At 44.8% G+C, this 461,373-nt stretch carries 427 protein-coding genes, 3 tRNA genes, 1 pseudogene and 1 riboswitch (2 of these 432 running past the window's edge); of the genes and pseudogenes, 170 read left to right on the top strand and 261 right to left on the bottom strand.

Going from position 1 to position 461,373, the window contains the following annotated elements:
• On the top strand, positions 1–331 hold the 3' end of the coding sequence (locus DOE51_RS06345; protein WP_142695718.1) for a TfoX/Sxy family DNA transformation protein. 509 nt of this gene lie to the left of the window's left edge; 331 of the gene's 840 nt are visible here — the last part of the coding sequence; the start codon falls outside the window, past its left edge; its stop codon occupies positions 329–331.
• Between the two features lie 17 nt (positions 332–348).
• The gene (locus DOE51_RS06340) at positions 349–1,020 is read left to right on the top strand and encodes a hypothetical protein (protein WP_142695717.1); all 672 of its coding nucleotides are present in this window, start codon (positions 349–351) and stop codon (positions 1,018–1,020) included.
• A 36-nt stretch (positions 1,021–1,056) separates the two neighbouring features.
• On the opposite strand, the gene DOE51_RS06335 is transcribed toward DOE51_RS06340, so the two are convergent.
• Entirely contained in the window at positions 1,057–1,434 is a 378-nt protein-coding gene (locus DOE51_RS06335; RefSeq protein ID WP_142695716.1) for a nuclear transport factor 2 family protein, read from the bottom strand.
• 403 nt (positions 1,435–1,837) lie between these two features.
• Here DOE51_RS06335 and DOE51_RS06330 point away from each other — a divergent pair, with 403 nt between their 5' ends.
• Positions 1,838–2,683 (top strand): GNAT family N-acetyltransferase, encoded by an 846-nt coding sequence (locus DOE51_RS06330; RefSeq protein ID WP_142695715.1) that lies wholly within the window; start codon positions 1,838–1,840, stop codon positions 2,681–2,683.
• Here the strand turns inward: DOE51_RS06330 and DOE51_RS19360 are convergent.
• Positions 2,672–2,803 carry a hypothetical protein gene (locus DOE51_RS19360; RefSeq protein ID WP_256373177.1) on the bottom strand — a complete coding sequence of 44 codons (132 nt, stop codon included), beginning with the start codon at positions 2,801–2,803 and terminating at the stop codon, positions 2,672–2,674. The two genes, DOE51_RS06330 and DOE51_RS19360, sit on opposite strands and share 12 nt — an antisense overlap.
• A 214-nt stretch (positions 2,804–3,017) precedes the next feature.
• The gene (locus tag DOE51_RS06325; protein ID WP_142695714.1) at positions 3,018–4,301 is read right to left on the bottom strand and encodes a beta-sandwich domain-containing protein; all 1,284 of its coding nucleotides are present in this window, start codon (positions 4,299–4,301) and stop codon (positions 3,018–3,020) included.
• A 242-nt stretch (positions 4,302–4,543) separates the two neighbouring features.
• Between DOE51_RS06325 and DOE51_RS06320 the strand changes: the two genes are divergently transcribed.
• From DOE51_RS06320 to DOE51_RS06300, 5 genes are all read left to right on the top strand, one after another.
• Positions 4,544–5,428: a TIGR02285 family protein gene (locus DOE51_RS06320; RefSeq protein WP_246845422.1), complete on the top strand. Its 885-nt coding sequence runs from the start codon at positions 4,544–4,546 to the stop codon at positions 5,426–5,428.
• A 100-nt stretch (positions 5,429–5,528) separates the two neighbouring features.
• Complete coding sequence (locus tag DOE51_RS06315; protein ID WP_142695713.1) at positions 5,529–6,443, top strand: hypothetical protein; 915 nt, start codon at positions 5,529–5,531, stop codon at positions 6,441–6,443.
• Between the two features lie 87 nt (positions 6,444–6,530).
• Positions 6,531–7,286, top strand: a complete 756-nt coding sequence (locus DOE51_RS06310) for a hypothetical protein (RefSeq protein ID WP_142695712.1) — start codon at positions 6,531–6,533, stop codon at positions 7,284–7,286.
• A 101-nt stretch (positions 7,287–7,387) separates the two neighbouring features.
• Entirely contained in the window at positions 7,388–8,212 is an 825-nt protein-coding gene (gene ppk2, locus DOE51_RS06305) for a polyphosphate kinase 2 (RefSeq protein ID WP_142695711.1), read from the top strand.
• 21 nt (positions 8,213–8,233) lie between these two features.
• Positions 8,234–8,788 carry a methyltransferase domain-containing protein gene (locus DOE51_RS06300; protein ID WP_142695710.1) on the top strand — a complete coding sequence of 185 codons (555 nt, stop codon included), beginning with the start codon at positions 8,234–8,236 and terminating at the stop codon, positions 8,786–8,788.
• Between the two features lies 1 nt (position 8,789).
• Here DOE51_RS06300 and DOE51_RS06295 read toward each other — a convergent pair whose 3' ends face one another.
• The 3 genes from DOE51_RS06295 to DOE51_RS06285 form a co-directional block, all read right to left on the bottom strand.
• Positions 8,790–9,317 carry a YaeQ family protein gene (locus DOE51_RS06295; RefSeq protein ID WP_142695709.1) on the bottom strand — a complete coding sequence of 176 codons (528 nt, stop codon included), beginning with the start codon at positions 9,315–9,317 and terminating at the stop codon, positions 8,790–8,792.
• Between the two features lie 30 nt (positions 9,318–9,347).
• Positions 9,348–9,860: a nuclear transport factor 2 family protein gene (locus tag DOE51_RS06290; protein ID WP_142695708.1), complete on the bottom strand. Its 513-nt coding sequence runs from the start codon at positions 9,858–9,860 to the stop codon at positions 9,348–9,350.
• 135 nt (positions 9,861–9,995) lie between these two features.
• Positions 9,996–10,787 carry a hypothetical protein gene (locus DOE51_RS06285; RefSeq protein WP_142695707.1) on the bottom strand — a complete coding sequence of 264 codons (792 nt, stop codon included), beginning with the start codon at positions 10,785–10,787 and terminating at the stop codon, positions 9,996–9,998.
• A 191-nt stretch (positions 10,788–10,978) separates the two neighbouring features.
• Here DOE51_RS06285 and DOE51_RS06280 point away from each other — a divergent pair, with 191 nt between their 5' ends.
• Both DOE51_RS06280 and DOE51_RS06275 read left to right on the top strand, forming a co-directional pair.
• Positions 10,979–15,094, top strand: a complete 4,116-nt coding sequence (locus DOE51_RS06280; protein ID WP_142695706.1) for a hypothetical protein — start codon at positions 10,979–10,981, stop codon at positions 15,092–15,094.
• 116 nt (positions 15,095–15,210) lie between these two features.
• Positions 15,211–15,849, top strand: coding sequence for a cytochrome b/b6 domain-containing protein (locus DOE51_RS06275; RefSeq protein WP_142695705.1), 639 nt, complete (start codon positions 15,211–15,213; stop codon positions 15,847–15,849).
• A gap of 7 nt (positions 15,850–15,856) precedes the next feature.
• Here the strand turns inward: DOE51_RS06275 and DOE51_RS06270 are convergent, their stop codons facing one another.
• The 3 genes from DOE51_RS06270 to DOE51_RS06260 form a co-directional block, all read right to left on the bottom strand.
• Entirely contained in the window at positions 15,857–16,336 is a 480-nt protein-coding gene (locus DOE51_RS06270; RefSeq protein WP_142695704.1) for a hypothetical protein, read from the bottom strand.
• Between the two features lie 30 nt (positions 16,337–16,366).
• Positions 16,367–16,975: a tRNA-uridine aminocarboxypropyltransferase gene (locus DOE51_RS06265; protein ID WP_142695703.1), complete on the bottom strand. Its 609-nt coding sequence runs from the start codon at positions 16,973–16,975 to the stop codon at positions 16,367–16,369.
• Between the two features lie 68 nt (positions 16,976–17,043).
• A complete protein-coding gene (locus DOE51_RS06260) occupies positions 17,044–17,310 on the bottom strand; it encodes a hypothetical protein (protein WP_142695702.1) in 267 nt (88 codons plus the stop codon).
• A 192-nt stretch (positions 17,311–17,502) separates the two neighbouring features.
• Here DOE51_RS06260 and DOE51_RS06255 point away from each other — a divergent pair, with 192 nt between their 5' ends.
• Complete coding sequence (locus DOE51_RS06255) at positions 17,503–18,021, top strand: hypothetical protein (protein ID WP_142695701.1); 519 nt, start codon at positions 17,503–17,505, stop codon at positions 18,019–18,021.
• A gap of 64 nt (positions 18,022–18,085) precedes the next feature.
• On the opposite strand, the gene DOE51_RS06250 is transcribed toward DOE51_RS06255, so the two are convergent.
• A complete protein-coding gene (locus DOE51_RS06250; RefSeq protein WP_142695700.1) occupies positions 18,086–18,502 on the bottom strand; it encodes a DUF4288 domain-containing protein in 417 nt (138 codons plus the stop codon).
• Positions 18,503–18,691: 189 nt separating this feature from the next.
• On the opposite strand from DOE51_RS06250, the gene DOE51_RS06245 reads away from it, so the two are divergent.
• Positions 18,692–19,597 (top strand): trypsin-like serine protease, encoded by a 906-nt coding sequence (locus tag DOE51_RS06245; RefSeq protein ID WP_142695699.1) that lies wholly within the window; start codon positions 18,692–18,694, stop codon positions 19,595–19,597.
• 47 nt (positions 19,598–19,644) lie between these two features.
• On the opposite strand, the gene DOE51_RS06240 is transcribed toward DOE51_RS06245, so the two are convergent.
• A complete protein-coding gene (locus tag DOE51_RS06240) occupies positions 19,645–21,612 on the bottom strand; it encodes an acyltransferase family protein (RefSeq protein WP_142695698.1) in 1,968 nt (655 codons plus the stop codon).
• Positions 21,613–21,805: 193 nt separating this feature from the next.
• Between DOE51_RS06240 and pgaB the strand changes: the two genes are divergently transcribed.
• From pgaB to DOE51_RS06225, 3 genes are all read left to right on the top strand, one after another.
• A complete protein-coding gene (pgaB, locus tag DOE51_RS06235) occupies positions 21,806–23,422 on the top strand; it encodes a poly-beta-1,6-N-acetyl-D-glucosamine N-deacetylase PgaB (protein WP_142695697.1) in 1,617 nt (538 codons plus the stop codon).
• A 121-nt stretch (positions 23,423–23,543) separates the two neighbouring features.
• Positions 23,544–26,075, top strand: a complete 2,532-nt coding sequence (locus DOE51_RS06230; RefSeq protein WP_142695696.1) for a sialidase family protein — start codon at positions 23,544–23,546, stop codon at positions 26,073–26,075.
• Positions 26,076–26,315: 240 nt separating this feature from the next.
• Positions 26,316–32,033 (top strand): Calx-beta domain-containing protein, encoded by a 5,718-nt coding sequence (locus tag DOE51_RS06225; RefSeq protein WP_142695695.1) that lies wholly within the window; start codon positions 26,316–26,318, stop codon positions 32,031–32,033.
• Here the strand turns inward: DOE51_RS06225 and DOE51_RS06220 are convergent.
• Together DOE51_RS06220 and DOE51_RS06215 are read right to left on the bottom strand one after the other, a co-directional pair.
• Complete coding sequence (locus DOE51_RS06220) at positions 32,030–32,524, bottom strand: hypothetical protein (RefSeq protein ID WP_142695694.1); 495 nt, start codon at positions 32,522–32,524, stop codon at positions 32,030–32,032. The two genes, DOE51_RS06225 and DOE51_RS06220, sit on opposite strands and share 4 nt — an antisense overlap.
• Before the next feature lies 1 nt (position 32,525).
• Complete coding sequence (locus DOE51_RS06215) at positions 32,526–33,275, bottom strand: ParA family protein (RefSeq protein ID WP_142695693.1); 750 nt, start codon at positions 33,273–33,275, stop codon at positions 32,526–32,528.
• Positions 33,276–33,459: 184 nt separating this feature from the next.
• On the opposite strand from DOE51_RS06215, the gene DOE51_RS06210 reads away from it, so the two are divergent.
• Both DOE51_RS06210 and DOE51_RS06205 read left to right on the top strand, forming a co-directional pair.
• The gene (locus DOE51_RS06210) at positions 33,460–34,020 is read left to right on the top strand and encodes a YSC84-related protein (RefSeq protein ID WP_142695692.1); all 561 of its coding nucleotides are present in this window, start codon (positions 33,460–33,462) and stop codon (positions 34,018–34,020) included.
• A gap of 59 nt (positions 34,021–34,079) precedes the next feature.
• A complete protein-coding gene (locus tag DOE51_RS06205) occupies positions 34,080–35,429 on the top strand; it encodes a sigma-54 dependent transcriptional regulator (protein WP_142695691.1) in 1,350 nt (449 codons plus the stop codon).
• 3 nt (positions 35,430–35,432) lie between these two features.
• Here DOE51_RS06205 and DOE51_RS06200 read toward each other — a convergent pair whose 3' ends face one another.
• Genes DOE51_RS06200 through DOE51_RS06190 form a run of 3 tightly spaced genes read right to left on the bottom strand, consistent with a single transcriptional unit; the run spans position 35,433 to position 39,302 of the window.
• Positions 35,433–36,440, bottom strand: a complete 1,008-nt coding sequence (locus DOE51_RS06200) for a hypothetical protein (RefSeq protein WP_142695690.1) — start codon at positions 36,438–36,440, stop codon at positions 35,433–35,435.
• A complete protein-coding gene (locus DOE51_RS06195; protein ID WP_168196398.1) occupies positions 36,415–38,139 on the bottom strand; it encodes a HAMP domain-containing sensor histidine kinase in 1,725 nt (574 codons plus the stop codon). The genes DOE51_RS06200 and DOE51_RS06195 overlap by 26 nt, the downstream gene beginning before the upstream one ends.
• On the bottom strand, positions 38,139–39,302 hold the full coding sequence (locus DOE51_RS06190; RefSeq protein ID WP_142695688.1) for a hypothetical protein: 1,164 nt from the start codon (positions 39,300–39,302) through the stop codon (positions 38,139–38,141). Before DOE51_RS06190 ends, DOE51_RS06195 begins: the two co-directional genes overlap by 1 nt.
• Before the next feature lie 17 nt (positions 39,303–39,319).
• Between DOE51_RS06190 and DOE51_RS06185 the strand changes: the two genes are divergently transcribed.
• The gene (locus DOE51_RS06185; RefSeq protein WP_142695687.1) at positions 39,320–40,552 is read left to right on the top strand and encodes a sigma-54 dependent transcriptional regulator; all 1,233 of its coding nucleotides are present in this window, start codon (positions 39,320–39,322) and stop codon (positions 40,550–40,552) included.
• Between the two features lie 43 nt (positions 40,553–40,595).
• Here DOE51_RS06185 and DOE51_RS06180 read toward each other — a convergent pair whose 3' ends face one another.
• Together DOE51_RS06180 and DOE51_RS19150 are read right to left on the bottom strand one after the other, a co-directional pair.
• Complete coding sequence (locus tag DOE51_RS06180; protein ID WP_142695686.1) at positions 40,596–41,612, bottom strand: hypothetical protein; 1,017 nt, start codon at positions 41,610–41,612, stop codon at positions 40,596–40,598.
• Positions 41,613–41,614: 2 nt separating this feature from the next.
• Positions 41,615–41,764 carry a hypothetical protein gene (locus DOE51_RS19150; protein WP_168196397.1) on the bottom strand — a complete coding sequence of 50 codons (150 nt, stop codon included), beginning with the start codon at positions 41,762–41,764 and terminating at the stop codon, positions 41,615–41,617.
• A gap of 264 nt (positions 41,765–42,028) precedes the next feature.
• Between DOE51_RS19150 and DOE51_RS06175 the strand changes: the two genes are divergently transcribed.
• Entirely contained in the window at positions 42,029–42,856 is an 828-nt protein-coding gene (locus DOE51_RS06175) for an HRDC domain-containing protein (RefSeq protein ID WP_210415571.1), read from the top strand.
• Here the strand turns inward: DOE51_RS06175 and DOE51_RS06170 are convergent.
• Positions 42,836–43,360: a gamma-glutamylcyclotransferase gene (locus DOE51_RS06170; RefSeq protein ID WP_142695685.1), complete on the bottom strand. Its 525-nt coding sequence runs from the start codon at positions 43,358–43,360 to the stop codon at positions 42,836–42,838. The genes DOE51_RS06175 and DOE51_RS06170 overlap by 21 nt on opposite strands.
• Positions 43,361–43,594: 234 nt before the next feature.
• Here DOE51_RS06170 and DOE51_RS06165 point away from each other — a divergent pair, with 234 nt between their 5' ends.
• Positions 43,595–45,667 carry a glycosyltransferase gene (locus DOE51_RS06165; protein ID WP_142695684.1) on the top strand — a complete coding sequence of 691 codons (2,073 nt, stop codon included), beginning with the start codon at positions 43,595–43,597 and terminating at the stop codon, positions 45,665–45,667.
• 68 nt (positions 45,668–45,735) lie between these two features.
• On the opposite strand, the gene DOE51_RS06160 is transcribed toward DOE51_RS06165, so the two are convergent.
• A complete protein-coding gene (locus DOE51_RS06160; RefSeq protein WP_142695683.1) occupies positions 45,736–46,086 on the bottom strand; it encodes a hypothetical protein in 351 nt (116 codons plus the stop codon).
• A 260-nt stretch (positions 46,087–46,346) separates the two neighbouring features.
• On the opposite strand from DOE51_RS06160, the gene DOE51_RS06155 reads away from it, so the two are divergent.
• Together DOE51_RS06155 and DOE51_RS06150 are read left to right on the top strand one after the other, a co-directional pair.
• Entirely contained in the window at positions 46,347–46,739 is a 393-nt protein-coding gene (locus DOE51_RS06155; protein WP_168196396.1) for a recombinase family protein, read from the top strand.
• Positions 46,740–46,890: 151 nt separating this feature from the next.
• Positions 46,891–47,907 (top strand): hypothetical protein, encoded by a 1,017-nt coding sequence (locus tag DOE51_RS06150; protein WP_142695681.1) that lies wholly within the window; start codon positions 46,891–46,893, stop codon positions 47,905–47,907.
• Positions 47,908–47,930: 23 nt separating this feature from the next.
• Here DOE51_RS06150 and DOE51_RS06145 read toward each other — a convergent pair whose 3' ends face one another.
• The 11 genes from DOE51_RS06145 to DOE51_RS06095 all read right to left on the bottom strand — a co-directional run bounded on the left by DOE51_RS06145 (position 47,931) and on the right by DOE51_RS06095 (position 55,957).
• On the bottom strand, positions 47,931–48,926 hold the full coding sequence (locus DOE51_RS06145) for a hypothetical protein (protein WP_142695680.1): 996 nt from the start codon (positions 48,924–48,926) through the stop codon (positions 47,931–47,933).
• A gap of 49 nt (positions 48,927–48,975) precedes the next feature.
• Positions 48,976–50,013, bottom strand: coding sequence for a DUF4238 domain-containing protein (locus DOE51_RS06140; RefSeq protein WP_142695679.1), 1,038 nt, complete (start codon positions 50,011–50,013; stop codon positions 48,976–48,978).
• A gap of 61 nt (positions 50,014–50,074) precedes the next feature.
• Complete coding sequence (locus tag DOE51_RS06135; RefSeq protein WP_142695678.1) at positions 50,075–50,998, bottom strand: PIN domain-containing protein; 924 nt, start codon at positions 50,996–50,998, stop codon at positions 50,075–50,077.
• Between the two features lie 7 nt (positions 50,999–51,005).
• A complete protein-coding gene (locus DOE51_RS06130; protein WP_142695677.1) occupies positions 51,006–51,212 on the bottom strand; it encodes a hypothetical protein in 207 nt (68 codons plus the stop codon).
• A gap of 155 nt (positions 51,213–51,367) precedes the next feature.
• Positions 51,368–51,760: a hypothetical protein gene (locus DOE51_RS06125; protein ID WP_142695676.1), complete on the bottom strand. Its 393-nt coding sequence runs from the start codon at positions 51,758–51,760 to the stop codon at positions 51,368–51,370.
• A 139-nt stretch (positions 51,761–51,899) separates the two neighbouring features.
• Positions 51,900–53,114 (bottom strand): CDC27 family protein, encoded by a 1,215-nt coding sequence (locus DOE51_RS06120; protein WP_142695675.1) that lies wholly within the window; start codon positions 53,112–53,114, stop codon positions 51,900–51,902.
• Between the two features lie 81 nt (positions 53,115–53,195).
• A complete protein-coding gene (locus DOE51_RS06115; protein ID WP_142695674.1) occupies positions 53,196–53,519 on the bottom strand; it encodes a helix-turn-helix domain-containing protein in 324 nt (107 codons plus the stop codon).
• Between the two features lie 177 nt (positions 53,520–53,696).
• The gene (locus DOE51_RS06110) at positions 53,697–53,921 is read right to left on the bottom strand and encodes a hypothetical protein (RefSeq protein WP_142695673.1); all 225 of its coding nucleotides are present in this window, start codon (positions 53,919–53,921) and stop codon (positions 53,697–53,699) included.
• A gap of 406 nt (positions 53,922–54,327) precedes the next feature.
• On the bottom strand, positions 54,328–55,278 hold the full coding sequence (locus DOE51_RS06105) for a tyrosine-type recombinase/integrase (RefSeq protein WP_142695672.1): 951 nt from the start codon (positions 55,276–55,278) through the stop codon (positions 54,328–54,330).
• Positions 55,279–55,359: 81 nt separating this feature from the next.
• Positions 55,360–55,737 (bottom strand): hypothetical protein, encoded by a 378-nt coding sequence (locus tag DOE51_RS06100; protein WP_142695671.1) that lies wholly within the window; start codon positions 55,735–55,737, stop codon positions 55,360–55,362.
• A 7-nt stretch (positions 55,738–55,744) separates the two neighbouring features.
• Positions 55,745–55,957: a hypothetical protein gene (locus DOE51_RS06095; protein WP_142695670.1), complete on the bottom strand. Its 213-nt coding sequence runs from the start codon at positions 55,955–55,957 to the stop codon at positions 55,745–55,747.
• A gap of 223 nt (positions 55,958–56,180) precedes the next feature.
• Here DOE51_RS06095 and DOE51_RS06090 point away from each other — a divergent pair, with 223 nt between their 5' ends.
• From DOE51_RS06090 to DOE51_RS19430, 4 genes and pseudogenes are all read left to right on the top strand, one after another.
• The gene (locus tag DOE51_RS06090) at positions 56,181–57,557 is read left to right on the top strand and encodes a phospholipase D family protein (RefSeq protein WP_142695669.1); all 1,377 of its coding nucleotides are present in this window, start codon (positions 56,181–56,183) and stop codon (positions 57,555–57,557) included.
• Positions 57,558–57,723: 166 nt separating this feature from the next.
• Positions 57,724–58,758: a hypothetical protein gene (locus DOE51_RS06085; RefSeq protein ID WP_142695668.1), complete on the top strand. Its 1,035-nt coding sequence runs from the start codon at positions 57,724–57,726 to the stop codon at positions 58,756–58,758.
• Positions 58,759–58,868: 110 nt separating this feature from the next.
• The gene (locus DOE51_RS06080; RefSeq protein ID WP_142695667.1) at positions 58,869–61,535 is read left to right on the top strand and encodes a DUF3987 domain-containing protein; all 2,667 of its coding nucleotides are present in this window, start codon (positions 58,869–58,871) and stop codon (positions 61,533–61,535) included.
• Positions 61,536–61,901: 366 nt separating this feature from the next.
• Positions 61,902–62,375 (top strand): annotated as a pseudogene (locus DOE51_RS19430) (recombinase family protein); the annotation flags it as partial.
• A 1,187-nt stretch (positions 62,376–63,562) separates the two neighbouring features.
• Here the strand turns inward: DOE51_RS19430 and DOE51_RS06070 are convergent.
• A tRNA-Asp gene (locus DOE51_RS06070) sits at positions 63,563–63,639 on the bottom strand.
• Positions 63,640–63,821: 182 nt separating this feature from the next.
• On the opposite strand from DOE51_RS06070, the gene DOE51_RS06065 reads away from it, so the two are divergent.
• The 5 genes from DOE51_RS06065 (at position 63,822) to DOE51_RS06045 (ending at position 66,575) form a co-directional block, all read left to right on the top strand.
• Complete coding sequence (locus tag DOE51_RS06065; protein WP_142695666.1) at positions 63,822–64,097, top strand: heavy-metal-associated domain-containing protein; 276 nt, start codon at positions 63,822–63,824, stop codon at positions 64,095–64,097.
• Positions 64,098–64,217: 120 nt separating this feature from the next.
• Complete coding sequence (locus DOE51_RS06060) at positions 64,218–64,631, top strand: response regulator (protein ID WP_246845420.1); 414 nt, start codon at positions 64,218–64,220, stop codon at positions 64,629–64,631.
• A gap of 78 nt (positions 64,632–64,709) precedes the next feature.
• Positions 64,710–65,237 carry an oligoribonuclease gene (gene orn / locus DOE51_RS06055; RefSeq protein ID WP_142695664.1) on the top strand — a complete coding sequence of 176 codons (528 nt, stop codon included), beginning with the start codon at positions 64,710–64,712 and terminating at the stop codon, positions 65,235–65,237.
• 116 nt (positions 65,238–65,353) lie between these two features.
• Positions 65,354–65,806, top strand: coding sequence for a nuclear transport factor 2 family protein (locus DOE51_RS06050; protein WP_142695663.1), 453 nt, complete (start codon positions 65,354–65,356; stop codon positions 65,804–65,806).
• Between the two features lie 31 nt (positions 65,807–65,837).
• Positions 65,838–66,575 carry a transporter substrate-binding domain-containing protein gene (locus tag DOE51_RS06045; RefSeq protein WP_142695662.1) on the top strand — a complete coding sequence of 246 codons (738 nt, stop codon included), beginning with the start codon at positions 65,838–65,840 and terminating at the stop codon, positions 66,573–66,575.
• 218 nt (positions 66,576–66,793) lie between these two features.
• Here DOE51_RS06045 and ahcY read toward each other — a convergent pair whose 3' ends face one another.
• From ahcY to DOE51_RS06030, 3 genes are all read right to left on the bottom strand, one after another.
• Entirely contained in the window at positions 66,794–68,212 is a 1,419-nt protein-coding gene (ahcY, locus tag DOE51_RS06040) for an adenosylhomocysteinase (protein WP_142695661.1), read from the bottom strand.
• Between the two features lie 203 nt (positions 68,213–68,415).
• A complete protein-coding gene (gene map / locus DOE51_RS06035) occupies positions 68,416–69,180 on the bottom strand; it encodes a type I methionyl aminopeptidase (RefSeq protein WP_142695660.1) in 765 nt (254 codons plus the stop codon).
• A gap of 592 nt (positions 69,181–69,772) precedes the next feature.
• Complete coding sequence (locus DOE51_RS06030) at positions 69,773–70,177, bottom strand: SWIB/MDM2 domain-containing protein (protein ID WP_142695659.1); 405 nt, start codon at positions 70,175–70,177, stop codon at positions 69,773–69,775.
• A gap of 245 nt (positions 70,178–70,422) precedes the next feature.
• Here DOE51_RS06030 and DOE51_RS06025 point away from each other — a divergent pair, with 245 nt between their 5' ends.
• Both DOE51_RS06025 and DOE51_RS06020 read left to right on the top strand, forming a co-directional pair.
• Positions 70,423–70,827 (top strand): DnaJ domain-containing protein, encoded by a 405-nt coding sequence (locus DOE51_RS06025; RefSeq protein ID WP_142695658.1) that lies wholly within the window; start codon positions 70,423–70,425, stop codon positions 70,825–70,827.
• Positions 70,828–70,942: 115 nt separating this feature from the next.
• On the top strand, positions 70,943–72,214 hold the full coding sequence (locus tag DOE51_RS06020; protein ID WP_246845418.1) for a sensor histidine kinase KdpD: 1,272 nt from the start codon (positions 70,943–70,945) through the stop codon (positions 72,212–72,214).
• 37 nt (positions 72,215–72,251) lie between these two features.
• Here DOE51_RS06020 and ettA read toward each other — a convergent pair whose 3' ends face one another.
• A complete protein-coding gene (gene ettA / locus DOE51_RS06015) occupies positions 72,252–73,922 on the bottom strand; it encodes an energy-dependent translational throttle protein EttA (protein WP_142695657.1) in 1,671 nt (556 codons plus the stop codon).
• 160 nt (positions 73,923–74,082) lie between these two features.
• Here ettA and DOE51_RS06010 point away from each other — a divergent pair, with 160 nt between their 5' ends.
• On the top strand, positions 74,083–74,328 hold the full coding sequence (locus DOE51_RS06010) for a hypothetical protein (protein ID WP_142695656.1): 246 nt from the start codon (positions 74,083–74,085) through the stop codon (positions 74,326–74,328).
• A 38-nt stretch (positions 74,329–74,366) separates the two neighbouring features.
• Here the strand turns inward: DOE51_RS06010 and DOE51_RS06005 are convergent, their stop codons facing one another.
• From DOE51_RS06005 to DOE51_RS05990, 4 genes are all read right to left on the bottom strand, one after another.
• Positions 74,367–74,684: a BolA family transcriptional regulator gene (locus DOE51_RS06005; protein WP_142695655.1), complete on the bottom strand. Its 318-nt coding sequence runs from the start codon at positions 74,682–74,684 to the stop codon at positions 74,367–74,369.
• Between the two features lie 4 nt (positions 74,685–74,688).
• On the bottom strand, positions 74,689–75,306 hold the full coding sequence (locus DOE51_RS06000) for a hypothetical protein (RefSeq protein ID WP_142695654.1): 618 nt from the start codon (positions 75,304–75,306) through the stop codon (positions 74,689–74,691).
• Positions 75,307–75,334: 28 nt separating this feature from the next.
• Positions 75,335–76,264 (bottom strand): ParA family protein, encoded by a 930-nt coding sequence (locus DOE51_RS05995; protein ID WP_142695653.1) that lies wholly within the window; start codon positions 76,262–76,264, stop codon positions 75,335–75,337.
• Positions 76,265–76,361: 97 nt separating this feature from the next.
• The gene (locus DOE51_RS05990; RefSeq protein WP_142695652.1) at positions 76,362–76,610 is read right to left on the bottom strand and encodes a hypothetical protein; all 249 of its coding nucleotides are present in this window, start codon (positions 76,608–76,610) and stop codon (positions 76,362–76,364) included.
• 82 nt (positions 76,611–76,692) lie between these two features.
• Here DOE51_RS05990 and DOE51_RS05985 point away from each other — a divergent pair, with 82 nt between their 5' ends.
• Positions 76,693–77,376, top strand: a complete 684-nt coding sequence (locus DOE51_RS05985) for an RluA family pseudouridine synthase (protein ID WP_168196395.1) — start codon at positions 76,693–76,695, stop codon at positions 77,374–77,376.
• The gene (locus DOE51_RS05980; RefSeq protein WP_142695650.1) at positions 77,373–78,242 is read left to right on the top strand and encodes a hypothetical protein; all 870 of its coding nucleotides are present in this window, start codon (positions 77,373–77,375) and stop codon (positions 78,240–78,242) included. The genes DOE51_RS05985 and DOE51_RS05980 overlap by 4 nt, the downstream gene beginning before the upstream one ends.
• On the opposite strand, the gene DOE51_RS05975 is transcribed toward DOE51_RS05980, so the two are convergent.
• Complete coding sequence (locus tag DOE51_RS05975) at positions 78,220–79,644, bottom strand: PLP-dependent aminotransferase family protein (protein ID WP_142695649.1); 1,425 nt, start codon at positions 79,642–79,644, stop codon at positions 78,220–78,222. The genes DOE51_RS05980 and DOE51_RS05975 overlap by 23 nt on opposite strands.
• Positions 79,645–79,709: 65 nt before the next feature.
• Between DOE51_RS05975 and DOE51_RS05970 the strand changes: the two genes are divergently transcribed.
• Together DOE51_RS05970 and DOE51_RS05965 are read left to right on the top strand one after the other, a co-directional pair.
• The gene (locus DOE51_RS05970; protein ID WP_142695648.1) at positions 79,710–80,345 is read left to right on the top strand and encodes a GNAT family N-acetyltransferase; all 636 of its coding nucleotides are present in this window, start codon (positions 79,710–79,712) and stop codon (positions 80,343–80,345) included.
• The gene (locus tag DOE51_RS05965; protein WP_142695647.1) at positions 80,323–80,928 is read left to right on the top strand and encodes an FMN-binding negative transcriptional regulator; all 606 of its coding nucleotides are present in this window, start codon (positions 80,323–80,325) and stop codon (positions 80,926–80,928) included. The genes DOE51_RS05970 and DOE51_RS05965 overlap by 23 nt, the downstream gene beginning before the upstream one ends.
• Here the strand turns inward: DOE51_RS05965 and DOE51_RS05960 are convergent.
• The 6 genes from DOE51_RS05960 to DOE51_RS05935 form a co-directional block, all read right to left on the bottom strand.
• Entirely contained in the window at positions 80,925–82,616 is a 1,692-nt protein-coding gene (locus DOE51_RS05960) for a hypothetical protein (protein ID WP_142695646.1), read from the bottom strand. The two genes, DOE51_RS05965 and DOE51_RS05960, sit on opposite strands and share 4 nt — an antisense overlap.
• Before the next feature lie 121 nt (positions 82,617–82,737).
• The gene (locus DOE51_RS05955; protein ID WP_142695645.1) at positions 82,738–84,750 is read right to left on the bottom strand and encodes an ATP-dependent helicase; all 2,013 of its coding nucleotides are present in this window, start codon (positions 84,748–84,750) and stop codon (positions 82,738–82,740) included.
• Between the two features lie 87 nt (positions 84,751–84,837).
• The gene (locus DOE51_RS05950; protein ID WP_142695644.1) at positions 84,838–85,278 is read right to left on the bottom strand and encodes a hypothetical protein; all 441 of its coding nucleotides are present in this window, start codon (positions 85,276–85,278) and stop codon (positions 84,838–84,840) included.
• A gap of 14 nt (positions 85,279–85,292) precedes the next feature.
• The gene (locus DOE51_RS05945) at positions 85,293–86,225 is read right to left on the bottom strand and encodes a hypothetical protein (protein WP_142695643.1); all 933 of its coding nucleotides are present in this window, start codon (positions 86,223–86,225) and stop codon (positions 85,293–85,295) included.
• Positions 86,226–87,608, bottom strand: coding sequence for a class II fumarate hydratase (fumC, locus tag DOE51_RS05940; protein WP_142695642.1), 1,383 nt, complete (start codon positions 87,606–87,608; stop codon positions 86,226–86,228).
• Entirely contained in the window at positions 87,608–88,369 is a 762-nt protein-coding gene (locus tag DOE51_RS05935; RefSeq protein WP_142695641.1) for an SDR family NAD(P)-dependent oxidoreductase, read from the bottom strand. The genes fumC and DOE51_RS05935 overlap by 1 nt, the downstream gene beginning before the upstream one ends.
• Positions 88,370–88,496: 127 nt before the next feature.
• Between DOE51_RS05935 and DOE51_RS05930 the strand changes: the two genes are divergently transcribed.
• The 3 genes from DOE51_RS05930 to DOE51_RS05920 are packed head-to-tail and all read left to right on the top strand — an operon-like array spanning position 88,497 to position 90,343.
• On the top strand, positions 88,497–88,889 hold the full coding sequence (locus tag DOE51_RS05930) for a YchJ family protein (protein ID WP_142695640.1): 393 nt from the start codon (positions 88,497–88,499) through the stop codon (positions 88,887–88,889).
• Positions 88,886–89,344 (top strand): EVE domain-containing protein, encoded by a 459-nt coding sequence (locus DOE51_RS05925; protein WP_142695639.1) that lies wholly within the window; start codon positions 88,886–88,888, stop codon positions 89,342–89,344. Before DOE51_RS05930 ends, DOE51_RS05925 begins: the two co-directional genes overlap by 4 nt.
• A gap of 3 nt (positions 89,345–89,347) precedes the next feature.
• The gene (locus tag DOE51_RS05920) at positions 89,348–90,343 is read left to right on the top strand and encodes a tRNA-dihydrouridine synthase (RefSeq protein ID WP_142695638.1); all 996 of its coding nucleotides are present in this window, start codon (positions 89,348–89,350) and stop codon (positions 90,341–90,343) included.
• A gap of 1 nt (position 90,344) precedes the next feature.
• Here the strand turns inward: DOE51_RS05920 and DOE51_RS05915 are convergent, their stop codons facing one another.
• The 4 genes from DOE51_RS05915 to DOE51_RS05900 form a co-directional block, all read right to left on the bottom strand.
• On the bottom strand, positions 90,345–92,291 hold the full coding sequence (locus tag DOE51_RS05915) for an ABC transporter permease (protein ID WP_142695637.1): 1,947 nt from the start codon (positions 92,289–92,291) through the stop codon (positions 90,345–90,347).
• Between the two features lie 7 nt (positions 92,292–92,298).
• Positions 92,299–93,288, bottom strand: coding sequence for an efflux RND transporter periplasmic adaptor subunit (locus DOE51_RS05910; RefSeq protein ID WP_246845416.1), 990 nt, complete (start codon positions 93,286–93,288; stop codon positions 92,299–92,301).
• Entirely contained in the window at positions 93,285–94,553 is a 1,269-nt protein-coding gene (locus tag DOE51_RS05905) for a TolC family protein (protein ID WP_142695636.1), read from the bottom strand. Before DOE51_RS05905 ends, DOE51_RS05910 begins: the two co-directional genes overlap by 4 nt.
• Positions 94,554–94,663: 110 nt before the next feature.
• Positions 94,664–97,030 (bottom strand): hypothetical protein, encoded by a 2,367-nt coding sequence (locus DOE51_RS05900; RefSeq protein WP_246845414.1) that lies wholly within the window; start codon positions 97,028–97,030, stop codon positions 94,664–94,666.
• A gap of 167 nt (positions 97,031–97,197) precedes the next feature.
• Here DOE51_RS05900 and DOE51_RS05895 point away from each other — a divergent pair, with 167 nt between their 5' ends.
• Positions 97,198–97,872 (top strand): PAP/fibrillin family protein, encoded by a 675-nt coding sequence (locus DOE51_RS05895; protein WP_142695635.1) that lies wholly within the window; start codon positions 97,198–97,200, stop codon positions 97,870–97,872.
• 67 nt (positions 97,873–97,939) lie between these two features.
• A complete protein-coding gene (locus DOE51_RS05890) occupies positions 97,940–100,099 on the top strand; it encodes a prolyl oligopeptidase family protein (RefSeq protein ID WP_246845413.1) in 2,160 nt (719 codons plus the stop codon).
• On the opposite strand, the gene DOE51_RS05885 is transcribed toward DOE51_RS05890, so the two are convergent.
• On the bottom strand, positions 100,092–100,760 hold the full coding sequence (locus tag DOE51_RS05885; protein WP_142695634.1) for a class I SAM-dependent methyltransferase: 669 nt from the start codon (positions 100,758–100,760) through the stop codon (positions 100,092–100,094). The two genes, DOE51_RS05890 and DOE51_RS05885, sit on opposite strands and share 8 nt — an antisense overlap.
• Before the next feature lie 88 nt (positions 100,761–100,848).
• Between DOE51_RS05885 and DOE51_RS05880 the strand changes: the two genes are divergently transcribed.
• The gene (locus DOE51_RS05880) at positions 100,849–101,106 is read left to right on the top strand and encodes a glutaredoxin domain-containing protein (protein ID WP_142695633.1); all 258 of its coding nucleotides are present in this window, start codon (positions 100,849–100,851) and stop codon (positions 101,104–101,106) included.
• Between the two features lie 87 nt (positions 101,107–101,193).
• Here DOE51_RS05880 and DOE51_RS05875 read toward each other — a convergent pair whose 3' ends face one another.
• From DOE51_RS05875 to DOE51_RS19395, 7 genes are all read right to left on the bottom strand, one after another.
• Complete coding sequence (locus DOE51_RS05875) at positions 101,194–102,258, bottom strand: tRNA-dihydrouridine synthase family protein (RefSeq protein WP_142695632.1); 1,065 nt, start codon at positions 102,256–102,258, stop codon at positions 101,194–101,196.
• A 101-nt stretch (positions 102,259–102,359) separates the two neighbouring features.
• On the bottom strand, positions 102,360–102,890 hold the full coding sequence (locus DOE51_RS05870; protein WP_142695631.1) for a DUF6580 family putative transport protein: 531 nt from the start codon (positions 102,888–102,890) through the stop codon (positions 102,360–102,362).
• 13 nt (positions 102,891–102,903) lie between these two features.
• On the bottom strand, positions 102,904–104,841 hold the full coding sequence (acs, locus tag DOE51_RS05865; RefSeq protein WP_142695630.1) for an acetate--CoA ligase: 1,938 nt from the start codon (positions 104,839–104,841) through the stop codon (positions 102,904–102,906).
• A 280-nt stretch (positions 104,842–105,121) separates the two neighbouring features.
• Positions 105,122–107,032: a molecular chaperone DnaK gene (gene dnaK, locus DOE51_RS05860; protein WP_142695629.1), complete on the bottom strand. Its 1,911-nt coding sequence runs from the start codon at positions 107,030–107,032 to the stop codon at positions 105,122–105,124.
• A gap of 350 nt (positions 107,033–107,382) precedes the next feature.
• Positions 107,383–108,489, bottom strand: a complete 1,107-nt coding sequence (gene dnaJ / locus DOE51_RS05855; RefSeq protein ID WP_142695628.1) for a molecular chaperone DnaJ — start codon at positions 108,487–108,489, stop codon at positions 107,383–107,385.
• Between the two features lie 120 nt (positions 108,490–108,609).
• Complete coding sequence (locus tag DOE51_RS05850; protein ID WP_246845411.1) at positions 108,610–109,293, bottom strand: M48 family metallopeptidase; 684 nt, start codon at positions 109,291–109,293, stop codon at positions 108,610–108,612.
• A 1-nt stretch (position 109,294) separates the two neighbouring features.
• Complete coding sequence (locus DOE51_RS19395) at positions 109,295–109,888, bottom strand: type IV pilin protein (protein ID WP_142695627.1); 594 nt, start codon at positions 109,886–109,888, stop codon at positions 109,295–109,297.
• Between the two features lie 246 nt (positions 109,889–110,134).
• Here DOE51_RS19395 and clpS point away from each other — a divergent pair, with 246 nt between their 5' ends.
• The 4 genes from clpS to DOE51_RS05825 all read left to right on the top strand — a co-directional run bounded on the left by clpS (position 110,135) and on the right by DOE51_RS05825 (position 116,004).
• Positions 110,135–110,476, top strand: a complete 342-nt coding sequence (gene clpS, locus DOE51_RS05840; protein WP_142695626.1) for an ATP-dependent Clp protease adapter ClpS — start codon at positions 110,135–110,137, stop codon at positions 110,474–110,476.
• Complete coding sequence (clpA, locus tag DOE51_RS05835; RefSeq protein WP_142695625.1) at positions 110,473–112,818, top strand: ATP-dependent Clp protease ATP-binding subunit ClpA; 2,346 nt, start codon at positions 110,473–110,475, stop codon at positions 112,816–112,818. The genes clpS and clpA overlap by 4 nt, the downstream gene beginning before the upstream one ends.
• Positions 112,819–112,892: 74 nt before the next feature.
• A complete protein-coding gene (gene htpX, locus DOE51_RS05830; protein WP_142695624.1) occupies positions 112,893–113,792 on the top strand; it encodes a protease HtpX in 900 nt (299 codons plus the stop codon).
• 43 nt (positions 113,793–113,835) lie between these two features.
• Positions 113,836–116,004, top strand: a complete 2,169-nt coding sequence (locus DOE51_RS05825) for a lytic transglycosylase domain-containing protein (protein ID WP_142695623.1) — start codon at positions 113,836–113,838, stop codon at positions 116,002–116,004.
• Between the two features lie 113 nt (positions 116,005–116,117).
• Here DOE51_RS05825 and DOE51_RS05820 read toward each other — a convergent pair whose 3' ends face one another.
• Complete coding sequence (locus DOE51_RS05820; protein WP_142695622.1) at positions 116,118–116,621, bottom strand: hypothetical protein; 504 nt, start codon at positions 116,619–116,621, stop codon at positions 116,118–116,120.
• A 180-nt stretch (positions 116,622–116,801) separates the two neighbouring features.
• Between DOE51_RS05820 and DOE51_RS05815 the strand changes: the two genes are divergently transcribed.
• On the top strand, positions 116,802–118,178 hold the full coding sequence (locus tag DOE51_RS05815; RefSeq protein WP_142695621.1) for a S8 family peptidase: 1,377 nt from the start codon (positions 116,802–116,804) through the stop codon (positions 118,176–118,178).
• A gap of 6 nt (positions 118,179–118,184) precedes the next feature.
• Here DOE51_RS05815 and DOE51_RS05810 read toward each other — a convergent pair whose 3' ends face one another.
• Positions 118,185–118,979, bottom strand: coding sequence for a hypothetical protein (locus DOE51_RS05810; protein ID WP_142695620.1), 795 nt, complete (start codon positions 118,977–118,979; stop codon positions 118,185–118,187).
• A 33-nt stretch (positions 118,980–119,012) separates the two neighbouring features.
• Here DOE51_RS05810 and lnt point away from each other — a divergent pair, with 33 nt between their 5' ends.
• The 5 genes from lnt (at position 119,013) to DOE51_RS05785 (ending at position 126,765) form a co-directional block, all read left to right on the top strand.
• Positions 119,013–120,623 (top strand): apolipoprotein N-acyltransferase, encoded by a 1,611-nt coding sequence (gene lnt / locus DOE51_RS05805; RefSeq protein WP_246845409.1) that lies wholly within the window; start codon positions 119,013–119,015, stop codon positions 120,621–120,623.
• Positions 120,601–122,931: a Smr/MutS family protein gene (locus DOE51_RS05800; protein WP_142695618.1), complete on the top strand. Its 2,331-nt coding sequence runs from the start codon at positions 120,601–120,603 to the stop codon at positions 122,929–122,931. The genes lnt and DOE51_RS05800 overlap by 23 nt, the downstream gene beginning before the upstream one ends.
• Before the next feature lie 28 nt (positions 122,932–122,959).
• Complete coding sequence (locus tag DOE51_RS05795; protein ID WP_142695617.1) at positions 122,960–124,405, top strand: lipase maturation factor family protein; 1,446 nt, start codon at positions 122,960–122,962, stop codon at positions 124,403–124,405.
• Positions 124,406–124,443: 38 nt separating this feature from the next.
• Positions 124,444–125,829, top strand: a complete 1,386-nt coding sequence (locus tag DOE51_RS05790; protein ID WP_168196394.1) for an ATP-binding protein — start codon at positions 124,444–124,446, stop codon at positions 125,827–125,829.
• A 186-nt stretch (positions 125,830–126,015) separates the two neighbouring features.
• Positions 126,016–126,765: a hypothetical protein gene (locus tag DOE51_RS05785; protein WP_142695615.1), complete on the top strand. Its 750-nt coding sequence runs from the start codon at positions 126,016–126,018 to the stop codon at positions 126,763–126,765.
• 285 nt (positions 126,766–127,050) lie between these two features.
• Here the strand turns inward: DOE51_RS05785 and DOE51_RS05780 are convergent, their stop codons facing one another.
• Complete coding sequence (locus DOE51_RS05780) at positions 127,051–128,214, bottom strand: sugar MFS transporter (protein ID WP_142695614.1); 1,164 nt, start codon at positions 128,212–128,214, stop codon at positions 127,051–127,053.
• 17 nt (positions 128,215–128,231) lie between these two features.
• Complete coding sequence (locus DOE51_RS05775; RefSeq protein WP_142695613.1) at positions 128,232–129,110, bottom strand: PBECR2 nuclease fold domain-containing protein; 879 nt, start codon at positions 129,108–129,110, stop codon at positions 128,232–128,234.
• Positions 129,111–129,357: 247 nt separating this feature from the next.
• Here DOE51_RS05775 and DOE51_RS05770 point away from each other — a divergent pair, with 247 nt between their 5' ends.
• The 3 genes from DOE51_RS05770 (at position 129,358) to DOE51_RS05760 (ending at position 131,483) form a co-directional block, all read left to right on the top strand.
• A complete protein-coding gene (locus DOE51_RS05770) occupies positions 129,358–129,642 on the top strand; it encodes a hypothetical protein (protein ID WP_142695612.1) in 285 nt (94 codons plus the stop codon).
• Between the two features lie 211 nt (positions 129,643–129,853).
• Positions 129,854–130,159 carry a hypothetical protein gene (locus tag DOE51_RS05765; RefSeq protein WP_142695611.1) on the top strand — a complete coding sequence of 102 codons (306 nt, stop codon included), beginning with the start codon at positions 129,854–129,856 and terminating at the stop codon, positions 130,157–130,159.
• Between the two features lie 31 nt (positions 130,160–130,190).
• Positions 130,191–131,483 (top strand): hypothetical protein, encoded by a 1,293-nt coding sequence (locus DOE51_RS05760; protein ID WP_142695610.1) that lies wholly within the window; start codon positions 130,191–130,193, stop codon positions 131,481–131,483.
• Between the two features lie 75 nt (positions 131,484–131,558).
• On the opposite strand, the gene DOE51_RS05755 is transcribed toward DOE51_RS05760, so the two are convergent.
• The 3 genes from DOE51_RS05755 to DOE51_RS05745 form a co-directional block, all read right to left on the bottom strand.
• Positions 131,559–131,837 carry a helix-turn-helix transcriptional regulator gene (locus DOE51_RS05755; RefSeq protein ID WP_246845406.1) on the bottom strand — a complete coding sequence of 93 codons (279 nt, stop codon included), beginning with the start codon at positions 131,835–131,837 and terminating at the stop codon, positions 131,559–131,561.
• A gap of 135 nt (positions 131,838–131,972) precedes the next feature.
• On the bottom strand, positions 131,973–132,224 hold the full coding sequence (locus tag DOE51_RS05750; protein ID WP_246845404.1) for a hypothetical protein: 252 nt from the start codon (positions 132,222–132,224) through the stop codon (positions 131,973–131,975).
• A 135-nt stretch (positions 132,225–132,359) separates the two neighbouring features.
• The gene (locus DOE51_RS05745) at positions 132,360–132,968 is read right to left on the bottom strand and encodes a matrixin family metalloprotease (protein ID WP_142695609.1); all 609 of its coding nucleotides are present in this window, start codon (positions 132,966–132,968) and stop codon (positions 132,360–132,362) included.
• Between the two features lie 455 nt (positions 132,969–133,423).
• On the opposite strand from DOE51_RS05745, the gene DOE51_RS05740 reads away from it, so the two are divergent.
• The 3 genes from DOE51_RS05740 (at position 133,424) to DOE51_RS05730 (ending at position 135,886) form a co-directional block, all read left to right on the top strand.
• The gene (locus DOE51_RS05740) at positions 133,424–134,422 is read left to right on the top strand and encodes an isocitrate/isopropylmalate dehydrogenase family protein (RefSeq protein WP_142695608.1); all 999 of its coding nucleotides are present in this window, start codon (positions 133,424–133,426) and stop codon (positions 134,420–134,422) included.
• Between the two features lie 86 nt (positions 134,423–134,508).
• Positions 134,509–134,973, top strand: a complete 465-nt coding sequence (locus DOE51_RS05735) for a hypothetical protein (RefSeq protein ID WP_142695607.1) — start codon at positions 134,509–134,511, stop codon at positions 134,971–134,973.
• 1 nt (position 134,974) lies between these two features.
• Entirely contained in the window at positions 134,975–135,886 is a 912-nt protein-coding gene (locus tag DOE51_RS05730) for a hypothetical protein (protein WP_142695606.1), read from the top strand.
• A 72-nt stretch (positions 135,887–135,958) separates the two neighbouring features.
• On the opposite strand, the gene DOE51_RS05725 is transcribed toward DOE51_RS05730, so the two are convergent.
• Together DOE51_RS05725 and DOE51_RS05720 are read right to left on the bottom strand one after the other, a co-directional pair.
• On the bottom strand, positions 135,959–137,176 hold the full coding sequence (locus DOE51_RS05725; RefSeq protein ID WP_142695605.1) for a HAMP domain-containing sensor histidine kinase: 1,218 nt from the start codon (positions 137,174–137,176) through the stop codon (positions 135,959–135,961).
• Between the two features lie 128 nt (positions 137,177–137,304).
• On the bottom strand, positions 137,305–138,216 hold the full coding sequence (locus tag DOE51_RS05720; protein ID WP_142695604.1) for an Hsp33 family molecular chaperone HslO: 912 nt from the start codon (positions 138,214–138,216) through the stop codon (positions 137,305–137,307).
• Positions 138,217–138,289: 73 nt separating this feature from the next.
• Here DOE51_RS05720 and DOE51_RS05715 point away from each other — a divergent pair, with 73 nt between their 5' ends.
• The 6 genes from DOE51_RS05715 to DOE51_RS05690 all read left to right on the top strand — a co-directional run bounded on the left by DOE51_RS05715 (position 138,290) and on the right by DOE51_RS05690 (position 144,756).
• Positions 138,290–138,781, top strand: a complete 492-nt coding sequence (locus DOE51_RS05715; protein WP_142695603.1) for a phosphoglycerate mutase family protein — start codon at positions 138,290–138,292, stop codon at positions 138,779–138,781.
• Positions 138,778–139,365, top strand: coding sequence for a fumarylacetoacetate hydrolase family protein (locus tag DOE51_RS05710; RefSeq protein ID WP_142695602.1), 588 nt, complete (start codon positions 138,778–138,780; stop codon positions 139,363–139,365). Before DOE51_RS05715 ends, DOE51_RS05710 begins: the two co-directional genes overlap by 4 nt.
• A gap of 97 nt (positions 139,366–139,462) precedes the next feature.
• Positions 139,463–142,411 (top strand): proline dehydrogenase family protein, encoded by a 2,949-nt coding sequence (locus tag DOE51_RS05705; protein WP_142695601.1) that lies wholly within the window; start codon positions 139,463–139,465, stop codon positions 142,409–142,411.
• A 439-nt stretch (positions 142,412–142,850) separates the two neighbouring features.
• Entirely contained in the window at positions 142,851–143,294 is a 444-nt protein-coding gene (locus DOE51_RS05700; protein ID WP_142695600.1) for a hypothetical protein, read from the top strand.
• 126 nt (positions 143,295–143,420) lie between these two features.
• Positions 143,421–143,852, top strand: a complete 432-nt coding sequence (locus DOE51_RS05695) for a hypothetical protein (RefSeq protein WP_142695599.1) — start codon at positions 143,421–143,423, stop codon at positions 143,850–143,852.
• Positions 143,853–144,201: 349 nt separating this feature from the next.
• Positions 144,202–144,756, top strand: a complete 555-nt coding sequence (locus DOE51_RS05690) for a transposase (RefSeq protein WP_142695598.1) — start codon at positions 144,202–144,204, stop codon at positions 144,754–144,756.
• 169 nt (positions 144,757–144,925) lie between these two features.
• Here the strand turns inward: DOE51_RS05690 and DOE51_RS05685 are convergent, their stop codons facing one another.
• The 10 genes from DOE51_RS05685 to DOE51_RS05640 all read right to left on the bottom strand — a co-directional run bounded on the left by DOE51_RS05685 (position 144,926) and on the right by DOE51_RS05640 (position 154,287).
• Positions 144,926–145,813 carry an endonuclease I family protein gene (locus DOE51_RS05685; RefSeq protein ID WP_142695597.1) on the bottom strand — a complete coding sequence of 296 codons (888 nt, stop codon included), beginning with the start codon at positions 145,811–145,813 and terminating at the stop codon, positions 144,926–144,928.
• Between the two features lie 108 nt (positions 145,814–145,921).
• On the bottom strand, positions 145,922–146,866 hold the full coding sequence (locus tag DOE51_RS05680; protein WP_142695596.1) for a rhomboid family intramembrane serine protease: 945 nt from the start codon (positions 146,864–146,866) through the stop codon (positions 145,922–145,924).
• On the bottom strand, positions 146,866–148,071 hold the full coding sequence (locus DOE51_RS05675; RefSeq protein ID WP_142695595.1) for an RDD family protein: 1,206 nt from the start codon (positions 148,069–148,071) through the stop codon (positions 146,866–146,868). Before DOE51_RS05675 ends, DOE51_RS05680 begins: the two co-directional genes overlap by 1 nt.
• Before the next feature lie 39 nt (positions 148,072–148,110).
• Entirely contained in the window at positions 148,111–148,725 is a 615-nt protein-coding gene (locus DOE51_RS05670) for a hypothetical protein (RefSeq protein ID WP_142695594.1), read from the bottom strand.
• A 173-nt stretch (positions 148,726–148,898) separates the two neighbouring features.
• The gene (locus tag DOE51_RS05665) at positions 148,899–150,104 is read right to left on the bottom strand and encodes a S41 family peptidase (protein WP_142695593.1); all 1,206 of its coding nucleotides are present in this window, start codon (positions 150,102–150,104) and stop codon (positions 148,899–148,901) included.
• Positions 150,105–150,194: 90 nt separating this feature from the next.
• A complete protein-coding gene (locus DOE51_RS05660; RefSeq protein WP_142695592.1) occupies positions 150,195–150,635 on the bottom strand; it encodes a helix-turn-helix domain-containing protein in 441 nt (146 codons plus the stop codon).
• A 640-nt stretch (positions 150,636–151,275) separates the two neighbouring features.
• Positions 151,276–151,968, bottom strand: a complete 693-nt coding sequence (locus DOE51_RS05655; protein WP_142695591.1) for an aspartate/glutamate racemase family protein — start codon at positions 151,966–151,968, stop codon at positions 151,276–151,278.
• A gap of 187 nt (positions 151,969–152,155) precedes the next feature.
• On the bottom strand, positions 152,156–152,701 hold the full coding sequence (locus DOE51_RS05650) for a hypothetical protein (protein WP_142695590.1): 546 nt from the start codon (positions 152,699–152,701) through the stop codon (positions 152,156–152,158).
• A gap of 222 nt (positions 152,702–152,923) precedes the next feature.
• A complete protein-coding gene (locus tag DOE51_RS05645) occupies positions 152,924–153,415 on the bottom strand; it encodes a hypothetical protein (protein ID WP_142695589.1) in 492 nt (163 codons plus the stop codon).
• A 98-nt stretch (positions 153,416–153,513) separates the two neighbouring features.
• Complete coding sequence (locus DOE51_RS05640; RefSeq protein ID WP_142695588.1) at positions 153,514–154,287, bottom strand: AMP nucleosidase; 774 nt, start codon at positions 154,285–154,287, stop codon at positions 153,514–153,516.
• A 107-nt stretch (positions 154,288–154,394) separates the two neighbouring features.
• Between DOE51_RS05640 and DOE51_RS05635 the strand changes: the two genes are divergently transcribed.
• The 3 genes from DOE51_RS05635 to DOE51_RS05625 all read left to right on the top strand — a co-directional run bounded on the left by DOE51_RS05635 (position 154,395) and on the right by DOE51_RS05625 (position 157,179).
• Complete coding sequence (locus DOE51_RS05635) at positions 154,395–155,276, top strand: pirin family protein (protein ID WP_142695587.1); 882 nt, start codon at positions 154,395–154,397, stop codon at positions 155,274–155,276.
• A 166-nt stretch (positions 155,277–155,442) separates the two neighbouring features.
• Positions 155,443–155,844 carry a KH domain-containing protein gene (locus tag DOE51_RS05630; RefSeq protein WP_142695586.1) on the top strand — a complete coding sequence of 134 codons (402 nt, stop codon included), beginning with the start codon at positions 155,443–155,445 and terminating at the stop codon, positions 155,842–155,844.
• Between the two features lie 45 nt (positions 155,845–155,889).
• The gene (locus tag DOE51_RS05625) at positions 155,890–157,179 is read left to right on the top strand and encodes a helix-turn-helix transcriptional regulator (protein WP_142695585.1); all 1,290 of its coding nucleotides are present in this window, start codon (positions 155,890–155,892) and stop codon (positions 157,177–157,179) included.
• Here the strand turns inward: DOE51_RS05625 and DOE51_RS05620 are convergent.
• Positions 157,159–158,568 (bottom strand): DUF1254 domain-containing protein, encoded by a 1,410-nt coding sequence (locus DOE51_RS05620; RefSeq protein WP_168196393.1) that lies wholly within the window; start codon positions 158,566–158,568, stop codon positions 157,159–157,161. The genes DOE51_RS05625 and DOE51_RS05620 overlap by 21 nt on opposite strands.
• A 103-nt stretch (positions 158,569–158,671) precedes the next feature.
• Positions 158,672–159,658, bottom strand: coding sequence for an HD-GYP domain-containing protein (locus DOE51_RS05615; protein ID WP_142695583.1), 987 nt, complete (start codon positions 159,656–159,658; stop codon positions 158,672–158,674).
• 120 nt (positions 159,659–159,778) lie between these two features.
• Between DOE51_RS05615 and DOE51_RS05610 the strand changes: the two genes are divergently transcribed.
• From DOE51_RS05610 to DOE51_RS05600, 3 genes are all read left to right on the top strand, one after another.
• Complete coding sequence (locus DOE51_RS05610; protein ID WP_142695582.1) at positions 159,779–160,507, top strand: ABC transporter substrate-binding protein; 729 nt, start codon at positions 159,779–159,781, stop codon at positions 160,505–160,507.
• A 110-nt stretch (positions 160,508–160,617) separates the two neighbouring features.
• A complete protein-coding gene (locus DOE51_RS05605; protein WP_142695581.1) occupies positions 160,618–160,860 on the top strand; it encodes a hypothetical protein in 243 nt (80 codons plus the stop codon).
• 155 nt (positions 160,861–161,015) lie between these two features.
• Positions 161,016–161,333 carry a hypothetical protein gene (locus DOE51_RS05600; protein WP_142695580.1) on the top strand — a complete coding sequence of 106 codons (318 nt, stop codon included), beginning with the start codon at positions 161,016–161,018 and terminating at the stop codon, positions 161,331–161,333.
• Positions 161,334–161,380: 47 nt separating this feature from the next.
• On the opposite strand, the gene DOE51_RS05595 is transcribed toward DOE51_RS05600, so the two are convergent.
• Both DOE51_RS05595 and DOE51_RS05590 read right to left on the bottom strand, forming a co-directional pair.
• Positions 161,381–161,456, bottom strand: a tRNA-Arg gene (locus DOE51_RS05595).
• Positions 161,457–161,525: 69 nt separating this feature from the next.
• Positions 161,526–162,701 (bottom strand): VOC family protein, encoded by a 1,176-nt coding sequence (locus tag DOE51_RS05590; RefSeq protein ID WP_246845532.1) that lies wholly within the window; start codon positions 162,699–162,701, stop codon positions 161,526–161,528.
• A gap of 50 nt (positions 162,702–162,751) precedes the next feature.
• On the opposite strand from DOE51_RS05590, the gene DOE51_RS05585 reads away from it, so the two are divergent.
• Both DOE51_RS05585 and DOE51_RS05580 read left to right on the top strand, forming a co-directional pair.
• Positions 162,752–163,633, top strand: a complete 882-nt coding sequence (locus DOE51_RS05585; RefSeq protein WP_142695578.1) for a LysR family transcriptional regulator — start codon at positions 162,752–162,754, stop codon at positions 163,631–163,633.
• A gap of 45 nt (positions 163,634–163,678) precedes the next feature.
• Positions 163,679–165,946, top strand: a complete 2,268-nt coding sequence (locus DOE51_RS05580; RefSeq protein ID WP_142695577.1) for a DUF748 domain-containing protein — start codon at positions 163,679–163,681, stop codon at positions 165,944–165,946.
• Between the two features lie 55 nt (positions 165,947–166,001).
• Here DOE51_RS05580 and DOE51_RS05575 read toward each other — a convergent pair whose 3' ends face one another.
• The 5 genes from DOE51_RS05575 to DOE51_RS05555 all read right to left on the bottom strand — a co-directional run bounded on the left by DOE51_RS05575 (position 166,002) and on the right by DOE51_RS05555 (position 169,153).
• Positions 166,002–166,460: a hypothetical protein gene (locus tag DOE51_RS05575; RefSeq protein ID WP_142695576.1), complete on the bottom strand. Its 459-nt coding sequence runs from the start codon at positions 166,458–166,460 to the stop codon at positions 166,002–166,004.
• Between the two features lie 180 nt (positions 166,461–166,640).
• Positions 166,641–167,096 carry an ester cyclase gene (locus tag DOE51_RS05570; RefSeq protein WP_142695575.1) on the bottom strand — a complete coding sequence of 152 codons (456 nt, stop codon included), beginning with the start codon at positions 167,094–167,096 and terminating at the stop codon, positions 166,641–166,643.
• Between the two features lie 24 nt (positions 167,097–167,120).
• On the bottom strand, positions 167,121–167,762 hold the full coding sequence (locus DOE51_RS05565; RefSeq protein ID WP_142695574.1) for a TPM domain-containing protein: 642 nt from the start codon (positions 167,760–167,762) through the stop codon (positions 167,121–167,123).
• A 51-nt stretch (positions 167,763–167,813) separates the two neighbouring features.
• On the bottom strand, positions 167,814–168,506 hold the full coding sequence (locus DOE51_RS05560) for a YgcG family protein (protein ID WP_246845402.1): 693 nt from the start codon (positions 168,504–168,506) through the stop codon (positions 167,814–167,816).
• A 41-nt stretch (positions 168,507–168,547) separates the two neighbouring features.
• Positions 168,548–169,153 (bottom strand): LemA family protein, encoded by a 606-nt coding sequence (locus DOE51_RS05555; protein ID WP_246845400.1) that lies wholly within the window; start codon positions 169,151–169,153, stop codon positions 168,548–168,550.
• A 72-nt stretch (positions 169,154–169,225) separates the two neighbouring features.
• Here DOE51_RS05555 and DOE51_RS05550 point away from each other — a divergent pair, with 72 nt between their 5' ends.
• Positions 169,226–170,794, top strand: a complete 1,569-nt coding sequence (locus DOE51_RS05550; RefSeq protein WP_142695572.1) for a class I SAM-dependent methyltransferase — start codon at positions 169,226–169,228, stop codon at positions 170,792–170,794.
• Here the strand turns inward: DOE51_RS05550 and DOE51_RS05545 are convergent.
• The 5 genes from DOE51_RS05545 to DOE51_RS05525 form a co-directional block, all read right to left on the bottom strand.
• Positions 170,791–172,311 (bottom strand): methyl-accepting chemotaxis protein, encoded by a 1,521-nt coding sequence (locus DOE51_RS05545; protein WP_142695571.1) that lies wholly within the window; start codon positions 172,309–172,311, stop codon positions 170,791–170,793. The two genes, DOE51_RS05550 and DOE51_RS05545, sit on opposite strands and share 4 nt — an antisense overlap.
• A gap of 132 nt (positions 172,312–172,443) precedes the next feature.
• Entirely contained in the window at positions 172,444–172,890 is a 447-nt protein-coding gene (locus DOE51_RS05540) for a hypothetical protein (RefSeq protein ID WP_142695570.1), read from the bottom strand.
• Positions 172,890–173,777 carry a tyrosine-protein phosphatase gene (locus DOE51_RS05535; RefSeq protein ID WP_142695569.1) on the bottom strand — a complete coding sequence of 296 codons (888 nt, stop codon included), beginning with the start codon at positions 173,775–173,777 and terminating at the stop codon, positions 172,890–172,892. The genes DOE51_RS05540 and DOE51_RS05535 overlap by 1 nt, the downstream gene beginning before the upstream one ends.
• A gap of 62 nt (positions 173,778–173,839) precedes the next feature.
• On the bottom strand, positions 173,840–174,553 hold the full coding sequence (locus tag DOE51_RS05530) for an RNA methyltransferase (protein ID WP_142695568.1): 714 nt from the start codon (positions 174,551–174,553) through the stop codon (positions 173,840–173,842).
• 39 nt (positions 174,554–174,592) lie between these two features.
• Entirely contained in the window at positions 174,593–175,801 is a 1,209-nt protein-coding gene (locus DOE51_RS05525) for an acyl-CoA dehydrogenase family protein (protein WP_142695567.1), read from the bottom strand.
• A 174-nt stretch (positions 175,802–175,975) separates the two neighbouring features.
• Between DOE51_RS05525 and DOE51_RS05520 the strand changes: the two genes are divergently transcribed.
• The gene (locus DOE51_RS05520; protein WP_142695566.1) at positions 175,976–177,073 is read left to right on the top strand and encodes a molybdopterin-binding protein; all 1,098 of its coding nucleotides are present in this window, start codon (positions 175,976–175,978) and stop codon (positions 177,071–177,073) included.
• A 92-nt stretch (positions 177,074–177,165) separates the two neighbouring features.
• On the opposite strand, the gene DOE51_RS05515 is transcribed toward DOE51_RS05520, so the two are convergent.
• Together DOE51_RS05515 and DOE51_RS05510 are read right to left on the bottom strand one after the other, a co-directional pair.
• Positions 177,166–178,365 carry a S1 RNA-binding domain-containing protein gene (locus DOE51_RS05515; protein ID WP_142695565.1) on the bottom strand — a complete coding sequence of 400 codons (1,200 nt, stop codon included), beginning with the start codon at positions 178,363–178,365 and terminating at the stop codon, positions 177,166–177,168.
• Between the two features lie 261 nt (positions 178,366–178,626).
• Entirely contained in the window at positions 178,627–180,945 is a 2,319-nt protein-coding gene (locus tag DOE51_RS05510) for a vitamin B12-dependent ribonucleotide reductase (RefSeq protein WP_142695564.1), read from the bottom strand.
• A 184-nt stretch (positions 180,946–181,129) separates the two neighbouring features.
• Here DOE51_RS05510 and DOE51_RS05505 point away from each other — a divergent pair, with 184 nt between their 5' ends.
• The 3 genes from DOE51_RS05505 (at position 181,130) to DOE51_RS05495 (ending at position 184,317) form a co-directional block, all read left to right on the top strand.
• On the top strand, positions 181,130–182,659 hold the full coding sequence (locus DOE51_RS05505; protein WP_142695563.1) for a hypothetical protein: 1,530 nt from the start codon (positions 181,130–181,132) through the stop codon (positions 182,657–182,659).
• Between the two features lie 41 nt (positions 182,660–182,700).
• On the top strand, positions 182,701–183,876 hold the full coding sequence (locus DOE51_RS05500; protein WP_142695562.1) for a cysteine desulfurase family protein: 1,176 nt from the start codon (positions 182,701–182,703) through the stop codon (positions 183,874–183,876).
• A 114-nt stretch (positions 183,877–183,990) separates the two neighbouring features.
• The gene (locus DOE51_RS05495; RefSeq protein ID WP_142695561.1) at positions 183,991–184,317 is read left to right on the top strand and encodes an iron-sulfur cluster assembly accessory protein; all 327 of its coding nucleotides are present in this window, start codon (positions 183,991–183,993) and stop codon (positions 184,315–184,317) included.
• Here DOE51_RS05495 and DOE51_RS05490 read toward each other — a convergent pair.
• From DOE51_RS05490 to DOE51_RS05465, 6 genes are read right to left on the bottom strand one after another with little or no spacing between them, the layout of a single operon-like run.
• Positions 184,314–185,129 (bottom strand): alpha/beta fold hydrolase, encoded by an 816-nt coding sequence (locus tag DOE51_RS05490; protein ID WP_142695560.1) that lies wholly within the window; start codon positions 185,127–185,129, stop codon positions 184,314–184,316. The genes DOE51_RS05495 and DOE51_RS05490 overlap by 4 nt on opposite strands.
• Positions 185,130–185,178: 49 nt before the next feature.
• Positions 185,179–186,048 carry a 2Fe-2S iron-sulfur cluster-binding protein gene (locus DOE51_RS05485; protein ID WP_142695559.1) on the bottom strand — a complete coding sequence of 290 codons (870 nt, stop codon included), beginning with the start codon at positions 186,046–186,048 and terminating at the stop codon, positions 185,179–185,181.
• 52 nt (positions 186,049–186,100) lie between these two features.
• Positions 186,101–187,336 (bottom strand): tyrosine--tRNA ligase, encoded by a 1,236-nt coding sequence (tyrS, locus tag DOE51_RS05480; RefSeq protein WP_142695558.1) that lies wholly within the window; start codon positions 187,334–187,336, stop codon positions 186,101–186,103.
• Between the two features lie 4 nt (positions 187,337–187,340).
• Positions 187,341–188,906 carry a ribonuclease Y gene (rny, locus tag DOE51_RS05475; protein ID WP_142695557.1) on the bottom strand — a complete coding sequence of 522 codons (1,566 nt, stop codon included), beginning with the start codon at positions 188,904–188,906 and terminating at the stop codon, positions 187,341–187,343.
• Between the two features lie 32 nt (positions 188,907–188,938).
• Positions 188,939–189,505 (bottom strand): 5-formyltetrahydrofolate cyclo-ligase, encoded by a 567-nt coding sequence (locus DOE51_RS05470; protein ID WP_246845398.1) that lies wholly within the window; start codon positions 189,503–189,505, stop codon positions 188,939–188,941.
• Between the two features lie 25 nt (positions 189,506–189,530).
• Positions 189,531–189,839 (bottom strand): cell division protein ZapA, encoded by a 309-nt coding sequence (locus DOE51_RS05465; RefSeq protein WP_142695555.1) that lies wholly within the window; start codon positions 189,837–189,839, stop codon positions 189,531–189,533.
• Positions 189,840–190,045: 206 nt separating this feature from the next.
• On the opposite strand from DOE51_RS05465, the gene DOE51_RS19145 reads away from it, so the two are divergent.
• Entirely contained in the window at positions 190,046–190,510 is a 465-nt protein-coding gene (locus DOE51_RS19145; RefSeq protein WP_168196392.1) for a hypothetical protein, read from the top strand.
• 71 nt (positions 190,511–190,581) lie between these two features.
• Here the strand turns inward: DOE51_RS19145 and DOE51_RS05455 are convergent, their stop codons facing one another.
• Both DOE51_RS05455 and DOE51_RS05450 read right to left on the bottom strand, forming a co-directional pair.
• Positions 190,582–193,020, bottom strand: coding sequence for a murein L,D-transpeptidase (locus DOE51_RS05455; protein WP_142695553.1), 2,439 nt, complete (start codon positions 193,018–193,020; stop codon positions 190,582–190,584).
• Between the two features lie 189 nt (positions 193,021–193,209).
• On the bottom strand, positions 193,210–194,892 hold the full coding sequence (locus DOE51_RS05450) for a hypothetical protein (protein ID WP_142695552.1): 1,683 nt from the start codon (positions 194,890–194,892) through the stop codon (positions 193,210–193,212).
• Positions 194,893–195,054: 162 nt separating this feature from the next.
• Between DOE51_RS05450 and DOE51_RS05445 the strand changes: the two genes are divergently transcribed.
• Together DOE51_RS05445 and DOE51_RS05440 are read left to right on the top strand one after the other, a co-directional pair.
• Positions 195,055–196,533: a L,D-transpeptidase gene (locus tag DOE51_RS05445; protein ID WP_142695551.1), complete on the top strand. Its 1,479-nt coding sequence runs from the start codon at positions 195,055–195,057 to the stop codon at positions 196,531–196,533.
• 1 nt (position 196,534) lies between these two features.
• Positions 196,535–197,209, top strand: coding sequence for an oxidoreductase (locus DOE51_RS05440; protein ID WP_142695550.1), 675 nt, complete (start codon positions 196,535–196,537; stop codon positions 197,207–197,209).
• 54 nt (positions 197,210–197,263) lie between these two features.
• Here DOE51_RS05440 and ftsY read toward each other — a convergent pair whose 3' ends face one another.
• The 7 genes from ftsY to DOE51_RS05405 all read right to left on the bottom strand — a co-directional run bounded on the left by ftsY (position 197,264) and on the right by DOE51_RS05405 (position 205,101).
• Positions 197,264–198,469, bottom strand: a complete 1,206-nt coding sequence (ftsY, locus tag DOE51_RS05435; RefSeq protein WP_142695549.1) for a signal recognition particle-docking protein FtsY — start codon at positions 198,467–198,469, stop codon at positions 197,264–197,266.
• Positions 198,470–198,563: 94 nt separating this feature from the next.
• Complete coding sequence (locus tag DOE51_RS05430) at positions 198,564–200,948, bottom strand: FHA domain-containing protein (protein ID WP_142695548.1); 2,385 nt, start codon at positions 200,946–200,948, stop codon at positions 198,564–198,566.
• An 18-nt stretch (positions 200,949–200,966) separates the two neighbouring features.
• Positions 200,967–201,836: a hypothetical protein gene (locus tag DOE51_RS05425; protein WP_142695547.1), complete on the bottom strand. Its 870-nt coding sequence runs from the start codon at positions 201,834–201,836 to the stop codon at positions 200,967–200,969.
• A 63-nt stretch (positions 201,837–201,899) separates the two neighbouring features.
• Positions 201,900–203,519: a microtubule-binding protein gene (locus tag DOE51_RS05420; protein WP_142695546.1), complete on the bottom strand. Its 1,620-nt coding sequence runs from the start codon at positions 203,517–203,519 to the stop codon at positions 201,900–201,902.
• Between the two features lie 140 nt (positions 203,520–203,659).
• Positions 203,660–203,854, bottom strand: coding sequence for a DUF5522 domain-containing protein (locus DOE51_RS19425; protein WP_142695545.1), 195 nt, complete (start codon positions 203,852–203,854; stop codon positions 203,660–203,662).
• Between the two features lie 66 nt (positions 203,855–203,920).
• The gene (locus tag DOE51_RS05410; protein WP_142695544.1) at positions 203,921–204,538 is read right to left on the bottom strand and encodes a hypothetical protein; all 618 of its coding nucleotides are present in this window, start codon (positions 204,536–204,538) and stop codon (positions 203,921–203,923) included.
• Between the two features lie 155 nt (positions 204,539–204,693).
• Positions 204,694–205,101: an Rrf2 family transcriptional regulator gene (locus DOE51_RS05405; RefSeq protein WP_142695543.1), complete on the bottom strand. Its 408-nt coding sequence runs from the start codon at positions 205,099–205,101 to the stop codon at positions 204,694–204,696.
• A gap of 179 nt (positions 205,102–205,280) precedes the next feature.
• Here DOE51_RS05405 and DOE51_RS05400 point away from each other — a divergent pair, with 179 nt between their 5' ends.
• The 3 genes from DOE51_RS05400 (at position 205,281) to DOE51_RS05390 (ending at position 207,434) form a co-directional block, all read left to right on the top strand.
• A complete protein-coding gene (locus DOE51_RS05400) occupies positions 205,281–205,922 on the top strand; it encodes an NAD(P)H-dependent oxidoreductase (RefSeq protein WP_142695542.1) in 642 nt (213 codons plus the stop codon).
• A gap of 408 nt (positions 205,923–206,330) precedes the next feature.
• Positions 206,331–206,579: a hypothetical protein gene (locus DOE51_RS05395; protein ID WP_142695541.1), complete on the top strand. Its 249-nt coding sequence runs from the start codon at positions 206,331–206,333 to the stop codon at positions 206,577–206,579.
• Positions 206,580–206,690: 111 nt separating this feature from the next.
• On the top strand, positions 206,691–207,434 hold the full coding sequence (locus tag DOE51_RS05390) for a hypothetical protein (RefSeq protein ID WP_142695540.1): 744 nt from the start codon (positions 206,691–206,693) through the stop codon (positions 207,432–207,434).
• Here the strand turns inward: DOE51_RS05390 and DOE51_RS05385 are convergent.
• Entirely contained in the window at positions 207,406–207,900 is a 495-nt protein-coding gene (locus DOE51_RS05385) for a MarR family winged helix-turn-helix transcriptional regulator (RefSeq protein ID WP_142695539.1), read from the bottom strand. The two genes, DOE51_RS05390 and DOE51_RS05385, sit on opposite strands and share 29 nt — an antisense overlap.
• Positions 207,901–208,033: 133 nt before the next feature.
• On the opposite strand from DOE51_RS05385, the gene DOE51_RS05380 reads away from it, so the two are divergent.
• Positions 208,034–208,525, top strand: a complete 492-nt coding sequence (locus DOE51_RS05380) for a VOC family protein (protein ID WP_210415569.1) — start codon at positions 208,034–208,036, stop codon at positions 208,523–208,525.
• 64 nt (positions 208,526–208,589) lie between these two features.
• Here the strand turns inward: DOE51_RS05380 and DOE51_RS05375 are convergent, their stop codons facing one another.
• Both DOE51_RS05375 and smc read right to left on the bottom strand, forming a co-directional pair.
• Positions 208,590–208,934: a hypothetical protein gene (locus DOE51_RS05375; protein ID WP_142695538.1), complete on the bottom strand. Its 345-nt coding sequence runs from the start codon at positions 208,932–208,934 to the stop codon at positions 208,590–208,592.
• Positions 208,935–209,093: 159 nt separating this feature from the next.
• Positions 209,094–212,681 carry a chromosome segregation protein SMC gene (gene smc, locus DOE51_RS05370; RefSeq protein WP_142695537.1) on the bottom strand — a complete coding sequence of 1,196 codons (3,588 nt, stop codon included), beginning with the start codon at positions 212,679–212,681 and terminating at the stop codon, positions 209,094–209,096.
• A 246-nt stretch (positions 212,682–212,927) separates the two neighbouring features.
• On the opposite strand from smc, the gene DOE51_RS19355 reads away from it, so the two are divergent.
• From DOE51_RS19355 to DOE51_RS05355, 4 genes are all read left to right on the top strand, one after another.
• Positions 212,928–213,056 carry a hypothetical protein gene (locus DOE51_RS19355; RefSeq protein ID WP_256373176.1) on the top strand — a complete coding sequence of 43 codons (129 nt, stop codon included), beginning with the start codon at positions 212,928–212,930 and terminating at the stop codon, positions 213,054–213,056.
• A 164-nt stretch (positions 213,057–213,220) separates the two neighbouring features.
• Positions 213,221–214,936 carry a hypothetical protein gene (locus DOE51_RS05365; protein WP_142695536.1) on the top strand — a complete coding sequence of 572 codons (1,716 nt, stop codon included), beginning with the start codon at positions 213,221–213,223 and terminating at the stop codon, positions 214,934–214,936.
• Positions 214,937–214,987: 51 nt separating this feature from the next.
• Positions 214,988–216,382 (top strand): hypothetical protein, encoded by a 1,395-nt coding sequence (locus DOE51_RS19235; protein ID WP_142695535.1) that lies wholly within the window; start codon positions 214,988–214,990, stop codon positions 216,380–216,382.
• A 199-nt stretch (positions 216,383–216,581) separates the two neighbouring features.
• Complete coding sequence (locus tag DOE51_RS05355) at positions 216,582–217,043, top strand: hypothetical protein (RefSeq protein WP_142695534.1); 462 nt, start codon at positions 216,582–216,584, stop codon at positions 217,041–217,043.
• A gap of 59 nt (positions 217,044–217,102) precedes the next feature.
• On the opposite strand, the gene ppdK is transcribed toward DOE51_RS05355, so the two are convergent.
• Positions 217,103–219,820 carry a pyruvate, phosphate dikinase gene (ppdK, locus tag DOE51_RS05350; protein ID WP_142695533.1) on the bottom strand — a complete coding sequence of 906 codons (2,718 nt, stop codon included), beginning with the start codon at positions 219,818–219,820 and terminating at the stop codon, positions 217,103–217,105.
• 248 nt (positions 219,821–220,068) lie between these two features.
• Between ppdK and DOE51_RS05345 the strand changes: the two genes are divergently transcribed.
• The 3 genes from DOE51_RS05345 (at position 220,069) to DOE51_RS05335 (ending at position 226,886) form a co-directional block, all read left to right on the top strand.
• Positions 220,069–220,392, top strand: a complete 324-nt coding sequence (locus DOE51_RS05345; protein ID WP_142695532.1) for a hypothetical protein — start codon at positions 220,069–220,071, stop codon at positions 220,390–220,392.
• Between the two features lie 123 nt (positions 220,393–220,515).
• Positions 220,516–222,102, top strand: coding sequence for a methyl-accepting chemotaxis protein (locus DOE51_RS19270; protein ID WP_246845394.1), 1,587 nt, complete (start codon positions 220,516–220,518; stop codon positions 222,100–222,102).
• 134 nt (positions 222,103–222,236) lie between these two features.
• Entirely contained in the window at positions 222,237–226,886 is a 4,650-nt protein-coding gene (locus DOE51_RS05335) for a hypothetical protein (protein WP_142695531.1), read from the top strand.
• 67 nt (positions 226,887–226,953) lie between these two features.
• Here DOE51_RS05335 and DOE51_RS05330 read toward each other — a convergent pair whose 3' ends face one another.
• Positions 226,954–228,303 carry a glycine--tRNA ligase gene (locus DOE51_RS05330; protein ID WP_142695530.1) on the bottom strand — a complete coding sequence of 450 codons (1,350 nt, stop codon included), beginning with the start codon at positions 228,301–228,303 and terminating at the stop codon, positions 226,954–226,956.
• Positions 228,304–228,479: 176 nt separating this feature from the next.
• Here DOE51_RS05330 and DOE51_RS05325 point away from each other — a divergent pair, with 176 nt between their 5' ends.
• A complete protein-coding gene (locus DOE51_RS05325; protein WP_142695529.1) occupies positions 228,480–228,833 on the top strand; it encodes a photosynthetic reaction center cytochrome c subunit family protein in 354 nt (117 codons plus the stop codon).
• Here DOE51_RS05325 and DOE51_RS05320 read toward each other — a convergent pair.
• Positions 228,830–229,351, bottom strand: a complete 522-nt coding sequence (locus tag DOE51_RS05320; RefSeq protein WP_142695528.1) for a YiiX/YebB-like N1pC/P60 family cysteine hydrolase — start codon at positions 229,349–229,351, stop codon at positions 228,830–228,832. The genes DOE51_RS05325 and DOE51_RS05320 overlap by 4 nt on opposite strands.
• A gap of 65 nt (positions 229,352–229,416) precedes the next feature.
• The gene (locus DOE51_RS05315; protein ID WP_142695527.1) at positions 229,417–230,835 is read right to left on the bottom strand and encodes a DUF1214 domain-containing protein; all 1,419 of its coding nucleotides are present in this window, start codon (positions 230,833–230,835) and stop codon (positions 229,417–229,419) included.
• Positions 230,836–231,177: 342 nt separating this feature from the next.
• Here DOE51_RS05315 and DOE51_RS05310 point away from each other — a divergent pair, with 342 nt between their 5' ends.
• A complete protein-coding gene (locus DOE51_RS05310) occupies positions 231,178–231,558 on the top strand; it encodes a hypothetical protein (RefSeq protein WP_142695526.1) in 381 nt (126 codons plus the stop codon).
• On the opposite strand, the gene DOE51_RS05305 is transcribed toward DOE51_RS05310, so the two are convergent.
• On the bottom strand, positions 231,536–231,856 hold the full coding sequence (locus tag DOE51_RS05305) for a hypothetical protein (RefSeq protein WP_142695525.1): 321 nt from the start codon (positions 231,854–231,856) through the stop codon (positions 231,536–231,538). The two genes, DOE51_RS05310 and DOE51_RS05305, sit on opposite strands and share 23 nt — an antisense overlap.
• A gap of 155 nt (positions 231,857–232,011) precedes the next feature.
• Between DOE51_RS05305 and DOE51_RS05300 the strand changes: the two genes are divergently transcribed.
• On the top strand, positions 232,012–232,806 hold the full coding sequence (locus tag DOE51_RS05300) for an Mrp/NBP35 family ATP-binding protein (RefSeq protein ID WP_142695524.1): 795 nt from the start codon (positions 232,012–232,014) through the stop codon (positions 232,804–232,806).
• Between the two features lie 17 nt (positions 232,807–232,823).
• Here the strand turns inward: DOE51_RS05300 and DOE51_RS05295 are convergent, their stop codons facing one another.
• The 7 genes from DOE51_RS05295 to DOE51_RS05265 all read right to left on the bottom strand — a co-directional run bounded on the left by DOE51_RS05295 (position 232,824) and on the right by DOE51_RS05265 (position 245,010).
• A complete protein-coding gene (locus tag DOE51_RS05295; protein WP_142695523.1) occupies positions 232,824–234,359 on the bottom strand; it encodes a methyl-accepting chemotaxis protein in 1,536 nt (511 codons plus the stop codon).
• A gap of 102 nt (positions 234,360–234,461) precedes the next feature.
• On the bottom strand, positions 234,462–235,970 hold the full coding sequence (locus tag DOE51_RS05290; protein WP_142695522.1) for a methyl-accepting chemotaxis protein: 1,509 nt from the start codon (positions 235,968–235,970) through the stop codon (positions 234,462–234,464).
• Positions 235,971–236,163: 193 nt separating this feature from the next.
• Positions 236,164–236,817 carry a hemolysin III family protein gene (locus DOE51_RS05285; protein WP_142695521.1) on the bottom strand — a complete coding sequence of 218 codons (654 nt, stop codon included), beginning with the start codon at positions 236,815–236,817 and terminating at the stop codon, positions 236,164–236,166.
• 399 nt (positions 236,818–237,216) lie between these two features.
• Positions 237,217–237,297, top strand: a riboswitch (cyclic di-GMP riboswitch).
• 539 nt (positions 237,298–237,836) lie between these two features.
• Positions 237,837–239,459: a hypothetical protein gene (locus DOE51_RS05280; protein ID WP_142695520.1), complete on the bottom strand. Its 1,623-nt coding sequence runs from the start codon at positions 239,457–239,459 to the stop codon at positions 237,837–237,839.
• A gap of 150 nt (positions 239,460–239,609) precedes the next feature.
• Positions 239,610–241,181 carry a LysM peptidoglycan-binding domain-containing protein gene (locus tag DOE51_RS05275; protein ID WP_142695519.1) on the bottom strand — a complete coding sequence of 524 codons (1,572 nt, stop codon included), beginning with the start codon at positions 241,179–241,181 and terminating at the stop codon, positions 239,610–239,612.
• Between the two features lie 68 nt (positions 241,182–241,249).
• Entirely contained in the window at positions 241,250–243,490 is a 2,241-nt protein-coding gene (locus tag DOE51_RS05270) for a transglycosylase SLT domain-containing protein (RefSeq protein WP_246845391.1), read from the bottom strand.
• Complete coding sequence (locus DOE51_RS05265; protein ID WP_142695518.1) at positions 243,487–245,010, bottom strand: flippase activity-associated protein Agl23; 1,524 nt, start codon at positions 245,008–245,010, stop codon at positions 243,487–243,489. Before DOE51_RS05265 ends, DOE51_RS05270 begins: the two co-directional genes overlap by 4 nt.
• Between DOE51_RS05265 and DOE51_RS05260 the strand changes: the two genes are divergently transcribed.
• The gene (locus DOE51_RS05260) at positions 245,001–245,798 is read left to right on the top strand and encodes a glycosyltransferase family 2 protein (RefSeq protein WP_142695517.1); all 798 of its coding nucleotides are present in this window, start codon (positions 245,001–245,003) and stop codon (positions 245,796–245,798) included. The two genes, DOE51_RS05265 and DOE51_RS05260, sit on opposite strands and share 10 nt — an antisense overlap.
• Here DOE51_RS05260 and DOE51_RS05255 read toward each other — a convergent pair.
• From DOE51_RS05255 to greB, 3 genes are all read right to left on the bottom strand, one after another.
• Entirely contained in the window at positions 245,780–246,760 is a 981-nt protein-coding gene (locus tag DOE51_RS05255) for a YheT family hydrolase (protein ID WP_142695516.1), read from the bottom strand. The two genes, DOE51_RS05260 and DOE51_RS05255, sit on opposite strands and share 19 nt — an antisense overlap.
• On the bottom strand, positions 246,748–247,275 hold the full coding sequence (locus DOE51_RS05250; RefSeq protein ID WP_142695515.1) for a DUF3465 domain-containing protein: 528 nt from the start codon (positions 247,273–247,275) through the stop codon (positions 246,748–246,750). Before DOE51_RS05250 ends, DOE51_RS05255 begins: the two co-directional genes overlap by 13 nt.
• Before the next feature lie 134 nt (positions 247,276–247,409).
• A complete protein-coding gene (gene greB / locus DOE51_RS05245) occupies positions 247,410–247,886 on the bottom strand; it encodes a transcription elongation factor GreB (protein WP_142695514.1) in 477 nt (158 codons plus the stop codon).
• A 138-nt stretch (positions 247,887–248,024) separates the two neighbouring features.
• Here greB and DOE51_RS05240 point away from each other — a divergent pair, with 138 nt between their 5' ends.
• The 3 genes from DOE51_RS05240 to DOE51_RS05230 are packed head-to-tail and all read left to right on the top strand — an operon-like array spanning position 248,025 to position 253,311.
• On the top strand, positions 248,025–249,878 hold the full coding sequence (locus DOE51_RS05240) for a hypothetical protein (protein WP_142695513.1): 1,854 nt from the start codon (positions 248,025–248,027) through the stop codon (positions 249,876–249,878).
• Positions 249,878–251,491 carry a hypothetical protein gene (locus DOE51_RS05235; protein ID WP_246845389.1) on the top strand — a complete coding sequence of 538 codons (1,614 nt, stop codon included), beginning with the start codon at positions 249,878–249,880 and terminating at the stop codon, positions 251,489–251,491. The genes DOE51_RS05240 and DOE51_RS05235 overlap by 1 nt, the downstream gene beginning before the upstream one ends.
• Entirely contained in the window at positions 251,491–253,311 is a 1,821-nt protein-coding gene (locus tag DOE51_RS05230; RefSeq protein ID WP_142695512.1) for an adenylate/guanylate cyclase domain-containing protein, read from the top strand. Before DOE51_RS05235 ends, DOE51_RS05230 begins: the two co-directional genes overlap by 1 nt.
• On the opposite strand, the gene DOE51_RS05225 is transcribed toward DOE51_RS05230, so the two are convergent.
• The 6 genes from DOE51_RS05225 to DOE51_RS05200 form a co-directional block, all read right to left on the bottom strand.
• Entirely contained in the window at positions 253,308–253,976 is a 669-nt protein-coding gene (locus DOE51_RS05225) for a glutathione S-transferase family protein (protein WP_142695511.1), read from the bottom strand. The genes DOE51_RS05230 and DOE51_RS05225 overlap by 4 nt on opposite strands.
• Positions 253,977–254,093: 117 nt before the next feature.
• Positions 254,094–255,083: a PstS family phosphate ABC transporter substrate-binding protein gene (locus DOE51_RS05220; RefSeq protein ID WP_142695510.1), complete on the bottom strand. Its 990-nt coding sequence runs from the start codon at positions 255,081–255,083 to the stop codon at positions 254,094–254,096.
• A 124-nt stretch (positions 255,084–255,207) separates the two neighbouring features.
• Entirely contained in the window at positions 255,208–256,473 is a 1,266-nt protein-coding gene (locus DOE51_RS05215) for an FtsX-like permease family protein (protein ID WP_142695509.1), read from the bottom strand.
• Positions 256,473–257,165: an ABC transporter ATP-binding protein gene (locus DOE51_RS05210; RefSeq protein WP_142695508.1), complete on the bottom strand. Its 693-nt coding sequence runs from the start codon at positions 257,163–257,165 to the stop codon at positions 256,473–256,475. Before DOE51_RS05210 ends, DOE51_RS05215 begins: the two co-directional genes overlap by 1 nt.
• Positions 257,152–257,640, bottom strand: coding sequence for a DUF2796 domain-containing protein (locus DOE51_RS05205; protein WP_142695507.1), 489 nt, complete (start codon positions 257,638–257,640; stop codon positions 257,152–257,154). The genes DOE51_RS05210 and DOE51_RS05205 overlap by 14 nt, the downstream gene beginning before the upstream one ends.
• A gap of 20 nt (positions 257,641–257,660) precedes the next feature.
• Positions 257,661–258,110, bottom strand: coding sequence for a DUF3299 domain-containing protein (locus DOE51_RS05200; protein ID WP_142695506.1), 450 nt, complete (start codon positions 258,108–258,110; stop codon positions 257,661–257,663).
• A gap of 111 nt (positions 258,111–258,221) precedes the next feature.
• Here DOE51_RS05200 and hisS point away from each other — a divergent pair, with 111 nt between their 5' ends.
• The gene (gene hisS / locus DOE51_RS05195; RefSeq protein ID WP_142695505.1) at positions 258,222–259,466 is read left to right on the top strand and encodes a histidine--tRNA ligase; all 1,245 of its coding nucleotides are present in this window, start codon (positions 258,222–258,224) and stop codon (positions 259,464–259,466) included.
• A 55-nt stretch (positions 259,467–259,521) separates the two neighbouring features.
• Here hisS and DOE51_RS05190 read toward each other — a convergent pair whose 3' ends face one another.
• Together DOE51_RS05190 and lgt are read right to left on the bottom strand one after the other, a co-directional pair.
• On the bottom strand, positions 259,522–260,262 hold the full coding sequence (locus DOE51_RS05190; protein ID WP_210415568.1) for an ABC transporter substrate-binding protein: 741 nt from the start codon (positions 260,260–260,262) through the stop codon (positions 259,522–259,524).
• 82 nt (positions 260,263–260,344) lie between these two features.
• A complete protein-coding gene (lgt, locus tag DOE51_RS05185) occupies positions 260,345–261,403 on the bottom strand; it encodes a prolipoprotein diacylglyceryl transferase (protein ID WP_142695503.1) in 1,059 nt (352 codons plus the stop codon).
• A gap of 83 nt (positions 261,404–261,486) precedes the next feature.
• Here lgt and DOE51_RS05180 point away from each other — a divergent pair, with 83 nt between their 5' ends.
• Positions 261,487–262,254: a hypothetical protein gene (locus DOE51_RS05180; RefSeq protein ID WP_246845387.1), complete on the top strand. Its 768-nt coding sequence runs from the start codon at positions 261,487–261,489 to the stop codon at positions 262,252–262,254.
• Between the two features lie 76 nt (positions 262,255–262,330).
• On the opposite strand, the gene DOE51_RS05175 is transcribed toward DOE51_RS05180, so the two are convergent.
• The 5 genes from DOE51_RS05175 to DOE51_RS05155 all read right to left on the bottom strand — a co-directional run bounded on the left by DOE51_RS05175 (position 262,331) and on the right by DOE51_RS05155 (position 266,280).
• A complete protein-coding gene (locus tag DOE51_RS05175) occupies positions 262,331–263,071 on the bottom strand; it encodes a hypothetical protein (RefSeq protein ID WP_142695502.1) in 741 nt (246 codons plus the stop codon).
• Between the two features lie 70 nt (positions 263,072–263,141).
• The gene (locus tag DOE51_RS05170) at positions 263,142–263,699 is read right to left on the bottom strand and encodes a hypothetical protein (RefSeq protein ID WP_142695501.1); all 558 of its coding nucleotides are present in this window, start codon (positions 263,697–263,699) and stop codon (positions 263,142–263,144) included.
• A 91-nt stretch (positions 263,700–263,790) separates the two neighbouring features.
• A complete protein-coding gene (locus DOE51_RS05165) occupies positions 263,791–264,243 on the bottom strand; it encodes a hypothetical protein (protein WP_142695500.1) in 453 nt (150 codons plus the stop codon).
• A gap of 181 nt (positions 264,244–264,424) precedes the next feature.
• Complete coding sequence (locus DOE51_RS05160; protein ID WP_142695499.1) at positions 264,425–265,621, bottom strand: RsmB/NOP family class I SAM-dependent RNA methyltransferase; 1,197 nt, start codon at positions 265,619–265,621, stop codon at positions 264,425–264,427.
• 11 nt (positions 265,622–265,632) lie between these two features.
• Positions 265,633–266,280 (bottom strand): hypothetical protein, encoded by a 648-nt coding sequence (locus tag DOE51_RS05155; protein ID WP_246845385.1) that lies wholly within the window; start codon positions 266,278–266,280, stop codon positions 265,633–265,635.
• A gap of 160 nt (positions 266,281–266,440) precedes the next feature.
• Here DOE51_RS05155 and nrdR point away from each other — a divergent pair, with 160 nt between their 5' ends.
• The 6 genes from nrdR to DOE51_RS05125 all read left to right on the top strand — a co-directional run bounded on the left by nrdR (position 266,441) and on the right by DOE51_RS05125 (position 269,683).
• Positions 266,441–267,025, top strand: coding sequence for a transcriptional regulator NrdR (nrdR, locus tag DOE51_RS05150; protein WP_142695498.1), 585 nt, complete (start codon positions 266,441–266,443; stop codon positions 267,023–267,025).
• The gene (nusB, locus tag DOE51_RS05145; protein ID WP_142695497.1) at positions 266,964–267,371 is read left to right on the top strand and encodes a transcription antitermination factor NusB; all 408 of its coding nucleotides are present in this window, start codon (positions 266,964–266,966) and stop codon (positions 267,369–267,371) included. Before nrdR ends, nusB begins: the two co-directional genes overlap by 62 nt.
• Before the next feature lie 8 nt (positions 267,372–267,379).
• Positions 267,380–267,826, top strand: coding sequence for a hypothetical protein (locus DOE51_RS05140; RefSeq protein ID WP_246845383.1), 447 nt, complete (start codon positions 267,380–267,382; stop codon positions 267,824–267,826).
• Between the two features lie 57 nt (positions 267,827–267,883).
• A complete protein-coding gene (locus tag DOE51_RS05135; protein ID WP_142695495.1) occupies positions 267,884–268,441 on the top strand; it encodes a GTP cyclohydrolase in 558 nt (185 codons plus the stop codon).
• Positions 268,441–269,289, top strand: a complete 849-nt coding sequence (locus DOE51_RS05130; protein WP_142695494.1) for a pyruvate, water dikinase regulatory protein — start codon at positions 268,441–268,443, stop codon at positions 269,287–269,289. Before DOE51_RS05135 ends, DOE51_RS05130 begins: the two co-directional genes overlap by 1 nt.
• An 85-nt stretch (positions 269,290–269,374) precedes the next feature.
• Positions 269,375–269,683, top strand: a complete 309-nt coding sequence (locus tag DOE51_RS05125) for a KH domain-containing protein (protein ID WP_168196391.1) — start codon at positions 269,375–269,377, stop codon at positions 269,681–269,683.
• Positions 269,684–269,740: 57 nt separating this feature from the next.
• On the opposite strand, the gene DOE51_RS05120 is transcribed toward DOE51_RS05125, so the two are convergent.
• The 4 genes from DOE51_RS05120 to DOE51_RS05105 form a co-directional block, all read right to left on the bottom strand.
• Positions 269,741–270,352 (bottom strand): hypothetical protein, encoded by a 612-nt coding sequence (locus tag DOE51_RS05120; RefSeq protein WP_142695492.1) that lies wholly within the window; start codon positions 270,350–270,352, stop codon positions 269,741–269,743.
• Between the two features lie 143 nt (positions 270,353–270,495).
• Entirely contained in the window at positions 270,496–270,987 is a 492-nt protein-coding gene (locus DOE51_RS05115) for a hypothetical protein (protein WP_142695491.1), read from the bottom strand.
• A 94-nt stretch (positions 270,988–271,081) separates the two neighbouring features.
• A complete protein-coding gene (locus tag DOE51_RS05110) occupies positions 271,082–272,965 on the bottom strand; it encodes a methyl-accepting chemotaxis protein (protein ID WP_142695490.1) in 1,884 nt (627 codons plus the stop codon).
• 148 nt (positions 272,966–273,113) lie between these two features.
• Positions 273,114–274,013 (bottom strand): LysR family transcriptional regulator, encoded by a 900-nt coding sequence (locus tag DOE51_RS05105; protein ID WP_142695489.1) that lies wholly within the window; start codon positions 274,011–274,013, stop codon positions 273,114–273,116.
• 75 nt (positions 274,014–274,088) lie between these two features.
• On the opposite strand from DOE51_RS05105, the gene DOE51_RS05100 reads away from it, so the two are divergent.
• On the top strand, positions 274,089–274,805 hold the full coding sequence (locus DOE51_RS05100; protein WP_142695488.1) for a hypothetical protein: 717 nt from the start codon (positions 274,089–274,091) through the stop codon (positions 274,803–274,805).
• Between the two features lie 137 nt (positions 274,806–274,942).
• Here DOE51_RS05100 and DOE51_RS05095 read toward each other — a convergent pair whose 3' ends face one another.
• The 3 genes from DOE51_RS05095 to fliL all read right to left on the bottom strand — a co-directional run bounded on the left by DOE51_RS05095 (position 274,943) and on the right by fliL (position 278,466).
• Positions 274,943–276,355, bottom strand: a complete 1,413-nt coding sequence (locus DOE51_RS05095; protein ID WP_142695487.1) for a pitrilysin family protein — start codon at positions 276,353–276,355, stop codon at positions 274,943–274,945.
• A 3-nt stretch (positions 276,356–276,358) separates the two neighbouring features.
• Entirely contained in the window at positions 276,359–277,834 is a 1,476-nt protein-coding gene (locus DOE51_RS05090) for a pitrilysin family protein (RefSeq protein WP_142695486.1), read from the bottom strand.
• A gap of 122 nt (positions 277,835–277,956) precedes the next feature.
• Entirely contained in the window at positions 277,957–278,466 is a 510-nt protein-coding gene (gene fliL / locus DOE51_RS05085; RefSeq protein ID WP_142695485.1) for a flagellar basal body-associated protein FliL, read from the bottom strand.
• 179 nt (positions 278,467–278,645) lie between these two features.
• Here fliL and DOE51_RS05080 point away from each other — a divergent pair, with 179 nt between their 5' ends.
• On the top strand, positions 278,646–279,662 hold the full coding sequence (locus DOE51_RS05080) for a murein L,D-transpeptidase family protein (protein WP_142695484.1): 1,017 nt from the start codon (positions 278,646–278,648) through the stop codon (positions 279,660–279,662).
• Between the two features lie 6 nt (positions 279,663–279,668).
• Positions 279,669–280,619: an SMP-30/gluconolactonase/LRE family protein gene (locus DOE51_RS05075; protein ID WP_142695483.1), complete on the top strand. Its 951-nt coding sequence runs from the start codon at positions 279,669–279,671 to the stop codon at positions 280,617–280,619.
• 12 nt (positions 280,620–280,631) lie between these two features.
• Here DOE51_RS05075 and DOE51_RS05070 read toward each other — a convergent pair whose 3' ends face one another.
• Together DOE51_RS05070 and DOE51_RS05065 are read right to left on the bottom strand one after the other, a co-directional pair.
• Positions 280,632–281,258 carry a carbohydrate-binding family 9-like protein gene (locus DOE51_RS05070; RefSeq protein ID WP_142695482.1) on the bottom strand — a complete coding sequence of 209 codons (627 nt, stop codon included), beginning with the start codon at positions 281,256–281,258 and terminating at the stop codon, positions 280,632–280,634.
• A 1-nt stretch (position 281,259) separates the two neighbouring features.
• Positions 281,260–282,726: an FAD-binding oxidoreductase gene (locus DOE51_RS05065; protein WP_142695481.1), complete on the bottom strand. Its 1,467-nt coding sequence runs from the start codon at positions 282,724–282,726 to the stop codon at positions 281,260–281,262.
• Positions 282,727–282,947: 221 nt separating this feature from the next.
• Here DOE51_RS05065 and DOE51_RS05060 point away from each other — a divergent pair, with 221 nt between their 5' ends.
• Positions 282,948–283,211 carry a hypothetical protein gene (locus DOE51_RS05060; RefSeq protein WP_142695480.1) on the top strand — a complete coding sequence of 88 codons (264 nt, stop codon included), beginning with the start codon at positions 282,948–282,950 and terminating at the stop codon, positions 283,209–283,211.
• Between the two features lie 92 nt (positions 283,212–283,303).
• On the opposite strand, the gene DOE51_RS05055 is transcribed toward DOE51_RS05060, so the two are convergent.
• The 6 genes from DOE51_RS05055 to DOE51_RS05030 all read right to left on the bottom strand — a co-directional run bounded on the left by DOE51_RS05055 (position 283,304) and on the right by DOE51_RS05030 (position 288,338).
• On the bottom strand, positions 283,304–283,513 hold the full coding sequence (locus DOE51_RS05055) for a hypothetical protein (RefSeq protein ID WP_246845381.1): 210 nt from the start codon (positions 283,511–283,513) through the stop codon (positions 283,304–283,306).
• Between the two features lie 87 nt (positions 283,514–283,600).
• Positions 283,601–284,350, bottom strand: a complete 750-nt coding sequence (locus tag DOE51_RS05050; RefSeq protein ID WP_142695479.1) for a rhomboid family intramembrane serine protease — start codon at positions 284,348–284,350, stop codon at positions 283,601–283,603.
• Positions 284,347–284,970: an HIT domain-containing protein gene (locus tag DOE51_RS05045; protein ID WP_142695478.1), complete on the bottom strand. Its 624-nt coding sequence runs from the start codon at positions 284,968–284,970 to the stop codon at positions 284,347–284,349. The genes DOE51_RS05050 and DOE51_RS05045 overlap by 4 nt, the downstream gene beginning before the upstream one ends.
• Positions 284,971–284,972: 2 nt before the next feature.
• Positions 284,973–285,389 (bottom strand): hypothetical protein, encoded by a 417-nt coding sequence (locus DOE51_RS05040; protein ID WP_142695477.1) that lies wholly within the window; start codon positions 285,387–285,389, stop codon positions 284,973–284,975.
• Positions 285,390–285,391: 2 nt separating this feature from the next.
• A complete protein-coding gene (gene sppA, locus DOE51_RS05035) occupies positions 285,392–286,375 on the bottom strand; it encodes a signal peptide peptidase SppA (RefSeq protein WP_142695476.1) in 984 nt (327 codons plus the stop codon).
• A 160-nt stretch (positions 286,376–286,535) separates the two neighbouring features.
• On the bottom strand, positions 286,536–288,338 hold the full coding sequence (locus DOE51_RS05030; RefSeq protein ID WP_210415567.1) for a 30S ribosomal protein S1: 1,803 nt from the start codon (positions 288,336–288,338) through the stop codon (positions 286,536–286,538).
• A gap of 237 nt (positions 288,339–288,575) precedes the next feature.
• On the opposite strand from DOE51_RS05030, the gene DOE51_RS05025 reads away from it, so the two are divergent.
• Positions 288,576–289,883: a prenyltransferase/squalene oxidase repeat-containing protein gene (locus DOE51_RS05025; RefSeq protein WP_142695475.1), complete on the top strand. Its 1,308-nt coding sequence runs from the start codon at positions 288,576–288,578 to the stop codon at positions 289,881–289,883.
• 58 nt (positions 289,884–289,941) lie between these two features.
• Here DOE51_RS05025 and DOE51_RS05020 read toward each other — a convergent pair whose 3' ends face one another.
• The 4 genes from DOE51_RS05020 to hisC form a co-directional block, all read right to left on the bottom strand.
• Entirely contained in the window at positions 289,942–291,000 is a 1,059-nt protein-coding gene (locus DOE51_RS05020; RefSeq protein WP_142695474.1) for a hypothetical protein, read from the bottom strand.
• 250 nt (positions 291,001–291,250) lie between these two features.
• Positions 291,251–291,646 carry a hypothetical protein gene (locus DOE51_RS05015; protein WP_142695473.1) on the bottom strand — a complete coding sequence of 132 codons (396 nt, stop codon included), beginning with the start codon at positions 291,644–291,646 and terminating at the stop codon, positions 291,251–291,253.
• Between the two features lie 187 nt (positions 291,647–291,833).
• Positions 291,834–292,490, bottom strand: a complete 657-nt coding sequence (cmk, locus tag DOE51_RS05010; protein ID WP_142695472.1) for a (d)CMP kinase — start codon at positions 292,488–292,490, stop codon at positions 291,834–291,836.
• Positions 292,491–292,503: 13 nt separating this feature from the next.
• On the bottom strand, positions 292,504–293,625 hold the full coding sequence (gene hisC, locus DOE51_RS05005; protein ID WP_142695471.1) for a histidinol-phosphate transaminase: 1,122 nt from the start codon (positions 293,623–293,625) through the stop codon (positions 292,504–292,506).
• A 140-nt stretch (positions 293,626–293,765) separates the two neighbouring features.
• Here hisC and DOE51_RS05000 point away from each other — a divergent pair, with 140 nt between their 5' ends.
• From DOE51_RS05000 to msrA, 3 genes are read left to right on the top strand one after another with little or no spacing between them, the layout of a single operon-like run.
• Entirely contained in the window at positions 293,766–295,112 is a 1,347-nt protein-coding gene (locus tag DOE51_RS05000; protein ID WP_142695470.1) for a hydantoinase/oxoprolinase N-terminal domain-containing protein, read from the top strand.
• A gap of 7 nt (positions 295,113–295,119) precedes the next feature.
• Positions 295,120–296,529: a hydantoinase B/oxoprolinase family protein gene (locus DOE51_RS04995; RefSeq protein WP_142695469.1), complete on the top strand. Its 1,410-nt coding sequence runs from the start codon at positions 295,120–295,122 to the stop codon at positions 296,527–296,529.
• Positions 296,530–296,572: 43 nt separating this feature from the next.
• Positions 296,573–297,154 (top strand): peptide-methionine (S)-S-oxide reductase MsrA, encoded by a 582-nt coding sequence (gene msrA / locus DOE51_RS04990; RefSeq protein WP_142695468.1) that lies wholly within the window; start codon positions 296,573–296,575, stop codon positions 297,152–297,154.
• 40 nt (positions 297,155–297,194) lie between these two features.
• On the opposite strand, the gene DOE51_RS04985 is transcribed toward msrA, so the two are convergent.
• From DOE51_RS04985 to ilvA, 3 genes are all read right to left on the bottom strand, one after another.
• Positions 297,195–297,497, bottom strand: coding sequence for a hypothetical protein (locus tag DOE51_RS04985; RefSeq protein WP_142695467.1), 303 nt, complete (start codon positions 297,495–297,497; stop codon positions 297,195–297,197).
• A 96-nt stretch (positions 297,498–297,593) separates the two neighbouring features.
• Positions 297,594–298,679, bottom strand: coding sequence for a hypothetical protein (locus tag DOE51_RS04980; protein ID WP_142695466.1), 1,086 nt, complete (start codon positions 298,677–298,679; stop codon positions 297,594–297,596).
• A gap of 234 nt (positions 298,680–298,913) precedes the next feature.
• Entirely contained in the window at positions 298,914–300,122 is a 1,209-nt protein-coding gene (ilvA, locus tag DOE51_RS04975; protein WP_142695465.1) for a threonine ammonia-lyase, read from the bottom strand.
• Positions 300,123–300,595: 473 nt separating this feature from the next.
• Between ilvA and DOE51_RS04970 the strand changes: the two genes are divergently transcribed.
• The 4 genes from DOE51_RS04970 to tpiA all read left to right on the top strand — a co-directional run bounded on the left by DOE51_RS04970 (position 300,596) and on the right by tpiA (position 303,788).
• Positions 300,596–301,795 carry a hypothetical protein gene (locus DOE51_RS04970; RefSeq protein ID WP_142695464.1) on the top strand — a complete coding sequence of 400 codons (1,200 nt, stop codon included), beginning with the start codon at positions 300,596–300,598 and terminating at the stop codon, positions 301,793–301,795.
• Positions 301,795–302,199: a hypothetical protein gene (locus tag DOE51_RS04965; RefSeq protein WP_142695463.1), complete on the top strand. Its 405-nt coding sequence runs from the start codon at positions 301,795–301,797 to the stop codon at positions 302,197–302,199. The genes DOE51_RS04970 and DOE51_RS04965 overlap by 1 nt, the downstream gene beginning before the upstream one ends.
• A gap of 80 nt (positions 302,200–302,279) precedes the next feature.
• Entirely contained in the window at positions 302,280–303,014 is a 735-nt protein-coding gene (locus DOE51_RS04960; protein WP_142695462.1) for an ABC transporter substrate-binding protein, read from the top strand.
• A 51-nt stretch (positions 303,015–303,065) separates the two neighbouring features.
• Positions 303,066–303,788, top strand: a complete 723-nt coding sequence (gene tpiA, locus DOE51_RS04955) for a triose-phosphate isomerase (RefSeq protein ID WP_142695461.1) — start codon at positions 303,066–303,068, stop codon at positions 303,786–303,788.
• Between the two features lie 85 nt (positions 303,789–303,873).
• On the opposite strand, the gene pgk is transcribed toward tpiA, so the two are convergent.
• The 6 genes from pgk to DOE51_RS04920 all read right to left on the bottom strand — a co-directional run bounded on the left by pgk (position 303,874) and on the right by DOE51_RS04920 (position 310,385).
• Positions 303,874–305,082, bottom strand: coding sequence for a phosphoglycerate kinase (gene pgk, locus DOE51_RS04950; protein ID WP_142695460.1), 1,209 nt, complete (start codon positions 305,080–305,082; stop codon positions 303,874–303,876).
• A 3-nt stretch (positions 305,083–305,085) separates the two neighbouring features.
• Positions 305,086–306,093 (bottom strand): type I glyceraldehyde-3-phosphate dehydrogenase, encoded by a 1,008-nt coding sequence (gap, locus tag DOE51_RS04945; RefSeq protein WP_142695459.1) that lies wholly within the window; start codon positions 306,091–306,093, stop codon positions 305,086–305,088.
• A gap of 205 nt (positions 306,094–306,298) precedes the next feature.
• On the bottom strand, positions 306,299–307,267 hold the full coding sequence (locus DOE51_RS04940) for a beta-sandwich domain-containing protein (RefSeq protein WP_142695458.1): 969 nt from the start codon (positions 307,265–307,267) through the stop codon (positions 306,299–306,301).
• A gap of 99 nt (positions 307,268–307,366) precedes the next feature.
• Positions 307,367–308,869 (bottom strand): beta-sandwich domain-containing protein, encoded by a 1,503-nt coding sequence (locus DOE51_RS19135; protein WP_168196390.1) that lies wholly within the window; start codon positions 308,867–308,869, stop codon positions 307,367–307,369.
• A 220-nt stretch (positions 308,870–309,089) separates the two neighbouring features.
• Positions 309,090–309,578 (bottom strand): hypothetical protein, encoded by a 489-nt coding sequence (locus DOE51_RS04925; protein ID WP_142695455.1) that lies wholly within the window; start codon positions 309,576–309,578, stop codon positions 309,090–309,092.
• A gap of 177 nt (positions 309,579–309,755) precedes the next feature.
• The gene (locus DOE51_RS04920) at positions 309,756–310,385 is read right to left on the bottom strand and encodes a hemolysin III family protein (RefSeq protein WP_142695454.1); all 630 of its coding nucleotides are present in this window, start codon (positions 310,383–310,385) and stop codon (positions 309,756–309,758) included.
• 148 nt (positions 310,386–310,533) lie between these two features.
• On the opposite strand from DOE51_RS04920, the gene DOE51_RS04915 reads away from it, so the two are divergent.
• Complete coding sequence (locus DOE51_RS04915; RefSeq protein ID WP_142695453.1) at positions 310,534–311,397, top strand: trypsin-like serine protease; 864 nt, start codon at positions 310,534–310,536, stop codon at positions 311,395–311,397.
• Positions 311,398–311,452: 55 nt separating this feature from the next.
• On the opposite strand, the gene DOE51_RS04910 is transcribed toward DOE51_RS04915, so the two are convergent.
• The 4 genes from DOE51_RS04910 to DOE51_RS04895 all read right to left on the bottom strand — a co-directional run bounded on the left by DOE51_RS04910 (position 311,453) and on the right by DOE51_RS04895 (position 314,398).
• Positions 311,453–312,226 (bottom strand): TatD family hydrolase, encoded by a 774-nt coding sequence (locus DOE51_RS04910; RefSeq protein ID WP_142695452.1) that lies wholly within the window; start codon positions 312,224–312,226, stop codon positions 311,453–311,455.
• 9 nt (positions 312,227–312,235) lie between these two features.
• The gene (locus DOE51_RS04905; RefSeq protein ID WP_142695451.1) at positions 312,236–313,186 is read right to left on the bottom strand and encodes a DNA polymerase III subunit delta'; all 951 of its coding nucleotides are present in this window, start codon (positions 313,184–313,186) and stop codon (positions 312,236–312,238) included.
• 14 nt (positions 313,187–313,200) lie between these two features.
• Positions 313,201–313,836 carry a dTMP kinase gene (gene tmk / locus DOE51_RS04900; RefSeq protein ID WP_142695450.1) on the bottom strand — a complete coding sequence of 212 codons (636 nt, stop codon included), beginning with the start codon at positions 313,834–313,836 and terminating at the stop codon, positions 313,201–313,203.
• A gap of 91 nt (positions 313,837–313,927) precedes the next feature.
• Positions 313,928–314,398, bottom strand: a complete 471-nt coding sequence (locus DOE51_RS04895) for a hypothetical protein (protein WP_142695449.1) — start codon at positions 314,396–314,398, stop codon at positions 313,928–313,930.
• 141 nt (positions 314,399–314,539) lie between these two features.
• Here DOE51_RS04895 and secG point away from each other — a divergent pair, with 141 nt between their 5' ends.
• Positions 314,540–314,932, top strand: coding sequence for a preprotein translocase subunit SecG (secG, locus tag DOE51_RS04890; protein WP_142695448.1), 393 nt, complete (start codon positions 314,540–314,542; stop codon positions 314,930–314,932).
• 35 nt (positions 314,933–314,967) lie between these two features.
• Positions 314,968–315,777 (top strand): AgmX/PglI C-terminal domain-containing protein, encoded by an 810-nt coding sequence (locus DOE51_RS04885; RefSeq protein WP_142695447.1) that lies wholly within the window; start codon positions 314,968–314,970, stop codon positions 315,775–315,777.
• 236 nt (positions 315,778–316,013) lie between these two features.
• On the opposite strand, the gene DOE51_RS04880 is transcribed toward DOE51_RS04885, so the two are convergent.
• The 4 genes from DOE51_RS04880 to DOE51_RS04865 form a co-directional block, all read right to left on the bottom strand.
• Positions 316,014–317,090: a phosphatase domain-containing protein gene (locus DOE51_RS04880; RefSeq protein ID WP_142695446.1), complete on the bottom strand. Its 1,077-nt coding sequence runs from the start codon at positions 317,088–317,090 to the stop codon at positions 316,014–316,016.
• A gap of 78 nt (positions 317,091–317,168) precedes the next feature.
• Positions 317,169–318,773: a penicillin-insensitive murein endopeptidase gene (locus DOE51_RS04875; protein WP_142695445.1), complete on the bottom strand. Its 1,605-nt coding sequence runs from the start codon at positions 318,771–318,773 to the stop codon at positions 317,169–317,171.
• Positions 318,774–318,884: 111 nt separating this feature from the next.
• Positions 318,885–321,077 (bottom strand): hypothetical protein, encoded by a 2,193-nt coding sequence (locus DOE51_RS04870; protein WP_168196389.1) that lies wholly within the window; start codon positions 321,075–321,077, stop codon positions 318,885–318,887.
• A 136-nt stretch (positions 321,078–321,213) separates the two neighbouring features.
• A complete protein-coding gene (locus tag DOE51_RS04865; RefSeq protein ID WP_142695443.1) occupies positions 321,214–322,050 on the bottom strand; it encodes an alpha/beta hydrolase in 837 nt (278 codons plus the stop codon).
• Between the two features lie 9 nt (positions 322,051–322,059).
• On the opposite strand from DOE51_RS04865, the gene DOE51_RS04860 reads away from it, so the two are divergent.
• Positions 322,060–322,992 carry a CorA family divalent cation transporter gene (locus tag DOE51_RS04860; RefSeq protein WP_142695442.1) on the top strand — a complete coding sequence of 311 codons (933 nt, stop codon included), beginning with the start codon at positions 322,060–322,062 and terminating at the stop codon, positions 322,990–322,992.
• Here the strand turns inward: DOE51_RS04860 and DOE51_RS04855 are convergent.
• The 10 genes from DOE51_RS04855 to DOE51_RS04810 form a co-directional block, all read right to left on the bottom strand.
• Complete coding sequence (locus DOE51_RS04855) at positions 322,989–323,801, bottom strand: class I SAM-dependent methyltransferase (RefSeq protein ID WP_142695441.1); 813 nt, start codon at positions 323,799–323,801, stop codon at positions 322,989–322,991. The two genes, DOE51_RS04860 and DOE51_RS04855, sit on opposite strands and share 4 nt — an antisense overlap.
• 30 nt (positions 323,802–323,831) lie before the next feature.
• Complete coding sequence (locus DOE51_RS04850) at positions 323,832–325,772, bottom strand: DUF4105 domain-containing protein (protein WP_142695440.1); 1,941 nt, start codon at positions 325,770–325,772, stop codon at positions 323,832–323,834.
• Positions 325,773–325,967: 195 nt separating this feature from the next.
• Positions 325,968–326,459: a DUF3015 family protein gene (locus DOE51_RS04845; RefSeq protein WP_246845379.1), complete on the bottom strand. Its 492-nt coding sequence runs from the start codon at positions 326,457–326,459 to the stop codon at positions 325,968–325,970.
• 128 nt (positions 326,460–326,587) lie between these two features.
• Positions 326,588–327,457 carry a DUF429 domain-containing protein gene (locus DOE51_RS04840; RefSeq protein ID WP_246845377.1) on the bottom strand — a complete coding sequence of 290 codons (870 nt, stop codon included), beginning with the start codon at positions 327,455–327,457 and terminating at the stop codon, positions 326,588–326,590.
• 35 nt (positions 327,458–327,492) lie between these two features.
• Positions 327,493–328,485 (bottom strand): galactokinase, encoded by a 993-nt coding sequence (locus tag DOE51_RS04835; protein ID WP_142695438.1) that lies wholly within the window; start codon positions 328,483–328,485, stop codon positions 327,493–327,495.
• Entirely contained in the window at positions 328,486–329,478 is a 993-nt protein-coding gene (locus DOE51_RS04830; protein ID WP_142695437.1) for a DUF4340 domain-containing protein, read from the bottom strand.
• Positions 329,478–331,001: a GldG family protein gene (locus DOE51_RS04825; RefSeq protein WP_142695436.1), complete on the bottom strand. Its 1,524-nt coding sequence runs from the start codon at positions 330,999–331,001 to the stop codon at positions 329,478–329,480. Before DOE51_RS04825 ends, DOE51_RS04830 begins: the two co-directional genes overlap by 1 nt.
• 2 nt (positions 331,002–331,003) lie before the next feature.
• Positions 331,004–331,777 (bottom strand): ABC transporter permease, encoded by a 774-nt coding sequence (locus DOE51_RS04820; RefSeq protein WP_142695435.1) that lies wholly within the window; start codon positions 331,775–331,777, stop codon positions 331,004–331,006.
• Entirely contained in the window at positions 331,774–332,712 is a 939-nt protein-coding gene (locus tag DOE51_RS04815) for an ABC transporter ATP-binding protein (protein WP_142695434.1), read from the bottom strand. Before DOE51_RS04815 ends, DOE51_RS04820 begins: the two co-directional genes overlap by 4 nt.
• An 83-nt stretch (positions 332,713–332,795) precedes the next feature.
• Positions 332,796–334,058, bottom strand: coding sequence for a DUF814 domain-containing protein (locus DOE51_RS04810; protein WP_142695433.1), 1,263 nt, complete (start codon positions 334,056–334,058; stop codon positions 332,796–332,798).
• Between the two features lie 82 nt (positions 334,059–334,140).
• On the opposite strand from DOE51_RS04810, the gene DOE51_RS04805 reads away from it, so the two are divergent.
• A complete protein-coding gene (locus DOE51_RS04805) occupies positions 334,141–334,410 on the top strand; it encodes a DNA-dependent DNA polymerase (protein WP_142695432.1) in 270 nt (89 codons plus the stop codon).
• 196 nt (positions 334,411–334,606) lie between these two features.
• Here the strand turns inward: DOE51_RS04805 and DOE51_RS04800 are convergent, their stop codons facing one another.
• A complete protein-coding gene (locus DOE51_RS04800) occupies positions 334,607–335,491 on the bottom strand; it encodes an RsmB/NOP family class I SAM-dependent RNA methyltransferase (RefSeq protein ID WP_142695431.1) in 885 nt (294 codons plus the stop codon).
• Positions 335,492–335,601: 110 nt separating this feature from the next.
• On the opposite strand from DOE51_RS04800, the gene DOE51_RS04795 reads away from it, so the two are divergent.
• Together DOE51_RS04795 and DOE51_RS04790 are read left to right on the top strand one after the other, a co-directional pair.
• Positions 335,602–336,087: a DUF3011 domain-containing protein gene (locus DOE51_RS04795; protein ID WP_142695430.1), complete on the top strand. Its 486-nt coding sequence runs from the start codon at positions 335,602–335,604 to the stop codon at positions 336,085–336,087.
• 131 nt (positions 336,088–336,218) lie between these two features.
• Positions 336,219–336,992, top strand: a complete 774-nt coding sequence (locus DOE51_RS04790; protein ID WP_246845375.1) for a murein L,D-transpeptidase catalytic domain family protein — start codon at positions 336,219–336,221, stop codon at positions 336,990–336,992.
• 4 nt (positions 336,993–336,996) lie between these two features.
• Here the strand turns inward: DOE51_RS04790 and DOE51_RS04785 are convergent, their stop codons facing one another.
• The 4 genes from DOE51_RS04785 to DOE51_RS04770 form a co-directional block, all read right to left on the bottom strand.
• On the bottom strand, positions 336,997–338,424 hold the full coding sequence (locus tag DOE51_RS04785; protein ID WP_142695428.1) for a cell wall metabolism sensor histidine kinase WalK: 1,428 nt from the start codon (positions 338,422–338,424) through the stop codon (positions 336,997–336,999).
• A complete protein-coding gene (locus DOE51_RS04780; RefSeq protein WP_246845373.1) occupies positions 338,421–339,128 on the bottom strand; it encodes a response regulator transcription factor in 708 nt (235 codons plus the stop codon). Before DOE51_RS04780 ends, DOE51_RS04785 begins: the two co-directional genes overlap by 4 nt.
• A complete protein-coding gene (gene phoU / locus DOE51_RS04775; protein WP_142695427.1) occupies positions 339,121–339,786 on the bottom strand; it encodes a phosphate signaling complex protein PhoU in 666 nt (221 codons plus the stop codon). The genes DOE51_RS04780 and phoU overlap by 8 nt, the downstream gene beginning before the upstream one ends.
• A gap of 92 nt (positions 339,787–339,878) precedes the next feature.
• Positions 339,879–340,949 carry a hypothetical protein gene (locus DOE51_RS04770; protein WP_142695426.1) on the bottom strand — a complete coding sequence of 357 codons (1,071 nt, stop codon included), beginning with the start codon at positions 340,947–340,949 and terminating at the stop codon, positions 339,879–339,881.
• A gap of 50 nt (positions 340,950–340,999) precedes the next feature.
• On the opposite strand from DOE51_RS04770, the gene DOE51_RS04765 reads away from it, so the two are divergent.
• On the top strand, positions 341,000–341,926 hold the full coding sequence (locus DOE51_RS04765; protein ID WP_142695425.1) for a hypothetical protein: 927 nt from the start codon (positions 341,000–341,002) through the stop codon (positions 341,924–341,926).
• Between the two features lie 30 nt (positions 341,927–341,956).
• Here the strand turns inward: DOE51_RS04765 and sixA are convergent, their stop codons facing one another.
• Positions 341,957–342,463, bottom strand: a complete 507-nt coding sequence (gene sixA, locus DOE51_RS04760) for a phosphohistidine phosphatase SixA (RefSeq protein ID WP_142695424.1) — start codon at positions 342,461–342,463, stop codon at positions 341,957–341,959.
• A gap of 8 nt (positions 342,464–342,471) precedes the next feature.
• Positions 342,472–344,634 (bottom strand): polyphosphate kinase 1, encoded by a 2,163-nt coding sequence (ppk1, locus tag DOE51_RS04755; RefSeq protein ID WP_142695423.1) that lies wholly within the window; start codon positions 344,632–344,634, stop codon positions 342,472–342,474.
• 74 nt (positions 344,635–344,708) lie between these two features.
• Here ppk1 and thiL point away from each other — a divergent pair, with 74 nt between their 5' ends.
• The 3 genes from thiL (at position 344,709) to DOE51_RS04740 (ending at position 347,407) form a co-directional block, all read left to right on the top strand.
• Complete coding sequence (thiL, locus tag DOE51_RS04750; RefSeq protein ID WP_142695422.1) at positions 344,709–345,665, top strand: thiamine-phosphate kinase; 957 nt, start codon at positions 344,709–344,711, stop codon at positions 345,663–345,665.
• Between the two features lie 75 nt (positions 345,666–345,740).
• Positions 345,741–346,790, top strand: a complete 1,050-nt coding sequence (locus DOE51_RS04745; RefSeq protein ID WP_168196388.1) for a CpaF family protein — start codon at positions 345,741–345,743, stop codon at positions 346,788–346,790.
• Positions 346,791–346,864: 74 nt separating this feature from the next.
• Positions 346,865–347,407, top strand: a complete 543-nt coding sequence (locus DOE51_RS04740; RefSeq protein WP_142695420.1) for a PilZ domain-containing protein — start codon at positions 346,865–346,867, stop codon at positions 347,405–347,407.
• A 3-nt stretch (positions 347,408–347,410) separates the two neighbouring features.
• Here DOE51_RS04740 and DOE51_RS04735 read toward each other — a convergent pair whose 3' ends face one another.
• Positions 347,411–348,313: a LysR family transcriptional regulator gene (locus DOE51_RS04735; protein WP_142695419.1), complete on the bottom strand. Its 903-nt coding sequence runs from the start codon at positions 348,311–348,313 to the stop codon at positions 347,411–347,413.
• 103 nt (positions 348,314–348,416) lie between these two features.
• Between DOE51_RS04735 and DOE51_RS04730 the strand changes: the two genes are divergently transcribed.
• The 5 genes from DOE51_RS04730 to DOE51_RS04710 all read left to right on the top strand — a co-directional run bounded on the left by DOE51_RS04730 (position 348,417) and on the right by DOE51_RS04710 (position 351,763).
• Positions 348,417–349,019, top strand: a complete 603-nt coding sequence (locus DOE51_RS04730) for a YceI family protein (RefSeq protein ID WP_142695418.1) — start codon at positions 348,417–348,419, stop codon at positions 349,017–349,019.
• A gap of 4 nt (positions 349,020–349,023) precedes the next feature.
• Entirely contained in the window at positions 349,024–349,794 is a 771-nt protein-coding gene (gene ygiD, locus DOE51_RS04725; protein ID WP_142695417.1) for a 4,5-DOPA dioxygenase extradiol, read from the top strand.
• Positions 349,795–349,935: 141 nt separating this feature from the next.
• A complete protein-coding gene (locus tag DOE51_RS04720) occupies positions 349,936–350,613 on the top strand; it encodes a hypothetical protein (RefSeq protein ID WP_142695416.1) in 678 nt (225 codons plus the stop codon).
• Entirely contained in the window at positions 350,603–351,307 is a 705-nt protein-coding gene (locus tag DOE51_RS04715; RefSeq protein WP_142695415.1) for a hypothetical protein, read from the top strand. The genes DOE51_RS04720 and DOE51_RS04715 overlap by 11 nt, the downstream gene beginning before the upstream one ends.
• A 171-nt stretch (positions 351,308–351,478) precedes the next feature.
• Positions 351,479–351,763, top strand: a complete 285-nt coding sequence (locus tag DOE51_RS04710; RefSeq protein WP_142695414.1) for a hypothetical protein — start codon at positions 351,479–351,481, stop codon at positions 351,761–351,763.
• 42 nt (positions 351,764–351,805) lie between these two features.
• Here the strand turns inward: DOE51_RS04710 and mnmH are convergent, their stop codons facing one another.
• The 3 genes from mnmH to DOE51_RS04695 all read right to left on the bottom strand — a co-directional run bounded on the left by mnmH (position 351,806) and on the right by DOE51_RS04695 (position 357,239).
• On the bottom strand, positions 351,806–352,903 hold the full coding sequence (gene mnmH / locus DOE51_RS04705; RefSeq protein ID WP_142695413.1) for a tRNA 2-selenouridine(34) synthase MnmH: 1,098 nt from the start codon (positions 352,901–352,903) through the stop codon (positions 351,806–351,808).
• Positions 352,890–353,939, bottom strand: a complete 1,050-nt coding sequence (gene selD, locus DOE51_RS04700; RefSeq protein ID WP_142695412.1) for a selenide, water dikinase SelD — start codon at positions 353,937–353,939, stop codon at positions 352,890–352,892. Before selD ends, mnmH begins: the two co-directional genes overlap by 14 nt.
• A gap of 135 nt (positions 353,940–354,074) precedes the next feature.
• Positions 354,075–357,239: an efflux RND transporter permease subunit gene (locus DOE51_RS04695; RefSeq protein ID WP_142695411.1), complete on the bottom strand. Its 3,165-nt coding sequence runs from the start codon at positions 357,237–357,239 to the stop codon at positions 354,075–354,077.
• 287 nt (positions 357,240–357,526) lie between these two features.
• Here DOE51_RS04695 and DOE51_RS04690 point away from each other — a divergent pair, with 287 nt between their 5' ends.
• The 3 genes from DOE51_RS04690 to DOE51_RS04680 are packed head-to-tail and all read left to right on the top strand — an operon-like array spanning position 357,527 to position 360,766.
• Positions 357,527–358,279 (top strand): hypothetical protein, encoded by a 753-nt coding sequence (locus tag DOE51_RS04690; protein WP_246845370.1) that lies wholly within the window; start codon positions 357,527–357,529, stop codon positions 358,277–358,279.
• The gene (locus DOE51_RS04685) at positions 358,273–359,790 is read left to right on the top strand and encodes a TolC family protein (protein ID WP_142695410.1); all 1,518 of its coding nucleotides are present in this window, start codon (positions 358,273–358,275) and stop codon (positions 359,788–359,790) included. The genes DOE51_RS04690 and DOE51_RS04685 overlap by 7 nt, the downstream gene beginning before the upstream one ends.
• Positions 359,791–359,806: 16 nt before the next feature.
• Positions 359,807–360,766: a hypothetical protein gene (locus DOE51_RS04680; RefSeq protein ID WP_142695409.1), complete on the top strand. Its 960-nt coding sequence runs from the start codon at positions 359,807–359,809 to the stop codon at positions 360,764–360,766.
• A gap of 56 nt (positions 360,767–360,822) precedes the next feature.
• Here DOE51_RS04680 and DOE51_RS04675 read toward each other — a convergent pair whose 3' ends face one another.
• The 8 genes from DOE51_RS04675 to DOE51_RS04640 form a co-directional block, all read right to left on the bottom strand.
• Positions 360,823–362,625 (bottom strand): ABC-F family ATP-binding cassette domain-containing protein, encoded by a 1,803-nt coding sequence (locus DOE51_RS04675; RefSeq protein WP_142695408.1) that lies wholly within the window; start codon positions 362,623–362,625, stop codon positions 360,823–360,825.
• 65 nt (positions 362,626–362,690) lie between these two features.
• Complete coding sequence (locus DOE51_RS04670; RefSeq protein ID WP_142695407.1) at positions 362,691–364,052, bottom strand: polysaccharide deacetylase family protein; 1,362 nt, start codon at positions 364,050–364,052, stop codon at positions 362,691–362,693.
• A 155-nt stretch (positions 364,053–364,207) separates the two neighbouring features.
• Complete coding sequence (locus tag DOE51_RS04665) at positions 364,208–365,188, bottom strand: hypothetical protein (RefSeq protein WP_142695406.1); 981 nt, start codon at positions 365,186–365,188, stop codon at positions 364,208–364,210.
• Positions 365,185–366,228, bottom strand: a complete 1,044-nt coding sequence (locus tag DOE51_RS04660) for a hypothetical protein (RefSeq protein WP_142695405.1) — start codon at positions 366,226–366,228, stop codon at positions 365,185–365,187. The genes DOE51_RS04665 and DOE51_RS04660 overlap by 4 nt, the downstream gene beginning before the upstream one ends.
• 136 nt (positions 366,229–366,364) lie before the next feature.
• On the bottom strand, positions 366,365–367,036 hold the full coding sequence (aat, locus tag DOE51_RS04655; RefSeq protein WP_246845368.1) for a leucyl/phenylalanyl-tRNA--protein transferase: 672 nt from the start codon (positions 367,034–367,036) through the stop codon (positions 366,365–366,367).
• Positions 367,037–367,039: 3 nt separating this feature from the next.
• The gene (locus tag DOE51_RS04650) at positions 367,040–368,095 is read right to left on the bottom strand and encodes a sorbosone dehydrogenase family protein (protein ID WP_246845366.1); all 1,056 of its coding nucleotides are present in this window, start codon (positions 368,093–368,095) and stop codon (positions 367,040–367,042) included.
• A gap of 22 nt (positions 368,096–368,117) precedes the next feature.
• A complete protein-coding gene (locus tag DOE51_RS04645) occupies positions 368,118–368,750 on the bottom strand; it encodes a general secretion pathway protein GspD (protein WP_142695404.1) in 633 nt (210 codons plus the stop codon).
• 32 nt (positions 368,751–368,782) lie between these two features.
• Entirely contained in the window at positions 368,783–370,225 is a 1,443-nt protein-coding gene (locus DOE51_RS04640) for an ATP-dependent DNA helicase RecQ (protein WP_142695403.1), read from the bottom strand.
• 216 nt (positions 370,226–370,441) lie between these two features.
• On the opposite strand from DOE51_RS04640, the gene fusA reads away from it, so the two are divergent.
• The 3 genes from fusA to DOE51_RS04625 all read left to right on the top strand — a co-directional run bounded on the left by fusA (position 370,442) and on the right by DOE51_RS04625 (position 373,701).
• Positions 370,442–372,550 (top strand): elongation factor G, encoded by a 2,109-nt coding sequence (gene fusA / locus DOE51_RS04635; protein WP_142695402.1) that lies wholly within the window; start codon positions 370,442–370,444, stop codon positions 372,548–372,550.
• A 458-nt stretch (positions 372,551–373,008) separates the two neighbouring features.
• The gene (locus DOE51_RS04630) at positions 373,009–373,239 is read left to right on the top strand and encodes a DUF883 family protein (RefSeq protein WP_142695401.1); all 231 of its coding nucleotides are present in this window, start codon (positions 373,009–373,011) and stop codon (positions 373,237–373,239) included.
• 3 nt (positions 373,240–373,242) lie between these two features.
• Positions 373,243–373,701 (top strand): hypothetical protein, encoded by a 459-nt coding sequence (locus tag DOE51_RS04625; RefSeq protein WP_246845364.1) that lies wholly within the window; start codon positions 373,243–373,245, stop codon positions 373,699–373,701.
• Between the two features lie 73 nt (positions 373,702–373,774).
• On the opposite strand, the gene DOE51_RS04620 is transcribed toward DOE51_RS04625, so the two are convergent.
• A complete protein-coding gene (locus DOE51_RS04620; RefSeq protein ID WP_142695400.1) occupies positions 373,775–374,239 on the bottom strand; it encodes a hypothetical protein in 465 nt (154 codons plus the stop codon).
• A gap of 217 nt (positions 374,240–374,456) precedes the next feature.
• Positions 374,457–375,248, bottom strand: a complete 792-nt coding sequence (locus DOE51_RS04615; protein WP_142695399.1) for a dienelactone hydrolase family protein — start codon at positions 375,246–375,248, stop codon at positions 374,457–374,459.
• A gap of 226 nt (positions 375,249–375,474) precedes the next feature.
• On the opposite strand from DOE51_RS04615, the gene DOE51_RS04610 reads away from it, so the two are divergent.
• The 4 genes from DOE51_RS04610 to DOE51_RS04595 are packed head-to-tail and all read left to right on the top strand — an operon-like array spanning position 375,475 to position 378,405.
• Complete coding sequence (locus DOE51_RS04610) at positions 375,475–376,512, top strand: CNNM domain-containing protein (protein WP_142695398.1); 1,038 nt, start codon at positions 375,475–375,477, stop codon at positions 376,510–376,512.
• 6 nt (positions 376,513–376,518) lie between these two features.
• A complete protein-coding gene (gene cutA / locus DOE51_RS04605; RefSeq protein WP_142695397.1) occupies positions 376,519–376,833 on the top strand; it encodes a divalent-cation tolerance protein CutA in 315 nt (104 codons plus the stop codon).
• 40 nt (positions 376,834–376,873) lie between these two features.
• A complete protein-coding gene (gene pyrE, locus DOE51_RS04600; protein WP_142695396.1) occupies positions 376,874–377,389 on the top strand; it encodes an orotate phosphoribosyltransferase in 516 nt (171 codons plus the stop codon).
• Between the two features lie 14 nt (positions 377,390–377,403).
• Positions 377,404–378,405, top strand: a complete 1,002-nt coding sequence (locus DOE51_RS04595) for a hypothetical protein (protein WP_142695395.1) — start codon at positions 377,404–377,406, stop codon at positions 378,403–378,405.
• A gap of 70 nt (positions 378,406–378,475) precedes the next feature.
• Here the strand turns inward: DOE51_RS04595 and DOE51_RS04590 are convergent, their stop codons facing one another.
• From DOE51_RS04590 to DOE51_RS04580, 3 genes are read right to left on the bottom strand one after another with little or no spacing between them, the layout of a single operon-like run.
• Entirely contained in the window at positions 378,476–379,315 is an 840-nt protein-coding gene (locus tag DOE51_RS04590; RefSeq protein WP_142695394.1) for a class I SAM-dependent methyltransferase, read from the bottom strand.
• The gene (locus DOE51_RS04585; protein WP_142695393.1) at positions 379,315–380,370 is read right to left on the bottom strand and encodes an alpha-ketoacid dehydrogenase subunit beta; all 1,056 of its coding nucleotides are present in this window, start codon (positions 380,368–380,370) and stop codon (positions 379,315–379,317) included. Before DOE51_RS04585 ends, DOE51_RS04590 begins: the two co-directional genes overlap by 1 nt.
• Entirely contained in the window at positions 380,370–381,479 is a 1,110-nt protein-coding gene (locus DOE51_RS04580; protein ID WP_142695392.1) for a thiamine pyrophosphate-dependent dehydrogenase E1 component subunit alpha, read from the bottom strand. The genes DOE51_RS04585 and DOE51_RS04580 overlap by 1 nt, the downstream gene beginning before the upstream one ends.
• Positions 381,480–381,741: 262 nt before the next feature.
• On the opposite strand from DOE51_RS04580, the gene DOE51_RS04575 reads away from it, so the two are divergent.
• Positions 381,742–382,014, top strand: a complete 273-nt coding sequence (locus DOE51_RS04575; RefSeq protein WP_142695391.1) for a hypothetical protein — start codon at positions 381,742–381,744, stop codon at positions 382,012–382,014.
• A 12-nt stretch (positions 382,015–382,026) separates the two neighbouring features.
• Here DOE51_RS04575 and DOE51_RS04570 read toward each other — a convergent pair whose 3' ends face one another.
• The 5 genes from DOE51_RS04570 to topA all read right to left on the bottom strand — a co-directional run bounded on the left by DOE51_RS04570 (position 382,027) and on the right by topA (position 390,140).
• Positions 382,027–382,470 (bottom strand): hypothetical protein, encoded by a 444-nt coding sequence (locus DOE51_RS04570; RefSeq protein ID WP_142695390.1) that lies wholly within the window; start codon positions 382,468–382,470, stop codon positions 382,027–382,029.
• Between the two features lie 570 nt (positions 382,471–383,040).
• Positions 383,041–385,059 (bottom strand): S41 family peptidase, encoded by a 2,019-nt coding sequence (locus DOE51_RS04565; RefSeq protein ID WP_142695389.1) that lies wholly within the window; start codon positions 385,057–385,059, stop codon positions 383,041–383,043.
• Between the two features lie 119 nt (positions 385,060–385,178).
• Positions 385,179–386,078 carry a hypothetical protein gene (locus DOE51_RS04560; RefSeq protein WP_142695388.1) on the bottom strand — a complete coding sequence of 300 codons (900 nt, stop codon included), beginning with the start codon at positions 386,076–386,078 and terminating at the stop codon, positions 385,179–385,181.
• Between the two features lie 126 nt (positions 386,079–386,204).
• A complete protein-coding gene (locus tag DOE51_RS04555) occupies positions 386,205–387,221 on the bottom strand; it encodes a hypothetical protein (RefSeq protein WP_142695387.1) in 1,017 nt (338 codons plus the stop codon).
• Between the two features lie 183 nt (positions 387,222–387,404).
• Positions 387,405–390,140 carry a type I DNA topoisomerase gene (gene topA / locus DOE51_RS04550; RefSeq protein WP_142695386.1) on the bottom strand — a complete coding sequence of 912 codons (2,736 nt, stop codon included), beginning with the start codon at positions 390,138–390,140 and terminating at the stop codon, positions 387,405–387,407.
• 244 nt (positions 390,141–390,384) lie between these two features.
• Here topA and DOE51_RS04545 point away from each other — a divergent pair, with 244 nt between their 5' ends.
• Both DOE51_RS04545 and DOE51_RS04540 read left to right on the top strand, forming a co-directional pair.
• Positions 390,385–391,161: an HAD family hydrolase gene (locus tag DOE51_RS04545; RefSeq protein ID WP_142695385.1), complete on the top strand. Its 777-nt coding sequence runs from the start codon at positions 390,385–390,387 to the stop codon at positions 391,159–391,161.
• A gap of 10 nt (positions 391,162–391,171) precedes the next feature.
• A complete protein-coding gene (locus DOE51_RS04540) occupies positions 391,172–391,690 on the top strand; it encodes a peroxiredoxin (RefSeq protein WP_142695384.1) in 519 nt (172 codons plus the stop codon).
• 116 nt (positions 391,691–391,806) lie between these two features.
• Here the strand turns inward: DOE51_RS04540 and DOE51_RS04535 are convergent, their stop codons facing one another.
• The 5 genes from DOE51_RS04535 to DOE51_RS04515 all read right to left on the bottom strand — a co-directional run bounded on the left by DOE51_RS04535 (position 391,807) and on the right by DOE51_RS04515 (position 399,048).
• Positions 391,807–393,240 (bottom strand): short-chain fatty acid transporter, encoded by a 1,434-nt coding sequence (locus DOE51_RS04535; RefSeq protein ID WP_142695383.1) that lies wholly within the window; start codon positions 393,238–393,240, stop codon positions 391,807–391,809.
• 190 nt (positions 393,241–393,430) lie between these two features.
• The gene (locus DOE51_RS04530) at positions 393,431–394,771 is read right to left on the bottom strand and encodes a TldD/PmbA family protein (RefSeq protein ID WP_142695382.1); all 1,341 of its coding nucleotides are present in this window, start codon (positions 394,769–394,771) and stop codon (positions 393,431–393,433) included.
• Positions 394,771–396,159 (bottom strand): TldD/PmbA family protein, encoded by a 1,389-nt coding sequence (locus DOE51_RS04525; RefSeq protein WP_142695381.1) that lies wholly within the window; start codon positions 396,157–396,159, stop codon positions 394,771–394,773. The genes DOE51_RS04530 and DOE51_RS04525 overlap by 1 nt, the downstream gene beginning before the upstream one ends.
• An 86-nt stretch (positions 396,160–396,245) precedes the next feature.
• Positions 396,246–398,045, bottom strand: coding sequence for a glycosyltransferase family 39 protein (locus DOE51_RS04520; RefSeq protein ID WP_142695380.1), 1,800 nt, complete (start codon positions 398,043–398,045; stop codon positions 396,246–396,248).
• 52 nt (positions 398,046–398,097) lie between these two features.
• The gene (locus DOE51_RS04515; RefSeq protein WP_210415565.1) at positions 398,098–399,048 is read right to left on the bottom strand and encodes a hypothetical protein; all 951 of its coding nucleotides are present in this window, start codon (positions 399,046–399,048) and stop codon (positions 398,098–398,100) included.
• 197 nt (positions 399,049–399,245) lie between these two features.
• Between DOE51_RS04515 and DOE51_RS04510 the strand changes: the two genes are divergently transcribed.
• On the top strand, positions 399,246–400,526 hold the full coding sequence (locus DOE51_RS04510; protein WP_142695378.1) for a PLP-dependent aspartate aminotransferase family protein: 1,281 nt from the start codon (positions 399,246–399,248) through the stop codon (positions 400,524–400,526).
• Positions 400,527–400,790: 264 nt separating this feature from the next.
• On the opposite strand, the gene DOE51_RS04505 is transcribed toward DOE51_RS04510, so the two are convergent.
• From DOE51_RS04505 to DOE51_RS04495, 3 genes are all read right to left on the bottom strand, one after another.
• A complete protein-coding gene (locus DOE51_RS04505; protein ID WP_142695377.1) occupies positions 400,791–403,157 on the bottom strand; it encodes a helix-hairpin-helix domain-containing protein in 2,367 nt (788 codons plus the stop codon).
• Between the two features lie 41 nt (positions 403,158–403,198).
• On the bottom strand, positions 403,199–403,417 hold the full coding sequence (infA, locus tag DOE51_RS04500) for a translation initiation factor IF-1 (RefSeq protein WP_088616707.1): 219 nt from the start codon (positions 403,415–403,417) through the stop codon (positions 403,199–403,201).
• 67 nt (positions 403,418–403,484) lie between these two features.
• Entirely contained in the window at positions 403,485–404,042 is a 558-nt protein-coding gene (locus DOE51_RS04495; protein ID WP_142695376.1) for a hypothetical protein, read from the bottom strand.
• 125 nt (positions 404,043–404,167) lie between these two features.
• Between DOE51_RS04495 and lpxD the strand changes: the two genes are divergently transcribed.
• Both lpxD and DOE51_RS04485 read left to right on the top strand, forming a co-directional pair.
• Entirely contained in the window at positions 404,168–405,220 is a 1,053-nt protein-coding gene (lpxD, locus tag DOE51_RS04490; protein ID WP_142695375.1) for a UDP-3-O-(3-hydroxymyristoyl)glucosamine N-acyltransferase, read from the top strand.
• Positions 405,221–405,229: 9 nt separating this feature from the next.
• Positions 405,230–405,595 carry a hypothetical protein gene (locus tag DOE51_RS04485; RefSeq protein ID WP_142695374.1) on the top strand — a complete coding sequence of 122 codons (366 nt, stop codon included), beginning with the start codon at positions 405,230–405,232 and terminating at the stop codon, positions 405,593–405,595.
• Between the two features lie 27 nt (positions 405,596–405,622).
• On the opposite strand, the gene DOE51_RS04480 is transcribed toward DOE51_RS04485, so the two are convergent.
• Positions 405,623–406,546, bottom strand: a complete 924-nt coding sequence (locus tag DOE51_RS04480; RefSeq protein ID WP_142695373.1) for a hypothetical protein — start codon at positions 406,544–406,546, stop codon at positions 405,623–405,625.
• A 199-nt stretch (positions 406,547–406,745) separates the two neighbouring features.
• On the opposite strand from DOE51_RS04480, the gene DOE51_RS04475 reads away from it, so the two are divergent.
• On the top strand, positions 406,746–407,540 hold the full coding sequence (locus tag DOE51_RS04475; protein WP_142695372.1) for a TIGR02147 family protein: 795 nt from the start codon (positions 406,746–406,748) through the stop codon (positions 407,538–407,540).
• Here DOE51_RS04475 and DOE51_RS04470 read toward each other — a convergent pair.
• From DOE51_RS04470 to rpmB, 9 genes are all read right to left on the bottom strand, one after another.
• Positions 407,518–407,985 carry a Mut7-C RNAse domain-containing protein gene (locus tag DOE51_RS04470; RefSeq protein ID WP_142695371.1) on the bottom strand — a complete coding sequence of 156 codons (468 nt, stop codon included), beginning with the start codon at positions 407,983–407,985 and terminating at the stop codon, positions 407,518–407,520. The two genes, DOE51_RS04475 and DOE51_RS04470, sit on opposite strands and share 23 nt — an antisense overlap.
• Positions 407,978–408,418, bottom strand: coding sequence for a hypothetical protein (locus DOE51_RS04465; protein WP_142695370.1), 441 nt, complete (start codon positions 408,416–408,418; stop codon positions 407,978–407,980). The genes DOE51_RS04470 and DOE51_RS04465 overlap by 8 nt, the downstream gene beginning before the upstream one ends.
• 12 nt (positions 408,419–408,430) lie before the next feature.
• Positions 408,431–409,555: a class I SAM-dependent RNA methyltransferase gene (locus tag DOE51_RS04460; RefSeq protein WP_142695369.1), complete on the bottom strand. Its 1,125-nt coding sequence runs from the start codon at positions 409,553–409,555 to the stop codon at positions 408,431–408,433.
• An 84-nt stretch (positions 409,556–409,639) separates the two neighbouring features.
• Positions 409,640–411,373 carry an electron transfer flavoprotein-ubiquinone oxidoreductase gene (locus DOE51_RS04455; RefSeq protein ID WP_142695368.1) on the bottom strand — a complete coding sequence of 578 codons (1,734 nt, stop codon included), beginning with the start codon at positions 411,371–411,373 and terminating at the stop codon, positions 409,640–409,642.
• Between the two features lie 12 nt (positions 411,374–411,385).
• The gene (locus DOE51_RS04450) at positions 411,386–411,640 is read right to left on the bottom strand and encodes a hypothetical protein (protein WP_142695367.1); all 255 of its coding nucleotides are present in this window, start codon (positions 411,638–411,640) and stop codon (positions 411,386–411,388) included.
• 81 nt (positions 411,641–411,721) lie between these two features.
• The gene (locus DOE51_RS04445) at positions 411,722–412,555 is read right to left on the bottom strand and encodes a carbon-nitrogen hydrolase family protein (RefSeq protein ID WP_142695366.1); all 834 of its coding nucleotides are present in this window, start codon (positions 412,553–412,555) and stop codon (positions 411,722–411,724) included.
• A 24-nt stretch (positions 412,556–412,579) separates the two neighbouring features.
• Positions 412,580–412,927: a hypothetical protein gene (locus DOE51_RS04440; RefSeq protein WP_142695365.1), complete on the bottom strand. Its 348-nt coding sequence runs from the start codon at positions 412,925–412,927 to the stop codon at positions 412,580–412,582.
• Positions 412,928–413,140: 213 nt separating this feature from the next.
• A complete protein-coding gene (locus DOE51_RS04435) occupies positions 413,141–413,401 on the bottom strand; it encodes a KOW motif domain-containing protein (RefSeq protein ID WP_142695364.1) in 261 nt (86 codons plus the stop codon).
• Between the two features lie 11 nt (positions 413,402–413,412).
• Positions 413,413–413,700 carry a 50S ribosomal protein L28 gene (rpmB, locus tag DOE51_RS04430; protein WP_142695363.1) on the bottom strand — a complete coding sequence of 96 codons (288 nt, stop codon included), beginning with the start codon at positions 413,698–413,700 and terminating at the stop codon, positions 413,413–413,415.
• 239 nt (positions 413,701–413,939) lie between these two features.
• On the opposite strand from rpmB, the gene rpsR reads away from it, so the two are divergent.
• Entirely contained in the window at positions 413,940–414,209 is a 270-nt protein-coding gene (gene rpsR / locus DOE51_RS04425) for a 30S ribosomal protein S18 (RefSeq protein WP_142695362.1), read from the top strand.
• A gap of 104 nt (positions 414,210–414,313) precedes the next feature.
• On the opposite strand, the gene DOE51_RS04420 is transcribed toward rpsR, so the two are convergent.
• The gene (locus tag DOE51_RS04420) at positions 414,314–414,712 is read right to left on the bottom strand and encodes a hypothetical protein (protein ID WP_246845360.1); all 399 of its coding nucleotides are present in this window, start codon (positions 414,710–414,712) and stop codon (positions 414,314–414,316) included.
• 152 nt (positions 414,713–414,864) lie between these two features.
• On the opposite strand from DOE51_RS04420, the gene DOE51_RS04415 reads away from it, so the two are divergent.
• Positions 414,865–415,071 (top strand): hypothetical protein, encoded by a 207-nt coding sequence (locus tag DOE51_RS04415; protein ID WP_142695360.1) that lies wholly within the window; start codon positions 414,865–414,867, stop codon positions 415,069–415,071.
• On the opposite strand, the gene DOE51_RS04410 is transcribed toward DOE51_RS04415, so the two are convergent.
• On the bottom strand, positions 415,068–415,730 hold the full coding sequence (locus tag DOE51_RS04410; RefSeq protein WP_142695359.1) for a hypothetical protein: 663 nt from the start codon (positions 415,728–415,730) through the stop codon (positions 415,068–415,070). The genes DOE51_RS04415 and DOE51_RS04410 overlap by 4 nt on opposite strands.
• Positions 415,731–415,815: 85 nt before the next feature.
• Here DOE51_RS04410 and DOE51_RS04405 point away from each other — a divergent pair.
• Together DOE51_RS04405 and DOE51_RS04400 are read left to right on the top strand one after the other, a co-directional pair.
• A tRNA-Pro gene (locus tag DOE51_RS04405) sits at positions 415,816–415,892 on the top strand.
• Between the two features lie 229 nt (positions 415,893–416,121).
• Complete coding sequence (locus tag DOE51_RS04400) at positions 416,122–416,310, top strand: hypothetical protein (RefSeq protein ID WP_142695358.1); 189 nt, start codon at positions 416,122–416,124, stop codon at positions 416,308–416,310.
• Between the two features lie 74 nt (positions 416,311–416,384).
• Here DOE51_RS04400 and DOE51_RS04395 read toward each other — a convergent pair whose 3' ends face one another.
• The 8 genes from DOE51_RS04395 to DOE51_RS04360 form a co-directional block, all read right to left on the bottom strand.
• A complete protein-coding gene (locus DOE51_RS04395) occupies positions 416,385–416,702 on the bottom strand; it encodes a hypothetical protein (RefSeq protein WP_142695357.1) in 318 nt (105 codons plus the stop codon).
• 130 nt (positions 416,703–416,832) lie between these two features.
• Complete coding sequence (locus tag DOE51_RS04390; protein ID WP_142695356.1) at positions 416,833–417,543, bottom strand: hypothetical protein; 711 nt, start codon at positions 417,541–417,543, stop codon at positions 416,833–416,835.
• Positions 417,543–418,010, bottom strand: coding sequence for a DUF2062 domain-containing protein (locus DOE51_RS04385; RefSeq protein ID WP_142695355.1), 468 nt, complete (start codon positions 418,008–418,010; stop codon positions 417,543–417,545). Before DOE51_RS04385 ends, DOE51_RS04390 begins: the two co-directional genes overlap by 1 nt.
• Positions 418,011–418,012: 2 nt before the next feature.
• Positions 418,013–418,807 carry a DUF1295 domain-containing protein gene (locus tag DOE51_RS04380; RefSeq protein ID WP_142695354.1) on the bottom strand — a complete coding sequence of 265 codons (795 nt, stop codon included), beginning with the start codon at positions 418,805–418,807 and terminating at the stop codon, positions 418,013–418,015.
• An 8-nt stretch (positions 418,808–418,815) separates the two neighbouring features.
• The gene (locus DOE51_RS04375; RefSeq protein WP_210415564.1) at positions 418,816–419,871 is read right to left on the bottom strand and encodes a cyclopropane-fatty-acyl-phospholipid synthase family protein; all 1,056 of its coding nucleotides are present in this window, start codon (positions 419,869–419,871) and stop codon (positions 418,816–418,818) included.
• 11 nt (positions 419,872–419,882) lie between these two features.
• Entirely contained in the window at positions 419,883–421,055 is a 1,173-nt protein-coding gene (locus DOE51_RS04370) for a cyclopropane-fatty-acyl-phospholipid synthase family protein (RefSeq protein WP_142695353.1), read from the bottom strand.
• Positions 421,052–421,798, bottom strand: coding sequence for a DUF1365 domain-containing protein (locus DOE51_RS04365; protein WP_142695352.1), 747 nt, complete (start codon positions 421,796–421,798; stop codon positions 421,052–421,054). Before DOE51_RS04365 ends, DOE51_RS04370 begins: the two co-directional genes overlap by 4 nt.
• Positions 421,795–423,051 (bottom strand): NAD(P)/FAD-dependent oxidoreductase, encoded by a 1,257-nt coding sequence (locus tag DOE51_RS04360; protein ID WP_210415563.1) that lies wholly within the window; start codon positions 423,049–423,051, stop codon positions 421,795–421,797. Before DOE51_RS04360 ends, DOE51_RS04365 begins: the two co-directional genes overlap by 4 nt.
• A 91-nt stretch (positions 423,052–423,142) precedes the next feature.
• Between DOE51_RS04360 and DOE51_RS04355 the strand changes: the two genes are divergently transcribed.
• Entirely contained in the window at positions 423,143–424,060 is a 918-nt protein-coding gene (locus DOE51_RS04355) for a MerR family transcriptional regulator (protein ID WP_142695350.1), read from the top strand.
• A gap of 1 nt (position 424,061) precedes the next feature.
• Here DOE51_RS04355 and DOE51_RS04350 read toward each other — a convergent pair whose 3' ends face one another.
• The 4 genes from DOE51_RS04350 to DOE51_RS04335 all read right to left on the bottom strand — a co-directional run bounded on the left by DOE51_RS04350 (position 424,062) and on the right by DOE51_RS04335 (position 427,206).
• Complete coding sequence (locus DOE51_RS04350; protein ID WP_210415562.1) at positions 424,062–424,589, bottom strand: lipocalin family protein; 528 nt, start codon at positions 424,587–424,589, stop codon at positions 424,062–424,064.
• A gap of 3 nt (positions 424,590–424,592) precedes the next feature.
• The gene (locus DOE51_RS04345; protein ID WP_142695349.1) at positions 424,593–425,111 is read right to left on the bottom strand and encodes a lipocalin family protein; all 519 of its coding nucleotides are present in this window, start codon (positions 425,109–425,111) and stop codon (positions 424,593–424,595) included.
• A 115-nt stretch (positions 425,112–425,226) separates the two neighbouring features.
• On the bottom strand, positions 425,227–426,366 hold the full coding sequence (gene ydiK / locus DOE51_RS04340; protein ID WP_142695348.1) for an AI-2E family transporter YdiK: 1,140 nt from the start codon (positions 426,364–426,366) through the stop codon (positions 425,227–425,229).
• A 90-nt stretch (positions 426,367–426,456) separates the two neighbouring features.
• A complete protein-coding gene (locus DOE51_RS04335) occupies positions 426,457–427,206 on the bottom strand; it encodes an SDR family NAD(P)-dependent oxidoreductase (protein WP_142695347.1) in 750 nt (249 codons plus the stop codon).
• 94 nt (positions 427,207–427,300) lie between these two features.
• Here DOE51_RS04335 and DOE51_RS04330 point away from each other — a divergent pair, with 94 nt between their 5' ends.
• The 6 genes from DOE51_RS04330 (at position 427,301) to DOE51_RS04305 (ending at position 437,150) form a co-directional block, all read left to right on the top strand.
• Positions 427,301–427,840, top strand: coding sequence for a TetR/AcrR family transcriptional regulator (locus DOE51_RS04330; RefSeq protein WP_371726646.1), 540 nt, complete (start codon positions 427,301–427,303; stop codon positions 427,838–427,840).
• Positions 427,841–428,001: 161 nt separating this feature from the next.
• Positions 428,002–429,696, top strand: coding sequence for an aspartate-alanine antiporter (gene aspT / locus DOE51_RS04325; protein ID WP_142695345.1), 1,695 nt, complete (start codon positions 428,002–428,004; stop codon positions 429,694–429,696).
• Positions 429,697–429,723: 27 nt separating this feature from the next.
• A complete protein-coding gene (locus DOE51_RS04320; RefSeq protein ID WP_142695344.1) occupies positions 429,724–431,397 on the top strand; it encodes a bifunctional aspartate transaminase/aspartate 4-decarboxylase in 1,674 nt (557 codons plus the stop codon).
• Positions 431,398–431,418: 21 nt separating this feature from the next.
• Positions 431,419–432,552 (top strand): efflux RND transporter periplasmic adaptor subunit, encoded by a 1,134-nt coding sequence (locus DOE51_RS04315; RefSeq protein ID WP_142695343.1) that lies wholly within the window; start codon positions 431,419–431,421, stop codon positions 432,550–432,552.
• A 12-nt stretch (positions 432,553–432,564) separates the two neighbouring features.
• Positions 432,565–435,726: an efflux RND transporter permease subunit gene (locus DOE51_RS04310; protein ID WP_142695342.1), complete on the top strand. Its 3,162-nt coding sequence runs from the start codon at positions 432,565–432,567 to the stop codon at positions 435,724–435,726.
• Entirely contained in the window at positions 435,723–437,150 is a 1,428-nt protein-coding gene (locus DOE51_RS04305; RefSeq protein WP_142695341.1) for an efflux transporter outer membrane subunit, read from the top strand. Before DOE51_RS04310 ends, DOE51_RS04305 begins: the two co-directional genes overlap by 4 nt.
• A gap of 22 nt (positions 437,151–437,172) precedes the next feature.
• Here the strand turns inward: DOE51_RS04305 and DOE51_RS04300 are convergent, their stop codons facing one another.
• From DOE51_RS04300 to DOE51_RS04290, 3 genes are all read right to left on the bottom strand, one after another.
• Positions 437,173–438,231, bottom strand: a complete 1,059-nt coding sequence (locus tag DOE51_RS04300; RefSeq protein WP_142695340.1) for a type II asparaginase — start codon at positions 438,229–438,231, stop codon at positions 437,173–437,175.
• Positions 438,232–438,249: 18 nt separating this feature from the next.
• Positions 438,250–439,434, bottom strand: coding sequence for a DcaP family trimeric outer membrane transporter (locus DOE51_RS04295; RefSeq protein ID WP_142695339.1), 1,185 nt, complete (start codon positions 439,432–439,434; stop codon positions 438,250–438,252).
• Positions 439,435–439,667: 233 nt separating this feature from the next.
• Positions 439,668–440,159: a GNAT family N-acetyltransferase gene (locus DOE51_RS04290; RefSeq protein ID WP_142695338.1), complete on the bottom strand. Its 492-nt coding sequence runs from the start codon at positions 440,157–440,159 to the stop codon at positions 439,668–439,670.
• A gap of 88 nt (positions 440,160–440,247) precedes the next feature.
• Between DOE51_RS04290 and DOE51_RS04285 the strand changes: the two genes are divergently transcribed.
• On the top strand, positions 440,248–440,796 hold the full coding sequence (locus DOE51_RS04285) for a hypothetical protein (RefSeq protein ID WP_142695337.1): 549 nt from the start codon (positions 440,248–440,250) through the stop codon (positions 440,794–440,796).
• A 1-nt stretch (position 440,797) separates the two neighbouring features.
• On the opposite strand, the gene DOE51_RS04280 is transcribed toward DOE51_RS04285, so the two are convergent.
• Positions 440,798–442,264: a fibrinogen-like YCDxxxxGGGW domain-containing protein gene (locus DOE51_RS04280; RefSeq protein WP_142695336.1), complete on the bottom strand. Its 1,467-nt coding sequence runs from the start codon at positions 442,262–442,264 to the stop codon at positions 440,798–440,800.
• Between the two features lies 1 nt (position 442,265).
• Entirely contained in the window at positions 442,266–446,273 is a 4,008-nt protein-coding gene (locus tag DOE51_RS04275) for a tail fiber domain-containing protein (protein ID WP_142695335.1), read from the bottom strand.
• A 398-nt stretch (positions 446,274–446,671) separates the two neighbouring features.
• On the opposite strand from DOE51_RS04275, the gene DOE51_RS04270 reads away from it, so the two are divergent.
• Entirely contained in the window at positions 446,672–446,848 is a 177-nt protein-coding gene (locus DOE51_RS04270; protein WP_210415561.1) for a hypothetical protein, read from the top strand.
• On the opposite strand, the gene DOE51_RS04265 is transcribed toward DOE51_RS04270, so the two are convergent.
• Both DOE51_RS04265 and DOE51_RS04260 read right to left on the bottom strand, forming a co-directional pair.
• On the bottom strand, positions 446,845–448,707 hold the full coding sequence (locus DOE51_RS04265; protein ID WP_142695334.1) for an amidohydrolase: 1,863 nt from the start codon (positions 448,705–448,707) through the stop codon (positions 446,845–446,847). The genes DOE51_RS04270 and DOE51_RS04265 overlap by 4 nt on opposite strands.
• A gap of 11 nt (positions 448,708–448,718) precedes the next feature.
• A complete protein-coding gene (locus DOE51_RS04260; protein ID WP_256373179.1) occupies positions 448,719–449,462 on the bottom strand; it encodes a response regulator transcription factor in 744 nt (247 codons plus the stop codon).
• Positions 449,463–449,600: 138 nt separating this feature from the next.
• Between DOE51_RS04260 and DOE51_RS04255 the strand changes: the two genes are divergently transcribed.
• Positions 449,601–451,838: an ATP-binding protein gene (locus tag DOE51_RS04255; RefSeq protein WP_142695332.1), complete on the top strand. Its 2,238-nt coding sequence runs from the start codon at positions 449,601–449,603 to the stop codon at positions 451,836–451,838.
• On the opposite strand, the gene DOE51_RS04250 is transcribed toward DOE51_RS04255, so the two are convergent.
• Genes DOE51_RS04250 through DOE51_RS04240 form a run of 3 tightly spaced genes read right to left on the bottom strand, consistent with a single transcriptional unit; the run spans position 451,839 to position 454,004 of the window.
• A complete protein-coding gene (locus tag DOE51_RS04250) occupies positions 451,839–452,093 on the bottom strand; it encodes a DUF2945 domain-containing protein (protein ID WP_142695331.1) in 255 nt (84 codons plus the stop codon).
• Positions 452,094–452,112: 19 nt separating this feature from the next.
• A complete protein-coding gene (locus tag DOE51_RS04245) occupies positions 452,113–452,589 on the bottom strand; it encodes a methylated-DNA--[protein]-cysteine S-methyltransferase (protein WP_142695330.1) in 477 nt (158 codons plus the stop codon).
• Positions 452,586–454,004, bottom strand: coding sequence for an Ada metal-binding domain-containing protein (locus DOE51_RS04240; protein WP_142695329.1), 1,419 nt, complete (start codon positions 454,002–454,004; stop codon positions 452,586–452,588). Before DOE51_RS04240 ends, DOE51_RS04245 begins: the two co-directional genes overlap by 4 nt.
• A 203-nt stretch (positions 454,005–454,207) precedes the next feature.
• On the opposite strand from DOE51_RS04240, the gene DOE51_RS04235 reads away from it, so the two are divergent.
• The 3 genes from DOE51_RS04235 to DOE51_RS04225 all read left to right on the top strand — a co-directional run bounded on the left by DOE51_RS04235 (position 454,208) and on the right by DOE51_RS04225 (position 457,079).
• Complete coding sequence (locus tag DOE51_RS04235; protein WP_142695328.1) at positions 454,208–454,660, top strand: hypothetical protein; 453 nt, start codon at positions 454,208–454,210, stop codon at positions 454,658–454,660.
• Positions 454,660–455,832 carry an MFS transporter gene (locus DOE51_RS04230; protein ID WP_142695327.1) on the top strand — a complete coding sequence of 391 codons (1,173 nt, stop codon included), beginning with the start codon at positions 454,660–454,662 and terminating at the stop codon, positions 455,830–455,832. The genes DOE51_RS04235 and DOE51_RS04230 overlap by 1 nt, the downstream gene beginning before the upstream one ends.
• A gap of 170 nt (positions 455,833–456,002) precedes the next feature.
• Entirely contained in the window at positions 456,003–457,079 is a 1,077-nt protein-coding gene (locus DOE51_RS04225) for an OmpA family protein (RefSeq protein ID WP_142695326.1), read from the top strand.
• 56 nt (positions 457,080–457,135) lie between these two features.
• On the opposite strand, the gene DOE51_RS04220 is transcribed toward DOE51_RS04225, so the two are convergent.
• The 4 genes from DOE51_RS04220 to DOE51_RS04205 all read right to left on the bottom strand — a co-directional run.
• The gene (locus DOE51_RS04220; RefSeq protein WP_142695325.1) at positions 457,136–458,848 is read right to left on the bottom strand and encodes a S9 family peptidase; all 1,713 of its coding nucleotides are present in this window, start codon (positions 458,846–458,848) and stop codon (positions 457,136–457,138) included.
• Positions 458,849–459,073: 225 nt separating this feature from the next.
• On the bottom strand, positions 459,074–459,286 hold the full coding sequence (locus DOE51_RS04215) for a hypothetical protein (protein ID WP_142695324.1): 213 nt from the start codon (positions 459,284–459,286) through the stop codon (positions 459,074–459,076).
• Positions 459,287–459,304: 18 nt separating this feature from the next.
• Positions 459,305–460,000 carry a FliG C-terminal domain-containing protein gene (locus DOE51_RS04210; protein ID WP_142695323.1) on the bottom strand — a complete coding sequence of 232 codons (696 nt, stop codon included), beginning with the start codon at positions 459,998–460,000 and terminating at the stop codon, positions 459,305–459,307.
• Positions 460,001–460,291: 291 nt separating this feature from the next.
• Positions 460,292–461,373, bottom strand: the 3' portion of a protein-coding gene (locus DOE51_RS04205) for a hypothetical protein (RefSeq protein ID WP_142695322.1). The gene runs 76 nt beyond the window's last position; 1,082 of the gene's 1,158 nt are visible here — the last part of the coding sequence; the start codon falls outside the window, past its right edge — the gene reads right to left on this strand; it ends in the stop codon at positions 460,292–460,294.

The raw sequence follows: 461,373 nt of genomic DNA, 5'->3' as shown, positions 1-461,373 counted from the left end.
TTTAAAAAACCTAGGCCCCGTCGCTGAGCTTGAATTTATTAAAGCCGGCATTAAGACGGCACCCAAATTTATCGACATGGGCTGGCAAAAAGCGATGGTAAAGCTTGTTAAAGTAAATCCAAAGAATCGTCATTCGATCTTCGCCTATGCATTAATTGGTGCATTACAAAACAAAGAATGGAATCTTATTTCAGAGGACGACAAATTAGCAGCACGTCAGTTCGTCAAATCTTTGGCCCCGGATAAAAAAGCAGGCGCCAAAAAGAAGACGCTCAAGAAAGCTGCTAAAAAGAAAGTCGTCGCACGCAAAAAAACACAGAAGAAAAAATAATCATCAAGGAGTCGATGATGTTTAAAATCTTAGTGGTTCTGTCACTATTAAGCCCGACATTCGCGGCGGAGCTGCAAACCAATTCCACTTATTCAGCCGATGTCCCGAAATGGGTGACGAAAGGCAAAATCGATCGCACCACAGAACGTATTCAATCGTTTATGGAGTGGGACATCCACCGCGTCACTGTTGTGTGGTACAAAGATCCAGCAAGTTTCGAAAATGCGCACAAGCTGGGCCCTAAAGTTTTGGCGGTTTCCCGTCGCAGTGAAAATAAAATCCTTGTCGGCCCTAGAGTGACTGAAGAAAACTTCGATCGCATCTTTGGTCATGAACTTGTCCATGTTATCTCTTACCAAAAATATAAAGACGCCATTCCGAAATGGCTTGAAGAAGGCCTTGCAAATTACGTCGCTAAAAATGGCAGCGTGAATTATAAATGGTTGGCATCAAGACCTTTTCCCGACGATGTTCGCGAATTAACCCATCCGTTCAGTGGCGATGACGATTACTTGCGCTATCATTACGAAGCCTCGCAAGCATTGGCAGAGATGATTGCGGCGAAATGCGATCTTAGAAATTTATTGCGTTTAAGTGTCGGTCGAAAAATGGATAGCTACCTGGATACTTACTGCAATCTTAAAGATCTGAATGCGGAATATCGCAAATGGATTAAATCAAAAAGTTAAAAGAAAAGGCTCAAGTGACTTGAGCCTTTTTTATTTCTACATTGTGTAGAAGAATTCTTCCTTGATAATTTTCCCGTCTTTCACGGTATAAAGACCGACCTCTTCCATCTGCCAACGCTGATTGGTTTTTTTATCAGTCGTATCGTACTTAAAGTGCACGGCAAATCGATCACCTAATGGGAATGGGCCATCGACTTGTGATGAATGAACTTCCATCGTCTCTTCCCATTGTTTGTTTTTCTTCCGGATCGCTTCCAGGCCACGAACATTGGCAGGCATTCCTGGCGTTTCCATGGCTTCTTGGCTTTCGATTTGCTCGGAATACAATTCATCAACGGCCTTTAACGGCTGGTTGCGCTTACAATAGTCGACTAATTTTTTACCGACCTCTAGAACATTGCTTTGTGGTTGCATGGGTGCATCCTCCTCTTTAGGTTTCTCCCCCACTGTACATTTCAGCGAACATTTTTGAATGGCTAAGAGAATTTCAGGTCCGGGAAATGTTAACAATCTTAGCTGTTCTATCTGCCATGCAATTCTTCTTTGAGTTTTAGCAAGAATAGTCCTTGAAGATATTCAAGAGTGAAATAAGATTTTGGCTTGTAGCAAAGGACGCATTTATGGACGATCAAAAAGCTCTTATTGAAAAACTTAAAGATTCAAAATCAGAAGCCGATCGCAAGCAGTGCATTCCTTTACTTCATGACTACTTAAACACTCATCCCGACGACGCCGTTGCGTGGTATGACCTGGCCGGCTGTTACGACTTCTGCGGGTTCGAAAAAGAAGCAGAGCCTGCTATTGGAAGACGTATCACTTGGGCTGGAACAAATTGGCCGCTCACGAGCAGCCGGGATTTTTCGTGGGCTTTGGCAGCACACTTCGCAATAATTTTAAATTTTCAGATTCAGAAAAAATCTTGCGCGAAGGTATTTCCCACTTTCCGCACTACCCGGCGCTGAAAGTCTTCTATGCTTTCACACTCCATTCGCTGGGCAAAGAGTTAAAAGCTGTCGAGATCTTATTGCAGTCAACTTTAGACATGCCCGAAAAATCTTATGACGGTTATGAGCGTGCGATTAAATGGTATACGGAAAACTTACATACTCACCCACTGACTGCGCCGGAAATTTTAATCGAAATTGACGGCGTAAAAATTCGCCGTGCCGTTGTCAGCGACGCTGCCGGAATTGCAAATGCCCATTTAAATTCTTGGCGTGAAGCTTATGCGGGACAATTGGATCAAGATTTTTTAGATGACCTGCATTTCTCTTTTAAGCGTCGCAAAGATCACTGGGAAGAATACATCCCGACTCATCCTGAAAATGTCTATGTGGCAGAAAGCAAGCACGGGATTGTCGGATTTATTTCCGTGAATGCCCCTGGGCGTGATGAAGACATGCCGGAATGGGCAGAGGTGCAAGCGATTTACCTTTTGCAGAAATTCAAAGGTAAAAAGATCGGCTTGCATTTGTTGCTGGCTGGTTTTGAAGCCATCAAACGCAAAGGCTTCAATAAAGCTTACTGTTGGATGTTGAAAGATAATCTTACGGCGAAGTTTTATGAATCAAGTGGTGCAAAACTAAGTGGTAAAGAAAAGATCGGGCCTATCAATGGCAAGGACTACGTTGATGTCATGTACGTTTGGGAATCACTTCCCTAACGTCGTCAGTGAACCAGTTGCTGTGGGCTCTTCGCGCATCGCGCAGTTTGAATAGAACAAACACACAACAAGATACAACACTGAGATTCCTAAAAAACCCTTGATTCGTGTTTTTTTCATTCCTGAACTCCCGTTTCTACTCACATATTTTCGGTCAATTTTTTCAGAAACACGATAGGAGAATCAGAATTTCTTCAAAATGACTCGTTGATAGGCTTGTATTTTTCGAGAGTTATTTTTGTTTATTTAGAAGTGTGGTTTTTATGTCGAACTTTAATACAGGACCCGTGATTAATTAGTCACGGGTCCTGAGTTTAGATGTATTGCTAACTATCTATTTCTGCTGGCTATTTAGGAAGTAGCTGTGCTCAGAAAGTACAGTCAAATATCTCATCATCACATCTTGCGGATAGTTCGCAGCATCGTTGTACTTCGCTTGGTATTCAACGATCAGCTGATAAGTTTGCTCGTTGTCCAATGCTTTTACTTCACGAGCTAGCGCCTGTTCAGCAAGTGCATACGCATTTGAACTCATTTCTTGATAAGTTGGCTTCAAGAAGCTTTCAGGCTTGCTTGTGTTGAACAACTTATAGTTTTTGTAGCCTTCATTGTCAGCTTGACGGAATGAAAGATTTTTAGTCGCCAACTCTTTACGATATTGATTTGGAATCAACTTACCGATTTTCGTGATCATCATTTCATACATTTTGCGTGCGCGGCTGTCTGGTTTATTCGCCTCTTGGCGTTTTTGGAAATCCAGAGCAATCGTGATCAAAGCATCACTTGTGACCACACGGCACGTTTGTTCCGCCTGGAAAGATGCCAAGAATACTTCAAAAGTTTCAGTCGCCATTGTTTTGTAACCAATGTCAGCTGCACTGTCCGCTCGGCTTGCATTTTGACGTTCTGTAAAGAAGTTCAAAAGTGTCAATGTGTAGTCCGTTGACGCGACGGCTGATTTATCTGCTTTCAAAGTCGTCACGAAATCAGCAACGTATTTCGAGAACTCTTTGCTTGCGTATTTTTCCTGCCAAGAACCTGGCGCACTTTGTTCTGCGCGCGCGGCCCATGTTTGAACGACATCCAATTTCTCTTTCAACAAGGCATCAAATTTTTTGCTGCACGAAAACTCTTCATGCAAAGCTAGTTGTGGAATCTCTTTACTTGAAACGGCGATGATGTCGATATTGGCACTGCCGCCCATCGCTTCAGCTTGAATTTCAATCGCAACGATATTTGATTGCACGCTGATATTTTCTGACACGACGGGATTTGCATCCGCATCAGCAAGGACCACGTTCGTTAATGCTTTTACAGGAATGCGTTCACTCTTATCAGTGACAAGGTTGACGCTTAAAATTTTCGCTTTACCTAGTTTTGCTTTAGCCTTCAGCGAAGACAGCGGCAAGGGTTTCGACAGATCTAATTGATAAAGAGCCCCGCCGGTTTTGCGTGTAACGTCTGTGATTTTCCCAATGCCTTCAAAAGCAGGTTGCGCATCGGCGGCTGCCAATGGCGTGTAACCGTATTCCTGGTAAGTGATAGGTGCTTGTGCGTGAGCCACACCCGCTACCAAAACTGCTGACGATAAAATACCTTGCATCCAATGACGTCTCATTTTCGAGTCCTTTCAATTTGGTTGTTTTGAAGTCGCATCGACTTTTGTCCAAAGTATTTGATTCGTTAATTTTGAAAATCTCGAACAAAGAATGTGGCTGTTGCCTAAAAGCAGAAATCTTGCGCAATACTGTCTACGAATTCTGAGAATCAGCAACAAATTAGAGCGTGGGCAATGCGGACTGAGTTCATTTGCGAAATAAAAATCTAGCCAATGTGATTTCGAACAATTAGGTTAGAGCGATGAAGTTCGTTGTGCATGCTTGCTGCATCTTATTTTTTTCAATGGCGTTCTATTCCGCTGAGGGGCATGCAGCTGATAACACAAAATCTCGTCCGGTCATCACTTGGATTCGCTGGGATGATCCTCCGATTTTTATTAACTCGGGCCCGTTTAAAGGTTTGGGATTGCTCGACAACGTTGAAGCCCTTGTGCAAAAAGCTTTACCGAAATATCAGCATAACAGAACCGATGGCACTGTTCCACGCGTTTTAAAAGAAGCAGAACGTAAAGCTGAAGTTTGCAATGCCGGTTGGCTTGATACCGCAGAGTGGGCGAAGGTATTTTATTTCTCGAAACCGTTCACCGTGATTCCTTCAAATGGTGTCCTGCTTAGAGAAAGCCGCTTAAAAGATATTAGAAATCTTCAACCCTACTCTTTACAAAAATTTTTAGATCAAAAACCAAATTGGAAATTAGGTGTAGGTCGCTTGTACGGCGAAGGCATTGATGACGTTCTTATTAAGAACAATTATTTGAAGAATCCAAAAATCGTGACGATCACTACAAGCTTGCGAGTGCACCAGATGATCGCGAGCGATCGTATTCAATACACCCTGGGATATCCGTTTGAAGCGGTCTATTATAACAAACTGCTCGATATTCAGGATTCAGTGATTCATATTCCTTTGACTGACAATCGCCCGTTCACGAATGTCGTCGTCGCGTGTCCGAAAAGTCCATGGGGAAAGAAAATTATCGCCGATGTGGACAAAGTTCTAAACAATAAAGAACTTCTTGAGCACATTTCAGACGGTGTCGATAAGTGGCTGACCAAAGAAGATCGCCAACGCTTAGGTGACCCTCGGCGCGCACTGATGAAAAAATATTACCCGAACCTGCTCTAAATCCCTTATCAGCGTTCCTAGAACGACCCATTCACGGTTTTTATTGAAACTGCTGTGTGTGCCTACTATATTTCAGCCTCCTTTAACCTTGGAGCGTTTTATGAAATTGGGACTTCACCAGGTTCTTATCGCAGTGATTGTCGTGCTTGCTTCGTCACTGTCATTCGCAAAAAACGATCACCTGAAATTTGTTGCGACGTACTTGCAACCGGGCACGACTCACCCCGATCAAAATTATTTGCATGAAGTTTTTGAAGGCTTAACGACTGTGCACTTGGGACCGGAATACTTTGGTTCTGTGCGCGATTCTTTACAACCGCAACAAGTGATTTTCGATTTAGCTGACGAACTTTTTAATTTCGAAGATGGCAGTTTATTGCCTAATTACGAACAGACTATTGAACTCTTAGGCACGAAGTATATCGATGGTTATGAGAAAACTATTTTGGCTTTTTATATCGCTGACGAACCAAACGGCTGGGGCATCACGCGCACGTCTTTGAATCTTGTGATCAAAGCGCTGAACAAACGTTTTCCGGGCATTCCCACTTACATCGTTTGGAATTATCTGTGCTTTGATAGCTCTGCGGAATTGGACAAACGCTGTGGCTTGCCGGGCGAGCGTGGTATTCCGGACGGTTTAACGTGGGTTGGTTTTGACTGGTACCTGCGTCGCGATCCGTCTTTTGACGATGTGGATTTCAAAACCCAAGTTGTAGATTCGGTCGAGCGTTTAAAACGCGTGACTGATAAACCGATCGTCCTTGTGCCTGATGGTACAGATGAGTTCTTGCAGCAGTTTTCGCCTGCTGATCGTGATGTGATCATGGCAAAGCGCATGCAAATGCACTTTGATTTTGCTGCCAACGATTCACGCATCATCGGCCTTGATAACTACGCCTGGGCCAACCACCGCGAAACGCTTCGTGGTGTTGATACGTACGTCATGGGTACTCGCGAATATCCGCTTACAAAGAAAGTTCTGTTCGATTTGACGGCAAAAGCGCTTCGCTAAGCCGTCTTTTTGCAAACCAAATAAAAACCAAGCGTTCTTGACTCCTGGGAACATCCAGCGCAGATTGGGTGGGTCCGGAGTCACCCTATGAATAAAGTCCTCATTTTAATTTTTGCTACTCTTTCGTTCAGTTCTGCGTTCGCGGCATTTCCGCAAGGCGTTTGGTTGAATGAACACATCGTTGCCGATGACGGTGGTTACGGAGCTTATTATAAGGGCTGGTACTTTGTTTCTGATAAGACAGTGGATGCCATTATCACTTTAGGTGCGCACTACGATAAACAGAAATTGCAAATCTTAAGCGATGACGGGAAAACCGTAAAATTTCTGGATGTAAAAGCTCGCACGGTTTTTTCTTATTCATACGCGGTTGAAAACGATGTTTTGAAGATCTGCAACGATGTCAGTGGTTGCACACCTTATTCTCGCACCAACAAAACGATGGAGCCCGACATTCCACCGGCGACACCACCCGATATCGTTTTGCATGCAAGATGGTGTGTCGATAACGACTGCGAAACGACGATTTATTCACGCGAACAAAGTCTATTCATCTGCAATATCAATTCAGAACTAGCGCCCTACTTCACCCGTTACCAAGCACCAGCGAATTTGGTCGCGCGCTATAAATTAAATATGTCGATTCAGATGTATGCATATCGCCTCGATAGTAAAAATGAATTGTCGTCGTACTCTTCCAGCATGTACCTGCAAGCAAACACGCCCTTTCCAACAACTATCGGCCAATCCGGAGTCAAGCGTCTGCAAGCAGGCCCCTTTGCTACGATGAGCGGCACAGCCCAAGGTCACACCATCAGCGTTGAATTTTCAGTTGCTAAGTAACACGTAAGGCGGATGTGTCGCAACAGAGCGCCGACGAACTTGTTTCTATTCGAAATTTTCAAATTTAAACTGGTTAGAGGTTATTCATTTCGGAGAAGTGTATGGCCCCTAAAAAAAGCTTAAGCAAAATCGAAAAAAAAGCTCATGCCAAAGAATCTTTAAGCTCTAAAGTCTACGAACAAGAGCTTAAAAAACTCCATATCGAACTTGTCAATTTGCAACTGTGGGTCGCTCATAAGGGACTTAAGGTGTGCATTATCTTTGAGGGCCGCGATGGCGCAGGCAAAGGTGGCACCATCAAAGCCATTACTGAAAGAGTCAGCCCACGTGTATTTCGGGTTGTTGCCCTGCCCGCGCCCACAGAGCGAGAAAACAGTCAGATGTACATTCAACGCTATGTCGCGCATCTTCCCGCCGCTGGTGAAGTGGTGATCTTTGATCGCAGTTGGTACAATCGTGCTGGCGTTGAGAATGTCATGGGTTGGTGTACGAAAGAACAGGTGAAATCTTTTTTGAAAGCCGTGCCGTTGTTCGAACGCGCGATGGTCGACGCTGGAATCATTTTATTAAAGTATTGGCTTGAAGTCAGTCCCGAAGAACAAGAACGCCGTTTGCATGATCGCATTCATGATGGTCGAAAAATCTGGAAGCTTTCACCCATGGATATCAAATCGTATGATCTGTGGGATGAATACACCAAAGCCCGCGATGAAATGTTTAAAGCGACAAACAGTTCGTGGGCTCCGTGGTACGTCGCGATCTCTGAGGACAAGCGCAGGGTTCGCTTAAATATTATCAATCACATTTTAGAAAAAATTGAATACAAGAAACTAAAACACAAATCCATCACACTTCCTAAAAGAAAGATCAAAGATCCTTCCGGAAACATCGGCAAGGTTCACATCGTTGCTGACCGTGCTGGATAAATTATTAAGGCAGGAGAATATATGGAACTTGTAACCAACGAAATTATTCCGCGCGAATACCGTGATGCCGTTACCACTTTCTTAACTTACCTGGAGCCCGGCGAAACTGTTCTGGTCCTCGGCGCGAGCGAAACAGAATTGCTTAAGAAATTCAGAGACAACGGTTTTCACGTGATCTGTGTCGAACAAGATCCCGAGCTTTGCAAAAAATGGCAGGCCGAAGGCATCGAAATGATTCAAGGTACTTTTAAAAAACTCGCTTCCACAAAAGTTCCCAACGAATTACAAGGCATCTGGGGTGGAGCCGCCTTTGAACATATGTCAGGCGAAGATTTCGAGCACACGCTTGAAATCATTCACATGATGCTTCCTGAACAGGGAGTTCTGTTCTTAACAGTGCCAAGAAAAAGTGAACACGGCGAAACAGAAATCATGCACGGAGCGGATAGCACTCATTTCTTCACAGAAGAAGAATTATCGAAAATTCTGAAAGATAAAGAATTCGATATAAAATTTATTGAAGAGAGCACACCCAAAGTTCTGACTGCCGTGGCGGTACAAAATCAGTTGTTTTAGTCTACGTCACTGAAAACTGACCGACGTCGCTGGTGAAGGTTTCACCCTTCACCGTGATGTCCATCTGTCCTTGTTGTACAAGCAGTGACCAGGTATTGTTCTTTTCGACTTTCTCGCCTAATAAATCTAAGAATTTTGCATCGAACGCAGAAATCTGCAGATCGCTGGCGCGATGAACATCGCCATTTTTAACTTCCGTCAAAAGAACTTCAGGATTTTTATAAGTGAAGACCATCACTTCTTTGGCACTCTTCCCTGCTTTATGCAGTTTACGAGCCGAAGGATTGCCGATTTCGATCCATAGGTCGATGGTATTTAAACCACCAAGCTTGCGTAACGCCGGTGCATCGGGATCAGCCAATCCACCGGGTGTAAATTCAAGTCCATCTTGATAAGCCAAACAATAAGCCAGGACTCTACTGAGCATATACGGATACGTTTCCGAAGGATGTTGCGCCACGCGGAAATCCAAGGATTCGTAAACACCGCGATCGATATCGGAAAGTTCAATTTGAAAGCGGTAAAGCATCGAGCCTCGTTTGGTTAAGTCTTGCCAGTTTTAAGTATAATATAAGCCTGGGTCAACTACATTGCCTTCCGGTCTTAAATTGAAAGCACCTTTACCACTTTCCATGTCGACCGGTACCGAGACTTGTTCGTGAGTAATCAGCCACTTGCCATCAATTTTCTCGAAGCAATCCGTCCAGCGCATCCACATGTCCATTTTTTGCCCGTCCTTCATTGATCCGACACAGTGACAAAGGCTGTGACAAAATCCCACGCTGTCGCTGGCTGTGATTTTTGTTTCATGTAAAGTGAACTCGGCGTCTGGGTTGGTATTTTCCACGGCCATTTGCCAGGATTTTCGATATGCATCTTTGCCGACGAATTGAAGCGGTGTCATCATATCGAACGCAACGACATCATCGGCATAACAAGCCATGATTGCTTCAAGATCTTGATCGTGAATGGCTTCTACGAAGTGATCGACGAATTGACGAAGCTCTGCTTCAGGACTGCCACCAGTGACTGGTGCAGTTCTTTTATCTGGTTGGTTTCTTTGTAAGTCCATAATTGCCCCTTCGCTTTGAATGCTCGAGGGAAACTGCCCCCGAGAACCCGGAGTTAGTTGACTTTAATTATAAAAGAGCAAGAACTGCGCCTAAAATAAAAAAGGCCGCTTTTAACAGCGGCCTTTTAGGTAGTTTTATTGCTGAGCTTTTTGATTTACGAGTTCAGTGGCAACATCATTTAACCACTTCATAAAGCCATTAATATGCTGATACATTTCTGCATCTTCGCTCAAAATCTTTTCGATGACTTCTTTCATGCCTGTTTGATCTTGATTGAAGCTTTTGTTGGCTGGATTCATCACGACTCTGAATGCACCTGCTGCACCAGCGCGATTGATTGCTAATTCAACTTGCAAAGATTTGAATTCAACATCTTCAACTTTGATTGTCGCTGGTAACTTACTGAAATCGACAACGGCCAGAACAGAAACTTTCGCTGATACAACGTTACCAGCTTGGTCTTTCGTCAAATCAACTAGTTTAGCATCAACACTTAAAGCATCGCCATAGCTTTGGCCGAATGTTGCAGCCGCGTTTTTCGCAAGCTCTTCGAATTCAGTGCCGGCATTGTTTAAGAATGTTTGGCCAAATGCTTTTAGTAAATCCAATTGCGCAGTCAATTTGCCTGTCACCGTTGGATTTGCACCATTACCGTAGTGATACTGCACGCCTTCAACGTTGAGATTCAAAGTATTTTCAGTGCCTTTTTTATTCACTGAACCTTTAACGCCGAAATCCAAAGCACGAACTGAATCAACATTCAGATCAGTGAACACGACCTGAATATTTGTCGAGTCGTCATTGTAAGCAGATGCTAAAGCCGCAACCTTCGCATTGACGGCGTCTTTAGTGATAACACCTGCAGCGACTGCGACAGAAGAAAGAACAAACACGAACGGAACAGCCTTTTTGATTAGAGCTTTCATTGGGTTCTCCTAATGGTTTTGAATCGCGGGGACCATAACAGCTTGTCTCAAAAAAAGCCAGTGTACGGTTGAAAGGCTAAATCATTCGTAATGCTAAAAGGGGCAGGAATGCCCCTAGGAACACTTCAGAAAACAAATAAAAATGCCGATTTTATTAGGGAATACCTGCTTTGAAAGGTTCTTGAACGTCCATGAAACGCCTTACGCGTCCTTCTTTGCCAAAGCTTTTTGTTGGGCTTTATACAGCCTTGTTGGCAATCTTTGCAATTTCATCGACAGCTCAAGCTTCTCCTTCGGCTTTGACGTATCAAGGTCGCATCCTCAATACCAGCGGGACACCACTTGAGTACAACAACGTCTCTTTCGTTTTTCAGATTTTAAATCCGGCTGGCAGTTGCATCATCTATCAAGAACAAATTTCTGGTTACAACATGGTGAATTCTGGTGGCGTGTTCGATATTCCTATCGGCACGGGTTCCATTCAGTTCCCATTAGGTCTAAGCAGTGTTCTTGATGCCTTTAACAACACGACTCTTTTCAATTGCGGTACTTGTACCTCGAGCGGCGCGACTTACTCTTGCGCGAATACTTCAAGCACCTATCAAGCAACGGCGGGCGATATTAGAAAACTTCGTGTGTCGTTTCATGATGGCTCAGGGTGGAAAACTATTTCTCCTGATAGCGTTGTTAGATCTGTACCATTTGCGGGTTATGCTTTAGCGGCGGAAAAACTTGGTACTAATATCGCGTCTGACTTTCTTACGAAAGCGGGAATCCCGACGTGTGCTGCGGGAACTTTTTTATCGTGGAATGGGTCTGCGTTAAGCTGCTCTGGAATTTCTGGAGCTAACGGCGGTACGGTTACCGATGTCACTTCCGCAAATTCTTATTTGACCGTGACAAATGGAACTTCAACACCCAATTTAACTTTGAATGTTGGTACGACAGCCAACACTGTTGCTGCCGGTAATGACTCGCGTATCACCAATGCCCTGCAAACAGGTGCTTCGGCTGGTGGCGATCTTTCAGGAAGTTATCCGAATCCAAAGGTTGCAGCCCTTCAAGGCGTCAGCGTTAGTACCGCTGCACCGACCTCGGGACAAGTTCTAAAATATAACGGTACGAATTGGTCAGCGAATACTTTAACAACCGCTGATGTTTCAAATCTTTCTTCAACGCTTTCGAATTACGTTTCACAATCTGCGTTTAATGGCTACGTCGCTTCGGCAAGTTGTTCAACAAGTCAGACGATGTATTGGAATTCTGTGTCTGGAAGTTTTTTGTGTCAGGCGATTAACGTCGGTCTTGCTGGTGACGTCACAGGTTCTATTGGCGCTGCCAAAGTTGTGGCGCTGCAAAACAATCCAGTCGACACGACGGCACCAACAACAAATCAAGTTTTACAGTGGAATGGTTCTAAGTGGATTCCAGCGACGCTGAATATTCCTGCTGGAACTGTGACTTCGGTCAGTGCGTCGGCTCCTTTGTCTGTAACGAATGCAACGACGACGCCTTCGATAACGATTGCCCAAGCAACAACTTCAACGAGTGGTTACTTGTCTTCTTCCGATTGGAACACTTTTAATGGCAAGCAAGCTGCGGGTAATTATGTCACTGCTTTAACAGGTGATGTGACAGCAAGTGGGCCTGGTTCCGCAGCGGCGACGGTCGCGAAACTTCAGGGATCTACTCTGACTTTGACGGCGCCTGCTAATAAGGACTATTTAAAATTCAATGGGACGGCGTTTGTGAACTCTCCGTTAGCGGCGAGTGACTTAAGTGGAACTCTTCCGGCTGCAAATCTTCCCGCATTTACCGGAGATGTGACTTCAAGTGCGGGCTCAGCAACTTTGACATTAGCGGCAACGGGAACTGCAGGTACTTACTATAAGGTGACAACGGACTCTAAAGGTCGTGTGACTTCCGGAGCTAGCTCTCTTGTTGCTGCGGATATTCCGTCACTGGATTGGGCAAAAATCACGACGGGCAAACCGAACTCTTTAAGTGGCTATGGTATTAACGATCCACTTGTGAGTAACGCGGGTGGAACTCCATCTATCCAAACAGGTCTTGATGCTGCGAAGCCTGGTTCCCCGTCAGCTGGCGCCATCTATTTTGCGACGGATACTTTTAAAATCTATCAATTTAATTCCGGTGCGTGGGCAGTTCTTGCAACCGCCAATGGTACTGGTGGCACCATCACGGCGTTAACAAGCGACGTGTCTGCAAGTGGTTCGGGTTCTGTTGCTGCGACAGTGAATGCCGTAGGCGGTTCAACGGCGGCGAACATTCATAATGCCGAACTACTTGCGAATGCCGCGACCAATGCAAATACACCTTCGACCTTGGTTAAACGCGATGGCTCTGGCAATTTTGCTGCAAGCAATATCACTCATAGCGCGAATACGGGCGATATTTTTACGGCGGGATCAGGTGCTAACACTGCAACTATCCAAGGACCTGCTGGCGCGATTGGCACAAGCTATGTTTTAAAACTTCCGACATCACAGAGTTCGGGAACACAAGCGTTGATCAATGATGGCTCTGGAAATTTATCATGGCAAACATTAACCAGCGGCACAGTGACTTCTGTCAGTGCAACGTCGCCGCTGAGTTCTACGGGTGGTGCGACCCCTACTCTTTCATTGGGTGGACTGTCTGGTCTTGGCACTGCTAATCAGATTTTAGGAATGAATTCGGGAGCAACCGGTTACGAATATAAATCCTTGAACGGCACTGCAAACCAAATCACGGTCGCAAATGCTGCGGGATCTGTGACATTATCAACACCACAAAATATTCATACAGCGGCAACGCCAACATTTGCGGGACTGACTCTTTCAAATTTTAGCACTGCGGGTATCGTTAAAAATACAGCCGCGGGAGTTTTATCAGGCGGCAATTCTGTCGCTTTGACTGCTGATGTCAGCGGTGTGCTTCCTGTTGCGAGTGGTGGTACCAATACAAATAGTTTTGCAAACTACAGTGTGATTGCATCGAACTCTGCTGGCACAGCTTTGACTTCGGTGCCGGGAACAGTCAACGGTTCGATTCTGCAATATAGTGCGACGGGACCTGTCTTTTCTACTGCAAGTTATCCTGCTACGACGACGGCGAATCAGCTTTTGTATTCTTCTGCGAATAACGTTGTCGGTGGACTTGCGACGGCGAACAATTCGGTGTTGTTAACGAATGGCTCCGGTGTGCCTTCTTTTGCCGCGATCTCTGGAGATAATTTTACTCAGTATGCTTTGCTTGCGGGGCGTGCTGGTGGACAAACTCTTTATGGTGGTACAGCCGGAAGTAATACTCTGACGTTGGCGGGAACTAGCAATGTGACACCAGGTAACGTCATTATCAATTCTGCCGGGGGCTCTGTGGGTGTAGGTACGGCGTCTCCTACGGCGGGATTGCATATCAATGGTGCGAATCAAAATGCAGGTAGCACACCACTGTTCAGAATCACTGACACCAATCTAAGCGGTTCCTATTTAGCCATCGATAATGGCTATGCGGCATCTGGCTATCGAATTATTTCCACTGGAACCACACCAAAAAATCTTGAACTTCAGTCTGCCACGAATAGCAATCAGCTTGTGTTAGCGACAACGGGTGCAGTTGGTGTTAACACAAACAACCCTGCGGGTATGTTCGGTAATACGAGTACCAATTTAGGTGATGGCGGAACAATCGGTGCGATTGCTGGTAACGGAATTGGCCCTGGTGGTATGAGCTGGCAAGCGACAGCCGCTGGATACGTTGCGAACCTCTTTAACTCGGGAACATCAGCTAATGCGCACGGCGTACAAATTTATACGGCGTCGACAGATCCAGCGACCAATGTTTTAAATGTTCGTGCTAATGGCAACACAAGATTGAATGTTCGCGGTGATGGCAACGTTCTGACTCCTGGCCAAACTTTCTTTGAAGCCAAGCTCTGCAGTTCCGTGGTTAATGCTCCGGCCATTATGATTTGGGAAACTGTGATAAGCAACATCGGCAATGGCTACAATGCCGCAACTGGAGTATTCACCGCTCCCGTTGCAGGCGTTTACACATTTGGTTTCAACACTCTGTTAAACAACGCCGCAACCGGCGAATTCAGATATGAGTTCTTTAAAAACAATGCTCTTTACGACGGTATTATTACGCAGAAACCGACAGCCAGTACGTGGCAAACGATTCAAGGAACCATTTCTACTTACATGAACGTCGGCGAAACCATGTCCATTTACTACACGATGGGCTCTGGTGCGACTTACACCGACTGCCATTACAATAGATTCTGGGGCCGCTTGGGTGGTTAAGAACCACGTTAGCCAACGGACAATTCGACTTTTTCTTTGGACATGATTTAGATCATATTTTCAGGCAACTAAAGTTGATATATTATGAGTGAAACTCAATCGTCCTTGGAGTGCTCATGAAGTACAGCTTTAAACAATATCAACCGTTAAGCTTGCGCTTATGGCATTGGCTGAACGCACTTACGATTTTCGGCTTGGTCGCAACTGTTGTACTTAGAAAAACATTTCTAAGTTGGCGGGCGAACAGCCAGATCATCCAAGAAAAATCCAACCACGTCTTAGATGCAAATGTCGCAAACACCATCGCAAAATCACTTCGCGATCAAATGTGGGATTGGCATTATTATCTGGGATTTGTATTAAGCTTTCTTCTTCTATGGCGGATTTGTGTTGCTGTTAGAAATAAAAATACCAGCTTAAAAAATCAAATCTTAACGGGAGTCAAAGAAATCCCTACTTTGACGGGACCATCAAAGTTTAAAGCAAGCCACTACACCCTTGTCAAAACGGCGTATGCCTTGTTTTACATTGTGCTCCTGTACATGGTGCTATCGGGCATCACTCTTTACTTTGAAGACGCACTGAAACTTTCAGAAACGTTAGAAGATGGTCTGCAAGAGCTTCATGAAGCGGCGGCTTGGTTCTTTTATGCATTTATCGTGGCACATATTGCTGGAGTCATCGCCGCTGAAGTTCGCGGCGATAGTGGCTTGATTTCTGATATGTTTAACGGTGGCAACAAATCCAAAGAGTAACAAACTCCTATTTCTTAGGAATAAATTTACTGCCGCTTTTGCCGACGCTTTTTGCTTTGTTCTTCTTTTTAGCGCGGAAGTTTTCTTCGACGTCGTCGTCATCGAATCCTTCGGCTTCGTCGTCGTCCTCATCATCGATATCGTCTTCAAGTTTTGCGGCGGCTTTTTTGTTTTTTAAAGCAGGCTTTGTTGAAACGACTTTCTCTGCCGGTTTCCCGGTTCTGACCGGGCGCTCTTCGCGGGGCTTGGCTTTTTCGAAAGTTTCAATCTCTGCCAAACGAATTAAGGATACTTTATTGGCCATGAAGACTTTGATGCCTTCTTCAGAAATACTTTTAATGTGACCGGTAAAGCCAAAGTGCGCCAATGCTTTACTTGTGATGCGAAACTTCACAGCAGGCTCTGCTTTTAAAAGCTTATTAATTTCTTTGATGTCAGATGTCCCAAGTTCTTTTGCAATAACGCTAACGATATCGGCGAGCTTCATGGTGGTTCCTTTATTCTGCACTAAGCTTAACTATTTTTCTAAATTTACGCCACGGCCTTCAAGCGTCGCCGTCAGTTTTTTGTGATACAACGCCAATAAACTATCACCGACAGCCTCCCCTTCAACGATTCGAAAGGCCAAAGCAATAGCCTCGAGGGTCGATAGTCCTTCACTGAAATGTTCTTTACGGAGATGATACTTTGCCGTATTGGCAGCACCAATCTTCACGCGTGGCAAATGGCCAAGCTCTGGATGGCGAGTATTGAGTTTGCTAGCTTGGCGCCAATTACCATCACTGACAATCAGCTGAACCGGCTTTTGCGGCTGAAGATCTTCCAAATTTAGGGCGTCATCCGAGGGAAACAGGACATACGTTTCATAGTTTGGATCTAATAATGAACTTAAATCCACTCGTTCCGTCGTACTGCCGCGGACAATCATTTGCGAATTCGTTAGCGCCTGCAAAGCCAAGCGCCCCGTATTCGTCGTACGCTTCATTTCTTTTGCATGAATAATTAAACTCAAACGCGTCTTTAAATCCAGCTTGGGAATTGAATCACAAATGCAACGCTGACGATGTAAGAAACACGTCGGGCAAGGATTGATGGTTTTGCGTTTTCGAGAAAAGGGCTGGTTCATTGGCCAATGCTTACCGCATTACCCATATTTGGTACAGCCCAATGTGACTATTCCACTCGCGCTCGAAATTAATACTTTATATCGCGAGCCTCTTCACGGTTTTCACCCTTTGATTGGCGCTTATCCCGGCGGCAAGCCGCATTGCTTTTATCATCAGCAGAGCGACATTCTTGCTTAGCAGTTCGCGCGTCATCCCGTCCCGTCTGTCTGGTATCGCGAGACTCCTGACGAACCTTACTTCTTTGCGTCGCATATACAGCAGGACCTAAAAACGAAGAGCCTACTAAACTTAAAATCATCGCTTTTAGCAGTGAGTTTTTAAAAACGAATTTCATGACAGACTCCCTTGTTGAGTAATCCACTACTACTGCAATTATCTTTCGCTTCAAGCGCGACAAACAAGACCAGGTGCGAATGCATTTGTGCAAACACGCGCCATCCATGGCGTGAGACAAATGTTGTCAGTCCAGCGTGGCTTAGACAATAGCCACAGCTTCCTAAAAAATTTAAGTCCATTTCGAAGAGGAATGCTTATCGCATCAGACACAGCTGCAGGCCAAAACTTTGTGAACGATCAAAACATTAACAATGGAGAATTTATGAAGAATGCTTTTTTAGTCGTTTCGTTGTCAGTCATTTGCAGCTCTGCTTTTGCAAAGGTGCCAGTAGAGATCTCTAAACTGATGGGCAAACAAGGGACCTTCGTTTCCACTTACAACGGCACAGATACACAACATGAATCGGGAACGGCTTGTTCAATTGAGCTTTCTCCTTATGGAGACTCTTCGATCCAAATCAATTCGGTCTCTTATTTCACACCTGTCGCGCATCTTGACGGCAGCACGCGCATTGAAAGTGGCGGCGCTGTGATCTATCAATTGAGCGATAGTGGCAAACGCCCAGGTGGCTCGGCCTGCGGAGACTATGATTTTATTTCCGGCTATAAAAAGACACTCGAGGTCTATAAGAACGGCATCATCATCCGCGAGAAGTTCCGTTGCTCATTGATCGAAAAAAATGAAATCGTTCAGGGCTGCAAATTCTAATTCGTTCTAGTAAACGCGGGCCGATCATTCGAAATGACTGCCCGCGATCTTTGCATTTAAAAGACTAAAGGAACGCGCCCAATTCTTTGCTCAAGAATTTCTTGCGCAATTTAATAGTGCCGTTCGTTTCCATTTTGCCCATACGACGTGCGATCAAATCGTTTTTTGAAACCTTTTTAGTCAAAACTTCTGTCGAAGCAAATAGCTCGACGCCGCTTTCAAGAGTTTCGTAAAGTTCGAAAACGTCACAAGCATTTAGGTACTCAGTTTGAACAGCTTGATCGTCGAAGTTTTTGTACGTGTACTTGCTGTACTCTTTAGCGTCTTTTTCAGCCATTTTAACTGCCGCTACCGGAGTCGCCGCTTGGAAAAGAACTACGCGCTCTTCTAACAATTCAGCGAATGCTGCCTTCGCTTTAGAACGTCCTACTGCACGAGTTACATATAAAGTTTTAACGGCGAACCATTTTTTGTTTTTCATTTATTATCCTATCAAATTGGGGAATGAACGCTGGGCTCCTTTATTCCTCAAGTAAGCCTTAATGTAAATCAAGAGTTGTGGTCACCGTTTCCAGGCCAAAAAAATGTATTAACTTTTGATAATTTTTCTTGAATTGCCGGATTTTTTCTATAAAAGGACCTTCACTTTTTAAAAATCGAGGGCACAGAGTTGAAAATTTCAGGAATCTCCATCGTACTAGCTACCGCACTTCTTATGGGTTGCGGCTCTTCAAAACAAAACATCGAAAACGATAACACTCACACCAGCGGTATTATTGGCGGAGTTCTGGTTCCAGCATCTTCTCCGGTTTCGAAAAGCATCGTTGGTATCTACGATGATAACGAAGGCTTTACGTGTACGGGTTCCTTACTTCCTAACAACCTGGTTGTGACAGCGGCCCACTGTATCGGTGAAAAAGCGGATGGCGTGTTCATCGTTTTCGCTCCTGATATGGAAACTTTGCTGAATTCAGGGAAAGACTTCCCGACTTCTCCTCAGGTAAGACGTGTCACTGCGTTAAAAGCTCATGAGAAATGGACGACAGAAGTTCAACCTTCTCAGCCAGGTAACGACATCGGCTTAATGAAATATGAAGGCACAACTCCTGCGGGTTATGTTCCGGCCACTCTGCTTCAAGATGCAAGTCTGATCAAAGTGGGTGCAACGGCGATGCTTGCTGGTTACGGCGTCAGTTCTGACAAAGTTGTTCCGGTCAGTCCAAAAACTCCGGGCCTGCAAAAGTTGATCGATCAGCATGAAGTGTTCTGTGATTCCCAAGACGCGAAAAAAGCGAAACGTTGTATCAAAGAAGAACTTGATGGTCCTGCGGTTTTGAAGGCGACTCAAGTTCAGATCACTGACATCGCAAACGATTCGGAAGTGATTTTGGATGAGGCTCACGGTCACGCGGCTTGTTCGGGTGATTCAGGTGGTCCCGCTTACCTTAAAGTGGGCGATCAATACCAACTCTTCGGCGCCACAAGCCGCAGCGGTTTGGGCTGTAACAAAGATATCGTCTATACAAATATTTTAAGTTATCTGACTTGGATCAAAGATACGGCTGCTAGTTTTTAATAATAAAAAAGCCCTGATGAACTCAGGGCTTTTTTTTATTCTAGAAACTAGTTGATAGATTCGTTGTTGCTTTTGATCTTCGAAAGCTCTTTGAAGATATGTTGGACTTTCGCTGAAGATAATTTTCCCCATAGATCCGAACCGTACTGGTTCAAGTGCCCGCCATCTTTATACACCAGAATGTGTTCGCTAGAAAACGGTGCTGTTTTCCAGAAGTCCGAATTGATCTCTAACGGATCCAAAAATTTGACATAGCTAAATTCGGAAACAATCGTTTTCACTTTGGCATTGCTACCCGTTTGCGGTTTCAAGACATTGTGCAAATCCACATGACTAACGTGACTCTTCAATTCAAATTTTTGATATAGAGGACTGTATGTTTCGCGCAAATATTGATTGTACTGCGCACTTTCCACTCCCGGAATACGGCCGATCACCAGGACTTTGTGACCTGCTAACAGCTGCAAAGTTTTTCTGAAGTCCTGTTCAAAATCTTTGAAGCTAGAAAAATAATTTCCCCAATTTGCCGCAAGCACAATGATATCTTGGTCTTCAAGATCTTCTTTGAATTGATCCAAAAGAGCCAAACAATGCGCATTGGAAACATTTTTGATATCGGTTTTTGTCGTGCTTGTCAGACTCAAAAGTGGTGGACATGTATCAACTGTTTTCGCTTCGATATGATAGGACTTGCCTAGCGCCGAAACGATGAATGGCGTGAAATGTCCCGCGTTGGAATCGCCGATCAGATAAACGCGTCTTTTCGACTTCAAATTACCAAACTCGCAGTCGTCATTTTCTAGGTTGTGGCAGTATTTATCGTCAATGAACGAAGTTTCAGTTTCAAATTGCTGAACGTTAGAAATTCTTTGCGGCATGCCTTCGTACTTTTCAATCGACGAAGTCGCCAGCCAAAAGGCACCAAACGGCAACAACAAAAGAATTGCGAAGGACTTTGCGAAGTTCCACTTAAGCGCAATAAACTTGTTTTCGAAAAAGTATCTTGTGATGTAGGACAAACCAAACATCAAAACAAGATCGATAGCTAACAAATGCACTGGAATATCATAAGCACCCGTCAAGTATCTTGTGAAAGCCAATACCGGCCAATGCCACAGATACAACGAGTACGAAAAGTCGCCCACTTTTCTTAAGTACTTATTATTTAAAAAGCGTGAACCCGCATGCCCTTCTTGAGAGCGGCTTCCCCAGATAACCAAGGCTGCACCACCACAAGGAATCAAGCACAACAAACCTGGGAACCAGAAGTTATCGTTGATAACCACAAACGACACTGCAAGCAACACAAGGCCGGCAATGCTCGCACGGCGGTGATATTGTCTGTTCCAATCTGCATCCGTCAGTTTAAACAGAATCGCTAGCCCCGCACCGATGGCGATTTCCCCAAAACGCGGAATGGAATTGAAGTAGATACCCGACGAAGAGGCATCCAGCAGACGCAAAACATCGGCAAAGATCAGACTTGCAAGAATGCCAACAATAAGACCTTTCAAAATATTCTTCAGATCAAATTTGCGCAGAGTAAAGATAAGCACCAAGGGCCAGATAAAATAAAACTGTTCTTCAATCGAAAGCGACCACGTGTGCAGCAGTGGATATTCGTTCGAGTTATTGGCGAAATAGTCCAGGCTTTGGCTAAAAAAGAAATTCGAAGTAAACGTGAGCGACGCTGCGATACTGCGACCCAAAAGCAAAAGATAGTCTGGCAAAAACAGCAAGTAACCCGCCGTCAAAGTCACCAAAACGACCAAGCAGAACAATGGCAGGATACGTTTGATTCTTTTACGATAAAACTCGGAAATTGAGATAGATCCCGTCGCCGCGAACTCGGAAAGAGAAATGCTAGTAATCAGAAATCCTGAGATCACAAAGAAGATGTCTACGCCAAGATAGCCACCGGGTAAGAAGCTTTTATTTAAGTGGAATAACAGGACCGAAAGGACAGCAATGCCTCTCAAGCCTTCTACTTCTGGGATAAAACGTAGTTTACTCATTTAAAAAAACCTTAAGGATTAATCTGACTCTGTTATAGTCCATATTCACTAAAGTAAGAATTGAATTTTGAGGTTATTAAAAACCCTATAAAAGCTCTCAGAAATTCCGAATAATAAGGGGTCTTTCTTGACCTGAATTGGACAGTCTACTATGAAGAGTCAGTTTCAATTCAATGCATGAATCGTAGGATATATGAATTTGTTTAAAGGTTTCACTCAGGCGTTTAGTTTTGCAGTAGCGTTGCTTATCGCTTCGACTCCCCTTAAGAGCCTGGGAAGCCCTAATGATTTCGATGTTTTATGCTATCATGACATCAGCAAAACTCACCCTGGCGACGCCTACGGTGTGACGCTAACTCAGTTGGAAGAACAATTCGAATACCTCCAAAAAAACTACAACATCGTTAGCATCGACGACGTTATTTTGGCTTCTAAGGGGAAGAAAACCCTTCCCCCTAAAGCAGTCCTTATCACTTTTGACGACGGCTTGGCCTCTTTTTACGAGTTAGCTTATCCTCTTTTGAAACGCTATAAGTTCCCAGCGGTTTTCGCGGTTGTTGGTAAGTGGATTGAAGACGGCAAATCTCCGGATTATGGGTATGCTGACGTCAACCCTCCGATGACGAGCTGGGCGCAGTTGAAAGAGATGTCAGACTCAGGCTTGGTTGCCGTTGTGTCTCATACTTACGACATGCACCACGGTCATGTCTTTAATCCGCAAGGCAATGAACAAGCTTCTGCAGGATTTTTAAAGTACAACCACGAGACGAAATCCTACGAGACTGAAAAGGAATTTTTCGCCAGAGTCAAAACAGACTTGGCGGAAAACGAAAGACTTATCACTAAACATATTGGCAAGAACTACCCGCTGATCGTTTGGCCTTACGGCACTTACAACGGCCTTTCTCGACAAGCTGCTACTGAATTGGGAATGCCAATGCAGTTTTCAGTCGAACATGGACTTAACAACGCCAGCAATATGACGTTGGTGAATCGCACGATGGTTCTCACTCATTTTTCGTTTTCTGACTTCACAGAAGGTTTGAAAAAATCATTCGTTTCAGGTGCGCCCGTTCGAGCGGTATCGATTGATCTGGATTCTGTTTGGGCTGGCTCAGAAGAAGAGTCAAACGCCCACCTGGGTAAGTTGAATGATAAGGCCGCAGATGTCAGACCGAATCTGGCTTTGATCCAAGCTATCAGCGCTCATGGTGAGGCTTACTTCCCAACAACGCAATTGCCTGTGAAAGCGAATTTCTTTGGCCGCGTTGCACACGTTCTACAAAATCGCGCACGCATTGACAGAGTTTACGCAACAATTCCACTTCACTATTTGAAAAACGCTGCGAATACAAAACAGTTGATTCATGATCTTGCTCTTTACAATGACATCGATGGAATCTTCTTTGATGCTCGCGGTATCGATGCAAAGAAAGATGAAAAGCTCATTGAGCTTGCGATGAAAACAGGTTCAGAACTTAGACAATTCTGGAGCTATGGATTCATCGGCAGACGCTCTTCAGTGAACACGGATGCATTTAAATATGTCATCAAAGAGTTCAATTTGAGTTCGCCAAAAACAAAACTGGCGAAAACTCTGCGCAAGTTTCAAGATGCAAAAATGATTGCATCGTTGGATGCGAAAAATGAAGCTGGGATCCCAGAAAATTATAAAAAGCTCAAAGACCTTGGCTTGAATAATTTCTTCCTGCCGTTGAGCTTTAATTCCTATTCTGACGTTCCGTTTTTGAAACTCAATTTTCATATCGCTAGCAGTCCGTATTCTTTAGGCACGGAAGAAGTAAAATAGATCGGTTCATTTCGAAACGATCTATTTTAACTTCGCGACATGGCTGTCGTACGAGCCACACTTTGGAAGAATTTTGTGGATGATCGTTTCAAACCACTGCGGTTCACTCCGATAATGAGGTATGAACCAATTTTGGCGCTTCGCACTTTCCTGTATCGCAGCCGCTCTTCTGACCGCCTGTCAGATTGATGCAAATATTCTTGAAGAGCTTAATTCCAAAGTCGACAAGACGGTACCAAGCCTCGTGCCATCCCAAACTAATATTTATTCTGGTGAATCACTATCACTAACCTCAATGTTCAATCCTTCCGAAGTTGCAGGCATCACTTTCTCAAGTCCCGATGGATACTATGACTCAAACACCAACTCTTTAATTATTCCGAAAAATCTGAACTCGCGAACGGTGCAGCTTCTTGCAACTAATGAAGACGGTGGCACCCAGAATATTCCTATTAAAATTGACGGCCTTGATGAGTCTTTCATTATGGAAACTCCTCAAACTTATGGCGATCAAAACTATCCCGAGGCTGGAACTAAGTTAGCCAACGGCACGATGTTATTTGGTAGCACGTATATTGACTCAGCAGGCGGCTGGGAATGGACCGCTATTTATCGCAGCACCAACAACGGGTCCACATGGTCGATCGTTGATAACTATCAGCCTTACGATAATGGTGAAGCGCATATTTTGGCTATGACAAGTCAGGGAAATAACGCCTACTACTGCGGCTATCAATGGGACAGCGACGGTGCAGGAACGGCTTATTGGGTGGTAAGAAGATCCACTGATGGCGGCACTACTTGGACAACAGTCGCTTTAGATTCAGATGCTGATGATAGTGTTTGCCAAACTCTTTCAGTGTCCCCTACGACGGGATATTTATATGCCGGTGGATTTGATCGTTTGGGAAGTGGTGGAAATCCTCGTGGCATCTTAAGAGAAAGCCGCGATCAAGGCCAAACATGGTCCAATATTTATGCTCAAGAAATTCCCGGCGGGTATAATGTCGGCATCATGCACGCGAAGGTGGCTCCGGACAATACTATTTGGATGATTGGAACAACCCCTGCTCCTGCAAATGCCATTCTGTTAAAAGGGACATTCTCTGGTGCGTGGAATTTCGTTGATATGAATGTGAATTTTGGAAGCGCCAACGCGACCAATTATCAAACTTTTGGAGAGCTCACGATTGTCGATAGCAATACGGCTTTCTTAAATTCCAGATTTGGCAATACCTGGAATATCAAAAAAACAACAAATGGCGGCGTCAGTTGGAGCAATGTTTTTGACTATGGTTCTCGCACCGATGCCGGTGAACTAGAAATCCTTAGCAATGGCACTATTGTGGCGATGGGAACTTACCACCCTCCCGGATTCGGACCCAGCGATGTGAAAGTTGCGCGCAGCACAGATGGAGGCACCACTTGGTCGGTCGCCACCGTTACCTCAGGAAAATTTGCAGATGGCTGCCTTCTTTTCAAAGATAATGCCGGTGACATTCATTCAATTAACTCAGCCAAGGACAACGCGACTCACTTTACATCGAATGATGGTGGTGCAACTTGGGTCGCAAAAGACTATATCATATACACAGAAAAATTTTATAACGAGATCAGTAAATTTTTAGTTCTGCCTTCTGGAAATTATTTTACCATCGGTTTTGCAAACGACTATAGTAAAACGACGACAAACCATCCTTGGTTCACCGGCATGAGTTCTGACAAGGGTAAGACGTGGATATATCCAGATCTATTCACAGATCCGAGTGATCAACTTACAACTTATGACGTCGCTTACGATCAACTGGGCAATATCTTTGTTTTTGGAATTGGTGAGACGAGCTTTACTTCTATCATTCGCAAAAGTTCCGACAATGGGCAAACCTGGTCAACGAAAGAAAACTATGTTCATCCAACCTATCCCGCCGAACCGGTCAGTTGGATGAGCAAGGGTCGCTTGGTCGTGGATAAAAACAATATCCCCTATCATGGCGCAGCCTTTTATAATGTGGGGACTAACACCTATGGTGTTGAAATTCGCAAAGGTGACGTCGGCGGTGAAAATTGGAGCACAGTAAAAACCTTCCCATTAAATGGTGCCTACAAAGGCTTCAGCTTGGTCGACTTTACGGTCAGTAGTAACAATACACTTTGGCTTTCGTCCAAAGAATCTAATACTTCCTCTCAACCGGAAAGAGCTCTTTATAAATCCACAGATGGTGGTGTGACTTGGACAGAGGTTCTTCGTGAATCCAACACGACTGACAATCCTTATGTGAAAATCGGTTTTGATTCGTCAGGAGCCGTTTATTTACAACAGCTCGCACAAATTTTAAAAAGTACGGATGGTGGAACGTCATGGTCGGCTCTGCCAAGCACTGGAAATATACAAGATATTCTTATTACAACTGACGACAAAGTCTTTGTGCTGACGACAGATAATCAGCTTAAGAAACTTCAGCCGGATTCAAGTTGGCTTTTAATTAACGATATTACCGACAAGGCTGTCCCTCAAGGCCGAGGATTTATCTACTACTCTCAGACAGTTGGTCTTGTACAATTATCACCAACGACCGTGGGACTTCAGGTTCGATTTGCCGAGGCAAAAAAAGGTACGGTTGAACTTATGAAAACCATTTCAATAAATCACTAGCCGCTCACAAAAGTGAGTCCGGTGATATGAGTAAAAACTCATTTAGCGACAAAATAAGACACAGATTCTTAATAAAAAGCTAACATGTACTGAATGATCTCCCGATAAGTAAGCGTGAATTTGGACGTACTATACTCACGCATTAAAAATATCTCGTTTCTGCTCGTGCTTTGGGCCTGCTTTGGCTGTTCCCTCGATGCACAGTTAAGCCCGTCTGCAGTTGATACTTCCGCCTTTAAAATGAAACTGACACCGTCGGAAGATGGCACTTCGCTTGTGATCGACGAAGGTAGTGCTTTGCAAATCACTCTGCTTGTTGAAAATAGCGACAAGCTTAATAACGCTGTTTCAAAACTTCAATGGCACATCGAAAATGCAAACGGCTATTTCTTATATTCGTCTGGCGTGGTGATGATCGCCCCAGGTACGAATTCAATTAGTTTCCCTATTGAAGTTAAACGTAACGGCAATGTCGAAGGTGATCAGAACTTCGTACTTACTTTCGAAAGCTCCGACTTCGTAAATCTTGAGGCGTTCAAAATCCAATTGCATGTTCGCGACACAACAACCAAAGCTCTTCTGACTGCCAGCGACTTAAACTTCGGTGCAGTTCTAAAAGATGGCAATATTGAACGAACGTTGACGGTTACAAATTCTGGCGAAGCGACGGCAGAAAGTATTGCGTGGGATTCTTTGACTGCGCCTTTCGCCTTCAAAGGCGGAAGCTTTCCTGGAAGTGGCGGAACTTGCGCAAACACATTGGCTGGTGGCGAATCGTGTACGATGGTTTTAACTTATGCGCCGACAGAACCTGCTTCGCATAATTTAAACTTCAATGCCACTTATAAAACTCCCGATGTTGATAGTTCAAAAAGCGTTCAACTGTGGGGCTTGGGTGTCGAAGTCGCGGCAACCTTGGGTGGGCTACCAACAAGCAATAGCAATATCTCGTCTTTGAATGTCACAGTCAGTGGTACTGATGTGACGGCCTATAAATACAAACTTGGACTTCAGAGCTCCACGGATTGCAGCGATTCCGCTGATTATTCTTCAGAGATCGCAGTTGCGACGCATATCACGAATGCCCTATCTTCTTATACAAATCAAAATCTTCGCCTGTGTGTTGTGGGGAAAGAAAGTCACAATCTTTGGCAGCCCTACAATCTTGCCACTCACTATGATTGGCATTTTGATGACACACCTTTGACTCTTTCACTAAATCAAGCACTGACACAACTTGATCCAGCAACTAACACGCCGGTTGAATTCACAGTCCTCTTTAATAAACCGATTGTGCCAGGTACTTTTACGACTGCAGCTATTCAACAAACGGGTTCGGCAACTGGGATTACTTGGAGTCTTGCAACTTCAGATAACGTCACGTGGTCTTTAAAAGCGACAGCGATCACTGGCGACGGCACAGTGATTCCGCAAATTAATGCAGGTGAAGTCAGCGATGTTTCGGGCAACTTCAATCAGGCTGCCAATAGTGCTGATCGCAGTGTTCTTTACGACTCTATCAAACCAACTTTGACGATCAATCAAAAGGCTGGCCAGGCAGACCCAACGAATACTTTACCTATTGAGTTCACAATCACGTTTAGTGAAGTGATTGAACCAAGTTCATTTACAGTCGCTGATATCACGCAAAGTGGTACCGCAACGTCAATCGTCTGGAATTTAACGACATCGAACAATAAAGTATGGAGCTTAAAGGCGACTGCCGCAGGCAACGGAACTTTGATTCCATCCATCGCTGCTGGTGTTGTTACGGATTTGGCTGGAAATACCAACACTGCTTCCACAAGCACGGATCACACGGTTGAATACAATACAGCGGCTCCGGATAATTCATCGAACTTGGTATGGCAGCAAAGCAATCCTGCAAATACAACAGCGTTAGTTGCGACCTGGACGAAGTCCCCGTCCGCAGCTCTTGCTTCACAAAAAATTCAATTCTATTCAGATGCGACTTGTACGAGTGCAACGGGCTCGTTGCTTGCTTTATCATCTGCGACGACATCGCAAAGTTTTACGGGTGTCCATGGTGGCACTTACACTTACAAAATCACTTCGATCGATAATGCTTCGAATACCGTTGATTCTTCGTGTTCTGACTCTATCACAATTGATACGCAGGCTCCGACAATTTTAGCTGTGACTTCAAGTACTGCTAATGGATCATATAAAGCAGGCGATCTTATCGATATTCAGATGACTTTTTCTGAGGTCGTGAATGTCACGGGATCTCCATCGCTTGCTTTAAATACAACGCCGACAAACAGATCAGCCATTTATACAACAGGATCTGCAACGAACACGTTAAATTTTGTCTATACCGTGCAGGCAACGGATACTTCCGCAGATCTTGAATACCTTTCAACTGCCGCATTGAGTTTAGGGGCAGGAACCATTGCCGATCTAGCTGGCAATGGTGCAGCGATTACTTTGCCCGCTTTGGGCGGCGCAGGTTCTTTAGGTGGTTCAAAAAATATCGTCATTGATACGACAGCACCAACGATCAGTGTGTTTACGGTGACAAACACCACGCCTACGAACTCGAATATTTATAATTTAACGACGACAGTGGGTGGATCTCCAACGTCGTGGTGTATCCTTGAAAACAGCACAACAGTTGCTTCTTGTGCGTGGACTGCGGGTGCGACACTACCTGCGACATTTACGGTCACAACAACAAATAATTCGAAAACACTTTATGCGTGGGTCAAAGATTTGGCTGGCAATGTCAGTGCGATGGCGACTTCAAATGCTGTGACCTTTGATAACACTCCTCCGACTGCGACAGTGACCGGCTTCCCGACTGGAACAAGCGCAAAATATGCGATGAACATCGACGTCGCGGGAACTGACGTCATTACGTTCAAATACAAATTGGGTTTAACAGCTTCGACAACGTGCTCAAGCGCAACGGGATATTCTGCGGAAACTAATGCCAGCGTAAATATCACAGATAATATTTCGGGGCTCAGTGATGGCAGCATCACTTTGTGTGTGGTTGGTAAAGACTCTGCTGGAAATTGGCAGACATACGCCAGTGCGACAACAAAAACTTGGACCAAAGATTCTCCGGATATCCAGTTTACGGTGACGACAAGTTCTATTTCTGAATACGACAGCCCGACTCATAAAGTTTATGTTTCGATTGCGGCTGCGGCTGATATTGCGGTTTCTGCACCATATACTTTCACCGCCGTGGGAACTTATCCTGCAACTATCGGTACAGACTTCGTGGGCACAAATGGCACCGTCACGATTCCCGCCGGTTCAACTTCTGTCGCAATATCAATTCCCATTAATGATGACATTCGTGATGAATACGATGAAACGTTCAGAATGACTTTAGGCTCCCCGACCGGGGCTTATTTGGGTGCAAACACTCAGCATACCGTCACGATCACAGATGATGACGATCCACCTCTTGTGACGATTCAAGATATTTTCGTAACCGAAGGGGCTTCTTCATCGTTCCGTGCAAGTCTATCAACGCCGACGGATAAAGGCGATGTCTCTATCAACTGGAGTATGGATACATGTGTGGGCAGCGATTGCGCTGTTCAGGGAACCGACTATACAACTTCTGCAACAAGTGGAACCGCGATAATCCCTTCTGGTGATACGTACGTTGACTTCGGTCAAATCAATACCGTTGATAATGCGACTGATGAAATTTACAGACGCGTGCCGATCAAACTAACAAGCGCTACAGGTGCGACTTTGTATTCAAGTAGTGCTACTGTTTATATTAATGATAATGATTTCACTGCGGGAACCGAGGTCGTCAGTATTGAAACTGGCTCAGCTCATACATGTGCTTTAACGACAGCAAAAAAAGTTTATTGCTGGGGTAAATCCAATTACTACCAAACGGGACTGAATGTTAAAAACTCCATTCCATCTCCGACACTTGTTACTGTTGCAACTAGCACTACCGATGTTACTAAAATTAAAATTGGTTACGAAGATACCTGCGCGATTACAGCTGGCGGAGCTTTGTACTGCTGGGGCATGGGTTCTCACGCAACTTTTGGCGATGGTATTTTAGGTAACGGTTCCGGCGCAAGTAACAGCATTCCAAAAATAGTTACGGGTATGACTTCTGGTGTGACGGATGTTGGCATTGGCTACAATTACATGTGCGCGATCAAAGATGGTGCCGTCTATTGCTGGGGTACGGATCAACTGTATACTCTTGGTAAAGATCCAAACGCCACCCTTAAAGTTGGAAATGCACTTGTGCCATTGGCTGTTCCTGCACCAATGGATTCAGGCGTTTCCAAAATTTCCGCAGGTTGGAATCATGTCTGTGCATTGAAGACAGGAATTATGTATTGCTGGGGTAAAAATACTCAAGGTGAGTTGGGTCAAGGGACTCAAACGACAGGTATAAGTACGCCAACTGCTGTTAATGGTATCGGCACTGTCGTGGACTTCTGGGCTGGCACGTATGGTACTTGTGCTAAAAATAGTTTGGGTGATGTCTATTGCTTTGGTAACAACAGCGATGGCGAAATTTTGTCGCCAGTCACGGACGCTGAAGAGCTGCCTACCCTGCTTCCAGAATTTAAAAACGCATCACAAATGAGTTATGTTTATAACCTTTGCGGTATCGTCAATGGCAATCTGAAATGCCGAGGTCGAAATGATTATGGCGGTCTTGGCAACAACGTCGCTGGCAGCAAAACAAATCCAGTTCTTCAGCAAGTCATCGGCGCCGAAGCCAATGTCACTTATGTCACGGGCAACCAAGAAGGCGATACGACATGCTTCATTCGTTCCGGCCAAGCTTATTGCACAGGGTATGGAGGCATGGGAAATTTAGGCGACGGTTACGACCCAGCTATCAGCTCGCCGATTAAAGGCACGATGTTTTCAGGTGCGAATGGTGCCAATGTACTAGCGATTGGCGGCTATGGAATGTGTGGAATCTTCAATGGCGGAATGAAGTGTTGGGGTGATAACACATACAATCGCGTCGGTAATTTATTAACGGACATGATTTATCAAGTTCCTACGGAAGTTAAAAATTCCACGTCGAATATTGTAAGCGTCATCATAAATGATCACGGGGCTTGCAGTCTGAATACGTCAGGCTCAGTGGCGTGCATCGGCAGTGGTAACAATCGCGGCGTCAATTCAACGGCGAACAGCGGAAATCCGATTACGCCAACGGGCATGTCTTCAGGGGTTACTTCGATTGCAACTTACTCGTTCAGTGAAGCAAACTGTGCCGTAAAGTCTGGCGAAGCTTATTGTTGGGGATTGAATGATTACGGCGCGCTTGGGACCGGAAATAAAACGGTGCAAAAAGTTCCGTTTAAAATCACCGCAGTCGGTACAGACGTCATTCAAATCGCACCAGGCGCCTATCATACGTGTATTCTAAAAAGTGACGGCACTGTTTGGTGTGCGGGCTTTAACGGTTCAGGACAACTTGGTCAGAATGACAACGTTGAACGTCTGACGCATACACAAGTTTCTGGAATTACCACAGCTGTAGCAATTGCTTCAACGGGAAGCGGGACTTGCGCCCTACTCGCCAATAACACTGTAACATGTTGGGGTACTTCCCACGGTTCAGGTTCTGGTGCGAAATTAGTTCCAACAGCAGTTTCAGGACTTACAAATGTCACGTCACTTAAAGGAAATAACTGGAACTATTGCGTTACAGATTCTGGGTCCTTAAAATGCTGGGGTGACAATGTCTATGGTCAAATGGGTGTTGGAAGTTTAGCGACTACAACTTATTATACACCGATCGCGCCATCGGGCTTTGCGGCCCTAGGAGCTTATTCAGATATCTCTATTGGCTCGAGCAAAATCTTTATTAAAGTTGGGACAGATTGGTACGGAGCGGGCCTTGATGATTATGGTCAATTCGGAAGAGCTGCAAAATCTTTCAGATTAGCGCCGGTATCCGTTCTGCCGATTCCAAATTAAAGTAAGTCGTCAAACAAAGACTTAATTTGATCCACCAAGTGCGGCTCATATAAGGGTTTCGCCGACTTGGCTTTAATAGTCGGAGCTGCGTTCTTATCCGCCGTCGCTGGCGATTTAGGTTTGGCTCGTTTGGCTTTCGTCGTTTTTATTAACTGCGGCTCTGTGCAAGGCTCCCACTTTTCGGAAATGATATGGCCGACGCAAACTTCGCGCGTTGCTGAAGTCTGTGTTTCAACGCCTTCAGCAACAATCAAAAAACGATACTGAATTTGATGTTGATACTTAAGCCAAACTTCTGCGGTGTACTTCGCAGACTTTTTGGTTTCAAGAAGCTTCATTGCGAATCTTTGCACGAAACCAAATTCATCCGTCAGTTCAAAGAACAACGATTCACCTGACTGTAAAGTCACATGCAAAAGCTCCACATTGGTGACAACTTTATCACCAATGGGTTTCGTTGAATCTACGAAGAGCGGATTTACGTTACTCAAATCAGATCCACATTTCCGCTGCAAGATTTGCCAAAGCCAAACCTGCTGGATTTTTTGGTGAGTATTCCAACATCGGCAAATGATTGTGATGGGCTTCTTCGACGACGATCGATTCAGGGATGTAGTTATTGAATACTGGAATTGTGTAGATCGTGCGCAAATCGTTGATCACTTTTTCAACGATACGACGATTGCGATATTTAGAAATGATAATACCACGCACCTCAATTTTATGTCCCAAGCCTGTGTGAATGTGCTTCAAAGTATCCAAAATCAAATCGATGCCTTTTAAAGAGAAATACTCTGGACAGATTGGGATCACGATATCTTTAGAAGCAATCAACGCGTTCACCGTCAAAAGACCTAATGATGGCGAACAGTCGATCACCACGATATCGTAGTTTTCTTTCACTTCGGCCAATGCTCTTTTCAAAATGCTTTCGCGACCGAATTTAGTCGCCATGTGAATTTCAATACCGCTTAACATGATTTCAGCAGGAATGACGTCGATACCAAAAGCTTCCGAAGCAACGATGGCATCTTGGGCTTCCAACTCGCCCGTCAATACATCATAGATTGTGTTTTCAAATTCAACATCACCAAAGATCGCACGCGTTGCTGATGATTGCGGATCCAAGTCGATCAAAAGGATTTTCTTACCCTCTTGCGCCCATTGTGCAGAGACATTGATTGCTGTCGTTGTTTTAGCAACGCCACCTTTTTGATTGATAAATGAAACAACACTGCCCATGGATGAATCCTCCGGATGAAATAATGCTCCCTACTTTAGGCCAGGTTTTCTTACTTGAGAACAATTGAGATAGACTTGAGGCATTATTCAAGACAAAGGTCTAGGTCGCACAACATCCTCTGTAAGACATCACGGAAGCGACAATGTTCTTTTGAGTCCTCGTTTTCTGCGGGATATTCGAAGCATGACTACATTGAAAATCACCTCAGCCTTGATTGTGACGCTCTTTATTTCCACTCTCTGCTTTGCTTCCGACAAGGCTAAGCAACAACAAGAAATTCGCAAGAACACGAAAGACATTCTTGCACAGCTTTATAAGGCTCAACCATCGGCCAAAGCTCTGATAAAATCCGCCGCTGGCTATGCCGTCTTCAGCAATTTCGGTATGAAGATCTTCTTTGCCGGAGGAGGATCTGGAAAAGGAATTGCTTACAATCAAAGCACTAAAAAAGAAACCTTTATGAAGATGGTAGAGGTTCAAGCTGGCTTGGGCTTGGGAGTGAAAAAATTCAGAGTGATCTTTGTTTTTGAAGATCAAAAGAAACTGAACGACTTCATTAACTCCGGTTGGGAAGCAGGAGCACAAGCGACGGCAGCAGCGACCGAGGGCGGCAAAGGTGCCGCCTACCAAGGGGCTATGTCAGTGTCCCCTGGAGTGTGGTTGTATCAACTGACCGACGCGGGGCTTGCCGCGGAAGCAACCATCAAAGGCACCAAATACTACAAAGACAGTGATTTGAATTAACTGCTGGACCGAGGTCCAATCCCGTTTAGAAGTTGTCAAAAAATGACGAAAAGAACGGAATGCAGATCCTTATTGTCGATGACGAAGTTCATCTTCGAAATTCATTAGCGGCGGTCCTGTCTGGGACTTATCAAGTGCAAACTTGCGAAAGCGGGCTTGTCGCTTTAGAGCTATTGAAAAAAACCAGTTTTGATCTGGTGATTACGGATCACCAAATGCCAGGTTTAACGGGCCTTGAGTTCATCAAATCAGCGAAAGAGGTTTCACCCGAAACATCGTTCATGATGATGACAGCATTCGGCGACGTCAACCAAGCCGTGCAAGCGATCCGACTTGGCGCTGAAGACTACTTTTTAAAACCCATTGAAATTCCCGAATTTGAGCATCGCGTACAACGCGTTTTAGATATGCGTAAATGGCGTGCACGATTGTCTGTGGAAAAAGACAATCAAAAAAATCACACGCGTCTTTTAGGAAATTCTCACTTCGTGCATAACGCTAAAGCGTTTATCGATAAAGTGGCTGACGCCCCTGCCCCAGTTTTACTATTAGGTCCTAGTGGTACCGGCAAAGAAGTGATGGCGAAATCAATTCACGAATTGAGCACTCGTGCAGATATGCCCTTTGTAGGTATCAACTGTGCGAGTCTGAATGAAAATCTGATTGAGTCTGAACTTTTTGGTCATGAAAAAGGTGCCTTCACTGGTGCCGTCGCTTCAAAGCCCGGAAAATTTGAATTGGCTCGCGGTGGTACTTTATTCCTTGATGAAATTGGTGAGCTGCCACTGTCATTGCAAGCGAAACTCTTGCGTGTACTTCAAGAAAAAGAATTCACGCGCTTAGGTGGTGTGAAAACAATTAAGTCGGAAGTACGCGTGGTCGCGGCAACTCATCGTGATTTAAAAGCGATGACTCAAGATGGTCGCTTCCGTGAAGACTTGTTCTTCCGTTTGAATGTTTTAAGCTTCAATCTTGCGACGTTGGCTGAACGCAAAGAAGACCTTCCAGAGATGATTGAGTTCTTCTGGCAAAAAGCTCGCATGAATTCAAATTCTAAAGCGCAATTGCCGCCAGAATTATTGGCTTCTTTGTGTGCGTATTCATTTCCTGGAAATATCCGTGAGCTGCAAAATATCCTAGAGCGCCTTGCCGTTCTAGGACCTCGTCAAGGCTTTATCCCCTCGTCTTTATTGCCACCGGAAATCACAGGTGTAATGCCTAGCAATGTTGTTGCGATTAATACCGTGAATGAAGAATCATTTGGACTTGATGAAAGCTTAGAACGCTTGGAGCGTAAACTTATTGAAGATGCCATGACAAAAGCTGACGGCAATCAAACTCAAGCGGCGGCGATTTTAAAAATCTCTCGCGGGACCCTTCAATACAAACTTAAAAAATTCGCGGCTTAATCTTTACCATTCGTAAATAGCCATTAACGTGTTCACGTCATTGGGAATTGAATCGGCGGCACGCTTGCCAAATTGAATCGTGTAACCAAACTGAATGCCTTTAATCACCAAGGGAATTGTGTGTATAAAGAAGAATGGCACCGTTGCATTCTGTGACTGAGGAGTCGGACTTCCCATCACGCCCTCTTTCCAAGTGACATACTGACCGCCAACTCCAGCTTCAAGCCACACCGGCGATTTCGGTGCATTAGACTGACGGAAGAATTGATAACCCGCACGCACTTGCAAGATGTAACCATTGTCGGGATCGTAAAAACCACTCTTCGGCCATGGAAGTGCAACTCTTCCGCCGATCAACAAATGATTTTTGAAAATGCGATCATAGAAAAAGCCAGTTCCAACTCCAAGGCCGATGGCAGATATCGGTGAATCAGAAAAATCAAAGCCGATTCTTTGCAAATCCTGCGCCGGAAGATCATAACTGACTTCTGCGACATAGACGCGCTCTACTTTGCTGACGGGATCAATAATCGTCAAGGCGTGATCATCGGAAAACCACGCGCTTTTTTCATTGCTATCGCTAGAAACAATTCGATCCGCCCCATCCGCTGGGATAACTTCATCATCGACCTTCAGGATAGCCGTTTCTGGAGCAACCGTCGCAACGAACGTGTTATCTTTGCTCTTCAATTTTTTTAAAGATGGCAAATCCATTTCAATCAAAACTTTTTTCTGCGCACTTTTGATTTCAAGGTGATCGTCAGTGGTTTTATAAAAAACAGAACGATGCGCGTCCTTATTTTCAGAAGTGACCTCCTGACCGTTAATATAGATCAGTGTTTCTTCTTGCGCCGTCGATAAAACCTTTTGCCCATTGATCGCCAAGGTCAATGGCTTCAAGGTTCCAGAAATCAATACAGATCCAGGATACAGTTTTTTTACCCCTGCAAATGTTTGCCCCGCTAGGCACGTAATAAAGAAGGCACTAAGCCAGTGGCAAACGAATTTCAAACTCGGCACCCTCACCCACTTTAGAATTTACAGAAATCTGTCCCTGATGCTGTTGAATAATTCCATGACACATGGAAAGTCCTAGGCCCGTTCCCTTGCCTGTGGCTTTCGTGGAAAAGAAAGGTTCAAATATTTTTCCCAAATTTTCAGGGGCAATTCCTGGGCCGGTATCAGCGATCTTCATCACCATTTCATCGCTCTCTTGTGCTAGGCTGACCGTGATATTTTTTTTTTCAGCAGACTGCTCTTCCATCGCTTGTGAAGAATTCATAATTAAGTTACTCATCACTTGGCGAATTTGATCGGCATCAACGGCCACCATTAAAGTGCTTGTCGGATCGTATTGACGATGTAACGTCACAGCGGCTGTCTCCAACTGCGGGGCCATCAAAGCCAAAGTACTTTCGGTCAAGGCCACGATGTTTTGCGAAGTCAACGTCGGAGCTTTCTGACGAGCAAAAGTAAGCAGATCCGTCACGATGCGATTTGCACGCAACGTTTCTTCGACAATGTATTTCGCGAACTGCCCAGGAGAATGAGGGTTGTCTTGTTCAACCCCCAATTTACGTTCGATTAATTGCGCATACGTCAAAATAGAAGTCAGAGGATTCTTAATCTCGTGCGCGACGCCGGCGCTGAACTGACCCAGGGATGCTAACTTTTCTGAACGTAAAACTTTGTTATGAGCTTTTCTAAGGTCCTCTTCACGAATCTTAAGCTCTTTACCCATTTTTCTGAAGGCTTTTCCAAGCTGTCCGACTTCGTCACGGGAACGATAACTGAATTGCACATCCCAGTTACCGCCAGAAATCAAAGACGTTGCCTTCGTTAAATCTTCCAGCGAGCGAGTTAAACGCGAAGAAAACAATAACGCCAAAAGAGAAACCAGAATCAAAATGCCTACAACAAACGGAATTGAGTTCCGAGTAATCTGCGAAGCCAGATGCGCCGATTCCGCATCGGGTACCGACACAATCACACCCACTTGTTTAAGTCCGTCCAAGGGGCTGATGGCAACAAGAACACGAGGCCCTTCTTGCAAGCTGAGCACTCGCGCCCACACCTGTTGATTTTGATGGGCCGCAAAGAATTCAGCCGCAAAAGTTTTAATTGCGGGATCAGACCAAATTTTCGTTTCTTTATTTTCAACAAGAATTTCACCATCGCCATTAATCAACGATACGTTCAGGGCACTTGCCAGATTGAATCCAGACAACAAGCTGCGATTATCAAAGGTTGCGGCATAAACATGGTTATCAATTTGGCTAATAAATAAAAACGATTTTTCATTCGGAGTTTTAAAAAGAGCTTTGCCAGTCGCTTTAAATACTTCGATGTCTTTTTCGACCCAGCTCATATCTTCGTTTTTGCCGGTGCGCCCTGCGCTGAGCAGAAGATTCTTTTTCACGTCGTAAATGCGAACTTGCTCTAGCCCTTCAATTTGTTGCAAGCGCTCGGCAAAGGCGTTGCCGCCGCGAGGTAGTAAATCGTTTAAATGCTCAAACTCGTTGCGATAGTTTTCCAGTATCTGACTTAAAAGTTTTGAGGCATGGGCTGAAGCTACCGAATTCACATCAGTGATATAGTTTCTTTTATCTTCCAGGAAATTCTTAGTCGTAAAAAAAACTGTGCCCGCAACTGCAAGCACGACAGCAAATAAGACCAGCGCGATAATTTTACTACGAAGATGAATCAACATTAGCGTGGAGTCCTTGTCAGGATCCATTTTTTAAAGATGGATTTTCCATTGGGAGTCGTCATTTGAACGATGAAAAAGTTCCAGCCAACCTGCAACGGAACGTCACAAGTAAAACGCAAGTTTTGATCCACAGGACATGATTGACCATTGAAAGTCACTGTCGATCCCGCAGGTGTCACTGTACCAGTTAACTTGACTATTTCTTCAGTCACCCGCGCCTTATAGGCCGGTGATGCGATATTAAGAGCGGGCTCACCTTCAGCCACCGGTGTTGCCGAAGCCGTTGGCGTTGGACTCGGTGTTACCGACGGCGCTGGGGTGGGAGTTTCTTTTGCTACGGTTGGAATTACTTTAGGAGTTGGTTTCGCACGAATCGCTTCCTTGATAACCTTCACCGTCTCAAGCCAATCCGTTGATTCAGATTTATATCCAAAATTTTCAGATACATTTTGTTTCAATGGAAACGAAACATTCTTATCCGTCTTAAGTTCGACAGCTTGGGCCGTATCGGCAGATTTGCTTTGTTGTCCTTTGTCAGCTTGGGCAAGAATGACTTCCCCTAATCCCGATTTCAACTCGACATCCAAGGACTTCTTTTCTTGAATTTGAATTTTGACTTTAGCTTTCTGTGTTTTCTTATCGGCGCGAACTTTGATCAAAGCGGATGATGTTAAAATCCACATCTCGCCAGAAGTTTCCCCTTCGACTTTCCCGGCACGCATAACGGCGCGATCCACTGTGGGGTTGTCAGAAGAAGCATCATCGATGATCAAATAAGTATCTTCTTTCATCGCAACTTCACTGCCCGAGACATAACGAATGAGCGCTTGAGATTTGCTCAGGGTGTGAATCGCGTCCTGACGATAAAATGGCAACTCGGCTTGGATATCATTCCATCCCAGCTCTTGGGCGCGACGATAACTGACTTGGTTTTTGTAAGTCACAAGATTAGCTAACGCAGGCGGCATCACAGTTGCGGTTGGAGATGGTGACGCAGTTGGAGTTGCCGAGGACACAGCTGTCGGCACCACCGTCGGTGCAGCAACAGGAGGTGAGGTTTTTTTCTGACACGATGTCAGCAAACTTGCCGAAAAAATTCCCGCACCTACAAAGATAAAGGAAAGTGCTTTAAGCATATAATTATGTACTCCAATGTTTTTCATTATGCTAAATTTTAACAATGAGCACAATGTCAGGAAATACTTCAGGCGAAAGTCGAGAGTTAATTTTGATCGTCGATGATGAACTTCGCATTCGCGACAGTTTAAGTTTGGCGCTTCATACTTTTGGTTACAGGACTATCGTGGCCTCAAATATTGCCCAAGCCCTGGATGCGATTCGCAGAACCAATGTTGATTTATTGCTCACGGATCTGAACTTGGCTGGCGAAAGTGGTCTTGAATTAGTTCAACAAGTAAAAAAAGAAGATCCAACTGTCTCGATAGTGATGATGACCGCCTTTGGTAGTATTGAAACAGCAGTCAATGCGATGAAAGATGGCGCTGAAGATTACCTTTTGAAGCCTATTGAACTGGGCACTTTGGAAATCCTTGTAAATAAGATTTTAGAAAAGCGCCATCTGCGCAAAGAAAATCAAAGATTGAGTGCCGAGAATCGTGCGTTGAAAGAAAACCTCGACGTTCGCTATCATTTGGCCAGCATGTTAGGGGCAAGTCCTCAGGTTCAAGAGTTACAAAAAAGTATTAAGCTCTATCTGAAGGTTCGTACACCCGTCCTCATATTAGGTGAACCCGGCAGTCAATTAAGTGAGATTGCTCAGATTCTTCACTACAACAGTCCGTGGAGTTCAAACAGCCTTATTCAATTTAATTGCTCAATGGTGCCAGGTGAATTCCACGAACCACAACTTTTTGGCAATGAAGAGCGCATGGAAGTAGGCGTGCGCATTCGCGGCACCCCAGGTCTTGTTGAAAAAGCTCACTTTGGAAGTTTGATTCTTTCTGACATCGATCATATCGAAAAACGCTGCCAAGGGATGCTCTCGCGCGTCTTTAATCAAAAGAAAACTCAGCGCTCTGGCGGTACTCATTTTTATGAAGCCGATGTGCGCATTATTGGAACAGCTCACGAAAAAGAAATTGAAATGCGCGTGAGTAAAAATAAATTCCGCTGGGATTTGTGGGAGTTCATGAGCGATAACGTGATTGTGGTACCTCCCCTACGCACTCGCAAAGAAGATTTACCGATCTTGGTATTGGCGGAAGCCAAACGCCTTGGCAATTTTTATGGCAAACAAATTCAAAGTGTTCATCCCCAAGTGATCGAAGAACTTTCGAAACGTTCTTTCCCAGGAAATTATCGTGAATTAGAAGCTTTGATTGAAACTGCTGTCTTAAGCAGTCAACAGCCGGTTCTTGCATGGAGTGACTTTAAATCAGCCACTGAAAACTAAAAGAGAGAGTCTTGCGACTCCCTCTTCTTTTACTCCAACATCCTTAGAAAGTTGGAGAGTCTGTGATTTCCGCCATCGGCCATGGGCTGCCTGCTGCGATGAAAGATACTGGTGCATCGTTCGCAGAGTACGGTGTGATACCATTGAAGTTATCAATTGCATCGGCTTGACATACAGCTGCTGACACATCTTCAGTCCCATCGGCCTTCAAGCACATTGGATCCTGAGTCGGTACAGTTACACTGTCATTCGCACCTTGCACACCTTGCAGATACACGTTACCAGTGATCGTATTCGCATGAAGGATCGCTGCATAACCAGTCGTGCGAGAGTTCGGCCCTTGGGAACAGATCGAGTCACCAATCGCTGCCACATCACACACATTCTTACCAGAGATCGCAACCTTCATCTGACCTGTCAGTGGCGAGTACACTGCATCTGCTTGAATACCCGAGTCTGCATTCGAGTTTTCAATGTGCGTGTCATACATCGTCGAGCGCAGATGATAGAAGACTCCCGTACCATCCCATTCGATTTGTGAATGACCCACTGTCGAGCACCCACTGCAAGAGATCACTGTCATGTTCGCTTTGCCAGCTGTACCCAATACAGGGGTGTAGTGACCCAGCAAAAATCTTTCAAAGCCATTACCCGAATTCGACCACACGATGATGTCGAAAGTGAAGGCGTTCGCAGCACCAAACAGTGTTGAATCACCGCTATGAGTACTGTTGCGAACTAGAACCTTTAACTCCTGACAATCCTCTGCGGCCTGAAAACATCCCTGCATTGGGGACGCTTCGGTCATGAAGAAGTGGTACTCTCCCGGTCCGGTGATCTTCAAAGCATTGAAGACGGACAAGAATTTTTCCACGATCATCAGTGCGCCTGGATCGGGTTGCCCTTGCGGGTTCAAGCGTGAATAGTCACGGTCGAATTTTGCCAACACTGCGCGAACCACACCACGATAGTTATCAACAGTTGGAGCGGCAGAAAAAGCGGCGTTACTAATTAAAGATGCGATACCAAGAACTGCTAGTTTTTTAATTAAGTCTTTCATGACTATTTCACTCCTGCTGGTGTTACGAATTTAAGACTGTCTGGAAACACTTGATCTGACGTTGTTGTGCTTCCTTCATCTTTGGCTGCTGGCGCGCATGCTGCGACCGACAGGGCAACTGCGATTGCCAATATGCTGAGTACCTTCTTCATAAATCCTCCTTGGATATTTGATGAGCGATTCAAACTCGCTTCATGCTTTAGGAGTATTGCGAGGACGGGGCCACGCCAATTCGTGCGTAAGTATGCGAAGGCAGGATGAAAAAGCGCTGAAATCTCAGCAGCCGCTGAATTTTCAGCAGATGAAAACTTAGCAGCGTCTCAAAGTGATCCCCATTCTCAAAACAAGACGAAGCCGCTTTGAAATTCATTTAATTTTGTTTGAATTTATCCTCGACGAATGTCGATCAGATGCCTATGCAATGGTTGAAGCGAAAAATACGGCAGCTCTTGTGGACCATGGCCCTTCTATTAATGACGGCTATTCCAATAGCGACCGTTCTTATTCCAAAAACAAATCCGCTTTCAAAAGCCTTCTGGATTGGGTTAGCAACCGTCTTTTCATTCGCTTACCTTTTCTCGCTCACAAGAAGAAAATCAAAAAATAGATATAAAGACGACCAGGGTTACGTCGTGATGAAAGGTCGTGACGAATACGAACACCGCCTCATTGCCATGAGGACCTTAAAGCGAAAATTATTTCCCAACGAAGTCGTGCATCACATCAACGGCGTAAGATCTGATAATAGATTAATAAATCTTTGCGTGATGGATCGACGCCAACACGAGTTGGTTCACGCGTGGTTAGAATGGAAAAGAAAAGCAAACGGTCGCTATCCAAGCTTTAAAGAACAAAAACAAGTGCTCGTTGATGAACACAAAGGCATTCTTTTAGAAAACTATTTGGGCGTTGGATTCAAACGATATACTTCACCCGTCCGTCCTCAATTTGAGGTGCAAAAGCCAAAGGTCCGTTTCACTTATAGATCGACGGGTAATTCCCAAAAACTTTTTTCCGATCTCAGACGCGAAAGAAATCGCTTGGCTAAAGAAGAAAACATTCCGGCTTATTTAGTGTTTAAGAATCACACTCTTACAGAGATGGCAGAACAAATGCCCCAAGATGCTCAAGCGATGGCGCGTATCATTGGCGTCACGCCAGAAAAATCTCGCCTCTATGGGGATCAATTCTTGGCCATTATTTGGAAACACAAATCGGAAGCTTCATTGCGCTTTCGCCGGTAATGAAGCGATGTACTCTTCCGGCAATCCCGAAGCGCGTGCGCCTCGTACCAATGCTTCCAAGTAGCGCTCACTGACTGGGCCATCAAGACTGCGACGATTTGGCGACGTGACGAAAGCTGTGGCTTCAAACTCTTGCCCGTCGACTAAAACACGCAGAGTTGTTTCCACCGACATTCCCGTGACAACGCCTTCTTTGTGCTGAATGATCGGCCATTCTTTTTCTGGAATTGCAAACAGTCTTCCAAAAACAGATGCGCCTTCTTTTTCAGTCAAACCAGCAACACGGCCTCCCCACCAGCGCGATGGAAAGTCAAAAATCAAATCAACACCTTTGGCTTCGGCCACTTGCCCTTCAGGCAATGTGAAAAACTGATAGCTGTGCTCTTCTGCCCAAATTTCGAAAGCTTGGCGATCCAATACTCCCGAATACGCAAAATACAATTTGCTGCCGTCAGTTTTAATTTGATCTCGTGCTTGCATCACTTTGCCGTAGTGGGCGTCCATAATTGAGTTCCTTTATCTCTTCGTCATATCATTTGCGGTGAAGAATTCAACTGAAGCCTTTCATGTCAATTTTCGGCAGTGAGCCGCTTAACTCTTTAACGGCTTTTTGCCCTCTGTTGTGTCTCAGTTTGGGAAACTTGACGCATACTCGGGATCCAAAAGAAATTAATCGCGTCCTTAACAAAAATGAAGCTTCGGCCTACTCCTTGAACATTAGTGCGGTAGGAGGACTCCATGAGATCCCTGCACATAGTTGCGACGTTCCTGATAAGCCTATTTATCTCGAGTTGGGCCTTTGCTCAAAAAACTCTGATCCTTTATTCATCTATTGGAATGGGGCATTTGAGTGCGTCTCGCGCAATTGAAGAGCGAATCAAAGCGCAAAATCCAAACGCCGAAGTGGAGCTTAAAAACATCCGTGATTTCATGGGACCAACCGCTCGTAAGATTGACGAGAAGATCTACTGGTTTGTTTTTAAAAATCTTCCAGAGACATTTAATAAAGCCTATTTGAAATCCATGCAAAATGGTCTGCAACTGAATGATCTTTCAGAAATCAAAACAGGTTACGACGAGAAAGCATTGTTGGAATATATTAAGTCTTCTCACGCAGACACAGTGATCGCAACTCACTATGGATCAGCGATCAACCTTGGCAACTTAAAAACATCAGGCAAACTTCCAGGTATTAAAACAGCGTGGGTTCATACAGATTATATTGAGCATTTTTTCCCACGTATTTCACAACGTCTGGATAAAACATTCCTAGGTCATGAGGAACTTGCGAACTCTTGGAAAGATGTGGGCGTGAGTGCTGATAAAGTAGCGGTCACAGGCATCCCTGTGCGCAACTTGCCACAACCAGGTGAAGCGCAAAGAAAACCCGTTCTTGAAGCTGTGGGCTTAAAAGCAGAACCGGTGACGTTCGTTATGTCAGGTGGATCTGAAGGCTTGAAGGACTACCCAACTGCCATCAAGTCCTTGGCAAATCAATTCAAAGAGCCAATTCAAATCGTAGCGATTTGCGGGAAGAATGAAAAAGCAAAAGCAGAGCTTGAAAAATTGGCGGCCACTCTTCCATCAAACGTTGAATTGAAACCGCTTGGCTTTATCCCGAACAAACAATTGATCGACCTGGTTTCTGTTGCAGACCTTTACGTAACCAAGGCCGGCGGCTTGTCACCAACTGAAGGTGCGTTGTTGATGCGTCCCCTAGTATTGATCAATGAGTACGGCGGTCACGAAGCTGAAAACGCAGTCTTCTTCAAGAAAACCGAAATGGCAGAGATCGTGAACTCTTCAAAAGATCTTGGTCAAAAAGCTGCGGAAGTTTTGGCGAATCCAGAGTTGATGGAAAAAATGATGGAGCATCAACGTGAATACCGCAACTCTGTGAATCTTGATTATATTGTGAAATGGAATGCAGAACCTAAATCTCAGGAATCGATCCGCTTTGATCTTGGACTTAAAGAAGGTGCAGCCGTTCAAGGTTCTGAATCTGCGCTTGCGAAACTGGACAAAGACTTCCCAGGTGATGTGGAAGTTCTTTTGAGCTATCCAAAATCTAGAAACGGAAAATACCTAGGTGATGGCAAAGAAAGCAATCCTTTCGGTCACATCGCGATTCGTGTTGGTAACGAGGTTTACACGATCAACCACATGGCTGAACGTGGCTCTGAACCACACGTGATTCACAAAACGACTTTGAATGAATATCTGTACTCGGTTCAAGAATACTATAAAAACGAAGAGTTCACAGGTATGCAGGGGCAAGCTTACGCCAAAGATACGATCTCGGTTCGTATCGACGGTATGACGGACGCAAGCAAACAAGCGATGATCGCCCAGCTTACAAAGATCGATGCTGATTGGTCACAAGGTCGCATGAACTACGATGCGAAAGGTTGCAACTGCGCTGACATCACTTTGCAAGCGTTGAGTGCTGCCGGTCTTGTCACAGATCAGAAAGTTCAAAACCGTAAAGTGAAGTTGCCGTTAGATGTTTTTGATGCCGCTGTAAAAGCTGCGGAAGCTCGTGGTGACTTGCAAAGTTCATTGATCCACTACGGTTATGTGAAAAGTTCTAAGAATGAATACAAAACGGCGGGTTTCCCTTTGAGCTTCTATCAAATTAAACGCGCCATCATAAACATGTTCCGCAAAGGACGTGATAAAGTCGAAACCCAAGTCGTTGCAAGATTGTCTGTTGATAAAGATTCTTCCGAGGTCCGCTACGAAAGAGTTCGCCCAGCGAAAGAGTCGGCTCAAGTTCTAACAGGCCTTCGTTGTGAAGCTGTGTTTATGTAGGACTCTCGAGATAAAAATGGATAAATAAATTCAAGCCCACAATCGAGGAGGTTGTGGGCTTTTGTTTTCTACCACTCGGCCTTATAGATTTCACACGTGTTAGAAAGTGTTGTCCCCTTGGAGAGTACAGTGATCGTATCTCCCTTTAGGGGAACAGAAGAAATGATGCACTCACGGCCGTGCAAAACATTTACAACCGCGTAAAAATCTGTGACGGAATCGTCGACGTTCACTTCGCCAGAAGCTCCATAACCAAGTTGCACTCTAGGGCCCTCATAAACTTCCTGCATAGATGGCAACGAATAAACTTTAAGCGAGCCTACAAAACCACCATGATTGATGTACACAAAACGTACTGTTTTTGCGTTCACAACACCAGCAGAGCACACCATACAAGCCATCAAAAATATCTTCTTCATGCAAACTCCCGTATTTATCAAAGCAAAAGTTATTTAGCGAATATCGACAGCATAATCAATTTGAAGTACTCAGGCCGAATTCAAAATGATCAGTTTTGGAAAATTAGTATGGGTAAGCAGAAGACATAAAAAAACCGAAGACTTTGCTTCGGTGATTTTGACCATCTTTTGGAAAAAATGGCGGGGCTTCTGCTCTATACTCCGTACCAATCATTCCTCCTTTAGAACTTATTGATTCTATTGAATTTATACATACTCCGTTGTTCAGGAATCATGAGTTCCTCCATCGTAGATATACCCTCGAAGGGTACTCTATCGCTCAAATTTCAGAAGAAATTTCTTCCTCCAAAGAGGCGGTGCGCAAGGCGTTAAAACAGTTCAAGATACCTATTCGCGAGCCATCACAGCACCACGGTCATCCTTCTCAAGCAAAATTTGGAACAAGGCTGTCTGCCGGAAAGCTTCAGAAAAACAAAAGAGAACTGGACGTCATTGCCACGATAAATCAGCTTAAAGCTCAAGGGTTAAGCCTTAGGCAGATAGCTAAAATACTGACTAACCTCAAGGTTTCTACTAAGAATGGCGCTGCTTCCTGGCATCCACAAATGATTAAAAGGATTATTGATATGAGTGCCTCTGAAGGCAGAAGTTAAGATTCGATCAATCTCATCGGTGGGCAGAGCGCTCAAAAGACCATAAGGCTTTGACGCTCTGATCCGGCCTAGCACTTAATTGACGATCTATCCCCCTCATTTATAAGGATCTAGCGCCTTAATCACGTATTAGCTAAAGGACTCGATCTTTATGTGGAATTACCTCCGTTCTCTTGTGGTGGAAAAAGACTTTCAAATTGGTATTTTACTATTAGCTGTTGGTTCTATCGGCACGGTAACCTGGGGAATAGCCAAAAAAATTTATGAAAAGGTTCACGAGTCACAAAAAAATGACGGCATCCCACTATCCTTTGAGTACTGGCGTTTGTTCGGAGGGGCGACAGTTCCCCTTATTATGAGGGTCCTGGCTGAAGAATACTCTGTTGAAGAAAAGAGATTGTCGGATGACGAATGGCCCTATGCCAATCTTCACTTCGCAAGCGGGGAAGATAAATTCGTACTGCTCAAGAAACCAATTTTTTCATTTTTTCATAATTTAAAAGTGAAGCGCTCCGCACCGTTACTCGTGGCTAGAGATCCACTTTGGGACCTATATTCGTTCAATCATGAAGAAGGTATCAGACTAGATTTTTTGGCAAAACCTCCTGACGATATCAACGTCATGAGATGGATTGATGAAAATTATATGGACGAGTCTGGAGATGTAAACTATCCCGAAGAAGTGAGATCTAAGTGGTCAAGACAACCGGAAAGTGACTTATCAAATCAAGTTGGCTTTCTATTTTTTAAAGTAAAAAACAAATCATCAGAAGCTTTATACGACACTTCAATTGAATTTGAGAGTTCAAGTGTACTAGGATTCTACAGCGATATAAAACATCCTATTTCGCATGATTGGAAAACCATAAAACAATCCTTTGAAGACAAAGGTCAACCAGAGCAGTATTTAATCAGCTCGCCATTTGATGACGGAACCAAAAAAATAGTTAAGATTCCAGAACTCCTTGGCAATCAAGAGGTTCTATTTCTTATTGCCGTCTACAGCTCAGATAAAGATGGGTTCGAGGTACAATACTTTTCTGACAAATATATTCCACTTACAGCGGAAATTCGTTCCGAACAAAGTTCTAGCAAAATCAATATTAGATCTCCATATAAGCAGGCAGCTTTAAAGAGAAAAGTGCCTTATGGGTGGTTTCAGCAGTAAAAGTGGACGGCTTACCATAGCGACTAAGATTCCGCTGGCTCAACATCATGAGCAAAAGCGATTGAAGGAATACCAGCGGGATGAACGCTATCGTTCATTGGTTCAGACAAATCAAACTCTTCGCTAAGAAAATCAACAATTTTACAGTCGTAAAGATGCTGAACTCCGGGAGACAGCCGCTTTAACTCTCTCAATTTTGTTCGAGGCATTCCATATGTCGTTCCCGCGATGACTTTGGTAGAGCACACCTTCCTGAAGTCATAACCGAGCTTAAGCATGTTCAAGGGGTGATAGCCAAATCCTAAAAAAAATATTCTTGTGGACTCTTCCAATATTTTTTTTGCCTCAACATTGAGGCTTCCAACATCATAGACTACATTAAGCGATTCGGACCAGCGCCAGACCTCTGCTAAAACTTTAGATTGAGCGCGTTTCCAGGCAAGGGGTGTCGGCCAGTCTGTTTGAGTGCCAAAATCATTTAACCTTTCCACTACTTTACCATAACCAAAAAGCAAATCACTTGAGGCATCTGTTTCAAATCCAAGCGGTGGCATTCTGCCGTGAATATGAATTACCTTAAGCTCATCATATTTGGCCTTAATTAGGTGAGAAGGCTGGCGATACATTCTCTTCACAAGGTGCTCTTGAAGAGCAAATTCTAAACTTCTGTCATAATTGAAGGTTATAATTCGATAGTCTTTAAATTTCTCTAGAGGGATTGAGTTAAATATTTTCCGATAGATATCATCTTTTGCTTCAACTGAATAAAGACTGTTTATATCCTCATACTTGGTAATTACTTCTGTAACTATACAAAGAAGATGTCTTCGCAAATCTGGATTATTATTAATAAACTCATCTATGGAGTATGGGCGAACTTTTTTAAGTCGCTCCAATGTGCCGGTCACATCATCAGTTTCTTCGAGACGCTTAATAATATCTTGAACCAGTTTTTCACCGCTAGGATAGCCATAAGGAAGACTCGCACCAGCCCCTAAAATTAACGTAGTAACTGCCATAATGCCCTCACAAAAAAACTCCTACCTTTTCCTTAAAAGCTCTGTATCACTAGGCTCTTTCTTTAACAAATTTTCGAGGCCTATTTGCCCAGTGCTGCGGCAATGAAAATGTGCGCCCGGAAATCTCAGCCCTCCTTCTATTTGGATTTCCCGCCTCAGGATCTTTTCTTAAAATATCTTCCACTTCATGAAAGTCCTCTGTATTTGAAAATAGATACTGGTTAGACCTTGTCACCTGAAGATGATTGCAATAGCGAATATTTTCATCATTCAAAGGGATAACCTGATTTTGCGTCCATCTTTTGCTCGCATTACCCCCAGGAGTGCTATCAAAAAGGCTATGACACATTAGCAACAGGGCGACCTTTGGACTCAAGGGAACTGTGATTTCCGTAAAAGGCGCTCCCCATGCTGCAATCCCTTTCTGAAGAGGGTGCGGGTTGTGTCCACGCATAGTAATTGGGTGATCGGAAGTAATAAGAGGTCGATTTCCGACGCTGTAGCCAATCATCCAATGCTTGTCTAAAGCATGCGCGAGTAGCTTCGCTAAAAAATCTCGATTTGTTAGCATTTCTATTTGGTTGTGAGCCTCGCGTTCAGGAGTAAGCTCAATGTCATATTTACCAACATTTTCAGTGTGCCCATTAGCCTCAATGACCCAATCCAAAACAGATCTTGAAATCTGATAATCCATCTGTGCAAGCTTCTCTCTAAATTCTCTCGTGCGAATTTCCTGAAAGATCATAAAAATAGCAAGATCCACTTTTTCATCTTCATTGAGAACGTAGCGCGGGAAACCATCGACGGAAATTATTTTAGAGGCTTCAATATTTCGGAGGAGAGATGATATCGCACTACCAGATTTGCCGTCGATGCCCGCGAGGTAATCTTCGATAGCAGTGAGCTGTTCTTTTGTATATAAGCCCTCTGTTGGAATCGCATAAAAATAGCGTTCCTGGGCGACATCATCAACACTCGCACCAAATCTTCGAGAGTCTTTTTTATCAAAGACGTTAATGCTTTCGTGATTGCCAAAATTAGAAAGATAGAACTTAGGGACGTAATGCTGCTTTTTCGTCAAGCTCATCGTTAAACCTCAAATAAGATATTTCCGTTATTTGAACAGCAATCGAACACATTACTAATGCTTAGCAAATATGCTCAACTTCTACCATAGCATCTATGTTTTCCGGTGGTTCCACAAAAGGGATCTTAATGGCCGCGCATTTGGTCTGCAGGTTTATATCGCTCGTTACCACAACCACCACCTGTGACGGGTTTTCTCGTTGAACCTGTAACGTCATAGCAATAATTCTATCATCTTTATTGGCTCTATCTAGAACTTGAAGAGTTTTACTAAAGTCAGGTTCTGCCGAAAGAGTTTTTAAACTAATTGTTTTATCTATCGTCACGCCTTCGACTAGGCTGCCTTGAGTTCGATACCCCTTAAGCCTCGATATAGCCTTGCGAGCCCTATTCTGAACCGCTGGGCTTTTTCCGAAGACTTTCAACTCGTCCAACTCACCTAACACTGTTGACGGAATAACCACAGCGAATTTGGTTTCCTCAACACACTGACGATATGCCTGAACGTCAGGACAAATAAGGAGCGAGTTAGTATCGATAATCAACACGACCAAAGAAGTGCCTGTTTTTCTTAAGGCCTTCAATAAACGCTTGGTGGTGTCAAACGTAATACTAAGATTTTCGCGTGCTTCTTCAGCAGTCGTTGGAATATCAAACCAATGCGTTCTTTGAATCCATGTCTCCCAAGATTTACGGAGTGCCTCAAGTTCTCTAGTTAACGAGTCACCAGCATCAGCAAACAAAAGTGCGTAAATCTCCCACCAAGACTTAAATGTTTTGAGCAAACCCATCTCAATCAATTGGTCGTCTGGATCATTTCTTTCCCAACAATATTCTGGAGCAATGACGGCGATACCGTGGGAACTAAGACTTCCACGGTATCGAATTTTACACATCGAAATATGCTTCACCAGCTTTTCGCCAAAAGCATCAATATCAATCTCAAGTCGCTCACCTATGGAGAGCAGATGATCTTTTTTTGCCATAGCTGATTTACTTAATTGAGTCGACGATGTTAAAGGCCTGCCCCAAAGCACTGTGAACCTCTAGTGCTTTTCGGGCAACATCAGTGTCATTAGCTGCCCCGGCTTGGTCTTCTAGCCCTCTTGCAATCATCTGCTTTTCACGCAATTTAATCGAAAGATCGTGAACCTCTTCCATCAGTTGCTCAAGTTTCTGCGCATGTGTTTTGTTAGACATTATATTCCCCCTGTAAAAATTGAAGATATTCCTCAAATAATTAATTTGGGCACGAAATGAAATACGTCAAGGCAGTGAAATACCGAGCGCACGGCCTGGCGCATCATACCCCTGGAGATAGACGCACCCCATATAAATGTAAGCATGAGTTTTTATTAATTAATTTCTTTGTGCCTGTCTAAAACTGCTTGAGCGAGTAAGGCGACTTTTTTCATTCTTGTTTCAGCCCGCCACAACGGAATACAGAAGAGAAGTCGTTTCAACACTCCCAGCGAGGCTTTTGTTTTTTTTAAATACTCAGGTAGATGACTATTTATATCTTCAAATGTCATGAGGGCGTAGGCATTGACATCATCGCCATCCAGTTTGTGAGTGGGATGACTTAGAAGAAATTCTTCTTTAAAACAATCGATAATACCGATGAGGTCAGCGATTGCCCCCTTTTCAGAAGTGATCTTATAAGCCAGAAAAAGCATCCGCTCTTTTATCAAATTTAAAACAACTACCTGACGTTTAATATTATGGTAAATATCTTTTTCGCTAGTCATGCTTGCCTCCTATCATTTGGGTCAAATGAATATGAGCTACGGAGCTAACGTTTACATTTTAGAGAAGCTCTTTTCGATCTTCATCTACTTCGGACGGCCTTATAAAATAAAGCCAGTTTGCAATACAACTCTTAATACTCTATTTTTTTAGCGTAAATGCTCCCGCCTCAATTCCACACTCGGATTGAACCTGGAGTGAATACTTTTTTGAGCATTGCTTAGCTGATTCAGGCTGCGCTCTAAGATACTTAATGAAGTCTCTCACCACAACAAGTTGAGTGCCAAGCTTGTGAAGTTTTTGCTTGTTCACTACGCCGACCGTAGCCCCAACTTCTTTTTCTTTGCCGACCATTTCATTCAGAGAAGCCTCATACTGCTGGCACTTGCAAATCAATTCAGATTGCTGCTCCTTACGAATTGCATCTGCAGCTGCTTGCGCCTTTTGCTCTTTTTGTTGGTTCAACTTCTTTTCGCCAGCCACTTTTTTCGCTCTTTCTTGTTGGCTCTCTTCTGTGACTTTACCGCTCTGATCGTAGTATTTCCAAATACCGGACTTTTCCAAACCCTGATACATACCTTCAGCATATTTTTTATCCAGAGAATACCACTCTATGGCTTTCGCTTTATTTTCGCCAAGATCACACTTCCACTCAGAGATCCCTTTGTCATTCGTTGAAGACTCAAAGTCATCTGGCAAACAAAACTCTTTAATCAGCTTACTTGCATCGGCACGTTTTGCGCATGCTTCTCTCTGGTCAGCTCCACAAAATTCATTAAATCCTTTAAGAGCCTCTCCAATGTTACCTTGTTCATACTGTGCATAAGCCTTACCGATACAAAATTCTTTTTGACTGTGTGTATTGCACATATTCTCCATGATTACTTCAGCTTCGCGATATTTGCCCTTATTAATGTAGGTGAATCCTAAAACTTTACATGCCAGGGGATGGCCGTAGCTTTCACACGATTCTTTTGAATAATTGATCGCCTTATCTACTTCGCCGGAGTTGAAATAAGCCGTAGCCAAAAGATCACAATCGTCTGAAGTTGTAATAGCAGAATCACAAACCGGTTTTAAGTACTTTATGGCGTCCTTTGGAGAACCCTGATTTAAAAAACGCTCTCCGGCTTCTTTACAAGCACTTGTATTATTAAAGCAGCACTTATCAATGTTATTAGTTTCCTGACATGGGAGTTTAAAGCTCCCATTTTTTTGACGATCTAGCTCTTCACACTCTTTCTTCACAGAGGGAATGTTACGAACTCCAGGCTTAGAGCACGCTGCAGGGTCAACTCGGGCCTGAGAAAATGAAGCTCCAAATAGAATGGTCGTAACCAGAATAGACTTGAACATAAATCCTCCATATAAATATTTAAAAAGAAAATTATTTAGATTCGGACATCAAAAGGGAAAATACCATCCTTGACTCTAAAGTTAGTCCTCATCTTCGTCTTGGTTTTTGTGCTGAATGATGCGTTCTAGACGAAGTCTGTACACACCACTCACAACGACCTCAGAAGGAAGTTCATCAAGGTCAATTTTTTTCTCCGGTTTTCCAAACAAAAGAAAGTTCAAACTGACCTCGAGAGCTTCTGCCACAGCAGCAACTTGCAAAATGTCTTTAGGCTTAGCGCCAGGAACTGCCCATCCTGAAATATTGGACGGCGGAACTTTAGATGCTTTAGCTAACGCACGTAAAGTCATTCCACGTTTTTTAAGCAATGCTGGAATAGTCTCGTGAAGTTTAAGTTTTTTCATGCGAGTTTATTTTCGGATTTGTTTAGATTTTTGGGTATGTCGAAACGATTAATCGCACAGTTGTCTCATTAGTCGCACAGGACTCCCTGGCAAGCGCAATAGACCTGGCTTTTATAGAGCCTTTTGAGTCCTGTCCTACCCGCTGAACAAAGCCGCCATCCTTGGCTATAAATAGCATTATCCGTTAACTGTCTTTTTTAACTCGACAACATTATCAGGCAGAGGCCGGGAAGGCTTTAAGCCCGATGTCACTTTGTTCACACAAGCGTTCGCAAGCGATCCACCGAGGGCCATGGCCGCTCCCGTGCCGATCAAAATTGCGACTTGCATTCCGGCCTCAACCCAGTCAATTTCGCGTTTTCGCAAGACTTTGTTTTGTTTCTTTTCGTTGATGGTGTCCATAGATACTCCTTCGCCATCTAGGCGATTTCATAGAAGACGACATTGTCTTCTACTCATAGGACTTATACCCGGATAAAGGGATGATTCTACTAACGAGTAATTGTCTAACAATGAGATTCTCTCTGAACGGACTATTGCGAAAATCATAACTATGATATCGTTTAGGTTCGCAAGCTGAAGGGGCTGACTGCCTGGGGCTTCAGCTGTGGAATGAAAGTGCTTTTGGTCGCTCTTGTCCTAATGTTCGTAGTGAAAATGATAGCTTTGAAATTATCAACACCAGCCGAGAAACAAGGAGACCACATGGAAACTAAAACATGCGCTTTGTCTGTATCAGAAACTGTATGGGCGATCGGAACACAAGTAATTGCCGCAGCTGCGGTGCCTTGAGCTTGCGATATAAAGACTAATCAATTTTCTCTAGAATGATTTGTTCTTCTTCTGTTGTTTCTTGAGTATATCTATGTACGAAATTTAGTGAGCAATGCCCAAGTCGGGCTGCCGCGAAAACGGCATCCTTAGCTTCACGGCTTTTGAACCCGTGACGATGGCGGAGCATATGCGGATGCAAGGTCATTTTCTCGTGGGGCTGAAGATTTGCGGAAGCAGCTTGCGCAATTTTCTTAAGTGACTTCCATACCGTAACACGATCAAGCTGCAGTCCATTTTTCGAGGTGAATAAATACTCACTCCCTTCGGTTCTGTGGCTTGAAACATAGGTCCCAATCAATTCACAAGTGCCAGACTTGATAGAAATCGAGCGTACTTTTCCGCCTTTGCATTTCACGTTATGGAACCTCTTTCCCTTTAATTGTCCTAACTTGATGGACAAAAGCTCACTGATACGCAAACCGCTGGAATTCAATGTTTCCAAAATCACCATATCCCGGAAGTGCTGAGAGAATCGAAAACCTGTATTTGTGGCCCTGACCTCTGCGGCCTTACGAAGCCTATGATACTCGCGATCACGTGGGGCTTTGGGAACACCGAGATCAACATGGACATCACGAATAGACTTACATGGGTGAATCTTCACGAACCCATTTTCAAGTAACCATGATCCAAAAGCTCTAATTGAGCCCAATTGTCGATTCCGCGAGTTCGCGGCATACCCTTTGGCTTCGAGGTCATTTAAATACAATTTCACATCTTGGGGCATTAAGCCTTTTACTTGCAGGTGTCCATTGATGGCGTGGTAGAAGAGACAAAATTTTCCTAGGTCTGTTTTTCTAGCGTAGAGGGTATGCGGAGAACGACCAACGACTTCCTCATGAAAGTACCGAACAATCAGCGCAGGAAGTTCATCCTGATCCATATGTTGCACAAAATTTTCGATTTTTATTGGCAAAAAACTCATTAGAAATAACTTCCTTTCGATCTGAAATAAGACTCGTGCAACTTATGGGTTGATATGTTGCATGCTTTTTTCACAGCTTAATTAGTATGTGTAGCGATCCGGCTCCACCAGTTCAGGAACCAATGAAATTGTACGAGGATTTATAGCCATCCATTCAGAGGCTTCTTCGCTAAATTCCTCTAAGATCAACTTTTCCTCTTCCATCATGCCCTCATGACCGTCGATCTGGTCTTGGTGGCGTAAGAAAGCTCGTTGCAAGAGGTGCGGATCAATCAAGAGGGATCCATGTTTAAATTCCTCAAGATAACGCTTGGGTTTTCTTAGAATCAGAAATCCCCATTTAAAGCCATTAACGATGACATCGTCGGATTGATCTTCTTTGTGCAGTAAAAAATCTTCGCAAATTCTGGTGAGCTGCAGAGCCCGCCTCTCAATCAATCGTCTAGTGTATAAATCCATATGCTCCTCATTCAAAAAATCCACTGCGGCTTCTCTGTTGAGATGACACAGAGTTAGAATTAATATTGTTGTTTTTCGTACTTGTAATTTCCGCAGGCAACACACCTTTTTCAGTTAGGGCAAGAATATTTGCGTATGCTGCTAGCAAACCTGCGAATGCAACAAGCGTATGCGCAGTAAAAAGTAGCTTTTGATTCATGGGCAATTCTTTGAATGTCACGATGCCTTTCTTCGGTGATCTTCACCATATTATTAGGTTTATGCGTCTTCATTTTCTTATAACCTGTATTATGGATTTTGAGATTTTGGAGAACGTCTAGGGCTTCAATTTGTCATATCGACCAAAGACGAAAGTCTTATGAAATTTCTTCTTGTTTACATTGTGATGAGGCAATCTAAAAAGCATAAGAAATACTCATGCATCTCACAAAGAGGATGGGAAAATGAAGCTAATTGCCAATGGATTGAACGGAAGCTATTTGAGAGAGATTCTAGATTCTTCACGAGGCCAAGTTGAGTGGATTAAAGCAGCTGTGGCCTACGCGAGTGGCACACCCGAGCTACTTGAATTTTGTCGCATCAATTCCATTCCGTTAGAGTTTTGGGGGCGTATGGACTGTGGTCTTTCCGTAGGGACAAGCGTTCTGGAAAAGTTCCTTAATTCCGGGCCTGGTTTCAAATGCAAATTGGTGTGGGAGTTTTACCATCCAAAGATCATATGGTTTGGAGAATATGGCGTTTACATTGGGTCCGCGAATCTCACAGAGCGTGCCTGGTATAAAAATATTGAATGTGGCGTTTTTATTTCTCAAGAACAACTTGAAACTGAAGGGCTAATTTCAGAACTAAACGATCTCTTCGAGGGAATTGATGAACGATCCGCTCCTCTAACACGCGAGTTATTTAATAAGATAAAGGATGTCGAAGATACCTTTTACAATAAATATTCTGACTTAAGCATCCAACAGAAAGACTTAGAAAAGGCATTTGAGAACAAGATTGGAAGTTTTATATCACCAAAGTTTGAGGGTCTTACGGTCGTGTCAAAGAAAAGCGCCAACGAGAAAAAGCGTCTCAAGTTTTTGGCGGAATGGAATGATACTCTTGAAATACTTAGACAAATTTCCGAACAAGTTTCATCAGATAAATACCGCCCTAAATGGATCTCTAAAGACGTCCCCAAAGGCGTGCAGGTCGATCAATTTTTGCATGCATACTTTTACAGTTTTATTAAAACAGGCAACAGTTCAAAGCATGAAGAATTTTATGAGAAAAATAGAACTCGTCCTCAGGCCGCTTTGGAAGATGCCATGTCTTGGTGGCGTGAGCTAGGAAAACCAGTTGAGGATGAAGACAAAGCTATTTATGAAAAGGCTCCCTACTTGAAGGACATTCTGACAGAACGAGGCTTACTAAACATCAATGAAGCTGAGTTCCTCAAGATCTGCCAAAGTATTTTCGCATTCTGGCACTCGTCCCGCCAAACCAAGAACCAAACATTGGGGCTCGAAAGTAACACCAGCTTTAATCAACCCAAAAGACTAGAGGTGGTCTCAAAGTGGATTTGGACACAAAAATCGGGCAATCACTCCAACGTCGTAGACGTCATTCGCTTCGTTCTTTACAAGGGTAGCCCCGACGATATTTGTGAACGTTTATGGCAAGCCACCTTTACTGACGAGTGGCATATACCTCAATTTGGATTGAGCTGCATGGGTGAGATTATTGGTTGGGCTATGCCGGATAGATATCCCCCCCGTAACGGGCGCACTAGCAAGGCTTTAAAGGCGCTAGGTCATAACGTAAAAATTTATAGTTAAATTTCTTTGGGTCACAGAAATGGGAAGATCAGTTGCGCAAATAACGTAACCCGCCGCGACAATCTCCATGTGCATACCTGTTCTCTTTCATCTCACTAGCTCCTGTACTTTCGACAGCTGACAGAACTGACAGGATAGCCTACAAACCAGCAAACGGAGTCTGGATGTGGATGCAGAGCAAGTTTTAAATAACCGTCAAATAATTGTTTTCGTAGAGCTATTCGACCGCACAGATTCTGACGGTTGGAATGACAATCCATTTCGCCTAGCATTTCGCGATTATATTACGATACAACGGGACTTTACGAAACACTCACCGAAAACCTCAGACAATAATGACTTCAATTGGATTCTTCTTTCATTAGCAATCAAATGCCACCTAAAAAAGTGGTCACAAAGCTCGCGACATGGATCTTCAAAGAAGGACTCCGAAAAAATATGGTGTCAGTTCTGTCAGTTGGCTGACTCACATCAAAATCTCAAAGACTACCCAATTATCAACACAGAGCTCAAAAACAAAGACCGCACTGAAGAGTTTTTAAAGCGCAAATATGCTTTCTGCATCCAACTTCTGAGAGAGGTGTTCTTTGCGCCTTTAGAACTAGTCCACGCCGCCATTGCAAGATCCGAGTGGCGTCAAATTGAATGGCCTCCAATTAAGGATGCCTGGGATTGGGCATTAGTCGAATTTTTTACACTTAAAATTCAAAGTCCACAGGATTTTCTAAATTTCAATTTTTCAGATGAAAGCTTAATAGATCAATTTAATTTTTTGGAGCATTACCTTGAGGGCGTGCTTGGCATCACTTATTTAAAAGAGGACATCTCAAGTTTAAAAAAGGAAATCACACTCATCAATGCTTTGATAAGGCAGAAAATCATAATATTAAATACCGAGAAAAATTGCCTTTATCCTTTAGCAGGGCATGGTGAAGTTAATCTTAAAAACCAGGAGGTTGATATCCTGCTCCAGCTAGCACGGGCACCACAGGCATCATCACAGCTTGTACAGAAGAAAATTGCCAGTACGGGTGGTGCTCTCAGAACGGCCCTTACCGGCCTCAGAAAATCTCTTTCAACAATTGAATTGGGCAATTTACTGGAAACAGTTCAGCCAGGCGAAAGAAAAAATAAGGAAGGACTTCTTCAAATCAATAATGATTTCAAAGTAATAGTCATACCTACCAAAGATCACAACTAACAGCGACCACTAAAAATACTTGGATAATCTAACAACGAACCAGCCTGCGTGCTAACTTTGTCCTAATACTTTTCTATGCAAGTCTCTCCAAAAATTCATTAGGAGAGCCCATGTCAAATTCAGCAAACTGGCAAACAGCTAATAGCCAAAGTCCTTGCCCTATCTGTGGAGCAAAAAAATGGTGCAGCACAGACTCAAATGGTTCCTTTACCAACTGTCGTTTTAAGAACGACGGCTGCATCAGAGAAAAGATCGACAGTAACGGCGATCCTTACTTTGTTCACAAAGGTCCCAATTACGTGGAAGGCAAGACTTTCTCTGCTCGTAGCTATGTTCCGCGCCGCCCACTAGGCGAAGATGAAGCCGTCGAGCACAGAGACAAAATCTATCGTCGTTTCATGGATCTGTGCCTACTTCACGACGATCATATGGAGCATCTACATCTTCAGAGGGGTTTTTTCAAAGAAACGATTCAGAAGAGCAAGTATAGTTCTGCCCGCAATTTAGATCTCACAGTTCAACGCCTTTACAGTGAATTTGGTGATGGTTTGTTCGATGTCCCAGGCTTTACAAAAAAGCAGGTGGATGGAATAACAAAAGTTCAAACTTTAAAAAGATCCGGAATTTTTATTCCATCTATGAACTTGAAAGGACAAATCTCTTCACTTCGTCTTCGCGTAGATGAAGTAGACGATAGCGGCTCCCGTTATTATTGGTTCAGCCTGCGCAATGGGGTTAAACTTGATCCAAATATTCATGTAGCGTATGGAAGTTTACATGACAATAAAACTTTAATTGTCACTGAAGGAGAATTTAAGGCCACTAGATTCACTCAGCAATTCCCCACTCACACCGCTTTAGGCCTACCAGGCATAAGCAGTTGCCGCAGATCCTTACAACTTATCTCTGAACTTAAACCCGAAAGAATAGTGCTAGCTCCGGACCGTGATATTGAAAAAAACCATGGCGTCTTCCGCCCGGTTGCGCGACTTTTTGGTGAGCTTAAAAATTTAGGTTACAATGTCCAGTTCCTTTACTGGAGCGATCACGATTACAAAGGCGTGGACGATGCTTTACAAGGGAAGTGTGAACTTGAATATCTTAGTACTCCTGAAGCTGAAGAATATTTAAGATTCATTGGTAAGAATCTTAACTTTCCAGACGACCTCATTAATAAAGGATTCTCGGGATGCGATCAGATTGAAAAGTTCGACGACGAGTGGGATCGCGAACCTGAAGAAATTGAATTTGGATCTAAGCCTCTACCACAGATCGATGATAGTGATTTACCCGCGATTTTTCGCAACTACATAAAAGACTGTGCCGAACGCATTTCCGTTTCCATTGAGTATATTTCACTATCAGTATTTGCTGTCGCAGCCAGCCTCATCGGTCGTAAATTAGCAATACGTCCAAAACTGAAAGATACCTGGACAATCGTTCCAGTTCTTTGGCCGATGCTCATCGGAAGACCATCAAAAAAGAAGTCACCCGCTTTAGGTTGCGGAATTGCTTTTCTGGAAAATCTAAGTGCTGAGATCCATGATCAAAACGAGAAAAATCATGCTGACTGGCTTGCCGAATCAAAAATTTTATCTCAAGAACGTGACAATCTTTTGAAGTCCCTCAACTCAAGAGGGAGACGAACTGAAGAGCACGAAGACTCAGACAATTCTAATAATTCACGTGACGAAATTAAAGAACAGATTGCTCGTATTGAGTATCAGTTGCGCAATGGGAGACCGGCCGAGGTGGTTTACTTCGTAAGTGATACAACTAAAGAAGCGCTTGTCGATGTTTTGAAGGATAATCCCAATGGCCTCTTAATTGTTAGAGACGAGCTTTCCGCCTGGTTAAAAGGTTTAAATATCAAAGGTCGCGAGCAAGATCGCGGACTTTATCTTGAACTTTACAACGGCAAAGTGCCTTACGTTGAGCGCAGAAGATCAAGAGAAGCGGTTTCTCTTAAAGCAACTGTTGCATCAATCGTTGGAGGGATCCAACCGGGTCCATTGGCAGAATATATTAGCGCGGCCAACAACGGCGGCTCCGGTGCCGACGGCCTCATGGCGCGTTTTGTTCTAATCTGGCCCGATGACGTTCCTTATAGATACGTTGATCGAGAACCCAATATTGATGCCTTCAACGATCTTCAAACGGTTATGAAAAATCTTTCGACCTTTTCTGCAAAGAACAAAGGTATTGAGGCCATGGATAAATCCGGTCTTCCATATATTGGTTTTTCGCAACACGCACAGTCACTATTTGTAACTTGGCTTATTTCAAACATAGAAAAAGAAGCACGTGAATCTAAATCAGAAGCACTTGAAGCCTTTCTAGGCAAGCATCCTAATACTGTCTGCACCCTCGCATTAATCTTTCACCTTTGCGAACAGCTATCCACTAACTGCGAAAAGCTTGAACCAATTTCATACAACTCCTTAGTTCTTGCAATACGCTGGGGTGAAATCATCGAAGCTCATGCTCGCAAGACATACCTTGGATGCAGCTCCCCAGAGGTAGCAAAGTCTCTTATTTTACTTGAAAAAATTGAGTCGGGATCTCTCACAAATGGCCTTACCGTCCGTGAGATCTATCGTAAAAACTGGCCTCAACTAAAGAAAAGATGTGATGTGATTTCAGGCATGGCTTTACTTGAAAAAGCAGGATGCGCGAAAGTAGTAAGTTTAAAATCAAATACAAATGGAACCGTCAGTGAAGTGGTCCTAATACATCCTTCTCTAAGACGCAACATAGTCTCTGAAACAAATATTTAGAATCATCTGAGTTTTCCATGCGCGCCCCACCTTTAAATGAAAGTTTAAAAAACCTGGCTAAGACTTGCACAACATGTGGTCAAGTTAAAAGCGGTTCTGACTTTTACTCAAAAGGTCCGGGGCGCATAGACAGTAGTTGTAAAGAATGCATTCGAGCAAAAAAGACGCGGCACCGACAGCAAACTAAAATCGCAAGAAAGACGTTACAAGTTACAAGATCTGGATCCGTGTTGAATATCGATGAGTTCCACGTAGTTGAAACTCAATTCATCTCTCACAATTATTCGTCGCGAAAGTGCATCGTCGACTATGTTGAGATGACGACCACAATTAATACGACCCTGGATTCTTACAAAGGAGACTCATTTGAAGACAACTAAGTTAGGTATCGCTTACGGGCGTGTTAGTACTACTGGGCAAATGGAAGACGAAGATGGACGTAGGAAGGACGATGCCTCACCAGAGGCCCAAAAAGAACGTTGTGAAAGGCACGTTGAATATCTTTCCCAAGGACCAAAGCAGAAGCTCAAGATTATAGAATTTCTTAGTGACGAAGGGTATTCCGGAAAAAACACAGCACGCCCGCAATATCAAAGGATGTGGGATCTTGTATCCACTAAGCAAATTACATTTATCGTTACCACAGAACTAAGTCGCCTCAGTCGCTCCGTCGTCGACTTTTTAGACTTAATCGGACACTGCGAGAAACACAAAGTCGATGTAATTATCATCGGTCTAAACCTCGACACATCTGATGTGTTTGGAAGAATGTTGCTGATCATTCTGGTAGCACTTGCTGAATTTGAGAGAAAAATGACCTCACACCGTGTTCGCGAAAACGCAGCGGCTCGTCTTTTAAAAGATGGTAAGATTAACGGTGCTGCCGAAATTCTGGGACTTGATCGCGACCCAAACAAACGAGGACATTTCCTCATGAATCCGGAGGGTTTAGAAATGGCAGAAAAAATACTTCGTTTGTTTGTTCAACTATCAAGCAAAAAGAAAGTCTTAGAGGCCGCGAAAACAATGGGCATCACAGGCCCAAGGGGCAGAACTCTTACCGCCAGAATTATTGAAGGCGTTGTTGCAAATGCGAAATGGCGTTACAGAGGCCTTTGGTATGCGAATGAAGAGAATAAAGATTTAGATCAGTCTATCCTTCCTCCTGCAAAACAATTCCAGCTGGTTCCTCTGCCTCACGGTCCACTTATTGACCTCGAGTTGCTCGATGCGGTGAATGCCAAGCTGGAAGATACAAAGCAGAAAAGTAAGCGTTCAGGATCGAACGATTACATCTACCTTCTATCGCACATATTGATTTTTGAAGATGGTAGCAATTTCAGCGGTCAATGCGCTAAAAATCGTGAGTACCGCTATTATCACAACAGAAAGCACAATTTACGTATTCGGTGTGATGAGATTCATACACTGATCGAAAAGCGCATAAAGGGATACATCACAAGTCATAAAGATTTTTTGAACTTAGTTGAGCAAGCTTTGCTACGACGCCAGAGCGAGCTTCCTAAAGTCGAAAACCTGATAGGACGCATAGAGAAATCTCTTGCTGAACTTGCTGCAGGAGAAGCCAATCTCAAAAATCAAATCGTAAATTTGGCTATCAAAAAAGAAAGCTTGTTAATATGGCTGGATGAGCAACTTGAAAAAATTAATGCTGAGCGCCTTCAGAAAAGAACTGAGTTGGACGGCTTTAGAAAAGTGCGGGACGAGATTCTGCGTAAGACGGGCTTGGATGACCTCAAGAAAGCGGTAAGAACATTTGGTGAGCGCTTAAGTACCCTTACGGGTACAGAAAAACGAAACCTCATAGAGAAACTGATAAAAGAGATTAAAGTTTACAAGGATAACAAATTGGAACTGGTACTTTACGGAGAGCCTGAAAAAAACAGGGGCCTAAAAAAACAAAAGCCATCCGTAGATGGCAATCTTTTCCTAAATCGATCTTGTGGGGTTCCATCTTCTTCCTCTTCCGTCACCTTGGAGAACCAAAGTACGGATAAAGAACAAAATGGCGGGGTGGACGGGACTCGAACCCGCGGCCTTCCGCGTGACAGGCGGACGTTATAACCAACTTAACTACCACCCCAGTGGTGTTTTGGAAGACTTGTTATAGCTACTGTAATGGTTGCTGACAACAACATTTTTTAAAATTCTTTTACGAGGTGTTTAATGCTGGTTTTTTGAGCAAAATCAGCGACTTTTGCCGTTTTGTTCGCCTTTGAACATCATCGAAAGCTATGCTTTAAAGCATCTTAACAAGGAGTCTCCATGAACAAGGCTATTCTTATAATCTCACTTCTGTTTACAAGTGCTGCATTTGCCGACACAACTACCTATGAGGTTGAGGGCATGCACTGTGGTGGTTGCGCCAAGATGATCCAATCAAAAGTGTGTGGAATGGACGGCATGGAAAAATGCGAAGTTACGATGGGCAAAATTGTTGTCGCTACGAAACCAGGCATTACGATCTCTCAAGAAAAAATCCAAGAAGCGATGGCAAAAGCAGGCGATTATAAAATCACCGGCTCAAAATCTAGCAAATAAAAAACTCTTTACGAGTTCGGATTCACATTCGTTTATCAGAGCGTTTAATCAAAATAAATTGACCAGCCTTCGCCTAGGACATGAGTGACGAAAATCATGGTGTTTGTCATAATGGTGTTTATGACAAACGCAACTTCAGAACAAAATCTACCTCAAGGCCGCCTACTGATTATTGATGATGAATCAGAATTGCGCGAAGTTTTGGTTGCTCTGCTTGAGGATACGACGACAAACATTTTGCAAGCTGCGAATGGCGCTGAAGGCATCAAGCTTTTGCAAACTGAAAAATTCGACGCCGTTTTGTCTGACGAAAAAATGCCTAAAAAATCAGGCTTAGAAGTCTTGAAATGGATGCGCGATAATAAGATCGAAACGCCCTTCATTATCCACACTGGCTACGGTCAAAAAGAGATGGTTCAAGAAGCACAACGTCTTGGCGTCTTTGCGTTCATTGATAAACCCTGGAATGAGCGTGATTTGATCCGCACGGTGCAAAAAGCACTGCAAATGGGTCAATCTTCAGGCAATCCGTAAGCTTTCCTTGTCTCCCCTATTAAGATGATTCATCATGGATTCCTACCCGGGCTCGTGCCCTAGAATAGGATTTGTTCCATGAATAAACTTTTTTGGCTCGACATGGAGATGACAGGTCTTGATGTCGAAAAAGAAGTGATCATCGAAGTCGCTGCTATCGTCACTGATTTAAACTTTGCAGAGCTTGAAACTTTCGAAACCGTCGTAAAACAACCGCAAAAATATCTCGAGGCCATGGATGCTTGGAACAAAGAGCATCACTCTAAATCTGGTTTAACTGCGAAAGTTCCAAATGGAATGCCACCAGATCAGGTAGAGGCCAAATTAGTGGATATGGTGAAAAAGTTTTTCCCCGATCCAAAAGATCGCCCAGTTTTAGCTGGTAACTCGATCATGCAAGATCGTCTGTTCATCAATAAGTACATGCCTGATCTTGCTGCTCGTCTGCACTATCGCATGGTGGACGTTTCTTCATGGAAAGTGATCATCAACAACAAGTTCAATTATGTCTATCAGAAGTCCAATAAGCATCGCGCTTTGGACGACATTCGCGAAAGCATCCAAGAGCTTCGTCATTACTGCGACAATTTAAATTTCAAAAAATAAAAAAAGCCCGCTCGATGAAGCGGGTTTTTTATTTCTGTATTTTCTCAGATTTATGGTCTGGTAATTTGGCTTTCAAAACGTCGTAAGCAAGACTCTTTGCAAATAAGGAGTCTGTTATGACTTTGATTTCTGCAAACGATCGTTTTGAAATTTTAGATCTGTGTGCCCGTTACAACCGCTGCTTAGATGGTGCCGATGAAGAAGGTGCGATGGATTGCTGGGCGAAGAGCGGGATCTCTTTCGATAATGGAAAATCAAAAATCACAAACTGGGATCAACTGCGCAGGAATCTTGCGAAGGAACTGCACGATGCTTCCATGGGCTCCAAACGACTGGTGCAATTTAACACCGTTGTCCGCGAAGGTGAAAGTGTCGACTCTGCCTATGTGGATTCAGAGTACATGATCATTGGCGCGCACGATCACTTGATTCACGAAACTGGAAGCTTCAAAAACGACAAAGTCGTACGCACTTCGATGGGATGGAAATTCCAGTCACGCGTCCAAAAAGCAGACGTTGTGAAGAATGCAGTTCCAAGCCATCGTCCAGAGGAAGTACACCCACGTTAGAAGGAAATTGTAAGAATAGAAAGTCGAGCATATGATTAAGAAAGTGAAGATTCTTTTCGGCTTTCTATTCTTGTATCTGTCTTCCGCCGCAGCTCAAACCGAGTTGCGTACGATGACAATTGGGATGCCCTACCGAATCACCCGCAATCAAGCCTTGATCGAATTTCAAAATCTCCACGCTGACTTTTTACGCGACGCCGGCTTTCACGTTGTTACCAAAACAATTCCAGCAACCAGCACTTATGAAATTTTAATCAACGGTGATGTCGACGCCATCACTTATGACGATTTGGGTTCAAAAGAAAAACGCGATCAAGTCGTGACATTATCATTCCCAACAATTCGCACCCGCGCACTTGTCTTCTATGAAAGCGCAAAAAAAATTAATCTAAAGAAGCTGAAAAAATATAAAGGTGCACTGACAGCAAACAATGTGGCTTTGGAAAACAAAGCGAAAGAAAAAGGTCTGAAATACATCACAACAGGCTCACCATTTCAAAGCCTGCAACTTCTTCTTGAAGGAAAAATAGAATACTTCATCGCCATCGAAGAAGTGGGCTTAGCCTCTGTCGCCGCTCACCCAGAAGCCAAAGGCAAAATTGCCCACAGCGAAGAACCCTTCAGCGAAGTCCCAATCTATTTCTCGATGAACAAAAAATTCAAAGCCGACATCCCAGAAATCGAAGCCGCCCTAAAAAAACGCCTCAGCGGCAACCTAGACGCCTACCCTACAATCAAAAATCATCTGAACAAAACCGCAGAAAAATAAAAACGCCGTTGCGCCAGCTACTCAAACAAATCCCACCACGGGAAAAACCCCGCCTCAAACCAACTAGTACCACTGCATGCCAGCTTTGAAGGCCCTTAGGGGTAGTCAAAATCAAGTTCCGCAAGCGAGGATACCAACAGCGCAAAAAAAAACGGACAGCCTCGAGCGAGGACTGTCCGAAGATTTTGACTACCCCTAAGGGCCTTCAAAGCGGGTTCTTAGTAACGGTAGTGTTCTGGTTTGAACGGACCGTTTTGATTCATGTGTAGGTACTTAGCTTGTTTTTGAGTAAGCTTAGTCAATTTCACACCCAATTTGCCAAGGTGAAGAGCAGCAACTTTTTCGTCCAAGTGTTTTGGAAGACGGTAAACTGCGATTTCTTGGTACTTGTCACGGTTGTTGTAAAGTTCCATTTGCGCCAAAACTTGGTTCGTGAATGAGTTCGACATAACGAAGCTTGGGTGACCAGTCGCACAGCCCAAGTTCACCAAACGACCTTTTGCAAGGATGATGATTTGAGTGCCGTTTTTCAAAGTGTGAATATCAACTTGTGGTTTTACTTCACGAACTTTTGAATTTTTGTTCAACCATGCCATATCGATTTCGATATCGAAGTGACCGATGTTGCACACGATCGCGTTGTTTTTCATAGATTGGAAGTGCTTATCAGTGATGATATCGCAGCAGCCAGTCGCAGTTACGAAGATGTCGCCCAATTTCGCAGCTTCATCCATAGTCGTTACTTCGAAACCTTCCATCGCAGCTTGAAGAGCACAGATAGGATCGATTTCAGTGATAAGAACGCGAGCACCAAGACCACGCAATGAATGCGCAGAACCTTTACCTACGTCGCCGTAACCTGCAACAACGCAGATTTTACCAGCTACCATCACGTCAGTGGCACGTTTGATACCGTCAGCCAATGATTCGCGGCAACCGTACAAGTTGTCGAATTTAGATTTAGTGACAGAGTCATTGATATTGATTGCAGGAACTTTCAATTTTCCAGCTTTCAACATCACTTCTAGATTGTGAACACCCGTTGTTGTCTCTTCAGAGATACCGATGATTTTTTTAAGTTCTTTTGCGAAGCGTGGTTCGTGCATCATGTTCGTCAAGTCACCACCGTCGTCCAAGATCATGTTGAAGCCATCTTTGCCCCAACCAGTGATAGTTTGCTCGATGCACCAGTTGAACTCTTGCTCAGTCAAACCTTTCCAAGCGAAAACTGGGATACCAGCAGCAGCAATCGCTACAGCCGCGTGATCTTGAGTCGAGAAGATGTTGCATGAAGACCAACGGATTTCCGCACCAAGCTCTACAAGTGTTTCGATCAACACTGCAGTTTGGATTGTCATGTGAAGGCAACCAGCGATTTTTGCACCTTTAAGAGGTTTTTGTTTGCCGTACTCTTTACGAAGAGCCATCAAACCAGGCATTTCAGTTTCAGCGATTTTGATTTCTTCGCGACCCCATTTAGCAAGTTTATCGAAAACTTCTGGGTTCTCCATAGCTTCTTTAACAACCATGAAATCACGGTTTGAAGTTTTAGTCGCTGGTGCTGTTTTCGCAGCTACTGCTTTCATTGGCTTTGCATTTTTCTTCATTGCTTTTCCGTTCGTAGTCGTAAATGACATTGAATCTTCCTTGTTAATTTAAAACGCTCTTAATCTTAATTCTAAATTCCTAATTCCATCAACAATTACCCAAAGCCAAGGCTGGTCAAAAAGGTCCAAGCGCAAGGCGGAGGGTTTTTCCCGAAACGCAGGCGTGGCAGCGCCACGTCGGAGAGAAGGGAAAGGCCCGACAACGCAGTCGATTGGGCCTTTTTCACCAGCCGCTATGGCAGAGTTAGGATTTCGTACCCAGTGTCAGTAACAAGCACTGTGTGCTCATACTGCGCAGACAACAAGCCGTCGGCCGTGTTGTAGTACTTAATGCTGGAACCAGGGATGTTGAACTCAACATACTCATCAGTTCCTTGGTTCACCATCGGCTCAACCGTGATGCAATGGAACGGCACCAAACGGTCACCCTTCCCTTTTTTACCGAAAGAAGGAACGAAGGGCTCTTCATGGAACTTGCGTCCGACACCGTGCCCACCGATCTCTTTAACAGCTGAATAACCCTTACGAGTCACTAGCTTGTTCGTTTCAAAACCGATATCACCTGTATAGCCATTCGGAGTAATCGCTTTGATACCAACGTCACGAGCCAGCATCGCTGTTTCAACCAGATCACGAGCATCATCAGAGACATTCCCGATCAAGTACATGCGCGAAGTATCGCCATAAAAACCATCCATCAACGCCGTCACATCGACATTGATAATGTCCCCGTCTTTAAGAATAGTTTGAGCATCAGGCAAACCATGACAAACAACTTCATTCACCGACGTACAAGTGTATCTAGGATAACCATGATACCCAAGACAAGCCGACTTCGCTCCTCGCGTTTGCATGAAATCATTCGCGAGCTCATCAATCTCAAGAGTCGAAATCCCAGCTTTAACGTATTTTTCAAGATAAGTCAGAGTATCGGCCGCAATACGACAGGCCACAGTCATTTTTTTAATCTCATCAAGAGACAGAGGCTTAATTCCCATGACAAAACCTATACCACAAACCACCTACAACTCAAAGCAGAGCGTAACCAACCCACACCCTATGACATAAGAATGAAAAAACAGACTAAAGAGAGGCAAAAACCCCTCACAAAAACCCAAAAACCAAGCGTACTAACCACCCTAATTAAATATAAACGAAGCCACACCTAAAGAAGCCAAGATCAGATTCAATTCTAACGCCCCATCGCATGCACCAGCCCCCAACAACAAGAGCACTGAAGACAAAGAGCTAAAATGCGGGGGCAACAATAGAGCGAAGCGATATTGGCCAAGCCAAAAAGAAAAGCGGAGTGCGAAGCACCAGCCAGAAAAGACAAGAAACTACGAAGATACCCTTAAACTAAGAAAGACCTACCCCCGCAAGATTAGGATGATCAAAATGGTTCGAGCGCAAGGCGGAGGGGCTTTTTCGAAACGGAGGCGTGGCAGCGCCACGTCGGAGAGAAGGAAAAGCCCCGACAACGCAGTCGATCGGGCCATTTTCATCATCCCCCATAGCAATGACGAAATAAAAAAACCCAGGGGTTTATCCCTGGGTTTCTTTTATGACTTAGTTAATCTAAGACCCTAATTACTTAAGGTGTTTAGAAACCAATTTAGTCATGTCGAACATAGAAACTGTAGTTTTGCCACCGAAAACTTCTTTAAGTTTCGCATCAGCATTGATGTTTCTTTTGTTTTTAGAATCTTGAAGATTGTTCTTCTTGATGTAAGCCCAAAGTTTTTTAACAACTTCAGTGCGTGGAAGTGGAGAAGCGCCAACAACTGCTGCCAAAGCTGCAGATGGAGTCAAAGCTTTCATGAATGCTGCGTTTGGTTTACGAGCAGATTTAGCTTTTGGAGCTTTTGCTTTTGGAGCAGCTTTTTTAGCAGCGGCTTTTTTAGGAGCAGCAGCTTTTTTAGTTGCAGCTTTTTTTGGAGCAGCTTTTTTAGCTGCAGCTTTCTTAGTAGTAGCTTTCTTAGCGGCTTTTGCCATTGTAATTCCTCCGTTAGGATTATTGTCTTGTTACTCTCGAATGAGCTTAGTGTGTATCTAAGTCCAGGCGTTTGTCCAAAAAAAAATGCAAGCCTTATGCATTTTTTTTGTTTTTCCCTCGGGAAAAGCGCTTTCCTAGAGGGAAAACGGCCATTTCCCCTCTGAAAATTGCTCTTTTGTAGCGATTTTCCCTCTTGAAACAGCTCTAGACTCGTGCAAATCACGCTTCTTCCGAAGAGAAAAGCATGAGTTTTCAGACGAGCTTCAAACAAATTCTGAAGGAAAAGATGAACGAAGGGACTGGTTCCCAAGTGAATTTCTCCTCTGAGATGAGCGCCGACCCTGCAAACCTAGCCTATCTTATGGGCCATATCGGTCGCTTCGAATTTCAAAAACCCCGTGGACAATATGCAGCGCCGAAAGTTCGTCCTCAAAGAAAACCGCACTCTTTCTCGACGGCACAACGTCAGTCTTTCGAGTTTCTAAAGACTTGGATCCATGATCTTTCAGAGGGTTATAGCGAAAGCGAATTGAAAAAAGCGTTCCGCCAGGCTGCTTTGATCCTCCACCCTGACCGTGGTGGCAATACCCAGCAGTTCATCGAGCTGAAAGCTCACTACGAAAGTTTGAAAGCGATCTTCACTAAATAATAAGAAGACCGTTTCATCTCGAGACACTCCCAACATTACATATAAGATAATCCTCTTCCGTCGAGTCCTGCTTATGCCGATATAAACCCGGAAGAGGACTAGAATCACAACTAAGATGTTCGAATTCAGAATCACAGCTGAGGAAGCTCAACAGAAACGCCTCCGTTATTTAAAGATGATCTATTTCATCTGCTTGGCTATTTCTAGCGTCTACCTCATCAAGTTCAACTTCGAATACCACGTCTCTACTTACAATCCAGGCTTGCTATCGCTGTGGTTCGCGACGGCTTTAATCCCACCACTCTGTCTGTATGGTTTTAAAAGCTATACCTATGCTGCGATGACTTGCAGCAGTCTTGCGACAGGCGTCCTTATATATTTTCTTTATTTGTCAGGCGGAGTAGAGGCACCAGGAATTTTCTGGCTTGCAGCCGTCCCGTTAGTTATGGGCGTCTTATTGAAAGTGCGTGGCGCCATCACAGGCTACGTTATCGTGCTTGCCACGATGATATGGTTCTGGCTCCTTAGACAGCAAGGTGGCGGCGTCAACGTCGTGGCGCAATACGGGAACTACAATTTCGAAAAGAGTTTTAACGTCTGTACATTCTTACTTTTTGCAGCAGTGACAACTCACCTCTATATAAGAGGTGAGCAAAAATACGTTAAACGCATGCAAGAGCAGAATATGGACGTCGAAAACCTCTTACGCGTTCTTCTGCATGACGTCGCAAATACGCTATCATCGATGACCTATAATTTAGTGAAGGCCCGTGAAGACCAGGAGCAAGCGACCCCTATGACGCTTGAACTGGACAAGATGGAACGCGCCGTGAACGACATTAATAGTCTATTGACCCAGGTTCGCCATTTGAAGTCAGTGAAGGACGGTAAAGCTGCGATGCCACTGAAACCGGTGTCGGTTGCGATTGTTCTGCATGAGGTTTTAGAAAAGACTGAAGCCGTTGCAACGCAAAAAGGTATTAAGATCGCGCTGGATCTGACCCGCGATAAAATGCTCGTGAATGGCGAAAAAACGATTCTAAGCAACGTCGTTTTAGCAAATCTCTTAAATAACGCTGTGAAATTCTCGCACCCCGGGGATCGCATTGATCTGCGCGCCTACCCGGCTGAATCCTTAGCCGTGATCGAAATCCAAGACTATGGCGTCGGCATGCCTGAACCTTTGTTAGAAAAGATCTTCAGCCTTGATGCCATCACAACTCGTGCGGGCACTCATGGGGAAAAAGGCACCGGCTATGGAATGCCGTTGGTGAAAGAATATTTGACCATGATGGGCGGAAGCATTGATATCACTTCTAAAGAGGAAGCTCGGGGGAATAATCCACGAGGCACCAAAGTCACTCTCCGTATTCCCCTTGCTCAATAATGAAAATAAAAAAGGAGTCTTGCGACTCCTTTTTCTTTTAGATCATTTTAAATCTAATACGTTTCGGACCTGCATTTTCGCCAAGGCGTTTTTTGCGGTCTTCTTCGTATTCAGAGAAGTTTCCAGGGAAGAATTCAATTTTTGATTCACCCTCGAAGGCCATGATGTGTGTGCAGACGCGGTCCAAGAACCAGCGATCATGCGAGATCACCACAGCAGATCCACCGAACTCAAGCAACGCTTCTTCAAGCGCACGCATTGTGTTGACGTCCAAATCATTCGTTGGCTCATCCAGAAGAAGAAGATTTGCACCTTGCTTCAAGATTTTCGCCATGTTCACACGGTTACGCTCACCACCCGACAATTGACCGACTTTCTTTTGTTGGTCAGAACCCGAGAAGTTAAACCATGAAACGTACTGACGAGAGTTGATTTCGCGAGTACCTAACTGGATCACATCAGCGCCACCAGAAAGCTCTTCGAAAATAGATTTATTCGGATCCAATGTCTCACGCGTTTGATCCACGTAAGCAATCTTCACAGTTTCACCAACTTTGAAAGTTCCTTTATCTGGCGACTCTTTACCAGTAATCATACGGAACAACGTTGATTTACCGACACCGTTCGGTCCGATAACACCCACGATCGCACCTTTTGGAATTGTGAAGCTCACATCATCAAGCAACACTTTGTGGTCGTAGGCTTTTGTGATGCCTTTTGCTTCCACAACGATATCACCCAAACGAGGTCCCGGTGGGATATAGATAGACATCTCTTGGATTTTCTCTGGAGATGCTTCTTTCAATAGATTTTCGTAGTTAGAGATACGGGCTTTTGATTTCGCCTGACGAGCTTTCGCGCCTTGACGAATCCAATCCAACTCTCTTTCAAGAGTTTTCGCTTTGCGAGCCTGATCTTTTTGTTCAGCCGCTGTACGTTTATCTTTTTGTTCCAACCATGAAGTATAGTTCCCTTTCCAAGGAATACCTTCACCGCGATCCAATTCCAAAATCCAACCCGCAACGTTATCTAGGAAATAACGGTCATGGGTTACGGCGATCACTGTGCCTGGGAACTTAGAAAGATATTGCTCAAGCCACGCCACTGATTCTGCGTCCAAGTGATTCGTAGGCTCGTCCAATAACAAGATATCTGGTTCAGACATAATCAAGCGCGCCAAAGCCACACGGCGTTTTTCACCACCCGATAGATTTGTGACAGCCATGTCGCCATCTGGACAACGAAGAGCATCCATCACGATTTCGATCTTTTGATCGACATCCCACGCGCCCAACGCATCTAGCTTTTCTTGAAGTGCACCTTGTTTTTCGATGAGTTTATTCATCTCATCTGGATCCAAATCTGGATCTGCGAATTTATCGTTGATCGCGTTGTATTCGGCCATCACTTTTGGAAGTTCGCCCATACCTGCGAAGATATTTTCTTTCACAGTCAGGTTGTTATCCAATTGTGGTTCTTGCTCGAAGTAACCCACCTTCATTGTTTTCGAAGGGAAAGCTTCGCCGATAAAATCTTTATCTACGCCTGCCATAATTCTAAGCAAAGTGGATTTACCAGAACCGTTCAAACCAAGAACGCCGATCTTTGCGCCGTAAAAGTAAGAAAGATAAATGTCCTTCAAAACGTAACGTTGTGGAGGATATACTTTACTTACACCTTTCATTGTGTAGATAATCTCTTGAGACATGATGTCGCTCTCCTAGGTTCAAGTATAAAATCAGCAATTTATCAGGCTGAAAGTACTTGTCAAATGGAGTTCATTTGAAGACACTATCGCCCTTCCACAAGAAGTAGAAGAGACGCACGAAGCGGCTTCGATAGTTAAAACTGGATAGTTTTTAAGCATAATGAGTGATGACATCTTAGAGAAACAACCCGAATCATTGGCCCCTAGCGCCAAAGAGAGCCCGAAAGAAGGCTCTCGCAAGTCCTTATTCGGGAACCTTAACTCTGATTTGAAACAAGCCTTAGACACTTGGGAAGTGCTGACGGAGCAAATGGCGACGAAGGTTTCCCCTGAAGAAGAGCAGCTTCATGAAGTGAAAAAACTCTTGGGCGAGCTAAAATCTAAACTTGCCGCGTTCGAAGAATAGTCAGTGCTACTTCGACGAAGTCGAAGTGTAGACCAACCCTACCTTTTGCTACCACCGCGACATTCTGGCGAAATAAAATTCAAAGCATCTTTTTGATTTTCAAATTCTTGAGGCGTTAATGCTCTTTGCGTTAAGGCGTGCAGGCCTGTTTGCATTTCGTTTTTTAATAGATCATTGACCATGCGCTGACGATCAATGCGGGATTTCCCCTCGAAGGCCGGAGCCACGACTAAGACTTTAAAATGAGTCTCGCTGCCGGGCCCAGAGTGCATGTGGCTCTCGTTTTCGATCTCAAGAAGAGTCGGATGCAGAGAGCCTTCAATAATTTCTCGAATACGTAGTTCGCGAGCTGTCATTTATCTAGTGCTTTTTTCTTTTTTCGATTTCTGACTTCGCGTACTCAAGACCCATCTTCGCCATTGCGAAAACGCCTTTTTCTTCCAATTTCTTTTCGACGTCTTTAGCTTTGCGCAAAACTTTAGCCGCTGCCATTTGCGCCAAAGGATTACCCAGTGGAAGACCTTCGAATTGACCGTCTTTCACCCACTCGTCAGCTACTGTGTCAGCGATTTCCATCACTTTAGGAGCTTTTTCGCGGATCACTTCACTGCCGTAGAAGTGCAAGTGAACTTTGTCACCTTGTCCATCAGCAGGAGCGCCTTCATTGATCATTTCTTTTTGCGCTTGGAAAGTCGACTCAGCGTTGGTGCTGCCTTGGTGATTTCCAGAAGAAGCGTGAACACCTTCATTTTGCGCTTCCGTGTTGATCGCGTCGTTTTCTTCGTTCATTGCATTATTGTTTTTGCCTGATTCTGCCATAATATCCGCTGTCTGTTCGTTGATTTCAGTGTCATCAGTGATTTCTTCACCGTGATCCGCCTCTTGATGAAGGCGACGTTTCGCATGCTTATTGTGATGCTTACCGTGGTGATTTTCTTTACTCTTCTTTTTACCTTCGTAATTTCTAATATCTGGCATATCTCACCTTCCTTTAGACATAAACGTCTTAAGTAAATCCAAGTACTTCACGAGTCACAAAGTCATAATCCGCTTTTACTGGGGATTTACCTGCAAAAAGGCTTTTTCCCGAGCGTACAGAGTTTTTAACCTCTGAGGATGTTCGAATATAACCCTTCATCAGGTCACCCTCAAAAGAATCAATGCACTTCTGTAAAAGTTCATGACTGGTGTTTTCTCGCCCATCAAACTTTGTGAACAAAATCTTCTTTGTAAAGTTCAGGTCGAAATCTAATTTAATATCTTCCAATTCCCCCAGGTTCTTTTCGAGTCCTAAGAAGGCAAATTTGTCAGGATTCACAGGCAAAATGATCTCATCAGAGGCGACCGTGACCGCCGTATTCGTGGCACTTAAAGACGGAGCCGTATCGATCAAAATCAGATCGTAGCGGTGTTTAATCTTCTCTAGAGGCGATTTTACCGCCTGCGCCCAATTGCGATTTGAGTTCATCAAAACGCGATCTAAGACTGAGTTATTCAAACTTGATGGAATCAAATCGACATGCGGCTCGATAAATTGCACGCACTCTTCGATGTTTTTCTTTTTTTCGACGATATCAACCCAAACTGGTAGGCTTTCGTCTTCAACGCCCAATGAAAAACTCAAGTTCGCCTGTTGATCGAGGTCAATGAACAACACACGCGCTCCGTACATGGCTGCGCGAAGGCCCATATTCAAAACCGAGGTCGTCTTGGCAACTCCGCCCTTCAACATTTGGATCGAGATGACTTTGTGAGGGTATTTGTAACCCGAAGCCAACATGACTTGGCGAACTTCCTCTGGCAAAAGCCATGGCGATTTTAGTTTTTTCGCTAAAATTTCTTCGGCTTTTTTCTTTGCTTCAGAGGGAGTGATTTCCAGAAAGGAAGCAAGATCACTCAGGGTGATGCAGAACTCTTGTTGCGCAAGTGATGACACAAAGACCTCCTTATGCAGAAAGCCTAGCCTTATTTCGCGCAAATGCGAAGGATGAGATTGTGTTTGGAAAGGGTGCGTCGCTAGAGGGGACTCCCCGCTAGAGTCCCGGTTCTAGACGAGGAATTTCCTCTTTAAGGTGGCTGCGCATGTCTTCAACGTCATCGTGGTACATCCACAATAGTTCTTCACGCAATTTGCGTAGACGCCACAACTGCTCGCTACTGAGGGGTCTTAAACTTTCCGAGAGCCTTAAAAGATGCAGATCGACTTCGCGTTTGAAATCGCCATAGTCGGTGTCATCTTCGTGTTCGAGAAAATTTAGGAACTCTTGGATGTTTTCGTTCATAACAAGCCCTCCACCACTCTATTTTGACGTGCTGTCGGTCTTTTCATTCACAAAAAGCCATCTTCTTGCTAAGAATCAGAACATGATGACTTTACCGATTATTGCAGAAGGACCCGGCTGGATTGTTATTGATAAGCCTGCAGGTGTCAGCGTTCATAACGACCCTCAAGACGTGACGCAGATTCTGCGCAAACAATTGAAGACGGGAACTTTTCAAGACATCCACCCGGTTCACCGATTGGATAAAGAAACCAGCGGGTTACTGCTGATTGCCCTGAATGCAACGTTATCCCGTGAATTGGCCGAGCAGTTTCAAGCTCATACCTGCGAGAAAACGTATTTTGCTATTTTGCGTGGAGCAATGCCCGTAAACGAAAATTATCAATCGTGGACTCTACCAATTTCAGATAAAGCGGAAGGGCGCAAGAATCCGCAAGGTCTTTCCAAGGACCGCGTCGAAGCCCGCACGAATTATAAAGTTACTGAAGCCACCAAATATTTTTCTTTGATTGAAGTCAAACTTCTGACGGGAAGACAGCATCAAATCCGCAAACACAGTGCTATGGCAAAACACAGTATTATCGGGGATGCTCGTTATGGGGACCCTAAGTACAATTCTCGTATGGCAAAGATCTATGACACGGATCGTATGTTTCTTCACGCAGCCAAATTGAAGATCAAAATTTCCGGCGAAGAAAAAACATTCGAATCCCCTTTGCCGGAAGATTTTAGAAAACTTCTGCAGTCAGGAAATAGCAGCGAATGATGAAAAGAGTAAAGCAGGTCCTTGGTTTATTGATACTTGCTTTATTCCTAACTGCTGCCGACTGGGGCTTACCCAATACTCCCAGTACAGCGATTGGTGATGCCGGAACTTTATATTTAGCCGATCCCAGTTTTCTTTTTGAAATTCACAATAACGATTGGATTGGTCAGACCGACAAGCTTCTGACCTTTTCTTCAAATCTTGCTTACTATCGCAATCTACAAACAAAAGCTCATCCGTCTGATCCAACACCCGAAGCTTTTGCCGTCATTCTGGGTTCACGCCTGCTGACACCCATTATTAAAACTCGTTTTGATCAAGAAGATTTACCACAGCCCGAAGGTGTGTTGGCCGAGTGGCTTGCTTTACAAATTTCTTACAGTCGCCTCATAGGGCGGATGAAGTTTGAATTATCATTTGAAGGCGATTTCTTTGGTAATTATCACGCTGACGACATCTATCGCACCATTCACGAAATGGTCGCTTCCCCTGATGATTGGGATCGTTTTGGCGAAAGAAAAGAAGGCACATACGGTGCGGGTTCTGTGGGGCTTGGTTATCTGTGGAACGATTTTCTGCTATCGACGGTGTACTACGATCGAAGTATTGTCATGGAGGACTACACTATTCAAACTTCTTTCGTTTGGCCATTCAGTGATAATTTTTCTTTTGCTGCTGAAAACCGTTTGGTTTTTCAAACCTACAGTCAGTTATACAAAGATGAACGCCCCTATCGCCAAGAATGGTCGCTGGCTTTGAAATGGGGCTTCTGGCAGGGAAACTTTAAATATGTTTCCCCTTACCTTGAAAAGGACCGCTGGGGTCAGTATTTTTTAAGTCCTCTTATTTTAAGTTGGAAGTTTTAGTTTTACGTTTCTTTAAAATCTGCCCTAGGGCCTGCATTCCTTCAGCAATTTCGTCATCGTTCACACAGGCAAAACCAATACGCAGATGAGTGCCGTCCTTTTTATTAAAATCACTCGATTTTTCATTCTGAAAGAAATAGCCCTTCTGACTGGCATCCTCGGCAACAAGGCGCGAGTTCGTATGCAGATTCACCCAATAACATAAGCCGCCGTTGGGCTGATACCACGAGATGTCGTGTTCTGCCTTTATTTGCTTCAAGTGCTCTTGCATCAGAAAGAATCTTTTTTCATAGGCGCGAGTCATTCGACGCACGTGTTTTTCAAAGCCGCCCTCTTTCATCCAGGCTGCCAATGCTAATTGCGCAATGGCATCAGTCTGTCGCGATACTAGATATTTTTGTTCAGCCAAAGGCTTCAGCAAACTTTCATGACATGCGATCACACCCAAGCGTGAACCCGGAAATAAGATTTTTGAAAAGCTTGCGATATAAATCGCGTACGAACTTTGCGTCGCAAGTGGTGCCGGAGGAGGACTAAGGTAATGACATTCATGATCGTAATCGTCTTCAAGAATGGGCATTTGATGTTTTTCTGCTAGCTGCAACAAATGCTGACGACGACGCGGGCTTAAAGTCACGGTCGTTGGGTATTGATGAAGTGGCGTCACATAGACCATTTTGATCTTCTTCGCAGAAATCGCTTTTTCTAACTCCTCGGTATTCAGTCCCTCTTCATCGACTGAAATCGGAACAATCTGCAATCCGAGATTTTCAAATAAGCCCCACACCGGAGCATAGCCTTTTGCTTCAACCGCAATCGCGTCCCCCGGATTTAGCAACGCCTGTGCAATCAAATAAATTCCTTCTTGCGAGCCATTCGTAATCAAATAACTTTTGTCTGTCAGTGAACGACTGCGACGGAAGTAATCCGCAACTTGTGCACGAAAGACCTCAAGCCCTTCAAACGAACCATAATTCAAAAGCTCAGGTTTCACCCGCTTTAAAGAGTCTGCACATATTAAACGAAACTCGTTCATTGGAAACAAACGCAGATCGGGTTGGCCGCCCCAAAACTCAATGCGATGTTTGGCTTTTTCTTCGCGCAGTGAAAAGCCCGGTTTACTCAGACGGAATTTTGGCACCTTCGCCGTCAACTTTGCCTGTTTCAGTGAATTTGTAATCGGTGTTTTTTCTGAAACAAAATAGTGTGACTTTTCCCGCGCTTCCAACCACCCTTCGGCAACCAATGACTGAAGCGCGTTCATGACGGTTAAGCGGTGACAACGATGCGTTTTAGCAAGGTCACGTGTCGAGGGAATGCGTTCGCCCGATTTTAAAACGCCCTCTTTGATTTCGTTTAAAAAACGATCATAGATTCGTTGGTACTTTGTCGCGCTGGCCATCTGGTATAGTCCTTAATTATTTTCTGGTTATTCTTACTATACCAGTAATTCGCTAAAACAAGAACATGGAAAACAATCAAGTCTTCACCGATCCTTGGTCCGCCCCAGTCACTTTAGAAGGCCTGGCGACTCGCCTTGAACCCATTGGTCTGCAACACTTAGAAAGCCTGTCACGGCATGTGTTGTTTCCCCAGCACTTTGTGGACGATTACGGCGGCTGCGTACATCCCGCTGATGTCGAAAAAGAAATTAGGCATTGTTTAAAATCCCGAGAACTGCAACTTGAAAACGGCTTTGCCATCATCGACAAACGCACAGGCGAAGCTGTCGGTTATAGCAATTATCTGCATCTAAACCGCAAGAATCGCAATTTAGATATTGGACGTACGCGTATCGGGATTGAGTTTCATAAAACGCACATCAATACCGAAAGCAAACTTCTGATGTTGCAACATGCGTTCGAACAACTGGGCTGCTTGCGAGTGAGTTTCAAAGTCGACTGTTTGAATTTTAATTCGCAACGCGCAGTAAAACGCCTGGGGGCAAAGTTCGAAGGCGAAATGCGCAATTACATGCTTTTACCTGATGGACGGAAACGCGATTATCACTGCTATTCGATCATCGATACTGAGTGGGAAAACGTCAAAAAAACTCTGCACGGTTATTTAAGGAAGTACGATGTACAGACCCTCAGCCTTTAACGTCGACGACACCGGTTTACTGAGCGAGTTTATTGCTCACTATCCTTTAGGAATGATGATCACGGTTGAAAACAACGAGCCGCAAATCAGTCACCTGCCCTTCGTGATGACGGACAATGGCGATCTTATCGGTCACATCGCCAATATGAACCCGCAGACTCAAGGCCTTCACGACAAATCGGTGTTGGTATCTTTTAAAGGCCCCGATCGTTATATCTCGCCCGAATGGTACGAATCCAAGATGGAAGTGCCGACATGGAATTATGCCGCCATCGAAGTGCGCGGTAACATCGAACTTGTAAAAGACTTTAGCGGTATCGAAGATATCTTATCTGCTTCGGTGACTGCGTTTGAAAAGCGCAATCACACTCAATGGAACTATGATCTGCCGCTTAAGTTTCGTGAACAACTGGTGAAACATATTACCGGCATTAAGATCCACATTGAAACGATCGAAGGAAAATTTAAATTAAGCCAGAACAGAAAAAAGCAAGATCAAGAAAAAGTCAGAGCTGAGCTTAAGAAGCAGATATTAAGCTCTGACTTAGAAATGCTTTTGTGGATGGATAAGACGAAGACCTAATCAGCATCAAACAAAGTCTTACGCTGACTGGTGAAATTTTCCTGCATCTTCGTAAAATTGGTTTTGCCATTCGCAGGAGTGACCTCTTTGCGCCATAATGCGAATTCTTCCGCAGCGGGATCACGTGCAGTCTTCATCGCTTTTGAACCACCGGGCAAATAAGCTCGGTATGGATTTTCGGCCTCCAGCTGTTCTTTTGTTTTTACAGGCTCTGAAGGTGCCGTGACTTGCGGGCCTTTTGTCATTTTTGGATCTGTGGCTTGCACGGCTTCAATCGTTTGCAAAGATGATGTCGGCGTTGTTGAAATACCACGTGCAGCCGCTAAATCTTCCGCAGTACCCGTCGCTTGAGTTGACGTCGCCGCACTTGTTGTCGTGGCCGCTGTCGCAGAACCTGCCGCTGAGGAACTGCCAGCCGTCGATGTCCCACTTGATTTATCCTCACACTGATTGGCTTGCTTCGCGGAGTTTACGATTTGCATGATACCAAGACCTGCCGACGCCAAAGATTTCATATAGTCAACGGCGCAAGTTTTATTATATTGGGCTGTTGAACCTTGCGACTCAATGCCCATTTCTTTCTTCAGACCCATCATCGTTTGTTTAACTAAGCCCACGTACTCTTTTTGATAAGCTTGACAGCTTAATTGCTGATCCACAGTCGTAACAAATTCACATGTGGCGGCACCACTCACGGCTTCTTGAATTCCCTGCAAGGCTTTCAAGCTTGATCCGCAGGACGATTCGCACTTCACTTTTAAAATTGTACAAGCGGTCGTGTAGGCTGTCAGACCGGTTTGTGCCACTTGCAGTGCTTTGGCCATATTACTGCAAGCATCTTTCACTGCGATGGCTGATGCACCCGCCATAATCATATTCACAGTTTGCAAAGTGCTTTGAATATTTGGATTTGTTTCTTCCATACAAAAGAACGTCGCACGTGGCTTATCCACACCGCAGCTTTCATAAGCTTTTTTATACGCGGCCTGTACGGACTTTAATTTTGCTTCACCCGGAAAATGCAAACCCACGCTGGCTGCTCTTGCCGGAAGCCCCATCAAACTTGTCGTCGCTTGCATAATCTGATTGTGAGCCGAGCCATCACGAGCCGCCGCTTCTTTTTTAACTTCGCCATCCGCTTGCTTCACATCCACATTTGTTTTGTCACTGGCAGCAGGAGCTTCCGCAGCAACTTCAGGTGTCGCGGCTTCGGTATTCTGCCCTTCCATCTGCTGAGCAGAAGGTTCGCGTTGTTGTGGCGCGGCCGAGGCATCTTGTTGTGGAGGTTGCGGATTACTTGAAGTGCGAGGGCCACCGCCGTCATCGCGCAAAACGATTTCACCCGATTCGATGTGCGTTTTGGTAACACCATCAGCGTTATTATAATATTCGGGCGCCGCTTGCTGCTGCGGAGTAGTTCCACCACCGGAATTATCAACTTGTTGATTTGAAGTATTTTGCGGCGCTGATTGCGCTCCAGAACCCTGATTGCCCGCTGGCGTTTGTTCAGCAGGAGTCGTCGGAAGCTTATCTTTATAAAGACCCGACTTATTCGCTTCCTCATTCATGCGAATGCGTTCTCGATCATCGACACCAAGCAGTTTGTCGCCGACTTTATAGGTTCCTTCTAATGCATGAGCTTGCAATGGCAAAACCATTAACAGAACAAGTACGATCCGGAAGTTCATGGCAGCATCCCCCTGCTATTTTATCGGGGTAAACACTCTACCATTTAAACATATCCAGGATCTTCTTCCCACAGAGTGAGCGCACTCTTCATGACATTGCAGAAGAGTGTCTCAAATGGATCTATTTATTAATTTTGCTATCTAATTTTGAGAGGAAACTTGAAACCAAATCCTCGCGAGCCTGGCCACTGACCGGCCGAGCGCCGAGTGGATATTCTTTATAAAGCTCTGTTGGAATTTCAAGCAAGAAACGTGACGGCACAGACGGTCTGACCACGCCATTCTTTTTACGCTGCTGACAGCGTGACATGATCAAGCGCTTTTTCGCACGAGTCACACCAACGTAGAACAAACGACGTTCTTCATCAATATCCGATCCTAAGTTTTTATGTGGCAGAAGATCTTCTTCGATGCCAGCAAGAATTACGATCGGGAATTCCAAACCTTTCGATGCATGTAACGTCATCAGTTGGACTTTGTTTTTATCTTCTTCTTCATCATTCAAATCATCACGAAGCATCATCGAATCGACGAACGATTTGATGTATTCAACTTCGTAAGCACGACGTCCTAAGTAGGCATCAAGGATACGACCTAGGATTTCGACGACCATCCATTTTTTCTCAGCCCCTGCTGGGTCCGCGGCACTTGCATAGACGTATTCTTTATAACCAAGCTGATCGAACATCTCGACAAGCTTGGCTCCAGGTGAAGAACCCACTGGGAAATCTAAAAGATGTTTTGGCAACCATTCGATAAAACCTAAAAGATCTTCGATGGCTTCGCCCGTCTTATCGGGAATTTCAGCGTCTTTCCACAAGCGACAAGCATCTAGGAAACTGACACGACGTTTTTGCGAAAACTCTGTCAGCTTTTCGATTGTCGTATCCCCGATGCCACGCGAAGGGACATTGATGATCCGACGCAGAGACACTTCATTCGGGGCAAACGACTGCTTCAAGTACGCCATGATATCTTTGATCTCTTTACGATCGAAGATCGAAGTACCGCCCGAAATATTATAGGCGATACCGGCACGACGAAGCGAACCCTCGATTAAGCCGCCTTGTGTGTTCGAACGATAAAGGACGGCAAAGTCTTTCAATTTAAAACCTTCGCGCTGCCAATGCAGAATCTCGCTGACAACAAATTCACATTCGTCTTCTTCACGTTCAAGAATGAAGACTTCCGGAAGATCACCGGTCGTTTGTGCGGCTTCCGCTTTCAAAACTTTACCGTGACGATTTTTGTTTTTCGAGATCGCAGCATTTGCCACCGCCAAGATTTCACCTGAAGAACGATAGTTGCGTTCAAGCTTAATCACTTCGCAGTTCTTATTCTCGTGGGGGAAGTTCAAAATATTTTTTACTTCCGCTCCACGCCAGCCATAAATCGACTGATCGTCATCACCAACCACAGTGATGTTTTTATGGGTGCGTACGATTTGTTGGATAAGATCCATTTGGATACGGTTGGTATCCTGGAACTCATCGACCATGACTTGAGAGAATTGATTCTGAACTTTTTCTAAGATTTCAGGATGTTCTTTAAACAACTGCAAAGGCTTAATCAAAAGACCTTCGAAGTCGACGACACCCAGGTGTTCCAAACGTTTGGCGAACTTTGGCGCAAGCACTTCCACAACTTCGTGGTATTCATCTTGGCCTTCGTGTACAGGCGCAACACCAGTGCGCTTGTCGTTGATCATCGTTAAAATTTTATCGATGTCGAATTTATCTTTAGAAGTAATTTTGATGTCTTTGATGAGTTCTTTCAAAACGGCATTACAATCCGTTTGATCGACGATCCCGAAGTACGGTGAAAGACCTGCATGTTTGTGAAAACGACGAAGAATCTGAAGACCGAAAGAGTGGAACGTTCCCGCCCACAAGCCTTCGCCCGCGCCACCCAGTTTCTGCCCGACCCGGTGTTTTAATTCGCGAGCTGCTTTATTTGTGAACGTCAAAACGCAGATCTCTGGAGCCTTGGCGACCCTTTCTGAAATCATACGTCCCGTGCGTGAAACAAGAACGGTTGTCTTGCCAGATCCGGCCCCCGCCAAGATCAACAATGGACCGAAATTATGCTTAACGGCTTTCTGCTGTTCAGGATTTAAACCTTTAAGCCAATCCACAAACCATTCCCCTCAAAAACTAAAAATCAAAAACGGTTGCGAGCCCCTCAGCCTGCAACCGTTTTACAAAGAACTATCAGACGCAAACTATACGCGGTTGTGAATCAAAGTTCTTACTTCATCTTCAAACACAACTTCGATTTTGTCTGTCATTGCGTCTTTGATGAAACCCAAACCGAATTTTGGATGTTGAAGTTTTGTGTTCTTTTCGAACTTAGACTTCATGTTGTAAGCAGCCGTCGCAGCACCTTCATTCGACATCAACATGTCGTATTCGTTGCGGTGGCTTGATTTGCGTGAGTTCAATGTTTGTTCACGTTTTTTCGCTGCAGCACCCGTCAATGGCTTGCCAGTGCGAGTTTGTGCTTTAGGAAGAGAATACGTTTTTTGTGAACCACAGATTTCACATTTGATCTTTGCTGACGTCGCTGTCGTGTGCGCTAGTACCACGTGGTATCTATCAGCATCACACTTCTTACAAAATGCAAAAAAAGATTTTGCGACGGGTGGCAGAGTATTCATCGTCATTTTTTTCTTCCTATCTAGTATTGTTGTTTCAATCTATAAATCATTAATTTTTCATCGAGCTTCTTTTGCGCAATTTCACCTGCACTTAAGAAGAAAGGTCCTTGCTCCATCTCAATTCGTCTTTGCAAGTCGACCATACTGTCTTCACTCTTTGGATCAATAAATGATCCCGTGGGACCGTAGGCTTCCAAGAAGGCAAGGTCAGGCTCTTTATTGAAGAACTTTTCCCAGCAATGAGTATTTACCTGTACACGATAAGTAATAGTTTTAGCATGAGAATGCACCGGAGCGTAAGCCCCAATCACCTCTAAATGCCCATAATGCGAGTGGAGTTTCAATGCTGGACTGCCCCATTGAGTCATCCCAGAACACTGCTCCACATTGGCATACCACAGACCAAAGGCTTTTGAGAGGAAGCCAAGCCCGTAAAACTGCTCTTCCTTCGGTAAAAGCGAGTTCACAGAGCACAGGTTGTGCGCAACCCATTCGCCCTTGTGCATTGTAGGAATGATGATAAAGAGCGACAAAGGCACCCAATCCATCTCATCCAAAGACTCAATGTGTTTAAGAATCGCAGAAGTTTTGATGGGAGAATTCGTCGCTGGGTGCTTTTTAGGATCTAAGACTTCGCGCACCATTTTAGAAAGTGCACGCGGACGAGCTGCAAAACCCGCCACAAAGCCCGGCATCACTGCACAGTCGTAAAACACCCAACGCGGCATCGCCATATTGGAAGGCCCGAAGGCACGCTCTTCGATCGAGTAAATACGATCGGCAAAAGCGATTTCTGTGATATCCAGTGGATCCTTAAAAATCGGTTGATGAGGAAACCAATTCAGACGATGTGCTGAGCCCGGTTGAGAAATTTCATTTTCATGGCGAACGAAAACATAAGGTCTAATGTCTTCGCTCTCGAGCCAAGCGGCTTTCTTCAGCAAATCAATCATCTAACGTCCTATCATTGTCTCTGGTCTGACTATCTTATCAAATTCTTCGCCAGAAAGGAGTCCAAGATTAATAGCTTCTTCGCGCAGTGTTGTGCCATTTTTGTGGGCAGTTTTGGCGATTTTTGCGGCATTATCGTAGCCAATGTGCGGATTCAAAGCCGTCACCAACATCAAAGAGTGCTCAAGATGTTTCTGAATTTGCTTTTTATTCGCCTCAATGCCACTCACGCAGTGATCCGTAAACGATTCACAGGCGTCAGCAAGCAAACGCACGGAATTTAGCACATTGAAAACAATAACTGGTTTGAAGACGTTCAGTTCAAAGTGACCTGTCGCACCACCCACTGTCACCGCAACGTGATTACCCATCACTTGCGCACAGACCATCGTCATAGCTTCGCTTTGAGTGGGATTTACTTTTCCAGGCATGATGGAACTTCCCGGTTCATTTTCTGGCAAGTGCAACTCGCCGATCCCACAACGTGGCCCTGACCCCAGAAGGCGAATGTCATTCGCGATTTTCATCAGCGACACGGCCGCTGAATTCAATGAACCACTGACCTCCACCAAGGCGTCATGAGTCGCCAAGGCTTCAAATTTATTTTCCGCCGACGTAAATGGAATTTTAGTTTCATTCGCGATCGCCTTTGCCGCTTCAACAGCAAATTTCGGATGCGTATTTAAACCCGTACCGACGGCCGTTCCGCCCAATGCCAGTTCTTGCAAATGTGGCAGAGTGTTTTTCACTCGTTGAATGCCATGTTTCATTTGCGTGGCGTAGCCCGAAAATTCTTGACCCAACGTAAGCGGCGTCGCATCCATCAAATGCGTGCGCCCGATTTTTACAATATCATTAAACTCTTTTTGTTTTTCTTCGAGTGCTTTCTGCAACTTCTGCATCATCGGAATCAGGCGATGATGAATTTGTTCTGCGACCGCGATGTGCATCGCCGTCGGGAATGTATCATTCGAAGATTGGCCTTTATTGACGTCATCGTTCGGATGAATTTCTTTGCTTGGCAGTTTAATGCCCATCATATCCATCGCGCGATTGGCGATGACTTCATTGGCATTCATGTTGGTCTGAGTACCCGACCCTGTTTGCCACACCACTAAAGGAAAATGTTCATCGAGTTTTCCCGCGATCACTTCATCGGCAGCCTTCACGATCACGTCGGTTTTTTTTGCATCTAATAAACCAAGTTGGTGATTTGTTTGCGCCGCACATTTTTTTAAAATGCCCAAAGCACGAATCATCTCGCGAGGAAAATGATCAGTCCCGATACGGAAATTTTCTTTGGAACGTTGAGTTTGTGCACCCCAGAATTTATCCGCGGGAACTTGCACCTCTCCCATTGTGTCTTTTTCGATTCGGAAACTCATTACGTCCTCCTGTTAACTATTCCAACATGGGCTTGGTCAGTTGGGTAAATCACGAGTTCTTGTATGTTAACATGCGCAGGTCGCGACACGCACCACGCGACAGTCTCTGCGATATCTTTGGCTTCCAATGGAGTCATGCCTTCATAAACTTTGTCGGCCTTGCTTTGATCGCCCAATCGGACAAGCGAAAACTCCGTATTCACCATGCCGGGCTCAATGTTTGTGACTCGCACATTCGTACCTAACAGATCCATGCGCATGCCTTCAGAAAGTGCACGCACGGCAAATTTAGTCGCACAGTAAACTCCACCACCTGGATAAGTCCAACGACCGGCGACCGAGCCGATGTTGACGACGTGGCCTGATTTCTTTTTACTCATATGCTCAAGAACGCCACGGCTTACGTGCAAAAGACCTTTGATATTTGTATCAATCATCACGTCCCAGTCGTCGACATTTGCGTCTTGCATTTTTTCAATTCCGCGAGCCAGGCCCGCGTTGTTCACCAGGACTTCGACGTGCGCCAAATCTGCATAGTGAGCTTTTAGAAATTGTTTTACTTCGTCTTTGTCAGAGATATCAAAAGTTGCGATTTTCGTTTCAATACGAGGAAACTTCGTGCGCAGATGGTTTTCTAGATTTTGCAGGCGTTCAAAGCGTCTGCCCGTGATGAAAAGTGAAAAACCGTACTCTGCCAAGGCCTCTGCCGTTGCCCAACCGATGCCTGAGCTGGCGCCTGTGATTAATGCCCATTTTGCCATATACACCTCAATGAATATGGTGAGCCTGTCAGAGGGGTTTGGGAAGCATTCTCGCACGGTGTTTTTAGATGACGTTACGCATTGCAATAACTAAGGCGTCCTACATTGGCTGTGGTATATACGAGGCATGAAATGTCCATGCGGTTCTCAAAAAGATTATAAGGAATGCTGCGCGCCTCTTCATGCGGGTGCAGCTAAAGCGGAAACAGCCGAAGCGTTGATGCGTTCTCGTTACAGTGCGTTTGCGAAAAATCAAATGCAGTACTTGAAGGACACGACTGATCCTCAAACTTTGCAAAACATCGACGAAGAAGCGAATCAAGAGTGGGCTGACCGCGCGAAGTTTTTAAAACTTGAAATTCTGAAGGCAGAAGAAAAAGGCACGAAAGGAACTGTTGAGTTCAAAGCTTTCTATTCTGTTGATGACGAAGAATACATCCATCACGAAGTAAGCACCTTCCGCAAACAAAATGGCGAATGGTTCTTTAAATCTGGAAAAGTAAAAGAGGCCAAAGCATGAAATATTGGTTGATGAAATCAGAGCCTGACGTTTTCTCTATCGATCAGTTGAAAAAAGATTCAACGACATGGTGGGAAGGCGTGCGCAACTACCAAGCGCGCAACTTCATGATGAAAGATATGGAAGTTGGCGATCATGTTTTATTCTATCACTCTAACGCCGAACCACCTGGTGTTGCCGGTCTTGCTGTCGTTTCAAAAAAGGCAGAGCCAGATAAACTTCAGTTCGATAAAAAATCTGAATATTTCGACCCGAAAGCGACGAAAGAAAAACCAATCTGGTATTGTGTTGAAGTGAAATTCGACAAAAAATTTCCTGAGTTAGTAAGTCTGCAAGAACTTCGCGACAACGAAAAGTTGCAAGACATGTTGGTGTTAGCGAAGGGCTCGCGTCTTTCGATTCAACCTGTTGATAAAAAGCACTTTGATATCGTTAAAAAAATGGGCGGCTTGTAGTTCATGTCAGCTTCGGATGTAAAACTGTTTTTAGCGCCGATGGAAGGTGTCGTGGATTGGGTAATGCGCGACACGCTGACACGTATTGGTGGAATTGACCAATGCGTGACGGAATTCTTGCGCGTTACAGATCGTTTACATCCTGAAAGTGTGTTCTATAAAAACTGTCCTGAATTAAAAACCGGATCGCGCACGCGCTGGGGGACTCCGGTGTTTGTGCAACTTCTTGGTGGTCATGCAGAGCCCCTAGCTTTGAATGCGCAACGTGCAGTCAAACTTGGCGCCTTGGGCGTTGATCTTAATTTCGGCTGCCCTGCTAAAACGGTCAACCGCCATGATGGTGGCGCAAGTCTTTTGAAATCGTGTGACCGCGTTTTTACGATCGTCGATACCGTTCGTAAAGCCGTTCCCGCACACGTTCCAGTGACCGCAAAAATTCGTTTGGGTTTTGACGATCCATCGAAATGTTTTGAAATTGCAAAAGCCGTTGAAGAAGCGAATGCCACGTGGTTAACAATCCACTGCCGCACAAAAACCGATGGTTACAAACCACCTGCGTATTGGGAATGGATTCCACAAATCAAAGAACGTTCGAAAATTAAAATTATCGCCAACGGCGAAATTTGGAACGTGCAAGATTTCAATCGCTGCCGTGAAGTCACAGCCTGCGATGAATTTATGATCGGCCGTGGGGTTCTTTCAAATCCTTTTATCTTTAATCAAATCAAACAAAGCTTGAATAACGAAACCGTTGAAACCATGAATTGGGAGCGCGCCAAACCGTTGCTACCACAGTTCTTCGACGCTTCCACTTTGTTTATCAACGACTACTTCGCAGTATCGCGCACCAAACAGTGGCTAAAAGCTTTGTCGCTTAAAAACCAAGAAGCCAAAGCCGTTTTTGATGAAATCAAAATCTTAAAAAAACCAGCCGAATTCAAAGCGGCCTTGCTCGCACGAGTCGCCCCAGCAGAAAATCCGGAATTGGTATTAGCTTAAGCTATTCGTATCTTAACGCTTCGATAGGATGCAAATCAGAGGCTTTTTTCGCTGGATAAATCCCAAACACAATTCCGATAAATGCTGAGAAGAAGAACGACAGCAAAACGGAATTAAGCGAAATCTGCATTGGCCACCCAAGGGCATTCGACAGGGCAACCGTTGCTGCCCACGCTAGGAAAATTCCAAGTAGGCCACCGATGACACTCACCACCACTGATTCAGTTAGGAACTGCATCAAGATATCGAATTTGCGTGCGCCGATAGCTTTACGTAAACCGATTTCGCGAGTTCTTTCTGTTACAGACACCAACATGATGTTCATGATACCGATACCACCGACCAACAACGAAATTGCTGCAATAGATGAAAGTAACAACGACATCGTCTTACTGCTTTCGCTTAATGCCGCTTGCAGATCCGCCATATTGAAGATCTGAAACGCATCTTCTTGTTGTGACACCGGCACGCGATGACGTTTATTCAGAACCTCTTTGATTGAATCTTGTACCGCGGTTAAATACTCAGGCTTCAAAACTTCGATATCAACAGAGTCGACATAGTCTTTCCCGAAGAGGCGATACATCCCCGTCTGCACTGGTATCACTACACGATCATCTTGGTCTTGTGGACCTTGAGCCCCTTTTTCTGGCAGAACACCGATGACCAAAAAATTGATACGATTGATTTTGATATATTCACCGACCGGATTTTTTTCGCCAAAAACTTCATGCGCTACTGTCAAACCGATGACGGCAACCAAAGCGCGTTTTTGATTTTCCGAATCTGAAAAGAAGCGCCCCGAGATCGGTTCAGAACTACGGATTTTTGCAAACGATGGTGAGACACCCATGATCGTCGTATTCCAGTTCTTATTCAAATACGTGACCTGACCACGACCTTGGACATTTGGTGCGACTTCTCTGATTTCGGGAATTTGGGTCTTTAGCGAAGCGACGTCATCCGTCGTGATGCGCACCCGCACGCCTGATTCTTGTGCGACCCCACCGACGCGAACATTCCCTGCCCGCAGAATCAATAAGTTTGAACCCAGCGAGGCCAATTGATTTTCAATCGCTTTCTGCGCACCATTGCCGAGCGCAAGCATCGCAACCACTGCCCCCACACCGATCAAGATACCCAACATTGAAAGAGCACTGCGAATTTTATTTGCTGCTAAAGTTTTGTAGCCTTGATGGAAATGTTCAATCAATTCACCAAAATGAAATTTTGAAAATAACGACTGTGTTGATTCATGCTTCGCCAAGCCTGGCAAAGGCTCTTTACGCTCGTCTGATTGTACTTCGCCATCACGCATGCGGATCAAACGTTTCGCTTGTTCGCCGATTTCTTCTTCGTGGGTGACAACGACAATCGTGATCCCTTGCGCATTCAGATCTTTTAAAATCTGCATGATTTCTTTTTCGCTTTTTGAATCCAAGTTCCCTGTGGGCTCGTCGGCGAAAATGATTTTAGGATTATTTATCAATGAGCGCGCAATAGCGACACGTTGTTGCTGACCACCTGACAATTCGTTCGGTTTATGATCCGTGCGAGTGCCCAAGCCCACTTTATCCAAAAGAACTTGTGCTTTTTCTAAATTAAAATTCTTTTGCGAATATAATAGCGGCAACGATACGTTCTGCCACGCTGGCATACGGGGTAAGAGATTAAATTGCTGGAAGATAAAACCGATTTCGTCACGACGAAGAATTGCCAACTCATCTTCAGATAATTTAGAAACTTCGCGACCATGAAGTTTGTAAGAACCTTCTGTCGGCACGTCCAATAAACCTAAGATGTGCATCAATGTCGATTTGCCCGATCCCGAAGGTCCCATGATTGCAACGAAGTCGCCATCGTCGATCGTCAGGCTGACTCCACGTAGAGCATCCACGCGAGTATCACCCATTTGATAAGATTTTCGGACGTTGCGAATTTCAATCATAATAAGCCTATCTTCTTGGAGGACGTGCTCCACCCATTGGCGAGAATGGATTTGAACCCTTCTTACCATCACGACTTAATTTAACTTCCGCGATCATGACAGTTTCGCCTTCGCTTACACCGTCCGTCACTTCAGTATTACGGCCATCTGTTGAACCTACAGAGACATCACGCTGCTGAGGTTTGCCATCAGGCCCCGCAACCATCACCAGGGTACGACCATCTTGAACCTTGATAGATTCGCTTGGAATCAACAAAACATCTTTCTTTGATTCGATAAAGAAAGTCACATTTGCCGTCATACCACTTAACATTGTCGGTGGCGCTTTTTGGGGAAGAACGTCAACGATGTAAGTCGTCACGCTATTCACGGTTTTCGCATCAAACGCAATTTGATCCACGGTCGCATCAATTTTTTGTCCCGGATAGGCATCCAAAACAATTTGTGCTTTTTCTTTCAATTTGATTTGCGAAATGTCGGTCTCATCAACCTGCGCTTTTACGGTCAGGCGATCTGACATTGTGAAAATCGCATCGGTGTTCGTGAACGTTTGACCTGGTTCAACACTTCGTAAAATCAAAGTCCCCGAAATTGGCGCCATGATCGGTGTTGCCAAATAAAGTTCAGACCAGCGTTTGTATTCCTCAGCTCCTTTTGATCGGGCCGCATCAAGCATCGCCGCGCGTTCGGACGACGACATCCATGCGATCACTTGACCTTTCACAAGCTTCTGACCTTCTTTAACTAAAACCGATTCCATGCGTCCTGCAACGGGAGCTTTGATCTCTAAGCGGTTTTCGGGTTGCACAGTTCCTGTCGCAAGAATTGTGATTTCCAGGTCACCCTTCTTCGCTTCCACACGACGGTAAGTGACTGTTTCTTTTTTTGTTGAACGATAATAGATGAAGCCACCCGCAGCGACAGCCAATACAACAACACCGATTATGATTTTAGCTTTTTTAGACATCTTGCTGTTCTGGTTCATTGATTGACTCATTGAATAGCTCCGGTTCCTTGTGCTTGTTCCCAAGCTGCTTCTGCGACAATGCGATCTCGTTTAGATTGAAGATATGTTTTGGTCTTTGTGATCAAATCGTTTTCGATGATATCCCAATCGTCGAACGTCAAAAGACCATTGTTATATTTAGAGCGCGCAATTTCAGCACGTGTTTTCGCAGCGCTCAAGAACGCTTCGTTCACTTTCAAATCAGCGACCGCCTCTTGATAAGAAGTGAAAGCTTTTTTGAGAGTCGAAAGCAGCGAACGCTCAACGCTAGTCAAATTACTCTTTGCTGCATACAAAGACGACGTCGCACTTTTTGTACTGTAATAATCGCGACCACCATTGAAGAGTGGCACCGACAATGTGGCGCCCACTGCCCAACGATCATTATCAGGGAAAAACTGTTCATCAAGTTTACCCACCGAACCGGTTAAATTTAACGTCGGAAAGAAACTTGATTTTGCAGACGTCACACTGGCTTCAGAAACATCGACCTGCGCCACCGATTGCAAACGTGTTGGCGTTGTCATCGCGATCTGTTGATAATCAGGATCTTTATCTGCGGGCTCACGCAAAGGAATATCGTCTTTCACATCGACAACTCTGTCGCCATCAAGTCCCAAGACCTTTTGCAAATCACTTTCGCTTGTTTCACGACCGTGTGCCGCTTTTAACAGATCGGATTTAGATTGTAACAAGTAGGCTTGCGAAAGCATCAAAGAACCTTTGTTCTCGCGACCACTTTCGAAACGCAGCTCTACCATGCGTAAGTTGTCTTCACGACGTTTTAAGAAGTCTTTCGTGATTTTTTCTGCATCTTTCGCATAAAGCAAATAAGCATAGGCAACTTTAAGATCGTAGCTTGCTTTTGCTTTTGTGATAGCCAGAGATGCTTCCGACACGCGGGCTTGCGCTTTTGCCGAATCCACCTTCGCAACATCAGCAAAGCCGTTAAAGATGTTTTGTGAAGCATTTAAAGTCGCGGAATAAGAGCTGCCACCCGTTGAACCATTATCAGGATCATTCGGACCTGTTTGCGAATATCCCAATGAACCCGAAAGCTGTGGATAATAAGTTCCGCGATAACTGTCGATCGTAAATTTTGACGATTGCAGATTTTGCTCGGAAGAACGAATATCCGCATTGTTTTGTTTTACCAAATCCACAGCTTGCTGGAAGGTATAAACTTCTTGCGCATTCGCAAAAGAAATTGCCAGCGAAGTGAGAGTGAATAAGAAGCTTGATTTGCGAGGGAACATGCCAACCTCTTTCTTACTTCTTAATTAAGCTCTGTGCTGGCATTTTTGTCAAATCACGGCGAGTCTGTTTTTATATTTTGGGATTATGGAAACACTATTGAATCAACGTGTTAAAACGGACGATAATTCGAATTAATTCCCTGCTTCTGCAAACTCTTGTTGAAGTCTTGCAAAGCCTCTGAAAACTTTTGCTCAATCAACTTGCGCTCTTGCGTAGAAAGCTTCACCGCGGTGTTCTCGCCCATCAGAAGCTTCACGGCGCCGGAGTTCAATGTCTGCGTTCTCATATCGAGACCAAAGGTAAGGCCTTGAAGTTTGCGTGGTTCCATCACGGAACCTAATGATGAACGCAACAATTTCTCCACACTTTCACCATGAGTACTGAGCATGTTTCGAGTTGTGGAATCGGCAATGCCATCTTCAATAAATGCAAGGCGGAACTTGCCAGAATATTGACTGTTTGCAAGACCACTTAAAATTTTTGTTTTATCCGTTTCATTCAAAGGTTTTACCGCAATCGCAACGCAGTCATCCCCTGAGCACACGGTTTTTAACTTACCCGGATCGACGGATTGACGAACCACATCTTCAAAGTATTTTTTCTGCGCCTGGAAATTTGCAGTCACGACTTTTTCAGCCTTGCGCGTTTCTTCAAGGACCTGATCTAAGTTTTTCGAACGAGCCAACGCGTCTGCCGTGCCCTTCATATTGGAAGCGCCAAGGCCAATCACGTCAGCAGACAAGCCCCCCTGAGAGGCTTCTCCTAAATGCGCGACTTCCCGTTTAGGCACAAAGATACCTGGTGAAAATTCATCCGAAGTTTTGACATAGGTCTGCAATTCTTTGACGGTCGCTGGTGAAAGCTCTGACAAAGCATAACGTTGTGACAACGCCGACTTAATCTTATCATCATTACCCATGTTCTTTCGAACGATATCAAAGACGTCAGAATCAAAAGTCTTCCCATCCACAGCGGAGGTATTACGCAATTGCGTTTGTAAAGATTGGCGACTGCTTTCAATCGAATTCAATTTCGTCGTCAGATCATTATTCAATTTAGACTGCGCATAACTTTGTAGTTCATTCGACTCGGCCATGCGTGAATAACGAGCAGCCACGTTGGCCTGCTCAGCCGACTGGCCCGTGCCAGCTCGGAACCACGTTTCAGCGGTATCGCCTTCACGAAGGATTTTTTCTGACTTCACATAATCGGTGAATTCTTTATTGGCGTCTTTAAAGATCGCTTGCAGACGCTTATCCAAATCTGCCGGAATTTTTCCTGAAAATGCAAAACGCGAAGATTTGAAATCCGAATACGAATCAATCACCAGATCCGGGAACTGTTTTTTTAGATCCTCGATCTTATCGAATAAGATCTTCTTGTGATAGTTCGTTAAACTTGTGACCAGATTTTTATCTTTCAAAGTATCGTTCAAAACTTTTAACTGACTGTTCTCGACATCAAGGAACTTCGTCTTGGAAGCGACGCCCTTTTCCGCAACTGAAATCCATTTTTCATTCTGTGCAACTGACGTCGGGGAATATTCCAAATATGTTTTAACTAAGTTTTCACGCGATAAGCCAGCGGTGCGTAGTGCAGCTCCGGCCTTTTCGGTCTCTTCTGCACGCGCGGCAATTTTTTCAGCCGTCATCGCTTTGGCGGTTGCACCGACTAAGCGCGCTCCCTTGAATACAGCACCGAACAGAAGTGTTGGATCGATGACGTTACCAATCGCATAACAAGCCATCTCGGCCTGGACGACGGGACGATAACACGCAAACTTGCGATATTCTGTTTCGATTTTTTCACGAACCATCGCTTTCATATCCGCGATTTTATCAATCTGCGCTGGCGTCAAAGGCGTCGTTGGCGCCTTTACGCCCATTCTGCCCGGCGCACGATCAAGCGACGCCTGCCACGCTTTCATGTCTTGTGCTTCAACGTACAAAAAAGCTGCGGAGTATTTGTTCAATTGTTCATCAGAAAGATTTTTATAACGGTGATCATCTTTCACTAAATCACGCTTACACGAAAGAGACTTGTTACACTGCTTGATAAACTGGTTACGATCTTTGACGCTATTCTTGAAGCTTTCCCAACTGCTGTCGATGAATTCACCCAAAGACACAGCCATATCTTTCATCGCTTTGCCAGTATCGACGATCGAATTTTTATAACCACGCAAACACGCGATCTCTTCGTTGTTCTGGTAATCCTCTTCAGCCTTGCATTGATCTTCAAAGCCACAACTGCGAATGGAATCTTTCATCTCTGGGAACTGTCTTCCTAACTCTTCACACCCCAGGGTTTGTATTTGCATCTCGCACTGAGCGACCGCAAGTTTACGCATTTCTTGAGTCTGCGATGAACAGGATTTTGTTTGCATGCACAAGACAGACAAGCCAGATGGATAAGATCCAATGGAAATACCCGGAAGACTGACTAGAATTAAGGCCAGCAAATGAACAAGAAACAAATAAGACTCCTTGATCGCTTGTCGGCAGCTCCGCATCGTAATGAAGTCTTAATCAAGCAGCTAGACCATTTTCTGATACGCATTTTTATCGCTGCACAAATACAGGATGGCATCATCTGTCCCCGAATGTAGAGTCAGTGCTAGAAACTCATCACTGGAGGCTTCCCATGAAAAGATTCGCGGCTGCCTTATCAATGGCAGTATTCCTGGTTTCTCCTCTGCTTCGTGCTGACGATACAGCAGACAGAATCAAAGAACTTAAATACGAAATTCTGCAAATTGCTTTTGATGCCCAAGGTGAATTTGATACCGATGACAACAGCGTTGAAGTTCGCCAAAAATTGGATCCCTTAGTTGATGAGCTTGCGAGTCTCGTTCCGGCACGCACAGAGCAAGAAAAACTGATCGACGTCATCGGCACTTGGTATCAAGTCTGGGCCGATGGTCCCGGAGGTCAACCCGGCATGGGCGCACGTGCGGATTCAATTTGGCAAGTTGTCTTTCCAGAGGGCTACTACTGGAACGTTGCCCGCGATCAATATGGTGAAGCAAAAAATATGGGTTATTTGCGCGGCAAATTCACTGTTGGCGATAACGCTCTTAATATCGAATTTACCAAAGCCGTTACAAACCCCGACTGGAGCTATTCAGAACCGACACGCCTTGCCATGTTAGCAGAATTTGGAGCATTCGATAAAAACCCTGCTCCACCAGAGCAAAGCCCCATTGGCAAAAAAGGAATTCTGCAAAACGTTTACGTCGATGAAGATATTCGCATCGTGCGTGGCGGCGGTGGCGACTTCGGAAATAATACGTATTTATATATTCTTGAAAGAGACTAGCAGCGTATAAAGTTGCATCAGGCGGAAAAATTACTATGATGGGGCCTCGAAAAGAGGTTCCTGTTTTATGCGTATGAAACTCCTGTTCGTTCTTGCAACTGCATCCCTAGCACTTACATCTTGCATCACCAAAAATGCTCAAGTAAAAAAAGAGCCGGTGAAAAAAGAGACTCAATCCGTTCAGCAAGATCCTTATCTTTATCTTGAAGAAGTTGAAGGCAAGAAAGCCCTCGAGTTTGCAAAAGCCGAGAGCAAACGCACTGTCGCTCATTTCAAAAAAGATCCAAACTTTAATTCTATCAAAAAAGATTTAACCAAGATTGCTTTAGCCGATGATCGTCTACCGCAAGTTTATTTGATGAACGGCGAAGTTTATAATTTCTGGCAAGACAAGAAGCACACGCGCGGCATCTGGCGCAAAACTTCTGTTGAAGAGTTTAAAAAAGAAAAACCGCAGTGGAATGTCCTTCTTGATCTTGATGCTTTAGCGAAAAAAGAAAATGAAAACTGGGTGTGGGCCGGTGCGGATTGCTTGCCGCCTAAAAACACACGTTGCCTGATTTCACTTTCTCGTGGTGGTAAGGACGCAAAGGTCACGCGCGAGTTTGATTTAACGTCTTTGAGTTTCGTAAAAGACGGCTTCTTCCTTCCTGAAGCGAAAAGTTATGCGACGTGGATCGATCAAGACACTCTTTACGTGGGCACAGACTGGGGTGCTAATTCTTTGACGGATTCAGGCTACCCGATGATTTCAAAAATTTTGAAACGCGGTCAGGCTTTGAAAGACGCGAAAGAAGTATTCCAAGGTAGCAAAAAAGACATGAGTGCTTCAACATTCACGTACTTTACGCCAAAGAAAAACTATATCTTCCACTTCCGTACAATTTCATTCTATGAAAACGAAGTTTGGTATGAAGACGAAAAAGGTGTCAGAACTTTGCTACCTGTGCCGACAAGTGCCGATTTTTCTGGCGTGTTTGATGACTACTTCTTATTCCTGTTGCGCGATGACCTTAAAACCAACACGCGCATGATTCCTGCGGGAAGCTTAGTGGCGTTACCAGCGCAACGGTTGAAACTTAAAGAAAAAGCTTTGGATTTCTTGGACATTTTGTTCACACCCAAAGCAAAACGTTTCTTAAGTCACGTTGGTATCAGCAAGACGGCAATTTATTTGAATTTGAATGATAACGTTCAAGGCAAAGTCGCACGCATCACCCGTCAAGAAACTGGCAGCTGGCAACTTGCGGATTTGAATCTTGGTAACAAAGGTGTTGCACGCGCTTATTCAAATGACGCCTTTGATGATGCCTTCTTGGTTAATTACACGGACTTCCTAAGTCCTTCGGCAATTTATCTTGGTATGCCTGCGGATAAAAATTCAGACTGGGCGTTGTTGAAGTCAGCTCCACCGCGCTTTAATTCGGCTGAAATGACAGTTGATCAAAAAGAGGCGAAAAGCAAAGACGGCACGATGATTCCGTACTTCATCATTCATAAAAAGAACATGAAGTTGAACGAAAAGAATCCAACGCTCATGTACGGCTACGGCGGTTTCGAAAGCCCGATCCTGCCCTACTATCTTGATAGCATCGGCAAAGTTTGGATTGAGCGTGGCGGCGTTTTTGTTGTAGCAAACATCCGTGGTGGTGGCGAGTTCGGTCCATCATGGCATCAAGCTGTGCTTCGTGAAAATCGCACGAAAGTTTACGATGACTTCATCGCAGTCGCAGAAGATTTGATTAAATCAAAGATCACAAATGCGGGACATTTAGGAATTCAAGGTCGATCTAATGGTGGGCTTTTAACTGGCGCCACGGTCGTCCGTCGTCCTGACTTGTTCAATGCAGCTCTTGTTGAAGTGCCATTGCTTGATATGCTTCGCTATCACAAGTTGCTAGCGGGTGCGAGCTGGATGGAAGAATACGGCAATCCCGACGACGCGAAAATGCGAGAAGCTATCTTGCAGTACTCCCCTTATCAAAACGTGAAAGCTGACAAGAAATATCCAGAAATCTTCTTTATGACGAGCACTAAGGATGACCGTGTTCATCCAGGACACGCGCGCAAAATGGTCGCACGCATGAAAGAACAAGGACACAAAGTTTACTACTACGAAAACACAGAAGGTGGTCACGCAGGCAATGCGAATATCAAACAGAAAATTCTGTGGAACACACTAGAGTATACTTACTTGTGGCAGAAGTTGGGCCCGGCTCCTAAATAGTAGGAGCTTCGGCTTTTTGGAAGATCCAATAAGGACTTCTTGATTTAAGCAATTGCAATTTGAAATGGTCCGCGATCCACTTCATCGTTTTTTCTGAAAAGAAAGTGACGTGGGTCAGATCGCGTCTGTAATACCAATCATGGAATGCGGCCTCACCCTTGTGGGATGAAGTCATGATCGCCAGGATTCCTCCTGGCTTTAACATCTTCAACATCTTGATGATTTCAATGCGTGGTTCATGCAAGTGCTCCCACACCTCTGTTGATGTGATGATGTTATAGCTTTTGCGAAGAGCATCTTGATCGGGATGATAGAAAAGGTCGTAATTTGTGACGCGGAAGTTTTTTTCCGTCAGCCAATTTCCTAAGAAGGCCGTAGGACCGCAGCCAAAATCAAGAATGCTAGTATCAACCGGATCACGTTTCACATTTTTCGTAAATTGCTCGACATCCTTCACCAAAGGCTCAAGGAAAGCGCGATAGCCTTTCATATCTTCGTTTTGATGGTGATCATAACGAGACTTCTCTTGGGAAGACGTCAGGCGCTCTGCCGGATTCATAAAGATCAGGTCGCAGAAGGCGCAGTGAAAATAGCTCTTTTCGGGCTTCTTAATCACATTAAATGGCGCTGTATGAGGAGCCTGACACAATAAACAATCCATACCTGACTTTTTCCTAATAAAGTGTTAAGGTCAAGGCTATAGACCTACTCCGGCTTTGTCGGAGTACATAAATAACCTCGAGGTAATTATGGCGCAAATCACAATTTACAAGAAGAATCCATGCCCGTATTGCGACCGTGCAGTGAATTTCCTTAACGGAAAAAATCTGACTTACGATCTTATCGATCTGACAGACAAGCCAGAAGAAATCGACCGCATCAAAGCGGAAACTGGTTGGAGAACTGTACCTATCATCTTGATCAACGGCAAACTGGTTGGTGGCTACACGGACCTGAAAGCCCTTGATGATGAAGGCAAATTAGACGCGATGTTGGCAGGGAATTAATCCCTTACATTTTGCGGAAAATAAAAAGGATCTGGCTTCGCGCTAGATCCTTTTTTTTTATTTCTAAGTTTTTGATTCACGGTAGTTCTATTGTCGCAATTCCGTTCGCGCCGACATCTCATGCGGGACCGAGAAGAATTTTTCAACACCTTCGATCATCTGATCTGTGTTCTGCGCTTTTGCGCACACGCTTGTTAAGGCATTTCCAAAAGGCAGCCACACCGATGTCGTTCTGACATAGAAACGCACTTTGCGCATGGCTTTATCTTCGCCGAAAAACTGAACGGATTTTTTAATCAAACTCACTAAAACTTTTCCGTATTCAGCGCCCTCTTCTTCTGGAGTGCTTGGAGCGCGCAAACCTTCTTTGCCTGCAGGTGCAGAAAAACCAAGACGCTCACCCAATTGCCACATCATCCACGGACGAGCCGCTAGAGCGCGACCGGCCATCGCCATATCGCAACCCGTTTCTTCAAGCATGGCGATCACATCGTCAGACGTTTGCACGTCTCCATTGCCGATCACTGGAAAGTCGACAGCTTTGTGCAGTTGTTTGATTTGTTCCCAGTCCGCAGAGCCACGGCGTTTTTGTGCCGCCGTTCGCGGATGCAAACACACCCACGCAGCACCAGAATTTCTTAAACCTTGTACGAACGTCAAAAGTTCATCGAATTCTTTGGTGCTACCAACGGCACGCAACTTCACACTGACTGGCACCGTAGAATTTTTGACGGTCATGCGCACAACTTCTGCCGCATATGATGGATCACCCATAAGTGCCACGCCGTAATTATGCTTCAACGCTTTTTGCACGGGACAGCCCATGTTGATATCAATCGCTTCGGCACCCCACTCGATCAAACGTTTGACGGTTTTTGCGATGGGTTCTTCTTCATTGCCAAGAATTTGCGGAACTAGTCCCGTTTCAGATTCCGAGCGCATTGTTTCAGGTGTGGTTTCGAGATTTTCATCGGGCACTCGACGCGAGTTCAACATCTCTGTCGGCCAGATCGTAAAGGCATCGGACGGCAAGTATTCGCGAATCACTTCGCGCAATGCCACGTGAGTCAGCCCCACCATGGGTGCCAAACACAACGGAAAATTCACTTTGCCATCTAGAATCGGACGATGCAGTCCCAATTTACGATTCATATCACCTAACTAACATCTTAAACAAAAAACGGAGACCTGTTAAAGCCTCCGTTTGCATTTACTCTTCAGCTCCTGCCGAAGATTTAAATATATTTTTCGTACTACGCTGCTTTTGGAGCAAACATGTCTGGGGCGAATTGCTTCAACAATTCAAACGCACCGAACATCACGCCTGTGAAAAACAAGTCGCCATAGATTTGATTATCGAAGAACGGAATCGCAGCTACGTAACAAGTCACAAGGCCTTGGAAAGATTTTGCATACATTGCTTCTGTCATCCACACACCGAAGTTTGAAATCAAGAAAAACACAGAGCTTGCAACCAAAGACGCCGTCGCCAAACGCATCGGGCTTCTTGTGTTACCACGAAGAGACCAGCCCATCATCACGATCAACACGAATGGTACATAAACGAAAACCATCGTTGGGTGAAATCCCAAAACCAAATCACTCAAGAAAAGTGCGGCAAGAGGAATCACCATCGAAAGACGTTTAGATGGGAAGTAAGCTCCACCAAACAAAGCTGTTGCGCCGATTGCAGTGAAGTTCCAAGGATGCGGGATCATACGAGTGAAAGCCGCGCCTAGAACCATCAAAACCAATGTCATAAGTGTAGTTGTGCGTGTAGTCATACGGCCGACGCTATCACTTATTCATACGGTTGTCTACCAACTCTTGGACCACACTTGGGTCCGAAAGAGTTGTCGTATCACCTAATTGATCAGGATGATTTTCTGCAATTTTTCGCAAAATGCGACGCATGATTTTCCCTGAGCGAGTCTTCGGTAAGCCCGGCGCCCACTGAATAAGATCTGGTGTGGCAATAGGACCGATCTCTGTACGAACCGTTTGTACCAGCTCCTTCTTTAGATCCTCAGAGGCCACTTCACCGGCCTTCAATGTCACAAACGCGTAAATGCCTTGGCCTTTGATATCGTGCGGATAACCGACCACCGCTGCTTCAGCGACACGATTGTTTGCCACCAATGCCGACTCAATTTCTGCCGTTCCAATACGGTGCCCCGACACATTGATCACGTCATCGACACGGCCTGTGATCCAATAGTAACCATCTTCATCACGACGACAACCATCACCCGAGAAATAATACCCAGGATAAGCAGAGAAATAAGTCTCTTGAAAACGATCATGATTTTTAAATACTGTGCGCGCCTGACCCGGCCAAGAATCTGCAATCACAAGGATGCCGTCACCAGCTCCTTGAACTTCTTTTCCTTCTAACGTCAAAATTTTCGGCTGCACACCAAAGAATGGCAACGTCGCCGAACCTGGTTTCGTAGCAATCGCACCCGGCAAAGGAGTGATCATATGACCACCCGTTTCTGTCTGCCACCATGTATCCACGATAGGACAACGAGAATCCCCCACCACATCGTAGTACCATGCCCACGCTTCAGGATTGATAGGTTCACCGACTGTTCCTAAGATTCGCAAAGTTTTTCGCGACGTCTTTTTCACCGGCGCATCCCCTTCACGCATCAATGAACGAAGGGCCGTTGGCGAAGAATAGAAAATAGAAACTTTGTGCTTATCAACCACTTCCCAAAAACGTGATGACGTCGGATAATTCGGCACACCTTCAAACATCAAAGAAGTCGCGCAGTTTGCAAGCGGACCGTAAACCACATAACTGTGTCCCGTCACCCAACCGACATCCGCTGTACACCAATAAATATCTTTATCGTGATAATCGAAAACATCTTGATGAGTCATTGCCGCCCACAATAAGTATCCACCCGTTGTGTGCAGCACACCTTTTGGTTTGCCCGTCGAACCCGACGTATAAAGAATGAAAAGCGGATCTTCCGCATCCATTTTTTCTGGCTCACAAGTCTCATCGACCGTTGGGGCAATTTCGTGATACCAAATATCACGACCGGCTTTCATATCGATATTGATTTCAGCGTATTTCACGACCAAAACTTTTTCGACCTTGTCCGTTTTCAAGCAGGCCTTATCGATGTTCTCTTTAAGCGCAAGGGATTTACCACCACGATAACCACCGTCAGCAGTAATCACGAATTTCGATCCACCATCTTCAATACGGTCAGCGATCGAATCAGGAGCAAAACCACCAAAGATCACAGAGTGAATAGCACCGATACGCGCGCATGCTAACATCGCGTAAGACGCTTCCAAAATCATTGGCATGTAGATCGTCACCACATCGCCTTTTTTCACGCCCATTTTTTTAAGGACATTGGCAAAGCGACTGACCTCTTGGTGCAGTTGACGATAGGTGATTTTTTTTGAAGGAGTTTCTGGGTTGTCAGCTTCCCAGATCAGCGCGACTTTATCAGGATTTTTTGCCAAGTGACGATCGATACAGTTGTAGGCAACGTTTAGTTTTCCGCCTTGGAACCATTTGATGCTCACAGGTTTTTTGAAACTTGTGTCTTTAACCTTTGTCCACTTTTCAAACCAATCAAGACGGTTCGCTTGCTCTGCCCAAAATTTTTCTGGATCTTTCACTGACGCCTCATACATTTCTTTGTATTTCTTTTCAGTGATGATCGCAGTTTTCGCGATATCGGGATTGATGGGATAAATCTCTTTATGCATAGACACCTCAATGCGCTTTAACTTTTGCTCATCGTCATATGAACAAATAATTCCTGGTTACTGACAGATTCGCCGAGCAAACATTCTACTTAAATCCTAGTCCTGTTCGCTTAAGGGTCAATTGCTAAATGGCTTGTTCTCGAATTACAAACTCGTCAACTGTCTGCACTCAGGTTGGAGTTTCGTCCGCAGGCGTTGCTCTGGTGGCGGATGCTCACGCAGAAAAAGAAAAGGCCGAAGTTTCCTTCGGCCTTTTAAGTTTAACATTTTGCAAAGCTGATTAGTTTACATCTTTGTAGTCAGCGTCGATAACGTCGTCGTTACCTTTGTTGTCTGAAGATGCTTCGCCGCCACCTTGCTCTTGTTGGCCTTCTGCACCTGGTTGAGCACCTTGTTTTTTGTACAAGTCAGAGCTCAATTTGTGAGTCAAGTTTTGCAATCTTTCGAATGCACCTTTCAACTCTTCAGTGCTTGCCGCTTTATTCTCAAGAACTTTTTTCGCTTCACCGATAGCGTCGTTTGCAGACTTCACTTCAGCTTCAGGCAATTGCGCACCAGAATCTTTGATCAACTTCTCAGTTTGGTAAACCAAGTTGTCGAGGTTGTTTCTTTGTGTCGCAGCCTCTGCTTTGTTTTTGTCTTCTTCAGCGTGGCCTTCAGCATCGCGAACTGCCTTTTTGATTTCCTCTTCAGACAAACCACTTTGTGCAGTGATTTTGATCTGCTGAGTTTTACCAGAAGACATGTCTTTCGCAGATACGTGCAAGATACCATTCGCATCGATATCGAAAGTCACTTCAACTTGAGGAACACCACGTGGTGCTGGTGGAATGCCCACTAGCTCGAAGCGGCCCAAAGTTTTGTTGTCGCCAGCCATCTTACGTTCACCTTGAAGAACGTGGATGTCTACCGCAGGTTGGTTGTCTGCTGCTGTCGAGAACACTTGTGATTTCTTAGTAGGAATCGCCGTGTTGCGCTCGATCAACGCAGTCATCACACCACCCAAAGTTTCGATACCAAGTGAAAGCGGAGTTACGTCAAGCAACAACACGTCTTTCACGTCACCAGCCAAGACACCACCTTGTACAGCGGCACCTACTGCAACCACTTCGTCAGGGTTCACAGTGCGGTTTGGCTCTTTACCGAAGAAATCTTTTACTGCTTTTTGGATTGCAGGGATACGAGTCGAACCACCCACCAAGATGATTTCGTCGATATCGCTTGCTTTCAATCCAGCGTCAGCAAGAGCTTTACGGCAAGGCTCCATAGAGCGTTTTACTAGGTCTTCAGTCATCTGATCAAATTTCGCACGCGAAAGTTTGATTTGAAGATGTTTAGGACCTGTTTGGTCAGCCGTGATGAATGGCAAGTTGATTTCTGTTTCTTGTGCAGATGAAAGTTCGATTTTCGCTTTCTCTGCCGCTTCTTTCAGACGTTGCAAAGCCATTTTATCGTTTTTCAAATCGATAGCTTGGTCTTTTTTGAATTCTGAAATCAACCATTCCAAGATCACTGTATCGAAGTTGTCACCACCCAAGTGAGTGTCACCGTTTGTAGCGCGCACTTCGACAACACCATCACCTACTTCAAGAACTGATACGTCGAACGTACCACCACCGAAGTCGTAGATAGCGATTTTTTCTTCTTTTTTCTTATCAAGACCGTAAGCAAGCGCTGCTGCTGTTGGCTCATTGATAATACGTTTTACATCAAGACCCGCGATACGGCCGGCATCTTTTGTTGCTTGTCTTTGAGCATCGTTGAAGTAAGCAGGAACAGTCACAACTGCTTCTGTTACTGGTTCGCCCAAATAGTCTTCTGCGACTTTTTTAAGTTTCGCTAGAACCGCTGCACCGATTTCTTCTGGAGAAACCGTTTTACCTTGAACCTTGAATGCACAGTCATTGCCTTTTGCAACCACAGTGTAAGGAACAAGTTTAATCTCTTCTTGAACTTCATCAAATCTGCGACCGATGAAACGTTTTGCAGAGTAGATTGTGTTTTCAGGATTTGTTACAGCCTGACGTTTTGCGATTTGACCAACAAGACGATCACCGTCTTTTGTGTACGCAACAACAGATGGAGTGGTACGCGCACCTTCTTCATTCACGAGAACTTTAGGTTCGCCACCTTCCATAATCGCGACGCATGAGTTCGTCGTTCCTAAGTCGATACCAATAATTTTACCCATTACCTTCTCCTATCTAAAAATCACTTATTAAAATCTCTAAATTTAAATCTTCAAAAGCTATCTATTTTAGGAATCTCAAAACTGAATTTTCTAAAATATATCTATATATAGCTAAAACAAATGTGGGTTCCGAATTGCCTTCGTCAAGGTCGGGACCTCACTTTTTCCATGACAGGTTTTTAATAAATAAAATCAATATGTTACACGAGTTTAACTAGTGTTGGAGAGCAGCTTGCGCCATTATGACTGCTCGCTCCTCTCTTACAAATAAAACTGATTTTATTTAAGCCCCTCTATGGCCCTGGCGCAACCCTTCATGCCCAGGGTCTTTTTTTTGCCACAAAATAAGCCTATTTTTTGCGACCGAACAGGCTGCCCTCGCCCTTCACATCGAGACCGCGAGCTTTCGCAATCTCACGCAATGCTTTCTCTTCGTCTTTATGCAATTTGTCTGGGAACTGCACATTGACGTGGAAGTAAATATCGCCCCGACGACTGCCACGCAATGAAGGCAAACCTTCGTGCGCAAGCTTGATGTTGTCACCAGGATGCGCGCCTTTTGGAATTTCCAATTTCGCTTTTCCTGTTACTGTCGGCACTTCGATTTCGGCACCCAACAACATTTGTACGTACGGTACTGAAAGCTCTGCGAACAGATCCTCACCGCGACGTTCAAAGTTATTATGCGGTTTCACGCGAATCTCGACATAAAGATCGCCCGGAGGTCCGCCCATGTAACCGCCTTCACCTTCAGTTGCGACTCTTAAGCGAGTGCCAGTGTCGACTCCTGGAGGAATGTTCAGACGGATTTTTTTGTGTTGGGCTTTACGGCCTTTGCCTTTGCACGACTTGCACGGATTTTTTACGACTTGGCCTTTTCCGTGACATGTTGGACACGTCGATGCCATCGCAAAGAAACCTTGCTGACGCACGACTTGCCCCGAGCCATTACACATCGGGCACGTGTCTGGATGAGTGCCTTTTTCAGCGCCCGTTCCTTTACACTCACCACAATTTTCATCGGTATCAAATTCGATTTCTTTTTCTAAACCAGAGATCACATCTTTCAACGTGACTTCAGTGACGTAGCGCAAATCTGATCCACGACGTGGACCATTTTGTTGACGAGCTCTTTGTTGGCCACCGCCACCAAAGAAGTCGCCAAAGATATCACCGAAGTGCGAGAAAATATCGTCGACGTCTTGGAAGCCACCGCCACCTCCACGCCCACCGCTGAATGCTTGATGACCGAAACGATCGTACTGCGCACGCTTTTGTGGATCGCTTAGAATTTCGTAAGCGCCTGCGGCCTCTTTAAATTTTTCTTCAGCTTCTTTATCGCCCGGGTTTTTATCAGGATGAAACTGCATCGCAAGCTTGCGGTAAGCTTTTTTAATAGCATCAGCTTCTGCGTCACGGGCAACGCCTAAAATTTCGTAGTAATCTCTTTGCGCCATAGCATGACAAAATATGGTGACGAATCAGCCCAGGTCAAGCTGCGGGTCAGATTCTTCGAGGAAGATGCTGTGAATTTGTGCAATTGCGTTTCGCGTTACAACGCGACTGGAATATTCAGACTATTTTTGAGTCTTTTTCATCGCTTCGATCTTGTCTTCGAGGCGTTTGATGATCGTCGGATCTTGTTCGCTGTCCTTCATTTCCTGAAGCAGCTGCTGCGCTAAATCGAGCTCGCCATTGTCAGAATAAAGACGACCCGCAAGCGCAAAAACCCACGGTGGCGCGCCGTTTTGCCCGGCTTGGATCAGCAACTCTGCCGCACGCTTTTTGTCTTTTACTTCGTAAAGGTAGTGGTAGGCTGCGCGGTAAAGAATAGGCCAATCATGTGGAAAGGCTTTAACACCTTTATCGAAAATTTTTGTGGCGCCATCAATATCAGAAATTAAAACTGTTAGAGCCAAACCACCTGCCGCATAAGGGATGCGAAAGTGCGGAGAAAGGCTCGTCGTCGCATCTAGCATGCGAAACAACCAAGAATCGTTTTTGCAAACATTGCCAGCTTCCGGCTGATCACAATAATCGAAATCTTGAATTGTGCGAATCCAAAAAACATCCGCGATAATTTCGTTATAACCAAAACTAAGATGTTCAATCATCGGTGGCGGCGAAATAAGTTGGCGCGAGCGAGACGATATTTGGTTTGTTGTAAGCTGAGTCGCGACCACAAGGCCCAAAGCAAAAATCCCAAGCACCAGGCTTGGGATTTTAAAGTAGAATCTTTGAAAGGATTCAGCTTGAACCATGTTATTGGATCGCAGGGCTTTGATTCAAAAGAACTTTACTGTCGTTGATTGACCAACCATCAGTCACGTTATTAGTCGTGATAACAGCAGCTGCAGTCGCTGTGAAAGCAGTTGCAGTCAATGAAGAAACAGAAGCACCTGTATCAGATGAAGTTGGTGGAGCTTGGTTAGATGCACCATTAAGAACTGTACAGCCAGAGCCGCCCGCAGAAGTCGTAACTACCGTACCACCAGTACCACAATAAGCTACTGTTGTTCTGCTCGCACCACGGCCTGTTGGAACTGTTTGGAAACCATTCGCAGTACCAGCATCAGTCGTTGAACCACTGAAACCAACGTTATATCTCAATTGACCCTCTGGAGAGTAACCAATCGCACCAAACATTGAGTGATAAGCAGTATATTCAGCATAGAAAGCTTTTTCTGATGTGTACAAAGAAGACAAATTCGTCTTAGCCTCAGTTTGACGAGCTTTTGCAATATACTTCTGAATATTAGGAATAGCGATAGACGCAAGTACACCGATGATTGCGACAACAACCATCAATTCTACAAGCGAGAAACCGCGTTGAGACGTTCGAGACGAGTGATTCATTAGAAGACCTCCATGGTTCTTTTTCTTTCAAAAATGTCTAACTACAATAGTGTGTCAAAATTAAATTCTAAATGCAATACGCCGTCTCATATATGAGCCTAAAAATATAGACATGTTTACATAATACTAATTTTATTATTTCTCTAGAGCGTACTCTCTACAGACCTAATTCCAGCTTTTTTTATTCCACTAGACTTGCCCTCGTGAATAACGTGCTCATATTGAACCTTGGAGTAGAATAAACACATGGGCAATAGCAACGACAATAATAGTAATTATCCATTCTCAAATACCGAGGGAGAGTCGGCGGTACAGTCCGTACCAAAACTAGACACTCCGAAGATGTATAAAGTTATTCTTCTGAATGATGACTACACCCCCATGGATTTTGTGGTCCTTGTATTGCGTCGTTTTTTCGCGAAAACAGAGGAGCAAGCGACGCAAATCATGTTAGATGTTCATAAGAAGGGTGCAGGTGTCGCCGGGATCTACTCATTGGAGATTGCCGAAATGAAGGTGATGCAAGTCAACCAATTCGCGCAACTCAATCAGAATCCGCTGAAAAGCACACTGGAGGAGGAACCATGATGAGCCGCGAACTGGAACGCAAACTTGGTGAAGCCACTGAACTTGCAAAACGCCATCGTCACGAATTCGTTACTCTTGAGCATATTCTTTTAGTGCTCAGTGAATCCCCTATCATGGTTGAGATTCTTGAAGCCTGCGCAGTGAATGTGCAAAAGCTTCGTCAGGATCTTCGTGACCATTTGAAAGTAGGAATTCCTCAGATCACCGATGATCAGTTGTCATCTTATGGTGGTTTTGAGTCGTGGAATCCTGAATTTACTCTTGCCTGCCATCGTCTGATTCAACGAGCTGCCATTCAAATGAAGAGTGCGGGTCGCAACCAAATCAGCGAAGGAAGTTTACTTGTGTCTTTGTTCTACGAACAAGATTCACACGCTACTTTCGCATTGGCTCGCCAGGGTCTTACACAATTTGACATCATTAATTACATCTCTCACGGCATTACAAAAGATGGAAAAGAACATGACATTCCACCTGCTGCTCGTGAAGGTTATCAAAGTGGTGGCGGTACTTCGGCGCAGGAATCTTATGAAGAAGGTCGAGGCTCCCCGCTTGAAAGTTTCTGCGTGAACTTGAATGAAAGAGCACGTCAGGGCAAAATCGATCCACTCATTGGTCGAGAAGATGTTCTTGCGCGTACAATTCAAGTTCTTTGCCGACGCACTAAAAACAACCCTCTACTGATTGGTGAACCTGGTGTCGGTAAAACAGCCGTCGCTGAAGGTCTAGCCGCAAAAATCGTAGCTGGTGAAGTGCCTGAAAAATTAAAAAACGCTGTGATCTATTCACTCGACTTAGGTGGCTTGCTTGCGGGTACAAAATTCCGTGGTGACTTCGAAGGTCGTTTGAAAGCTGTCGTCAAAGAAATCGGCAAACGTCCTAACACGATCTTATTCATCGATGAGATTCATACTATTGTTGGAGCAGGTGCTACAAGTGGCGGCTCTATGGACGCTTCCAATTTATTGAAACCCGCTCTTGCAAGTGGTGATATCAGTTGCATCGGTTCAACGACACATACGGAATACAGACAGTACTTTGAAAAGGATCGTGCGCTGAACCGCCGCTTTCAAAAAATTGATATTAACGAACCTTCTAATGAAGATTGCATTAAAATCCTTCACGGATTGCGCAAAGCTTATGAAGAGTTCCATAATGTGAAATTCACTGACGAAGCCATTCGCGCGGCTGTTGAATTGTCACAAAAACATATTCACGGAAAACTTTTGCCAGACAAAGCGATCGACGTTTTGGACGAAGCAGGAGCCCACTTCCGCTTGAAAAATGAATCGACATCTGACGAAGTGAAAATTGACGTTCAAGATATCGAAGAAGTCATCGCGAAAATGACAGGCTTGCCTGTTGCGACTGTTTCTTCGAGTGAAAAAACACAACTTCGTGATCTGGATAAAAAACTAAAAGCTTTGATCTTCGGTCAAGACGAAGCCATCGATCGCCTGGTTGCAAACATCAAATTTGCACGCAGCGGTTTGGGTCGTCCTGAAAAACCAATTGGTAGCTTCCTCTTCACCGGCCCGACGGGTGTTGGTAAAACGGAAGTCTGTCGTCAATTGGCTTCAATCATGGGTGTTCATTTTGAACGCTTCGACATGAGTGAATATATGGAGAAACATGCGGTCGCCCGTCTTGTTGGTGCGCCTCCGGGATACGTAGGTCACGAAGAAGGTGGCTTGTTAACGGAAGCCGTCACAAAAAATCCTTATTGTGTTCTGCTTCTTGATGAAATTGAAAAAGCTCATCCGGACGTCACAAATGTTCTGTTGCAAGTCATGGATGCGGGTCGTTTGACTGACAGTAATGGTCGCGTTGCGAATTTTAAAAACGCGGTGATCATTATGACTTCAAATGCGGGTGCACTTGAAACTTCACGTGGTTCAATTAGCTTTGTTGAAGAAAATCGTGGCACTCTATCGATGGATGCAATTAAAAAAGCATTCTCGCCAGAGTTCATCAACCGTCTTGATGCAGTCGTTTCGTTCAGAGATTTGAGTGAAGATATGGTTTTGAAAATCACTCAAAAATTTGTCGACGAATTGAAAATGACTTTGCTTACGAAAAAAGTCGAATTGAATACGTCTCAAGATGTCATCAAATGGCTTATGAAAAAAGGCTATGACAAAGTGTATGGTGCTCGTCCACTTGCGAGAGTCGTGGATGAACATTTGAAAAAAGCTTTGGTTGATGAGTTGTTATTCGGTCGTCTTGTCGATGGTGGTCGTGTCAATGTGGAACTAGAAAACAATGCGTTGAAGTTCCAATTTAGCACCACTTCGACGGGTGGCACGGGACAAAAAAATCAAAAGCAGCCAGTTACTACTTAAGCCGCGCCGCTAGTGCTATTGACAATTCTCCAGGAGGCATCACAATTAAGGTGTCTCCAAAGGAGTAATTGTCTATGGCATTTCTAAAACGTATCGGCTTGTTTGTTCTCACAAACGTTCTGGTGATGGTCACAATTGGTATCGTATGGTCTCTTGTGAGCCACTTCCTCGGCCTTGCCGGTTTAAATTCTTACATTCCATTCTTGATGGCGTTCTGTCTTGTGTGGGGTATGGGTGGCGCCTTCATCTCTTTGCTGATGTCCAAATGGATGGCAAAGATGTTTCATGGTGTGCAGATCATCGATCCTAACAGCACAAACCCAGAACTTCGCGCGCTGGTAACGACAGTTCACAATCTTGCTCGTCGTGCGCAACTTCCAAAGATGCCTGAAGTTGGTATCTATGATTCTCCAGACGTTAATGCGTTTGCGACAGGTCCTTCAAAAGGCAACGCTCTTGTTGCTGTATCGACAGGACTTTTGCAGCGTATGACAGATGAAGAAATCGAAGGCGTTCTTGGTCACGAAATTGCCCACGTTGCAAACGGCGACATGGTGACGATGACATTGATCCAAGGTATCGTGAATGCGTTTGCAATGTTCTTCTCTCGTATCCTTGCGGGTCTAGTGGCTTCCAATGTCGATGAGAAATTCCGCGAGGTCGTGCGCTTCGCTGTCACAATCCTTGGCGACATCGCTTTCACGATGTTGGGCTCGATCGTTGTGAATTACTATTCTCGTAAACGTGAATTCCGTGCGGACTTGGGTGGCGCAAAATATGCGTCTCGTGAAAAAATGATTGCGGCTTTAAGAAAATTACAAGCAGCTTATCAATTGCCAATTCCACCAGATGAAACTGCGACTGGAACTTTGAAAATTTCTAATCGCGACAAAGGTGGTCTTGCTGGTTTGTTCATGACTCACCCACGCTTGGAAGATCGCATCGAAGCTCTTCAACGCGCTCGTATTTCTTAATCCTCTACTTGTCCCCTGGCTGAAGAGAGCGTAAGCTTTCTTCATGCCACGAATTATCATCGCAGCTTCATTTCTATCGGTACTTATGGGATGTGCGACAACTTCGCGCATTGACACTCAAGTTGAGAAATCAACAAATCCTCCTCTTCCAAGTTTTTTAGCAAAATGGAAAAACGCAAGTCCCACGGATCTTGAAAAGCTTTCTGTTGGTTCGAACGAAAATAATATTTTGTGGTGGAAGACCTACACGTTAAGTCTTGCACAAAAAGATAAAAAACCTGCTGCCGCGTGCACGGGCTTTAAACAGCTTTCAGAAACAGCACAGTTTCCTTTGCATGACTTGGCTTTGCTTCGCGCTTACGAAACATGCCCACGCAATGAAAAACTTTATGCGCTTCCACAAACGGCGAATCCTTGGTATCGCGAGCTTTCTGCTGATATTCGTTTAAAAGAATCAACGGAAACTCCAGATCTACGTGATGATTTAGATGCATTAGTTGAAAAAGCAAAAATCGAAAACAACAAAAAGAATAAAGAAGAATATCTTTTGAAAGCACTTTCGATTGCGCAAAAGATGGAACTTAAAGATGAGTCTGAACAAATACAGACTTCACTTTACAAGAACTCTCCCCGCTTAAATCCAAATCCGACATTTAAGGATTTGAATAACGTAGCGACTGATTATCGTTTCCATCGCGAATTCGATAAAGCTTTGGCAACTTATAAAAAAATCATGGCAAGCAAAGAAGCGACTGCCGACGATAAGTTTCAAGCATTAAAAAATATCCGCATGACCAACAAAGTGGCGCAACGTCGTCAAGAATACATCAACGCTTCTGGCGATTTGGTGAATTGGTCAAAAAAACAATTCAAAGACAACAAAAAAGACCGCAGAGCTGTAGCACGCTTCCACGACACACAAGTTTTGTTTGCGCGCACTTTGTGGACTGAAGATCAATCAACGCAAGCGATGAAAACGTTGAACGAAACTCATCGTATGCTTCGTGGTGCCTACCCGATGGATGAAGTGTATTTCATCATGGGGCGCATGGAAGAAGAAAAAGGCAACTTCGAAAAAGCTTTAGAATATTTCGAAGCCAGTTACGAACAGCCACCAAGCCAAGCAGGTCTTCGTGACAAAATCGCGTGGCTAAAAGCTTGGAACTACTACAAGCTTGAAAAGTGGGCTGAAGCACAAAAAAGTTTCGTGCAAATGCGTGAACTTGCCAAAGAACCGTCTGATGTTGCAAAAGCACGTTTCTGGTCTGCTCGTTCATTTAAAAAAATGAATCAAAATGCAGAAGCTACTTCTGAACTTGAAACTTTGATCAAAGAAGATCCATTGGGTTATTACGGCATGCTGGCATACCGTGAACTGCAAAAAGATTTCCCTGCGATTAAGGTCAACACTGACGAGACAATGAATTTAAGTCTTTTGAGTGTGAACGAATTAGATCCAGCTCTTCGCCAAAACATTGAATGGCTGATTGCGGTGAATGAAAAACCGTTCGCGGAAAAAGCTTTGAATGAAGCTAGCGACGTTTTAAAAAACAACAAAGTCTCTTCCGAATCAACTTGGCTTGCGATGTCTTCTGGATATGCGCGCGCTGGTTTGTATTTACCGTTGTTTTCGACAATTGGCGCTCTTCCTCCAGAAGTGAAAGATCAATTGCTGCAAGATCATCCGGATTTGCTGTTCCCACAACCTTGGGGCGATGTCACGGCAGCAGCTTCTAAAAAAAGCGGCATTCCACGTGAATTCATTTACTCTATCATTCGTCAGGAATCCGCTTTCAATCCTGAAGCGCGCAGTGCTGCTGATGCGTTTGGTTTGATGCAATTACTTCCAGGCGTTGCCAAACAATTGGCGACAGCGAACAAACTTGAATACAGCGAAGCGAATGATTTGTATAAACCCGAGATCAACATTCCACTTGGCGCTTTTGAATTAAAATCTTTGATGAAGAAGTACAACAATCAGTACATCTTGGCTGTTTCAGGTTACAACGCGAACGACTCTGCGATTCGCGGCTGGATGAAAACCCGTTATCGCCCGGACTCGGTCGAATTTATCGAAGAAGTTCCCTACGAAGAGACACGCGCCTACATCAAGCTAACAATGCGCAATTACGTCTTCTACCAACGCATGCTAAATCCGGGAATCGCCATCAAATTCCCTGAAGACCTCTTAAAATTAACAAAGACAAACTAACGCACATCAGTCGTAAAAAAGAAGCAGGCACCCTAAAAAGGTGTCTGTCGTTTTTTTAGACCCATAGTGCGTTAATTACCGCAGTGTAGACCCAAAAAAGTGAACGACACCTTTTAGCGGTTGCAGAAGGTGTCGGTTGGGAGGCTTCCTGGGGTTAGGTTTTGGAAGTTTGGGTAGTTTGCTAGGTCTGTTGAGGTAAGGTCGACGGCTGTTTCTTGGTCAGAGAATTGGAGTTTCAGGGTTTCGTTTGAAACTTCTGAGACTGGGTAGTCCAATTCGTTTGTTGAAGAGCCTGCACCATTGAATTGGGCGTTTGTGACTTTTAATAAGTTGCCTGTTGATGGGCTGTCTTCGCCAGAAATTAAATCCCATGTGCCTGTGATCGAGCATTCTTTTTGAACGCCATTAATTGTTTGCACTTCATACTGTGTGAATGTGTGATCGTCTTTTAAGAACACACGCTGATAGCTGTCGAAACTTTCGTTATGATATGTTGTTGAAAGAGTCAGACTGCTGAAGTCGCCGGAACCTGTGCCATTGCCGGTTGAATAATTACTACATGAAATAAGACCCATCGCTGCTACTAAAACTGTTGCACATAGAATTGAGTTTTTCATAAGTACCTCATCGGAGCGAGGTTCCTAGACTTTAACCTGATACTGATTCTCGCTCAGCTCTCTATTGCCTCTCAAAAACCTGCCTTTATTGTCTCACTCTGAAACAATCCCCGAGTCTAAAAATGCTTCACCTCAAGCGAAATCTGCCGATAAGTCCAAGTAGAGAAAGGGGAACATTTCATGTTTTCTCGCAAATTGTGGATTGCAGCTGGCGGAGTCGCATTGGTCTTCTTTGGAGGCCTTGGCGTATACATCTATCAATCGGAGCAATCCCCTTCTCGTACGCAGAGTTCGAAAAAAGATAGCAATCGTCTTTTTGAAAATTCATTCATCACATCACAAACTGACAAAGTTGAAGATGAACCTTCAGCGTTGTTTAACGATCCCGCGATCAGCCAAGCATGGGGTTTGAAAAAATCAGATGCGGCTCGTGCGTGGTCGATCACTAAAGGTTCAAAAGAAATTCTTGTTGCGATCATCGATACGGGTATTGATGAAAAGCACGAAGACTTGCACGACAACTTGTGGAACAACCCAGGCGAGTCCGGTAAAGATGCTCAAGGTCGCGACAAAGCCAGCAATGGTGTTGACGACGACGGCAATGGTTTCATCGATGACGTTCACGGTTGGAACTTTGTTGGTAACAATCCTAAATTGGACGACAATCACGGTCACGGAACTCACATTGCGGGGATCATTGGTGCGGAAGCTGGTAACGGCAAAGGCATCATTGGTATTTCTCCACAAGTAAGCCTTATGGTTCTTAAATATTACGATCCAAAAGTTCCAGGTGCCGACAATCTTAAAAACACAGTGGCATCTATTAAGTACGCTGTGAAAATGGGTGCGAATATCATCAACTATTCAGGTGGTGGTACAGAGTTTTCTCAAGAAGAACATGATGCCATTCAAGAGGCCGAGAAAAAAGGCATCTTGTTTGTCGCAGCCGCGGGTAATGAAAGATCCAACTCGGATCAACATCACTACTACCCTGCCGACTATAAACTTCGCAATATCATCTCTGTGACGGCGATCGATCCGGCGACACAAGTGTTGTCGTCATCGAACTATGGCGTGGATACAGTCGATATCGCGGCTCCGGGTCAGAATATCTTGTCCTGCCTTCCTGGTAACTCTTACGGTTATATGACGGGCACTTCGCAAGCCACTGCGTTTGTGACAGGTGCAGCAGCGTTGGTCATGGCACACAAACAAAACTTCAACGCAGAAGAAGTAAAAAGATACATTCTTTCAACGGGTGATGCGCAAACTCAGTTGGCGTCAAAAACCAGAACATCTCGTCAGTTGAATCTTTTCAAAGCCTTGGCAATCTTGGATCAAGGTGTTTCTGCGACAGGTGTGGTTGCTGTGAATACACAAAATATGGAGCGCTTCACGGCCGATCCTAACGAAAAGAATTCGCGCGCTGAAGACGGTGTCGACCAAACGGCTTCGCAAATGAGCCAATTCGGTCGCTCGTTAATCAATGCAATGGGTTCTTCTACAAATAAGAAAACCAAACTGGGTACTCAGCAAGGAACTGGTGAAGGCTTTTAAGGCTGTCTAATCTATGAAGTCGGAAAGAGAAATCTTTCCGCGCACCATGACGATCAAACCTGAAGTCATGCACGCAAGCGCCACTCCAACTCCGATCAGATTGCGGTGGCCTAAACTCAAAACTCCCCACAACACAAGCAAAGCACTCAGACCATACGGTCCCCAGAACATATACTTCTGCCATTTCGGGCGAGCAGATTGCGTTTCTTCACGCACAACTGGATTTTGTGACAAACCCACCATCATCAAAGAATTGATTCGAGCGATCATCTGATCACACAAAGCGTCCCCGCCTTGCGCCGTTTTGATTTCTTCGTATTTCATGATCGCGAAGCGCAAAGCATCCAGTTCAAGACAGCTACGAATAAATTCGTCGTGCAAAGTTTCGTTCTCGAAGTTTTCAAGAAGGTTCTTCCACTTACGCACTAAACTTGGTTGCGCACGCAGACTTGGATCTTCCGGCAAGCCCTCAAGGCGCTCGAAAATCACGTGGCAAGAGTAACACTCGAAAGCCCTGCGACCGTTCATCGCGCCACATTTCGGGCACGATTTCATCTCGGCAGAAGCCATTTGTTCAGCAATATGCTCTTGTTGCTGAGCAGCAAAAGCCTTCTCTGCAGCGGTTTGCACCAAGAATGCCGAAATAATTTGCTGATTTTCAAGGTTCAACTCAGAAGAGTATTCGAAACCGAAGCGACTATCGCAACCGATGCATTGGAATACAGGAACGTCGCTGAGAATTTCTTCACTCTCAACTTCGTACAATTTCGCGCAAGATGGACATCTAACTTTCAATTTCACGTGGACTCACTCACTCTTTGTGTTACTAATACCATGATGAAGAGATGGTTTCAATTTTTCAAGCAGAAAGCCTACGATTTTCGTTGGGCAATTCTCTCGGGCGTTTTAGTCGGTACAAGCTACATTCCTTTTCCTCCGTGGGCACTGATTTTTTGTTACGCGCCTTTGTGGGTTTCTGTCACTGATGAAAAGACTTCGGTGAAGGATGCTTTCTTCGCAGGATGGGTCACACAATTCATTCTGACTCTGATCGGATTTCACTGGATCGCTTACACTGCGCACGAGTTCGGGCAAATCCCTTGGGTACTTTCCATTGTAGCTCTGCTACTTTTTTGTGCGTTCATGCATCTCTACATTCCTGCAGCGACAGCAATCGCCGTGTGGATGAAAAGAAAATTTAAGATTTCAGCAGGAATCACTTTAGTGATGATCGCTTTGCTGCACTCGCTCTTAGAACGCGTGTGGCCTGCAATCTTCGACTGGAATTTGGGTTACACCCTGATTTGGGCGAAAATTCCGGCGTATCACTTAGCTGATGTCGTTGGTTTCTTGGGCTTGTCGACAATCATTTTACTTTTGAACGCGTGGATCGCCTACATCTGGTTGCAACAGTCGGTCTTGAAAAAAGCCTTCACACATTTGGGTGCTTTAGTCGTTGTTGTCGCGGCGCTTGTGATTAGCGGCAATATTCATGGCCAAGGCTGGAATAAGTTTGATGGCGAAGTTCACGCGACAGTGATTCAAGCCAACATCGGCAATCTTGAAAAAGTCTATGCCGAACAAGGCCGCGGCTATCAAGAGTCCATCACTCGCCGTTTCACCACGTTATCGCAAGAGGCGTTCGTGAAATTCCCGAACACAGATATTTTCATTTGGCCAGAAACAGCGTTCCCCGACTATTTAGATCAACATCTCTTGGGTCGCAAACACACGAATATTTTGGCAGAGGCGATGGGAGCCATCGGCCGCCCAATCATCACAGGCGCTTATTCGAAAGATGAAAAGACGGACGTGAAAGTTGATCAGTCGACATACAACGCTTTGTTCTTGGTTGATGCGCAAGGCAACAATTTGGATAAACCTTATCGCAAAACAGAACTTCTAGCTTTTGGTGAATACCTGCCATTAAGCGAACGCTTCCCGATTTTGTTGAAGTGGTTGCCGTTTGTTTCCAATTTCGGTCGTGGTCATGGCCCCGATGTTATGAAATGGAAATTCAACGACGACGTGATCGCATGGGGTGGTCAGGTTTGTTACGAGGGACTTGATGCTGCTTTCACTCGCGGTCTTGAAGAAAAAGGGGCCGATATTTTGGTGAACGTAACGAATGACTCGTGGTTCGGCTACCCGTTTGAACCACGCCAGCATCTGTACATGACACTTGCGCGCGCGATTGAAGTCCGCAGACCTTTGATTCGCTCAACTAACACAGGTATCAGCACGGCGATTCTTGCAAACGGTGACGTTCTACAAAAATCGCCTCTGCATGAAGAATGGTCTGGCGAATTTGTGTTAAAGTATTTGAAAAATGCCCCTTCAACTTTCTATGTAAAAATGGGCCATTGGGACTGGGCAGTTTATATTGCCGTCCTAGTATTGCTAGCTTTAGTAGGAGCCGTAAATGCAAGATCTCGTCGCTCTTGATTGGATCGAAATTTTAGAAAAGATTAAATCGCACGCAACCAGCGAAGCTGGTCGCGATGCTGTCATGGCAACCAAAGCTCTACGTTCAGAGCAAGATGCTTACGCAAGCTTCCAAGAAATTGCCAGCGCGACGGAAGTCATCAATCAAGGTGTTCGCCCGTTTATGACAAGTTTGGATTTGTATTCAACTTGGATCCTGCGCTTAAAAAAGAATGCCGTTCTTAAAACTTTAGAAATCAAAGACGTTCGCAGCTTCTGTTTTGAAGTTCTAGCTTTGAAAGAAGCTTTGAACCAAGTGGACAACGAGTGGGCACGCAATATCGGTAGTGCTTTGATGCACGCCGAAGAACCTGTTTCAGCGATTGACCAGATCCTGACTCCGGGTGGTGATATCCGTTCTGACGCCAGCGAAACTTTGTATCGCTTGTTCAAAGAAAAAGAACGTCTTGCGCGTGAAGTGCAAACGACGATGGACCGCTTGGTGAAAGCTCATCAAATGGAAAACGTTGTCCAAGATAAGTACGTCACAACTCGTGAAGGTCGTTGGGTGGTTCCAGTAAAATCAGGAATGCAACATCACATTCCTGGTGTCATTCACGGCTCTTCACAAACAAAACAGACTGTGTTCATCGAGCCTGAAACTGTCATCCCCACAAACAATCGTCTGCGCCAAATCGAAGTTGAAATTGAAGACGAGATCGAAAGACTTTTAACCGAGCTTTCGCGCTATCTGTCTTCAAAATCTTCTGAAATCGAAAGTGCTCGTCAACTTCTTGAAGAGTGCGACGTGCGTTTCTCGCAAGCGCAATTCGCAAGCAAAGTAAACGCGCACCCGATTGAGTTTTCGACTGACAGCATGGAGCTGATCGAAGCGCGCCATCCCCTGCTGCAACTTTCTGGTAAAACAGTTGTTGCAAATACCGTTTTGCTTGAAGGCCATAAAGGTATTTTACTTTTAAGTGGCCCCAATGCCGGCGGTAAAACTGTGCTACTTAAATCCATCGGCCTGGCTGCGCAGATGGCACGTTGTGGTTTACCAATTTGCGCAAGTGAAACTTCAAAGATTCCATTCTTTAAAGATGTCCTTGTCGGTATCGGTGATGCGCAAAGTGTTGATGAAGAACTCAGTACTTTTGCGGCCCACTTAAAAGTTCTAGGTAAAGCGGCATCACTGAAAGGTCGTCAAAATCTAGTATTGATCGACGAAATCTGCGGCTCAACAGATCCTGAAGAAGGTTCTGCGCTTGCACGCAGCTTTATTGAAACGTTTTCTGCAAACGACATCTTTGGTGTCGTGACTTCACATTTAGGTCCATTGAAATCCGGTTGGGACGAACAAAGTCGCGTTTTGAACGGAAGTATGGAGTACGACCCTAAAACAGGTCGTCCGACTTATCAGTTCTTGGCTGGTATTCCAGGCGATTCTCTTGCGATCCAAACGGCGAAACGTGTTGGCGTTGCCCAAGCCATCGTACAACGTGCGATGGACGTGCTAGCTCCGGCGACTCGCGCCCGCCTTGAAGGCCTTGAACAAATCGAAAGATTGAAAGCCGATATTTCAATTCTTCAAGATCACTTGCACAAAGAAACGAAAAAAGCGGTTGAGATGAAAAAGAAGTACGAAGGTCTTCTTGAACAGTTCAACAAAGATAAAGACGAATGGTTACAACGCACACTTAAAAAAGCAGAGCGCAAAGTGGAAGAGGCTATCGCTGCGGCGAAAGTCACTGAAACATTCAAACGTCACACCGCTTTACAAGAGATCAAATACAAACTTCCTGAAATCGTAAAAGCAAAACCGATCACTCAAGCCGGAGCCCCGGAAACGGCAGAAGCATTTGCGAAGAAGTTCCCACCAGGAACGAAAGTGTTTGTTCCAAGTTTGAATAACGACGGCATCATTCAAAGCGCACCAAATAACAAAGGCGAAGTGCTGATTTTATCCGGCTCGATTCGTTTGCAATTGCACTGGCAGGATTTGCGTCCTCCGGGCAAGCCACAAAATCCAACTTCGGAACTGGTACGTAAAAGCTCAGGCTTTAGCGTTTCACTTGCTGATGAAGACCGCACGTTAGACTTGCGTGGAAAGACAGTCGAAGACGCTCTTTCTGATTTAGAAGTGGCACTCGACAAAGCGGCCAATGCTCAAGAAGATCGCATGAAGATCATCCACGGCCATGGTACAGAAGCTCTGAAAAAAGCAGTACGTACTTACTTGTCTCGTTCTATCTATGTGAAAAAATGGAAGGCAGGTTCACCCGAAAGTGGTGGCGACGGAATTACATGGGTTGAAATCGGCGAAATGTAATTTCAGAAAGCGAGAGGCGTAAGCGATTATGCAAGCGACTCACTACGAGGTGGCCAGTTGGTTTTTAAGTAAATCGCTGGCCTTTTCTTACTTCATTGCCTTTCTTTCTTTGCTTCCACAAGTTGGTGGCTTGTTTGGACGTCAGGGCATTCTTTCTATCGATCACCTGCTTAACGTTTTAGACAAAGAAGTTGGGGCCGAACGTTTTCTGCAAATGCCTTCGTTGTTCTGGTTTTTCTCTGGCGACTTCACCCTGCGTGCTTCATGTTTTTTAGGAATGCTTGCTTCGTCATTGGCGTTCATCGGCTTTAGTCAAAGCTGGATGTTTTTGTTGTGCTGGGTGCTTTATCTTTCTTTCGTCAACTGTGGTCAGGTATTTTTGTCTTTTCAATGGGACAGTTTACTATTGGAATTTGGATTTCTGGGACTGTTCATGGCGCCCTGGGAATTTGAATGGCTGCCCTTCGGTGCGCACGTCTTTAATCCCATCATTTTAATTTTATGCTGGTTGGTTTTATTTAAACTGATGTTTTGTTCTGGCGTGGTGAAACTTGTGAACAAAGACATCACGTGGAAAAACCTGACGGCATTGAACTTTCATTTCTGGACCCAGCCTCTACCAAATCCGGTTGCTTACTTCATTCACAAGGCACCGCAATGGTTTCATAGACTTTCAACGTTATTGATGTTCACGATTGAACTTGTTGTTCCATTTTTTATTTTCATACCCGGGGTCGTACAAACAGCAGCCGCTACTGCGTTGATTTTATTGCAGGTCCTAATCATTTTGACTGGCAACTTTGCTTTCTTTAACGTCGTGACGATTGGTCTTTGCCTTGGTCTTGTTCCAGATATGTTTTGGAAAATCGAACTTACGCACTACGTAGAACCGACAACATTTTCCTATCCACTTTCATTTGCAGTCTTTGGAGCACTCGTTCCAGCAACGTATTTTTGGATCTATAGAACTTTGTTTGATAAAAGCAAAACACTAGATTTTTTGCTGCCTTATATGCGCCTTCTTTATCCGTTTCGCATTTCCAATCCTTACGGATTATTTGCAGTGATGACGAAGCATCGCCCTGAATTAATTCTTGAAGGCAGCGATGATGGAATTCACTGGAAAGAATATCAATTCCGTTACAAGCCATGTGATCCCAAAAAATTTCCACCAATTGTGGCGCCTCATCAGCCACGTCTGGATTGGCAATTGTGGTTTGCCTCTTTGGAGGGTTTTGGTGAGAATCTATGGTTACAGAACCTGATTGCGCGATTGTTTGCGGAATCCGTGGAAGTGCAAAGTCTTATCGCGGTTGATCCGTTCGGTGGAAAATCTCCGAACTTTTTACGACTGCAAAAATACGAATACACTTTTTCGAGTTTCGAAGAATTACGTAAAAAAGGCATCTGGTGGAAACGACTGTACATCGATCAATACAGTCCCACATTTGCAAAGGAAGATTTCATTCCATGATAACCGAGAGCAAGCCCTTGTTCGAACCAGGAAGAGTGATGACCGGAGAATTTTCCGCACAATGGATCGCTCTTTCTTTGCAAGGACAATGGAGCGAGACTCTTGGTTACAGCGAAGAAGAATTTCGCACTCTTCCCTTCTACAAAATAATTCATCCTGATGATCTAGAACGCACCATTGCTAACAGTGGGATTGCATCCGTTGGCCATGTCAACTGTCTTGAAAACCGTATCCGCACTAAAAACGGTGCCTACAGAAATATCCTTTGGCATTTTTATCAAGACGCATCGACAGGAAAATATTTTGTGACTGCTACCGACGTCACCAAACTTCGTGTTGAACAATTTCTTGCGGAAAAATCTCAAGGGGTTGCAAAAATTGGAAGTTGGGCTTTCGACTGCAATGATGAAAAAATATATTGGACATCCGGCATGTTCACAATTTTCGGCGTCAATCCAAATACCTTTTCCTTAACGTTAGAAAATATTTTTTCTTTTTACAGTCCCAATGATAAGGATCGCATTCGAACTTATTTCCGTTCACTCCCCGATCTTTCTGAAATGGTCGATGAACAAGCACAGATCATTCGTCCTGACGGCACACCTATCGATGTGCGTATTAAGTGCCGCGCTGTCTATCTCAATGGTAAAGCCACTCATCTTTACGGAACTGTACAAGACATCACCGAAGAAAAGCGACAGACATCAGCACTGAATCGCGCTAAAGATGAAGCGGAAGTTTCAAATCGCATCAAGTCCGATTTCTTAGCAAACATCAGTCATGAAATTCGCACTCCGATGAATTCAATCATTGGCATGACCGAACTTCTTTCCGAAACTTCGCTGGATGAAGAACAACGTCAATACGCGTCCGTTCTGGCGCGGGCTTCAGGGAATTTGTTGCAGATATTGAATGACGTTTTAGATCTAGCAAAACTTGAAGCGAACCAACTCAAGTTTGAAAAAATCGGCTTCAACATGTTTGAAATTCTGCAACGAAGTGCTGATCTTTTCAGACATGGTATCGAAGACAAAGGGATCAAATTAATCGTGTCTTTCGATCCCAACATGTCGCCAGTCATGATGGGTGACCCCGCTCGCATTCAACAGGTTTTAAACAATTTGCTCGCGAACGCTTTGAAGTTTACAGATCATGGCACGATCACTTTACGTGCATATAAATTTTCGCAGGATCGTTTCACTGTTGAGGTCACTGATACGGGCATTGGAATTGCGAATGAAAACATCCCTCACCTCTTCCGCCGTTTTTATCAGGCAGATCCTTCTATCTCTCGTCGCTATGGCGGCACAGGTTTGGGTTTAAGTATTTGCAAAGAGCTGATCGAACGCATGGGCGGAGAAATCTCTGTCGAAAGTGTCCCAGGACAAGGCACAACCTTCCGCTTCACTCTGCCAATGACGTAACCCTGAGCGCACAAAGTGACACTCCTAGAATGTCTTCTGCGCAAGGCATGTACGCCTCACAGTGAGAACGTTTCATTCAGAGAATGACAGCCGTTATAAGTTATTGAATTCAAATGTCTTTTCCAAGTGAATCAGAGTGAAATATGGCACCACCGTTGCTTTAGTATCAAGGCAACAGGGGGCTTTATGAAAAACTCAAACTTACTAAAAACTCTTCTCGTACTAAGTATCGCGGCAATGATGACTGCTTGCGGTTCTAACCAAACAACAGGTACAAGCGATCTTTCAAGTCGTTCAACAACGACAGTGACTGATGCTGCTAACAAAGCAACAGCGCTTTGTAACCAAGGTTCAAAAGATGGTATGACGATGAAGTTAAAAGCATTCACAAACTCAAGTGGCTCAGTAGATCTTAGCTACGTTTGGGTTCGTATGACTGCTTTGCCAACGGGTTTTGCAGCGGGCTCCAGCTCTATCTCTTTTTACAAATGGATGGGCAACTCTTCTGGTTCAACTTATCTTGATCCAGCAAAATTGAACTTTGTATTGTGGGATTCTCAAACGGGTTCTTACATCACAACGACGTGGACAACTTCTTTGAAGTGGTCAGATGTATCAACAACAGCTCAAGGCTTGGGTATCTACGATGCACAAACATTCTTTAACCGCGTAAACATTCTTGTGTACTTGAACGATGCTGCTGGCCAATACGATGTCTTGAAAGTTGCAAGCTACGTATCGACTTCAACAGCTGCTCAATCACAAATGGATGTGTTGTTGCCACCTTACTCTGCAAACCCTGCTGCTTACGCAACGGAATCAGACGGCACAACTCGCAACAGCGCACTACAAGCTTTGCACCCATTCAAAACATTGATCAGCTCTGGTTACACAACAACTCAGTTCCAATCAATGGCGCAATCATACTGCTTCTAAGAATTAGATAAAAATTAGAAATAAAAAAAGACGCCTTCCCTGGACGTCTTTTTTATTTTTTGCCGCTTGAAATAATTCATCGTAGTGCGCGGATTTGCGGAAGAAAGCTTAAGCCTTAGCTTCTTCAGCACACCATCCAGGTTCAATCGTCGCCGCAGCTTCGCTGCGGTTCGCGCCGTCGTGGCGCCGACGAAGGCTTCATACGCAAAGACTTAAGCTTTCTTCCGCAAATTTTACTTCGATCAAATAAGCGACAAAAAAGAAAAAGAGACTTAATGGCTGAGATTAAACACTAGCGGTTTCTTCGGGTTTCTTTTCAAAGATGGCTTCGAAGGTGTTCACTAAGATAAACGACAGCAATAAGAATAGCGGGCCCAGATAAAGAGCGTTGCCAATCCCCGCTTCGTCCGTCACCTTACCTACTAATAAGTGCATGACCACCAACATCACCGAATCGGTCGTCATCATGTACGACACCGCTGTATCCAGATCGTGTGGGAATTTTGACGAAATCCATGTGATCGACATCGGATAAAAGGGTGCGACTGTAAAACCCACAGCTGCTAAAAATAACGGATGAACGTGAATGCCTAAGAAAATAAAGATCGCAGATAACACTGTCGACACTGACAATTGATTGCGGATCGATGTCGGGAATTTGACGATCGCAAACATCGAACGCCCGATCAACATGCACACGAAGAAATACGTCACATACAAACTTGACGCTTCCATGTCATAACCTTGAGCACGACGCATGTACAACGCCAGACGCGATGAAATCATGATTTCCGCAGCCACGCAGAAGCTGACCATCAACGCCAAAAACAATTGCGGCTTCAAATTCTTTTTACGATTCAGTTTATGAGTTTCCGCCGTGTGCTCAGAACGCTTGTGAATGCCACGGTGACTGCTGTGAAGTGAATAAAAAATCAAAGATAGCGGCGCGATTGTCGCAACCACAAATGTCCAACGCCAGCTCCCCGTCAAATATTCGATTCCGGCCGCAAGCAGCGGTGACATCAAACTTGCCACACCGTACATTGCATGAAGGCCCGCCACTAACTGCTGCTTCCGTTCAGAGCTAGATCCCAATGGTACCAAGACATTGGGAACAAGGCCCACGATCCCCAAACTTAAACCAAAGATGAAACTGCAAATCAGAAAGAACCAGAAGTATGGCGCACATGCCAAACCAATCATCGCCAAAATTAAAGCAATCGCTCCGCCTTGCAAAACCGCACGGCGATTATAACGACGTAAAAGATAACGGCACAGATAACTCGAGATAAACCCCGAAATAGAGCTTAAGGCATACATCCACGAGCCCATCGAGTCGTTGACGGCGAAATCTTTCATGATCTCTGGAAAAAGCGGCCCGCGCACATTATCGCACAGGCCGAAAACAAAAAGACTCAAATAGGAAATAAAAATGTAGGGCCAAATCATGGCGAAGAGTTACCTGACTAGTGAGAGGATTCTTGGCTAACTTCGTCGGCTTGCAAGTTGTCACCTTGGCGGTAACGATCTACAAGAGCGCTATCCGTTGTTGGGAACGAGAACAACAACGAATGAACATTTGAGTCCTCATCTTCCTGAGTCACAACGATGTAAGTAAGATCTTTTGTCGTTTCGTGATCAGGGAATTCCTTAACAAAGCTGACCAGAACGTTGCCGTCCAAATCATTTTTGCGCCAGATCTCATCAGCTGACTCGATCGTTTCTTCACGAAGGCTCGCGAAATCTTGAAACTTTTCTTGTGGAATGTCTTTGTCGCTACGAACTTTAATCATGGCTTGGTAAAGACCAATCGCCAAAGGGTCGCCTTCAAGCAACGCGTCGCCTTCAACGCCACCCACTGAAGCTTCTTCATAATTTCTGTCGTAAACCATTTCACCACGTTGGTAGTTCTGCCAAACGCGGCTGTCTTTTGTCGCAAAGTGAATGAAAACAAAGCTTGGAACTTCTTCTTCCGAAGACACGTACGCAAGCGCGACATATTTGAAGGCGATATCGCCCTCAGCGATTTCCTTGATGTAGATGAAGACAGGATAATCATCGTAAACTTTGTCATCCATCCAGACTTCGTCAGGATCATCCAAACATGCGTCAAGAAAGTGTTCGCGTGCTATTTGTTCTTCGTCAGTAAAATCATCAACGGAGCGCAAAGAAGCATACTCTTCCGCCAATTTTTGAATCGTCGGCTCGAAATAACCGTACATGTCTGACTCGTTATCAAAAATAAGACCGCCGTGCTCATCGACTAAGATAAGCTCTTTGTCTTTGTCTGTGGCGCTTGTCTTCTTTTTTGCACGAGGTTTAGCCTTCGAAACTGTTTTTGCCATATTTTTGCGCGTTCCTTGATTCCATAAACTTCTCAAAAATTAAGAAGTCTTCCAATGATTATCGAGACAATTCTGACTCACAACAACTAGAAAAAATTCTGACACGACAAGCCCTGTCAAAGCCGATTTTTTAGTCTTGCAAGAGTGCCATTTCCCCCACACCATCTAAGAGAGGATGCGGTTCTAATTGCAGCGCAAGGAGGCGGGCTTGGTAAACGCTAGCGTAGAAGAAACGAGTCTAGAAAGAATGGAAGCACTTTTGTCCCACTCAGCAATGGGCGTTCACGTGCTTTTCGATAACAAATCCATCGCAGAAGTTTTGAAAGACGTCAAAGACGACAAAGACTTCTATAGCTTCGACAAAATGAAGAAGGTGCAAGACGTGATGACTGAGCTTATCGCGAAAAAAACCTACTTCGAAAAAATGGCCTACCTTCAGGCGCTGGATAACGAATCTTACCAAATCCTGGTCAGAGCGTATTTCCATATCGTCGAAAATACCGTTCGCGCAAATCACGAACACAGCCACTAGCGGCTTGTGTTCGTTGTCTAATCCCTTGTCAGTTTCCAAAACATTGCTTTCACGCGATGTCTCTTTCCTGTGAAGTTCAAAAATCTGTCTAATCCATAGAGTCTTAAATTGACCTCTTCCGTGATTTTTAAGGAATTAAAAATCCGCGGTGATATTCTGCATATGGCATTGGAAAGTTTAGTTTCCCACCGCAAAGCCGATAGGAGATGTTGTGAAATATCGATTTCTCTTATCGGCTTTCTTTATTTTCTTAGGCCCGGTTTCTGCCTTCGCAGAATACCGCGTGTTCCTATTGAAGATCTCAAAGAAGTCGGCGACTCCGGGCGCACCACCCGACTCTCGTCTAGTTGAAAGCACTTTGGATCACGTTCAGTATCGCTATTTTTATCCTGTGGCACTTGATGAAGATGTCACCTATATCGCGACTTGGCGCTGCCGTGGCCGCACGGATAACTTCAAACCTCTGTGCCCCAACCCCAAAGGCCAGAATCCCGCAGAGGCAAGCCCACAGTCTTAATGTCGGTGTTTCTTTTTGATACACTGACTCTATGTCATCTATCGACTCTTCGACCCGAAAAGCACAACAGTCCGAGCTTAGCGAGATGCAAGCTGATTACAACCGTAAGAAAAAAGAACTTACGAAAAGTAATGAAGACCAGCTTGAAGATCTGAAGGACTACTACGCCGATAAAAAAAATAATCTTCGTGAAGAAAACGAAGCGGCGATCAGTCACATTCGCAAACGTCAATCTGAGCAAGTCGATAACGCCGTCGTTGAACGTCAACGTCTCAACGATACGTACAATGCACGTACAGCGACGATGCAAAAATCTTTCGACAAACAATTCAACGACACTCGCGAAAAACGCCAACAACAATTGGCTGACACTCAAGAATCTTCTCGTCAAAAAATCGAACAGGCTCGTGACCACGCACAGGAAGAAGTTCAAGAAATCCGCGATAAGAGCGCAAAAGACGTAACTGGCGCGAAACAACGCTACAACAAAGAGATGGCTGACGTCAATCAGTTCAGCGACAAACGTTTGTCTCACCAACGTGAACAAAACGAAGCAGCCCTAGCCACTGAAGTTGAACGCGGCACACTGGCGCAAGAAAAAGTGCGCGCGCGCAACGAAAAAGAACTGACAGAGACAAAACAAAAAGGCGATCAACACGTCAAAACGGAACAAGAGCTTCAAGAGAAAAAAGTGGCTCGCGTAAATAAAGACGGTGCCGATCGTTACGATAAAGCGCAGAAACAGTGGGCTTCGAAAGAAGAAAATCTGAATAAGAGTTATACCACTCGCCTAACAGACAACAAACAAGCTTACGAAAAACAATTGGATACTCAGACCGATCACTTCCAATCGACGTATCAGCACAACGAAGAAGCGAATCGCGAATCGTTGAATGTGCAAAATGAACGCTACACTCGTGAAGTTGCTGAAACAAAACGCAACTTCATGAAAGCGACAGAGAAATATGCAAATAAAGAAGCTGATCCGTTTTACAAAGTTCAAAATCGCGGAACGACGCTGGAAGATAACGGCGACGTTTACGTACTAAGAACTTTTGTACCAGAGCACGAAAAAGATTCTGTCAAAGTGAGCATCCAAAAGGATAAGGCCACTGTATCGGGAACGCGCTCTTTTAAAGACAAATTAGAAGATGGTAACAAGACTGTTTCAACAAGCAGTTACCAAACTTTCCGCGAAGATCTGCCATTTGATAAACCTATCATTTCAGAGGGTATGACTCGTCAACGTGAAGGCGATTGGATCGTTTACAAGATTCCAATTGGCGGCCCGGGCGGCACTCCTCGTCTATCACGCAAAGCTTAAAGAACTAAAAATTTAGAAAATAAAAAAGCAGCTTATTAAAAGCTGCTTTTTTATTTTCTCATTCAGTTTTCAATTCTAAGTGCCCGCGATCTTTTGCTGAGTATTAAAGTATTCACACGGCGACAGCAGCTCTTCTAAAAATAATGCTGCAAATTGATGACGCCCATCAACTGAAGCTTTTTTGTAAAGAACTAGCGCTTGTTGACGAACTGTGGTTTCAGAAGTTCCGCGAATGTTTGATATCTCGCGAAGACTCAATCCTTTTAAAAGAAGAAGTCCGATTTCACCCTCTGTTTTCGTCAGGCCCCACTCAATGAACTGATCTTGAATGTATGGCTGTAGCCCACGACTCAAAATGCAGGTGCTCGCACATCCTCGTTTCATTTACTCCCCGTTCCAGAACATCCAACATGTTTTAGTCAATGAAATGCGAAAATTACTTGTGTGTCATCTAACATTTGTCTTGGGTCTAGCAAAATAAAATTCGAATTATGCTTTCAATTGATAACGAACTTCACGCATCACAAATGCGAGACGTCCTTGAAGATCTTGAAGAAGAGAAAGATTTGTATGAAGTTGCGCAAGAGCATCCGCTTCAACAACTGGAACATCTGCCATCTCATGATAGCTCTTGTGAGTCATTGGCTCCAATGTTTCAGATGAAAGAGCACCCAAATAAGCGTCAACTGAAGTTGCAGTTTCTTCTGTCGTCGCTGTCTTGTTCATATTGATCACTCTCATCTGTATCTCCTTCGCCGCTGGTGGCGCAGACTTAAAAGTCTATTGAGAAATCTTTTGTTCCCACAACTTAAATAAACTTACATAGAGTTTTTACATGCTGCCCTACTCCGACGAAGTCGGAGTGCAAGCAAGCAGCTAGTACTCGCACTTCAGATCGCTTACATCCGTCGAAGCCAACGCCACGCGATCCGCGCCAGAAGGCAAATACGTAGCCATGACCGATCCGCCAGAGTCTCTATGTTTGAGACCCAAAACATGTCCAAGCTCGTGCAAGATCAAAGCTTCGATATTCACTTTTAAAGAGGAACGATTGCTGTTCCAGTAGAAATCAAAATCCTTAGCATTCACACGAATGTCGCCTTCAGAGATTTGATCGCCGACCCAGTAAAGGTTCGTGCGCGCTTGCTCTGTAGAACGATTGGCTTCCCACGTACTCATGAAATAGATGATGTTACGACCATCTTTATGTGGAGCTAAATCTCCACCCACCTTCGTGGTTACGATATTAAAGAGTTTGCGACCGGCATTGCGCTCCCACGTTTCCGCAGCAGACACGATTGCGGGGATGTATTCGTTTGGAACAGATTCATGAATGTACATTGTAACCGGAGATTGGTCTTTCCAAGACACACGCTCTCCATAGGAGTTCTGTACGAAGCCGCAGTCTTCTTGCGCTTTAGGCGCACAGGCTTGAACAAATAAAGCTGTTGTTAGGAGCAAAGCTGCTCCAAGCCACTTCCACATGAGAGTGTCCTCCTATGGGAATGACATTACAAAAGAAGGACCACCTGATGGCATCCACGGTCGTCTCATAAGCTGCCGGAATTATTTAAAAATTCTGGAAGCCCTGCAGATGCCTTTAAAATGCGCTTTTGCCCTGAAAAGCTGTTCAGTTCGCAGACAGGCCCCAAGTTTCCCTCTAACTGCCTGTTTTCACTTACCTTTGTGCTGTCTAAGATTCGAACACCCCTTCGCCGCAAAGTGTGGTGCAAAAGGGCTCTGTTTTAGTTGGTCCGGCGATTGCTTTGTATAGGTAGCATGTCTCACTTTGAGACCACCGGGCCCAAACTACATTCGTAGTGCTCAGGAGGCCCAACTACCCCGCCCCACATCCCGTCTTAGCAGGTGGAGAGCAGAAAAAGCTCTAACCACCTCGCCTGCGCATGTGATAATGGATTCTTACAACACAGAGGTACAAAATGATGAAATTGACTGTCATTCCTGGAGATGGAATCGGTCCTGAGATTATGTCTCAAGTAGTCCGCATTCTTAAACACGTCCATGCTCCATTTGATTACGAAGAATTCCAAGCTGGTGAAGTTGCACTAGCAAAAGTGGGCTCTCTTCTTCCTGATAACACGGTTGAATCTATTCAACGCACACGTCTTGCGATCAAAGGTCCCACGACGACTCCAATCGGTGGTGGTCACAAATCCATCAACGTTACTATGAGACAAAAATTCGATCTTTACGCCAACGTGCGCCCAGTGCGTTCACTTCCTGGTGTCGAGTGTGTATGCAAAGACGTTAACTTGACGATCGTGCGCGAAAATACAGAAGACTTGTACGCAGGTATCGAACGCATGGTTGATGATAACACTGCCGAGAGTATCAAACGCATTACTCGCAAAGGTTCAGAGCGCATCGCTCGTTATGCTTTCGACCTCGCTCAAAAAACAGGTCGTAAGCAAGTGGCCATCGTTCACAAAGCAAACATCATGAAAATGTCTGATGGTTTGTTCTTAAAAGTTTCTCAAGAAGTTGGCGCAAAATATCCAGGCATCATCACTCGTGATGTGATCGTGGACAACGCGTGCATGCAGCTTGTAACTAAACCTCAACAATTCGACGTTATCGTGACTGAAAATTTGTACGGCGATATTTTAAGTGACCTTTGCGCAGGTCTTGTTGGCGGCTTGGGCGTGGTACCAGGTGCAAACATCGGCGAAAACGCTGCGATCTTTGAAGCAGTTCACGGTTCAGCACCAGATATCGCAGGTCAAAATAAAGCAAATCCAACAGCGTTGTTACAATCAGCTGTGATGTTGCTTCAACACGTGGGCGAAAATCAAAAAGCTGATCAAATCATGACGGCTTTGATCAAGGCCTTGTCAGACATCAACTGCCGCACAGGAGACCTTGGCGGTAAAGGAACGACTCAATCCTTCGCGGATGCGATCATCCAACATCTAGGTTAATTCCTTACGAAAAGGGTCCGGGTAACTGGACCCTTTTTTCTTTCTGTTTCTTGCTTCATCTTTTAATTAAACCTAACATTGTCTATATGAAAATCTCAGCTTTGTTAGTGCTTTCAATTTTTCTAGCTTCCTGTGCAACCAATCAAAAAAGTCGTCTTGCCGCAACCGCAATTGGTGTCGGTGTTGGTGGCGTTATCGGTGCAGCCACGGCTCCATCCGATGAGCGTCCTGAACTGCATGCAATGTATTGGGGCGGTATCATCGGTGTGGTCACCGCCGTCGCTGCGAATTATTATTGGAATGATGAAAAAGACATTGATGTGATGAAGCTTGAAAATGAAAAGATGAAAGCACAGTTGGATTATTTTCAGAATGGGCCTGCTCCGATATTATTAAAATCTAAAACCGGCCCCGCAGACCGTCGTTATTTTCAATCCGGAAAAGCGAATATCAAAATGTACCAGATTGACAGATGGGTCGAAGATGGACCAACAAGACGATATCACCAAGATATGTTGATCGAAACCCTACCAATTGAAAAAGGGCGTTAACATGAAAATTAAGGTGCTAACGACTGCATTGATCTTTGCAATTGCCTGGGCAATCGGTGCTACCTTCATGTACTTGCAGTTGAAAAACAATCCTCGTGTGGTCGCTGTCACCACCGCCGCACCGTCAGCCTTGAATCAAGAAAATCTACAGTTAAGCGAGCTGGAAAAAATCACTTTCCTTCGTCAATATCTTGAGCGCTTTTTTAACTTTGATTCAAATAACTTCTGGCAAACACAAACTTCATTAAGCTTCTTGATGGCGCCGGATCTGCGCAATCAACGCATTGAAGAAGTTCGGCGCCTGCGTGAAAAGATTCAACAAAAGAATATCGTGCAAAAAGGAGAGCTCTTAACTTTAAGCTCTAACGGCAAAGACAAATTCACGGCACAAATTCATACTGAAACGATGGAAGAGAATGGCGTCAAGAATCAGTTGAATTCATTTCTATCTCTTGAACTAGCGTCTACTGAAAGGACTCTTGAAAATCCTTGGGGACTCCTTGTTAAACAAATGAAATTTGAAAAAACATCGAGTGACCCACAGTCTTTTTCGAGTTCATTATCTATTAAAGAAAAAATACCTCTGACAATTACCTTACCCTGCGCGATCGAAAACATCGAAAATCCTAATGAAAGAGCTTTAAAAACTAAGATCACAACAATGAACATTTCTGAGATTCAGTTAACAACTCCAACACCACTACTTGCACCAGTAACAATGAAAGCACTTTGTAAAGAGACAGAATTTGTATTTGAAGTAAAGCAAGGGAAGCAAGACAGCGATCTCTTTGTCGCTTTCCCGGCTTCTGTCGCTGTTGTTCGTAAGAAAGAAATTCCCACTGCGCCAAAACGCAAAAAAGATATTTACGACAAGACGATCGAAAGTGTCCTAGGGATTAAACTTGACGACTAATTATCAACTCTTCGACCGTGTTTAAACTACTGAATTATCTCTACGAAGGGAATAACGGTATTTTGGATTTATTTAAGAGCTGCGTTTTACGGATTGCGCGTTCTTAGGAAAAATCAAAAGAACTTGCGTTCCTACTGCCACTCTCGAGCGCAATTGCAAATCGCCACCGATAGCTTGCAGCGCTTTTCTAGCATCAAACAAACCTAAGCCATTGCCATTTTCTTTTCCAAAGCTCATACCTTCCGACATTAATTTTGGTAAAACGTCTTCCGGAATTCCGCAGCCGTTATCCATAATTTGCAGCAACCAACAGTCATCACGTTCTAACAATGATAAACTGATTTGCGCCTCTTTTTCTGGGGCTGCTTCGATCGAATTATTCAAAATATTCGCTAAGATTCTTTGCACTTTCACTTCTGGCAAAGACACCATGACTTGGGACGCCTTCACATGTTGGTGCCACACGAATTCGATATTCGCGTGAGAAAAACGATATTCTTTAAGAATTTTTTCACTGATTGAAATAAGGTCAGATTGAGCCGCCAAAGAAGCAGTCACCGCGAATTCAGTACTCGCCTCTGCTACATCTGAATTACGATCCTTCAAACGCTCTTTACCCTTAGAAAGAAGATCTTCAGCAATCCCGTTGATACGCGATACCGCCAGACCTAAAAGTTCTTTCTTATCTTCGCTCATCTCGTGGGACAATTTGCTTAAAGTCGTTAACGCCATCAATGGTCCACGAATGTCGTGCGCGACCTGACGAGACATTGTCGAAATTTCTTTATTCAGAGATAACTCTGCTTGCAGTTCTTGCGCTTTTAATTTGTTTAAAAGCTCGCGACGTGAACCGAAGAAGAGGAACAATAATCCTAAGAATAAACCCAACATAAAAATCGGCGACGTGAAAGACTTCCACGCCAAATCCGCCGAGCTGTAACAAACATTCACGCGACCCGCAGGTAGCGAAAATAACGTAATTGGTACTTCGTTATTAAAGACACAAAGATTTTTTGTCGCTTCCGTCGGGTTCACTTGCACAGTGGCAACTGCACTGTCGACATCACGAAGTTGACCTAAGATTTTTTGCAGTAAGGAATTGTCTTTTTTAACAAGCAAAGATTGCGCAATGTCCTCTTCCCAGATCGAAAAGTACTGAGTCACGGAATTGCGTGCGCGGTAAACCTCATAACTAAAACTCAAACCCGCAATAGCCACCAAGACAGCCGTAAAGACTGCCAACCAAGGCCAACTGCTGCGTTTTAATAGGTTTACGAAAAGTGGTTTCATCTACCACTTTACAGAGCAAGTTCCACTCCAGGGCTGGGCAAGAACCTAGTTGTTTAGAGCGTAAAGCGTTTAGACAAATGCCATGAAGGGCTCGACGTCTCAGAATGAGACGTCGGTAAAAAACAGAACTAGTGCATTGATTCTTTGTGAAGGTGCTTCTTGATTGCTTCGACTTCAGGAATCGTCACGTTGTACGGCTTACCACAAACTTGGCAAGTCACGTGCACTTCTTCTTTTTTATCGATCATATCTTGCAGTTCCGCTTCACCCAAAGTTTCGAGCGCGCGCACAACACGATCTTTCGTGCATGGGCAGAAGTATTCAAGCGATTGATCATGCTCAAGCTCTTCGAACTCAATACCTTCCATGAAGGGTTTCACAAGATCTACAGGTTGCGCGCCATCCATCAACATTTTTGAAATATTCGGACGATTCTTTTCATAGTTTTGCTGAATGCGATCTACAACCGCTTCATCAACACCAGGCATAACTTCGATGATCACGCCACCCGCTTTCGCCACTTTACCATTGGTATCAAGATAAACACCCAATGAAACCACCGAGCGAATTTGGTGCGATTGGTTCAAGTAGTGAGCGATATCGTCACCCACTTCACCACTCACCATTTCAACCGTTCCGTGGAAAGGTTGTTTTTGGAAAGGTTGATGACGAGCTACTGTCAAAAGACCGATACCCATCGCATCTTTCAAGCTCAAGCCTTTGTCATAGTTCGCAGGTTGATAAGTAGGATTTGGCGTGTAACCACGCACTTGACCATTGTAACCTGCTTCCGCATATACGCTTTGCAAAGGACCACTGCCTTTAAACAAAAGGCCCACTTGCTGACCGTCTTTAAGATTTGACGCCATCAACAACGCGCCCACCATACTGCGGCCGACGGCAACTGTTGGAATAGGAGCTGTCTTCTGAAGATCCTGCATGTGAGCAACTACAGACGTTGCATCAACCGCTGCAATTCGCAGCGTAAGATCTTTTGAAACGAAGCGATGAACTCTTTCTTTCGTTTGTTCTTTAGCCATGACAAACTCCCCATTCTCGTGGAAAATAAAAGCCGAAAGTAACAAAGCCACTTCAACTTGTCACGAGTGAAACATGAAGATCTACATCTTTCGTCATGCTCAAAAAGCCGTCGATTTCTCTGGGGATCCAGATCTGACCCCAGAAGGCCATAACCAGGCGCAAAAGCTGCTGGACAAAGTTCTAAAAAATGAACTTCCCACACCTACGCAGCTCTGGGTTTCTCCTCGTAAACGCACGCACAGCACCTTCCGTCCTCTGGCGCAGGAATTAAAAATTCCACTCCAAGAACAAGAGGCGTTGCTAGAACAAACTCACGACGAAACGCTTGTTGATTTCCGTCGCCGCGTAAAAAACTGTTTGGAGGCCGCAGCTTCCTCACAAAATGGCGTGATCTTTATGTGTTCACATTACGATTGGGTTGTTGAAGCCCTGGCCGTTATTCCAAGTGATACCGATTATTCTGCTTACGAATATTCGCAGTGGTCTCCATGTCAGCATATGGGTTTTGAAGTCACTGCTGACGGAATTTTTAATTTCATCGAGCTAAAAAGGATTCCAACATGATTCAAAATATCTGGGCTGTCGGTCGTAATTACGCTGATCACGCCAAAGAACTTGGCAATGAAGTTCCAACCTCTCCATTGGTATTTTTAAAAGCAGGAAGTTGTGCAACCCTTGCTGCAAAAGAAATTCATTTGCCGGAATGGGGCAAAGACATTCATCACGAGATGGAACTTGCTCTGCAATTTGATGAAAATCTGCAAATTGATGAAGCCTGTATCGCCCTAGATTTGACGGAAAGAACGAAGCAAGCCGAACTAAAAGCTAAGGGTTCACCTTGGACTTTAGCCAAAAGTTTCAAAGAAGCCTGCCCGCTTTCCTCATTTTTTCCTGTAGCGGATCTTGAGGATTTAAAGAACTTAGAGCTCATTTTTAAGGTCAACGGCCAAGTGAAGCAGCAAGGCAACACCAACCAGATGATTTTTACTCTGGAAAAGCTTATAGACTTCGTGCGTCAGCACTTCCCCGTGATGCCAGGAGACCTGCTTCTGACGGGCACTCCAGCCGGCGTGGGCCCCCTCAAAAGCGGCGATACGGTCGAGGCAGAAATTGTGGGCAAAATCACTCACAAATGGAGCGTAAAATAACCGCCAAAACGCTTGAAATTCTGTTCCACTAGAGTGAATATTCACCCCGAAATCACATTTCAAAATGAATTCGGGCTGAAGGGCCTAGAGGGACAGCATGAGCGATATTCAAACGCAAATCGTTGCACGTGGTGAAGAGATTCTAAAACGCATGGAAAGCCAATCGAAGGCTTCCATCTTCTCAAAAGATTTCTGGTACGGCTCCATCATGGAATGGAGCATGAAAAACGAAAAATTCAAAACAAACATGTTCCGCTTCGTTGACGTGCTTCCGTCAATCAACTCTGGTGATGAAGTGGCTCGTCACTTGAAAGAATATTTCTCTGAAGATGGCGGCAAACTTCCTCCTGTATTCAACGTCGGTCTTGGTTTGGGTTCTTTGGCTCCAGGCTTGATGGCTGGTGCGATTAAGAAAAACGTCATCGGTATGGCGCAAATGTTCATCACTGGTGAAACTCCAGACGACGCCCTTCCGGTTTTGAAAAAAGCGCGCAAAAACAAAATGACTTTCACAGTCGATATTTTGGGTGAAGCGACTTTGTCTGAAAAAGAAGGACAAGAGTACGGCAACAAATGTATCGAACTTATCAACTGGCTCGCAAAAGATGCAGAGAAATGGGATGAAGTTCCACAGATCGATCGCGATCACGAAGGTGCTCTTCCAAAAGTAAATATCTCTGTAAAAATGACGGCTCTTTATTCACAAATCAAAGATGCTGCATGGGAAGATACTAAAAAAGTTTTGAAAGACCGTATGCGCCCGATCTTCCGTTTGGGTATGCAAAAAGGCGTGTTCGTAAACTTGGATATGGAGCAATACTCAGTCAAACATTTGACTGTTGAAGCTTACACAGAATTGATCAACGAACCAGAATTCAAAAACTACAAATTCTTCGGTATCGTTATCCAAGCTTATCTTCGTGACTCTTTGGATGACATCAAGTCTTTGACGAAGTTCGCGCAAGAGCGTGGCACTCCATTCTGGGTACGTCTGGTTAAAGGCGCTTACTGGGATTACGAAACTATCGAAGCTGAACAACGTGGCTGGCCAGTTCCAGTTTACACAAACAAAGCAGAGTCTGACGCGAACTACGAAGTGTGCGCGAAGTACTTGCTTGAAAACATCAAATACATCCGCCCTGCTTTTGCGTCTCACAACGTAAGAACAATTGCGGCGTGTATGTTGTATGCAGAAAAATTGAACATCCCGAAAGAGGCTTTGGAATTCCAAATGCTTTACGGAATGGCTGAACCAATTAAGAAAACAATCGTGGATATGGGCTACCGTATGCGCGAATACGCTCCAGTGGGTGAATTGATCCCGGGTATGGCGTACCTTGTGCGTCGTTTGCTTGAAAACTCTTCGAATGAATCTTGGTTGCGCGGTAAATTCGCTGACAACAAAACAACGGCCGAGTTGTTGAAAGATCCTGCACAAGGATTGACTCCAACATCACCGATCATCGCGAAAAAACCAGGTCGCTTCTACAATGAACCGCTTTTGGATTTCGCGATCAAAGCGGACCGCGAAAAAATGCAAAAAGCGATCGCTGAATTCAAAGCAACATTGCCAGTCACAGTACCAGTGATGATCAACGGCAAAGAGCAAACTTCTGGAAAAGTTTTTGAGCGTGTGAATCCATCACAAGCTGATCAAGTTGTTGGTAAAATCCAAATGGCGACGATCGAACAAGCTGAACAAGCTATGCAAGCGGCACAAACTGCTTTCAAAACTTGGAAAACAGTTCCAGCCGCAAAACGCGCAGAACTTGTTGATAAATTAGCTGACATCATGGCTCGCGATAAATTCAAACTTATCGCAACTCAAGTTATTGAAGTTGGTAAACCGTGGGCTGAAGCTGATGGTGACATCGGTGAAGCGATCGACTTCTGTCGTTACTACGCTCGCCACATGCGCGAATTAGCAAACCCACTTCGCCAAGGCGCTTTACCTGGTGAGTTGTCTCAATACATCTACAAATCACGTGGTGTGACGGCGGTTATTGCTCCATGGAACTTCCCATTGGCGATCCTGGCCGGCATGGTGACAGCTGCGGCTGTGACTGGAAACACTGTGGTGATGAAACCTGCAGAACAATCTTCGGTTGTTGGCTGGGGCTTGATGAAAATGATCAAAGAAGCTGGCTTCCCAGATGGCGTGATCAATTTCTTACCAGGTTTCGGTGAAGAAGTTGGTGAATACATCGTGAACCACAAATTCACGACGACAATCGCATTCACTGGTTCAAAAGCTGTGGGCCTTCACATCTTGAACAAAGCATCTTTGGTTCAACCAGGTCAGACACATGTTAAGCGTTGTATCATCGAGATGGGCGGTAAAAACGCTGTGATCATCGATAACGATGCGGACTTGGACGAAGCAGTTGATGGCGTTCTTTACTCGGCATTCGGTTTCAGCGGTCAAAAATGTTCTGCTGCTAGCCGCGTGATCGTGCTTGATGAAGTTTACGATCGTTTCGTTGATCGTATGGTTGAATCTGCAAAATCTATCGAGATCTTGTCTGCTGAAAATCCAAAAGCTTACATGGGTCCGGTTGTAGATAAAGAATCTTACGAGCGCATCTTGGGCACAATTGCAGAGGCCGAGAAAAATCATAAGTTGTTGTTCAAAGCAAATGCACCAACAACAGGTTACTTCGCTCCAGCAGCAATCTTCGGTGATGTTCCGGGCGATTCTAAATTGGCTCAACAAGAAATCTTCGGACCAGTTGTTGCTGTGATCCGCGCTAAAGATTTGGATCAAGCTTTGGAAATCGCAAATAGCACAGAGTACGCTTTGACTGGCGGCTTGTTCTCTCGTTCACCTGCGAATATCGCACGTGTGAAAGAAGAGTTCGAAGTTGGTAACTTGTACGTCAACCGCGGCATCACAGGTGCGATGGTTGATCGTCACCCATTCGGTGGTTTCAAAATGTCAGGCGTTGGTTCAAAAACTGGCGGTGTGGATTACTTGAAACAATACATGGAACCAATCTGCGTGACAGAGAACACTCTTCGTCGCGGTTTTGCTCCTCTTGAAGAGTAGTTTTTAAGTTAGCTCGCGGTAGAGCGAGGATTGTGGCTCAAGGGAGGAGAAAGCCTCTTCTACGAGACACGCCATCCAGGCTCTACCGTCGCCGCCTTCGGCGGTTCGCGCCATCCAGGCGCCGACGGAGGTCTCTCCGCAGAGGCTTTCTCCTCCCTTGAGCCCCAATTCTTGCCTTCGTGATTTTCTTTAAAATTTATTCTTCAAGATCTGCAACTGCGTGATGAGTTTTCTTCTAGGATGGGCTTATTTCATAAACCAAAATTATGGATTTATTTGAATTTCTAAGAACAAGATCTTGGTGATTTTTCCAAATTCGCTGTTTAGGAATTTGACAGTATCTGCCTGTACTTTCAATAGCTTGAACTGGTGGTTGGCGTGGGAATTGTATTAGCTCTGTCGTTACATCTTTTTATTTTTTCTTTGAATGGACGACCATATGAAAAGTCTTTTGGTTTTTGCGTTTATGATGATGGCGGGATTGTCTGCTGGTGCGGCTCAGTCGGTTGAGGAATTTACTCAAGGATTTGTGGCTGCCACAAATGCCCATATTGCTGAGTTGAACGAGCAACGTGCTGCTGAGGGAAAGAAGCTTTATTGTTCTGCGCTGAATGACAAGCAAGTTGCTTTGATCGCTAAAGTGGCTTCGACTCCTGAAATCACTGTGAAGGATTTTGTCGAAACGGTATCTGATTCTCTTGAGTGTTACGAGCCGTTCTGGAGTCAGTGGGGTCACAAGGATAGTATTCGCGGCATCTTATTCAACACAAAGGCTTATGTGCTTGATAATACCTTGATCAACGAATCAATGGTTCTATTTGCAGGTCGCGATCCCAATATCTACGAAAAAGTTTTGGAAGTCGCTGCTCCTAGTGAGTTCTAGCATTTGAGCGCTGGGCACTTTCACTTTTGAGAGTGCCACAACCGTAAGCCAGATGAAATTTTCTAGAGAATTTGTTGTGCTGGCTTAGTTCCTTTTGTATGGTGCCCCTCTTGCTGGAGCACCCTTATGAAACTTCTATTTTCGCTTCTTATTGCCCTTACAACTCTTCCCGCTGTAGCCGCTAACGATGCTCTGGGTGTGTTCTATACTCCGCAAAAAACTGTAGTGATGATCACTCAAGGTGGGGTGCAAAGTCGTTTGCAACAATGGCTTAAGTACTTAGGCGCTAAACAAGATGTGCAGCTTGTTTCTAAAGACAAAAGCTTCAACATGAGCTGCGTTCGCGATGTCAGCACAGCTCGTTGCCAGTTCCGTTTACTTCCATCAGATCTTGTTCGTTATAACGATAAGAAAATTGAAGCCCATATCCCACTTCAAGAGCTGGGGCTAAACGATAAAGGTTCGGTGGAAATTCCATTTGCAAGTGCCAATGGTGATCGCTTGGATATGATCGTCAGCGACGGGATCTTGCACTTCTACGCAAGCAAGGCGCGCTAAGCGTTTTTTAAAACTCACTGCTTTGAAAAAGAAAAAGGCCAGCTTATCGCTGGCCTTTTTAATTTAAATCAAAAAATAGAGGTGAGAACATCATGCTCCCGAACACCATCCTTGGTATCACCCCTCCCGTAAAAACAATCTCAACATGCAGTTAGGCATATTGCAAGAGAGTAATTTCATTTTTTTTCATTATTTTAAAATTCCTGCATTTGGATTTTACGCCGCTCACGTCCATCACGTCCTCGCACTCTTACGACAACACTTAAAGTAAGCCTCGAAAAATCACTCAACGCGAAACATTTCGCTAACTTACTTGCATTCCTTAAACACCTTTACTATACCATCGTTCATGAAAAGCTACGCGGAAAGCCGCAAGGACATTGCGATTGACGATCCCCGCTTAAAGGCTTCACAAGCTTTTGGTGGAATTTTATTGCGCAAAGCGCGCTACCGAACGCGTCGTCCGCTTAGTACCAAAAGATCGGTCCATGTGGTTTTGCGATCGTCGCAAGCCAAGGGATCACTCGCTTTTCAGCATCCCAAGAATCGCAAGCGCATTGAAAAATTATGTTCTGAATATGCTCAACGATTCGGCATTAAGCTGCGCCACTATGCTAACGGTAGCGATCATCTACATCTGATTATCAAGATTAAGCGCAAGGCCGCCTACGCCAACTTCATCCGCGCGCTGACAGGGGCCATCGCCTTAAAATTGACAGGGGCCAACCGCACCCGCGGAAACCAAACCCGTTTCTGGGACTTCCGCCCCTTCACAAGCTTAGTCGACCGCGAGCCCACTTACCGCCTCGCGAAAGATTATGTTACTTTGAATTTCCTAGAATCATTAAAGATCATTCCGACAAACGGACTTCTTTTAACCAAATCCTTCGCAGACAGCAGCTAAAAGACGGCAGGCACCAAATAAAAAAGCCGCATCTTCTGCGGCTTTTTGGAATTCATATTGTCTTGAAGAACAGTGATAGCGGCGTCAAATGCGAGGCGCGAGGAGAAAGCTGTACTATAAGTACAGCGCCGGCGAAGCAACGAAGCAGTTGGCGCTGATAGCACTGTTCCTAGAAGTCTGAGATTTTTTCTGCAAGTTCTGGATAATCTACGAACGGATTTCTGTTGCCTTGAGCTTTGAAGATTTCGTTGTTTCTTCTAGCTTCGTCCTCGTCAACAGGGTGTTCGCGGTTCCACTTTTTCAAGATGGCTTCTTCTTCTTGATCGATGTGCAGATCATAACGAAGAGCGAAGTAGAACAACGCACGAGCTACGTGACCTTTGTGAGCCATTGGTGGCTCAAAGATATCATCCGTGCCTGCTGAACCGATACCGTAGCGAGAACCTGAATCTGGGCATTTTTCGAAGAACACAGTGTCTTTTTCGACTTCACCAAACCAGTTGTTACCACGCACACCGTTCAATTTTGCATCTGCTGGGAACAAATGGTGCAAATCAGATTTTTGCAAATCATCTGGGAATTTACGGTTGAAACGGCTTTGTGGCCATGTGTGCTCTACGTTCACAACTGTATTTTTTGGAATCGAACCTGGGCCTGGGAAGCCACCACGGAATTCGTTACGACCGCGGTATTCATTGCAGTAAACGTCCCATACGGCGTAACCGTTGTTACCATCTTGTTTCAAGTAGTAACCACCCATCAACCATACGCGAGCCGCGTTGTAACCGATGGCATGGTGAGCGTAACAACCACGCTGACCGTCTTCACACGAAGTAACGATTTTATCCAAGGCGTTTGCTTGCACCAGATGATAACTGCGAAGAACTGTTTTGATTCTTAAGATAAGAGCGTCGTTAGAGGCACCCGATTTTAAATCGCGATAAAATTCTTCACCGTAGTAAGGAATTGTTTGCGATACCTGCTGCGCGTGCGCAACACCGATGAATAACAAAGTTGTCGTTACAATCACTGACTTAATGAGCTTAGATAGCATCATTCTGGTCCGCCATTTCTGAGTTTTGGGGGTGACGTTCAGCCTCTTTTTCCGAGACGTAATGTCGGCGAAGGACCATTTTCTGTCAATGGGTATATAGAAAATTCACTTTTAGTATTTAGTTAAGACAGTGTGAGATTTTGCGCCCATTCGGTAGGCATAACCGCCCAATAAACCAAATAAAGTGCCACCCAAGTGCGCGGCATAGGCGACACCACTTCCAAGCCCCTCTGGTGTTGACCAAAGATTAGCCAGGTCTACTAATAGAAAAAGAGGAAAAATCATGAAAGTCGGCAGATAAATCGAGCCATGATGGCCCGGCATAGGAGACACAAAATAGAAAAAGCGCACACGACTACGCAGCTCTGCCACACAGTAAAATGCTAAAAGCGCACTGATCGAAGCACTCGCCCCCACCATAGGAACCGTGCCTGAACTTTGCGAAAGTAAAAAGCCTAAGCCCCCCGCAAGTCCACCAATCACATACACTAACAACAAAACAAAACTGCCTGCCAATGATTCAACGGCAGCACCAATCACAACTAAGAACATCAAGTTCGAAGCCAGATGCAACCACGTAGAATGCGAAAACTGATATGTTAACCACGACAGCGGCCCTTTTTCCAAAGAGCTTAAACCAAAGCGGAACAACAACTGCTCTGAATATTGTTTTCTAAAATCATGCATGTCGGTTTTCCAAGAAGCGATTTGCACTTGGTCACCGCGATAGGAAAGTTTTTCTGCGACATTCAAAAAATCAGCATCACGTAAAGCATACGAACCCAACACCGTCATCTGATCCGAATTATCAGAGCGCATTGCATGCACCCACTCCGGCTTTCGAAACAAATCTTTCGAAGATAATTTTTGCAGATACTGATAATAAATGCGACCTGATAACGCCAAGCCATCTTCTTGCAAAAGATTATTGTTAGAGATCGCCGATTGATTCCCGCTGAAAATCAAAATGAAGATAAACACATTTAACAACACCAACGTAATCGTCAGTGGGAAACGCGTATAATCTTTGATATTCGCAGGATTAGGTAAAATCATTATTGCAACCCGTACTTGTCTTTGAATTCTTCAATCCAAGTTGCAGAGTCCGCACTGGCTGGCACACGACCCGATTTACGAGTTAGAGATTCTTTCATCGCCCAGATCGAGCGCACATATTTTTTATCCATCGCCGAACGCATCGCCGTCACTTTTTGCAATTTCTCAATGGCTTCAAGACTTGCCACGTACTGATGGGCATTGAATTTTTCTTCCATCATCAAAACCTGTGTCACCAAAAGTTTTTGATCGGCATTGCCAAGCACACCCTCATCGCCGCCTTCACTCATATAAGAAGCAATCACACAGGCACTTGATGAGATGTCTTTACAAATCAATTTAAAATACTCTTCTTGTTCCGCTTTATCAGAAACCAAGTACTTCGCCAGATAAGCCATATCTTGCGAATTCACAGGATCACCCCACAACGAAGCTTCGGCTTCTTTGCGCAAGCATTCCTCAGAAACTTCATTCAACATGAATAAAGCTAAAGCCGCATCCAAACGTGCCGTGCCATGTAGCTCTGCATCGGCAATCTCTTTACATTGTCCACCGACGACAGCCGCTGACTTGTAAGAGCCGTCATGCATCGAATAATACATTTTCGCAAGTGCCACGGCCCCCACCATCGCAAAGATGATGAAGCTCATGCGCAACCATGACGAGATAAATCTTTCTTCTAATTCGAAAGGACCGTCGTCGGCTTCTTTCTTCAAAGTAATCACCAATGTGTCGGAAGCTCTTTCGTGAAAAGCACGACGCAGCGGATGACTTAGAACTTCCAAGAATGGAATTCCCAAAGCCACGAAATTTAAACTGAAACAAAACGAACGCAAAAGGCATTGCGAAAAACTCAGGCGTGCACGCGCGTGCGGATACGATACCACACGCATTTGCATAAAGAACTGCCCCGGTGTCGCCTGCCAGAAGTACATGAAGACCGACTGCAATAACATGATCAGAACAGCACCAACGATAAACACAATCACGCCTGAAACAAAACCTTCAGGAGATTGGCCATCTAATAGGAAATATGTTTTGGTTTTTTTAATTAAGCCCGCAAGGAAGAGGCTTACAATCGGTGACATGATTAAAAAATCTAGCACCAAAGCCAAAAAGCGATCGGCTACGAAAGCGATCGCTGGTTTCGACGTATCGATTTTTTTGCTACAAATTTCTGGAGCCGATAAATCTGGAAATAACATACAGATTGTATCGGCTTGAAACAGAAAAGACTAAAGCGACTATTGTGTAAAGCGAAGGGACTGAACTCGACCTTGATCGTCCAAGCTGAAGTGCGCTTGCCCTACGATAGTCTTGGAAGAGTCGATCAGATTGAAAACGTGTTCAAGATTGCTGCTCTCTGTAGCGGATACTTCAGAGTATTGTACGCCGAAAGCATCTGCATATTTTTTCAAGAACTGAGCTTCATCTTTAATAGCCATTGGTTGTTCACCGGCTTGGGCATCGATGAATTCAAGGCTTTGAATGCGGCCTTTCGCCAACTTCATGCCGTATTTACCTTCAAGGTAACCAAATACCAATTCATCGCGAACAGTTGGGCGCTCTGCCAAGTTTGCAGCAAAAGCTGTTTCACCATTTAAGCGTTTTGCTAGTTCATGTTCCCATTTTACATCGCGTGCAAATACCGCAGGTTCAAAGCTCGCTACGTTACGAGTACCGCCTGCTGCCAATGAATGATGATCGTTGTCGACCAACCATTGATTTACGAAAACAGTCATTAGAAGAATTGATGCGATGGAAAGAATCAAAGCAGCTTTTTGCTCTTGCGCTTTGTCTTGCAATCTTTTTCTCAAAGATTTTTCTTTCGGAAATTCAATCACCTTAGCGTTCCCCATTTGATCTCCCTCGCAATGTTATCGTCATAAATTGTCATTGCCAGGAGTATGCCGGCATTATTTCTAATATATTATTTCTCGTCGTAAAAGGCATTTACAGTCGTACAAAAGACGATAGACGTTTCAATCTGAGTATCTCATGTTGAAACACAAAAAGTCAGCTGGACTTGCCTCTAGTTCCGCAGCAATTGATCAACCCAAGAGTCAATCCCCGCCTGCATTTGCGGCAAATGATAATACAAGATCTTATCAACCTGTACACCCTGGCCTTCGATGCGATGTCCTGCAGCGCTTTCGTAGTAAGCTTCGGGCACAGAGATCTGGACACCCGGTGCAATTTCATCCAATGGGTACCACACACCTACTAACAACTGACCTCGCGAAGGAGCCCCCTGCAAAGAGCTGTGTTTAATTTCTTTGAATGCTTGCGCTACCATCTCAGCCACGGAAGAACTTTTTCCGTCGACCAAAACTTTCACGCGTCCTTTAAAGCAGTCACTGTTTTTAAATGTTTTAAGAGCAACGACTTTATTGTGTTCAAGCACCTGCAACTGATCTTCGTCTTTCAAAAGATTTGGCAGATCTGCTTTTGTTGACATCGGCGCGCGTGTTTTCACAAGCTTGCCCACGGTCGTGGGTTCACAAATAAACAGCGACAACAAACGCAGGCCCGCAACGAAATTGCCGCCAGCATTGCCACGCAGATCCAAAATCACATCACGTGATCCTTTTAATTTCTGTGCATACTTTTGCATCGCTTCCGTTTCAAAAAAATCACCGCGGAAGGAAGGGATTCGCATAAGTGTTACTTCTTTGATTTGCTCTATCGACGGACTGTCGTCACGATGAAAACTACCCGGCTGTACATCAACGAGCAGTTCTTCTGTTCCACGCAAGATTTTGTAGTGGCCTGACTCACCAGCCACCGTCCAGGAGCTGGGTTGCCCGCCATTCAGACTTTTAACGACGTCGCCTTTTTTTAATCCCGCTTTAGCAGCCGGTGACTGAGGATGGATTTTAAAAATAACGAACTCACTATCAACGAAGTCACCTTCAATGCCGGTGTCTGTTGATTCTCCTTGCCAGATGTTTTGCACTTCTTTGGCATCATAGATTTCCAAATGCGAAACCTGCAAAACATCGAACATATTATTCAGATCTTTGATGATCAGATTTTTTGCCGAAAAGGGCGTGACCAAACGAGCGCGATGCAAACACGTTTGCTTCCAGTCTTTGATCTTATCGTCAGTCAGATAGATTTTTTCTGCGACAAAGCGGCAGACAATAGGATACGGATTCACGAATGACTTTTGAATCGCGAAATAAAATGCGCCCGCGGCACATACCAAAGTAAAGAGGATGGCGGATAGCTTTTGCATCTTGGTCTTTACATTCTACTACAGAATCTAAAAACAAAAATGGACTTCTTGCGAAGTCCATTTTTTCTTAAACCTAATTGTGAAATCAGATTAAGCAGCAACCGGAGTTGATTTCTTCTTGCGAGCTGCAGAAGGATCAATGTGGTATTGCTTCACTTTACGATACAAAGTTGCGCGACCGATACCCAAAGCTTTTGCAGCTTCAGTCAAGTTGCCTTTGTATTGAACGATTGCATTTTCAATTGCTTGTGCTTCCAACTCTTCCATTTTTTGTACGTTAGAAGAAGTTGATGTCGCTGATGGGAACTGAAGAACGTTACCACCGCCGTCTGTAGTTACAGGGCTATTGCCTGAAACCAAAGCTGGAACACCTGCAGCTAGTTGTTGTCTGAAAAATGCATTGTCCAAACCTTCGCGCCATTGCGCTGAAGAATAAGCATGAACAGTGACATCATGGTTCTCCCAGTACTTCTTTGCGCTATCTACGGTTTCCTGGTTATCGCTCACCACGATCATTACTGTGCGTGACATTCTAGTCCTCCCCTTTTGAAACATTATCGAATGATATTTGACTCACTTTGTACCTATCGGCGTTCCATCGTGAGACTAAAGAGCCAGATGCAATTTTTTTTTGAGACACTTTAAACTCTTTGAAACACTGGCCTTTTAACCAGTCCTGCAATCTCTATTGCTTTTTCGTTCTTTCTTGAGAACCTTCGGGTCGCTTATATAAGACTTGGGGTTTGGTCATCGCTTCGAGCGGGGTTTGTCTCTCTTATTAAGGAGGTGCCTCGCTTCAGCGGCACGCCGTCCGGGCTCAATCGTCGCCAATGGCCTTTGGCCATTGGTTCGCGCCATCGTGGCGCCGACGAAGGCCGCTTTCGGAGGCTCCTCCTTAATAAGAGAGCCAAATTGCTTTTGATGACCATCATTTGTCTTATATATGTACTGAGAAGGTTTTCATGATGAACGAAAGCAATTTAGGTTGCTGATCTGTTTAGAGATTGTGCTTCAACGGTTTAGTGCTCAAACGAAAAAAGTTGTTGGTGTGATTGGTTTCTTTTGTTGAGTGCGATTGGTGGAATTTAATTTTTGTGGTTTTGAAAATAAAAAGGCTCTGAGTTTTTCTTGCTCAGAGCCTTTTTGATTTTTTTAAATTAAATTTCTTTTTTTAGCTCAGCATGAATTCGGCTGCATAGTTGGCGTGGATTATTGCTGTGTCGAAGATTGGGACGTTTGTGTGTTGGTGTGTGATTAGCATGCCGATTTCTGTGCAGCCTAGGATTACGCCTTCGGCGCCTTGGTCTACTAGGTCTTGGATCACTGCTTGGAAGAATTTTCTTGAGTCTTCTTTGATTGTGCCTAGGCACAGTTCTTCGAAGATGACTTTGTTGATTTTTTGGCGGGCTTCTTCGTTTGGAATGACGGTTTCGATTTTGAAATTATCGGCAAGTCTTCCGCGGTAGAAGTTTTGTTCCATTGTGTAGCATGTGCCAAGCAGGCCGACTTTTTTGATGCCTTTGTTGTTGATTTCTTTGGCTGTTGCATCGGCGATGTGCAGGATTGGTAAGCCGCTGTGGTGTTCGATTTGTTCTGCTACTTTGTGCATGGTGTTTGTGCACACGACGATGGCTTCAGCGCCTCCGTGCTTCATGGTTGCGGCAGCAGTGCCTAGCACTTTACCTGCGCCTTCCCAGTCCCCTGCTTTTTGGAGGTTTGCGATTTTTTGGAAGTCCATGCTGTACAACATCAGCTCTGCAGAATGAAGGCCGCCCATTTTGGTTTTGATGTGTTCATTGATGATCTTGTAGTACGGAACCGTTGATTCCCAACTCATACCACCAAGCAAACCGATCTTTTTCATAGGCCCCTCTTCCTCTGACAACCGCGCAATTTTTTTTGATGCTTCACTTTCATTTCGGACTCCATATGAGTCAATGCGAAACTCTGCGTGTGCTGCGCTGGGTGAGCGAAAGCCACGAATTCAGGGTAAAAAAAAAGGCCGTCTTACGACAGCCTTTTTTAAATTTCCGAATTCGAATTGAAGCGAATTAGCGGCGACCAGATTTGATCTTAACTTGTAGTTTAGAGATCAAATGTACGGCCATTTTTTCTTGGACTCTGCACATTTTAAGTTCGTCGCGACGGTATGAGCGTTGTGACGGAGTCAAAGTGCCAGTTTCAAGTTCCATTTCGTAGTCCAACTTAGAAGAACGGATACCTTCCAATTCTTTCGTTTGTTGTTTGAAAAGTTTTGTTACGCCAGACAATGGAGCAACTTCGATCCACTCTTCTTTACCACGATACCAGCTCACCATTCTTAAGAAGCGAGCTTTATTTTTTGCCAAAGTGAATTTTGGATAACCTGTATCCGGCAACTCAAGGATGTTCTCGATCTCATCAAGATTCGTGTCGTCCTCTTCACCTTCCATAAGAAGGCTGCCTGCCATTTGCGCTAACGCGGCTTCACTTTCAAGGTCCTCGTCCATATCTGCTTCAAAAGCAGAGGTTTTCTTCATCTCCTTCTCGTTCTCCATCTCGGAGTCGAAGTCGTTATCCATTTCGTCGGCTTGAACATTAGAGCCTGGATTGATCAAAGCGAGCCTCCCCAAAAGTGCAATTCATATTAAAACTGATTGAAGTGGGAAGGTTATATCGCAACTTTCAAAATGACACAATATGTTAATTGCATGAAAAAAGGTGAAAATCGCAAAAGCATCCCCGGAAAGACGAATTTATATTCAGTTTTTTGAAACCTTTTCGTGCGTACAAATTGAGCATACTGGTGAATCAGTATGCTCACCCTATTTTACAGAAACCTATTTATAAGCCGCTACGTCCACACGGAAGTTACCTGGTTTTTTCCAAAAATACTTCGCATGTGCTTTCACTGTGATCTTGTAAATAGGACGTCCATCTAAACCCGTTGTGCGCGTATGACCCGAATCCAGATCACCAGGCAGCACATAATCCAAGCGTTCATCAAAATAGTCTGCATATTGAATGCGCACTTCTTTGATTTCGATGTTATTACGCCCACACGTCAGGCTTAAACGCGCCAAACGATTCAACCCTGCCTGCGGATAGAAGGTAAATTCGCGCTCTTTAAAACGCGTCAGATCGGCACTTCCCAGACTGTAGCGAACTTGCTCACCCGTTGGTGGCGGCTGAGGAGGTTGATTCGGTTGTTGAGGTGGAGGCTGCGGAAGCTGTGTGCCTGGCTCTTCCGGCAATGGCTGCGGAAGATCATTCCATGCAAAACTTGTATTTAACGACAATACTGTGACTAGAAAAACGAACCACTTCGTCATAAGCCCCTCCTGATAATGATTTGCGAGTAAAACATTACTCACCAAAATAGGCGGGGCCTTTAGACTTTTGAACTGCGGAAAGAAAAACTTGTTTTAAATCAATCCCAACGCATGTGTTTCACAGATTCGCCGGAATCACGAAGCTCACGAAGCGCATCAATACCGATTGAAATGTGCTTATCAACAAAGTTTGTTGTGACCTTCTTATCGCTTTCTTCTGTCTTCACACCTTCTGGAACCATCGGGTTGTCAGAGACAAGCAACAAAGCACCACGCGGAATTTCATTCACGAAACCTGTTACGAAGATCGTCGCTGTTTCCATATCGACAGCCATCGCACGAGTTTTCGCCAAGTATTCTTTGAAATGATCATCATGTTCCCAAACGCGACGGTTTGTCGTGTACACAGTGCCCGTCCAATAATCGCAACCGTTTTTCGCGATCATCGATGAAACCGCTTTTTGCAAACGGAATGAAGGCAATGCTGGAATTTCTGCTGGTAAGTATTCATTCGAAGTTCCTTCACCACGAATCGCAGCGATTGGCAGAATGAAGTCACCTAATTGATTTTTCTTTTTGATACCGCCGCACTTACCAAGGAACAAAACCGCTTTAGGGTTGATCGCTGTTAGTAAGTCCATGCACGTCGCGGCCAAGGCAGAGCCCATACCGAAGTTAATGATCGTGATGTTTTCCGCCGTTGCAGATTGCATCGGTTTATCCAGACCGCGAACAGGAACATTAAAACGCTCTGCAAAAGACTTCACGTATCCACCAAAGTTTGTCAGCAAAATATAATGACCAAACTCATCAAGAGGAACACCTGTGTAACGTGGGAGCCAATTTTCTACGATCTCTTTTTTCGTCTTCATAATTCGTCCTAAATCCTTTTTGCTTTTTTCTAAGCAAACACTTTTTTATTCGCTTGATTAATTGAGCAAGTATAGCATCCTTTTGTACGACAGCAAAGGGCTACATTATGACTTCTACGCAAAATGATATTCTTATGGAGATTGCTCCACGTTTGGTTTCACTAGGTGGCCCCAAAGTTCATCGTTTAATGCCTTATCGCGAAAAACGAATGGTTGGACCTTTCATCTTTTTTGACTACTTCCCTGCGACGGAGTTCGGGCCGAATGAGGGTATGGAAGTGCGTCCTCACCCCCACATTGGTCTTTCCACTTTGAGCTATCTGCTTGAAGGTAAAGTTCTGCACAATGATAGCTCGGGCAACAAACAAGTTTTGACTCCGGGTGATGTGAACTGGATGACCGCAGGCAAAGGCATTTCCCACTCTGAAAGAACGCCTGAAGATCTTCGCGGCATCCCCCACCGTTTGCACTTGCTGCAATTCTGGGTCGCGTTGCCACTTTCTGCTGAAGATATTGATCCAGAATTTACTCACCATCCAAAAGAGAGCATTCCATCTTTCAAAGTCGGCAATGCGGATGTGACTTTGATCGCTGGAAAAGCTTTCGATCAAGAATCGCCGGTTGGTATTTACTCGCCGTTATTTTTTATGGAAGTAAATTTGAAAAAAGGCGATCGTTTCGAGTATGCACCGGAAGACGGCCATGAACTTGCGTTCTTCATCATCAAGGGGTCCTTGAAAGCAGGCGAAAAAACAATTCCGCCTGATGACTTCGTGATCTTACATACCGATTCAAAACTTAACGTCACAGCCGACGAGGACACGTGCTTCATGGTTCTGGGTGGCGAACCGTTCCCTGAACCTCGCTACATTTTCTGGAATTACGTCTCGTCATCGAAAGAAAAAATCGAAAAAGCTAAACAAGCGTGGCGTGATCGCAGCTTTCCCCAAGTCGCGGGTGAAGACGATATCATCCCCTTACCTGAGTAAATTCGTGAGTATCCTCACTTCTGCTCGTTATTGAAACGCGCGAATGTGAGGAATACCATGGACACTCCGGACATGGGGTGAAACACATGTCCAGCCTGTAACATTTAATTCCATGTCCTCCGAAGAGTAACCATAGAATGACTCGTATCGAGGAGAGTAAAGTCGCATGGAAGAAGTAAGCAAGCCCCTAGTGATCCGCAAAAGAGTGGCTAGTGTAGAAAAAACCACAGCCGCAACTGTCACACCCGTCGCGTGTAACAAAGACGAAGTGATTGAGACAGTTCGCAAACAACTCGAAAGTTTTTTACATTTACTCGTGGATCACCCGACAGAGGTCAAGATCTCGGTCGAACAAGGTGAACGGACGACGATTTTCAAAATCGACTGCACACAAAGAAATCTTGGAAAAGTATTGGGCTGCAAAGGCAAGATGATCACAAGCCTTCGCAACATGGCTCTTGCTGTGACAGCTCGCCACGGCTTTCGCTCCATCATCGAAGTTCCTTATTATGCAAACGCGAACGCTGTCGCGGAAAGTGAATGTAAGGAATTGAAGACTGCTTTTTAACAAGCTAGACTCACTCTCACTTTTTCTATCGGCTACATTTGCTTCATGACTACCAACGAGCTGATTGAACTTGATCCACAAATACTTCGAGAGCTTTTAAAAGAAAAAGAAATCTCACGCCAAGAATTCGCGCAGCAGTTAGGCATCTCAACGAAAACAATTCAACGTTGGGTGAATGGCACTGTGCGAAGAGTTCGCCCCGACACACTCGGGCGCGTTGCCCAAGTCTTGGGTGTGCCACCCGATCGGATTCGCAAATCATCGATCCCGTTAGAACTTCGCCCGATCAATCGCGTGTTAGAAGAAATTTGCAGTGATGCATTTATGGCGCGCATTCGAGCGATGGATGATTTTCCGACATATTTAAAACTTCTGAAAACATTTAATGCGCAGGAATTGTGTTCTGCTCAACGTTTGACACTGTATTTACAATTGGGCTCGACCACTTTCTTTTTGGGACGCATCCGCGCCAGTCGTCTTTATTTAGATGAAGCTTTGAAAATCGCCTACTCGCTGAATGATACAGTCAAAATTATTGCGATTTTAAGCTGGTCGGCTTTGCGTGAAGATTTCGCCGGCAATAGTCCCGAAGCAATGCGCATGATTGAACAGGCCGAACAGCATTTGCAGTATGCAAAAGACAGCGTGACCGCGCGAGCGGATATTTTATTTCGCAAGGGGCACGTTCTTTATCACAATGAAAGAATTGAAGAGGCGATTCCCTATATTCGTGACTCTATCCTACTTGAATACAAACATCCGACCTTAAACTTATTCCGCTTGGGAATGAAATATTATCACTTAAGTGAATGCTACATTCGCCAACGCAATTTTTCAAAAGCTCGTGCCACATTAAAAAAGACTTTTCATATTGCTGAAAAATCCGGTTGGGTGCGTGGCCAATCTTACAGTCACTTCGGCTTAGGCATCATTACGATTTTTGAAAATGGTGACTGTGAAACAGTTCGCGGTAATTTTGCGAAAGCTCGCGTCTTACGTAACCACACAACCCCAGAACGCATTAACACCAAAGCAGAACAGCGCGAGTTCATTTACTTAGCTATTAAGGGCCAATTGCGTGAAGCACGAGACCTCGTGGCAAATCATGTCCGCTTGAATCGCCGCTACATTCACTTTTTTGCTTATTCCGTGTTAGATGCGTTGTTCTTCGCAAAGTTTTCGCCGGAGACTTTTTCTTTACGCGGAAGTCTGATTGAGCGCGCCACTCAGTATTTCGAAAAAAATAAGCTGGAAAATGCGCTCAATGCCGTGAAAGTTTTAAAAAGCAAAGAGCGCATCACGAAAAATGAACTTTTAGAACTCTACGTTTTTTGATAAACGCGATTCCATCGCTTTCTCAACGTAAGGTAGTTTCCAACCACTGAGTTGTTCTTGTTTCGCACCGTAAAGACGCATCACCAGATGGAAATTTCCTGCTGGTGCAGGCAACCAGTTTGCAACGCGGTCGCGGCCTGGATTTGTTTCTTGAATATACAGATCCAATGAGCCATCGCCGTTGTATTTCAATTTCTCTTTACTGCTGATATTAAAGCGTTTACCGGCATTCGGCACTAAGGCATTGGCGGCATCATACATGGAAAGGGACCAGAAACCTTTTGCAGGTGGCAGTTGCTCTTTGGAAATATGCAGGACGTAAGGACGCTCTCCTGAAAGGCGTTCGCCATTCACATCTTTTCCCGTGCGTAGCCAAATGGAATCGCCATCATTGTTAATGGCTTGACCGCTAAAGGCGACGACTGCGCGATTGAAATAATCGTTATTAGCATTCACACGAATTTGCCAAGTCGCTTCGTCAGTCAAAGTCGCTGCTTGCTTTAAGCGTTGCAGACCTAATTGATAGCCTTCGTTGATGGCCGCCTGCATTTCTTGTGACAAATTGTTGAGATGATAAGCCTGTCCTGGGTTGAGTCCTAAGCGACGCAGCTCTTCGACTTTTTTTGTATCTGCGGTTAATGGTTTGTTATTTTTTAATTCTTCTGCAAAATCGCCAAAGAAAGTACTAGCGTCTAGCTGCTGCATTTGCGCGACCGGTTCGGTTTTACTATTAACAAGCGGATTCACACTGACATTGGATGGTGGAAGATAGATTTTTCCGTAATAACTTAATGGCGTCAGATCCAGGTCATTTTGAAAATGATGGATATCGGGAAAGTCCTTGTTACTGCTGCCTTGAATGCGTGTCACAAGCCAGGCATTGTTTGTTTCAATTCTGACAACACGAACACCTTCGGGAGCTTGGCCCTTCCAATTGGGTCCCGCTAATAACACCTGCAGCTCTCTATTTTTTGTTTCTGTGGAACCCAGATTGGCGACGATATCACTCCACGCATTCATGAACACCAACGAATAAAAACGATTCGATTTGGGAACTGTTAACACCATCGGTTCATCCGCAAGATCCAACCACGCTGTCGAATAAAGCACGTCGGTGGTAAGCCCTGTGTCTTTCACATTTTCATCTGGAAAATTACGAGTGTGAACGAATTGATTGATCGGCGCTTTAATTTTAGTCGTATAAGGTGTCGCCGTTTGTACATCACGAGTTTTCGCTAACATCACTAACGGATACGCATAAATAGTCGCATCCGATGCCAGCTGTTTTGCTTCTTGTGGCGAAGCCATTTTCACCTGCGATTTGGTAGACGTCGCACAGGAACTTAGAAGAACACACCAAGAAAGTCCAAGCATGAATAATCCGCGCATGAAGCCCTCCCTATTTGGCATCCCTGACAGGATAGGAAGAAGGTAGAGGCGCACGAACTTACAAATTCTTAAGCACAGGCAAAGGTCTAAGGCGAGTGTGTGATTACACTGTGACTTGCAACGCCTGCTTCAACGCCGTGAAGGCAGGTTTGTGGAATGGCTGACCTAATGTTGTTTCGATAAACACAACTGCTGCCGCGGCATTTTTTGGATTGGGATTGTTCACGGATTTCATAACGACTTCCGCAAAGCAATCGGCCAACGCCACAACGCGTGCGAATGGATTCATTTTAAAATCGCGAATACGGCGTGGATAGCCCTGCCCTGGCGAGTTTTCGTGATGCTCTAAAACAATCGCGATGATGTCATCTGAAATGCTTGGCATCGTGCGCAGGATTTCAACTCCGCGGTAAACGTGCGATTCATAAATTGCTGCTTGTTCGCGATTCATCGCGTGACGAGGCATCTCAAGAATCTCATCGGGCAACTCTTTCATGCCGACGTCATGTAGAAGCGCACCCAGTGCGAGTTTTTCCAAGTTAGCTGACATGGTCCACTTCATGGAACGCGCGATGATCACGGAAATCGCTGACACCATCATTGCATGACGGATCAGATCTTCATTTAAGTTCGCCATCAAGTTAATAACGAAACTGATATCCGGCTTGTCATCAACAAGAGCTTGAATGGATTTACTAATCACCTTGGAATGCTCAAGAGCCAAATGATCGAAACCAAGATGTTCGATCTCTTTAAAAATCGAATCCGCAGCGCGCGACAAGACGACCGTCTTTGTTTCAATGCTGATTTTCTGGCTATCTAAGACGATACCCGCCACTGTCAAAGCTTTACCAACACATTTGTGATAATCCGCTTTTCTGACGTACAGCCACTCTGCTTTTTCTGGAAAGTGCATTTGATCGAAATTGACCTTTGCACCTTCTTTAAGGATCATGACGTAGTTCTTTTCAGAGAGTTTTAAGAAAATATCGACAGGGACTTGCGTACCGGGGATAAATTCATCCCTGGACACAGCCATGAAATCTTCCGGATCGACTGGAGCTGACTTAATGTCTCGCACATTGCTCATACTCTGCTTATCGGGTTTTTCGAACAAAAGCTGTAGCAAGAATGCTCAAAATGAGACTTTGAAATTCCGCACTTTTTAAGGCAGGCTAATGGCGTGATAAAACGGTTTCTTTTCACGATTATGACTTTCTTAAGCATTGTGGCTTCTGCGGCGAAACCCGCTGGCAATGCGGCTCCGACGTTGCATGCAGCTATTCCCGAAGGTTTGGCAGCGCCGCTCTTGATGGAAAATAATCCTAATAAACTCGAAGGTCTTTTGCCCGATTACATGAAGGCGATTGGAGATGCTTTAGGTAGAAAAACATCATTAACGTTGTTAACTCGCTATCGCATCACCAACTTTTTGCTGTCTGGAAAGTCTGATGTGCTTTGCTACTCGAGTCGCGCGTGGGCCGAGGATAAAGGTCAATTAAATTGGTCCAAAACTTTGTTCATGAAACGCGAAGTGATATTGGGGCCCTCTCCAATGCCCGCAAAGCTCAGTGACCTTGGTGGCAAAACAATTGGGACGATTTTGTATTATGTGTATCCTCGCCTGGACCCTTTGTTTAATTCTCATCGCATTACCCGCGAAGATGCTTCGAGTGAGGAAGCGAATTTGAACAAAATTGTTAAAGGTCGCATTCAATATGTTGTGACCGATGAGATTTTTTTGGATTACTTCAAATTGAAAAATCCAAAGATTGAAGAAGGTCGCTCGCGTTTGTTTTTACAAGAATATCCAATTCAGTGTTCCGTCAGCAGACTTGGAACTGTGAATGTGAAAGATCTTGATAAAGCGATAGAAAAAGTGAAATCAAGCGGCCAATTAGAGGCTTTATTTAAAAAATATGGTGCGACAGTCCACTAAAATTTCGCTTCTGCCATGTGAAGCCCAGTCTTGCTCTTCGCAATAAGAAAATTTGATGCCCCCTTAGGCTCCGCACAGAGTTAAAATAGAATGAAAGTAAGGAGGCTGATATGAACACACCTCTCCATACTCACAATACTTTTAAAGATAAAGCGGCCGTGCTTCTGCGTTACTCACGCCTGAATGCCCATCACAAATACTCTCTCGCTAAAAATAGAGTTCATCACCTTCCGGGCGTTGAAACTTGCGAAACAGTTTTAAGTCTATTACATACTCATCAAGATGATATGGTTTGGGACGTCGAAGAACGTGACGTGGAAGAATGTCTTTTCGAGAACGAACACAAGCACTAATTATATTTTTGATAATTCAATCTTACCGACAGCTCTTTGTAAATCCAAGACTGTCGGTTGTTTTGTATCACGTGCTTATAAAATGCATAGATAATCGTGGTGAGGATTCTTAATCTCCTTCGTGCACTCAAACACAAAGGAGATTTTTTATGCAAATGAAGAAGTTGATTTTGGTTTCTTTAGCGTCAATGCTTGTGGGTTCGTTCGCAAAAGCTTACGAAACAGCACCGATGTCATCAGCATCTGGCGAAGAGCAAGTTATGCAGAATGTGGTAGAACCAATGTGGTGGCACCATGACTCTGACAGCGATGAAGCTCGTCCGACATGTCCAAAGCATTATTTGGTCGCAAGAAAACACTGCTGGGATAAAGCGCACTGGCGTTTCTATCACTGCGGTTACGTTTGTATTGAACAAGTGAAAACTCGTCCAGGCGAAGGCGGCAAAGACCACGGTTCTCACCGCGGCCGCTAGAAACTCAGCCCAAGTCAGAGGCTGAGTTTCTGACTTGGGATTTGGAATGGTGCAGTCGGCAGGACTCGAACCTGCAACCCCTTGGTTCGAAGCCAAGTGCTCTATCCATTGAACTACGACTGCCCTTGGATAACGCCTTTAGACTACCAAGGACACTCTGTGCAATGCAAGAAAAGACACGCCCCGGCTACTCTACGGTTGCGCAATAGCCGCAGAATTAATGACCCAATCTTTAAAACTTGCTAGGTCGTAAAAAAAGAGCTCCGCCCCGGCCTCAATCAGGGATTTCTTTTTCGCGTGGCCATCCCACATGGCAGCTCCTCGAATGGCGGAGATATTTTTTGCGCCGATGATATCTGTTGAGCTATCGCCGATAACGATGGCCCGATCCTTACTCACCTGGTTCCAAGCAAAAATAAGGCTGTTGGCGTGAGGTTTCGAATCAATTTCTGTGGCGAAACTTAATGTCGCAAAGAATTCTTCCAGCCCGTGATCTTTTAAAATCTTACGCGCTGAAAACTCATCACGTGCCGTCCACAAATGTAAACGTAAGCCCCGATCCTTAAACGCTTCAAGAGTTTCCACAACTCCGTCGAACAATTCATAAGAAAACTGGCTAGAGACCACTCCCCAACTTGCGATGGCCTCGCTACGCTTTTGGGGACAAGAAACTTCAAAAGCTTCAAACAATTTCGAAAATTCCGGATGGAAATTATCGATAGATTCCTGCAACGACACCTGGCGCCCTAAAATATTTGAAAACACCACGCGATTCACTTCATAAATTTTTTCCCGCGATTTGATCAGCGTTCCATCGAAATCGAAAACGACGTCGGTGATCGTTGCTTCTTCAAGCTCAATGATACGCTCTAGGGAATGATGATGAAACTTTACCTGCACTCCACCATCCAACTTCAGACACAATTCCGGATTTAAATTTTTATTGCCACCTTCAATGAATTCCAGATGTGGAAAGCGCGCTCGCAGCGATGAAAAGCACTCGCTGGTGACGAATTCAGCATGTTCAAATCCGGTTGTGTAAACCGCTCCACTTTTCGGAGAAGGAAGTTCGACCAAGCGAATTTGATGTGATTCGGTTTGAAAAGGTAACGTCAGCAAAAAAGTCGAAATCGCGCGGCCGTTCACCATTGCCTCTGTAAGCAACTTCCCATGTGCTGAAAGTGCTGCTTTGTAATAGTCATACTCTGCGGCAGTGCCCACGCGGAAACAGATGTGGTCGCTGTCATAGTCCTGCGCCGGAATGCCGACGTTGGCCATCTTTGCAGTCAGTGATCTGATAAAATCTTCGCCGGCTTGCTTAAAACTGTCGAAATCGAATCTGTTTGTTTCCATGAGGCTTGATTTCACATATTTCAATGTGATTGTAAATTACATAAAACTCACTTAATATGTGACTAATGATTACTTACCCAAATCTTTATCATCTCAAATACTTTGTCGATGCCGTTGAACTGGGAAGCATCAGCGGGGCCGCCCAAAAGAACTTGGTGACACATCCTGCGATCAGTCGTGCTATTTCCGCGCTAGAAAAGCATTTGGGGGTAGCTCTGTTAGAGCATCAAAAGAAAAGTTTCAAAGTTACGAACGCTGGCCACAAGGTGGCCGAACAAGCCCGTCTTTTGCTGGCTGCAGCTTCAGGGTTTGACTCTTTAAGTCTTCATAGCGATATCGATCAGGCCATCGAAATAAAAATTGGCCTTTCGCGAACTCTTTCAGAGGCATACCTTACGCCACTTCTACACGGGCTTAAGGAAACCTTTCCCCACGCGACTGCGAAAGTTCGCTTTGGGACGACCCACGAAATTACCGAGGCTGTTGCCAACCGCTCTATCGATGTGGGGTTAACAATTGGAACACTGAATCTGCCGACACTGCGCCAGACAGCCATTAAAAAAGGCAACTTTGTTCTGATCGAAAGCGGCCCTAAGAAAAACTGGCGGAACGATCTTGAAACACAGCCCTTCCTAGTCACGGAACCACGCCTTGAAACTGAAAAACTTAAAACCGCTTACAAACAGCGTTTTAACCGCCAGCTCCCCGTTCTTTTTGAAATTAGCAGCTGGGAGGTCATTGGCCAGCTTACACAAAAAGGCATTGGAATCGGGCTTTTACCTGACATTGCGCTTGAGAATTGGAAGAAGGACTCTTATAGAATCGTAAAATCTTTCGGCTTTGAAAGTTCTTACGAAGTCTTTGTGCACACGCTGAAGTCGTCTGCCAATAATCGAGTTCTTGATTATGTTATTCGCGAGGCTCATGCCCTGCCACATCATCCCTAAGTTTTCGTTTGAGTCGGCGCCCAATCCCGCACAATATGGTGGGCAATGGGCCTTATTCGTTTTTCAGCAAATACTATTCGCAATTTAAGTTTAACTTTCGTAGGACTTGTCGTCCTTTACACGATCGCAGGATTTTTCGTTGTTCCAATGATCGCGAAGAATGAAATTCAAAAACACGTTGCAGAACGTCTAGGTGCCAAACCTGAAATCAAAAAAATAAAATTTCATCCATTCACGTTCGAAGCCGCCATTGAAGGATTTTCTTTGCCAGAACCTGGTGGCAAAGGAACAAGGCCCCGTCTGCAATTTGACGTGTTCTATGTCAATCTTTCGATCTGGCATTTGCTAAAAAAAGAAATCTATCTTTCAGAAGTTCGCATCAAGCATGCGGACGGTCAGTTCACAATTTTAAAAAATGGTGAGACAAACTGGGAAATCAAAGAACTACCATCTGACAAAAAGGCTGAAGGCAAGAAAGACGACAAAGGATCTGATTGGCTGCTGTTCATCGAACACATTAAGATTTCGAACAGCAAATTGAATTTCCAAGATGAGACACACAACACCCCACTGTCATTGCCGTTAGGACCTGTCAGCCTGAGTGCATCTGATATCAGCACTCATCTTGATTCAGAAACTTCGATCAACAGCTTGGCGATTGATGTTGGCGAAAAAGGTCACGTGAAAGTCAGCGGTTCGATGACGCCAAAGCCATTCTCTGCCGATTTAAATCTGGATATGGCAGAAATTCCTTTGGAGTTTTTGACAGCTTACTTGTCTGATAAAACTTATTTGGTGCTGCAACAAGGCTCGACAGACATTAAAGGCAAACTGCGATACCAAAAGGGAAATATCATCTTTAATGGTGATTCAAATATTCATGATCTGGTATTGAATCAAGCAGAAGTCGAACAACCGGTTGTGACATGGAAGCGCTTGGATCTAAAAAAGATCGAAGTGCAAACATCACCGATGTCTGTGAAAGTCGATGAAGCCATCCTGAAAGAGCTCGATACAGAAATCATTCTGCGTAAAGATGGAACATTGAACTATCGCACGGTTTTACGAAACCCTCCGCCACTGCCAAAGGCTAAAAGCAACACAGCTCCTGCAAATAAAAAAGCTGTGGTTGCCAAAGAAACTGCAGAAAAGAAACCGGCATTCGATTTTAATGTCGGAAAATTGACATTGATCGACAGTCAACTTGACTACGCCGATGAACAAATTCGTCCCAACTTCCGCGCGCACGTGCATGGTATTAATGGCACGATTGAACCGATCTCTCCAGATCCGCAACAAAAGATCAATGTCGCGATCGCTGGTGCGGTTGAAGATTACGGTAAATTCCAAGGCAAAGGTTACTATATCCCTGGCGTGAAATATCCAAGTCTGAATCTTGATATGAGCTTCCACAATATCGAGATGACGACATTCACTCCCTACGCAGGCGTGTTTGCAGGATACGAAATTAAAAAAGGAAAGCTCTTCCTGGATTTTAATTACGTCCTGGTGAATCACCGTATTAAAGGCAAAAACCAAGTCCTATTGGATCAGTTCGAATTAGGTAACAAGATCGAAAGCGACAAAGCACCGCACTGGCCATTAAAACTGGCGTTAGCGTTGATGAAAGATCGTAAAGGACAAATCAAATTCAAACTTCCGGTAGAAGGCGACGTGAACTCCCCGTCTTTTTCGTGGGGCAATCTGGTTTGGACTGCGATCAAAAATATGTTCGTTAATATTTTGGCGGCACCGTTTGATTTCTTATCAAGTGCTTTCGGGGGCGGCGAAGATTTACAGACGGTTTTCTTTGAACCTGGAGCAGCCTCTTTAACAACAAATGAATCCGCGAAGATTCTGAATCTTGCGAAAGCTTTGAACGAGCGTCCGAATTTGTCTTTGGAAATCAAAGGGCAGTATCAAAATTCTGACATCGCAACTTTACAAGAAGAAGAATACGATGCTCGCTTGCAAGCGGAACTAAAAAAAGCCAACGGCAATCGCGATCATGCCGTCGTAAATTTGGCAAAGCAGACAATGAAAAGCGAAGAGCTTAATAAATATATCGCCGACTACAAAACCGCACATGCTGGAAGCGACAAAGACATCGCCGTTGAACTTGAAAAGAAAGTGCAACCCTTAATTCAGGTCAGCGACGACAAGCTTAAAGATCTAGCCATGGAGCGTGGCCGCGCGGTGATGACAGCACTTATTGCACAGAAGATTCCAGCAGAAAGATTATTCCTTCTTGCCGGCAGTAAAAGTGATGATGAAAAAGAACCACACACGTTGTTAACTTTAAAAGAACAATAAAAAAAGGAGCTATATCAGCTCCTTTTTTTTATTGAGCACTCAGGTACTCAGCTTACTATTTAGATACACAGTGCATACGCAGATAGCCGTGGCCACCCATCACAACACCCGGGAAGCGACTTGGGGAAATATCCAACACTCCATTTTGGCGAGATGTATTACCATTGCCTGCTTTGATTTCAGTGTTTGCCAAAACATCTGAGTTCAAGTTTGTTGGAAGGATCAAACGAATACCGTCAGCCACTTCAAACTCTTGAAGACCTTTATATGGACTTGTCTTCGCTGTGATTTCTGAACCTTGCGCAGACTTATTCAAATCTGTTGTTACGAATGACCAGTATTGTTGGTTGGGTTGGATCGTGAAACTTTTCAATTCATCATCACGAACGATATCTGCTGTGAATGTCGGTTTATCACCGCGCTTGGCATAAAGATCCCAGCACGCTAATTTAGCAGCAAAACTTTGTGAAGCGACGACAGTCAAAAGAGTCATAAGAGCGATTTTTGTTTTCATTTTTTCCTCGGGTCAGTACGGGTTTAGTGGAAGCCTCCATGGGGGATAGACTTCTTCCGAGGAAGGGTTCTAACAAATTTTAAGCTCATGAATTGTTAGGATTGGGATAAGTCGAAAATTTTATAGGCTGTTCTAATAAGAACAGCCCCTGAATATGAAAACACTTAGTCCCAGGAACAGCTACTTTTCGTTTTGCCCATCGAACATTGTGTTTCCGTTCGCTGTTTTCTCTGGAACGGGCTGAACAACATCCCAGTGCTCAACGATTTTGCCGTTTTCAACACGAAAAATATCGACAATAGCGCGGCCTGGGTCTTTATCGTTCAGCTTTGAATTTAAGTGCAAAGCGACTAAGTCCCCGTCAGCTAACGTGCGATAGATGATGGCTTTGGATTGCGGATTCTTTTTAAAGTGACCTTCGAAGTAGTTGTAAAAAGCCGCCGCACCATTCGGAACATTGGGATTGTGTTGGATGTACTTGGGTCCAAAATATTTTTTGGCGGCCTCTGTCGGCTTGTGATCGTTAAAGGCCATGTTATAAAAATCCGTCACAAGTTTTTTATTGGCATCTTGTACGGGACCCGCAAAGGCCGGAAGCATGAATGAGGAAACTAAAAACACAGCGACGCTTTTCATAGTCATCCTTTCGTCATCAAAAAATTATTTAATGATGAGTTGGTTCTTCAATTGATCCGTTTTATCTGCTTGCGCAGGAAAATGATGTTTCAAATGGTGCCCACAAGCTTCGATCGCTTCGATGAAGCCAAAGCCCCAATTGCCACCACGAAGTTGGCCACCTAATTTTTGCAGAATCTCGTTCCATGTCTCTTGCGGAAGTTTGCTTGAGATTCCTTCGTCAGCCAAAATCACGGCTTTCTTTTCCATCACAGAAATGAAAATCAGAATACCTGTATGGTTGCGAGTCTTATTGATTTTATTTAAATAAAATTCCAAATGCGCACGTTGATGGACTTGATCGACTTCATCACGCTCAGGAACAAAAACTTTTTGAATCCACGATAAACGCGCCAAAGCAAATGACAGATAGTAAATCACGACAATCAAAAACGGCCATGCGTAAACCCAAGGCTTCACCCACAGCAAATCACTGTAAGGAAGTTCCACGATCACAAGCATCAACAGAATCAACATCGTCAATGTCAGTGGCACATGTCCCACCGTTGATGAGCGTTGCACAATAACCGGAACGATTTCGCCTTCGGTTTTCTCTTCCGCTTTTTGCACGGCATGAGAGATTTTTTGAATGTCTTCGTCAGAAATGTATCTGTGAATCCAAGCCATAAGTTACTCCAGTTGCGTGCCTCTGGCACTCCACTCTGTGGCCTGCCGGCCCTACCAATTGCCCGAAGCGCCGCCGCCGCTGAAGCCGCCGCCACCACCGGACCATCCTCCGCCGCCAGAGCTTCCGCCCCAGCCACCACCGCCGAGTGATCCGCCACCTCCCCAACCGCCGCCACCGTAATAACGACCGCGACCGCCGCCAAAGCGACCCAGGATAGAGATGATAATCAGAACAATAATAATCAACCATAAGGGAATGCCACCGCCATCGTGTTCGTCACGTGCAGGGGCTTTTTCATCAGCAAACTCTTTGTCAGCCAAAACCATGATTTCGCTGACGCCGGTGTAAACGCCGTCTTCGAATCGTTTTTGTCTGAAGAGCGGAATGACTTTATCGCTGATGATTCGTTTTGCATAAATATCGGGAATAGCACCTTCAAGTCCTTGTCCTACTTCGATGCGCATGGCGCGCTCTTGCATAGAGATCAAAAACAAAATGCCATTATCTTTTTTCTTATCGCCAAGTTGCCACTTGTCGGTAATTTTGATCGACGCCGATTCAATCGGTTCGCCATCAAGAGAATTCAAAATTAAAACTTGGATTTGCGCTTTACCGCGCTGATTGAATTCATAAAGAAGTGCTGACAGATCTTGGCGGAAAGATCTTGTTAGAATTCCCGCCTCGTCCATCACAGGTCCCGACAAAGTAGGAACCTTAAATTCTGCTTGAGCGTTTAAACCCAAGCAGAACAAAAAAGAAAAAAGGGACAGAAAAAATATTCGCATTAGAATTTAACTTCTGGCGCTTTCTCTGCAGCCGCTTTTTCTTCAGGAGCTAAATCCCATTGCGGCATTTTTTCGTAGTGATACATCACAGAGTTTGTCCAGCTTGTCGGTGGAACCGCGACCAAGTTGTTAAACTCTTTGATCGATTCAATGTAACGTTGACGAGCGACCGTAATGCGATTTTCAGTGCCTTCTAATTGCGCTTGAAGATCACGGAAGTTTTGATCGGCTTTCAAATCAGGGTATTTTTCTGTGACAACCATCAAACGACCCAAAGCTTGTGACAAACCGCCTTGTGCTTTTTGATACTCTGCCAATTGTTGCGGAGTCACTTTTGATGGATCGATGTTCATCGCTGTGGCTTTTGCACGAGCTTCAGTAACTTGAGTCAAAGTCTCTTCCTCATGTTTTGCGTAGCCTTTAACTACGTTCACAAGGTTCGGGATCAAGTCAGCTCGACGTTTGTATTGGTTTGATACTTCAGCTAGTGCTGCTTCAGTAGAGTTTTTAGCTTGTGGGATAGCTTGGAAACCACAACCTGCTAAGAACGGAAGAACCAGCGCAACTAATAAAGCTTTGGGCATAGCTTTCGAAACGAGTTTCATAAGAAAACCTCCAGACATCTTTCTATCGAATCTCTAAGTGACGCTCAACGAAAACCGGTCTATATTAGTCGAATGACACGGACAATTAAGCTTCGATACACCGAGACAGCCGGCTGCATCTTTGTTGACAAGATTGCAGGCCTAAACACGCATACACCAGAGTTTGGTCAAAGAGGATGCGTTGAGGTGTATGAAGATGAAATTGGGCGCAAGCTCTACACCGTGCATCGCTTGGATAAAGCGACTTCGGGTGCTTTGGTATTCGCGACGTCATCGGAAATTGCTGCGGAACTGACACGTTTGTTCGAACAACATCTCGTACAAAAGCGCTACTTGTTCCTGACTGACAAAAAGATTTCACAACAAAACTTCACTTACGAATCGCATATTGAACGCGAACACAAAGTGTTCGTCAGCCGCAAGGACAAAGAGGCCAATTCAAAGACGACCTTCACATGGCTGAAGTCCCTTGGGCCTTACCAGTTGTGGGAAGCGATTCCACATTCGGGAAAGCCTCACCAAATTCGTCTGCATGCGGAAGCCAATGGCATCGCGGTTTTAGGTGATACGGAACACAATGGCGCCCATTTCCACCGCCTGTGCTTGCACTCCTTGTCTTTGGGTTTCACTTTGAATGGCCAGGATGTGAAATTTGAAACCGAAACTCCGGCGTGGGCTCGTGAGGCGGAGTTGAACGAGCACGAAGAAGATCTGATCTTAGCCGAAGCCTTCCAACGTCGTGAGCGCATGTACAAGTTTACAGAACTCAAAGACGAGTCTTTGCGTTTAAGTCATCGTGAGCTCGATACTTACCGTATTGATCAGTACGGCGATTACTTGTGGGTTTATTGGTACAAAGAATCCGATCCCACTGTGCAAGATCTTCTGCGCTTCGAAAAGATCTCGAAACGTCTGCATAAGAAAATTCTGGTGCGTAAGATGTTGAATCGCGGTGAAGATCCTAATGCCGAAATCATGTGGAATATCGGTGCGACCGCTCCCCGTTGGACTGCCAAAGAAAACGGTGTGAACTATGAACTTCGTAGTGATACGGGTTTGTCGCCAGGTTTATTCTTGGATCAACGCGAAAACCGTCTGTGGGTGCAAGAACACGCTCAAGATCGTCGCGTCTTAAATCTATTCTCGTACACAAGTGGCTTTAGCGTGGTGTCGGCTCTGGCTGGTGCGACTGAAGTTTGTACTGTCGACGTTTCGCAGAACTTTATCGAGTGGAGCAAACGCAATTTTGAATTAAACGGCTTAAATCCTGAAGACGATAAGTACGAATTCTGGGTCAATGACTGTTTGTTGTTCTTAAAAGGTACCATTCGTCGCAAACGCAAGTTTGGTTTGATTGTCTGCGATCCACCATCATTTGGTCGCTCGAAAAACAGTGTTTTTTCGATCAGCAAAAACTTCGATGAGCTTTTAGTGAATTGTATGTACTGCTTGGAAAAGAATGGCCTGTTGTTGTTCTGTACGAACTACGAAAAATGGACAAGCGGCGATTTGCATTTGAAGTTAGAAAAACTAAAGCGCGAATTTTCGTTTAAAATTCTTCCAGCCCCTGCCCAGGGACTGGATTTTGAATTGCCGGATCAAGAACCACTGATGAAATCAATTATCCTGCGTAAGAACTAGCTTGCTTGGCTAGTTCTTGTCAGCGCAACCACGTTCCAGTTTTTTTTGTCCTCTGAGGTTGTCACTTTCACGTCCTGACTTTTTCCGTCTAAGACCACTTGTAAATCACCAACAACACCTTGCAGATCCAAAGCAAGTTTGGTTAATTCTTTCGCCGACGCTGACACCTCTTCAGATGAAGCGGAATTCATTTGCGTCGAGGCATCCAGTTGATTCATGGCCTGGCTGATTTGCTGCACACCCATCGCCTGTTCCTGACTGGCAGAAGCAACCTGTTCACTCATTTCTGAAACTTTCATGACGATTGTATGAATCTCTCTGAATACTTCACCGGATGCTTCAGCAATCTGAACGCCATCAGCGATTTTCGCAGCGCTTTGTTGGATCAGATGCGAGATATTTTTAGCAGACACTGCACTTTTTTGCGCGAGATCTTGCACAGCCGTTGCTACTGCAGAGAACCCCTTGCCATGCTCACCCGCACGAGCAGCTTCGATCGTCGCATTGAGTGACAACAGATTCGTTTGGAAAGCGATATCGTCCATGACTTGAATGATTTCTTGAATCTGTTGTGAAGACCTAGAAATCTCGTGGATAGATTCAAGCAAGCTGACGATTTCTTTTTCACCTGTTTCAGTAATGCCAACAGCCTGTTTAGATAGAACCACTGTTTTCTGACTTGTATCGGAATTTAATTTCACCATTGAGGTCACTTCTTCAAGTGCTGCCACGGTTTCTTCGATACTAGCAGCAGCTTCAGTCGAACCTTCGGCGGTTTGTTCACTGCTTGCGTAAAGCTGTTCACTTGCAAGCGACATATTTTCGGAAGATTTCGCAAGCAAACCAATTGAAGCCTGCAAAGCTTTTGTCAGACTGCGAATAACCCATGTTGATAGCAGCAGAACCAGAATAAACCCGACCAGTGCTCCAATCGCCAAAGAATCGTCGACACGCTCCGAAGTTTTTTGATCTTCAACCATACTTTCTTTCATCAACTTCAAACGAAGCGTTGAAAGATCTTCCAGTGATTCAGACAGTTTATTAAATGAATCACGGAATCCACCCGTAATGATCGCCGATGCGGCTTGATCAGATCCCAGTGCTAACAACGAAGATGCATCACTACCCAACTTGTAAGTTTCCTGCCACTGATCTGTAATCACTTTAAAGCGATCGGCAGTCGCCTGACTGTGCGGGATTTTATCGTATTCATCAACTGCGGTATTGAATGCAGCGATGTCTGCTTGAACTTTATTAAGCTCTAGAGCACGACTGTCTTTGGTTGAGCTATTCAAAGCCAGCAGTAAATGACGTTGAAGATTCGACGCCTGAAGTGCCATCTGCCCCGTATAATGAATTGAGGGACCACGCACCGAATTCGCAGTCAGACTGCTTTGCTTTAGAACTTCAACGCCTTGATCGGCTTGATAATAAAGAGCTGCCAAATTCAACATTGGAATTGCAGCTAATAAAAGTAGCTGACCACGAACACCTTTAACCCAAACGGATGCTTTCATACGAAACCTCCACGCACTCAGAATGCGCGCGAATTATGGAGGCCAAGTGGAAATGGAATCCTATCCTAAAAAAGCACAAATGCCGTCTTTGGAAGAGACGGCTTTTGCAAATGCACTGAGATTAAGTATGAACTATGGATAGAAGTCGTATTTTACTCGCACTCTCGTCTCACCTTGAAGACCCATTTTCGATCCGCTTAAGAATGGCGGCACCTTGCGTTTGATCTTTTTACGGCCTTTAGGAAAGCGCTTTTCATTTACAAAACAATCAAAGCGTTCGTCTTTACATAGATTAGTAAACTCATCTTTTTGATTCTTAAATACGTAAGCATCGACAGCTTTCGACATGCGATTGCTGGTCTCGATATCGGAATTATCAACGACGATGCCTGCTTCCTTACCGGTTGCAGTTTTTTCGCCCCCAGAAGAAGCCGCGCTTGCTTTAGAAGAATGCTCTGCCGTCGATGACGAAGACTTCCCTTCCTTCGCAGGCTGCGCACAATCGCAAATCGCATGTTTAATCGTTGCACACGAAGACAAAGTCACAAGTGCGAATGCTGCTAAAACTAGTTTCATCATTATTTCGTCCAATCTGTCCAAAGAACATCGCTGCCATTCGGGTGAGCTTTCGCATAATTATAGAAGTCGCGGATAAACTGCGCACGTTCTTTTTGGTATTGATATTTCCAATTATCTTGCGCTGGTACATCAAGCACGTCGTATTCATCACTCAATTTTGCATTACGATTCACGATGTCTTCCAAGGAATCTGTTTTAGCGTTGCGAAGCATATCGTACATGACCATAAACGTCGTAGTGCGACCTTTGCCAGCACGACAATGGAAGTGCACCCAGTTCTTTTCAGGCAATGCACGAACAGCTTCAATGAAACGATCCACTTCACCGTCATCGGGACGAAGATGGTCTGTCACTGTCAGACGCACGTATTCATAACCACGACTGCGCACGACACTTTCTTCGGTTTCAATACTTTGTACAGTTTGCCCGGCGAACTTCGTACCGATACCTGTATCAAGCAGCAGGCGGCGTTCACGTTGCAAAACTTCAGTGTGAGTCAGATCGGCGTTAGCCCAATCATTAGGAGCCTGCCAGGTCACAGGTTTATCATTGATGAAACCGTGCGATTCTTGGCGCAAATCGAAAATGTAAAGTGGAGCCTTCATTTTCTTTGCGGGCTTAGCTAGCTCTTTGACGTTTTTAGGATTGAACATGGAACTACCCGACATGTGAAGGGCGTCGTTCTTACGATAATTAACAAGTTTTGAACCTTCGTATTTTTCGTCAAAGACCGGCTCAACGGGCTCTGTGGGTTGAGGCTTGCTCATGAAAGAAGTTTTCGCCACAGTATTTTTAAGAGAAGTCGCATTGTCCGCTGAAGAAGTTTGAACTTTCTTTTCAGCACAAGCGAGCAACAATAACGGCAGAATCAGGGCTGTTTTCTTCATAGGTTGAATCCTCTACAAAAAGCGTAAAAGATTCAGCCTTGAAAATCTAGAATAAAGCGCGATTAAGACAAAGCTCCGCGATCGAACAGCTCTTCCAAGACCTTGTACGAAGAATCTTGTGTGCGCATGTAATAATGAGCGCGAAGGATCGCTTGTTCCGTTTCATTGAGCGAAGCATTGCTGCCCAAATGTTTTAAACGGTCTTGCGAAATATGATAAAGCGCCAAGGCCCCTGCGACAGAGATATTGAAGCTCTGTACGAAGCCTGACATTGGAATGATGATTGTTTGATCGGCAGCCGCAACCATTTCAGGGCTGACACCGTCTTTCTCATTACCCAATACAAGAGCGCACTTCCCAGTGAAGTCCACTTCATGCAAAGGTTTAGAGCGCGCATCCAAGTGAGTCACATAGATTTTATAACCTTGTGACTTCAAGTTTTTCACGCACTCGGCAGTCGATTTCCACTTTTTAGTTTCAACCCACTTGTCAGCACCTTGAGTAACACGTGCCGACTCTTTGAATTTTTCTTGAGTTTCAATGACATGAAAATTGCCGAAGCCAAGACCTTCCGCAGAACGCATCACCGCAGAAATATTTCCGCGGTCATAGATGCTTTCAAGAACGACAGCCGTGTCGAAATTTCTTTGCGCGACAACGCGCTCGATTTTTTGCACACGATCTGCCGTCAACAAAGGACCGATCTTTTCAAGCACCACTTGGTAGTTCACCTTCAGGTGCGTATTCACTTCAATATCGGTCCCGTATGGAAACATTCTTGCCTGCTTTTACTATAAAGCCCGAAAGGCTTTTAATTATTTATACAGAGATTCTGGATTTTTAGCCAAATCGCGAGTGATATTTTTTTGGTGCGCTTCAAGAGTACCGCCGCCAATTTCTAGCAACTTCGCATCTCTCCATAGTCTTTCAACAACGTACTCACCCACATAACCGTAACCACCCAAAACTTGGATCGCGCGGTCAGCAACGTTTTTCGCCATTGTCGTTGCAACAAGTTTCACACCGTCTGAATCCAAACGATTGCCTTCTTTGTTCAAATCCATGCGACGAGCTGTTTCGTAAACGTAAGCGCGTGCAGCTTTGTATTCAGCATAGCTGTCAGCGATGTAGCGTTGCATTTGACCGAAGTGGTTCAAAGATTTACCAAATGCTTCACGTTCTGTTGCGTAGCGATTCATGATTTCGATGGAACGACGTGCGATACCCAAGCTCATTGCTGCCAAAGTCAGACGTTCGATTTCAAGGTTACGCATCATGTGCAACATTGAATCACCTTCATGACCGACCAATGCCGATTCAGGAACATGGCAGTCTTGGAACACAAGCTCTGCTGTGTTTGAACCACGCATACCCAATTTGTCTTTGATCTTTTGACCAACTTGGAAACCTTTGTGTTCTTTCTCTACCAAGAATGTAGAGATCAATGCACGACCTTGTTTTTCGCCTGTCTTTGCGTAAACCAAAACCAAGTCACAAGGAGTATTGTTTTCATCAACAGTTCCATTTGTGATCCACATCTTACGACCGTTGATCACCCACTCGTTGCCCTTCTTAACAGCTTTTGTTTGCATGCCAAGAACGTCAGTACCTACTGCAGGCTCCGACATCGCCATCGAACCAACCCACTCACCAGAGCAAAGTTTTGGCAAAATGCGAAGACGTTGTTCATCACTGCCGTTCACTGCGATGTTGTTCACACAAAGCATCGAGTGCGCAAGATAAGCCAAGCAGAAACCTGGATCAGAAGCAGACAACTCTTCATGAACGATTGTTGCAGCTGTCGCGTCCATACCCGCGCCGCCGAATTGTTCTGGAACTGTGATACCTAGCAAACCTAGTTCACCGATTTTTTTGAACAATGGAAGATTGAATTTTTCAGAACGATCGTATTCGTGAGCTTGAGGTTCAACCTCGGCCTCTGTGAATTGCTTTACAGTTTCACGCAACATTGCGTGTTCAGGTGTTGGATTATAGAGGTCGAATTCTTTCCAGTTGAAAGACATGGGTTCAGCTCCTTTTATTAGAGTTGCGAATCTAGTGAAATTCATAGCTGTTGGGCAAGGTTTGACGTCAAATAACGCTATGCGTTTTAGGGCTAATTCGTCAACCTTACGCAAAGTGCCTGGACGCTCGTGTTTGAGAGGTCTATTTTTAGATGGTCCCCGTAGGAGATCTTCATGAAAGCAGCTGTTCTTGGTATCGGTACCGAACTGGTCGATGGTCAAATAGTTAACAAAAATGCCGCGTGGATTTCAGAGCGCCTGAAACAATTAGGTCTGACAACGGCTCTGCATCTGGTTGTTCCCGACGATAAAAAACTCATGCTTGAGGCGATGGATTTTTGCGCAAGTTATGGCGATCTTCTGTTCCTGACGGGCGGCTTAGGTCCCACAACCGATGACTTCACTCGTGATATTGTTTCCGAATGGAGTGATAAGCCTTTGATTTTTGACGAAGGCTCGTGGCAACACATTAAAGATCGTCTTGAACCGCGCGGCTACGTCGTGAAAGACGTGCAACGCCAGCAGTGCTTTTATCCGCAAGGCGCGACGGTTTTGAAAAACATGGAAGGCACGGCCAACGGTTTTTCGCTAGAGGCAAAAGACAAAAAGCTTTTCGTTTTACCGGGACCTCCACGTGAAGTTGAAGCCGTGTGGAATTCTTCCATTCATCAATGGCTTGTCGACAATACGACTCACATTGATCCCTACGTGACTCGTCACTGGGATACAATGGGTGTTGGCGAATCAGACGTAGCGTTAATCGTCGAAGACGTTTTAAAAGGTGTCGAAGTCGAAAAAGGCTATCGTGTGCATTTGCCTTACGTCGAAGTGAAAATGTCCTTCTTTAAGTCACAAGAAAAACAGTTCGAACCGTACATTGAGAAAATCACACAAGCCCTGGGCCATTGCCTGATCACACGCGATCAAGAAGACGTGCCGTTGATGTTGGCAAAAGCTTTGGCACCGTTTAATTCGTTAAGCGTGCAAGATTCTGTGACAGGACAATTTTTGATGAACCGTTTGATACCTGTGTTGCGCGATCATATGACGAACAAACAGTGGAGCTTTTCCAATAATGTTATCGACGATCACGCGCAAGTGCGTTTGATGTTGCAACCTAAAGATGAGCATTCCTGTGTCGTGAGTATCGAAAAAGGCAATCAGCGTTTCGCCGATATTCTTGATAGTCCGTACAAACAAATGCCAATGCGCGAACGTCGCGCGCAGTATTTCGCTGAAGTCGCGATGATTTTTTGGCTTAGACATTTGTAAAATTCAAAGTGCAGAAAAGAAAAGCCCTCTGATGAAGAGGGCTTTTTTTTGTTACTTCGGCGAAGCCGAAGTGCAGACCAGGCCAGACCAACCTACTTAATTTTCAAACCTTTAAGTGCGTCGCCCAACGAAGCGAAACCGCCCGAAGAAGCTGATTGGTGTGCTCTCCAGCCACCGTCTTCAGATTCGCCAGGAACACCCAACGAGATCTTTTTATCTTCGAAAAGGATTTGATCAACTTGCACAGTGATCTCGTCACCTTTTTTCTTATTCTCGAAAGTGTTCGCATCCACTGAATCGCGCCATTTAGAACGAGGCAATAGACCTGTGATACCTGGAGCCAGTGTGACGAACAAACCGTATTGTTCTTTCTTTTCAACAGTTCCTTTAACAACAGTGCCTACTGGGAAACGTTGATTCACAGTCGTCCACGGATTGCCTTCGCCGTCCGCTTGCTTGATTGACAATGAAATCTTCAATTTGCCACCGTCAACTTCTTCCATTTTCAAAAGTTTAACCGTGACTGGTTGGCCCACAGTAACAACTTCTTTTGGATCGTGAATACGTGACCACGAAAGTTCAGAAACGTGAACCAAACCTTCAACGCCACCTTCAAGTTCAACAAAGGCACCGAACTTTTCAAGACGAACGATTTTACCGTCCATGATTGTGCCCGGTTGATGTTTTTGCATGAACGCGCCTTCGAATTCCGCTTTTTGCAGATCCAAAAGTTTACGACGAGAAACCACAATGTTGCGGCCTTTCGCATCGAATTGCGTGATGAGGAATTCAAACTTGCGACCTACATATTCAGCCGTGTCAGTGACAAATTTAGAATCAATTTGCGAGATTGGACAGAACGCCGTTTTACCAGCGATAGCAACACGGAAACCACCGTTAACTGCTTCAGTCACTTTACCTTCAATAGGAAGTTCCATGTCGAAAGCATCTTCCAATGAATCTGTAGAAACACCAGACATCGCGCCTTTTTTAGCAACACGAATCTCGCCGCCTTTGATCGCAACAACAACACAGTCAATAACATCACCTACGTGATATTTAACTTGTTTGTTTTCGTCCAAAAGATCTTTAGTCATGATCAAACCGTCGTTCGTTGTTCCTGTAGAAACAAACGATTCTTCTTTACCGATTGAAAGAATCTCACCTTGGAACTGATCACCCACAGACATGCGAGTCTTCAAACTTTTTTCAGAATTAGAGAACATCGCCTCAAAATCTTCAAAAGATTTACCTTCATTAACATCATCACCAAAAATATCTTTTTTAGACATAAAATCTTCCTCAACTAAAAACACAATCATATCCCGCGTCTTCGCGAAGCGAACAGCCAAAGCGACGTTTGCAAAGCAAACCAGCCAAAAGCGGAGTTCGCGGAGCGAACAAGCCCTCCCCGATCGAAGACGGGGTAGCTGGCGTTCAAAAAGGTCGGATGCAAGGCGGAGGGATGCCCTCGCAGCGCAGGCGTGCTTGCAAGCACGTCGAAGCGAGAAGGCGTCCCGACAACGCAGTCAGCCGGCCTTTTTCAACGCCAGCTACGAGCAACCTACCGTAGTGCCGCAATTGGGGCAACGATAACAGCCACTTGTGAGCACTGTGTCGCTGCCACACTCAGGGCATTTCATGGTAAATTCGGGGACAATATCCACTTTAATTTCTTTGGTTTTTCCCTCAAGGGTTTCACCTTTGATTTTAAGATTAAGCGGCTGACTTTGTTTGCTGCCATCACGATACACCGCGACGGCCTTTACGCCCAAACGCCAAGCCAAGAAATAAATATCGCTAATATCTTTTTCTGTGGCGGCATTCGGTAAATTCACCGTTTTAGAGATCGCGCCACTGATAAAAGGTTGCACCACTGCCATCATTTTCACATGGCTTTCAGGTGACAGCACACGGCCGCCGGGGGCTGCATTCGCGCAATCGAAAACTGGCAAATGCTCTTTCTTCACATCAGGACAATGCTCGAGTGAGTTATGCTCTTCGACCCATTTTAAAATACGTGAGATCTGATCGTCCGAATAATTAAGAGCACGAAGTGCCGGCTCTACAGCTTGATTGACGATTTGAATTTCACCACCGCCCACAAGTTTTTTAAATTTGATCAACGAGAAATCAGGTTCAATCCCCGTCGTATCACAATCCATCAACAAACCAATCGTCCCCGTCGGTGCGATCACTGTCGCTTGCGCATTTCTAAAACCGTGCTTGTTGCCGTTATAAAGCACAGCCTTCCACAAATTTTTTACGGCCTTATCAAGGCCCGGTGGCAACATCGCCCACTCGACACCGTTGACGGCCTTCGCGTGCATTTTCATAACCTTCATCATCGGGGCACGATTTTTCTTAAAGCCCGCAAAGGCTCCTTTAGCACGTGCCATTTCCGCTGACGTCAGATAAGCCACACCATGAATCAACGATGTCAGCGCACCCGCCCAGGCACGCCCCTCGTGACTATCGTAAGGCAAACCTTTACGCATCAACAGCGAACCGAGATTCGCAAAACCCAATCCCAGCGGACGATAATCGTGAGAATTCTGCGCAATCTTTTCCGTCGGATAACTTGAATAATCGACCAGGATTTCTTGGGCGACAAACAAAGTGCGTGCGGTGTGAATCAACGATTCAAAATCAAAACTGCCATCTGGATTTAAGAACTTCACTAAGTTGATAGAAGCCAGATTGCAGGCTGAATCGTCCAAGAACATATATTCCGAACATGGATTGCTGGAACGAATAATGTCGGTATTAGGACATGTGTGCCACTTGTTGATAGTATCGTGGAATTGAATCCCCGGATCCGCGCACACCCAAGCCGAGTGCGCGATTTTCTCCCACACTTCACCCGACGGCAGTTCGCGATGAACCTTGCCAGTGACACGGGCTTTTAGTTTCCAAGGTTTTTCTTCTAAGATCGCTTTCATAAACGCATCAGTCACACGCACAGAGTTGTTGGCGTTTTGACCCGATACCGTGCGATACGCTTCCCCTTCGAAATCAGAACTAAGACCCGCTGCGATCAGCATGTGGGCTTTCTTTTCTTCTTTCATTTTCCATTCGATGAAATCTAAAACTTCCGGATGATCAATGTCGACCACAACCATCTTCGCAGCACGACGAGTGGTGCCGCCTGATTTAATCGCGCCCGCTCCCCGATCTAAAACTTCAAGGAATGAAATTAAACCGGAACTGTGCCCGCCTGAACTAGTGGGTTCGTACTTACTGCGAATTGCAGAAAAGTTACTGCCTGTGCCCGATCCGTATTTGAAAAGTTTTGCTTCGGTTTTAGCGAGTTCAAAAATATCTTCAATCGAATCCTGAACACTTTGAATGAAACATGCTGAACACTGTGGACGTTCGTAAGCATTTTCAGTCGCTTGAATGGATTTTTTTCTTTCGTCCCACGCGAAGTGTTCACTAGGCGAAGAGATTTTATATGACTCCCACAAACCCGCATTGAACCACACCGGGCTGTTGAAGGCTCCCCGCTGTGATAACAGAATGTATTTCAATTCCTTTGCGAAAGTGTCGGCATCTTTTTTTGAAGCAAAATAATTTTTCTGCTTAATTCCTGAAGCGACGATGGCTTTCACCACTCGGTCCACGAGCTGGCGCACAGATTTTTCTGATTTTGTTTTTGGCACTCCGACTTTGCGGAAGTACTTGCTTGCTGCAATTTCAACTGCAAGTTGTGACCAACCTTCAGGCGCTTCGACGTTATTCATCTCAAAAAAGATGTCGCCTTTGCGATTCTTGATTTGGCAATCCACCTTCTTCCACTGAAAAAGGCTTTCTGGATTTTTACCAGCCGGAACAAAATAAGATGGAGAATGCAGTGTCGTTGTTTTTGCCATGGACTTCATTGTAAAGACTCGAACACTCATGCTCAACCTCTAGCATGTGTAGGATCTAGTCCGTAGGGGCATTAAAGCTTCGCAATATGGAGCACTAATGTTCGATCGAAGCTTGTTTGTTTATCTCCACCCGCCGTTAAGAAAATATGTGGCCCGTTTCTGAACATTTTTGACGAAGGTAAGCGTGGAACAAGAATCTACACAAAAGCGAAGTCTTCTGATCATCAAGTCGCACGCCCAAGGTCTAGCTCCTGCAGAGAGCTTTTTGAAGAACCGTGATTGGGTCATCAAATCGACCGCGAACCTTAAAGAGGCCCTGATCTATCTTGTGCAAAATCAGCCGCAATTTGTGATGGTCAGCATCGATCATCCAAATCGCAAAGTACGTAATCTTCCCAAAGTTCTGACTCAAGCCTTCCCCGTCGTCGTTATTGCTTTTTCTGAAACCGCGTCGGCTGCAAACTTAAAAATCTTGTCAGAGACTTCCGCAGAATACGCAATCTTCCCGCCGATCACAGGTCCTTCCATCGAAAGAACTGTGAATAAATATTATAAGGATCTGCAAACAAAAGGCTTAAGTGCTTCCTCACGTGATTCTTCATGGGGACAAGCTGAAGGCGGCCAAGCCGGAATGATTTCCATCAAAGGTGCTAACGGGAGCAACGAAGCATCGGCAAATTTTCTAGCGCAATTTTTAGCAGGCGATAACGATGATCAAGCTTTGATGGGCTCACTTTCATCTAAGCTGGATGCTTCACAACAAGGTTCTCAAGGCGATGCGATGCACGCTCGGTCGTCGAGTTCTCAAGCTGACGCGAATCCTTCGAATGCAAATGGCATTTCTGCTTTAGAAAAAAACAATCCCTTTGCGAATGCGATGCAAGCAGATGAACCAAAACAAGCGGACTATCATCCGTCACAAAAAAAGAACAATGGCCCCGGTTGGGCGCCAACAGAAATGCCAGCGCCATCGAAAGAACGCCCTGGTGCCGAGTCATTGGATTATGATCGCAAGCGTTTAGCGGGCCAAGACTCGTTGATGTCGCAAGGTGCGCGTGATGCTTTAGAAAAATCCTGCATCAATTTTACCGAACCAGTTGTCGAATTAGAAAAAGCCACAAACATGGCGTGCATCCTTGTCGAGTCTTCGCGCTTTTCAGGATATTTGATTGCAGCAATGGCTAAAGATAAAAAAATGGACACGCTGTTCATTGATAAAGTTCGTTCGCGCTTATTTAAATTTTTGCGCGACAACGGTGAACAACTTCCCGATAGCGAAACAATGCCAATCAAAGTTAAAGAAGTTCCGTTTGAAGACTGGGCTCTTGAACACGCCGATTTCTTGCGTAAATCAGCACACAATGGTGAAGAGATCGCCATGGCTTTCTTCCCGCGCCGGGACCTAAAAGTAAAACTTCTTGATTGTAGCGATGAAGAAATGGCTGCCATTCACATTGATGAATTAAGCTCCGACATTCCGGTTGAGTTCAACGTGTACATCTATCTGCCGCGTAATAATAAGTATCTGCTTTATACGCCCTGCGGTGGCACGTTCATGCACAACCAGAAAGAGCGTTTAGTTAATTCAGGTGTGTCTCATCTTCACATTTTACGCCTTGAGCTAGCGGGTCTAGACAAATACAGAGCCCAAAATTTCCTTAACGACAAAATTAACGAATTCCAAGCGAAAGAGCGCGACAAAGTCCTCGTATAAATATCTTTCATCCGCCCCTTCTGCTATGCTAGACAGTACGTATGGAAAGTCCTGTTAGCAAAGATTCTGGCGTCTATCTCGATTACAATGCGACCACTCCCATTGACCCGCAAGTTTTTGCCGTCATGGAACCTTATCTTAAAGAATTCTACGGCAATCCATCAAGTGCTGCTCACCATTGGGGTTGGGCCGCAGACAACGCCGTTCAAAAAGCGCGCGCACAAATTGCTTCATTGATTGGAAGCAAACCTTCTGAAATCACATTTACGGCGGGAGCAACTGAAGGAAACAATTGGTTGATCTTCGGCTTGATTTCTAAAATACGCGAAGAAAACCCCAATGAACCGATTCACATGATCACAACTTCGGTTGAACATCATTCAATCATTCACGCGATGAGTGCAGCGAAAGCTCAGCATGTTGAAATCGACATTCTGCCTGTTGATAAGTTCGGCCAAGTCGAAATTGAAACTGTTCGTAAGGCGATCAAACCACATACAAAATTGATCAGCATCATCTGGGTGAATAACGAAATCGGCACGATCAATCCCATTGTAGAAATCGCAAAGATCGCGAAAGAAAATAAAATATATTTCCACACTGATGCGACTCAAGCCGCAGGAAAAATTCCAATCAACGTGACAGAGATGGGAATTGATCTGATGTCATTCTCTGCCCATAAACTCTATGGTCCGAAAGGCATTGGGGCGTTGTATATTCGTTCGAAAGATCCCAAAGTTCAGATCAATCCGTTGTTCTTTGGTGGTGGTCAGGAAAAAGGTTTGCGAGCTGGAACTTTAAATGTACCAGCGATCGTAGGTTTCGGTGCTGCTGCGGAAATTTGCGAACACGTTATGAAAGAAGAAGCTGCTCGTTTAACGAAACTGCGTGATCTTTTATGGAAGACGTTGCAAGAAAAAATTCCTGACGTAAAACTCAACGGTCATCCGACAATGCGCGCTCCAAATAATTTGAACATCACTCTGCCTGTTACGACGGACAGTATCTTGGGTCGCATTCAAAAGTTGGGTGTCAGCATGGGCTCGGCCTGCACCTCGGGAACCATGACGATGAGTCACGTTCTGGGTAGCATCGGCCTTACGCTGGAAGAAGCTCAGGGATCGCTGCGCATGACCTTAGGACGCTGGAGTACCGAAGAGGAAGTTCTACGTGCTGCCGACATCCTTCAGAGCGCCATAGCAAAGCAAAATAAGTAATATTTTCAGTATTTTAGAGACTCTTTTAAGGGCCTCAGCCCCCCTTGGACTGGCTCCTTCCCCCCAGGCCCGCTTCTGTGCTACAATCATTGTTACGTTTTGAAGGAGTTTTCTATGATCACTATTTCCCCGGAAGCAGCTACAAAGCTTGCGACATTGAAAAAAGAAGAAGGCAAAGCTGACGATGCATTTCTTCGCGTGGAAGTAAAAAAAGGCGGCTGCTCTGGCTTGTCTTACAAAATGGACTTCGACACGAGCTCTCGTGATGGTGACAAAGCGTTTGAATCAAACGGTCAAAAAGTTGTCGTTGATCCACAAAGCATGCTTTACATCTTGGGTATGACTTTGGAGTATTCTGGTGGTTTGAACGGTAAAGGTTTCGTGTTCAACAACCCGAATGCATCTAAGAACTGCGGTTGCGGTTCGTCGTTCAACGTTTAAGCTGCTACAACTTTTCCCGCAAAAAATTCAAGTAAGTGTTCTGCGATCATTTGGGGTTGGGATTTAATAGCTAAGTGTCCCGCCCCTTCTAAACGAATCACATCTTCGCATCCAATTAATTGCGCAAACTTATAATAAGAATCCTCTGTGAAAAGAAGATCTTCTTTATCGAAGATCAAACGACACTCACCTCGATAAGTTAATAATTCTTTACTCCACGACTGCCAGTTTTCATTGCGCAAAACCCACGCGAAGTGATGAATCATATAGGCGACGAATTGCAGCTTACGACCTTGCAGTCTTTCAACGGCAGTGACACCTTCAGAACGCTCATCACGGAAGATCTGCGCCGAACGACGCAAGAACGCCTTCCCCATCGGAGTCGTTAACATCACATAGATGCTTTTTAAATTCAGCGGAATCGTAAAAAAGAATCTTAATTCCAGCGGCGTGAAAGAGCGCACGGGATCAGTGACCATCGGATTAATCAACGCCGTTCGTTTCACCAAATGCGGATAACGAGTGGCTAAGCCCCACGCCAGCGCCCCACCAAAACTCAAACCTGCCACATTCACTTTTTCATTTGGAAAATGCACTGTAATAAACTCAGCAAGATTTTCGATTTGTTGAGTGAACGTCAGTTTGTCCGTGCTGAGATAAAGATGGCCTAAGTTTGGAACGATGACTCGGTATTTGCTTTCAAGAAGATCCGCAACAGGTTGCCAATGATGAATACTTCCACCGTAACCATGAAGTAGAAGTAAAATAGGGCCCTGCCCGCGCTCGCGGTAAGTGATCTTATGATGAGACATCTATAAGACTTGTCGGATCTTTAACTGCGGTAATGAACAGGACTTTTGACTAAGCCTTGTCGCCAGAATCAGAATTTCCCGTTGGGCCTTGTTGCGGCTTCGGTTTTTGCTGCTGTTGATTCTGATTATGTTGCTTAGGTTGCTGTTGGTTTGGGTTCCCACCTTTTTGTTGGTGTTGTCCCTTACCTTGTTGCTGCCCACCTTGTTTGTTCTGATTTTGGTGTTGCGGCTTATTCTGTTGTTGCTGACCGCCGCCCTTAGCTTGCTGCTGATTGTGTTGCTGCTTGCCTTGGTTCTGTTGGCGATTTTGATTTTGGTTCTGATTGTTCTGCTTTTGGCCTTGTTGTTGTTGGCCTTTGCCCTGCTGCTGACCACCACCTTTTTGATTTTGGTGTTGGGGTCTGTTCTGCTGCGGCTTGTGTTGTTGCTGTTGAGGTTTGTGCTCTCTTGGAGCTTGTTCTTTTGCTTGTTGAGGTTCAGACGAGCCTTCATCAGCAGAACTTTGTGTTGCAGAAGAAGCCGCAGCTGCCGCTTCTTTTTCGTCCAACAACATCATGTCGTTCACTGCTTTAGATTCCATTTGTTTATTGGTTCTAAAGCCGCGGATTTTTTTCGTTTGATTTTCTTGGCGCTCAACTTGTTCAGTCAAATCGACAGTTACGTCACCAAAGCAATGCACTTGGCAACTCAGACGACGACCGTCGATGAAATAGCTTGTGCCGATAAGGCTTAATTCCGCTTTATTGGGCGGAAGAATATTGTTTTCTCCTTCGCGAATACGCACACGGCATTCAGCGCAAGAAGGAACACCCTTACAGATAGAGCGGATCTCAATATGATTTTCCGTAGCAATCTGCAAAAGGCTCTTATCAGGAGACACTTCGACTTCTACATTCTGCGGAATAAACTTAACTTTCATACATCGATCCTTACTCTAACTACCAAAAAACAATTTACGAACGCGGCGAAGATTATTTTACGATGATCTTCGCGAACTTCGTTTTCGAACCCTTCACGACTTTGTCGTGCAGATCCGCCGCCTTCAATTTCAATTTCGCATCAGAAACTTTCTGACCTGCGATTTGAACTGCGCCGCCTTGAACCATACGATTTGCTTCACTGTTAGAAGATGCAAAACCAAGTTTCACAAGGACTTGCGCGATACCAATTCCGTCAGCGCCGATATCAGCTGCTGCGAATTCCACTGAAGGAATATCGTCAGGCAAACCTTTATCAACGAAGATACGATTGAATTCATCTTCAGCATTTTGTGCCGCTGCTTCCGAGTGGAAACGTTTGATCAAGAATTTTGCCAAATTCACTTTCACATCACGCGGATGTTTCTTGCGATCAGCAACGTCTTGTTTCAATTGCGCAAGGCCGGAAGCGCCAACGTCTGTCAAAAGTTCGTACCAACGGTACATCAACTCGTCAGAGATTCTCATCGTTTTACCGAACATATCTTTCGGAGTATCAACAACGGAAATGTAGTTATCCAAAGACTTCGACATTTTGTTTACGCCGTCGATACCTTCAAGAATTGGCATCGTCAAAACGCACTGAGCTTCCTGACCGTAAGCCGCTTGCATATCGCGACCGACAAGCAAGTTGAACTTCTGATCCGTACCACCCAACTCCACATCTGCTTTCAAAGCCACAGAGTCGTAACCTTGAGTCAATGGATACAAGAATTCATGAATCGCAATCGGAGTTCCCGATTTATAACGTTTCGTGAAATCATCACGCTCAAGCATGCGTGCGACAGTGTATTGCGCAGACATACGAATGAAATCAGCCGGAGTCATCTTGTTGATCCAAGAAGAGTTGTAAACAATCTCTGTCTTTTCCGGATCTAAGATTTTGAAAATCTGTTTTGCGTAAGTGGCACCATTCGCTTCGATTTCTTCACGAGAAAGAACCGGACGTGTTGTGCTCTTACCTGACGGGTCACCGATCTGCGCAGTAAAGTCACCGATCAAGAAATAAACTTTGTGACCCAATTCTTGGAACGTACGAAGCTTATTGATCACAACGGTGTGACCAATATGAATATCCGGACGAGTTGGGTCCGCGCCCAATTTAATGTTCAGCGGAGTATTCGTCTCTTTCGAACGTTTTAGTTTTTTCAGCATCTCTTCATCATTGATGAATTCTGCAACACCAAACTTAATACGTTCTAACTGCTCTTTCGGATCTAAAAAACTCATACGACTACCTAGCGTGTTCTACTGAACGAGTTTCACGAACGACTGTTACTTTCACGGCGCCTGCTTGTGGTACTTCGCGCTCGATCTTACGAGCGATATCGCGAGACAACATCACGGCTTGGTCATCAGTCACTTTGCTTGATTCAACTAGAACACGAACGTCTTTACCGGCTTGAAGAGCCAAAGTTTTAAGAACGCCGTCAAAGCTGTTACCGATGCTTTCAAGATCTTCCAAACGGTGGATGAAGGCATCCATTTGTGGACGACGCGCACCTGGGCGAGACGTCGACAACGTGTAAGCCGCGTGAACAATCCACGCAAGAAGTGAATGCGGCTTTTCTTCTTCATCGTGAGCACGGATCGCGTGGCATACGTCTTCAGATTCACCATATTTTTTAGCGGCTTCAGCACCCACAGTGGCATAGCTGCCTTCTGCTGTGTGATCGATCGCTTTACCGATATTGTGTAGCAAACCGGCACGACGTGCTTGTTTTACGCTAACACCCAATTCACCCGCTAGAAGACCGGCGATTTGCGCAACTTCAAGCGACTGGTTCAAAGCATTTTGACCTTGGTACGAACGGTATTTCAAACCACCGATGATTTTCACAAGCTCTGGATGGATGTTCGCAACACCCAATTCCATTACGTGGCGTTCGCCTTCTTCTTTGATGGACTTCATCAATTCGTTACGTTGTTTCTCTACAACTTCTTCGATACGTGCTGGATGCACACGACCGTCTTCCATCAATTTTTCAATTGTTCTGCGCGCCAATTCACGACGAACAGGATCGAAGCCAGAGATCACTACAGCTTCTGGAGTATCGTCGACGATCAAATCCACACCACAGTGCGCTTCCAAAGTTCTGATGTTACGACCCTCACGACCGATGATTTTACCTTTCATCTCGTCGTTCGGAAGTGCCAATACGGAAACTGTTCTTTCAGACGTGTACTCAGACGCGAAACGTGACAAGGCTACGGCCAAGATACGTTTTGATTTTGCTTCTGATTCTTTTTGGGCTGTTTCTTCGATTTGTGTCAGACGTTTTGAAACTTCTTGTTTTGCTTCGTCTTCAAGAGCCGTCAGCAACTGGCGTTTCGCTTCTTCTTGAGTCATCGCTGCCACAGATTCTAATTTCTGTTTTAGCTCAACGATGTGCGCTTCACCTTTTTTCTCTAGATCTTTGATACGATTTTCAGAGATCGCGATTTTTTCTTCGCGGTCTTTCAACGTGTTCAAATAACGGTCGTTTTCTTCCATCTTTGCTTTGAACTGTTGATCGATTTCTGTCAGGCGACGTTCCAATTGCGACTCTTTATTTTTCAAAGTCGATTTTTGTTTGTGAATGTCGGCTTCAACATTCTTACGCGCGCGCGCTTCGAAGTCTTTTGCTTTTGTTTCAGCATCTTTTTTCAATTTCGCAGCTTCAGAGTTCGCTCTGTTGACGATACGTTCTGCTTCGATACGTGCTGATTTCTTTTTATTGTTGTCTTGCAAACGCTTGATCACAAACACAACAACCGCACCCAAAATGAGTCCCACAATTGCGGCAATGACGATTTCCATATTAACTCCTACCAATGTCCTTACTGGACCAACTAAAACTGACGACAGTCGATGAGCCCCGAATCGGTTATGAGAACATCCATCCTCACATCATGCTCTTCGAACGGCAGAGTCTGTTGTGAAATTTGAAAATCAAAACAGATACCCACCTTCAAACCAGAGAAGTTTTCCAAGGCTCTATCATAAAAGCCTTTTCCCTTACCCAGCCGACGGCCGTCTTTATTAAACGCTAAACCTGGAATCAACAGTCCCTGAACATGGTGATGATCCACCACTTGGGATTTCTGATCGGGCTCAAGGATTCCGAAGAAACCCTGAATGAATTGATGAACCCGACAAAACTCAAGCTCCCTGTGTTGATCGACTTCGATGGCTCTTGGGAAAATCCACTCGATGTGAGTGATCCCGAAGATCGCTTCGACCTGGGCCTCTTGAGGTAAGGCACGATATGCGCCCCACACCCCGCTCTGTCGTGACATAAAGTCACTCAGATGCTTGGAAAGCTGTTGTTGATTTTGAACAAGACCTTGCGCGAACTCTTGAGCGCAAAGAGATTTAAAATAGGAACGACATTCCTTTTTAGAGCTCCAAACAGACATGGACACTCCAAGAGTACAAACAAAGTTAGTTGTTCAAAACCTTGTTGCCTTTGGAATTTTCTAGTTCTTGAGAAAGAGCCAAAGCCTTCTCTTCGAGTTTTTCCAACTCGCGAGCTGCTTTTCTTTTCAAGAGGATAAGTTCTTCAGCAATGTTCATCGCAGTTAGTACCGCGGCATTTTGGAAGGAACCGTTTTTTGTAACGGCCATAGCTTGATTCATTTTGTTATTTACGAAGTCGACCATTTCCTGAACAGTCGCATCGTCATGAGAAGTTTTAAGTTTGTATGGAACACCAGCAATGAGGAAATTATAGTTCTTTTTCTCTGATGTCACCGTTGCACTCCAAACCAAGCTGTTGATACCGTTTAAATCCTTTAAAACTCTAGAAAAATCCTAGAACAACACTACGAAAAGTATATAGGTGTAATGAGTCTATATTCAACAGTTTATTTTTTAGTACACGTGCATATAATACCGAGATCGTTCTGTTTTTCGCAGGAAATCGATCGATGATTCGGCTTATCACTTAGATTGTACTCTTGGACGTCTTTGAAATTCCGGCGGTAAGTCGCGACAACATCATTGAGCTTCGTGTCAATATAGGAGTACTCGTCCGATTTTGTCGTCGTATTCAGCAAAAAGTTATTAATAACCTCTTGTTTGGGATTGATGCGCTGATTCTCAGTCAGTTTGACGTCCGTAACGACACCTTTGCTGTCGACTTGTTGCAGGACCAACTCGGACTCGACCTTCTTCTCACCTCTAAAGGTATTGCGCAGAATCAAATTGTTAGTCTGTTTGTCCGCGTCTTCGTACTGGATCTTTCTTTGACGCAGTTGCGATTGCGAGGTCACGAACTTTTCGTCAGCGACCTCTTTCAAACGATTCAGGTCCACTTTGAAAGACAGGCTGTCGTCCTGAAGTTCAGGAAAACAGCGCATGAGGTTTTCATAGGATACAGAGATAGGTTTTATTTTAGTCGCCCAACTCGCCGCTGGAGCTAACACAAATAAAGATGCAAGAAGGGTCCTACTAAACATTATATTCCTTTGTGTGCCTTTACGTTCTGACCCGCCTACTTTGATGTTTGCAAAGTTTTATAAGCACCTTCAAAAGCTTGAACAGTGCCCGCACCTTTAATTGGTGCCGAAATGAGATGGCGAGGATGCTCAAAGGATAGCACATCTCCTGGAGCGGTCACCCACATTTCTTTCAAATTGCCCGTTTTCGCATCAAAAAATAATGGGTAAAGATCGTTAGGCGATCTGGCATTATTCCACGTCGAGCAAATCTCTTTTGCTTGAGAAGAAGGCTCAGCAAAAGTGTTCAATTTGGAACATGCATCGAAGTTGAAACGTTGTACGAAGTCTTGGCTCCAAGCATCCGCAAGATAAAGTGCGCCATAGTTGTCTTTCTCAAGACGATTCATGTGGCGTTTCATATAGAACATTTCCCACAATAATTTCTGCTGCTCGATTTGCGAAGTGAAGTCGCGGTAAACAATATATGTTGAAGACGCGTACTTACCGTTTGAGGCTTTCACTGGTTGAATCGTCGCGACGGTTTGTAGCTGCACAACGACAGGAGCATTCGCACGCACTTGCACGAAACCTGGGTACATTGAGTTTTCAAAGCTCAATAAGTAGTTACCCTCTGGCAATTGTGTTTGGACGTTAAGGTCAAACGAAACCGCGGCATCACAAGATCCGCGTGTCGTTGTATCGCAACGAACGGCTTTTACTTTTTTGAAGACTTGGTATTCGCCAGCTTTACCCAACACTTGAATCACACCCATGCGTTCGTTCGCTTTTGGAGTTAGACCTTGTTCTTCAACCGAGTTCTGTAAAGTGCGCGCCATACGACTGTCTTGACCGTAGCCATCGTTAATGAAACGCATTTGGCCGTTATCACCACGCTCTGCCGTCAGATACATGAAATAAACTTCCCATGGAGTGAAACCACGTTTCGTTTCTTTTGTTCTTCTAACGTCATCAACACGACTTGGAACCATGCTGACTAGATCCTCATAGCTAATGCCGATGTCTTGCAAAATATAAGACGCAACTTCCAATGGTTTTTCCAAACGCACACAACCAGAACTTAAGTGGCGTTCTGACTCTGTAAATAGATTGCGTTCGTTCGTGTCATGCATGTAGATCGCGTCGCCATTTGAAAGCTGGAATTTCACCACGCCCAACGCATTGTCGTAACCAGGATTTTGTACGATCCAATAACGATTCATTTCCGCTTCATCAACAGAGCGCCAGTTGATCGATGAAGCATCAATAACTTGGCTTAATGATTTATTCATCAACACCATGTTGTGCTTATCCAAATAACGCGAATCCGCGCGAAGTTTTGGAAGTTTATCTTTATAAGCGATGCTTTCAGGCACCGTCCAATTCGGATTGATTACAATAGATGACAACGAGTCCTTCATCGTTGGCGTACGACGGAAACTTTGACCGTTGATAGTTTTAAAATAGAACTTCAACTGCCCTTGATCGGTCATGCGGAATTCAGAAGTCGCAAGATTCACGAAAATATTGCGATTATAATTTAGATTTTCAGGAAGCCAACGCAGCTTTTCCATATTTAAAGCAACGTCTTGAATACGTTGATCAATCGAAACGTTCAGTGCACGCAGCACTTCTGATTTTACACCGATCACACCATCAGCTGTCAGACCGTTCATCGCTTGGAACTGTCTTAAGGCAGCATCAAATTCTTGATCGAACAACTGTCCACCGGCATCTGAAACGTAGTAACCCATTTGGTTTAATCGCTTGCGCAGTTTCACAATCACTGGATTTTTCACACCGAGCTTCAATTGCACACCAGGAGATGTGATTGTTTCCCAGCCACCTGCGGCCTTTTGATCATAAAGCTGTGCCGTCATGTACATCAGATCACGGTAACGTGGATGAGTTGGCGCCATTTGCTCAATAGAGTTAATGAAATTTCCTGCGCCCGATTGAATCGCAGATAAAAGTCTATCGATGTTTAATTTTTTACGTTTAAACATGATATCATCATCAATCAAATTTGGATCGAAACGACCCGTAGTTAAATGAGTTGCGTAGCGAATCAATGCTTCACTCGCAAGCATTTCAAATGTCACCCACGAAGCGCGGTTGTTACTGTTGTAACCGTTTTCCATCGTGGCATCCCAATACATTCCTGGATTCAGACCGTGGCGAGCGGCACCCAACAACAGCGTACGAAGACTTGCCGCGAGTTCATTAGGACGACCATCGCTTGTGACCCAGAATGGTTGATATTGAACCTTCACATAAAGAGGACGTAGGTGCTCAGGTACGATTTGGAAATTGCCCCATGAAGGTTTAATCGGCGCACGAGCCGTATCGAAGTCAGCATTATAAAGGTAGCGAGATAATTGAATCGCTTGCTCAGTTCCAGCAACGCTATCAGCTGCATGAGAAAAGCTTGGAGCCAAAAGCGCCATGCTCATACCATAGATGAATGTTTTTTTGAGAACTGATCTTAATTGCATAGAAACCTCGCCGAGGTTCACGCTTCAATTAAGATGCCTATTGAAAGCTATTTAGATTCATTACAGCGGGCCAAGATTTAGACAAGCGCCCCATATTGGCACAGCGGTCTGTGATTTTAACGAATGTTGAGAATCCGAAGTGTCTCAAAATGAAACAAGGCCGACTTTGCAGTCGGCCTTTCCTAAACGCTACATTTTGACTGTGCTGAGGTATTTTACGATATCGATGTTTGGTGGGTATTCGATACCAACGCCCTCTTTAGGACCTGTGAGCTCTTCAAGAGAGTAATCCATACGCACGTCATAACGACGCTCTGATTGATAGCGCAACCAACGCTCTTGTGCGTACCATGCGCGCTTGTTGGCGTTATCAGGGCATGATGCTAACTCTTGCGGATCGCTTGCACCCCAACGAAGTTCAGCGCAGTGATATGGATCGAAACTCAAATTCCATAGACGCAAACGAAGCTGATCCAGATCTAAAGTCACAGGACGGCCCGACGAATTTGTGTAAGAGAACTGACACGCGCGCGATTCGTTTTGATAAATCGCAAGCATATCGCCCGGCAAATTTCTTCCACTATACACAACTGTGGGGTCACCGACTTTATAACGGTTAATCAAGTTTTGTGATTCCGTCAGAATCTCGATGTAGGCAACTTTCAAACGCGCATCACGCGAAGGGCTTGCGTAGTTTTCCCACTCGCCATCTGTGCCGAAAATATTTTTTGGTAAACGCAATGGATGTTCTTTGTTTTGCACACCCGATTTTAAAGCTGTATTAACGGCCACAACGCGGTCCTTCAAGTTGGTGCAGATATCAGCAAGGTTTGCGCGCATCTCTTGCAACGGATCGATACGCAAAGTCCCACTCGCCATTTTCACACGAACGTAGTCGTAATATGGGATCGGCTTACCATTGATCAGGAACTGACCCGCTTTCCAATCGCCCGCAGGATCGGGTTGCGTGCCATAGTATTGCTCAAGACTGTAGTTCGCTAATTGATTATTTTTCGCACCGACAATTTTTCCGCCGACATAGGCGCCATTGGAATCAACTTTCGCTCCAACCAAAGCTAATGGACGGAAATTTTTAAAACCCGCACCTTGGAACGGATTACTACGCATGAACTTTGAATTGTACATGCCGGAAGTCAGCGTGTTGTCTGGATGAGAATCGATGTAATAAATATGTCCATCATCCGTCACCTTATAGACAACAGCGACGTGACCATTCGGATCGTAAATAACTGTTCCAGGACGAATGCCATTCCGATCGAGGCGCACCGGATAAAAATCTGTGAACAATGTGCCATCAACGTCACCCATCATACGGAAGGACGCCGTATATGTAAGATCCGTAATCGTGCTATTTAAAAGACTGACTGCGTTTGGATATTTTGTTTTGAAGACATCGCCCCAACCAAAAAATTCTTCCCACGCGCTACGTCCCGCAGAACTGCGTGACAGAATATCGTAACGACCCGTCACGTAGTTTCCAAATGGCGTGTAACGAACGTCGCCGGTATTGCCTTCGACCTTACGTGCACTGATAGAACTTTCCACCGACATCGGCAGACCATTTTTCCACGCGAAGTAAGAACGCAAATAATACGGAAGATCCGCACAGTCCGCATACAATCTTAAACTCGCAGGATCAGTGCCCGCATATGGATTTGCGCCACTGCGCAAACAACCATCAACCATTTCACACTCGCGGCGCTCGACCGCAGCCCCGATACGTGCGATGAAATCTCCAAAGTTTCTTTCATCTTGTTCTGTCCATTGTGGGCGAGTAATACGCCATTCTGAACTTTGCGCAAATGCTTGCGCTGTCGAAGTTAAAAGAACAAGACCTAAAAGCCATTTCATGTAGCCTCCTGTGCTTCACTAACTTGTGTTGAATAACAAATTGACGATGGTCAAAATCTTCCTTCATTCTTCGTAGAACTTTCGTTCCATCCAGTCACGCATCTAGCAGTGAAGGTTCGCATCAATTTCTGACTCTTAATCTGAAAACTGGCAGAGGAGCCTATGAGACGATTTATTTTCTTAGTGAGTCTGTTAACCGTCATGCTATCTTCGAATCTAGCATTTGCGCTTGATAAATCAGAACTGAAAGTAGGAAAAGTTTATTACGTTTCTTATTACTATCTGAATGTGCGCTCGGCACCGACAACGGCAGATAAAAACATTGTCGGCAGTTTAAATACCAATGACCGAGTCGAATTGACAAACATCATGCCGGGCTATTCTTCCTTTGTACAAGTGCGCGTGATTTCTTCAACAGGTACGAACTTTTCTGCTGATGATACTTTCTATGTGACGAAAGATTATCTGAACGAAAATCCGCAACCGATCACAAATGCCAGTCGCTATTTTATTATTCAAAATATCGCGACAGAAAAAACGCGCGTGTACGAGCGTTGCACGGAAGCACCCAACTGCCCTCACCGTTTGGTGATGGAAACGGAAATGGTTGTGGGTCGTAACGAAGAAGGCACTGACAAAGATCGTTACGCTTATATGACTTGGTTGGGACATTCGAAGGTCGATCAGTGGGTTAAATTTTATAGCGATAGCAAACAAAGTTATCCAAGCTGGTATTCACAAAACCAAGATGTAAAATCGATTCCCACGCCCATTTCTGATAGCATGACGAAACTTTTGGGTTCACGTAAATGGGTCGTCAAAGGAGCTGATGGTAAAGACACCGTTTATGGGGCTTTCGGTTGGTATGCGGCGAAGCTTGTGCCGGCTGATGAAACTTCGGGTGTGAACTATCAGTGGATGCATGGAACAATCGGCTGGGGCAAAGATGGCGCTGATACAATCGACGTTACTCGCGGAGTTTTGATTAATATCTTTTCCAATCCAGGTTCACATGGTTGTACCCGTTTAGAAAATCGTGCGATTGCTTTTTTGCGAGCCTTCATTGCGCCGGGTACGGATGTATACCGAGTGTATGCGCGTGAATCGACGCGTGAAAAAGAAGTTGTCTCTGGTGTCTTTAAAAAGAAAATAACTCCTTATCCCCGTTATGCACAAAATTATAATAATCCTGCGCACTGGAATTACATGTTATTGACGGATGGAGCACAACAAGCCAATGGTTTGACGGCAGATGCACGTGTGATCACTGCTCGTAACATCACGGTCACTCCAGGCGTCAATCTTTTGGAAGAAGGCGTTTACGATGTCGATCAATATCCAAATCCTAATGGCTTAGATTATCGCTATGCTTCGCAGTCGGGTCGTTCGGGAGATCGTTATCGCATCGATTCGGGGAAAGAAGAAGATGCTCCGAATACGCACTTTCAGGGTTATTTCCTCGTTGATGAGGGACGCTTCATCAATTACTCTCATCCTGACGCAACAGCAGTGAAAGGGAAAGTTCACGTGAGCGGACTCCCGGATTTTATCGACTCGATTCCAAGATATTTGGAAACCGATGGCGAGCATAATCCACCGGAACCTCAGTATCCGAAGGAGAACGACCGTAACTCAGGTTAAAATGGAATATCCAACGGAAGTCTGTCTTGTCGGCGGTTCGGGCCTTGTGGGTCATGAACTGCTGATGATTTATTCTTATCTTGATCTTGTAAGCAGCGTGAAAGCGATTTCGCGCAGTCCCTTGGGTCGCATTGCCCCAAAGATCGACAATATCATTTTAGATTTCGACAAAATGGAAAACCAAACAGAAAACTTAAAAGCGAAAGTTTTCGTTTGCTGCTTGGGTTCGACAATTAAAAAAGCCGGCAGCCAAGAAGCGTTTAAAAAAGTCGACTATGATTACGTGATGAAGTTCGCGAAGATCGCAGAAAAAGTGGGCGCGCAGAAGTTTTTAGTGGTGAGCGCCATGGGGGCCAACGCAAATTCCGGTGTTTTCTATAATCGCGTCAAAGGCGAGATGGAAAGGGATTTGCGCAAGTTCAACATTCCCCAAATCGAAATCTTCAGACCGTCTTTAATTTTAGGAGAGCGCAAAGAAAAACGCACCTTCGAAGGTTTCGCGCAAAAAATCAGTCCATTCATGAACAAACTTCTGCCAGCGAAATACAAAGCAATTCAGGCCAAAGACATCGCTAAAGCCATGGCCATTGCCACTGTGAACTTTTATCCGGGATTATTCATTTACGATTCCGGCGAAATTCAAAAAATCGCGGATGGAAAATATCATCAGCACTAATAAAAAAGGCTCAGTTTGAACTGAGCCTTTTTTATTTTGAAATGTACTACAAAACTATTGGAACAAAGAATCAACGAACTCTTGAGCAGAGAACGTACGAAGATCTTGAATACGCTCACCCACACCGATCAATTTGATTGGGATCTGCAATTCTTGCGCAAGACCTACCGCCACGCCGCCTTTTGCTGTGCCGTCCATTTTCGTTAGAACTGCACCCGTTAAGCCTAAAGCATTGTGGAACTCCTTGGCTTGCATCAAAGCGTTTTGGCCTGAGTTCGCATCAAGGACGATCAATGTTTCATGTGGTGCTTCAGGGATCACCTTCGTCATCACACGTTTCATTTTTTTGATTTCTTCCATCAAGTTTGCTTGTGTGTGCAAACGGCCCGCCGTATCGACGATCACCACGTCATAACCTTGCGACTTGCCTTTTGCGACAGCATCAAATGCCACAGCACTTGGATCTGTCACACCTTCTGGTGAGAAGATTTCCACTGCGGCACGGTCCGTCCAAACTTTTAATTGGCCACCCGCTGCTGCACGGAATGTGTCCCCTGCTGCTACCAAAACTTTTTTACCTTGGCCCGCAAGTTGCGCCGCGATTTTACCAATCGACGTTGTTTTACCCGCCCCGTTCACGCCTACGATCATCAACACTGTAGGGCCCGAATCTGCGAAACGGATTTTTTCAAGGATACCGTGATTTGAAGAAGCCGAATGTGAACCTGCGAAGATGTTTTTAATTTCTTCTTTCAAAGTTTCACGCACAAGATCGTAGTCGGCGCGCTCTTTCTTTGAAAGTTTATCTTCAAGTGCCGCCATCAAACGTTGCACTGTGATCGGACCTAAATCGCTCGTGTATAAAATCTCTTCGATTTCATCCAAGTGTTTGTTGTTCGATTCCGATTTAAACAAATTGCGAATACGACCGAAAAGATTTTCTTCTGTCTTTTTCAAAGCATCGCGCAAATCCACCGCTTGAATATCAGAAACGATATTTCCCGTTGAATCCGTGTGCGCCAGAGTTTCATGTGAAGCCTCTGCTTCCGCTTCCGCAGCGGTTGCAGGTTCAAGAACTTTCTCTTTGGCCTTTTCTTCTGGCGGCAAAAGATCGCGTTTAGCTTGATGTTCTAACTCTTTTTGTTTTTCACGACGAAGTGTCTTGATGAAGCTCAAGAAGATCGCGACAAAAATGATCGTCAAAAGAATGGCAGCGATACCGAAAAGAATTTCGATTTGGCTTTCGTGACTGGGTGACATGGCCCCTCCAAATAAGCTCCTCTTGTAACTTATTTGCTCGGGGCTGTGAACGAGGTCGTTGGTTGATATTATGCGTTATTGGCGAGAAAGCAGCCTAATGTTGCGCCATTCTTCGACGTTGGACTTCTTCTTTATAGAAATTGCGTTCAAAGCGACGGTACGACTCTAAGCGGACCTCAGAACCTAACAGGTCCTTCATGCGCGCCAAAGTTTGATTTTCAAAGATATGCATCTTATCCAAGCCCTCTTTGATAAAGTCCGGATGGATTTTAGATTTGCGATCCAACAACTCTTTCACCAAGGCATTTGAAGCCGACAACACTTGCAAAGAGCGGTCTTCATCAATACGCCATGTTTTTAGCAAATAGTTCGCTGTCGCTTTATAAAGTTTTTGTTGGAATTCGTTATCCAAATAAATCTCGGGATAGTTGCGCGTATAAATCACCGAGTCCGTATAAGAGTCTTTCAACTCTTCCGCCTGCGGAGGATTGAATTTGCGTTTTTCTAAGTCATCCTGACGTTTCTTAGCTTCAGCCGCGGCAATCGTGCGCAGTGGAGCTTTGTCAGAGCTGACTCTTTCAACGGCCACTTGGCTGACAAAATAAACCAAGGCTCCCATGGCAAGACCGGCTGTTGCCCAACGCATTTTTTCGGCTTTGCGTTTTTTCATCAAATCGACAGGTTTCGCGGTATTGTTCACGCTTGATTGCGACAATGTTGCGACACGACCATCGATGGCCTCTTGAATTTTATGTTCAACTTGCTCTGAAATCGTCGACCATTGTTTGGTATCCATCACCTGCACGATTTCACGCTCAACCAACGAGTGGATTTCTTTAACCATCGTCGCTTTTTTACAAATCAAATCGTCGAGAAGATCTTGTTCCATCTTATGCAGACGTTTTGACATCTCGATGCGCATTTCTTCAAGGCGCACTTCTTCGGATTTCATGATTTGTGATTTTTCTTTTTCTAGCTTTTCATTCAAGAAGATCTTTTGGCCATCGTATTCTTTAAATAGATGGGCCTTCTTCGCTTCAAGATCATGGATATCCATCGCTAAATGAGCTTGCTGTTGCTGCTGCTTTTCTAAAGCAGCTTTATGCTCCGCTTTCAAAGCTTCCATCGTTTTGGCGTGCTCTGCCTGGATGCGATCTTGATTTGCTTGATGTTCTGAAGAATTCTTTTCTTGCAAAGCGGAATGCTCGGTTTGCATTAGCGCCACGGCAGCTTCATGTTCTGCTTTAATGCGCGCTTGATTTTCTTCGTGTTCAGCAAGTACACGTGATTGAAGTTCATCGTGCTCGCGCTGAATGCGTTCTTGCGTTTCAGCGTGGTCTTGTTGAATGCGTGCATGCTCGACTTCTAATTGTGCATGCACCGTTTTTAATTCTTCATAGCGCGCAGTCAAGTCCGTCAAAGCTTCACTTTGTTCCGTCAAAGTTTTGCTGGTCTCTTCTTGTGAAGCTTTGACAGTCGCAAATGCTTCACGTGCACTTTCCAATTCTTGATTGGTTTCACGCAAAGACTGTTCAAGAGTTTGCAGAAGCTCTTTGTCGGATTTAACTTTATCTTGGATTTCGTTCACTTGAAGTTTTGCGAACTCAACAGAACGATCGGCGTTTTCTTGAGCTTTTTTAACTAAAGCTTCTGCTTCAACCTGGCCACTTGCACGAGCGGCTTCAAAAGCTTCAACTTTCAATTTTTCAGCCTGCAAAGTGGCTTCCGCCGTCAAGTTTTCGACATCGGCTTTGGCTTTTTGTTTTAGATTTTGAACATAGACGTCAACTTCTTCACGCAGCTCTTGCGCCATCGTGCGCGCTTCAGCAAGCAACGCGCGACCTTGTTGTTGGAAGTCCGTCAAAATAGCGTCAGCCTCTTTATGGGCTTCGGCCATACGAGTTTGATAATAGATATCGGACTGCGCTTGCGCATCACGGGCTTTTTGATAAATAACCTGCACACGTTTTTCGGCCTGAGTTTCACCTTCAAGAATAATTTGTGCCGCTTTACGTTTTGCTTCGTGCAGAATTTTTTCAGCTTGAAACGGTGCCATCGCTGGAGGTGGCATCGCAACAGTTTCTTCAAAGCCTGAAGGGGTTGCAGAAGCCTCCACTGGCGGTTCACGCTCTGGTGGAAGTTCTGGCAATTCTGGTTCGGGTTGAACTTCTTCCGTCTGCAAATCAATGAAGAGAATATATTCTGATTTACCAAGTTGAATTCTGTCGGAATTTATCACGTTCACAGGTGTGCCTTGAACGATCTTCGTTCCATTCAGAAAAGTCCCATTTGATGAGTTCTTATCTTCAATCCAAATCTGATTCCAACGGCGACTCACCACAAGATGCACACGACTGATTAAAGACTCATTCAAAGAGATATCACAATCCAAAGATCGGCCCACCGTGAACGAATCCTTGTTCACGACTTTCGTGAGAATCTGATCTTTGCGATGAATTGTGATCGTAAACGTATTCACTTTACAAAACTCCGCTTATTAAGACACACGAGCTACCGACGTTGCCGCCGTGGCTGTGGCCTTACCTATTTCCTTGTTTAAAGCATCTTCCGCTAATGCCTCTACCGCATCACGGTGTTCATCAAATGGTCTTTCGTGTTCTGGATAATTATTGTTGTCACTTCTGTACCACAAAAGATCCAAAGCACTTTCAAAACGATCAATCATAGAAACGTAAGATCTTTCTGGGCTTAACAACACATTCGTGATGTGTGACGCCAAAGAAAAGATAATACCCGCGATAGAAGTTCCCATCGCATACGAGATCTCATGAAGGAAACGATCCATGATGTTTTTTGTGTTCTCTAAATCTTGTAGATTCATCGAACCCAATTCTGACAAACCGCCAGCGATACCGATGAAGGTACCCAAGATACCTGCCACAACGAACAAACCCGGCAAGATCGAAATCAAGTCGTTCAAACCTTCCATTGGCAAGACGCCAAAGACGCGGTTAAAACATGGGTTGTGTTGGAACGTCGCTTTGGTGATGTTCAAAAGTTTTGGAGTTTCCTCTGTCCACTTTAAGAACTTCACTTGTTTCAAGATATCTTTTACAAGCCATGCACAACCTTGGCGAACTAGAAAAACCCTATCACTCACAGCCATAATGGCGTCAGGACGGCGTCGTTTCATACGATCGCGAATCTCAAAGACTTCATAATAGGTGCGCTCAAGGGTCTTCTTCGCCAAAACATAAAAAGACACATCTTTAACTTTGCCTGGCACTTCGGAATCGATAAAGCGATTCACACGCTTTTCAAATTCTTTCGAAAACCATTCGTGGCGACGAACAGTGTAGTAAATCATTGCACGGAAAAATAAACCGGCAAGGAATACTGCTGCCATGACGTACGGGAGAATGAGGATAAAATACTCTGCTGCTATCTTCTTATTCACAACCCACCACCTTTATTTCTTTGCATCCATGCCGAAGCGGATGATTACCCGCTGAGCTTTCTTACAATCGTTTTGTTTACAAAATTCTGCTGCCGTCGCGACGTTACGATTCTGAACTTTCATAACCTCAAGAAACGAACGACCAGACACTTTCATACGTGCGAGCAAATCGTGTTGATGCTCGAACTTCAAATTCTGTTCATCCAACATGTAACTGAAGATCGCGTTCGCACGGCGGTAACTTAAATCCATGTTGTATTTCAAAGCTTGCTTGTCTTCAGGTTTATTGCTGTGTGGATCAACGTAACGACCTTGATAAGTCGGTGACGCGAAACCAATGATCTCTACCGCAGAAATTTTTTCGGAAACTTTTGGATTACCGAATAACGAGCGTGAATAGATCGGCATGGCTTTTTCAAGCACACCTTTCATCTCTGTTTTCAAACGATCCGAGTCGCTTTCAAAGTACGCTTGACCGAAATCAAGAATCACATCACCCGTCTGCATATCGATATCGGCCTTGATACCTGCTTTTGCGAAACCTTTTTGGATTTCACCGGCTACAGATTTACGTGCTTCGATTTCTGCTTTCGCTTTTGCAAGTTGTCCTTGAGTGGCGTTCAAAGCGCCCTCTGTCGATGCTAACTTTCCTTGTGTTGCTGCCAAAGCACCGCGAGTCGAATTCAATTGTCCTTCCATATTAGACAACTGACCTTTTGCCTGCGCGAGCTGGCCTTGAGCTTGACCAAGTTGTCCTTTCACTTGACCTAGCTGACCTTGGGCCTCGCCCAATTTTCCTTGCAGACCCAATGCTTCGCCTTCTTTCTGCGCGAGCAATCCTTGAGTCTTTTGCAACTCTCCTTGAGTTTTACCTAATTGAGCATTGGCCTGATTTAACTGCGCTTGATATTGGGCATTAGTGTTCGATAACGACACCACTTTTTGGTGCGCTTCATTGCGAACTTGCGCCATTTTTTGCTCGAACAAGCCTTTAGCAATTTTGTTTTGTTTGTAAGCCGCACGAAGTTCATTCAAACGCTTTTGCAAAGCTTGGCGAGTTTCTTGGATTTGTTGTTCACCCATAGCAATCGCTTCTTTTTTGGCCTGAATATCCTTTTGTAAGCCTGTGATTTCCTGTGCTTGACCTTCGATTTCGACGTCTTGGTCTTTAATCAAATCATCACGATTGATGATTTTTGATTTCGCCATTTTATTGGCGTTAAGCACGTTGCGCACCATTTGTTGGTACTTATTAAGTGCCTTCACTTTCTTTTCGTTTTCTAGTGCTTCCTGCACTAAACGATCTTTTTCGTTCTTCGTGTCTTCTTGAAGTAGCGTAAGCTTATCCATAAGCTCTTGATACTCCTGCACTTCGTCCTTGGGAGCCTGGTTAGCCATATAATCATTCTTCACCGACTCATACATTTTGAGTTGGTGCTCAAGCTCTTCGACTTGCATCGTAAGCTTTTGATTCTCTACCTGACTGCGCAAGGCGTCCGTTCCCGTTCTGAGACTCGAAACTACATACAGCAAAAGGAAGATTGTACTCAGACCTAAGAACAAGTCTGAATACGAAGTCCAGAAGCTGTCTTGAGAATGACTTGCCTTGTGTTTTTCATAGTTAAACGCCATAACAAACACACCCCACCTGCAACCAAGAATAACAGGGATGCCAAAAAAGCGTCTGACTCAAAAACAGAATCTTGTAGATTTCTTTTGGTGGAAATGTCGAAATTTTTTACGAGTCTGTGAAGGATCGAAAAAGATACGTTTTATTTTTTTGGAGATCGTAAATCTTTTTTCCAAGGACAATGCCTGCAGCCACTTTGGCAGCAGTGCCCCCGTTTTTCATGGAAGAGCTCTGTGAAAACCAAGTACCCCGTTGCGGGATCTATATAAGAGTCTTCACCGCGTTCAACCGCACGATCATGAAGCTCTTTGATTTTCTTGTCCTGAGAATTTTCCAATTAACAGTCCTACCTTATACAACATGAATAGACGTCATACTCCGACAGAGCCGGAGTGAAGACAGATTACTGTGTAACTGTCGAACTTTCAACCTTGCCTTGTTGCCCTGGAGCTGGCGCCATTCGACATTGCACACCCAGCGCCGAATACGTCTGACCAATAAAAGTCTGTGCATCGATCGTCGCTGTGAAGCGCGCATTCGCGGCCGTCGGCGAAGCATCGCTGCCGACAGCGATATTAAAGTCGAAAGCAGAATCTTCAGCGATAGTCAGACTCGACACTAAGGATGCGATCGAAGGTGCCGAGGAGGAACCCGCTACCGCCGAAGAAGAAGTGGAATTTATTGTAGAAGATAACGATGCCAGCACTGAACTTATTAAGTCGGCGTGACCGATTTGTTTAAGGGGTTGCAGTTGCTCATTGAGGGAATATAAATCAACGGCCACACCGCCTGAAACATTCCTTTGCAGAGTAAATTTAAAACCCATCGCTACTGTTGGTAACGACGAAGTTTGTTGATCTGCGGCGGGCTGATAGATGCACTTCATAATCGCATCTTCTTTAGGTCGGTCTTGAGGGGCATTGTTAGAAGATGCTGAAGTCGCCGCGTTTACAAACGGCATTAACAGAAAACTTAAAGCAAAAGACAACAACATCACCCGAGCTATGAACCGTGCCGACATAAGATTCTCTCCAGTTAACGTTTCTGCGCCATTGCAGAACTAGGTTCATCTTCGCGAATGAACATGGAGAAAACATGGAAATCAACTTGATCCATAAGGATGTATCAATAATGGAAGCCGTAATTTGTTATTTCGAGGAATTATTTCTAAGCAGCTTAGACTTTAGAAGTGATATCGGAAAGTTTCACTTTAGAGAGGTAACTCATGGAGCTTGCTTCCATGCCGTCAGCGACTTCGCTGAAAAGTTTCGAGATCGAACAGCTCACTTTACAGAGCTTCTGCGGTTCACTCTCGCGACAGTTTACAAGGGCTTTATCTGACACCGCTTTATAGATGTCTTTTAAAGAAACCTCTTTCGCTGTTTTTGCGATACGCACGCCACCAGCTTTGCCTTTGAAAGATTCCACTAAACCGGCATCAACCAGTTTCGCCAAAAGACGACGAACAACTGTTGGGTTTGTACGAATGCTTTCAGCCAGCTTTTCCGACGTCATCAACTCCCCTGCATGATATGCAAGGAGGGTCATAATATGGACTGAGGCTGCGAACCGTTGATCTAACATGCTTAAGAGTATAGCCCATGAACCAATAAGAAACAACATCCTGACAATAGGCCGCCATAAAACCGTTTTGGACCCTTTAAAATTGTGAAAATCACTTAAATGTATCTTTTATTGTTGCATTTAACCTTGCCAAGTTCGATATTGTATCCATATTAGTCACATTAAAGGAGACGATTCCAATGACACATGCAAAGATCCAAGAAGCTCTAGAATGGCGCTATGCCACAAAAAAGTATGACGCCAATAAGAAGATTTCAGCTCAAGACTGGAAGACTCTAACGGAGTCCTTAGTTCAAGCCCCTTCCTCTTATGGTATTCAGCCTTGGAAATTCTTGGTGGTCGAAAACCCTAAAATCCGCGAGCAATTGAAACCCGTGTCATGGAATCAAACGCAAGTGACGGATGCGAGCCACTATGTGGTCTTCGCTTATAAGGCGGAAATCGATGAAGCTTTCGTTCAGAAATACATCGATCGCATCGTTGAAGTTCGCGGCGTCCCTGCGGAAGCACTGAATGATTATAAAAATATGATGATTAATAACCTAGCTAAGGGCCCGGAGGAAAAGATTAACGTTTGGTCTCAACGCCAAGCTTATATCGCGATGGGATTCCTGCTAGAGACGGCAGCATTATTGAAAATCGACGCCACTCCAATGGAAGGCTTCGACCCTGCCGCCTACGATAAAATATTAGGTCTCGAAGGCACAGGCTGGAAATCTGTTGCCACTGTTGCTTTGGGGTACAGACACTCCGAAGATTCTTTCCAAGCTCTTAAAAAAGTCCGCTTCGCTGAAGAGCAATTAATTCAGTACGTAAAGTAGACTCCTCCACACAAAGCCCGGTGCAATTCCTCCTGCACCGGGCTTTTTCTTTTTCTCATTCTTCAAAATTAAATGGTTCATCGTTGTGCGAGGGATTCGCAAAAGGCAGAGCTGCACCTTAGCTGCTTCGGCACGCCATCCGGGCTCAATCGTCGCCAATGGCCTTTGGCCATTGGTTCGCGCCATCGTGGCGCCGACGAAGGCCTCATACGCTAAGGCACATCTCTGCCTTCTGCGAATCTTTGCCTTCGATGAATTTGTTTTTGAAAAAGAGAAAAATTAAAATCTGGGTATGAGAGATGGCGGGTGTGGAGTTCTATTGGTGTGTGGATGGATGCTTTGCATAAGTGTGGACAATGTCTTGAATTAAAAAGTCGTAAGAATTAGGCTTTTTTGCGAATGGTTCAGGTGTTGGCTTTTATTCTTCAAGTGCAGTGTGGGTTTCAGACGATTGGGTCTGCGACCGTGAGTTATGGTGATGTTGTCTTTGTCACTGCTGAAGATCGTTCGACTCCGCAAGTTGCGTTTTTTCAGACTTCTTTGAATCCTTCACAACCGCATCCGTTTTGTGCGCCTTTGAAGAATGGGCTTGCTTCTGGAAATCCAGTGATGCTCGACATTGATCTTCACAGCAAACAAGTCGTTAAAATCGAATAACCTGCTGTTCTATCTGGATGTGCTTTTAAGAGCGTAATCTGACATCTCGCTCTGGTCCTCGCTTTACAGTCTTATTTAAGCAAAATAGGCTCGAAGGCTAAGGAGACTCCTATGAAAATTCATCTTGCGGCTTTTGCTTTCACTTGCTCTTTGTTTCAGACATCTTACGTATTTGCTGCACAAGCCCCTTTGCCGAAGCTGACTCCGGCGCAGAAACAACTCGCGCTTCTTACTTGGCAGTCGCAAAATCTTTCAATTGCTATCGCCGATGCGCTTGCGCAGGAAATGAAGATGCCTCCTGCGAACCTTGATAATGAATTAGGTCAACGTTACGGAGCTATGACAAAAATTCTGAGTGCCGCAATTGAAGCTCAGCACTGCGAAATTAAAAATGTCTCTACGGGTGATGAGGATGGTTGGCCTTATGACGTTCATCAGATTTCAGGGGCTCAATGTCCTGTTTCTTATTCGATGTCGGCAAATAAAAAAGACGGCCTTGTGACTTCTTTGAAAGTAAATCTTCCTGAATACCAAGAGCTGAACGATGCTGTTGGCTCCGAGTTGTCTTTGGTTGATCAAAAAGGACAGGGATTTTTTATTTCGAAGAGCTTGGGAAAGATTCCTTACTCGGTAATCAACGTCACAGGTAATAACCAGGTGACATCGATTCAAACTGTCGAGTTCCCAGGATTCACGGCACAAGTCAGTGCTACGACCAACATCGGTTCCAACGCTGAAATATCCGATGGTGAATACACTTTGAATGGAGAACGTCTAAGCCAGGACGAGGTCGACACGTTCTTTCATCTCTACCCGGCTTTTGATCTTAGATCTCAAAGTTCTCCATCACTTTAAAAAGAAGTTCTTTGAGCTTCTTTTTGTCGGCAGAGCTGATACCACTTAACATCTTTTCTTCGTTTTCAAGATGCAAAGGCATGATCTTCTCAAGAAGTTTCGTGCCTTCTTTCGTTAAGCGGATGTACTGTGCGCGGCGGTCTTCAGAAGAGTATTCTCTGACCACCAAGCCACGTTCTTCAAGACGATCAATGCGATTCGTAACTGATCCCGCCGACACCAAAACGTGCTTCACTAATTCAGACGGAGTCATCCCCGCTTTGGGACTTGAGCGATATAAGGTTACGAGCACCCCAAAAGTTGCTGAATTTAGATCGAACTTTGCATAAAGCTCTTCCGTTCGTTTTTCTAATTCAAAAGCACAACGTAAAGCTGCCAAGATGAGCATAGCATCTTGCATGTCCCAATCCGGGCGTTTGTTTTTCCAGTCTTCCGATATTCTGTTAAAAAACTCGTGATAGTTCATAAAGATACTTTAATAGTAAATATTTTAACGTCAAATCAATTTAAACGCCTCCCTATCAGACTTATGGTCGTATTCCTATAATGTACTTTGACGTCAAACTATTCTATGTCAAACTATCTTCAAGGAGGACATTATGTCTCTAAAAAAGTATCTTCACCTCTTTATCGCTCCCCTTGTAACGATGACTTTGACTGTTCCCGCTTTGGCGAAACAATCTTGGCCGCCTGAAGCGAACGACATGCCGACTTTACGGGTCGCCCGCCCTACAAATGACATGGACAAAGTTTTGAAATTTTACCGGGACGGTTTAGGGTTTGAAGTGATTTATAAATTCAACGCGCACTTAGGATTTAACGGAGTCATGCTTGGTAAGAAAGGCGCCCCCTACCATTTTGAGTTCACTCAAAAAGTGGGACACCAGGTGCCAGCGGCGCCATCGCAAGATAATCTGATTGTTTTTTATCTTCCCGATACGACAGCCTATCAGGCAGCTTTAAATCGCATGAAGAAAAATGGTTTCAAACCAGTGACTTCGTTTAATCCGTATTGGGATCGTGGTGGCGTGACTTTTGAGGACTTCGAAGGATATCGAGTTGTATTCTATAACAACTCTTGGCCGATGTAGTTTTAGCTTTGTGAATCAAATCTTGTCGGGGCCTGCGTGGGCCCCGATCGGAACTCGTTAGAAATTAGAAGCAATGATATGTATCTTTGCCGTTTAAAAGAACTTCGCCGTTGTGGCCTGGGTTGAAAACGGACCATTCAATAGCGATTGTGTTGCCATCTTCAAGAACGATTTCCATGCCTTTTACCGGATTTGGTACGCCAGCAGCGGCAACTTTCTTAAATGTCGCTTCAGGAGTTTGGCTCCAATCAACGTTGTATAATGAAGCACCAACAACAGTTCCTGAATCAACAATGATGTCCATCATCAAATCTGAATTTGAATTGTTAGCACATGTGATTGAGGTTTTAGTTCCTGCAAATGATGACAATGAAGCGAATGTGATCGCTGTAATAACTAGGGATTTCATGGGGGATTTCCTTCCGTTTATTGTTCGCGCGGGAAATTATCAGAACTGAACTAGAAACGGAATATTAGAGCGCCAATCCTAACAAGACCCTGAAAAAAAGCAAAACCCTGATGGCCGGAAGCCACCAGGGTCGTTTTAAGCGTCAATATTTTGAACGGCTTACTTGATGTCTTGTAGAGACACGGAAACCATCGTCGATACACCACGCTCTTGCATAGTCACGCCGTAAAGTTTCTTCGCTACTTCCATCGTGTGTTTGTTATGCGTAACAACGATGATTTGCGAACGTTTTGCCATCTCACGAACCAAGTCGTTGAAACGGAATACGTTGGCGTCATCAAGTGGCGCATCAACCTCATCCAGTAAGCAATATGGAGAAGGTTTCACAAGGAAGATCGAGAATACTAACGCTACCGCAGTCAACGCTTTCTCACCACCCGACATCAAAGACACGTTTTGAGTCTTTTTGCCTGGAGGGCGTGCGATGATTTCGATACCCGCTTCAGTTTTTTCTGTCTCTTCAACAAGTTCCAACCACGCTTCACCACCACCGAATAGTACTGGGAATACGCGAGTGAAACGTTCGTTAACCAAGTCGAATGTTTCTTTGAAACGTTTTGAACAGATTCTGTTGATACGATCGATAACTTTACGAAGTTGTTCTTTCGCTTCCGTCAAATCTGCGTGTTGTTTCGTCAAGAACTCATAACGAGTTGCTGTTTCTTCGTACTCTTCAATCGCTGACAAATTAACTTCACCGATTTTCGCCAATTTCTCGCGAAGATCTTTTAGTTGAGCATCAGCTTGCAAGAAGTCGCCTTCTTTATTGATGTACTTCTCGATAACGTCCGGAAGGTTCAACATGTAACGTTCGCGGATAGAATCGATCAAGTACTGCTCTTTCATCTTAGCTTGTTCAAGCTTCAATTGAGAGTCGTTCATTTTGTGCTGACGTTCATTGCGTGCACGTTGAGAAGCCGAAGCTTCGTCTTCGATAGCGCGAATTGATTCAGACATCACTTCGTATTCGTCTTTTGTGCGAGCTGCTTGCAATTTCAATTGCTCAACTTCATCCAAAAGGCGTTCGAATTCGATTTTCTTTTCTTCCAAAGTCACTTGGCTCTCAGTCATTTGAGAGTTGTAGCCTTCAGCTTCTTCGCTCATACGAGCTAGTTGCGCTTCAAGGTCTGCCAATGACTTCGTCACCATTTCAAGCTGTCTTAGAACACCCGTGTATTCTTGAGTTTTAGAAGCTGATCTTACTTGAAGATCTGTCACTTCAGCTTGAAGACCATCAAAGCCCAAACGAACAGAGTTCAATTCAGAGTTCAAAGTTTCGACTTCACCTTCAAGAAGAACTTTCTTCTCGCGAGCTTCGATCAAAGCTTGGTTCAACTCTTCCATTTTCTGTTCTTGAACTTCAAGTTGCTCAGTTAGTTTTTTAACTTCGCGTTCTTGGCGTTCAACCGCAGCTTGTGCGTTTTGAACTTCGTTTTCCGCGCGCTCAAGGTCTTTTCTCAATTCCGCAACTTTGATCTCTTGATCCATTTTGCGTTTTTGAGCACCTTCGAAATCGTTCAGAACGTTCGCCAATTGCTCTTCAACTTTTTTCAAAGTCATTTGAGCCAATTTCAATTTACCAGCGTATTCGTCTTTTTTCTCTGACAACTCTTTGATCTCACGGCGACGTTTTAGCATACCTGAATCAGCAGATTCAGATGAACCACCCGTCAAAACACCGTCAGCAGTCAAAGTGTCACCGTCAAGAGTCACGAATGTCCAACCAGTGTACGTCGCGCGAAGATTCAAAGCCGTGCGGATTGAATCGACGATCGCAACACCGTCCAACATATAAGTGACTGCGTTTTGGAATTTATCAGCCGCTTTAACAACATCTTTCAAAATAGCTTGCACACCATTTTGACCGATTGGAGCTTCAGAACGGTTGTAAGCCAAAACTTGATCGTTCGCAGACATGAAGCTTGAACGACCTGATTTTTGTTCTTTCAAATGAGAAACAGCGTCTACAGCAATGTTTGCATCAGAAGACAAAAGCATTTGCAGGCGTGAGCCCAATGCCGCTTCCATAGCCACTTCGTACTCAGCTGGAACTTCAACCACTTCAGAAACTGGTTGGAAGTGAGTGACAACTGAACCGTCAGCCATCAACTCTTGAGTGCGAGTTTTTTGCCACAACATCACTTGCTTCACACCTTCTTGGAAACCTTCGAAGTTGTTTTGCAAATTTTCAAGACCGTACAAACGTGAAGCCACTTCATTCAAAGAATCTTTGAATGATTCAACTTCAGCTTTTTTCTCGTTCAATGAATCAGTAAGGATTTTTTTATTCGCTTCGAATGAATCAACGTCAGAAGCCAAGTCCAATTGCATTTGGCGTTCTTTATCAAGTTCGTTCGTCACTTTTTTACGGCGCGCTTCGAACTCAACTTGTTTTTCACGAAGTTCGTTCAACACTTGTTGTTCGTTGTCTTGACGATCTGTCAAATCAGCGATTTGTGCTGACAATGAATTTACACGAGCATCCAAAGAAGACTCTGATTGACCCACAGCGAACAATTCGCGGCGTTTTGTTGTCAAATCTTCATCAACAGTTCCAATACGAGAGTTGAAGTTTTGGAAGATGTCGTTTTTCTCTGTGAAAGTTGCTGTCAAAGTTTCAGCTTCTTCTTTCAACTCAGTCACTTGTTCTTCAAGAGCAGCTTTGTCGCGAGCAAGCAATTCTTGGCGCGCTTGCTGTTCTTGCAAGATCGTACCAGTCATTTGTTCGTTACGACGAGCTTGTTCAATTTCGAAACGAAGTTCTTGAATCTCCATCTCTTTCTTTTGAACAGTGCTTTGTTTTTCGAAGTGAAGAGTTTGGTGTTCTTCAACCATTTTCTCTTTTTCAAGGATTTGAAGTTTCAAAACTTCCAATTGGCCTTGAAGAGTAGAAAGGTTCGACTCACCTTCGATTTCCATGCTTTGTGCTTCGTTGAAGATCGCTTGCGCTTCATCAGCCGCACGCTTCAATTCAACGTACTGAGCCGTCGACACCCACAAATCCAAATCTTCGATTTGGTTTTTGATGTTACGGTAGCGTTCTGCACGTTGTGCTTGTCTTTGCAATGAATCGATTTGGCGTTTTAATTCACCGATGATGTCTTGCAAACGCACCAAGTTTTGATCTGTTGAAATCAACTTACGTTGTGATTCTTTTTTACGAGCTTTGAACTTCGTAATACCCGCAGCTTCTTCGATAAGCATACGACGGTCTTCAGGTTTCGCAGTGATGATCTTACCGATCATACCTTGAGCGATGATAGAGAAACCTTTAGAGCCCGCCCCCGTATCCATGAAGATCTCTTGCAAGTCCTTCAAGCGAGCTGGTTCTTTATTGATGAAGTATTCACCTTCACCGTTTCTGTGAAGACGACGAGTCACCATGATCTCTGCGTGTTTGATGTATTTAGCTGGGAACGCGCCACCATCATTTTCAAGGGTCAAAGAGACTTCACACATACCAAGTGGAGCGTAACCTTCAGCACCACCGAAGATAACGTCTGTCATTTGCGACGCACGAAGATCTTTCGCTGATTGGTCCCCCATGACCCACATCAACGCATCGACGATGTTCGATTTACCGCAACCATTTGGTCCGACGATACCAGTGATACCAGCATCAAACTGGATAACTGTACGATCCTTAAATGACTTAAAACCTACGAGTTCAATTTTCTTAATTCTCAAGGTATATTCCCCTCATAACGATCAAGCCAAAGGTCTAGCTAGACCAAAGGCCATTTCAATCTCGCCACGTTCGTTATTTATGTCAACCATAGCGTTTTAAAAGAAGGCGATTCGCTGAAAACTTAAGCAGATCTGTCTATACTGGCGCAGTCGCGTCAAATACTTACTTTTTCTTTATGCGTCATGAATGAGTCTTGAGGCGGCCTTGATCCCACGAAGAGTAACTTTCTAAATCAGGAGGTTGCCATGCAATATAAGAAAATAGAGATCGAGCCTGTCGCGCAACGCCGAGTTGTTACAGGTGCCGAAATCGCTTTCAAAATCATGCTGACATCAATGGTCTTCACGATTCTTGTTACCTACTTTGTGAAATAGTCGTCTTGCGTTTTGCGCTCAGTTCGGAGCGTTTTGCTCCGAACTTGGCATTTCTTCTGCTCCACTCCTTACAAAGGCTCACGCACGAAGCTTCGCTGAAAATATAGCGAGGTTTAGTAGTCAATAGTTAGACACTGGTGTGCCCTAAAAAGGAGTTTCTCAAAATGAAACACAGCCGCTTTGCATTTATCACGGGCTTGCTAACGACAACCGTTCTTACTTTGAGCGCGTGTAAAAACGAAGGCGAGCGCACAGCTCCGCCTACAGATAAGGCCAAGGCTGCTGCGGCTACGAAAACTGCAATCACTGATGCGGATGCCCGCCCGGTATCAAACGCGCGCAACAGCGGTTCTCTTGCCGATCAATGCTTCAATGATCTCTGCAAAGACACAACGATTCCCGAGCTGGTGTCTTTACTTGAAAGCAAACAAACGCCGGGCCCGGGCATGAAAGATTACTTCGATAAAAATCTCCGTCCGCTTTTAAATCAAAAAGTCGCGGTCACTCAAGAGATGGCAAAAATACTTTTAAGTCGTATCGAGGTTGAAGAACCTGGGTTCGCGGCAATTCGCTTGAATCCAGCTCAAGAAAAAGCAGTGAAAGCCATCATGCTTTTAACTGGCAGTGATAGTCTGCCGCATGAGGTGGGTTTGCAAGGCATCACTGCGCTTTCTCAGACTGACGTTTATAAAGCCAGCGGCAAATTTGGAATTAAAAAAGGTGCGACTTATGTGCAAACCCTTTATCCAAATGTTTCAGTTGTTGAAGCGACATATGAGGTTGCAAATAAAGCGCTTGAAACCCAAAAAATTCTGAATGAACAACTCGGTTCACCACTTCTGACAATGTCAGAAGAAATTGCGACAAAAGCTTTAAAAAAAGAAGCCCTTGATAATGAAGAGATCGAGGCCCTTTCAAGCTCCGCTTATGGCATTGCCTTATTTGATTTCTTCATTCGCGGAAAAGGCGCTGCTGTTTTAGAACAGGCAAAACTTCAGACCTCTGATCTTTTAAAGCTTTATAATGGGTCAAAAGTTAAAAACACATTCAAACAACGTATGGCGGCCCAAGACTCTTTGATTGATAAGTGTGAAAAGCGCTACTACCAAACTTTGAATTTGTATCCTCAAGAACAAACTTTGACAGCTTTCAAAGAAAAAGCAGAACTCGTTCGTCAAAGAGCTATGAGTCTTCTGCCCGATTCAGATCCAGCAAAAGCAAAGTTAAAAGACAGCACATTTACTTGGCCGAAAACGCCGACTGAAATGACACGTGCGTGGGGCAACACACTGAAGCTCGGTGTAAAATCAGAAACAGAAGAAGTTAAAAAAGCTGCGGCTTACGATGCCTCGACTATTTTTACGATGGCTGTGTTGTATTCCGCGATTCCACAAGATTCAAATTTCTTATGTGGCGAAATGATCGACTTGAATGTGTCCGACGCTACTCTGGCCTCAGACACTTCAATTAAAGTCAGTTGGTTGAGTGTACGTTATCCACAAATCGGCATGGCCATTCTAGCGCACGAGTTAGGTCACGTCGTTGATAACTTCAGCAACAGCATGAGCAACCAACAGCTGTGCGTACGTGACAAACAAACTTCAGGCAAATATGGCGCAGAGGACTTCGCTGACCTGTTTTCGAATCAAGTGATGGTGGCTTTAGCAAAGACCGATCACGTGACGACTCAAAACTTCGGCTGCTTCTTTGCTGCTTCCAACGAAACACTCAGTCTTAAGAATGAATCATCGACAGATCCTCACTCTTCGGATCTGTTCCGGGCGATTCAAATTCACTTGGGGCTTGGAAAAGACATTCCACAAAGCTGTTCGTCACTGGCGGCTCAGGAAAACCCGAAGGCTTTAAACACTTGTCATTAATTTAGAAGAAAAAACTTTTAACTATTTAACAGGAATAACCGGAGAAAAAATATGAAAGTAAATTACGCAAAACACATCGCGACTGCTGTTTTATTAAGCCTTTCTATGAACGCAGCTTGGGCTGGCGACGAAACGCTTGTCGACTTACCAGGCTTCGATACTCCAACGCAAACGTCGACCGGCAACACGACGCCATCAACGGCAACTGCAAAACAAGAAGATAAAAAGTCGGATGATAAAAAATCAGACGACAAAAAAGCTGAAGAGAAAAAACCAACAACACCGACAAAGCCGGCGCCCCCGAAACCAGCTCCGCCGAAGCCTGCTCCACCGAAACCCGCGCCACCACGCCCGGCTCCGCCTGAAGCAAATGATCTCAATCGTCCTCTTCATGTTGGCGATTCGGCTGTCTATTCTGGTTATGACGTTCAGATCATGGAGATCTATGAAAACGGCATGGCGCGAATTCTCTTTGCAAGTGGCAGCTCATCCATCGTAGAACTGAAAGACCTAGCTGCCGCCCGAAAATCTTTAAAAGGCTTCAGCGTTGATGAACGCGTTTTATATGCGGGCTATGAAGTTACGATCAAAAAGCTTTATACTAATGAAAGCGCCCTCATTGAATTCCAAAGCGGCACTAAATCCGTTGTTGGCCTTACGCAATTCGTGAAGTTGTTGAATTCATCTCAAGGTTGGAACATCGGCCAACAAGCCATGTATAGCAATTACCTGGGAACAATTTCGCAAATTTATTCGAATGGCACAGTCAAATTCAGATTCGAAAGCGGCACAGAGTCAGTCATTTCTATTACTTCATTAGTGCGTCTAGAGCGCTCGATGAACGGATGGGTTGTCGGTGATCGCGCCATGTACAGCAATTACGAAGGTAAAATTCGCACGATCTATTCGAACAGAACCGTTGAGTTTGTTTTTGAATCGGGATCAGTGTCGGTTATTAGCATCGATTCACTTGCACGCATCCTAAATTCGATGAGTGGATGGACTGTTGGTGAAGAAGTTTCTTACAGCGACTACAAGGGTGTTATTAAATCAATTTATTCTAATGGCACAGCCGTGTTCCGATTTGAAAGCGGAACACAGACAATAGTTAGCTTGAGCGCTCTTGTAAAAATCGTACGTAGTCTTGAGGGTTTTTATGTCGGCGAAACTGTTATGTACTCTGGTTATGAAGGAAAAATTACTTGGATGCTTGCGAACAAAACAGTCCTTGTCAGTTATGATTCCGGTAGAACCGCCTACACGAAAACTGACTATCTTGTAAAAATCATTTCAAGTCTTAACGGCGTAAAGGTCGGCACTCGTGGCTTGATCAATAATTACCCTGGCACTGTTTCAAGAGTTTATGCGAATGGAACGATTCGCTTCCGCTTCGACAATGGCGCTGAAACTTTAAACAGCATCACTTCACTGATTAAAGCTCTTTAAAAACAAAAAGGGAGTCTGCAAAGACTCCCTTTTTTTATGACTTTTTAACTTCCACTCCCCGACGCAAATTTTCACCGTAAATTCACAAGATAGTTAACTGTACGAACTTAGAAAACATTTATATGTTTACTCAGTTTGAGACGCTTTATTTTTGCCTTCACACTCCGATGTGAGTCCTGCAACAACAGGAGGACCTGAAGTGAATGCTCTTTTAAAAGCGGCTTGTATCTGTTCAATGATGTTTCTTGGTGCATGTGCAACTATCGTAAAATCAGATAAGATCCCGGTTCATTTCGTCGGCGGTAACGACAAAGGCTCGACGAAGATTTCGCTTCCTGATGGCGAATACACAACCGACACCGGAGAGCGCACTGTCATGGTTTATCGCTCAAAAGAGGACATTCCTATTACCGTTACCTGCAACGACAAAACTCAAAGCGGCGTTATTCAAACGAAATATGACGTAGTCGCTGGTGTGTTGGGAAATATTGTGTTCGGTGGAATCATCGGAATGGCGATCGATATGAATGGTGATAAAACTTACGATCCGCCGCAAATTTATAATGTAAAACCACTTTGCTCGATACCGAATGATCCGGCTTTACCAGTGGCGGAATCATCTCCGAAGCAGCGCAATCCTTCTGCCCTGCCCACTTTCTAAAAAATAAAAAAGGGAGTCTTCAGCAGACTCCCTTTTTCTTTTCTTCTTTAATTTAAAAATTAAGAATGAAGTTTCTTCGTAAGAAGAGCGGCTCTTGCAGCTGCCAGTCTTGCGATAGGCACGCGGAATGGCGAGCACGATACGTAATCAAGTCCTGCCTTATGGAAGAACTCGATAGAATCTGGATCACCACCGTGTTCACCGCACACACCCACTTTCAAAGTAGGTTTCGTGCGACGACCCAAGTCCACACCCATTTTCACCAAGTTACCGACACCCACTTGATCGATCGACATGAATGGATCTTTCGGCAAGATACCTTGAGAAACGTATGAACCCAAGAAGCGGCCCGAGTCGTCACGAGACAGCCCCAAAGTCGTTTGTGTCAAATCGTTCGTACCGAAGCTAAAGAAGTCAGCGTGTTCAGCGATCGCATCCGCAGTCAAAGCGGCGCGCGGAAGTTCGATCATTGTACCGATGTGGTATTCGAACTTGATGTTTTTCTCTGTCTGAACTTTTTTAACTTCTTGTTCTGCTTGGCCGCGCAAGATCTCAAGCTCTTTATCAGTCGCGATCAATGGAATCATGATCTCTGGAGCAGAAAGTTTTTTACCTTCAGCCAACATCTGACAAGCAGCTTCGGCAATCGCACGAACTTGCATGATATAGATTTCAGGATAAGTGATCGCAAGACGGCAACCACGGTGACCCAACATTGGGTTGAACTCGTGAAGCGCTTTTACTTTCATGCGCAGACGATCGTAATCCGTGTGAATACGTTTCGCCAATTCCTTCGTTTCTTCGTCAGTGTGAGGAACGAACTCATGAAGAGGTGGATCCAACAAACGAATTGTCACTGGAAGACCGTCCATGATTTTGAACAATTGATAGAAGTCATCACGTTGCATTGGCAACAATTTCGACAATGCTTTTTCGCGATCAATTTTATTATCAGCGATGATCATTTCACGAACAGCGTCGATACGATCTGCGCCGAAGAACATATGTTCTGTACGGCAAAGACCGATGCCCTCTGCACCGAAATTTTTCGCAGTTTGTGCATCTTTCGGAGTATCGGCATTCGTGCGAACTTTCAATTTACGAACGCGGTCAGCGATTTCCATGATGCGCTCGAAAGTACCTTCAAGTTTTGGCTCGATCGTTTTCACTTCGCCCAAGTAAACTTCGCCTGTTGAACCGTCCAAAGTGATCACATCGCCCTTCTTAAGAACGTAGCCTTTCACTTTCATCGTTTCAGTTTTGTAGTCCACTTCTACTTCCGCACAACCAGCAACACAGCATTTACCCATACCACGCGCAACAACCGCTGCATGCGATGTCATACCGCCACGTGAAGTGAAGATACCTTGCGCAGCCACCATACCGGCGATGTCTTCCGGAGAAGTCTCTACGCGAACCAAGATAACTTTCTTACCTTGTTCTTTCCACTCAACCGCTTCTTCAGATGTGAATACGATTTGACCGTTCACGCCACCTGGAGATGCTGGCAAGCCTTTCGCCAACAAAGTTTTTTGTGCTTTAGGATCTAGAGTTGGATGCAGTAATTGATCCAATGATGAAGGATCTAGACGAAGAATTGCTTCCTCTTCTGAAATCATCTTTTCATCGATCATGTCGCAAGCGATTTTCAACGCTGCCGCAGCAGTACGTTTGCCGTTACGAGTTTGTAGCATCCACAATTTTGAACGCTCGATTGTGAATTCGATATCTTGCATATCGCGGTAGTGAGTCTCTAGCTTTTTGTAGATCTCAACAAGCTGTTTGTAAGCTTCTGGAAGAGCTTCTTCCAAAGACTTCACACCAGCCAAGTCTGCTGCAATTTTAGTGATCGGCTGTGGAGTACGGATACCCGCAACAACGTCCTCACCTTGCGCATTGATCAAGAATTCACCGAAGAATGCTTTTTCACCAGTCGATGGATTACGAGTGAACGCAACACCTGTTGCAGAATCATCACCCATGTTACCGAAGACCATTGATTGAATATTTACGGCTGTACCCCAAGCTGCTGGGATGCTGTGAAGATCACGGTAAGTGATCGCACGCGGAGTGTTCCAAGAGTGGAATACCGCAGAGATCGCGCCCCACAATTGTTCCCAAGGATCTGTTGGGAAAGAACGACCTGTCATTTGCAAAACAAGTTCTTTGAATTTCTTCACAAGAAGTTTCAAATCATCAACAGTCAATTCTGTATCCAATTTGTAGTGCTTGTCTTCTTTCATGTCTTCCAAAGTCACTTCAAGAAGAGATGAGTTCATACCCATCACAACATCAGAATACATTTGGATGAAACGACGATAAGAGTCCCAAGCAAAACGTGGATTGTTAGAAGACTTCGCAAGACCTTCAACAGTTTGATCATTCAAACCCAAATTCAAAATTGTATCCATCATACCTGGCATTGAGGCGCGCGCGCCCGAACGAACAGATACTAGCAATGGATCATTGGCATCGCCGAATTTCTTACCGATCTTCGCTTCAACTTTCGCCATAGCTTCAGTCACTTTAGGACGAACCCACTCAGGAAGTTTGCCGCCCTCTTCATAGAAGTGCGTGCAGATCTCTGTCGAAATCGTGAAGCCCGGAGGAACTGGAATTCCCAAAGAAGTCATTTCGGCAAGGTTCGCACCTTTACCGCCAAGGATATTCTTCATTCCCGCATTGCCTTCAGATTCACCTGCAGCAAAAAAATACACAAATTTTTGCGGAACAGGAGTTTTTGATGTTGGCTTATCAGCCGTTTGCGTCTGGTGCATAAGTCTCCCTTTATAGGCCAGATTTTGTAATGCGCTTTAGGGTATAAAACATCTCTAAGCCCTTAATATCAATGAAAAATAACGTAAGCTTTTGCGTTGAGTTATAGAGCTTTGATTCAAGACATATCTGCGCAAGTGGGACTTCGTAGAACAGGTGAAAAATTCACTACTTACGATCCTAACAAGATCCTCACGGACGACTGAATTTCCCTGTGGTAGAAGGGCCCATCACAAAATAGGAGATGCCCATGAAGACTTTGTTGGCTGGTTTGCTACTTTTTTCCGCTGCTATTGCACACGCAGAGTGCAATCAACTTGAAGCACAAGTGATTGCTGCGACGGGTGCCGTTATCGCTGAAGACGCGACAACTTGCACGGTGAAACTGGATTTTTCAATCCCTCATGCCCAATTAAACTCAAGCTTCACATGCCCTTTGGATGTTGATGATGTCAGCAACGGTGTGACGTTCCCAAAAGTTCTGGGCGTTTGCACGAAAGCTCCAGGCACTGTGATCTCTGGTATTTTGTATCGTGCGACTTCTGGCAACGATACACGTATTTACCTTTACTAGCCTTTAAGGAATCTAACCCGGTGGTGATTTCCAATCCACCGCCGGGTGGTTTTTAAATTCTCCACCTCTTGAAATGCGAATTATCTCCGAAATAATTCTAAATTTTTTCACGAGGTACGTTGCATGAACTTTCACTCTCGCATTCTCTGGATGATTGGCATTCTGTGCTTAGCTTCCACCGCTGCCACAACTTTCATTTCCGTGCGCCAAGTAAAAAAAGAACGCGTGCTTGCTCTTGAAGCAAAATCGCGTGCGGTGTTATCCAGGCTTTCTTCCGTCCGTTCATTCATTGCTGATCAAGGCGGCCTAAAAGGCTCTATCGAACGAGCCATCGAAAAACATCCCGATGGCAAATTACCTGAAGCAGAACGTCTGGAGGTTTTAAAACAAGTTCCGATTTTTGCCGCTATGAAAGTCGGCTCCGAAAATGCCGCCAAAGAAAACTATCGTTTCCGCATCTTTTCAGAAAATCCACGCAACAAAGATCATACTCCTACGGTTGAGGAGTCCGAGATTTTAAAGAAGTTTGAACTCGACCCGTCATTATCTGAACTGACGGTAGAGAATTCCGAACACGTCATCGTTTATCAACCCGTTCGCCTAAGTCAAAAACAAGGTTGCCTGACTTGCCATGGAGATCCCGCCACAAGTCCGTTTAAAAATGGCAAAGACATTCTTGGTTTTCAAATGGAAAACTGGCAAGACGGTCAATTGCATGGCGCCTTCGCAGTTATTTCCGATTTGAATTTAGCCTCCGTAAAACAAGCAACCACAGACGCGATTATCGAAGTGATGATTTGGTCGGTCGGCATTTCGATTTTCGCGTTTGTGTTTTCTTGGTGGATGGTCCGCTCGCCGCTTGCAAAATTGAACAACATTGGCCAGCAACTGAAATCTTCGGGTGAAGCTGTTGAAGGTTCAAGTTCAACGATCGCCACATTAAGTCGCGAACTGCAAGATTCCGTTACGCAAGCCGCCTCGGCCCTAGAAGAAACCAGCGCCGTCACCACGGAGATTTCTTCGATCGTTCATCGCAATTTAGAAAACGCAAAAAGTGCGAATAAGTTGACAGAGATTGCCTGCAATCAAGCGCGCGACGGACAACAACAAATGAGTCACCTCTTAAATGCGATCGACGAGATTTCTCGCGGTTCAAAAAAAATTGAAGAGATCATCACGGTCATTGACGACATTGCTTTTCAAACCAATTTATTAGCCTTAAACGCCGCCGTCGAAGCGGCTCGCGCCGGTGAACAAGGAAAAGGCTTTGCCGTCGTCGCCGAAGCCGTTCGCGGACTCGCACAAAGAAGTGCTTCTTCAGCGCGCGAAATTTCTGATTTGATTGGCGATAGTGTCGAGAAAATTGAAAGTGGCAAACGCTTGGCCGATGAAAGCGGCATTGTTTTAGAAAAAATCGTAAAGTCGGTAGAAAAAGTCGTGGTGCTGAATAAAGAAATCGCAGTCGCCAGTGAAGAACAAGCTGAAGGTGTTGAGCAGATTTCCAAAGCGATTTGTGAAATTGATCAGGTCACCCAAAGCAATGCCGCACAAGCAGAACAGTCATCGGCTGCTGCAGATGTATTACAGCAAGAAGCCGTCGTAATGAAAGACGCTGTCACAGATTTAACCACTGTGATTCATGGAGCAAAATCAACGCCATTGAAAAGGAGCCAATATTTCGTGGAGATTTCGACACGAAAATCTGCGTAAACAATTGTTAGTAAATCCTGCATTGAGCCGCCCAAAAGGTCCTATATTCATAGGCGTAAAATTTGCGCTCACTTAAAACAGAAAATGGAGATTCTTAATTTTAGTGCACCTAAAAAGTGTCCGAACTAATAAATATGAATCATCCTGTTCGGCACTTTCTAGTTCTGTTGATTCTATTTGGGACGTTGGCTGCGCACGCATCGCCAAGTGCTTTGACGTATCAAGGTCGCATCATAAAAAATGACGGCACTCCCCTTGAGTATGCAAACGTCTCATTTCTTTTTCAAATTCTCGATCCTGCTGGTTTGTGTTTGATTTATCAAGAGCAAGTGACGGGCGTGAACATGGCCAATTCTAAAGGCGTGTTCGACGTTCCGATCGGTAGCGGTTCGATTCAATTTCCCACGTCTCCGGGCACAAGCGTTTTAGATATTTTCAACAACTCTTCGACATTCAGCTGTGGAACGTGTTCTTCTTCAGGCAACACTTATTCTTGCAGTGCTGCTTCAGGAACTTACGCCGCATCCAGCGGTCAATCCCGCAAATTAAGAATTTCTTTTTATGATGGTCATGGTTGGAATTTGATTTCACCCGACTCTTCAATTCGCTCGGTGCCTTACGCTGCTTATTCCATGGCGGCGCAGTCTGCATTAAAGCTTGGAACAAATTCCGCGAGTGATTTTGTTTTGAAAAACGACGTGAACAAAATTGCTGGCGTCAGCACAAATTGTGATAGCGGCAATTTCCTAACGTGGAATGCTTCGACACAAACTTTTGGTTGCTCGGGTGTTTCTGGCGCAATCGGCGGTACAGTAACCAACATCGCAACTGGTACTGGTCTTACTGGCGGACCGATCACGGGAACTGGCACAATCAGTTTAAGTAATACAACTGTGTCTGCGAATTCTTATGGTTCCGCGACGCAAGTTCCAACATTCACAGTCGATGCACAAGGTCGCCTCACTGCTGCAGCGAATGTCACAATCACAGGCGTCACTCCAGGCGGTAGCGCCGGTGGAGATTTGACCGGCAATTATCCGAATCCTTCTGTTTCAAAAATCGCGGGCGCCAGTGTTGCATTTTCATCGTTAACCTCAGGTCAGTTTTTAAAATACACAGGTACATGGGTGAATGCTTCTTTGTCGTCGGCCGATTTAAGTGATGCCAGTTCGCTCATCAAAGCAAGTCAAATGCCTGCGAACTGTTCTGCGGGTCAGACGTTGATCTTCTCTTCACCGACGGGTTCATGGACTTGTTCTAATATTTCAATTTCGGAAACGAATATTTCTGGCACGATTTCAGGCACAAAAATCAGCGGCAACATTTCTGGCTCAGCGGCACTGAATGTTTTAAAAACTGGCGACACCATGTCGGGAGATTTGAGTTTCGCTTCCGGCAAAGGCGTGGTGCTAACAGACTCTGGTTCTAAAACTGTCACGATCACAGCTCCGGCAACCGTGACAGCGAATTATTCTTTGAAACTCCCCGATTCTGTCGCTGCTTCAGCGGGACAAGTTTTATCGTCAGATACGTCGGGAAATTTATCATGGGTCACTCCTGTCACCAGTGCCACTTCACTGATGGGTGTTTTACCCGTTGCGAATGGTGGTACAAATAGCGCGACGGCACTGAACAATAATCGCATCATGGTTTCTAATGCAGGGGCCATCGTTGAAGCTCCCGCTTTAACGAATGGACAAATATTAGTTGGCTCAACTGGGGCTGCACCCACAGCTGCGACATTAACAGCCGGATCAGGGATCACAATCACAAATGGTGCGGGTACGATCACCGTTGCAACAACCAGCAGTGCTCCGTCGGGCGCTGCCGGTGGAGATCTTTCAGGAACTTATCCAAACCCAACAGTTGCAAAACTTCAAGGCATTGCGGTTTCTTCAACTTCGCCAACTACGAATGGACAAGTATTACGTTACAACACGACAACCGGTTGGATGCCAAATTTCATTTCGATGTTTGATTTGCGTTCGGGCATCACGGGCACACAAGCCTTTGGTGGCGTTGGTTGTACCGCAGGGCAAACTCTGACTTGGACTGCAGCTTCAGATAATTTGTCGTGTACAAATATTGCCATTACTTCTTCACAAATATCTTTTAATGCGGCTGATTTACCAAGTATTGATGCTTCGACAAAGTTAACTGGTATTGTGCCGGTTGCAAATGGTGGAACTGGCACTGCGAACGGTTCGATCACTGGAACAAGTGCGTTGACGTTTGCTGCTGGTGGAACGAATCAAAATATCACTCTGACTCCGAGTGGTACGGGCTCTACAATTTTGAATGGCAACGTCGGCATTGGAACCACTCCGAATGCGAATGCGTTGTTAGATTTATCTTCGACTTCGAAAGCATTTTTGCCACCGCGAATGACTCGCGCGCAACGAAATGCAATTCCTTCTCCGGCGTCGGGTATGATGATATTCAATACCGATGATGGCACTGTCGATTACTATGCTGGAAGTGCGTGGTTATCACTTAACGGTTCTCCGAAATATATTAAATTGACGATGAGTGGTTATCAGACTGTTGATAATGGTTCGACAGTTGCGTTTGACACCGTCTCTGCATCAAGCGGACTTACAAAAAGTGGTAACGGTGTTGCACTGAAAGCAGGCGTCACTTATAGAATTGAATCTTCAATAAACACCATCGGAACAAACGATTATAAATATATAGGGTATATTCTGAACAATGGTACGTCGAACATTGGTCAAACGGCGTACACCGATTCAGGTCAAACCAACGGCTATGGATTGAAGGCCTCCATTTTAGAAATTTACAAACCGACTGTTGATGAAGTCATCTCTGTAAAAATTTGGGATGACCATATTGGTACTGGTATGATTTCCAATGCCTACAACACTCATCTCATCGTCACAGAGTTAGTTCCGTCAGGTCCCGCTTCTGGCGGCGGTGGTGCTGATAACTTAGGTAATCATACGGCGACACAAAATATTAATTTAGGATCTTTCTATCTATCAAACGATGGCAGCTCAAATGGTTTGATGGTTGCCTCTGGTGGTAAAGTCGGAATTGGTACGAACTCTCCGGTAGAAAAATTAGAAGTTGCGGGCAATATTAAAATTAGCGGAACAGGAAACGGATTGATCTTCCCTGACGGAACGAAGATGACGACCGCAACGGCTTCTGGAGTCGCATGTCCTTCAGGATTTACGGCTCTCGCAAGCAATGGCAATACTATGGGTTGTATTCAAAACACAACGAACGCGGCGGCCGCTCATCTTGCTGCCAATCAAAACTGCTTCGCGAATTATGGAGGACGTTTACCACAGTTGAGCGAATTGAAACTGAGCTTAGATAATCTTTCCATTAGCAATAAATACGCAACAACCGAGTGGACTGCATCATCTGACTGGTGGGGAAGCTCTTCTCCCGGCGCGAGTACCTTAACAACAAGTGGTGCTGCTGACAGCTCGAACCCTTCCGCCTCCATTGCATATCGTTGCTTCATACCTATAACTTCAACAGCCGCTGTAACTGGCGGTGGCGGCGGTAGCGGAACGGTGACACAAATTTCTGCAGGGACTGGCTTAAACACAACCGCAGGTGCAACTTCTTCAGGTGGCATTATCACAAACAGCGGTTCATTGAACTTAACGAACACAGGAGTAACAGCCGGTTCTTATGGATCGGCTACGACAGTACCAACGATCACTGTAGATGCCCAAGGTCGTATCACCGCAGCGGCTTCAACAACTATTGCACTTCCGATTTCAGCAGTGACGAATCTTTCCACTCAATTAGGAAATAAGTTGGATGCTTCGATGATGCCTGTAACCTGCGCTGTTAACCAGACACTCAGTTTCTCTTCACCAAGTGCAGCTTGGACATGTGCTGATATCGGCAATCTTGATGCTACGAAAATCACTTCGGGAACAATCGCAAATGCTCGCCTACCAGCTTCGATTTCAATCGGTGGAATTATCGAGTCGACATCTGGTGGTATTAAATTTCCAGACGGCACCGTGCAAACTTCAGCGGCGACATCTACAGGTCTTAATAATTCAATGGTCAATGGATGGCCGGATGCGATTCTGTGCACTTGGAATGGCGCAAGTTCCCCGAATGATCATCTTATGATGTACCATTCGCAATCCGCTTCAGGTAGTACCGGAGTTCAGACCTATGCTTATTCCATAGACGGGGTTAACTACTATATCCAATATGCCTCAAACGGCACTTACTATGCGGCGGCGAGCAACATGGCCGTGTCATCCGGATCTTATGGTTGTGCAACGTCGATTAGCAACGTCATTGCGGCAGGCCACGCCTTTAATTTTGCGAAAGGGCCGGCCGCTCAGTGGCTGCAGTCAGGCACTAAGGCATATTACAACGCAGGAAACGTCGGCATCGGTACAAATGCTCCCACAGCGAAACTACAAGTGGTCGGTGGTACTACGAAACTAGAGCAAGAGCCTTGGAACTATCCATCTTCGTTAGGTGGAGGATGGATCAACTATGGCAATTCCAATTATGGCAACTTCGGTTATCGCATCGACAGCATGGGAAATTTACGTATGCGTGGATTAATTAAAAACGGAGGCGTTGGCTCTGCTAATGCGATTGTTACACTCCCCGCTGCTTATAGACCTCTTTATTCTCAAGAGTTCACTATTGGAGCTGGCAATGGTTCTTCGCCGGGTGTTGCAAACGTCATTGTGACAAACACCGGCTTAGTTTTTGTTGAAAGTATGTCCAGCAATGCGTGGATCTCGTTCGACAATGTCTCTTTACCGCTGGATTAAGTCTAAAATAAAAAAGGCCCTGTTCATCACAGAGCCTTCTTCGTTTTTTTAATCTTTAACTGACGAACTATTTAGAAACGAATTTGAATTCGCGGATTTGTTTCGCGATGTAGTTGTTCAAATCTTTCATTGGGATACGTTCTTGAACCATTGTATCGCGGTGACGAACAGTTACCGCTTGGTCGTTGATTGTATCGAAGTCGATTGTTACGCAGAACGGAGTTCCGATTTCGTCTTGACGACGGTAACGTTTACCGATGGAAGCCGCTTCGTCGTATGTCACGTCGAATTCTTCAGCCACTTGATCGCGAAGTTTATCAGCGATTGAAGTCAGCTCTTCTTTTTTCGACAATGGCAAGATCGCAACTTTGAACGGCGCGATTTCTGGGTGGAAGCCCAATACGACGCGCACGTCTTCTTTACCCGCTTCGTCTGTTGTGACTTCTTCACGGTAAGCATCGCACATGAACGCCAAGAACAAACGATCACAACCCACAGCCGTTTCAATAACATATGGGATGTATTTTTCTTTGTTCGCTTCATCGAAGTATTCCAAGCTTTTACCTGAGAATTTTTGATGTTGAGTCAAGTCGAAGTCAGAACGGTTATGGATACCTTCTAGTTCCGAGAAGCCCATTGGGAATTTGTATTCAACGTCAACAGCTGCACGCGCATAGTGCGCAAGCTTTTCGTGAACGTGGATTTTCAAATTCTCTTCTTTGATTCCGTATTTCAAATAGAATTTCCAGCGACGCTCTTTCCACTCTTCGAAGTATTTGTCGTCAGTGCCTGGCTTAACGAAGAATTGCATCTCCATTTGTTCGAACTCACGAGTTCTGAAAATGAAATTACCTGGAGTGATTTCGTTACGGAATGATTTACCGATCGCTGCGATACCAAATGGAATTTTGTAACGAGACGATTGTTGGCAGTTTAAGAAATTCACGAAGTGACCTTGAGCTGTTTCAGGGCGCAAGTACACAACGCTCGCAGAGTCTTCCAACGGACCCATGTGAGTTTTGAACATCAAGTTGAAGTTACGTTCTTCAGACAAGTTTTTGCTACCGCAGTTAGGGCACTTTTTATCTTTGATATAAGATTCCGTGTTATCCGCACGGAAACGAGTTTTACAGTCTTTACAGTCAACCAATGGATCAGAAAAACCATCCACGTGACCTGAAGCTTTCCACACCATTGGGTGCATCAAGATCGCCGCATCAAGACCGACGATATCTGGTCTGCGAGTCATCGCATTCCACCATGCGCGTTTTACGTTTAATTTCATCAAAGAACCCAACGGACCGTAATCCCAGCAGCTACCTAGACCACCGTAAATTTCACTCGATTGGAAGACAAAACCGCGACGTTTACTAAGACTCACTAGTGTGTTCAAGTCGCCCAGATATCTGACGTTCATAAATACTCTGCTTTCCCTCCGATGGCTTCGGAGTCTTGCTTGCACCTCGGCACTGCCGAAGTATGTTGGTTTACACTCCTAAAAGGAGTAGGCCAAAAGTTACACTTGGGTCTAGATGCAGTCAAGAAATCCGGGTCCTTCTTGATCTCGGGCTGGGTCTCGGGAAACATAGGTTTATGCAGCGCACTTTAAAAGCATTTCTCCTCTGTGGAAGCCTTCTATTCACTGCCTCTTTAGGCGAAGCGGAATCCGTTTCCAAATTCGTTACAAAAGAAGAAAAGATCCGCGAACAAATGGTCACGATTTCGCGCGAGTTAGGCGTTACATGCACGGAATGTCATAACGTGCAAAACTTTGCGAGTGCTGAAAAAAAGAGCTTTAAGGTTGGACTCGAGCACATGAAGCTAACTCAAATGCTGAAAGATAACGGCTTTGATGGCAAAAAAGGTCCAGAGTCGACGTGCTACATGTGCCATCGCGGCAAGCTTCACCCCGACTTCAAAGAACCGGCTTCAAATAAAGCGCATTAATTCGGAACAACGACAGTCGTTCTTTCAGGAGCACGACTGCCCGCTTTGCGCGACACACGAAGTGCATGATCCATCGCAAAGAAATAAATCTGATCAGGAGACAAGCCCAGGTCATGTCTGTTGATCCAGTTCGGATAATACTTCACGTAATGAGTGCCAGAAAAATCCATTGGTGTTGGCTGAATATCAAGCGCCTTACCTACAAGTTTCGAGCAATAAGTTTTCTGATTGTCCCACACGAAATTATAATCAAACGGCAAACCCATTTGCGCTGCTAATGCTTGTTCATTGATAAGGTCATCAGAGATTTCAATGCGGATGTCACCCTTAGGAGTTTGCGCCGTTAACGGCAGACCGCGACCACCATCGTGAGTATCCGCTTCATAAACGAAGCCCTTATATTCCAATGTCACATGAAAGATCGGTTGCGGCACACGAGGGTTGCTGAAGAAGTTCAAAATAGCCGCTTGGCTTTGGACAGAGATGATCGAAATAAGAATCAAGATGAAGCTTTTCATGCCCCATTTAATACGAAGGGAACGCCCCTTTTTCAAGGAGCTTCCCCTTTTTTTGAACATTCTGCTTAGCGTATCACTTCTTCTTCAACGTAATCGTTTTCTAAAAGCGATAGCTTCTCATTTGCTGTCTTTAATACCAATGGAGGAGGGAACGCGTCCCCCGTGCGAACGGCATCATCCGGCCCATAAAAACGGAACGTCAGATGATAATTCTTATCGTCAGGGGTTGGCATCCAGTTCCCCAAGGCAACCCCTTTGGGCTGCTTACTTGCAAAAACGAGAGTGAAAGAACCGTCTTTGTTTTTAGAAATTTTAGTGTTGTTGTTAATGATGTATTTCTTTTTAGGATTGGGAATGACATTAAACTTTTCCCCATCCACGGCCACGATAGACCAGAAATATTTTGCGTGAGAGGCAGGATTGTCCCCTTTCGCGAAATGCATCGTATAGACGCTGGACCCATTCAAAGGCCTGCCTTCGCCGTCCAAGTTTGTTTTGAAATAAACAGCTTCGTTGGTGTTGTTCGCCCAGATGCCGCCATAATTAATCATTGTGCGACTTAAGTAATCGCTGCCGTAATTGCCAATGGTTTTAGGACGAAACCATGAGTTTTTGATGTCGCCATTACTTGCGAAAGCTTTGTTAAATTCTGGAATCGCTTCTTCACGAATCAAGCGGTCGGCCTTATTTTTAAACTCTTTATTACGCAACGCTTGAGTGATGCGCATGACCGACTGTTGCAATGGCTCCATTCCAGGATTGATGTCAGGTTCACTCATTAAAATTTGTTCGGCGTGATCAAAAATTTCAACACCCGGAAGATCTTTATTGGTAAACATCGCGATCTGCACCGGCTTCTCTATGGCGATCGGAGCGCCCACGGTGCTGACTTTAATTTGTTTTTGCAAGCGCTCTGCATCTTTGGGAGTGGTTGATAATTCGACTCTGGAAAGAACGCGGAACTTGTGACCATCCAAAGAAATTCGCTCTACGTCAGGTGCGGTTTTTACAGTCGAATCTTTCGTGCAATAAGCGAATTTACCGAAAGGTTTTTGCGGAAAATTTCGTTCATTGATATTCGATACGGTTTCACCCCAACTATTTAAAACTTGAAAAGTATAATAGCGATTTTGAATTCTAGGAATAGTCACTAAGGCGCAAGTTTTATTATTGATGCCCAGCCAGGCTTCACCGTAAGCCACATCCAAATTTGGATTGGCCCATGCGACTTCACCAACTTTTCGTGGGACCATCTGATTCCACTTAAAGCCCGCCTTAAAATCCAAAATTTCTTGGCGCAGTATCAGCATGCGACCTAAGAAATAATGATAGGCATCTATCACTTCTTTGTCGTTGGGAACTGTGACTTGCGCTGGCATTGATGATGGTTCGTCTTTTTGCGCGAACGCTGACGACACAACGAGATTCGTGAAACAAGACGCGAACAAAGGAACAAACAAGAATCTTGCGATTATTGATTTCATAGGCCCCTCTAGTTGATGTACCTCTTATTCTGAGGAGCGATGACAATGCCCACAACAGATTTTAATTTGCGTTGCTAAGTCGCAGTCTGCCCCGCCCTCGCACTCACATAAGTCCTGCGTAATTTGGCACATTCAAAAAAAAGCGACATCTCATTCTTGGAAACACGAACTCAGCTAAAAAATACGGACTTTGTCGTAAGCACTGTCTTTGCTTTAAAATTAAGAATGGAAAATGTTTTAAAGACTGTGGTCGCTTGTCTCATTTTAATACTCTCATGCCTTTCAGTGCATTCACCCCGCACACAGCAGGCGTATGACATTGCATCCACAGCTCCGGTCGACATGAAGGCATTGACCTCTTATGAAGGCCAATATCAGCTTGTCAACGGCACGCAAGGCTGCCCGACTTCTGTGATCTGGTTTGAACAATGTGCAGGCTTCGTTTTAAATCCGCGAGCAGGCACCGAAGAACTGACAACATCTAAATTCTGCCACCTAAATCGCGGCGACAAAATGTCCGTCGAAGGTGAAACACAAACCTCATCGCGAGTGGAATTGAAAGATCGCTACATCAAAAAAACCGCAAAAGATATCTTCCACGGAGTCGCCGTCGCGTCGTCGGAAGACACGTTGATATTCGGTGATAACAATCAGCAATTTTTGTGGGAACACACGAACGTATCCGAAGGCAAAAAAGGTTTTAGCTGCCTTTATTCAAAATAGCTTTATAAGCCGTCTCTAAAAACTCTACGGACTCTTTATCACAGCGGCGCAAAGCCACTTGATAAGCGTCGGTCACCGTTTTGATTGATGCACCGGCGGGCACACCTAAGACTTCATACGCGTCCCAGCTATGACCGTTATAATTGAACATGACATTGAGTGATTTGCTCTTTTTCCCAGCAAGATCGGGATGAATTGCCGGGCCTGTCGCAGCGGAAGTGCGCCCCACCGGAACATTTGAGGCCGGCGTTGGTTCTGCGGGAGTAATAAGCGGCGGTGCGCTATCCTGGGCATTCATATCGAGGCGCGTAGGGCGTTTCCCTCCACCTCTCTGTAAAACGTACCACAGGATGAAAGCCCCCGCTCCCACGATATTCACTGTCAAAAAATCTTGGCTATTCATCTAACTTCTATTATTCGTTGTCAGTCGAAAATTAGCAAGGAGTCCCATCGATGGCAGCACCAAATCCTTTTGAAAAGCAGACCCCAATTCCCGGAGTGAAACATATTATCGCAGTCAGCTCGGGTAAAGGAGGCGTCGGCAAGAGCACCGTTGCCACTAATTTAGCCATGGCTTTGGGTCGTAAGAGCAAAGTGGGCTTATTGGATGCGGATATCTACGGCCCGAGCATTCCTCGTATGTTAGGCTCACTTTCGCAAAAGCCTGCCATCAATCCAGACACGAACCAACTGGAACCGGTTGTTCGCTATGGTATCAAATTGATGAGTATCGGTTTTTTAATTGAGGAAAACGCCGCCGTTGTATGGCGTGGTCCAATGTTGTTCAAAGCGATGGATCAATTCCTACGCGATGTAAACTGGGGCGAATTGGATTACCTAGTGATCGATCTTCCGCCAGGAACTGGTGACGTTCAATTGACGTTGGCGCAGAAAGTTCCAGTTGCAGGAGCATTGCTTGTTTCGACTCCACAAAACGTGGCACTTGTTGACGTGAAAAAAGCTGTCGACATGTTTAATCGCGTGGGTGTTCCATTATTGGGTATGGTTGAAAACATGGCCTACATGATCAACCCAGTGAACGGCGAAAAAATGCAGTTGTTCCCAAAAGGCGAAATCGATTCTTACGCACAATCGCAAAACATGCCAAAGATCGGTGAAATTCCTTTCAACCCATCTGTCGGTCTTGCGTGCGAAGCAGGTATTCCAATCGTTGAAGCCAATAGCAACGGCGCAGAAGCACAAGCCTTCATGAAAGTTGCTGATAAAATTCGCGAGATTCTTCCGTAATTAATTTAAGTAGCTGCCTAGGCAGCTACTTTCAATGCCGTACGCGCACGATGTGAAGCCGGTTGCACAAGCACCGGCGCATCTGTATCGTGACCACCATCAATCAAAATACCCAAATCATGAATCTGCACTTGGACCGCTTCCGTTTGCGAAGCGATCTCTGTTGCCGTTGCAGAAATTTCTTCTGCTGAGGCGGCATTGCCTTGTGAGGCCGTATCAAGGGCTTCCAACGCCTCGGACAACATCGAAATACGTGCAGCTTGTTCTTCACTGCTTGTCGCAATTTCATTATTGATTGTCATCACCTTCGAGATGTCTTCTAAAATCGAGCGCAACACCTGACCACTTTGTTCACTGGCTTTTACACCAAGACCCACTTCATCTGAAGACTGCGTGATCAATTGATTGATATCTTTTGCAGCTACCGCTGATCGCTGCGCCAAAGTTCTGACGGCTTCTGCAACCACCGCAAAGCCTTTACCTTGTTCACCCGCACGCGCCGCTTCGACCGAGGCATTCAATGCCAACAAATTCGTTTGGAATGCGATGTCGTCGATCACGTCAATAATTTCAATCATACGTTTTGAAGACGCCGCAATACTTTGCATCGAGGTAAATAGATTTTTTAATTCTGCTTCACCACTTGTAGCCGTGTGATTTGTCTTCACCGCTAATTCTGAAGCTCGTTTTGTCGAGGCCGAATTTGTTCCAACCAAAGTGCTAAGCTCTTCAACCGTCGCGGCCGCCTCTTCAAGTGACGCTGCGGTTTTTGTCGAAGCATGTGCAAGCTCTGTGCTTGCCGCGGATAACTGTTCGATTGCAACTGCGACTTGTGAGCTTGCTGACTCAACAGTCTCTGACGTGTGCGAAACTTTGTTTACGATTCGACGACCAAGAACCATCAATAGGACTGCGACACCGCCGCCGATCAACAGTGTCACTGTGATTAAGAATGTGATCGCCTTATGTTCCATGGCTTTGGCTGCGAGTTTATCAGTCTCCGCCTCAGCGTATTCTTTTTTGATCACTGTTTCTGCGTATTCGCCCAGTACGCCATCAAGCTCGTGCATCGGACCGTATACAATTTCTTTAGCTACTTTTAAATCAGCTGCCTTTTCTGAACGAAGTAACGTCTGCAAACGAGTTGCCAGTTGCGCATATTCCTCTGTCGCCTTTTTTACTTTCGGGAAGTGTTCTTTCTCCCACGAATCAAGCGGCGTTTTTTCATAGGCCGCTAAACCTTCTTTAACATCAGCAATATCATGAATAAGATCGTCCGCCATTTCCGTGCGATCTTTAATGTCATTTTCATGAGCCATGGCTTCCCACACGTGGCCCTTCAAAGATTCTCGTGCAAGTTCAAATTTACCCAAGCTTTCAATCGTTGGTACAAGGCCCGTGTGCACGCCTTCAAGCAACGCATTTAAACCTTGGATATCTTTATATGAAGAATATCCTGTGAAACTAAATCCAAGAATTGGTAGAGCGGACAATAACAAAATTTGATATTTCAGTGATTTTATTTTCTGTCCCCACGTGCCACTGTTAGCCATGTTTTCTCGCTTTCACAATAAAGTACAAAGTACGAATGCCTATCGGCGCCGTTTTACAAAAGTTAATGAAGCAATTGTTTATAAAAAATTTTTATTTATATACTAAGCTGCCTGACTTTTAGGTTTCCGAACTAACGGAATGATCTCAGCAACATTCTGGTGCGCCTGTCCCATACGCCCATCCAAAACGATACGCAGATCTCCAACCACGGTTTGCATTGATTGTGCAAATCTTGTTAAGTCTTCGGCGGAAGCAGAAACCTCTTCCGACGAAGCGGAGTTCATTTGCGTTGCTGTATCTAATTGAGTCATCGCCTGATTGATCTGCTGCAAGCCTGTGGATTGTTGTTGGCTTGCGTGTGCAACCTCTTCACTCATCGCAGATACTTGGCGAACACAGTCGTGAATCTCTTTAAACTTCACGCCCGTTTCTTCTGCGATCTTCACACCGTCTTCAACTTGTTGAACACTAACATGAATCAAGTCCGCTACGTCTTTCGCTGAGCTTGCACTTTTCTGTGCCAGTTCCTGCATCGAAGTTGCAACGATAGAAAAACCTTTCCCCGCCTGCCCTGCGCGGGCCGCTTCGATCGCCGCATTCAGTGCCAAGATATTTGTTTGGAAAGCGATATCGTCCATCACTTGAATAATGTCTTTAATTTTCTGCGAGCTTTTTGAAATCTCGCGAATTGAATCCGCCAAATGATCAACGTCTTTTTCGCCTTCTTCGGTGCGTGACAATGCCTGTTTGGAAATGCTGACCGTTTTCACACTGGCATCGGAATTCTTTTGCACCATCGACGTGATTTCATGTAGTGCCGCAACAGTTTCTTCAATTGAAGCTGCCGCCTCTGTAGAACCTTGTGACGATTGCTCGCTACTTGCGAATAACTGTTCACTGGCCATAGCCATGTCTTCAGAACTTTTTGAAAGCTTCGTGATTGAAGTTTCAAGTGATGACGTAAGCTCTTTGATCAGGAAGATCGAAAGACCCACCACTAATAAGAAGCCGATAATAGCGCCTTCTTCTAATTGTCTTTCCACGTGTGCTGCCATTTCCGCATCTTCTTTGGTGCTAGCTGCCATCATCTGCACGCGCGTATTTGAAAGGTCTAATAAGTCGTCTGAAACTTCGTTAGAAACTTTACGGAAGTCACCTAATGCCAGTTCCTCGGCTTTATCGACTTGGCCCGCTTTCAATTCTTTGATCACCTCTGTGATCATCGTTTGCATCTTTGGCCAGTCCTCTTCGACCTGCTTAAATTTCTCTGCCGTGGAAGCCTGATGCGGAATCTTTTCATAACCTTCATAAGCTTCTTCGAAAGACGCCTCATCGGCTTCAAGACTGTCGAGCTCTTTATTCCGTTGTGAAACATCTGTATCTAAGATCGCTGTCAGTAAATGCTTCTGCATCGCCTCGCAGTCAGTCGCCATACGTCCCGCGTAGTTGAGCGACGGACCACGCACCTGATTTGCTTTTTCATTAGATGCTTTAAGTTTCGTGATACCTTGATCTGATTTATAGAAAAGATAGGCAAAACTAAGTAAAGGAATAATCGCTAAAAGGACGAGCTTTCCGCGGATACCTTGGAGCCAACGTGCAAGTTTCATAAAGTACCTCTGAAACTCACGATAAAACAGAACTTCACTTTTGCGATAATCAAGAAAACATTTGTCTCAAAAAAGTTTTCTAACTTTACTTTCAGATTTACATGGGCTCTTGAAGATCAAAATTTTTATCTCAATGTAAGACACACTGAAAATTTATTTATTTCATAACAAGGACGCGAGTCCGTGTCTGAACTTACTTAATAATAAGTTGAGCCACGACAATAAAATGTAAAACCGCTGCGACAATCACAAGGACGTGAAAGATTTCATGATAGCCAAAATATTTCGGCGAAGGATTCGGCTTCTTCAACGCGTAAATCACAGCACCCAAAGTGTAAACCACACCACCGATAAGAATCAGCGCAATGTTCGCAGAGCCCAAAGCGGTCGACATCTCTTTGACATAAGGAACTGCCAACCATCCCATCACTATATATAAGATAGCCGAGATCCACTTCGGTGCTTTGATCCAGAACAACGATTGCAACACACCGACAATCGCTGCCGCCCAAATAATCGCAAGCAACGTGCGACCGCCTGTATCTGCAATCGCCAACATACAAATCGGAGTCCCCGTTCCCGCGATCAACACGAAGATCGCACAGTGATCAAGTCGCTTCATCCACATGCGGGCTTCAGGCTGCCAATTTTTTCTATGATAAAGAGCACTCACTCCAAACATGCCACACAGACTGAGTGAATAAATCACCGCTGCCAGTAACTGCATCACGCTATTTGCTTGAACGATTAATAATGTGCAGGCACCCAACGCATAAAAGAATGCAGCTTGGTGAAAATGACCACGAAGAAGAGGTTTCACTAAAGGAATATTTGGTACTGATGACATGAAGTGAAACATACGCCCGGGCCCATTTCGACTCAACCTAAAACAAACTGCGCTGAGTTTTCTCAAGTGGAAACGCAAAAATGAAGTAAATTGAGAATCGACATGCGTCCTCTTGAAAATAAATTTAGCCTCGCGCATCCTGAAAGAGTTGAAACCAGTAAGGCTCGGGAGACTCTCCTTGGGAGAGTGAATGCTTTAGGGCCAGCTACAGGAGGACAGTGATGAAGTTTCGTATCCACGACCATCATGATGAAGCACCGAAGTGACGAGGCGTCACCAGGATTACTACGCAGAGGAGTTTGGTTCGGTCCTCTATAAAGAACGACGAACTGGTTGGATCTGATTAGATAACTCAAAGGAGGTTCCTAGGGTTATACTCGTTAGGATTTAGATCCTTCCTTTGCCTCAAGGCAAACCACGGGAAATCGTGGGGCGCAAAACTAGAGGGGCTTACCGCAAGGTTGCCAGCCAGTTGCCAAAGGTCATGAGTCACCTGAGGAATCAGAGGTGTGCATATGGAAGGTATCAATACATACAAGGATTGGTTTCATTCCCCTTAGTCAGCGAGTTATCACAGACGATTCCTTGCTGACATTTTTCTTTTCTTACTTCCTTTAAAATTTTGGTTGGTCGTGGTTCGGGGATTTTCGTAAGGCCTTTGCTTTACCCTACTCTTCGTTCGGCACGCCATCGTGGCTCATCGTCGCCACAGCTTCGCTGTGGTTCGCGCATCCATGCGCCGACGAAGGCCTCACTTCGGTAGGGCAAATCAAAGTCCTTACGAAAATTTCTCTTCGATCAAATAATTTAAATAGAAATGATAAATGTAAAATGCCAGCTGGGTATCGACGGTGGATCTGCTTACTTTAGGAATAACTAAGAGCTTGTCGCATTGCTAGCTGGGCGTGGTTGGAGCATTGTAGGCTTGCGCTTGTTGCGCTCGCTGAAAAAAAGCGGAGCAGTTTTGGGTCTGCTCCGCTTTTGGTCTTTTGGACTTTTCGATCCGGGGTGAATCGAAATTATTTTAGCTCAACTGTTGCTGACTTCCAGAATTGGATTTTTTGGTTGTCAGATGTTACGCGGTCTACTTGGACTACGATTTGTACTTTTGAACCTGATTTTAGGTATGAGCTGATGTCTGATGACTTCGCGCCCATGTCGGCAATTTTGATTGCGAATGAACCGTCGTCGCCGGCTTTCAAGCTTGTTCTTGAGAAGCCTTTTTCTGCGATGACTGCGTTTTTACCTAGAACCGTTTTGCGGATCAACGTGATGTAGTATCTTGTTGAAACTGTTGGGTATGCGATTGTCGCATCTTTTACTTTGATTACTGTGTTGTTCAAAGTACCAACTAGGTTTGGTGTGATGTTGTTTTCGTTTTTCAATGCAGACATGTCTAGGACCATTTGCAATGGTTGACGAATTTCAAAATCAACAGAACCGTTTTCGATCACGGAACCTTCGCGGTGTACTTTCAAAACGACTTCGTAATTTTTTGTGTAATCCCACTGAACGTTCACATCACCCGTCACTTCACGTTGTGCGTTTGGACGAGCTTCCGTTGTTGTTACAACTGCGTGAGTGATTGCTTCTTGAACTTCAATCAAGTGACGGCTGCTAACGCGTGGTAAGATGGCGTCATCGTAGAATTTGTACATCAAGCCCGCTGGTGACGGAACGGCTGTGAATTTTTGCAAAGATTTTTCTTTCAAATCATCTGCTTTATAACGAGCCACTTGTTCCAACAAGAATGTCACAGTTCCTTTATCGACTTGTTTACCTGCGATTTTATAACCGAAGATAGTGCTTACTGGTGTCAACTTCGCATCTGGTGCGGCTTCTGTGCCAGTTAATTCAACTGTGAATTTCTCTTGCTCTGCTGAATTCAAATCAGTTCCTGCTGGGAATTGAACTTGAACGTTCACGCCCCATTGGTGATCGTAAACATCGTGGTAACGAGTTACGCAGCATCTTTCTTCATCACGGTATCTTGTTACAGTGCGAGTGCGAGCCTCCTGACGGTAACGAGTCACTGTTCTGTATTTAGTTACGGCACGTTGATGCTGAACGGATTCATAACCACAACGTTGTCTTGTTACAGGGACGTTGTAGCATTCTTGTCTGTCACGGCAAACTGGTGGACGTGGAGTTGGCGTGATGGGACCGCCACCGCCTCCTCCGCCATTACCTGGATATGGTGCTGGGCCTGGATCGCCACCTGGATCACGTGGACGAGAAATAATATCGCTGTTGTTTGCAGTTTTTTGGATACCTACGTTTGGCACATTGTCGCAATCACGAACCGTGCGGCACTGACGTTCATAATCAGTGTAATCGTGGCAGACATAATCATTTGAATAGTACGTTTCGTAATCTGTGTAAGCTTCTTGATCTTGATAAGGAACGCTTTCGTAATACGTTTCCTCTGCTTGATAAGGCACTTGCACTGTATATGTGTCTTGATAAGGCTCTTGGCGATAAGCGTTTGCGACAAGTTTCGTTGATAGAACTTGTCCGCTTGAAGCTGTGCGAACCAATTGTTGTTTGATGTTTTCAGCCGGCTCCGCATGCGCAGAAGACACAGCAAATAGAACTGACAATAAAGTCAAACCTGTGCGTTTAATTAAAGTTTGGTGGTGCATTTTGTTCCCTCCGGTTACCCAAGAAAGGCACCAAGCAAAGGGTGTTCCATAATGCAATCCGTTATTTGTTTGTGAGACTTAATGAACGTGGGCAAAGAAGAAAAATCTTTGCCCCTAAAACGACAAAAGCCCGATTTCTCGGGCTTTTTCTTAGTTATCGTTCGCTTCTGCGACCGGAATCATGATTCTCGCGCCAACCAGCAACGAGGAAGGATTTCTAATTTTATTGCGAGCCTGAAGCTTCGTCAGTGTCACGTTGTACTTCGATGCGATGTCTGTCAGGCTCTCGCCCTTTTTTACGACATGCACTTTGTTCTTCGCAACTTCACGAGATGAAGAAGAATTCGCACCTGGCAGTTTCAACTTCATACCCAATTTCAATTTGCTACGGCGTTTGATGTTATTCAAAGACTGAAGCTCAGAAACTGTTGTTGAGTACTTCTGTGCGATCGTGAACAAAGAGTCACCCGATTGCACGATATGGAAACGGCCACCTTGTGTATCAACAGCTGCTGGAGCCGGAGAAGTTCTGCCACCATCACGTTTCGCAACTTGTGTTGCTGTCGTTTTACGATCCGAACGATCTTTTAGCGGAGTACGATCCGGAACGTAAATAGACATACCAACAGTCAAACGAGTTTTGCGAGGCAAGTCGTTCAGGTCACGAAGGTAAGCCACTGAAGTACGGTAACGACGAGCGATTGTTTTCAAGTTATCGCCACGACGGATTTTATATTTTTGTGTGTCACCGGAGTCAGCGATGAATTGAACATCACTTACAGCTGCTTCGTTAGCGGCAACAACCGCAGCTTCGTTAGTTCCTGGAGGGATACGAAGAACAAGTTCTTTACCCTTCAATGTCGCTACTTCACCTTTGAACTTAGGATTCAATGCTTTGAAGTCCTCGTAGTTCAAATTCATTTTCTCTGCCATTTGGCGCAAGTTTGTCGCCTTAGCTACAGTGATGTGATCGAACTCGATAGGTGGAAGATAATCGATGTCTTCGAAGCCGTATTTAGCTGGATCTTTTGCGATCAACTTTGCAGCGATGAATTTCGGCACGTAGTTGATAGTTTCTTTTGGAAGTCTGTTCTTACGAGCAAGTTCCCAGAAATCACGAGTGTAGTGGTTCATCACTTCACGTTTTACGCGGTTTTCACCAACGTTGTATGAAGCCATCGCCAAATACCAAGAACCGAATACGCTGTACAAACCTTTGAAGTATTCAGCAGCTGCTTGAGTCGCGAATACAGGGTCACGTCTTTCATCCACGAACGGACTGATTTCCAAACCGTAGCGTTTACCTGTGCCACGGATGAATTGCCAGTAACCCACTGCTGCTGCATGTGACGTTGCTGCTGAAGAAAAACCAGATTCAATCAAAGCGATGTAGAAAAGATCTTCAGGAAGACCGTTGTCGCGCAAAACCTTCTTCATCAATTTTTCATAACGAGAAGAGCGTGCTAGATATTTTTCCATGTGCTCGCGACCGCGGCCTTGGAAGTAAGTGATCCATTTTTCAACAAGCGGATTAACTTCAGTCGGAATAGTTTCCAACTCTTGGTCAACAACTTTAGGACCTTCTGGGTCTGACAAACGGAACGAGCTAATGTCCTTAATCTCGACATCCGCGTCCGCCGCGTTTGTAGTTTTGCCCAAATCCTTGTGGGCGCATCCTGCCAATAAGGCCAGGATCACACTCAATGTTAAAAGTCTCCTCATGAGTCCTCCGCTGTGACACAGATTTCAGGCTACAAAACTCACGACATTTTTTCAATAAAACATCGTCTTTATTTTGCCTTTTTAGACAGCAAATCCTGCCAAAGTACTGGACCAACGGCGTAAGAATCTTTTCCGAGCATGCGATAAATAAGGACGTTTCGCAAAATCGCCTTCACATAGAAGCTCGTCTCATTCCAAGGCAACTCGTCAAACCACAACTCGTTCTCTGGAGAACTCGAGGGTTGAGCGACAAGAGCTTGCACTTCTTCACGCGCACTCATCCACGTTTTCAAACGATGGGGTCCTGCATTATAAGCTGCGAGTGCAAATGGCACATTTCCTTGGAACTGGTCTAACATCTGGGAAACATAGAACGAGCCCATCGGGATATTCACTTCAGGACGGAACATATCGTCTGGAAGACTGACTTGAATGCCCAATTTGCGCGACACTTCTTGCGCTGTGGGCGGAATCATTTGCATCAAGCCCAATGCGTTCGAAGTTGAAACTGCGCGCATATTAAAGCCACTTTCCTGACGAGTCAGACTTTTCAGCAAAACCGCATCAACGCCATAACGTGAAGATTCTTTCGCATAAAGAGAATCGAATACATTCGGATAACCGATTTTCAAAAATTCTTGGCGACGCAAAGTTGGATCATTTTCCAAAGCATCGTTCAACATTTTGATCGCAGTGAAATATTGATGACGTTCCGCTAACTTCTGTGCAAAGCGCACTTTCAAAGTTGGATCTTTGATGTACGGACCCTCTTGCACTTCTGCGTGAGCTTCTGTCGTCCATCCCGCTTCAGACAAAGTATTGAAACGAGCCCATGCTTTTTTCTGACCACCAACAAGATAAAGCTCATTTGCGAGCTCAGGAGCTTTTTCAGGTTGTTCCGGCCACACGAGCTTTCCACCATTCGCTTCCGCACGCAAACGCATGCCGTAGTATGAAAATGGATATTTATCGATCAAAGTTTGCGCGGTTTTCTGAGCACGCTCTTTATTCGACTGCTCAAGCGCACGCACTAACCAATACTGACCATTCAGATCGTAACGATCACGCGATTGCTGTAACAATCTTTCAAGCAATGCTGACGCCGTTGTAAAATCTTTTTTGCGATAATAAATCAAACTGGAGCGGAACAACGCTTCCGCTGCTTCATCTGAGCCCGCATTGTAAGTGAAAAGCTTGCTGTAAAGGTCCAAAGCCAAATCATACTTACCCAAAAAATGCGCCGAACGACCTGCAACCCACAAGCTGCTTGTCACTGTCGGAGCTTGCGGATTTTTTTCGTAAGCTTTTTGCGCTAGAGCCAACGCGCCCTCGTAATCCAATTTACGATGCAGGTTTTGCGCCCAATCAAGAAGGCGTGAAGCATCCGCATCTTGCATTTCATGAAGTGCTTTTTGTTGCACCACCTCTGTGCTTGCAGAATTGTAAATCTCAAGCGGCTTATCTTTCATACGGCGAGCCGCACGCGATGCTGGGTATTGATTTAATAACGCGATCACATCTTTCAATGCTGGAATTAAATCGTTTTGCTTCAGTGACAAACGAATGCGCTCTTCAAGTTTCCCATCCTCGCCCGCTGCTTCAATTCCTGAAGTTGTGGCTTTCGCCGGAGTCGTTAAACCTTGAGTCTTCGCCAAAAATTCCAGGCGATCCGAAATATATTTTGAATCTTTCTGAAATTGCGCTTCTTCAAAAAGGAATTTTGCTTCTTTGTAGTCATTGCGGGCAATCGCAAGATCACCTAGCAATTGATAGGCTTCAGACTTTTGTTCTTTGCTTAATTCGTTGGGACTATCCAAAAGAAGTTCAATTTCAGAATCGACTTTCTTTTTCGCTTTCACCGCTGTTTCAAGACGATCTAATTCTTTTGCAACCCACGCTTGCCACAAATCATTGGCCCACGGGCCGTCTCTGAAAAGTTCAGGATTTTTTGCGATGACTTTCAAAGCGCGCTCTTCAGCCGCCGAGTTTTCAGATTTTTCTTGAGTCAAGCAGTGCAACCACGTCAAAGCGATCCAACCGCGCACGTCTTTGTGCGAATTGAAAACTTTGGGTGCGGCTTCAGAACACTGACTCCACTTCAATTGGATTTCATAACTTTTTAGTTGTGCCAATGGTGAAAGCTTTGTGCCCTTTTTGATGGCCGCTGTATCGTAAAGATTGATGAAGCCTGATGACTTCAAATCTTTTTCAAGATCAACTTTTTGCACAGGCTTCGTCGATGATGCTGCCGATGGCGCAGCCGGCGCCGCATGAGCTGTCATGAGGCTTAATAAAAGTGCTGAAATCATTCGCTGTCTCCCTCATCAGGTCCAACAAGGTCGTACTGTCCGTCGTACTTTCCGTCAAAGATATTTTTTCGTAAGTAGACCAAAGAAAACTCCTTCGATTGACGCATCGGCATAGTGATACGCATGTAAGGATGGTCCAACTGCGATTCCACGTCTGTGGCATCTTTCATATCACAAAAATAAACCAGAGCATTTGCAACTAAGTTTTTTCCGCACAGATCATAGCGAACGCCCGGCAAGAAGCGTAAAACCCACGGCCATGGCCATTGCTCCTTCATGCCGACTTGAATAAGCTCGTCTTGCAGCTTTGGCTGAGCTTTAAGCGTCTCTAAAATCAGTTCTTGAATATGCTTTTGCTCGTAAGTGGAATTCACGTAAACGTAAGGGTGTTCCATCGAGATCGGATTTCGATAAACGCCCAAATAATCGCTACGCACTTGCAATGGTAAAACGGCAATCACCACCGCAACCGCCACCCAACGTAACGCCGGGCGATGATTCATGGTAAAGATTTTTACCAACCACATGGCGAGGACAAAATAAAAGCCCCACACAATCGAAAGAATGCACCACACCGTTTTGTAAGGAATCAGCGAGTACAACAATAAAAGCGTCAAAGAATAGGCACTCATCAAACGCAGTGCGCTTTCTTTCATCATCAAACCCGCGAACGCCATCACAACACCGATCAGCACCAAGGGCTCTGCAACAAACAGAGTTTTAAGCCAATACATGAATTCTTTGTTGTGCCCGGTTTCGCCAACACCCGTCTTCATCCACGGCAAGAAGGCTTTTACAAAATCAAAAAGGCCCGAAGGATTACGCAAGAAACCTGTGAAAAAGGCGATAAAGAAAATCAGCAAAAACACGAGCAACGCCGTCGTGCCTTGCGACCACGCCGCTTTCAATTTTTTAAAAGACAATTGCTCACGCCACTCTTTGGGACCTAAGAACAAAATACCGACGACGAATGAGGCAACCGTCAAAACCCAGGTCTCTTTCAGCGTCATCATGCCAAATAAACCAACAAGCAACAGATCTAAAGATTTATTATCTTGCTCTTCACCCCAACGCAAAATTCCCAATGCAAATAACAATTGGAAAAATACGAACGGCATTTCATGAATTCCCGATCTGCCGAAAAATAGAAATGCCGGGCTGATCATCACAAAGCCCACCATGATCCACTGCATAGCGCGCGAACGAAGGAAGCTAAAGGTAAAAATCATCACCGCCAAAACCGAGAATGTCGCAGGCAAGGCTCGAAGGGTTGCGATACTACGCCCCCACAAAAACTCGAAGAACTGCAACATATAGAAATACATGGGCCCGTGATAATTGACCGGATCGTATTTGTAGAAACCCATCTTCGCCATTTGCAAAACGAACCAACCATTTATGCCTTCATCGAAATGCAGTGGCTTATTCGTGATATCATAGAAACGACTGACCAACGCCAACAGAAGAATGACAAGCCAAAGACCATATTGAGAGATTTTCGTGACCTGAGATGATTTCATTGTTACTTATCGTATGGATGGAAACCACTGTGTCAACCCCTCACTGCTCATTAATCATCTATCTTGCGAAAGACGCGGATTTGCTAAAGACCTTCATGCGTGATTTGCGCAGTTTCTTTGGTAAATTCCCGGTAAACTATGAAGTGATCGCGATAGTCGAAAAAGGTGCAAAACTAAGCCTGCAAGCCATCACAGAGGAAAGTGCATTATCATCCGAAAAAGAACGCATCGTCATTAAACAAAACACTAAAAAACTAGGGCGCGCAAAAAGCCTGATCCGCGGGCTTTCGGAAGCGACTGCTCCCGCGATGCTGATTGTGAATGCAGAAATGGCCTCACCTCTGGGCGATGTGTTTAAATTATGGCAGCATCTGATCACTGAAGAGCAAGTCGACATCACCTGGGGCAATCGCTACAGCAAAAAAGATTCGCCGTTCATGACGTCGGCAAGTCCACGCGTGCGCACAGAGCATTTCTTTAACAACATCATGCGTAGCAAAGAGCCGGAAGCCATTCAAGATCCATTGTGTGAAGTTTTGGCGATTAAGAAAACAGCATGGCAGAAAATTTATCACGAGATCAGCTTAGGGGCCGTTCGTGGTTGGTATTTAAGCCCGGCTTTGCAGCGCTGCCCAAGCTTTCATAAATTGAATGTCATTGAAGTCCCGATTTTTGATTCAGGTGCGATGTCGCATTCTTATTCCACATGGATCGAGCGCTGGCATCTTATGCGTCAAGCAAATGCCCAGTCAGATTCGGCAGAGAAAACTCAAACTCCCAACGTCTGAGTCATTCCGTTAATTGCTTCATGCAAATAGTAATCAAGCCAACGATTTGATCCTAATGGTGTTGGCTTGCTTGTCAGATAACCCAAATGCCCACCACTGTTTTCGATATGCAAGTGCACGTTCTTTGGCAGAACCGCTTCACGATAATCGACCACTGATACAAAGGGGTCATCGGCGGCTGTCAGCATGTAGGTCGGTGTCGTGATATTGGAAAGATAAAATTTAGCAGAACATGATTGATAATAATCTTCGCGATCTTTAAATCCCGCAGCGTCTGCTGTGTAGATATTGTCGAAATCCCAAATCGAAGCGAAACGCGGAATTTCATAGCGTTTGGAAATCAAACCATTCTTATATTTGTATTCAATATTTTCACGCAAGCGATTCACGAAACGAATATCGTAAATACGATTCAAGCCTGTTTTCAAAAGTTTCGCACCTTGCAACAAGTTCAGCGGCGCATTCACCGTGATTGCACCATCAGGTTTTTCGTCACCCTTGTAACCACCGACCAGGCACAACAAAATGTTGGCACTCATCGAATAGCCGATCGCGATCTGTTTTTTGCCTGGAAACTTTTGACGAAGAACTTTTAAAACCTCAGAGACATCTTCGCTGCGACCCGAGTGATAAGGATGTCGCGCGTGCGCAGCACCGTGACCGGCACCGCGATGATTCACTAGAACAACGGTGTGCCCAAGCTTGCGACACAAGATCGCTGTTCTTTGCATGTAATCGGCGTAAACGTCACCACTCAAACCGTGGTAAAGACTGACCACAACATTCGTATGGCCCTGATGATAAAAACAAAAAAGTCGATCCCCGTCAGGAAGATCGACTTCTAAATTTTGTCCAAGTTCATCAAGCATAGGGGATTTTAAAAAATGCCCCCACAATGTCTGTCCGTGACCGCTAGCGGCCCAGAACGGAGCTTGTAATGAAATAAGATCTAGTCTTTGCAATAGAACTTTCCATTTAATTGCACGTAACCGTCTGGACGATTACCGCGCGGATCGTGATGCAACCAGTGAAGCAAACCACCTTGGTTCGTCCACAAGAACATGCCACCCATTGCTACGACGTCGCCAACTTTAATTGGAATACGTGGGCACAAGTCTTCATCTGAATTATACACAGCTTGCATTTGCTTGCCATTAGAAAGACGTACGATCCATTTTTGGTGTTTCAAACCTTCGTTGTCATCAGGCAAGACTTTAATCACAACCATGCCCGAACCTTCTACGAAGTTCACTCGTTTTTGAGCATTCACAGCTCTTACGATATCAGCATCACCTGCAGATGAATCAACGACTTGTTGTTGTTGGCCATCATTTGGATAGTTGTGTTTATCACGGAAACCTTCGTTGCTTGTGCGTGGATCGTAAACTTCATTGTTCGATCTACGTTTCGCTTCCGCAGTTGAAATTGTCAGAGTAAGAGTCAGAACTAGGAACGCTACTTTGCCCAAAACTTTCATTGGATCCCCCTCCAGATGAGTGATGGCCAACGTCTTATCAAATGTGCGGACAAAGACAAATAATAATACTGTTATGAATAATGGATTTCGTAAAACGAATAGATGCGTCTACAGTCTTAACAAGTCTGTAATTTTTACTTAAATTCGACATTCTCAATAGTTACGAAGTCTTCGCCCGACGGTTTGACGAGTTTTACTTCATCACCAATTTTTTTTCCTAATAACGCACGTGCAACCGGAGACTTCCAAGAAATCTTCCCTTGTTTCACGTCAAACTCGTCTTCACCCACGATTTGATAAACAAGTTCATCGCCTTCTTCAGTCGACAACGTCACGGTCGCACTAAACAAAACTTTCTCGCCCTTCATGAGTTTTGGATCAACAACTTCAGCGTCTTCTAGGCGCTTCGTCAGAAAATGCACGCGACGATCGATCTCACGCAGACGACGTTTCCCGTATTGATAGTCAGCATTTTCGGAACGATCACCATTCGAGGCGGCCCACGCAACGACTTCCACAAGCTTCGGGCGCTCAACGTGCATCAGCTCGTTGTATTCAGCTTTCAATTTCGCCAGGCCTTCAGGTGTGATGTAGTTTTTTGTGTTGTCCATAGGTCGAGACTCTAGACTAAAACCGCGAAAGAATCCACTGCGTTTATGAATTCTCTTTAACAGTTCTTTAAGCATCCTAGACTTTCGCTCCGTAAAATAAACCGACAATTATTCCGAAAAAATGAGCAGGAGGAACTGATGAAAAAACAGTGGTTACGATTGTTTGTTGCAGCGTTATGCTCGTCATCAGTTTTTGCCGGCACTTATTATTGGTATACGTCCACAGATCTTTCTAAATATTCCCATGGCAATGAAAAGCCCTTAGCGTACGTCGGAAAAGTTGTTGATGATATTCAACGTCGTCCCGCTGCGCGCTTGTTGTGGCAACTCGTGAATACTGGCGAGCCGTTGTACAACGGTGAAGCTGTGCGTACTTCCGAGCGTGGTGAGGTTCGTATCCAATTCACCGATTCAGATCGTTATCTTGATCTTGAACCGGAATCATTGATCGTCATCAAAAAATCAGAAGGCGAAATCGCCCTTGATTTGATGGAAGGTAGTCTTTTCGTTAACGCAAAAGCCGGAAGCACTGAACAAGATGGCAAAGCTCCAGGCCTAGTACTTTCATCTGCGAATGGTAAAGTCGATCTTTCCAATGCATCGGCTTCCCTTTCTAAAGGCCGCGGCAACGCTGTCGATGTCCAAGTCTTAGAAGGTAAAGCTTCGATCCAAGGCAAAGACGGTCAAAGCAAAGAGTTGACGACAGGTTCCTTCGGCGCATTGGGTGCTGCTGGTCTTGAGTTCAATAAAAATAATTTGAAAATCATCACTCCACTTCCACACAAACCGATCGCTATGGATGCAGAGAATGTTAAAGACATTCCTTTCCAATGGACTGGTTTCCCGACGAACAGTGAAGTTTCGTTGTGGGTGGGCCCTACTCGTAAAGAAATGCAGGCTTATGCCAAAGCTCTTCCTGGCAAATCGGAATTAGCTGCGAAGCTGCCATTCGGTAAACACTACTGGAAATTGGTTGCGACAACTCCACAAGGTCAAGTTATTGGCGAATCTCCTGTGTACCGCACAGAAGTTTTGGCACGTTACGCTCCAACAGTTGTCTTCCCAACAGCTGATGCCGAAATTCCAGCAAGTTCAAATTCATTTGATATGAGTTTCAAGTGGGAAAAAGGTGATGACACTCGCTCTGTGACTTTGGAAGTTTGGACAGATCCTACTTTAAAAACAAAACTATTAAGCAAATCATTCTCGTCTGAAGATGCTTACACTCTTCCGGCGTTAAAAGGTGGAACTTACTACTGGCGCATGAGTTCATATTATGTGGACTCTGACAAACCACTTTTGGGTAAAATCCAAAAGTTCTCTGTAAAACCGGTTGAGCAAGTTCATGTGGAAGCTGTGAAAGCTCCAGTGGTGCCAGTGAATGTGGCGTTCACAACGCCGAATCAACCGCAATACTATTTAGATAAGCCACAAGTCGCATTGACGTGGAATACTGACAAGTCAGAATCTGTGGCTTCTTATCGCGTAAAACTTCATGAACAAAGTGAAGACCCATCTTACGTGAATCCGGTTGATGTCAAAGACAACAAATTGACAGCTCCGGTGTCAAAACCAGGTCGTTACATTGCATCGATTGAAGCACTAGATAAAGAAGGTCAGGTTCTTGGCACCACAACATCACAACCCGTGGACGTTGCACCACTGCCGATCTTGCGTGCACCAGGCTTCTTACCAGCAGAAGGCTCTTTGCAAGCAGGCACAGATGGCCGCTCGATGCTTGAGTGGACTGCGATTGATGGCGCCAAAGAATATTGGTTAGTCGTTCGCAAAAACGGTAAAGAATTAAAACGCAGCAAATACAACGGCACTTCAACAGCTTTACGCAATTTATTGCCTGGCGATTACGATGTCGAGATCTCTGCCGTCGATTCCTATGGTCGTATGAGTGAAACGTCTGCGCCAAGAAAACTTTTGGTTCCAGATAAATCGGGCGTTCGTGCCCCTACTCTTAAAAAGATCAAGGTGAATTGATGATAAGAATCTTCGCCTTGCTTCTTTCTGTGTGTTTCTGGATGGCGATCGAGCCTGCATTCGCAGCGCCGTATCGTCGTCTTGTAAACTTTGAGTGGGAAGCCATCGAAGGTGCGAAGTCTTATGAAATTGAATTGAAACAAGTTAAAGAAAAAGGCGAAGGCAAGACCTTTACTTTCAAAGTTCCAGACGCTGTATGGAATGGTCGTTTGAGCGCTGGTAAGTACATCATGCGCCTGCGTTCACGTGACTATCGTGGTGTGCCTGGTGAATGGTCTCCACCAAGTGACTTTAACGTCGGCCTTGAATCAGCGGTGTTGAAATTCCCTGCGCAAAAAGCACGTATCGCAAGTAAAGATGAATCCTCGACTGAAATGACATTCGTGTGGGCGCCAGTGGGCGGTGCTGAAAAGTATCACTTCGAATTAACATCTGAAGACGGCAAAACCACAATTCGTGAAGATTTGAAAGAGACTTCTTTCAAAACAAAAGTGCCGGTCGCGCAAAACTACACTTGGAAAGTTTCTGCCACAAATGAAGAAGGTATCGCCAGTGATGCGGTTTCATTGGGTCAGTTCACTGTTCTTGGTAAACCGATTCCAGAAGTGAAAATCGATAAACCCGAATCTGAATTCGTGCGCGAAGTAAAATGGGAACGTCCAGACAATGTGTCTGCGTTTGACGTTTATGTTATGCGCTATTCTCCTGAAAATAAAAAGTGGGAGAAACTAAAAGTTCTAGAGAACTATCAAGATGACACCTTGGCATTCGATTCTGGCTGGCCAGGTGGTAAATACCAAGTTTTTGTTCGCGCAAAATCAAACTTGCGCCCGTCTTCTAAACTGGCAAAAGAAAACTTCAGCGTGCGTAGCGGTGATCGCTCCCCGGCTGCGGAATATACAGCTTTGGTTCGTCGTTCCATTGAACGCCTAAGCGGTTGGTACGCGATCGGTTCGTATCTTGTGACACAAATGCAGTTCTCGGGTGTAAATCCAGAACACAACTCAAAAGTTGGTTATTCTGCTTTGGGTGGTACAGCACGTGTGGGCTTGGGTTGGTTTAATAAAGATACTCCGTGGGGCTTTTTGTCGATCATCGACATGAGTGGTTTTACGATTAAAGGTACAACTCGCACGTTTGCTTCTGCTGAAATGAATGCGGTTTACAAAAAAGAACTGGGCGATCGTGGTGAGGTTCGTTTCCAAGTCGGTCCTTACTATAAGGAACTGCCAGAAACAATCGGTGATCCATTCACCGCCTCTTCAGATAGCATGACGATCAGTGCAGCCGGTGCCCATGGTGGCGCCGAATATTGGTATTCGATCACTCCGAAATTTGGTGTGCAGGTCAATGCTCACCTTTACACGGCGTTGATGAAGATCAGCACTCCGAACGGAGAACCGCTGCAACCGACAATGTCGACTCAATTTGGTTTCTTAGGAAGCTACCGCTTCACACAAACGTTCACAGGTCTTGTGGGTTATGCTCGTCGCGAAGACAAGCTTTCCTACAAAGCCGTACCAAGTACAACGAACTTTGCCGTGGATGGCGACGTGAATGAATCAACGATCGTCGGTAACTACCTTAACATTTTCGCGGAATGGAGCTTCTGATGAGAATTCCTATCTCAACAAAACTCATCACGGTGACGATCCTGATTCTGGTAGCCTCTACCAGCACGATCACTTACATCTCGTCAAAATACTTTGAAAAGAAGTCTTCAGAGCAAGTCGACATTTCGAACTTGGAATCTGCTGCGGCGAAAGCCAAAGAAGTTGATAACATCATCGCTTCCCTGGTCGATAAAGCCCGCGTGTCTGGTTCCCTGTTGATGAAAGGTGCTTCTGCGAATGAAGACCTTGATTTCAACTTCTCTAAGGATAAAAACTTTATTGCTTTGGAAGTTTTGAAACTTGATGGCAGTACTGTGCAAACAGTGGCGCGCAAAGTGAAAGAAGACGTTTTTAAACCTTACAGCCTGACAGGTGCTTACCTGGTGAATGTTCGTGCGTGGCAGAAATTCCCAATCCGCACGGTGGCTCAAGGTAGCATTGAAATTAAAAATGCCTCTTACCCAAAAGCTCCTGCGATGATCACAATTGGTTTGCCTTTGGTGCGCGATGCTCAAGGTAAAATCACACACGTGGTTTTAGCTGACGTAGCACTGGCTCCCCTTGAAAAACCATTTACCGATCCTTCAGAACGCACGCAGTACTTGATTGATCGTCAGGGCGAATTGCTTGCTCATAAAGAAGAACAAAAAGCGATTTCTCGTTTAAGTATGGCGACATCACCATTCGTGATGAAGGCTTTGGCGCAGAAGTCTCCGCAATTCCAAACGAAGTTTAAAGATTCTGATACTGGCGAAAACTATTTTGGTGCCTCTGTTAAAACTTCTTATGGCGTGACGATCGTATCGCAAACGTCGGAAGCAGCGATCCTAGAAGTATCGAACGAGGTGAAACGCCGAGCGATCTTCGTTGCGGGCTCTGCCATTTCGATGGCGATCTTCTTTATCTTTTTGTTCTCTATGACACTCACTTCGCCGATTGAAAAATTGGCGGAAATGATCAAGATGGTTTCTAAAGGTAACTTCGACGTAAAAGCCCGCGCGAAAGTGCGTTCGCATGACGAAGTGGGTGACTTGGCCGAAGCCTTTGACCACATGACTGAAGGTTTGAAGGAACGCGATAAAGTTAAAAGCTTATTCTCGAAATTCCATGGCTCTTCGGTTGCGGAAGACTTGATCGGCAAAGACATCGGTGTCGGTGGTCAAAATAAAGACGTTGTGGTTTTCTTCTCGGACATTCGTGGTTTCACGGCGTTTTCTGAAAAACGTTCGCCAGAAGAAGTTGTCGAGATGTTGAATGAATACTTTGGTGTGATGGTTAAAATCATCAATCAACATGGCGGTGTCGTCGATAAATTTATCGGTGACGCGATCATGGCTGTTTGGGGTGCCCCACGTTCTTCGGATCGTGATGCCCACAATGCGGTTCGTGCATGTTTGGAAATGCGTCGCAATCTGGATGCTTTAAATGAAAAACGTATTGCTCGCGGTCAACCGGCGATTAACATCGGTATGGGTTTGCATGCTGGTAAAGCAATTTCTGGTACGATTGGTTCTGACGAGCGTATGGAGTACACGGTTATCGGTAACACCGTGAATACCGCTTCCCGTATCGAAGCTTCAACAAAAGCTTTCGGCGCGGATTTGCTGGTAACGGATTCAGTTATCGAAAAAGTCGGCGAAGATTTCAAAGTCGAACTAGCCGGTGCGGCGGAAGTCAAAGGACGTTCAGAAGCAATTAAGATGTACAAAGTGCGCGCATATCGCGAAGCCGACGGCTCTTACGTCGAAGTCAAAACTCCTTATTCTGACTATGAAGCAGAAGCCGCTGATAAAGTGAAGATTCAGAAGGACGCCGCTTAAAAAACGGCTGCTTTCGGTTTTTCAGATTTCGCGTCTTGCACCCAGAACATCACACCGTGATGGTTTTCGATGTTCTTCATGTAGGCGCGAATCATTGGATCTTTGATCTTAATTCCATATGAAATAAATCTGAACACCACCGGCGCAAAGAACGCGTCCGCGATACAGAAGTCACCAAATAAGTAGGGCCCTTCACTGACCTTCAAAGCGGTCTTCCACATTTCCAGAATACGATTGATTTCATGAATCGCACCGTGTGACAGATGATGAATCTCTGTGCGCAGGCTTAAATCCATGCTCATTTGCGAACGTAGAATCGGAAAGCCCGCATGCATTTCAGAAGCATAACTGCGCGCCAGCGCACGCGTGCCAGCATCTTCAGGCCACAACTTTGCTTCCGGTGAAAGTTCATTTAGATATTCAGCGATGGCCAAAGAATCCCAGATGATTCTTTTACCTTGGCGCAAAGCTGGGATTTTTCCTGAAGGGGAATACTTTGCGATTTTCGCCGCTGTGTCTTTCTGATCAAGCTTGATGCAGATTTCTTTAAACGGCAGGCCCGATTGTACAGCTACTAACCACGCACGCATTGACCATGAAGAAAAAGTTTTATCGCCAATGATCAAATCAAATTCAGGAACGTCGCTGTGTTTGTGGTAAGCCATATAAAGCCTTTCTCCTAGATCCACAGACTATAGGCCTTCCCTGCCCGTTTACCAAATAAAAAAGCCCATCGTGTTCCGCGATGGGCTTTGATTTTTTAGTATGCAGGAAGTTACAAATTAGAATGTAGCTTCTTTTTTCAAGATCTGATCGATAGTCATACCCACTTGAGCTTCGCCACCGAATACAGTTCCCAATTTTTGTTTTTTCAAATGCTCTTTCGCTGTCGTGTAAGCTTTTGCTGGAAGTGGGATGTATTGAACTTGTTTCGACATTTCAGCCGCTTTATCCAAGTAAAACTCAACATATTGTTTCACTTCTGGTTTGTTCATAGAAGCTTGGTTTACGTAGATGAAGATTGGACGAGACAATGGGAAGTAAGTTCCCGAAATCACAGTTTGTTCACTTGGAAGAACTGCTTTTTTCGAAGGAGCTTTGTCGCCACCGATGACGCCCAACAATTTCAATTTGTCTTTGTTAGCTACGTAGTATGCAAACGGAATGTAACCCAACGCACCTTTTTGTGAGTTCACACCCATAACACGCGTGTTGTGATCAACCGCTGCCGTGTAGTCACCACGAGAAGATTTAGATTTCTCTACGATAGCTTCAGTGAAGTAGTCGAAAGTTCCGTTGTCAGTGCTTGCACCAAATAAAGACAACTTTTCGTCAGGCCATTTAGCATTCACTTGTTTCCAAGTCATGATTTTGCCCTGAGCTGCTGGTTCCCACATTTTTTTCAACTCTTCACGAGTGATTTCGTTAACCCAATTGTTTTTTGGGTTTACTACGATTGCGATCGCGTCGAAAGCGATTGGCAATTCAAAGTAATTGATTTTAGCTTCGCGGCAAGAAGCCATTTCTTCTTTTGTGATAGGGCGAGAAGCATCTTGAACATCCGTTTCACCACGGCAGAATTTTTTGAAACCACCACCAGTACCCGAAACACCTACAGTTACTTTCGTCGCACCTTTAGTGAAAGTTTGAAATTCTTCAGAAACGGCTTCAGTCACAGGAAACACTGTGCTTGAACCGTCAATTTTAATTAGATTTTCTGCACGTGCAGAAACCGCTGCTAGAACTAGTAATGAACTAAGAACGAACTTCATGAGCTTATCTCTCCTCTTTATGAAGGAAACGTAACAAGAGTTAGGATAAGAGAGCAAATTCACGAAGTGTTAGGAAAATGTCAGGGTTGTGTTAAGGGTCGACAGAGGCAGGAGCAAATCCCGACTACAGTTTTACAGAAAGACCATCTTTCAACGCAAGCTTCTGCGCACGCAACGCTGGAATCAAACCGATCACTGTTCCACCCACGAAAGTAATCGCAATGAACAACCATTCTGTGTGCGTCATCACCGGACCTGATAGGTACAAACCAAATTCGTTTTCGATCCACGGCTTCAAAATCGCCATCGCGCCCACTGAAATGACAATACCTAGTGCAATTCCCAAGACCGTCAACAATGCCGATTCAAAAACCAGAAGACCTAAGATATGTGACGACTTCGCACCAACGGCACGCAAGATCGCCATTTCACGACGGCGTTCGTTCAATGTCGTTGTCAACGCGATCAACATCGCCATGAAACCAACAAGCACAACCATCCACGAAACAATTCTTAACACATTTTCTGCGTAAGAAAGACCGCCCCACAGTTCGCTTAACGCAACACCTGGAATGATCGCCATCAATGGCTCGTCTTTGTAGTCATTGATTTGACGTTGAAGCTTCAAAGTATCCAGACGTGATTTTGCGCCGACAAAGAATGAAGTGATCGCATGGATTTTTAAGTCTTCTTTTTTGATCTGCGCAGCAGGAATCATCGTGGCTTTCGTCGGCATCGCACCGTTTTGCCAATCAATGTGCAAAGCTTCCATACCTTCAAGAGAAATATAAACCGCACGATCTAGTGGCGTGCCCGTTGGCGCCAAAATACCAACGACTTCAAACGGTTTGTCTTCATGATCGACAACACCTTCACCCTTTGTCACACCATGGGAAATCACAATGCGATCACCAATCGAGTGACGAAGTGAACGAGCCACATCAGAACCAATCACCACATCCCACAGGCCTTGCAGTCCGTGGCCCGCTTGCAACTCAACATTTCGGCTGCCGCGATAGTGATAGTGTCTGAAGAAATCTTCTGTCGTTCCGACAACGCGGAAACCTTTATGGGCGTCACCTAACGAATAAGGAATCGTCCACTCAATCGCAGGATTTTTCTTAATTTCTTGATAAGATTCCCACGACACGTTGTTTGTCGCAGTTCCCATGTTGAACACAGTATAAAGAAGCAGTTGCAATGAACCGCTTCGTGCGCCCACGATAAGATCGGTCTTGCTCACGGTTTGTGTGAAACCTTCTTCCGCCGCACGTTTTGCTCTTTCAACAGAAATCAAAAGCGCCACACTGAGGGCGATCGAGATCACCGTCAAAGTTGTAGCGAAAGCGCGGTTTTTCAAAGATTTAAGAGCAAGATTGAATAAAACCATCACTGGGTCCTGTTGATTGTTTGCAAAGAAAGAGTTCTAGAGAAGAGATTTTCAATGCTGCGATCATGGGAGACAAACACAACAGTCGTTCCGTACAATTCAGCTAACTCAAATAACAATTTTAAAAACTTCTCGCGGTGATCGGCATCCAATGCCGATGTAGGTTCATCCGCAAGCAATAGATCGGGCTTACCCAATAGCGCCCGCGCGACCGCGACACGCTGTTGTTGACCCACACTTAATTCAGTCACTTTCTTTTCCAGCAAATCGCCGATGCCAAGATTGCCGCACAAAGCGCGGATCACCATCTCTGTATCCACACTGCCCAAGCGGGCTTTGCGCGCAGCACTTAGATGAAGTGGCAACTCGATGTTTTCGCGAACAGAAAGATAAGGAATTAAATTGAAGCTTTGGAAGACATAGCCCATGTGTTGCGCACGGAAGGCATCGCGTGCCGCAGACGACATGGATGTCATCTCTTGACCAAGAATTTTTAAAGAACCGGAAGTAGGTTTCAATACTCCAGCAAGACATTCAAGCAAAGTCGTCTTACCGGTACCACTCGGACCATAAAGGAAAAGCTCTTCGCCTTTTGAAACAGAAAAATCTGGAATCGCTAACGTAGGCTTGGACTGCCCATCGTAAGTGAAGTGCAGATCTTTAATTTCAATCAGGGCGTTATTTGAGCTCAATAGATTCTCCACTTTTCTTGATCTCTACCGATTTTTGAACTCCATCACCCAAAACGTCAACCTGAACTGCCTTGATGCGCGGGAATACTTTGGCAACATCAATCATTACACTTGTCCCCATCGGCGGTTTTTCACAAGTTACGCGGAATTCGTACTCGACGTCTGCGTGATTATCGCGTTGATCGACTTCGTACATGTCTTTTTTGATCTCGCACTTTAATGTGGGATCAAAAACAATCATCTCCGCGATTTTATCTTCAAACTTTTGCAGGCCCTTCTCTTTGGCCTTTTTATCAGCAGCCGATTTAGCAGCATATTCGAAGCCATATATCGATGATGCTGGAACATGGAATTCAATTTTGCCGTTTTTGCCTTCGAGTGCAATACCTAGATGAGCGGCCCCGTGAACGTGTGCTTTTTCTTCGCGCCCTGCCGCCAATGCCATGGCCGAGAAAAGAAATGCTTTTAAAAGCATAAGACCCTCCGTGCTAAATGTTACTTATAAAGTTCGACGCCTTCCCCGATAATTTCGAAAGATGCGTCACCATACTGAGAATTTTTCGTAACTATATTGAAAGTGCCATAAACCCAGATCGGTTCCACAACCGATGCCGTGCCCTTTTTCATTTTCACATAAACCATTTGATTCGGAGGTGGAGGAGGCACGTGAATGCAAGCTTGTGCATTCGGTACCAATAAAAACTCTGTGACCGCGCGTTGATCATCTTCCAGCGGCACCATGAAACCCGGGATTTTTACTGGCTTGCCGTTCAAGGCTTCCAGTTCTTTCGGAGCTTTCCCCGTGATGTAGTCCATCTCGCTTAATTGACGCCAATCCAACTCTGCACCCGAAAGCACTGCTGTCGAGCCACCAAAGTTTTGATAGATCACTGCGCCAAGAACCACAGCAAGAATGAAAATACCACCGATAAGCCAATTCTTCATATATCTATTTAAAACCTGCGGGCCTGCATTTGCAACCCCTTTGGCAATAGCTTTGCCTGATAAAGAGTCCTCTGTTATACCTAGAGAGTCGAACCATAAAGGGTGCAAATTATGAGTGGGAAAATTCAAAAAGTTCGTGGCACAAGAGACCTTCTACCAGAAGACAATCTTGTTTTCCGTTTTGTCGAACAATCAGCCTATGAGAAAGCCTTGCTTTACGGTTTCGGTGAAATTGAAACCCCGATTTTTGAATTTTCTGACGTTTTTCACCGCACTTTAGGCGAAACTTCCGATGTTGTGAATAAAGAGACTTACGATTTTACAGATCGTGGCGGCGAAAGCTTAACTCTCAGACCTGAGGGCACAGCGGGTGTGGCTCGCGCATTTATCTCTGAAGGCATGAGCCAGTTGCTTCCATTAAAATTCTACTATTCTGGACCGATGTTTCGATATGAGAGACCGCAAAAAGGTCGCTACCGCCAATTCTTCCAATTAGGCGCAGAATGTCTAGGTTTTGAATCCCCTTTGGCTGACGTCGAGTGCATCGCGCTTGCGTGGGACCTGTTACAAAAGATCGGTATCTCTTCCGAGTGCACTCTTGAAATCAACACTCTGGGCGATGCGGAAAGCCGTGCCGCTTACCGTGACGCTTTGGTTGCTTATTTCTCTGCTCATCAAGAACAGTTGTCTGCCGACAGCAAAATGCGTTTAGAAAAAAATCCGCTGCGCATTTTAGATTCAAAAGATGAAGGCGATAAGAAGCTGAATGAAAATGCTCCCAAACTTGAGCAGTACTTAAACGAAACTTCTAAAAATTTCTTTAATCAAGTGATCTCGGGTATTGAGCGCCTAGGCATTCCATACAAAGTGAACTCGCACTTGGTGCGTGGTCTTGATTACTACTGCCACACTGTTTTTGAATTCACGACAACGAAATTGGGCGCGCAAGGCACTGTGCTTGCGGGCGGTCGTTACGATGGTTTGATTGAAACAATGGGTGGTCCGAAAACTCCGGGCGTGGGTTGGGCTGCGGGTATTGATCGTTTGGCTGATTTGACTCCGAAAGAATTGGCGATCAAGCAAGAACTGATGATTGCAATCATCGGTGCGGATGATGCTGGCGAAACTGAAAGTGTCAAAGTCGCTCACGAAATTCGTTCTCGTGGAATCAAAGCCGAAAATATCTTGTCAGGTAAAATGGGCAAGAAAATGCAAAAAGCAAATAGGCTGGGTGCGAACTACGCTTTGATCTTAGGTGAGTCTGAAGTGAAAGCTTCGCAAATCACAGTGAAGAACTTCGGCACGGGCGAACAAGTCGTCATCCCTCGCGCAGAATTGCTTACGTACAAATTTTAGTTTTTAAAATTTCAGATTTTTCAAAAAAAGAGCAGCCCCTAAAGCTGCTCTTTTTTTATGGCGTACTGTATTTACGCAGCAGAGCTTGATAGTCGTCGTGATGTTGCTCAATCAACTTATTTAAGTGCTGATAAGTTTCTTCATCCAGTGTTTTGCTGAAGGCCACGTACAATTCAACTTCTCGAGCCACGGGCACCACGCGGAATTCATCTTTGGGATCAAGCGAGCGCAGCAATTCCTCTGCCCCATACGACGTCGGAACATAAACGCCATCGATTTTCTTTAAACGCAATCTTTCCAAATTACGCTCGCGCGAATCCGTACCAGTCAGGGCATCGAATTTCACACCCATCTCTTTAAACACTGAAGGAACATGGACAAGGGCTGTGTAACCCAACGTCCACCCTTTTAGATCCGACATTGATTTGATTTCTTTTAGTGGGGAATTCTTCATAACCACAACAGCAGGATGAGATTTTGCTAAACCCACCGATGAAAAACGCATGATCTTTTCTCGTTCTGCATCTTTCACGATCACGAAGGCAATATCGGCTTTGTTATGCTCAAGGTCGGCTATCACGCGTGCAAAGGGTGCCGCTACCCACTTCACTTCAAATTTCTTTTTAGAATTTAAATACTGATTAAAGAAGTCGACACTTGCACCCGTTGGAACGGCGCTGCTGCCATCTGCATTTTCCGCATAGATGTGTGGAGGGAAATTATAAACGATGGCTTTTAACTCTTTTTTCAATGCAAACGCTGACGAGCTTGCGGCGAAAATAAAAACTATTAACACATATTTAAGAATCATGACTTCCCTAGCCGATGCTTCAGCTTGCGCGCCTTCCGGCGCTCCAGCTCTGCCGGCTACCGCCGAATTACTTTCTATTTAATTTGATATTTTGCCCGCGTCCCCACCCAGGGATCTTCAATGAAGATGCACGAGTCCAAACGAACATTAAAATCAAACCGACGACAAACATCGCGGCACTTAACCACTGACCACGAGTCAGTCCCAACCATTGGAAACCGATTTGTGCATCAGGCATACGGAAGTGTTCATCCACGATACGAACGATGGCATACAACAAAACGAAAGTCGCTGCGATGAATCCTGGCTTACGGGGTTTTCTCCACAAGATGAACAGGAACAAGAATACAAACAAACCCTCGCCCACGGCCGCAAACAATTGCGACGGATAACGTGGAGTTAGAAGTGGAGCAATCGCTTCCTTCGCTGCCGTGTTGCCGTTTTGAATCGCTTCAACGATTTTGTTCAAAGTTGCATACACAGTTTCGCGTGCGCCGTTATCCAAATGGAATTTGCCAACAAGCTCTAACCATTGATCGCGAGAGATTCCGATTTTTTCAGTCACAGAAGAAAGTTCACCCAAACGATTGAACTCTTGTGCTGGCCACAAGTAAATGTCTTGTGGGAATTTCACAGCCAACGGGAATGAAGGATCGCACGGACGACCGACAAGTTCACCATTGATGAAGTTTGCGATACGACCAAAGAACACACCGATAGGACCTGATACAGCAACCAAGTCAAACAAGTACAAAGCATTCACAGAGTACTTACGCGCGAACAACAAACACGCAACCACGATACCGATCATACCGCCGTGGCTGGCCATGCCGCCTTCATTGACTGCAAGCACACCCCAGAATGGGAACGCTGATTTAAATTTCAAGAAAAGATCCGGGCCGTAGAAAATCACGTAACCCAAACGACCGCCCACCAAAGTGCCGATCGCACCGTAAGTAACAAAGTCGCCAACCATTTGCGGCGTCAGACCAGAGCGTTGCTTCGATGCCAACCACTTGATCATAAGATAGGCACAAATGAAGCCCATCATGTAAGATAATCCGTACCAACGGATACCAAAGTCGCCGGAAATTCTAAGTGCAAATGGATCTAAATCATGAACCACAGTCCATACCTCTTTGAGACAATTTTCCCGTATCAAAATGGGAAGTTTTAGACGATGCCCCAATAAAGACGGAAAATGGGACTATGTCCAGATTTTCATCCCTGCTTCTGTCATGCATTATCGTCTTTTTGGCCCTGCCAGCGGCCGCTGGAAGCTCGAGCCATTGGATTTCGGACTATGACTTCACCAAACGGACCGCTGCTCGAGAACAAGGCAGATGGTCGCTTTCAGATTGGCTTGCGATAAAAGACCGCAATCGCCAAATGGATATGTGGCTTTCCATGAACTCTCCGTCTCCATTTGAGTTTATGCTTGGGGCCTCTTACCTTTCTTATCAAACTGATCTTCACGACGGCACCGACAAAACTTCGCATATCTCCTATTCAGGCGAGATCGCAGGCTGGGCGCAATTAGTGGGCCTAAGTGCCGAATACGAACACAACGCCGCAGATCATTTCACTGATTTGACGGGCTTATTTAATCTGCGTGTCTTCGGAAATTCCGTGCAGAACTCGGCGTTGATTTTGTCTTACGGTCTACGCACGCGCGAAATGACCGAACCTGTTGAAACCAAATTGGCCCAACAATTCGGTCAGGCCGAGTTGCTACTCTATATTTTTAAGTATTTCGGAGTTAACGGAAAATATCGTTATTTCCTTCCCACTTCTAACGATGATTTAGGAGATGTGAAGGGAGATTACACCGAGGTGGGAGCTTTCATAGACTTCAAAGCCCTGCGCATCTTCGGTGCTTGGTACAAGGAGAACCAAAAAAATCAAACTCCGGCAGCGACCAGTGAAACACTCACTGAACGCTCTGGGGTCCGGTCAGGTATTAAAATCTTCTTCTAAGACTAGAAGGTTTTTAATAACAAAAAAGCCTGGGTTGTTGCCCAGGCTTTTTCTTTTTAGCTTTTCAAACTTTGTATTACTTCATTTTTACAAGCTTGTTATCGCCAGTTACGAAGTAGCTTTCTGTTGATTCTTCATGTGCTAGAGGTGAATCCACTCTCCACGCCATGTTCATTTGCATTCCTGCTACAGGATCTTGTTTCGTTCCTTGGTTGAATACCGCAGGGATCGCTGCTGTTGCGTCGAAACGGAAGCCCCAACCTACTGACAAGTTCGCCGGTTGGAAAGTTGCGTTCGTGATGTATTTACCAACGCCATCCACATTACCGTTTGCTGTGAACATCAAGCGGTAAGAGAAATCAACAACTGTCATGCCGTAAGCATTTTCGTATTGAACTCTGTACACTTTAGATTGTGGCATTGCCCAACCTTGCATGTCTGTCCAGCAGCGCACACCTTTTGGAAGGGCATTTGCTGTATCCAATTTGATATTTACAACGGGCTTACCAGCTTCAACGATTGCCCAGATTTTTTTACCGATGTTGATGATTTGATCCACCCACACTTGCAATTGATCCAACGGATTCAAACCAACAACTGCTGGATCCCCCGTGCGAGAAATAAGAATCCCTTGTTGTGGTGCTTGCGCAGAGCAATCGTCCAACAAACCTGTACGTTGACCCGCAGTCAATTCCGGTTGTTGTTCAGTCACGTCAGTCACAGTCACTTTTTTGATATCGAAATAGGCTTTATCCATAGCCCATGCAGAAGAAGAAACACCCAATGCCAATACTAAAGACATTAAAGAACGAATCATTGCGGACCCCCTTGTCGCCACAAAGTTGTAACAAGGCGGTTTTGGTAATTTCAAATTCAAATGCGACGTGTTACCAAGACTTAGTAAGACTTAACATTGGGAAGATCCAACTCTTCGAATTGGAAGCGCTGGATTCGGTGTTATTGACGGTCTTTTTTGTGTAGCTTGCCATAAAGTAGTTAATGGAACACCCAAGATGGAAACCTTCGCTGACTTCGGGCATGAATCCAAAGGCTGCCCAGTAACTCATACCTTCCCATTTTTCGGAAGACCCGCTGCCGCTTGAATAAGTCGCACGCGAAATAATGTTCACAGTACCACTCAAACTGTAATTCTGACTTTTTCCAAATTGCCACTTCAACGTCGGCCCCGTATCCATCGACGCATAAGAAGTCGTCGTACCTGAAGCGGTTTCCGTGTGTGAAATGCCTAAATAACTCCAGCCACCCCAAAGTGTTTTTGAGATATTAAAGAGCGCACCAATGTTATAAGAATATTTCGTTGAACTTGAATTCGCAGACGCTGAAAGAGTATCTGAAAGATAGACGCCACCTACATCAAGCAAAATACCTGCACGGGCCTGTGAAGAAACGCTTAAGATAATAGTTAGCAAGACCAAGAATCTCATACAAAACTTATCGGGATCTTGTCTCATTCTTAGAGGCCAGGACTCTATTACAACTTTGATTGTTAAGAACACCCTGGAGCACTGGACTTTATTACTGGATACCGTCGTAAGTATTACGAACTGGCGTTGGGAACGAACTATCCAAAGAACTTCGATACAACATCGGCACTTGAGTCGCGCGAGAATACTGCAAGCTTGAATCTGTATTGTTAGCTTCTGTCGATAAATATTGTTTTTGAGTGAGCTCTGGATGCAACGCTTGAAGAAGCAAGGCTTTATCGCGATTGCGCGAATAGATTTTGTTCATGACGTCTTGAAGTTCAAGCTGAGTTTGCGCCGCAGTTAGATCATCACGCACCGCTTTCGCACTTTCGACTTTCTTTTGCAGCGATGCTGCCCTTTCAGTCAAAGTGGCATCATCAGAACTTGCCGTGCCCGCCCCCAAATTCCCACTCAGTGTCGTCGCCGTCTGACAAGCCACCAGTGTCGCCAACACAGGCGGACCGATCAAAAGCAGAATGAATTTGTGCAGAGCTGTTTTCATAGTTTAAAAGTCCTTACTAAGAACTCATGCAAACTATGCCAGTCGTAAAAAACTCGTCTCGTTTTGAGAAACACAGAATCATCTGTTCTGAGAATGCTTTGGGACGATGTTAGCTCTGATAGTGACAGACAATTTCCAGCCACAGAAACAAAAAAGGCGTCATGTTCTGACGCCTTTTTTGTTATTTATTTTTTTGAAGAACTGCTGCGTAGAAGCCGTCGAAGCCCTCGACATCTGGGCGAGTATGGATCTGTTTCACCAGCGTCCAATCTTTTCCGTGTTCGGCCATGAAGCGCTCAACTTGCTTTTCGTTTTCTGAAGGCAGAAGTGAACAAGTGGCGTAAACCATCACGCCGCCTTTTTTTAACATCGGGCTGTACGTTGTCAGGATTTCGTATTGTAGATCACGAAGACGTGCGATTTCTTCTTCCGTCAATTTCCACTTTGAATCGGGATTACGACGAAGAACACCCATGCCTGAACAAGGAACGTCTAATAACAAACGATCTGCTTGATCGTGCAAACGCTTGATCACTTTGCTGGAATCAATCACGCGTGGCTCGATAATATCAACTCCGTCACGACGTGCACGCACTTTCAATTCTTGCAGTTTCCAGTCGTGGATATCCATCGCGATGATGCGCCCTTTGTTTTTCATCAAAGAGGCGATGTGCAATGTTTTACCACCAGCACCCGCGCACGCATCAACAACACGCATACCTGGTTCAATGCCAAGCAAAGGCACAACCATTTGCGAAGCTGCATCTTGTACTTCGAACAAACCTTGGCGGAATGGTTCGGTGATAAAAATATTACGACGCTCTACAAGTTTCACTGCATACGGCAAATCAGGCGATACTTTGACCGCCGGAATTTCGATCGCTTTCAACGCTTCAACAACTTTGTCTGCATCGGCTTTCAAAGCATTGGCGCGCAAATAAACTTCAGCAGGCTTATTCAATGCGGGAACAACTTTTTCCCACACCTCGTTGCCTAATTCTTTGCGACCGTAAGCATCCATCCAATCAGGAATAGAATTTAAAACTGGGAAATCGCCAGCGGCTTCTTCCATGCCTTCGCGAAGGAAATCGTAGGACAGACCTTCGAATTCTTCCCATGCAGGAAGATCAAAACCTTGGCGCAACCACTGCACGCCGACGATACGCCAGAAATCTTCATCATTAGCGATGAATTTTAAAAGGCGGTGCCAGCGAACGACTTCATAAATTGTTTCAGCGAAGAATTTGCGATCTCTAGAGCCCCATTTAGAATGGGACTTTAGATTTTTTTGAATCACTTTGTCGGCGTATTTGTTATCGAAGAAGATCTCTTCAAGTGCGACAATGACTGCTTCTGCGAGATGTCTGTGAATTTTCAAAACGGGGCCTCTTAGAATGTAAAGACAAGCCCTCCAGCCAAAAAGGTACCGTTCAACTGACCAGAGCTCGTAATTAGAAGGTGGTTTTTTAACCCAGCCTCAATGAAGAATCCAGTGTTTTCAAAGATATCGAAAAATCTCGCACCTACGACCAATTGATAATCCAATGACAGAGGAGATTTTCCATTAGCTTGCTTTAGGAACACCCCCAAGCCCGCGCCCGCACCGAAGTACAAAGGAAAACGTGAGCCCGCATCTGGGAAGGTGATCATCGGCATGAACGAAAGCTTCGAAGCATCCTCGCCACCGACATCGTATTGGTTGTAGCCAATGCGTAAATTCAAATCCATCGACTTATACCACTCGCCCACACGGTAAGTGACATCGACTCCCATTCCGCCTACGCCGTTTTGTTGCCCGTGCTGACCCCAATCGTACGACTGCGACGACACGTAATTGCCAACTGAAAGAGCTAAATAGTGATCACTGGCCCCTTGGATTTTAGAACCGGCGCCACCTTCTTCTTCACCATTTTTTTGAAAATATTTTGCAGCGGCAGCACGGCCGACACGGGGTTGGGCTTCTTGCGCGAAGGCTGCGCCAGAAAGCAAAGTAGAAGCAGTTAGGGCTGACAATAATGCAGAAAAAATAGTCTTCACACGCACCTCAATATGTCCCCTATTGTAACCAGGTTTTTATTCGCAAGTTAACCCAATGACGCGCATAGCAATTAAGCCTGGACTCGTTGACTCTGGAGGGCCCGATCCATAATCTCCGGCTAGCTTTGGGAACCGACTTAAGACCTAAGGAAATCCAATCATGAAATGCCCTTTTTGTGGCCACGCCGACGACAGAGTATTAGATACGAGAGTGCAGAAAGATGGCAGCATCCGCCGCCGTCGCGAATGCCTTGAGTGCAAGGCTCGTTTTTCGACTGTTGAAACTATCATGCTTGCTTACCCGTTCATCATCAAAAAAGATGGACGCCGCGAACCTTACTCGAAAGAGAAAATCGCAAAAGGACTTCAAGCCGCTGTCCAAAAGCGTCCTGTGAGCTTGGCTCAGTTGGATGCCGTGGTAGAAAGAATCTCTGCCTGGGTTATCAACCGTGGCGAGAGTGAGATCTCTTCGCGTTTGATCGGCAAAAAGGTGATGGCTGAACTTAAGCAATTGGATGACGTAGCTTATATTCGCTTCGCCAGCGTTTATCGTACCTTCAAAGACGTTCAGGAATTTGTGGAGACACTGGAAGACACCGAACTACTTGATTTTGTCGATGCAAATAATCCACAATTAAGCCTCACAGCGATGAACTTTGTTGAAAGCGAGAAAAAGCCAAATCATGAAACTGACAGCAAGACGCCAAGCCCGAGAACTCGCGTTACAAATCCTATTTCAAACTGAGTTTGCGCCGCAAATTAGCATTCATACTTTTCTTTCTGTGTTTGAACACAGTCTTGATCCAGAAGTGATCACTTATGCCGATGCATTGGTGACAGGTGTGACTGCAAAAAAATCAGAAATCGATTCTAAACTTCAAGCCTCAAGCGCTCACTGGAAAGTAGAGCGTATGGCAACGATCGACCGCAATATCTTGCGTATTGCCGTTTACGAAATGAAATTCGCTTCTGAACCGATCAAAGAAAACATCGCGATCAACGAAGCCGTTGAGATCGCAAAAAAATACGGAACTTCTGAATCTGCAAGTTTCGTTAACGGACTTCTAGATCAAGTCGGCAAGGCGCACTAACGATGGCCATGAGTGTGCTTTCCCAAGCCAGCGCGTTCAATCCAGGTTCTGACCTGTGGATCGTTCCGCACTTGGAAAAGTCACAATGGACAGCCCGCCTTGATTGGTATTTGAATTTCCAAATCTGCAAAGCTTCCCGTCACAAAACAGCGCAGACTCCGGTCTTCGTGAATGAGGTCGTGAAGGAAGCCGAGCTTGAAAAGTTCTATCGTCCCGTTTCTCAATCAGCTCCATTGATGATTGCCTCTGAACAACTGCTTCCCAATAAGTGGGTTGTGGTTCTGCCGTGGGCTAACGACATGGGCTCTTGGGGTAAAGAGGTTTTCGAAATCTGGAAAGGTTTGAACAACCCCAATTTGCGCGTTTTCCTGCCACCTGGACAAAGTGCTGGCAACTTCCAGCAAACCTGGGTGCGCCATTCTGCCAGCGAAGAATTCACCGTCGTTCTTGATTAAAGTCGGCTTTTCCGGTCACAATGTTGTTAGCAGTAGAGTTAGCAACAAGGACGTCGCATGGAAAAGCTTTCGCAAGCACTAGTATCGAAAATTTCAATCTTTCAAAAGCGCTTACAATCATTTCTAGAAAATGATTTCGATCCAAATTCTGAAGAGCATGAACGCATTCGCCAAGAATTCGAATCATCAAAAGATGAAGCTTTAGTTCGTGGAATTTCACAAGGTCTGCCTGAAGATCACGTGGATCGTGCGATCGTAGTGTTTTCACGTCTTGCGATGGTATTTGATTCCGGTGTGTTGTTGGAAAATCATGACGGCGAATGGAAAGCCCAAGCCGCCTTCAGCAAAGGTGTTACAGAGCTTTTAAAAAATCCTGCGAAATCAACTTTGAAAATTCCTGCAGCCAACCTGATGACGGTATTGAAAACGGATTCTTTTTCAATGCTTCAGAAATTAAACCTGCATGATCTTGATCCTGAAAACAAAACGACGTGCTTGCTTATCAAAGTGACTCCGGATTTTGCGTTCTTGTTGTTTTCTTCCCTCCCGGATCTGTGGTTGAAAGAGCATACAGAAAATGTTCGTCGCGCTCTTATCAATGGATTTGCTGACTAATGACTGCGGCGGAAAACAAAACCTACACCGTCTATATCCTTTCAGACAGTACCGGTGAAACGGCTGCGACGATGATTCGTGCGGCCCTTGTGCAATACTCAAATAAAGACATCAACATCATTCGTTGTAAAAACGTGCGCACAGAAGCGCAAGCGGAAGCGGTCATCGAAGAATGCTTCGAACGTCGCGGGATGTTGGCATATACGGTTGCCAGCGAAACCTTACGAAATAAAATTCGTGAACACGCTTCAGGCAAAGGCATTCCTTATTACGACTTGTTGGGACCGTTGTTAGGCACATTGGATACATTCTTTGGTGAACATTCCGAATCGACAGTCGGCGCTTTGCGTGCGGTCGATGAACGTTACTTCAAACGTATTGAAGCAATTGAATACACAGTTAAACACGATGACGGAAAAACTTTTGCCGAACTGGATAAAGCCGACATCGTGCTGGTGGGTATTTCACGTACAAGTAAAACTCCCCTTTCGATTTTCTTAAGTCACAAAGGTTGGAAAGTCGCAAACGTGCCCATGGTGTTAAATACACCGTTGCCGGAAGAGCTTTTCAAAATCGATCAACGTCGTATTGTGGGCTTGATCATTGATATGGATTCGCTACAGCGTATTCGCAAAAGCCGTCTTGAAAAATTTGGTCAAGATCCTGGCGGCGAATACGCTTCGATGTCCCACATCGCTAAAGAAATTGAATATGCCGAAGGCGTGTTCAAAGTAAATCGCAGATGGCCAGTCTTCAACGTGACAGAACGAGCACTTGAAGAAACTGCCAGCGAGATCGTCCGCATCATCGCTGCCCGCCTTGGTTTGCCAGACTCTGTGATCTTCTGATCGCGTTACATGTGCGTTCGATTCGTAGGACAGGAGAAGTTATTGTTCAATGACTTCTCCTTTTTTTCGGCCTCATCATGTGTGCATGCACAAAACTACAACAGCCGCAGAACAAGAGAATGCCCGCGAAAGCGCCAAGAAATTTCTTTACAATGTTTTGACAGAGATCTTGCCGCATCCTGAAGATATCACGATTAATTACTCTATCGGCCCACAAACGACGATCTATAAAGTGACTTGTAACAAGAAGGCCTTGGGTCAGTTGATTGGGGCAAAAGGTAAAATGATCACGTGTATTCGCACGTTATTAGCTGCCAAGATGGCCCGCACCGGAGTTCGCGCGATTATTGAGATTCCGTACTCGCCATTAAAAGCGTGGGATGATTTTGATTAACCGTAAAGCTGACGCCTTCTTTATCGGGCGCCAGCTTCGGTTATTATCTCGTCCTGATTATTTAACTTCAGGTTTAATAGAGATTGCTAAGGCTTCTGTGTAAGTCGCTTCTACTTTGTCGCCAACTTTGATTTTATTTAGCACTTCCGTTTTTGGAACCTGCAACACCACAGAACGACGTGGGCCTTTCACAGTCACATGCTTTTTATCTTTATCAACCGCTGTCACTACGCCGGTTGCAGTCACTTTGTTTCTGACCAAGCCACCTGGTTTTTGCCCTGGGGCTGCTCTTTCAATGTCTGAACTTTCAGTCACAGTGATGGGTGCATCACTGCCTTTTTTAAGCTCCCAAGCAAGTGATTCGATGTAGCTTACGTGGATCGAATCCCCTTTTTTTATTTGATCGAAGTTACGAATGTCAGGACCGACATTCATTGTCAGCTCTTCACCATTTTCATCACGAACTTTGATTGTTCTTTTCTTTTTATCGACGGAAATAACTTTTGCTTCTGCTTCGACAGTTGAAGCAACTTCCATCGATTGCGGACCGGTTTGTTTGTAAGTTTCGTTTGAAGAGGTCGAACCCGCCTCTGGCGATGCTGCTGCATGCGCCGACGTACCGATCATCAAAGTTAGCAATGAAGGCAATAACACTGAATAATGGCTCATAGAACATCCTTTGTTTGGTTTATATAAAGATCTTCGATCAACTGCATATAGATGACTATGAAATCGGACTTGCTTTGCAATCATGCAAAAAGAAAAAAGCCCTGACAGTCTACAGCCAGGGCTTTTTTAAAATGTAACTTATGTTATTGACCAAGAGTTACAGCGGTAAGTTCCATCGTTGTTGTTGAAGAATCAGTTGCATCTGACATCCATTTTTTAACCATGCCAAATGGAACGTCAGCCATCCATGTTTTCATCAGTTTTGTTTCAGGTGAGCCCATGAAGCCGGCGCAAGTGTTGTATGTGCCAGTTGGAGTTGTGACCGACTCAAGACGACCACCCATTTCTACACACTTCGCAAGAATCATCGCTGCAGATTCTGGAGTCGGCAAACATTTTGTCATCATCGTTGTTGTTGTTGTCGTTGTATCAACCATCACGTCTTTTGTGACAGTCCAAGTTTTCGTAGCATCATCCCAAGCTGTCACAGTCATTGTCACCTTCATTGGTGTCGCTGTGCCATCCCAGTTGTGTTTAAAGCCTGACCACTCGGCTTTATCTCCCACTGCTGGGTAAGCAAAAGCAAGAGTTGGGGCCAATGCTAATAGACCTACGACAAGTGCGCGTGCGAACATGTGAACCTCCTAATAAATTTTTGGAAGCTCAGGTTGGCACGAACACTTTTTAAATGCTCTATGTTTTGTAGAAGTCTAATGTAGGAAATGCGGCCTAGGCCGCATTCTTATGCTCACGCTCAAAAGCGAGTATTTCAGCTTCAGGTGATTTTTGTTTTTGATCACCATACACGAACACATTTAATTCATCTGTTGCTGATTTCATGATTGTCGCTTGAGTGTTAATTTCCGAAGCTGTGCCTGCGATCTCTTCTGAAGACGCCGCATTTGTTTGCACCGATTGATCCAATTGGTTCATGGCTTTAGAAATTTGCGCGATACCTGCTGATTGTTCTTCGCTGGCAGTTGAAATCTCTTGATTCAAATCAGAAACTTTTTTAACTGACTGAACAATTGATTTAAGAACTTCGCCAGAACGATCGGCTTTTGTCGTACCACGATCAATTTTTTCAACTGATTCTTTGATCAATGTCGTGATGTCTTTCGCAGCAACCGCAGATCTTTGTGCCAGTGTGCGAACCGCTTCTGCAACTACGGCGAAACCTTTACCATGCTCACCCGCACGTGCCGCCTCGACAGAAGCATTCAGTGCCAACAAGTTTGTTTGGAACGCAATATCGTCAATCACTGTGATGATCTCTTCAATTTTCTTAGACGATTGAGAAATCTCTTCCATCGCACGCAAAAGATCCTGCATCTCTTGTTCGCCACGGACTGCTGATTCTGAAGACGCAGACGAAAGCGCTGACGCTTGTTTTGCATTTTCAGAATTCATTTTTACCATCGAACTCATTTCTTCCAGCGAAGCAACAGTCTCTTCAAGCGACGCCGCTGAAGATGATGCTGACTCTGAAAGATTTTGACCTGCTTGTGACAATTGGAAGATTGCCGAAGTCACGTGTTCGCTTGATTCATGCAAACGACTTGAAAGTTTACCAATTGATTTCGCGATATATTTTGCCATCAACATCACTGCCGCAAGCAAAATCAATGTGCCTGCAAGCGCGATCATGATTTGTGTCCAGATCATCGATTGTACGCCCGCCATAACCGCTTTTGTCGGCGTACGTAACAACAACGTCCAAGTGTCACCGCTAAAACCTAATTTCATCGGAACCGCAACGAACAACACTTCTTCTTTCAGCGTTGGATCGTAACCGACGATTTCGAAGTCTTTACCTTCAGAGATCGCCGCCTTAAATTTTGCGCTTTCAAATGGGAAGTCCGCTTGCTTCGTAATCAACTTATCATCTGGATGAGACGCATAGTTGTTTTTTGAAGTTAAAAGATAAGCTTCCGTCGACTCGTAAGGTTTGATTGAAGCTACTTGTTTTTGAATTTCTTTAAGTGGCAAGTCCACACCCGCAACACCTACGAATTTATCGTCGATGTTGATAGGTACAACTGCTGATGTCATTAACACCATTTTGCCATCAATCTGATAAAGATATGGCTCGATCAAAGTTTCTTTGTTACGCGATTTTGGTACAAGATAGTAGTCACCATCACCTTGCTTGTCGTAACCAAGAAGCGGAGTCAAAGAGGCCTTGCCGTTTTCCCAATTCAAATACGGAACAAAACGACCTGTTTGGTCAGTTCCTTTTGAGTTTGCAAATTGCGCATCTTTTCCATCCCAGGCATTAGGTTCCCACCCCGTCCAAGCACCGATCAAAAACTTATTTTGTACTAAAATTTCTTTTAGAGATTCATGGACTGGTTCACGCGAAGTAAAGCCGTGTGCTCTGAAAGATTGGAACTGGTGAGCCATCGTACGAGAGATATCGAAACCTCTTTCAACTTCAAGTCTCATCTCGTTCGCATAAGAGCGCGCTGTTGCCAAAGATTTTTCCATGGCTTCTTTCTTCGCTGTTTGCAAACTATTAACGGCAACCAACACATTCATCGCTGCAAAAACAAACAAGGCGATAAGAATAATAGGCGCTGCCAGTTTCACCTGAATTGAATAGTTCTTCTTCATTTCGTTCCACCTTCCAAGTACAGAAAACTTCTTTACCTGTGAAAACTCGGAAAAAGTTCACGAAATCTAGAGTCCAATATTAAGGCACCCTATCATTTGTACGACTATCCTGCCGTAAAGCAGACCAACGTCCATATATAAGCGGCACCTAGGCTTTTTCTTGTTGGGATAAAGTTTGGAAGAAGACTTCGACCAATGCCTTAGATTCAGAATTCTTCTTATAATAGAACATCAAATCCAATTCGTACTGAAGGTCTTTGACGTACACGCGATTCAAACGGCCCGAACGAACTTGTTTCTTAATTGAGTGCGCTGGCAAGAAGCCCCAACCTAATCCAGATTCGATCACGCGTTTCAAGGTACCAACGTTTGAAGATTCAAAAATCGCATGCGCACTACTGCCAACGATTTTTTCCGCAAGCAATTGGTTAAAGCGCGGGAATTCTTCTGTGAAGTTTACCAAGGGGAATGCGCCCAAATCTTTTGCTTGGATTTGGTTTGGCATTTTTTCGTCCTTGCTAGAACCGACCAACCACATCTCTTCTTTTAAAAGAAATTTTTGCTCGCAGTTTTCTAGCTCAGAATTGAATTCTGATTTTACGTCAGGAAGGATAATGATGTCGTAAGCTGACTTTTTGAAGGCTTTGATCAACTCTTCGCCTGTGTCGTATTCTACTTTCAACATCAAATCGGGATTATGTCTCATCAAACGGCCTACGATCGGACTCATCAGCTGCAAACCGATTGAGTTCAAAGTGCCGATGCGAAGATGTCCCTTCATTTGATTGCCGATAGACTTGATCGCGATCTCTGCTTGTTGAGTCAGATGAATAATCTTTTTCGCGTACTCGTAAAGAACTTCACCTTGCGGTGTTGCTTTAATTTGGCGTACACCACGAACTAACAATTCGACGCCTAGATCTTCCTCTAGATTGCGGATCTGCTGGCTGACTGCCGGTTGAGTCAGATAAAGTTTATCTGCGGCAGCTGTCATACTTCCTTCGGCAATGACCGTCACAAAGGTTGTTAGCTGATAAAGATTCTTCACGAGATTTTCTCCTTTGGCCTTTGATCCCCGACGGAATTGTTATTATACTTATGACATTCAACTATGAGGTTCTGCATGAAGTACAAAATGTTCGCGTCACTGGTCGTTATTCTACTCAGTTTTACAGCACATGCAAAAGTCTTTCGTAATGCCTACATCGCTTTCGAAATGCCAGAGTCTTGGAAGTGCAACCTTGAACAAACTGAATGGGTTTGCCGAAGCGAACAAACTAAAGAATCTAAAGAAGCGATCATTATCCTAACTGCTAAGGAAGTGGGTCCTACCGACACTTTCCCTCTGTATGAAGCGCATTTGAACTCACCGATCACGATCTCTTCAAAAGGCATCACGCAAGAATCTAAGATCGTTTACAAAGCGAAAACAGTACAAATCAATGACCAAAACTGGATTGATTCTTTGCACATGGGTTCTGAAGTTCCAAACTACTTCACTCGCTACCTAGCAACGATCAAAGATAAGATCGCGATCCTTGTGACATTCAGCGCTCACAAACAGTTTTATACAAAATACAGCCAGGATTTCTTTAAAGCAGTGATGAGTTTGCGTGTTATCGCAACGAAAAACCTTTCAGCAAAACCAGACCTTGGTCCAATTCGCCCAGGCTCTGAAACGCTGGGTGCCCCGATTGGTTCAGCGATGCCAGCAGATATGTACCAAGCTGAAGACGGCCAAAAGAGTGGCAACAAGAACTTGCTTCTTGCCGGAGCTTTGTTACTTGCAGCACTTGGGGTGTTTATCTTCTTAAGAGCTAAACGTAAGAAGAAGAAATAAGATCTTAAAAAGTTGAATAGATAGAAATGAAAAAGCCGGGGGAACCCGGCTTTTTTTTATTATTAGGATTCCCGCTTTCGCGGGAGTTGCTCCAGCCTTCGCGACTGCCGTCGCTACGGCACTGCGGCCGTCCGGCCCTACATCTTAATGACTTCGGGGTTGTATTTTTGGAACTGTGGAATGATCGATTCGTTTCCGTAGATGATCACTTTGAACTTCGTCGGATCGATATGTCTGCGAATTGCTTCATTCACTTTCTTCGTTGAAAGATTATCAACGTTCTTGTTGTAGTCTGTCAGGTAATCGAAAGAGATTCCGTAGAAATCAAGAACCAACAAGTTATAAGCCAAGCGATCCGCAGTTTCGATAGCGCGTGGGAATTGCCCTACCAATTGGCTTTTCCCGGCGTTGATTTCGCGATCGTCAGCACCTTTTGCCAAATAATCACCGACGACTTTTAATGTTTCTTCGAATGTTTTACCTGCTGTTTCGTTCTTAGTGAACGTCGAAATATCGAAGCTGCCCTTGTCTTTACGTGCATCGAAGCCCGAGTAAATAGAATAAGTCAGCCCCAAGTCGTCACGAACGTGTTGATTCAAACGACTGGCGAAACCGCCACCCAAGATTTCGTTGCCCAAACGCAAAGATAAGAAATCTGCATCTGGACGAGCAATGCCCACTTGAGCCAGGCGAATTTGCGTTTGTTGCAAACCCTTCTTCGTGATCACGCGCACTTGCAATTTATCAATTGCAGGAGCTTCCGCTACTGTCGTCGCCGGAATTGTACGTTTCGTCCATTTACCAAAGATCTCTTGCACTTTCTTTTCAAAATCATCGCCGTATTGACCAACAACTGCCAACGTTGCGTTGTTTGGACGATAGAACGTCAAATAGTGCTTAATGATGTCTTGTTTGGTGATTGATTTGACTGCTTCTGGAGTCCCGTTGGTATCACGCGCATAAGGATGCTCGCCGTACAAGAATTCGTCCATTTTGTCGTCTGTGAATGACGAAGGATTGTCGATCTTCTTTTTAAGACCTGCCAACACTTGCGAACGCATACGTGCAATTTCGCCATCTTTAAATGCCGGATTCATCGCAACGTCAGCAACCAGGTTTAACAAAGTCTCTGACGACGAAGTCAAAGAGTCTGAATAAATAGTCGTCACATCCGCACCCGGAGAGATATCCAAGTTCGAACCCATTTGTCCAAAATCATCAGCAATCGTGCTGGCGTCTTTAGATTGAGTGCCTTGTTCTAAAAGATAAGCCGTCAAAGCATTCAAACCTGCTTGAGAAGCCGGTTCTTGCATTGTACCGGTTTTAACCAACAACGTCAGACTGACACGCGGCAAAGTGTTGTCGCGAACGAAAATAACTTTAAGACCGTTATCCAAAGTCGTTTCTTTGAACGGTTGCAACTTAAATGAACCGCTCGCTTTACTAACGTAACCGTTTTCAAGCTTCTGAGTTTTATTGCCAGAAGTTGAACACGCTGTCACACCTGACAAAATAAATGGAAGGGAAAGTGCTACAACAATCTTCTTCATACTCTACTCTTCCTTTTTGCTTTCTGGTTTCGCTTCTTGTTTTGCTTCAGGCGTGGCCGCTGATTGCGCCTCTTGAGTCGGAGCATTTTTCGGTTGCAAAACGATCACTGAACGTTGTGTCTGATTCGTGTATTTATCAGCGACTTTTTTGATATCGTCAGCTGTCACTGCTTCGTATTTATCAAGATCCGTGAACAGAGTTTCATAAGTGCCCGTCACGATTTCATTCACCGCCAAGGCACGCGCTTTGCCATCCATCGTTTTTAAGCTATCCACCAAGTCTTTCATCACTTGAGTTTTCGCTTTCGCTAACTCTTTTTCAGTCACTTTCTGATTACGAAGTTTCCACAGCTCGTTGTAAGTGATGTCCAAAGATTCTTGGATACCAAAGCCTGGCTTCAAGTTTACGCCCACCGCAAACACACCTGCTTCACGCATGGCATAGTTGAATGAATAAGCTGATGTTGCGATTTGTTTTTGGTACACAAGGCGTTTATAAAGACGGCTTGAAGTTCCGTTACCCAAGATATTTGCCGCAAGGTCCAGTGGATACATATCCGCTTCACCTTGTTTCGGGCTTTGGAAAGCAACTACGAAAGAGCTGTTTTGCACGTCTTTGCGTAAAGTCGCATTTTCTTGAACTTCTTGTTTCGGTTCTTTTGGATAATTTCTGCGTGGCAAAGGACGATACGCCAAACCACCATAATATTTTTCAATCAGGCTTTTCGCCGTTGAAGTTTTGAAGTCCCCTACCAGAACTAGAACCGCATTATTCGGCACATAGTAAGTGCTATAGAAAAAACGCAATTTTTCTACGTCATAATTTGCGATATCTTTCATGTAACCGATCACTGGCCAGTGATAAGGGTTGTATTTAAAGACCGTGCTCATCATTAGCTCGCGCACCAAACCCATTGGGTTGTTGTCAACGCGCCAGCGGCGTTCTTCTTTTACAACTTCTTTTTCACTCTTAAGATCTGCTGGATTCAAGGAAAGTGAACTCATTCTGTCCACTTCCATATCCATCACAAGTTCAAGCTTGGAGCTTGGCAAGTTTTCGAAAAAGCCTGTGTAGTCATTTGTCGTGAAAGCATTGTTGGTGATGCCGTTTTCATGAAAAATACGATCAAAAGATTTACCGTCGTATTTTTTTGCTCCCTTAAACATCATGTGTTCAAGCATGTGCGCTGCACCCGTCACACCCGGAGATTCATCGCGTGAACCCACGCGGTACCACGTGTGATAACTCACCATCGGCACGGAATGATCTTCCAAAAGAATAACCGTCAAACCGTTTTCCAAAGTGAAGCGTGTCACTGGAAGGGAAATCTTCATGTCACCGGCTTGTGACCATCCTTTGATGGCACCGATGACGTCAGGTTTTGAGGGTTGATTAGGAGCGGTATTTGGAGTTGGTTCGACTGCGTATGCAGAAAGCGAAAAACTCAAGCCGACTAGCAATGTTGAAAAACGTCTCATGGCTGCTACTTTCCGTTGAAGGTCCGTCCCTAAGTTTGGAACCGGCCTTCAGCGAAGACAACCATTTGGAGATTTTTAAGACTTATGGGCGGCAGCCCTGTTACCCAGCATATAGTCTAGACTTATTGAACAACAAAGTCAGAGAAGTAAACGTCCTTCACTACACCTTTGTGCAAGATGCTGTTTACTTCCATTGCGATCTTATCTTTTAGGAATAATTTGCCTTGAATGCTTTCAAGATTACCGAACGCCTCATCATTAAGAATGCGGACGATCTTGTCGCGCGCTTTCGCACGATTTTCAGGTTCCATGACTTCTTCGAAGCCGTCTTTACCCAACATTTGTAGGTTCACTTCCAGACGGATCGTACGTTTCGGTTCGCCACCCAAATTAACCGTGAACTTATCCATTGTATAGATCAGGGGACCCGCATCCGCAGCAGAAGGAGTCGAGGCGATTTCACGCTCCACTTGTTCCTCTGTAATCTTCGGGCTTTCCCAACCCATTGTCGACGCATAAACCATGTAGATACCGACACCCATGACCGCCAAGTTAACTACGGCGAACACGATCTGGAAGATCATGCCTGAGTTTTTCGGTTTTTCTGGCGCTTGTGCTTGTGCTTCTGACATCTCGTGAACCTCTTAGCTAAGTAAGGTATCGGTGAATCAGTCCTTGGTCTTAACGCTCATATCTTCATTTTTTCTAGAGAATTCATGCCACCCACGAATTCCTCAGAAAGTGTCTAAGCAATAGACATATCAGCTCTGGGGCTTGACAAAATTACCGAGTCTTCCGACATAATATACATATGAGAATTTTCCTCTCTGGATGCATAATTTTACTATCTTGCTTACCTGCGGTTGCGGGCCCTGCGAATTCGCCAGCGTCTCAAGCTGATGCGAAGGCTGCAGAGCTACTTCCCGCTCCTCTTCTACAAATTTCAGAGACGGAAGCATTTTCGAAATACGTTCTTCTTGTAGATAAAGAACAACGCAAACTTTCAGTGTTTGAGCGTAACGGCGAAAAGATTGAAAAGGTTGTCGAATATCCAGCTGATATCGGGAAAAAGAACGGCAACAAAACGAAACGTGATGATGCGCGTACTCCAGAAGGTATCTATTTCTTAGAAAAACGTCTTTCTCAGCCAGAAATTCCATTCAGTCTTTATGGTGGCTTGGCTTTCACAACAAACTATCCAAATCTTTTTGACCGTCGTTTAAATAAAACGGGTTCTGGCATCTGGCTTCATGCGATCCCAGATAGCGTGGCCCTGACTCGCGGTTCAAAAGGTTGCGTTGTTGTTCGTAATGACGTGATCAAAAAATTGGCTGACTATATTAAACTTCGCGAAACGCCTATCTTAATCTTCGACCACGTTAATTACGTGTCTAAAGAAGATCATGAAAAGCGCAGAGTCGAATTGAATACCTTCATCGAAGGCTGGCGCCAAGCTTGGGAAAACCAAGACATTGAAAAATACATCAGCTATTACGATGCAGACTTCAAAGCTCCTGGCTTCAACTTGAAAACGTGGAAAAACCACAAAGCCAATTTGAAAGCAAAATATCAATTTATCAAAGTTCACCTTTCACAACCTTACATTGTTCAACACAACGATCAGTTGCTTGTTAAAACTTTGCAGCGTTATGAATCAGATCAACACGTCGATTATGGTGTGAAAACGATCTATGCTTTGAAATCTGGCGATACTTACAAGATCATTCGTGAAGAGTGGAGCCCATTCAACGAGAAAGAAGTTTCAGCAGCTATCGCCCGTGGCGAAAGTGTTCTTGCTGGTCAGGCTTCTCAACAACAAACTCAATAAGCGAACATGACAGCTCAGCTTCTTTTAAGCGGCTTCATTGCTTTAATAACGTCTGCGCAAGCAGACGTTTCTGTTTCAACTCCAAGAGCACCGACGGTCAGTCCATCAGCTTCTATCAATGAAGCGAAGGTTTTGACTGGCAACGGTTTGTTCACCAAAGGTATTGAAGGTCCCGCCGTTGATGCCGACGGCAATCTTTATGTTGTGAACTTCGCAAAATCGGGAACCATCGGCGTCGTGAAAGCTGGCTCTAACAAACCAGAACTTTTCACAACTCTCCCCGACGGCGGCGTCAGTAATTCCATTCGCTTCAATGCGAAGAAAGAAATGCTGGTTGCTGATCGCATCAAGCATCAACTGCTGAAGATCGATTTGCAAAGTAAAGCAATTGTGGTTGTTGCCACTAACAAAGATTTCAACCAGCCCAACGATTTCACCGTAAGTCGCAGTGGCGACATTTACTTTAGCGATCCGTCTTGGAGTTCTAAAAAGAAAGGAAACATCTGGTTGCTTACTACTGATGGTAAATTCTCGATCGTCGGCCAAGACCTAAAAGCCGTGAATGGCATCGAGCTAAGTCCCGATGAAAGTAAATTATATTTTACTGAATCCATCAGTGGTGCTTTATATTCGTTTGATCTAAAAGATCACAAGCTTACGAACAAAAAATTAGTCTATCAGTTTAAAAAAGACACCGTCGATGGAATCAAAGTCGATATGAGTGGCGCGATCTATGCGGTGCGAATTGGGGAAGGCAAAGTTGATCGCATTTCGCCAGATGGAAAACTACTTTCTACGATTCAGCTTCACGGGAAAGAGCCAACGAATCTAACTTTCGGTGGCAAAGACGGCAAGACCCTATTCATCACGATCCGAGATCACGGCAATATCGAAGCCTTCCAGACGAATGAAGCCGGTCGCGATTGGAATCTGTTGCACCAATCGCAAGCCAAGTAATTTGATTTATTTTTAACGGCAGTCTAACAAGGGTTTGAAAAATTCTGGTTTGTGGAAGTTAGGTTTTGCTTGTTTCGGCAAAGACAAACTCCAGAAACTTCTGTTCGGAGACTTACCCAAGATCGCGTAAGCATTGCCACGAATCATGGAAGCATCGCCATTCCAACCGATTGCAGCCAGCGGAATAATCATGCGCGCTGTCCACCCGCCTTCATGTCTTACGACTTCATGTTGAAAACCGGTTTTAATGCCTTCGACAAAGGCCTTTTTCAAAGAGTCCACACGAACTTCAAAGGTATTATTGTAAGGACTTAACTCAAATTCAAAGTAAGGCAATGGTTCTGCATTGCCAGCCACAGAAATAAACAATTCTACGACGTCACCTTGATAAGGATACTCTTTAGGTCCCAATACAGGTTTCGCGTTGATACTTTCACTGCGCACAGAAAATTGTGCGATTAAATTGCCGTTATCCAATTGAAATTGCACATCGACCGGCTGAACCAATTGCGATTCAGCGGGATACGCCAAGGTCAATGCTTGTTGCGCCTGAACCTTGTCACAAGCTAGAGCAGAAACTTCCGCCTGCGCCAAAGATGCTGACAATAAAATTCCTGAAAGAAGATACGCGAATTTCATCTTATGATCCCTTCTTCAATGGAATGCTTTGCGGATGATTAAAGAAATTCGTTGGATCATGTTGAGTTTTAATTTCACTCAAACGCTCAAGGTTCGTGCCCCAATACGCGCGAGCATAGTCTTTAATATCAAGATCGCAGTAATTAAAATATGCCGCACCCGACATGTAAGGTCTCATCGCATCGTGGAAAGTCTTCATCATTTCCAACTTTGCTTTCGAATCAGATTCTTTATACCACTGTGTATAGTACTGCAAAGAGCTGACAGTTTTTTCACGATGAGCAAAGGCCGTGTCTTTATCTTGTTTGTCGCGAATCGTTCCACCGTAAGAGTCGAAGATCACGTCGATGCCTGACGGGATTTTCTGTAACATCGCTGCGATACCTTCGTCACTCATCACCTCTTTGATGTAGTCCGATTTACCTTTCATAAAAATATATTCAGGATCGAAGCTGCCACCGAAGTGACGAACTGAACCCATGAAATCAAGATCTTTAATATTCAAAGAATCCGGCTGAGCAATCGACGACAAGCGCGCCAGTTCACTGCGCAGAATATTTTCAGTTCCAACTGTTTGGCCAATCGCACGAACGCCAATCACTCCGTCTTTGCCTTTGCTAATTTTCATCAACGACGTGATTTCACGTGGAGATTCCGGAGCCCACTGTTGCCATGCCTTCATCAACTCTGCCGCAACTTTCGCAGTCGTTTTCCAACTCATGCCGTAAGTATAGACATGTGAAACTTGATGAGTTTTAAATTGAAGTTTTGTGACCAAGCCCAACTGACCAGCACCGCCGCCACGCAAAGCCCAGAATAAATCGGCATTTTCGTTTTCACTTACCGTCAGAATTTTTCCGTCAGCATTGACCATTTCAACTGCTAACAAACTATCACACGCTAATCCCAAAGGACGAGCCAGCAGTCCATAACCGCCACCCATCGTGTGACCTGTGATTCCCACTGTTGGACATGAGCCCGCAGGAACCGCGCGACCGTCTTTCGCTAACTCTGTATAGACGTTGCCTAGCAAGGCACCCGCACCGGAAACAAAAGTATTTTTATCTGCAGAGATTTGGAATTGATTCATCAAACGTGTGTCAATCACAAGACCCGTGCCTTGCGAAAGGCCTTCGAATGAATGCCCACCACTACGCATCGCCAGTGGTACTTTATTCGTGCGTGCCCACTGCACAGCGATCGCTACGGCCTGCGGAGTTTTACACAACACGCGGATCATGGGTGTTTTTAAAGTGCGAAGATTAAACGCCTTCTGATAGCCCGCAAACGCTGAATCCGTTGGGACTAAGATCGTTGCTTGATCCGGAGCCAGGGCATTTTTTAAGTCTCGAATTGAGACACTTTCCCCATGGGCAGTTTCCACGAACACCGATTCCAAAAGGCTCGATGCCAAGAAAGTTTGCGTAACGATAGCTCCACCAAATTTTAGAAATTCACGTCTTTTCATGCCGGACTAAAGAAGCAAGAAATGCGACGGCTCTTTTAAGTTGTAAGGCTTTTAAAAATGAACTCAGGGCCAGAAGCGAAAAAGCGACACCAGCTGCTAAGTCGTTTGACAGGTTGCTATGGTCCCGCAACTAGTTATTTTTGAAATCGTAATGAAACTGCGACCTCTGTCCCTTGACAGCAAATATATTGGGCATATGTTTATAGAAAGGAGGTTGAGCTATGTCTTTTAAAGAAATCTACAACCGCATCCTGTTGGGCTTATCAACCACGGCACTTGTTGTTGTGATTTCAGGCGCCACTTCAAACATCATTCCTTTTTCGAAAATGATGACTTCCGACGCGCCACCTACTCGCAGCCTACAAAGTTTGTCTTTGAATCTGAAAGCCTTGGCTCCGCAGTGCAAAGTGAAAGTCTTAAATAAAACTTTCGAACTTCCACGCTGCCAAGACGTCTCTTCACAGAATCAAAACAGACTTCATTAATCGCCTCGCAGGCACTGTCGGCTGATGCCGGAAATAAAAAAGCCCACTCTTCGTGGGCTTTTCAATTCTAAACTTAATTTAAAATTCAGATCTTAGTGAGATTCGTCAGCAGAAGAAGAGTTTTTACCGTCGATAGTAAAAGTCTCTACGTTGCTTGCAAGATCTGGAAGTTGTTCAAGGTGCTTTTGCAAGTCATCCTTTTTCAAGTCACCTACGTTAAGGTTTCTTTCAGTCAATCTTACGTCCCATTTCAGGTTTTTGTTTGCATCAGCCAAAGACATCGTAGGTTCCTTTCGATTCAAGCCAACCCCTGGATTCCCGGGGTAAGGACTCGTTTATAACAAAAAAAAGGGACTGCTGTCCAGTCCCTCTGTCGTCCTTAAACCTGCTTAATTCCAATATTTCGGAGGTTTGTCGCTCTTTTTCTCGTTATCGACCACCAGGCGGAGGTTACGGCCCTTGTTTTTAGCCTTTTTCTTGAAATCTTGGCGGGTAAACCAGGCTTTAACCTGCAAAGTCACGAAACCGGCGACCAAACCGCCAACGTGGGCTAAATAAGCCACTTCGCCGCCGCTGACCCCAGAAGTCATCATCGAAGCCAATTGGACCAAGCCCATCAAGGCCACGAAGTATTTTGTCTTCATCGGGAACAGCATAAAGAAGTAAACGATGCGCTCACCAAAGATAATACCTTGAGCAAGCAGCAAACCAAACACCGCACCCGAAGCACCGATCACCGGCACAATCAAACCCGTTTGCGAGCCCGTGCCCAATGCCCATGCCCACACACCGATACAATACAAAATCGCTGCACCAATGCCGCACGAGAAATAATAAATCAGGAAGAACTTCGTACCCCAGCGCTGCTCAAGCTCGGCACCGAAGAACCACAACATCAACATATTGAAAAGGATGTGTGTCACCGACATCGAATGCAGGAACATGTAAGTGAAGATTTGCCAGATTTGGAAATCGAAAATTACTTTTCCTGGGTAAAGAGCAAACAAAGATGTGAACGGCACGTGCATGAAACCTTCCATCAAAACTTGGAAGATAAACCACACGGCAACGTTGATGATGATCAGCCATTTCACCGCTTTAGTGAAAGGTGCTGTTTGGAAAGCGACGCTTCTATTCATATCTTTTTAAAATACCCCAAAACTCTGTCGTAGGTCTGCTCCAGACTTTCAACCAAGACCTTTGTCTCAGCGATCAGAGGGAAGAAATTTAGGTCCCCTGCCCAACGCGGGATCACGTGATAGTGCAGATGTTCTGGAATACCAGCACCAGCCACTGCTCCATGATTCAATCCGACATTAATGCCACCAGGTTCATAGATTTCCATCAAGGCTTTCATCACCAGGCGCACAGTGTTTTGCAAATCCGCATACTCTTCATCTTTAAGATGTAGAACGTCACCGCAATGGCGCTTTGGTAAAACCAAAAGATGTCCGCTGTTATATGGAAACTTATTTAGCACCACCATCGAATGCTTCGTTTGATACGCACACAACGTATCAACCGACACTTCTTTAGCAGCGTTACAGAACACGCAACCTTCAGGTTTGATCAGCTTGCGCACGTACTTCATGCGATCAGGACGGATCAAGACGTCTCTTTCCATCGGCCACACTTGTTGACCAATTTTAAGAAGAGCTTCCGGATGAGTTAGCGCTGATTTTTTTGCAGAGGATTTTTTTGATTTCGAAGAGGAAGCCTTTTTCGGCTTCGCCTTCTTTGCAGGTTTTTTTGTAGCCATGACTACTCCGTGCTGTCAGTGAAGATACTGCGACCGCCGACAAGATTGTTTTCTACGAAAAAGACAATGCGGCAGTTTTCACGAAGTTCAACACCGATTTCTTCGCCCTTGTGTCCGTATGGATTGATCAAGAAAAGTTCTTCTTTCGCTTTAGGATCTGGGCAGTTCACAACTTGCAAATCAAAGAACGTCACGGGCACGTAACCGCCGCCACCCATCACTTCGACAAAGTTGAATTTCTCGCCTTGTTTGAAAGTGATTTTATCATTGATGACCAAGTCTGAAGTTAAATAGTAAAAACCCTTCCACGTCACATCCACCCATGGAAGAGGATCGCGCGGATCCACGGATGCGGCCGTTGCCGTGGAAGCTGAAGCAACTCCGAATAAGACTAATAAAGAAAGCAACGCTTTCATCATCACTACTCCCAGTAACCAGGCATAATGAACATCGGTTGATTCAAGTACTGAGTGCGAAGCAAGTATTTCACTGCGCCTTCAGCATTGATACCAGCAGCGGCACCTGGCAATTTGCCTTTCAAAAGATCTGCGTATTCAGCCATTGAATTCAAATCGTCTTCTGAATCGCGACCGCCGAAATCAAAGATGCTCATTTTCTTTTTAGGAATTTCGAATACTTCGTAGTTGTCGCCAAGTTTCGCAAGATCGGCTGCCAATTTCACAGCGTCATCCAAGAAACCTTCTTGATCGGCGAAACCTAATTTCACCGCAGAAGTTCCAGTGAACACGCGACCATCCGCGTACTCGTTCATTGTTTCTTCTTTCAGTTTACGTTCTTTCATCACAGTGCCTTTGAACTGACCGTAAACTTCGTTGATCATGTTTTGGAACAAAGCTTTTTCGTCGTCACGCATACCGCGGTATTCAGCACCCGAGTCTTTGAATTTTCCAGAAGTGATCGAGTAACGAGAAACCTTCGCCCAATCATAAAGTTTTTCAAGATTCGCGAATTCCATGATCACACCGATCGAACCCACAAGCGCACCTGGAGCCACCACGATTTTGTCACAAGCAACTGCAGAGTAATAAGCACCTGATGCCATCACACCTGTCGTCACACACACGATTGGCTTTTTCAATTCATCACGAACGCGTTTGATTTCATGATAGATTTCTTGCGAAGGACCGACAGATCCGCCCGGAGAGTTGATGTTGATGACGATCGCTTTCACGCGGTTGTCGTCTTTATATTTTTTTAGATTTTTGATGAACTTCTTACCGTTCAAGATCACACCGTTCATGTCCAATTGCAGAACCGTGTTTTTCGCAGAGACGCGTTTTTCAGATTCGCCGAAGAAGTCGCCGCCCATTTTCAACAAGGCACCGATACCTACAAAGACTAAGAAGATGATAAGAAGCTTTTTAAAGAAATTGCCGCTCTTCATTGCGAGAAGACCTCCGTGAATGTCCCCTTTGGAACTTCCACCATGAAGCCCAAATAAAAAAAGGGAACCCGATTAGGGTCCCCTTTTAAGACTTCACAGTCAATCGCATGGAGCGTTCAGGAAGTAAGCCGCGCCGCAGCTTACTCCTTGCTCTCACAGACTAAGCTTTTGTGTCTGTTTTTACGTTTTTCAATTGATCTGCAAACAAGTCACCGAAAGTAGACTTAGAAGTTGCAGTCGCTTTTTTAACGTAATCGTCAACGTCAGCTTTAGCTTCACGAAGTTTCACTAGTTTTGCAGACAAACCGATCTTACGAGCGTCTTTGTCGATAGAGATAACTTCAGCTTTGATTGATTGACCCGGTTTAATGAACTCTTCAACTGAACCGATTTTGTCAGTTGTAAGTTCAGAAATGTGGATCAAACCTTCGATATCAGACTCAAGCTCAACGAAAGCACCAAAATCAGCTGTTTTAGTTACTTTAACATCGTGTTGTGTACCGATAGCGTATTTGTTTTCAATGTTTGACCATGGGTCAGATTCAAGTTGTTTGATACCCAATGAGAATCTTTCGTTCTCGATATCAACACCTAGAACAACCGCACGTACTTTTTGGCCTTTAGTGTAAAGTTCATTTGGATGATTTACACGTTTAGTCCAAGAGAAGTCAGAGATGTGAACAAGGCCGTCGATGCCTTCTTCGATACCGATGAAGATACCGAAATCAGTTACTGATTTCACTTCGCCTTCAATGATAGTTCCTGGAGCGTATGATTCTTTCAACTCAATCCAAGGATTTTGTTGAAGCTGTTTCATACCCAAGCTGATGCGACGGTTTTCAGTGTCTACTTCAAGTACAACAACTTCAACTTCGTCACCAACGTTTACGATTTGAGAAGGGTGTTTCACACGTTTAGTCCAAGACATTTCAGAAACGTGGATTAGGCCTTCAATGCCTTCGCCAAGTTCAATGAATGCACCGTATTCTGCCAATGAAACAACTTTACCTTTAAGCTTAGTGCCTGCTGGGTAAGAAGCTTTAACAGTTTCCCAAGGATCGTTGTGCAACTGTTTCATGCCCAAAGATACGCGTTCTTTTTCTTTGTCATACTTAAGAACTTTAACTTGGATTTCGTCACCAACGTTCAACATTTCAGAAGGGTGTTTTACACGGCCCCATGACATGTCAGTGATGTGCAACAAACCGTCCATGCCACCAAGATCGATGAATGCACCGTAGTCAGTGATGTTTTTAACAACACCAGTAACAACTGAACCTTCAGCCATAGTGTCAAGAGTTTGTGAACGCAAACTGTCGCGTTCTTCTTCAAGAAGTGCGCGGCGAGAAAGAACGATGTTGCCACGTTTCTTGTTGAATTTGATAACTTTGAATTTGAATTTTTTGCCCAAGTAAACGTCCATGTTACGAACCGGACGAAGATCAATTTGTGATCCTGGCAAGAATGCTTTAACGCCGATATCAACGCTCAAGCCGCCTTTAACTTTAGCAACAACAGTACCTTCGATAACTTCTTCGTTCTCTGCTGCTTTAGAGATATCAGTCCATGCACGAAGCATGTCTGCTTTATCTTTAGAAAGAACGATCATACCGTTTTCATTTTCGATACGGTCGATAAGAACTTCTACTTTATCTCCAGCTTTAACATCACGAACGCCGTCTACGATGCGGAATTCATTGATAGCGATCAAGCCTTCAGATTTGTAGTTGATGTCTACTAGAACGTAGTCAGATTGAACTTCTACTACAGTACCAGTAACAACGTCGCCGACTTTGAAATCTTGCTCTTTCATAGACGCTTCGAATAGAGAATCGAATTCGCCTTTATCAGATTTTGAAGCACCATAGATGCCAGGATTTGCAGCTACTTTTGAGTCTTCTGCATCCAAGAAAGCAAGTACTTTCTGTTTTTCAAGTTCAGCCTTGTTCAATTGTTTTGTCATATCGTTTTTTAAAAACCTCCACGTAGTAAAACCTCAATGGGTCTTACCCGTACCTTTCTTCGCACTTCAGGCGAACCAATGGTTTAGCGAGCTAAGGGGGCGAAAGTCAAAGGATTTGCGCGGGCCGTTAGGTATTTCACATAGGGCCTTTTATGTACCTTTGCACGTCCCCTATCTTCCCCCTGACAGAGGCCTTCAGCTCGAACATATTTGATCTGACGTTTTCTAGGAGGGATTATGAAAGCGGCATGGATCGGCCTCGGGGTGGGGCTTTGGGGGCTGTCTTGTTTCGCAGGACCCCAATTTCGCACGGAAGTGGCGTCCGCATTGAAGTTTATCGAACGCTATCAGACCACTGGCGATGAGGGTTATGATCGCGGGCAATGGCGAGCCAAGGTCACATCCTACGTGCCCAGCGCGATCGGTGTTGGCAAATTCAACGTACCTTACGACGAACCCACGGCATTCGTTGCGGGCTCGATCGCCAATGTTCTTTCAGAAATTTATTTTATCGATGCGACCTTCACTTCCATCCCGCCGATGGTCACCCGCACAGTCCAAGGTTTTCAGAAATATTATTGGGGCAGTCTTTTTAATTTCTACCCTTCTGAATATTTTAACGGAGTAAAAATCCGTCAGCCACGCTTCATGTATTTAGCACCCCAGTGGCAGGGCTTCGCAAACATTCCTCCGGATGCTGATACAACATCCGTTGCGAATACGACTTTGCATTACTATCGCAGCATGGTGATTGGCAGGCAGCCGACTGATGTGACTGCCGAAGTGCCCGAGCAAGTCATCAATGCCTTATCGGCAATACGCGATTTAGATCGCACGCCACACATCTATAATCGTCTGCAAAGACAAATTGAAACCGGCGCGTTTATGACGTGGTTGTGGGACGAAAAAAATCCCAACATGCCTCACAACTATTTTGCACGTCCCGACCGTGGCACACGCATTCCCTTTAACAAGAATGATGTCGATTGTGTCGTGAACGCCAATGTTTTGAAGCTGCTGTCATTCGCACGCAAAGATCAAGGCCCCGGATTCAAAGCCAGCTGTGAACACATCAATCGTGTCGTGGCCCGCAAACAGTTTTATTTTTGCGGAATGTATTATCCCAGCAGGTATGCGCTTCCCTATTCAGTTGCGACAAACTTGCGTGAAGGTGTCAGTTGTTTGGAACCGTCCCGTCAAAGATTGTTGAACTATGTGATTGCGATGCAAAATCCTGACGGCTCGTGGAGAAATAGTTTTCTTGCGCGTCCTGATTACATTCATTCCACAGCGTGGGCATTGAATGCCTTGATTATGTTAGGTGATCCAAAAAACGATTTGCATCGCGCGCGCATCCAAAGAGGCGTCAAGTTTTTGCTGTCACAAAAAGAAAAAGACTCGGCCGGTTTGACGTATTGGCCGGGCCAAGTGTTTTACGCCGCCACCTTCGTCGCACGCTATCCTGTGGTGTGGCGATCAACAGCGTACACGACAGCGTTAAGCGCCAAGGCTTTGTTGTTAGCAGATAGATTTTTGAATCGCTAAATAAAAAAGGCTCTGATTACCAGAGCCTTTCACACACAACCCAATTTTAATTTGCCGACTATTCTTTCGAATCGACTAAGCCTTGCAAATAAGTTTTGGCGTCAGAATTTTGATACGTTTTCGTAGCATGTTGATCTGGATCTACTTCGATCACGCCACCTAATTTGTCAGTTTTACCTTGAGCGACAAGATCCAAAATGCCTGCATAGGATTCTGGTTGGTCAGAAGGAATCACGTGACCAGAATTTTTCACGACGAACAACAATACGTTTTTATCTTTCGCATACAGCGCAAGGAACGTATTTACTTGATGTTGCAACAAGCTTTTAGATTCATTCGCTGCGAACATAAACACACGACGAGTTTTTGACGGCAATGTCGTCAAATCCCACTCATAACCTTCTGTCGCGCGACTCAAAACTGTGTAACCTTCGATCATTTGATCTTTGCGAGACGAATCGAAAGCAAACTGATTTGAAATTGCATCCACTTGTTCAGACCATTTGCTGCGATAAGCTTGGTCCAACAAATTGCGAGTGATACCTGGGCCGAAAATAGGATTCCAGAACTCCCCCATTTTCAAACTTTGACGGTATTGTTCCAATTGTGGATTTTGCGCGGGGCCCGAAGTCAAGGGTACTGCTTCAACGATCACTGGGAAGTTCTTCAAGAACGGAGAAACCGCACCGCTGTATGAAAGCGATACCGGAATCACATCACTCACTTGAAATTGTTCTTTTAAATCCGTCGCAAGCTCTTGCACCTCTGCCGCTAAATCAGCCAAAGAGATTTTAGAATTCGTCATGAAAAACGGAGTTTCATTTTTTTCCAACGCATCCACCGAGAAGGGCTGAACGCTGAAGTTCATCGCTGCGACACCGTAACCTCTTGCGATCAGCTCTTTCGGGCCTGATTCATTCAAAAGAAGACTGCGGTTCACACCTGGCATCAACAAGAATGTCGGCGCATCTTTCTTTGTGGCTTTTGCGTATTCGAAATAAACAACGCGACCGTCGCCCAAACGCAATTGCAAGTTTTGAGGTTTGTTTGCCGCAAAGGACAGCACAGAGGCAAAGAAGAACGAACTAAGAACCAAGAATTGTACGAGTGTTTTCATGCGCGCTTGTTTAACTCATGAATCGAAATAAACCCAAGAATTAATTTTGAGATTTCTAAATTTGTAACTGAAAAACGCTAGTGCAACGACTCTAATTCACTCGAGCTGAATGCTAGAGAGTTTGAGCAAAATCGCCGAGTAAAAACTCTCTAGCAAAAAATAAAAAAGCCATCACGGGGATGGCCTTCGCTGGTCTACACTCCGGCTTCGCCAGAGTAGGTTCCCAAGAACACTTCTGTTCGCAAAAATCTTAAAGACGTGTGCAAGAATCCAAGTAAACCATCTTAGGCTTCAATAAGCTTTCAGCCGCTGAATAGTCTGAAGCGTAACCCTTACCTGATGAGTAATCGATGGATAGCACTTGTTTAGAGAACACCATGCCCATGCGCTTTTTAGCCGCTTCAAGGTGCAAGCCTTCACCGTCGTTTTGCAAAACATCTGCGGAAGCAGAAATCACGATATCACGAGAATTTTTATACTGACCTTCAAGACGAACATCGCCTGATTCTGCCAAAGTCACCGTGTAGTTTTCAGATACCGACATATCTTTCAAAATAGAACCACGGCATTCGATTAACTTTTGATCTGCGTGAGCTAAACCAGATACCGAAACCAACAATGCTGTTAAAGCTACGATCTTTTTCATAGACGCCTCCAGAGGGGACAAAGATTTATCAACGCTGGGGTATTTACAAGGACTGTGCCCAGGTGCCAGGCAATATAGAGAATCTGAGGGGAATTTCACTGACAAGTTTCTAGACACAGAGTGAAGAAAACGCCCCTTACCGACGGGGACCGGTAAGACCATTTTTCACTCTGAAAACGCATTAAATTTAGTGAATTTTTGTGCGAACGAATGCTTCGACTTTGTCGACCACTTCATCAAGATTCAATTCAGTTGAATCAAGAACAAAAGCGTTTGGTGGAACAGCCATCGGCGCCACTTTGCGAGTTGAATCTTGGTGATCACGTTGTTTTTGTGCTTTCACCATATCATCTTGATCAAGACCTAATTCCGTCGCACGACGAGCAGCACGGTGTTCGCTTGATGCTGTCAAAAACACCTTCGCTTCAGCTTGCGGGAATACAACCGTACCGCAATCGCGGCCTTCAGCAACCAAACCATCTGGTCCGTTGCTGCAATTACGTTGTGCCTCAAGCAAAGCTTTACGAACTTCAGGATAGTGAGAAATTTTAGACGCAAAGTTACCCACGTCTTCATGAGCAATTTGATCTGTCACATCTTGATCTTGGAAATAAACTTTCGTGCGCTCCGATTCTAAACGGATGCTCCAGATAGGATTATGAGTCAGCTCTGCCAACGCCTTCACGTCATCAAGATCAACACTTAATTGTAAAGCGGCATAAGCCAAACCACGATAGAATGCACCAGTGGAAACCCACTTCCAGCCCAAACGACGAGCTAATTCGCGACTCACTGAAGATTTACCTGAAGCCGCGGGTCCATCAATCGTAATAACCATTCCCATAACCTTTTCCTGACTAAACTAAAACCGGAATTTCTTTAAGCACTTCTGCTAAAGCGTTCATTGCCGCTTCATTTTCATGCTCAAGACCAACACTCACACGCATATGCGTTTTGAACCCATAATTTAAAATAGGTCGCATAATGATCCCACGACGTAACAAAGCTTCATTCACCTTGGCCGCGTCGCGAAGGGTGTCAAACATGACAAAATTTCCCTGAGATGGAATGTATGGCAGGCCTAATTCTTCTAATTTCTTGTAAAAGTAATCAAGCCCTTTCCAACAAATCTGCTGCGAACGCTCAATAAATTCTTTATCTTGCAGAGCCGCATTTGCAGCCACCTGCGCTAAATCGTTGACATTGAATGGTTTGCGCACGCGGTTAAACACCTCAACCACCTCTGCCGGGGCAATCATCGCGCCGATACGGAAACCAGCAAGGCCATAGATTTTCGAGAAAGTTCTCAGAACGATCAGATTTTTATATTGGCTCATGTATTTTTGCGCAGACACATAATCAGTCGCACGCACGAACTCATTATAAGCCTCGTCGAAAACGATCATCACATCGTCACGATTTCCAAGGCGTGCCAAGAACTCTTCAATCTCTTGTTGAGTTGCATAGGTCCCCGTTGGATTGTTTGGATTCGAAATAAAAATAAGGCGAATATTTTGTTCTGGATGAGCAAAAAAGTGGTCAGCAATCGCTTTCATATCAAAGCGATAACCCTTTGCCAGTGGCACTTTGCGGATGATCGCACGATTGGCCTGAGCGCTTACTTCATAGGCATTAAAAGCTGCCACAGATGACAACACGCCTTCTTTAGGCTCGCAGAAAATGCGAGTTAATAAATCAATCAGCTCGTCACTTCCGTTGCCAACAGCCAATTGTTGAGTTGGAAATCCCCACTCTTTGGAAATTGTCTGTAAAAGCTCATAATGTGAAGGATCTGGATAAAGCTGCTGATGATCCAATGCAAGCTTCACCGCCGCCATCGCTTTGGGACTAGGACCTAAAGGATTTTCATTACTTGCGAGTTTAATGACGGTCTTCAAACCATACTCGCGTTGTGTTTCAGAAATAGGCTTTCCCGGTTTGTACGGAACCAAGTTAAGAATTTCAGGAGAAATCTTCACGTAACAATCCTTTTCTTGAGATCATCTTTTTGTTATATCTGTACGTCTTCAGTACATTGTAACCGCCGTTTTATCAAGAACTCCCGTTCTTGCATGAACACTGTTGCACTGTATTTTTTCGAACTAGAGAGCGTTTTAAGATGGCGAGTCGTATTTTAGGCGTAAGCGTTGGTGAATCTTTCGCAGAGTACTGTGTTTTAGACGGTGCTGAGACTGTTGCAACCAAAAGAGCCTACCTGTCCCGAGAGAATTTAAAAAATTCTTTGCAGCAATTTATTTCAACCCACAGCGATAAAAAAATTTCTAAGGCCGCCGTCAGTCTGCGTGTTCCAGAAAAGCTTTTAGACTTCAAATTAAACGGAGCCGTGGCGCACATCACAACCGAAGGCTTTGAGCACTGGTTGGATTTGCACAACAGCACGAATAATACGCTGACAACGGCTGAACTTCAGTTTTCATTGCGTGAGCGCGTTCAAGCAGATGGCAAAATTTCTTTGCCGCTTGCCATGGATGAACTGGAAGCCATCGCTGCGAAATTAGAAATGATGCAAACAAAGAAAGTGTGCGTGCACCTTCTTCACTCTGCTATCAATCCAACACACCAAACGGCGGTCACTAACTTCTTAACTGCTAAAGGTTTTGAAGTTTTCGTTCCAGAAAAAACAGACAACGCCGATGAAGTCACTCGCTGGAGAAAAAATTCTTTGAATGCGACTGTCGCTGGTTTGTTTTCAGAATTAAAAAAAGAAATCGCTGCAGCTTTGCAAAATGTTGTCGCTGAATCTGACATTCATTTCTTAACTGGCGATGGCACTTTCACGCAAGACATCGAAAAGAACTCGATCGCAAGTTTGTCGGCAGGTTATGCGGCATTGGCTTTAGCGCATAAAAAATCTGACGTCTTGTATATGGGCCTTGAAGGTTTCGTTTTAATTTCAGGCAATGCGTGGAAAAACCAATGGCTTAGTCCGTGGGGCGCGGTTGAAAGCAAACATGTCTCTTATAAAGAGCTGACGATTCAACCGACTTTGCCAATCACTTTGAATGCTTTCCATCATTTCGATTTCGATACCGAACCTGAAAGCTGGGACCCAGGCCCCATGTTCTTAGGCCGTGGGCAAAAGGCAACGTTGATCGACTTGTGGGCTGATAATGCAAAACTGACGAAATTGGATGGTCTTCAAGATCGCACCGTTGCAGCCGGCGTACAAAAATTTAAAAACTCCATGTTCGCTTTATCGAAAGTCAGCAACACGCGCGAAAAAGAACTACCAAGCCTAAGCAAAGAATTGCAAAGCTTGGCGATTCAAAAGATCGCAATGGAAGCCGTGATGTTCCGTCATAGCAAAGAGTTGCTAATCACAGGTCCTTTAGTTGAACTTTTCGCGAATGGTTTCAAAAAAGATACGAAAGCTTCTGTTGATACGAACGAATTCGCACTCTCTCGTGCCGTAGCTTTGTTGGGCCAAAGCGCTTTGAAAGGTTAGGTTTCTGGTGTCTTATAAAATCGAACTCTTTCATTCATTGCTAAATAACTTCCTTAAAGGCGAAGAAGCGTTGCTGACAATTGAAGGCGACGTTCTTGCTGTGCGCGGAAAACAACCTGCGACGTATGGAACATTATCAGCGGCAGCAAATATCGTTGGTAAATATTTAAAACTTCAAGAAGGTGACATCGCAGTATTGAATGATCCTTACAGCGGCGGCACGACTTTGGATGAAATGACATTCATCATGGCCGTGTCTGAAGACTTGTTGTGGGTATCACGTCGCCCTATGGTCAAATCGATCAAAACTGGAAAATCAGTTGAAGAAGAAGGTCTGCGTATTCCGCCGACTCCCCTTCGTCAATCGGGCAAGGTGAACGATGTGATTTTGTCAGCGATGCAGGCACACCCTGCGTGCCCACCCAACTTCACGGAATGGATTAAAGAACAATTCGCACAAATGATCGAGCACGCGTACCGCTTGATTCATACAGTTGAAACAACAGGTTTTGAAATCACTGGCGAATTGATTGAAGAGTATTTGGATCTTTCGAAAAACTTAGCGACTCATCGTATTTCTGAAAATGCATCTGGTGATGCGCGCGTTGATATCGTTTTGGACAGCGGTGAATTATTACGCTTAAGCTTAGAGATCCACGAAGGTCGTATCAAAATGGATTTCGGTGGCACATCAGCAGCTAAGACCATTCAACTGACTGAGTCTGCAGCTTACGGAACTTGCTTCCACACCATCAGCAAATACTACGGCTTCACGGATTACGCGAACAGTGGCACTTTCTCGTCTTTAACTGTGACGAAACCTTCTGGTTGCTGGTTGATGGCGAAGTACCCTGCTTCCATCGTCAAAGGTATGAATTCAGGCATCGCGGCTTTACAAGCTGCGATTGAACTGGCGTTGACTCATATTCACTCTAAAAAAGAAAAAGCGTTGTCTTGCTACAGTCCTTTGACTGTGCAGTTCAATGCAAACTCAAGCCAAGCTGTTTTGCGTTTGCAAGGCGGTGAAGGTGCTTTTGCAAATCGTGATGGCGCTTCGGCACATCTTGAAAACATTTCGATTGAAAGAATCGAACGTGAGTTGCCAGTCAAAATTGTACGCGCCGATCGCCGTCAGTCTTTGGGCGGTAAAGGTAAGTTTTCAGGTGGTCGTGGTTTGATCTTCAAAGTGGAAGCTTTGGCAGATGTGGAAACGACTTGGCTTTCAGATTTGACTCTACATCGTCCGCGTATTCCTAAAAATTGCTCACATGGCGATCCATGCGAAGTAATTTTAGATTCAAATGGCTCAACGAAAGTCCTTCCTGTCCTTGGGACCCAGAAGGTTCTAAAAGGCGACGTGTTAACACTCTGCTCTGGCAGCGGTGGTGGCTTCGGTAAGCCAGAAACGCCGGCTTAGTACAGTATTGCACTGGCCTGCCCACTTCAGCTAAAATAGTTATATGAAAAGAATCATCTTATTGATCTTGAGTATGATGTTTAGTTTTTCTGGATTTGCAAAACCAAGTGCAAAGAAAGGTGGGCCTGTGTCGACGGAAGTTTCTTATTTAGCAGGTGGATGTTTTTGGGGTATGGAAGATTTGATTCGCAAACTTCCAGGTATCATCGACGTGAAGGTCGGCTACATGGGTGGTAACGTGAACAATGCCACTTACAACATCGTCAAAACCGGCACATCAGGTCACGCAGAAACAGTGAAAGTCACTTTCGATCCATCGAAGTTGAAATACGAAGACTTGTTGTTGTTCTTCTTTAAAGTTCACGATCCAACAACTGAAAATCGTCAAGGCAACGACATCGGCACACAATATCGCAGCGAAATCTTCTACACATCTGAAGAGCAAAAAGAAACTGCCGAAAGAGTCAAAGCCCGTGTTGATAAATCAGGTGCATGGGGCAAACCTGCTGTGACTAAGATTGAAAAAGCAGGTCAGTTCTGGACCGCGGAAGAATACCACCAAGATTATCTTGTGAAAAATCCCGGCGGTTATACTTGCCACTTCATTCGTCCAATGACGTTTTAAATTTTAAACAGAAAAGAGACACCCTAGGGTGTCTCTTTTGTTATTCTCCGCACGCCTCAGAGATCGCGCCGCTCTTGTCGACATTCACTGTCTTTGCTGTTTCCCACGAATAGACGATTTTATTATGAATACGATCGTAAGCAGCTTGGCGCACTTGCAGCTCTACCAAGTAAGACTTACCTTCGGGCAAGCAGGGATTGCCTTCGACGTTGTCGATGGTCTTAATGATCGTTCGGGTACTTTCCTCTTTGATTTTCGCAGCCGCTGCTTCAACTTTTTTTGTGTGAGCGAATGCTTGAGAAGTCGCAAGAATTACAACGATAGTACTGATGACTGCTTTCATTTCTAACTCCAATTGTTTGCACTCCGACTTCGTCGAAGCAGAGTGCAAAATCACCGAGTTTTGCACAAATGTCCTATTAAAATACGCTAATGGAAATTACTTCTGGATCTCTGCAAGCAAGCCTAGCAATTTCGTTTGCTCGTTGATGACCGCAGGGGCCATCTTGCCGCTGGCTTTCACTTTCATTTTCGCAAGGAATTTCGCAACCGTGCTATCAAGCACCGGTTTTTTACCAAGCTTCAATAACAACTGTTTTGATTGCAATGATTGTTGCAACACTTCTGTTTGCAAGTATTCAAGTTGAGTTGCATTCAAGCAGTCGATATCGAATTCCCAACCTAGCATCATCATTTTCGCTTTACCGACAAGGCTCTTATCGCCGACCTTAGAAACGGAGTCGATAAAGATCAAAGGGAACAAGCTGTAACGAGTTTGCAAAATTTGAATCGCTTTATCTTCATGAGCCATCACTTCGCGTGATGCGCCCGATTGCTGCTCTTCACGCGAAGCCAGCAACGCTTTTTCCATGATCGCATACATCGTCATGTTCGGAAGATTTTTGATGTTCTTTTCGGCGCGAGTTTCCTTGCGATTCACTTGGTGCATTGCCGCTGCCAGCGCGTTGAACGAAGCCGTGCGGTTGTCTTGTGAATTCAGGTCTTTCATATCCGGCTCTGCAAGCACGTTGACAGAATTATCACGTGGGGCAAAACCTTCGATGTCCAAGAAGAATTCCAAAGCCGCTTGTTGCGCCAAAAGATCGCGTTTTTCAGGCTCTGCATCTTGGCCCAAGTTATTCCAAATTTGGAATTCGAAAGACATCATATATTTATTAGATTCAGAAATTTTTCTGAACAATGTCGGCGCTTTCACGATTTCCGTCATCGCTTCACGACGAAGCTGCAAGGCATTCCCTTGGCGAAGGGTATCGTAAAGCTCGTCAGTGATTTGCTTAAGCTCTTCCGTCTTTTTTTCCAACGACGTCATCTTGTCCTTCATTTCTGAAGTCGTGCCGTTCATTTCCGTCGTCGTCTTATTCATCTGACTTGTTGTATTGTTCATCTTGTCAGTAGTGTCCGCCATCTTGCCAGTGGCATCGTGCATATCATCTACTTTTTTAAGCTCACCACAGCCTGATAAAAGGCCTACAACCAAACCAGAAACGATAAGTGTCTTTTTCATGAGCCCTACCTTTCGTAGACGACCGCGCGAGTGTCTACAACTTTGACAGCGGCCCTTCCTAGTCACGAAGAAGCCTCGCAAAGTTCTTTATATTAGAGTTAAGATTTCATAGAGCTATTATTCCAATCTTCATACCAAGAATACGGCAGGCTTTTTAATGTGAGATCGAATGACGCCAAAATAAAAAGGCCTAGCATCGCTAGGCCTCTGTATTTAATTTCTGTAAGGGAATTTCTAAGTGATGATCTTTGCGCCCGTCGCTTCAAGGGCTTTTTTGATCTTCTCGACATGTTCAATGCTTGAAGTCTCGAGAGTGAAATCAATGCGTGTTTCGCGCAGTGAAAGACCTTGTGATACGCGGTCATGCTTCACCTCAAGGATATTTGCTTTTTCCGAAGCAATCGCTTGAGTCAAACGGCTTAAATTTCCTGGCAAGTCGTCAACGATCACCGACAACTCACACAAGCGACCGCGCAAGATCTGACCGCGATCGATAATTTTGCTGACGATGTTTAAGTCGATGTTACCACCGCTGATGATGATGCAAGATTTTTTACCAAGCTCAAGACCACGATGCATAGCTGCTGCCAAAGCGGCGGCGCCAGAACCTTCAGCCACTGTTTTTGTTCTTTCCATCAAGAACACGATCGCTTCAGCAATTTCGTCATCACTAACAGTCACAACTTGATCGACATATTTAGAAATGAAATTTTCATACATCACAGGCGATGGATTTTTAATAGCGATACCGTCAGCGATAGTCGCTGCGCGCTTTTTCTTTTGATCCAAAGTTTGTTTGTTGTACATGCACGCCATACCCGGCGAACGATCACTTTGTACACCAATCACTTTACATTTTGGATTGATCGACTTTACGGCCAATGCCACGCCACTAATTAAGCCGCCACCACCGATGGGAACGATGACAGAATCTAAGTCAGGAACTTTTTCTAGGATTTCGATACCGATTGTGCCTTGGCCGGCGATGACAAATGGATCTTGATAAGGATGAACGAAAGTGTAGCCGTGATTTTTTTCTAATGATTGTGCGTGCTCGTAAGCTTCGTCGTAAATTTCACCTTTAAGGACAACGTCAGCGCCGTAAGATCTGGTGGCTGACGCTTTACTGATCGACGCATTTTCTGGCATCACAATGGTGGCTTTAACCCCCGCCAATGAAGCAGACAGCGCCACACCTTGCGCATGATTGCCTGCGGAGCTTGCGACAACTCCGCGGGCTTTTTCTTCAGGTGTAAGATTAGAAATTTTATTGTAAGCGCCACGGAATTTGAAACTGCCAGTGCGCTGAGTGTTTTCAAACTTAAAGAAAATATCGCTTCCAAGAAGTTTGCTCGCGTTGATGGAGTGACTCATCTCTGTAGGGCAAATAACATTATTCAGTAACTCACGAGCTTTTTTAATATCTTCGAAGGACACTTTCATTGAAGTCACGGCTCCCAATAAGCGGTTAATCCCCGAATAGGGGGATACTCTTTATGAGGTAACACAGACTCGGAACTTCCTCCAGCCTCACTGGAGTAAAGACTTGAGTTCGTGAGCCCCATGGCCCTACTCTCGTCGAAAAAATAAAAGGGTGCAAGGTGCTTTCCGCAGCATTCGCATTCGGTCACAAGATCTCCCTCGAGGGAATTCGCTGTACCGCATACATGGCAAAGTCGGAAGTGAGTTTTAACGTGCATAAGCTTCCTCCTATTTAGATGATAGAGTTCTCTTGTCGTACTTCACAAGCTCGGGTCTCATTTTAAGTTATTGAAATCACGGGAAAAATTTGCCGCTTTTATACAACACGAGGGAAATCTCAAGTGGCCTCGGGGACTTAGGACCAAAGGCGTGTTTTTCTCAGCTAGCCTTAGACTTTACTCGTAAACACCGAAGAGATTGTGAGGAGTATCAATTTGAGTTTATTCACACGACTTTTCCGCATCACTGCAGCACTTCTATTATGTAGCACTGCTATGGCTGACGTTCCGCAGGAACTTCAAACTGTCGTGCTTGAAGGAAATCTGTATGGTCGCTCCTCTTTAGACTTCAATAAAAATGCTAAAAACATCACGTCATTAATTCCTGAAGGTTCTACCGGCACTGTTATCGAAACGCGCAAATTAAAACGCACGGGTTCGTACGGTGTGAAAGTTCGTCTTAGCACCATCGGCAAAGACATGGGTAAAACCACTGCGAAAAAAGATGACGAAGTCTGGGTTTATTATTCGCAAAAAGATCCATGGTTGAGTTTCCAAGATAAAAAAGGCGAAGACATTCAAGACCCAGAAAGCGCACTGACGACGCAAGCAAAACGCGACGGTGAAGGTTTGAAAGCGGATGCCGGTGTTGTTGTAAACCCAACTCTACCAACAAAACGTGATGCTAAAAACTTAGAAAAACAAAAAGAAGAAGACGCTCGTAAAGCTGCAGAAGCTGCCGCAAAAGCCGCTGCTGAAAAAGCGAAAGAGACAGATCCGAATCTTGCGTTAAACAAAGATAAAACAAAAACGGAAGGTGGCTTCCAAGAGACTTGCACGACTTGCCAAACTGGCAATACACGCAACGTTCAAGATTTATCTGACGTCTCTAAGGAAGTTGCGAAGCGCGATCCATCTGCGAAAAAAGATCCAAAAGATCCTTGGGCTGATGATCCGTATATCTCTGGTTATGAAAACAGCAAAGTTGTTGAAAAGACCATCAAGGCTGCAAAACGTTTGAAAGCAAAAAGATCAAAACGTCTGTGCTACAAATACGTTAAGAATGCCCTGCTTGCTGGCGACATGATTGATTCATATCCTCCAGGTGGTTTTGCTAGACAAGGTGTCTCTGACTTGAAAGCTCAAGGTATGGTCAATCTTTTGGATAATCCAAAATACAAAGCATTGATCAAGAAACCGGAAGACGCTCCGAAAGGTGCCGTGCTCGTATATAGAACGGGCTCACAACCGGGTCATATTGAAATTAAATCTGGAAAAGGTTCAGACTCTACTTACATCAGTGACTATGAGTCTAGTAACAACATCCAGAAAACAGTTAAAGGCGTGTACCGTGCTAAAATCGGGAAACCTTACGAACTGATTGGTGTCATGATCTTGCCGCCGGAGAAACTATAATGCGTAGCCTGTTAATGACCTTCTCACTTCTACTTTCGTTGAACGCGTTTGCTGAGTACAAATCGTCTGATGAAATTGTGAAAGAATTCAAAACTTTCACGAAGGCTGATGGTACAAAGGGCAACGAACACTTGGCCGACCTTGTGGCAAAAGTTGATGATGCTGTTAAATACGCGACTGTTGAAAAAGCCTCGTCAGAAGCACTGACACAAATCGTACGCGTGTCTGCAATCACGTTGAAACACGATGACAGTGCAGCCGTGGCGGATGTCCTAATTCCGCTTTATAAAAAAGATTTAAAAGCTTTCAAGAAAGCCTTGAAGACTCTTCCGAAGTCCGATGCGGACTCGCTCTTGAAATCCATTCAAGATGCAATCAAAGAAGAGCAAAACGGCAACGGTTGATTCCTCAACCTCGGGTTGACGGCCTCGACAAAGACGCAGCTCCCCTTTAAAAGCCATCGTTCTAGTGCTCAAATAAAAGTGTGAAAACATTTTTGAGTTGGCTACTTTCAAGCCTTTTTGTTTTGGGATTTTTTTCCGCTTCTGCATTCGCTGCTGAAGATGCAGCTCCTAAACGCAAATTGAAAATGGCTTACACCGACTTCCCGCCTTTCCAAGAAGACACACCCGAAGGCCCCAGAGGTGTTCTGATTGATCTTGCAAAAAAATATGTGAAGCCTACTGGTTACGAAATTGAATTTGTGCATGTGCCGTTCAAACGCATGCCTTCCGAACTTGCGAATGGCAATGTGGATTTGTGGATGGGACTGACTCACTACAAAGAGTTCAAAGGCTCCACTTTGATTGGTTCAAAAACGGTGACAACTCTTGAGCTGATGACCTATGCGCTTGGCCAAGATATTTCGATCAAAACCTTAGATGACTTGAAAAAATATCGTGTCATCACTTACGCGGGCTACACGTACGGTGGCATGATTGAAGAACTTCAAAATCCAAAAAATAAATTTCAAACCATCGAAGTCAAAGATAACGATCAAGCTTATCGTTTGCTTGTAAATAAACGTGCTGATGTCTTTTTGAATTATCGCGCGACTGTCGAAACATGGATGAAAGGCAACCCCACTGTCCAACTTCGTGGCCATCTATTCAAAGCCCTGCCCGTTCATATCGCAGTTTCACGTAAAACCTTTGAAGGTGCTGAAATCCTTAAAAATGTAGAATCCGCTGTGCCAACGGCTGTCGCGGATGCGCCTTGATTTTTTGATCTTGTGAATGCTAGTCTTTCTTTTTCAACAAAGGAAAGACACATGAAAAAGATTTTTGCCGCTAACTGGAAGCTTTTCAAATCTCCGACAGAAACACGCAACTTCTTTAAAAGTTTCAAAGAGGTTTCTGCAAAAGCCACTGGCGACCTTGTGTTCTTTCCTTCTGCTATCAGCCTTGAAGCTGCCAGCGAAACAGTAAAAGGTTCCAACATCGCCTTCGGCGCGCAAAACTGTTACGTGCAAGTCCAAGGTGCCTTCACTGGCGAAAACTCAGCACAAATCGTTAAAGAGCTTGGCGGTCAATACATCTTGATCGGTCACAGTGAACGTCGTCAGTTATTTGGCGAAACGGATGCGTTGATCGCAGACAAAGTGGCATTAACACAAAGCTTGGGTCTGATCCCTATGTTGTGCATCGGTGAAACTTTGCAAGAGCGTGAAGCCACTCACACGTTCCGCGTACTTGAAACACAATTGCTGTTAGGCCTTGCTAAAGCTGACAAAGCTAAACCGATCGTGATTGCTTACGAACCAGTATGGGCGATCGGCACAGGCAAAGTTGCGACTCCAGAACAAGTTGCGGAAACTCACACAGACGTTCACAACATTCTAACGAAAATGGGCTTCACGGCTCCGATTCTGTACGGTGGTTCCGTCAAACCTGACAACGCAGGCACATTGATTAAACAACCTCACGTCAGTGGTTTCTTGGTAGGCGGTGCCTCTTTAGAAGTGGATTCGTTTATTAAGATCGCAAGTGTCTAGTGACAGCGGCCGCGAAATCTAAAGCAGCTAAATAAAAAAAGGGACATCGATGATGTCCCTTTTTAGTTTTTATCTTTTAAAAATCTTAGCGCACGCGAGTACGAAGAATTTCCAGACCTGGAAGTTTATCACCTTGAAGGTATTCAAGGCTTGCACCACCACCTGTCGAGATGTGAGTCATCTTGTCAGCGAAGCCCGAAGCTTCTGCCGCCGCCGCTGAATCACCACCACCAACGATCTTGATTGCATCACTTTCAGCAATTGCCTGCGCAACACCGAAAGTACCTTTAGAGAAAGCTGGGTTTTCGAAAACGCCCATTGGACCATTCCAGAAAATAGTGCCTGCAGATTTTAAAGCCGCAGAATAATTTCTGATAGTTTGCGGACCGATGTCCAAACCCATTTCATCTTCAGGAATCACAACGTCTTTAGTTACGTGTGCGTTTGCAACGTCACCAAATGCTTTTGAAGCCACGTGATCTACTGGCAAAAGAACTGTTTTATCACGAGCTTCAATACGCTCGATCATTTCTTTTGCGAATTTAACTTTGTCAGTTTCAACAAGCGATTTACCAACAGCTTGACCTTGTCCTTTTAGGAACGTGTAAGCCATCGCACCACCGATAACGAAACCATCAACAACATCCATCAATCTTTCGATCACAGCGATTTTGTCTGACACTTTCGCGCCACCCATCACTGCGATGTACGGACGTTTTGGATTTGTTAGCAAAGAATCCAACATGTTGATTTCTTTTTCGATCAAGAAACCAATGCCCTTTTCCTTCATCACTGAAGGCAAAGCGTGGATCGTTGCATGCGCACGGTGAGAAGCACCGAATGCGTCGTTGATATAGATCTCTGCGTAGTTCGCAATTTTTTGTGCGAACTCGATAGAATCTTTCGTCTCACCTTCTTCGTAACGAACGTTTTCAAGAAGGATCAATTGGTTCTTTTTCAATGAAGGCAAAAGATGCACTGGAGCATCTGAATCTGGTTCTTCAACCAAGATCACTTCTGCTTCCAACAAAGTTTGCAAACGTTTCGCAACTGGCTCTAGAGAAAACTCAGCGTCGTCTTTTGATTTAGGACGACCCAAGTGCGAAGCCAAAACCAACTTCGCGCCTTTTTCCATGCAATATTTAATTGTCGGCAAAGAAGCCGTGATACGGTTTTCATCCGTGATCTTACCGTCTTCCATTGGCACGTTCAGATCCAAGCGAAGGAAAACCACTTTTCCTTCCAACTCGAAATCGCGAACGGTCTTAATACCTTTGAGTCCGTTAGAAGCCATGGATTAAAGACCTTTCTTAGCCATGTGAAGAGCCACGTCAACCATACGGTTCGAGAAGCCCGTCTCATTGTCGTACCAAGAAAGTACTTTCACCATACGAGGACCCACAACCATTGTCGTTGCAAGATCTACGATCGATGAATTTTTGTTACCGTTGAAATCAACGCTTACAAGTTCATCGTGCTCAACTGCCAACACACCTTTCAAGGCGCCTTCAGAAGCTTTGATCAAAGCAGCGTTCACTGATTCTTTCGTTACATCTGTTTTTGCTGTGAATGTGAAGTCAACAAGGCTCACGTTCGGAGTTGGAACACGAACAGAGATACCGTCGATGCGACCTTTCAATTCTGGCAACACAAGACCTACGTTTTTCGCAGCACCTGTTGTTGTTGGGATCATGCTGACCGCAGCAGCACGTGCACGGCGCATGTCAGAGTGAGGAGCATCCAAGATTTTTTGGTCGTTTGTGTAAGAGTGAACAGTCATCATTGTACCGTGTTCGATACCGAATGTTTCATTCAATACTTTCGCCAAAGGAGCCAAGCAGTTTGTTGTGCAAGATGCATTTGAAACTACGTGGTGAATAGCTGGATCGTAAGATTCGTGGTTGATACCGTACACCATTGTGATGTCAGCACCTTTTTCAGCAGGGCCAGAAACCAAAACGCGTTTCGCGCCACCTTTGATGTGAAGCATGAAGTCTTCTTTAGTTTTGAATGCGCCTGTGCACTCAAGAACCAAGTCAACGCCCCAATCTTTCCAAGGGATATCAGCAGGATTTTTGTGTTTGCTTACGTGAATCTTTTTGCCGTTCACGATCAAGTTTTCGCCGTCAGTTTTAACGTCAGCATCAAAACGACCATGTGCTGAATCGTACTTCAACAAATGCGCGTTACCTTGAAGGCTGTCCAAAGAATTAATACCTACGATGTCAAAGTGCTCAAAGCCAGCGCGGAAAAGAACACGACCGATACGACCAAAACCATTAATACCAACACGAAGTTTTGCCATTGAATAAGCTCCTTATAAACGAACTTAATATGGTCCCTGGCCAAAAAAAAAGCCAGTCTAGACACTACGTCCTAGACTGGCTTTTTGCCCGTTTTGTGAGCCTTTTTTACCACTATTAAACTAAAGATCGTGATCAGACTTCTCTACTCCAGCGAAGCTGGAGTGCAGACAAGCAATCCCTACTCCGGCGGAGCCGGAGTGTAGACTAGTAACGCGACACGTTCAATGACGTGTAACCATCATTCGAAATCACAGTCACTAGAGCATCAGCGTTGCCGCCCATTGCTTCAGCACGGATATCGATCGTTGTTACGCGGTCACGAAGGTTCAAACGCTCAGACATAGCTCTGTCGCCTGCGTAGAAAGTCGGAGTCGATTGGTACTCACGAACTTGCATTTGACGGCCATTTTCTGTGTAAACAGTCGCTTCGTGGATTTTCATACCAGCTGACAAGGCACGTACTTCGATTTGATCAATTGAAGCTGGACGAGACAATGTCACACGGATCCATTCGCCACCTGAACGACGAGAGATGCTTGATACTTGTACTGACGAACCACTGTTGTTTTGAACAGGAGGCGGTGGAACAGGACGTGATGGAGGTGGAACTGGAGCTGGGTTGTAACGACCTGGTCCTTCGTTGCGACCTGGGCCACCGGCATTTCTGCCACCCCAACGAACTTGAGTTTCTTGAACTTCATACCAAGAGCCATCGCGACGAGTACAAGCAACTCCACGAGTTTCCTCAGTGCGGTTACCAGCGTAGATCACAGATTGGTATTCACGGCAGTATTCGCCAGTGTAAGAGTTGTAACCTTCACGAGTTGAAGTCATACGACCACGAGCACCTGTGCGTGAACCGTAGTTTCTACCGTCCCAGTCGTAGTTGCCATTCAAGCTGCCTTCAAGGCAACGACGTTGAGCTTCAGCAGCTGCACGACGATCGTTTTCGTCCATATTCGCGCCTACTTTATTACCGATCACAGAACCAGCAACTGCACCGATAATGATAGCGGCTGTTCTGCCGTTTCCTTTACCTACTTGCGTACCTGCAAGACCACCGATAACACCACCAATGATGCCACCGATATCTGCTTTAGAAGCGTGTGCTACGCCTGCAGTTTGAGTGATAGAAGCTACAACCAATGCACCTACGATCATTCTTTTTTTCATAAAATAGACTCCTTAGTGTCTAGTAAAATTAAGCGAAAACCTGTAATCCAAACTTTGTGCCAAAGCTGTCGGTGGCAAAATGCACTTGATAATTTTTAGTTATCTTGCGCGCAAAAGGTCCACATCGGCCCAGTTGCCACCCACTTGATTAACATCAAGGAAGTTCAGCACATACAGGCCGTTTCCTTGAATTGCCACAACGCGTGCTGTGCGGTTATTGCGAGGACGGACTAAAACTGTGTCGCCGACGCAAAAACTTTGCCCACAGCCTTTGAGGGCCGCTAAATCATTCGAGGTCCAATTGCCACCAATCGCACCGTTGTCTTCAAACTGAAGAACAAAGCGACTGTAGATATCGATCGCGACAATGCGAACCATTCTGTAATTACGCTGAATATTCAAAAGACGATCACCAACACACGTCGTACCTACACAACCTTTTGCGATGGCAAGATCTTGGCGTGTCCAGTTTCCACCGATACCGCCGTTATCTTCGAAGCGAAGAATTAAACGTGTATCTGGTTGAATACCAACAACTGTGACTTTACGAGAATCTCTGTTGATGTTGTATGCGGTTGCGCCAACACAGATGTCTCCTGAACAACCCGTCATCGCCGCTAAATCAGTCGTCGACCAATTACCACCGATGCCGCCGTTATCTTCAAAGCGCAGAACCAAACGACCCTCTTGTTGTAGACCAACGATCGTCACAACACGGAAATCACGCGAGACATTGAAGAAACGCTGACCAACACAAACACCCTGCATACAACCCGTTGTCGCAGCCAGAGCTTCTCGACCCCAGCCGGCACCGACTCCACCGTTGTCATCAAAACGCAGAGTGAAAGAGTTGTTACTACGATCTAACGCCACCACCGTTACAAGACGGAATTCACGTTGCACGTTATAAAAACGATCGCCAAGGCATACATCACCAATGCAGTTGCCTGGGTATTGTGGCGGACGAGGCGCAGGAGGTGCCGGTGGAGCTGGTGGACGCGGTGGTGCTGGCGGTTGTCCCGGCGGAAGTGGTCTTGGCAATTCAGATGTTTGCACTGAAAGCTTCGGAACACCTGAAGACGAAATCGCTTTCACTTCGATGTCCGCTTCCGCTTGGAAAGATTCACCGCGAACTTCAATCGAAGCAATCGCTTCATTGATATTTAAATTTTCAGAAACGATTGTTGCGCCCACACCTTGTGGATCAAGATCTGTGAACTCGCGAACGGCAAGACGTTTACCACTGGCAGTGATGACTTGCCCTTCATAGATTTTGATTTGGCTTTTTAAAACTTTGATTTCAATACGCGTTAAAATAACAGGTTGTTGTAAAGCGATCTTCAACATCGCTCCACCACTCTTACGAGTGACCGAGGTGACTTGTGCAACGCCTTCATATTGAGTCTGCACAGGACTTGGAGGATTTTGCGGCTGAGGTTGTTGCGTCGTCGGAGGAAAAGGCACCGGTGACGGCGTTGCCGGCTGTTGATCAGGCGAATCAAAGCCCGGAAGATCGACAATAACTTCCTGAGCATGCGCAATGCTTGCAACTTGAACGATCGCAATCGTGGCTAACAAGCCTTGTTTTAAAAAACGCTTCATGATCACTCCATATTTGGAACTTCGGTGTGCACATTCCAAACTTCGTGCCGTTTAATAGAGTGACCAAGGCCCCCGTAAAAACCATTTAAACCTTCGACACCTGTCTGAAACTTAGACACTAAGCTCAAACACGGCGCCTTTAAGGGATTTTCGGGCATAAAAAAAGGGTTTGCGGATGAACGCAAACCCTTCTTCATTTGTGCGATTTTCTTAACGAAAATTAGTAACGGAAGCTGCCCCAAGTGACATAGTGATTGTCACTGATACCGCTTTCAGATTTGTAGCTTTTTACTGCGCGCAAAACCAAATCCGTACCTTGTTGCAAGTCGTTCAATTGCAAAACTTCTTGAGACGTTTGTTCCAGCGAGTTCAACTGGATCGTACGCAAAAGTTTGCTGTTACCATCTACCAACAAAAGCTCGAAGCCTTGATACGACTCACTGACCATTTCACCATTGATCGCTTTGAAAGAGCGAGAGTTCACGGCACTTTCAAGAACGTATTGTCCTTGGCCATTTACCAATTCACATTTCACAAGGCTGATTGTCAAAGCGTCGGCTTTTTTGTTCATTTGAACTTGCATACCTTGACCGTAATCACTTGCTTTATCGCAAGAGCGTCCAGAGCCATCTACTACTTTTCTAAGTTCGTTTGCGTTTGCTGCATTCATCGCCAAAAACGCTACTGCCACTGCCAGAAGTGCCTTCATTCAAATCTCCTTCACTGATTGAAAACGCTGAAGGTTTAGCACAAGCCCCCGGCTTTGTGGGAACTTTGTGAATGCAAAGAAGAAATATTCATTGCGCCAAAGAGTTCGACATAAGTTCACAATTGGAATTACCAGGGATTCAATGGAAATAAATTGTAAGGGAAACGAAATAGAAAATTAGACGACGTACATCAATAAACACATGTACTGGCACGCACTTCCGCCAATCACGAACATGTGCCAGATCCCGTGACCGTGCGGAATTTTATCGTCATTCAAGAAGAAATAAAAACCGACAGCGTAAGACAAAAAGCCCAACATGATCATCGCAAAACCCAACGGCGGAACCGAGCGCGCTAAGATATGAATCACCGGCAACACGGTTGAACTCATCGTCAGATAAATCATATTTGGAACAAGGCGATTATCAGGCTTAAAGAAAATCTCAATCAAGATTCCAGCAGCCGCCAGAGTCCACACGGTTGAAAGCACGGTCCAACCACGCAAGCCTTGAATGGCTAAAATCATATACGGCGTATAGTTGCCTGCAATTTTTAAATAGATGCCGATATAGTCAAGTCGACGAAACAGTTGTTTCGTTGGACCGTGAGACGCGTGATACAGAACAGAGATGATGTAGATACCCACCGTCGAGATGCTATAAATTGAGCAGGTGATAATTCGCGACATATCGTGTTTCAGCAAAGCTGAAAACATCAACAAGCACACCCCGCACGCAGCCAACAGGCCCGCGGCAAGATGACTAAAAACATTAAAACGTTCTCCGTCTTGAACTGCGATCTTCATTACTTTTAAGTTAAAGCTCTTGCGTCCCTGTAGCAAGACACTTCAGGACCCTTTCGCAATTTTTTTTGCATTTCCACAAATGACGTCTGCGTAAGTCGATTCCCTCTTCACGGTCTCGGTATGGTGAATAGCAAAGAGGACAAACGAAATGAAAAACTTAAGTCAGCACGCGCTCATGTTTGTTTTGGTCTTCGGGCTTGTTGCTTGTAACCAACACCTGGGTGATTCTTTCGATTCACAAAACACGACCGGCATCATCAATGGGCAAATTAAAACCGTGCGTGATACGCCTGCCTCGAAGGCCGTTGTGATGATTGAGCTTTTAAACGCCCGTCGTGGCGCCATTACATTCTGTACTGCCACTTTAATCGGAGCTCATACAATTTTAACGGCAAGCCATTGCTTTGATCCAATGGTGATCCCGGGCCTTGCGGGATTTCGTGTTCTTTTTGAAAACACTTATACGACCGCTGGACAACGTGAGGTGCGTGAAGGACTCGCGTTCGTTCGCAATCCTGATTACAACAGCAAAAAAGTTTACGACCATGATATCGCGATCGGTGTGTTCGCAGGTACAATACCTCAGGGCTTTAGCACAGTGGCGATCGACAACAACATCAACGCCAATTATTCCAACATGCTGACATATGCTTATGGTTATGGACGTACCGTCGACTACACCGGCGCACCGAATGAAAATCTGCGCTATTCAACTGGCACTTTGTATCGTGGCGTTTTGAAGATCGATAACTTCTATAAAGAAACTCCCGATCGTTATTATACGTTAGTAGATTGGCCCAGCCATCTTTGCCAAGGCGACTCAGGCGGCCCACAATTCTACGACAAAGACGGAGTCTTAAAAGTGATCGGCGTGAACTCAGCCTCTTTTGGTGAAAAACTCCCCAACGGCGTACAAAGCTGCATGGGCAGATCCCAAGCAACCAAAGTCGCCCCATTTTTTCCATGGATCAAAAAAGAAGAGAAAAGACTATTACAACAAGCTTTAAGGTAAATTCGAGAAATAGACTTCACTACTCCGACGAAGTCGGATTGTAGACCAGCCTAGCTTACCACTGAATTTTCGGGAACATTTTAAGCGCGTTCTTGCGCGTTTGTTCAGCCAGTTGCTCTTCAGTGATGCCTTTTAATTCCGACACGAATTTCGCGGTGTGCACCACATAGGCTGGCGTGTTTTTCTTTCCGCGCATTGGAATAGGCGCTAAGAACGGTGAATCCGTTTCGACGTGAATGCGATCTAGCGGCAACATTTTTACGATCGCACGCAATGAATCCGCATTTTTGAAAGTCACAACACCGCTGATAGAAATATTAAAACCTAAATCCAAAGATTCACGTGCAAGCATTTCCGTACCCGTGAAGCAGTGAATGATACCAGTCACTTCGCCTTTGAATTCTTTTAAAATCTCAACCGTGTCTTCGTCGGCATCGCGCGTGTGAATTTGCACAGGCATTTTCGTGCGCTTCGCAATTTCAAGTTGTGCGCGGAAGGCTTCTTTTTGCTCTTCACGTGGAGATTGATCGTAATAATAATCAAGACCGATCTCGCCAATCGCAACAACGACTTTATCGCCGGCGTGTTTTTCAATGAAGGCACCAATTTCTGGTGTATAGACTTTGCCATCGTGAGGATGCACACCCAAAGTGCAATACACTTCAGGGTAATATTGATTGGCGATATCAAGCACTGTTTGGAAATCACCCGGTTCAGTACCGATTGTGATCAGACGACGCACGCCAGCCGCTTTCGCGTTTTGAATAGCGGCATCAACGCCTTCTTCCAACATATTCAAATGAGAGTGTACATCAATCCATTCAAGCATGACTCAATACTACCTTAATTCTTTGCTCGTCACAAAGTACTCTTCCATCACAAGTTGCGGATCACGATTTGAGGCAATGGCTTGCTCAGCTTGAAACGCTCCTTGCGTGAGTTTTAAAAGCATCTGACGATCTTTTTCGGCTAAGGTCTTAATAAGCTCGGCCTGGTCGATATTTACGACTTGGTTTTTCGCATTTTCTTGAAGGAAGATCGCATCTTTAAAGAACCCTGCCCAGTAAGAAACCAGACGCTGTCCTTGCGCACGGTCTTTAAATTCCGAACGCCAGAATTCATTCATGATGAAATCATCATCTGCCAAAAAGACGTTCAAGATCTCGACTGATTTTTGACGAAGCTCTAACTCGGGTCCATCTTGCAACTGCGCGAGTTTTTCAAAACTTCCACCCGCTGCTTTCAACGCCCATGTCGGTGCTTTCACACGCTTCGCCAGTTCTTCCATCGTTAATGGTTTAAACTGCACGATACGTGAACGCGAACGAATTGTCGGCATAATGCCCGCGACACTTGGAGCAATCAAAAAGAAGAATGTCCCTTCAGGTGGTTCTTCCAAAGTTTTAAGAAGAGCATTCGCTGTTTGTGCATTCAATGCATTCGCCTGATCAATGATGATCACACGATTGCCGCCCAAACTTTTCAGACTTAAGAATTCGATGATTTCTTTGGCCTGCTCCATTTTGATTTGTGCACCGGCTGGAGCAATAATGCGCAAGTTTTCGTGCTGACCTTGTGCCACACGGAAACATGACGGACATTTGCCGCAACCACGAGGACTTTGTGGGCACATCAAAGCTTGCGCAAGGCCTACGGCTGTCATTTTTTTACCGACGCCACTCGGTCCCACAAACAAATAGGTCTGACCCGGCTTTCCAGCCTCGAAGGAATCAATCATCTTTTTGATGATGCCTTGATGTCCTAAAATGAAGTCGACCAATCTTGCCATGAGCTCTCAATTTCCTATTTTAAAATTCCGCGCTCTTGCAAAGCATTCAACAACTGCAAGTACAAGCCGTCTGGAGTTTCGCGCGCATCCAAAACCAACCAACCCTGGGGGTCGTCTTTGGCTTGTTTCAAGAAAGATCTGCGCACTTTTTCGTGAAAGGAATCTGCTTCCGATTCAATACGATCTTCACTTTCACCATTCTGCGCGCCACGACCTTGACGGCGTTTGCGCGACTCTTCAACAGAAAGATCCAAAAGAATTGTCAGGTCTGCTTTTAAACCGCCGGTTGCGAAAGTATTCAAATTCACAACATCCGTTTCAGAAATTTCGCGACCGCCACCTTGAAAGGCCACAGAGCTTGCTGCGAAACGATCGCACAAAATCCATGTTCCTTGTTGAAGTTTAGGACGAATGACTTCTTCAACGTGCTGGGCACGTGAAGCGATATACAAAAGCAATTCAGTGCGAGGCAATGGCGCTGGTCCGTCAGTACGCAAAATCATATTACGGATTTCATCACCCAGTGGTGTCCCACCCGGTTCACGCGTGCGGTGAAAAACGACTCCTCTTTTTTGCAGCTCTTTTTCAAGCGCCGCCATCAAGGAACTTTTCCCCGAGCCGTCCAAACCCTCGAAAACTAAAAATGCCATTGTGACCCCTCAGCAAACACCGCTCTTTGTCGGCCATAGCTCCCGCCCGGTCAACTAATCGCATCGCGCCATTGCTTCAAGAGTAGCTTGCTTACTTTTCTAGCAACCAATCACCCTTGGAATTCTTATGATACTTAAAAACACCTGCTGGAATTTTCTCGGACGTAACTGTTTGCCCGGTTTGTTCGCGAATCAATTGAATGGCATTGCCAAAGTTAAACTGGCGTTCGCGGCTTGGATTGACTGTGCCTGCGATCTTCACCATCAACTTGCGTTGTACGGGCGGATAGGTCGTCACTTTCACCGCGGCGACTGCCAAGTTTTCATTCTGAATTGTGACCTCATCGATCTCAAATTCAGAGTTCTTTTTCATGTAAGAAACATACGCATTTTTTAAAAATTCGGACTGAGTGATGTACTCGTCAGCTTCCTTTTGGATCAGCTCATTGAACTGAGTTTCGGCGTCAGCTAAGGCGAGCTTTTTAACTTGGCTTTCGTTCGATGTGCAGGAGCTTAAAACCAGGACCGATAGAACCGCGAAAAGGCTTAGGATTTTATTCATATATTTGAGTTTAGGGAGGTCTCGGGGCTAAGGACAAGACTGCGTTGCGTCAATTAAGGCTTTGTGATTCTGTGGGTCACTTTAGGGTGGACGAAGCGCCCCCTTTATCTCTATATTCTGGGTCTTTGGGAGATCTTAATAATGAATACTTTCGTTGGTATTATCCACATCATCGTAGCCCTAGTTGTTATCGTTCTTGTATTGATCCAAGACTCTAAAAGCAATGGCGCTTTGGGCATGGGTGGCAGCTCTGGTTCGAACTCTTTGTTGGGTGCAACAGGCGCGCAAACTCTTGCAAGCAAAATGACTGTTTGGGCATCTATCATCTTCGCGATCACTTGCCTTACTTTGTCTGTTTTGACTTCTTCTAAAACGAAATCAGTTGTTGATACTTTGCCAGCTGCGGCTCCTGTTCAACAAACAGTTCCAGCGACGGCTCCAGTTGGTGCGGATGCTTCTCAAATTCCTGAAGCACAAAAAATCCCACAAACTCCGCCAGCAGTTGAAGCAACTCCAGCTCCTGCTACAAAGTAGTACAACCCTACTTAGTTCTTCGCTATAGTTTTCCTATGGCGAAGAACAATTGGTTGATTGCATCTCTTATCGGTTTCGGAATCTTGAGCGTAGCTCTTTCTATCTTCATCGCATCCCGCACTGAAAAACAAAAACCAGGTGAAGCGCCTCTTGCGCGTATCGAACTCAATCTTGGTAAAGTCTTCGTTCTTCGCAAAAACATGACCCAAAAAGAAACTTTGACGAAAAGAGCGTCGTTGTTTGCATTGGATTCCGTTGAGACAGGTCCTGATGGCGACGCCACAATGGACTTCGATTCTTCTTACCGCATTCGTGTCGAAGAAAATTCTTTAGTGACGTTGGACGAAGAAAGCGATCGCACAGTGATCATCATCAAGCGTGGTGACGTCCAAGTAGAAAACTTCGGCCGTGAAGGCACAGTCTATGTTTCTCGCGATGGCGTTCGTTGGACAGCCACGGACTACGAAACGAATTATAAAAAACAAGCTCCGCAACAAAGTCTTCCAGATCTAGCGCCAACGGCTGACGCTTCACCAGAAATGATCAGCGGCCGAGTCGAAGGCGGTCTTACTTCCGAAGCGATTCAAGAAACATTGCGCTTGCAACGTGCTTCGTTCTTTAAGTGCTACACACAGTTATTGCAAAGAACTCCAGGTGTGGTTGGCCAAGCTTCAATTAGTTTTACTATCGAAAGATCCGGCAAAGTCTACAACGCAGAAATCGCCTCATCGACAATCAACGATGCGAATTTCAAAAAATGCCTGATCGATGCCATTCGCCGAGTCGATTTCAAATCATTCACGGGCGACGCCATCTCAACAGTCTTCCCTCTTAAATTCGAATAACTACATCCATACCCTTTTTCGTCGGAGTATTTTATACACGCAGTTCAGTAACAACAACTGCTATTTGTTTTTCGAATATGCACAATTTGCTGCTAAGGCAGAAATTTGCCTGTGCGTAGGCGGCCTTCGTCGGCGCATGGATGCGCGAACCGAAGCGAAGCTTCGGCGACGATTGAGCCCGGATGGCGTGCCGCCGAAGAACAGGTAAAGTTCTGCCTTAGTAGCAAATCCCCGCTTTAACGATAATCGTGTAAGTAGTCGATGCGCTCTGGAATCCAAGGCTCATGGGCGCCTTCCATTTCGTAGACTCTTCCTTCAACCACTAATTTTTCTTTCAGTGGTGCGACCGTTGGTGAGTACGATGGATACAGCAAACCTTTTTCGACGAAGAATGCGCGGGCTTCTTCATAGGCGGCTTGACCAAGGACTCCGCGACGAATGAATTCGTCAAAGCTCTTCATCAATTCTTCTGGTGTGTAGCCGTAGTTGTAGATCATGTCTTGAAGGACTGAATACAAACCTTCCAGGCCAATGCGACGGTCTTGGAACAAATCAAGAGCGACTTGGAACGTGTTGTAGGTTGCAAGCGTTCTGCGACCAAATTTCAAATAGTAATCAGGGTCCGTATCCGTCGCTAAATTGATATAGATTTTTTCAACCGGATCATTTTCTGGAATGCTGGCTTGCAGTTCCAAGATCGTATCCACTTGCTCGCCTGAAACATTTAATCTTTCAAGTGTCGTGCGAATTTCATGCGCACCTAAACGACGTGAACAGATATCTGAATAGAGATTATAAATGATCGCATCTGTTTCACTGTCATCGCCCCAACAGATTTGACGAACCGTTTCGCCTAAGCGCGTGCGCAGTTGTAACAACGCTTGCAACTTATAGCCGACCTGTTTCGTTAAACGCCAAAAGCGACCCGGACGAAGATTCGCTAAATTGTCTTTATAAAAGCAACCAAACGGTCTGATATTATCCAGTGAGAATTTTTCCGAAATTCTTTCTTCCATCTGTGGCGGTGATGCCGTGATGAAATAAATCGGAAAATACATGTAACCTTTTTGTTGCTTGCGATACTCGGAAAGCGATTGCAACAAAGTGTTCGTGCCAGGAACGTTTTTCTTATTCAAAGCTTTTTCAAGAATCGTCGTCATCAAACCCGACAACGAATCAATGGCCGTATCAAGATAGGTTTTATCGAGATCCCACAAGAAGACCTCATCATGACTCTTTTCCATTCCCTCAGAAACGTAACGGAAAAAAACCACATCGCCATTCATTTCACTTCGTTCACGCCAATCAGCCATGAACTTATACTAGATTTTTAAGGTGATGTTTGCAACACCGACGACGAGCAACGAAGAGAAAACTCATTTTACGGCGTGCTAACTGAAGCAGCCTGTGCCTGGGGCCGGATCTGCCATCTGGCGACAACGCACCTGAGCTTTTGAGCACTTCACTCGTAAATGGAAATGATTATAGTGATTCTTTTCGGGACGAAGGCGGCGCAACAATTCATAAGCGTCTCCGGCCTTGTCTTCCTTTTTGATATCGCCTGTTTTGATCGCGTATTGACACAAAGAGTTCTTCAAAGATTGGTGAATGAAAATACGGTCTACGTATTTAGAGCTTACCGCATATTTCAAAAGCTTCCACTGCTCTTCAACCATCCAGCTATCCAAAACTCTTCCGGTCTTTCCGTTTTGCAAAGCAGAGAACAAGTTGCCTTGGATTTTTTGATCTTTAAAATAAAACGCAATATCCGCATCCAAACCATTTTGATGAGACGCATGCGTTCCAAGCTTTCCACCGGTCTTCGCTGACACGTCACCAATTGGCAAAACGTAATTAGGAATAAGCTTGCGCGTGAACTGACCCATTTGTCCGATCAAGTACACGATCTCTTGCGAACCGTAATATCTTTCGCGCTTTGGATTCACAACATGAAATCCCGCTGGAGAATGAGATCTCTCGTACGCTAAAAGATTCGAAGCATTTTCAAGACGACCCTCTTGGCCTTTCTTAGTTGGGCTGATCACTTGATCAAGCTTTTGCCCCTTTAGCTCAGGAACTTTGTTGTCGCTTGTTTTTTTGTTATTGATCACCTTGTCGATGTCGCCCGCGATATCACCTTGGTAACGACCCGCTAGTTCTGCTTCGTCTTCACCTTCATCGGCTTCATCTTCTTCTTCTGGTTTCACAACAGGCTTGCGAACTTCTGGCTTCGCAGGAGTTGTCGGCTTTGACGGTGTCGCAGGTTTTGCTGGCTCAGGTTTCGTTGCCGGAGCAGCAGGAGTCGACGGTTTTGTCGGAGTTGCCGGTTTCGTATCCACTGGTTTTGAGTCAGCAGGCTTTGTTTCAGCCGGCTTGTTCTCGCTAGGTTTTGTCTCTGCAGGTTTCGTCGGCGCAGGTTTTTGCTCTGCTGGTTTTGTTTGTGCTGGAGGAGTTGTCGTCGCGGGCTTATCTTCCTTTTGGTCGGCTGAATGATCTTCAGACACAACGGGAGTTTGCGCCGCAGCTTCTTGATGGCTTTCTACTTGATGGTGATAAACCTTACCGCGGAACTCAATATAGATATCAATGAAAGAAGTGTCGCAGCTATAGTTCTTGCCTAAGCACGTGGCTTTCGCACCCATTTTCACTTCGGGTGGCAAGCTAGCCTGTTCTTTGGTTGCTTGGAAATAAACGAAACCTTGAGAGTCCGCTTGGCCTTCCATATCCACATTCACGACAAAAGAATTTGCGCCATCCAAAGGACGAACGTTTACTTTACCGCGAAGGGCAAGACCCTTTTTAGAAGCATCAAACTGCGTGTACATGTCAGTCACAGAAGTTGCGCCGTGAACTACGTCGTAGCTGCCCTCTTTGCTGACTGTTGGAGCTGGTGGAGAATAAGTCGTTGTGACAGACGTCTGCTCATCCCGGCTCGCTGGAGCACAGGCTGTAAGGAACAAGGCTAAAAAAAGAAAAGGCCAACAGACGATCTTCATCCTGTTGGCCTAATTTGCAGATTCTATGCTCCCTGTATTCAAATTAAAAGGGGCTAGATCCAGAAGGCGCTGTCTAACTTTAAGACACCGCCCCCATTTGTGGTCTTTCGACTACAGAGTCGGAGTTGGACAGTTCAAAGCGTCCACTTTTTTCTTCAACAACAACGCCCACTCAGAAGTATGGTCTTTCACCAAAGTGTCTTTCAAAGTTTGCAGAGTCGATACGTTTTCGTAAGTCGTACCGTAAGCACCAACGATTTGTTGACCACCACGACACATTTGTACAAGCACGCGGTCTTCTTGGCGGTTGTCGTAGATGTATGGTTCGATCATCGAGCAGAATGATTCAACAGCAGCCAAGTGATCAACCGCAGTTGTCCAACGATTCCAAACGTCTTGAAGTTCACGGCAAGAGTTCGTGTATTCAGCACTGCCTTTTTTCAAGTTCACAGCATCGTAGATACGTAATTGGAAAGCGTCATCCCAGTCTTTGTCAACTTGGCCTTTATTAACGATCAAACCACCCCAAGTTGTGTTCACAGGGTTTTTACCAGAAGCCGTCATTGAGTAAGCTCTTTGACGTACGCTCGCAAGCCCTTCTTTAAACTTCGTCACTGCACCTTTGTGCAAGTTTTGAGTGTAAGTGAACCAAGCCATAACTGGTGAGTTGATGCCCATAGTGCGTTGACCGAACAAACCTGAACGAAGACGATCCATCTCTGAATCGATTTCCGATTGTGTGAAGTTTGTCGCGTATTTTTTCAAGTTATCCAAAGAGCCCGCAACGCGTTCTGCTTGCAATTGCTTTTTGTTCAAAGCCATCAACTGAGTTTGGAATTGATTGTAGTCTGGGCTTTGTTTCAACTCTTGGTCCAATTTTTCTTGGGCCATTTTTACGATACGTTTAGAAAGACTAGCTGATTGCTCAACAGACTCAACAAACGATTTTGTCGCTTTCGCGCACACAGAGAAGTCAGAGTTGATTGTGAATTGCGAAGTCGCGAATTGGTTCAAGCTGTTCACTGCGATTTGCGCAGAGAATTTCAAAGCACGCGCTTCTGCGATGCTTGTTGAACCGTAAGCAACCATAGCTTTATCAACAGAACCCAACATTGTGTTAACATAAGAACCTTGTTCTTGTGTCATCGCAGCCAATTGGATACCGATTTGGCAGATCTTGATATCGTCGCTAGTGCTTGTCACAAACGTTTTATCATTCGCCAATTGAGTCATCGCATTTGCAAGGTCGTTATCCATTTGCAAAGATGTCGAGCTCAAAGCATTTTTTCTAGTTACCAAGTTGTTCAATGGTTTAGACAAACTTTGGATTTTTGCGCTGAAAGTAGATTGCGAAGAATTGATCTCTGAAGAGATTTTCGCCGTTTGTTCATCACGGTTTTTGATCAAGAATTTATATTTTTGATCCAAACGGATGAATTGGCAGGTATTCTCAACAACCGCACGACGTACTTGAGCGTCTGCAATCTTAGTCGAGTTTTCAGTCACGATTTTGTTCATCGAGCTCAATGCGCCTGTGATCACTGAACCACCCACGATGAATGGAACAGCGGCTGTACCACCCGTCATAGTTGCAGCCATCAAAGCGTATGGAGTCAAACCGTTAACGATATCATTCAACGCCAACGCGATTTGACCACCGCTCATGTTGTCACGGCAGTTTTTGTTGATCAAATCAGAGTTTGCGAATGAAGTTGCCAATGTGTTAGCTGCGCGGATCGCAATGTCCACGTTGTTAACGATTGTCGATGCATTTTCAGGAGTTACTGAATCTGGATTGTCCAAGTAACCTTGAAGAGCTTTAACTGCATCACTGATTTTCTTATTATTGTCTTGAACAGCTTGAACGTTGAAGCCGCTGTTGCCACCGCAAGATGGAGAACCCACAGCTTGATTCAAAGAGTTCACCGCAGACAAGATGTCAGCTGTCTCTGTATTTTCAAACAAGTTACAACGGAACTCACCTTTAAGATCTGATTGCTTCATGCCCGTGCCACTGCCGCCCGTTGAAGGACGTTGTGAGCCTGAAGAACCCGATGAGCCAGAAGAACCCGAACTGCCCGAGCCAGAGCTTGAGCCAGAACCTGAACCGCCTGGGATTCTTGGTTGAGTTGGGAATAAATCATCTACAGAAGTACCCGTAGTTGGTGTCGTTTCAATTGGGAAAAGACTTGTGTCGATTCCTTGCACTTGAACTTGGGTAGAACCTGCTTTCGCAGCGAAGACCTGCGTAGCCTGGAACTGAATAAGAGTGATAGCGGCGATGCCGAGACGACCCCATTTCATAGATACTCCTTTAAAAGGTTTTTTAAATCCGCTTTTGGCCTGTGCGAAACCAGTGCCAAGATCGAAATATCTGTAAAATGAAGTAGAAACCCTAGAAGTGTTAGCCGTTTAAACAACCTTTGAAAAAAGGTAAAAACTACTGCTCAAGGTACTTAAGCAGTCTTTGGCGAAGTTCGCCGTTGTTGATCTCATAAAGATTGCCATGCTTACCTTCGGGAATGAGCCATAGTTCTTTAGGATCTTTCGCCGCTGCATACATTTGTTCTGAGCTTTGATATTCCACTGCGGGATCTGACGTTCCATGAATGAACAACATCGGGATCGGCGCAATCTGGTCGATCGGCTCAGGTGAGTATTTATCGCTTACAAATAAGTAACTCACAGGTTGCAGCCACCATGTCCACCACTGGCGCTTGAGCACTCGGCGGGACATCTCTTTATAAGAAGAAAAACTGCCTTCGATAATGACCTTGCTGATCGGAATGTCTTTTTTGATTTCTTCCACTGTGCGCATCGCAATCACGCCACCCAAGCTGTGACCATAGATGATAAGAGCGCGTTTATCTTTCTTCTCGTGCAACCATTCGGCCGCAGCAATTCCCGCTTCCACCGTAGATTCAGGAGTCGGCGAACCAGTTGATAAACCATAACCAGGATAATCAAAAATAAAATAGTTGTAGCCGGCATCTGGCATCCAACGAAGCATCAAGAAATGCGACGTTATATTTTCCGCGTTGCCATGAAAGAACAGCACCGTGCCTTTATTCACCTTTTGTGTCGTGGCAAAATACCAACCATGAATCTTGTTACCTGAAAGAGTCGTCAGAAAGACGTCATCGTATTTCATGTTAATACGAACCGGATCAAAAAGTTTGTTCTGCACCGGCATATAGAAGAACGACTGGCAGGCCGTTAAAAGAAGCAATGCGCTGAAAAGTAAAATTCTACGGCATACCTTCGAGAAATTCGTCATACTTGAATCATGAAGCGTTTTGAACACCAATGGCAAGATTTTAAATGGGTCGATATTGAAGCTCCGACGAACGAAGATTACCTGCGTTTGGCCGAGGAGTTTAAACTCCCCTATCAAACTGTCGCGACCTCTTTAGATCCTGAACATCTGCCGAAGTTTCAGTGTTTACCTAATGACGTTTGCTTCATGATTTTACGCTTGTTCGACGTAACGGCGAAAGCCAATGCCGGCACCATGCAGGATATCTCGACGAAGCTTGTGATTTTCTTCGGTAAAGATTTTGTCTTAACGATTCATCGCATGGACTTGCACTGTGTGAGTGATAGAATTATGAAAGCGCCCTTCGAGAAATTGACTTTGGATGAACTTATCAAAAGCCTTTTCCGCGGAGTGATCGCAACTTACGACAAACCTTTGGATGAATTAGAAAATAAAACCGAAGTCATTGAAGGACGCGTGTTTGCGTTCCGTCGTCGCAATATTTTGCGCGAAGGTTTTCATGTGAAACGCAAAGCTGCGGTTTTTAGAAAGATCTTTAAATTTACTGCAGACGTTTTCAATAAATTAGCGACCTTCCCAGGCCACGACTTCGTTAACAACATGTCGGAAACACGCGAGCCATTGGAACGTTATACTTATTATGCCGATGCCATTTTTGACGACATCACAGGTTTATTGAATCTGCATCTGTCGATGATGTCACAGCGTACGAACGAAGCTTCGTTTAAAACCAATGAAGTCATGCGCGTATTAACGGTTGTGTCCATGTTCTTCTTGCCACTGAATTTCATCGCGGGAATTTACGGAATGAACTTCGAACACATGCCAGAGCTGAAGTGGATTCATGGTTACCACTTCACTCTGGGGTTGATGGCATTCATCGCCATCATGATCTTGATTTGGGTTTACCGCAAAGGTTGGCTGACGAAAGAAGACCTTTAAGTTCTGGCGCGTGCCTGCACGAATGAATAGAAGAACACAGCGTTCGGGTCGTTTGCGACCTTCGCCATTTCTTCTTTCATGCCGCTGACCACTTCTTCGCTGACAAGTTTTGCTGCGATCAATTGGTCGCTGGCGCTAAGAAGTAATTCTGCCCAGTATTCGATGCAGTCTTTACGCGCTTGTGGGTAACGATTATCCAAGAACCAAGTTTTTACTTCGGTTTGAATATCTTGATAGCCCAATTGCATAAAGAAGTTACCCAGTTTTGCGCCAACAAACGGATCACCATGCTGTTCAAGTTGGTATTCATTGAAAGCCATCCAGTACTTCCACACGTTCGGAGAATACGGATCAAGAAAAAAGGAAGCGTTCATCACTTCAGTCGCATACACCACTGAACCCGGACGAAGCACACGACGAACTTCTGACAAAACACGAATTGGATCTGGAACGTGTTCTAGAATCCAACACAAGTAAGCACCATCGAAAGAGTTCGCTTGGAAATCCATTTTCGTTGCATCCATCTCTTGCAGATGAAAGCGACCGTTTGTTCCTGGCAAAGAAGCCAAGCGATGTTTTGCTGCTGCCAATTGTTTGGTGCTGCGATCAATGCCCGTCAATTTGATGTCGGGAAAACGGCGCAGAATGATTTCACTTTGTGCGCCAACGCCACAACCAACTTCCAACAAATCTTTGACGTGCGAAAGGTTCACATTTTGATAAACAGTAAATTCGCCGAAACGCGCCTGTTTACGCAAACGCTCTTGTTCATCTTGCGAAAAGCCGTGCAGATAAGGAAAGTCAGTCATGAATGCACCTCTCTCGGCTGATCTCAGCCACTAGTAGTAATTAAACAACTGAAGGGAGTACTGCTCAAGGAATCTCTGGTTGCTATATGCCGCGCGCACGCCCCAAGTCTTAGAAAAGCTGTATTGCGTTTCCACACTCGTTTTAAAGTAGTCCTTAACATCCCACGACGAATCGCGACGATATTGCACACTGGCTAGCGACAACAAATACGGAGTCCATTGATAATGGGCCTCTACAATCGGTCCTATTCCGCCCCACAGTTGATTTTCTGAGTGCGCACCAAGATAGTGGCCCTCAACCGAAAGCTGTGCACTGATATCGAAGTCGTCAACCAAGAAAGTCCATCCACCTGCCATTCTTAAAATAGCCTCTTGTGTCGGAGCGAAGTTTTCATTGTAAGTTCTTTCGACCCCTAACTTAAATCTCCACGAGTGATCAGGAATTAAGTACGACCAGGGTGAAGCCGAAATCAGCTCGAAAGCTGCGAAGTTTTCAAGTTGGAAGACGTCGCCATCCTTACCAGAAAAACTATCACCATATGAAAAATCTAAATCAAAGAAACTGATTTGCGAATAACTTGGATAGCCTACTGCGGGATCTAAACGATCATGCAAAGCAAAACGATGCGACAACAACGCGAAGTCTTTATCTTCGGTATTGTGACGATACCCCACGCCCCAACGACCTGAAGGATGCGCAAGATGAGGACGCTGTTCTGGCACGGGATCAATGACGATCTTTGCAGGTTCATCTTGAATACCGGCACGCTTATCTAGAATGCGATTTTTCAATTGGAATTCGCGACTGGCTTCTTGCACTTCTTTTGAATAGCGATAATCGATGAAATCAATGAAAGCGTCTAAGATTCTCGCTTGCGAAGCTGAACTCATTTTATTGAATTCGTCGCTGAAAACGAATTCATCCTGATGTTTGATTTGTTGAGCAAGGATATTCAGTTGTTTTTTCTCGTCAGCATTTAATAAAGCTTCACGTTGGAAAAATACTTGGCGAATAGAGGGACGATATTTATAGCTCGTCACAAGATCCGTGCGATTCCATAAGACCCGTACTGTGTCCGCCGGAATTACGAAACGATCTAATTTCGATAACACATCTACAGAAGAATCTGCGGCTTCCAGAATAGAAAGCATATGATACGAGCAGTTTTCAGTCAGATACCAATAATCGATTTGTGCGGGTCCCAATTCCCAGACGTGGGCCACCAGCATATCCACAGATTCGGGCGGCAGACGAAGTTGGTATTCCCACAAGTCGCGCGATTCGGCATTGTTGTATTCACGAACTTTAAAATAATAAGGAATGGCTTTGAATTTTCCTTGGAACATTCCAAACAGACCTTTGAAGCCGTACAAAAACGCATTGTTTGTGTCTGCTTCAGCCGCATAGTTCAAACCGTAATCCAAAAGCTCGTGACGTTGCCCGTCTTTACCTGCGGGTTTATTCACGCGCAAGAACGTGTGCCCGAATGCTGACGACGGATTATTTAAATAGTAACTGGAAAAAACGAGAGAGACCGAATCGCCTTTCAAACCTTTGGCGAAAAATTCGAAGCGTTCGCAGCGCGCCTCGGGCCACGCGATCTTTTGATCTGCCAGATGTTTTTTCAACCAGCGATAACGAGCTGGGAAGCGACACTGTGCTTTTTCGTAGGAATCAGAAATTTCATCATCATGAAAGAAAGCTGTGATCGTCGCTCGCAATTCGGAATGCAGATTTCTTTTGCCGTCTTTAGCGAAAAAGAATTTGGGACTGTCGACCTGACTTTCAGTCGTTTGAAAAAGATCCGTTTCGAAGTGCATAAGCTTACGCCACTGACGATCTTCAGAAAGATGTTTGTCTTCAGCGGCTTTAAGAGCACGATTCAAATCGTCTTGTGAAGAAAGCGCACGCGCACTTAAAGATGTCGATAAAGCCAAAGCGAAAACAATTGCAGAAGAACAAAATCTCATGACCCAAAGCCTATTACTTAGCGGTCTTTCTGCGAAGCAGATTCCCGTATGAGACAGAGCATAAAGCGCAAATTTCCAGGAAAGATTTTTTTGGTTAGCCAAAAATAAAAAAGGCGATGAGATCACTCATCGCCTTTAGAAATCTACGAACCGAACAAGAAGTACGCGCCGGTGTTCGGTTTAAAGCTTAATTAATTAAGCGCCGCAAACGTTGTTAGCAACAACAACTTGGTTGATGTTTGCTTCGATAGCAGCTGGTTGCATGTTTGTTTCAACAAAGATTTTGTTGTAGTTCTTTTTCAAAGTTGAACCCATAACTTTAGCATCGCAATTCATAAGATTTGCAAGACCTGCCAAAGTTTCACCTTGTCCACGAGCAGCGTCGTTAGCCAATGCAACTTTGTTCACTTCGATGAAAGCTGGAACTTCTTTACCAGATTTGAAAACCGCGTCTTGTTGGCAGTTCAATGTACCAGTAGAGATACCGAAAGTTTGTGAACCAGATGTGCCGTTTGTAGTAGCAGCAAGAACTTGGTTACCGTCTTGGCCCATCAAGATAGAACCGAAACCGCAACCTGCAGATCCGTAACCTTGACCAGAAACTTCAGACAACAAACCTTTTTTACCTGCAGCGTGAGCAGCACCAGAAACCAACATAGCGATAACAACGAACTTAGCAATTTTCACAATGAACCTCCGTGATTGTTTGCTAGAAAATTGTGTTACGACCGCGGCTTGTAGGCAAACAAAAATGAATGGAGAAACACCGCAAAGTACGGTGTCCTTAACGTAGACTAGACCTTTGTCTGTAGAGCTTAAAAACTATTCCACTTAATCGCCGGAATCGGGAACTCGACCCAATCTTCACTTGCCGGGAATCCAGGAGGACGCGGTTCCGTCAATTCTTTGAATTTCAAAAAACCCGTAAGAGCACATACAAATGATTCAAAAGCGTGATTATTTTCGATCATTAATTTCACGTCTTGTTCATACACGAAGGCGATATTGTGCGTGCTTAACGCGTTCAAAATCACACGACGACTTTCATCCCCGCCGATGGCGTGTTTATGAAACATCAAATGACTTTTTGCTACATGCAACGAGCGTCCAATACGGTAAATGCTCAGCTTCGGAAACACTTCGATACATGGGAACTTGATGCGACGTTTTAAATACATCGCACGCGCTAATAACGGCGCACAGTTTGCTCCCATTGCATGCTGCAAAATGAACGGCTCTTCAAGTTCTGTCGACAGATACATTTCAACACAGCGTTGAGTATAAGGTGTAAACAGCTTGCGTGGTTTTTTCTTTTTATGAAGCTTGCGTGTGTAATCCCACATCCATTTTACGTGGGGCTCGGGGCACGCCTCAATTCCAGGGCACAATGGATTGCACTCGACACAATGAGGTAAACGGAATGGCACATCGAACGCAATCGATTCGATGTCTTCGTGATACTGCCCAATGACTTCATGAATTTTGAAATCGGCTGAATGCACTTCATCGCTTTTAATTTTTTCAACTAAACGCGATAGAAAAACTTTTTTGTGCTTAGGGTAATATTCGATAACAGCAACACAGGCCTTATCGGTTTTACCGCCACCTAAAGAGATGCCGATAAAACGATGAACCATGCCCGCATGTGAAGTATCTGTGGAAGACGAACTTTCGATCGCCTTCACCTTTTTCGGCGCGACTTTTTTTGTTGTCTTCTTTTTTACAGAGGATTGACGGGTTTTGCGTCCATCACCTGAAAGCCGGCTTCTTGGCATGCACTTGCTACCTTTTGTTTGTTTTCCGGAGGACACCAAACAAGAACACAACCGCCGCCCCCAGCTCCACAAATCTTAACAGCCTCTGCCCCATTCTGCAAAGAGAGTTCGGCAAGGCGTTGGATCTCAGGACTTGAAAACTCTGGCGCCAAACGGACACGCGCTTCGAATTCACGTTTAAAAAGTGTGCCAATTTCATTCCAGTTGCCAGCACGAACCGCATGTTCAGTTTCGATAGCGATCGCTTTCAAATCTTTCAACGCTTGAATCGTTTCTGGATCTTTTGTGACAGAATCCTTCATCACTTCAAAGTTATTTAGGCCCGAGTGATGTGCTTTGCCCGTGTAGACAAGCATAAATTTTTGTGACAACGGAGTATTGGTAACATTCAACACTTCTTGTTGAATTCCATTGTAAGAATAATGAAGCACATTCAAACCACCTGAAGCCGCCGGATAATAATCTTGCGTGCCTGTCGGTGTATTTAAAATTTCAGCTTCGATATTATGAGCCACATGCACCATGTGATGCACATCTTTGAAAGGCTTTTCACAGAATTGCGCAAAGGCTTTCATCAAACCGATCGTTAAGCTTGAGCTTCCGCCCAAACCACCACCGACAGGACTTTCAGAAGAAGTTTTCAAAGTGAAACCTTTTTTCGGCATCCAATAGCGCAGCTGCGTTTGCAATAAAATCATTTTTGGATCTGTGTCAGCCAAAGCGTCCATCAAATCCGTATAGCCTTTGCGAAGCTTCAAATCTGCAGATTCAAGAACGATTGTCGCATCATCATGAGGAGTCAATTCAACGTTCGTATAAACGTCGATGGCCACATTCACAGTCGATGCGCCATTGATAAAAAGATACAGGGGCCACAAATCCAATGTTCCACCTGCTAGGTCCACACGAGTCGGAGATTTAACGACAATCTTCTGCATTTATTTAATTTCTTTCTTTTGCGTAGCCAAAGCTTGATCTGCACCTTCTGTATTCGGCGCGCCTTTATTCTCCTTCGAAGGAGGGGCTTCTTTCAAGTCCTCAATTGTCAGTTTGATCAATTTGTCCATGGCACCCGGCTCAAGCTTTAGAACAAATGCGGGGTCAGATACTTTCGCATAGATTTTTAGGTCCTGCGCCTGCCCCACTTCCGCAGTCCAGCTTTTATCCGCCAACTGCAAATTCAAAGTGAATAACGGCTTTAAAACGGGAGCTTTGCCTTCGACATATTCCGCGGCCTTGGCATCAGCAATACTTTGCAAAAGCTCGCGAACTTTATTTTGCTCTAAAACTTGGTCTTTCGCTTTTGGCGCAACCCATTTGCCGTCTTGAAGTTGTAACTCCAAAGTGCCAACCGTGTTTTTCAATTTCATAGAGTCGATAGAAGCCATTTTGTGGCGCAAAACGCGGCGATCACGGAAATCGATAGGCTGTTTGTTAATACGATTTTGCCATACGGAGTTTACCAGCAGCACACGACTTTCAGAATCTCTGCGTGCGTAAACGTTTTCTTCAAAATTACGTTTCGTAGCAATCTCAAAAACGTTTTGTTTGCCTGCTGTCGAGTGATACGTGATCTTGCCAAGCGGTTTATCTAAGCCGTACATGGACCAGTCAATCTTTGGTTCATCTTTGACGACTTCAATAATTCTTTCAGTCGCGGAATTCTTAATCAGATCATCAACAGCTGTATTATCGGCAAGATCTTTAATAGGCTCTTCCATGTTCCAGCCATCGACGGTGCGCTTAAGGGAAATCTTTTGCTCGCCCTTTTCAATCACAACTGAATCCACTTGATCAAAGTCGACAGTCAACAGACGAGCGGCTTCCGCTTGGCTCATCTCTTTTTTCTGGTCCTTTTTAAAATCGTAAAAGGCGTAACCACCAAAGATAAGCAAAGCAATAACTAGAATGGAACGACCTTTAAGTTTCATTAGGCATTTCTCCTTTTAATTCCAAGACCGATTGCGATCCCCAAAAGCAAGATAGGGAATGGAATAATGAAAGCAAACAAGAAAACGGCAAATTTGGTTTCCGTCAAAAGAAGTTGTGTCGATTGTGGTTCTTTTGGCGAAATGCTGATCAAGTTTTCTTCTTTTGCCAAAGCCGCAATTGAATTTAGAACCAAGTCGCGGTTCAAGTTTTGATAAAGCATCTGGTTGCTCATAAAATCCACGTCACCAGCGATCACTGCTTTAAAGTCTTTACCACCAGGAAGTTTACCACTGACTTCGTCAACCAATGCGTAACTGCCTTCTTTACCATCGCCTTTAATCGACATTGTAGGATACGCCACTGCATTAGGGATCGTGCGCACAAGTTGATCCACAGTGATGCCTTCGACCGTCAAAGTTGTTAGACCTTGTGGATAACGGAACAACGTCCCTTCACCAGTTCCAAATCCTTTTGTGATTTGATTCGTTGGCGAAAACAATGTGCCTGTTGTTGGGCCTTGGTTGATTCCTTTGCCCATTACTGTTTCAACAACATTTAGGACGTAATTGTTTTCAGGTTCAACACCGATTTTTTTCGTCAGCTTTTCCAAACCCGCCGTATTTTGCGATTCCAGAGCGATAAACAAGCTGCCACCGCGCTTGATGTATTCTTCTAACGCGTTGATTTCAAAATCTTGGAAGTTTTGAATCGGACCTGCAATCACCACGACGTCAGCGTCATCTGGAACTTTTGTCGTCTGCAATAACGGCAAAGTTTTGACAGTGTAGCGGTTATTTTCCAACATTACCTTCAAAGCGTTCAGACCCAAGCCTTCTTTGGCTTCATCCAGATTCTTTTCGCCATGACCGATTGTGAAATAGATATTCTTGATCGTCGTGCGTGTTACTTTCACAAGGGCGCTTGTGAATTCCTGTTCGTCAATTTTCTCGATGCGATTGCGACGTCCTTTGTAATCCAAGAACACAACGCCACTGCCCTTATCGACACCATATTCTTTGGCAAGATCCGGGCGTTCATTCACTTCGACGAAATCAAGTTGAATCTTTTGGCTTTGATCTTGGTATTTTTTTATCAATTCGCGGAACTGACGACGATTGTCTTCGTTGCCTTCGACACCCTTTTTATAGAAAAACAAAACCTTAAGGTCTGAATCCAAAGACTTCACCAGCTTGACGGATTGTTCAGACAAAGTGTTGGTTTGCGCCGTTGAAAAATCCCAAGTCGTATAGTGCTTTACACCCAAATAGTTCACAACAATCAACAACGCCAACATCAAGACAATCAGCACACCCATGCTCATGCCTTCCTTCGTTGTCTTCATGCCGATGAATTCATTTAAGAACTTACGATCCAAAATCAAAGTGATAACCAAAAAGAAGACCGTTAAGCCTAAAGCGACCCAACAAAACGGCACCCAGTCACCGATAATATAGCGAATGATAATCGTCGAAACTAAAGAGATACCCGAAAGCAGAATAGATAATTTACCAAGTTTGCTCATTCTTATCTCCAGCGAGAGGATTCAACTACACGTTCCGCCAAGAAGCAGAACAAGACGATGATACTTGCAAAAAACACCAACCCGTTGGTACGGATAGTGCCTTCCACAAGACTTGAAAGATGCGTGCTAAGCGATACGTGCTCAAACACTTTACGAGCGGTCTCGCTATCGACGGCTTCAGCGCCAATACCAATAAACCAGATCGAAACGTTAAACATCACAGAGGCGACATAAGCGATCAAAGAATTTTCAGTCAATGACGACGCAAACAAATCCATAGCCGCGTATACTGCGCCAACCAAGAAGATACCGAAGAATGCAATGAGCAACGGTCCCCAATTCAACTTCGCCAAAGCCGCCGTTGCAATAGGGTAAGAGATTGCAACCAACACCAAACCGAAGACTGCCGCAAGCGCCGCCAAGTATTTTCCAACAACGATTTGCAATGACGTCACGGGTGAAGTCAAAAGCAGATCGAACGTGCGCATCTTCTTTTCTTCAGCAAATAACTTCATCGTCAAAGCTGGAACCACAAAAATAAGCAACAAGTTCAAGTAAGACAACAAACGCAAGAACACACCGTAATGGATGTTCAGTTGATTTGCTGGCACATTCTGTTGCATCACATAGTTCAAAAGAAGTTGTGCAAACATATTCAGTTGAATTGGATACACCCAGCTAAAGACCACGCTGATCAAAAAACAAACGACCCAGAAAGTGGGGCTTAAGAAAAAGCCCTTTAATTCTTTTTTAAAAATAGTCACGGCACCATTCATGATTGCGCTCCTTCTTGACCATAAGTCAATTTCAAGAAGACATCTTCAAGATCCAATTTCGTCGGAGTCAGCTCTAGCAAACCCAATCCCTTTTGCACCAGGCATGAAGAAACGGCATCTACCGATTCCTCGCCACCTTGAACATCAATGCGCCATTCTTTATGAGAGGCCCCTTCATGGATACCAATCACAGCAGACACATTCGACAAAATCGCTTTCATATCAGAAACGTCTTTACGCAAACGCACTTGCAGACGGCTTTGGCCTTTTTCCATCGTCGACAAACGATGAATACTGTCTTGCGCGACAATGCGACCTTTATTAATGATCACAATCTTTTCACACGTCGCTTGCACTTCAGGAAGAATGTGGGTTGAAAGAATAATTGTATGCTGGCCTTTCAAGGCTTTGATCAAATCACGAATTTCAGCCACTTGTTTTGGATCAAGACCGACTGTGGGTTCATCCAGAATCAAAACTTCAGGATCAGATACCAACGCTTGGGCAATTCCCACACGTTGTTTGAAACCTTTGGAAAGATGTTGAATCAAACGTTTCTGTACATCGCCCAAGTTTGTTTTTTCAATGGCGTTATTTACTAGCGTTTCGACTTTTTCTTTAGGCACTTGTTTTAAGGCGGCGACATAACGAAGATAGTCGCGCACATACATATCACCATACACCGGTGGAGTTTCTGGCAAATAACCAATACGTTTTTTTACTTCAATGGGATTTTCGAAAACATCAAATCCTGCGACAGACGCCTGGCCACTGCTGGGGGCCATGAAGCCCGTAATGATTTTCATTGTTGTTGATTTGCCGGCACCGTTGGGGCCTAGAAATCCAACGACGTCACCTTTGCTGACTGTAAAGTTCAGATGATCAATCGCACGTCGTGGGCCGTAATCCTTGGTAAGATCCTTAACTTCAATCATTCGAAGTTCTCCTAGCATGTATGCAGAAGAAATTCTAAACCCGCACGACTTTCAGTCAAGCTTGTCCCGAGTGAAGTGAGGGCCTAACGCAAAGTGAAATGAAAGGTCTTTTCCGAATGGTAAGTGACTCTTCCCAATTTATCACCCTTGATCGGACGAACGAAGCGGCACTCTACCATAACCACGGCGACTTTTTGCCCCACCATCAATGACTTTGATGACAACGACTCTTTAGCGACCCAAGCTGCAACCTCTTGCACCTCACCCGCAGGAACTTCCTGATCACGTTGGCGATGAATGATCGCATGCGCGCCCGGGTAATCTTTCAAATGCAGCCAGTAGTCCCAAGCTTTTGCCTGACGAAGCAACGCCAAATTATCTGCCGCTGACTTTCCACAATAAGCAAGGGCCCCTGAATCCAAATGCAACTTACGACCACGAGCATCGGTCTTTTGCATCAGGTCGATCAACTGATTCTTTTGACGTTTTTCACTGAATTGAGATTTTTCAAGTTTCGCAATTTCTGCAACGAGCTCAGTCAATCGCTCGCGAGCACCTTCTTTTTTGCCAACAAGTTGTTTCGCCTTGCTGAAACTGTTTTCGATATTCCAGCTCAATGATTGTTTTTTATCGACAAAAGCTTGCAACTCTTCCGGAACCTCTAACGATCCGTGAGTTTTTAAAAACGTCCCTGCTTCAATCCACAGACTTTCTTTATCGCTTTCAATCTGCTTTTGAATTTCCGCTAAAGCTTTACGCTTTTTCTCGAGGTCTTTTTGTTTCTGCTTTTCCCACTGTGCAACAGGGTCGAGCGCCGTTTTCTGCGCAGAACCCGCCCCTTGTTCCGCCAACCACTCTTCATGAAGTTGTTCAATGGAACGTGGCTCGGGAGGATTTTCAACGACTGGTGGCGGAGTTAAATCCAAAGGTCGCTCCCACGCGATGTGTTTGCCTTCCGCTTTGACGATGACGTTGCATTGTTTGGGAATCATGCGAATTTCGATTTCGCATTCCTTATGAGAATTTTTCAGCAGCATCTTTACGACACGGCCGAACTCTGTTTGCACTTCCATTTTATGAAGATACAAATTGCGGGCGTGAGAATTTAAAAACAACGCCACCGGTTTTGATTTCGCACCTTTTTTAAAGGGACTGTTTTCTTCAAACAGCAACATCATCGGCGTGTTGGGTACAAGGTCTAGGATCAACCACAACATCGTCTCACGATGAAACCCTAAAGCAAGACCACGGTCGCTGACTTGCACTTCTTGTAGTTGTGCACCCTCGATGGCTGGAAAAATAGAAGTGACAAAGGTCTGAAGTTCTTGCTGAGTGAGGGCTTTCATAGGTCCAATTCTGTCATTCTTTGGGCCAAATTTCCATGGATAATACTTAGGTTCGAACGCGCGCCGCCGATAAAAATGAGGTATGCACAAAGACGTATTAGTTACGATGATCACGACGCAGCTTAAAGAGACTTCCAACATGCGAGAGAAGACGCAAGACTTCGTTCGCAAAATTGTGAATATCTACACCCTTCAACTGATGAAAGAGGGCAATATTCCGCTCAATTTCATGGAGGAAGTGATGGCTGATGTTGAAGCCGAAGTTATCGAAATCTATCGTAAGAAAACTTATGGATATTTGACTTTGGAAGAGTATCGTCGCCATAGTTGCCGCCAGGTTGACGACAACTAGCTCGCTGACTTCACATCCACCTTTGGTTCTAAGCTTGCGCAACGATGACTAGAGTTGTTGCCGCCAAGAAAATCGCTATTGCCATTACTGATCGCATAAAAGCCCCCGCCGTTTCATTTCTTTTAAGACTAATCTTAAAGGACGCAAAGACGTTACTTTCAGTTTTGATATGTGCACGATGGCACCGGCAATAAATCTAAGTCTTTTCGATAATTGAAAAATACAGCGGACCAAAGCCACAAGTATCTGGCATGTAAGCGACACCAAATTCTGTGCGCTCACCACCCACACCCAAATCTGCTTGAACCAAACGAACAGCATCTTTCTTTTTCTTCAAAAGTTTTTTAATTACGCCATCGTTTTCATCAGGACTGATTGAACATGTTGAATACACAATGCGACCGCCCGGTTTTACAGCAAGCAAAGCCGCCGCAAGTAACGAGTACTGTCGTGAAGCAAGGTGCTCGGTACGACGTGGGCTCCACTGCTCTTGTGCCTCGGTATTTTCTAAAATGTGACGTTCGCCAGAGCACGGAGCATCCAACAACACACGATCGAAACTTTCCGCCTCTTTCAAACCGAATTGCACGCCGTCTTTGCCAGTCACCCATACGCGATCACGAATAGTTCGTGGCACGTACTGTTGAATCACTTTCTTCAAACGTTCGCGACGTTCAGGCGACAGATCATTACAAAAAATTTCGCCCGAATTTGAAAGGGCTTCAATCAACACTAAACTTTTTCCACCCGGGGCCGCGCACATATCCAGCACGCGATCACCGTCGTGAACATCCAACGCACGGGCCACCATGACACTGGCAGGATCCATGACATAAATATCCAAAAGCTCATCCGAGTTGCGCTGAGTTTGCACAGATTCGTTTTCAGGCACCCAGTAACAGTTCGGAAGCTCACTCTTCTCAACAAACTTTTTCCACACTTTGCCTTCATCTTCTGACACAGCGAGTAGATTTTTGCGCGCGACCTGTTGTTCTTTCTTTTGAAGAGCCTCAAACAGAGCGGGCCAGCGATCACCGTAGACTTTTTGGAAGTGCAAATAGAAAGGATGCGATGTGTTCATGACACAGAAATAAGACAATCTGACACCAAAGTCACGGGTATGATTTCTGCACAACATTTCAATGCTTTGGTTATTGGAATCAATATGACACTAATTTTTAAGGAGAAAGCATGAAGAGTTTATTCATCAGCCTTTTTGCACTAGTTGCTTTTGCACAGGTTGCTCACGCGAACGCATTTGACGTTCAAGATAACAGCGCTTACGCACAAGACGATAACGGCTACATCACTCCAGGTGGTCCGCGCCCTTACCCTCGCCCGAATCCTCGCCCTGAACCATATCCAGGACCAGGCGGCCCAGGTCACGGTGGTCCCGGCTATCCACACCCACATCCAGGCCCTGGTTATCCGAATCCATATCCACCGGCTCCAGGTTATCCTCCTGCACCAGGTCCAAATGTTGAGTACTTAAGCTGCTCTTCTTACAACTACAACTATCAAGAGTGCTACTTCTCTTCATACGGCGTTCAACGTGTGAACTTGATGGAGCAAACTTCTTACGCATCTTGCGTGTTGAACCAAACTTACGGCGTTTACAATGACCGCGTTTGGGTAACAAACGGTTGTTCTGGAACATTCCAAATCTATCGTTACTAATTTATTCGACTGAACGAATGCCAGCCCCAAAGGCTGGCATTCGTTTGATTGTTCGCACTCACTCACAGTATTCACTTCAAAAGATTTCGCCGCCTCTTATATTCGTAAATCAAAGGCTGCGGAGGCGCTTCGTGAGTACAAAATTCATCTCTCTTTTATTTTTATCTTTGTTTTTTTCTACTGGTGCTTTCGCTCGACCATCCCAATCGATCATTCAAAGAATTCTTCTACAAGGTGTGCCCGCGGATGCTTTGGATCGCATACTGCAATTCATTGATGACAATCAAGGAAGAAGTTTTCCGCAAGACACTTATACTTGCTTGGGCAAACCGCCCGAAGACGTCACCCCTTGTGACGAAGCGAAACGTTTTCCCACAACTCGTTATGTGACTTTCTGGAATCCCAAACAAGTCGTGATTGTCGATTACGGTGCCCCATCGACGGACTATCGTTTTTATCTCATCAATTTGCTAAGCGGAGAAGTGAAGTACTTCTATTCCGCTCACGGTGTCGGCAGTGGTAAAAGCAACTACGCCACAAAGTTCAGTGATATTAAAAATTCTCGGCAAACTTCTTTGGGAATTTTCATGACGGGCGAAGTTTACAAAGGCAGCTATGGCAATACGATGCGCATGTACGGTTTGCAAAGTTCGAATGCGCAAGCCTACAACCGTGACATTGTTTTGCACGGCGCTTGGTACGTCAGTGAGCAATTTATAAACTCCAAAGATCCAACAACCGGCGAAGCCTACGGACGCCTGGGTGTCAGTTGGGGTTGCCCTGCGGTGGAGTTGTCTTACATCGCAAGCTTGATCAAAACCTTGGGTTACGGCTCTTTGATCATGCACTACAGAAATTCTTTGATGGATTTAGCTCAGGGAGGACAAGAGGTGTCGCTCCCTTAAGAGATTAACGAACTGGGAACGTACAGATAAATTCTGAACCTTGGCCTTCAGCACTTTTCACAGACACGGAACCGCCGTGGCTTTGCATGATGTGTTTTACGATCGCAAGGCCCAAGCCCGTGCCACCCGCATCGCGTGTTCTGCCTTTATCGATACGATAGAATCTTTCAAACAAACGATCCAAGTGTTCGGCTTGAATACCCTGGCCGTCATCGATCACGCGCAAAATAATATTGTTCTTTGGATCTTTTTCCCAACGAACTTGCACGCTTTTACCGTTTGGAATGTACTTCACAGCATTCGAGATCAGATTACGCAGAACTTGTTCCACTTTGCGAGCATCCGCCATAAACGGCGGCACTTCACCAATCACACGAATAGAAATATTTTTTTCGGCAGCTAGTACCGCAAGCTCTGCCAAAATATGTTCTGTGATTTGTAGTGGATGGATCATTTCCAATTTCAATTCTGAATTGGCTTCCATCATATTGATACTTAACAAGTCATTCACAAGATCCATCAGACGATCGATATTTCTTGAAACGATATCCAAGAATTTACCCGCTTGTTGAATCTGTCCTGTTTTAACGTCTTCTTTCAACGTATCAACGTAGCCTTTGATCGATGTCAAAGGCGTGCGCAATTCGTGGGATGCATTGCCGACGAAATCGATACGAATTTGTTCGGCTCTTTTAAGTTCCGTGATGTCATGGAAGATCCCGACGACACCGTACATTTCGCGCGTTTTTTCATTGCGAATCGGATTCACCGACACCGCGAAATAACGTGGCTGATTATCCAACAACGTCGAAAGTTTGACAGTAAATCTGTTGCCTTTACCTTCGCGAATGGTTTTTTCAAAACCTTCAAGCACGTCAGCAGTACGAATGGCATCTTTTAGACGTAAGTTTTCTTGCTGCAACTGCGAGCCCGTTAAAAACTGCGCTGCAAATTGGGAATTCGAATAAAGAATTTTTTCATCAAGGCTGACGCTAACCAAACCTTCTGCCACCGCCGACATGAATGCTTGTGATTCTTCTTGGATTTGCAGATATTGCGCTTTACGACGCTTCATCTTTTTGTGGATCTTATTCAAAGCCACTTCAAGTTCAGAAATATCGTCGGTTTCATCATCCAACAAATCGTCGTCGTGTTGATCGAACAATTCGCCAAACACGCGCTTATTAGAAATGCGCAACGCCTTCAAGATCACTTTATGCACGGGACGCGCAAAACGATATGACGTGAAGGCTGCAATTAATAAGCTGAATAGAAAGAAGTTCAGAAGGGCTTCGTTATAAACAAACGCACGAACTTGATAGCGCAGATCGATGACTGAAATTAAAGCCAAGTGCAACGCATTGAATGCGATGACTTGATAAACAAAGAATTTCCAATAAAGACGCCAAGGGAATCTAACAAAGTGACTCATACAGAGTCCATCTTAACCCTATAACCGACTCCACGGATAGTCTCAATACGGTCTCCCCACTCGCCTAACTTCTTGCGTAAACCGAAAACATGCGTATCGATAGTGCGGCCAACCACATTGATGCCCTCACCTTGGATGTTTTCAATCAATTGTTCGCGAGTCAGAACCACGCCACGGTTTTGCACCAAAGCGCCTAGCAATTTGAACTCGGACGGAGTCAGATGCAAAGGTTCGTTATTGTATGAAACTTCGTATGATTTAAAATTAACTCTCAGACCGTTAACTTGAATTTCATCTTCGGGTTTGCCCGGTGCCGCTTCTTCGCTTTGAGTTCTGCGCGCCAATGCTTTGACACGCGCTACGAATACTGCGGGATTAAACGGCTTCGTCAAATAATCGTCAGCACCCTTTTCAAGGCCCAACACGATATCTTGTGGTTCTGTTTTCGCAGTCACCATCAAAACACCAGCCGTTTTATTTTTTGTTCTGATTCTTTCGACCAGTTCCACACCGCTAAGGCCTGGAAGCATCCAATCTAGGACAAAGACACTGTAGTGAGTCTTCGCAACTTCGTTCATGGCCTCTTCAGCAGAAGTACATTCCGTTACTTTGAAACCCTGACGTAATAAGTGCAGAGCCATCAGTTCGCGAATTTCTTGTTCATCTTCTACTACCAGGACTTGAACTAGGTTGTTGTCAGCCAAACTTTCCCCCGTGTCGAACGTCTTTACCGGTGAAGGCAAAGATCACGTCTTCGGCGATGTTCGTTGCGTGGTCACCGAGACGTTCTAAATTTCTTGCGATCAAAATCAAATCTAAACCAGCTTCCACATCTTCAGCGTGAGCTTTCATGTGAGCTTTTGAATCGTTGAAAACCTTGCTTTTCAAAGCATCGATTTCATCATCCATCAAAAGGATTTGTTTCGCTTGTTCAACATCACCGCGAACGAAACAATCTAGGGAACCCTTCACCATGCGACCTGCGATTTCAGACATTTTCTGAATATCGCCTAGTTGCGATTGGATCGGCTTGCGGCCCAAATAATCCTTACCCGAGTAAGAAATATTCACTGTTTGATCGCCCATGCGCTCAAGGTCGTTGTTGATTTTGATCACGGAAATGATCAAGCGAAGATCTTTCGCAACAGGTCCTTGTTTCGCCAGGATGTTCATGCACACGTTATCAACTTTGATATGATCTTCGTTGATGCGTTTTTCAATGGCATGAACTTCGTCAAACATGCCGAGATCTTTGGAAAGCAGTGCTGTCGTCACTTGAGTCAAAGACTTTTCAACATGACCACCCATAAGGAGAATCATTTTTTTAAGGTCTTCAAGCTGAGTGTCAATTGCACGTTCCATGTCGTTCCCTGCCATTTCGTTTATATGGTTTGCTCGGTAATGACACCGCTTAACACGGTATCTCACATTCATTCTAACAGAATCTTAACATATTAAAACAGAACTTGCGCCGCGATCTCTACTTTAGAGTTATCACGCACGCCAATTCCATAGTCTTCACCGTACTTCGTGTAGTCGCCTTCCAGCGCCATTTTCACGTCCGATGTCACTTGATAGCCTAAGCTAAGTATATACGTATTCAAGTCTTTACCACTCTCGCCCACAGCGGCGTTCAAATAATCCCAACGCGCCATCAACTCTGCTTTCGGCCCTGTGCTGACGATAGCATACAAGCTTCCGCCCTGAGCGTGAACTGATTGCCCCGTTAAACTTGAGACATCGACACCTTCTGCCATCTTCAAATCTGTAATCGCATCGGCCGGATCGTGAGCATCCAAAAGTTCTAAACCCGCGCGCCAATGATCGTCTTCAGTTTTAAACATCGCAGAGGCCTGAATACGCTCGCGAAGATTCGCCGAGTCTTCGTATTTTTCGTAGTTGCCACGGACATACGACAGCGAGAACGACCATGGATTCCATTTTGTGAATCTTAAATACAACACCATATCTTTATGAGGTTGCGGTTCTTCGGTATCGCGGCCTTGACCGTTCTGAATTGCAAAGGTCCACTCACCCATGTCCAGTGGTAACTCTGACATGAAAGCAGCGCCCAAGTCAGAATAATACAAGTACTTCCACTTTTCCGTAATCGCCCAACCCGTCGGCCCCAAGAAACGGTAATCCCAATCTTCGTATTGAGCTTCCAACCAACTTGCGGGGATCAAACCCATACGCAGTCCACTCATACCTTGAAAGATGCTCACAAGATCTAAGTAAGCCTCACGAGTTTGCACGGTAAATGGCTTACTTGCTTGATCGCGGCGTTCGGCGCCTTCAAATGAAACAAACAGCAGGTTGCCCTCTTTCAGTGGAACATTGAAGTTCAATAACAACGATGGAACGCTAAATACTGAATCACCACGGTCGCTGGTTGGAAGAGAATAAATACTTGCATTGATGTCTGCTTCGCCAGTGATTTCAATATCAGCTAACGCGAAAGCCTGAGCACTCACAAAAAGAGCTAAAAAATTTAACGTAAAACTGGGAAAAATCCATTTTTTCATGTCACTTATGCTCTCACCTTTATATACTTATGCCAAAGGAGAATTGCCACGTGTCACGCCGAGTATCAGCTATCGATATTGGATCAAATGCCATTCGTATGATGGTCGCTGATGTTTCAGACACTGCTCCTTTTTTGCATATCGAAAAAAAATATCGCGCTCCGGTTCGCTTAGGCCATGACGTTTTCATGAATGGCTCGATCGGTCCCGAAACCATGGAGATCGCCAAAGCCACTTTCCGAAAATTTGCGGAAACCAATCGCAAACTTGCAGTTGAAAAGTGCCGTGCCGTTGCGACCAGTGCCTGTCGCGAAGCGAAGAACAGTAAAGACTTTGTTAAGATGGTCAAAGATTTTTCGGGCATCGATATCGAAGTTATCGACGGCACTGAAGAAGGACGCTTGATTCATCTTGCTGTCCGCAAAGAAGTCGATCTTGATAATAAAAAAACGATGCTTATCGATATCGGTGGCGGCAGTGTTGAAGTGACCTTTTCAAAAGGTCCTAAGATGCTTGCAACCAAGTCGTTCCCGATGGGCACCGTGCGTATCTTAGAAAATCTTGCGAAACGCAAAATGAACGAAGCCCATTTAAATATTATTATGGGTGAGTTCTTAGCAGAGCTTGGTGAGCACATTTATAAAAATGTCGACCACGATCCGGTAGATTTCGCGATTGGTACAGGCGGCAACTTGGAATGTATCGGTCAGCTTAAAGTTCAGCTTCTTAAGAAGACGCCAAACACCTTTGTCACTTTGGCAGAGCTGAATGAAATCATCGATAAGTTAAAAGCCTTATCTATCCGTGATCGTATCGAAAAAATCGGCCTGCGTCCCGATCGCGCTGACGTCATCGTGCCAGCTTCCGTTTTAGTACAAACGATCATGCGCCAAGCAGAGACGGAAAAAATCGTCATTCCTGCCGTCGGCCTTCGTGATGGTTTGATTTGGTCGATGACGGAATCTTCGTCGAAGTAGCTGGTCTACACTCCAGCTTCGCGGGAGTAATTAATCCGCTAAAAATTTCGGTGGAATGGCGTAAAGAAGTTGGGCACTACCCACTTCGGCTTGCGCAAAAGATTCCATTTCTAGAGTGATAATGCCGCTTTTTTTAAGATCGATAAAGCTTTCGGTTTTACCTGTTAATAGATAACTTGCGAAGCTGCTTAAATGCGGTTCATGACCCACGATCGCAATGCGTTTGTAATTGCGACCTTGTGTGCGCAGCCATTTCAATAAGGCTTGCGGGGGACTTTGCGGGACTAATTCAGGAACTTCGATAACTTTTGTTTCGAAGTAAATCTGCGAAACGATTTCGGCTGTTTGACGTGCACGCGTAAAAGGACTTGTGACGATCACATCAAAGCCCTTCACATAATCGCGCAGCTTCACTGCCACCTTCTGCATGCGTTTTCTGCCTTTTAAAGTTAAAGGACGAAGTTGATCCTCTAAACCTTTCTTGGCAAAATCTTCGCGCTCTTCTGCGACGGCATGACGAATGATGACTAGTTCCACTTGTGCTTTTACTCCGTGTGCTCTGTTTCTTCAGTTACTTTAGCGCGGCTTTTCGCAGTTTGCATCAATGTTTGATGGATGCCAATGTCATTTGAAGCCTTCTTCGTATACGTGCCATCCGAATTCATACTCCACGCCTGGCGTTGTTCCTTCAAATACAATTGCAAGATTTCCCAGCATTTTTCTTTTAAAGCACGATCCAAAATGGGAACAATCGCTTCCACACGAGCATGCAGATTGCGATACATCCAATCCGCAGAGCCAATGAAGAACTCCCCATCCACAGGATCAGTCGCACCGTTTCGGAAATAGAACAAGCGCGAATGTTCAAGATAACGACCAATGATCGATGTGACTCGCATGCGCTCGCTCATACCCGCAACACCAGGACGAATCGCGCAGAAACCGCGCACGATCATGTCGATCTCAGTCCCTTTTTGCGAAGCTGCGTATAGGGCTACACCCAAATCATTTTCTTCAAAGTTATTAAACTTTGCGATGATGTGGGCAGGTCTTCCCGCCTTCGCGTGATCGGCTTCACGTTCAATCATGGCTTTAAATTTCGTAAACATATTCACAGGCGCGATCAACAAATGCTGATAGTTGTTCTTTAAAGAACGACCCGTTAGGTAGTGGAAAAATTCAACGATGTCGTTGGTGATTTCTTCACGTGCCGTTAACAATCCTAAATCCGTATAGAATCTTGAAGTCGTGACGTTAAAGTTGCCCGTACCGATATGCGCGTAACAACGAAGACCTTCTTGCTCTTGACGAACAACCAAAGCAGTCTTTGCATGCGTTTTTAAACCCACGACACCATACACGACGTGCACACCGGAGTTTTCAAGCTCTGTCGCCCAATAGATATTTCTTTCTTCGTCGAAACGCGCTTTTAATTCAACCAAACATACGACTTGTTTTCCTTGTTCGGCAGCGCGAATCAAAGAACGAATGAAAGGCGAATTATCACCGGTGCGATACAAGGTCATTTTGATCGCAAGAACCTTGGGATCTTCACTGGCAATGCGAATGAATTTTTCTACTGAAGCCGAAAACGATTCAAACGGATGATGCACCAATTGATCGGCCATTTTAATGGCATTGAATAGACCCGGGCCTTCTTCCATAAACGCTGGTGTTACGACGGGCGAATACGGTTCAAATTTTAATTTAGGAAGTGCCAAATCCGAAATCACGGAAAGATCTGTATAATCCAACTCGCCGGGAAGCTCATAAATGTCGTCTTCCGTCAGTTCCAATTCTTCCATTAAGAACTTGATCATCCATGGATCTGGATTCGGTCCATGCTCAAGACGCACCACTTCGGCGAAACGACGTTGACGTAATTCCTCTTCGATTGCTTCAAGCAAATCTTCAGCATCTTCTTGGTCTTGATCCGAATCAGCATTACGAGTCAGACGGAAAACCATCGCATCCAAAACCTGCATAGATGGAAACAGATCCGCCAAATTTTCTTTGATCACTTCCTGAAGACTTACGAAACGGAAGATAGGCGATTCTGGCTCTGTGCGAATCCATTGCGGCAAAACTTTTGGAACTTTCAAACGCGCGAAAAGTTTTTCTTCGCTGTTTGGATATTTTAAAGTCACACCCAAGGAAACGGAAAGATTCGAAATAAATGGAAATGGATGACCCGGATCGACTGATAACGGTGTTAAAACCGGAAACACGTTACGCGCATAGTACTTCTTAACGTTTTCCTTTTCTTTTTCCGTCAAATCTTTCCATGCAAGCAAGTGAATGTTTTCTTTTTCAAGCGCAGGTTTCAAAACTTTATTGAAACAGTTCGCTTGGTCTTTCAGCATTGGGATCACAGATTGACGAACTTCTTGAAGCTGCATCAAGGGCGTTTTTCCGTCAGCCGATTTAGGCGACACTCCGTATGCGATGTGACGTTTTAATCCACCTACACGTTTCATGAAAAATTCATCAAGGTTCGAACCGGAAATACTAAGAAACTTCAAACGCTCCAACAAAGGATTGCGAGCATCTTCGGCTTCAGCAAGAACACGTCGATTGAAATTCAACCAGCCCGTTTCACGACTTGTGAAAAGGCTTTCAGATGACAGCGGATGCTCGACCACTTTGGGCTTGCGCGAGCTTTTTTTCTTCGACGTTCTTTTCGGAGACGACGCACTAGATGTAACCAAGAATCCTCCTTGACTCTTCAACCTTCTATTTCACAATAGAGAGAATTTTTAAGCAATCTTCTACGGTGAGTCCCATGCAGAATCTTCCGAAGGAATGGAATCGAATCGACAAGATAAAATCTCTCGTCCAGCGTCATAATCCAAACACGGTTGTGGGGCTTGGTGATGACGGTTTTGTCTTCCGAAATTTCCCAGGTCTTTCTGTTATTGCTCAAGACATGATGATTGAAGAAGTTCACTTCAGCTTTGATTATACAAGCGCGTCTGATCTTGGACATAAAATTCTTGCAGTTAACTTAAGTGATCTAGCCGCAATGGGTGCGACCGCACATTTTGCGCAAGTTTCACTGGGCCTGCCAGCACATCTAACACAAACTTGGCTTGACGAATTCTATCAGGGCATGACTCAGTTAGGTGATCAATTCCAAGTAGAAATCGTGGGCGGCGATTTGTGTTTATCTCCGAAAGCGACCGTGGTGGATGTCAGTGTTTATGGGTCCTGCGAAACGCCATTCACTCGCGGCAATGTGCAACCAGGACAACTTCTTTTAGCAAGCGGTCCACTGGGACTTTCTCACGCTGGCTTACTTGCCTTACAGAATAAAATTGGCGATCGCTATCCTGAAAGTGTCCTTCGTCACAAAAGACCTACTCCCCGTTTAGATTTAGTTTCATCGTTACACCAACAAGCCCATGCTGTGCGGGCTTTGATGGATTGCAGTGACGGCTTGATCAATGACGTCACAATCCTTGCGCACAATCGTCTGGGCTTTCAAGTATGGGCCGAACAAGCACTGATTCATCCCGAAGTGGCGACATTAGCGAAAGAACTTGGCACATCGCCGACGGACTTTTTGCTTTGGGGTGGCGAAGATTATCAATTACTTTTGGTCGTCGATGAAACCGATCGCGATCGTTTCCCAGAATGGAACGTTCTTGGTCAGTTCACGGAAACGCCCGTCATTGCGGTTCGTGAAGACGGAAAAGTTCGTAATCTTGAAACCTTCAAAGGCTGGAAGCATTTTGGTTAAGTAGTTTGCATGACTACCGACCTAGGTCTGGGTTGTGCGTTAAGTGGTTAGGGCATTTTTCCGATATAAATGTCTATGAAACTCGATTACGGTCCACTGACATCATTGCTTGCAGATTCTTCGATCACAGAAATCATGGTGAATTCACCCGAGCATATATTTGTCGAACACAAAGGTGTTCTTGTTGAAACCGGAGTGCGCTTTATCGATGAACGCGCTTTGTGGGATTTCGTTTTCGCGATTCTGCATTTTGAAAATAAAGACAAGTCAGCTGCAACGTCTTTTGACGGCGTTCTTCCCGATGGCAGTCGTTATAATATCGTCGTGCCACCGATGACTCCGAAATATCCATCGATCACGATCCGTAAATTTCAAAGCAAGCGTTTAACGCTGCAAGATCTTGTGAACAACAAATCTTTGAATGAAAAAGCGGCCTATTTTTTATCACAAGCCGTAAAAGCAAAGATGAATATCTTGGTTTCTGGCGGTACAGGTTCTGGTAAGACTTCATTCTTACAAGCTTTGACGTTTGAAATTCCCGCAGAAGAGCGCATCGTCACGATTGAAGATGTGGCCGAACTAAAAATCCAACATCGCAATTGGGTGCAATTACTTTCTGTCGCGAATGGACCGACCCCAGTAACAGCTCGTCAGTGTTTGGTGAATTCATTGCGTATGCGCCCGGACCGTATTTTGGTTGGCGAGTGCCGTAAAGATGAAACATGGGATATGCTGCAAGCAATGAACACGGGTCACGAAGGTTCGATGACGACATTGCATGCGAACTCTCCGCAAGAGTGTCTGACTCGCGTTGAAAATCTTTTGTATATGGCCAATTTCGATTTGCCGATCAAAGCGTTGCGCGCACAAATCGCGGGCTCTGTGAATTTTGTGGTGCAAGTAAAACGTCTGCCGAATGGTCAACGCATGGTCACTGACATCATGGAAATTTCCGGTATGGAAGGCGACGTGATCACTCGTGCGCCCGTGTTTACTTTAGACAACAAGGGCGAACTCGCACCTGTGGGTTATGTGCCTCGCTGTATGAAGTTATTTAATGCGCGTGGATTCCAATTCCCCGAAGGTTTCTTCGATCCTAGTCGCGCTTTCCGTCGCGCGGCTTAATTTGAGACATTTTTTTCAAGGTAAAACTGGCTTTGCCCGTCAAGGCCAGGTGCTTTTTTGCCGAAAAGTTAACTATGACAAGTCTTGCTCGCTACCATGGTAGATCTCCTAGATACATTCTCGATACCGAGGATGAAAGCCTTGTCCGTGTTGCCGGTCCCAAACAAATTCCGTGGGAAGAAGGCACTGAAATCAAAAACGTTTCCCTGACAGGTTTAGCTTTCACCGCACCAGACGATTTGTGTCCTCTGCTGGGTGAGGTGATTAAAATCCAATTCGTGCCACCGGGCTCAAGACAGATGGCATGTTATGGTATTGTGACTCGTCTAGAAAATATCAGTGAAGCACGCACTCTTGTCGGTGTGCATTTCTATAAAATGGAAATGCAACAAAGAATCATTCTTGCGCAAGGCCTTGCACGTCGCTTTAAAGAAGCCCAAGACCGCGGTCGCATCGACGATCTTTTGAATCGTCCTTCAAGCAAAATCAGTCTTTCGAATCTTCCGCAACTTGTGATGATGAGCATTCTTGCCGTCACGTGGGGTGCGCTTATCTTTTCGCTTTTCCATCACCAATACGAAGGCTTGTATAAACTTCTGCTGAAAGCGCTTTCTTAAACATCAGCTCTCGTTAAAAATCTCTTTGAGTCTTTTTGCTGCGAACTCCACGAATTTTTTTACTTTCAGTGGCACTTCCTTTTGTTCAGGCGTCACCATACTGATTTGCACTTCATCGCTTTGATAGCCCTTATACACGTGCACCAGTCGTCCCGCACGAATATGATCCGTGCAGAGGAATTCAGGAATCAAACTGATCCCCTTCCCCGTCAACGCCATTGCAACCATCATCGAGGGATTGTTGGTCGTTAACACTGGGTTCACTTTCGCAGTGAGCTTTTTACCATCGCTATTGCGGATGACTTTAACTTGTTGAGCATTGCCTAAGCCAATGAACGGTAGCAAAGGCAATTGATTGAAGTCTTCCGCATGACGGTAGCGCTCCAGAAATCCCGGCGTCGCCACAAAGATATTTCTAAGACTTGAAATCTTCTTCACCCGCAGACTGCTGTCTTTCAAATTCCCAATACGAATCGCGACATCGACAGACTCTTTGACGAGGTCAACATAAGCTTGTGTCAGTAAAACTTCAAAGCGCACGCGGGGATATTGTTTGGTGAAATCATCAAGGACTGGGGCCAGCTTCGTCACACCCATATCATCTGAAGCTGTGATCTTAATCAGTCCTGAAACTTCTGATGTTTCTTCATTCAACTCTGCCGTCAGATTTTCCAGACCTTCGATTAAACCGCGAGAACGCTCATAATAGATTTTCCCATTTTCAGTCAGTTGAAATTGTCTCGTCGTGCGATAGATAAGCTGAACGCCCAGCTCCTTTTCTAACGCAGCAAGACGGCGACTGACCCTGGATTTGGGTTGGCGCAGGATTTCAGCAGCTTTGGTGAAGCTTCCCGCTTGGACAATTCTCACAAAGGTACGGATTTGGTTTAAATCTAACTGTTCCATATGTGCAACAGTATATCCCAAATATGTCACCTACCGCAACAACGCAAACGGGTCGATACTACGTCCATCCAGGTATTATCAAAAAACAAAAAGGAGACTTTGGATGAAAAACTTAATCACTACAGCATTTGTAACGTTGGTTTCTGTATCAGCTTTCGCGGGTAAAACAATCCCAGCAGGTACATACCAAATCGATAACGCCCACTCGAAAATCGGCTTTGAAGTTCCGCATCTTGTGATCGCGACTGTTGAAGGTCGTTTCACAAAATTTGACGGCACGATCGTGATTGATCCTAAATTGGAAAAATCTAAAGCGAACTTGAACGTGGATGTGGCAAGCATCAACACTGAAAACAAAGACCGCGATGCACATTTGCAAAGCCCGGACTTCTTTGATGCTGCTAAAAATCCGAAGTTGACGTTCGTTACTAAAAAGATTGTTGGTTCTGCAGATAACTTGAAACTTGTTGGTGATCTAACAATCAAAGGCAAAACTAAAGAAGTGACTCTTGATGTGAAATACCTAGGTGACGTAAACGATCCATTCGGTAATCACAAAGTTGTCTTCAATGCGACTGGCAAAATCAACCGTCAAGATTTCGGTTTGAGCTGGAGCAAAGCAGTTGAAGCAGGCCCTGTTGTTGGCGACGAAGTCACTTTGTCTATCAAAGTTGAAGCTAACAAGCCTGCTGATAAGAAAGGTTAATTTTATGACTCGCATGCCTGTGCTCTTTGTAGGGCACGGGTCTCCGATGAATGCTCTCGACACGAATCCCTTCACGGAGACCTTGAGCGCCCTTGGTAAAAAACTTCCGAAACCGCAGGCTATCCTTGTGGTCTCTGCTCACTGGGAGACCCAAGGGACTCAAGTTCTGCACAATGCGGCTCCGCAAACGATCCATGATTTCTACGGCTTTCCAAAACCTTTGTTTGATATGCAATATCCTGCCAAAGGCCCTTTGAAGTTGGCTGAAGAAACTCAGAAATTGATTCCCGGTTCAGTATTGAGTGAAAAATGGGGTTTCGATCACGGCACTTGGGCGATCTTGGTGCACATGTATCCTGACGCAGATATTCCGGTTTATCAGTTAAGTATCGACGTCACGAAAACTCCGGAACAACACCTTGAGATCGGCAAACTTCTGCGCCCGCTCCGCGAGCAAGGAGTTTTGATTGTTGGCAGTGGTAACATCGTTCACAACTTGCGTTTGATCAATTGGCGCGAACCAAAAGCCGCTTACGATTGGGCTCAAGAATTTGACGCGGATATCAAGAAATCCTTGGATGAACGTGATGCGAACTCGCTCACACATTTTAAGGAAAAGTTCGGTGATGCGGCGGTAAAATCCGTTCCAACTCCAGAACACTATTACCCGCTTCTTTATTGTTACGGCGCTTCCGACGAAGCCGATAAGCTCGTCTATCCTTACGAGGGCTTCGAAATGGGCTCTCTCTCGATGCGCAACGCACTCTGGTCCTAACAAAAGGCTCCCCACCGGGAGCCTTTTTCTTTCACATTCTTTCCAAATTTTCGACGCAAAATTTATTTTAACGGATTCGTGATTATCCTATCGACAAGCTCACAAATGTTTATTACGTCTTGGAATTGTGGGGGGAACACAATGAAAGGTTTTATCTTTTCTTTGGTATTTATGGGGGCTTTATCTGCGCAAGCGGATATCAAATTCGATCGCTCAATTTCTGAAGCGACAAAAACACAAATTCTTCAAGACCTTGATTTCGTTAAGGGCATGACTGGCAAAGGCACATCACCTTTGTACAAACAGATCTTTGCGAAAGAAACTTTGCAAGGTGCTGACTTGATGACTTTCTTCGGTCAACGCATCAATCGTTTTGCGATGAATAGCTGTGGCGGTGGTAATGCCGTTGCTGCCTGCGTGATTCCGTGGATGGATTCAAACACAATGTGGATCACGCCGAACTACGTGCAAAACAGCATTCCACAGATTTTCCGTATCAGCATCATCTTCCATGAGTCTCGTCACACAGAAGACGATCATGGCAACTGGAGCCACGCGTACTGCCCGACTCCATATCGTGATGATAATGGTAAAGACATCGTAGGCATTATTTCTGGCACGAAGATGGAAGGTTTGCCAGCGTGTGATACGACGAACCAAGGCGCTTACGGCTTGCAAGCTGTTCTGCTTAAGAACATTGAAAAGAACTGCACAAACTGTAACGAAAAAACGCAAATGGATGCGAAACTATTCGGTGATGATTCAATCATGCGTATTAGCAACATCCCGGCGCGCACTCAGTTGAAAAATGATCTTTAAAAAATACGCACCCGCAATTATCGCCTTACTGCTTTTAATTGCGGGACTGCTATGGCGTAACGGCTTCTTCCATCAACGGGACGAAGTTGTTACTGCTCCAAATGCGAATTCGGAAGCACCGATCGCAACCGTCACGCCGACACCTACAAACACTCCGCAAGAAAAATTAGAAACGCCGGACACTTTAAGCGAGATCACGCAAAGGCAAGTTTCCGTACTTAAGGAAATCCTTGCCAGTCACAACGACAATGATCCGCGCATGGATCGCGAGCTGAAGGTATTGTCTGCCGAAACCAAGGCGATCTTCCGCAAAATTTATAAAGATATTCCCGCTGAAAAACGAAATGATCGCGGCACGATAGTCTTTTTGCTGGGTAGAAATTTGAGTGAGCCAGAAGACTTCGACTTCATCAATGAAGTTCTAAGCGAACCGCGCTGCTTGAGTCTTGCTGATTGCAATCGCATTGAAGCAGGCGGCCTTAACAAAGAACATGACGAACACCAAGGCGGTTTTAATGTCAGCCTTGCGTACCCTCAGCTAGTAAGTCTGCATTCGCTTGCGAACTTCCTAAAAGGGAAAACCAATGGCCCCCTCAGTGAGGCTGCGAAAAATCTGATCGCGCAAGCAACTCATTCAAACATTCCTGAAGTCGCGCAAATGGCCGACAATATTCAAAAACAAATTTCTAAATAGTCCATTTCTTGACAGCCTGTAATCTGCGCAGATGTTCCATTATAAAAATAAATCTTATGGAACACTATCCCCGCTTCGCCTGCCACAAGCGCCTTTGCGGCTGTTGACTCGTTTTCGAAATTACTAGATTGATTACTCGAAAACATAAGACCAACCGAAAGGACTATTAAAATGAAAGCACTTGTTGTTGCTATGACTTTGGTATTTGCTTCTCCTGTATTTGCAAACTGCGTAAGCGAAATGATGGCAGGTTCTGCACGTGGTAACCGTGACCTTGCAGCTGAAATGTGCCGTAAGTCTGAAAAAACTTGCGACTTGAGCGGTATCATCGCTGCACACCACGGCATGAACTACTCTCAAGCAATGGAATTCTGCGCTCGTGAATTGAAATCAAACGCAGACGTGATCGAGTGCATCGCTAAGGGTTACAACTACTCTTACTGCTCTCAGCACTAAATGAAAAAAACCCACACTCTTTTTAAGTGTGGGTTTTCTTTTTTAACCTTTTAAATATTCAAGGGCGCTTTGATAAGATCCACGCCAGTGAATATTGGAATTACGACGTTCCAAACTTTTTGCATATTGGGGATCATAGTAATAGCGCAAAAGTTTTTCGATCCAGATTTTATTGCTTTCAAAATCGCGAGAGTCCGATAGCGATACTTGGGCCGCAGAATCTAGGTCCGCCAAAATTTCCTGCGTGCGAGCTCCGCCCAGTTTACGCGAAATTTGCAAAAGAGCCTGACGATAGTGATGATAAACATTCAAAGCTTCCCTTGCAGTGCCACTCACAATGGGTGTCGCAGAGATGTAATCGTTAAATATATTTTCCACGCGTTTTTCAATCGGCTCATCAATATAGACAAGCTCGGATTCACGCATGCGTGTAAAGAAACCTTCCGGCACGACACACCGACCAATCATGCGACTTTCATCTTCGACTAAAATCATTCTGCTTTCTTTACTTGCTTCGATCTTTAATAAAGCGACAGCCAAATGATTTTCAAAATCAATCTGTGTGGGCTGCGCCCCCAGCACACCGCCAAATGCAGAGCCACGATGTCCCGCATGCTTTTCTAAATCCACGCATCCGCGAACACTTTGAAGTTCAGATAACAAATGAGTTTTTGCACTTCCCGTGGGACCTGAGATCATTAAAAAACGATGATTTTGCGAAAACTCGTCAATGTGCTTCATCAGAAAATGACGAACGGCCTTGTAACCACCCTGAATCAAAGGACGCGACAAACCTGATTCGGAAATCCAGCGCTGAGAAATTTGCGAACGCAGGCCTCCGCGAAAACAATAAATCACCGCCTCGGGATGTTTGCGAATGTATTCACACCACTGTTCAACACGTTGATCTTTATTCGCCCCAGACACCAATTGATGACCCAGTTCAATCGCGGCTTCACGACCCTGTTGTTTGTAAGTCGTTCCGACAGCAGCTCGTTCTTGGTCATTCATAATCGGAAGATTGACGGCACCTGGCAATGAACCCGCCAAAAATTCGACAGGGGCACGCACGTCAATCAAAGGCGTGTTATTTAAAAAAAGCTCCGCAAATGCTGATTCGGGAATCCTAGACAAATTCAACCCAATTCTTTTTGCGTTCCAAAACTTCACCGATGATCGCGGCTTTTTTGTAGCGACCGCGAAGACTTTCTAGAACTTTGGAAGCTTTGTCGGAAGAAACTGATAATAACAATCCACCACTTGTCTGAGGATCATGCAGCAAAAGTTTTTGCATCTCTGTCAAAGATTCAACGTCAATACTGCCTTCGGTATATTGCGCATTACTACGATGAGCCTTCGTTAAAAATCCCTTTTCGATGAATGCAAGAGCCTTATCAAACGCTGGCAGTGCCTTAGAGTTCATACGCAAAGTCACGCCGCTCGCCTTTGCCACTTGCATGCTGTGACCCGAAAGACCAAAGCCCGTGATATCAGTGGCACCATGAATAGCAGAAGCAAGATCATCAGACAGAAAATCCAAAACATTGTTCAACGTGCCCATGCTTTCGATGGCTTCAGCAATATCTTGTTCGGTCGCTTCACGGCGTTTTAACGCCGCAGTCATTGTGCCCGTACCAAGTGGTTTTGTAAGAATCAAAGCATCACCTGCGCGGGCTCCTGTGTTGGACCAAATCTTTTTAGGATCAACAAAGCCCGTAACAGAAAGACCAAATTTCAAAGTGTCGTCATCAATTGAATGCCCACCAACAAATGTCGCTTGTGCTTCTGCAATAACGTCACTCGCCCCTTGCATAACGTCGACGATGACAGATTCAGGCAACGTCGCGATCGGAAAAGCTAATATGCCCATCGCCGTACGCGGCCTTCCGCCCATAGCATACACGTCACTCAAAGCATTCGTCGCGGCGACTCGGCCGAAAAGTTTTGGTGTGTCTAATATCGGTGTAAAGAAATCCAGAGTTTGCACCATGGCGATCGACTCAGTGACTTGATAAATCGCTGCATCGTCAAACAATCCGCCATCAACCAACAATTCTTTATGCGTCGGTGGAAACTGAACTTGTGACAAGATTTTACGAAGTTCAGAGGCTGCAACTTTCGCTGCGCATCCTCCCTTTTGCACTGTTTGCGTAAGAGCGATGGAATTTGTGTTCATCCATGTATTCTAGGAACGCGCTACCCTTCTGGCAAAGACTTGCGCAGGCCACAAAAGAAAAACCCGCACTTTTAACGGTGCGGGTTTTATATTTTTTAAAAATTCGACTGCAGCGAAGCTGAAGTTTAGTCCAACTTAGCCAAGAGCTTCGTTACCGACAGCTTCGAATGCTTTCTTAGTCGCTTCACGAACTTCGTCACGTTTTCTAAATTTATCTAACAAGATGTAGATACAAGGAACGACGAACAAAGTTAACGCTGTTGAAACCAAGACACCACCGATCAAACAGATCGCCATCGGACGCATCGTCTCTGAACCCGCACCGCGAGCCAAAGCTGAAGGAACCGCCGCAGCCATCGTTGCAATCGACGTCATGATGATCGGACGAAGACGAACCGGGCAGGCTTCCGTCAACGCAGCAACCGCAGTCATTGTGTTGTGTGAACGGTCACGCACAGTATTTGTAAACTCAATCAACAAGATCGAGTTCTTCTTCACGATACCCATCAACAACAACAAACCGATCATCGAATACATATTCAATGTCTGACCTGTCACCAATAGGAAGAAGAAGGCACCGCTAAAGCTGAACGGCAAGGCCATCAAAATCGCCACTGGATCGATGAACGAGTTGAACTGGCTGGCAAGAACCATGTAGGCAATAACTAAACCCATCACCAACGCAAAGATCAAGCTTTGGAAAGACTCTTTGAACGACTTCGCGTTACCTGATTGGTTGATCATGTAACCCGGCTCAAGAGTTTTTGCAGAGATCTGTTCAATCTTCGCCATCGCATCTTGCTGACTCACGCCAGGTTTCAAGTTGGCCGTGATCGTGATCGCACGTTGACGATTTTGACGAGAGATCTGTTGCAAGCTTGGATTTGTTTCTTGTGTCGTCACTTTAGGAAGTGGGATCAAGTTACCTTTCGCATTGCTGATGAACAGAGTTTTAATTTGCTCCATCGGTTTACCAGCATCTTGCAGTTTCACGCGGATATCGTAACGGTGACCACCTTGAGGGTACTCGCCGACTTTCACACCACCGATCAATGAATTCACAGTCGTACCGATGGCAGAAACGCTGACACCGTGTTGAGCCGCAGATTCACGACTTGGTTTGATTTGAATTTCCGGCATACCAAGCAAGTAGTCAGAATCGACGTCGGCCATCAAACCTGATTTATCCATCTCTCCCATGATAGTTTGCGAGAACGTTGCAAGTTTGTCCCAGTCATTACCAACAACCGTAAATTCGATTGGATAACCTTTACCTGACGAGAAACCACGTTGTGACAAGTCCATCAAGATCGGGCGCACGTCTTGTACCGACAACATATATTTACGTACGACTTGCATGAACTCGGCTTGTGTTAATTCACGACCCTTTTCTGGATCTTTAGGACGCTCGCCCATTTCTTTCATCGAAATAAACATCATCGACTGATTCGCATCAGAAGAGGATTTTTGTGTACCGCTACCGAAACCACCGACAGCCGCATACACTTGTTTCACTTCAGGTCGTTTCAACAACCAATCTTCGATCGTTTTCGTTTGTTGATTCGTATAAGCAAGCGAAGTACCGACCGGCATCATGATACGAGCGATGAACACGCTTTGATCTTGTACCGGAGTCATCTCTTTACCTAGGAACTTCAACGAGAAGAACGACAACAGAACGAAGACGACAGAAAGACCAACAACCATTTTTGGATGGTTCAAAGTTTTACGAAGTAAGCCATCGTATTTGTGGCGAAGATTATCCATGAAGGATTCAAACGCCTTACCAATTTTCGTTGAACGCTCACCATGGTGCACGAAGCTTGCACAACGCATTGGCGTGATCGTTAATGACTCAACCAATGACAAGAAGACCGCGATAGAGATCGTTACACCGAATTGCATGAAGAACTTACCGATAATACCCTTCATGAAGGCAACCGGAAGGAAGATCGCGATAACGGCAGCCGTCGCAGCCATTGCAGCAAAACCGATCTCACGCGAACCGATGATCGCAGATTCAATTTGTCCCCGGCCCTCCTCGTTATACCGGAAGATATTCTCGAGGACCATGATGGCATCATCCACGACGATACCGATCGCCAGTGTTAGACCCAACAGTGTGAAAGTATTCAATGTGTAACCAAGGAAGTACAAACCGATAAAGGCCCCGAGCAACGAGGTCGGAATCGATAACAGGACGTTGAACGTCGCCGACCAACTTCCCAGGAACATCCAACATACCAAGGACGTCAAGATCACGGCCATCATCAACTCATGTGTTAAGTTGTGAACCGAGTCTTCGATGAACTTCGTCGAATCGAAGTTCACGTTAACTTTCATACCTTTTGGAAGAACAGGACCCAACTCTGCAATTTTTTCTTTTACAGAGCGCGCAACGGCAACGGCATTTGTACCACGCTGTTTACGGATACCGATACCCAACGCTTGCTGCCCATTGAAGCGCGAGAAACGACGAACTTCATAAAGACCAAAGTTTGCATCAGCAACTTGGCTGATCTTAACCATGTTCGTTGGATCTTGAATCGCTTGTCCACCACGACGAGAAATCACGATCGAGCGGAATTCATCCACCGTTTTCGCCTCACCCATCGTACGAACGTTGAAAGATTTTTTATCAGTCTCTAAGAAACCACCTGGGATTTCAGAGTGCTCTGCTGAAATCGCATCCATCACGTCATTCACTGCGATGTTGTATTTCATCAAGTCTTTAGGACGAACCATCACTTCCATCACTGGATCTGTGTAACCACCTAAAGAGATGTCACCCACGCCCGCAACAGTCGAGAAACGATCCTTCAAGAAGTCACGCGCATATTGCGCCATGAACAACGGATCGCCATCATAAGTTACTGCCAACCATAAGATCGGTTGGTCATCGGGATTTGTTTTTGAAATTGTCGGAGCATCGACTTCTTTCGGAAGAATTTTTTGAGTCGCTGCCACACGCGCTTGTACGTCTTGAAGAGCCACGTCGATGTTACGATCCAAATCGAATTCAACAGTGATATTGGCACTGCCCGATTTAGAACTTGATGTGATATTTTGTACACCTTCAACCGCCATCAAGGCCGATTCAATCGGGTCAACAACCTGGGTCTCCATAACCTCAGGGGCCGCACCATCCATCGTCACTGAAACGTTTACAGTGGGAAAGTCCACGTCAGGGAGTTGGCTCAGTCCCATACGTGAAAAAGAAATCAAACCGAAAATCATCAAGCCGAACATTAACATCCACGCGAACACGGGATTCTTAATCGATAAATCCGAGAGTCTCATTGTACTTTAGCTCCTTGGCCCGGAAACTTTAGGCAAACTTAATGCATTAGTCATTAGCAATATCTTTCCACAATTAAATAAAAACACTGTCGTAGTGAATGCTAAGGAACCTTAACCGAATCCGTGATTGACAGCGCAAATACCTACGACTATTTCTGACGCCGCTGTGAATAACTGGTGTTCCCGTTTTTAGTGGACGAACCATTATACCTCGCTAGGGCAAAATCCCAAGAGCTCACGTTTTGAGTGTCTCGAAATTGGGCCCAAGTCGATACGATGGAGATAGTATGAAGCTGTTTGTGTACGTGATCTTTTCTCTCTCTTGCGGTGCTTTTGCCCAGACCACTTCTTCTTTGAGCTTGCGTGAACAAGCTGCGACAGAAATGAAAGTTGAAAGCCAAACTCAAAAGGTTGCTTCAGACGCGCAAGTATCGAGCGGTATGTTAAGCCTTAAAGACCCTCGTCCAGAGGTTATTACCCGCACTTGGAAGTATTTCGCGGGCTTCACTGCGGAAAATTTTCAGCCTCGCGGCAAAGTGTCCACAGAATCTGTGGGAGACTTTAATCTTGGCAACAATTCTTCCACATTCATGCCGGGTCTAGTCGCAGGTTTTCTAACTCCAGAAATGAAAACTGGAGCGCTTGCTTGGAAGCTGGGTTTGCGCGGCAATGCGGCCTTTTCTTCTCAAGGCACGTCTTTGACTTACCAAAACGGATATCACGTAGATGACGCTCGTTTGAACACAACTCTGTTGGCAGTTGGCCCTATGGCGACTCTTCAATGGGAAAAATTGCAGTGGCTGTCGCTAACATTTGTTCCTCAATACGGCACAGTGAATTACACACAAACGTCTTCAAACGAATTCGCACGTTTTTCGAAACAAACTGGCTACAGTGCATTGAACTTCGGTTTGGATTTCCAATTTGCGAAACAATGGTCAATCTTTACAGAATATTCACAACGCAACATGCGCGATGAAAGCCAAGAAATCGCGCTGGAAAAAGACAACTTTGAGTTAGGAACTAAAGTCACATGGTAAAGAGTTTTCTAGTTCTTCTTAGTACGACAGCATTGACGACAGCGTGGGCGCAAGAACCTACAGCGACGTCAAAAGCTAAAGAAATCACATTGAATCAAAAGCTTGTGGCAGAGCTTGCCCTGAGCCAAGGTTACCGTACGAAGGAAGTCAATCTTCAGTACCAAACGTATCGTTTGGCTGTAGCAACAACACTTTCTGCCTACGACTGGGTTGTTGATGCAACGACTGGTTATTCCTATGACAAATCCATCGGTATCGCGAACGGTACTGGTGGGGGCGTTCCAAGTTTGCTTGGTAGCGGCTCGAACATCTTAGATAACAAGTACCAACAATACAGAACATCGATTCAACTCAGCAAACCGTTTACGACAGGCACGATCTTGGGTGTGCAATTGAATCGTATTTCCCAAGATGCTGATTATGACCCGGCAATCACTTTACCTGCACCCGACAATCAAACAGCTGACAGTGCGGGCATCTTGCTTGAACAATCATTGTGGCAAAACTTCTTCGGTAAAGCAGATCGCGCGACAGTGAATGCTGCGAACTACACTTACGATGCACAAGAAATTCTTCGTGCGAACGATCTTGAAGATGTTGTCCTTGAAGCGATTCGCCAATACTGGACGACGTTCGCGGCTCAAGAAAACTTCAAAGAAGCGATCGTGTCTCGTGATCGTTATAAAAAATTAGTTGATGCCGTAAAACGTAAGACGTCATTGGGTTATTCAAATCCAGGCGACCTTCCACAAGCGCAAGCCGAGTACGAAACTCGCGAGCAAACGGTGAAAACAGCTTCGACAGATTACTTGAACAACTTGACGACGCTGATCACGCTTTTGAATTTGGATCCAAACTCTGACGTGAAGTTCGATACAACAACGTTGTTGCCGGCAGTTCCTAAATTGCCAGCAAAAAACATTGAAGATCTTCGCGCGATCCGTTCACAAAAATTGAAAGTTGAAGCCGCGAAAGAAAACTTAGAGGCCTCTAAATCAAAAAGTCATCCGACTTTAAATTTAGTGGGCCAAGCGTACACTTCAGGTTGGGGCGAAAACTCGCAAGATTCTTATTCGCAACTGACTTCAGGTGATAAGCCAAAATATTACATTGGTTTGCGTTTCCGTTATAACTTCGGTTCTGACGTGCAAAACGAAGACATCATCAACAAAAAGATCAACAAAGATTTGGAAGAGACTCGTTTGAGTCTGCAAACTTTGTCTTCCAACGATCTTCAAGCGCAATCTGAACGCCGCGTACAAGAAACTTATGCTGTGGCATTGAGCGCGCAAAAACAAAAGGCTTATCGCGAAAAGGCGGCTCAAGAATTGAACCGTTCTTATGCTCAAGGCCGTACTGATATTTCAATTTTGATCACTGCCATGAACAATTTCGTGGCTGCAGAAGTTGCTTACATTCAAGCCGTGGGTAACTACCACATTGCTTTGAATGAATGGGCTGCAGCTCGCGACGAATTGATCCCTGATGCGCAAGCACCAGAGGCACGTTAATAGAAGGGGAAAAATTATGAAACGCTTTATCCTTGCTGTTGTTATGCTTGGCCTTGGTGCCTGCGCTTACGACAAAGATAAATCTGGTTCGACTTCACAAGCTCGCCAAGTGGAAGAAGACAACAAACAAGTGGAAGGCAACTTCCAACCGATCGTTGGCTACTACCTAGGCTCTTTGAAACGCGCAAGCGGTGTTGATACAATTGCTATCAACCTTTTCACTTTGGCTTATAAAGACGGCACAAACCCAGATGGTACAGATCGCATTCGTTATAAATTGTCTGCGTCTTACTCGAAGAAAAATCCAGCGGGCAAACCGCTTGTGGATTTCTCGATCTCTTACATTCCAGAGACTGGCGATTTGAAACTTGTGAACACAAAAGCTTCAGACAACATTGATGAAGTGAACACAATCAAAGCGCGTGTTATGAACGGCCGTATTATTGGTCAAGTTTTCTCTTCAACTCGTAAAATCGGCACTATCGATTTAGCGTTGTCTGCCGACGAAAGCGCGAACCCAGACAATGGCGCACAAGAAGAATACAATGACCTTCTTCGCAAACAGTACGCTGATCTTGCTGGCAATTATGTAGGTTGCGTGACTCCAGCTGCGGATGGCAGTGCGACTGAAGCGTATACTGTGACGATGACGATCTCGATGTATGAAGATGCTGGATCAGATCCAACAACGACATTGCCGCGTTTGGCTGGTATGTTCCACCGCAACTACGACAAATTGGGTGGCTTGGATACAAGCTTATCAGCGACTTACCGTCCTGATTTGACTCCTGCGACTTTGAACATCGTTGGTAAACCGAAAATCACAAACAACGGTTACGTATCAACGTTCAACGGTTACTATTCTAACGGTGACTTCGCTGGAACATTCACATCGACGAACAAAGGCCTTGAAGGAAACATCTTCTTCAAAAAAGGCAAAGTTCTTCCAGCGCAATGTGCTGGCGTGACGAAATAGTTTTTAAATTTAAATAAGCAAAAATAAAAAGAGCTCGGTCGTCCCGAGCTCTTTTTTTATGTCTTGTTTTCTAGTTCCGACCAACGCGTGTAAAGCCTGTCAACTTCCGCCTGGAGCTTCGCAATTTCAGAATAGAGTTCTGTCACTCTTCCTGCATTGCTCACAACCTCGGGCTTAATAGACTCTGCCTGGGCCGCCTCAAGCTTCGCTTCGAGTTCTTGAATTGTGGCTTCCATGTTTTCAAGTTCGAACTTTTCTTTGAAGCTTAGTTTTTTAGGCTTCCCTGCCGCAGCGGCTTTTTCCTGCTGCTTCACTTCTTCCTTCTTCTGCGCTTCTAGTTCTTTTTGATCTTCAAACCATTCTTCCCACTGTAAGTAACCCGCGAATTTTTCCATCGTCGTGTTGCCATCTGGGTTTTTATGAAGAGCGATAATTTCTTTCGCGACTTGATCCATGAAATAACGGTCATGGGTTACTAGGATCACGGCACCATTGAATTCTTTCAATGATTCTTCAAGAACCGCAAGTGTTGCCACGTCCAAATCATTCGTCGGCTCATCCAGCACCAGGACTTGCGCTTCGTTCAACATCAATTGAGCAATACGCAAGCGCGCTTGTTCACCACCCGACAGTTTTTCAACTGGCAAATCCATTTGTTGGCGATTGAATTGAAATCTTTCAAGATAACTTCTACCGAATACATAAGTGCCTTGATAGTGAACGTAGTCACCGTCTGGGCAGATGTTTTTTAAAACCGACAACTTTGGATTCAATGTCTCGCGATTTTGTTCAAAGTACGCGACTTTCAAACCGTCGGCTTGTTTCACAACTCCCGAATCAGGTTGTTCTTGGCCTAAAAGAATTCTGATCAGTGTTGATTTACCGGAACCGTTATCGCCCAGAAGGGCCATACGAGTTTTTGGCGAAACCAAGTACGAAAAGTCTTTAAATAAAGTGCGACCGTCATAACCCTTCGTGATGTGACTAAGTTCCATCAACTTTTGCGGATTGCGTTCAGCATCTTTGAATTCAATTTTTACAGTGCGCGCGGCGTTCTTTGCTGAAAGCTCACTGACATCATCTTTCAATGTGTATGCGCGATCGATACGGGCTTTTTGTTTTGTCAGACGAGCTTTAGCACCGCGACGAAGCCATTCGGTCTCACGACGAAGAGTGTTCTTCATCGTCAACTCTTTGGCCTCTTGTCCCGCCATCATCAATTCTTTGGCTTCGGTATAGTCAGAATATTCACCTTCGATAGAGAAAAGGTAGTTTGGATTTTTTGGATCCAAGTCGAAGATTTTATTCGTCACGCGCTGTAAGAACAAACGATCATGGGTGATCATCAAGGTTGCGAAATTACCTTTTGCCAGGAATTCTTCAAGCCACAAGATGCTTGAGACGTCCAAGTGATTGGTTGGCTCATCCAGAAGCAATAGTTCTGGACCAAGCACCAATTCACGTGCAAGGGCCACACGCTTTTTCCAACCGCCCGAAAGATCTTCAACTAAGAATGAATCACCGAATTGTGCTAAATCAAGTTTTGCGATCCACTCGTAAGCGGGACCGATGACTTCGTTGTAGTCATGTTCGTCTAAGATCGCATCCAGAATAGAATGACCAGGTTTGAACAGCGGAGTTTGCTCTAAGAACCCAATGCGCAAGCCCTTCTTCCCAGTGACGTCACCGGAATCGGCTTTCATACGACCCGCTAAAATTTTAAGAAGAGTAGATTTGCCTGCACCGTTAGGACCCACAAGTCCCACACGATCGCCTTCTTCGATACCAAGGCTGACATTTTTAAAAAGAACTTTTCCTGCGAAAGCTTTTTCAAGCTTATGGGTATTAATTAAAAGCATGATGCACAGTACTGCATCATGCTTTCTTTTTCAACGGGACTATTCAGACGCGTCCCGCTTTAGCTCTATTTTCTGCAAGAAGCTGGATTTGGAACCAGTTGAGGTCTTGAAAGTTGTGGGAACATCTCGTGGAAGTCTACACCAGCCTGGAATGTTGGCACATACAGTACGTTTTTAGAACCATCCAACGGTGGCATCATGTCTTCAATCGCAACATTATGCGAATTCATGAAAGAATGAGCTTGATCGACCATTGGACTTTCTTCGTGTCTGTAGTTTGGCGGAGTCAAAAGAACGATCTTATAGTTGTTCTCTTTCAACCAATTCAAGATAAGTGGCAAAGCTTCAACTGTTTGAGCGTGAATATCGTGGAATAGCACGATACCTCTGTTTCTCAAACCTTTTGGTTTTGCTTCAAAAAGAATCTTTCCGTTGTTATCACGAACCTCTTCACCTCTAAGCTCTGCTACAAAAGTTTTAAGGATTCTTTGAGAACGAGACTCGCCACCTGAACCACTTGCGAATTGCCAGTCATGGCTATCTGCATTCCAACGGAAGTCTTTCAAACCAAGTTCTTTAACGTTCTTACGCATGTCAGAGTCAGCGTCACCATTCGGGAAACGGAAATAAGGATCAATGTAGTTTTGCGCATCATGAACCGCAACGTGACCAGAGATCAACTCAGCCAGGAATTGTTCGTAAGAAATTCTTCCGCACTTAACTTTGTATGCCATTGAAATAGAGTGAGAATACGTGTGTGAACCCAAAATGTGCCCAGCATCTAGAACACTTTTAACTAGAGGCTTGTTCACGCGTGAATTCATACCGATATTAAAAAACGCGGCTTTAATTTGAGCTTTTGCCAAAATTTTCAAGATGTCTTCCGTCGTTCCTTTTTTAGGACCGTCGTCGAAAGTGATCATGATCTCTTTTTCGTTAAGGCCCTCGAAGCTATAACGGTCTCTGCTATTATCGATCATTCGAAGCTCTGTCCCAAAAGCCGGGATTTTTGCGAGCTGTTCATCAGAAACCACATTATGCTTTTCCTTACGGAATTTCGCGATGAAAGTAAGTTTCGTCAAAAGTTCCGCACGGCAAGACTTCAACGACTTCACCGTACGAGGAGATTCAATGATACTTCCCAAGTATTCCAACTCATATGAATCAACCGTTCTAAGTTGAGCACAAAGTGCAATACCATCAGTGTCGCTTTCACCTGGATTAGACATAAACGCTTCCATTTCATGGAAACTTTCGTCCCATTGATTCGCGTTCTTGGCAGTTTTAATCTTTTCCAGTCTTTCAGTGTAAGTATTTTTAACTTTACTGAATGACTGAGCATACTGCTCAGGTGTTACGTCTGCGTGTGCAGCCGATGCCATCGCCGATGCCGCGATCAAAGATAGGAAGGTTTTTCTAAGCAACATATTTCACCTCTCGATAACCCTTTTGCTAATCCCGTACCATTTCGGAGCGCTTTTATTTTGATCTCACGTCTAATTTTTCAAGAAACGGCACAAACTGCGAGTCACTGTTTAACATATTGACGGCCGTAACTTATCTTCAACAATCCCTCAGATACCTACTGCATATTCTCGAAGCGTTGATTCGACAACGCGAGTTCACCGAGATCTGCATCGTCACCTTCGAACTTCTTTTGCATACTCATGTATTCAAATAAGAGTTCTGCAAAATTATAGGAAAAAGCTCGAGTCACACGAAACCACGTTGAGGAATAAATAAGTCGGTTGTCTTTGATGATGCGAATCTCAGTAGAAAAATCTTCTATTCCCAATTCCTTTTTAAAGGCTTTTTCGCCTTCAGAATTATCTTCATAATAGCTGCATAGTATCGCTGGATATTGCTCATCGGAACGAATCCCCATACTGCATGCATCCCATATGCGATACAAAACCGGCAGACTTAAAGAAACACCCGTGTCACCAACCGCGAACAACGGCGACTTAAGTTTTTTAAAATTTGTCTGATTTAAAGCGTACTTCAATACAGACGGGTCTTTAAATTTCTCAAAAAATTGTCTGCGGACTTCCAAATTATAAATCACTTGCATCTGGTTTGCTGACGCTGAATTTTCACACGAAATATCACGAATTAGTTTGGAAACGTCATTAAAGTTAACAACGCCCTTCAGTACATATTGGTGCAAAAGCGAAGCTTCCAAATCTGCGCACGAAAGCCCTAATTTTTTAGACTCGTCAGCGGCAGAATTCAAATCACCCATTTTCAAAGACTGAAATACGCTTGCGATCTTCTCATCAAACTCTTTATATTCTTTGCTTGGAGCTTCCAATAATGAAGGACCTTCCACGTTCACACGGATTTCCTTAATTTTTGCCTTAACGACATTTTCAATTAATTGCTCTTCGTATTTCTGAATTCTTTGAGCACTCTGCGATGTTTGATCTTTGCCAACCAAAGACTCTTCACGAACCTGATTTTCAGATGTCGCATGACTATTTTTGTCTTCACCGTTTTTAGACAGTGAACATGCCGAACCAATCATAGCGAATAAAATTAGTAGTGACAGGCCTAGTGCTTTCAATTGGCCTCCGGATCACCTTGATCGGCTTTAATATAATATTCCATTTCCTTATCAAAAATAGCTTGAACGCGTTCGTCTGCTTTTATTGAGCCTTGGTTCAAATTGTAGAAATAAGGGTCTTTAGATCTGTGTTTATCAATGATGTTAATCCAGCGCTGATATTCTTGTTCAAGCTGCTTTGCGCGCTCATCACTAACTTCTTCATCCGGATTGCCTGAATAACTTAAAATCAACAATGGATCAATTCGTAGCTTTCCACCGTTTTCATATCCAGTTAATACGAGGTTCTCAACTTCTCCTAATGAGAACAAGTATTCAAGGAAATCTGAAGATTTAAATTTAATGAATCGTTGATAAACGAGTTCATCAGCTGCCCAACTCGATATCTCTGATGATGGCAAAGTGTCGCTCAAACCTTTACATGTCTTCGCTTGCAAAATTGCACGAAACGCCTGCGCTGAATCGTAACCGCTCGCCACTGGCTTATCGTATAAATCCCCTGGAATAAGCTCGGATACCGACATTTCATAGCGAAGCCTTACAACCAATTGTAAAAGGGCATAACAAGCGTTTCGATTGAAATTCAAAGACGTGAGCCGTTCATCCAACATTGAGGTCTGTAAAAGTTTACCCAGCTCCTCAGCAGTATGATTGATGATTGGACGCTGGAAGCTTTGAAGCTGCTCTCTCACCGACTCATCGTTCAATAAAAGATTGTTCGTTTCAGACGTGAATAAGAATGGGCTCATGCCTCTGCCAAGGATATAACCCAAAACTTTACGTTTGCGTAAACGAACCGTTACGTCGATCAAAGTTTCATTCTTAACATTCTTAATCCCTTGAATGTAATCCGTGGTTTTATCATCTAGCAAAGCGATGAACTCATCTTCGCTCATTTTCTGAAGCATGCTTTCAGAATCCTGAGTCAGCTTGTCAGACTTCTCCACAACCACAACATCTGCAGCCGGTTTCTCGGGATTTCTTTTGAACGAGCAAGCGCCCATCGTCAGGAAAATGACGATGAAACTGAAATGTCTCAAAATGAGAATAATATGGCGTGTGCTCATTCGAGCTTTTAGAGTGCAAGAGATGTGCGGCTTTAAATGCAATTTGTCGAGGGAGGAATGTCAGAAAACTGACACTTTACGAAGATGGGCATACAGCCAAAAATGCAATCTAGCGTTGGGCCGCTTCGAGTTCCACTTGGCGATGGCGCTCTTCAAGCATTTCAAGGAACTCTTCGCGCTCGACATACTTGCCACCCATTGCGCCCACGACAGGTGTTACCATCTGCACGTCGATCCAATCGTGGCCTAAGTTGGAAAGATGTTCGACCAAGGCCCACAAAGCTAACTTTGAAGCATTTGGTTTTTTGTAGAACATACTTTCACCGCTGAAAACACCCTGCACGATCACGCCGTAAATACCACCGATCAAGATATTGTTTTCGCGCACTTCACACGAAATACAAAATCCCGCTTTAAAGAAATCCTGGTACGCACGTTTCATCATCGGCAAAATCCACGTGCCCTCTTGCCCAGGGCGAGGTTGTTTTGCGCACTCTTCAATGACTTGCACAAAATCGCGATTGAATGTGATTTCTATTTGTGGATTTTTGCGACGGAAGCGACGCAGACTTTCAGGAACATGAAAATCCGCGAAATCCAAAATGCCACGACGTTCTGGCGAAAACCACAACATCGGAAAACCCGCTTGTGGCCAGGGGAAAATTCCTTTCGAATACGCCGCATACAACGTGCCGATATCAAGCTTCCCGCCCACGGCCAAAACACCTTCGGCCATGGTATCGCGTGGATCTGGAAAATCGACAGAGGAATGAAGCTTCACGAATTATTTCCCTTTATAAGTGACTCTATAAACTACACCCGCTTCATCATCCGAGACAAGCAGTGAACCATCTTTCATCACTTCCACATCGACAGGACGGCCCCAGGCTTTATCATTTTGCAACCAACCTTCAATGAAGCCCTCGGTCTTCACCGGCTGACCATTTTTCAACTGCACGAAGGTCAAACGATAGCCTTGAGGTTTGCTGCGATTCCACGATCCGTGTTCAGCCAAGATAATGCTGTTACGATATTCCGCTGGGAACATCGAACCCGTGTAAAACCTCATTCCTAATGCGGCAACATGAGCCCGCAACTCCACAACCGGCGGAGTAAACTGCGCACAATCTTTTTTGCCAAACTCTGGATCCTTCAAACTCTTACCGTGGCAATAAGGATAACCAAAGTGTTCATCTTTTTTAGTTAAGTGATTAAGTTCATCGGGTGGCACGTCATCACCTAGAAGATCACGACCGTTATCGGTAAACCACAAATCTTTTGTTGATGGGTCCCAATCAAAGCCGACCGTGTTCCGAATACCTTGCGCCACTTCTTCTTTCGAAGTGCCGTTCACGTCGATGCGATACAAGCGACCATATTCAGTTCCCGTTTCGCAAATATTGCAGTTAGCACCGACCGGTACGTACAACATACCGTCAGGACCAAAGCGAATAAATTTCCAGCCATGATGACCATCGCTTGGAAAAGTTTGCGGCAAAATGCGCGCGGGCTTTTGAGGTCCTGTAACTTTAGCAGGAACGTTGAATTCAAGAATTCTTGGAATCTCGCCCACATATAGTTTTCCGTCTTTGTAGGCGACACCATTGGGAACTTTGAGGCCTTCAGCAAAGACCGATGCTTTGCCATTTTCAATCATGTAGACCTTATCACCAGAGCGCGTTCCAACAAAGATTCGGCCATCTGGTGATTGAGTCAACGAACGCGCATTGGGAATTTCAGCAAATCCAGGAGGCAGTTTGAGTTTTTCAAGCGGCAACTTCCCGGCTGCAAAACTCATGGATGAAATAAAAGCTAGAACCAGAATCACGGATGCTTTCACTTACGAACCTCCCGGAATAAAATTATTTTTTCGCTTTGTCTTCTTTCGCTTTTTGCGCACGTCTTTCGTCGTTACGTTTTTTAGTCGCATCAACTAGCTTCTGCACTTCCGGAGAGTTTGGTTTATCAAGTTCTGCCAAAAGCATTGCCACGCGATTTACGTTCGAACTCCAGTCGTTGATGATGATCTGATTTTTCGGCATGAAAACATTCATTTCGCCATCGCGTGAAGGAAGAATACGCAAGTCACGATTCACAACGTCCACCGGAACGTTTTTCAACGTAACGATCCAAGATACCATACGTTCTGGCTTCAACGCTGGCACTTCTGTTGTGACTTCTAACAAGTTTCTTTGCACATTACGGGCTGTCATAATAACCATCGTGTCGCCCTGCTTAGAAATCGCAAAACCATTCACCGCTAATGCAGAGGACAATTGATTAAAAGCCTCTTCAACGGAAATTTTCTCGGGCATCAAAATCGTAGCCTTGCCGCGAACGCCGGGATCAAGCACGAATTTCTGACCCGAAGCCTTCGAGTAAGTTTCGATGATTTTCGTCAACTCTTCATTCTGAAAAGTGAACGGAATTGTATCGGCCGCTTTTGCGACGATCGCTTGAAGGGTTAATGCAAAAATCAAAAGTCCTTTTTTCATTTTGTCTCCTCTGTGTTGTAACTTCTTAAATATTAAACCTGACTTCGACACCAATCACATTTACCACATGGGGTCTCATGCTTATGCCCAAAGTAGTGATAGATGTAATTCATGCGACACTCTTTATCTTGCGTCGCCCAACGAACCATCTCAAGCAGTTTGGAATTTTGTGCACGCAAAATCTGGGGTCCGTTTTCTGCGGCAAACTGTTCATCAGTAGGTTCGTGAACACATTGGAATGGGAATGGATCATCTGATTTTTCCAAACAACCCCAACGTTCTAAAATACTCACCGCAGCTTCAACGCGGAAGTCGCGACGGTTTTTGAAATTCATTTGTTCGCGCAAGAAATCAAATTTTTCTTGATTTACGCGCAAGCGATTTTCATCGATAAGTTGATACACTTTACGAATGAACTCGGGCTCAGGATGAGACCACTTCAAAAACTCCATTTGAATGCTAACGTCGTCTTGATCGTACAACAAGTGACAAGAAGATTCCTGGCCGTCACGTCCTGCGCGTCCGACCTCTTGAAAATAAGATTCCAGCGCACTTGGAACTTCAGCGTGAATCAGCAAGCGCACATTGTTTTTATCAATGCCCAAACCGAATGCCGGTGTCGCAATCATCAAAGGATTTTCACCACTAATAAAAGCTTTCTGATTGCGTTTACGATCTTGAGGCGACAAATCGCCGTGATAGACCAAGTGCTGCACGCCCAGACGATTCAGCGACGAAGAAATTTTCTTTAAAGTTCCAATCAACGACACGTAAATGATCGCCGTTCCGCCATGTTGATGACGAAGTGCCACCATCGCACGAATTTTTTCATCAATGCCGTACATGTCATGCACGTTCAAAGAAAGATTCGGGCGCTCAATTCCCGCCGAAATAATTTGTGCTTCGGGAATATGCAATTTCGCTAAAATATCTTTTTGAACTTCCGGAGTCGCCGTTGCGGTCAATGCCAACGTTGGCGGGTTTCCCAAAAGCTCGCGGAACTCCCCGACACGCGAATAGTCCGGTCTGAAGTCATGGCCCCACTGCGAAATACAGTGCGCCTCATCGACCGCCAAAAGTTGGATCTTACGCCCCTCGATGGCTTTTAAGAATTCAGGCTTGCGAAAACGCTCGGGCGTCACGTACAGCAGTTTGTAATCGCCGGCAGCCAGGCGCGCTTGACGCTGCTCACGCTCATCGCGCGTTAAAGTTGAGTTCAGGCACGTCGCCGGGATCCCAAGATCTTTGGCTTTCAGAACCTGATCTTGCATTAGTGCGATTAGAGGCGAAATTACGATCACAAGCCCGTCTCGGATTTTAGCTGGGAACTGAAAACACAGGCTTTTGCCCATTCCGGTCGGCATTAATGCGAGGAGATTTTCATTTGCCCAAACCTTGCGCAAAATCTCTTCTTGCTCGCCCCGAAAGGAGCTATAATCGAAGTTCTTTTTTAGGAGTTCGTGGAGGTCCAACATGCCACCAAGTTTACGTTAAGCCAGATCGGAGAGATACGTCTCTCCACTCGGACGGCGCTATGCGTCGCAAGTCTGGTCTATTCTTTTTTTGCATCTATATGTAATTGATGGTACTTCGAGTACTTTCATAAAAGTAACTTTTAAACAAGTGGCTAAAATCCTTCGGCGAAAAAGCCGAAGCGCAAAGAAATCACTACAGATAACGAAGGGTAAGTTATGTCCAAAAAATGGAATATTGATATGGTCAGAAATATCGGTATCTCGGCTCACATCGACTCGGGAAAAACCACACTTTCTGAGCGTATTCTGTTCTATGGAGGTAAGATCCACGCTATCCACGAAGTTCGTGGTAAAGACGGCGTCGGCGCTACAATGGACTCCATGGATCTAGAGAGAGAAAAAGGTATCACAATCCAATCTGCTGCGACTCAGGTTCAGTGGAAGGATTACACAATTAACTTGATCGATACACCGGGGCACGTGGACTTCACAGTTGAAGTTGAACGTTCTCTTCGCGTTCTTGACGGTGCGATCCTAGTTCTTTGCGGTGTTGCTGGTGTTCAATCTCAATCCATCACAGTTGACCGTCAAATGAAACGTTACAACGTTCCTCGTTTGGCATTCGTGAACAAATTGGACCGTCAAGGTGCCAATCCGTTCCGCGTAAAAGACGCTTTGGTTGAGAAACTACGTTTGAACGCAGTTATGGTAAACATCCCAATCGGTTTGGAAGACCAACACCGTGGTATCGTTGACCTAGTACAAATGAAAGCTTTCATCAATGAAGGCCCAGATGGTGAGAAAATCACTGAAATCGAAATCCCAGCTGATCTAGTTGATCAAGCTAAAGAATACCGTCACAAATTGATCGGTGCTCTTGCGGATATCGACGATGCTATCGGCGAAAAATTCTTGATGGAAGAAGAACCAACATTGGAAGAGATCAAAGCTGCTATCCGTAAAGGTGTTATCAGCTTGAAACTTTGCCCAGTATTCTGCGGTTCTGCTTTCAAAAATAAAAACGTTCAGCACTTGTTGGATGGCGTAACTTATTACTTGCCAACTCCTGCTGAGAAAAAAGAGTTCGCTCTTGATTTGAACAATAACGAAGAGAAAATTGAGTTGTTCCCGGACAACGACAAACCTCTTGTTTCATTGGCGTTCAAACTTCAAGAAACTCCATTCGGTCAGTTGACTTACATGCGTGTATACCAAGGTAAGATGACGAAAGGTGATTTCATCATCAACCAAGTGAACAAGAAATCTGTTAAGATTCCTCGTTTGGTTCGTATGCACTCTGACAAAATGGAAGATATCGAAACTTCATACGCTGGTGACATCGTAGCGGTATTCGGTATCGATTGTGCTTCTGGTGACACTTTCTGTGACGATCGCATCAATGCATCTATGCAATCAATGCACGTTCCAGACGCGGTTATCTCTCTTGCAGTTGCTCCAAAAGACAAAACTGCAGCGAATAACTTCTCTAAAGCGTTGCAAAAATTCCGTAAGGAAGACCCTACTTTCCGCGTACACCGTGACGAGGAATCAAATGAGACTATCATCTCTGGTATGGGTGAGTTGCACTTGGAAATCTACGTTGAGCGTATGAAGCGTGAGTTCAATTGTGAAGTTATCGTTGGTCAACCTCAGGTTGCTTACCGCGAGACTATTTCTCAAGAAGCTCCGTACGATTACACTCACAAAAAACAAACGGGTGGTTCGGGTCAATACGCGAAGATCGTTGGTAAAATCCAACCTCTTCCACCACAAGAAGACGGCGCAGTCTTCAAATTCGACAACAAGGTTGTCGGTGGTCGTATCCCTAAAGAATTTATCCCAGCTGTTGAAGAAGGTTTCAAAGAGCAAACTGTTAAAGGTCCATTGATCGGCTTCCCGATCGTTGGCGTTGAAGTTGTTCTTGAAGACGGCGCATACCATGACGTCGACTCTTCTTACATGGCCTTCAAGATTGCTGCGATGGCAGCTCTTCGTGAAGTTTACTCTGCTGCGAAACCAACTGTTCTTGAGCCGATCATGAAGCTTGAGACTGTAGTTCCAGACGAATATCAAGGTGCAGCGGTTGGTCAAATCAACCAACGCCGTGGTTCTATCGTTGGTACTACTGCATTCGACGGTAACTGCGTTATCGAAGCTGAAGTTCCTTTGACAGAGATGTTCGGTTACTCAACTGACCTTCGCTCTGCTACTAAAGGTAAAGGTGAGTTCTCTATGGAATTCGCGAAGTACGCTCCAGTACCTCGTAACATCCAAGAAGAACTTGCGAAGAAATACCAAGCAAAGCGCGCAGCTGAGCAAAAGTAATTCTTTCCTAAGAAAGACTTCAAAAAGCCCGATGGAAACATCGGGCTTTTTTTTGCCTTTTTCTCTTCTGGTTAAAAAGAATTTCGTAATGCGAGGATTTGGGTAAGGCTAGCCCTTCACTGTTACTGCGAAGGCACGCCATCCGGGCTCAATCGTCGCCGAAGCTTCGCTTCGGTTCGCGCCATCGTGGCGCCGACGAAGGCCTTCTCCGCAACAGCGAATGTCTAGCCTTATCCAAATTTTGCCTTCGATATTTTCATTCAGAATGAAACGGCAAAATAAAATCCCGGTGTTTTATTTGCTCTAGAGTCTGTGACTGAATTACTTTTTCTGCTCAGCCAGTGTGGTGGTCGGAAAGGTACGGACTTACTTTTGGTTGAGAGTTGCGGCAGGCTTTTGTCTAGGTTGAGTTAATTTATTCGTGTGTTGTGCCGATGTGTTTTTTGGAGAAACACATCATGGATAGAGAACAACTTATTGCTGAGATTAAGAAGCAGATTCTTGAGGAGTTAAAAGGTGTTGCTTCGCCTTTGACTGATAAGATTTCTGATGAGCATAAAGAGCAAATCAAAGACGTTAAGAATTCTCTTGAGAAGTCTGTGAAAGAGAATCCTTGGATGGCTGTTGGGGTTGCTGTGCTTTGTGGGTTTATGATTGGGCGTCTTCTTTATCGTAGGAAGGATGACTAATCTATGATGAAACTTCTTTTGCCTCTGTTATCGTTTCTATTAGGTCATGCTAACACTTTCGTTAAAGAGCCTACGGCTGCTATTACTCAGCAAGTGGCTTTGCATGTTCGTGCTATTACTTCGATTCTGGTTTCGACGGTTGGATCGCTTGCGCTTAGTTGCGTGGGATTGTCTTTGTTTATTGCTTCGATTGCGGGACAGCTTGATAAGAATGAAGAGTTTCATTTTACTGGCGGCATGGGAGTGTATCTTGCGCTGACTGTTGTATCGGCTTGCGTACTTGCCTATTCGCTTCGTCGTGAGACTTGGATGAAGGCCCTTGGCTTTCAAACGAAACCTGAACCGCAACGTTCTGAACACAAAGCTGGTGCGCTTGAAAATGCCGTTGCTCTGTTGATTATGGATTTCGTCGAAGAACGCCAACAGCGCCGTCACGATGAGCATCCTAAAGCCGATGCCTAATTTAAAATAATCTTTGAAATAAAAAAGCCCGGTTTGATCCGGGCTTTTTTATTTCTGAATTTGAATTCGGAAATTACAACGGCCAGTTGTTGCAGTACTGAGTTGAATCCGTCGCCAACACTTTACCTGTTTTCTTATCAACAGTTGTGCGTGTGATTGTCGTGCATGTTTCTGAAGCGTTCATGTCTTCGTGTGAAACTTCTGTGTAAACCAAAACATTGCCGCGCTCTTCAACAGTCACGTTGCCGCCTGTTGTCGGGTCTTGTTTCACATAGAAGATTTCGCTCATCATACCGCCGCCTTCGCTGCCTCCGTATCCGCCACCATCAAAGCCACCGCCTGTGTAGCCACCACCGTCGAATGAACCACCGCTGTTGCGATCGTTGCCTTCGTACGTTTCTTCGCGAGGATCTTTTTCCTCTCCATTACCGCGAGTGTCTTCTTTAGGGGCTGGTTCGGATTTCTTTTTTGCGTAAGCAGATGGGCTCAATGAAGATAAAGCAAAAGCCAACATCGCTGCAAAGATCATAAATTTCATGGGGACTCCTTATGTCGAAGGGCCCTTGATACCACAGTCCGCGCGCTCTTCTCTACTTACACGACAGGAATGTAGGAAGATTTCAAAGAGTGAGAACTTTCTCTACAAAACTTCACCATTGTGAATGGCGTCCCGAATGAAAAGCTTAACAATTGAAAATAAAAAAGGCCCAAGCATCACTGCCTGAGCCTACAAATTTTGAGTCTTGTTTAAAAGGTCACTTAGTAATTGGCGCGACTTCATTCAAAAACTGAGTGAACGCCGCCCACGAACGATGATCTGCTTTTTCATTGTAAGCAGCACCTTTGGAAATATCATTGCCTGCGTCTTTTTCCGTGAACGAGTGCACAGCTCCTGCGTATGCGATGAACTGGTAATCGGCTTTAGCATCGTTCATTTCTTTCACGAAGCCTTCGACTTCTTCTTTGTTCACGTAAGGATCAAGTGCACCGTGCATCACCAACACCGGCGCTTTGATGTTTTTCGCATCAGCCGGATTTGGGTTCGACAAAGCACCATGGAAAGTCGCGATCCCCGCAAGTGCGGCACCGTTACGACCTAACTCAAGCGCACCCATGCCACCAAAGCAGTAACCCATCACCACGATGTGTTTTGCATCAACGCGTTTGTCTTTTTTAATCAGATTGTAAGCAGCCATTTCGCGAGCGCGATAAAGTTTGCGATTCTCTTTGTATTGTCCAGACAACTGCCCTGCGTTTGCGGGATTACTTGGCCTGATGCCTTTACCATAGATGTCGACTGCGAATGCAACATAGCCTTTTTCTGCAAGCTCACGAGCACGCGATTTTTCGTAATCAGTCAAACCCATCCATTGATGCACGATCAATACAGCCGGGCGCGGAGTTTTCACGCTGTCATCATAAGCCATGAAACCTTCAAGTTCCGTCTTACCTTCCTTGTATTCAACGTTTTCAGTTTTCACTGCTGCAAACGCATTGCTACCAACTAAAACCATTAGCAGGGCCAATGCCCCCATACCTTTCTTCATGAAAGCTCCTTTGTTATAGACAAAAGTCTAAGGCCCGAATCAAGACAAGGTCAAAGGCCTGTGATAAAGATCACCAGGATGATTTTAAAGTCCGCCCCTAGACTGTGGCGAGGTGCGCTATAGACAGCCCTCTCTGCGCCCGTGATACACTTTCGTTAATGGACTACCACAGGCTTTGGCCAACGAATAACTTCTCCTCATCTTTGAGAAAATCCAATTTACATCTATGACGGTGCTCGTACTTCTCTGCATTTCGACTATTTCGATTTCTTTCATCTGTTCGATGCTTGAAGCAGTTTTGCTGACTTCAACTTCTGCTTATATTGCTGTTTTGGTTAAAGAAAACCGCCGCAGTGCTAAGCTTCTTGAACATCTTAAAGAAAATATCGATCGCCCTATTTCGGCGATTCTGACTTTGAACACGCTTTCACACACTTTAGGTTCGGCAGCGATTGCTTACCAAGTGCAAGTGAACTTCGGCGACAAATACGTCACAATCGCGTCGTTCCTTTTGACCTTTGCCATTCTTTTCGTGGCAGAGATCATTCCGAAATCAATCGGTGCATCCCACTGGAAAGCGTTGATTCCTGTTTCTGCCTACACGATTCAATTCATGATCATCATTCTTTATCCATTGGTGATTGTGTCTGAGTGGCTGGGCCGTTTTTTCTCGAAATCCGAAGAAGATCCTGAAGTCAGCCGCGAAGAAATCCTGATGACGGCAGAGCTGGGTGCGGAAGAGGGAACTCTGAAGAACAAAGAATCTAACATCATCAAAAACTTGCTGATGCTAGATAAGATCTATGTCTCTGATATCATGACTCCCCGTTCAGTGTTCTTTGCATTAGATAAAGAATTAACGACGGAAGAAGTGTTCACGAAATATCGCCCGTTACGTTTTTCGCGTATTCCGGTTTATGCCGGCAGCTTAGATAACATCGTCGGCATGACGTATCGTTATAAAATCCATGAAGCGCTTTCAAACGATCAGCACGAGAAAAAAATCGGCGACCTTGTAACTCCGATTTCAAGTATCCCAGAGCGAATGACGGTGTCCCAGGTTCTTGATTTCTTCATCAAAGAAAAAGAACACATCGCTTTAGCCGTTGATGAATACGGAATCGTTGCGGGCCTTGTCAGTCTTGAAGACGCGGTCGAAACTCTTCTAGGTGTCGAGATCGTCGATGAACTTGATAGTGTTGAAGACATGCGTAAGTTTGCCCTTGAACAATGGCAAGTGCGCAAACAAAAGCTACGCAGGTAGTTTGCAATGATCTTGTTTTATATTCCTTGTCCAGATCAAGCGGTCGCAGAAAAAATTTCGCGCACATTGCTCGAAGAAAAGTTGATCGCTTGTTCGAATATTATTCCCGGTATGAAATCGATGTACTGGTGGGAAGGAAAAATAGAGACAAGCTCTGAGTATATACTCATCCTAAAAACTCTTGAAAGATCTGACGCGCACAAACTAATTGAAAAACGTGTGCAAGAGCTCCATCCCTACTCTATTCCGTGCGTGATGCAACTACCAGTCGCAGCAATCAACGATTCTTTTAAAAACTGGCTTGAAGAGAGTCTGAAGTAACTTCTAGAATGCACGAAGTGCTATCGGAAGGAGCCACTTCATGACTCGCCAAGAACTCGCTAAAAAAATCTACGACATCGCTCACTTGACCGGCCAATTCAAATTGCGCTCGGGCCAAACATCGACAGAGTACTTCGATAAGTATCGTTTTGAGGCACAGCCTGAACTTCTTCGTGAAATCGCAAAGCACATGGCGCCGATGATCCCTGCTGGAACAGAAGTTTTAGCTGGACTAGAAATGGGCGGCATCCCGGTAGCGACGGCTTTATCACTTGAAACTGGTATTCCCTGCGTTTTCGTTCGTAAAAAAGCCAAAGACTATGGCACGTGCAAGTTCGCGGAAGGCCTTGAAATCGCCGGTAAGAAGGTTTGTATTATCGAAGACGTTGTTACAACGGGTGGCCAAGTTGTTCTTTCTACAGCGGATTTACGCTCTATTGGCGCCAAAGTAGACCACGTCTTGTGCGTAATTCACCGTGGTCCTGAATTCCCAGAACCTAAACTGACGGAAGTCCAGCTCACGTTATCGCCTCTATTTAAGAAATCTGATTTCTAGCCGATAAAAAGGGCATGAAAACATTAAGATATGCCCTTTTGACATTATTGGTAGTTTTCGGAACTTCCGCATTCGCAGCTCCTCAATACGCGTCTAATTCAGATGAAGGTGGAACTGATGAAGAGTGGGATGATTTCTTGTGCAGAAACCAAACTCATTTAGTGGGCATGGGCTTGCAATGTATCTCTTGTGGTGTGCAGAAGTATTATTCTGATCACGGTCGCCCTAACATCGTGCCATCTGAAAAATGGATTTCGTTGTTAGCAGTGGGCGCACGCAATTTCAAAAATATCGAATCTTCTCCGGATGGTAAACGTCACATGTCGACGGGCGGCTATGGCTCGATCGAAATGGACAACATGAAAAAAGTCGTGATTCATCAGATCCAAGCTTACGGCTTCTGCGTGAACTACATCAGCAAAGACGCTAAGAAAGTCACGGGCGGTAAAAACTATCGCGATTTGACGGCCGCTGAATCAAAATACGTCACACAAGCTGCGAAGCGCGCATTGAAAGAAGATGATTTGAACGACGTTTCAAAGTTCTTCGGTTTCAAACAATCTAAATTCTTGTTCTTTGAAACTTCAGATCACGGCGCGATCGATGGTGCTAAAACATTCTTCGACGATGCAAACCTGAACGACGCCACAACTGTTTACAAACGCGAAGTTTTCAAAAAGAAGTTAGACGACGCTTTGAATGACTACGATATCTCGGGCGAGAAAAAACAAAACCGTGAAGAGATCATCGCTGCTGGCGATAAAGACAATGGTCTTCGTCAGTGTTTAGAAGAAGTGCAACGTCGTTTGCAATCTCCTGAATACAAAACGCAAAATCAAGAGCTTTGCCAAACAATGGCTGCACAATGTGACGTTGAAGACAGCGTTTGTAACGATCCAAATCCGAATGGTAGCGTGGGTGTGCCACAACCAAAAAGCAAAGGACCGTTTGGCGGCAAAGGCGGCGGAAAACTTCCTCCTCCACCGATGGGTGATGGCCGCGGCGGCATCAACTAAAAATCCAATAATCTAAAAAAGAACAAGCCCACTTCATCAGTGGGCTTTTTTATTTTTAAACTTGTTACAACTATTTTTCACCCACGATGTAAGCAATCCAGCTTTGGCAAGACTCCCCGTGATCGACACGAGTAAAGTTACCGTCACCCGATCCGTCTTTTGCAGTTCCTTCCCAATACACGTGCGTCTTTTTGAAACCCACTTCCGCCATGATCTCGCGAAGTTCTGGAATCGACCACAATCTCCAGTCATAAGTGAAGACCTGTTCAATCTTTTTACCACCTACACGGAAATGAATATGGAAAAGAGCTTCATTTGTTACCGGGTCAAAGTTCGTTTGATCCCAGTAGTACGTGAAGTTTTCGTGCTTAATTGTATCTTCAATCGCATCGTAACATTGGCTGCCACCGAAAAGGTCGACCAAGAAGATGCCATCTTTGTTCAAACGCTTAAAAGCGTTTGAGAAGTAACGTTTGATCAATTCGCGTTGTTTGAAACAGAAGTATGAAAAGTTCATCGCCGCAACGATATCTGCTTTTGGCAGATTCGGATCAAGAACATTGCCCTCGATCAAACGCATACGACGTTGTTGTTCTGGTTTCAATTTCGTCAGGTAATTTGTTTTACCGTACGCCATTGGTTCCGGATCAAGATCCACACCGACAGCTTCATAACGCGGGTTAAGCTTAATCCACTCTGTCGACAAAGCAAATGTGCCGCAGAAGTCTTCAGCAAAAGTACGTGGGTTTTTACCCTTCAACTCTTTGAACGTGTTCTGAATGAACTGAACGTCGTTTTCAGCAGACTGTACCGCTTTACGATACAGTTCATACTTATCAAAAAGAACTTTGCTGCTCTTTTTATTTACACGACGACGAACTTTTTTTCTGTGAGCTTCTGCTTTAGCCATTAAGGTACTTCCGCCACGATTTCGCGAACTGCAAGTTCAATGTCTGACAATTGTGGTACAGAGTTTTTCTCTAGGTTCGGATTCAAACCGATACCTGGAAGATTTTTACCTGCAAGCACACGAGGACGTGCCATCAAGTGATAGAAGCATTCTTGAGTCACACGGTAAGCCAAGTGCTCGCCGAAGTTTGTGACTTCAGTATCTTCATTCACGAACAACACACGACCTGTTTTTTCAACAGAAGACTTAATCATGTCCCAGTCATACGGATAGATAGAACGCAAATCGATCACTTCAACAGAGATACCTTCTTGCGCCAATTTCTTCGCAACATCGTCACACAAGTGCACCATGCGGCTGTAAGTAACGATCGTGATGTGTTCACCGGCGTGAGTGATTTTACCTTTACCGATTGGCACGATGTATTCTTCAAGATCTGGCCAACGAGGTTTCCAACCAGCAGAATTCTGTACTGGTTTGTCGATCATTGCTTTCAATTCTTTTTCATCAGCTGGCTCACCAGGGATCAAATCTTCACCCTTATGGCGCATCAACGCTTTTGATTTCAAATAAAGAACTGGATTTGGATCTTTAATCGCAGACAACATCAAACCATAAGCATCAAGCGGGTTTGATGGCATAACGATCTTCCAACCTGGAAGACGAGACGCCCACGCATCGAATGAATGCGAGTGATAGATCGAACCGAAAATACCAGCACCTACCGGAGTCATCACAACCATTGGAAGTTCCACTTGGCCGTTTGTTACCCACAATGTGTTACCAGCGATCTTCAAAAGATCGATCGTATTGAAAATATAATCGCCAAATTGGATCTCTGCCACACAACGGTCGCCAGTCATCGCAATACCCATTGCCATACTGATGATACCGCGTTCATCAAGCGGAGTATTCCATGCCGTTTTCAAACCTTGAGTCGCCGTAAATACGCCACCTAGTGGAGCACCTACGTCTTGACCAAAAACATCTTTAACGCCCAAATGCTTTTCACCGTAGTGAAGAGCCATTCTGATGGCCTGAGCTACACTTGCCATTAGAACTTCCTCCAATCAGCATTTTCATTATTTACATAAACATGATCCCACACTGACTCTGCAGTAGGGCTTGGTTCACCACGAGCTTGTTCTTGCGCTTTCACGCCTTCTTCTTCGTAGATCTCCCAAACTTTTTTCACTTCAGCTTCAGTCAAAATGCCTGCTGCCAAAAGTTTCTTTTCGAATTCCATCACTGGATCGAACAATTCTACTTTACGATTCGCACCGTCAGCAGAAGAGTGACCATACAATCGCGAAACTTTCACTTCGATGAAAGATGGCTTACCCGTTTTGCGGATGTATTCCATTTCTTCTTTGATTGCCAAATAAGACTCGACAGGATCGTTACCGTTGATCACGCGTGAACGAATGTTGAAAGCTTTCGCGCGATCCGCGATTTGCGTTTCACCGTGCTGACCATCGTACGGAGTCGAAATACCGTAGCCATTGTTTTGCACAGTGATCAACACTGGCAACTCTTGACCTTTACGAGACGCCCATACCAAGCATGTTGCGAAATCGCCTTCAGCAGTTCCCGCATCACCACCCGTTACGATAGAGATTGATTTATGACCCGCACGTTTTTGCGCGTGAGCAGTTCCGCATGCCAATGGATATTGAACTTCGATAGGAGAAGTCACAGGCGCTACGTTCCACTGAGGGAAGCAATAGTGACCTGCGAAGTTACGGCCACCTGTTGAAGGATCTGTCGCACGATTCATCATCAAGCGTGTCGCTTCAATCATTGGCATACCAAGAGCAACCATTGTCGGAGTACAACGATAGTGCAAGTGCATCCAGTCGTATTCAAGGCCTTGACCTTTACGAACTAGAAGTCCGAGTGGAACACCGAAAGCTTCCTCGCCCGGTCCACCGATCCAGAAATAACCTTCGCCTGCTTTATAGATTTTGATCACGCGCTCTTCAAGCACACGTGATTTCACCATCAGGTCATGCATTCTTAGCAACAAATCTTCAGAAAGACCGCCGAAGTCGAATTTCTTCGTCGCAGTTTTCTTGGAAGACTTCACAGCTGCTTTTGCTTTCGCCGCTGTTTTGGTTTTCGCTGCGGATTTCGGCGCAGTTTTTCCAGTGGTCTTTTTAGACATGTCGTTGTCTCCAAAATAGTAATTAGAACAGGCCCCTATCTAAGCGATAACAGGGGGGATTGTCGCTAAATTTCACTGTTTTTAGCGCTCTTAGTCAAAGACTCACATACGAGACGTTCCAGAGGGATTCACCTCTCAAAAAGGGACCGGAATTTTTACACCTGTTTTCAGGCAGTTAGGTCATGGCGGGCGACCCTCGCATTTCGTTCCATGCCGACTCCACATTTCAGGCGGAAAATGAAAGCATGAACGGGAGGTCGTTATGGTAGTTCGGGATCAAACCTCAAACACGATGATTAGTTCAGAGTCAGCTGCAGAGATTATGTTGCTTATGAAACATGCAGCTTCAAAAAATGGAAGCGCTTCACCAAGCAAAGCCACACAGAAAATGAAAGCGCTGAGTAATAAAGTTGTTCAGTTGGCGAAAAAAGCAGAACTCGCTGCGATGCTCAGTAAAAACTGGGCAGTCGAAGCAAGTAAACAAGCAAACGCGGCACTGACATCAACTCAAGCGCTCGCAAAGAAAATCGCTTAAGTTCCAGTAAGTTTATTCAAGATATTGTTTAAACCAGATTTTCAAAGTCTCTTCGCCGAGGTTGTCGTAAACATAAGGCAAAAGTTTTTCAACCTCGGCAATGTCATTTTCACGCCAGCCGACAAGGTTTTCATTCACGTCAGGCATGTGATGCAGATATTTGCCGAAATACTTCTGACAGAACTCTGTGTAGTCCTTCGTCACAAGAATAAACTCATGCCACATTTCATCGATTTCGCGCATGGAAAACAGCATGACACAATGTTTAGGCAGTTCATCCGGGTTAGCAACCGTCTTCAAATCGTTCGCATGTTTTTGCGTCAGCCACAGATACTTCAACATCTCTTGAAATGCGGCCTCTGCCGAAAGATGATTGGTGGCGCGATTCTGACGATACAGCTTAAGTGCTTTTTCGTTTTTGTATTCTAAAACTTTGTCGAGTGCGACTAATTCCATAAGATCACTCCAAATAAAAAACGGATCTCATCCAAGATGAGATCCGCAATTAAAAACTATTCGCAGTGAACGCATTTACCAGGGCCAGAACCTGTTTTTTTGATGCCTGCCATGATGTTCGCAATAAGTTTCGCTTTCATAGGATCTCCTTTGGTTTGAGTGGTCTTCAGCGCCACTTTGTTATCTAAAGACTAACTATGAATAACGAACCTCGTATAATCCGAATGTGCTTATGCTTGTGATCGGCAAACGCCTATGACATCAACCGACAAACCACGACGAGCGACCTTTTTATTTTGCCCTTATTACTCTTTCATCGAAGTGCAATTTGCTGAGGAGGCATGGATTTGCCGCTGTGGAGTCGGCCTTCGTCGGCGCCACGATGGCGCGAACCGATGGGCTTTGCCCATCGGCGACGACTGAGCCCGGACGGCGTGCCGACGGAACAGCGGCGAAGCCAGGTCTTCTCAGCAAATCCCCGCACTCCGAAGAACGACGCATGAACAAGGGCAAAAAAAAAGCCCCGAGTTCTGCTCGGGGCTTTACAACAACAACTAACGGGCAAAGAAATTATTTAGTGTTAGCCTGCTTAGGAGTGACAAGAGTCTTGCCATCTTCTAGTTGGATTAGATCAAGAAGAACGTTTGTTGCTTCCTGGATATCAGGACGCTTCATGTATTCTTCAGTTTTCTTGGCCTTACTAGCTACCTTCTTCGCTTTTTCTTTTTTCTCTTTTTCGTTTTTATCTTTCAAGACTTCGCTAACACGGATCACTTTACCGCGCGCTTTCGCCTTGTTGAGTTCATCAACGATCTTTTTGAATTCGTCGTTTTTAGCAACGCGATCAGTTGATCTTTCGCTCAATTGTTTCAACCACTCTGGTTTCAACTCTTTCCAAGCGCCAGGGCCTTCTTTAACGTAAGCCTCTGGAGAAATGAAAGCTTCGATTGTTTTCGGTGGCAAAGAGTAATCCATGTACTTCTCACCGATATCATCAGTGCTGAATGGACCTGGAAGAACAACGTCAGCATCGACACCGCGATGTTGAGTTGATTTACCCGATGGTACGAAGAACATACCTACAGTCACTTTGATAGCGCCCAAGTTATTTGGAATCGGCAATACAGACTGAACAGAACCTTTACCATAAGTGTGATCACCACCAACGATAACGCCACGTTTGTAGTCTTGCAAAGTACCAGACACGATTTCAGAAGCTGATGCAGAGATACGGCTTGTTAGAACAACAAGCGGACCTGCCCAGTCAACTGTCGGATCTGTGTCGCGAAGAGCTGCTTCCGCACGACCTTCATTTTTAGAAGATTGTTTTACAACGTTACCTTCTTTGAAGAATAGACCCGCGATTTTAACAGCGTCTTCAAGCGAACCACCACCGTTATTCGACAAATCAAGAACCAAACCATCTACTTTTTTATCGTTTGCTTCTTTGATCAATTTTTTCATATCAGCAGCAGAAGATCTGCCACCACGACGAGAATCCGCGTAGAAGCTTGGGAAATTGATCACGCCAATTTTCTTCTTCTGACCGTTGATTTCTTTATCGATGTAGTTGATTGAAGCTGCTTCGTCTTCCAAGTTTACTTTTTCACGAGTCAAAGTAACATCGAAGCGTTTTTTGCTATCGCCAGATTTACGAAGGATCGTCAAACGAACTTTCGTACCTTTGTTACCACGGATTTTTTTAACTACGTCTTTCAAATCCATGTCGATCACGTTTTCCATTGCGCCTTTTTCTTGGCCAACAGCGATGATCTTATCTTGTGGTTCAATCAAACCTGATTTTGCCGCAGCACCACCCGGCACAAGTTGTTCAACAACAGTGAAACCGTCTTGTGAAGAAAGTGTCGCGCCGATACCTTCCAATGACAAACGCATTTGGATTTCGAAATCCTCTAACACATCACGAGAAAAGAAGCTTGAATGTGGATCCAAGGCACGAGCAAAACTATCAAGGTAACCAGAGAACAAATCATCTTCAGTTGTTTCTTGAGTACGTTTCACAGCGCGATCGTAATTTTTGATTACGTTCTTTTTCGCTTCATCCAATTTCATGTCTGTTGCAAGGTAGTTGCCGATTTGGAATTGAATGTATTTTTTCAAATACTCATTCGCTTCGTCACCGTTTTTAGGCCATGGCTTTTTATCCGGATCGAAAGAGAACTCTGTCGTTGAATCAAATTTGAAAGACTTATCGAGATATTTTTTAGCAAAAGCATCGCGGTCTTTAACTCTTTCAAGAACAAGCTTTTGTGCTTCTTCCAAGAATGAACAATCGCGATTTTTTGTTTTGTCGAAAACATTTGTCATCGACTTTTTGATCGCATCAACATCTGTTTGAGTCAGATAGATTTTAGAAGGATCAAGGCGTTTAAGATATTGCTCTGTCACGCGTGTCGCTAGTTCTGCATCACGATTAGAGTACTTAACGTGATTCGCTAAAAAACCTTGTTCAATCACGGTAAGATAACGACACTCTAAACCGTCTTTTAGCTGTGCAGCTGCAATTGAAGAAATTGCGAGCGATCCCGCAACGGCTAAAACCTTAATACCTCTCGACAGTGAACTCATGATGGTCCTTCCATTGGCCGCGTTAAAGGCCCTACTAATTCCAATAGATTAGATCTTATTTTCGGAAGGAGCATTCAATTTATGAAGCTCGTCATAAATTTAGGACTGGCAATATTATGTTAAGACTTTCGTCGATCGTCTTCGAAGAAGGAAAGTTGGGAAAGGTTCTCGATTTTTTCACCGGCAAGGCCGCTGTTTTTGACTTCATGTTTGATGAAGTTTCCATGCTGAGTTTCGATCATAAAGAACGACATCTCTGGGAATCTCGACTTAAGGCGAGTCATTTCTTCCACGATCAATTGGATATTCTTTGGATCGTCGTCAGACATTCCAAAACGGTGATGCGCGTTGTAGCCGTAAAGTTCAATCGCTTTTTCCACACTTGCACGGATCGCGCGCTGCTTTAACTCCGCAGTACCTTGAGACAAATCCACATCTCCCAAACCGATACGTGTCGCTTTGTGACTGACTGGATAAAGGCTCAGATAATTTGGTTCAAGGGGCAAAAGTTTATTCTTAACGAAAACACGAATCCCCTCTTTCACTGTATCAGGATGATGACCACGAGCCGTGATCACTGAAAGAGGACGTTGATTGAATGTCGCGTGATAGAAGCACTCCCACGAAGGGCCCTTCCATTGAAAGTCAGGGAAGCCCAAAGCTTCAGCGACGTCGCGCACGAAGATTTGTTTTTTGCCATTAAGCTTTTCAGCGTCGCTTAAATTTAGGTCGCGGAAATTTCTAAATGTGCCCGTCTCGTCATTGAAATCCATTGTGTAGTCCGCGTACGGACCGCTCTTACCGATCGACTGATGGTATTGAGCAAAGTCACCGCTTGAAATCATCACTTCGGCGCCTGTGTCTTTATGGAAAAGAATCAATGGAGTGGTTAAGAAGGCGATGTTGTCATCGAAGTCGAAGAAATAGAAGCTACGACCGCCCAGATGAAAGTTTCTATCTTTCTCTGGCTGGCGGTTGATGCCTAAATCTAATTGTCCCTTGCGAGACTCTTCGCTCATAAAACACTTCCTCTAAAGCCTGTGCACTATAACAAAACTCTTTCCATCCGCAAAGAGGCCTGCACAAATTTCCTTCGTAGGCCGTTTCCGTCTAAAGTTTAGACACCTTACAGGCCCCAGCGATTCTTAGTTCTTAATCCAAAGAACTTTCGTCGCCATTTTGTTCATGGTTTCTTTTGGGACCCAGTAAGTTCCGTCTCCTGGCTGGCAAATAATACCGTCCTTATAGGCGCAAGTTTTACCCCACGAATTCCTAACCAAATAATGACAAACTCCACCAATGCTTTTTCTTCCCAAAATTGTGGAAGCATGACCCCCACCAAAAATACCACCGGCTCCCGTCACGTATTTCGCATCGTATTCAAGACCCACAACTTTTTGAGCGTTCAACCCTTGATCGATATGATCCGAAATTTCTTCCTGCGGCTGAATATCTCTACGTTTATTTCGCGAAGTGGAGTTCTGGTAAGATTCTATCGCGAACTTCGACGTGATAGCCTTACGACCTTGACCACACTTTTGATCAAAGAGTTCAAAGACCAAGCGATCTAAAGGCTGTGTTTTATTCGCAAGGATATACTCTTTAACTACGTTGACGTCCTGATTAGGAAAATATCTTCGAATCAATGGATTGATAAAATATGCGCAGTCTTCCGTGCAGGTGCCTTCGCTATAGGATTTCAAATAACCCATTAACTCAGCCGTGCCGAGAACGTTATATCCTGTAACACCATCCCGAGCAGAGATCACCATTGTTCCTTCTGAAGGCACAGCGCTGGCTTCACAATAATGCCCAAGCTCTTCCATTTCATCGATAGCACCCTCGATGAAACCACCCTCAGAGACAGCGTTTTTGCGCATAAAAATACTTCGGGCAAGACGACCCACCCCCGTAACCGTCGAGGCATAGCGCGAGGAAAGATGAATCGCGGAAACAGGTTCTCCGACAGCCTGACTTAATACATCCGCCGCCGCATAACCAAAACACCAACCGATTTGCCCCTGATCATAAGGTGCATAAAAACGCTTCTGTAAAGAAGGGTTCATAGATTTGCGAACATCGATATTACTGCAGTCATCGCTTGCGAAGCTTAGGCTCCCCAAGAAAGATAGGATCAAAAAGATTCCTGTAACATGCTTCATATACTTCTCCGTGCTCGAAGAAGAAATAAGCAAATCAAAGGCCGTCTCTAATGCATTCTATGACAATTGATAAATCGGAGTTCTTCAGAGTGACACAATCCGCTGTTCACTCGCATGGATCCAAAAGCAAAAAGCTCCCTACGGAGCTTTTTGCTTTATAAATTCGAGCGTTCTAGAGCAGGTTTATTTTTTTGCTTTTCTCGTCACAACTTTTTTAACTCCCAAAGCGGCGGCCTTATCCTTCGCGGAGCTTGCTCCTTTTAATGCCTTTTTTGGAGCTGTCGTTTCTTCGCCGTCAGAGGCAGCGGCTTTCTTCGCTTTGGCTGCCTTAGGAGCTGCCTTCGCCTTGCCTTTACCTTTGCCCTTCGCAGGTCCCTTTTCGTTGATCAGGGCGACTGCTTGCTCAAGAGTGACCGTCTCTACCGTCGTGCCTTCTGGCAACGAGGCATTCACTTTACCGCTCTTAATGTAAGGACCATAAGGACCATTGAAAACTTGGATCGCATCGCCCGTGTCAGGATGAGCACCAAGATCTTTCAATGCAGCAGCACGGCCGCGACCTTTTTTCGGTTGTGCCAACATTTCAACAGCACGTTCAAACGTAATCGTGAAAATGCTTTCGCCTTTTGGAATCGAACGGTAATCGCCATCGTGAACCACGAATGGACCGAAACGACCCAAGCCCGCTTTGATGTCTTTGCCAGTGCCTGGGTGTTGACCCAAAGTTTTTGGCAACGACAACAATTCTAAAGCCATATTTAAATCGACATTTTCAGGTTGAGTGCCTGGAGGAAGCGACGCACGTTTTGGCTTGTCATCTTCCGGAGTCACGTCACCCAATTGCACGTAAGGGCCATAACGACCGCTAAGAACGTAAATCGGTAAACCAGTTTTAGGATCCTCACCCAATGAATCCGCACCATTGATTTTTTGATCAATCAATTTTTCCGCGATTTCAGGAGTGATATCTGCTGGTGATTCGTTGTCTGGAACAGAAGCGCTGACTTCTGCACCATCACGAGTTGTTGAAAGATATGCGCCGTAACGGCCCACATGGAATTTATATTTATCCATGCCTTCCAACATCATCGTACGCGCTTCATCAGGATTGATTTTTTCTTCCTGAGACTCCACACGTGCACGCAAACCTTTTGGACCTTTATAGACGGAAGCCAAATAGCTTTCCCAGTCCAACTCGCCATCTGCGATATTATCCAGGCTTTGCTCCATTTCCGAAGTAAAACCAAGATCCACGTATTCTGATAAGTAATTGCTTAAAAGTTTTGAAACGATCATCGCTGTGAAAGTTGGAATCAAAGCAGTTCCGTTTTTACGAACGTATCCGCGATCGATAATTGTACCGATAACAGAAGCGTAAGTAGAGGGACGACCGATACCTTCTTTTTCCATCGTTTGTACAAGGCTTGCCTCTGTATAACGAGCTGGCGGTTTTGTTTCATGCGAAGTTGGATCAAGCTTCACGCATTTAACAGCGTCTTTGACTTTCAACGCTGGCAAACGCACTTCACGTTCCGCCAAATCTGCTTCTGGATCGTCACTGCCTTCAACGTAAGCGCGAAGGAAGCCCGGGAATTCAATCGTCATGCCTGAAGCAGAAAAGATCGCATCACCAACAGAGATCTTTGCACTGACTTGTTTTTGTCTTGCATCAACCATTTGTGATGCAATCGTGCGCTTCCAAATCATGTCATACAAACGGAACTGCGTACCTGTTAGGCCCGTTTCATCTGGGTCCATAAAGTTGTTACCCGCAGGACGGATCGCTTCATGGGCCTCTTGCGCGCCTTTTACTTTTTTCGCAGCATAGGTGCGCGGTTGCGGAGTCAGATATTCTTTGCCGTACTTCGTTTGAATCGCATCACGAGATGCCGTGATCGCTTCATTCGACAAGAACGTAGAGTCGGTACGCATATAAGTGATGAAACCTTGCTCGTACAATTTTTGTGCGACTTGCATCGTTTCACGAGCACTCAAGCCCAATTTTCTATTCGCTTCTTGTTGCAAACTTGAAGTGATGAATGGTGCTGCTGGTTTTCTGAATGTTGGTTTTTCTTCAACGTCAGAAACTGTCCAGTTGCCAGTTTTTAAGTCGCGCGACAATTGGTCGGCGTCTTTTTCACCCAGAACCAAAACGTCTTTACCGGCTGTCAATTGACCTGTCAGACCGTCGAAGTCTTTACCAGTCGCAACTCTTTGTTGTTTGAATTGTTGTAAACGTGATTCGAAATTCACGCCATCTTTAGAAAGTTCAGCAAGAACTCCCCAGTACGATGATTTTTTAAAGCGTAGACGTTCTAATTCACGTTCAACGATCAAACGCACAGCCACCGATTGCACACGACCTGCTGACAAACCGTAGGCAACTTTTTTCCAAAGAAGTGGAGAAATTGTGTAACCCACTAAACGATCCAGCACACGACGCGCTTCTTGTGCACGCACAAGATTCAAATCGATTTCGCGTGTGTCTTTCAAAGATTTTTGAATCGCGTCTTTAGTGATCTCATGAAACACCATTCGTTTTGTTGGAACACGTGGCTTTAGCACTTCAAGCAAATGCCAGCTGATAGATTCCCCTTCGCGGTCTTCATCGGTCGCGAGATAGAGCTCTGAGGCATCGGCAAGTTTGTCTTTTAAGTTTTTAACGACTTTAACTTTGTCTTTTGGAATGCAGTACAAAGGCTCGAAGTTGTGATCTACGTTCACGCCTAGCTGCGCCCATTTTTCCTTTTTAACTTTTTCAGGAATATCTTTTGCGGACTGAGGCAAGTCACGGATGTGACCCATACAAGATTCTACGACGTAGTCTTTTCCCAAGAACTTACGAATAGTCTTAGCTTTCGTAGGAGACTCTACGATAACTAGTTTCATTCCGTCTGAACTTTCTGTTTTTTTAGCCATGTTCATCCTTTAGCCCAAGGTCGAGGAGCTGCTTCAGCCCGCGCGACTCTCGTCGCTCCGGCTCTGCCGGCGTAGCCGACCCATATATATAGACAAACCATGTATTCGATCGATTTAAGATGCAAGCCTCAATTTTGACAACTCGTATAAAGTCCGAAGTCATCGATGCTTCCCTTTAAGGCAATTTAGATGAAAAATTTGTGTGTAAGTGTTTTGGTTCATTTGTTAATCCAAGGAATATCTTTTGAAAAACGTTTCTGAATTTTCAAGCTCGCTTCAGTTTTTACTTACCGACATCGACGACACTTTGACTGACGAAGGTCAGTTAGGTCCTGAAGCGTACGAAGCATTGTGGAGCTTACATCGCGCCGGCATTCACGTTGTTCCAATCACGGGTCGCCCTGCTGGTTGGTGCGAAATGATCGCACGCATGTGGCCAGTCAGTGGAATCGTTGGAGAAAACGGTGGATTTTATTTCCGCTATCACAACCGAAAAATGCAACGCCATTTCTTCTTTGATGAAACAACTCAAAAACAAAACCGCGACAAACTAAAAAATCTTGAAGCAGAAATTTTAAGCAAAGTTCCTGGTTGTGATTTAGCCAGCGATCAATTCTGCCGCCTGATGGATCTAGCCATTGATTTCTGCGAAGACGTTCCCGCTTTACCGCGCACGGAAGTACAAAAAATCGTCGACATCTTTCACGCCCATGGTGCGCAAGCAAAAGTCAGCTCTATTCATGTGAACGGCTGGTTTGGCAGTTATGACAAACTCACAATGTCTTTGCGTTTCTTAGAAAATGAATTCGGCATTAGTGCTGAAAAAGCGAAACAAGTTTGTGGTTTCAGTGGCGATTCTCCGAATGATGAGCCGATGTTCACATACTTCCCGCACAGTTTTGCCGTTGCCAATATCCGCAATTTTATCGACCAAATTAAAAACAAACCGACTTATGTTGCACAAGAACGTGGCGGCATCGGTTTCACAGAAATCGCGAAAGCGATTTTAGAAAATAAATAGAGGACGTCCCATGAAGTTGAAATATTTTATTAGCGCCTTATTATTTTGTTCAATGGCACATGCCGCTGACTTAAAAGTCGGCGACCCTGCCCCACTTTTTTCAGCGAAGACTCAAGAAAATAAAGACTTCAATCTTGCTGATCGCAAAGGTCAGTGGACAGTTCTGTATTTCTATCCGAAAGCAGGCACACCAGGATGTACAAAACAAGCCTGCGCCTTCCGCGACAGCATCCAAAAAATTCGTGAACAAGGTGCCGACGTTTTTGGTATCAGTGCAGATTCTGTTGAAGCACAAGCAGGATTTCATAAAGAGCACCACTTGAATTTCACATTGCTTGCTGATCCCGAAGATAAAGTTGTAAATCTTTACGGCAGCAAAATGCCACTGTTGAAAATGTCGAAACGTTGGACTTTCATTCTTGATCCAGAACTTAAAATCCGCGGCATCCAAAAAGATGTCGACCCAGTGATGGACGCCGAACGAGTTGCCAAAGAAATCGCGACTTTGAAAGCGTCTGATAAAAAATAAAAGCACGACTTGCAGCACGGTTAATGCCAATTCGATGCTCTACAAAAACAAAACCCTTTCAGAAAAACTGAAAGGGTTTTTAATTTTTATAATCCCTATTTTTTCAGCACGGACACTTACGGGATGACCGGTGGATGGTATTGCAAGGTTTCGCCAAGCGCCCACAGCATAAAAATTACCAATGGCGCATGCACTACTAATTGTGTCACGGTGTAACCCACGATATCACGCGCTTTCAAACCAAGTACGCCCAACAAAGCCATCATGAAGAATGGATTGATCAAGTTCGGCAACGCTTCTGCCGCGTTGTAAACCATCACAGTCCACCCCAAATGCACTTTCAATTCATTCGCAGCTTGCATCAAGTATGGCGCTTCAATAATCCACTTACCACCACCTGATGGCACGAAGAAACCAAGAATCGCAGAATACACACCCATCAAAGCCGAGAATGTGTCCGTCGTTGAAACGGAAACGAAGAAATTAGAAATATGATGCGACAATGTCTGACCATCTACACCCGGAGCTTTCGTCAAAATAAATGCGATACTTCCATAGATCGGGAACTGAATCAAAATGCCCGCGACCGAAGGAACGGCTTTACTGACAGAGCGTAGAAAACGTTTTGGTCTCCACGTCAAAAGCATACCCAACATCAAGAATAAGAAATTGTACGTATTCAAATTGGAAATCGCCAGGATGACATTCTTATTTAAGAACTCTTCCGCCAACCACCAGAAACCAAGAATCACAACAAAGATCGTAAGGATCGGGCTGTATTCCAACCATTCACTGGGTTGGTGAGGTTTTTCAACCGCATCTTCAACGTCACCGCTGACATCCACACCTAAATCAGACGCCGTCACAGCACGATCTTTTGTAGGTGCTGAAAGATAAGCGATCACTACCGACACGGCCGTTAAAACCGCCAACATCAAAATCGATTGCGGCAAAAAGATTGTTTCCGCAAAGGGAATCACACCCGTAATCGGCAACAAAGATTTTGGAATACTATCAACGTTCGCTTGAAGTTGTGCCGCTGATGAAGACAAACCCAATGCCCACGTTGCGCCCAACCCCAGATAACCTGCAGCACCGGCTGCACGATAATCCATGCGCAAATCTTTACGACGAGCCAGTGCTCTGACATAAAGGCCACCGAACACCAAACTGAAGGCCCAGTTCAACAATGAAGCTAAGATTGTGAAAAACGCGATATACGCAACAGCACTGCGTTCCGTTTTAGGAAGTTTCGCAAGCCAGTTAATCAATTTTCCCGCTGGCGGAGAAGACGCAACCACATAACCCGAGATCACCACGATCGCCATTTGCATCGTGAATGGAATCAAGCTCCAATAACCTTCACCGAATGAAGTCGCAATTGCTTTCGGAGCAACACCAGCAAGTAAAGCACCGATGCCAACAACGACAATCGCAAGAACCGCGAAAATATAAGAATCAGGAAACCAACGTTCCGCCCAGTTTGTAACAGAAGAAGCTAAGCGCTCAAGCGCACCCGTCTTCTTTGTTAATTCAGAATTTGAACTCATAGAATTAATCCCTCTTGTTAAGAAAAGTTTATGAGTTTATTTTCACTCTTAACAAGAGAAAAACCCAGCGCTAAGTGTTTAACAAGCTTAAGCATGTCACGAAGCGATGGGTTTTAAAATGAGTTTACTCTGAACTAAGCTGCTCCAGCCTTCGCGACATCCGTCGCTCCGGCACTGCGGGCTCGCGCCCCTAAGCCCCCGCGAAGCTCAGTGATTTAATTAGTACATCCGGTGTGAATGTCGATGAGCCCGGATCGTTGTAGGTATTGCCAAGGTCTTCGATATCACGAAGAAGATCCAAGACATTTCCCGACATCACGAATTGGTCGATAGCACCAACCATTTTACCGTTCTCGTATAAGAAACCTTCCGCTGGCATCGAGAAATCGCCCGTGGCTTCTTTAAAGCCCGAATGCAAAGCACCTGCGAACTCGGTTAAGTGCACAACTTTATCGTACTTCGCAAGAAGCTCTTGCAACGATTTTGAACCTTTTGCCATCACCAAATTCGTTGGCGCGATATCCATTGAAGATGCCGGACTTCTTGCTGCGTGAGCCGTGTGTGGCAAATTCATTTTCTTCGCGTATTCAAGGTTCGTTAGATAATTCTTCAAAACACCATTTTCAAACAACACCGTTTTTTGCGATGGCGCACCTTCCGAATCGAAAGGACGAACTGCAACACCTTCTGCGTTCAAAGCATCGTCAATCAATTGAAACTTTTCAGAGGCAATCTTTTGACCTAGTTTCCCTTTAAGCAAAGATTTGTTTTCGTGAACTTCTTTTGCCGAAAGATAACCAGAGATCATGGCGATCACAGTCGGGAACTGTTCGCGGTCAATCACCACAGCATAGTTACCCGTTTTCAACTTCTGCGCGCCCAAACGCGATAGAGATTTTTTAACTCCCTTTTCGCTTGTTGCTTTCGCATCGATGTCTTTAAACGATCGTGCAAAGAAAGCGTCGCCATCCATTTTTGACGACTCCCCTTCTTTCGCCAAAGCATAGGCATAACCAGAATAATAGTTTTGCTTAAACTCTTGATCCACACCTTCTGAATTCAAAATACGGCGGAAACTCATACTTTCAGAAAAACCGCTGTAAGGAACCGACTCAACTCGTTTATCAAGACTTAAACATGCGTCTTCAAGAACGCGCGCCACTTCCAACTTTTGATCCATCGCTACTTGTTCAGGATTAAAAAGATCCATTGCAGGAATTTGTTGAGGTTTCATCAATGGCACTTCAACTGCATCTGTTGACTGCACAGTCTTTGCATTCGTCAAAGCGTCTTTGTAAGTGCGAAGCAAAGCCTCTTCCGACAAGTTTTCTGTATACGCATAACCTTGGCTTGGACCAACGATTACACGAAGACCAGCCATTTGTGTTTGTGTTGATTCAAACTTTTCTAATTTCTTTTGTTGATAACCAAGCTTCAAGCTTTCGCCACCAGAAATAAGCATTTCAACTTTGGCACCATCTTGTTTTGCTTGGTTCGCGATCTTTTCAAAACTTTGTTTGATTGTATCCATTATTTTGCTCTCCCGCCGACCATCAAGCTTGATACAAGAATTTGCGGCTGACCAACAGCTGCAGGAATACTACCGCTCACCGAGCCGCACATACCTGTCGCCAATTTCAAATCGTTAGAGACTTTTGTGATTTTACCCAGCGTATCGATACCACGACCGATCAAGCATGCACCTTTCACAACTTCTTCAACACGTCCGTTACGAATGATGTAGCCTTCTTGCACTTGGAAGTTGTAGTCGCCCGTACCTGGATTGACGGAACCGCCGCCCATTTTCTTAGCGTACAAACCGTAATCCACGTCGCGAATCATTTCTTCAAATGAATCTTTACCTGCGGCGATGAAGGTATTTCTCATACGTGATGCTGGAGCATACTTGTATGATTGACGACGACCGCTACCAGTTGCTTCATAACCAGTTTGGCGTGCGCCCATTTCATCAACGATATAAGATTTCAAAACGCCATTTTCGATCAATGTTGTGCGTTTTGTTTTGTTACCTTCATCATCAAGGTTTAATGAACCCCACCCGTTTTCCATCGTACCGTCGTCAATCGCAGTCACACAGTCATTGGCGATTTTCTGCCCCAGCTTACCGCAGAACACCGAAGCACCTTTGGCAACGCTTGTCGTTTCAAGACCGTGACCACAAGCTTCGTGGAAGATCACGCCACCGAATGAATTATCAATCACCACTGGCATTTCACCTGCTGGTGCATACGCGGCTGTCGTTAAGCGCATCGCACGGTCTACGTTTTCTTGCGCGAATGCCTGCATATTCACCGTATCGTAAAGTTCTGACGTGCCCATGTGCCCCACAGTATCTGCAGAGCTTTCTTTGACACCCATGTTTTCAACAAACGTTTCAAGACGAATGCGTGAGTAAGATCTTTCATCATACGCCATCAAACCGCGAGAGTTCGCAATTTGCACACGTTGGAATTTTTCATTCAAGCCCGCTTCAACTTGCGTCACGGAAGAATTGCGTGCACGCGCATGTTGATCCAAAGAATTCAACCAACCGAATTTTCTATCGCGATTCATCTCGTGAGCTTTTTCACCAAATGTGTGAATCGAATCGAACGGGACTTGCATCAACGGCATTGATTTTTTTGCAGCACCCGAACCACGGCTTTGTGCCGCATTCAACGCAGCTTTAACCAAACCCTGTTCAGACAAATCGTTTGTTGTGACGTAAACGATTTCATGACCAAAGAACAAACGAATGCCAGCACCATACAATTGACCGACGATCGCTTGATCTGCTTTAGAATTTAAAACTGTTAGGTTTGATGAATAAGTATCTTCAACGAAGATATCTGCGAAATCTGCCCCAGTAGACAAGGCCGCGTCCAGGGCCTTTGTGAGAATATGAGATTGAACGATCATGGGACCTCCCTATTCGTATTAGGATAACTGAGCCTGCACTCACTCCCAATCAAAATCGAAAAGGTCCTATTTTTAATGCTCCGGTATTAATCAGAGATACTTTCAGAAAGTGTTAACACGGCTTCCTGCGTTGTCACGACTGGGCTAGGTCGCAATAATTCCGCAGCTTTCAAGTAAAGCCACTGCAAACTGTACGAGGACCAAATTAACAAGACCGCATCAAATGGCGCCCTGAAGCGATTTTCAGACTTGAAAACATAGACCGTGATAAAGACCGACAACAACATCAAGAATAACACTGATTGTGAGTCTGACTTGTCTCTAGAAAGCAGCAACCAGCCAAGCAAACTCAGCGGTAAAAGACCGAATATAAAGAACATCTTCCACGGCTGATAGTAGAAACTGAACGCACTATTAAAGCCGCCAGGCCAAAGTTCATTACCCAGGAATAGATAATAAACATAACGGAAACTTTTAAACATCACTGCCGGATTTTCTTTTATACAGTTGATTCCGGCTTTCCAGAAATAGCCTTGATCTGTGAACGGGTGATCCCACGTCTTTTTTAAAGTCTCGCCCGTCTGCGCGAATAGCGGTGACATCCATGACATACCCGTAGAGTCACGATTGTTTTTCGAAGGACATTTGCCTTCAACAAAGTTCAACGCACCCGCCGTCGGACCCGCCATCGGTTTGCCATAAACTTTCGCGGTCCAAATCATATGCGGAACCAATAACAGCAAACAGCCCGTCGCCATGGCCGAGATGTTCACGAATGTCTTCTTGAAGTCGCGCCCATTGCGCACCAAATACCAGAAGCAGAAAAGCGGAATGAAGAACGCGTGATTGCCTTTGAAATAAAAGCTCACCATCAAAAGCAAACCGACTAAGAAAAACTTCCAAATTTTTTCTTCTTTCAAAGTGCGTAGCAACCACCACAGGCTTAACGTTAACAAGAATGTGTAAGTACATTCTGCCAAATGATAAGTCGCGAAGCTGATTTGCGGAAAGTGAATGCTTGAAAGCACCAACGCACACAGCGCCGCAATCGCACCGAAGTGCTCAACAACGATTAAGAAAATTAATAAATTCGTTCCCCACGAAGCAAAGACCTGCATCCAATTGTGCAGCTCCCAGCCGCCCAACCAACGCGTCATCAACGACCAGAAAGTAAATCCAACGGGCTGGAAATTTTGCGACTCATAGAAAATACCATTCAGAATTTCAGTAGCGCGCACAAAGTAGCCACCCATATCAGACCACAAGCCGGTCTGTGGTGGATGGATAATAAAGACAAAAAAGAAGCGAATGCCTAAGGCACCCAATAGTACGGCCGTAGCAAAAGTTTTTTGCGGTACTGTCGCTAACGGTAACGTTCTAAATAACAAAACGCCCAAAGCCGCAAACAGCGCAATCAACAATGAAACAACTAAAGGATCTGACCATTCTTTTTCAAGTGAAAATCCAAAAGTCTTTTCGTCGGTATCACCACTTACAGCCCATTCGACACCGGCTTTTAAAGCTTCAGACGTGTGGCGAAGAACCAAGCCCCTAGAGTTGTAGCAGCGAAGTCTTTCCGTTTCAGGCAAGTTCCACTCTTGCGTTCCTGTCGTTAATGAATTCACGCAACCCCACGTGCGCAAATTCAAAGTATCTGGCGCTAAAAATTTCGGCTCTAATTTGAATTTCATCCAAAACAGGCCGGGCTCGTCATCAGAGCGACGAGCCATCGAAGAGGCCGCATTCGAGTTCGTATACAAATCAGGATAAATAACTTCGCCCGTTTTTAAGTTCGGCGTGATTGCGCAAAACAAAGCAACAATTCCGATCACTGCGGCCAATAAAAGAAGTTCCCATTTTTTTGCTTTAATTTTGCTGTAAGACATGACTTTGACTTATAGGTCATTGGCCAAAGCTCTCAAGTTACGAATCGGAAAGTCAGTCGACCTTGCAAAATCCTAAAGTATCGCACTCGTAACGATAGGGATTTTTTAGATCCGCCTCTGATAATAACGCATTTAAATTGCTACGTTTGCGATAGATATTTTTCAATATCTTCTCTGCCGGCATTTTTAAAATATCTCCCTGTGGCGTTTTATAAGAGCTGACATCCCAAACCGCTTTATTCTTTGCTCCCACCCAGCGATACATTAATTCTGGATCATAAAAGCTAAAGACCACGGCATTTTTACTATCTTTCGCCCATGTTCCATCAGCGCCACGAATGTATTTCCAAAAACTAATGTCAGCATCGCGTGTTTCCGACGACAACAACCGCAGCGGAACTTTCAATTCCCGCCGCCAATGAGTCGCGATCTCTTCCGGAAAAAGATTTAAAATTTTCAAAAAACTCACAGCGAAATCGGCACAGCCAGCCCCCTGCCCCCACAACGCTTGCGAGCGCAGGCCGCCATAGACCGTCCAAAGTTTTAATTTTTCGTATTGAGCCAGATAATTTTCCAAACGCGAACACTGCGCTGAATTTAGTTTCAATTGAAAACGACGAACGTAATCTTGGCTTTCTAAAATCGAAAGCCATTTCAAAACTTCATCATTCTTATAAAAGCGCCCCTGCACGTCGATCAAAAATGTCTCGAGTGCTCGGCCTTTCACCATCAAATCCCAGGCATAAGAAAAATTCGAACGATCCGAAGTCATACCACGATACACAGGTGACTTACTTCCACACTGCAATTTGATATTCACATGCGAGATTCCATGCGGATAAATATCCCACCGATAATTGTCGTTCTCCCAGTGGCCCACCTTAGCGAAGGAATTGTGGTAAGCACTTCGGACCAAGGCTCCTGGAGTCGACCAATCTAGCGGCTGTGGAGCGCGGTAAAAGAGCAGCTCCAACTCATCTGCGTGAGCCCGAACGTGTGCCATTAGCATCATGGTAAAAATCGAGAACAATAAAAGTCCGCGCATCCATCCCTCGAAGAGACATCACAGTCGGGATTTCTCCGCGAGTACAATTATATTCGAGCAAGCTTGCTTTGCAGCGCGCCCTCCATACGATTCATCTTTAAACTCATTAGAATACATGCTCTAGTTGGTGCAAATTAAAGACTGGAGCACTCTGTATGACGAAAAAGCTAAGCTCTTCGCCAAAATCTCTTCGCACCAAAGCCATTCACGGCGAGGCACAATCTAAATCCTGGGAGTTTTCTCACCACTTGATTCCGCCAATGACCGCATCAACAACTTTCCGTCTTGAATCCTTACAGCGTGGTGCTGAAGGCTTCAGTACTTTTGCGGCCGACCAAAAATCTGAAAAGCCCATTTGGATCTATGACCGCTTGGAAGAACCGACGACAAAAATGTTAGAAGATCAGTTGGCATTACTTGAACGTGGCGAATGTGCCGTCACTTTTGGTAGCGGTATGGGGGCGATCGCTTCAACTTTATTGTCTTTGCTTAAAGCAAATCAAAAAGTTGTCGCCCATAAAACTTTGTACGGCTGTACATATAGCCTTATCACAAACTGGATGCCACGATTCAATATTCAGAATTCCTTGATCGACATCAACGACTTCACGAAACTTGAACAAGAACTGAAAGATCCTACGACTCGTGTGGTGTATTTCGAATCAGTTTCAAATCCTATTCTTGAAATCGCCGACTTAGAAAAAATCGCGGCCTTAGTTAAGAAAGCCAATCTTAAACGCGCCAAAGACAATCAGATCTATACAGTCGTTGATAATACCTTTGCGACTCCGTGGGCTTTGCGTCCGATTGAATGGGGCATTGATTTCGTGATCCAAAGTTTGACGAAAAATATTTCTGGCTTCGGTACAGAAATGGGCGGCGCCGTCATCGCGCCCAAAGAGCATGAAGGAAATCTTCGTGTCGCACGTAAAGACTTCGGCGCCATCATTCATCCTTATTCAGCATGGCACATTTTAGTTTACGGGATTTCAACACAAGCCATTCGCTTTGAACAACAGCAAGATTCAGCAATGAAAATTGCCACTTACTTGGAAAAACATCCCAAAGTGGAGCGCGTGATTTACCCAGGTTTAAAAAGTCATCACCAGTTCAAGCAGGCCAAAAAATATCTGCAATCGCCAGAAGGCAAATTTGCTCCAGGCACGATGATTTCATTCCAACTTAAAGGCCCTATGAAAAAGTGTCAGAAATTTGTCGATGATATCGCACAAAATTCTTACTCGATCACATTGGCAGTAAGTTTGGGATTAACGAAAACATTGATTGAAGTGCCGGGCTTTATGACTCACTCGGCGATTCCAAGTGATAAACGTGGAGAATCAGGAATTGATCCGCGTGCGATTCGTTTGAGTATTGGTTTAGAAAACGCCAATGACATCATTCAAGATTTAGAAACAGCCTTGTCACGAGTTTAACAAGCTTTGAAAAAACAAAAGCCCTGGTCACCCAGGGCTTTTTTAGTTGCTTCAGCTTTCGCGACTGCCGTCGCTACAGTTCTGCCGACTCCGTCGAATTACTTACGGATTTTCGCTTTGTACATACGCTTCTTAGTAAGAAGACGTTTTTTTCTGTGACGGATACCTTTTTTAGATTTGCCTTTAGCTGCCATTTTGATCCCCTTGTAAGTTGCTTCAGCCTAGGCCCCTTCCGGGGCTGCGGCTCTGCCCGCGTACGCGGTATTATTTCTTATTAGTCGGAGTGTTCATCAAAGCCGCGAACGGATTGTTGAACGGATTAGCTGGCTTCGCTGGAGGACCACCTGCTGCTGGTCTTTGTCCTGCGCCACCACCTGGAGGCATTCTTACGCCACCTGGTTTGTAACCGCCTTGCTGTTGACGAGGTTGATCGCCGCGTTTTTCACGAGGAGCTGAAGCCTCTGGCGCGTCGTCCATTTTCATCGTCAAAGAAATTTGGTTCTTAACTTGATCCACTTTCATAACTTTAACAGTCACATGATCGCCTGGATTTACCACTTTACGAGGATCATCCACGAACTTGTGAGACAAAGCAGAAATATGCACAAGACCATCTTGGTGAACACCGATATCAACGAACGCACCGAAGTTCGTTACGTTTGTTACGATACCAGGACAGATCATACCTTCTTTAAGGTCTTTCACTTCCATGATGTCATCACGGTATTGGAAAACTTTAAATGGATCACGTGGGTCACGGCCTGGTTTTTCAAGCTCTTTCACGATGTCATCAAACGTAAACTCACCCACGATTTGGGCCCATTTAGTTCTTTGTGCAAGAAGCTTCTTAGCTCCTTCACCGATAACTTCAGACAAAGAAACGCCAAGGTCTTTCGCCATGTCAGTAACCGCTTGGTAGCGCTCTGGATGGATACCTGTAGAGTCCAAAACGTGTTTGCTTGCAGGAATACGTAAGAAGCCTGCAGCTTGTTCGAAAACTTTTGCAGAAAACTTAGGAACTTTCAAAAGTTCCGAGCGATCCGCAAACAACGCTTTCTTACGAGCTTCAACGATACCTTTCGCCAACGCCGGACCAATGCCCGCCACGTGTGACAACAACGCTGCAGAAGCCGTATTCACGTCAACGCCCACGTTGTTCACGCAAGATTCAACCACTGCTTCCAATGATTTTTTCAATTGCGATTGATTCACGTCATGTTGGTACTGACCAACACCGATAGATTTTGGATCGACTTTAACAAGTTCAGCCAAAGGATCTTGCAAACGGCGCGCGATAGAGATCGCACCTTTTACCGTCAAATCAAGATCTGGGAATTCTTCACGAGCGATATCAGAAGCAGAGTACACAGAGGCACCCGACTCAGAAACCATCACGACAGGAATATTTTTACCAAGATCTTTCAAAACTTTGCGCAAGAACGCTTCAGTTTCACGACCTGCAGTACCGTTACCCACTGCGATCGCTTCAATTTGGATTTGTTTCAAAACGTCACCGAACAAAGCCTTCGCTTTGCGATCAGCATCGTCACCCAAAGTGTAAAGAACTGTGTGAGAAATGAAAGCGCCTGATTTATCAATCAATGCCACTTTACAACCCGTACGCAAACCAGGGTCGACACCCAATACGCATTTTGATCCGTATGGAGAAGCCAACAAAAGTTTACGAACGTTTTCAGCAAACACCGTGATCGCATCTTGATCCGCTTTTTCTTTCAACTGACGGTGAACTTCGTTCACAACAGAAGGAAGAACGTAAACGTTCAAAGCAAGACGAGCAGATTGTTTCAAGTATTCGCCGATAGCATTGTCTGGAGTTGAAGTTGCGAATTTTTCGTAAGATTTTAAAATCTCTTCGTCATCGCCCTTCACATCAAGAGTCAATTCTTCTTCTTGCCAGCCACGTCTCATCGCCAAGTAGCGGTGATTGTTTTTAGCATCAAGCAAAGCTTTTACTGGCTCTTCAAATTCTTTGTACATGTCGTACTTAGAGTTTGGTTTGAAGCCTTTCGCTGCTTTAGAAACAACGCGACCTTTTTCGTTGTAGTTTTTTGCAACCATATTACGAAGATCTGCATCATTGGCGATTTTTTCGACGATGATGTCTTGAGCACCTTTAAGCGCTTCTTCGTAAGTGACGATTTTGGCAGTTGGGTTTAAGAAAGCTTTCGCTTTCATTTCCATAGTCTGGTCGTCTTTCAACGTGCCATGACCCATGTCCCAAATCCAATTTGCCAAAGGCTCCAAGCCCGCTTCGCGTGCGATAGTTGCTTTGGTTTTTTTCTTTTTCTTGAATGGTTTGTAGATTTCCTCTAGCTCACCCAAGTCCCAAGACATCTCGATACGTTTTTGCAACTCAGCAGTTAAGTTGTTTTGCTCCCCGATCTCTTTGATCAAGAAAGCTTTACGCTTAACGATTTCGTTGAAAGTTTCGTGACCTTCGATGACAGAGCGAATTTGAACTTCGTCCAAATTGCCTGTTTGTTCTTTACGGTAACGAGCGATGAAAGGAACCGTAGCCCCTTCCGCAGCAAGATCAATCACTGCTTGTGCTGACTTTGCTGGGACTGTTGGGACAATACGAGCCAAATAACTCTGAAGAGCCTGATCCATAGAACCTCTAGATTTATTGGAAATAATAGGAAGTTAAATCTTTATTTATGACGGAACATGATCAGACCATGAGTAGGATCGTAAGGTGAAACCCCTACGCTTACACGGTCTCCCACAACCACGCGAATATTAAAACGTCTCATTTTTCCGCAAAGTTTTGCGTTAATGATCGCCTTGTTTTCGAGTTCGATCTTGTATAGACCCCCTGCAAGGGCGTCGATCACTTTTCCATCAATTTGTACTAAATCGTCTTTTGCCATGTAGGTAAATTTCTAGGCCAGAACCGATTGCCTTGCAATAGAATTCTGACCTTCCTGAGCTTTAGGTTTACGTTAGTTTCCTATTGCTGATCAGCATACGCTTGCCATCCTCAAATAAAACTTCAAGTCTGTCGTATTCATTTGAAAGGATGTAGCCCCAGCCGAAAATCTTATGCTCAATCGGAGTTTTAGCTTCGTATTGAGATGCGATATTATAAGCCTGAGCTTTCGTCGCTTTATATTTTTCGTGAAGATCTACCCATTTGGCTTGGTCTTCATTCATGCCTGTTTTATCGATTTTAACTTTCTTCTCTTTTTTAGGAGCTTCAGTCTCAACCGGTGCAGTTTCCTTCACAGCTTTCGGTGCTTTTTCAGCTTTTGCCGCTTTCGCTGGTTTTTCCTCTTTAGCAGCTTTTACTGGAGCCGCTTTCGGAGCAGGAGCTGCTTTCGCAGGTTTTGCAGATTTCTCAGCCGCTTTTGGAGCTGGTTTCGGTGATGAAGGTTTCGCTACCGCTTTAGAAGCAGGTTTAGCCGCAGCTTTTGGAGCCGCTTTCGCAGCTGGTTTTGCCGCTGGCTTTTTTGCTTTTGCCGCAGGTGCTTCCTTTTTCGCAGCCTTTTTTGCCATTCAATTCCTCTCTTCCTAAATAAGGTGAGAAATGATCGAAAAGTGTTTATTAACCAGATCTAACCTATTACACAGTGTCTTGACAGCAAAAAAATAATGGGAAAGTGTTAGCGCGAGGCATCACTATGATAACAGCAGAAGTAATTAAAGATCTCCAATCGGCAGATTTGTCCTATGTTTCCGGTTCTCTTCAAGCGGTTGCTACAAAAGTTCTTCCTCCTGAACAGCTCGAAAAAGGCTGCTTGGTGTTCATCACTAAGCAAGATCAGCTGGAAACAGTTTTGAAAGCGGGAGCTTCGATCGTGGTTGCTCACAAATCAGTGAGCCTTCCTGAAGATAGCAACGCGACATTCTTCCAAACAGGCAACTTGCAGATGGCGATGGCGACGGTTCTGCCGCTTTTCGACGGCAAAATGAATCGCTACAATCAGGCCGAGAAAATTCACCCAACAGCATGCATCCATGAAACAGCTCATTTGGGGCAAAATGTTTACGTGGGTCCATTTGCTGTGATTGGTGAGCATGTCCGCATCGGTGACTACGCAACAATCGGCGCCCATACGGTTATCGAAGGTCATGCAACGATCGGCGATCACACTTTGTTGCACCCGCAAGTTTTCGTGGGCGCCAACTGTGACATCGGTTCACACTGTGAAATCCATCCGCACACAACCATCGGTGCTGACGGTTTTGCATTTGCGCCAACTAAAGAAGGCACTCATAAAAAAATCCCACAAATCGGCAAAGTCGTTATCGGCAATTGGGTCGAGATCGGTGCAAACTGCACAGTCGACCGCGCTGCTTTGACTGAAACACGCATTGGCAATGGTTCGAAATTCGATAATTTCTGTCACGTTGCCCATAACGTTATCATCGGTGAAAACAACGTCTTCGCTGCCGGTTTTAAAATCGCAGGTTCAAGCCGCGTTGGTAGTAACTGTATGGTTGGTGGCGACACAGTTGTGAGCGACCACGTGACAATTGGTGATAAAATCATGATCGGCGGACGCAGCGGCGTTTCAAACGACGTATTGAAACCTGGCGCTTACGCGGGTTATCCGCTAGAACCACTTCGCGACAACATGAAAACTCTTGCGACGATCAGCAACGGCAACTTGCCACGCTTGAGAAAAGAAGTTGCACGCATCATGAAACATCTAGGTTTGAAAGAAGAATAGGAGTCATCAATGACATTCGAATTTTACAAAATCATCCACATGGCCGGCCTTATCTGTTTGTTCTTTGGCTTCGGCGGTCTTTTGGTGGCGACTTACTCGGGCGTACAATTGAAAACTCCAGCGCGCATCATGAGCTTCGCGACTCACGGTATTGGCTTGTTGCTTTTATTGTTGGGCGGTTTCGGTATGCTTGCGAAAATGGGCATCATGGCGCAACTTCCAGGTTGGGCGTTGGCTAAATTGATCATCTGGATCTTGATGGCTCTTGGTATTTCATTGGTAAAAAGAAAAGGCTACATCGGTTGGCCGATCGCCATCTTGTTGATCGTACTTGGTACGACAGCAGCGGTTCTTGCGATCAATAAACCGTTCTAGGCTGGCTGACACTCCGATTTCGTCGGACTAGTTACAATAGCGATACTGCTTCATCAACTCGCGGGTCTTTTTTGCACCCGCGATATCGCCACCACGTTTTTTATTCCAATCATCACTGCGTAACGGCCCCCAGTAAGTCCCCGTCGAACCTTTCGATGTCGGCGTCATCAAAGTGTCACGCGACTCCAATTCATCTGACAATAAATCGACAGCGCACTGAATATTATCTTTTGGCTCGTGCAAATCATTCGCTTTAGGGCACACACGCGATTCCAATTGGAACAACCCTACAGCCGTACCATTGCGTGCATTTTTATTATCGTTCGTAGGTTTACAACTTGATTCTGACGAAGCCATCGACATCATCGTCCATACCCAGAATAAGTTACGTTGTGACTTATTCATCTTCGGATAATTCGGGCACCACTTTGTAATATCATCTGGAACGTTGTCACCGAAGGCTTTGGGTTTGTCTTTAATCGCCTGCAATGCAAACGATCCCCACGAACCCATCTTACCTTCCGAGTTCATGAAGTGATCACAACCTTCAGCAAATTTACCAGCCATGTCTTTACCGACACTCATTGAAATATCTTTGTCGATATCATCTTCGTAAATATAACCGGCATCCTCACGCGCCTTCACTGCGATGTCGGAAACATCCTTCGCGGTCTTCTTAAGCTTACGTTCCGTGCCCTGCATGGGTTGAGAATTGGATTGGTTGAACATCAAAGGACACAAGCCCACGACACCTTTGATCAGAGCTTGTTTCTGCGCCGTTTGTGTAGCTGCCGTGGCGGCCGCCGTTTGTTGAGCCGCCAAGTTCGCCGTCGTCGCCTGCATATTTTTAACAAAAGTATCGTACGCTGTTGTATCCAACGTAAGGACCCCAGGAGAGTAACTCCCCCAAGTTAACAAAGCTGTAAGTATTAAGAAATGCAGGCGTTTCATCAAAATACTTATCGGGAATCGGCACCATTACTGTAAGCCTTTCCCAAAAAGCCGCTGCGGACGTGAAAAGTTGGACCAACGCCCGGAAATCCTTTGCCACACACACTTTCCTGGAACATACCCCAGAAGCACATGGAACACTTCTGGCCCTTTGTCAGTGACAGAGGATGAGAGATTAAATAATTGTTCACAATAATATATGGAACACAGACCTAATTATCGAAATTTTATCATCAATGAGCTTGAGCGCCGTCAAAAGAAGAATCCAGCGTATTCTTTGCGCGCGTTTGCTCGCGATTTGGGGATCCCTTGTTCTCGTTTAAGTGAAATCATTAATCGCAAAATGGGTTTGTCCCAAGCGCGCGCAGTGAACTTGGCCGAGAAGTTAAGCCTTTCTCCTTCTGAAAAAGAATACTTCTTGGACCTCGCTTTGAGTGAACACGCTCGCAGCCCTGTCGTTAAAGAAATGGCGACAAACCGCGTGCGTGCACGCGATGCTGTGACAACACAAATGGGTGAAGATACATTTGCCGTGATCTCTGACTGGTATCACTTGGCTATCGTTGAATACTTGGGTCTTTCAACATCAACTCACTCGATCGAAGCAATTTCAAAACACTTCGGTCTGCCTATTGATGAAGTTGAAAAAGCCGTCGAACGCCTTGAGAAAGTTAAAATCCTTGAGCAGCGTGATGGTAAGTGGGAAGTGATGCAAGAGCGTCGTGCGGCGGCTTTCCGTCCTGACTTCAGATTTGCGCATAACTTCTACGATCAATTGAGTAAAATCGGTCGTGGCAAAGTCGAAGCACCAGGCGTTCATCAGTTTGAAATGGCTGCGACAATGATTCCAGTTAAAAAAGAAAACTCACGCAAAGTTGTCGAAAAAATTCGCCAATTCCGTCGTGAGCTTTTGAATGACATGGAATCCGAAGCAGACAAAGACTCGGTTTACTGTCTGACGATGCAGTTCTTTAACCTGACAGAGCTTGATTAATCGCTTCAACTTCTTTCATCAATTTTTTGAAGTGAGAGCCCTTCCAGAATATTTGTCGGCACACGGGGCATTCGAAAAATTGATCGTAAATTTCTAAGGTCTTAGGCGCGACTTGCACGTTTACATGCGCCTTCGAAACTTCCTTTAATTCCGCATTACATTTCAAACACCGGGTCAATGGCGCAGTGATTTGCAGCTTTAAACGCTTGGCTACTTCCAATGCCTGCGCTTTGGGCTCATCAGCAGCCACAAGAATGGCTTGCGGAAAATCAGCAACTAATTGGCGATCTTGAGTTAAAAGAATGCGGCCCTGAACTTGGGCCTCATGAATCAGAACACTATCGGGAACCGCCTGAAAAGCGATGGCATCAAATCCAAGAATTCGTAACCATCGCAACAGACCTAAGAGATTTTCATCAACAAGAAAGCGCCACGACTCAGTCATGAGTCGCGGAATCTACTTTCGGAGCTTGTTCAACAACAGCTTGAGGTGCAGAGAGCGTGCAAGATACTTTGTAAGTACCATCATTGATGCTCGCCCACTGAAGATCTTTAGCAGCGAATTCAGAAGAAATCTCTTTATCACCTACTTTAAGATTTTGCAGAACAACGAATGCATCCATCGTTTTTGAAGTCACATCGTCTTCAATCAACAGTTGATACTGCAATTTCGTTTGGCCATCAGTAAAAGCCACTTGAGCAAACTTGCCCAAATGATCTTCAATAGAAAGCAGCAAAAGATTTAAATCTTTTTTCTCTTCAAGCTTGGTTTCGTTTTTTGAAAGAGTACAAGATACCGATTTATAATCAGTCACGCGCTTCACGGCCGCAAAGCCTAGCGAAGGCAACAACACCAAAATAGAAATCAACACTTTCATCATCATCCCCTACTAGAACATTGAATACTTCAAGAAACGGCATTCAATGTTACCGTTGAATACGAAGTGCTTGCGAGTTGATTTTAATTTTAAATCCGCAATCAATTCTTTGTTTCCAGACAAGATCCACGCGTCCCAACCTTTAAAGCGGTGTTTCAACGTGAAGCCAAGGTCACGGTAAACGTCACGAAGATTGTCTTCGTCACCAATACGCGCGCCGTATGGAGGATTCACAACGATCAAACCTTTTTCAACCGGAGGTTCAACAGTCGCAACAGATTCTTTTTTGAATTGAATCACTTGATCAACGCCAGCACTTTTCGCGTTGTCTTTTGCACTTTTCAAAACGCGGTTGTCGATATCGAAACCGTAGAATGCAAAATCCAACTCTTCTTTTTCAGCGTCCATTGCTTCTTGTACAAGGTTTTCCCAAGCTTGTTTGTCGTAGTTCAACCAGTTTTGGAAAGCAAAACGTTTACGGTGTACACCTGGAGCGATATTCATCGCCATCATCGCCGCTTCAATCAAGAATGTTCCAGAACCACACATGAAGTCGATGATTGGTGATTTGCCATCCCACTCTGACAACTTCAACAGACCTGCTGCCAAGTTTTCTTTCAAAGGAGCTTCACCCGTTTCTTTACGGTAACCACGCATGAACAATGAATCACCTGAAGTATCCACTGCAACGTTGAATTGGTTTTTAACTGCACGCACGTGAATACGCAAAGATGGATTTTCGTTATCAACGTCAGGGCGCACGCCGAATTTTTCGCGGAATTGATCCACGACAGCGTCTTTGATTTTCATCGCAACAAAACGTTGATCGCGCATTTTAGAATCACGAATCGTCACGTCGATAGAGATCGTTTGATTTGGTTTAATGTATTTAGTGAAATCGTGGCGAAGAATTTGTGTGTACAACTCTTCCGGTTGATAGGCCGTGAAATCCAAAACGGGTTTCAAGATACGGCTTGCCAAACGAGATTGCAGATTCGCTTTGTAGCAACCTTCCCAGTTACTTTCGAAGTAAACACCACCGACAGTTTTGTCGATCGTCTTTAATCCTAAGTCTTTAAGTTCTTGTTCTAGGGGTTCTACGAGGCCTTTCGCAGTAGAGGCGAAAAATTCAGGCATGGGGTCATTCCTTTCAGGCTTACACTCCGGCTTCGCCGGAGTAGCACATTTTGAAAGAAGCCCCATCCCAAGCGCAGGGCTTCCTTATACCTCTCGGTATTGTGGTCCACCGCCCCCTTCAGGGACAGTCCACTCGATGTTTTCGAATGGGCACTTAATATCACAAGTCTTACAGTGAATACAGTTTGTATAATTGATTTGTAGGTCTTTCTTGCCTGGTTCTTTTGTAGACGGAACCATTTCGTATACAGAGGCCGGGCAGAAATGATTACAAGGCGATTTGTAATTAGGCTCACATACTGAGCGGCAAATATCGCCATCTTTCAAGATAAGATGATTCGGAGAATCCTCATCGTGCATCGTACCCGTCAAGTAAACGCTTGAAAGCTTATCAAAGAACAACTGACCGTCTGGTTTAGGAAGTTCGCCCAATTGTTCAGCGAAACCGTTAGGTCCCCAAACGTCGACAACCTTCTCAGTCGTCTCTGCGTCAGTGTGAGGGATCGGCATAGGATCTTGAAGACCACGGCCACCTGTTGCCTCTTGAAGAGCCAATAGAGGCATAGAAGCCACGATACCTTTGCTCAAGGCTTGGTGGAAGTTACGAACTCTGTAAAGCTCGTCTTTCACGTAGCCCGCTTGAATGCGTGCATCGTAGTTTTTCGTCACGGCTTCAGAGAAGTCGCCACCTTTAAGGATGCCCTCAAGGATTGTATCCGCAGCTTGCATACCTGACTTCATCGCCAAGTGGATACCTTTTAACTTCTGAACGTCCACCATGCTGGCAGAGTCACCGCAAACCATGAAGCCATCACCGTATAGTTTTGGCATTGAGTAGTAACCACCCGCTGGCAATGTCTTACCACCGTAAGCGATCACTTTACCACCCTTCAACATGCTTTGAAGGAATGGATGTGTTTTCAATTTTTGCAATTCACGGTGTGGATCTAGCAATGGATCTTCAGAATCCAAGTACGCCACAAGACCTACGATGATTTTATCGCCAGGCAATGTGTAGATGAATGTACCACCGATAGATTTCGACAATGGGAAGCCCATTGTGTGGATCACTTGACCAGCCTCAACAGTGTTCGGCGGCATTTGGATGATCTCTTTTACGCCTTCTTCAAAAACTTCTTTGTTTTTGCCAGCGCGCAAGTTCAATTTTTCAGAAACTTTTTTGAACAATGAACCGCGAGTACCTTCTGCAAAAATAGTAACTTTTGATTTTAGGATCAAACCCGGTTCGAAGTTGCCTTTTGGATTGCCGTTTTTATCACGACCTTTATCGCCCGTGCGTACACCAACGATTTTGTCACCTTCATACAAAGCTTCAACAGCTGCGAAACCTGGGAAGATGTTAATACCTTTTTCTTCACACTTCGTCGCCAACCAGCGGTTCAATTTGCTGATTGAAACGATGTAGTTGCCTTCGTTATGGAATGGCGGAGGCGTGATCGGAAGTTTGAAAGAGTAGTCAGAACCTAGATAGTAAACTGCATCTTTCTTCACTTCCGTATCAAGAGGAGCGCCTTCTTCTTTGAAGTTCGGCATCAACTCACGCAAAGCTTTTGGATTCAAAACTGCGCCCGACATCGAGTGCGCGCCGACTTCAGAAGCTTTTTCGATCACGACGATCATTTGCTCAGGAATTTGTTCGCCCTGTTTTTTACCAGCGGCAACGTCTTCATTGTGTTGTTGAATTTGATTTTGCAAATGAAGGGCGCAAGAAAGACCTGCGGAACCACCACCAACGATAAGAACGTCAACGTCCATCGTCTCGCGTGTAACACCTTCTGGAAGTGAATCGTAAACCATGTATATCTCCTACTACTCTTCAGCCGGCTCTTCGTTTTTCAACTCAGCCTGTGGCGCTAACTTACGAACTGGAGTGACCACCTGACTTTGCACCTTCAGATCGCTTTCATCGCGACCACCTGGGTATTCGCGTTTCTTAGCGGCTTTAGCGATTTCAGCTTCTTTTGCTTCATCGTATTGGCTGCCTGCTGGAACTTCTTCCGCAGCGTGAACTGCCGCGCCAAAAGTGCAAGACAAGGCAAGAACAAGCAAAGTCATTCGGATCATAAATTTCTCCGTTTCGCAGTGGGTGCGAATATAAAAACCAATTGAGAACGTGTCATTGAAATAGTGCAAAAAATTTAGAATTTAAGCAATAGGAAGGCGACGATGATCGCGCATTGGAATCTGACGACGAACGCTGTCAATTCTCTCTCGACTAAGGGTCGTGATCGCAAAACCCACCGAGCGCTTTTCAACATGAGCAACAATCGCTCCCCAAGGATCAATAATAAGCGAGTGACCATAGGTTTCTCGAGCACCGCTACGCACACTTTGGTGTGTCCCGCCTTGGGCACTGGCAAGCAAATAAGACTGACTCTCAATCGCACGGGCGCGCAAAAGAACTTCCCAGTGCGCCTCCCCAGTTTTCACCAAGAACGCGGCGGGCACCAAAATCATATCCACTTCTTTGCGAGCGTATTGCGAAAACAGCTCGGCAAAACGCACGTCATAACAGATCGTTTCGCCAATGCGCCAGCCATCAACTTCAAGAATACTCGGTTTCTGACCATGACGAAACACATCGGATTCGCGAATGGCTTTTTGCCCTTCAAGTTGAATGTCAAACAAGTGCATTTTTTGATATGTCGGCGTAATTTTCCCCTCTGGAGAAATCAACATCGATGAATTGTACAAATGCCCTTCGACAAACAAAGGCACTGATCCTAAATGCAGATAGGTATTATATTTCTGTGCTTGTTCAGCCAGACGAGCAAAGGCGCGATGAGATAAAGAAAACCCTTCGATCTTCTCGCCTTCTTTGATTCTCATGTACAGGCAGTTTTCCGGAAAGCCCACGAAGCGGGGCTTGGAATCAGATTTGAAAATCTCTTCTAGCAGAGCTTCCATCTGCATCAAGTTGGCATCGACATCGTCGATCGAAGTCATTTGTGCGACTGCAACCACCAACTCAGATTTCATAGAAGCTCCTTAAGTCATAACCGACTATTCAGTTACTGGAGCGACCATAGAAGTGCGCGCTTCTTTAACTTCGCGGCAATTCCATTTCGCGTCTTCAAGAGTTTTACGAACTCCAGCAACGTACTCTTCACACGAGTTATGATTTTGACCAGAACCAATGTTTTGATCAACACCTTGTTTCGTGTAAATCGCTTTGCATCTTTGATCAGATGTTGTTTCGATTCGCAAAGTACGAACGGTCTTATTGTGTTTGCAAAGCACCAAAGAGTCGCCGATTTCAGCGTGTGCTAGGGACGAAAAAAAAAGCACTGTGCTCGCTGTCGCGATCAGTGCTTTCTTAGTTTTATCTAGAGAGAATTGGTCTCTTTTCAAAGCTGCTCCTTTTGTTCCCTGAATCATTCAGGCCGGGTGCAAACAAGCAAGTTGTACTTGCAAGTCTGGGTCTATGAAAAGCTCATAAACCCAACTTTGATTTTAAGCAGCTATGTAAGAGACCGAAACGAAGAGATCTAACTCGAGACCAAATTTAGACATTTATCTTAGGAAGATATTGCCTAGTCTAATACCAGCGTCAGCTGGCACTAGTTATGCGGACTTAGATTTAGATGCTTTCTTAGAAGTTTTTTTCTCTTTAGCAGCAGCTTCAACTAGTTTCACATTTGAATAGTCGATGAAGCCTTCTTTTTTCAAAAGACCGTCTTTTTTATCGTAGTGTGTTTCAACTTTCACACCTTGAACTAGGATCTTCATTGCAGTTGCGTCTACAGCCAATACTGTGCCCTTTTTGCCTTTGTCAGAGCCAGTGATAACTTGTACTGTCGCGCCTTTTTTGATTTTCAATTTCATGGCGAAGCCTCTTATTTCTTAGTGCTGATTTTCTTTTTGATTCTAGATTTGATCGCCATAGCTCTTTTAGAGAGTTTTGCGTCATCCGCGTTCAGAAGGTAAGCGTCAAAACCGCCTACGTGTTCCATGTCGCGAAGTGTGCTTGCAGCGATTTGCAATCTAACCATAGAGTTCAAAGCACGGCTAAATAGGCGTTTCTTTTGAACATTTGGTTGAGCTGTTGATTTAGTTTTAATGTTGGAGTGAGAAACCAAGTTTTTTACAACAGGTCCTTTTCCAGTAATTTCACATCTGCTCATTCTAAGCTCCTCATAGCTTGCCTACCCGGTCGGTAAGCTCTTATTTATATTACGGCGGACCCATAAGGCCCTGGATACAAGTCTGGGAGACCCCTTCAAGGCATTTCTTATGCCTCAAAATCAATATGGACGCCGCAAACAAGAAACAACCATATAAAGTAAAAAGACACTTGATGGCAACCTTTTTTTCTTGTACACACAATAACTCGCTAACCAAAAGGGAATCAAAAAGAGGAAACATGAAAAAAACAACTCGTAGCAAATACAGACAAGAATTCGCAGGCGACCACGTATTCGATTACAAAGATCCAGCATCTTTGACTCGTTTTATCGGCGATGGTGGCAAAATCACTCCTTCTCGCATTTCTAAGCTTTCAGTTGCTCAACAAAAACGTGTAGCTGCAGCAGTTAAAAAATCTCGTAATCTAGCTTTGTTGCCTTCTGGTACAGACGCTTACGATACTTTCTCTAGAGCTGAAGCAATCTCTCCAGTTCCTTTCGAGATCTAATCGATCCTGATTCGAGAGAGATTTCCTTTTGGAAAGTAAGCTCCTCCGGCGAAGTCGGAGGGCAAAACGAAAAAAGCCGGTTTATAGCCGGCTTTTTTTTATTTCTACTTATTGTTCTGCGCTTTTCTAAGCTTCCATGAACACCAGACAGTTATAATAACCATCAGAAGGTAGCTCTTACTTGACCACTGATGCAGAACCGGCCCTGGAATCCCCATAAAAGAGAGCTGATCAAACGGCACTCCCCAATTCAGCAAACGAATCCCTAAAATGGGTAGCGCAAACATCAACCAAAACTGAAGAACCCCCACGTACCAGATCTTCTGGGAAAACTTCGCGCGTCTATATTCTATAATCAACAATACAAGCGGCATAACGACAAACAGCACCCCTGCGACGGTCGCGGCAACTTGGCGATCAGGAATCAATTTAAAAATGAAGGTGACGGCGATGATCACCAGAACTTGGACAATCAGGTATTTGTTGAAAACATTCAGTCTCATATCCAAGAAGCTAGACCAGCCCCAAGGACAACTCAAGACATAGAGCGCCTTAGCTCCCCCTATATTTCACTTGGCCGATAAAACATCCGGCACCCGCCCTGCAATAGGGTCTTCATGAAAATTCAAACCACAATCTTTAAGGGGAAATTTTTATGAAACAAGAAATGTTGAACATGGTTTTACAAGCAGAACTAAAATCTTTCGGTCTGAACCCAAGCGAGTGGGATATCGAAAAAATCCACGCTGCTGATTATATGATTAAGCACAAAACAGATAAGGATTTTACATTCTGGGGGAAGCTTCAATTTTCAAAAACGAAGCGTCCCACGTGGAAGATTCTGCAACTGGCTTCGATCTAGTAAACTTCGCAGCGAACAGAAAAAATACTGCGATTAAAAATATCTAGCTCTGACAAAACGGCTGTCGCTTTCTTTGGTTCGACAGCAACAACATTAGGATCCGTTGTGACAGGTATTTCTTCACCAGGAAGTTTGTTAAAGATCTTCGCACGAAGACCGTTCCAAGCTTCCTCGCCATTCGCGCGCGCGTAGATACTTTTCAGACGACAAAACGAAGCAACTTCTGCGTCTTGCATCCATCCAAATTTCTCAGGCCCTGGCTCTGGCGGTTTTACTCCCCACGCAAGGCGCGCCATCACTTCAATCCCATCCCCAATCGCTGACGACACTTCCTTCACTCCGTAGAGTTGCGCCGTACATTCGCTCGATGCTTTGCCTACTTCTTGAGCAATATCTTTTAATGCCGAAAAATATTCGAAACAAGAACCCGCAGAGTTCCCAACTTGGCAGGCCTCTTTCGCGCGCCCCAACGTCGGTGGAATCTTATTCTTCTTAACTTCCGTCGGAAAAAGAGTTCCCTTCAACGATTCGCGCAGAGCTTCCTCTTGCGTGTCACAAACTGTGTGCGGCGGATTGATCATCATCACGACGCCAATGCCTACTAAAATAGCTAAAATTGCCAAAACTGGTTTAGGGAGCGAATTGAGCAGCTTTTCCATGATGTAAAAAAGGATACTTATATTACGCGTTAGAATCTACTAGTTTGACAAAACCGTCATTAATTATTAGTTTCCTGATCTCTGTCGGGGAGTAGCGCAGTCTGGTAGCGCATCTGGTTTGGGACCAGAGGGTCGTAGGTTCGAATCCTATCTCCCCGACCATTTTTTCAAAAAAGCCGTGTACAATCAAAGATTGTAGACGGCTTTTTTGTTTTTCCGGGTACGGGCAGATAGGATTCGAGTCTTCGATCAAAACTGGGTCGTGGGTTCGCTCACCTTAGCAGGAAGCTAACGTGAGGGTGCCGAAGGCAGTCCGAAGGACCGAGGCACACGATGTGCCGAGCCCCATCCAAACTCCGCATCACCAATAAATAAACTGCGAGGAATTATTATGTCCCACTCTCAAGATCCAAAAAATCTACCACCGGCACCAGAAGAACAACTCACAGCCGAAGCTGAACTCCTAGAAGAAAACTTCGAATCCGCCGACACACTTGAAGACTTCACAAAGTCCTTGATGGAAAGCCTAACGTCGAAACTTCACGCCAACATCGATGAGATTTTCAAACAGAACAAATAGTTCCGTACATCACATCAGCTGCGGAATTTGAAGATAAAAAAGCCTACCACAGGGTAGGCTTTTTTCATTTCCACTTAGTCGTTACAACGAGCGAACACAAATTCCGAATCCGCAAGAAGATCTTCCCAAGCATCGACACAACCACCTGAATCGTATTGCGAACACTCGCGGGGAACTACTGACAACACGCCGTTGTTGCAAGTTCTGATTCGTTGAGAAGTTGAGTAAGAACATTTGTAGTGAGGACCGAATTCTTTTGACGGATTTGCAGAATGATAAAGAACTGCACTCGTTCCGTTTTCGATCACAACTCCATCTTGAGTCAGGCAATCAGCCGCGAAAGTTAGTGATGAAAAAAGACTCGCTAAAGCTACAACAGATAACGTTTTCATTTAAAACTCCAGGTTGGTTTGAAGGCGCAATATAGCGGTCTTCCAATCGGAGCATTGTCAGGGTTTTATTTGTGAACCCAAAATACCAACAAGATAAAGTAAAATGGCTCTGCGAGACTTACGAAAGTCATCAATAATAAAGAATCTCGGCATCCAGTGGTTTTAATTGTCCCGAGCTTTCCATTTTCAAAGGTGTGCGACCTTTAAAATAAACCAGCTTTTTCGCTTCAAGATCAAACTCAAGTATAATCGGATCCACCAGCATCGAGATAAAAAAGTTCGCTGGTTTCATTTTTATAACCGCGACCCGCTTGCCTGCTCGTTCGCTGTCTTTAATTTTCTCAAACCTGAAATCCACAGTGCGTTCGAGTTCTAAAACACTGAAGGCCGTGCTTACATTTTTGCCCTCCATTAATTGAAGCCAGTTTTTCTGAATGAAAGATTCGATCAGCGGGCCATTGATAAAAGAGCCCACTTTTTGCGTTTTTTGACTGACCTCTTCACGTCCATTTTTCGAAAGCTTAAACGTTTTAAAGACGGCATTATTTTTTTGAACCGCTAACTCCCACGCTTCGTTTGCCTGAAGCTGCTCAACATATTGAGAGACCAAAGAGTCACCTTCCACGGCAACTTTTTCGGTCATCAATATTTTCCCCGTCGCATCTTCTATCTTTGCATTCGACGTGAAATTGCCAGAGCCCCGAGTTTGAACTTCGGTTGTTTGCACAAACAAAGGTTCTTCTTGCAGCTTTCCAATTGCATAAATCTTTGAGATTCGGGTTTGTGATTCACCCCATACAAGCAACGGAAAAAAAGAAATCAGAAAAATGATAAATTTCATCACTCTTTCACCTTACAAAGATTTTTGAATAACACTTTCAAGATTCGATAAACAAGAAACGACAAAGCCGGCATGACCACCAGCCAGGCAATCATCGCCATTAATCCGGCAAGACCATAATTTACAAAGAATAATCCTGGGGCCTCAAAAAATTCAGCGATCACCGTCTTTGGATTAATTGAAACGGCTGGCACCGAAAAAATCCACGCACCTAATTTTAAAAATACGGGAATCAAAAGAAGTTGAACCGGTGCCAATAAATAATTCACCGCTTGAAGGGTTGGCTGATTTAACTTCATCACCGTTCCCACGACAAGACAAAGAGCCGTCGTCGTCCCAAGAGCCGGAAAAAGCGCTAAGGCAAATCCGACAGAACAGGTCAGAGCTAATCCTTCCGCCGTCGCACCTTGTTTCAGCTGCTCGATTATAAAACTCTTTGCTCTATCAAAAATTTTTCGCCACCACATGTTTATTTCCCCTTCTTGGGAAACCACGGAACGAAAGCAGAGGTTCGTGATTGATATTCACGGTAAGCGTCTCCTCTTTTTTGTAAGGCTTGAGTTTCTGACGGAGGAATGCCTGTGACCTTTACCAAAATAAATAAAATGATCAACGGTGCATAGACAGTATATGCCCCACCGGGCGTGCCTAGAGCCGTCACATAAAATCCCCACCAAATCATACTTTCAAAAAAATAGTTTGGATGACGGGAGTACTTCCACAGTCCCACATCACAAACCTTAGAATGATTCGCTGGATTTGTTTTGAACTTTTGAGCCTGCGCATCTGCTATGCTTTCTCCGAATAAAGAAAGCAGGCTCAACAACAGCCCCGCAATCTCTAACCCATTTAGATTTTCAGCACTGTTTCTTAGCGGCATCAAGAATACAATACTTAAAAGAACGACACTGATGCCCTGGTATTGAAAGAAAAGAAAAAAGCGCCATACAAGATTTGTCCCGTAATCCTGACGTAAAGTCTTATAACGGGAATCCTCAGCCGGATGGTGAGAGTATACTCTTCTGCCAAGAAAGAATGAAAGACGAAGACTCCAGAGCATTACGACAGCTAAAACGAGCGCTTTTCTTAACCACCATCCTTCACTCGTCAAATAATAAAGACCGCCCACCACAGAAAACGAAAGTGGCCAGATAACATCCACGATACTATAGTTGTTCCACCGCTTGGCAAATCGCCATGTCAGTGTCATTAACAACACCATCACTACAAACGCGCCAAGAACTTGCATCCAAAACTGATCCATAACTCCTCTTAGCGTTGTCTGTTCTTAAATAGGTAATGAGAAACTCCCCACTCGCGGCCTTCATTGAAACCAAATAGCTCGGCACAGGACATAAAGAACACTCTCCAACGCTCAAACCATCTTTCGGCTTCCTCGGCTCCATAGACTTCGCGGAAAATTGCCAAAATAATCTCACGGTTGTTATCCATGTTCTGAAGCCACGCCTCTGATGTTTTCTGATAGTGCGTACCGCGCCAGCTCCACTGTTGCTCTAAGAACAGATCTTTTTGGAAATAGGACAACAAGTGATGACTTGGCATTTGCCCGCCGGTAAAAAAATATTTTCCCATCCAGTTATCGTCGCCCTCTGTTTCAAACGGATATGCATATCGACTGTGGGTAAAGATATGAACGAAAAACTTTCCGTCGCTCTTCAACCAGCGACTGACTTGTTCAAACAATTTTTCATAATTTCGTACATGTTCCAACATTTCCACACTGATAACGCGATCAAAACCATTGAACCAATCTTCGGGGGCCGCAAACGTGCTGATGTCGCCCGTCAAGATCGTGACATTCTGAAGGCCTCGTTGGGCTGCTTGATCTAGAATGTACTGACGTTGCGAATGGGAATTAGAAATTCCCACGATTTGAGATTTGGGAAATTGTTCAGCTAACTTTAGCGAAACGGAGCCCCAACCGCAGCCCATATCTAGGATTCTCATACCGTCGATGACTTCAGCTCGTGCAAAAGTCATTTCCAATGCGGCTTCTTCGGCATCGTCAAGATTTTCACATCCAGCATGCCAATATCCTGAACTGTATTTTTTCCGTTTGCCTAGAACCAATTTATAAAAACTAGCTGGAAGCTCATAGTGTTGCTGATTTGCTTTTTCTGTCGCGAACGCGATCGCGGATTTTTTAAGGTCCTTCACGTAAGCAGAATTTCGCTCTTGTTCAATTTCTCGATCAACAACGGCAAGACTTTTCAGTCGTTCGCGACAAAGCTTGCGAATGCCCGCGCGAACAAGATTTTCTGGAATCAGCCCGCGCTCCATTAAGTCTATAAAAAATCCCAACGCCATAACTTTCCCTTCTATTTTTGCAGAAGATAATGGCCAACGTTTATACGCTCAGCCCGAAATGCACCTTCACAATAAGTCAGATATAAATTCCAAAGACGCATGAACTTGTCATCGAATCCAAGATGACGAACGTCTTTTTCGGCCGCCTGAAAGTTTTGATTCCATTTCAATAATGTGTCGGCGTATGAAATTCCAAACTCGAAGGGCTTTTCATCTTTAAGATCAAATCGGCTTGCGTAAGCAGCAAACACTTTGGGCGCCAGAAGCATACCGCCGGGAAATACATAACGTTGAATAAAATCGGTCTTGCTTCGGTATTGGTCAAAGTATTGATCTTGAATGGTGATCGACTGAACAAGCGCTGCACCTTTGTTTTTCAAAGAGCTGCTGACTTTACCAAAGAATTCAGGCCAATACTTCTCGCCAACCGCTTCAACCATTTCGATGGATACGATTTTATCAAAACGTCCTTCAATTTCCCGGTAGTCTTGCTGCTTCAGTTCAACATAGTTTTTGAATCCTGATTTCGCAATGAGCTCGCGATTATACTGAGCTTGTGACGGCGAATTCATAACCGCAGTGACACGACAACCTGTGCGCTCGACGGCCCGACTAAAAAAGCCTCCCCACCCACAACCAATTTCTAGAATATGATCGTTCGCGGAAATGTTAAGCGCGTCGATAATTCGGTCATACTTTTTCATCTGTGCTTCATGAAGACTTTCCAAATCAGTCTCAAACAATCCCGCAGAATACGTCATACTTGGATCAAGCCACAGGCGATAAAAACTGTTACCAAGATCGTAATGGGCCATGATATTTTTCTTGGCACCATCTTTGGTGTTTGGCTTCATCAGATGTCGTAAGCGCGCCAAGAATGTTCCATACCAAGCTCCATGCAAAAGACGGTTCATGGAATCTTCGTTTGCACAGGCCCACTGCACCAATGCCGAAATGTCATCCACCAAAAGATCCCCGCGAATCACCGCCTCTGCCATTCCAAGATCACCTTTATCCACAAGCTCATCAAAAACCTTCCAGCTTTTGGCCTGAATTGCGATCTGAGCTGAGCCCGATCCGAATGAATCCACCGATCCATCGGGAAAAGTAACATGAAGCGTGGCCCCTTTTGATTTCTGCAAAAGCTTAATTAGAATTTTTGTTTTCAATGTCAGCGAACTCATGTGACCTCCTCGCGCGGGGGTGCGGGCTTCCTATAAAAAGTGACTCGCTTCAGCCAAAGTCTTAATGCCTGCCAATGAATGCGAATCACCACCAAAAGTGTCATCCATCCATAGGACAAAAATAAACGCGCCACCGATTCAGTTTCAAAATCAGAAACGCGCCCTTCGATCCAAGACGTAAAACGCAATTGTTCGTTGCTATCAAAATAGTGAATATCCACTCGTCTATGAAGCTCATCATAATGAAAGCGAAATTTGTAAAACCCATCGACCGGAAAAAAGGGGCTTACATGAAAAACTTTATCCGAGCGATAAAACTGCGACTTCTGAATTCCCTCAGGAGGGTGAATCCAATAAAAGTGCCGCTCACCGAAAGTGTTATTTACTTCACATAAGACGGCTTCAAGCTTCCCTGCTCGGGAGCAAAACCAGAAACTGACCGGATTGAAGGCGAAGCCTAGCATCCGAGGATAAGTCTGCAGCACAACTTCTTCCGCATCGTAGTGGCATTGCTCTTTTAAAAAACGGCTTATCGAGTTCTGTAAAGAATCTCGATGTCCGTGCAAATAATCACGTGGCTTTAAAGACAACAGACCTGCGGTTTTACGCTTTAGAATACGTAAAAATTCATCCTCTGATTTCAGGGAAAATAGCAATGCAAAAGTGGGATACCTAAAAGAGTGTCGCACTTCGTGATTCCGACTGTGATACACATGTCCTTTTAGGATCTGCAACGAGCTCATGAGACCTCCCACGGAGCTTTCATTCCTAAAAGCTCACCAACTCGAACAGCACTCAACAGTCCATCTTCGTGAAAGCCATATCTTGTCCAAGCACCCGCAAAATAAATCCCACCTTGGCCTTGTATTGTGGCTAACGATTTCTGCGCTTCAATGGCAGTACGGTCGAATTGTGGATGTTCATAAGTAAATTCACGCAACACATCTTGTATCGGCGAACGCGGGTTCAATGTGACGAAAAAATTTTGGTCAGTTGGAAGTGGTTGCAGTTTGTTGATGAAGTACGTCAAAGAGACATTTTCATGACTTTGACTGTCTGGAGAACCCACCACGTTCCAGGAAGACCAGCACTTCTTACGAGAAGGCATGAATGAACTGTCTTTATGCAAATAGGTTTTATTGCCCGCGGTTTTAATTCCGCCAAGAACTCTTCGCTCTAGCTCCGTGGCGTTTTCTAAAATTCGCAAAGTCACTGGCGCATGGGTCGCAAAAACGACTCGGTCGAACTCCAAACATTCACCAGCCGTACGAACTAGAACTTTTCCAGCGCGCCTTTCGACATTTTGAACTGGAGAATTCAAATGCAGGAAAGGAATTCGTTGGCTGACTTTTTTTACGTACTCGATCGATCCGCCCTTAACTGTTCTCCAAATGGGGCGATCATTAATTTGTAAAAGACGATGATTAATAAAAAACGTCAAAAATGTTTCGGCAGGAAAATCCTCCATGCCTCGCTCCGGAGTCGACCAAATGGCGGCGCCAATCGGTAAAAGATAGTCACGCTTAAAGCCATCGCTGTACGCGCGCGCCTTAATCAATTGACCAAGACTCCAGTTATTTTTATGAGCAAGTTCCTTGTTAGCCTCTGCCTCACGATGAAAACGCGTGATCTCGTATAGCATTCGCAGAAAACCCGGACGAAGAATATTTGTCCGTTGCGCAAAAACCGTATCGAGGTTCGTACCTGCCCATTCCAAATTTTTGTGACGTGCATTGATCGCTAACGACATGTCAGATTCGACTGTGTCGACATTTAGGGTTTTGAAAAAACGTGTTAGGTGCGGATATGTCAGCTCATTATAGACTAGAAAACCGGTATCTACCGGAATACTCGAAGCCCCTTCGTTAACGTGCACGGTGTGAGCGTGTCCACCTAAACGGCTTTCTGACTCAAAAAGATGTACCTCGTCAGCTTGACTCAAAATCCAAGCCGCTCCCAAGCCGCTAATACCTGCACCGATTACCGCTGTCTTCACTTGACACCTCACCTACGCGATATGTCTTATTCTCTCATTTTTGTATAGTTTTTTCTATACAAATATAGCGAAGGATGTACAATCAGACTAGATGACCAAAAATGAATCGTTTTCGATTAGACAAGTTATTGAGCTTACTGGGATTTCCGAGTTTACATTGCGCGGCTGGGAAACACGTTATAAAGCTTTCAAACCAAAGCGCAGTGAAACGGGACGAAGACTCTATTCTCGTCAAGACATCGAAAAGGCTCGTTTATTACAGGCCCTTATCGACAAGGGCTACAAGATCGGCAATATTGCCAAGCTCAACTTAGCGGATTTAGAAAAAATCCTTCCACAACAAGAAACCGCTAATGCAACTGCCGCTCCCGCCAACAAACATGTCGAGTCCATATATAAAATCTTGGATCTTGCCCACCTGTTTAAATGGGATGAAGTTGCGGATCTTCTTCATAAAAAGAGACGCGACTTAAAACCGGATATGTTTATTGCCAACCTCCTTACCCCACTTGCTGGCCAGATCGGCCAACAGGTAGCACACGGACAGCTTACTGTCGGGCAAGAACACATTTTATCTGCATTTATCAAAGAACAATTAATTCTCGTACAAAAGGAAAGCAAAAAAACTAAAGCGAAATCACGCTTGGTTATGACCACGCCAGAAGGAGATTTACACGATTTAGGAATCTCTTTCGCTTCAAGCTTAAGCCGAATTGAAGGCTTAAAAACATTATATCTAGGACCAAGCACCCCGAAAAAAGACCTGAGTGAAACGTGCCTCCGCTACGATGCCACTCATCTTTTAATCTCAAGCACGGTGTCAGAAAATGAAGGCGCGAAGGAAAGTCTTTTTAGTTACATTAACTTCTTGGACAGAAACCTGCCTTCGCAGATCGTATTTCTTCTGGCTGGAAGAAATACTGCTCAGCTAAAATTGAATTTAAAACGTGATGTCGTGATTTTCTCCTCTATGAGTGAATTTCAAAGTTATTTGAAAGACCTAACCTGAATTACCAAATTTGCGGCACCTTTTGTATTTTTGAAGTGTCGTAACCAAAAGACTGCACCTTAGAAACAACCTCTGCAAAAAGCGCGGAATCCATCACTGGCTTTCGCGCCATTATCCATACGTAGTTACGACTTGGAACCCCGATCACCGTGTACGAATAATCAGGTGCCAGATCTATGATAAGATACGAAAACTTAAGAGGCCACCAAGGCTGCACTCTCCATTCAGCATTTGTATTCTTGTCATAGATCCAAGCTTTTTGAGGATAGCGCTTTACAGGACCTTTCGGCGTGTCGGCATTAAAGCGAAAATCAACGTCGATCCGATTTTCTTTTTCATTCCACGAGTATGATTCGATCGCGTTTGTGGCGCCCTTTTCAACGAAGGTTGGGATATTTGCAACGACGTACCAATCTCCCATGAATCTGGAAATGTCGACATGGGAAACCGTTGGTAGTGGTTTTGTCGAAGACATCGTTCCACATCCTCCCAGCAAAATTAGAGTGCCAATAACAACGATGATTTTCATTGATCAATACTGGTCATAAATAAGGTCATCAACATTGAAACCGCGTTGCTTCAGTCTGACGATGATTGAATTTAAGATCTGTTCATCCATCGGAGCCTGGCGGGACAGGATAAACAGTGACTTCTTATTTGGCCCACTGACAACGGACCACTGATAGTCCGGATCCAAATCCACGATCCAATAATCACCGCGAGCAAAAAAGTTGAAACGAACCTTAAGTTTTGCTGGCACAGCCGAGTCCACGACCTTTGCTTCACCCGTGATATCGCTCTTTGAGCCATTTGCTTTGTAGCAAGTGTTCTTCACGGAAACTGAAACCGCAGACTGAACGGCGTATTCAGCTGTCGAGCGTACACAACCACGCTGAAAGAAGTTTGGTGCATGAGCGATCTCATACCACATACCCGCATACTTTGCGAAATCAACCGTCGAAACGACTTCAGGGTCCGTGCGATCCGCGGCATGGGCCGTTGCAAAACCAAAAAATAGAATTAGGGCCAAGGACGAAACTAATTTTTTCATGAAATTTTCCCGTCTTTACATTTGATAAGGCACTCTATTATGCCATTTGCGCTTTTGTATAGATAATACTATACAAAATCAACCCTAAAATAAACTGTCTATATATTGTGTGAATCTACAGGGGCGTGCCGTGAATATCTGGTGAATCGATAAACTCCTGCGGTACATCTGACTTTACCAGTGGCCCTTGAGACGTTTTGCTGATGGCTCCTTGCTCACCTTCTCCGACCCATGCTTGGAGTAAACGGAATGTCACTGCTAAAAATACCGGACCGATGAATAAGCCCACCACTCCGAAAGCAATCAATCCGCCGATGACACCGGCAAGAATTAAAATTAATGGCAAGTCGGCGCCTCGTTTAATCAACAAGGGACGAAGTACGTTATCAATGATTCCAACGAACAAAGTCCACGCAAGTAAAATGGTCCCCGTCGTATTGAAGTCTTTATTGTAAAGCCACGCCACTCCGGCAAGCATTGGAATCACCGGGCCCAACTGTGCGATACAAAAAATAAACATAACAGCAGTTAAAATCGGAGTGAACGGCACTCCCGCCAGGGCTAAACCCGCAGAACCCAGTACTGTTTGAGTCACTGCAGTCACAACAATTCCAAGAGCCACCGCGCGAATACTTTGCGCTGCAAGTACGATAGAGAACTCCCCGCGATCGCCGGCGATACGTCGTGCAAACATAATTAAGCCCTTAGCGACCATTTCACCTTTCGCATAAAAGACTCCAGTTAATGCCAGCGTAAGTATCATGTGAACAACTAACAAGCCATAGGACTTCGCTGCAGCGGCAAGCCACAAAGCAGTGGGTTTTAAATAAGGTTGTAAGTAATTAGCTAAAGCACCAGGGCCCTTTGCGGAAAGATCATTCCAATCGCGTGCAAGTTTGGTTGAAGCTAAAGGACCTTTGCTTAGCCAATCAGGTGCCGGCGGCAAGGTGTATTGCGGAAGATCGCGCAACCAAGTGATCGCATCATCCACTCGAGAAAAAATAATATAAGACGCAATGGCAACTGGAATGATAACCAATGCGGCCATCACTCCGACCATGATGGTGGTTGCGATCGCTCGGCTGTCGTGAACATGCCGCTCAATACGCTTCATTAGATTCCAGGTTGCGACAACAATCGTCGCGGACCAAATCAGTGCCGGCACGAACGGCAGCATTACATAAACGCAGCCCGCGGCAAGAATACACAACAACAAAGTCGCGATAAGATTTCGGGTCAACATTGTCTGTTCCATACCGCAAGATTAAAACTGCCAAGGTCCAATGCAATGACAACTCAACCGAAATGCGAGGAAACAGACAATGACTTTCTAGAACGCAACAAACTAAACCGCTGTATATCCGCCGTCTGCCAAATGATGACTGCCAGTAATAAACGACGCCTCATCAGATAACAAAAATGCCACCAGACCCGCAATCTCGCTAGGCTGACCTAATCGATTAAATGCTGATTTCGATTTTAAACCTTTGGCAATTTCCGCCGGAGTTTCACGAATCATCTGTGGAGTTTCAATAAAGCCCGGGCAAACCGAGTTCACACGAATATTTTTGTCACCGTATTCCCATGCCGCAGCTTTGGTTAAGCCGATCAAACCGTGCTTTGCTGAAACATAGTCCGAGACTCCGCCGATTCCTACAGTGCCCAGAATCGAAGCCATATTTACGATCACTCCACCACCGGTTTTTAACATGGCGTTGACTTCATAATGCATGCATGAAAATACGCTGATCAAATTCAAATCAATAGTGCGACGCCATCTTGCTAAAGTTGTATCGCCGATAGCAGTCCCAGCACTATTTCCACCCGCGTTGTTAACTGCTCCGAAAAGTGCGCCATGGTCCTTCACAATTTTATCAATCATCGCTTTCACTTGTTCTTCACTGGTCACGTCACAAAGTACCGCTTCAGCTTTCCCACCCTTTGCTTTGATTTCACCGACCACCCGCTCTGCCGCCTCTTTATTAATGTCAGAGACGATGACATTGGCATGACGTTCTGCCAAAAGTTTCGCACAGGCTTCACCGATGCCTGAACCCGCGCCTGTTACCAGAATTGTTTTATTGTTGAAACTCATATAAACCTCCAATTTGGTTCCTTTACATTTTAACATTTTCCATTAAAATGTAAAAGTAGCGCAAAGAGCAAACTGGGCTAAAGCGAGGTTTCAACTGAAAACAAATAAGAATGACGTAATAGAAAAGGCGAAATCTCTTTTTGCGAAAATGGGATATAAGAAAGTGACCATGATTGATATTGCTGAGGTCGCCGAGGTTTCTCGCCCCACATTATATGCGCTCTTCCCTGATAAAGACGCTGTCTTTTCAGCATGCATCTATTCACATATTGAAGACTTCAGGATTGATTTCAAAACGCGTGCGGAAAAAACTAAATCTAGTGAAGGAAAGCTTCAGGCGCTGTTTGATATTTATGTGATCGAGCCCTTTAAGATGTACTACCCTTCGAAAGATGCGCTGGACATGCTAAATAATGCTACGACATATGCACCGAAAGAAATGGACGTCTATTGGGGAGACTTCGAAAAAGCTCTCCACCAAACCCTGACTGACGGTCATAAAAAACGCAGTTCACAAAGTAAAGACATCGCGCGTGTTCTTGCGTGCTTTGCCCGTGATGCGCGCAGTACTGCCAAAGACGCAAAAGATTTAACGAAGCTTGTGCGCACGGCGATCGAAATGGCGTTGCGCTAAAAATTCTGTTTAAGACCAAATCCTCGACGTAATCCAGTGTGATTCATCACCAACAACGTCCTCTCCTAGACTAGGTCCAGGGTTGTTTGTTTGCATTTGCTTTGCACTGCAATAACTAAATCAACCAACTTAAACTAATCTCACGTTCATGGAGGCACACCATGAACTGGTTGTTCAATCAACTCAAAGCGCATCCGGAGTTGGCTTTTTTCTTAACCATCGGCCTGGGATATCTGTTTGGAAAATTGAAGATTGGCTATTTTCAACTTGGGTCGGTCACGGGCACTTTGATTGCGGGCGTGATCATCGGACAATTAGGAATTCACATTGGGCCCGACACCAAAGCCATTTTCTTCATGCTCTTTCTATTCGCGGTTGGATATAAAGTCGGCCCGCAATTCATACAAGGTTTAAAGACTGACGGTCTGCCACAAGCGCTCTTCGCAGCCGTCGTCTGCGTTGGGGGTTTGTTGATCGCCTTCGGTGTCGCGAAAATCATGGGTTTTGACTTAGGTTATTCAACAGGTCTACTTGCTGGTGCCCTTACACAGTCCGCTGTTATCGGTGTGGGACAAGATACTATTAATAACCTCCCCAACATCGCAGCGGATGCCAAGACTCAATACAATAATTCAATTCCGATTGCTTACGCCGTCACATATATCTTCGGTACGATCGGTTTTGCTTACGTTTACTCAAGCCTTGGTCCAAAACTTCTCAAGATTGATCTTGTTAAAGAGTGTAAGGACTACGAACAAAAGCTAGGACAAAAAGTTGAAGAGCCCGGTGTGATTTCAGCGCGTCTTAGCAACGTTGTTCGTACATACAAAGTCACTGGCGCTACTTATGCCAATAAAAAAGTTTCTGAGTTTGAGTCTTCGTTCAGTCGTGAAGCTCCGATATTTGTCACTCGTATGCGTCACGAAGGCACCATCATTGATCCTAACGGCAATGTCGTAATCTCTCCGGGAGATGTGGTCGCCATCGCTGGCAATCGCAAATATATGGTCGAGCACGAAGATGAAATTGGTGAAGAGATTGATGATTCTGAACTTCTGGATTTCAAGATAGAGATCCTTGACGTCGTCGTTACTAATAAAGAGTATTTCGGCAAGACCGCAGCTGACGTTATTAAATTCAAAGGCAATGATTTCCGAAAAAATGTTTTCGTTCGCAAAGTCACACGTATTGAGCATGAACTGCCTATTCATCAAAATTTAAAACTGAATGCGGGCGACGTTGTGACTCTGCTTGGAAGATTGGAAGACGTCGAACGAGTTGCGAAAGAAATCGGCTCTCCACAACGCCCTACCATCATGTCAGACATGGTATTCATTGGCCTTGGGGTCTTACTTGGGGGCTTAATCGGCTTGTTGTCATTTAACGTCGGCAGAATTCCTTTAAGTCTTAGTACAAGTGGTGGCGCATTGATCGCGGGTCTATTGTTATCCTACTGGCGCGCAACAAGTCCTACATTTGGTCAAATTCCTCCAGCTGGCTTGTGGGTTTTTGACTCTGTTGGACTGGGAGCCTTCGTTGCCATCGTGGGACTTGTGTCAGGACCAGGATTCGTGGCCGGGATTAAAGCGGTCGGTATCAGTTTATTTTTTGCCGGTATCGCAGTCACAGTTTTGACAGCTCTATTTTCTGTCTTCGTCGGCAGATACTTATTCAAATTTCATCCAGCGATTCTATTCGGCGCTTGCGCTGGCAGTATGACAACGACAGCGGCTATTGGCGCCATCCAAGAAACCGCTCACAGTAAAGTTCCAATTTTAGGTTATACCGTGACTTACGCTGTCGCCAACACGCTCAAAACTATCTGGGGTGCAGTGATCGTCTTCATGTTGGTTTAAAGAAATAAAATTCAAGGGAGAATTTTTATGTCCACGAAATCAGTAAAAATGAAAGTACCCAGAGCGATGCAAAAGAAGCTTCAACAACTCAGCCCATTTGAGTTGAAAGATGCCTTGATCGCTCTTGCTTCAGAGACATCGAAAAACAGCACCATCGCCATGCTGAATGCAGGTCGTGGTAATCCTAACTGGATCGCCACAACACCGCGCGAGGCTTTCTTTTTGTTAGGACAATTTGCACTGACTGAAAGTAAACGCGTCTGGAGTGAGCCTGGTCTTGGCGGTATGCCTCAGAAAACGGGAATCGCTAAAAGATTAGAAACATATTTAGCCAGAAATCCCAAAGCCCTGGGTGCAGAGTTTTTAAGTGACGCCATTGATTTCGTCGTCGACAACTATAAATTCAATGCTGACGCTTTCGTGCATGAAATCGTTGATAGTATTATCGGTGATAACTATCCCGTTCCTGATCGTATTTTAAAACATAACGAAAGAATCGTGCAGGCCTATCTTGATCAAGAGATGTGCGGCAACCATCCTCCTCGGGGCCACTTTGACATCTTTGCCGTCGAAGGTGGTACAGCAGCTATGTGCTATATCTTTGACTCCTTAATGGTGAACGGTTTGTTGAAAAAAGGCGATCATATCGCGTTAGGGACGCCGACTTTCACACCTTACATCGAGATGCCAACTTTAGATCGCTATAAATTTAAAGTGACTCGTCTGCAAGCGGATGAAATGGATGCTTCCACGGGAATGCACACATGGCAGTACAGCGAAAAGCAGGTTGAAAAGTTGCTGGATCCAAAAATCAAAGCCTTCTTCTTGGTCAATCCAAGCAACCCACCATCAACTGCCGTTTCAGACAAGATCATGAAACAAATCGTGAAGATCGTAAAAACCAAACGACCTGATTTGATTATTATTACTGACGACGTCTATGGAACATTTGTTCCTGGTTTCCGTTCAATCATGGCGGAGCTGCCACAGAATACAATCGGCGTTTATTCTTACTCAAAATATTTCGGTTGTACGGGTTGGCGCCTAGGAGCCATTGCAATTCATGAAAATAATATTTTCGATCATATGATTGCGAAACTTCCAGCTACGCAAAGAAAAGAACTAAATCATCGGTACGGCACGATCACATTAGAGCCAGATAAATTGAAGTTCATCGATCGTATGGTGGCCGATAGCAGACAAGTGGCTTTGAATCACACGGCTGGCTTATCGCTACCGCAACAAGTGATGATGACCTTGTTTTCACTCTCCGCCCTGATGGATGAAGAAAATAAATATAAAACTCTTACTCAACAAATCGTACAGCGTCGTCTGCACGCCTTGTTTGATGGCTTAGGCATTGCCCTTCCTGAAAATCCACTGCGTTCTGGTTACTACTGCGAACTTGATTTGATGGTGTGGGCAGAGCTGATGTATGGCAAAGAATTCACGAAATATCTGACCGATAATTACGAGCCCGTCGACATTCTTTTCCGTCTTGCCCAACAAACATCAATTGTCCTTATGCCAGGTGGCGGCTTCGGCGGTCCAGAATGGTCGTTACGTGTGTCTTTGGCAAACCTTGACGACTCCGCATACGGTCGCATTGGTAAACAACTTGCTGAAGCTGCACAAGACTATGTGGAAGAATGGCAGCATACGAAGCACCTTCGTCCGACTAAAAAAAAGAAAGGCATGTAGGAATGCCGTAAGGGGTTTGTTATGCGCTTAAAAGTAATGACTCTGAGTTTATTGCTTTCGATGGCAGCATGTTCAAAAAAAGAAGCGCCAAAGGTTGCCATGATACCCGAGGTGACTGCCATCAAAACTTCAGTGCGGGATATTCCTATTACTAAGGAATTTGTCGGACAAATTTCGGGTATTCGCGATATTCAAGTGCGTGCCCGAGTCGGAGGAATTCTTTTAAAGCGCTATTACAAAGAGGGAGATAAGGTCAAAGCGGGAAGTCTTTTATTTAAGATTGATCCCGCCCCTTACATCGCGTCTTTAAATCAAGCCAAAGGCGAAGTGGCAATTCAAAAGGCGCGTCTGGTAAATGCGCGCCAAAGTATGAATCGCATCATTCCACTTTATAAAGAAAATGCCGTCAGTGCGAAGGACCGTGACGACGCTGTCGCGGTCTACAGTGCTGCGAAGTCCGCCTTAGATGCAGCTAATGCTAAATTAGAAGAAGCACAAATTAATTTAGGTTACACCACAGTGACCGCCCCAATTGACGGCTATACCAGTAAAGAAACCGTTGCAGAGGGAAGTTTGATTGTCGCGAATTCTGAAAATTCATTGCTAACCACGATTTCCCAAACTGATCCCGCTTATGTCAACTTCAGTTATACCGACAATGAATTGCTGCAACTACAACGACTGGCGGCCACCGGAAAATTAAGCAGACCTGACAGCCTAGAAAAAATTGAAGTTCAGATTCGTATGGGCGATGGGCAGCTTTATCCCCAAATCGGTTATTTGAACTTTAATGACCAGATTGTCGATACTTCAACGGGCACTGTGAAAGCACGTGCGAGTATTGCCAACGCAAATTCGGTTCTGCGCCCAGGACAGTTTGTCAGCGTCTTCGTGAAAGGCTTTGTCCTTCGTAACGTCATCACGGTTCCACTAAAATCGGTGGTGCAAACTCAAAATGGTCCTATCATCTTTTCAGTCACAGAAAACAACATTGCCCGCCAGATTAGCGTCGAACTGGGTGAAGAGATCGTCAATGACGTTGTCGTGAATCGCGGCCTGCGTGGAGGCGAAGTCATCGTGGTTGAAGGAGCATCAAAAATTCGTAACGGACAAACAGTCAAGATCGTGAGTGGTTCGAAGATTGCTCAAAAATAAAAGGATGAAACTATGTTTTCAAAGTTTTTCATCGAAAGACCCGTCTTTGCATGTGTGATTTCTTTGGTCATTATGATTGCGGGATATGCTTCGATCAAAGCCCTTCCAATTTCGCAATATCCTGAAATCGTTCCACCACAAGTTTCCGTCACAACGAAATATCCAGGCGCTTCCGCAGAAACAATTTCTTCAACCGTCGCGGCCCCTATCGAACAGCAGGTCAACGGTGTTGAAAACATGCTGTACATGCAGTCAACAAATTCAAGTAACGGTGACATGATTTTGACAGTCACGTTCGCTATCGGCACAGATCCCGATCAAAACACTATTAACGTAAACAACCGTGTGCAAACCGCGATGTCGACTTTACCTGAAGAGGTTCGTCGTCAAGGTGTTACCGTCAAAAAGAAATCTTCCGCGATTTTACAAATGATCGGCTTACGTGCGCCCGATCAGCGCTATGATTCAGTTTATATCAGTAACTACGCCTTAATTAACGTGCTAGACGAAATTAAACGTATACCCGGCGTGGGTGATGCCAGCATTTTCGGCGCGCAGGATTATTCCATCCGCCTATGGCTTAAACCCGATCGCATGGCGCAAATGAAAGTGACGGCGACTGATGTCATCAATGCCGTCAAAGAACAGAATGCGCAATTCGCAGCCGGTAAAGTCGGTGCCGAACCCTTAGAAAACCCCGTCGACTTTACGTTCACAGTAACGACACAAGGTCGCATGGAAAATCCCAAACAATTTGAAGACATCATCGTGCGCTCGAACACTGATGGTTCTAAACTTCGAGTCAAAGATATTGCTCGCGTGGAATTAGGTGCTTTAAGTTATGATGTTGAAACAAAATGGAATGGCAAAACTGCGATCGGTATCGGGGTTTATCTGGCGCCCGGTGCGAACCAAGTACAAACTGCCGACATGGTTAAACAGACCATGCATAATCTGTCGCAAAAATTTCCTCCGGGCCTTACTTACGACATTCCCTTTGATACGACAAAATTCATCGAAGTTTCTATTGAAGAGGTCATTCATACTTTGATTGAAGCGATGGTCTTGGTGTTCTTGGTCGTTTACTTATTCTTACAAAGCTGGCGTGCGACCTTGATTCCTTGTCTTGCGGTACCGGTTTCCATCATCGGGACCTTTGCGGGTATGTACGCTTTAGGATTTTCGATTAACACTTTGACTCTATTCGGTTTGGTGCTTGCGATTGGTCTGGTGGTCGACGACGCCATCGTTGTTCTGGAAAACGTCGAACGCATCATGCGCACAGAAAAACTTCCTGTTAAAGATGCCACCGTCAAAGCGATGGAGGAGGTCACAAGCCCCGTCATCGCCATCGTCCTTGTCCTGTGTGCCGTCTTTATTCCCGTCGCGTTCGTGGGTGGTTTGGCCGGTCAAATGTACAAACAGTTTGCGATTACTATTGCGGTGTCGGTTACGATTTCAGGATTGGTCGCATTAACTCTGACTCCTTCATTATGTGCGATGTTATTAAAAGAAGAACATCACGAACCAAATCGCTTCTTCCGTTGGTTCAATAATTTCTTTGATAAAATGACAAACGGCTATGTATCAGGAGTTAAGTTCTTCAATAAAAGAATATTAATCAGTGCGACGTTGTTCCTGATTTGTTGTGGCGCTATCGTGGGTCTGTTCAAATTAGTACCAGGGGGCTTAGTTCCTGACGAAGACCAAGGTTACGTCTTTGGTATCCCGGCTCTGCAAGACGGTGCCTCTGTCTCAAGAACTGCTGCCGTTGCCGATCAAATGGATAAATACATAACTAATAATCCTAACGTTCAGGACGTGGTTTCCCTTTCTGGTTTTGATTTGATTTCTGGTTCAAATCGCACGAACACAGGAACAAGCTTTATCACTTTGAAAGACTGGAAAGAACGCCCGAAAGCAGATCAGTCTTCAACAGCAGTCGTCAGAAGCATCTTCGGTTTAAATCAGATCATTCGTGACGGCGCTATCATCGCGTTAAGTCCACCAGCCATCGTCGGTATGAGTACAACTGGTGGTCTTGAATTCTATTTACAAAATCGTGGCGGTTCCGACAGTAAAACGTTGGCAACCATGACGACGAAATTTATGGATGCTTTACGAAATAATCCTGCCATTGGCAGTGTGAACTCTAACTTCAGTGCGAATATTCCGCAGATTTATTTAAATCTCGATCGCGAAAAAGCCAAAGCTTATCAGGTGCCGATCAATACGGTCTTTGATGCAATGTCTGCGACCTTCGGTAGTTACTATATTAATGACTTCAATAAATTTGGTCGCACCTTCAAAGTGCAATTACAATCCGAGGGCGACTATCGAGCTCGTCCCGACGATATCCGTAACATTTACGTGCGTTCTGACACAGGCAGTATGATTCCAATCACGGCACTCGTTGACGTTAAAAAAATCACCGGCCCAGAAATGGTTGAGCGTCTTAACATCTTTCCAGCAGCGCGTATTATCGCAAATCCAGCGCCGGGATACAGTACGGGGCAAGTCATCAAAGTTGTTGAAGATACGTTGGCAGCAAGTTTTTCCGGAGACTATAGCGTTGCATGGACGGGCACGGCTTATCAGGAAAAATTAACCGGTGGCGCTTCCGCTCAAGTTTTCATATATGCGCTCATTTTCGTATTCCTGATCCTGGCAGCACAATATGAAAAGTGGGGCTTACCATTTTCGGTCTTGTTATCAGTTCCTTATTCCATCTTAGGAGCCCTCGTCGCCAATTACTTACGCGGTCTTGCAAACGACGTTTACTTCCAAGTGGCACTCGTAACCTTGATTGGTTTGTCTGCGAAGAATGCTATCTTGATCGTTGAATTTGCCGTCGAAAAAATGCAGGAAGGTTTAAGCATCAGTGATGCCGCCTATGAAGCCGCTAAATTGCGTTTCCGTCCGATTGTCATGACCTCACTGGCATTTATTTTAGGTGCAGTTCCACTTGCAACTTCTAGCGGTGCCGGATCTGCCAGTCGTCACTCGATCGGTACAGGGATTATCGGCGGGATGTTGGTCAGTACTTTCGTTGCGACGTTCTTTATCCCAATGTTCTTTGTGGTGATCACGGGAATAAAAATCAAGAAGTCCGCTAAGAAGCAGAAATCAACTCCGCAGACTCCACCGCCGATGCCGGCAGGAGGCACTTTATGAAAAGACAATGGCTTATTGCGGGTCTTAGCACATATGGCTTTCTGTGCGCCTGTGCCGTAGGCCCTGATTACAAACGGCCGAATTCGGAATTGCCATCGGCATTGTTTGCAAACTCGAAAGATCAGAATATCGAAATTATCTGGTGGAAACAGTTCGGCGATGAAACTTTAGATAAACTTGTTCATGCCGCGATTAAAAACAATCTGGATCTAGAAATTGCTTTGGCCCGTGTCGATGAGGCGCGTGCCCGTCTTGGAATTTCTAAATCCCAGTTCTGGCCAAATTTGGATTTAAATGCGTCTGCTGTTCGAGAAAAAGTAACTGAAACCGGATTAACCCCGATTCCTGCAGGTACCGACAGTACCGGAAATAGTTTTTCATTGGGCCTAAGTTTAAGTTACGAAATCGATTTGTGGGGGAAAATTCGTCGTTTGAATGAATCAGCAAAAGCACAATTACTAAACGCCGATTATTCGCGCGCGAATGTGCAGTTGACCGTGATTTCTCAAGTGGTAAATGGTTACTTCGCATTGCGCTCGTTAGATTTGCAATACGCGATTGCGCAGGACACGTTAAAGTCGCGCACCGAATCCTACGAGTTAATGTTTAAGCGCTTTAAGGGCGGTATTGGTTCTGAACTCGATGCACGACAATCAGAATCAGAAATGCATTCAGCTGAAGCGACCGTTTCAAAACTTGCAGATCAAATTGGCCGAGCAGAAAGTTTTCTTTCGGTGCTGATTGGTCAAAGTCCTAAAGAGATCATCGAATCGCCGCTGGCACGAGGGCGCAAACTTGACGATATCGTGGTACCTCCACAACTGCCTTCGGCGTTGCCGTCATCATTGCTTGAGCGTCGCCCCGACGTCTCTGCCGCGGAACAAAACTTAGTTTCTGCCAACGCGCAAATTGGTGTTGCGAAAGCCTACTACTTCCCCAGCATTTCTTTGGGTGGTTTATTTGGTTATGAAAGTTCTGAACTTAAGAATCTTTTCAACAATGGCTCTCAGACTTGGGGTTATGGCGCCAGTATCTCGATGCCAATCTTTAACGGTGGACGAACTGGCTATTTAGTTGAAGCAGCAACAGCGCAACAAAAAGCGGCCGAGCTTCAATACCGCCAAGTCATTCAAAATGCCTTTGTTGAAGTTAGAAACGCCCTTAAAACCTACGAATCTTATGCTTTAGTAGTTGAGGCACAAAAGAAACAGATCACTGCTGTGGAACGAAATCTATACCTTGCGCAATTACGCTATAAAAACGGTCAATCGCCTTATTTGGAAGTACTCGATGCGGAAAGAAATTTGTTTCAAGTGCAGTTAGACCTTGTGAAATCACAGCAATCACGTTTGGTCTCGGTCGTCGATTTGTATAAATCTTTAGGTGGCGGTTGGAAGTCTGATATGAAGACGTCCTCGAAGTAAGGACGTCTTCCTGAAGAAGTAATTAATATTTCTCGAACATTTCTTGAACTTTTTTAGGGTCTGTCGTTTTAGTCAACGCTAGTTGAGCCAACACACGAGACTTCGCTGGATTAAACTCCCCTGACGCCACAAAGCCTGCTTTATCGTCGTCAACTTCATTGTTACGAAGAACAAGTCCCGTCGGAAGACGTGTACTTCTAATGACTAGCAAACCATTTTTCTTTTGCAGCCTTTCTAAGATCGTCAAAGAAGCTTGGTTCATATTACCGTCGCCCACACCTGCAATGACAATACCTTTTGCACCCGCTTTAGCCGCAGACTCAATCAGATCTGGAGACATATTTGAATGAGCGTAAATGATATCTACGCGTGGAAGTTTATTTGGATTTGCACCAGCAAATTCAGAATTTGTCGTGTGCTTCTTGTTAGAAGATTCAAACCAAGAAATTTTCCCGGTATTCACTAAACCTTCAGGTCCACGCTCTGGACTGTGGAAGGTTTCAACGTTTGTAGTATTCATTTTTTCCACGGCACGTGCTTGATGGATCTCATCGTTCATCACAACAAGAACACCACGCTTTTTAGCGCCAGGGCTCGCAGCGACTGCGACCGCATTGTACAGATTGCCCGGGCCATCGGCACTGATCGCTGTTGCGGGTCTCATCGAACCAACAAGTACAACGGGTTTATCACTTTTCACGACGAGGTTTAAGAAAAACGCGGTTTCTTCCATCGTGTCCGTACCGTGCGTAATCACAACGCCGTCGGCATCGGATTTCAAAACTTCATTTACGCGCTTTGCAAGTTTCAACCACACTTCGTCACTCATATCTTGCGAACCGATGTTCGCCACTTGCTCGCCCGAAAGTTCGGCAAGGTCGCCCATGTTAGGAACTGCCGCAATCAAATCTTCGACTTTGAAAGTCCCTGACTTGTAGCCGTACTCACCTTGTTTCATTTGTGCCCCGGCAATTGTTCCGCCGGTTGCTAAAATATGGATCTTCATTTTCTTGTCAGCCGCATAGCTGGCACTTGCGAAAACAAGGATCGACATACAAACGTATCTCATAATTTTTTTCATACTCTCTCCCTGAGGTTATTATTTAAAGAAATCCAAACTTGAGAAACTATATTTCATTGAAATTTGAATGCGTTGATCGTGAGTCGTCGAATCGTCTTTGCTCATGCGCGAACCCCACAGATATTCTGCGCCGTACATGAAGTTCTTCACTGGTGTTGAAAGCAAATTGATCGATGCGTATTGACCACGTTTGAAAGCATCGTCCGTTTGCAACGAACTGTTTTGCACTTCACTTTGTGAATAACCCAATGTTGTGGTCAGCTTGTCATTCCAGTTGTGGTCGTAGTAAACCAAGAAACCCGTCAATGGAATCACTTTGGCAGAGATATCACCCAAGGTGCCTTCAGGTCCCATATCCGAGCCACCGTCATTCATATAGCTTGCGATACCTTCGCCAGTGACAACTCCTAACATAAGTTTGCCTGTTGCCATTTTAAAGCTGCCGGTGATGTCGGCCCCCCAACCTGTTTCACGATCACTTGGTTCATGCGGTGCGGTTTTCGTCTCAAAACCAATTTGGCGAACGATGCCGGCAATTTGGAAATGCCCCCAATCACCCATCATCTTCCACTGCGCCGTTAAGTCTGGATACTTCTCATCCTTTTGCGCATTCGCAACAACATCAGGATCGATCGTACGCAGTTGTCCTGGATCGACGTCATCGCCGGGTCTTTCGATCGCTATGGCAAAAGATTGATGACCATCATGCATCGCTGTCCAACGAATTTGTGGATTACGATAGAAGGCCATACCAATCGGTCCCCAATAATCGATAACATTCGGAAAGATATCTCCATCCATAAATAAAGAATTCGTCTGACCGGCTAACCAATCTCCCCATTGACCATAAGCGTGACGCAAACGAATCGTCGTCTGACCCGCATCGTCCCCTACACCAAAGAAGTCGAATTCAAATTTAGTTGAAAGCGTATCACCACTAACCGGTGTCGATGCATTCACACCAAAGCGCGATTGTTTCACACTGAGGATCGCTTGCCCGTCACTACCGAAGTCGCCTGGTGAAGTCGGCAGCTTAGACGGACGTAAGGTGTCTTGCCATGTCGGATCCACGCGGTTGAAATCTTGAATATAATCAAGTTGCGCGAAACCATAGATTTCAAATTTGGCTTCGGCCATTGCGATGGAAGAAAATCCCATCGCGATAAGACTTATACCTAATGCTTTTCTCGATAACGACGTCATGCTCTTCTCCAAAAGTTGCGAGTGTTTTTGGTTCCGAATTTTTTCACATTAAATAAATTCTTAGATTTTTGCTTTCACAACTCAACCACAGTCTGTAAGACCTGTGAAAAAGCACCGGGGAATGATTGATTTATGTTGAATGAATTATCCGAACTCGACGGTATTGGCCTCGTTGAGCTACACAAATATCGAGAAAAACAGAGAAGTAACTTTATTTTTGCGAAGGCACAATTTTAAGAGCGCGCTTGTTTATACAGACGATACAAGTCTGTTTCCACACCTAAGAGCACAATTTTTTTATCAAACTTCAAACCAAGTTTTTCAGCCAAAACCTTCGACGGAATATTGTCGGGAGTAATTGTTGCCGTGATTTGCTCTAAACCCATTTCACTAAAGCCATAATTTACTAGAGCACGAGCGAGCTCTGTACCGTAGCCTTTTCCTTGAGCAGCAGACCCAAGACGATACGTGATATCAATCAACGACTCCCCTTGATAATTCCATGGCGTCAAACCACCCATCCCAATAACCTTACCGGTCGCCTTTTCGATCACCGCATACTTGCATGTATTCTTACGGATCCATTCGCGAGCATCATCGACACTCGCTTGGCGATAGTCGGTAATCGGGAACAATGTGAATCCCGGATCTTGCGTCAGTTCAAAAAATTCCTGCGCTAAATCCTCGGTCCACAGTTTAATTATTAATCTATCGGTCGCGATCATGGACACATTTCATCATAGTCGCTTTCAATTTACCACTAGCTTTCACCGCTCCAAAAAGGCAAGCTAATGACTTCAGGAGAAGTTCATCGTGCCTAGTACACCGCCCAAGTCTGACATTCACAAGGTTGCCGTTATCGGCAACTCAAGCGGTGGGAAAACTCGATTGGCACGAAAACTTGCGCAGTCCTTGCAACTTCCGCTGACCCATGTGGATAGTATTCAATTTGTTGAGGGAATGAAGATTCGACCCTACAAAGAATCAATCGCCATTATCAAACAAATTCAAAATCAAGATCGCTGGATTATTGATGGCTATGGTCCGCTAGATATTTTAGTCAAGCGCTTAGAACTTGCCGATAAAATCGTGATGATTGATTTCCCGCTATGGCGTCACTATTGGTGGGCAGCTAAAAGACAGATTCAAAATCTGTGGTCACGTCGTGAAGAATTACCAACGGGATGCGACGAACGAAGCTGGGACCACACTGTAAAATTATTTAAAACGATCAAAAGTGCGCACAAACAAATGCGCCCTGAACTTCTGCGCATTTTAAGTCGCCCTGCTTTGAAAGATAAGGTTGTCATGATTCAAACCATGAGTAACTGGAATCATATCTACAACGAAGGATTAAAATAAATTACTTCACCCACAGTTCAGTTCTTGAAGCAGCGCCCGGACTTGCGATCACATCATCAGAAGCCGGAATACCTGGTGGCGTGCCATAGTTGATTTGCGAACCGATTGCATAATACCAGTTACCAATATTTACGGAACCATCGGCCAATGTTGTGCTTGTGCCGTCATATTCAAGACCGCCCCAAGCGTTACTTGTGGAATCAATTGCAATCCCCACGTAACCTGCAGCAGGACTTGTCGTGAAGTTACTTGTTTGAGTCCACCAATTACGTTTCGTTGAAGTGCCCGGCCATGCAATACGCAATTCTAATTTTCCAGTTCTATAGAACGAAGCAATGCGATTTAAGATGGAGTATTTGTATGATAACGGCAAACCGGTGTTCGTAGATAAAGACTCCGCCGTACTTGTAAACAAACCACCATTCGTGAAGTCTTGAGTGAACACACGAGTCCAGCCACCGCCGTCAGTCGTCATATCACATACCACTGGAATCGGTGTTCCGATTTTGCCTGGATCAATAGTGTAGATACCCGAACCGATGGAAGCACCACTATCAAGAATGTCTTTGCACGAGTTGTAAACAGTATACGTGTCATCGTCTTTAATCCACAGCTCAACTTCCGGCACGCCATCGGCACTGATCGAAGTATCAGCAGGAATACCTTTTACCACAGCACCCCACCCCATGGTTGCACCAATTGCGAAAAACCAGTTCCCATGATTAACTGAGCCGTCAAATAAAGCTGCCCCGGAAGCAGTAGCGTGTGTTCCATTTGAATATTCAAGTCCTCCCCAACCCATCACGCGTGTATCCGTGTAAGCGTTCACGCCTAACGGCACCACGCCAGCCGGAGAAACGTCTACCGTCGGACTTGTCGTCTGCAGCCAAATATTTTTCCTCGTAGTTGTTCCAGGCCAATCAATTCTAAAACGATATTTTCCGTTCGTGACAAAATCAGGAATTTTATTAGCAATGGAATACATCGTCGCAGTTGGACTGGCAGTATTGACTGAAAGTGCATCATTACTAGTTGCAAAATAACCAGCCGAAATATTGTGACGGAAAACTCTTGTCCATCCACCACCATCGGTCGTCATATCACAATAAGCCTGATAAGCGGCATTGCCACCGTTGCCATCAGAATCAATTGTATAAAGGCCAGATGCAGGCGAACCCATCAGACCTAAAATTTCTTTACACGATTTTGGATAACATGTCGTCGGCGCGATAAAAGCGGGCTTACTTGCCGTCACAAAACGTGACCATTCCGTTGTTGAATGAGTGGGAACAAAAAGATCGCTGGTCGCATGATTATTCTGCACGATGAGACATGCACCCTGCGCACTACCATCTTTAGCGTAAATGCGCATACTTGTGCCATGGGGAACTCGATAACCTTCAGTGAGGGTGTTGATTCCCGTGATCCATGGAAGTACTAAAAGTGTTAAAAGAATCGTTCTTTTCATACTACTTATTGCTCAGCAATTTCTCGAGTCTTTCAAGTCTTGCTTTTAAATCTTCATTTTCTTTTTCAAGCTTTTGCAGTCGTGCTTGCGAATCGTCTTGTACACTAGCGATACCACGCTGAGCTTGCACACGTTGTTTATGCTCTTCTTTCAAAGCTTCCACTAATACAGCGACGATGTTTCCGTATTGTACGGCTTTATATCCTGTCTTCGCATCTGTTTTTACAAGCTCTGGATAAATCTTTTCAACTTCCTGAGCGATGAAACCCATGGTCTTTTCATCATTGCTTTTCCAAACGAAATTCACACCACGAAGTTGCAGAACTTTTCCCAAAGCATCTGGCAACGTAATGATATCTTTTTTCAGGCGCGCATCTGAAGTGTAAAGATAAGATGCGGCTTTGACGTTACCATTGACTTCCAAAACTTCGCTTGGCGCCGTCGTACCGATACCCACATTACCTGTGCCATCAATACTTAAACGTGGCGAATTGCCCGTGATAAGATGTAAAGGATCTGCCCCACCGGTACCGATAAACATATTGCTTGGACGAAGGCCCGCACTTGAATAGGAACGAATCACCGCCGCATCCGCAACTGGCAATGCACCATATGTTCCGGAAAATGTCGTGCTGGTACTGAAAATTTCAAAACCGCCGCCATCGGAATTAAGACTGATAATAGATCGTGCCGACGTGCCCGTTGTCGCATTATCCAACGTCACACCCGTACCGCCATCATTATCACGTTTAATATGTAAATCGCGCACAGGTGACGCTGAACCAATTCCCAAGAAGCCCGTTGTATCCAAAGTCATCTTAACTGCGTTATTAATTTCAAAACCTAAAGAGTAGTTGTCATTCGTACCGATCGTCGCCGCAGCACCAAAGCTATTACCACCATTCAAGTACATACCTGCTGCCGTATATGTCGAACAGCCCGCAACACCACTGGCATTAAACGTAATAGTCTGACCGACTCCACAAGTAAACGACTGATAAGCCGTGCCCGTGCCATTTGCCGCAACCAAACTATTTGCCGTAATTGAAGTCGCTGCCGTACCACCTTTAGAAACTGGAACTGCAGACGGGAAATTCGCAGGATCAGCAGAAATAGTACCCGAAGAAACAGCGATACCAGAACCTACTTGTACCACACCTTGTGCAGAGGTGGTCGCTGCATTCACACTGATTGCCGGAGTCGTCGTGCCTGTTGCAACGACGATGGGCAAAGTGCCAGTTACATTCGTCACAGTTCCGTTCGTTGGAGTAATCCATTTCAAGCCACTTGCCTGTGTGGAATCAGCCGACAAAACTTGTGCATTTGTACCGACGGGTAAGCGGATGTTATTTGTGGCATCGCGAACTAAGATATCACCCTTTGTCGTTAACGGAGACAACGCATTGATCGCACCCAATGCGGTCGAAGCCCCCGTACCACCATTTGCAATAGGCAAAATATTTGTCACACCCGAAGTTAAATCGATAGCAGCACCATTCGCCGCCGAAGTGATACGGCCTTGCGCATCCACTGTGATCGTAGCACGAGTATAAGAACCCGCTGTCACCGCCGTATTTGCAAGATTCAATGTCACCGAACCAGTTGTACCACCACCAGACAATCCAGTGCCAGCAGTTACACCAGTGATCGTACCACCAGAACCGGTCGCAGAAGCGATTGAAACCCAAGTACCACCATTATATTGATAAATAACTTTTGAATCGGTCGCGAAATAAATTGCGCCCGCAGAAGGCGTTCCTGGTTTCGAAGCATCAACACCCGTTTGAATCGACGGAGTGCCACCCGCATTTGATACTAACTGATCAATGATGCCGTAACCACTTAAGGTATTCGGCTTACCCGTCGTGATCTTTGCCCAATCCAAAGAAGGAATATCTGCAGCAACAAGTGATGCCGCCCCTGATGTGACACGGCCTTTAGAGTCCGTTGTGACCTTATAATATGTCCCAGCAGTGCCCGCTGCTGCTAACGTTAGAGTCGTTGAGCCTGCAGAAGATGTCACATCACCAGTAAATGCTGGAAGATTCGCAGCAGGAATTGTTCCGCTTAAATCACTCGCTGCCAAAGGTGAATTCACAAATGCTGTGCCATTGTATTTCAAATAATCTTTATTTGCTGGAGTCGTGATCGTTAACGTAGATCCCTGAAGTTTGGCAACTGTTGAAGCCACAGAACCAGGGCCTGTCGCCGTCACATCACCAGTCAAAGCAGTGATGTAATTACCTGCAGCTTGTTTCGAATTAAATGTCGTCCAATCCGCAGATGACAGATAACCGTTCTGTGAACCGCTTGCCGCCTGAATACCAATCACCGGGGCACTTGCTGTACCAGAGTTTGTGATAGGCGAAGTTACACTAATGCCAGAGGTAACCGCGGGTGAAGTCCACGACAAATTACCCGATGCATCCGTCGTTAAAACTTGATTTGCAGAACCTACTGCCGTTGGGAATTTCAAAACATAAGAAGAAGTGACCGATGCTGGCGCTTGCAGCGTGACTGTATTCGTCGAACCATCTTTAAGAATCACACTATTTAAAGTTGCATTACTAGCCGCAAAATTCCCAGAGGCATCACGTTTAATAATTGTCGAAGCCGTGTTAGCATTGGTCGCTGCATTCGCCGCAAGTTCTGCAGAATGCACATTCGCAGCTGTTGAACCACCGACTGAATTAACAGTGGCCGCAACAACACCAGAACCAGATGCTGAGACATCTGAATTAAGTCCTGTAATCGTACCGCCATCAGATGCAGCCGCAACCCATTGTGTGCCATTATATTTTAGCACCTGACCATTTGTCGGCGCGGTCGCAAAATTCAAAGCATAACCTTTAATTTTATCAACACTCGTCGCGCCTTGCGTACCACTGACATCTCCAGCAAGGGAACCAGTGAAGTTCGCACTGACAGAAGCAGATCCGACTGCTAATGAAGTTTGATTCGTACACTGCCAACCCGTCGCCACATTCCATGTCAAAACTTGCCCCGAAGCACACGACAACGGCGCAAGAGTCGCACCCGTTGACGAGTCCGTCATGACGATGCGATTGATACCAGGATTAGAAAATAATTTTGCAGTCGAAACGGCGTTGTCGACGATTTTCGCTGTCGTAACAGTATTATCAGCCAAACCAGGATTTGGATAAGTGCCCGTCAAGGCGCCACCTGCTGCCCCCGTTGGCGCACGCGCATCTGTAAAGCGCGAATCATTTCCCGCCGCAACTGTGCCCGCGACCGTTCCAACGTTCAAAGTAATAACCGGATTTGTTGTATCTGCGCTGACCGACAAATACGGAGCACTTCCCGCAGACGCAGTCACAGTTTTGACGGTACCGCCACTTGCCCCCGCGACACCAGCACAACCGAACTTCATCGTTGTTGAATCCCACGTCAAGAAATTGCCGTTATCACACGACAGACTTCCAGCGCCTGGATTATTCACTTCACTTTTCAAAATGAAATCATTCGCAGTGTGCGCACCGATTTTTTGCGCAGATAAAGAATATCCTGCAAATGGAACCGAACGAATTTGCGAATCCGGGGAAATTGTCTGCCAACCTACGCCGTCATAAAATTGCACACGCAATTTACGAAGATCATCGACCGCTGGAACATAGGGAGTTCCGCTATTGCGACAATTCAAAGAAGCAACGCTATTGTTAAAAGAATCCAGAACTGAAAATGAACCACCAGCAGGAAACACAACAGTGCCCTTACCGATTGCGACGTCAAACACGCCACTGGAATTCGTCATGTTGTAACCGTTCACTTGCTCACGATAAACAACACACGCACCCGTCGGATCTGTGATTTCAAAAATGAAGCTGACGTTATTATATTCCAACGGAGTGCCGTCAGATTTGATGATACGACCTTGATAAGTGAGAGCTGCCGGAGATGCTGAAACCAGGGATGGAACAAGTACGAGAAAACCCGCCACGATTCGTGGTGCTAAACAATGTACAAGTTTTTGAAGGGCGTTCAGTAACATTCAATAGCCTCATTCAATATTCACATTTTATGGTCACTTATATAAACGGCATATTTACGACGATTCTAAAGAGGAATTTGAACATTTCTTTACAGCCAACCTGAGTGCTTTCAACAACTTAGATGAGTCTCACTCAGATGTAATTGACGAATGTGTCGGAATCTCGACTTTGACCGGGCAACCAACAAGCGCCCTGTCGGAAGCCCGTCACACCAGGACTCAAATTCAAATTAGCGCACTTTCAGAGTGTCTTAAGTTGGTATCGCCATTGCTTTACTGAAGAACCAAACAAATCAACAAGGAGATTAAGATGAAAAAACAATGCCGCAACTTTGATTGGCGCAACCGCCCATGCTGAATCGGCACCGACGCCGACAATGCAAAAATTGGAAGCACTTATGCAACAAATCGAAACGAACCCAAACCTTTCGGCTCAGGCAAGAAATGAAGCGAAGTACCATGTTGAATACATGATGGATTTAGAGCGTCACTATCACTCTGACATGCCTGAAGGACTTGCGCGAGTACTAGATATCTTGCAGCAGTCGATTACCTCTCCAGTTGGAAATAACTAAAAGGCCCAACACGAGCAGCCCAGACTCCAATCCAAAACAACTTCTTCTAAAGAGTTTCTGAACTTCTTCACATCAGGGTGAATAGAACAGCACTTCTTTAATACACTCGAATCAAAGGCGAAACGTTTTGATTCGAGTGCTCTTGATTGATATCCCCCAAAATAATTGACAGGCGACCAATCAGGCTTTGCCGGAGGAAGCTCTGGAGCCAGTGATTCATACTCTCCATCACCATGCACGATTTTTCCGCCAACGACGGTCATCAATGAAGTGATATCTTTGATTTTCTCGCTCTCCACTTTAAAGAAATCATCACTTAGCAGAACAAAGTCAGCAAGCTGCCCGACTTTGATTTGCCCCTTGATACCCTCTTCATTCGAAAACCAAGTGTTCTCTTTCGTCCAAAGACTTAATGCCTTTTCACGATCCAAACAATTTTCTTGTGGATAAAGATTAAGTCCACCCAAGGTATTTCCAGTGACCAGCCAATACAGACAAATCCACGGATTGTAGCTCGCAACACGAGTCGCATCAGTACCGGCGCCGACAGTAACCCCCGCCTGCAACATTCGTTTCACTGGTGGCGTTTCCTGAGCAGCTTTCGCCCCATAACGTTCAACGAAGTATTCACCTTGATAAGCCATGCGATGCTGAATGGCGATACCGCCACCAAGCGCAGCAATGCGATCAATATTTTTTTGATTCACAGTTTCGGCGTGATCGAAGAACCAGTGCAATCCATTGAATGGAATATCGCGATTCACTTTTTCAAAAACATTCAACGCACGTTCAATTGTTTCGTTGTAAGTCGCATGCATACGGAACGGCCAACGTTTTTCCGCTAATAAGCGCACGACGTCTTCAAGCTCGTGCTCCATAGTTTCTGGCATATCCGGGCGAGGTTGGCGGAAATCTTCAAAGTCTGCCGCTGAAAACACCAACATCTCGCCAGCACCATTGTGTTTATAATAATTGCTGCCTTGACCATACTGAACTGTATCAGTCCAACGCTTGAAATCCTCAAGCTCCCCTTTTGGTTTCTGTGTGAAGAGGTTATAGGCGATTCGAATTGTCAGTTGTTGATCCTTGGCCAAGCGATCAATCACATCATAGTCTTCCGGATAGTTTTGGAAACCACCGCCCGCATCGATAACACCCGTCACACCAAGACGATTCATTTCACGCATAAAATGACGAGTCGAATTGATTTGATATTCCAAAGGCAGCTTCGGGCCTTTGGCAAGAGTCGAATATAAAATCAAAGCATTCGGCTTCGCAATCAACATACCCGTTGGATTTCCATGAGCATCACGTTCAATCTCTCCACCAGGAGGATTTGGAGTGTCTTTAGTAAATCCACAAACACGCAGTGCCGCTTGGTTAATCAAGGCACGATCATACAGATGCAAAATAAATACAGGCGTATCCGGAGAGATCTCGTTGATCTCTTGCAAAGTTGGCAAACGCTTTTCTTTGAATTGATGTGCCGTAAAGCCACCAACAACACGCACCCATTGTGGCGCCGGAGTTCTTTGCACTTGTTCTTTCAACATACGCAAAGCAACCGCCAAAGATTCGACCCCATCCCAGCGCAATTCCATATTGTAGTTCAATCCCCCACGAATGACGTGCATATGGCTATCGATCAAACCTGGAATTAATCTTTTCTTTTTGAGGTCGACTAATTTCGTGGAAGCGGATTTCATTTTCATGACATCCGCATCTGTACCCGTCAGGATAATACGATCGCCTTTGACTGCGACCGCTTGAACTTCTTTATTTGTTTGATCTAACGTGGAAATGAATCCGTTATAGAAAATAATATCGGCGTGCTCTGATGATAAACTGGCTTGGGGCATGCCGAAGATTCTTACAAATCGACCTGTTTGTCAAAATGAGATTTGGTCTTTGGCCCCATTCCCGCTGCGAAACGATAACCCTGCTTAAAGATCGAACGCAAGCTCGCTCCCGCGGGACCCATTTTTTTTCTTAGCGAAGAAATGTGAGTATCCACTGTATGTTTAGATACGTACATGCTGTCAGCCCAAAACAAATCGAGCAATTCTTGGCGGGAAAAAATCTTGCCTTCGTTTTGCAAGAAATGGCTCAACAACTTAAATTCGATCGGAGTCAAATTCAGAGCGGTTTCCTTTTCATCATCAGCAATCGAAAAAATTTTCTGCACCGAGAAGTCGACTCTAAACCCCCCGGCGAAAAACGAAGTCTCATTCGCTTTCCCACTACGACGGAGCTTCGAAAGAACACGCGCTTTTAATTCCCGCGCCTCAAACGGCTTCGTAATGTAATCGTCAGCACCTAGTTCAAACGCATGAACTTTGCTATCAAGCTGTGATTGTCCGGTAAGAATGATAATAGGCAGATCATAAAACATTCTTTGGCTACGCAGCTCGCGGCAATACTCAAAACCATCACGATCTGGAAGATTCACATCAAGCAATAACAAAGCGTAGTTGCTATTGCGTAGTTCGATATCCGCTTCAGCAGTCGTCTCTACACACTTCAGCGTACAAAGTTCACCGATCGTTGCTTTTACGATGTGTTGTATGTCTCGAGCATCTTCGACAAGAAGTACTCTTTTGCTTTGCGTTTCCAGACAAGCCTCCTTCCACTGGGAGCTATACCGTAATCGTCTATGTAAACGATCAAATATTCCACTGATTTAAATGTGTCATTTGTTTAGTTTGCGAAGTCCTCTTTGGGATATCAAAATTTTTCAGATATAAATTCCTTCATGTTGACCAATCTTTTACAAGAGTGGAAATTAAAATCTCCTCGCCTTGTCGCCACCATAGGTCTGTTGACGTTGCTGCTTATAGCTTTGCTGTCGTTTGTGTCCGCAAGAAATTTTCAAACAGCGGCGGTATTACGTCAAAATACCGACCGCAATCTTTATGAAGCCCGTGGATTTAAAAGTGCATTTGAAAAATCTAAAAACTCACTCAGTGCGCTCTATCTTCATCCACAATCCACAAGCCTAGAAGATTTCAGCGCTGCAGAGAATGAGGTTCGCGCCGGCTTACGTAATTTGCACGACCTTCAAGGAAACAACAAAATTCAGACAAGAAGAGTTCAAAAAATTTCATTTCTGACAGAGACAAAACTAAAGGATTGGTACCAACGTGCATCTGACATAAGCAATGGACTTCGTGCGAATGCCCGGGAATTACAAAATACACTTTCAGATTCAACCGTCGCCGAAATCGAACAAACGCTAGTCGATTTCATCAATGAAGAAGCTGCGACATTAGAAGAACGCGTCGTTTCCGCCGAAAATCATCTTCGCCAAATCATGCTGCTTTTCACTATTGCCTTGTTATGTGGCGCGGGACTTTTCCTGCTCGCGATTTTTACATGGCGTAAAGAAATCAAAAATCGTAAAGCAGGAGAGCTTTACCTGGAGGCCGCCAACAAAAAGTCTCAAGAAATGCTGAAACTAAAGTCCTCATTTCTTGCAAACATGAGTCACGAAATTCGCACACCTCTGAACGGAATCATAGGTATGTCGAAGTTGCTTGAACACTCCCCCTTAAACGATCGACAAATGGAATATGTCGAAACCATCAAAACTTCTTCCGCATCCTTGTTGTCACTTATCAACGACATTTTGGATTTTTCAAAAATCGAGTCTGGAAAATTTCAACTCGAAGAAACAAACTTTGAACTGGCCTCTCTTTTAAAAAGCACAGTCTCTATCGTCGAATACTCCGCGAAAGCAAAGAACCTAGAAATTATTTTGGACGTGCAAGAGGAAGTTCCCGAATTCTATACCGGCGATCCCTTACGTATCCGTCAGATTCTGCTAAATCTTTTAAATAACGCCATCAAGTTTTCCGATCAAGGGCCCATTCTTTTACGAGTCAGCAAACAAGAATACGAAGATCACAGCAGTGCCAAGCTTTTATTCGAAGTGATCGACCGAGGAGTTGGCTTCGATCACGAAACGCGTGCTAAACTTTTCCAAAGCTTTTCACAAGGCGATAACTCTATGAGCCGCCGTTATGGTGGCACAGGTTTAGGACTTGCGATTTCCAAACAAATTGTCGAGATGATGAATGGAACGATCGATGCCGAAAGCGTCGCCGGCCAAGGCTCACGCTTTTTCTTTTCACTGACGTTAAAAATTGCGAAGTACGATCATTCCATTCAATCCATTTCAAGCATTAGCTCGGTGAAGCCATTGCAAGCGCATATTCTTGTAGCCGAAGACAATCGTATCAATCAAAAGGTCGCAGAAGAAATGCTTGGGCTTATGGGCTGCACCTGTAAGGTTGTTGAAAACGGACAACTTGCAATTCAAATACTTCAGAATGAAGACTTCGACTTAATCTTAATGGATGCACAGATGCCCATTATGGACGGTTACGAGGCAACCCGGGCCATTCGCCAAGGACAAGCAGGGACTGCGAATAAAGCCATCCCTATTCTAGCAACGACGGCGAATGCAATTAAAGGCGATATTGAATTATGCCTTGAAGCCGGAATGAATGACTATATCAGTAAGCCCATTGCCTTTAATGATCTGGCATTTAAAATTGAAAAGTGGATTGCCAGAGGCCGCTCTGCCATCGACGAAATCACTGTGAAGAAATTAAAAGCACAAGCAGGAGCTCATTCAGAAAAGTTCTTTAAAGAGCTCGTCGAAATATTTGCCGAGGACGCGCCAGAGGCCGTCAGCAAAATGCGCATTCACCTGGACAGTAAAAACTTCGAAGCTATTCCGCCAATTGCGCACACTCTAAAATCGTCTGCCGCAATACTGGGCGCCCTGCGTTTAAAGGATCTTGCAGAAAGAGTTGAGCGCTCCAAGACCGAGCCGATCACCGAGCAACAACTGAAACTCTTAATCGATAGTATAGATAAAGAATTAATCTTTGCGCTCGAGGATCTGATGAACAAGGTGAAAATTAAAGACTCAACGGAAAAGAAAACTTCTCCGCGCAAGTCACAAAAACCGGAAGCTGGTGTCTAACTACGGCAAAGGCTCAAATACAATTTTGATTTTCGTCTTTAATGACTTGCGAAGTTCTCGTTCCAATTTCAGCGCAATATTGCCGGAATCCGCGCGAACTAAATAGGCAGGCTCTTCTTCTGAACCATGGCGTGTGATCTTCTTACCCTTAATCGTTTTAGAAACGGACTCTTTAAAAACTTCTTCGACTTTACCGTGAATCGTCCCACCAGCCCACGACCAAGTCACTGATGAACCTTTACGAAACTGCGCCATGACTCCCCCTAAAGAAATCTTAAAGCTTTAAACTTTCAAGAGCGAGAAGTTTCGACTTCGCCGGCAAACCTCCGGCATATCCTCCCAAAGTGCCATCACTGGCGATAACTCTATGACAAGGGACAACAATAGAAATCGGATTTCTGCCATTTGCCGTCCCCACCGCGCGACAGGCTTTGGGTTTATTCACTTTTTCTGCCAGCTCTTTATAAGACAGAGTTTTACCATAAGGGATTTTTAAAAGTTCAGCCCAAACCAGTTTTTGAAATTCAGTGCCAATCAGATCTAATTGCAACGTGAACTTCTTCAAATCGCCGCGCAGATAGGATTCGATTTGTTCAACAGTTTCACGAACCATACACATGCCTTCCGTGCGATCTCGTAAAGAGCTCGCAAATGGAATGTCTTGTTTCTTCCAATAAATTCCACGCAAACCTTTTTCAGAAGCTACGATGAACATGGATCCCACCGCTGTCTTAAGTTCCCACTGAATCATTTGTTTGCTCCTTTACCATATTCACGCCACATGAGTGCCGCCAGATAGCCTCGCCATGGACTGACTTTGTCTAAAATATCCTTAGCATGTTGCTGCAAGGCTCTTCCCAAAATTAAATCCGTCGCCGGAAAAACATCTGTGCCGCGCAAGGCTTTCAATGCGATGTAATTCGCAGTCCACGGGCCAATGCCTTTGATAGATAAAATATTTTTATGAAACAGATCCACATCTTGAGTCGACTCTAAAGACAGCTTTCCTTCCGCGATCGCTCGTGCAAAACCCTTTAGGGCCATCTTTCGCGCCGTGGTCGTTTTCAGTTTCGTCAAATCTCCATCGACAATTTGTTGAGCCGTCGGAAATAGACGATAGATCTTTCCGCCATATTCGATTTCATCCCCTAACATCGCCATCAGATCATGAACAAGCGAACGACCCCGCTCAATACTAACCAGTTGTCCAAGAATCGCAGCGATGGCAATTTCAAACGGGTCCCATCCCGATGGCAAACGCACTCCCGGAAATTTACGATACATCTTTTTCACGACTGGAATTTGCTCAAGAGTATTGGCAATAACCAATGGATCAGAATCCAAATCGAATACATTGCGCACGCGAGTGACAATCGCATGGATCATCGTCGTATCTGGGAAGTCAATTTCAAGCATCAACGCAGACATCTCAACATCATTGCTAATTGCGACTTTCCCAACCTGCCCGTTCAACGAAAAAATGCGATGCATCTTTCCATCTTCGAACCATTCCAAATCGCCAACACGATGATTGAAGTACGACATCATCAGTCCCTCAAAATCAAACGGCGGGCGATAAGGTAATGAAATGCGCAAAGGCTCCCCGTCTTTTATTTTTTGGCGACGAATCTGCGATGGAGTTTTCTTAAAACGTTCTTTAAAGGCATCATTAAAACGACGGATCGAAGAAAATCCAGAGGCAAAGGCCACTTCGGTCATCGCCAACTGCGTTTCACTAATCAGTTTTCGTGAAAGATTCAGACGATTTTCAAAAGCAATTTGCTTTGGCGTCTTGCCGACCTCTTCCATGAACAAGCGACGCAAATGGCGAGCACTTAAACCAAACAATTCAGCGAAGCGATCTTCGTTGAATTCGATGCTTTCCAAATTATTTAGGACCTTTATGGCACGTTGTACGACGGCGGTCGTACCAACCCATGCTGGTGATTGCGGCGCACTTTCAGGACGGCAACGTAAACAGGGGCGATAGCCCGCTTTTTCCGCCGCATGATGATTCGCAAAAAATTCGACATTTTCGCGCTTAGGTTTCGCAGGACAAATCGGACGACAATAGATTCCAGTCGTTTTCACTCCTACAAAGAACTTCCCATCGAAGCGGTGATCGCGGGCAAGCATTGCTGTATAAAAGATATCGTCCTTTTTCATAAACCCACTATAACGTAAAAATCCCTCTACAACTGGCCATTTTCGGACATTGTCGTCACACTGCTTTTAAGCCAATTTCTAGACCGCAACAATACGTGGCACGGTGTGCACTTTGACTTTTGTTCATATCTCCTAAGCACTTAAGACTTGCCGCCCCCGATTTGGCTTTCTATAGTGAGGCGATCAAAGATGTTGAGGTGACTATGCGTTACGTTTTAGTTCTATTAATGGCGTTATCATTTGAAACTGCGTTTGCGAAAAAGAAGGGCAAAGCGCCGGAAGGTTGTGACATGTATTTCTCACAACAGAAATTCTGTGGCGTTGTTACCTGGACAAAAAAACCAGTTGTCGTTGCGGCACCGACTGCAAAAGACGCCGCTGAATTTGATTTGAAACTTTGGGATTTAAACCAAGGTAGGCAATTAAACAAACCCGCCGTTCTTAAAGCAGATCAGCAATTGGTTGTTTCTTTATATATGCCTGACATGGGTCACGGATCAGAACCTGTTGTCTTAAAAAAAGATGATAAAGTCCCTGGCCTTTATCATGTGACACAAGTTTTGTTTTCAATGGAAGGTGCCTGGGAAATTCGCGGTCGCATTCAACAAGGAACAAAAACTATAGACTCTGCGGCGATGCCGTTCATGTTTAAGTAATGAAAAAGTCAGTGTTGTGGTCCATGGCTCTTGCGGCCGGGATCTGTGTCGCCAATCTTTACTACTGCCAACCTTTGCTGCAACAAATTCAGCAAAGCTTAGGCGGTAGTGATACTGAAATTGGTTGGATTCCAACACTGACACAAATTAGTTATGCTCTGGGGATGTTATTGCTCGTGCCTATGGGCGATCGCAGTGAAAGAAAATTCTTAATTGTTTTGTTCACCGTGCTGTCAGGTTTTTCTATGATGGCCTTCGGTTTTTCACAAAGTCTAACCGCTGCTTATATCTTTAGTTTCTTCATTGGCATCTCAACGATGACTCCCCATCTAACAATCCCCTTTGCCGCAAACCTTGCGCCGGTTGAAACGCGTGGCAAAGTTGTTGGCATTGTGATGAGTGGTTTGTTACTTGGCATCTTGTTATCTCGCACCGTTGCGGGCTTCGTCGGTGATGCCTTCGGTTGGCGCGTGATGTTTATTTCTGCCGGAGTCGCTTTAGTGATTTTAGGAGCCGCCTTAAAAATCACACTTCCTCGTAGTGAGCCCACTTATCAAGGAAGTTACTGGGGACTTTTACAATCGGTGTGGCACTTAGTTAAAACTCTGCCGCAACTTCGTGAAAGCATGCTCTTCGGTGCGGTCCTTAACGCCTCATTCTGTGCGTTCTGGGCAACACTGATCCATCTTGTCAGTCATGAGCCCTTCAATCTTGGAGTCAAAACAGTTGGTGTCTTCGGCCTTATTGGTGCTGTTAGTGTTTTGGCTGCTCCTATTGTCGGAAGTAAATCGGACCGCAGCAATCCACGCAATTCGGTGGGCTTCGGTATTCTCTTAACATTACTTTCGTTTTTTATTTTCCTAATTTGGGGAAGCACTTCACTGATTGCGTTGGGCATTGGTGTCTTTGTGATGGACCTAGGCGTGCAAGCTGCGCACGTTGCTAATCAAACGCGTATCTATAGTCTTCTGCCTGAGGCGCGCAGTCGCTTGAACACAGCTTATATGTTTGCGTACTTCTCTGGCGCAGCGATGGGCTCATGGCTCGCAAGCTATGCATGGAGCAAGTATCAGTGGCAGGGCGTGTGCATTCTTTCCATTGCGTTCTTACTCTTAGGCCTTTGCGTTTATCTTTTCGGAATCGTTTTTCCATCTAAAGCACACACGCACTGATATAACTCTCGTCTAAAAAATTTCGCGTGCGAAATAATTGTAGATCCAGCGAATGACAGCACACATGGCTCCTCCATGTATGACTACACAAATGAGTTTATGATGCTCCTAAAATTTGACCTATGGAAAATCAGGCGGATACTGAGACTGACAGAAAAAAGGAGACACCCATGAAAAAACTCATTCTTGCTTCATTGCTGTTCGTTGGGGCCCTTGCACAGGCTCAGGACCAATCGGCAACTTCCAGTACGCTTCAATTTTCGAAAGAGGCGGTTGAAACAAATCCGCAAGGCCTAATTCCATTTATCGGGGCCGGTGGTGGTTACACTGGATATGACGGTGGTGGTAATGGTTCTGTGGAAGGTACACCAGGAACATTAAAACTATTAGGTTCTTATTATTTCGAATCGCCTTGGGTTGGTGAGGTTGGTTACGGTTTCAACTCCCAATCTTTCAGCCAAACAACAGCCGTACAATCCAGCATTAATAATGCTGCGGTCGAACTCGCTGCTCGTTATCGTTCAGACTCTCGCTGGCAAACAGGTGTCGTAGCCGACCAATTCATGGGTCAAGGTGAATTCTACGGTGCAGAACAAGCCGACGCGCAATTCGTAGGTTTGCAAGTACTTAAAGAGTTCAACATGGCTCCAGCATGGTTAGGCCGCGTGGGTGGTCGTGCGATGGCACTGACTAATAATACCGGCGAACCGGCGTACATGTACCTCGTGGACTTGCAAATCGGTTGGAATCCACACGCTTACAAAACTTCAGCAAGAACAGTTCAAGCAGAGCCTGTAGATACATCATCACAAGCATTGACTGAGGCTGCCCCAGTTGAAGAAGCTCCAGTACTGCGCGACGTAGCTTACAGCTCTCTTGCAACAGCTGGTGCGATCGAGTTCTCTTCAGGTGCTTACAAAGTATCTAAAGCAGACACTCAAAGATTGTCTAAAGTCGCAAAAGTCTTGAATGAAAATAGCGACCTTTTAGAAAGAGTGGAAGTCGTTGGTTACACTGACGCTACTGGTAGCGACAAAACTAACGAAAGAATCTCTAAAGCCAGAGCTGAACAAGTTAAATCAATCCTACAAAAAAATGGATTGAAAGACGTACCAGTAACTGCAGTGGGCAAAGGCGCATCTGAAGCTTCTGGTGGCTCTGTCAAAGCCGATCGTAAAACAGAATTGGTATTCGTTGGTGTTAAAGATGAAGATGCTCTTCGCCAAGCATTAGCTAGCATTGAGTAACGATTTGCTAACTCAACGTAATAGAAAAAGCGCGGAAGTTCCGCGCTTTTTTTTATTTATTCAAAATTAGTACGAGTCACCATCACGAACTCCCCGGCATTAGTACCGTTGAGCGGCTGATAATCCTTCGTTCTAAATTCCACTTTCGTATTGAACTCGCGAGTGATTGCCTGCGCTTCGATCGCGCTTCGTGGCACGCGCGCGCCTAGTGATTTCAACGAACTCACTGGCACGGCATAAGACTTCGTCGTCACACATTCGTCTGTGCCACTCCAAGGTCCCGCTTCGTAACATTTGCTGCCACTCCAGTTAAAGATACGGAATGACACTTTCACATCGCTTGAACCAGATTTAAATTCAAATGCTTGGCCCACGTGTTCTTCAACACCGTACATTTTTTTGAAGCCATAACTCCACGGAGTCACAGTTTGATAATATGTCGGCAAGAATTCCGGACTATGAGTCATCACGAAAGTTCTCAGTACTGCTGACGTCGCCAAAGGACCGTAGGCACCTTGAAAACCACAGTGACTACCATAAGCGATATTTAAAACGCCCACATACGGAGACTTCTCATAGTAATCATCGTTCTCCATCACATAAGCATTCAACTTATTATTCACGACGATGTCGTTCTTCGCAGCCCACACCAACATCGGAGTTGCCACCCTTGGCTTCCAATTCCAGAAGTTATTCGATTTAAAGAATGAATCTGGCGTACTAGCAATTCCACGACGCTGCAGAGACGTTGAAGCAAGATTGCCAATGAAATCTACCATCTCGCTTTTCTTTTTAGGAAGACGGCTATCTTCCAAAAGGTCCGCAACATTCAAACCTTTACGAGCATCAACGAACTGCTGCTTCGTCAAATTCGCGAATACAGGACCAACAATCAAGCTGCCATACAGACTTTCAAGAGTCGGCTTCAAACTCACCACAGGACAAATCGCTGCCACAGAGTTGAAAACTTTTGAGCCGTCTGCTTGAGGATACATGTCATTGTATGTCGCACCAAAGATCGCAGCGTTACCACCCAAGCTGATACCCATCAAATGCATGCTGGATATACGGTCTTTATAGGCCCACTGTTCCTTCAACCATTGACCGGCAAGCAAAGCCTCATACCCTTCAGAATAACCACCTAAAGAGACGATATGATTCAATTCCATATAGTCGAGCCCCGTCTGACTTGCGAGCAAGACAACATTGAATGGGCTTTGATCAAACAAGCTCATCAAATAAGCCTTCATCGACGGTGATTCAGATGCAGAACAAAATGTTCCGCACTTCACCACGACCAGAGGACGAGGACGCGGATCATTTTTCAAAGCCATGATCGCTGGCAACTTAATTCCGTTCGAAAGAGTCATAGTGAACTCTTTTACTTGCGGATGTTGCAAGAATGGATATTTGAACATCGAATACTTCACTAAAGCCAACACACCTTTGGGTGACTTTTGTGACAATTCAGATTCACAACGGACGAAATAGTCTTTCGCAAGTTTAAAGTACTCTGCAGAAGAGCGCTTTTTACTTAACACTGTGTCCTCGAAATATTTCGGGTCACAGGAAGGACTGATATCCTTTGTGTTCAAGCCATCTGGAATGGATTCAAGGAATCCGGTTTTAGAAGCGGCATCATCGGACTTCACTGCAACTTCAGTAAGGAATTGCTCCTCACGACCATCGTTCTTAGAGCTCGCTTGAGCCTGAGTTGCTACTGAAAATACGAGAACACCCATCACTAAGTGAAAAGTCGAAGCTTTCATTTGTACTACCCCACGCACTACGAAAGCTCTATCGGACGCGGGTTTCACGAGTTTAGTCAGATCTAGTTTTGTCAATTCTATGAACAGTTTTCCGAACAATTGCTCTAGATAGAATTAACCAATGAAAGAGATGCAACTTTACTTCTCCTTCAAACAATTTCTCAAAACGACGCGCGACTTTTCTAATTTGAGTAAATAAATCTAGCCCTAATTATTTTGTAAACATCACGAACAAAGAAAAAATACGAGCGCAAACAAGAGTGGACGTCTGTAGACAACGACACCGCCGACGTTATTGTTCTGCAACTGGCAAAACAATTCTCCAGCTATTTCATCTAATGAACCTACCACCAGTGTTGGCGTTGGCGTTGGCGTTGGCGTTGGCGTTGGCGAAATAAAAATGGCCTGCGCAGTTTTCTGAGCAAGCCATTTCTTCAATTATATTTTATTTTTCGACTAAGCGATTTTCTTAATCTGCGCGAGCTTATCTTTCAACACAGAGTTTTCATGCTTCAAAGCATTGACCTCTGATGCCAATTGATTCACTTTGCGTTTCAAGAACTCAGTCTCTTGCGAATTCGCAGGAGCTGCGACCGCACCATCGTTGTCACCAACGATATTTGGCTTCGAGTCTTTCTTCATCGCATCTGTTTCATACAGCGGAACTGCATGCACCGTCGAGCTCAAAACCTCTTCGATGTTTTCAGGGATATGCAATTCAGGATCAACCTTATCAAGGCGAATAATCCCTTGAGAGATAAAACCACGAACCTCTGACAGCATTTTCGAAATACAAGTTCCCTTCTCTGCTGCAGAAGGATTTGATTCCGTCATCAAATCAGTGATTTTTCTTTTTGAAATCGGTGGCAGACAACTTAATAGCTGCTCGATTTGCTCTGGAGGATTTCCATGAAGCGCATAAGCCAAAGTCATCGGCTGCACGCGCGAGAAAATCTCTACCAGATATTGACCATCCCAAGAATACACTCTTGTGATAGTTAGAATTCTTTGTCGAAGTGCCTCTTCCCATACTGGGCTCTCACCCGCGATCAAAGTTAGAAACTGTTCCCTCTTTGCAGAAGGAGAAGTCTCCAACAATTGAAGAAGTTGAAAGAAGCCGCCCTTTTTCTTGTAACGATCTAACATTCCCATGGATTTTTTATCGGAAGTAAGACCCCAGACTAAAGCTATGAAATCGAATAAATGCAGTATAAAAAAACTTTTACAGGTTTGAAAAATTCTCGAAAATTTTCTGTAAACTACTTCGCCACTTTCTCAAACATTCACACTCTTCCGTCTCGCTTCGAGACGGAAACAATCTCTACAAGCTTTAACTGATGTCTATTGTGTCTTTCAAAATTTACTGAATTTTTTCTTCAACCATAATAAAAAACGACGAACCTTGTGAGTTCGCCGTCGGTGGTTTTAATTTTTAAATTCGAATTACAAGCTCGAGCACTTGTATGACAAGCTCACACTCGTACCTGGAGCCAAGTACTGATTAAAGTGCAACGTCTTACCATCAACCCAGTGAGAAACCGCAGAACCCGACACAGTCACGATAAGGTCTTCAGGGTTTGAACATTGAAGCATGATATCTTTGATCGCATTTTCGATACGTGTCTGAATGTTGCCAAGCTGACCCGTATAGTTTTCCGAACAGATGTCTGCAGCGACACCCCAGTTGCTCGTGATAAATGCTTGATATGCTTTACCGTAGCTACCAGATACTGCACCCGCCGTCGCCGGATTCACTGGGTTGCCAAGCGCTTGACTGTTTTGCACTGCCAAACACGCTGTATCGCCAGGTCTCACCATAATCGCATGCACACTCAAGGAATTATATTTATCAGTGCCATAGACAGACTTCACTTTATTCACAAGAGTCGCTGGTAAGTCCAATTCACTTAATGTAGAAGTCACTAACCAGTTTGTTTCACCGTTTTCGGCATTACGATATTGACCACTTCTTTCATCTTCATCACCTAAGAAGATAATCGACAAGTGAGCATCACTTCTGATGAAGTTGCTTGGATTATTCTGCACCACTAAATTTGCAGAATAAATACCGCGCTCATCACCTGATGGACAATTCTCTGAATAAGCCGCTGCATACGCAGATGTATTCTGTGATGAGAAATTCTGTGCAATCCAGTTTTCACAGGACGCTGTTTCAGGTCTTTGAATCGCAGAATTAAATAATGAAAAACGGTTTGCATTCGAAGGAGTCAGGTAAGAGCTACCATCTCCAAACGAAATCAACTTACCACCTTGCGGGAATTTACCACCGCTCACGTCAGTCGTCGTGATCGCGATACGGTAATCCACTCCGCGTGCATCCAAGTTTTGAATAAAGTTAGCAAAGCGAGGAGCCAAACGCTTTTGCTCGAAAGACATTGATGCTGAGTTGTCATCGACAATCAGGATATCAACCTTTCCTGCACCCGCAGTGACCGAATAGTTGAACGAGTATTTTCCGTTTTCAACCACACAGCCGCTATCTAAGCACTTGCTATCATCCAAAG

The organism is Bdellovibrio sp. NC01 (assembly GCF_006874625.1).
GTDB lineage: Bacteria > Bdellovibrionota > Bdellovibrionia > Bdellovibrionales > Bdellovibrionaceae > Bdellovibrio.
The sequence above is the reverse complement of the archived record's forward strand: the minus strand, read 5'-3'. Positions and strand labels throughout refer to the sequence as shown.

Bases quoted from the DNA above. Each gene is read 5' to 3' on its own strand.
- DOE51_RS06340 (WP_142695717.1), top strand. From the start codon at position 349: ATGTTTAAAATCTTAGTGGTTCTGTCACTATTAAGCCCGACATTCGCG.
- DOE51_RS06335 (WP_142695716.1), bottom strand. From the start codon at position 1,434: ATGCAACCACAAAGCAATGTTCTAGAGGTCGGTAAAAAATTAGTCGAC.
- DOE51_RS19360 (WP_256373177.1), bottom strand. From the start codon at position 2,803: ATGAAAAAAACACGAATCAAGGGTTTTTTAGGAATCTCAGTGTTGTAT.
- DOE51_RS06325 (WP_142695714.1), bottom strand. From the start codon at position 4,301: ATGAGACGTCATTGGATGCAAGGTATTTTATCGTCAGCAGTTTTGGTA.
- DOE51_RS06320 (WP_246845422.1), top strand. From the start codon at position 4,544: ATGAAGTTCGTTGTGCATGCTTGCTGCATCTTATTTTTTTCAATGGCG.
- DOE51_RS06315 (WP_142695713.1), top strand. From the start codon at position 5,529: ATGAAATTGGGACTTCACCAGGTTCTTATCGCAGTGATTGTCGTGCTT.
- DOE51_RS06310 (WP_142695712.1), top strand. From the start codon at position 6,531: ATGAATAAAGTCCTCATTTTAATTTTTGCTACTCTTTCGTTCAGTTCT.
- ppk2 (WP_142695711.1), top strand. From the start codon at position 7,388: ATGGCCCCTAAAAAAAGCTTAAGCAAAATCGAAAAAAAAGCTCATGCC.
- DOE51_RS06300 (WP_142695710.1), top strand. From the start codon at position 8,234: ATGGAACTTGTAACCAACGAAATTATTCCGCGCGAATACCGTGATGCC.
- DOE51_RS06295 (WP_142695709.1), bottom strand. From the start codon at position 9,317: ATGCTTTACCGCTTTCAAATTGAACTTTCCGATATCGATCGCGGTGTT.
- DOE51_RS06290 (WP_142695708.1), bottom strand. From the start codon at position 9,860: ATGGACTTACAAAGAAACCAACCAGATAAAAGAACTGCACCAGTCACT.
- DOE51_RS06285 (WP_142695707.1), bottom strand. From the start codon at position 10,787: ATGAAAGCTCTAATCAAAAAGGCTGTTCCGTTCGTGTTTGTTCTTTCT.
- DOE51_RS06280 (WP_142695706.1), top strand. From the start codon at position 10,979: ATGAAACGCCTTACGCGTCCTTCTTTGCCAAAGCTTTTTGTTGGGCTT.
- DOE51_RS06275 (WP_142695705.1), top strand. From the start codon at position 15,211: ATGAAGTACAGCTTTAAACAATATCAACCGTTAAGCTTGCGCTTATGG.
- DOE51_RS06270 (WP_142695704.1), bottom strand. From the start codon at position 16,336: ATGAAGCTCGCCGATATCGTTAGCGTTATTGCAAAAGAACTTGGGACA.
- DOE51_RS06265 (WP_142695703.1), bottom strand. From the start codon at position 16,975: ATGAACCAGCCCTTTTCTCGAAAACGCAAAACCATCAATCCTTGCCCG.
- DOE51_RS06260 (WP_142695702.1), bottom strand. From the start codon at position 17,310: ATGAAATTCGTTTTTAAAAACTCACTGCTAAAAGCGATGATTTTAAGT.
- DOE51_RS06255 (WP_142695701.1), top strand. From the start codon at position 17,503: ATGCTTATCGCATCAGACACAGCTGCAGGCCAAAACTTTGTGAACGAT.
- DOE51_RS06250 (WP_142695700.1), bottom strand. From the start codon at position 18,502: ATGAAAAACAAAAAATGGTTCGCCGTTAAAACTTTATATGTAACTCGT.
- DOE51_RS06240 (WP_142695698.1), bottom strand. From the start codon at position 21,612: ATGAGTAAACTACGTTTTATCCCAGAAGTAGAAGGCTTGAGAGGCATT.
- pgaB (WP_142695697.1), top strand. From the start codon at position 21,806: ATGAATTTGTTTAAAGGTTTCACTCAGGCGTTTAGTTTTGCAGTAGCG.
- DOE51_RS06230 (WP_142695696.1), top strand. From the start codon at position 23,544: ATGAACCAATTTTGGCGCTTCGCACTTTCCTGTATCGCAGCCGCTCTT.
- DOE51_RS06225 (WP_142695695.1), top strand. From the start codon at position 26,316: ATGAAACTGACACCGTCGGAAGATGGCACTTCGCTTGTGATCGACGAA.
- DOE51_RS06215 (WP_142695693.1), bottom strand. From the start codon at position 33,275: ATGGGCAGTGTTGTTTCATTTATCAATCAAAAAGGTGGCGTTGCTAAA.
- DOE51_RS06210 (WP_142695692.1), top strand. From the start codon at position 33,460: ATGACTACATTGAAAATCACCTCAGCCTTGATTGTGACGCTCTTTATT.
- DOE51_RS06205 (WP_142695691.1), top strand. From the start codon at position 34,080: ATGCAGATCCTTATTGTCGATGACGAAGTTCATCTTCGAAATTCATTA.
- DOE51_RS06195 (WP_168196398.1), bottom strand. From the start codon at position 38,139: ATGTTGATTCATCTTCGTAGTAAAATTATCGCGCTGGTCTTATTTGCT.
- DOE51_RS06190 (WP_142695688.1), bottom strand. From the start codon at position 39,302: ATGAAAAACATTGGAGTACATAATTATATGCTTAAAGCACTTTCCTTT.
- DOE51_RS06185 (WP_142695687.1), top strand. From the start codon at position 39,320: ATGAGCACAATGTCAGGAAATACTTCAGGCGAAAGTCGAGAGTTAATT.
- DOE51_RS06180 (WP_142695686.1), bottom strand. From the start codon at position 41,612: ATGAAAGACTTAATTAAAAAACTAGCAGTTCTTGGTATCGCATCTTTA.
- DOE51_RS19150 (WP_168196397.1), bottom strand. From the start codon at position 41,764: ATGAAGAAGGTACTCAGCATATTGGCAATCGCAGTTGCCCTGTCGGTC.
- DOE51_RS06175 (WP_210415571.1), top strand. From the start codon at position 42,029: ATGCAATGGTTGAAGCGAAAAATACGGCAGCTCTTGTGGACCATGGCC.
- DOE51_RS06170 (WP_142695685.1), bottom strand. From the start codon at position 43,360: ATGGACGCCCACTACGGCAAAGTGATGCAAGCACGAGATCAAATTAAA.
- DOE51_RS06165 (WP_142695684.1), top strand. From the start codon at position 43,595: ATGAGATCCCTGCACATAGTTGCGACGTTCCTGATAAGCCTATTTATC.
- DOE51_RS06160 (WP_142695683.1), bottom strand. From the start codon at position 46,086: ATGAAGAAGATATTTTTGATGGCTTGTATGGTGTGCTCTGCTGGTGTT.
- DOE51_RS06150 (WP_142695681.1), top strand. From the start codon at position 46,891: ATGTGGAATTACCTCCGTTCTCTTGTGGTGGAAAAAGACTTTCAAATT.
- DOE51_RS06145 (WP_142695680.1), bottom strand. From the start codon at position 48,926: ATGGCAGTTACTACGTTAATTTTAGGGGCTGGTGCGAGTCTTCCTTAT.
- DOE51_RS06140 (WP_142695679.1), bottom strand. From the start codon at position 50,013: ATGAGCTTGACGAAAAAGCAGCATTACGTCCCTAAGTTCTATCTTTCT.
- DOE51_RS06135 (WP_142695678.1), bottom strand. From the start codon at position 50,998: ATGGCAAAAAAAGATCATCTGCTCTCCATAGGTGAGCGACTTGAGATT.
- DOE51_RS06130 (WP_142695677.1), bottom strand. From the start codon at position 51,212: ATGTCTAACAAAACACATGCGCAGAAACTTGAGCAACTGATGGAAGAG.
- DOE51_RS06125 (WP_142695676.1), bottom strand. From the start codon at position 51,760: ATGACTAGCGAAAAAGATATTTACCATAATATTAAACGTCAGGTAGTT.
- DOE51_RS06120 (WP_142695675.1), bottom strand. From the start codon at position 53,114: ATGTTCAAGTCTATTCTGGTTACGACCATTCTATTTGGAGCTTCATTT.
- DOE51_RS06115 (WP_142695674.1), bottom strand. From the start codon at position 53,519: ATGAAAAAACTTAAACTTCACGAGACTATTCCAGCATTGCTTAAAAAA.
- DOE51_RS06110 (WP_142695673.1), bottom strand. From the start codon at position 53,921: ATGGACACCATCAACGAAAAGAAACAAAACAAAGTCTTGCGAAAACGC.
- DOE51_RS06105 (WP_142695672.1), bottom strand. From the start codon at position 55,278: ATGAGTTTTTTGCCAATAAAAATCGAAAATTTTGTGCAACATATGGAT.
- DOE51_RS06100 (WP_142695671.1), bottom strand. From the start codon at position 55,737: ATGGATTTATACACTAGACGATTGATTGAGAGGCGGGCTCTGCAGCTC.
- DOE51_RS06090 (WP_142695669.1), top strand. From the start codon at position 56,181: ATGAAGCTAATTGCCAATGGATTGAACGGAAGCTATTTGAGAGAGATT.
- DOE51_RS06080 (WP_142695667.1), top strand. From the start codon at position 58,869: ATGTCAAATTCAGCAAACTGGCAAACAGCTAATAGCCAAAGTCCTTGC.
- DOE51_RS06065 (WP_142695666.1), top strand. From the start codon at position 63,822: ATGAACAAGGCTATTCTTATAATCTCACTTCTGTTTACAAGTGCTGCA.
- DOE51_RS06060 (WP_246845420.1), top strand. From the start codon at position 64,218: ATGACAAACGCAACTTCAGAACAAAATCTACCTCAAGGCCGCCTACTG.
- orn (WP_142695664.1), top strand. From the start codon at position 64,710: ATGAATAAACTTTTTTGGCTCGACATGGAGATGACAGGTCTTGATGTC.
- DOE51_RS06050 (WP_142695663.1), top strand. From the start codon at position 65,354: ATGACTTTGATTTCTGCAAACGATCGTTTTGAAATTTTAGATCTGTGT.
- DOE51_RS06045 (WP_142695662.1), top strand. From the start codon at position 65,838: ATGATTAAGAAAGTGAAGATTCTTTTCGGCTTTCTATTCTTGTATCTG.
- ahcY (WP_142695661.1), bottom strand. From the start codon at position 68,212: ATGTCATTTACGACTACGAACGGAAAAGCAATGAAGAAAAATGCAAAG.
- map (WP_142695660.1), bottom strand. From the start codon at position 69,180: ATGGGAATTAAGCCTCTGTCTCTTGATGAGATTAAAAAAATGACTGTG.
- DOE51_RS06030 (WP_142695659.1), bottom strand. From the start codon at position 70,177: ATGGCAAAAGCCGCTAAGAAAGCTACTACTAAGAAAGCTGCAGCTAAA.
- DOE51_RS06025 (WP_142695658.1), top strand. From the start codon at position 70,423: ATGAGTTTTCAGACGAGCTTCAAACAAATTCTGAAGGAAAAGATGAAC.
- DOE51_RS06020 (WP_246845418.1), top strand. From the start codon at position 70,943: ATGTTCGAATTCAGAATCACAGCTGAGGAAGCTCAACAGAAACGCCTC.
- ettA (WP_142695657.1), bottom strand. From the start codon at position 73,922: ATGTCTCAAGAGATTATCTACACAATGAAAGGTGTAAGTAAAGTATAT.
- DOE51_RS06010 (WP_142695656.1), top strand. From the start codon at position 74,083: ATGAGTGATGACATCTTAGAGAAACAACCCGAATCATTGGCCCCTAGC.
- DOE51_RS06005 (WP_142695655.1), bottom strand. From the start codon at position 74,684: ATGACAGCTCGCGAACTACGTATTCGAGAAATTATTGAAGGCTCTCTG.
- DOE51_RS06000 (WP_142695654.1), bottom strand. From the start codon at position 75,306: ATGCCAGATATTAGAAATTACGAAGGTAAAAAGAAGAGTAAAGAAAAT.
- DOE51_RS05990 (WP_142695652.1), bottom strand. From the start codon at position 76,610: ATGAACGAAAACATCCAAGAGTTCCTAAATTTTCTCGAACACGAAGAT.
- DOE51_RS05985 (WP_168196395.1), top strand. From the start codon at position 76,693: ATGATGACTTTACCGATTATTGCAGAAGGACCCGGCTGGATTGTTATT.
- DOE51_RS05980 (WP_142695650.1), top strand. From the start codon at position 77,373: ATGATGAAAAGAGTAAAGCAGGTCCTTGGTTTATTGATACTTGCTTTA.
- DOE51_RS05975 (WP_142695649.1), bottom strand. From the start codon at position 79,644: ATGGCCAGCGCGACAAAGTACCAACGAATCTATGATCGTTTTTTAAAC.
- DOE51_RS05970 (WP_142695648.1), top strand. From the start codon at position 79,710: ATGGAAAACAATCAAGTCTTCACCGATCCTTGGTCCGCCCCAGTCACT.
- DOE51_RS05965 (WP_142695647.1), top strand. From the start codon at position 80,323: ATGTACAGACCCTCAGCCTTTAACGTCGACGACACCGGTTTACTGAGC.
- DOE51_RS05960 (WP_142695646.1), bottom strand. From the start codon at position 82,616: ATGAACTTCCGGATCGTACTTGTTCTGTTAATGGTTTTGCCATTGCAA.
- DOE51_RS05950 (WP_142695644.1), bottom strand. From the start codon at position 85,278: ATGACGATGAATACTCTGCCACCCGTCGCAAAATCTTTTTTTGCATTT.
- DOE51_RS05945 (WP_142695643.1), bottom strand. From the start codon at position 86,225: ATGATTGATTTGCTGAAGAAAGCCGCTTGGCTCGAGAGCGAAGACATT.
- fumC (WP_142695642.1), bottom strand. From the start codon at position 87,608: ATGAGTTTCCGAATCGAAAAAGACACAATGGGAGAGGTGCAAGTTCCC.
- DOE51_RS05935 (WP_142695641.1), bottom strand. From the start codon at position 88,369: ATGGCAAAATGGGCATTAATCACAGGCGCCAGCTCAGGCATCGGTTGG.
- DOE51_RS05930 (WP_142695640.1), top strand. From the start codon at position 88,497: ATGAAATGTCCATGCGGTTCTCAAAAAGATTATAAGGAATGCTGCGCG.
- DOE51_RS05925 (WP_142695639.1), top strand. From the start codon at position 88,886: ATGAAATATTGGTTGATGAAATCAGAGCCTGACGTTTTCTCTATCGAT.
- DOE51_RS05920 (WP_142695638.1), top strand. From the start codon at position 89,348: ATGTCAGCTTCGGATGTAAAACTGTTTTTAGCGCCGATGGAAGGTGTC.
- DOE51_RS05915 (WP_142695637.1), bottom strand. From the start codon at position 92,291: ATGATTGAAATTCGCAACGTCCGAAAATCTTATCAAATGGGTGATACT.
- DOE51_RS05910 (WP_246845416.1), bottom strand. From the start codon at position 93,288: ATGAGTCAATCAATGAACCAGAACAGCAAGATGTCTAAAAAAGCTAAA.
- DOE51_RS05905 (WP_142695636.1), bottom strand. From the start codon at position 94,553: ATGTTCCCTCGCAAATCAAGCTTCTTATTCACTCTCACTTCGCTGGCA.
- DOE51_RS05895 (WP_142695635.1), top strand. From the start codon at position 97,198: ATGAAAAGATTCGCGGCTGCCTTATCAATGGCAGTATTCCTGGTTTCT.
- DOE51_RS05890 (WP_246845413.1), top strand. From the start codon at position 97,940: ATGCGTATGAAACTCCTGTTCGTTCTTGCAACTGCATCCCTAGCACTT.
- DOE51_RS05885 (WP_142695634.1), bottom strand. From the start codon at position 100,760: ATGGATTGTTTATTGTGTCAGGCTCCTCATACAGCGCCATTTAATGTG.
- DOE51_RS05880 (WP_142695633.1), top strand. From the start codon at position 100,849: ATGGCGCAAATCACAATTTACAAGAAGAATCCATGCCCGTATTGCGAC.
- DOE51_RS05875 (WP_142695632.1), bottom strand. From the start codon at position 102,258: ATGAATCGTAAATTGGGACTGCATCGTCCGATTCTAGATGGCAAAGTG.
- DOE51_RS05870 (WP_142695631.1), bottom strand. From the start codon at position 102,890: ATGACTACACGCACAACTACACTTATGACATTGGTTTTGATGGTTCTA.
- acs (WP_142695630.1), bottom strand. From the start codon at position 104,841: ATGCATAAAGAGATTTATCCCATCAATCCCGATATCGCGAAAACTGCG.
- dnaK (WP_142695629.1), bottom strand. From the start codon at position 107,032: ATGGGTAAAATTATTGGTATCGACTTAGGAACGACGAACTCATGCGTC.
- dnaJ (WP_142695628.1), bottom strand. From the start codon at position 108,489: ATGGCGCAAAGAGATTACTACGAAATTTTAGGCGTTGCCCGTGACGCA.
- DOE51_RS05850 (WP_246845411.1), bottom strand. From the start codon at position 109,293: ATGGTTCAAGCTGAATCCTTTCAAAGATTCTACTTTAAAATCCCAAGC.
- DOE51_RS19395 (WP_142695627.1), bottom strand. From the start codon at position 109,888: ATGAATCACTCGTCTCGAACGTCTCAACGCGGTTTCTCGCTTGTAGAA.
- clpS (WP_142695626.1), top strand. From the start codon at position 110,135: ATGGGCAATAGCAACGACAATAATAGTAATTATCCATTCTCAAATACC.
- clpA (WP_142695625.1), top strand. From the start codon at position 110,473: ATGATGAGCCGCGAACTGGAACGCAAACTTGGTGAAGCCACTGAACTT.
- htpX (WP_142695624.1), top strand. From the start codon at position 112,893: ATGGCATTTCTAAAACGTATCGGCTTGTTTGTTCTCACAAACGTTCTG.
- DOE51_RS05825 (WP_142695623.1), top strand. From the start codon at position 113,836: ATGCCACGAATTATCATCGCAGCTTCATTTCTATCGGTACTTATGGGA.
- DOE51_RS05820 (WP_142695622.1), bottom strand. From the start codon at position 116,621: ATGAAAAACTCAATTCTATGTGCAACAGTTTTAGTAGCAGCGATGGGT.
- DOE51_RS05815 (WP_142695621.1), top strand. From the start codon at position 116,802: ATGTTTTCTCGCAAATTGTGGATTGCAGCTGGCGGAGTCGCATTGGTC.
- lnt (WP_246845409.1), top strand. From the start codon at position 119,013: ATGATGAAGAGATGGTTTCAATTTTTCAAGCAGAAAGCCTACGATTTT.
- DOE51_RS05800 (WP_142695618.1), top strand. From the start codon at position 120,601: ATGCAAGATCTCGTCGCTCTTGATTGGATCGAAATTTTAGAAAAGATT.
- DOE51_RS05795 (WP_142695617.1), top strand. From the start codon at position 122,960: ATGCAAGCGACTCACTACGAGGTGGCCAGTTGGTTTTTAAGTAAATCG.
- DOE51_RS05790 (WP_168196394.1), top strand. From the start codon at position 124,444: ATGACCGGAGAATTTTCCGCACAATGGATCGCTCTTTCTTTGCAAGGA.
- DOE51_RS05785 (WP_142695615.1), top strand. From the start codon at position 126,016: ATGAAAAACTCAAACTTACTAAAAACTCTTCTCGTACTAAGTATCGCG.
- DOE51_RS05780 (WP_142695614.1), bottom strand. From the start codon at position 128,214: ATGATTTGGCCCTACATTTTTATTTCCTATTTGAGTCTTTTTGTTTTC.
- DOE51_RS05775 (WP_142695613.1), bottom strand. From the start codon at position 129,110: ATGGCAAAAACAGTTTCGAAGGCTAAACCTCGTGCAAAAAAGAAGACA.
- DOE51_RS05770 (WP_142695612.1), top strand. From the start codon at position 129,358: ATGGAAGCACTTTTGTCCCACTCAGCAATGGGCGTTCACGTGCTTTTC.
- DOE51_RS05760 (WP_142695610.1), top strand. From the start codon at position 130,191: ATGTCATCTATCGACTCTTCGACCCGAAAAGCACAACAGTCCGAGCTT.
- DOE51_RS05750 (WP_246845404.1), bottom strand. From the start codon at position 132,224: ATGAGAGTGATCAATATGAACAAGACAGCGACGACAGAAGAAACTGCA.
- DOE51_RS05745 (WP_142695609.1), bottom strand. From the start codon at position 132,968: ATGTGGAAGTGGCTTGGAGCAGCTTTGCTCCTAACAACAGCTTTATTT.
- DOE51_RS05740 (WP_142695608.1), top strand. From the start codon at position 133,424: ATGATGAAATTGACTGTCATTCCTGGAGATGGAATCGGTCCTGAGATT.
- DOE51_RS05735 (WP_142695607.1), top strand. From the start codon at position 134,509: ATGAAAATCTCAGCTTTGTTAGTGCTTTCAATTTTTCTAGCTTCCTGT.
- DOE51_RS05730 (WP_142695606.1), top strand. From the start codon at position 134,975: ATGAAAATTAAGGTGCTAACGACTGCATTGATCTTTGCAATTGCCTGG.
- DOE51_RS05725 (WP_142695605.1), bottom strand. From the start codon at position 137,176: ATGAAACCACTTTTCGTAAACCTATTAAAACGCAGCAGTTGGCCTTGG.
- DOE51_RS05720 (WP_142695604.1), bottom strand. From the start codon at position 138,216: ATGGCTAAAGAACAAACGAAAGAAAGAGTTCATCGCTTCGTTTCAAAA.
- DOE51_RS05715 (WP_142695603.1), top strand. From the start codon at position 138,290: ATGAAGATCTACATCTTTCGTCATGCTCAAAAAGCCGTCGATTTCTCT.
- DOE51_RS05710 (WP_142695602.1), top strand. From the start codon at position 138,778: ATGATTCAAAATATCTGGGCTGTCGGTCGTAATTACGCTGATCACGCC.
- DOE51_RS05705 (WP_142695601.1), top strand. From the start codon at position 139,463: ATGAGCGATATTCAAACGCAAATCGTTGCACGTGGTGAAGAGATTCTA.
- DOE51_RS05700 (WP_142695600.1), top strand. From the start codon at position 142,851: ATGAAAAGTCTTTTGGTTTTTGCGTTTATGATGATGGCGGGATTGTCT.
- DOE51_RS05695 (WP_142695599.1), top strand. From the start codon at position 143,421: ATGAAACTTCTATTTTCGCTTCTTATTGCCCTTACAACTCTTCCCGCT.
- DOE51_RS05690 (WP_142695598.1), top strand. From the start codon at position 144,202: ATGAAAAGCTACGCGGAAAGCCGCAAGGACATTGCGATTGACGATCCC.
- DOE51_RS05685 (WP_142695597.1), bottom strand. From the start codon at position 145,813: ATGATGCTATCTAAGCTCATTAAGTCAGTGATTGTAACGACAACTTTG.
- DOE51_RS05680 (WP_142695596.1), bottom strand. From the start codon at position 146,866: ATGATTTTACCTAATCCTGCGAATATCAAAGATTATACGCGTTTCCCA.
- DOE51_RS05675 (WP_142695595.1), bottom strand. From the start codon at position 148,071: ATGTTATTTCCAGATTTATCGGCTCCAGAAATTTGTAGCAAAAAAATC.
- DOE51_RS05670 (WP_142695594.1), bottom strand. From the start codon at position 148,725: ATGGGGAACGCTAAGGTGATTGAATTTCCGAAAGAAAAATCTTTGAGA.
- DOE51_RS05665 (WP_142695593.1), bottom strand. From the start codon at position 150,104: ATGCAAAAGCTATCCGCCATCCTCTTTACTTTGGTATGTGCCGCGGGC.
- DOE51_RS05660 (WP_142695592.1), bottom strand. From the start codon at position 150,635: ATGTCACGCACAGTAATGATCGTGGTGAGCGATAACCAGGAAACCGTA.
- DOE51_RS05655 (WP_142695591.1), bottom strand. From the start codon at position 151,968: ATGAAAAAGATCGGTTTGCTTGGTGGTATGAGTTGGGAATCAACGGTT.
- DOE51_RS05645 (WP_142695589.1), bottom strand. From the start codon at position 153,415: ATGACGAAGTGGTTCGTTTTTCTAGTCACAGTATTGTCGTTAAATACA.
- DOE51_RS05640 (WP_142695588.1), bottom strand. From the start codon at position 154,287: ATGAAGACGAAAAAAGAGATCGTAGAAAATTGGCTCCCACGTTACACA.
- DOE51_RS05635 (WP_142695587.1), top strand. From the start codon at position 154,395: ATGACTTCTACGCAAAATGATATTCTTATGGAGATTGCTCCACGTTTG.
- DOE51_RS05630 (WP_142695586.1), top strand. From the start codon at position 155,443: ATGGAAGAAGTAAGCAAGCCCCTAGTGATCCGCAAAAGAGTGGCTAGT.
- DOE51_RS05625 (WP_142695585.1), top strand. From the start codon at position 155,890: ATGACTACCAACGAGCTGATTGAACTTGATCCACAAATACTTCGAGAG.
- DOE51_RS05620 (WP_168196393.1), bottom strand. From the start codon at position 158,568: ATGCGCGGATTATTCATGCTTGGACTTTCTTGGTGTGTTCTTCTAAGT.
- DOE51_RS05615 (WP_142695583.1), bottom strand. From the start codon at position 159,658: ATGAGCAATGTGCGAGACATTAAGTCAGCTCCAGTCGATCCGGAAGAT.
- DOE51_RS05610 (WP_142695582.1), top strand. From the start codon at position 159,779: ATGACTTTCTTAAGCATTGTGGCTTCTGCGGCGAAACCCGCTGGCAAT.
- DOE51_RS05605 (WP_142695581.1), top strand. From the start codon at position 160,618: ATGAACACACCTCTCCATACTCACAATACTTTTAAAGATAAAGCGGCC.
- DOE51_RS05600 (WP_142695580.1), top strand. From the start codon at position 161,016: ATGAAGAAGTTGATTTTGGTTTCTTTAGCGTCAATGCTTGTGGGTTCG.
- DOE51_RS05585 (WP_142695578.1), top strand. From the start codon at position 162,752: ATGATTACTTACCCAAATCTTTATCATCTCAAATACTTTGTCGATGCC.
- DOE51_RS05580 (WP_142695577.1), top strand. From the start codon at position 163,679: ATGGGCCTTATTCGTTTTTCAGCAAATACTATTCGCAATTTAAGTTTA.
- DOE51_RS05575 (WP_142695576.1), bottom strand. From the start codon at position 166,460: ATGAAAACAAAAATCGCTCTTATGACTCTTTTGACTGTCGTCGCTTCA.
- DOE51_RS05570 (WP_142695575.1), bottom strand. From the start codon at position 167,096: ATGAAAAGCGTCGCTGTGTTTTTAGTTTCCTCATTCATGCTTCCGGCC.
- DOE51_RS05565 (WP_142695574.1), bottom strand. From the start codon at position 167,762: ATGGCTTGGATTCACAGATACATTTCTGACGAAGACATTCAAAAAATC.
- DOE51_RS05555 (WP_246845400.1), bottom strand. From the start codon at position 169,153: ATGAAACTCGTTTCGAAAGCTATGCCCAAAGCTTTATTAGTTGCGCTG.
- DOE51_RS05550 (WP_142695572.1), top strand. From the start codon at position 169,226: ATGACACGGACAATTAAGCTTCGATACACCGAGACAGCCGGCTGCATC.
- DOE51_RS05545 (WP_142695571.1), bottom strand. From the start codon at position 172,311: ATGAAAGCATCCGTTTGGGTTAAAGGTGTTCGTGGTCAGCTACTTTTA.
- DOE51_RS05540 (WP_142695570.1), bottom strand. From the start codon at position 172,890: ATGATGAAACTAGTTTTAGCAGCATTCGCACTTGTGACTTTGTCTTCG.
- DOE51_RS05535 (WP_142695569.1), bottom strand. From the start codon at position 173,777: ATGAAGAAAACAGCCCTGATTCTGCCGTTATTGTTGCTCGCTTGTGCT.
- DOE51_RS05530 (WP_142695568.1), bottom strand. From the start codon at position 174,553: ATGTTTCCATACGGGACCGATATTGAAGTGAATACGCACCTGAAGGTG.
- DOE51_RS05525 (WP_142695567.1), bottom strand. From the start codon at position 175,801: ATGTCTTTCAACTGGAAAGAATTCGACCTCTATAATCCAACACCTGAA.
- DOE51_RS05520 (WP_142695566.1), top strand. From the start codon at position 175,976: ATGAAAGCAGCTGTTCTTGGTATCGGTACCGAACTGGTCGATGGTCAA.
- DOE51_RS05515 (WP_142695565.1), bottom strand. From the start codon at position 178,365: ATGTCTAAAAAAGATATTTTTGGTGATGATGTTAATGAAGGTAAATCT.
- DOE51_RS05510 (WP_142695564.1), bottom strand. From the start codon at position 180,945: ATGGCAAAAACAACGACACTGCATTCTCCATCTTATTTTGTTCCGGCT.
- DOE51_RS05500 (WP_142695562.1), top strand. From the start codon at position 182,701: ATGGAAAGTCCTGTTAGCAAAGATTCTGGCGTCTATCTCGATTACAAT.
- DOE51_RS05495 (WP_142695561.1), top strand. From the start codon at position 183,991: ATGATCACTATTTCCCCGGAAGCAGCTACAAAGCTTGCGACATTGAAA.
- DOE51_RS05490 (WP_142695560.1), bottom strand. From the start codon at position 185,129: ATGTCTCATCATAAGATCACTTACCGCGAGCGCGGGCAGGGCCCTATT.
- DOE51_RS05485 (WP_142695559.1), bottom strand. From the start codon at position 186,048: ATGAAAGTTAAGTTTATTCCGCAGAATGTAGAAGTCGAAGTGTCTCCT.
- tyrS (WP_142695558.1), bottom strand. From the start codon at position 187,336: ATGAGTTTTTTAGATCCGAAAGAGCAGTTAGAACGTATTAAGTTTGGT.
- rny (WP_142695557.1), bottom strand. From the start codon at position 188,906: ATGGAAATCGTCATTGCCGCAATTGTGGGACTCATTTTGGGTGCGGTT.
- DOE51_RS05470 (WP_246845398.1), bottom strand. From the start codon at position 189,505: ATGTCTGTTTGGAGCTCTAAAAAGGAATGTCGTTCCTATTTTAAATCT.
- DOE51_RS05455 (WP_142695553.1), bottom strand. From the start codon at position 193,020: ATGCAATTAAGATCAGTTCTCAAAAAAACATTCATCTATGGTATGAGC.
- DOE51_RS05450 (WP_142695552.1), bottom strand. From the start codon at position 194,892: ATGAAATGGCTTTTAGGTCTTGTTCTTTTAACTTCGACAGCGCAAGCA.
- DOE51_RS05445 (WP_142695551.1), top strand. From the start codon at position 195,055: ATGAGACGATTTATTTTCTTAGTGAGTCTGTTAACCGTCATGCTATCT.
- DOE51_RS05440 (WP_142695550.1), top strand. From the start codon at position 196,535: ATGGAATATCCAACGGAAGTCTGTCTTGTCGGCGGTTCGGGCCTTGTG.
- ftsY (WP_142695549.1), bottom strand. From the start codon at position 198,469: ATGTCACCCAGTCACGAAAGCCAAATCGAAATTCTTTTCGGTATCGCT.
- DOE51_RS05425 (WP_142695547.1), bottom strand. From the start codon at position 201,836: ATGGCAGCAGTATTCCTTGCCGGTTTATTTTTCCGTGCAATGATTTAC.
- DOE51_RS05420 (WP_142695546.1), bottom strand. From the start codon at position 203,519: ATGGCGTTTAACTATGAAAAACACAAGGCAAGTCATTCTCAAGACAGC.
- DOE51_RS05410 (WP_142695544.1), bottom strand. From the start codon at position 204,538: ATGTCGGCACGGTTCATAGCTCGGGTGATGTTGTTGTCTTTTGCTTTA.
- DOE51_RS05405 (WP_142695543.1), bottom strand. From the start codon at position 205,101: ATGTTAGATCAACGGTTCGCAGCCTCAGTCCATATTATGACCCTCCTT.
- DOE51_RS05400 (WP_142695542.1), top strand. From the start codon at position 205,281: ATGACACATGCAAAGATCCAAGAAGCTCTAGAATGGCGCTATGCCACA.
- DOE51_RS05390 (WP_142695540.1), top strand. From the start codon at position 206,691: ATGAAAATTCATCTTGCGGCTTTTGCTTTCACTTGCTCTTTGTTTCAG.
- DOE51_RS05385 (WP_142695539.1), bottom strand. From the start codon at position 207,900: ATGAACTATCACGAGTTTTTTAACAGAATATCGGAAGACTGGAAAAAC.
- DOE51_RS05380 (WP_210415569.1), top strand. From the start codon at position 208,034: ATGTCTCTAAAAAAGTATCTTCACCTCTTTATCGCTCCCCTTGTAACG.
- DOE51_RS05375 (WP_142695538.1), bottom strand. From the start codon at position 208,934: ATGAAATCCCTAGTTATTACAGCGATCACATTCGCTTCATTGTCATCA.
- DOE51_RS19355 (WP_256373176.1), top strand. From the start codon at position 212,928: ATGCAATATAAGAAAATAGAGATCGAGCCTGTCGCGCAACGCCGAGTT.
- DOE51_RS05365 (WP_142695536.1), top strand. From the start codon at position 213,221: ATGAAACACAGCCGCTTTGCATTTATCACGGGCTTGCTAACGACAACC.
- DOE51_RS19235 (WP_142695535.1), top strand. From the start codon at position 214,988: ATGAAAGTAAATTACGCAAAACACATCGCGACTGCTGTTTTATTAAGC.
- ppdK (WP_142695533.1), bottom strand. From the start codon at position 219,820: ATGCACCAGACGCAAACGGCTGATAAGCCAACATCAAAAACTCCTGTT.
- DOE51_RS05345 (WP_142695532.1), top strand. From the start codon at position 220,069: ATGAAGACTTTGTTGGCTGGTTTGCTACTTTTTTCCGCTGCTATTGCA.
- DOE51_RS19270 (WP_246845394.1), top strand. From the start codon at position 220,516: ATGAACTTTCACTCTCGCATTCTCTGGATGATTGGCATTCTGTGCTTA.
- DOE51_RS05335 (WP_142695531.1), top strand. From the start codon at position 222,237: ATGAATCATCCTGTTCGGCACTTTCTAGTTCTGTTGATTCTATTTGGG.
- DOE51_RS05330 (WP_142695530.1), bottom strand. From the start codon at position 228,303: ATGAACGTCAGATATCTGGGCGACTTGAACACACTAGTGAGTCTTAGT.
- DOE51_RS05325 (WP_142695529.1), top strand. From the start codon at position 228,480: ATGCAGCGCACTTTAAAAGCATTTCTCCTCTGTGGAAGCCTTCTATTC.
- DOE51_RS05320 (WP_142695528.1), bottom strand. From the start codon at position 229,351: ATGAAAAGCTTCATCTTGATTCTTATTTCGATCATCTCTGTCCAAAGC.
- DOE51_RS05315 (WP_142695527.1), bottom strand. From the start codon at position 230,835: ATGAAATCAATAATCGCAAGATTCTTGTTTGTTCCTTTGTTCGCGTCT.
- DOE51_RS05310 (WP_142695526.1), top strand. From the start codon at position 231,178: ATGAAGGCATTGACCTCTTATGAAGGCCAATATCAGCTTGTCAACGGC.
- DOE51_RS05305 (WP_142695525.1), bottom strand. From the start codon at position 231,856: ATGAATGCCCAGGATAGCGCACCGCCGCTTATTACTCCCGCAGAACCA.
- DOE51_RS05300 (WP_142695524.1), top strand. From the start codon at position 232,012: ATGGCAGCACCAAATCCTTTTGAAAAGCAGACCCCAATTCCCGGAGTG.
- DOE51_RS05295 (WP_142695523.1), bottom strand. From the start codon at position 234,359: ATGGCTAACAGTGGCACGTGGGGACAGAAAATAAAATCACTGAAATAT.
- DOE51_RS05290 (WP_142695522.1), bottom strand. From the start codon at position 235,970: ATGAAACTTGCACGTTGGCTCCAAGGTATCCGCGGAAAGCTCGTCCTT.
- DOE51_RS05285 (WP_142695521.1), bottom strand. From the start codon at position 236,817: ATGTCATCAGTACCAAATATTCCTTTAGTGAAACCTCTTCTTCGTGGT.
- DOE51_RS05280 (WP_142695520.1), bottom strand. From the start codon at position 239,459: ATGCACCACCAAACTTTAATTAAACGCACAGGTTTGACTTTATTGTCA.
- DOE51_RS05275 (WP_142695519.1), bottom strand. From the start codon at position 241,181: ATGAGGAGACTTTTAACATTGAGTGTGATCCTGGCCTTATTGGCAGGA.
- DOE51_RS05270 (WP_246845391.1), bottom strand. From the start codon at position 243,490: ATGATTTCAGCACTTTTATTAAGCCTCATGACAGCTCATGCGGCGCCG.
- DOE51_RS05260 (WP_142695517.1), top strand. From the start codon at position 245,001: ATGATTTCATTGTTACTTATCGTATGGATGGAAACCACTGTGTCAACC.
- DOE51_RS05265 (WP_142695518.1), bottom strand. From the start codon at position 245,010: ATGAAATCATCTCAGGTCACGAAAATCTCTCAATATGGTCTTTGGCTT.
- DOE51_RS05250 (WP_142695515.1), bottom strand. From the start codon at position 247,275: ATGAAAGTTTTGGGCAAAGTAGCGTTCCTAGTTCTGACTCTTACTCTG.
- greB (WP_142695514.1), bottom strand. From the start codon at position 247,886: ATGGACAACACAAAAAACTACATCACACCTGAAGGCCTGGCGAAATTG.
- DOE51_RS05240 (WP_142695513.1), top strand. From the start codon at position 248,025: ATGAAAAAACAGTGGTTACGATTGTTTGTTGCAGCGTTATGCTCGTCA.
- DOE51_RS05235 (WP_246845389.1), top strand. From the start codon at position 249,878: ATGATAAGAATCTTCGCCTTGCTTCTTTCTGTGTGTTTCTGGATGGCG.
- DOE51_RS05230 (WP_142695512.1), top strand. From the start codon at position 251,491: ATGAGAATTCCTATCTCAACAAAACTCATCACGGTGACGATCCTGATT.
- DOE51_RS05225 (WP_142695511.1), bottom strand. From the start codon at position 253,976: ATGGCTTACCACAAACACAGCGACGTTCCTGAATTTGATTTGATCATT.
- DOE51_RS05220 (WP_142695510.1), bottom strand. From the start codon at position 255,083: ATGAAGTTCGTTCTTAGTTCATTACTAGTTCTAGCAGCGGTTTCTGCA.
- DOE51_RS05215 (WP_142695509.1), bottom strand. From the start codon at position 256,473: ATGGTTTTATTCAATCTTGCTCTTAAATCTTTGAAAAACCGCGCTTTC.
- DOE51_RS05205 (WP_142695507.1), bottom strand. From the start codon at position 257,640: ATGCTTTTAAAAGCATTTCTTTTCTCGGCCATGGCATTGGCGGCAGGG.
- DOE51_RS05200 (WP_142695506.1), bottom strand. From the start codon at position 258,110: ATGAAGAATTGGCTTATCGGTGGTATTTTCATTCTTGCTGTGGTTCTT.
- hisS (WP_142695505.1), top strand. From the start codon at position 258,222: ATGAGTGGGAAAATTCAAAAAGTTCGTGGCACAAGAGACCTTCTACCA.
- DOE51_RS05180 (WP_246845387.1), top strand. From the start codon at position 261,487: ATGTCCAGATTTTCATCCCTGCTTCTGTCATGCATTATCGTCTTTTTG.
- DOE51_RS05175 (WP_142695502.1), bottom strand. From the start codon at position 263,071: ATGATTCGTTCTTTAATGTCTTTAGTATTGGCATTGGGTGTTTCTTCT.
- DOE51_RS05170 (WP_142695501.1), bottom strand. From the start codon at position 263,699: ATGAGATTCTTGGTCTTGCTAACTATTATCTTAAGCGTTTCTTCACAG.
- DOE51_RS05165 (WP_142695500.1), bottom strand. From the start codon at position 264,243: ATGAAAACAGCTCTGCACAAATTCATTCTGCTTTTGATCGGTCCGCCT.
- nrdR (WP_142695498.1), top strand. From the start codon at position 266,441: ATGAAATGCCCTTTTTGTGGCCACGCCGACGACAGAGTATTAGATACG.
- nusB (WP_142695497.1), top strand. From the start codon at position 266,964: ATGAAACTGACAGCAAGACGCCAAGCCCGAGAACTCGCGTTACAAATC.
- DOE51_RS05140 (WP_246845383.1), top strand. From the start codon at position 267,380: ATGAGTGTGCTTTCCCAAGCCAGCGCGTTCAATCCAGGTTCTGACCTG.
- DOE51_RS05135 (WP_142695495.1), top strand. From the start codon at position 267,884: ATGGAAAAGCTTTCGCAAGCACTAGTATCGAAAATTTCAATCTTTCAA.
- DOE51_RS05130 (WP_142695494.1), top strand. From the start codon at position 268,441: ATGACTGCGGCGGAAAACAAAACCTACACCGTCTATATCCTTTCAGAC.
- DOE51_RS05125 (WP_168196391.1), top strand. From the start codon at position 269,375: ATGCACAAAACTACAACAGCCGCAGAACAAGAGAATGCCCGCGAAAGC.
- DOE51_RS05120 (WP_142695492.1), bottom strand. From the start codon at position 270,352: ATGAGCCATTATTCAGTGTTATTGCCTTCATTGCTAACTTTGATGATC.
- DOE51_RS05115 (WP_142695491.1), bottom strand. From the start codon at position 270,987: ATGTTCGCACGCGCACTTGTCGTAGGTCTATTAGCATTGGCCCCAACT.
- DOE51_RS05110 (WP_142695490.1), bottom strand. From the start codon at position 272,965: ATGAAGAAGAACTATTCAATTCAGGTGAAACTGGCAGCGCCTATTATT.
- DOE51_RS05100 (WP_142695488.1), top strand. From the start codon at position 274,089: ATGAAGTACAAAATGTTCGCGTCACTGGTCGTTATTCTACTCAGTTTT.
- DOE51_RS05095 (WP_142695487.1), bottom strand. From the start codon at position 276,355: ATGAAGAAGATTGTTGTAGCACTTTCCCTTCCATTTATTTTGTCAGGT.
- DOE51_RS05090 (WP_142695486.1), bottom strand. From the start codon at position 277,834: ATGAGACGTTTTTCAACATTGCTAGTCGGCTTGAGTTTTTCGCTTTCT.
- fliL (WP_142695485.1), bottom strand. From the start codon at position 278,466: ATGTCAGAAGCACAAGCACAAGCGCCAGAAAAACCGAAAAACTCAGGC.
- DOE51_RS05080 (WP_142695484.1), top strand. From the start codon at position 278,646: ATGAGAATTTTCCTCTCTGGATGCATAATTTTACTATCTTGCTTACCT.
- DOE51_RS05075 (WP_142695483.1), top strand. From the start codon at position 279,669: ATGACAGCTCAGCTTCTTTTAAGCGGCTTCATTGCTTTAATAACGTCT.
- DOE51_RS05070 (WP_142695482.1), bottom strand. From the start codon at position 281,258: ATGAAATTCGCGTATCTTCTTTCAGGAATTTTATTGTCAGCATCTTTG.
- DOE51_RS05065 (WP_142695481.1), bottom strand. From the start codon at position 282,726: ATGAAAAGACGTGAATTTCTAAAATTTGGTGGAGCTATCGTTACGCAA.
- DOE51_RS05060 (WP_142695480.1), top strand. From the start codon at position 282,948: ATGTCTTTTAAAGAAATCTACAACCGCATCCTGTTGGGCTTATCAACC.
- DOE51_RS05050 (WP_142695479.1), bottom strand. From the start codon at position 284,350: ATGAATAGAAGCGTCGCTTTCCAAACAGCACCTTTCACTAAAGCGGTG.
- DOE51_RS05045 (WP_142695478.1), bottom strand. From the start codon at position 284,970: ATGGCTACAAAAAAACCTGCAAAGAAGGCGAAGCCGAAAAAGGCTTCC.
- DOE51_RS05040 (WP_142695477.1), bottom strand. From the start codon at position 285,389: ATGATGAAAGCGTTGCTTTCTTTATTAGTCTTATTCGGAGTTGCTTCA.
- sppA (WP_142695476.1), bottom strand. From the start codon at position 286,375: ATGAAGAGCGGCAATTTCTTTAAAAAGCTTCTTATCATCTTCTTAGTC.
- DOE51_RS05030 (WP_210415567.1), bottom strand. From the start codon at position 288,338: ATGACAAAACAATTGAACAAGGCTGAACTTGAAAAACAGAAAGTACTT.
- DOE51_RS05025 (WP_142695475.1), top strand. From the start codon at position 288,576: ATGAAAGCGGCATGGATCGGCCTCGGGGTGGGGCTTTGGGGGCTGTCT.
- DOE51_RS05020 (WP_142695474.1), bottom strand. From the start codon at position 291,000: ATGAAAACACTCGTACAATTCTTGGTTCTTAGTTCGTTCTTCTTTGCC.
- DOE51_RS05015 (WP_142695473.1), bottom strand. From the start codon at position 291,646: ATGAAAAAGATCGTAGCTTTAACAGCATTGTTGGTTTCGGTATCTGGT.
- cmk (WP_142695472.1), bottom strand. From the start codon at position 292,490: ATGGGAATGGTTATTACGATTGATGGACCCGCGGCTTCAGGTAAATCT.
- DOE51_RS05000 (WP_142695470.1), top strand. From the start codon at position 293,766: ATGGCGAGTCGTATTTTAGGCGTAAGCGTTGGTGAATCTTTCGCAGAG.
- msrA (WP_142695468.1), top strand. From the start codon at position 296,573: ATGAAAAGAATCATCTTATTGATCTTGAGTATGATGTTTAGTTTTTCT.
- DOE51_RS04985 (WP_142695467.1), bottom strand. From the start codon at position 297,497: ATGAAAGCAGTCATCAGTACTATCGTTGTAATTCTTGCGACTTCTCAA.
- DOE51_RS04980 (WP_142695466.1), bottom strand. From the start codon at position 298,679: ATGAAAAAGACACTTATCGTTTCTGGTTTGGTTGTAGGCCTTTTATCA.
- ilvA (WP_142695465.1), bottom strand. From the start codon at position 300,122: ATGAAAGTGTCCTTCGAAGATATTAAAAAAGCTCGTGAGTTACTGAAT.
- DOE51_RS04965 (WP_142695463.1), top strand. From the start codon at position 301,795: ATGCGTAGCCTGTTAATGACCTTCTCACTTCTACTTTCGTTGAACGCG.
- tpiA (WP_142695461.1), top strand. From the start codon at position 303,066: ATGAAAAAGATTTTTGCCGCTAACTGGAAGCTTTTCAAATCTCCGACA.
- pgk (WP_142695460.1), bottom strand. From the start codon at position 305,082: ATGGCTTCTAACGGACTCAAAGGTATTAAGACCGTTCGCGATTTCGAG.
- gap (WP_142695459.1), bottom strand. From the start codon at position 306,093: ATGGCAAAACTTCGTGTTGGTATTAATGGTTTTGGTCGTATCGGTCGT.
- DOE51_RS04940 (WP_142695458.1), bottom strand. From the start codon at position 307,267: ATGAAAAAAAGAATGATCGTAGGTGCATTGGTTGTAGCTTCTATCACT.
- DOE51_RS19135 (WP_168196390.1), bottom strand. From the start codon at position 308,869: ATGAAGCGTTTTTTAAAACAAGGCTTGTTAGCCACGATTGCGATCGTT.
- DOE51_RS04925 (WP_142695455.1), bottom strand. From the start codon at position 309,578: ATGAAGGCACTTCTGGCAGTGGCAGTAGCGTTTTTGGCGATGAATGCA.
- DOE51_RS04920 (WP_142695454.1), bottom strand. From the start codon at position 310,385: ATGAAGATCGCAGTTCAAGACGGAGAACGTTTTAATGTTTTTAGTCAT.
- DOE51_RS04915 (WP_142695453.1), top strand. From the start codon at position 310,534: ATGAAAAACTTAAGTCAGCACGCGCTCATGTTTGTTTTGGTCTTCGGG.
- DOE51_RS04910 (WP_142695452.1), bottom strand. From the start codon at position 312,226: ATGCTTGAATGGATTGATGTACACTCTCATTTGAATATGTTGGAAGAA.
- DOE51_RS04905 (WP_142695451.1), bottom strand. From the start codon at position 313,186: ATGGCAAGATTGGTCGACTTCATTTTAGGACATCAAGGCATCATCAAA.
- tmk (WP_142695450.1), bottom strand. From the start codon at position 313,836: ATGGCATTTTTAGTTTTCGAGGGTTTGGACGGCTCGGGGAAAAGTTCC.
- DOE51_RS04895 (WP_142695449.1), bottom strand. From the start codon at position 314,398: ATGAATAAAATCCTAAGCCTTTTCGCGGTTCTATCGGTCCTGGTTTTA.
- secG (WP_142695448.1), top strand. From the start codon at position 314,540: ATGAATACTTTCGTTGGTATTATCCACATCATCGTAGCCCTAGTTGTT.
- DOE51_RS04885 (WP_142695447.1), top strand. From the start codon at position 314,968: ATGGCGAAGAACAATTGGTTGATTGCATCTCTTATCGGTTTCGGAATC.
- DOE51_RS04880 (WP_142695446.1), bottom strand. From the start codon at position 317,090: ATGGCTGATTGGCGTGAACGAAGTGAAATGAATGGCGATGTGGTTTTT.
- DOE51_RS04875 (WP_142695445.1), bottom strand. From the start codon at position 318,773: ATGAAGATCGTCTGTTGGCCTTTTCTTTTTTTAGCCTTGTTCCTTACA.
- DOE51_RS04870 (WP_168196389.1), bottom strand. From the start codon at position 321,077: ATGAAATGGGGTCGTCTCGGCATCGCCGCTATCACTCTTATTCAGTTC.
- DOE51_RS04865 (WP_142695443.1), bottom strand. From the start codon at position 322,050: ATGACGAATTTCTCGAAGGTATGCCGTAGAATTTTACTTTTCAGCGCA.
- DOE51_RS04860 (WP_142695442.1), top strand. From the start codon at position 322,060: ATGAAGCGTTTTGAACACCAATGGCAAGATTTTAAATGGGTCGATATT.
- DOE51_RS04855 (WP_142695441.1), bottom strand. From the start codon at position 323,801: ATGACTGACTTTCCTTATCTGCACGGCTTTTCGCAAGATGAACAAGAG.
- DOE51_RS04850 (WP_142695440.1), bottom strand. From the start codon at position 325,772: ATGAGATTTTGTTCTTCTGCAATTGTTTTCGCTTTGGCTTTATCGACA.
- DOE51_RS04835 (WP_142695438.1), bottom strand. From the start codon at position 328,485: ATGCAGAAGATTGTCGTTAAATCTCCGACTCGTGTGGACCTAGCAGGT.
- DOE51_RS04830 (WP_142695437.1), bottom strand. From the start codon at position 329,478: ATGAAACTTAAAGGTCGTTCCATTCTAGTTATTGCTTTGCTTATCTTT.
- DOE51_RS04825 (WP_142695436.1), bottom strand. From the start codon at position 331,001: ATGAGCAAACTTGGTAAATTATCTATTCTGCTTTCGGGTATCTCTTTA.
- DOE51_RS04820 (WP_142695435.1), bottom strand. From the start codon at position 331,777: ATGAATGGTGCCGTGACTATTTTTAAAAAAGAATTAAAGGGCTTTTTC.
- DOE51_RS04815 (WP_142695434.1), bottom strand. From the start codon at position 332,712: ATGATTGAAGTTAAGGATCTTACCAAGGATTACGGCCCACGACGTGCG.
- DOE51_RS04810 (WP_142695433.1), bottom strand. From the start codon at position 334,058: ATGAAAGCCCTCACTCAGCAAGAACTTCAGACCTTTGTCACTTCTATT.
- DOE51_RS04805 (WP_142695432.1), top strand. From the start codon at position 334,141: ATGCACAAAGACGTATTAGTTACGATGATCACGACGCAGCTTAAAGAG.
- DOE51_RS04800 (WP_142695431.1), bottom strand. From the start codon at position 335,491: ATGAACACATCGCATCCTTTCTATTTGCACTTCCAAAAAGTCTACGGT.
- DOE51_RS04795 (WP_142695430.1), top strand. From the start codon at position 335,602: ATGAAGAGTTTATTCATCAGCCTTTTTGCACTAGTTGCTTTTGCACAG.
- DOE51_RS04785 (WP_142695428.1), bottom strand. From the start codon at position 338,424: ATGAGTCACTTTGTTAGATTCCCTTGGCGTCTTTATTGGAAATTCTTT.
- phoU (WP_142695427.1), bottom strand. From the start codon at position 339,786: ATGGAACGTGCAATTGACACTCAGCTTGAAGACCTTAAAAAAATGATT.
- DOE51_RS04770 (WP_142695426.1), bottom strand. From the start codon at position 340,949: ATGAAAAAATGGATTTTTCCCAGTTTTACGTTAAATTTTTTAGCTCTT.
- thiL (WP_142695422.1), top strand. From the start codon at position 344,709: ATGCAGAATCTTCCGAAGGAATGGAATCGAATCGACAAGATAAAATCT.
- DOE51_RS04745 (WP_168196388.1), top strand. From the start codon at position 345,741: ATGAAACTCGATTACGGTCCACTGACATCATTGCTTGCAGATTCTTCG.
- DOE51_RS04740 (WP_142695420.1), top strand. From the start codon at position 346,865: ATGACAAGTCTTGCTCGCTACCATGGTAGATCTCCTAGATACATTCTC.
- DOE51_RS04735 (WP_142695419.1), bottom strand. From the start codon at position 348,313: ATGGAACAGTTAGATTTAAACCAAATCCGTACCTTTGTGAGAATTGTC.
- DOE51_RS04730 (WP_142695418.1), top strand. From the start codon at position 348,417: ATGAAAAACTTAATCACTACAGCATTTGTAACGTTGGTTTCTGTATCA.
- ygiD (WP_142695417.1), top strand. From the start codon at position 349,024: ATGACTCGCATGCCTGTGCTCTTTGTAGGGCACGGGTCTCCGATGAAT.
- DOE51_RS04720 (WP_142695416.1), top strand. From the start codon at position 349,936: ATGAAAGGTTTTATCTTTTCTTTGGTATTTATGGGGGCTTTATCTGCG.
- DOE51_RS04715 (WP_142695415.1), top strand. From the start codon at position 350,603: ATGATCTTTAAAAAATACGCACCCGCAATTATCGCCTTACTGCTTTTA.
- DOE51_RS04710 (WP_142695414.1), top strand. From the start codon at position 351,479: ATGAAAGCACTTGTTGTTGCTATGACTTTGGTATTTGCTTCTCCTGTA.
- selD (WP_142695412.1), bottom strand. From the start codon at position 353,939: ATGAACACAAATTCCATCGCTCTTACGCAAACAGTGCAAAAGGGAGGA.
- DOE51_RS04695 (WP_142695411.1), bottom strand. From the start codon at position 357,239: ATGAGACTCTCGGATTTATCGATTAAGAATCCCGTGTTCGCGTGGATG.
- DOE51_RS04690 (WP_246845370.1), top strand. From the start codon at position 357,527: ATGAAGCTGTTTGTGTACGTGATCTTTTCTCTCTCTTGCGGTGCTTTT.
- DOE51_RS04685 (WP_142695410.1), top strand. From the start codon at position 358,273: ATGGTAAAGAGTTTTCTAGTTCTTCTTAGTACGACAGCATTGACGACA.
- DOE51_RS04680 (WP_142695409.1), top strand. From the start codon at position 359,807: ATGAAACGCTTTATCCTTGCTGTTGTTATGCTTGGCCTTGGTGCCTGC.
- DOE51_RS04675 (WP_142695408.1), bottom strand. From the start codon at position 362,625: ATGCTTTTAATTAATACCCATAAGCTTGAAAAAGCTTTCGCAGGAAAA.
- DOE51_RS04670 (WP_142695407.1), bottom strand. From the start codon at position 364,052: ATGTTGCTTAGAAAAACCTTCCTATCTTTGATCGCGGCATCGGCGATG.
- DOE51_RS04645 (WP_142695404.1), bottom strand. From the start codon at position 368,750: ATGAAAAAAGGACTTTTGATTTTTGCATTAACCCTTCAAGCGATCGTC.
- DOE51_RS04640 (WP_142695403.1), bottom strand. From the start codon at position 370,225: ATGTTGGACCTCCACGAACTCCTAAAAAAGAACTTCGATTATAGCTCC.
- fusA (WP_142695402.1), top strand. From the start codon at position 370,442: ATGTCCAAAAAATGGAATATTGATATGGTCAGAAATATCGGTATCTCG.
- DOE51_RS04630 (WP_142695401.1), top strand. From the start codon at position 373,009: ATGGATAGAGAACAACTTATTGCTGAGATTAAGAAGCAGATTCTTGAG.
- DOE51_RS04625 (WP_246845364.1), top strand. From the start codon at position 373,243: ATGATGAAACTTCTTTTGCCTCTGTTATCGTTTCTATTAGGTCATGCT.
- DOE51_RS04620 (WP_142695400.1), bottom strand. From the start codon at position 374,239: ATGAAATTTATGATCTTTGCAGCGATGTTGGCTTTTGCTTTATCTTCA.
- DOE51_RS04615 (WP_142695399.1), bottom strand. From the start codon at position 375,248: ATGAAGAAAGGTATGGGGGCATTGGCCCTGCTAATGGTTTTAGTTGGT.
- DOE51_RS04610 (WP_142695398.1), top strand. From the start codon at position 375,475: ATGACGGTGCTCGTACTTCTCTGCATTTCGACTATTTCGATTTCTTTC.
- cutA (WP_142695397.1), top strand. From the start codon at position 376,519: ATGATCTTGTTTTATATTCCTTGTCCAGATCAAGCGGTCGCAGAAAAA.
- pyrE (WP_142695396.1), top strand. From the start codon at position 376,874: ATGACTCGCCAAGAACTCGCTAAAAAAATCTACGACATCGCTCACTTG.
- DOE51_RS04595 (WP_142695395.1), top strand. From the start codon at position 377,404: ATGAAAACATTAAGATATGCCCTTTTGACATTATTGGTAGTTTTCGGA.
- DOE51_RS04590 (WP_142695394.1), bottom strand. From the start codon at position 379,315: ATGGCTAAAGCAGAAGCTCACAGAAAAAAAGTTCGTCGTCGTGTAAAT.
- DOE51_RS04585 (WP_142695393.1), bottom strand. From the start codon at position 380,370: ATGGCAAGTGTAGCTCAGGCCATCAGAATGGCTCTTCACTACGGTGAA.
- DOE51_RS04580 (WP_142695392.1), bottom strand. From the start codon at position 381,479: ATGTCTAAAAAGACCACTGGAAAAACTGCGCCGAAATCCGCAGCGAAA.
- DOE51_RS04575 (WP_142695391.1), top strand. From the start codon at position 381,742: ATGGTAGTTCGGGATCAAACCTCAAACACGATGATTAGTTCAGAGTCA.
- DOE51_RS04570 (WP_142695390.1), bottom strand. From the start codon at position 382,470: ATGGAATTAGTCGCACTCGACAAAGTTTTAGAATACAAAAACGAAAAA.
- DOE51_RS04565 (WP_142695389.1), bottom strand. From the start codon at position 385,059: ATGAGTTCACTGTCGAGAGGTATTAAGGTTTTAGCCGTTGCGGGATCG.
- DOE51_RS04560 (WP_142695388.1), bottom strand. From the start codon at position 386,078: ATGAGCGAAGAGTCTCGCAAGGGACAATTAGATTTAGGCATCAACCGC.
- DOE51_RS04555 (WP_142695387.1), bottom strand. From the start codon at position 387,221: ATGAAGCATGTTACAGGAATCTTTTTGATCCTATCTTTCTTGGGGAGC.
- topA (WP_142695386.1), bottom strand. From the start codon at position 390,140: ATGGCTAAAAAAACAGAAAGTTCAGACGGAATGAAACTAGTTATCGTA.
- DOE51_RS04540 (WP_142695384.1), top strand. From the start codon at position 391,172: ATGAAGTTGAAATATTTTATTAGCGCCTTATTATTTTGTTCAATGGCA.
- DOE51_RS04535 (WP_142695383.1), bottom strand. From the start codon at position 393,240: ATGAGTTCAAATTCTGAATTAACAAAGAAGACGGGTGCGCTTGAGCGC.
- DOE51_RS04530 (WP_142695382.1), bottom strand. From the start codon at position 394,771: ATGGATACAATCAAACAAAGTTTTGAAAAGATCGCGAACCAAGCAAAA.
- DOE51_RS04525 (WP_142695381.1), bottom strand. From the start codon at position 396,159: ATGATCGTTCAATCTCATATTCTCACAAAGGCCCTGGACGCGGCCTTG.
- DOE51_RS04520 (WP_142695380.1), bottom strand. From the start codon at position 398,045: ATGTCTTACAGCAAAATTAAAGCAAAAAAATGGGAACTTCTTTTATTG.
- DOE51_RS04515 (WP_210415565.1), bottom strand. From the start codon at position 399,048: ATGGCACACGTTCGGGCTCACGCAGATGAGTTGGAGCTGCTCTTTTAC.
- DOE51_RS04510 (WP_142695378.1), top strand. From the start codon at position 399,246: ATGACGAAAAAGCTAAGCTCTTCGCCAAAATCTCTTCGCACCAAAGCC.
- DOE51_RS04505 (WP_142695377.1), bottom strand. From the start codon at position 403,157: ATGGATCAGGCTCTTCAGAGTTATTTGGCTCGTATTGTCCCAACAGTC.
- infA (WP_088616707.1), bottom strand. From the start codon at position 403,417: ATGGCAAAAGACGATTTAGTACAAATTGATGGAAAAGTGATCGACGCC.
- DOE51_RS04495 (WP_142695376.1), bottom strand. From the start codon at position 404,042: ATGGCAAAAAAGGCTGCGAAAAAGGAAGCACCTGCGGCAAAAGCAAAA.
- lpxD (WP_142695375.1), top strand. From the start codon at position 404,168: ATGATAACAGCAGAAGTAATTAAAGATCTCCAATCGGCAGATTTGTCC.
- DOE51_RS04485 (WP_142695374.1), top strand. From the start codon at position 405,230: ATGACATTCGAATTTTACAAAATCATCCACATGGCCGGCCTTATCTGT.
- DOE51_RS04480 (WP_142695373.1), bottom strand. From the start codon at position 406,546: ATGAAACGCCTGCATTTCTTAATACTTACAGCTTTGTTAACTTGGGGG.
- DOE51_RS04475 (WP_142695372.1), top strand. From the start codon at position 406,746: ATGGAACACAGACCTAATTATCGAAATTTTATCATCAATGAGCTTGAG.
- DOE51_RS04470 (WP_142695371.1), bottom strand. From the start codon at position 407,985: ATGACTGAGTCGTGGCGCTTTCTTGTTGATGAAAATCTCTTAGGTCTG.
- DOE51_RS04465 (WP_142695370.1), bottom strand. From the start codon at position 408,418: ATGAAAGTGTTGATTTCTATTTTGGTGTTGTTGCCTTCGCTAGGCTTT.
- DOE51_RS04460 (WP_142695369.1), bottom strand. From the start codon at position 409,555: ATGCCTGAATTTTTCGCCTCTACTGCGAAAGGCCTCGTAGAACCCCTA.
- DOE51_RS04455 (WP_142695368.1), bottom strand. From the start codon at position 411,373: ATGGTTTACGATTCACTTCCAGAAGGTGTTACACGCGAGACGATGGAC.
- DOE51_RS04450 (WP_142695367.1), bottom strand. From the start codon at position 411,640: ATGATCCGAATGACTTTGCTTGTTCTTGCCTTGTCTTGCACTTTTGGC.
- DOE51_RS04445 (WP_142695366.1), bottom strand. From the start codon at position 412,555: ATGAAATCTGAGTTGGTGGTTGCAGTCGCACAAATGACTTCGATCGAC.
- DOE51_RS04435 (WP_142695364.1), bottom strand. From the start codon at position 413,401: ATGAAATTGAAAATCAAAAAAGGCGCGACAGTACAAGTTATCACTGGC.
- rpmB (WP_142695363.1), bottom strand. From the start codon at position 413,700: ATGAGCAGATGTGAAATTACTGGAAAAGGACCTGTTGTAAAAAACTTG.
- rpsR (WP_142695362.1), top strand. From the start codon at position 413,940: ATGAAAAAAACAACTCGTAGCAAATACAGACAAGAATTCGCAGGCGAC.
- DOE51_RS04420 (WP_246845360.1), bottom strand. From the start codon at position 414,712: ATGAGACTGAATGTTTTCAACAAATACCTGATTGTCCAAGTTCTGGTG.
- DOE51_RS04415 (WP_142695360.1), top strand. From the start codon at position 414,865: ATGAAACAAGAAATGTTGAACATGGTTTTACAAGCAGAACTAAAATCT.
- DOE51_RS04410 (WP_142695359.1), bottom strand. From the start codon at position 415,730: ATGGAAAAGCTGCTCAATTCGCTCCCTAAACCAGTTTTGGCAATTTTA.
- DOE51_RS04400 (WP_142695358.1), top strand. From the start codon at position 416,122: ATGTCCCACTCTCAAGATCCAAAAAATCTACCACCGGCACCAGAAGAA.
- DOE51_RS04395 (WP_142695357.1), bottom strand. From the start codon at position 416,702: ATGAAAACGTTATCTGTTGTAGCTTTAGCGAGTCTTTTTTCATCACTA.
- DOE51_RS04390 (WP_142695356.1), bottom strand. From the start codon at position 417,543: ATGAAATTTATCATTTTTCTGATTTCTTTTTTTCCGTTGCTTGTATGG.
- DOE51_RS04385 (WP_142695355.1), bottom strand. From the start codon at position 418,010: ATGTGGTGGCGAAAAATTTTTGATAGAGCAAAGAGTTTTATAATCGAG.
- DOE51_RS04380 (WP_142695354.1), bottom strand. From the start codon at position 418,807: ATGGATCAGTTTTGGATGCAAGTTCTTGGCGCGTTTGTAGTGATGGTG.
- DOE51_RS04375 (WP_210415564.1), bottom strand. From the start codon at position 419,871: ATGGCGTTGGGATTTTTTATAGACTTAATGGAGCGCGGGCTGATTCCA.
- DOE51_RS04370 (WP_142695353.1), bottom strand. From the start codon at position 421,055: ATGAGTTCGCTGACATTGAAAACAAAAATTCTAATTAAGCTTTTGCAG.
- DOE51_RS04365 (WP_142695352.1), bottom strand. From the start codon at position 421,798: ATGAGCTCGTTGCAGATCCTAAAAGGACATGTGTATCACAGTCGGAAT.
- DOE51_RS04355 (WP_142695350.1), top strand. From the start codon at position 423,143: ATGACCAAAAATGAATCGTTTTCGATTAGACAAGTTATTGAGCTTACT.
- DOE51_RS04350 (WP_210415562.1), bottom strand. From the start codon at position 424,589: ATGAAAATCATCGTTGTTATTGGCACTCTAATTTTGCTGGGAGGATGT.
- DOE51_RS04345 (WP_142695349.1), bottom strand. From the start codon at position 425,111: ATGAAAAAATTAGTTTCGTCCTTGGCCCTAATTCTATTTTTTGGTTTT.
- ydiK (WP_142695348.1), bottom strand. From the start codon at position 426,366: ATGGAACAGACAATGTTGACCCGAAATCTTATCGCGACTTTGTTGTTG.
- DOE51_RS04335 (WP_142695347.1), bottom strand. From the start codon at position 427,206: ATGAGTTTCAACAATAAAACAATTCTGGTAACAGGCGCGGGTTCAGGC.
- aspT (WP_142695345.1), top strand. From the start codon at position 428,002: ATGAACTGGTTGTTCAATCAACTCAAAGCGCATCCGGAGTTGGCTTTT.
- DOE51_RS04320 (WP_142695344.1), top strand. From the start codon at position 429,724: ATGTCCACGAAATCAGTAAAAATGAAAGTACCCAGAGCGATGCAAAAG.
- DOE51_RS04315 (WP_142695343.1), top strand. From the start codon at position 431,419: ATGCGCTTAAAAGTAATGACTCTGAGTTTATTGCTTTCGATGGCAGCA.
- DOE51_RS04310 (WP_142695342.1), top strand. From the start codon at position 432,565: ATGTTTTCAAAGTTTTTCATCGAAAGACCCGTCTTTGCATGTGTGATT.
- DOE51_RS04305 (WP_142695341.1), top strand. From the start codon at position 435,723: ATGAAAAGACAATGGCTTATTGCGGGTCTTAGCACATATGGCTTTCTG.
- DOE51_RS04300 (WP_142695340.1), bottom strand. From the start codon at position 438,231: ATGAAAAAAATTATGAGATACGTTTGTATGTCGATCCTTGTTTTCGCA.
- DOE51_RS04295 (WP_142695339.1), bottom strand. From the start codon at position 439,434: ATGACGTCGTTATCGAGAAAAGCATTAGGTATAAGTCTTATCGCGATG.
- DOE51_RS04290 (WP_142695338.1), bottom strand. From the start codon at position 440,159: ATGATCGCGACCGATAGATTAATAATTAAACTGTGGACCGAGGATTTA.
- DOE51_RS04280 (WP_142695336.1), bottom strand. From the start codon at position 442,264: ATGAAAAGAACGATTCTTTTAACACTTTTAGTACTTCCATGGATCACG.
- DOE51_RS04275 (WP_142695335.1), bottom strand. From the start codon at position 446,273: ATGTTACTGAACGCCCTTCAAAAACTTGTACATTGTTTAGCACCACGA.
- DOE51_RS04270 (WP_210415561.1), top strand. From the start codon at position 446,672: ATGCAACAAATCGAAACGAACCCAAACCTTTCGGCTCAGGCAAGAAAT.
- DOE51_RS04265 (WP_142695334.1), bottom strand. From the start codon at position 448,707: ATGCCCCAAGCCAGTTTATCATCAGAGCACGCCGATATTATTTTCTAT.
- DOE51_RS04255 (WP_142695332.1), top strand. From the start codon at position 449,601: ATGTTGACCAATCTTTTACAAGAGTGGAAATTAAAATCTCCTCGCCTT.
- DOE51_RS04250 (WP_142695331.1), bottom strand. From the start codon at position 452,093: ATGGCGCAGTTTCGTAAAGGTTCATCAGTGACTTGGTCGTGGGCTGGT.
- DOE51_RS04245 (WP_142695330.1), bottom strand. From the start codon at position 452,589: ATGATTCAGTGGGAACTTAAGACAGCGGTGGGATCCATGTTCATCGTA.
- DOE51_RS04240 (WP_142695329.1), bottom strand. From the start codon at position 454,004: ATGAAAAAGGACGATATCTTTTATACAGCAATGCTTGCCCGCGATCAC.
- DOE51_RS04235 (WP_142695328.1), top strand. From the start codon at position 454,208: ATGCGTTACGTTTTAGTTCTATTAATGGCGTTATCATTTGAAACTGCG.
- DOE51_RS04230 (WP_142695327.1), top strand. From the start codon at position 454,660: ATGAAAAAGTCAGTGTTGTGGTCCATGGCTCTTGCGGCCGGGATCTGT.
- DOE51_RS04225 (WP_142695326.1), top strand. From the start codon at position 456,003: ATGAAAAAACTCATTCTTGCTTCATTGCTGTTCGTTGGGGCCCTTGCA.
- DOE51_RS04220 (WP_142695325.1), bottom strand. From the start codon at position 458,848: ATGAAAGCTTCGACTTTTCACTTAGTGATGGGTGTTCTCGTATTTTCA.
- DOE51_RS04210 (WP_142695323.1), bottom strand. From the start codon at position 460,000: ATGGGAATGTTAGATCGTTACAAGAAAAAGGGCGGCTTCTTTCAACTT.